This is a genomic window from Thioalkalivibrio sp. ALE11 (assembly GCF_000381205.1).
In the GTDB taxonomy this organism is placed as follows: domain Bacteria; phylum Pseudomonadota; class Gammaproteobacteria; order Ectothiorhodospirales; family Ectothiorhodospiraceae; genus Thioalkalivibrio.
The window spans coordinates 1-370,000 of sequence record NZ_KB906164.1 but is presented as its reverse complement, the minus strand read 5'-3'; the positions used below and the strand labels follow the sequence as shown (position 1 = coordinate 370,000).

Here is a 370,000-nt window from a genome sequence, read left to right as displayed (position 1 = left end):
CATAGGGAAACCGAGTCTTAATAGGGCGTTCAGTCGCTGGAAGTAGACCCGAAACCGGGCGATCTATCCATGGCCAGGGTGAAGGTGGGGTAACACCCACTGGAGGCCCGAACCCACTAATGTTGAAAAATTAGGGGATGAGCTGTGGATCGGAGTGAAAGGCTAATCAAGCTCGGAGATAGCTGGTTCTCCTCGAAAGCTATTTAGGTAGCGCCTCATGTATCACTTCCGGGGGTAGAGCACTGTTATGGCTAGGGGGCCATCCCGGCTTACCAAACCATTGCAAACTCCGAATACCGGAAAGTGCGAGCATGGGAGACACACGGCGGGTGCTAACGTCCGTCGTGGAAAGGGAAACAACCCAGACCGCCAGCTAAGGTCCCCAAATCATGGCTCAGTGGGAAACGATGTGGGAAGGCAGAGACAGCCAGGAGGTTGGCTTAGAAGCAGCCATCCTTTAAAGAAAGCGTAATAGCTCACTGGTCGAGTCGGCCTGCGCGGAAGATTTAACGGGGCTAAAGCCATGTACCGAAGCTGCGGACCTGCTTTGCAGGTGGTAGAGGAGCGTTCTGTAAGCCTGCGAAGGTGTGTCGAGAGGCATGCTGGAGGTATCAGAAGTGCGAATGCTGACATGAGTAACGATAAGATGGGTGAAAAACCCATCCGCCGAAAGCCCAAGGTTTCCTGCGCAACGTTAATCGGCGCAGGGTTAGTCGGCCCCTAAGGCGAGGCAGAAATGCGTAGTCGATGGGAAACAGGTTAATATTCCTGTACCTCGCGTTAATGCGATGGGGGGACGGAGAAGGCTAAGTGATCCGGCTGTTGGTGCCCGGTTCAAGCATGTAGGGAGTACTCCTAGGCAAATCCGGGGGTACATATCCTGAGATGTGATGACGAGCTCCCAAGGGAGCGAAGTCACTGATGCCCTGCTTCCAGGAAAAGCCTCTAAGCTTCAGTTAACGTGAGACCGTACTCCAAACCGACACAGGTGGGCAGGGTGAGAATCCCAAGGCGCTTGAGGAAACTCGGGTGAAGGAACTAGGCAAAATGGTACCGTAACTTCGGGAGAAGGTACGCCTCGGATGGTGACGGGACTCGCTCCCCGAGCTGTTCGAGGTCGCAGAGACCAGGCCGCTGCGACTGTTTACTAAAAACACAGCACTCTGCTAACTCGAAAGAGGACGTATAGGGTGTGACGCCTGCCCGGTGCCGGAAGGTTAATTGATGGGGTTAGCTTCGGCGAAGCCCTTGATCGAAGCCCCGGTAAACGGCGGCCGTAACTATAACGGTCCTAAGGTAGCGAAATTCCTTGTCGGGTAAGTTCCGACCTGCACGAATGGCGTAACGATGGCGGCGCTGTCTCCACCCGAGACTCAGTGAAATTGAAATCGCAGTGAAGATGCTGTGTACCCGCGGCCAGACGGAAAGACCCCGTGAACCTTTACTACAGCTTCACACTGAACTTTGAGCTTGTTTGTGTAGGATAGGTGGGAGGCTTTGAAACCGGGACGCCAGTCTCGGTGGAGCCATCCTTGAAATACCACCCTTGCAAGTTTGGGGTTCTAACTCAGGCCCGTTATCCGGGTCGAGGACCGTGTGTGGTGGGTAGTTTGACTGGGGCGGTCTCCTCCCAAAGAGTAACGGAGGAGTGCGAAGGTACCCTCAGCGCGGTCGGAAATCGCGCGACGAGTGCAAAGGCATAAGGGTGCTTGACTGCGAGACAGACACGTCGAGCAGGTGCGAAAGCAGGTCTTAGTGATCCGGTGGTTCTGTATGGAAGGGCCATCGCTCAACGGATAAAAGGTACTCCGGGGATAACAGGCTGATACTGCCCAAGAGTCCATATCGACGGCAGTGTTTGGCACCTCGATGTCGGCTCATCACATCCTGGGGCTGAAGCAGGTCCCAAGGGTATGGCTGTTCGCCATTTAAAGTGGTACGCGAGCTGGGTTTAGAACGTCGTGAGACAGTTCGGTCCCTATCTGCCGTGGGCGTCGGAGATTTGACAGGATCTGTCCCTAGTACGAGAGGACCGGGATGGACGCACCTCTGGTGTTCCGGTTGTCACGCCAGTGGCATTGCCGGGTAGCTAAGTGCGGAAGGGATAACCGCTGAAAGCATCTAAGCGGGAAACCCACCTGGAGATGAGATCTCCCTGGAGCTTCGAGCTCCCTGAAGGGCCGTTGAAGACGACAACGTTGATAGGCTGGGTGTGGAAGCGCGGTAACGCGTGAAGCTAACCAGTACTAATTGCCCGTGCGGCTTGACCATATAACACCCAAATGGTTGTTGGTCTCTTCTGACACATCACCTAGTTGCATTCCGAATTTGGACAGTGAGCGCTGTCCAGCCAGTTTGCCTGGCGGCTATAGCGAGCAGGAACCACCCGATCCCATCCCGAACTCGGAAGTGAAACTGCTCTGCGCCGATGGTAGTTAGGGGCCTCCCCTCGTGAGAGTAGGTCACCGCCAGGCATTTACACCGAAAGCCCGATTCCTCTTGCGAGGTGTCGGGCTTTTTTTATGCCTGATTTTGTGCCCGTGTGACGCCGGACGATCGGCGGGAGGTGGCTGTGGCGAACAAGCGGACGGATGGTGGCCTGGTGGTCGTGGGCCTGGTGCTTATTGCCGTGGGGGCGTATGCGCTGCTGGGGCAGCAGGTCCATTTCTCGCCGATCGCCCCCCGTGAGGATGGCGGGTTTGGCGGGTGGTTCGCGACCGTGGTGGGCGTTGTGATGATCCTTGGCGGGCTGTATTTCCTGCGCGAATCGCGGAAGTAGCCATCGGCAGCCAGGGGGCGGCTCCCTAGAGCTCGCGCCAGCTGAACCCTTCTTCCTGGGTGGCGAGTTCCATCTCGGTCGGGGCCGCGCCGACGCCCTCTGCAAGCGCTTTCCGGGCGTGGTCGGGATGGTTGTTGTCGCTGGACAGGTGCATCCCGATCAGGGAGCGCAGCTTTCGGTTGTCGGCCCGCCGGAGCAGGTCACGCGCCGCGTGATTGGGGAGGTGGCCCCATCCTCCGCGAATGCGCTCCTTGAGACGCTCGGGGTACGGGCCGGCCTGGAGCATATCCGGCTCGTGGTTGCATTCGAGCAGGAGGCCGTCGGCCCGGGCGGCGATCTCGACCATGTGGGGCGTGACATGGCCGGCATCGGTCATTAGTGCCAGCTCGCGGTCGCCATCGGACAACGTGAACTGCGTGGGTTCCCGCGAGTCATGCGGGACGGTGAACGGAATCACCCGCAGGTCGCGGATCTCGATCGGCGAGTCGCTGGTGATTTCCAGGGTGCTGGGGAAGCGATTGTCACGGGCGGCACGGATGGTGCCGTGGGAAGCGTATACGGGGATTCCGTGGCGTCGGGAGAACGCCCCGGCGGCACCGATATGGTCACCGTGCTCGTGCGTGATCAGGAGCGCGTCCAGCTTGTCCGGCTGCAGGCCGGCGCGCGCGAGTCGACGTTCGGCCTCCTGCGCGGAGAAGCCGCAGTCGATCATGATGCAGGTGTGGCGGGCCCGAACGACCAGTGCGTTCCCGCCGCTTCCGCTTCCAAGAGAACAGTATTGCAGCATGCCGACAGCGCCGGTGCTCGGTGATCAGCGGCGAAAGCCTTCCTCGATCCGTTCGAGGAGGAATCGGGTGTCGTCCTCGTCCAGCGGTTCGCCGTCGATGTCCCGTGCACGCAGGAGGGACTGGCCGTTGTCCGCGGAGAGTTCGAGCCGGTAGCGCGTGTCTGCGCGGCGGTCACCGCGACCGAACAGGCGGCTGAAGAAGCCACCTTCGTCTTCGTCGGCGCTGTCGGGGCGATAGGTGACTTCGTGCACGCCGCTGCGGCGGTCGCGTTCGTCGACGAGGAGGCCGGAACGGTCGAGGCGCGTGCCGAGGTGCCGCCATACCTGGTCCGTTTCGCTGTCAAAGCGAAGAACCAGTTCGTCGCCGACATTCTCGATGCGAGCGCCCGGCACCCGCTGGACCTCGGATTCGTCGGCGCGCTGACCGCCTTCGCCGGGGTCGCCGGTGAGCAGGAACAGGCGCAGACGATTGAGCATTTCCGCCTCCAGTTCCGGATCGGAGGGGCGGGAAACCCAGAGGAAGCGTTCTTCGCCCACGGGCTGTTCTTCGGCCCCGCGATGGGTGATGTAGACTGCGGTGCGACCGTCGTCCTCGCGTTCGACGCGCAGGCGGTACCGGTCACGGGTGTTCGAATCGTAGAGACCGCCAATGGTCCGGGCGATGAAACCGCGGGTGCCGCTGAACGGGATACCGGCGCGGTCTTCGGCCCACTGGGTTTCCATGATGCCGACTTCCGGCTCGTTGCGTTCCAGCGGCAGGTTCTGGCTGTCCCAGAACGCGGCCAGGCGATTCCACAGGTCGTCCGGGTCGGTATCGACCGTCAGCCAGCGCGTATCGCCGTCACGCCAGATCTGTACATCGCTGTCTTCGGGCAGGACCCGGACCTCGCCGGCTCGCGGCGCCAGGGTGCCCGTTCCGCCGGGTGTGCCGGTCTGTCGGGTATCGGGCTGCTGCATCTCGCGGGCGCTGACGCGTTCTCCCGGCGCGTCGGGGACGCGGTAGCCGTCGCGGCTGTCGGGGGCACTGAGCTCGGGCGGAACCTCGAGGTCAGGGGCCTGACGGGATTCCTGATATACCGGGCCACGGTCATCGGTACCGGCGCAGCCGGCGGTACCCAGTGCGAGGGCGACGGCCAGCGGCAGCGCCGCGGGCAGGTAAGCGCGTACGGTCGTACGAGCGGAAAAGGACGAAAAACGGGTCATGAACGGTTCATACCTCGATGCCGGCCTGGCGCATGGCGTCCAGAACCGGGGCGTGAAACGGAGCTGAAAGCGGTGTCAGCGGGAGGCGGATGCCTTCTTCCATCATGCCCATCTGCTGAAGTGCCCATTTGACCGGGATCGGGTTGGCCTCCAGGAACAGGGCCGAGTGCAGCCCGTCCAGCTGGCGGTTGATCTCGCGGGCTCGTTCGGCATCGCCTTCGCGCACTGCCCTGCACATCTCCGACATCAGACGCGGCGCGACGTTCGCCGTGACCGAGATGACGCCGTGGCCACCGGCCAGCATGAAGGCAAGTCCGTTGGCATCCTCGCCGCTGAACAGGTCCAGGCGGCTGCCGACGCGTTCGACCAGCTCGGCGGTGCGCTCGTTGCTTCCGGTGGCTTCCTTGATGCCCACGATGTTGGGCACCCCGGCCAGGCGTTCGACCGTTTCGGGCAGGATGTCGACCGCCGTCCGGCCGGGCACGTTGTACAGGATCTGCGGGATGTCCACCGCCTCGGCGATGGCCTTGTGATGCAGATACAGGCCTTCCTGGGTGGGCTTGTTGTAGTAGGGGGCGACCAGCAGGCAGGCATCGGCACCGGCTTCCTTCGCGCACCGGGTCAGGGCGATGGCCTCGCGGGTGGAGTTGGCTCCGGTTCCGGCAATGACCGGGAGCCGGCCATCGATGGTGCGCACGACGTGCGCGATGGCCTCGCAGTGTTCGTCGAAATCGAGGGTGGCCGATTCGCCGGTGGTGCCCACGGCGACGATGGCGTCGGTACCCGACTCGACATGGAATTCCAGCAGCCGATCCAGCGCTGGCCAGTCCAGGCTGCCATCGGCGTGCATCGGGGTCGCGAGCGCGACCATGCTGCCTTGAAACATCGCCCCCTCCAGGACAAGTAATGGTGCAGTCTAACGGGGGACTGACAGGGCATTCAAGAAAGCGCCGCGTTGGCCTGTACCCGGGGAGGTGATATGTTCCGGCATCATGATCCACGCGATGCGCCATTGCCGTTCGCCATCCTGCTCGCCGGTTGCAGGAGGCCGGGCCCGTGGCTGAGGTCGTCGGGGCCGGTACGCACACCGAGCTGGTGCTGAGTCTGCTGGGGCCGGACCGGCCGGGCCTGGTGACTCAGGTGACCCAGCACGTTGCCGAATCCGGTTGCAATCTGGAAGCCAGTCGCATGGTGGTGCTTTCCGGCTACGCCTGCATGGCGGTGACCGCCAGCGGAAACTGGAAGACCCTGGCGACCCTAGAAGGGCGGCTGGAACGTCTGGAACGCGAGAGCGGGCTGGTGGTGACCGCGCGTCGCGGGCCGCTGGCAGAGTCGGGCGAGGCCGCCATGGCCTATGCCGTGGACGTCATCGCCCTGGATGCCCCGGGGCTGCTGCACGGCCTGGCGAACTTCTTCGCCACGCGGGGCGTCAACCTGCGGGATGTACAAAGTCGCGTCTACACGGCGCAGCAGACAGGCGCCCGCATGTTCGCGGCGAACATCGTGATCGACATCCCGGCCGCGCAGCATCTGGCGACGCTGCGGGGCGAATTCATGGACTTCTGCGACGAACTCAATCTCGACGGGGTGCTGGAGCCGATCAAGGCCTGAATGCCGCCCCGTCCCCGACCGGAGACACGAAAATGACGGTTGCGATCGATCAGCCCGTACCTGCCGATATCCGCCTGCCGGCCACCGGCGACCAGGAGCTGGCGCTGGAGGATTTCCGCGGGCGCATGGTGGTCCTGTATTTCTACCCCAAGGACAACACGCCGGGGTGTACCAACGAGAGCCGTGACTTTGCCGAGCGTCTGGCCGATTACGAGGCAGCGGGGGCGGTGATCCTCGGGTGCTCGCGCGACAGCGTGAAGAGCCACGAGAATTTCCGCAGCAAGCAGGAGCTGCCGTTCGACCTGCTCAGCGATGCGGACGAGCGCCTGTGCGAGGCCTTCGACGTCATTGGCATGAAGAACATGTACGGCAAGCAGGTGCGCGGCATCGAGCGCTCCACGTTCCTGATCGACGCGGACGGCGTGCTGCGCCGGGAATGGCGCAAGGTGAAAGTCCCCGGCCACGTGGACGAGGTGCTCGCCGCGGTGCGTGAACTCTCGGGCTGACATCGAGCGCGTTTCTGCCCCTGCCCCTGCGCCCCGGAGGCCCGATGATCGAAGACCGCGAACCCGGCCGTCATCTGTTCGTGCTGGACACCAACGTCCTGATGCACGACCCCACCGCGCTGTTCCGTTTCAAGGAACACGACATCTTCCTGCCGATGGTGGTGCTGGAAGAGCTGGACCGGGGCAAGAAGGGGGTCTCCGAGGTGGCGCGCAACGTGCGTCAGGTGAGCCGGTTCATCGACGAGCTGATGACCGGGGCTACCCACGAGGCGATTGTCGCCGGGCTGTCGCTGACGGCGACGTCGCTGGAGGACTCGGATCTCGGCGGCCATGGCCGGCTGTTTTTCCAGACCCGCAGCCTGAATTCGCACTTGCCCGAGTCGCTGCCGGGCTCTTCGGCCGACAACGATATCCTCAGCACCGCACGGGCGCTGGAAGAGGAGCTCCCGGATGTCCGGGTGACCCTGGTGTCCAAGGACATCAACCTGCGCATCAAGGCTGCGGTGATCGGCCTGCATGCGGAGGATTATCACAACGACCAGGTGCTGGATGACGTTTCGCTGCTGTACTCGGGGATGCAGGAGCTGCCCGGGGACTTCTGGGACACCCACGGCGCGGCGATGGATTCCTGGCAGGAGGCCGGCCGGACCTATTACCGGGTGAAGGGGCCGCTGGTTGCGGAATGGCATCCCAACCAGTTCGTCTATCGCGAGGGCGAGCAGCCCCTGAGTGCCATCGTGCTGGAGGTGGATCGGCCGGCCGAGACCGCCGTGATCGAGCTGGTGGACGACTACATGAATCCCCGGCACACCGTCTGGGGCATCAATGCCCGCAACCGCGAGCAGAACCTGGCGCTCAATCTGCTGATGGATCCGGAGGTCGATTTCGTCTCGCTGGTGGGAGCGGCGGGGACGGGCAAGACCCTGCTGACCCTCGCGGCCGGCCTGGCGCAGACGCTCGAGGACGGGACCTACAAGGAAATCATCATGACCCGGGTGACGGTGCCGGTGGGCGAGGACATTGGCTTCCTGCCGGGTACCGAAGAGGAGAAGATGACTCCGTGGATGGGGGCCCTGATGGACAACCTCGAGGTCCTCGGCGGCAACACCGAAGGGGCCGGGGAATGGGGCCGGGCGGCCAGCGGGGACATCCTGACCAGCCGTATCAAGATTCGCTCGCTCAACTTCATGCGCGGGCGTACCTTCCTCAGCCGCTACATCATCCTGGACGAGGCGCAGAACCTCACCAGCAAGCAGATGAAGACGCTGATCACCCGTGCCGGGCCGGGGACCAAGATCGTCGCGCTGGGCAACATCGCGCAGATCGACACCCCGTATCTCACCGAGACCACCTCGGGGCTGACCTACGTGGTGGACCGCTTCCGTGAATGGACGCACAGCGGGCACATCACGCTCACCCGCGGCGAGCGTTCGCGGCTGGCGGATTACGCTTCCAACCACCTGTAGGTGGCGCAGGTCGCGCTGCAACAACCGCGAAGGAAAATCCGGCCCCGTCATTGCGAGGAGCCGCAGGCAACGCGGCAACCTTCCGAAGCTGGCGCCGAGTCAGATACGGGCTCAGATGGTCCCGGACGGAGATCGCCACGTCGCTTCGCTCCTCGCGATGACGATGCAGGCGATAACCCGTCGCGATGACGATGCGGGCGATAACCCGTCGCGATGACGATGCGCGCGACAACCTGAGCCCGGCCCCCTGCGGCCCTCCGCAATGACGGTGCTTGAGGCGGGGCGCGGGTGGAGCGGGTGGGGGTCTAGCCGTCCTCGCTGTAGCGCACGCAGGCGCGGTCGGTCTCCCACAGGGTCAGGGCGCTGACGCGCAGCCCGGGGCGGTTCAGGCGTTCCGCCATCTCGCGGAAGAACCAGCGGGCGATGTTCTCCGCGGTGGGATTGACCGTGTCGAACGGCGGCACGTCGTTGAGGTAACGATGGTCCAGCTGCCCGGCGATCTCGCGTGCGGCATTCTTGACCACCTTGAAATCCACCGCCATCCCGGTGTCGTCCAGGGTTTCGGCCTCCACCTCGGCTTCCACCTTCCAGTTGTGGCCGTGCATGTTCGCGCACTGCCCCGGATAATCGCGCAGGGTGTGCGCGGAGGCGAAGTCGGTCAGGACGCGCAGGGTATAGCGGGCACTCATGTTCGGATTCCGGAAGCGGTCGGCCGGCGGGCCGGGAGATGGCTGTCAGCCTGCAAAGCCTAGCCGGCCGCCCGGTGCGGCGCAATTCTCCTGCCCGGCCGCGTGGCGAATCGCTGCCAGCACGCCGGCGGTATCGAGACCGCATTCGGCGAGGATGGTCTCGCGCGGGCCGTGTTCGGTGAAGCGGTCGGGGATGCCGAGGGTCTGGCAGGGGATGTCCAGCCCCTCGGCCGAAAGCCACTCCAGGACCGCGCTGCCGGCGCCGCCGGCGCGGGCATGATCCTCCAGCGTCACCAGGCGGTCGTGTTCCGCCGCCAGGCGGGCCAGGCAGGCGGTATCCAGCGGCTTGACGAAGCGCATGTTGACGACCGTCGCATCCAGGGCTTCGCCGGCCTCCAGCGCCGTATCCAGCAGGGCGCCGAAGGACAGGATGGCGATGCGTTCCCCCGCACCGTCCGGGCCCGCCTCGCGACGGATCTCGGCCTCGCCCACCGGCAGCGGATCCAGACGGTCGCCCGGCTCCGTGCCCGGGCCGCTGCCGCGCGGATAGCGCACCGCGGCCGGGCCGTTCCAGGCAAAGCCGGTCGCCAGCATGCGGCGGCATTCGGCCTCGTCGGCCGGGGCCATCAGCAGCAGGTTGGGTACGCTGCGCAACAGGGCGATGTCGAAGGTACCGGCATGGGTGGGGCCGTCGGCGCCGACGATGCCGGCCCGGTCGATGGCGAACAGCACCGGCAGATCCTGCAGGGCGACATCATGGATGACCTGGTCCATGGCCCGCTGCAGGAAGGTCGAGTAGATCGCGACCACCGGGTGCTGACCCTCGCAGGCCATGCCGGCCGCGAGGGTCACTGCGTGCTGCTCGGCGATGCCGACGTCGAAGTAGCGCTGCGGGTACTGTTCGGAGAAGGCGACCAGGCCCGAGCCCTCGCGCATCGCCGGGGTGATGCCCAGCAGGCGCTCGTCGGCCGCCGCCTGGTCGCACAGCCACTGGCTGAAGACGTCGGTGTAGGTCGGTGCCTTCGGACCGGAGGGGGCGAGACCGTTCTCCGGTTCGAACTTGGACACGCCGTGATAGCGGCAGGGGTCCTCTTCGGCCGGGGCATAGCCCTGGCCCTTGCGGGTGACCACGTGCAGCAGCTGCGGTCCGTGCCCGCCGCGCAGGTTCTTGAGGATGCCGGCCAGACCGCTGACATCGTGACCGTCGACCGGCCCGAAATAGCGAAAGCCCAGTTCCTCGAACAGCGTACCGGGCACCAGCATGCCCTTCATGTGCTCCTCGGCGCGCTGGGCGAACGCCTTCATCGGCGGCACGAACTCCAGCATGCGCTTGGAGCCCTCGCGCATCGAGCTGTACAGGCGCCCCGACAGCAGCCGGGTGAAGTACTGGTTCATCGCGCCCACGTTGGGCGAGATGGACATGTCGTTGTCGTTGAGGATGACCAGCAGGTTGCAGTCCAGCTCGCCGATGTGGTTGAGCGCCTCGAAGGCCATCCCGGCGGTCATCGCGCCGTCGCCGATCACCGCCACGTGGCGCCGGTCGAGGCCTGCGTGGCGGGCGGCCAGGGCCATGCCCGCGGCGGCGCTGATGGAGGTGCTGGAATGCCCGGCGCCGAAGGCGTCGTATTCGCTCTCCGCGCGCTTGGGGAAGCCCGCCAGTCCGCCGTGCTGGCGCAGGGTCGCCATGGCCTCGCGCCGTCCGGTCAGGATCTTGTGCGCATAGGCCTGGTGCCCCACGTCCCAGACGATCCGGTCGTCCGGGGTATCAAAGGCGTAGTGCAGGGCGATCGCCAGTTCCACCGTCCCGAGGTTGGCGGCCAGATGTCCGCCGGTGCGCGAGACACTGTCGATCAGAAAGGTGCGCAGCTCCCGGGCAATCTCCGGCAGTTCGGCGCCCGGTCGGGCGCGCAGATCGGATGGCCACTCGATGGCATCGAGGAGGGGGGTGGCTTGCATCGCGGAGGGCACCGGCTCAGTGGATGCGGTCGACAATGTAACGCGCGAGATGGCGAAGCAAATCGGCCTCCGCATCCAGGGGTTGCAGCGCCTCGAGTGCCTGGTCGACCAGCGCCACCGCGCGTTCGCGCGAGGCTTCCAGGCCCATCAGCGCGGGGAAGGTCGACTTGTCCAGGCGCGCATCCGCTCCGCAGGCCTTGCCCAGGGTCTCCGGGTCGCCCTCGACGTCCAGGATGTCGTCGCGGATCTGGAAGGCCAGGCCGATACATTCGGCGTAGTCGGTCAGGCGCGTCAGCAGGGCGTCGTCGGCGCCGCCGGCCAGCCCGCCCAGGCGAACCGAGGCGCGGATCAGGGCGCCGGTTTTCAGCCGGTGCATGCCCTCCAGACCCGGCAGGTCCAGGCGCCCGCCGCAGGCTCCCAGATCGATGGCCTGGCCCCCGGCCATGCCCTGCAGGCCGGCGGCGCGGGCCAGTTCCTGCAGCATGACCGGGGCGCGCCCGGCCGGCAGTGCCGCCGTCCCGCTCGACAGCGTGACAAAGGCCTGCGCCTGCAGGGCGTCGCCGGCGAGGATCGCGGTGGCTTCATCGTAGGCCCGATGACAGGTCGGGCGTCCGCGCCGCAGATCGTCGTCATCCATCGCCGGAAGGTCGTCGTGGATGAGCGAGTAGACGTGGATCATCTCCACCGCCGCGGCTGCGGCATCCAGCGCGTCCTGCGGGGCCCCCAGGGCCTCGCCGGTGGCATATACCAGCAGCGGGCGCAGGCGCTTGCCGCCGGAGAGGGTGGCATAGCGCATTGCCTCGATCAGCCGGGCGTCGGGCGCGCCGGCCGGATCGAGGGCTCGGTCCAGGACCCCCTCGATGCGTTCCTGATACGCGGGGATGGCCTGTTCGGGCGAGGTGGTGGCTGTCACGTCGGGCGTCCGCGGGTCCGGATCAGAAGGGCACCGGGTCATCGTCATCCGTCGCGGGCGGGGTCCCGCTGGCGGCTTCCGGGTTGCCGGAGGTTTCGGTGGTCAGGGCTTCCATGCGCCGCTGGGCCTCGTCGAGGGCCCGCTGGCAGCGATCGACCAGCTGCATGCCCTGCTGGAACTCCTCCAGCGACTGTTCCAGACCCAGCTCGCCCGACTCCATGCGGGCCACCAGGCTCTCCAGGGCCTCCAGGCTGGCTTCGAAGTCGGCCGGGGTTCCGGGTGCGGGATCGGGAGTCTCGTCGGACATGGCGATTGTCGGCTGCAAAAACGGCCAAAGTACCGGATCCGCGCGTGCGTGAAAAGCACGAGGGGGCAGGTTGACAGGGCCGGGGGCAGGGCATACATTTGCCGTACGGTTTAGACAGAGTCTAAATCACTGTCTGCACTCGATGCGACACTCGCTCGTTGTGTCTGTGTAGAACCCATACGAAGAAGGAGAGACATCATGGATCTGAAAGGCAGCAAGACCGAAGAAGCCCTGAAGGAAGCGTTTGCCGGCGAATCGATGGCGAACCGTCGCTATCTGTACTTCGCTTCGAAGGCGGACGTGGAAGGCTACAATGACGTGGCTACCGTGTTCCGCTCCACCGCGGAAGGTGAAACCGGCCACGCCCATGGGCATCTCGAGTACCTCGAGGACTGTGGTGACCCGGCCACCGGCCTGGAATTCGGTGGCACCGAAGCCAACCTGAAGACCGCGGTCGCCGGCGAGACCCACGAGTACACCGACATGTACCCGGGCATGGCCAAGACCGCGCGCGACGAAGGCTTCGACGAAGTCGCCGACTGGTTCGAAACCCTGGCCAAGGCGGAGCGTTCCCACGCCAACCGCTTCCAGAAGGCGCTGGACCAGCTGGACGACTGATCGTCGCGGCTCGTGTCCCGCAGCGGGGCCGGCTCAGCCGGCCCCGTCTTGTCTGCAAGAACAGAACAATCAGAACATCCGGAGGGATGAATGTCTGCGCCGACCCATCAACGTGAAGGCAGTCTCGAAGCCCCGACCCGCCATCCACTGGACTGGAAGAACCCCGAGTTCTACAACGAGGAATCGTTGTTCAACGAACTCGAGCGCGTCTTCGATATCTGCCACGGCTGCCGGCGCTGCGTCAGTCTGTGTCATTCATTCCCCACGCTGTTCGATCTGGTCGACGAATCCGAGACCATGGAAGTCGACGGGGTCGACAAGAAAGATTTCTGGCAGGTGGTGGATCACTGCTACCTGTGCGACCTGTGCTACCTGACCAAGTGCCCCTACGTCCCGCCGCACGAGTGGAACGTGGATTTCCCGCACCTGATGCTGCGGGCCAAGGCATTCCGGTTCCAGAACGAGGGTGCGAAGACCTCGCACAAACTGCTCTCCAGTACCGACACGGTGGGCAAGCTGGCGGGCATTCCGGTGGTGGCCGGCGCGGTCAACGCGGCCAACAAGAACGGAACCGTGCGCAAGCTGCTGGACAAGACCGTCGGCGTGCACCCGGACGCCCCGGTGCCCGAGTATCACTCGAACAAGGGCCGTTCGCGCGTGTCGAAGGTGTCCGGCGGGGTGAGCAACCCGGAACCGGCCGGTGCCACTCAGGGCCGGGTCGCGCTGTATGCCACCTGCTACGGCAACTACAACGAGCCGCACCTGGTCGAGGACCTGGTCAAGGTCTTCGAGCACAACGGCATCGAGGTCACGCTGGTCGAGAAGGAGCAGTGCTGCGGCATGCCCAAGCTCGAGCTGGGCGATCTGGAGTCCGTGGAGGCCTCCAAGGACGCGAACATCCCCGCGATGAAGAAGATGATCGACCAGGGCTACGACATCGTCGCCCCGGTGCCGTCCTGCGTGCTGATGTACAAGCAGGAACTGCCGCTGATGTTCCCCGACGAACAGGACGTGGCCACCGTGCGCGACCGCATCTTCGACCCGTTCGAGTACCTGATGGAGCGCCACAAGGACGGCAAGCTGAACACCGACTTCCCGGAAAAGCTGGGCAAGATCGCGTATCACGCCGCCTGCCATCTGCGCGTGCAGAACATGGGCCTGAAGACCCGCGATCTGCTCAAGCTGGTGCCGGACACCGAGATCGAGACCGTCGAGCGCTGTTCCGGGCATGACGGTACCTATGGCGTGAAAAGCGAGTTCTACGAGACGGCCAGCAAGATCTGCCGTCCGGTCGTGAACCGCGTGACCAAGGCCGAGGCCGACCACTTCTCCAGTGACTGCCCGATGGCCGGCCACATGATCGAGAACGGCATGAAGGACGACGACAAGCAGCCCGAGCACCCGCTGACGCTGCTGCGTCAGGCCTACGGGCTGTAACACCCATCAGGAGGGAAGCGAATGGCCAGTGACAGCTACCACGAACCGGTCGAGGAGCTCAGCGACGAATCGCGCGAGATGCATCGCGCCATCGTTTCGCTGATGGAAGAGCTCGAGGCGGTCGACTGGTACCAGCAGCGCATGGACGCCTGCAAGGATCCCGAACTGAAGGCGATCCTCGCGCACAACCGCGACGAGGAGATCGAACATGCGGCGATGGTGCTGGAGTGGATCCGGCGCCGGAACCCGGTGTTCGATCGCGAACTCAAAGACAATCTCTGGTCCGACAAGGACTACACCGACAAAAGCCAGCATCACGACCACTGATGCCCCCCCGCGCGGGTGATGTGGCTCCCGGTGCTCGAGGAGGTGAGAACATGGTAACGGAGGAAAACGTGGACAAGCTCAGCCGTGACGACCTGTATTCCCTGGAACAGTATTCCGAGGTACGGCCCAAATTCCGCCGCGACGTGATGGAGCACAAGCGCCACCGCGTGCTGCAGATCGGTCCTGCGGTCACCCTGCACTTCGAGGATCGCATGACCATGCAGTACCAGATCCAGGAGATGCTGCGGGTCGAGAAGATCTTCGACCGCGAAGGCATCGAGGACGAGCTGGGTGCCTACAACCCGCTGATCCCGGACGGCTCCAACTGGAAGGCGACCATGATGGTCGAATTCCCCGACGCGGACGAGCGCAAGGTGCAGCTGTCGAAGCTGATCGGCATCGAGCGCGTGACCTGGGTGCAGGTGGAAGGCCACGACAAGGTCTACCCCATCGCCAACGAAGACCTCGACCGCGAGACCGAGGACAAGACCTCGTCGGTGCACTTCCTGCGCTTCGAGCTGACGCCCGCAATGGTGTCGGCGGCCAAATCCGGCGCGGCCATCGCCGCCGGCGTGGACCACGAGAACTACAACCACCGCGTGGATGCCGTGCCCGAGGGCATGCGCGAATCCCTGGCGGCGGATCTCGACGCCGTCAATTGACGGTGAGGCCAGGCCGGCCGATTAAGAAAGGGCGCCCCGGCGGGCGCCCTTTCTTATGGATTCGGAGTGGTCGTTGCCGGCTCTGCGCGGCCCGTTATGCCGACTTCCGGCTTACAGCGCGTCGAGCACCTCCCCCAGGCGCGAGACGGCGACTACTTCCATGCCCTTGATCGGCTTGCGCGGGGCGTTGGCGGCGGGGGCGATGGCTCGGGTGTAGCCGTGCTTGGCGGCCTCGCGCAGGCGTTCCTCGCCGTTGGGGACCGGACGGATCTCGCCGGCCAGGCCCACCTCGCCGAAGGCCAGCAGTTCCTGCGGCAGGGGGCGGTCCCGCAGGCTGGACAGGGCGGCGGCCAGCATCGGCAGGTCGGCGGCGGTCTCGGTCACGCGTACGCCGCCGACCACGTTGATGAACACGTCCTGGTCGAACAGGGCCACGCCGCCATGGCGGTGCAGCACCGCCAGCAGCATGGTCAGGCGGTTCTGCTCCAGGCCCACGGTGATGCGCCGTGGCTGCGAGGCGTGGCTCTCGGCGACCAGGGCCTGGACCTCCACCAGCAGCGGGCGCGTACCTTCGCGGGTGACCATCACTACGCTGCCGGGCACCGGGTTCTGGTGGCGTGACAGGAAGATCGCCGAGGGGTTGGAGACCGGTTTGAGGCCGGTCTCCAGCATCGCGAACACGCCCAGTTCGTTGACCGCGCCGAAGCGGTTCTTGACCGCCCGCAGCATGCGGTAGCGCCCGTCCGGGTCGCCCTCGAAGTACAGCACTGTGTCGACCATGTGTTCGAGGATGCGCGGGCCGGCCAGCTGCCCGTCCTTGGTCACGTGGCCGACCAGGATCACGGTAATGCCATGCTGCTTGGCGAGCCGGACCAGGGCCGCGGCGGCATCGCGCACCTGGCTGACCGAGCCCGGCGCGGACTGCGATGCGGCGGTGAACAGCGTCTGGATCGAGTCGATCACCAGCACCCCGGGGCGTTCGCTCTCGCAGGTGGCGATGATGTTTTCCACCTGCGTCTCGGTGAGCAGGCGCAGGCCGTCCACCTCCAGCCCCAGGCGCTGCCCGCGCATGCTCACCTGCTGGGCGGATTCTTCGCCGGTCACGTACAGGGTCTGCTCCGGTGGCAGGGCGGCCAGGGTCTGCAGGAGCAGGGTGGACTTGCCGATGCCGGGATCGCCGCCGATCAGGATCACCGAGCCGGTCACCAGGCCGCCGCCCAGGGCCCGGTCGAGTTCGGAGATGCCGGTGGAGGTGCGCGGCAGCTCGCCGGTCTCGACCTCGCCCAGCCGGGTGATGCGTGCGCTCTCGCCGGCATAGCCGCCGCCGCGCGGCCCGGCGGAGGCGACCGGCGCGGCCTCCTCGAGGGTGTTCCAGGCGCCGCATTCCCCGCACTGGCCGGCCCATTTGGGCGAGGTCGCGCCGCAGGCGCGGCAGATGTACTGGGTCTTGCTGCGGGCCATGTCAGTCTTCCGGGGTGGTCGGGCTGTGGTGTTCCGGCGGGATGCGCACGGTGCGGATGGTGTTGTTCTTGATCTGCACGATGTCCATTACCACGCCGTTGATGCGCACGCTGACCGGGGCTTCGGGGATGCTCTCGAGGTGCTCCACGATCAGGCCGCTGAGGGTGCGCGGGCCGTCCAGCGGCAGGTCCAGCGCCAGGGCGCGGTTGATCTCGCGCAGGTGGATGCCGCCGTCGACCATCGCCGCGCCGTCGTCCTGGAACAGCACGTCGTCGCTCATGGTCGGCGAGTCGGTGGTGAACTCGCCGACGATGTCCTCCAGCAGATCCTCCAGGGTGATCAGTCCCTGGATGTCACCGTACTCATCCACCACCAGGCCGATTCGGCGGCGCTGCTGCTGGAAGTTGATCAGCTGGCGGTTCAGCGGCGTCCCTTCGGGAATGAAACAGGGTGCCGTCACCACCTGGCGCAGCGCCTCGGGGCCGAATTCGTCACGCTCGATCAGCGGCAGGACGTCGCGCAGGTGAAGAAAGCCCAGCACCCGGTCCAGCTCGCCCTCCACCACCGGCAGCCGTGTGAAACTGCCGTGCAGCAGCTGATCCAGGACCTCGTTCCACGGCTCGGTCAGGTCCAGCACCACGATCTCGTTACGCGGGATCATGATGTCCTCGACCGTGGCCCGCTCCAGATCCAGCAGGTTGAGCAGCATGCGGCGGTGGTTCGGAGGGATCAGCGAGCCCGCCTCGGAGACCACGCTGCGCAGCTCGTCCGCATTGAGGGCCGAGCGCTGGCGGGCATCCACCGGCACCCCGAACAGCCGCAGGAAATTGTTGGCCAGCAGGTTGATGAGCCATACCACCGGCCACAGCACCCGCATCAGGATGCGGTAGATTCGTGCCGCGGGGTAGGCGACCCGCTCGCTGTGCAGGGCCGCCAGGGTCTTGGGGGCGGTCTCGGCGAAGATCAGCAGGGTCAGGGTCAGCACGCCGGTGGCGATGGCCACCCCGGTGTCGCCGAACAGCCGCCAGCCGATGATGGTTGCGATCTGGGCGATCAGGATGTTGACGAAGTTGTTGCCCAGCAGGATCAGCCCGATCAGGCGGTCGGGCTGATCCAGCAGGCGCGCGGCGATGGCCGCCCCGCGATGCCCGGTCTGGGCGCGATGGCGCATGCGGTAGCGGTTCAGCGCCATCAGCGCCGTCTCCGACCCGGAGAAGAAGGCCGACAGCAGGAACAGCACGAGCAGCGCGCCGAACAGGACGGACAGCGGGATCTCTTGCAACGGGGGGACCTGCGGTCAGGTGTGGGCGGGCTCCATTTCAGGCAAGCCCCGCGAGGCTGTCAAGCGCCGGTGCAGGGGCTCACACTCGCCCGAGGATGACCTCCAGCACCAGCTTGGTGCCGAAGTAGGCCAGCACCAGCGCGACGAAGCCGCCGGTGGTCCAGGCCAGCGCGCGCGATCCGCGCCAGCCCAGGCGCCAGCGCCCCAGCAGGAGCACGGAGAAGATGACCCAGGCCAGGATCGACAGCACCGACTTGTGCACCAGGTCCTGAGCGAACAGGTCGTCGACGAAGATGAAGCCCGAGATCAGGCTGAGCCCGAGGAACAGCCAGCCGATGAAAATCATGCGGAACAGCCACAGTTCCATGGAGAACAGCGGCGGAAGGTAGCGCACGATCCCGCGCGTGTGGTGGTCGTGCAGGGCGCGGTGCTGGGCGGTCATCACCGCGGCCTGGGCGGTGGACAGGGCGAGGAAGGCCCAGCCCAGCGCGGAGAACAGCACGTGTACCGCGATCCCGGCCGAGGTCGCGTAGCGGGCGTCGCCGTCGCACAGCAGCGCGGTCAGCGCGGCCAGCAGGGTCAGTGGCAGGACCACCATCCCGAGACTGGCCAGCGGGTGACGCAGGGCGGTGACCCACAGCAGGGCCGCCACCAGCCACATCGACGCCGACAGCGCATTGCCCAGGCACAGGTTCCAGCCGGTGCCGGTCGCGATCGCCGGGACCAGGGCAACCAGATGTGCGATCAGCGCCAGCAGCCACACTGCCAGCGGTCCGCGTGGCTGCCCGGCGGCCAGCGGTCGGTCGCGTATCCCCAGGGCCAGGTAGCCCAGCGCGATCAGGTACAGAAAAACGGCGATGGTTCCGGCGATCGTGGTCATGCGCGGATTATCCCTTGTCACGCCCGCGAATGCACTTCGTCATCGCGCGCTGCAGGAGACCCCCGTCACGGGTATAATGCTCGATTCGATGCGGGCCGCGCCCCGCCGATTTCATCCGCAGGAGACACGTCCCATGTTCGACGGCCTTTCCAGTCGCCTCCAGGACACGATGAAGCGTCTGAAGGGTCAGGCGCGCCTGACCGAGGACAACATCCAGGAGGCCCTGCGCGAAGTGCGCATGGCCCTGCTCGAGGCCGACGTCGCGCTGCCGGTGGTGCGCGAGTTCGTGAAGGACGTCAAGGAAAAGGCGCTGGGCAAGGAGGTCATCGGCAGCCTGACGCCGGGGCAGGCCCTGATCAAGGTCGTGCACGACGAGCTGGTCGCGACCATGGGTGGCGAGAACGCCTCCCTCAATCTGGCCGCGCAGCCGCCGGCGGTGGTGCTGGTGGCCGGCCTGCAGGGCGCGGGCAAGACCACCAGTATCGGCAAGCTGGCGAAGCTCCTGCGCGAGCGCGACAAGAAACGCGTGGCGGTGGTCAGCTGCGACGTCTACCGCCCCGCCGCGATCCAGCAGCTGGAGACCCTGGCCGGCCAGGTCGAGGTGACCTTCTACCCCAGCGATACTTCGCAGAAGCCCGACGACATCGCCACCGACGCGGTGCAGCGGGCCCGCCGCGAAGGGATCGACGTGCTGCTGGTGGACACCGCCGGGCGCCTGCACGTCGACGAGGACATGATGGCCGAGGTGCAGACCCTGCACTCGGCGGTCGAACCGGTGGAGACCCTGTTCGTGGTCGACTCCATGACCGGGCAGGACGCAGCCAACACCGCGCGCGCGTTTGGTGACGCCCTGCCGCTGACCGGTGTGGTGCTGACCAAGGCCGACGGCGATGCCCGCGGGGGCGCCGCGCTGTCGGTGCGCCAGATCACCGGGGTGCCGATCAAGTTCATCGGCACCGGCGAACGCCCCGACGGGCTCGAGCCCTTCCATCCGGAACGTATCGCGTCCCGTATCCTCGGCAAGGGCGACGTGGTCTCCCTGGTGGAAGAAGCCTCGCGGCAGGTCGACGAGGAAAAGGCCGAGAAGCTCACGCGCAAGCTGAAGAAGGGGCGCGGCTTCGACCTCAACGACCTGCGCGAACAGCTGGCCCAGATGGAGAAGATGGGCGGCATGGGCAGCATGCTGGAAAAGCTGCCCGGCGGCGGCAAGATGCAGGAGGCGATCAAGAATCAGGCCGGCGACAAGGAGATCCGGCGCATGCAGGCCGTGATCTCCTCGATGACCGACGAGGAACGCCGCCACCCGGACATCATCAAGGGGTCGCGCAAGCGCCGCATCGCCGCGGGCTCCGGCTGCCAGATCCAGGACGTCAACCGCCTGCTCAAGCAGCACACCCAGATGAGCAAGGCGATGAAGAAATTTTCCAAGGGCGGCGCATCGAAAATGATGCGGGCCCTTGGAGGACAAATGGGCGGCATGGGCGGCCCTGGGGGCCCCGGAGGGGGCCTGCCGAAACGCTGACGATGGGGCTTCGGCCTTGTCTTGGCGCTGCAATTCGTTATAATCGCGCGTTTTCTCGCGAAACCGAACTTCACGGGGTTCAAGACTTCATGCTTACAATTCGTCTGTCACGCCGCGGCGCCAAGAAGCGCCCCTTCTACTCGATCGTGGTGACCGACTCCCGCGCCCGCCGCGACAGCGGCTACATCGAGCGCGTCGGTTTTCACAATCCGGTTGCCCGCGGTCAGGAAATCCCGCTGAAGATCGACCTCGAGCGGGTCGATTACTGGCTGAGCCACGGTGCCGGCATGTCCGAGCGCGTGGAGCACCTGGTCAAGGGGTACCGCAAGCAGCAGGCTGCGGCGGCCTGACCTCCGGGAGACGCAGGTGAGCGAGGCGGGTGAGCGCATCCGCGTCGGACGCGTCTCCGGGGTCTACGGCGTCAGGGGCTGGGTCCGGATCTTTTCCGAGACCGAGCCGCGTGACGCCATCACCGGTTTCCCCCGCCTGTGGATGAAGCAGGCCGAGGGATGGCGGCTGGTGGAGATTGAAAGCGGCCGCGCGCACGGCCCCGGCGTGGTCATCAAGTTCGCCGGGGTGGCCGATCGCGATGCCGCCTACGGACTGATGGGGGCCGAGCTGGCGATCGAACGCGAGTGGCTGCCCCCGGCGGAAGAAGGCGAGTACTACTGGGCCGACCTGCAGGGCCTGTCCGTTGAACATGTCGACGGCACGCCGCTGGGGACGGTCACCGGTTTCATGGAGACCGGCGCCAATGACGTGATGGTCGTGAGCGGTGAACGCGAGCGGCTGATCCCCTGGGTGCAGGGTCCGTACATCCTCGAGGTCGATCTCGAGGGCGGACGGATCCGGGTGGACTGGGATCCGGAATACTGACGCGGCGATGCGCTTCGACGTCATCACCCTGTTCCCGGAGCTGGTCGCATCCGTGACGCAATGGGGCATCCCGCGCCGGGCCGTGGAGGCCGGGCAGATGGACCTGCGGACCTGGAATCCCAGGGACTGGGCCAGCGGGGTGCACCAGGCGGTGGACGACCGGCCCTATGGCGGCGGCCCCGGCATGGTCATGCAGGTGCCGCCGCTGAAGGGGGCGCTGGACGCCGCCCGGGCCGATGGCCGCGAGGCGCTGCACGTGGTCGCGCTGACCCCGCAGGGACGGCCGCTGGATCAGCAGCGGGTCCGGGCCCTCGCGGCAAGACCGCGGGTGGCGCTGGTCTGCGGCCGCTACGAAGGGATCGACGAACGCTTTATCGAAGCCGAAGTCGATGAAGAAATCTCGCTGGGAGACTACGTGCTCTCCGGCGGGGAACTGGGCGCCATGGCGATCATCGATGCCTGCGCCCGCCTCCGGCCCGGGGTGCTGGGGCATGCGGATTCCGCCGAGCAGGATTCCTTCAGCGAGGGCCTGCTGGACTGTCCGCACTACACCCGGCCGGAGGAACTGAACGGACACCGCGTCCCCGGCGTCCTCCTTGGAGGCGACCACGGCGCGATCCGCCGCTGGCGCCGCCGTGAGGCGCTGGGGCGTACATGGAGCCGCAGGCCGGATCTGCTGGCCCGGCTCGAACTGGGGGGCACGGATCAGGCCCTGCTGGACGAATACCGCGAGCGTCACCCGCGAGGTGGCGTCCGCTCCGAGAGCGATGATTGAGGTCGAGCAATGAATAACGTCATTCAGCAACTGGAAGCCGAGCAGATGAAATCCGATGTCCCGGATTTCGGCCCGGGCGATACCGTGGTGGTGCAGGTCAAGGTGCGCGAAGGAGAGCGCGAGCGCCTGCAGGCCTTCGAGGGCGTAGTGATCGGCAAGCGCAACCGCGGCCTGAACTCCGCGTTCACCCTGCGCAAGACCTCCTACGGCAACGGAGTGGAGCGCACCTTCCAGACCCACAGCCCGCAGATCGCCGAGATTCAGGTCAAGCGTCGCGGCAAGGTCCGTCGGGCCAAGCTGTACTACCTGCGCGATCGTACCGGCAAGGCCGCGCGCATCAAGGAAGACGTGCGCGCCCGGGCCAAGGGTCGCGGCTGACCCTCCGGGCCGCGGTTGGTCCCGCGGACCCCCGCGCGAGCGCATGCAAGGCCGGCGCTGCATCCTCCCGGGTGCATCGCTGGCCTTTGTGTATGCCTGCGACCCTGAAAACTCCCTTCTCCTGCTCGGCTGGGAAGGCCATGAGACGCGGGTTCCCGTCCCGCTGCGCCTGCCCTTCGCTCCCGAGGTCTACGCCCGGGACCCGCGTGCCTGGGTTCCGCCCGATTGCCTGCCGCCCGGCAGCCCGCATCAGCAACGGGTCTGGCACGCGCTGACCCGCATCCCCGTCGGCGAAACCCGCACCTACGGCCAGATCGCCCGCGCCATCGGCTCCTCGCCGCAGGCCGTGGGCCAGGCCTGTCGTGCCAATCCCTGGCCCCTGTTCATCCCCTGTCATCGTGTCCTGCCGGCCGGCGCCGCCCCCGATCGCGGATCCGCGGGGGGATACGCCGGCCAGGTTGCGGGCCCCCTGGCCGCCGCCAAACAGGCCCTCCTGCGCCACGAAGCCAACCGGCAAACCGAAATCAACGGGAACTTTTTGCAAAAAGGGGAATAGATCCGTTCCCCGGGGCGTCTGCCTATCGGTGCCGGACTGCAAGAACCCTTGAAAAACAGACTTTTAGGAAACGCTAATATAGCGTTTGTTTGTTGACACGGTGTTCACGCATTCCGCACTCTGCAGCGTAGGTTCGGGCGACGGAGACCCGGGCCCATCGAATAAAACCGTGTGATGGAGGTTTCCATGTTCAAGAAAGCATTGCTCGCCTTGCCCGTAGCAATGGCGGTCGGGGGCGCTGCCCAGGCCGGCGAATGGCAGGACCCGACCGATGTCCTGCAGAAGCTGCTCGACGCCAACCCCGATTCGGCGTATCTGCATCAGAGTGAGCAGAACATCATGATGATGCCGGACAACCCCGCCCTGTGGGTGGCGGAAGACGGCGAGCAGCTGTTCTACGAGGAGCGCGGGCCGAACAACGCATCGCTGGAATCCTGCGACTTCGGCAAGGGCGAGGGCGTGCTGGAAGGCGCCTACGTGGAGCTGCCGCGCTACTTCGAGGACGTCGGCAAGGTCATGGATTTCGAGCAGCGCCTGGTGCACTGCATGAAGGAAATCCAGGGCTTCGACGCCGATGACGCGGCCGTCGCGCAGCGCCACGGCAGCGGTTCGGACATCATGCAGCTGACCACCTATATCGCCATGCAGTCTTCCGGCATGGAGTGGCAGCCGCAGAACGATCATCCCGAGGAACAGGCGATGATCGCGGCCGGCGAGAAGCTGTTCTTCCGTCGCGGCGGAGCTCAGGACTTCAACTGCGCCTCCTGTCACGGTCAGTCCGGCAAGCGCATTCGTGCGTCGGTCCTGCCCAAGATGCGCGATTCCCAGGAATGGACCAAGGCGGTCTCCTGGCCGGCCCAGCGTGCCGGGCACGACAACGTCCGCAGTCAGAACCACCGCATCCGTGGTTGCGTGTGGCAGATGCGCCACGCCGGCATCCGGCCGGACTCGATGGCCAACACCGCGCTCATCGCTTTCTGGAATGACGCGGCCCGTGGCGAGCCGGCGATCCTGCCCGACCTGAAGCGGTAACCCCGGACGCAATAGGAGACAGCAAGCATGTTCAAGAAAAATACTGTTGCGGCCGGTGTGGCCGCCTTTGCAACCGTCGCGCTGGCAACGGGCTGCGCCGTGGCCGAGGGCAACAAGTCGGACGACGTCGACATCACTGCGATGAGCGCGGACGAGCTGGCCGAATACATGATCTTCGAGTCGGACAGCTTCCGCTATGACCAGGTCCCGCAGGAAGGCGGTACCATGGAAAAGCGCATGACCCAGGACGAGATCCAGGCGGCCTGCTCGATCGAGGGTGACCCGGACGGCGAGACCGCCGGCCGTGTGGTGGCTCTGGCCCGCGAGCAGTACGAGGCCCCGGAAGGCGACATCGAGCTGGGCGACTGGGAACGCGGTGAAGAGCTGGCGTTCTCCGGCTACGGCTACCGGATCGGTCACCGTACCGATGACCATTCCACCCGCGAACCCGGCGGCAACTGCGTCAACTGCCACGTGTTCGATCCGGAAGGTCCCACGCAGGGCACCATCGGGCCGAGCCTGGTGAACTATGGCGCAACCCGCGGCGACAGCCAGGCCATCCGGGAATACGTCCATCAGGTCATCCACAACCCGCACCAGTACTTCCCGTGTGCGGAAATGCCCCGGTTCCAGGGCCTGCTGAGCGAGGAGCAGATCAGCCACATCATGGCCTATCTGCTGGATCCGGAGTCCCCGGTCAACAACTGACCCGGGGCAGCCGCAAGGCTGCATGACGATCCGTTCGGCGGATCGTGACCCGGGCCGCCGCGTTCCTCGCGGCGGCCCCCTCCCGGGGCATTCGCCACGGGACCAGACATTATTCACCATCGCACCCGCGAGCCGGGGTCAACCAGGCGCCATCGCGCACCCTGCCGGTGCCGTCGGCGTGGCCGCGGTCGCGAGTTCGGCGGCGAAACGGAATCGGGGAGACATCAGGGATGCCAGGCCACAGGGTACGTTGGGGGTTGCCGCTTGCCGTGTCGGCGGCGTTGTTCACCACGGGGTGTCAGTTCTTCGGCGACGCCGACGAGGGCGAGATCGACATCGCCTCGATGGAGACGGACGAACTGGTCGAATACATCGTGTTCGAATCGGACAGTTATCGACTGAACCAGCCCGTTCAGGAAGGCGGCTCGGCCCGCGGGCGCATGGAGCAGGATGACCTGCAGCGTGCATGTTCCGTGGTCGGAGGGGAGCTTCCGGACGATCAGGTGCAGGAGGTGATCACCCTCGCTCGGGAGAGCTACGAGGCACCCCCCGGGGGGCCACGTCTGGGTGACTGGGAGCGGGGCGCGGAGCTCGCCCGTTCCGGCTACGGGTTCCGCGTGGGGCATCGCAACGATGACCACTCGACGCGCACTCCCGGCGGTAACTGCTACGCCTGTCACCAGATGGACCCGAACGAGCCGGTTTATGGCACGATCGGGCCGAGCCTGGCCGGGTACGGGGACGGCCGGGGTACCGACGAGGCGTCCCTGCGGTATGCGCATGAGGTGATCTCGAATCCGCACCAGTATTTCCCCTGTACGGAGATGCCCCGGTTCGGTTCCAACGAACTGCTGAGCGAGCGGGAGATCAGCCACATCATGGCCTATCTGCTGGACCCGGAGTCCCCGGTAAACCAGTAAACTGCCCCCGCAGCGGGCGCCGCGCTCCGTGACCCGGAGCCGGCCGCAAGGAAGTCCAGCCACCGTGGTCCGCCGCGGTGGTTTTTTTATGGCCGGGGCGAAAGGGAGCGAGCCATGCTCAGCTATCAGCACGACTACCACGCCGGCAATTTCGCCGATATCCACAAGCATCTGGTGCTGCGCGCGGTGCTGGCGGCATTGCAGCGGCGGAACAAGCCGTTCGTGGCGCTGGATCTGCATGCCGGGGCCGGGGTTTATGACCTGGGCGGCGAGCGGGCGCGCAAGACCGGCGAGGCGGCGCTCGGCATCGAGCGCCTGCGCGCCTGTGCTTGCGAAACCGCGCTGCCGGAGGCGGTGACCGGGTTTCTGGAGACCGTGCAGCAGGTGGCCGGGACCGACGGGTATCCGGGATCACCGGCGTTGATCCGCGCGTCCCTGCGCGAGAATGACCGGCTGGTGGCCTGCGAGATGCACCCCGAGGCCCACGAACGCCTGCAGCGCGCGTTCGCCGGGGATGCGCGCTGCCATGTGCACCGGCGCGATGCGCGCGAGGCCGCCCGCGGGCTGTTCCCGCCGCAGCCGCGGCGCGGGTTCGCCTTGCTGGACCCTTCGTATGAACGCCCGGCGGAATACCGCGAGGTGGCGGAGATCGCGGAGACCATCCTGGAGCGCTGGAACACCGGGATGGTGGTGATCTGGTATCCGGTGCTGGCGGGGCGTCCCGATCACCCCCTGATGGAACGGCTGTGCACCCGGAGCATCCCCTGGGTGCGCAGCGAACTGCGCCTGCGTGATGATCCCGGCGCGGAGCGCGGGGCGCATCCCGGGCTCGCAGGCTCCGGCATGCTGGTGCTCCGGCCGCCGTGGCAGCTGGAAGAAGAACTGGCCGCAACGCTGCCTGCGGTGCTCGGCTGCCTCGATCCGGAGGGCGAGGGGGCGCTTTATCGTGCCGAGGGGCTTGAAGAAGGTCGCGGCGACCCCAGACTCCGGCGTGTCACCAATGTCTGAACCCATCCGAACCCATCACGGAGTCGTAATCCCATGACCGAAACCCGGACCGAGCAAGCCGCCGCCGGCGCGGAAACCCGCCAGTTCGAGACCGAGGTCAGCCAGCTGCTGCAGCTGATGATCCACTCGCTGTATTCCAACCGCGAGATCTTCCTGCGCGAGCTGATTTCCAACGGCGCGGATGCCTGCGACAAGCTGCGCTTCGAGGCGACCGCGAACCCCGATGCGATCCCGCAGCCGGCCGAGCTGCACATCGACGTGGACGTGGACAAGGACGCCCGCACCGTGACCGTGCGCGACAACGGCATCGGCATGTCGCGCGACGAGGTGATCCAGCAGATCGGGACCATCGCCCATTCGGGTACCCGGGCCTTCCTCGAGAAGCTGACCGGCGACCAGCAGAAGGATGCCCAGCTGATCGGGCAGTTCGGGGTCGGGTTCTATTCCTCGTTCATCGTGGCCGACCACGTGCGCGTGGAGACCCGGCGCGCCGGTACCGGGGTCGAGGCCGGCACGCGCTGGGAGTCGAAGGGCGATGGCGAATACACCCTCGCCGAATGCGAGCGCGCGGAACCGGGCACCGAGATCACCCTGACCCTGAAGGAAGACGCCGACGAGTTCCTCGAGCCGATGCGCCTGCGCCACGTGATCGGGCGCTACTCGGACCACGTGGCCTTCCCGATCCGCATGCGCAAGCAGGACGACGAAGGCAATCCCACGGACGAGTGGGAGACCGTCAACCGTGCCAGTGCACTGTGGACGCGGCCGAAGAGCGAGATCTCCGACGAGGAATACCGCGAGTTCTACAAGCACATCGCGCACGATTTCGAGGACCCGGTGGCCTGGACCCACAACCACGTGGAAGGCCGCCAGGAGTACACCACGCTGTTCTACATCCCCGGCCGGGCGCCGTTCGACCTGTGGGATCGCGACGCACGCCACGGGGTGAAGCTGTACGTGAAGCGCGTGTTCATCATGGACGACGCGGAGAAGCTGCTGCCGAACTACCTGCGCTTCGTGCGCGGGGTGGTGGACTCGGCCGACCTGCCGCTGAACGTCTCGCGCGAGATCCTGCAGGACAACCGCCTGGTGGATTCCATCCGGTCCGGCTCGGTGAAGAAGATCCTCGGCCTGCTGGAGAACATCGCGAAGAACGAGCCGGAGAAATACGCCGGGATCTGGGACAACTTCGGCCGCGTGCTCAAGGAAGGCCCCGGCGAGGACTTCGCCAACCAGCAGCAGATCGCGGGTCTGCTGCGCTTTGCCAGCACGCACAACGACGATGACACGCAGAACGTCTCCTTCGCGGACTACAAGGCCCGCATGAAGGAGGGGCAGGACGCGATCTACGTGATCAGCGCCGACAACGCCGCCGCCGCGCGCAACAGCCCGCATCTGGAGGTGTTCCGCAAGCACGGCATCGAGGTGCTGCTGCTGTCCGACCGGGTGGACGAGTGGCTGCTGTCCAACCTGCGCGAGTTCGACGGTACGCCGATCAAGAACGTCGCCAAGGGCGATCTCGATCTGGACAACATCATCGGCGAGCAGGATTCCGATGATACGGACGACGCCGAGAACCGGAAGGACGACGAACTGGGCGACCTGCCCGAGCGCATCCAGAGCGCGCTGGGTGACCGGGTCGACTCCGTGCGCCCGTCGAAGCGGCTGGTGGACTCGCCGGCCTGCATCGTACTCGGCGAGCACGAGATGGCGCTGTATCTGCAGGAGCTGCTGAAGCAGGCCGGACAGGAGACCTTCTCCTCGAAGCCGGTACTGGAGGTCAATGCGCAGCACCCGCTGGTGGAGCGGCTGAAGACGGCGGAAGGCGACGACTTCAACGACCTCGCCTCGCTGCTGTTCGAACAGTCCCTGCTGGCCGAGGGCGGGCAGCTGGAGGATCCGTCCGGGTTCGTGCAGCGCCTGAACCGGTTCCTGCTGCAGGCGGCCTGAGCGGCCGCCCGTCGCGGACTCTGTACGCAACGCATGCGCCGGGCTCCTGCCCGGCGTTTTTGTTTGCGGCAGGTCCCGGCGGCCTGCGTGTCCTGCCAGTACCGGGAGGCGGCCGGCACCGTGACACCGTGGCCGTCATCGCGACCCGCCAGGTTCTCCCTCCCCCGTCATCGCAAGTCGCCAAGCCTCTCCTGCCCCGTCATCGCGAGTCGCCAAGCCTCTCCTGCCCCGTCATCGCGAGTCGCGAAGCGACGTGGCGATCTCCGGCCGAAGCCAACCGGATCCTGTGTGCAGCCAGCTTCGGCCGATTGCCACGTCGCCTTCGGCTCCTCGCAATGACGAGGACCAGTGGCTCCTCGCAATGACGAGGACCAGCGGCTCCATGCAACGACGAGGACCAGCGGCTCCATGCACGGACGAAGACCAGTGGCTCCATGCAATGAGGGGGAAGTTTCCCTGTGACAGGGAACGGCGTTGCCTGAACACCGTGGCCGGGGCCTGTGACGCGAGGGGGGCGGTCACGTTACCCTGTCGGGCCATATCTCAAGAGAGCAAAGCCCAATGCAAGTCGCGCAGAACTCCGTGGTGTCCATCCACTACAAGCTCACCAACGACTCCGGTGAGACCATCGACAGCTCCGAAGGCCGCGAGCCGCTGGCCTACATGCACGGCAACGGCCAGATCGTGCCGGGCCTCGAGCGCCAGCTGGAAGGCAAGGCCGCCGGCGACAAGGTCCAGGCCACGGTGCCGCCGGAAGAAGGCTACGGCGAGAAGATCGACGCCATGGTCCAGGAAGTCCCGATGGAGGCCTTCCAGGGCGTCGACTCGATCGAGCCGGGCATGCAGTTCCAGGCCCAGACCGAAAACGGTCCGCTGACCGTGACGGTCACCAAGGTCGAGGGCGATACCGCCACGGTGGATGGCAACCATCCGCTGGCCGGCCAGACCCTCAATTTCGATGTCGAGGTGGTGGACGTGCGCGAGGCCTCCGCGGAAGAACTGGAACACGGTCACGCCCACGGGCCGGGCGGTCACGAGCACTGATCCTGCCTGCCGGGCCGGCCCCCGCCCGGTCCGGGACCCCCGGCGGTCGCAGCCCCGCGGTCGCCGGGTCTTTCTTCCCTCGCCTGTTCTCCCGAAAACGTCCCTATAGCGCCAGCCGTGGCCAGTGCGCCGGCATGCGCCGGGGTGCGTGGGTCACGATGACCGTCTGCCGCGCCTCCAGCCAGGGCCCGATGCGCTCCAGGATCGCCGCCTCGGTGGCTTCGTCCAGTCCTGCAAAGGGTTCGTCCAGCAGGGCAACCGGCCGGTCCTGCAGCAGCAGCCAGGCCAGCGCCACCCGGCGTGCCTGCCCGCCGGAGAGGTTGCCGGCATCTTCGCCCAGCGGATACTCCAGGCTGTAGCCCATGCGCTGCAGAAGCGGCGCGATGCGCACCTGATCCAGCACGGCCCACAGGCGGTCGGCGGGCAGATCGGGGCGGCCGAGGCGCAGGTTGGCGGCCAGGCTGTCGTCCAGCAGGCGCACGCGCTGGGGCAGGTAGCCGATCACCCGGTGGCGGGTGTCGGGATCCAGCGTGGTCAGATCCTGCTCGCCCCACCGCAGTTCGCCGCCGGTGGGTGCCAGCTCGCCGGCCAGGGTCTCCAGCAGGGCGGTCTTGCCGCGCCCGCTGATGCCGTGGATCACCAGCGGATAACCGGGTTCCGGCCGGATGTCCAGCGGGCCGGCCAGCGGGCGGTCGGCGCGGAAGCCGACGGTCAGGCCGCGCGCTTCCAGCGGGCCGGGGGGCAGTTCGACGGGTTCTGCCCCGGCGGGCTCCGGACCCTCGGCTTCGGCCTCGGTCTCGCGCAGGCGCCGCGCCGCTTCCAGGCTCTCGCCGAGGCGCCACCAGGCGCCGGGCAGGCTGCCCAGCGCCTCGTTGAGGCCCAGGGTCATCAGGGTGAGCAGCACGGCGACCGGCCCGGAGATCAGCCCTTCGGCGTAGGCATGCAGCGCGTAGCCCAGCATGGCGAGGGTGGTCAGCATCACCACCAGCTGCACGCCCTGTTCGCCCAGCACCCCCGCGCGTTCCTGGGTCAGGCGCCGCGCGGCTCCCTCACGGGCTCGCCGGGCCAGGGCCGCTCGACGTTCCTCCAGGCGGCCAAACGCAGTCAGTTCCGGCAGCCCGCCGAAATAGTCCAGCAGGGCCACGCGCTCATTCGATTCTTCCTGCACCAGCCGCCGGCCATGGCGCCGACCGGCCGCCGCCGCGAGCCCGGCGGTGATCAGGGTGATCGCGGCGGCCACCAGCAGAATGACTGCGGCGAGCGGCGGGGCCAGCCACAGCGCGATCGCCACGGCGCTGACCAGTGCCAGCAGGGCCCCGACCATCGGTCCCACCACCCGCAGCGGGATGGCGTCCAGGGTGTCGATGTCGCTGGTCAGGCGGGCCTGCAGGTCGCCGCTGCGCAGACTTGCCAGACGCCGCGCCGGCCAGCGCGCCAGCTGGCGGAAGGTGGTCGCGCGCAGGTCGGCGAGGATGCGCAGGACCGCTTCGTGTCCGGTCACGCGCTCGAAATACCGGGCGATCGTGCGCAGCACCGCCGCCGCACGTATCCCGCCGGACGGTGAATAGATGTCCAGGGTGGCCATCATGCCAGCCCCGGCCAGGGCCGTGGCGGTGATGAACCAGCCCGACAGGGCGAGCAGCACGATGCCGCTGACCCAGGTCACCGCCAGCAGCAGCCAGGCCAGCAGGCTCCAGCCGAGGCGCGAGGTGAACAGGCGTTGCAGGTATTCACGGTCCGTCATGCGAGGCTCTCCACGCGGCCATCGGCCAGCCGGACCACCCGGCTGGCACGTTCCCTGACGGCCTCGCGGTGGGCCGCGATGACCAGGGTGATGTCGTGCTCGGCGGCCAGGGCGAACAGGGTGTCCAGCAGGGCGGCCTCGGTCGCCTCGTCGAGCGCGCTGGTGGGTTCGTCCAGCAGCCACAGCGGATGCCCGGCGAGGATCCCGCGGGCCATCGCGATGCGCTGGGCCTGCCCCCCGGAGATTCCGGTGTTGCCTTCCCCGATGGCGGTATCCAGCCCGTCCGGCAGCTGCGGGTCATCGACCGGCAGCCCGGCGCGGGCGAGGGCGTCGTGCATCGCCGCGCCGCTTACCGGTTCGGCGCTGGCCAGTTGCAGGTTGTCGCGCAGGCTGCCGTGGAACAGGTGGGCGTCCTGGCCGATCCACACGAACCGCTGCAGGTCGTCGGCCATGCGGATCTCGCCGCTGGCCGGGCGCAGGAAGCCGGCCAGCAGCGCCAGCAGGGTGGACTTGCCGGAGCCGCTGGGGCCCGTCACCGCCAGGTGTTCCCCGCGGCCGATCTGCAGGTCGATGTCGTGCAGGGCCGGTTGGGCGGTATCCGGATACTGCACCTGCACTCCGGCCAGGTGTACCGCCGTGCGCGGGCTGTCCGGCGCCCCGGGCGGGGCGGTGGCGGGGCCACCGGCCGGCTGCAACAGGGGCGCCAGGGACTCGGCCGCGGCCAGCGCGGCAGCCCGGTCGTGATAGCTCTGCGCGAACTGGCGCAGGGGCAGGAAGTATTCGGGCGCCAGCACCAGGATGAACAGCCCGGTGAACAGGGTCAGGCTGCCGGCCGGACCGTAGTCGATCGCCCCGAACAGGCCGAAACCGATATAGATGGCCAGCAGGCCGATGGCGACCGCGCTGAAGAATTCCATGATCGCCGACGACAGGAACGCGACCCGCAGCACGCGCATGGTCAGGCGGCGGTGTTCGTCGCTGGCAGCCACCACCGCCTCGCGGGCCGCCTGCGTGGCGCGCGCGCGGCGCAGAAAGTCGAGGCTGCGCAGGCGGTCGAGGAAGTGCCCGGCGAGGCGGTTCTCCTCGTCCTGCTGGCGGCGGTGGATCTGTTCGGCGCCCATGCCGACCAGGGCCATGAAGGCGGGAATCAGCGGTGCCGAGAGCAGCAGCAGCCCGGCGGCGAGCCAGTCCAGCCAGGCCACCGTCAGCAGCAGCACCAGCGGGGTCAGGATCACCATGCGGGTGCCGGGCAGGTAGCGCGCGTAGTGGCCGGTCAGGTCTTCCACTCGCCGCAGGTAGTGATCGACCCAGGCCCCTGACGGCGCGCGGTGCGCCAGATGCACGGGGCCGTCGCGCCGGGCCGCGTCCAGTAGTTCCTCGCGCAGTTCACGCTTGACCGCATCCGCCAGACGATGGCCGGCGCCATCGCGCAGGGCCTGCAGGGCATAGCGCAGCACCGCCGCCACCGCCGCGCCCGCCAGCACCATGCCCAGTGGCAGGCGTTCCGGTGCGAACAGCGCCATGTGGACCGCCCAGGCGATCAGGCCGGCCAGGGCCACGGTGGCCAGGGTGGCGCCCAGCCCGGCGGCGGTGGCGCCCAGCAGCCAGTGGCGGTGCGGACGCATGCGCGCCTGCAGCCAGGGGCCGGGGCGCGGAAGGCCGGAGTCGGGGGCGTCGGCGGGCATCGAAATCCTTCCGTGACGGGGCGGGGTCCGCGGGTCCGGGGCGGCCCCGGGACGGAAATTCGAAACTAATCTATAAGAAGATGCTGATCAATGGACCCGGCAACGGGTGGGGCCGACACACCTGAAAAGAATAGTGTTGAAAAGCATTCTCATTAGCGGTAATGTCGCCTCATCCACCCATTGCCAGGGGCCGGAGCCGTCAAAGATGATTGTATGTGTCTGCAATGCCGTGCGCGAACGCCAGATTCGGGAGCTGGTGGCGCAAAGCGATACCCGCGTCCGTATGCGCGATCTGCGCGAACAGCTGGGTGTGTGCGGTGATTGCGGCAAGTGCGCACGGCGGGCCCGGGGGATCCTGCGCGACTGCGCGGATTGCGCGGGCGACCCGGTGGCCGGTCACGCGCCGGCCGGTGGCTTCGCGGGTATTCCGGTGACGGCCGGGACCACGGCAGCGGGGGCCTGCGCGGCCACCTAGGATCGGTCCGGTGCGCCGCGCGCGCCCCTTCAGGCAACGAATTCGGGATCCAGCATGAATGCATTGATCGAGTCCCTGGCGGGCGAGCGCTTCGCCGGGTTTCTGGACGCGGGCGGGCCCGTGGTGGCCATCCTTCTGGTGGCGTCGGTGGTGGCACTGGCGTTCGTACTGGTAAAGCTCTGGCAGCTCTGGCAGCTGCGGGTGACCGACGTGCGTCCGGCCGAGCAGGCCCTGGAGCTGTTCCACGGCGGGGATCCGGAAGCCGCCATTCGGCATGCGGAAGCCACGCCCAACCCCGCAGCGCGCGCAGTGGCGCGTGGTATTCGCGGACTGCGCTCCGGCGTGCCCGAAGCCACCGTACGGGAAGAGGTCGTGCGGTATGGCAACGCGACCATCCAGTCCCTGCGCCAGGGTCTGCGGCCGCTGGAGGTGATCGGTGCGCTGGCGCCGCTGCTGGGCCTGCTGGGGACGGTCATGGGCATGATCCGGGCCTTTCAGGCGCTGGAAGAAGCCGGCAGCCAGGTGGATCCGGCGATCCTGTCCGGCGGCATCTGGGAAGCCCTGCTGACCACCGCCGTGGGCCTGGCCGTGGCGATCCCCGTGGTGGCCGCGCTGAACTGGCTGGAGACCCGCGTGGAGCGGGTGGCGCATCGCATGGATGACGCGGTCACGCGGCTGTTCACCGGCCAGCTGATGACCCCGGCCCCGCGCGAGAAGGCCGCGGATGCGGAGCCCGCCAGCCAATGACCGGTGACCCGGCGGAACAGCCGACGCTGGACACCGGTCGCCCGCGCCGGCGTAACCTGATCAGCCTGACGCCGCTGATCGACGTCGTTTTCATCCTGCTGGTGTTCTTCATGCTCGCCTCCAGTTTCCTCGACTGGCGCGCCGTGGAGCTGGAGGCCCCGGCCGAGGCCGGGGGAGCCGGCTCCATGGAAGGCGCAATGCTGGTGGAGGTGCGGCCCGATGACCTGCGTCTGGGCGGCATTGCGGTACCCGCCGCTGAACTGCGCGAACGTGTGTCCGCGCGGCTGGCGGAGGACGCCGACACCCGCGTGCTGGTGATGCCGGTGGCCGGGGTGAACATGCAGCGCACCGTCGAGATCCTCGAGGCGCTGGCCGATGCCGGGGTCCGCGACCTGTCCGTGATCCGGGAGGGCGGCTCATGATCGGGCAGCGTCGCCATTTCCACGTCGCGCACCGGCCGCGCAACGACGACGAGAGCATACTTCCGCTGATCAACATCGTGTTCCTGCTGCTGATCTTCTTCATGGTGGCGGGGCAGCTGAGCGCGGTGGATCCGTTCGAGGTCGAGCCGGTGGAGTCCGCGGTGGATGGCCGGCCCGGCCCCGACGAATTCATGGTGATCGTGGGCACCGAGGGGCGTCTGGCGGTCAACCAGGACGAGATCGATCTCGAGGGCATGGCGCGTCTGGTGGGTGAGCACCTGCAGCGGCACGGCGATGCGGCGCGGGTGCGGGTGAAGGCCGATGGCCGCGCCGAGGCCGTCGACGTGGTCGGCATTCTCGAACGCCTGCGCGAGGCGGGCGTGGAGCGTATCGATCTGCTGACCGTGCCGGAGACCTGAAGCATGCAGCCCGGCATTCGACACTGGGTGGTCGCACTGATCCTGGCCGTGGTGCTGCACGGACTGGTCGCGATGGCCCTGTTGCTGCGCGAGCCGCCCACCGGGGCCGAGGACGCCGGGGTCGGCGGCCTGGAGATCTCCATGGCGGCCGGGGGCTCCGCACCCCCGGCCGCCGCGGCGGAGCCGCCCGCGGAGACGGCCGAGGCCGAACCGGTCGAGCCCGAAATGCCCGAGCCCGCCCCGGCCGAGCCGGTCCGGCCGGAGGAGGCCGAGGCTCGGGAGCCGGAACGCCAGCCGGTCCGCCAGGCGGAGGAGGTCGAGCCCGAACCCGAGCCCGAACCTGAACCCGAGCCGGAACCCGAGCCCGAACCGGAGCCCGAGCCCGAGCCCGAGCCCGAGCCCGAGCCCGAGCCCGAGCCCGAGCCCGAACCGGAACCCGAACCGGAACCCGAACCGGAACCCGAACCGGAGCCCGAACCGGAGCCCGAACCGGAGCCCGAACCGGAGCCCGCTGGCACGGCCGAGACGGTCGCCGAAACCGATGCCGTGGCCGATGAGCCGGGCGAAACGGACCCGACGGCCGACGAGTCCGGCCCCGCCGGGGACGCGGAGGGGGCCGCCGAGACGGATGCCACGGGCGGCGGCGACCCCGGGGCGGAGAGGGACTACCTTGCCGAACTGCAGGCCTGGGTCGAGCAGCACAAGCGTTATCCCAGAGCGGCCCAGCGTCGCCGGCAGGAAGGTACCGTGGAGGTCCGGCTGCAGCTCGCCCGTGATGGTTCGGTGATCGACTACGAGATCCAGGAGAGTTCCGGCTCCGGGATCCTGGATCGCGCGGTGGAAGACATGGTGCAGCGGGCCGACCCGTTTCCGGCGCCGGACAGTATCGGTCTGGACGGCTACGAGATCGTGGTGCCGGTGAATTTTTCGGTGCGCTGACGAACGACGGATCGACGCGTTGTGGAGGCAGGCGAGATGACACGAAACTGGCAGATTCACGGCGGACTTGCGGCAGGCGTGCTGGGGCTGGTCCTGGCGCTGCCGGCACTGGCGGAGGACGGCGGCGGGATCGGCGTCCAGCTGAACAAGCTGGAGCCCGACGGCGACGACTGTCGCGCCCATCTGGTACTGGAGAACGGCCTGGATCAGGCGCTGGAGTCGCTGCAGCTGGATCTGGTGGTGTTCGGCGATGACGGCATCATCCAGAGCCGGACGCTGCTCGAGATGGCACCGCTGCGGGCGGGGAGCACCTCGGTGCGGGCCTTCCGCATGACGGATACGTCCTGTGATCGCGTCGGGCGCATCCTCGTCAACGACGTCGCCGCCTGCGAGGGCCCCGACGGCGCGGTCGCGGACTGTGCCGACCGCATCCGGCCTGAAAGCCTGGCGGAACCGCCGCTGATTCGCTGAAGCACCGTACCGGGAACAGGCGCCGCCAGCCCCTGCCGTTTCTGGTTTTATATGGAGCTATTGAAAACAGTTCTCATTCGCTATAGCATTCCCATGCCTTGAGACCATCTTGCATCGCGGAGCCCCCGCGCAGGATCCTGACAGGGGGGGCGCAGGCCGCTTCATGGCGCGGCTGCCGGACGCGCGGTGCTCGCCGCAATCAGCAACACAACGAGAACGAGAAGGAGAGTCACGATGCAGGGTGATAAGGAAGTAATCCGTTACCTCAACCAGGCACTCAAGGGCGAACTGACGGCCATCAACCAGTATTTCCTCCATTCCCGCATGTTCCGGGACTGGGGCCTGGAGAAGCTGGCCGCGGCCGAATACGAAGAATCGATCGACGAGATGAAGCATGCGGACGAGCTGATCAACCGCATCCTGTTCCTCGACGGTCTGCCCAATCTGCAGGATCTGGGCACGCTGAGAATCGGGGAGACCACGCGCGAGATCCTCGAGGCGGACCTGGCACTGGAGCACGAGGGGGAAGCGGTCTACCGCGACGCGATCGCCCACTGTGAACAGGTCCGGGACTACGGGAGCCGCGATCTGCTCCAGAAGATCCTGGACAGCGAGGAAAGCCATATCGACTGGCTGGAGACCCAATTGCAGTTGATCGACCGGATCGGCCTGCAGAACTACGAACAGAGCCAGGCGGGCTCCGCCGAGTAAGGCTCCGGGGCATTGAATACGGCCGTCCCGCAAGGGGCGGGGCGGCCGGGGAGGCAGAATGAGTTCCAGCGAAAACCGCCACCAGCCGGGATCCGTTCCGGAGCACACCGGGCAGCCCCGTGCCGGGGCCGGGCCGGAAGGCCGGCCCGCCGGCGTTCCACGGGAAATCGCCTCGAGCGAGCTGCTGTGTGATGCCGATCGACTGTATATCCGCCATGAAGGCCAGTGCTACACCCTCCGGGTGACGTCCAGCAGGAAGCTGATCCTGACCAAATAAAAGCATTCCACGCCGTGGCGGCCGCCACGGCACCCGCCAGCCAGGGGACCCGCTCCCTCAGCCAGCCATTTTTCGTTACTTGAACCGCGACATGTCACCGGTCGAGGCGGTGCGCTGTCGTGCAAACCGAAGGGAGAAAGAAATGGCTCGCAGAGAACGAATGAGAGGCGTTCATTCCTTTAGTTACGGGTGTGAGGCCGGCGTTGATCGGGAGCGCGGAATGGGGCCGGCAAGCTGGCGCCATCGCGCGGTAGCACTGGCGGTCCTGGGCGTCGCCGGGATGCCGATAGCCAACGCTCAGGATGCCGATACCGATCGTCTGGCACCGGTGGAGATCATCGGCGATTCGGCTCAGGCGCGGGAGCTGCCGGGTTCGGGGGCCGTGGTGGAACCCGAACAGCTGGAGCTCGACGGGACGACCGACATCCACCAGGCGCTGAAAACCGTCCCGGGCATGTACGTTCGCGAGGAAGAGGGCTTCGGCCTGCGGCCGAACATCGGGGTGCGTGCCGCACCTCCGGGGCGCAGCAGCAAGGTGACGATCATGGAAGACGGTGTGCTGATGGCGCCGGCGCCGTATTCCAATCCGGCGGCCTATTATTTCCCCACCACCAAGCGCCTTCATTCCATCGAGGTTCTCAAGGGGGCGCCGCTTCTGCGGCACGGGCCGCAGACCACCGGTGGCGTGATCAACCTGCGTTCCACGCCGATTCCGGCGGAACGCGCCGGCAGCATCGAGACCGTAGCCGGGGAGCACGGCGGTCTCGACGTGCACGCGACCTGGGGAGATCGTATCGGTGACTGGAGTTACATGATCGAGACGGTCCAGCGTCGCAGCGATGGTTTCAAGGACATCGACCGCAGCAGCCGCGACACGGGCTTCCGCATCGAGGACTACGTGGCCAAGTTGCGCTGGGACGGGGCGCGCCAGAGCGTTGAACTGAAGGCCCAGCATTCCGAGGAGACGTCCAATGAGACCTATCTGGGCCTGACTGACGATGATTTTTCGCGTGATCCCAATCGCCGTTACGGGCTGTCCGAGATCGACCAGATGAACAACGATCATCAGGGTGTCAGCCTCATTCACGAGTTCGACTGGACCCCGGAAGTGCGGCAGACATCGACCGTCTATCGCAACGAGTTCGCGCGCAACTGGTTCAAGCTCGATGGCAACCTGGTGGCGGACGCCAATGAAGGCGATGCGGACGCGCTTGGTACGTTGCGGGGCACCCGGGACACTACGGGGCTCGAGTACAAGAACAACAATCGGGAGTACGTCTCGCAGGGCGTGCAGACCGAGTTCGATCTGGCGCTCGGCGACCACTGGATCCGGACCGGCGTGCGGTACCACGAAGATGAGATGGATCGTTTCCAGCCCGTGGAGATCTACGATCAGGTCAACGGTTCGCTGGTGCGTCAGGGCCGGGTCGAGCCCTCCGGGGGCAATAATCGTTTCGAGGATGGCGAGGCCTGGAGTCTGTGGGTTACCGACGAGTGGCAGGTGAACGACCGGCTGCGTCTGAATCTGGCCATGCGGTACGAAGACGTGAAGACCTCGCGGGTTCAGTACGCGGACGCCAGCCGCAATACCGTGGACTATCGGCGGTCGAACTCTTACAGCGAATGGCTGCCCGGGGCTTCCATGACCTTTGACGTGGACGATCGCTGGCAGCTGCTGGCCGGTGTGCACCGCGGCTTTTCGCCGGCCGGAGGTGGAGCCGAGTCCGGTACAGCCCCCGAGACCAGTATCAACTGGGAGCTGGGCGGGCGCTATCGCTCCGGCAATCTGTTCGCCGAGGCGATCGGGTTCCACAGTGACTTTACCGACCAGAAGGAAGACTGCTCCGTGGGTTCGCCCTGCTCGGACGGTTCCACCTCGGGTACGTTCACTACCGGCGAGGCGGAGATCTCCGGGGTCGAGGTGCAGGCCGGGACGGAGTTCGCGGCAGGTTCCTTCCAGGTGCCGGTGTCGGCAGCCTACACCTATACCCGGGCGCGCATAAGCAGCGACAACCCGGCCTCGGGCCTGGAAAAGGGCGATCGTCTGCAGGATATCCCGCGCCATCAGCTGAATCTGCGGGCAGGCCTGGAGCATCCGAACGGGTGGGATAACCACGCGGTGCTGAACTATACCGGTGCTTCCTGCAGCTCCGTCGGCTGTAACAACAGTGATTCGGATTTTGATGAGACCGAGTCCCTGATGACCGTCGATCTGGTGAGTCGCTATGCGCTGACCGGGGATACCGACGTGTTCCTGCGGGCCCGCAATGTCTTCGACGAGCAGCGTATCGTGGCACGTACGCCCTACGGGGCCCGTCCGAACCAGCCCCGGACGATTTCCGTCGGACTGACGCACCGGTTCTGAGCCGCGGGCGACCTCGCTCGCCGGTTGATCCCGGCAGCAATAAAAAGGCCCGACCGGAGAAGGTTTCCGGTCGGGCCCCGGTGGCCGGGAAATGTGGTCGCATCGTCCCGGCGGAGCATTCGGGCGGGACGATCAGAACTGGGGTTCGTCGTCGCCCTCCATGTTGCCACCCATGCCGTCGTCCATGCCATCGCCTTCGGGTTCCATTCCCTGGCCTCCCATGTCACCTTCCGGCGGGGCGCCTTCCTGCATGCCGCCACCCATTCCGTCCTCGGCCGGCGGCGCGCCTTCTTCCATCTGCTGTTCTTCGAACTCGTCCATGCCCATGTCGTCACCGCCGCAGCCGGCGATCAGCAGGGCAAAGGGCGCGATGGCGGTGGCTGCCAGCAGTTTCGTGGAACGTTTCATCAAGGTCCTCCTCATTGGGACAAGGGTAAGAATCAGGGACAGGGTCCCTGTCGCCCCTGCGTCTCCTGCCCCCCGGGGGTGAGTTCCCGAGTCGCGCCGGGCGGACCCGCGCTCAAGCGGGATGCGGGTGAAAAAATAAGAATGGCGTCACGCTCTGTGGTTCGCGTGCCCGGCTGGCGTGGGGGACATCGACGCTGCGTTGTCCGGTCGGTACATTGCCGGCCGACATGTCCCGAACCGAGTTCGCACCATGAATGCATCAAATGATCCGCGCGGGCTGCTCGAGCAGGCGCGCGCGGCCTGGAGGGACGGAGACACCGCGCGGGCGGTGGACCGCTGGCAGCAGGCCGCCACCGCGGGTGATCCGCTCGCGGCCTACAACCTGGGGGTGCTGCTGGATGAAGGCACGCACATGCCGCGCGACCCGGCGCGTGCCGCGATCTGGTATCTGCAGGCGGCCGAGGCGGGCTGGCCGGATGCCGCGTTCAATCTGGCGGTGCTGTTCGAACAGGGCGACGGCGTGGAGGCCAGCCCGAACGAGGCGGCGCGCTGGTTCCATGCCGCCGCCGAGGGCGGCAATCCGCAGGCGATGTTCAACCTGGGCCTGAAGTTCGACGAGGGGCGCGGGTTGCCGCAGGACTCCGAGCAGGCGGCGCAGTGGTATCTGCTGGCCGCCGAGGCCGGCGAGGGCCGCGGGGCCGCCAACCTGGCGCGGCTGTTCGCGATGGGCGAGGGCGTGGAGCGCTCGGATGTCTCCGCCTTCAAGTGGTATGCGATCGCGGCGGAGATGGGCGTGGCCAGTGCGGCGCGCTATCGCGAGCGGGTGGCACGCGAACTCAACGCGGACGAGCGGCTGCATGCGGGGGAGCGGGCGCAGGAGTGGCTGGCGGAGTTCCCGCGGCGGGGAGACGCCTGAGTCCGCAGGGCGGCACCGCCGCGGTCAGACGACGATGTTCAGCTCGCGGCGGGGTTCCTCGGCCGGGCCGGCAAAGCTGAAGGCCAGTTCCACACGCCGGCGCAGGGCTTCGACCCCGGAATCCTCCAGTGCGCCGCCGTCGGCGATGCGCTCCTCGCCCGGACGGGCATCGTCGGCCGTGCCGGACTGAAACGCCTCGATCTCGGCCGCCAGGCGCGCCTGGCCGGCCATTTCGCGCTCGTTGCGGGGCAGAACCAGGTCGGCACGCGGGTCGCCCTCGTCCCCGTTGCGGTTGCGCTGCTGCTCGGCGCGGTCCTCGATGGGACGGCGCGCGGCCCCGGCTTCGGGGTCGTTCAGCGGGCGATCGAACTCCGATGGCGCGGACAGCTGGCCGAGACCCAGGCGGTCCGAACCGCTCGGCCGGGTGGCCGGGACGGTCGGCGGTGCCGGATTGGTCAGCGGTGCTTCCATGGTGTCCCTCGCTTCCGCGTCAGGCGCGGACGTCGAGCAGGCTCCCGATCATGCGGTCTTCGGCTTGCAGGGTCTTCACGTTCGCTTCCACGTGACGCTGGCTCGCGCTCATCTCGACCATCGCCGTGTTGCTCTGGCGGCTGCCGGCGTTCTCGGTGGCCACGGTGTGGGCCTGCTGACGCATCTGCGTCATGCCCTTCTGGATGCCCTGCAGGCCGCTGCTGCCGTCGATCATTTTCCGGTCCGGATTCGCACTTGTTTCAAATTATAGACCAGACCCCGGGAGATATGCTAAGGGCGCTCAGGAAGGCGCGGGGGCAGCCGCGAGATGTTCGGCCAGGCGGGCCGTGACCCGTTCGCGGGCCGTGGCCTGTCGTTCCAGCCATCGGGTCAGCCGCGTCTGGCGCTGCCCGGCATCCGGCAGGGTCGAAAGGGTCTCGAGAATCGCCCCGGCCACGGCATCGGGATCTTCTCCGCGGCGGATCAGACCGGTGGTCTCCGCGGCGCGACGCAGACGGACCTCGTCTTCCGGGGCGTCGCCGCTGGCGGCCGGGCCGGTCACCACGGCACTGCCGCAGGCAAGGGGGCGTGCCAGATCCGGCGGGGTCCGCGTGGCCGCCAGGGTGCCGCCGGGCAGGGTGAGGTCGGCGCAGGCGTAGGCGGCCTGCAGGGTCTGCGGATCCTCGATGTAGTAGACCCGGTTCTTGCGCGGGACGTACGAGGTCATGAACCGGTTGTGGCGCACGATCGGCAGCGAGTACTTGATTGCATCGCGGTAGACCGGCTCGTGGCGTTCGGGGTCCGCCGGCGCCAGCAGGAGCAGGGCGGCGGTCTTCTGCAGGACCGCGAACAGTACTGCGAAGGCGAACGCCTCCTCGTCCGGGCCGGTGTTCGGGGCCAGCAGGATCGGGTGGCCGCGCTCGCGGTATTCGGCGAAGCGTTCGCAGAACGCCCGCTCGGGATCCGGGTCTTCCGGTGCGGGGGGCAGGGATATGGCCCCGGCGAGCGGGTCGCCGGTGGTCTCGGCGCCCAGTGCCGGGTCCACGGCGCCATCCCGGGCGGCCAGCACGGTGGCAAAGGGGAGGCCTTCCGGGGCGGGGCCCTCGGCGTTGACCCAAGCCACGCGGGCCCCGGCGGCCACGACGGCCCGCAGCGCCTCGCCGGGGAGATCGACCGGGCCCAGCAGTACCACGGCCCGGGGGCGCAGGCGGGCCAGGCGCACCGGGGCGAGTTCGGGGGGCAGGGCCACCGCCGGCAGATCATCGGGGGCTCCGGGCACGGCGGCCTCCCTGTCACGGGGGGCATCGCTGACGCCCAGCAGCAGCGGGCCCAGGGCCTCGCCGAGACCGGCGAGCCAGTCGGGCGCCCGCGCGAGTTCGTGGTGCGAGGCGATGATCAGGGTGCGGCCGGTGTATGTGGACGGGACCGAGCGGGCCGTGATCCAGGCAGACAAACGTGAGATCATGCGTGATCGGACGCGGGGCGCCGGGTGGTTTGCGAGCCGCCCAGTATAGCGACCCCGCGAGGATTCGCGCAGGGGTGGCTCGGGAGCAGAAGTCGGCATGAATCTACGCTGGACCATCGGGGCGGTCGCCCTCGCGGGCATTCTGGCCCTGGCGATGTTCGTCTACATGCAGCCCGGCGGGCAGCAGACCCGGCAGTTCGACAGTCTGCCCTGGCAGGTGGAGGTGCTGGACCGGCAGCACACGCGGGTGCTGGGGATTACCCTGGGCGAGACCACCATGGCGGATCTCATGGGGCGGTTGCCGGTGCCCGAGATCCGGATGTTCGAGGATCCCGACGGGACGCGCTCGGTGGAGGCGTATTACGTGAATGCCCGCATCGAGCCGTTCGAGACCAACCTGATCCTGCGCCCCGATCTGGACGAGGCCGACCTGGACCGTATCGAGGCGGGGACGACCTCCGAACGGCCGATGCCGTCGGGTGCCCGGCGCTACGGCCTGGACGACGACACCCTTGCATCGCTGGGTAACGTGCCGGTGGTGGAGATGAGCTATATTCCCCGGGCACGCTGGGACGCGGATCTGCTGCGCCGGCATTTCGGCGAGCCGGCCGGGCGCATGCAGATCGACAGCGACCACGCCTACTGGCTGTATCCCGATCAGGGTGTGGCCGTGCTGCTGCCCGACCGCGGACGGCCGACCATGCACTACACCACGCAGGAGCGCTGGAGCCGGGTCGAGCAGCGCCTGCAGGAAGAGGGGCGCCGGCGGCTGGGCGAAGAGGACCACCGGGCGGAGACGCCGTGAGCGACGAACGGCCCTTTTACCAGCGCCCGCTGGAGGAACTCGACGCGGCCGAATGGGAGGCCCTTTGCGACGGCTGCGGGCGCTGCTGCCTGCACAAGTTCGAGGACGAGGATACCGGCGAACTGGCCCACACCTGGCTGGCCTGTGACCTGCTCGACTGCGAGACCGGCCATTGCTCCGACTATGCCCGGCGTCGGGAGTCCGTGCCGGACTGTCTGCAGCTGACCCTGGAGAAGGTGGCGCAATACGACTGGCTGCCGCCCACCTGCGCCTATCGCCTGCGCTTTGCCGGGCAGCCCCTGCCGAGCTGGCACCCGCTGCTGACCGGCGATCCGGACAGCGTGCGCCGCGCCGGGGTGTCGGTGGCCGGGCGGGTCCTGCGCGAATGCGATGCCCCGGATCTGCCGATCATCGATTACGTGGTGGACTGGCCGGGCGAGGTTCCGCTGGCCGCCCGCCTGTTGCAGCCGGCGTCGGAGCCGGAGGGTGACTCAACCGCAAAATAGAGCGGAGGTGGGGATCGGATCATGTCTTCCCCGTTCATCGACCTGTTCGTCTACGGCACGCTGAAGCGCGGGTATGCCAACTTTGCCGCGCATTGCGGCCATGCCCTGGAGGTGGTTCCGGCGAGCGTGCCCGGCTGGTTGTATCACCTGCCCCATGGCTACCCCGGGGCGGTCATTCCGCAGGAACGTATCCTGGCCGAGGGGTCGGACGACCCGGAGGCCGATGCGGCCCTGCAGTGGCGGCATGACCCCCCGGCCAGCCCGGCGCCGGTCTCCGGTTACGACCGCATTCAGGGCGAGATCATGCGTCTGCCCGAGCCACGCCGCAGTCTGCCGCCGGTGGATCGTCTGGAGGACTTCCGGGCGGACGGGCGGGGCATGTATCGCCGCGCTCTGGTACTCGCCGATCCCGACCCCTCTTCCGGTTCCGGGCCTGCGTCGGGGCCGCGTCCGGTGTGGATGTACTGGATGCCCGAAATCCCCGCCGGCCGGTATCTGCGGCGCGGGGTCTGGCCCGAGGGGTGATCAGCCGTCGCACAGTGCGGCCGCCAGTTGCCGGGGCGCGGTGCCGGTCTGGCCATCCAGGTAGGTGGCCAGGCGCTGCGAGAAATCCGCCGGTACCGAGTCGCGTACCGCGTCCATCGCCTCCAGCCACTGCCAGCGCGCCGCCAGGCGCGGGAAGGATTCGGGGTCCCAGGGGCTGTCTTCGTGGGTGAGCAGGGCGTAGCGCATCAGCAGCGGCGCCAGGGTCGCGTCCACCAGCGAGAACTCCGCCCCGGCCAGCGTGCGGTCGCCGGCCATCTGGCGTTCCAGTCGCTCCAGACCTCGTGCCGCCTCGTGTGCGGCCCGTTCAAAGGCGTCCTCGTCGGCCGCGGTCATCCAGCGGTACTGCGCGAAGGTCTGTTCCGACAGGTACTCGATCCAGGCGCGGGCCCGGGCGCGTTCCAGCGGTTCCGGAGGCAGGCGTTCGGGCGGGGTAACGGCGTCGATGTATTCGTTGATGACCGCCGATTCGAACAGGACCGTGTCCCCGTTCACGATCAGGATCGGGACCTTGCCCAGCGGCGAGCGTTCCCGGAACCAGTCGGGCGGGTCGGCGAGGTCGATGCGGGTGAGTTCGTACGGCGCTGCCTTGTAATTCAGCGTGATGAGGCTACGCTGGACGAAAGGACAAATATCGAAGCTGACCAGGTGCAGATGCGGAAAGTCCATGGCATGGCCCGGTGGCCCGCGGGCGACCGGTTCCCCCTCCGGAAATATCGGTGCATGAAGGCGGCATTCTGGTCGCTCCGGTCCGCGGATAAAAGCCCGGGCCGACTACCAGTCCCGGATGTGCGCGGGGCGCCCGCAGTGCTCGCGCGGGGGTGCTCATGAGCCGGACGGGTGCAGCGGCGGCGCCTGCGTCCAGCCTGCGTCTGGACAAGTGGCTGTGGGCGGCGCGCTTCTTCAAGACCCGCGCCCTGGCGACGGAGGCGGTGTCCGGCGGCAAGGTCCATGTCAACGGCGAGCGCTGCAAGCCCGCGCGCAAGCTGCATCCGGGGGATCGCGTACGGGTGCACAAGGGGAGCTGGTCCATGGAGGTCGACGTGGTGGCGCTGGATGATCGGCGGCGCCCGGCGACCGAGGCGGAGCAGCTCTACACCGAAACCCCGGAGAGCCGCGAGTCGCGCGAGCAGGAGGCATCCCGCCGGCGGCTGGAACGCGAGGCACGGGCCCCGGCGCCCTCGGGGCGTCCGGACAAACGCGAGCGCCGCAAGATCCGGCGTTTCGTGCGGCAGGATCAGGGAGGAACCGATGAGTGACCGACGCCCGCGTACGCCGGCCCTGGCGGTGGATCTGGTGATCCGGCATGCCGCCGAGCCCGGCCGGATCCTGGTCATCGAGCGTCACAACCCGCCGCACGGGTGGGCGCTTCCCGGGGGCTTTGTCGACGTGGGCGAGAGCGCCGAACATGCCGCCGTGCGCGAGGCCCGCGAGGAAACCGGTCTGCAGGTCGAACTGCAGGCCCTGCTGGGGGTGTATTCGGCGCCCGATCGCGACCCCCGCGGGCACACCGTGAGCGTGGTGTATCTGGCTCAGGGGAACGGTCAGGCGCGGGCCGCCGACGATGCGCGCGACTGTGCCTGGCTGGACCCGGACGACCCCGGTCTGCCACTGGCCTTCGATCACCGCCGCATCGTGGACGACTACCTGCGCTATCGCCTTACCGGTGAAGTGGCTCCCCTGAGAACAAGGACGGATTAGCTGTTAAGATACGCCACCGAAGCCATTTTGACGGCCCTGCGTGACCCGCCCTGATACCGACATCCCGGCCCCGGCCGAAACTGACCCCCGCGACAATGCCCCGCGCGCCGGCGACGCATTGGTCGTGCCTCGCGTCTACAGCCGCGAGGAGCACGGCATCTCGCGCGCGGCCATCGACAACAACGCGCTCAAGGTGCTCTACCGCCTGCGTGACGCGGGCTACCGCGCCTGTCTGGTCGGCGGCGGGGTGCGCGACCTGCTGCTGGGGCGCGAGCCCAAGGACTTCGACGTGGCCACCGACGCCACCCCCGAAGAGGTTCGCGGGGAGTTCCGCAACTGCCGGCTGATCGGCCGCCGCTTCCGCCTGGCGCACGTGCTGTTCGGCCGCGAGGTGATCGAGGTCGCGACCTTCCGTGCCCCGCACGATGCCGGTGGTGACGACGATGACGACGACGGCGACGTGGTCCTCAGCGACGACGGCCGCATCCTGCGCGACAACCGCTACGGCACCATCGAACAGGACGCCCTGCGGCGCGATTTCAGCATCAACGCGCTGTATTACGACATCAACGACTTCTCGGTGCTGGACTACACCGGCGGCGTCGAGGACCTGCGCGAGGGCGTTCTGCGCCTGATCGGCGACGATCCCGAGACGCGCCTGCGCGAGGATCCGGTGCGCATGCTGCGGGCGGTGCGTTTCTCCGCCAAGCTGGGGCTTCGCATCGACCCGGCGGTGGACGAGGCGATGCACCGGCTGGCGCCGCTGATGCAGGAAGTCGCGCCGGCACGCCTGTTCGACGAGGTGATCAAGCTGTTCCACAGCGGCGAGGCCGTCACCTGCCTCGACGAGCTCGAACGCTTCGGTCTGTTCGAGGCGATGTTCCCGTCCACCGCCGAGGCCTTCGACGACCCCGACGATCCCGAGGCCGGTCTCAGCCAGCGGGCCTTCCTGGTCGAGGCGCTGCGCAACACCGACAAGCGGCTGGCCGAGGACCAGGGCGTGCACCCGGCGTTTTTGTATGCCGCGCTGATGTGGGCGCCGCTGCAGTGGGAGGCCAGTGCGCGCATCGAGGAAGGCGAGAACCCGGCGCCGGCCTGGGACCAGGCGATGTCGCAGATCCTCGATGAGCAGGGCGAGACCATCACCATCCCGCGCCGCTTTGCGCTGGTGATTCGCGAGATCTGGGACATGCAGAGCCGGCTGGAGACCCACTCCGGGGCGCGGGCCCTGAAGCTGCTGACGCATCCGCGTTTCCGTGCCGGTTACGACTTCTACTGCCTGCGGGCGCAGGTGGGGGATGCCAGCGAGGCGACCTGCCGCTGGTGGACCGAACTGCAGGAAAAGGACGAGGCCGGACGCAAGGCAATGACCGGGGCCTCGGGCGGGGATGGCAAGCGCAAGCGCCGCAAGCGCAAGCCGCGGGGTCGTGCCGGCGGCTCGGGCGGGAAGAAGGCGGGGGAAGACTCGGCATGACCCGGATCCAGCCCGGCGGGCGCACTGCGGCCGTGTCGGCCTACATCGGCATCGGCGCCAACCTGGGGGATCCGGTGGCACAGGTTCGCGGCTCTTTCGCCCGCCTTGCCCGCGAGGTGCCCGGGACGCATCTGGCGGGGCGCTCGCGGCTGTACCGCAATCCGCCGATGGGACCGCCGGATCAGCCGGACTACGTCAATGCCGTGGCCCGGCTGCACACCCGACTGACGCCGCGCGAACTGCTGCATGCGCTGCAGGCCATCGAACAGCGCTGCGGGCGCGTGCGCGACGGCCAGCGCTGGGGGCCGCGGCTGCTGGATCTGGACCTGCTGCTGTACGGCGACCGGGTGCTGAACGAGCCGGGGCTGGCGGTGCCGCATCCGGGGGTGGCCGAGCGCAATTTCGTGGTCCTGCCGCTGCAGGAGCTGGCACCGGGGCTGGAGATCCCCGGGCGCGGCCCGCTGGCGGCGCTGGCCCGTGCCTTTGATCCGGCCGCCCTGATCCCGGTGGAGGAGTCGGGCGACAGCGCAGCGGAGGCCAACGCGGGGGAGCCACCACCGGGCCGTCGCGCGGGGGCGGGCGCATGAGCCTCGCGGATTTCGACTTTATCGCGGTCGAGGGCCCGATCGGTGTGGGCAAGTCCTCGCTGGCGCAGCGGCTGGCGGAACACCTGCGGGCGGAGCTCCTGCAGGAGGCCCCCGACGAGAACCCGTTCCTGGAACGTTTCTATCAGGATCCGGCCAAGCATGCCCTGGCCACCCAGCTGTATTTCCTCGTGCAGCGCGTGCGCCAGCTGACCCCGGTGGCGCAGAAGGGGCTGTTCCAGCAGGCGCATGTGGCCGACTACCTGATGGACAAGGACCCGCTGTTCGCCGAACTCAATCTGGCCCCGGACGAGCTGGAGATCTACCACGAGATGTTCCGCCGGCTGCGCCAGGGGCTGCCGCAGCCGGATCTGGTGATCTATCTGCAGGCGCCGGTGGACGTGCTGCAGGAACGCATCCGCCAGCGCGGACGGGCCTATGAACGCCGGATCGAAACTGCCTATCTGGAACGGCTGAACGCCGCCTACGCGGATTTCTTCTATCATTTCGAGGGACCGGCGCTGGTGATCGTCAACGCGACCGAGATTGACTGGGTGAACAACCCGGCCGATTTTGACCAGCTGCTGCAGTTTCTCGAACCGATCCAGGGCGGGCGGCACTACTTCAACCCGCTGCCGATCACGCTGTAGGGGACACGCATGGGCGCGATCACCGTCAACACCCTGGCCGAGCGTCGGCGGGCCGGCGAGCGCTTTGCCTGTCTGACCGCCTACGACGCCGCGTTCGCGCGCCTGCTGGACGAGCAGGGCGTGGAGGTGATCCTGGTCGGGGATTCGCTGGGCATGGTGGTACAGGGACATGCGACCACGCTGCCGGTAACCCTGGAGGACATGGTCTATCACACCGCCGCGGTCGCCCGCGGTACCCAGCAGGCGCTGATCATGGCGGATCTCCCGTTTCTGGGGGATGCCGACCCGGCCACCGCGCTGGCCCAGTCCGGGGCCCTGATGCGGGCCGGGGCGCAGATGATCAAGATCGAATGCGGCACGTCGCAGATCCCGGTGGTCGAACGGCTGGTGGAGGCCGGCATCCCGGTGTGCGCCCACCTCGGGCTGACCCCGCAGGCGGTGCACCGCATGGGCGGGTACCGCGTGCAGGGCCGCGACGCCGCCGCGGCGGCCGAGCTGGAATCGCTGGCCGGGCGCCTGGAACAGGCCGGGGCCCAGGTCCTGCTGCTGGAGGGCGTGACCGAGGCACTGGCCACCGCGGTGGCGCGGGCGGCCGACGTGCCGGTGATCGGGATCGGGGCCAGCCCGGCCTGCGACGGCCAGGTGCTGGTGATTGCCGACGTGATCGGCCTGACCCCGAATCCGCCGCGCTTCGCCCGCGATTTCCTCGCCGAGGGCGGCTCGCTGGCCGGAGCGGTGCGGGCCTATGTCGGCGCGGTGCGCGAGGGGCGCTTCCCCGAATCCGGCGTGCATACCTTTTTGTAGAGAACCCCGGTTCAGACGAGGCTCGGGACGGCCATGAGAATCCTTCGAGATCGACCCCAGATCCAGGCGATGCGCCGCGAATGGTCGCGCCGTGGCGGGCAGGAGACCATTGCCCTGGTGCCCACCATGGGGCACCTCCACGAAGGGCACATGGCACTGGTGCGCGAGGCGCGGGCGCGGGCGTCGCGCGTGGTGGTGTCGATCTTCGTCAATCCGCTGCAGTTCGACCGCGAGGAAGACCTCGCGAACTACCCGCGCAGCCTCGAAGAAGACTCCCGCCGGCTGGCGGATGCCGGCGTCGACGCCCTGTTCTGCCCGGACGAATCGGTGATGTACCCGGACGACGGGCTGCCGCCGGTGAAGGTGGTCGTGCCGGTGCTGTCGGAGATCCTCGAGGGGGCGTTCCGTCCGGGCCATTTCGACGGTGTGGCGACGGTGGTCGCCAAGCTGTTCAACCTGGTGCGCCCCGACATCGCCCTGTTCGGCGAGAAGGATTACCAGCAGTTCCGCCTGATCGAGCGCATGGTCGGCTCGCTGGACATGCCGGTGCGGGTGGATGCGGTGCCGACCGTGCGCGAGTCCGACGGGCTGGCCTGTTCCTCGCGCAACAGCCGGCTGACCGCGGAGTCGCGCGCGCGGGCGCCGGCGCTCAAGCGCGTGCTCGACGAGGTCGCCATCGTCTGCCGACGCGACCGCAGCGGCGCGGCCGACCGGGTCACCGAGATCGAGGCGGAGGCCTGCGACCGCCTGCGCGAGGCAGGGCTGGATGCCGAATACGTGGCCATCCGCCGGGCGATGGATCTCGCCGAGCCGGTAGCCGGCGAGGCCCTGTGCGATCAGGACCTCGTGATCCTCGGGGCCGCCTGGCTGGACAGCGTGCGCCTGATCGATAATCGCCGGCCCTGAGTCGGACGCGGGACATTGCCGCTCCCGCGTGCATCGCGCATAATTCCCGGCCCCGTGAAAAGACCGTTCGCCGACGGAAGACGCTTATGCTGGTCACCATGCTCAAGGGCAAGCTGCACAAGGCCCGAGTCACGCACTGTGAGCTCGAGTACGAGGGGTCCTGCGCGATCGATACGCGTCTGCTGGAGGCCTCCGGGATCCTGCCGTTCGAGCAGATCCAGATCTACAACGTGGACAACGGCGAACGCTTCACCACATACGCGATCGAGGCGGAAGCCGGGTCCGGGGTGATCTCGGTCAATGGCGCCGCTGCGCACAAGGCATCGGTGGGCGATCGCGTGATCATCTGTGCCTACGGCCAGCTGGATGCCGCCGAGGCGCGCGAGTTCACCCCCGATCTGGTGTATCTCGACGCCGACAACGCCATCGCCCGCACCGGGCACGATATCCCCGTCCAGGCCGCCTGAGTACGGCATTATTGGCCCGGGGCCCTGCATGAGCCCCGGGCCCCGGCCAGTGCGTGTCCCGCTCCGGTCTCAGCCGGTGTTGCGCATACCCGCGGCGATCGCGTTGATCGAGCGCAGCAGCGGCGAGATCCAGGGGTTCTCCCGGGCGTCCCCGTTCCCTTCGTTCTCGGCCTCGAAACCCCGTGACTGGCGCAGCAGGTGGATCTGGATGCTGTTGAGCGGATCCAGATAGGGGTTGCGCCGCTGCAGCGAGCGCGCCAGCAGAGGCGTTTCTTCCATCAGCCCGTCCAGCTGAGCCACCCGCAGCACCTCGTTGACGGTGCGGCTGTGTTCCTCGCGTACCCGCGAATAGATGCGCTCGGACAGGTCGGTGTCGTGCGACAGCCGGGCGTACTCGGCGGCGGTGCGCATGTCGGCCTTGGTCAGGGCCATCTGGCAGTTGGACAGCAGCGAACGGAAGAACGGCCACTCCTGATACATGCGCTGCAGCTGTTCCAGGCGTGCCGGATCGTCGCCGCGCCAGGTTTCCAGCGCGGTGCCGATGCCGTACCAGGCCGGCAGGGTGTGGCGCGACTGGGCCCAGCCGAAGACCCACGGGATCGCGCGGATCGAACTCTTGGAACGGTCGGTCTTGCGCCGGTGCGAGGGTCGCGAGCCGATGTTGAGATAGCCGATCTCCTGCACCGGAGTGATCTCGTAGAAGTAGTCGAGGGTGCCCGGGGTGCGGTCGATCAGATCGCGGTAGGCATCCTCGCCCAGGCGCGCCAGTTCCTCCATGGTCTCGCGGTAGTCGTCGCGGTCGCAGCGCGGCGGGCGGATCAGGCTGCGCGAGGCGAGCATCAGGCCGGTCGCGCCCATGCCCAGTTCGTATACCGCGGTCTCCACGTTGGAGTACTTGTACGACAGCACCTCGCCCTGCTCGGTGAACTTGATCCGCCCCTGCACGGTGGCCGGGGGCTGGGCGAGGATGGACTCGTGGGTCGGGCCGCCGCCGCGCCCGACGGTGCCGCCGCGGCCGTGGAACAGCTGGCAGCGCACGCCGTAGCGGTCGGTGATGCCGACGATCTTCTTCTGCGCCTCGTAGAGGTTCCAGCTGGAGGCGAGGATGCCGCCGTCCTTGCAGGAGTCGGAGTAGCCCAGCATCACGTCCTGGACGTTGCCGGAGGCGGCCAGCAGGCGCGCGTAGACCGGATTCGACAGCAGGCCCTCCAGGACGTCCTCGACGTGCAGGAGGTCCTCGATGGTCTCGAACAGCGGCGAGATGCGCAGGTGGCAGTACGCCCCGGTTTCCGGGTCCTCGCCGGCCAGTCCGGCCAGGCGGCCCAGCAGCAGGACCTCCAGTACGTGCGAGGCCGCATGGGTCATGGAGATGACGTAGGTGCCGATGCCGTCCGGACCGACCTCGCCGCGCATGCGCCGGATGACCTCGAACACCTCCAGGGTCTCGCGGGTACGTTCGTCGAGGGCGGCGCGATCGGGCTGCGGCAGCTCGTCGCCGCGGCCAATCAGCTCCGCCAGACACTGCTGACGGGCGGGCTCGTCCATGGCTGCGTAGTCCAGGGACGGATCGATGTGGCGCAGGATCTCGGCGACCGCCTCGGTGTGCACGGTGGATTCCTGGCGCACGTCCAGGTGATGCAGATGGAAACCGAAGGTCTCCACCAGGCGGATGAGGTCGGTCAGCGCGCCGCTGGCGATATTGCGGTCACCGTGGCTGATCAGGGAGTCACGGATCAGCTTCAGGTCCTGCAGGAAGGTTTCTGGCGTGGCGTAGGCGCTGTTGGTCGGCAGCACGGCGGCCTCGCCCCGGATCCGCCGGGTGACCGTGGCCAGGGTTTCCTGCAGGCGGTAGCGCATGATGTAGAGCTTGCGCCGGTAGGGCTCGGTCTCGAAGCGGTCGGAGGCGCCCTGGAACACGGCATTGGAGATGGTCGAGTCCGCCTGAAGGCTGGCGAGGAATTCGGCCGATGGCTCGCACATGTAGGAGGAGTGCGTGAGGACGTTGCGCAGTTCGTTGACCCGCTTGATGTACTCGCGCAGCACCTGTTCCATGGCCAGGCGCGACGCCAGTGCCGTGACCTCCGGGGTGACGTTGGGGTTGCCGTCGCGGTCGCCGCCGATCCAGGAGCCGAAATGCAGGAACGCGGGGATGCGCACCGGCAGGGAGCCGGCCGGGTTGACCCCGTAGATGCGGCGGATCGCCTTCTCGAGGAAGCGGTAGCTCTGCGGCACCGCCTCGAACAGGCTCTCCTCGAAATAGAACAGGCCGTACTTGATCTCGTCCTGGACCTCCGGCTTCCTCACCCGGACCTCGTTGGTGCGCCACAGGATCTGGATCTGGCCCTCCAGCTCTTCGGTGATCAGGCGACGTTCCTCGTCGCCCAGTCCCGGCTGGTTGAGGCGGTCGGCGGTCTCGAACACCCGGCGCTGATTCTCCATGGTGGTCCGCCGCCGGGCCTCGGTGGGATGCGCGGTGAACACCGGCTGGTAGTGCAGCTGCCCCAGCAGTTCCTCCAGTTCCTGCGCGGTGACGCCGTCGTCGTGCAGTTCGCGCAGGGCCTGGTCGAAGGAGCCCAGCCACAGCGGCTCGCCACTGGAGACCTGGGCGCGGCGCCAGCGGTAGAACAGGTCTTCCTCGGCGATGTTGACCAGCGAGAAGTAGATGCTGAAGGCGCGGATCACGCGCTCGGTCAGGGTCGTGTCGAACTGCGTGATGTCATCCATCAGCCGCTGGCGCAGCTCCGGGTCTTCCTCCTTGCGCAGGCTGACAAATCCACGGCGCAGGGTTTCCACCGCGTCGAAGACGGTCTTGCCCTCGAGTTTCCAGATGACGTTGCCCAGCAGTTCTCCGAACAGACGCACGCGCGCGCGCAGTTCCTTGTCCTGGGGCAGGAAACGGTCGTTGTGATCGGCTTGGTTCATGAGGCGGCCCGAGCAGCAGGGGGCCGGCCGCAGCCGGCCCCGCCGTGGTGGTTGCTTGCCTGCCGGCCCGTGCCGGTCGGCGGCGAAAGCCGGCGATTATAGCGCAGATGCGCCTGCGCGCGCCCGGGGGCGGTGTTCGCGATAGAGTTCGAGATAGGCCCCGGCGGCGACCTGCCAGTCGAAGTTCTGCTGCATCCCGGTGCGCATCAGCTGTTCCCAGCGGCCGTCGGCGCGGGCGTGGTAAAGCGCCAGGGCCCGCTCCAGGGCGTCGCCGAGCGCCGGGATGCTGTCCGGAGTGAAGCTGAAACCGGTGGCACGGCCGTCCTCCAGGGCTTCGGGAGTGGCGTCGACGACGGTATCGGCCAGGCCGCCGGTGGCATGCACCACCGGCGGGGTGCCATAGCGCAGGCTGTAGAGCTGGTTGAGCCCGCAGGGCTCGAAGCGCGACGGCATCGCGAACAGGTCGGCGCCCGCCTCGATCTGATGGGCCAGCGGTTCGTCGTAGCCGATGTGGACACCAACCCGCCCGGGGTGGGCCCGCGAGAGGGCGCCCGCGGCGTGCTCCAGGTCCGTCTGTCCGGAGCCGACCAGCGCCAGCTGGATGTGCCCGGCCTCGGCCAGCGGGGCGGCCACCGCCAGCAGCAGGTCCATGCCCTTCTGCTCGACCATGCGCCCGACGTGTCCCAGCAGCGGGATGTCCGGGTCTTCGGTCAGCCCCAGGCGGCGCTGCAGCGTGGCCTTGCAGGCGGCCTTGCCGGAGAGGTCGTCGGGGTCGTAGGCGGCGGCGATGTGCGGATCGCGGGCCGGGTCCCAGGCGCGGTAGTCGACGCCGTTGAGGATGCCGTGGAACACGTTGGCCCGGGCGCGCAGCACCCCGTCCAGGCCCATGCCGTGTTCCGGTTGCCGGATCTCGCGGGCATAGGTGGGCGAGACCGTGGTGATGGCGTCGCTGAACATGAGGCCGGCCTTCATGAAGGACAGCTGCTGGTGGAACTCGACGCCGTCCGGGTGCCAGAGCTTGGCGGGCAGACCCAGTGCGGTCGCGGTTTCGGCCGGAAACAGGCCCTGATAGGCGAGGTTGTGGATGGTGAATACCGACGCCGGTGCATCCCGCGTGCCGCAGGCCTCGCGCAGGTAGATCGGCAGCAGGCCGCATTGCCAGTCGTTGCCGTGGACGATCTCCGGGGTCCAGTTCAGCCCGGCGTCATCCGCGGCCACTCGGGCCACCGCACGGGCGAAGCCGGCGAAGCGCTGCGCGTTGTCCGGCCAGTCCTGGTCGTTGGAGGCGGTGTACGGGTTGCCGGCGCGCTGGAAATATTCCGGCCAGTCGACCAGGTAGACCGGCATGCGCGTGCCCGGTAGATGGCCCTCGATCAGCTGCCACGGAGCGTCTTCCGGTCCCGGGTGGGTGACCGGCCGGCGCAGGCGCTGCACCGCCTCGGGGTAGGCCGGCAGGATCAGGCGCGCGTCCTGTCGCCGGCGCCGCAGGGCGACAGGCAGGCTGGCGCTGACATCGGCGAGACCGCCGGTCTTGACCAGCCCGAAGACCTCGCTGGTGGCGAAAAGGATGCGCATGACGGCTTCTCCGTAACGAGATGTTGAGTGTAACGCAGCCGGCCCCGGTGAATGGCAATGCAGGCTGACGGCTGCCGGGTGGCGGATTATGCTGTATCGACACCCCCCGACGTCGAGGTAGCCGCATGAACCGTTCCCACCGAATCGCCGCGCGCGAGGTCCTGCAGAACGAAGCCCGGCGCCTGGAGCCGGAGCATCTGCGCGAGCTGCTGGAGCGCGAGCCGGAACGGGTGGAGCGTGATGTCCGCGAGGTGGCCGGCCTGCGCCTGGACTGGACGCGCCAGCGGCTCGATGCCAATGCCTGGGAGGCGCTGTTCGCGGCGGCGCGGGCCGCCGATATCCCTTCGGCGCTGGAGCGGCTGTTCGGCGGCGAGCGGGTGAACGTGACCGAGGGGCGGGCCGCACTGCACACCGCGTTGCGCCTGCCCCGCGAGGCCCGCTGCGAGCTGGACGGCGAAGACGTGGTGCCGGCGGTGCATGCGGTCCTGGACCGGGTGGGGGCCTTCGTGCAGGAGGTGCAGGACGGGACCCACCGGGGGTTCACCGGGCGGGCGATCGACACGGTGGTGAACATCGGGATCGGCGGCTCCGATCTGGGGCCGCGCATGGTCTGTCGTGCGCTTGCCGACCATGCATGCCCGGCTGCCGGGGGAAACCCGCTGGACATGCATTTCGTTTCCAATGTCGACGGCGAGGCCCTGTCCCGGGTGCTGCGCGAAGTGGATCCGGAGACTACGCTGTTCGTGGTCGCCTCCAAGACCTTCACGACTCAGGAGACCCTGACCAACGCCCGTGCGGCCCGCGAGTGGCTGGTGGAGCATGCGGCCGGCGATGCGTCCGCGGTCGCGGCTCATTTTGTGGCGGTTTCCACCGCGCGCGAGCGCGTCGAGGCCTTCGGTATCTCGCCCGAACGCATGTTCGGTTTCTGGGACTGGGTGGGTGGTCGCTATTCGGTGTGGTCGGCGATTGGCCTGCCGGTGGCGCTGATGCTGGGCATGGACGGCTTCCGCCGGTTCCTGGCCGGGGCCCATGCGATGGACGAACATGTGCGCACCGCGACGCTGGAGGACAACGCGGCGGTGCGCATGGCGCTGGTGGACCTGTGGAATCAGGACACCCAGGGTGCGGAGTCGCGCGCGGTGCTGCCCTACGACGAGCGGCTGTACTTTCTGCCGCCGTATCTGCAGCAGGCGGAGATGGAAAGCCTGGGCAAGCGGGTGCGGCTGGACGGCACGCCGGTGGAGGGGGATACCGGGGCGCTGGTCTGGGGTGCGGTGGGCACCGACGGGCAGCATGCGTTCTATCAGCTGCTGCATCAGGGTACGCGGCGGGTGCCGGCGGAATTCATCGGCGTTGCGCGCGCCGAACACGACCTGCCGCAACAGCACCCGATGCTGCTGGCCAATCTGGTGGCCCAGGCCGAGGCGCTCGCCCTGGGGCGCAGCGAGGACGAGGCCCGGGCGGAGATGGCCACCGCCGGTCGCGATGCGGCCGAGATCGAGGCGCTGGCGGCGCATCGCAGCTTCCCCGGCGACCGGCCGAGCACGCTGATCCTGCTGGAGGACCTGGATCCGGAGCGCCTGGGGGCGCTGATCGCCCTGTTCGAGCACAAGATCTACGTGCTTGCGAGCCTGTGGGAGATCAACGCCTTCGATCAGTGGGGCGTGGAACTGGGCAAGCAGCTGGCCGGCCGTGTGCTGGCGGACCTGGACCCGGCCGGCGAGCCGGGTCCGCACGACCCGGCGACCGCCGCCAGCATCGACTGGCTGCGCCGGCACATGGGCTGAAGCGCCCGCGGAGGGACCCGGCGGCGCGCGTTCAGGCCTGAATCGCGTCTTCGTCGTCCGGCAGCACCGGGACGTCGGTGGGCAGCGTGATGGTGCGGGTCTCGCCGTCCAGCCAGAAGCGCAGTTCGGCTTCTTCGTCGTCCGGGGTGGTTCCCACGGCCTCGAGGAAGTCGATCGGGGTTTCCGGGCTGCGTCCGTTGACCTCCAGGATCAGCGCGCCCTGCTCCAGGCCGGCCTCGGCGGCGGCTCCCTCGGCTCGGCTGACGAGGACGCCGGGCTCGTCCGGCAGGCCCAGGGCCTCGCGCAGATCGTCGCGTGCTTCGATTACGGTGATCCCCAGCGCGGTGACGATCCCCTCGTCACCCGGGGCCTGGTAATCGAACGGGACATCCGCCTCGAGGATTTCCGGCGCCACCGCGATGGGCGCGCCGGTGCGCACCGCCAGCGCGAGGGCGTCGCTGGGCCGGGCATCGATCCGCCGCGGTGCCTCCTCGCCGGGGATACGCAGTTCCAGCATGCCGAGATAGGTGCCGTCTTCCAGCCCGTCCACGATGACCCGTTCCAGCTCCGCGTCGAGTTCGCGCAGCAGGTCGACCATCAGGTCGTGGGTCATGGGCCGCGGCACGTCGACATCCTGCATGGCCAGGAGGATGGCGCGGGCCTGGTCGGTGCCGATGACGATGGGCACGACCTCGGCGGATTCGGGGTCGCGCAGCAGGGCAATGGGCAGGCCGCTGTGCGAGTCCACCCCCACGGTGGCCAGCTCCACCGGCAGGAGGGTATCCGGGTCGCTGGCCGGCGCGCGTGCGTCGGCGTGGGTGGTGGCGGCCACGGCGCCGAGGAGCAGCCCCAGGGCGGTGGCCCATGCAGCGATCCGGGAGCGGGCGGGACGATGCGGGTAGCGGGACATGGGGGCTCTCCGTAAAAGGGACCTGAATACGGATCATGGCAGTCCCGCACCCGCGGGGTCCATCGCGGACCTGAGGAACGTGCGGTCTTGCACGTGGGCGCTTCGGGCGTCGTTTATGCTGGGCCGGAACCCGCACACCGCAGACCGGAGAACCCCATGGAAGTGATGCAGCGCCCGTATGCCCCGGCGGCCGAACAGAACCGCGAGCCGATCCTGGGGGTCCTGGAACAGTGGTTCATCCGTCCGGGTGCCCTGCTGGAGCTGGGGGCCGGGACCGGCCAGCATGCGGCTTTCATGGCGCCGCGCCTGGGACATCTGCAGTGGCTGCCCACCGATGTCGCCGAACACCTGCCGGGGATCGAGGCGTGGCGGCGCGAGGCGGCGGCGCCCAACCTGCAGCCGCCGCGCGCCCTCGATGTCGCCGCTGATCCCTGGCCGGACGGTCCGTTTCGTTACGTCTACAGTGCGAACACCGTCCACATCCTGCACTGGCCGGGGGTGGAGGCGCTGTTCTCCGGGGTCGCCGGGGTTCTGGAGCCGGACGGGCTGTTCGCGCTGTACGGGCCGTTCGCGCACGACGGGGAGCACACGGCCGAATCCAACGCGCGCTTCGACCGTTCTTTGCGCCAGCAGGACCCGGGGATGGGGGTGCGCGATCGCGCCGACCTGGACGCGCTGGCGAGCGCCTGCGGCCTGACCCGGGAGGCGGTGGTGGACATGCCGGCGAACAACCAGATCCTGATCTGGCGGCGGGATACGGTCTGAGCCGTATGGTTTGTGGACCGGGTCACTGTCCGGCGGGAACTTCGTGCGAGGTGGCGACACCAATGGTTGACCATGAAGCAGCCATGGAAATGGACCCAGGGCGACTCATAGGATTAGGCGATCGGTGTGATTGATATAATAGAATTCACATCATAAGAATTCGCCGATATAGTGATGCACATGATCGATAACGATCATCTGCCATCAACCGAATGAACGGAAACAAGCAAAGGAGATAGCGATATGACGCTTCGTCTGGGCGATACCGCACCGAACTTCCAGGTCGACACCACCGCCGGCAAGATCGACTTCCACGAGTGGATCGGCGATTCCTGGTGCTTCTTCTTCAGCCACCCGGCCGACTTCACCCCGGTGTGCACCACCGAGATGGGTCGCACCGCGCAGCTCGCGAAGCAGTTCGCGGACCGCAACGTGAAGCCGCTGGGCCTGTCCACCGACACGGTGGAAGAGCACAACAAGTGGATCGAGGACGTGAACGACACGCAGAACACGACCCTCGAATTCCCGATCGTCGCCGACGCCGACAAGAAGATCTCGGAACTCTACGAGATGATCCACCCCGGCGAGAGCGACACCGCAGCGGTGCGTTCGGTCTACATCATTGATCCGAACAAGAAGATCCGTCTGATGATGACCTACCCGATGTCGCTGGGCCGCAACTTCGACGAGATCCTGCGCGCCATCGACGGCCTGCAGACCGCCGACAAGCACGGCATCGCGACGCCGGCCGACTGGACCCCCGGTGACCAGGTGATCATCCCGCCGACGGTCAGCAACGAAGAAGCGCAGAAGAAGTTCCCGCAGGGCTTCGACGAGATCCGCTCGTACCTGCGCTACACCAAGGTCTGAACCTCCGGGTTCTGATCACCGGTCCCGGGGTTCTGCCTCCCCGGGCCGGGTCTCTCCGGGCCCCTCCGGTTCTGCCGGGCGGGGCCTTTTTCGTGTGTGCGGCGGGCGTACGCTTCAGGGCAGCAGCGGGGCGAAGCCGGCCCGGTAGTCGGGATAGCGGAAGCGGTAGCCGGAGTCCTGCAGGCGCCGGCTGTCGCAGCGCCGGCCGCGGGCCCCGTCGCGGGCATCCACGCGGTGGACCGCCGCATCTGCCGGCAGGGTACCCAGGCGCGCGGCGAGCCAGTGCAGCACTTCGCTTTTCAGGGCCGGTTCGGTATCCACGCCGAGATAGACCGGATCGGGATCGGCCAGCGTGAACAGGTGGTGCAGGATGCCGACCGCATCATCGCGGTGGATGCGGTTGGTCCAGGTCGGCGGTTCGTCATCGCCCAGTTGGCCGGCGCGCGCCAGATCCAGCATGCGTTCGCGCCCCGGTCCGTAGATCCCGCCCAGGCGCAGGCGGATGCCACGGTACGGCGAGGCCTCCAGCAGGCGTTCGGCCTCCAGCAGGCGGCGGCCGGAGAAGCGTTGTGGCAGGGCGGGGGTGTCTTCGTCGACCCGGCTGCCGTCATCGACGCCGTAGACGCCGGTGGACGACACGAAGATCACGCGTTCCGGCTGCAGGCCCTGGCGCTCCAGGGCGCCCAGCGCATGGTGCAGCGCATCGACATAGGCGCGACGGTAACCCGTGTCGTCCATCCGGTCGGGCGTGGTGATGAAATACACCGCCCGTGCCGTTCGCGGCAGCTCCGGCAGGCCGTCGGGGTCCGTCAGGTCGCCCTGAAGGGGCCGGATCCATTCGGGCAGGTGTTCGGGATGGCGCCGCAGGCCCCAGACCCGGTGCCCGGCGTCGTGCAGCCGACGGCCCAGCCCGGTGCCCAGGTCTCCGCAGCCGAGGATCAGGATATCGTCCATGCGGTTCACTCCGGTGTGGCTGGGGGTTACGCTACTCCCTGCACTGGCGTGGGGGGATTTCCCGCGTCCCGATCATTTTTTCTCGGGGGGTCGAGATGGGTCGCCGCAAGCCGAAACCGGACAGCGTGAACTGCCCCTGCGGGTCCGGTCACCCGCGGGAACGCTGCTGCGGGCCGCGTATCGACGGCACCGCCCCGGCGGAGACCGCCGAGGCACTGATGCGCTCGCGTTACACCGCCTACACCGAGCACAACGAGGCCTACATCCTGGGGACCTGGGATCCGCAGACCCGCCCGGCCTCGCTGGAGCTGGACCCCGAGCGGCGCTGGCTGGGCCTGAATGTGCGCGACACCGAGGCCGGCGGCCGCGAGGACACCACCGGGGTAGTCGAATTCGTCGCCCGCGCGCGGCTGCACGGCCAGGGCATGCGGCTGCACGAACGCAGCCGGTTCCGGCGCATCGACGGTCACTGGTACTACATCGACGGCGACACGCCGGACGCCTCGTGAACCCCGTCGTCGATGCCGCCGCGGGTGCGCACACCGAGGTCGATCCGGGGCTGCTGGCGGCGGTGGAGCGGGGCGTGCGCGCGCAGGCCGAGGGACAGACCGAGCACGCGCTGATCGCCCGCCTGCGCGATGCGGGGGTGGTACCCTTCGCCGGGGCCGACCTGCGCGAGCCGCTGGGGCTGTTCCGCACCCATTTCCTGCTGTTTCACTGCCTCCATCGCCTGCGCGACCGGCTGGCCGGCGAGGGCGAATGGCTGCGCATCCACTGCCTGGATATCGGCATTCAGGCGCGGGCCATGGGCGGCGCGGGGGCCGCGGCAACCGCCGGCAGGGTCTCCGCGGCCCTGGTGCGCGAGGACCCTTTGCGAGCCTATTACCTCGACCTGAGCACTCTGGATCAGATGGATGCGGCCGCGGTGCAGGCCCTGCTGGACGGCTTCTGGCGGCGGATGGACGGTGGCGATCGCCGGGCAACGGCGCTGGCGGTGCTGGAGCTGGCGGATCCGGTGGAGGACGCGGAGATCCAGTCCCGCTACCGCCGCCTGGCCCAGCGCCACCACCCCGACCGGGGCGGCGACACGGCCACCCTGCAACGCCTCAACGAGGCGCGCTGGATCCTGCTGGGCGACTGACGCGTCTCTCTCCGCCGCCGGAGGGCTCAGTCGTCGGCGTCGTCCATGGTGGTCACGAAGGCCTGCTCCACGGTGTAGGTGCCGGTCCCCTTGTAGCTGGTCTGCACCCAGCCGTGTTCCTCCAGCCACTGGCTCATCTCGCGGTTCATCGCCGGGTTGCCGCACAGCATCACGCGATCCTGTTCCGGGTCCGCCGGCGGCAGATCCAGCGCCCGGAACAGCTCGCCCGAGCGGAACAGTTCGGCGCCGCGCTGGTTGTTGTCGAACGGCTGCTGCGCCACCGGGCAGGCGAAGTCGTGATCCTCGCGGGTTACGGTGGGCATGTACCGGAAACGATCGCTGATCTTCGCTTCCAGCTCCTCGCGATAGGCCAGTTCCTCCACGGTGCGCACGCTGTGCACCAGGATGACCCGTTCGAAATGTTCGAACACTTCGTCGCTGCGGACCAGGGAGACGAACGGCGCGATGCCGGTGCCCGTGGCGAGCATGTACAGATGCCGCCCGGGCTGCACGTAATCCACCGTCAGCGAACCGGTGACCTTGTCGTTGATCCAGATCGAATCGCCCGGTTCGACATGGGCGAGGCGGCTGGTCAGGTCGCCGTCGGGCACGTGGATGCTGAGAAACTCGAGCTCCTCGCTGGACGGGTCGGACACGATCGAATAGGCGCGCGGAATCAGCTTGCCCTCGGGGCGCAGGCCGAGGGTGACGAACTGGCCGTTGCGGAATTCGAAGCCTTCCGGCCGCGTGGTGGTGAAGCTGAAGGTCTTGTCCGACCAGCGATGCAGGGACGTGATCTGCTGTTCCGAATAGGGCATGACGAGCGCTTATCTCCTAGTGTTGTACTCAACAATTTAACAGCCGCGGGGCCGGCCTGCCGAAAGCGCCGGTAAGGGCGGGGGCTTCCCGCGCGCCGCAGGTGGACCCGAGAACGCGCACGGAAACGGGAATTTGTGGCCGCGGACTTGAACCCGGGTATGCGTGGCCCCATGGTTCAGGTCAGTTGCCAATTTCGAAGCGAGGATCAATCCAATGCGAATGGATCGCCTGACGACCAAATTCCAGAGCGCGATCTCCGACGCCCAGTCGCTGGCGGTGGGCCGGGATCATCAGTTCATCGAACCCGCCCACCTGCTGCTGGCCATGCTGGATCAGGAGGGCGGCACCACCCGCCACGTGCTCGACCGTGCCGGGGTCAACGTGCGCCAGCTGCGCTCCGCGCTGGGCGAGGCGCTGGACCGCATGCCGAAGGTGGAGGGTGCCGCCGGCGACGTGCACGTGTCCAGCGACCTGGGGCGCATGCTCAACGTGTGTGACAAGCTCGCCCAGGAGCGCAAGGATCAGTACATCCCGAGCGAGCTGTTCCTGCTGGCCGCGATCGACGAGAAGGCCGGCGTGGGCGAGATGCTGCGCAATGCCGGGGCCAACAAGGATTCCATCGAGGACGCGGTGGACCAGATCCGCGGCGGCGCCCAGGTGGACGACCCCAATGCCGAGGAGAACCGGCAGGCGCTGGAGAAATACACCACCGACCTGACCGAACGTGCGGAGCAGGGCAAGCTGGATCCGGTGATCGGGCGTGACGAGGAGATCCGTCGCTCGGTGCAGGTGCTGCAGCGGCGAACCAAGAACAACCCGGTGCTGATCGGCGAGCCCGGGGTCGGCAAGACCGCGATCGTCGAGGGCCTGGCCCAGCGCATCGTCAACGGCGAGGTGCCCGAGGGGCTCAAGGACAAGCGCGTGCTGGCGCTGGACATGGGCTCGCTGCTGGCCGGGGCCAAGTATCGCGGCGATTTCGAGGAGCGCCTGAAGTCGGTGCTCAACGAGATCTCGCAGGAAGAGGGTCGCGTGATCCTGTTCATTGACGAGATCCACACCCTGGTGGGCGCCGGCAAGGCCGAGGGCGCGATGGATGCCGGCAACATGCTCAAGCCGGCGCTGGCGCGCGGCGAGCTGCACTGCATCGGTGCGACCACGCTCAACGAATACCGCGAGAACATCGAGAAGGACGCCGCGCTGGAGCGCCGCTTCCAGAAGGTGCTGGTGGACGAGCCGACCCAGGAGGACACCATTGCGATCCTGCGCGGGCTGAAGGAGCGCTACGAGGTGCATCACGGGATCGAGATCACCGACCCGGCGATCGTCGCCGCCGCGCAGCTGTCGCAGCGCTACATCACCGACAGGCAGTTGCCGGACAAGGCGATCGACCTGATCGACGAGGCGGCCAGCCGGATCAAGATGGAGATCGACTCCAAGCCCGAGTCCATGGACCGGCTGGAGCGGCGCCTGATTCAGCTGAAGATCGAGCGCGAGGCGCTGAACAAGGAATCCGACGAGGCCTCGAAGAAGCGCCTGAGCACGCTGGAGGAGGAGATCGAGCGCCTGGAGCGCGAGTACTCCGACCTGGAAGAGGTGTGGAAGTCCGAGAAGGCCTCGGTTTCCGGCGCCGCGCAGCTCAAGGAAGAACTGGAACGCGCGCGCCAGGAGCTGGAGACCGCGCGCCGTGCCGGTGACCTGTCGCGCATGTCCGAGCTGCAGTACGGGAAGATCCCGGACCTGGAGAAGTCCCTGGCCATGGCCCACGAGATGGAGAGCCAGGAGACCCAGCTGCTGCGCAACAAGGTGACCGACGAGGAGGTCGCCGAGGTCGTCTCGCGCTGGACCGGGATCCCGGTGGCCAAGATGCTGGAGGGCGAGAAGGACAAGCTGTTGCGCATGGAAGAGGCCATCGGCGAGCGCGTGGTCGGCCAGAACGAGGCGGTGACCGCGGTGGCCAACGCCATCCGCCGTTCACGCGCCGGGCTGGCGGATCCCAATCGTCCGAACGGCTCGTTCCTGTTCCTGGGCCCCACCGGCGTTGGCAAGACCGAGCTGACCAAATCGCTGGCCGGCTTCCTGTTCGACACCGAGGAGGCCATGGTGCGCATCGACATGTCGGAGTTCATGGAGAAGCACTCCGTGGCGCGGCTGATCGGGGCGCCCCCGGGCTATGTCGGTTACGAGGAGGGTGGCTATCTGACCGAGGCCGTGCGCCGCAAGCCGTACTCCGTGATCCTGCTGGACGAGGTCGAGAAGGCGCATCCGGACGTGTTCAACGTGCTGCTGCAGGTGCTGGATGACGGCCGCCTGACCGACGGTCACGGGCGTACCGTGGACTTCCGCAACACGGTGATCGTGATGACCTCCAACCTGGGTTCGCAGCAGATCCAGGAGATGGCCGGCGAGGACAACTACGACCGCATGAAGGGCGCGGTGATGGAGATCGTCGGGCAGCACTTCCGGCCCGAGTTCATCAACCGCGTGGACGACGTGGTGGTCTTCCACCCGCTGGAGCGCGAACAGATCCGCGCGATCACCGAGATCCAGCTGCGCTATCTGCGCGAACGCCTGGAGGAGCGCGAACTGGGGCTGGAGGTCTCGGACGCGGCGCTGGATCACCTCGGCGAGGCGGGCTTCGACCCGGTGTACGGGGCGCGGCCGCTGAAGCGGGCGATCCAGACCCAGCTGGAGAACCCGCTGGCGCAGCAGCTGCTGTCCGGCGAGTTCGTCTCCGGCGACACCATCCGCGTGGACATGGAGGGCGAGGCCCTGCGCTTTGTGAAGCACGCCGAGGCGGCCTGAGCCGCCCCGGTCCGTCCCGGCTGTCACTGAGGATGACCCGAAGGCCCGCCATGTGCGGGCCTTCCTGCGTTCGGGCCCGGGACCTCAGATGTGGCCCATGGCCTCCATGGCGCGGGCGACCTTGACGAAGCCGGCGATGTTGGCACCGGCCGAGTAGTTGCCCGGTGAGCCGTATTCTTCGGCCGTCTCGAAGCAGGTCTGGTGGATGTTCGCCATGATCTCCTGCAGGCGTGCTTCGGTGTGTTCGAAGGTCCAGGAGTCGCGGCTGGCGTTCTGCTGCATTTCCAGCGCGCTGGTGGCCACGCCGCCGGCGTTGGCGGCCTTGCCCGGACCGAACGCGATGCCCGCCTCGCGGAAGGTCTGAATGCCCTCCGGGGTCACCGGCATGTTGGCGCCTTCGGCGACCGCGATGCAGCCGTTTTCGACCAGCGCCTTCGCGTCCTTGCCGGTCAGTTCGTTCTGCGTGGCGCAGGGCAGGGCGACCTCGCAGGGGATCTCCCAGATGCAGCCGTTTTCGCGGTATTTCGCGCTCGGCTTGCGTTCGGCGTAGTCCGAGACCGGGCCGCGTTCACGCTCCTTGATCTGGCGCAGCAGGTCCAGATCCAGGCCGTCCTCGTCGAGGATCACGCCACGCGAGTCCGAACAGGCGATGACCTTCGCACCCAGCTGCTGCGCCTTCTGCGTGGCGAAGACCGCCACGTTGCCGGCACCCGAGATCACCACCCGCTTGCCTTCGAGGGAATCGTTGCGGGCCTTCAGCATCTCCTGGGTGAAGAACACCGCGCCGTAGCCGGTGGCCTCGGTGCGCGCACGGCTGCCGCCCCAGTCCAGACCCTTGCCGGTGAACACGCCCGATTCGAAGCGGTTGGTCAGGCGCTTGTACTGCCCGAACATGTAGCCGACCTCGCGCTGGCTGACACCGATGTCGCCGGCGGGGACGTCGGTGTATTCGCCGAGGTAGCGATACATCTCGGTGATCAGGCTCTGGCAGAAGCGCATGATCTCGCCGTCGGAGCGGCCCTTCGGATCGAAGTCGCTGCCGCCCTTGCCGCCGCCGATCGGCAGCCCGGTAAGCGCATTCTTGAAGACCTGGGAGAAGCCGAGAAACTTGACGATCCCCAGATACACCGACGGATGGAAGCGGATGCCGCCCTTGTACGGCCCCAGCGCGCTGTTGAACTGCACGCGGAAGGCACGGTTGATCTGGAGTTCGCCGCGATCGTCCTGCCAGGGCACGCGGAAGATGATCTGGCGTTCCGGTTCGCAGACGCGCTGGATGATCTTCAGGTCGGCGAATTCCGGGTACTTGACCAGAACCGGGCCCAGGGTCTGCAGCACCCCGTGCACGGACTGGTGAAACTCCGTCTCGCCCGGGTTGCGGTGCAGGACTTCCTGATAGATCGGCTCGAGTTTCTCGTCGAGACTTCCGTTCATGAGTGTCTTCCTGTGTGAATCATGGGCGCGCATTAAGGCATAACCTGGTACCCGGGACAATCCTGTCTGCTCTTTTGTGGTGCAGAATGCACATGGATGGTGCGGGCTGGACGGGCGGCGCGCGGCGCGGGAACATGCCCGGAATGGAAGCGTCGGGGGCCGCCGGAGGCCGGGCCGGAGGATGAAACCATGGATGAGCGGGCAGGGGTGCGTGACGTGTTCCGCCGGCTGATGTGGCGGCTTGCGTGGATGCCGGTGCTGCTGGCCGTGGCGGTGGCCGGGACCGGCTGCACCCTGCTGGAGGCGCGCGGCCAGTTTGCCGCGATGCAGGGGGCTTGCGTACTGGAGGGCCACATCGCCGGGGCCGGAGAGGCTGGCAAGGATTCGGACGACGGGGCCTACGTGGTGCTGGCGGTGCGCGAGCGCGGTGAGGGATTGCCGCCGGAGGTAGTGGATCACGTGCTCACCGGGTCCGGCGGGCAGTGGTTCTTTGCCCTCGAACCGGGCGTGTGGTCGGTGCTGGGTTACTGGCAGGATGGCCGCGATGCGGGCGCCGTGCCGGGGGCCGCCCATGCCTGGGAGCGCGGTGCAACGCTCGATTGCGGCGTGGGCGAGCGCTACCTGGACCAGCGCATCCGGGTCGACGACCCCGCGAGGCGAATCGACGGGGCGTTCGACGAGGGCGGACTGACGTTCCCGGGCGCGGCGGCGGAACGGGCGGCACACGAGGATGATTCGCTGCCCAGCCTCGGGCGGGTTACGGCCTTCGGTCTTGTCACCACGCTGGCGGACCCGCGATTCGATCCGGCGATTGCCGCCGCCAGTCAGTGGCGGCCGCTGGATTTCGTCCGCGATGGCTACGCCGGGGTGTATTTCCTCGATGGTCCCTACGACCCCGCGCGCGAGCCGGTGCTGTTCATCCACGGCATGAACGGTTCGCCCGTCTCCTTCGAGGCGCTGGTGGAGGATCTGGATACCCGCCGTTTCCAGCCCTGGGCGTATTACTACCCGTCGGGTGTCCCGCTGGACGCGGCCGCAGTGCACCTGGCGCAGGTGATGGAAGAGCTGGAGCTGCGCCACGACCTGGAGCGGTATCAGGTCGTGGCGCACAGCATGGGTGGTCTGGTGGCGCGCGGTTTCCTGCTGGAGCGTGAGCGCCGCGGCGCGCCTGCCCGGGTTCCGCGCCTGGTGACCCTGGCCACGCCCTGGGGTGGCCACCGGATGGCCGCGACCGGGGTCGCGCATGCGCCGGTCGTGGTGCCGGTCTGGCGTGACATGGCGCCGGGCAGCGAATTTCTGGAAGGGCTGTTCGCCGGCTCGGCCGGGATCCCGGCCGAGACCCATCTGCTGTTTGCGCATCGCCGCGACAGCGGGCGCAGCCGCGAGCTCACCGACGGTGTGGTGAGCCTCGAGAGCATGTTGCGGCCGGAGGCCCAGGCGGCGGCCGCGAGTCTCTACGGGGTGGATGCCACGCATGCGGGCATCCTTGAACATCCGCGTACCCTGGAGCGGGTGCGGACACTGCTCGAGGGGCCCTGACGCGGGGCGCCGGAGGGCGTACTCTGGAGCGGTACCGGCAGACCGGGAACGGCGGGGAAGATCCATGCAGTTGTTCGAGTGCGAGGCCTGTGGCCTTGCGGTTCATTTCGACAATACCCGTTGCACCCGCTGCGGCCACCGCCTGGGTTTTCTGCCCGACCGCATGCGGGTGGCGGCCCTGGCCCCGGTCGGGACGGGCACCGACCGGCAGGGCCGCGAGGTCGCGGGGGGATGGTGGCAGGTGGCCGGGGAGCCGGACGGCCCGCGCTATCGGCAGTGCCGGCATTATGCGGTGGACGGCATCTGTAACTGGATGGTGCCGGAGTCGGATCCGGATCCGTTCTGCCGCGCGTGCCGTCTGAACCGGACCATCCCCGACCTGAGTGTTCCCGGGAACCGGACGCTGTGGGCGCGTCTGGAGGCGGAGAAGCGGCGTCTGGTCTATGGCCTGCTGCGGCTCGGCCTGCCGGTGACGCCCAGGCGCGATGACCCCGCGGGCCTGGCATTCGATTTCCTGGCGTCCACCGCGCCGGCGTTTCAGGAGGGGGGTGGCGTGGTGACCGGGCATGCCGCCGGTCTCATCACCCTGGATATCGCCGAGGCCGATCCGGCGGTGCGCGAGCGCATGCGCGAGGCGATGGCCGAGCCCTATCGCACCATCCTCGGACATTTCCGCCACGAGAGCGGTCACCATTACTGGGAGCGCCTGGTGCGCGGTGGCCCGGCGCACGAGGATTTCCGCCGGGTGTTCGGCGACGAGCGCGCCGATTATGATGCCGCGCTGCGCCGGCATTATCGCGAGGGGCCGCCGGCCGACTGGCAGGAGCGCTTCGTCAGTGCCTATGCCAGTGCCCATCCGTGGGAGGACTGGGCGGAGACCTGGGCGCACTATCTGCACATCGTGGATACCCTGGACACCGCGCGGGCCTATGGTCTCGGGGTTGGCGCCGAGGGACTGGCCGGCTCGGCGATGAGCCACGCACCGGATTACGATCCCTATCATGCCCCGGACATCGATACCCTGATGGATCACTGGCTGCCGCTGACCAATGCCCTCAACAGCCTTAACCGCAGCATGGGGCACGGCCACATCTACCCGTTCACGCTGACCCCGGCCGCGATTGCGAAGCTGCGGTGGGTCCATGCGATCATTCGGGCCGCGCGCGACCGTGCGGGGCCGGGATGCGGGACCAGCCCGGCCGGCGAGTCGTTCACGCCCCGGCGGTCGTCCGCCTGACCCGCCCGCATCGGATCCGGAAACCAGGGGAACCATGTACAACGTTGCCACCCGCGGTCCGTTCAAGGGCCTGAACCCCCGTGTCGCCTTCGTCTCCATCGTTGCCGTGCTGATCATCGTGGCGCTGGCGATCTACCGCACCGATCAGGTGGATGCCGCGGTCAGCGGGGCACGCGATTTCCTCAGCCCCCTGCTGGAGTGGTATTACGTCGCCGCCATGGCCTTCTTCCTGGTCCTGGTGATCTGGCTGGGCATCGGCCGTTACAAGGACGTGCGCCTGGGACGGGACGACGAGGTCCCCGAGTTCACCACCCTGTCCTGGCTGGCGATGCTGTTCGCCGCGGGCATGGGCGTGGGCCTGCTGTTCTGGGCGGTGGCCGAACCCCTCAGCCACTATGGCGGCAATCCGTTCGTGGCCGGCGACGGCGACCCGGCGGCGGCGGACATGTCCATGGTGCTGACCTATTTCCACTGGGGGCTGAACGCCTGGGCGGTGTTCGCGCTGCTGGCGCTGATGCTGGCGTATTTCGGTTTTCGCCGGGGCCAGCCGCTGGCCCTGCGTTCGGCCCTGCATCCGATGCTGGGCAAGTACGTGCACGGCTGGCCGGGCGACATCGTCGACCTGCTGGCGATCCTCGCGACGGTGTTCGGCATCGCTACTACCCTGGGCCTGGGCATCCAGCAGCTGGGGTCGGGGCTGGATCACCTGACGGGCATGGGTACCTCGGCGACCACCGAGGTGGTGATCACCGCGGTGCTCACGGTGATCGCGGTGCTGTCGGTGGTGACCGGGCTGCAGTCCGGCGTGCAGCGGATCTCGCAGGCCAACATGTGGCTCAGCGCAGGGCTGCTCGCGCTGCTGTTGATCTGGGGGCCGACCCAGTACCTGCTGGCGCTGGTGGTGCAGTCCACCGGCTCCTATCTGCAGAACCTGATGGGGCTGTCGCTGTACACCCATGCCCACCATACCGACGGCTGGCATGCCGACTGGACGGTCTTCTACTGGGGCTGGTGGCTGGCCTGGGCGCCGTTCGTCGGGCTGTTCATCGCGCGCATCTCGCGCGGGCGCACCCTGCGCGAGTTCGTAATGGGCGTGCTGCTGGTGCCCACCATGATCACCTTCGTGTGGCTGGGCCTGCTGGGCGGGACCGCACTGTACGCCGAGTCCGAGGGGATGGCCGGCATCGCCGCCGCGGTCAGCGAGGACATGACCCGCGCGACCTTCCTGACCATGGAGACCCTGGAGCCGGGGATAATCGCGATCGGCGGCAGCCTGCTGGTCACGGTGCTGATCGCGACCTACCTGCTGACCTCCGCGAACGCCGGCATCGTGGTGATCAACACCCTGCTGGCGCACGGCTCCACCGAACATCGCACGGTGCACCTGGCGACCTGGGGTGGCGCCATGGGCCTGCTGACCGCGGTGCTGCTGCTGGCCGGCGGACTGGAGGTGCTGCAGAGCGCGGTCATCCTCGCGGCCCTGCCGTTCTCGCTGGTGATGCTGGTGATGATCGTCGGCCTGATCCGCGGGCTGGAGGAGGAGCGCTGGGCGCCGCGGCCGGGCGAGCACAACATCGTGCCCTCCGAGCCGTGGCAGGTGCCGCCCGACCGGGCCTACGAGGATTTCGACGTGGAGGACGACGCCCCGCTGGCGGAGGACTCGCCCGAACGCGATGACGAGGGCTGGCGGTCGCGCCAGGGCTGACCAAAGGCCCGCCGCTGCAAGGGCGGACTTTCCGTGCGCCCGGGCATGGCTTAGGGTGCCCGCCGCGAATCTTACGAAAACTTCAGAGCGCGAACGGAGACCGCTACATGAGCGACGAAACCCTGCAGCTGTCCGGTGAACTGATCCAGAAGGTCCAGGGCGTGCTGGCCGAGGCCGACCCGCGTGCCCAGCAGCCGCTGGTGGCCGTGCAGTATCTGAGTGCGATCACCGGCTTTCTGCTGGCGCAGATGCCCGAGTCGGTGGATGAACGCAAGGATTACCTCAAGCAGCTCGCCGCCTTCACCGAATCGGTGTTCGACGACGTGGAAGGCCAGAAGCAGCAGCAGCCCGCTGCGCCGCAGGAAGCCAGCGGCGTGTGGCGCCCCGGCGACGACTGAGCCGGGCGCTTGCGACGGGGACGCCGGGGCGGCCGGTCAGTCCTCGTCGTCCTGACGGCGCTGCCGCATCTGCCGCAGCATCGCCTCCTGTTCGTTGAAGCTGGGCATGCGGCGTTTCCCCCCGGCATCGCGATCCCGGTCGTTGGCACCGGCGGGGCCCGGCTGGCCCGGGCGTTCGCCTTCCTTGAGCTCCTGGTATTCCTGCAGCTCGCGCCGGGCGTCCTCGTCGGAGGTGTAGCGTCCGCGATAGTCCTGCGGCGGACGGTTGCCCTTGCGCAGGAAGGCCCGCATCCGCAGTTCCTTGTTGTAGCGCGTTACGCGGCGGTCGATCCATATCAGATCGAAGGCCGCCAGCGCGGCGACCGGTGCCGCCGGGAGCAGCCACCAGAGTCCGGGTGCGAATACGGCGAGGGCGGCGGTGGCCGCGCTGCCGGCGATGAACGCCACCGCACCGACGGGTTCGTGGAGATAGAAACGGTGCCCGCCGACAGGGAACAGCAGCCATGCGGCGTAGGCCGCCGGACGCGAGCGCATGGTACTGGCCAGCCGGGCGTTGACCGCCTGCAGCCCGCCGCCTTCCAGATCGAGTTTCTTCCAGGCCTTGCTCATGCGGCGCAGTCTAGGGAACTCCGGGGCTGGAAGCGATTGTGGGCGCCTCGCGCGGGGACTTTGCCTGTCGCCCTTGCGGACGCCCCCGAGGAACCGGATGTGGATCCGGGGCTGGCCTCATGTTGCGGGCTGCACCGCGCAGTCCGTACGGGCCCAGCGGATCAGCTCCTCCAGCGGCATTGGCCGGGCGATGCCATAGCCCTGAACCGCATCGCAGCCCAGCTGGTGCAGCTCGCTCAGGGTCCCTTCGTCCTCCACGCCCTCGGCCACCACCTGCAGCCCGAGGTCGTGTCCCAGACCGATGGCCGCGCGGGTGATCTGGCCATCCACCCGCTGGCGCGCCATCTCCCGCACGAAGGCCTGGTCGATCTTCAGTGAATGCACCGGCAGGCGGCGCAGGTAGGCCAGCGAGGCCTGCCCGGTGCCGAAATCATCGATCGCCAGGGCGACCCCCGCAGCCTCGAGGTGGTCCAGCGCGGTTACGACCTCTTCCGGGTTGGCCATCACGGCACTTTCGGTGAACTCCAGCTCCAGGTCGCCGGGTTGCAGGCCGGCGCGCTCGATGATCGCGAGGACGTGCTCCGCAAACTCGGGATCGATGAAGTTGCGTGCCGACACGTTCACGCTGACCGCGATGTCGATGCCGGCCTCGCGCAGTCGCCGGGTGTCGGCCGCCGCGCATTCCAGCAGCTCTCGGGTCAGTGGATGGATCAGGCCGGTCTGTTCGGCCTGGGGGATGAACTCGTCGGGCGGGATGAGCCCGTGCCGCGGGTGTTCCCAGCGCAGCAGGCCTTCCACTCCCAGCAGCCGGCCGTCGGCGGGATCGGTCTTGGGCTGGTACCACAGGTGCAGCTGGTCGCGCCCGAGGGCCTCCTGCAGCTCGCCCAGGCGCGCCACGGTGCGCCGTGAACGCTCGTCCTGGCGCGGGCTCCACTGGCGGCAGGCCTGCCCGCTGGTGCGCGCCTCGTGCATCGCCATCCATGCCCGGGTCAGCAGGCGCGCGGGGTCGTCGTCCTGGCCGTCGGGGAAGGTGGAGACCCCGGCGTGGGCACCCAGGTAGACCGGGATGCCGTGCAGTTCGAACGGGGCCTGCAGGCGTTCCACTGCCTGTCTGGTGATGGCCTGGCAGGGCGGCTCGCCGTTGCCCTCCAGCACCAGTACGAAGTGGTCGTCGTGGATGTGGTAGAGCCGGCCGCGGCCCGCCCGGGCCGAGATCTGCAGGCGTTCCGCCATCGCCCGCAGCAGGGGGCGTTCGGCCTCCAGGCCCAGCGCGCTGATGGTGTCCTCGTAGTTGTCCATGCGCAGGCTGGCGACCCGGGTGACGGATCCCGACTCCGGCTCGGTTTCGTCAGCCGCGAGCCGTTCGCGCAGGTCGTTCTCCAGTGCCTGACGGTTGGGCAGTCCGGTGACCGGGTTGGTGAGGGCCTGGTTCACCAGCTGGCGGGCATGGCCGTGCAGCTGGGCGAACATCCAGCCGGTGGCGCCGCCCAGGAACACGTACAGCCCCGTACGCGTGGCCCAGTTGAGCAGGGGCTGCATCTGCCCGGTGGTGGTGTCCATGGGCATGAACGGCCCCAGGGCCAGACCCGCCAGCAGGCCCAGGATCGCGCCTCCGCGCGGGCCGAAGACCGCCGCACCGGCGAGGATCGGGATCAGGATGAAATTGAGATAGGCCGTGGCGGTGCCGCCGGTGCGCAGTACCAGCGCGACCACCGCCCCCATCTGGATCAGGATCAGCAGCAGCGCCGCCACGCGCCGGAACCCGGCGATCTCCTGCCAGGGTTCGGGGCGCCAGCGGGATTCGAGCAGGCGATGGATGTCCATGGAACTCCCCGGCCGGTGATTGCGGGGCGCGCGGACGCTCCCCCCGGTGCACGGCCACGTCCGTGCGGGGTTCGAGCATAGCCCATCGGCCCTGCCCCATTCTGGCGCGCCTGCGGTCGAGGCCGTTACTGCGGGAGGCGACCCAGCAGTTCTCGCATGGCCTCGTCCAGCGGCTGCCCCCCTTTGGGCAGCCAGACGGTCTCCTGCACCTGTCGGTCCTGATAGGGAGCCAGCGCCGTGGCGAGTTCCTGGCGGGCAATGGGTTTGGTCAGGAAGTCGGCCGCTCCCAGTACGTTGCCCAGTTCCGGTTCATCCACCATGGTCAGCATCACCACGGGGATATCCGCGGTTTCCGGCGCGGCCTTGAGCTGGCGCAGTACCTCCCAGCCATCCATGCCCGGCATCATCACATCCAGGGTGATTGCCCGGGGACGCAGGCGGACGGCCAGCCTGAGGGCTTCCTCCCCGTCGCGGGCGACCACGGGACGAAAACCCTCGCGTTCCAGGAAACGGCGAATCAGATCCCGGGCCATGGGGTCGTCGTCCACCACCAGCACCCGGCGATCGGTTTCGCTGGTGGTTTCCGGCTCGCCCATGTCGACCAGGGTCTGCTCCGCTCGCTGAGTGGACACATCCCGGGGCAGGGTCACGGTGAAACAGGAACCCGCGCCAGGGGTGCTCTCGAGGGTGATCTGGCCCCCCATCATGTCGACGAAGTGGCGGCAGATGGTCAGGCCCAGGCCCGTGCCCCCGTATTTGCGGGTGGTGGAGGCATCGGCCTGGGAAAAGGGCTGAAACAGCTTGCCTTTTTCTTCCTCGGTCATGCCGATGCCGGTATCGCGGACGCGAAACCGGATCCAGAGCCCGTCATCGTTGTCCACGTCCTCCACCTGCAGGGTGATCCGGCCCTGCTCGGTGAATTTGGCGGCGTTGGAGAGCAGGTTGAACAGCACCTGGCGGGTCTTGGTCTGGTCGGCGTGCAGCAGCCCGATGTCTTCCGGGCAGTCCAGCACCAGCTCGCTGCCGTTTCGTGTGACCAGCGGCCTGACCACGTCCCCGACCGCGCGGATCTGGTCGCGCACGTCGAAGGACTCCAGATAAAGCTCCATCTTGCCCGCTTCGATCTTGGACAGGTCCAGGATGCTGCCAATCAGTTCCAGCAGGTGGGTGCCGGAGTTATGAATCCGCTGCAGATCCTCCTTAGGAGCTTCAGCGCGATCGTCTTCCAGCAGGTCCTCCAGATCTTCCATGAGCATCTCGCTGTAGCCGATGATGGCGTTCAGGGGGGTGCGCAGTTCGTGGCTCATGTTGGCCAGAAAGGCGCTCTTGGCATGGTTGGCCTCTTCGGCGGCCTCCTTGGCTTCGCGCAGTGCCGCCTCGGCCCGTTTGCGTGCACTGATGTCGTGGAAGCTGAGGGTGTAGAAGGCCTCGTCTCTCCCGCCCGAGCGCGTCACGCTGGCTTCCAGGGTCAGGGGAGTGCCGTCCGAGGCCAGACCGCGCACCTCCTGCCAGCCCCGGTCCCTGAGCCCGTCCACCACCGCCTGCGCGCCACCTCCCGCGCCCAGCAGCGCATTGACGGGCATCCCCTGGAAACGCCGTTCGCCGTACCCGAACAGCCGGGCGGCGGCCGGGTTGGCGCTCAGTACCTCCAGCGTGTCGCTGCGTACCGTCAGAATGGCGTCGCGGGCGGTTTGCACGATGGTCTCGGTGCGGCGTACGGCCTTTTCCAGACTGTCCATGACCCGGTTGTACAGCCGCGCGATCTGCCCGATCTCGGTGAAGGGTTCCACCGGAACCCGGCGGGAGAGGTCCCGGGAGCGGGCCTGGTCGGCCATGGCGTCCAGCAGGGTGACCAGCTCGTTGCGCTCGTCATGTTCCGAGACGTTCAATCCCTGATCCTCGTCGTCGGGGGAGACTCGCAGCGGGGTATGGCGATTGATCAGGCGGAGCAGGAGATAACCCAGGCCGAAGGCCCAGAGACCGGCGGCCGCGACCCCCAGGGCCTGGACCCCCAGTTGCGACCAGAAGCCGAGTCCGGTCGCCAGTTGCACCGGATCACCGAACAGGGCCACCGCCAGGGTCCCCCAGATACCTGCGGCCAGGTGAACCGGGACGGCGCCGATGGCGTCGTCAATGTGCCATTTCAGCAGCAGATGGCGGGCACCCACCATGACCGCTCCGGCGATCGCGCCGATGACCACCGCCTCGGCCGCGTTCACCGCATGGGCGCCGGCGGTGATGCCTACCAGCCCGGCCAGCGCCCCGTTGATCAGGGTGGTGATGTCGTGGCTGCGGAATCGCCACCAGGTCAGCAGCAGCGCCCCCGCGCCACCGGCGGCGCCCGCCACCAGGGTGTTGGCAATGATGCCGGGGACGTCCTCGTTGAGGGCGAAGGTGCTGCCGCCATTGAACCCGAACCAGCCGATCCAGAGGAACAGCGTGCCGAGTACCGACAGGGACAGATTGCTGCCGGGGATGTGAACCGGGCGGCCCTGGTCGTCGAAGCGCCCCCGCCGGGGACCGATGATCAGCAGGGCCGCCAGGGCCACCCAGCCGCCGATGCTGTGCACCACGGTGGAACCGGCAAAGTCCACGAACCCCAGACTGGTCAGCCAGCCCGCGTCGTGCCAGCTCCAGTGGCCGAACAGGGGATAGATGAGCCCGGCCACGACCAGGGTGATGGCGATGTAGCCCATGAAGCGGGTGCGTTCTGCCGTGGCCCCGGAGATGATGGTGGCCGCCGTGACGCAGAACATGGTCTGGAAGATGAAAAAGGCGACAAAGTCGGGGGAGTGGCCATCCCACTGCATGAAGAAGTGTTCGCTGCCGACCCAGCCGCCCATGCTGCCGCCGAACATCAGGGCGAAGCCGAAGCCCCAGAACATGAGTGCCGCCACGGTAAAATCGGCCAGGTTCTTGGTGGCCACGTTGATGCTGTTCTTGGTGCGGGTCATGCCCGCTTCCAGCGCGGTAAAGCCTCCCTGCATGAGGAATACCAGGGCGGCGCAGATGAGGATCCAGAGCAGGTCGACGGCTTCTTGCGGTTGCACGGGGCGGTACTCCGATGGCGGACAGGGCCCATGGAGCAAATCGCAGGCCAATGGTGCGGGTTATCATGATCGGGACCGTGGCGGCGGGTAATGTGCCGCCCGAAGGCGCATTGCATGGCCTGACGGGTGTGCACCGGAGGGGGGCGGGTGCCGGTTTCCGTGCGTAACCCCGGTGCATCCCTGCCTTGTCCTGGTGCGCGGTGGTTGCGTGTTCCCTGAAACGGTGCTCCCGACGGAGCGTGGAGGAGCGGAGTCGATGGCCGATCGACGCTTGCAGGTATTTCTGACCGTGGCGCGGCAGCTGTCCTTTACCCGGGCGGCGGAGAGCCTGCACATGACCCAGCCGGCGGTGACCTTCCAGATCCGTCAGCTGGAGGAGCAGCTGGACGCCCGGCTGTTCGACCGCAACCACAATCGGGTGGCGCTGACCGAGGCGGGCGAACTGGTGCGCCGCTATGCCGAGCGCATCTTCGATACTTACAGCGAGATGGAGGCCGCCCTGCGCGAGCTGAAGGGGGCGGCCGGGGCGCTGGTGATCGGCGCCAGCACCACGGTGGCGGAATACATGCTGCCCTCCCTGCTGGGCGCGTTCCGCCGTGCGCATCCGGAGATCGGCATCCGCCTGCGGGTGGGCAATACCGTCACCGTGGTCGGCATGGTCGAGGAGGGCAGCGTGGACCTCGGGATCGTCGAGGCCTCGGTCGGACAACGCAATCTGGAGGTGCAGGCCTGCTTTGGCGACCGCCTGCGGCTGGTGGTGCCGCCGGATCATCCGCTGGCGGGGCGTGCGCAGGTCGGGGTCGAGGACTTCGTCGACGCGCCATTCATATGCCGTGAGGAGGGTTCCGGGACCCGCGAGGTCATCATGGAGTACCTTGGGCAGGCCGGGTACGACCGCAACGCCCTGCGCGGCTGCATGGAACTGGGCAGCCCCGAGGCCATCAAGGGGGCCGTGGCCGCCGGCATGGGGGTCTCGGTGCTGTCCGAGGCCGTGGTGGCCAAGGAACTGGCCCTGGGCGAACTGGCGGCGATCCCGCTCGACCCCGCGCTGGAACGGCCGATCTCGCTGGTCCACGCGCGACAGAAATTCCGGGTGCCGACGCTGGAGGTGCTCAAGCAGTTCCTGCAGGACTACTGCCGGCCCGGTCCCGACATGCCCAAACAAGGATAAAGTGCGATGAAGAACTACTGCGTAGTACAGCACACCTATTCCGAGTTCCTGGCCCTGATCGAGGCCCAGCTCGAAAAACGCGACATCGGATTCTCCTACTACCGCCCCTTCGTCGGGCAGGACCTGCCCGGCTCGGCGGCCCAGTTCGACGGCCTGTGGCTGCTGGGCGGGGCCTGGCCCACGGCGGACCGCGAGAACAACCCGCAGGTCCCGGACGAACTGTCCCTGATCGACATCTTCCGCCGCTCGCAGCGCCCGGTGGTCGGTCTTGGCATGGGCGGACTGCTGGTGGCCGAGCAGGCCGGAGGTACGGCCAGCGAGGAGCCGCCCTACGTGGCGCGCTTCACCACCGCCCACAAGACCGCGGCCGGCGAGGGTGACCCGGTGGCCGAGGCGGTGGACGGCCACCGCGTGCTGCAGCTGCACCACGGCTCGGTGGAGCTGCCCGAAGGGCTGGAACCGATCATGGTGGATGACGATGGCCAGTGGCTGATGGTGCGGCCCGACGAGCTGACCTATGGCATGCTGTTCCGTCCGGAGGCCAAACCCGGGATGCTCGAGGATATCCTGATGGAGGGCGACCACAATCCGCCGCCGAACATGGGCGAACTGCTCGGCGAGGCGCGCATGGAATGGAACCAGATGCAGCAGGTCACCGACGAACTGCTCGTTGCTCTGGTCAAGCAGCTGTCGCTGATGCAGGAGCGGCGCAAGATGCCCGTGTTCAGTCTGCAGATCGAGGGTGATGGATGATCCCGCCGAAGGGCTCGACGGGCGCCGGCCTGCCCGGGGACCTCGGGCAGGTCCTGGCCGGAGGCCAGGGCGGGCGGCGGCGTGACGCGACCACCGAGGCAATCGCCGAGGTGGCCGCGCGCCTGTCCGAGGCGGATCGGGTGAGCCTGCTGAAGTTCGCGCGTTTTCTCGAGGCCCAGGGTGACGGTGCCGGTGATGGTGCCGGGGCGGGCGAGGAGGGCGTTGACCCTGCCGCTGCCTCCGAACCCGCCGGCGTGCCGGAACCCGAGCCCATCCCGCGGCCGGAGGGCGAGTCGGTGATCAAGGCGATGCGTCGACTGACCGCCACCTATTACATGCTGGACCGCGGCAAGCTGCTCAACGAGGCCTCTTCGCTGATGGCCCAGCACGTGATGCAGGGGCGCGAGGCCAGCGAGGTCATCGACGAACTGGAAACGGTATTCTGGTCGCACTATCAGGCCAGGGTGCAGGCCGAGGACCCGCATCGCGGCGGCAACGACAAGGACAGCCCGACGTCATGATCGACATGCTCCGCCAGTGGTACCGGCGGCACTTCACGGATCCGCAGGTGGTGATCCTGGCCATGCTGTTGCTGGCCGGGTTCCTGGTGATCGTGTTCGCCGGGCGCATCCTGGCGCCGCTGCTGGCCAGCGTGATCATTGCCTACCTGCTGGAGGGAGCGGTATCCAAGCTGCAGCGTCTGCATGTGCCGCGCATCATCGCGGTGGTGCTGGTGCTGCTGGGCGCGTTGCTGGCGACCGTGGCCGCGCTGTTCAGCGTGGTGCCGCTGATGTCGCAGCAGGTGACCCAGCTGGTGCGCGAACTGCCGGGCATGATCTCCGAGGGGCAGAAACTGCTGCTGCAGCTGCCGGAGCGCTACCCCCAGCTGATCACCGACGAGCAGGTGTTCGAGCTGATGGGCGCGATCCGCGCCGAGGCCACCCAGCTGGGACAGCAGGTGGTGACGTTCTCGCTGGCCTCCGCGCGCCATCTGGTGGATGTGGTGATCTACCTGATCGTGGTCCCGCTGATGGTGTTCTTCATGCTCAAGGACCGCGACCAGATCCTCGGCTGGATCCGGGGGTTCATGCCGCGCGATACGCATCTGGCCAGCGAGGTCTGGGGCGAGGTGAACGTGAAGATCGCCAGCTACGTGCGCGGCAAGTTCATCGAGATCCTGATCGTCTGGGTGGTCAGTTTCGCCACCTTCAACTGGTTCCAGCTGGAATACGCGGTGCTGCTGTCGTTCATGGTCGGCATCTCCGTGATCATCCCCTACATCGGTGCCGCGGTCGTGACCATCCCCGTGGCGGCGGTGGCATATTTCCAGTTCGGCCTCAGTTCCGAGTTCGCCTGGGTGCTGGTGGCCTATGGCGTGATCCAGTTCCTCGACGGCAACGTGCTGGTGCCGCTGCTGTTCTCCGAGGTGGTCAACCTGCATCCGGTGGCGATCATCGCCTCGGTGTTCATCTTCGGCGGGATCTGGGGCCTGTGGGGCGTGTTCTTCGCCATCCCGCTGGCCACCCTGGTGCATGCGGTGATCAAGTCCTGGCCGCGGTCCCTGCCACCCGGATCGCCGCCGGGCGATCCGCCGCCGTCCGACGGGGACGCGGATCCTGCCGCAGCGACCCCCGCGCGCGACTCCGCCTGAGGCGGAGTCGCGTTCCTTTTTCGTACACGCCGACCAAAGATCCCGCATGACCGGAACCGAACTGCTGATGAACGTCACGCCCCAGGAGAGCCGTGTAGCCCTGGTCGAGAACGGCGTGCTGACCGAACTGCACATCGAGCGCGCGCGTCAGCGGGGCATCGTCGGCAACATCTACAAGGGGCGCGTGGTGCGCGTGCTGCCGGGGATGGATGCCGCGTTCGTCGAGATCGGTCGCGACCGCACCGCCTTTCTGCATGCCTCGGACGTCATCTCGCGCAACGAGGACGAGGGGCGGGGAAGCGAAGGGATCCGCGATCTGCTGCACGAAGGGCAGGAGCTGCTGGTGCAGGTGACCAAGGACCCGATGGGTTCCAAGGGCGCGCGCCTGACGACCTACATCACCGTGCCGGCCCGTCACCTGGTGTTGATGCCCAACCAGAACAACGTCGGGGTCAGCACGCGGATCGAGGACGATGCCATGCGTGCCCGCCTGCGCGAACAGGTGGAGGCCCTGCGAGACGAGCTGGCCCCGCAGCACGGCTTCATTGTGCGCACCGCAGCGGAGCTGGCGGACCACGAGGCCCTCCGCACCGATACCGCGTTCCTGAAGAAGATCTGGGACAGCCTGCAGGAAGCCGCGCGCAGCGCGCCGGCCGGGACCGAGGTGTACGCCGACCTGCCGCTGGTGCAGCGCATCCTGCGTGACATGGTCGGGGTGGATCTGGAACGGGTCCGAATCGACTCGCGCGAGACCTACCAGAAGATCGTCGATTTCTCCCGGCGCTATCTGCCGGAGCTGACCGAACGCATCGAGCACTACCCCGGCGAGCGGCCGATCTTCGATCTGTTCAACATCGACGAGGAGATCCAGCGCGCGCTGGAGCGCAAGGTCGAGCTGAAATCCGGCGGCTACCTGATCTTCGACCAGACCGAGGCGATGACCACGGTGGACATCAACACCGGCGGCTTCGTCGGCCACCGCAAGCTTGAGGAGACCATCTTCAAGACCAACCTGGAGGCGGCCCAGGCCATCGGTCGCCAGCTGCGCCTGCGCAATCTCGGCGGGATCATCATCATCGATTTCATCGACATGCAGGATGACGAGCACAAGCGCCAGGTGATCCGCGCGCTGGAGAAGGCGCTGGAGCGCGACCACGTGAAGACCCAGATCTGCGACGTGTCGCCGCTGGGGCTGGTGGAGATGACCCGCAAGCGCACCCGCGACAGCCTTGAACACCAGTTGTGTGAGCCCTGTCCCACCTGTGGTGGCCGGGGCTATCTCAAGACGGCCGAAACCGTGTGTTACGAACTGTTTCGCGAGATCCTGCGGGAGGTGCGCCAGTACGATGCCCGCGAGCTGCGGGTGCTGGCCTCGCAGAGCGTGATCGACCTGCTGCTGGACGAGGAGTCGGCGAGCCTGGCGGAGCTGCAGAGCTTCGTCGGCATCCCCATCCGTTTCCAGGTCGAAACCCTCTATACCCAGGAGCAGTTCGACGTGGTGTTTGTCTGAGGGAGGTCGTCCAGCGTGAATGCAGCGGAGCGAACCGGGTACGCCCGGAACAGGCTGCGCACGATCGCTCGGGTGCTGGTGCCTGCGCTGCTGGTCGTGATCCTGCTGCTGATGCTCGTGCTGCTGGGCCTGCGGCTGTTCCTGCCGCACTGGGACGGGTTGCACGAACGCCTGGAAACGGCCGCTTCCGAAACCTCCGGCATGCAGGTGCGGGCCGAGTCGGTGGAGCTGGGCTGGCGCGGCTGGACCCCCGAGCTGGTAGTGCGCGGGGTGCAGATGGTCGACGGCGATGCCGAGCCCCTGGAGGTCGAACGGGTCGGGGCCACCCTGGATCCGGTGGCGTCGTTGCGCGCGTGGGCGCCCCGCCTGCGGCTGCAGGTCATCGGCATGGAGGCCCGTCTGGTCCGCCAGGCGGACGGGCGGGTCACCTTCCACGGTCACACCATGGGCACCGGCGAGGGCGCGGTACTGGAACATGCGCTGGAGGCCTGGCCGGAGTTCGATGGCGAGGCGATCTCGCTGGTGTGGGACGATCGTGTTTCCGGTATTACGTCGGCCGCCCGGCTGGAACGTCTGAGTTTTCGCAGCGCCGCGGATGGCGACGGTCTGCTGCGGCTGGCGGGCGCCCTGGACCCGGAGGCCGCCGGAAGCTTCGAACTGGGCGTGCGGATCCCGGCGTCCGCCGCCCGCGATGCCCGGTTCTTCCTCGAGGGCCAGAGCCTGGAGATCGCTCACTGGGCACCCTGGCTGGCGTATCTCGGCCTGCCGGCGATCGACGGCACCAGCGGGGCGCGGATCTGGGGTGACCTGGAAGACGGTCGCCTCACCCGCCTGCGCGGGTTCCATACCACCCGGCTGAACGGCGACGAGGACGCGCGCGAGCGCGAACTCGGACATCGCTTCGACTGGCACGTGGACGATGCCTGGCACCGCTCCGCCTGGACCGGCACGCGGCCCGGCTCCGGCGACCTGCGCATGCGCTATCGCCTGGAGACGGGGGCGCACGGCGCCGTGGTGGACCGGCTGGAACTGGCCGCGCGCGGGCTGGATGCCGACGTCTATGCCCCGTTCAAGCCTTTGCTGGATCATGCGGCGCCCGCCCTGGCGGACCCTGTGGCGCGCCTGCGTCCGCGCGGCCGCCTGGCGGAGGGCACGCTGGTGGCGCGGCGCGACGACGACCGTCTGCGGATCCGCGAAGCGGAGCTCGATCTGCGCTCGTTCAGTCTGCGCACCGATGGCGACTGGCCGGGGGTGCGCGGCCTGGATCTGCGTGCATGGTGGGACGCGGAGACCGACGAGGCCGGCGCCACGTTCGATGGCGAACACCTGCGTGCGGAGTTCCCGCGGTTGCTGGGGGACGAGATCCTGTGGCTGGATCGTCTGCGCGGCGAGCTGCATGCACGACGGCATGCGCCGGACGACTGGACCGTGGCCGGGGAGGGGCTGGAGGTCCGGGCCGAGCAGGGGGCTGCCTCACTGCGCGGCGAACTGCGCCTGGATGGTCACGAACAGGGGCCGCTGCTGGCCATGGCGATGGACATTCATCATGCCGACGGGGCCTACGCCGCTCGCTATCTGCCCGAGCGCTATCTCCCGGCGACCACCTATCAATGGCTGGCGCGCAGCATCGTCGACGGTCGGGGGACCGGCGGGGGCATGGCCTACCGGGGGCGCCCGCTCGAATTCCCGTTTGCGGACCACCAGGGGGTGTTCGATCTGTGGGCCGACATTGAGGACGGAGTGCTGGACTATCAGGAGGACTGGCCGCCGGCGGAGGAACTGGCGGGGCGTCTGTGGTTTCGCAACGAGGCCTTCCGCACCGAGGGTGCGCGGGGCCGTATCCTCGACACCCGCATCACGCGCGGCGATGTCACCGTGACTGACATGACCGGCGAGCCCGATCTCGAACTGGATGCGTCGGCCGACAGCAATGCGGCCGATCTGCTCGCATACCTGCGCCGGGCCGGGCTGGGCGACGAGCTGGCGGAGCTGCGCGACGGGGCCGAGGCCGCCGGCCCGGGCGGTCTGGACCTGCAGCTCCTGCTGCCGCTGGACAGCGATCGCATGGATGACCTGCGGGTGGCCGGTCGGCTGCGGCCGCAGGGGCTGGACCTGAACGTGCCGCAATGGCCGGTCGCACTGGACGGATTGCGCGGCGAGATCCGTTTCGATACCGCGGACCGGGTGCATGCCGAGGGGCTGGAGGCAGGGGTGCACGGCGAACGGGTGGCCCTGGACATCGACTGGCCGCTGGACGGCGAACGCGTCCGGCTGGGGCTGCGTGGTCCGCAGCCGCTCGAGCCCTGGCTGGAGGGGATCCCGGAACTGGCGGCCCATGCCAGTGGCCGCGCCCACTGGGACGCGGAACTGAGCCTGGGGGGCGGGATGGACGGGATGCGCCTGGATCTGCGTTCGGATCTGGAGGGCGTGGCCATCGACTGGCCCGACCCGCTGGGCAAGGCGGAGGATCAGCGACGCGATCTGACCGTCTCGCTGCCGCTGGACAACCGGCGGCCGGCGGTGGGGGAGCTGAGTCTGGGCGATGTCCTGCACGCGCGGCTGCGCCTGCTGCCGCAGGACGAACAGCGGCCGGCGCTGCAGGCGCTGGCGCTGGGCCTGGGGCGAGCCGCCGGCGATCCGCCCGGCCTGCCCTCGCAGGGCGCCGTGGTCGAAGGGCATTTTGCCGAGCTCGACGCGGAGGCCTGGGCGCGGGCCCTGCAGGCGGCGCCCTGGACGGGCAACGTGCAGGTGGCCGGCCCCGGCACCGACGCCCCGGAGGAAGCGGTCACCGGCGTGCCGCTGAATCGCGTGGTCCTGCGTGTGGACGAGGCCCTGCACTGGGATGACCTGAGTGTGCCCGCGACCCGACTGCGCGCGGTACGCGACCCCGGTGGCTGGCAGGTGGAAAGCCGCTCCGAATGGCTCGCGGGGACCCTGGGCTGGCGCTATGGTCTGAGCGACCGGCGGGATCACCTGCAGCTGGAGCTGGAACAGGTGCACCTGCCCGAGCTGGAACCGGGCGGACCGGACGCCGATTCGCCCCCCGAAGAGACTCCGGCAGCGGAGGGGGTGAGCGATCCGCGCAACTGGCCGTCGGTGCGGCTTGCCCTCGACAGTCTGCGTCTGGGCGATTACCGTTTTGCCGACATCCGTGGTGACCTGATCCCCGATGCCGACGGTCTGGCCCTGCGGGACCTGGTGCTGCGCAGTCCCGAGCCGGGGATCCGTGCGGCCGGCCGCGGCGGCTGGCATGTGGATGCCGGGGGGCGAGGCCGGAGTCGCCTGGAACTCGATCTGGAGGGCGATGACTGGGGGCAGGGGCTGGATTCCAGCGGGCTGACCCGCGCCCTGCGTGGCGGCGAGGGGACCGCCGAGGTGCAGCTGGAATGGCCCGGCGCTCTGTTCCGGCCGAGCCTGGCGCGCCTGCAGGGAACCATGGAACTGACCCTGAGCGATGGCGAGCTCGCCGATGTCGAGCCCGGCGCCGGGCGGCTGCTGGGTCTGGTGAGCCTCGACCTGCTGCCGCAGCGGCTGCGTCTGGACTTCCGCGACCTGTTCGTCGAGGGCCTGGCCTTCAGCGAACTGCAGGGCAATGCCCGGCTGGCGGACGGCGTGCTGCATGTGCCGGAGCTCGGTCTGGAGACCGCCTCCGCGGCGATCCGGGTGCGGGGCGACACCAACCTCGTGGCACGCGAATACGACCAGGAAATCGTGGTCGTACCGCGACTGCGTACGGCACTGCCGATCGCGGGGGCCCTGCTGGGCGGCCCGGTAACCGGAGCCGCAGTGCTGCTGCTCGAACGCGTGCTGGGTATCGGCGATCAAATGGAAGAGGCGGCCCGGGTGGAGTATCGCGTGACCGGGCCGTGGGAGCGGCCGCGGGTGGAAACCCGGGTGGAACCGGCAGAGGACTGAACACTGATGAATCGAAATCCCGACAAGGAGCGCGCATGACACCGGTGGCCGCCATTCAGATGGCATCCGGGACCCAGCCGCAGGCCAATCTGGCGGATGCCCGCCGGCGCATGGCCGAGGCGGCGGAGCAGGGCGCCCGCGTACTGGTGCTGCCGGAGAACTTTGCCTTCATGGGGATGCAGGAGACCGATGTCCTCGACATCGCCGAGGCCCCCGATGGTCAGGGCCCGCTGCAGCGTTTCCTGGCCGAACAGGCGCGCGCCCTGGGGGTCTGGATCGTCGGGGGCACGCTACCGCTGCGGGCGCCGGACGGCAGGCGCGTGCGCTCGGCGTGCCTGGTGTACGACGAACAGGGTGAGGTGGTGGCGCGCTACGACAAGATCCACCTGTTCGACGTGCACCTGCCTGACAACAACGAGGCCTATACCGAGTCGCGGGTGTACCAGCCCGGTGATGAGGTGGTGACGGTGGACACCCCCGCCGGTCGCCTGGGACTGGCGATCTGCTACGACCTGCGTTTCCCCGAGCTGTTCCGCGCGCTGCTGGACCAGGGCGCGGAATGGCTCGCTCTGCCATCGGCGTTTACGGCGCAGACCGGCCAGGCCCACTGGGAGGTGCTGCTGCGGGCCCGCGCGGTGGAAAACCAGATGTACGTGGTGGCCGCGGCCCAGGGCGGTTTCCACGTGAACGGTCGCGAGACCTGGGGGCACAGCGCGGTGATTGACCCCTGGGGCCGCGTACTGGGGGAGCTGGGGCGCAACCCCGGGGTCCTGCTGGGGGAGATCGACGGCCGCGAGGTGGAACGCATGCGGACCGTGTTCCCGACCGTCTCGCATCGGCGTCTGGGCTGTGCCATTCCGGAGTGAGCCTGCCGGAGCGCGTGCGGGGTGCGAGAGCCCCCGCGGCTCGCGGGCTTGAAAGCGTTGCCCGGGCCCCAAGCATCATACTGACGAAAACGACCCAATCGAGGGATGCATGATCGACAACCTGGCCCGACAGACCCTGCTGGATCCCGCCGGTCTCGGCGAGTCCGAACTCTCCCGCCTGGTCGGAACGACCTTCGGCCAGGGCATCGACGGCGGTGACTGCTATTTCCAGTTCGCCTGCCAGGAGGGCTGGTCGCTGGAGGACGGGATCGTCAAGTCGGCGAGCTTCAACATCGAGCGCGGCGCCGGCATTCGCGTAGTGCGCGGCGAACAGACCGGCTTCGCGTATTCCGACGATCTCGCGATGCCCGCTCTGCTGGAGGCGGCGGGCACCGCGCGCAGCATCGCCCGAGCGGGCCAGAGCGGCGGCATGGCGGTGCAGGGGCGCACGCCCTCGCGCGAGCTTTACGTGCCCGACAACCCCATCGACTCCCTGGGCGAGCAGGAGAAGATCGACCTGCTCAAGGAGGTCGACGCCGAGGCCCGCGCCGCCGATCCGCGCGTGACCCAGGTGATGTGCTCGCTGGCCGGCTCGCGCGAGGTGGTGATGGTGCTCAACGCGCGCGGCGAGCTGACCACCGACGTGCGCCCGCTGGTGCGCCTGAACGTCCAGGTGATTGTCGAGCAGGGCGGACGCCGCGAATCGGGCAGCTCCGGCGGCGGCGGCCGCTTCGGTTATCGCCAGTTGATCGAGAACGGTCAGGCCGCTGCGCATGCGCGCGAGGCGGTGCGTCAGGCGCTGGTGAACCTCGAGGCGGTGGATGCCCCGGCCGGCAGCATGAAAGTGGTCCTCGGTCCGGGCTGGCCCGGCGTGCTGCTGCACGAGGCGATCGGCCACGGCCTGGAAGGCGACTTCAACCGCAAGGGCACCTCCGCCTTCGCCGGACGCATTGGCGAACGGGTCGCGGCCGAGGGCATCACCATCGTCGACGACGGCACGCTGGCCGGGCGCCGCGGCTCGCTCAATGTGGATGACGAGGGCAACCCCACCGAGGAAACCGTGCTGATCGAGGACGGCATCCTGCGCGGCTACATGCAGGACGAGCTCAACGCGCGTCTGAGCGGCACGCAGACCACCGGCAACGGTCGGCGCGAGTCCTACGCCCATCTGCCCATGCCGCGCATGACCAACACCTACATGCTGGGCGGTTCCGCCGATCCCGAAGAGATCATCGGTTCGGTGGAAGACGGCCTGTATGCGGTCAATTTCGGCGGCGGTCAGGTGGACATCACCTCCGGGAAGTTTGTGTTTTCGGCCTCGGAGGCCTATCTCATAGAGAACGGAAAGGTGACGCGGCCGGTGAAGGGTGCGACCCTGATCGGTAACGGTCCGGATGTCCTGACCCGCGTGTCGATGGTCGGCAACGACATGCAGCTCGACCCCGGCGTGGGTACCTGCGGCAAGGAGGGGCAGGGCGTGCCGGTTGGCGTGGGCCAGCCCACGCTGCGCATCGACGGCATGACGGTGGGCGGTACCCAGGCGGCATGACCCGGCAGCGTCCGGGGCGTCACCGGACCGGATCTGGCGAGCAAGAAAAGGAGAGCCGCATGAATACCGATTTTCTGGAACAGGAACGCTCCCTCCCGGAAGGCCACGGCCACGACAAGGTGGTGCAGTGGCACGTGTTCCGGGCCCGCGACAAGGCCGAGGAATTCGCCCGCCACGTCAATCTGGGCGAGGGCCAGGAGCTGATCGGCGGCTGGACCCGTGACAGCGTGGGCATGCTGTACTGGGTCGGCGTGCACGTGGATGACCTCGAACGCTGGGGCAACGTGGGCGCGGTCCACAAGCACGGCGCGCGCGTCTAGTCCGTCCTCGACACGGGGTCCGTGCCCGCCCTTGGTGGGGCGGGTGCGGACCCGTGGTTTTTTGTCTCCCCCATCGAACAACCGACCGGAATCCGCATGAGTCAACGTCCCGCAGTCGAGACCCCCGAAGCCGCCGCCCAGGCGCTGTCGCACAGCCCCGAATCCCTGCGCGCCCGCGTGCAGCAGGCGCTGGAGGAGGCAAAGAAGCAGGGGGCCACCGATGCCCAGGTGGTCGTCAGCCACAGCGTGGGTCTGGACCTGGGGGTGCGCAAGGGCGAGATCGAGACCCTGGAGCACGAACGCGACCAGAACCTGTCGCTGATCGCGCATTTCGGCCAGTCCAAGGGCGCGGCATCGACCACCGATTTCAGCGAGCAGGCCCTGCTCGACACCGTCGAGGCGGCCTGCCGCATCGCCCGCTATACCGAGCCGGATCCGTATGCCGGCATGCCGTCGATCGCCTTCAAGGCAGTGGACTGGGAAGATCTGGACCTGGATCACCCCTGGGAGCTGTCCATCGCGCAGGCCAGCGAGCTGGCGCAGCGCACCGAACAGGCCGGGTTCGACGCCGAGTCGCGCATCGAGAACTCCGAAGGCGCCTCGGTGAATACCCGCCGCGCGATGGCGTTCCTCGGCGACACCCAGGGCTTCATGGGCGGCTATCGCAGCACCCGCCATTCGCTGTCCTGCGCCCTGGTGGCGCGCGGCGATGACGGCATGCAGCGCGATTACGCCTACAGCGTCAGCCGCCGCGCCGCCGATCTGGGCATCCCCGAGGACATCGGACGCGAGGCGGCGGAGCGCACCGTGAGCCGGCTGGGCGGGGAAAAGCTCTCCACCCGCAGCTGCCCGGTGCTGTTCGCCCCGGAGATGGCGCGCACCCTGATCGGCAGCTTCACCCGCGCGATCTCCGGCCCGGCCCAGTTCCGCGAGAGCTCGTTCCTGCTGAACGCCCTGGACGAACGCATCTTCCCCGAATGGATGCGCATCGAGGAGCGCCCGCTGACCCCGCGCGGGCTGGGCAGCGCGCCGTTCGACGGCGAGGGCGTGCAGACCCGCAACCGGCCGCTGGTGGACCGCGGCGTGCTGCGCAGCTACACCCTCGACAGCTACGCCGCCCGGCGCCTCGGCCGCGAGACCACCGGCAACGCCGGCGGCGCGCGCAACGTGACGGTGCGCCCGGGGACGCTGGACGCCCCGGGCATGCTGCGCGAGATGGGCACCGGGCTGCTGGTGACCGAGCTGATCGGTCAGGGCGTGAATCCGGTGACCGGCGACTACTCGCGCGGTGCGGCCGGGTTCTGGGTGGAAAACGGCGAGATCGTCCATCCGGTGGAGGAGATCACCATCGCCGGCAACCTCAGGGACATGTTCCGCGCCATCGTCGCTACCGGTTCCGACGTCGACTACCGCGGGAACATCCGCACCGGCTCGATCCTGATCGAGTCGATGACCGTCGCCGGGGAATAATCAGCCCCCGCAGCAGCGGTTGCGTCCGGCTTTCTTCGCCCGGTACAGGGCCGCGTCGGCCCTTGCGAGCAACGACTCCATGTCGGCTCCGGGGTCCCCGGCGGGGTCGAACGTCGCCGCACCCAGACTTACGGTGACCACCGGGCCCGCGCTGGAATGTTCATGCGGAAGGGCCAGCTCCTCAACCGCGTTCCTCAGTTTCTCGGCGACCTCCAGCGCACCGGATGTCGGCGTCCCGGGGAGCAGGGCCACGAATTCCTCGCCGCCATAACGGCACAGGGTGTCCCCGGGCCGGTTCAGCGTCCGCGCAAGTGTTTCAGCGACTTTCTGCAGGCAGCGATCCCCGGCCCCGTGCCCGTAATGGTCGTTGAAGCCCTTGAAGTGGTCGATGTCGAGCATGATCAGTGACAGGGGTTCCCCGTCGCGCTGACTGCGGCGGGTCTCCCGGTCCAGGTGCTCGTCGAAATAGCGACGATTGGGAATGCCGGTGAGGCCGTCGAGCATTGCGTACTGTTCCAGCAGGTCGGTCCTGCGCTTGAGCTTCACGTGCGTGTTGACTCGGGCGCGGACGATTGCCGGGCTGAACGGCCGGGCGATGTAGTCCACGGCGCCCAGGTTCAATCCGTGCTCTTCGTCGCGCGCGTCGTCGAGTGCCGAGACGAAGATGACGGCGATGTTGCTGGTGTGCGGGTCTTCCTTCAGGCGACGACAGACCTCGTAGCCGTCGATGCCGGGCATCTGGATGTCCAGCAGGATCAGGTCGGGGCGTTCCGGGGCACCCTCTGCGGCCAGCGCCAGGGCCTTCTCGCCGTTGTTCGCAACCCGAATGCGGTAATCGTCCTTCAGAAGGTGTCCCAGCGCCTGGATGTTGGTCGGTTCGTCGTCGACCAGCAGCAGGGTCGGCTTCGGTTCATCGTGGTTCATGTAATGTTTCCTTGATCAGGCCCCTGCCCGGATGTCAGCTCGTCCAGGGTTTGCAGGGCCTCATCGAATGCCATGCCTTGTACCTGCGCTTCCAGTCTCTCGCAGTCCAGACCGCGACCCCGCAGCCATGCCAGGGCCGCGCGCAGGGTTTCCTCTTCGATCAGTTCGCTGGCTTCCAGTTGCTGGCGCAGGGTGGCGACCGCGTGCATCGAACCAGCCGCATTGTCTTGTGCAATGTCGGGAAGGTCTGCGAGCGATTGCGCGGCTTCCCGGAATGCGGTTTCCAGCCGATGTATGAGCCCGGCGGACACCGGGTCGCCGTCCTTGATCAGGCGGTCGATCTGTTCGGCCAGGGACTGCAGGGTCGTGGCGGCGAGGGTACCGGCGACCCCCTTCAGGTTGTGCGCGAGCCGGTGCGCCTCGTCGTCCCGCGAGGCGCGCAGGTGGTCGATCAGCGGCTCGTAATCAGAGACCAGTCGGTCCCGGAAGTTGTGCAGCTGCCGGGAGTAAAGGACTGCATCGCCGCCGAAATGCCGCAGGCCCCTTGCCGGGTCGAAGCCCGGCAGCGTGGCGGGAAGAGCAGGGGAGGAAGAGTCTTCCTCTTCTGCGCCGGGCGTGGGCTCCGTTGTGGATGCGTCGAGATGGGTCGCGAGTGCGGCGTAGAGTTCGGTGCTGTCGACGGGTTTGCCGAGGTGTCCGTTGACCCCGGCATCCCGCGCGCGTTGGCGGTCTTCTTCCATGACCGCCGCCGAGAGGGCCAGAACGGGGCCCGTGTAGCCATCGGCCCGCAGGCTCCGGGTTGCATCGAAACCGTCCGTTACGGGCATCTGCAGATCCATCAGTACCAGATCGGGCTTCTCCGCGCGCACGGCCTCGACCGCCTCGGCGCCGTTGTCGGCTGTGGTTACGCGGGCGCCAGTTTTTTCAAGAAGCTCTCTGGCCACTTCCTGGTTGATCTCGTTATCTTCCACCAGCAGCACTCGATGGCCGCCCAGCTTCGGCACCCGGGCTGCCTGCGGAGCACGATCAGGGGGGCCGCCACCTTCTGCCCGCACCAGGGCATCGTAGAGTGATGAGGCGGTGATCGGCTTGGCCAGGTAGTCGGTGGTCAGCCCTTCAGGCAGGGTGATTTCATCCCGGGCGTAGGCACTGACCATCAGGATCGGGGGCCGCGTCTGCTTCAGTTCGCCGCGCTGGCGCAGGCGCTCGAGGGCTTCGCAGGTCTCGCTGCCATTCATGCCGCCCGGCATCATCCAGTCCATCAGGATGAAGTCGAACGGCTCGCCGCGGCGTTCCGCCGCCACCACCTGCTCCACGGCGGTCTCGCCACTGTCGGCCTCCTCGGTGAGGTAATGGCAGTGGTGCAGGAGTTCGCGCATCATCTGACGGGCGCTGGCCTGATCGTCGACGACCAGCACCCGGCGGCCCGTGGTCTCGGGGCACTCGACAATCGCCTGTCGGTCCTGGCCCAGCGGCAGGGTCAGGGTAAAGGCGAAGGTGCTGCCCTCGTCGGGGACCGACTCCACCTCCAGCTCGCCGCCCATGGCCTCCACCAGGCGTCGGGTGATCACCAGTCCCAGGCCGGTGCCGCCATACTTGCGGGTGGTGGAGGTGTCGGCCTGGCTGAAGGGGCGGAACAGCCGGGCGAGCTGCTCCTCGCTCATGCCAATACCGGTGTCGCGTACAAAAAAGCGCAGGCTGGCCTGAGCATCCGTCACCGGCCCGGCCGCACGGATCCCGAGCTCCACCGTCCCGCCGCGCTCGGTGAACTTGGTCGCATTGGCGAGCAGGTTGCCGAGCACCTGGGACAGGCGCAGGTCGTCGCCAACCAGGGCGCGCGGCAGGTCGGGCTGGATGTCGTAGAGCAGCTCCAGTTCCCCGGAGTGGGCCTTCTCGCCGAACAGCGTCGCCATCTGCTCGACCACCTCGCCGAGTCTGAAGTCGCGCGCTTCCAGCTCCAGCTGGCCGGCCTCGATCTTGGAGAAGTCGAGGATGTCGTTGATGAGGCCGAGCAGCATCCGCGAGGATTGCTGGATCTTGTGCACCTGATCGCGCTGCTTCGCGTCCAGCTCGGTCTGTTCCAGCAGCTGGCTCAGGCCGATGACCGCGTTCATCGGCGTGCGGATCTCGTGGCTCATGTTGGCCAGGAACTGGCTCTTGGCCTGGCTTGCCTGCTCGGCGTGTTCACGCGCCCGCTCGGATTCCTGTTGTGCCCGTTTGACATCGGTGAGGTCGTCGTAAACCGCGACCACTTCGCCGGAGGAGAGGCGAAAGATGCGGTTCTCGCGCCAGCCGGCAATGCGATCGTCGCTGTACTCGGAAACCGGCAGCTGTTCCGGCTCACCGGTCCGGGCCACTCGCTGAAAGGCCTGCAGCAGCCCCATCTCGCGGGCGCCGGGAAAACACGCGGTGAGGCGACGGCCGAGGACCGCGTCGCGTGTGGTCCGGTCTATCTGCGCCGCCGCCGGGTTGTAGTCGATGAACACGAAGTCCTCGCCGTCGTCCACCGGGCGGTAGACCGCCACCCCGCTGCCGGTCTGCTCGAATATGCCGGCGAAGCGCTCCCTGGATTCGCGCAGGGCCTGTTCCGCATTCCGGCGGTCGGTGACGTCGCGGATCAGACAGGCGAAACGTCCGGGCTCCGGCTGGAAGGCCGTGGTGGAAAAGTACCGCCCAAGCTCGGCGGCATAATCCTCGATGCTGCAGTTCTCCCCGGTCAGTGCGACGCGTCCGAAGTTTTCGATCCAGTGTGATTCGACCCCGGGAAGGATTTCGCGCACACGCCGGCCGACCGTCGTTTCGGCTTTCAGTCCGGTGAGTTGCTCGAATGCGGGGTTGACCGCGAGATAACGGTAATCCACCGGGTTCCCGTCGTCGTCGCAGATGATCTCGTGCAGAGCGAAGCCGTCCTGCAGCTCGCGGAACAGGACCTCGTACTGTTCTTGCGCATGCTGCTGTTCTTCCAGCAGGCGGATCTTGTTCCGGGCCAGTTCGACCAGACCGGCAACCGAGGCGAGAAAACCGAGTTGCTGCTCGTCCGGTTCCGGCTGACGGTCCAGCCAGTTGAGGACCAGCAGATGGAAACCGCTCTGGCGAAAACCGAACGGATACCACAGCAGGGTTCCGATACCCATTTCGTCGTGCAGGATGCCGGTCGCGCCGTCCGCAACCAGGCTCGGGTGGGGCGCGTCTGCATGACTGTTCATCCAGCCCTGGCGGTTACGCATCTCGCGCAAGCCGTTGCCGAATACTGCCAGCGGGTAGGTGCCGATCGACGGCGTGATGGCAGGCCGTTCGGGATTGAGCCATTCCTCCCGGCCGGTGACCAGCTCGCGTTCGAAATCGATGTCGTAGACCAGCGCCCGGTCGGCACCCAGGGCCTCGCCCAGACTGCGGCAGGTGGTCTCCAGGATCGCCCCGACATCGTCCTCCGCGGCAATGGTATGGGCGATGGCGTCCACGGCTGTCCGGTGCCGACGCGTTGTCGACTCGATCTCGGCGGCGCGGGCCTCGGCCTGCTTCTGTTCGGTGATGTCGAGGATGAAACCGTCCAGCCAGGCGACCCCGCCCTGTTCGTCACGCACGGCGATGCCCCGTTCCTGGGCCCAGCGAATGGAGCCGTCGCGATGCCGGATCCGGTACAGGGTCTCCCACGGCCGGTCGTCGGCGATCGCCTCCGCGATGGTCTGCGCGACCCGTTCGGCATCGTCGGGGTGGATCAGCTGTGCGTACGAGACGACGGTGTTATTGATCAGCTCCGCTGCGTCATAACCCGTCAGCGGGTCGGCCGCCCGGCTCATGAAGAGCATGGTCCAGGCGTCATCGTACAGGCAGCGGAAGGTGATCCCGGGGATGTTCTCCACCAGCGAGGCAAACTGGTTGCGTGCATCTTCCAGTTCCTGGCGGGTCCGTTCGATATCGGAGATGTCCTGGATGATCGACCAGATCACCTCGCGCCCGTCCGGCGTCGTGGTCCTGAAGCCGTGGAGCAGGACCGGATAGCGTGAACCGTCCTTGCGGATGTACTCCTTCTGGAACGGCCCGTAGCGGCCGGTGCGCTGCATCGATTCGAGCATGGCCTGTTCGTCGGCCATGTATTCTTCGGGAGTAACCTCGAAGTAACTCAGCTGCAGGAATTCTTCGCGCGTATAGCCGGCGGGCTCATTAATGGCGGCATTGAAATCGAGGAATTCACCGGTGGCGAAGTCGTTCATGGCGATGCCGACCGGCGAGAGCTCGAACAGGCCACGGAATTTCGTTTCCTCGGCGGCGAGCCGCTGGCGGTTGGCCTCCTCCTCGCTGATGTCGCGGTTGACGCCCACGACCCGCATGGCCCGGCCGGCACTGTCCCGGATGACCTGGGCCTGACCGTGCAGGGTGCGTATGGTCCCGTCATCGGCGCGGCGAATGGTGATCCGGAGGTCGAATGGTGCGTCGGATTCAACGGCGGCCCGGAAGGCGGCCACGGCCGTATCCCGGGAATCCGGGGTCAGTGTCCCGGCCCAGTCCTCGAAGGCATTCCCGAACTCGGCGGGGTCGATGCCGTAGAGGCGGAACATGCCGTCGTCCCATTCCAGGTGGCCGCTGGCCATGTCGTAGTCCCAGATCCCCAGGCCGGCTGATTCCGTGGCCAGGGCCAGGCGCTCGCGGCTGCGCTCCAGCGCGGTGTTGACCAGCTTTTCAGCGGTGATGTTGCGGAACACGGCCAGGAAGAGGGTCCGCTCCTCGAACGGCAGCAGGACCACCGAGACGCGAACATCGATGACTGTGCCGTCCTTGCAACGGTGCCGCGTCTCGAAATCGTCCTGCCCCTGCTCAAGGATGGTCCGGATGTGCGCCTCGGTTTCCTCCGGTGTCTCCTGCGCCTCGTAATCGCCGATACGCAGGCCGGCGAACTCCTCGGCAGTGTAGCCGAGTTGCTCGTGGGCCAGCCGGTTGAACTGTACCGGCAGGCCGCTCTCCGGATCGATCAGCAGCGTGGCATCGGGATAGAGCTCGAACAGTGTGCGGAACCGCTCCTCGCCCACGGTCGAGACCTGCGCAGAACTGCCGTCACTAAGGGGAGGGGTCGCCATTCCGGGGTACACGCACTGCCTGTATGTAATGAAAGTCTCGCGCATTCCGGGGGCGGTTGCGAGAGCCCGCTCGTGGTGGTTGGTTCCTCTCCGATCATGGGGGGCGTCGGCGATACGGTTCCGGCAGTATGAACCGGCATCACCTGAAGGGAGGGGAGAAACATGCAGGATTCAACCCGGAGACAGCGCGGACCCGTACGGCGCGCGGGGATCGTGGCCGCGTTCGTCGGACTGGCGGCGGGGGGCGCGGTGGCCGCACCGCCGCAGGACATGGGCGAGGCTGCACGTGATTTCGTCGCAGCGGAAGGGTATTGCCGGGTCGAGAGCGGAGAGATACCGGACCTGTTGCGAGAGCGGCTGCCGCCGGAGCAGCGCGAATCGGTGCGGCCGTTCGAACGGGCCGGGCCGTGGACCGTGCCCGTCCTGCTGCTGGAGGGCCACGAGGGCCCGGCGGAACCGGCGCGTTACCGGATGCAGGCGGGCTTCGAGTGGATGGAGGGTAGTCCGCCCGGGCGGATGCGGGATCTGCATTTCGTGCAGATCGACCGTTTTGAACCTTCGGACGAGGAGGCCGGCGACGGTAACGACGGCGGGGCGTGGGACGGGGTCTCCTGGCGCATGGTGATGAGCCCGATCCAGGGGTTTCCGGGTCACGTGGTCGCGGCCTCGCGCCGGAGCCTGGACGCATCGGCCATCGAACAGGCCCGCTGCCTCGAGCAGGCCTGTACCGATCCCGAACCGCTGGGTGACCGGGTCACGCAGTGGCGTGACAACGGCGAGGAGCTGTGGGATTTCGTCCCGCCATCGCTGCCCTCAACGCCGGAAGTCGGTCCGGACCCGGCATTCCTGCTGGGGTCCCTGCTGGATACCCGGCCGGGACAGCTGGAGGCCCGCGAGAGCGTCGGCTTCGCCGAGCCCTTCGCCGAGGCGGTGGTGGAGGTCGGGCTGGAGGAGCCGGGCGGCGTGGATATCCTGCTGCGCGACGGTGACCTGATGGACCACGAGCTGGAGGCGATCTGGCAGCGCCTGAGCGTCGGGCCGGACGCACAGGTCCGCACCGCCTGGGCGGTGGATCGGCGTCCGCCCCCGCCGTGGCTGGAGGAAGCTGACGCCCCGGATGCCGCCCCGGACGACCCGGACGACGCCGGGAAGGACGGGCGGGATGCCGACGCCGGCAAGGGCGGCCAGCCCGCCGGTGCACTGCAGGGTTCGTGGCGTGCGGCGCTGGTCGAGGGTGACGTGCCGCTGGCGTATTTCAGCGTGTTCCATGGCCGCGGCGAGACCCGTGCGCAGGGCGATTTCCTGATGGGCAATGCCCGCGGGCCCGGGCTGGACGGGGCCAGCGGTGATCTGGATTCGGTGGAGCTTGCCGCAGACGGGGACCGCGTGGAACTGGTGTGGAACCCAACCCCGGACCGGCAGGAGAGTTACCACCTGGAACTCGAACGCCTGGATGCGGACACCTGGGAGGGCCGCTTCCATGCGGCGCGCTATCCGCACGAACATGAGGTGCGGATGACGCGTCGCGGGGATTGAGACGGCCGGCCGGCGACGGGCGCCGGCCGGCGGGTCACAGGTCGAAGATCTCGGCCTTCAGGCCCCACTTGGAGGCCAGGGTCTCGGTGGCGTTGAGGAACTCCTCGGCGCGGGCCGGGTGGTTCCACTGGCCCTTCGCGATCCAGTTGAGCGCGGTGTCGCGATCGGGGGCCAGCGACAGGATGTGGATCAGCTCGCCGGCGTCACCGCCGATGACCTCCCCGCCCAGCAGGCCGCCGGTGTCCATGTCGCCGATCAGGCGAACAAAGCCCTCGGGCTCGTCCTGCCCCAGGGCGCGTGGCGAGGTCTCGAACGCGGCGAAGCCGACCGCGGGTTCCAGCTCTTCGTCCTCGGCATCGTCCTCGTCCATGCCCAGGCGCGCCATCTCCACCGCCGAATAGATGGCGATCGGCACGTAGCGTTCGTCCTGCTCGCGGGTGTTGCCGGTCTGGATGTTCTCCACCGCGATGGTGGCATCGGCCAGCGCGTGGTTGGCGGTCTGCCATTCGCTGGCGACGTCGCCGATGGCATAGATGTGGTCGACGTCGGTCTGCAGCGTGGCGCGCCGCTGCACGAAACCCCGCGCGTCCGTCTGCACGCCGACGCCTTCCAGGTTCAGGTCCGCGGTATGCGGCGTGCGGCCGGTACCCAGCAGGACCCAGTCGACCTCGTGGCGCCCGCCGTCCTGATCGGTGATGACGACGCCGTTATCGGTGGTCTCCACGCTCTCGTAGCCCTTCACCCGGATCGGCTCGACGCCGTTCTCACCCAGCTTGTCCTTCAGCGTCGACAGGGCCTGGGGGCTGAACTTCTGGCCGTTCAGGGGTTTCGAGCGGGTCAGCCAGGTCACTTCCTTGCCCAGCTGGGAGAAGATGAAGGCGAATTCGGTGGCCACCACGCCGGAGCCGATGATGGCGACCCGGTGCCCTTGCGGCGGGCGCTCGTCGAACAGCATGTCGGTGGTGATCACCCGCCCGGGGACGGCCTCGAACGGTGCGGGCACGGTGGCGGTGGCGCCGGTGGCGATGATGGTGTGCTTCGCCTCCAGGGTCTCGCTGCCGTCGGCGCCGGTGACCTCCAGGGTGCTGGCGTCGCGAAAGCGCGCGGTGCCCTCGCGGTACTGGATCTTCAGGTGCTTCATGTATTCCAGGTAGGAATCGCGCACCGAGGTCACGACCTCCTTCTGATGGTCCCAGGCCGGGTCCATCTCCGCGCTCAGCGATCCCCGGATGCCGCGGCCCTCGAAGTGGCGCTGGGCAGCCACGGTGCGCGCGGTGTGGTACCAGTCCTTCTTGGGCACGCAGCCGCGGTTGAGGCAGCAGCCGCCCCAGGTGTCCTTCTCGATGATGACGACGGAGAGTCCGCGCAGGGCGCCGAGGACGGCGGCGCGATAACCGCCGGGGCCGCTGCCGATGATGGCCAGGTCGAAGGTTTCGCTCATGGATGTGCTCACGGATTGGGGTCTTCGGTCAGGTCGATGATGGGTTCGTGCCATTCCAGCGCGGTGAGTTCGAGTTCGAACACGCGCCCCCCGGCCTCGTAGTCGAAGCGCACGGGGATGTGGTTCAGGTCCGGGGCGAACCAGGCGGCGAGTTCGACATCGCCGTTGTCGCTGCGGCGGACCACGCGCACGGTGTCCAGCGAGCCGATGCCGGAGTCCACGGTCTCCTCGCCGTCCCGGCGGAATTCGTATTCGCGCAGGCGGTCGCGCTCCAGGGTGCGGATACGGACGGTGTCGCCGGTGTTGCCCAGTTCACCGGTTTCCAGCTGCTGCATCATCATGTAGAGCGAGCCAAGGAAGTCGAGGGTGCCCTCGGGCACGTCGAGCGTGAACCGCTCGCTGTCGATGTGGCCGATGGCCTGCTGTTCCTCGTGGTCCAGGCGGGTTTCGACTTTACGCTCGTCGCGCGGGGTGACCTGGTGGGAGCGCGACGAGATCAGGTGCAGGCCGGAACCATTGGTGTTCAGCAGCGATTCGCGGCTGAGTTCGAAGCGCCCGAGTACGCGCAGGAATCCGGTCACGTGGGCATCCATCGCCATGCGCGTGCGGAGGTCTTCGTGGTTGAGGCTCATGGAGGCATTCAGCGTGCTGGCCATGGCCGTGGCCTCGAAGCTGGCGGTGAACGGCGGAATCCGCGACGCGTCCGCCGGGTCCGCGTTGCTGTCGGCGGCAGGGGCGGCGGTCGGGAACGCCGTTGCGAGGATCGCGGCCAGCGCCAGGACGAGACCGGTCAGCAACCGCGCCGTGAAACGCCGTCGGGCGGCGTCAGGACGATTCACCTGGGGCATGGGAAGTCACCTCGTGATCGAGCTGCAGGGGCGCCTCCAGCGGGGCGCCATCGTACCGGATCGTGGGTTCCGACCACTGAATCCGCCCTGAACACACCAGCCCGGCTGCTGCGGGGTAGAGGCGGTGCTCGGCCTGCTGCACGCGCGCACTCAGGGAGGCTTCGGTGTCGTCGGCCAGAACCGGGACCCGTGCCTGCATGATAACCGGTCCCCCGTCCAGTTCCGGCGTGACGAAGTGCACGCTGGCGCCGTGTTCGGTCTCGCCGTCAGCCAGGGCGCGGGCATGGGTGTCCAGTCCGCGGTACTTCGGCAACAGCGACGGGTGAATGTTCAGCAACCGTCCGGTAAAGCGTTCCACGAATCCCGGGGTCAGGATGCGCATGAACCCGGCCAGCAGCACCAGGTCCGGTTCGAACGCCTCGATGGTTTCGGCCAGGGCCGCGTCGAACGGTTCGCGCCCGGCGTAGTCGCGGTGGTTGAGGACCTGCTCCGGGATGCCGCGGGCGCGCGCAAACTCGAGTCCGCCGGCGTCGGGGCGGTTGCTGATCACGCCGACCACCCGGCCGTTGATCTCGCCGCGTTCACAGGCGTCGATCAGGGCCTTGAGGTTGCTGCCGCGCCCGGAGATCAGCACGACCAGGCGTTGCGGGGCCATGCCTGTCATCCCGCGGTGTACACCACGCCGGGTTCGTGTTCCGCGCACTCGGCGACCACGCCGATCGGCCAGGCCGGGACGCCGGCGGCGGTCAGTTCCGAAGACACCGCCTCCACGCTGGCCTCCGGCAGGATCAGCGTCATGCCGATGCCACAGTTGAAGGTCAGCAGCATTTCCTCGTCGGCGATGCCGCCCTGCTGCTGCAGCCAGCGGAACACCGCCGGCCACTGCCAGGCGTTCGTGTCGATGCGCGCATGCAGGGTCTCCGAGAGCAGCACGCGCGGCAGGTTCTCGGTCAGGCCGCCGCCGGTGATGTGGGCCGCTGCGTGCACCGGGTGGCGTGCCATGACCTCCAGCAGCGGCCGGGCATAGATGCGGGTGGGCGCCATCAGGGCCGCGCCCAGGGTCTCGCCGTCGCCGCCGGGCAGCGGCGCGTCGAGGTCCGCCTGCACGTGTTCCAGGACCCGCCGGATCAGCGAGTAGCCGTTGGAATGCGGACCGCTGGACGCCAGCCCGAGGATCACGTCGCCCGCGGCCACCTGGCTGCCGTCCAGCAGCTGATCCTTCTCCGCGATGCCGACCGCGAAGCCGGCGACGTCGTAGTCCTCGCCCTGGTACATGCCGGGCATCTCGGCGGTTTCGCCGCCGATCAGCGCGCAGCCGGCCTGCTCGCAGCCCTCGGCGATGCCGGTGATGACATCGCCGGCGATGTCGATGTCGAGGTGGCCGGTGGCGTAATAGTCGAGAAAGAACAGCGGCTCGGCACGCTGCACGATGATGTCGTTCACGCACATCGCCACCAGATCGATGCCGATCGAGTCGTGACGATCGGTCTGCTGGGCGAGCCGCAGCTTGGTGCCCACCCCGTCGGTGCCGGACACCAGTACCGGGCGGCGGTAGCGATCCACGGGCAGTTCGAACAGCGCGCCGAAGCCGCCCAGGCCGGCCAGGACCTCGGGGCGCAGGGTGCGCTGCGCGTGCGGCTTGATGCGTTCGACGAGTTCCGACCCGGCGGCGATGTCGACGCCGGCCTCGCGATAGGTCAGACCGGAAGAGGATTCGGACATGGGCAACGTTCCCGGAAAAGGGCCTTCTGGCGGGCCGCGACGCTGCCCGCGGGCAGGCGCGCATTGAACCCGGGCATGTTAGCCGCCCGTGCCGGGGCTTGCAAAGCACGGGCGGCGCGCCGGCGGCGGGCGCTGTGCTATGTTGAGCGGCGTGTTGCCTGCCTGCTGCCCGTGAGTCCCATGCCTGCCGTGTCGCGTTCCATTTCCGCTGTCGCTCTGTTCCTGTCCCTGTGGCTGATCGCTTTGCTGCCACAGGCCGCGGGGGCGGGGACGCTGGTCGTTCAGAGCGATGCGGAAGAGCGCGAAGCGGCGCTGGCGGAAGGGCTCCACGCGGCGCTGGTGCGGGTGGCGGGGCTGGATTCCGACGCGGTGCGGGCGCTCGCCGACGAGCTGCGCGAGACCCCGGACGATGACGAACTGCCGGCGGCGCTGGAGCGCCAGCAGGCGCGCGACGCGGGCGGCTATCGCCTGGAGTTCGACCGGACTGCCCTGCGCCGGTCGCTGCGCGACGCCGCCGTTCCGATGATCGTCGGCTCGCGTCCGTCCCTGCTGGTGTGGGCGGTGGAGGAGGCCGACGGCCGGCGTGACCTGCTGGGCACCGCGTCCGTCGGGGAGGACTCCGGCGTGCTGGCCGCGCTGGAGAGCCTGGCCGGCGAGCGGGACATGCCGCTGCTGTTGCCGCTGGGGGATCTGCAGGACCGGCGCGAGGCGCGCATCAGCGACATCGTCGGACGCGTGACCGAACCGCTGTTCGAGGCCGCTCGGCGCTACGGTCCGGACGGCCTGATCCTGCTGCACCTGCGACCGGCGGAAGGGGAGACCCGCGCGCGGGCCCTGCTGGTGCATCGGGACCGCGAATACCGTGCCGAGGCCACCGGCGCGGATGCCCCGGCGGCCGCGCGTCGGGCGACCGCCACGGCGCTGGACCGGATGAGCGCTGACCTGGCGCGGGTGCCGGACGAACCCGAGTGGATCACGGTGGGCTTTACCGGGGTGGCGGGTTTCGACGGTTTTCGCCAGTTGCGTGCCCGGCTGGACGGCATGGAGGCCATCGAACGCGTGCAGCTGGACTCGCTGGGCGGGGCCGCCCTGACCCTGCGGTTGCGCACCGGTCTGGATGCCGAGGCCCTGGACGAAGTGCTGCAGGACGCGGGTTTCCCCGCGGCCGGGGAGGAGGAACGGGAAGAGGCCGGACGCCCCGACGCCGCACTGTGGCTGGGTGTGCGTTGATCCGGAGGAGGATCCGATGAGCGCCGCAGGAACCCCGCCCCCCGGTGACCCGACCCCGGGAAACGTATCCGCCGCCACCGTGGCCGCGCTGCTGGGGCTGCTGGTCGTGGCCGGCGCGCTGTATCTGCTGGCACCCATTCTCATGCCGTTTCTGGTCGCGCTGCTGGTGGGCTACCTGTTCAACCCGCTGGTGACCCGCCTGGGGGTGCGCCTGAACACGTCGCGCACGGTGGCCACGCTGGTCATCTTCCTGCTGCTGATGCTGTTGCTGGCGGCGGTGGTGCTGGTCCTGATCCCGCTGGTCGCCGCCCAGCTGGAGCGCCTGTTCCTGTTCCTGCCGGAGATCATGGCGTGGTTCGACCAGCAGGCACGGCCATGGCTGGAGCGGCATGTCGGCGACGGCATCCCGGCGCTGGATCCGCAGGCGGTGCAGGACATGGTGGCGCGCCACTGGCAGGAGGCGGGCGGCCTGGCCGGCGGCGCGCTGCACTGGATCGGTAGTTCCACCACCGCGCTGGTGATGGGCGTGCTCAACCTGGTGCTGATCCCGGTGGTGAGCTTCTATCTCCTGCGCGACTGGCCGCGCCTGATCGACGGCCTGCATGACCTGCTGCCGCTGGGCTGGCGGCCCCCGGTGGAGACCTTCGCGCGCGAATCCGACGAAGTGCTGGGTGCGTTCCTGCGCGGGCAGCTGCTGGTGATGGTTTCGCTGGGCCTGTTCTATGCGGTGGCCCTGTCGCTGGTGGGCGTGGAGCTGGGGCTGGCCATCGGCGTGATCGCGGGTGTGGTGAGTTTCATCCCGTACGTGGGCGTGATCGTGGGCATCAGCCTGGCCAGTGCCGCGGTGCTGTTTGCCGGGGATGGCTGGCTCCTGCTGCTGGTGGTCTGGGCGATCTTCGCGGTGGCGCAGGTCCTCGAATCGGTCTGGCTGACGCCGTGGCTGGTGGGGGACCGCACCGGGCTGCACCCGGTGGCGGTGATCTTCGCCGTGCTGGCCGGGGGGCAGCTGTTCGGGTTCGTGGGGGTGCTGCTGGCCCTGCCGGTGGCGGCGGTGCTGGCCGTTGCGGTGCGCCACGCGCTGGCGCATTATCGCGCGCTCAATCAGCCCGCCCCCGGAGGGGATGCCGACCCGTGACCCGAGATCCCGCCAGCGCCGACACCGACGTGGCCCAGCTGCCGCTGGACCTGCGGCTGCGTGATGCCTCGCGCTTTGCGGAATACCACGCCGAGGCCAACCGGATCGCGCGTGACACCGTGGAGAGCCTGGGGCGCAACGCCGGACTGAGTCAGCCGCAGGTCTATCTGCACGGGCCGGGCGCGATCGGCAAGACCCACCTGCTGCAGGCGGCCTGCCACGTGGCGCATGAACGCGGCGACCGGGCCGCCTACCTGCCGTTGGCGGAACTGGCCACGGCGCCCCCCGCGGCGGTGCTGGACGGGCTGGAGCGTGCAGGGCTGGTGGCGCTGGATGACCTCGCGGCGGTGGTCGGCTCGCCGGCCTGGGACGAGGCGCTGTTCGGCCTGCTCAACCGTCTGCGCGATGCCGGTTGCCGGGTGCTGCTGGCGGCGCCGGAGCCGCCGGACGGCATGGGCGCGACCCTGCCGGATCTGAGCTCCCGCCTGGGCTGGGGGCCGGTATTCCGCCTGGAGCCCCCGGAGGAGGAGGACCTGCGGCGCATCCTGGTGGACCGCGCCCGGCGGCGCGGCCTGGAGATGCCGGATGCGGTGGCCGCCTACGTGCTGCGCCACCAGCGGCGGGACGTGGCCGCGCTGCTGGCCCTGCTGGAACGCCTCGATCTGGCGGCACTGGCCGAACAGCGCCGCCTGACCATCCCCTTCGTGCGCGATCAGCTGGCGCGTTCGGCCGCCGACTGAGCCGCGCGGGCGCGGCGCGCGTCCAGCTTCACGAACAGCAGGCAGCCGGCAAACCAGGCCAGGCTGAAGCCCGTGACCAGCGCACCGTAGAGACGGTCGCTGGCGACCGATGCCAGTGTGATCCCGAGGGTGATGTAGGCCAGCGCCAGCAGGCTGGCCCAGGCATGGGTGTAGCGGCGCGCATGCAGGACCCCGCGCAGCGGGAACAGCAGCGGCACCAGCAGGATCGCCAGCGCGAGGGCGCGCGGCAGGGCCTCCGGCGGCTGCAGCCAGCCGGTGAATGCCAGCAGGGTGGCGAACAGGCCGAACCAGCCGATCAGGGCCATCCAGCGGAACAGGGCCACGAGGTTCATGCCTTGCCGCCTCCCCGGCCCTCTGCGGCCTGAAGCCGCTGCGCCAGCCGCCCCACGCGCTCGCCCAGCGCGCTGGCGATGCGCTGCTCCTCGCGCGAGACCGGCGCCTCGCCGCGTTCCCCGGCCACGTGGCTGGCGCCGTAGGGCGTGCCGCCGGTGGTGGTCGTGGAGAGTTCCGGCACGGTGTACGGCACGCCGGCCCACAGCATGCCCTGATGGATCAGCGGCAGGGCCATGGTCAGCAGGGTGGTCTCCTGGCCGCCGTGCTGGCTGGCGGTGCTGGTGAACACCCCGAACGGGCGATCCACCAGGCCGCCGCTGGCCCACAGCCCGCTGGTGCCATCGAGGAAGTGCTTGAGCGGCGCGGCCATGTTGCCGAAGCGGGTCGGCGAGCCCAGCACCAGCCCGGCGCATTCTTCCAGATCGCGGGTCTCGGCCCAGGGCGGGCCGCTGTCGGGCACCGCCGGGGTGTCGCCGGGGGTGCCGGTGGTCACCGGCGGGACCGTGCGTACCCGGGCGGTGGCCCCGGACTGCTCCACGCCGGTGGCCACGTGGCGCGCCAGTTCGGCAGTGGCGCCGTAGCGGCTGTAGTACAGCACCAGGACTTCCACGGCGGCGCTCACGGCAGGATCTCCAGGATCTGTTCGGGCGGCCGGCCGATGCGTGCGGCGTCACCGTGGACCAGGATCGGGCGCTCGATCAGTTTCGGGTGTTCGACCATGGTCCGGATCAGCGCCTCGTCGTCCAGCTCGGCGTCCTTCAGGCCCAGTTCGCGGTATTCGGCCTCGCCGGTGCGCAGCAGCTCGCGCGGGCGCACTTCCAGACGCTCGAGGATCGTGCGCAGGGTGTCCGCGTCCGGCGGGGTCTTCAGGTATTCGACGATCTCCGGCTCGATGTCGCGTTCACGCAGCAGGGCCAGCGCGGCGCGGGACTTGCTGCAGCGCGGGTTGTGGTACAGCGTAGGGCGTGGCGATTCGGACATGCACGGACTCCGGAGGTGAAGGATTCATGACTGAGGCCAATGATAACCGGGCCCGCCGCTGGCGTGTCAGCGGCCGGGTGCAGGGCGTGTTCTTCCGCGCCTCCACGCAGAAACAGGCGCGCCCGCTGGGCCTGACCGGCCATGCCCGCAATCTCCCCGACGGCAGCGTGGAGGTGCTGGCGGTGGGCTCGCCCGAGGCCCTCGACCGGCTCGGGACGTGGCTGCAGGAGGGCCCGCGCCAGGCCCGGGTGGACGATCTGCAGGTCGAGGACGTTCCGATCCCGCAGCCGCCGCCGGAGCGGTTCACCACCGGCTGAGCCGGGTCGGGTCTTTCCCCCGACGCATTGCGGGTGTAGATTAGAACGAACGTTCGTTTTAGTGAGGCGTCGATGACTGCCAGTCCCGGAAAGGTCGTACGCGGGGAGACCCTGCGCAAGCTGGTGCTGGACACCGCGCTCGAGCGCTTCAGCGCCGACGGCTATTTCAATACCTCCATCCACGACATCCGCCGCCAGGCCGGGGTGTCGATTGGTTCGATCTATCACCACTTCGGCAACAAGGAGGCCCTGGCCAAGGCGCTGTACGACGACCTGCTGCAGCGCATGGATGCCGGGCTGCAGCAGGTGATGGAGGAGAGTCAGGACTGCCGCACGCGCTGCGACGGGATCATCGCCTTTCTGTTCGAGACCACCGCACAGGCCCCGCAGACCATGCGCTTCGTGCTGGAGTCCCGCCACCGGGAGTTCCTGCCGGATGAACCGCCGGTGTGTTCGTCGCAGCCGTTCCAGCGCATGCGCGAATGCATCGAGCAGGGCATGGCGGCCGGCGAGCTGCGGCCGATGGAGGTGCCGGTGGCGGCCACTGTGGCCTTCGGCGGAGCCATCCGCCTGCTGCACCTGTACCTCGATGGCGTGCTGGACCGGCCCCTGTCCGACTTTTCGCCCGACATGCAGGAGGCGGCATGGCGGGCGATTGCGATGGATCCGCCTCGCAACACCACCCGGGAGAACGCATGATGATGAAAAGAATGGCCGTACTGCCGTTGCTGCTGGCGCTGGCCGCATGGCCAATGCTGGCGGTGTCCGCCGCCGAAGCCGGCGCCGAACCCACCGACGCGAAGGCGCTGGAAGGCGTCGAGACCGGGCGCGTGGTGTTCGATCTCAACAACAGCGACCCCGAGGGGCTGGCGCTGTACCTGACGGTGATCCGCGAGACCCACGAGGACTTCACCGACCAGGGCGTGGAGCCGGACATGATCCTGACCTTCCGCGGGCTGGCGGTGACCATGGTCAGCGAGGACCGCGAGCGGTTCGAACTGACGCAGTTCGAGCATCTGGACGCGATCGAGGAGCACATCGCCGCGCTGCGCGAGAAGGGCGTGCGGATGGAGGCCTGTTCGGTGGCCACGCGCCTGTTTGGCGTGGAGAACCACGACCTTCTGCCGGGTATTGATCCCGTACGCAATACCTTCGTGTCGCTGACCGGGTATCAGGCGCAGGGCTATGCGGTGATCCCGATCTACTGACCCCGGGAAGAGAACCGGAAAACCACCAGGAGGAGGAAACTACATGAGAAAAACGATACTGAGCATCTTTTTCGCCTGCGTCCTGCCGCTCGGTCTGGCCGTGCCGGCGGTCGCCGACGACGAGGGCCTGGACAACCGCGAGGCGACCCAGGGCATCGAGACCATGCGGGCGGTCTACGACATGCGCAAGTCCGATCCGGACGTAATGCTGGCGTACCTGCGCGGTATTGCCACCAACCACGAGAACCTGCTCAAGGAGGGCGTGGAGCCCGACCTGCGCATGGTGTTCATCGCCGAGGCGGTCAAGTTCATCACCACCGATCCGGAGCCGGAGGTCGACATCGACCACGCGGAGACCCTGGAGGAGATCGCGAAGGCAGTGGACCGGCTGGATGAACTGGGCGTGCAGATGGAAGTCTGCTCGGCCGCCACCCGCGCCTACGGCGTGGACAACGACACCATCCTGGAGCCGATCAAGCCGGTTCGCAGCGGATTCATCGCGGTGATGGGCTACCAGAACCAGGGCTACGCGCTGGTGCCGGTCTACTGAACCCGCACACCCCATCACACGGGGCCTTTGGGCCGTTGCATCCGTGCAGCGGCCTTTTTTCTGTCCGGCCACCCGCGGGCGTAGCGCCCGCCAGGGCTCAGCCGCGCGCCAGCCGGCGGTTGAGCACCCATACGGATAACGGCGCGAACACCGCCGCGATCCCCGCCGCCCAGGCCAGCGATGCCAGCGCCGGGGCCGCGACCGCTCCGTCGTCGTTCATCAGCCCGCGCGCGGCGTCGGTCAGGAGCGACACCGGGTTGGCCTGCACGAAGCCCTGCAGCCACTCGGGCATGGTCTCCACCGGGACGAACGCCGAGCTGACGAACGTGACCGGGAACAGCGCGGTGAAGCCGAACAGCTGCACGTGTTCCGGGTCGCGCGCGAGCACGCCGACCAGCACCATCACCCAGGAAAAGGCCACCGCGAAGGTCAGCACCAGCAGCACCATGACCAGCAGATGGCCGAAGGAGGTGGCCAGGCGGAAGCCCAGCAGGTAGCCCACGATCAGCAGCAGGGCGATGCACAGGAGCTGCTTCACTACGTCCGCGAGGATGCGCCCGGCCAGCGGCGCCCAGCGCGGGATGGGCAGGGCGCGGAAGCGGTCGAACACCCCGCGCGTCAGGTCGATGTTGAGGCCGTGGCCGACATACACCGTGACGAACAGCATGTTCATCACGATCACGCCCGGCAGCACGAAGGCGAGGTAGTCATCCGGCGAGCCGGCGATGGCCCCGCCGAACACGAACAGGAACAGCACCAGGAACAGAATCGGCTGGATGGAGTAGTCCCCCAGCTCCCAGGGATTGCGGCGCACCTGCACCAGGCTGCGCCAGGCCAGCGCGAGGGTCTGGTCGAGGGCGTTCATGCGGCATCCTCCCCGCTGTCCCCGGCGGCATCGGCCGGGGCGCCGGCGCTGCCGGTCTGTCCGGTGAGTGACAGGAACACGTCGTCCAGGCTGGCGCTGCGCAGGCCCAGCTCCGCGACCTCGATCCCGGCGGCATCCAGCTCGCGCAGCACCGCCGGCAGCAGCGAGGCCTCGGCCACCGGTGCGCTGAGGGTCTCGCCTTCCACGTGCGGTTCGCTGCCGGTGAGCGTGGCTACCTGGCGGGCGGCTGCATCCGCCTGGTCCGCCCGCGCCAGGCGCAGGAACAGCGTGCGCGTGCCGACCCGGGCCTTCAGCTCCGCGGCCGTGCCCTCGGCGATCACGCGGCCCTGATCCAGCACCACGATGGAATCGGCCAGCGCATCGGCCTCCTCGAGGTATTGGGTGGTCAGCAGCACCGTGGTGCCCGCGTCCTGCAGCCGGCGCACCCGCGCCCACAGGTCGCGGCGGGCGCGCGGGTCCAGACCGGTGGAGGGTTCGTCGAGGAACAGGATGCGCGGGCGGCCGACCAGGCTGGCGGCCAGATCCAGCCGCCGGCGCATGCCGCCGGAATAGGTCTGCACCGGGCGGTGCCCGGCCTCCTGCAGGGAGAAGTCGAACAGCAGCTCGTCGGCACGGGCCCGGGCCGCGGCGCGCTTCATGCCCAGCAGGCGGGCGATCAGGATCAGGTTCTCGCGCCCGGTCAGCTTCTCGTCCACCGAGGCGTACTGGCCGGTCAGGCCGATGATCTCGCGCACCCGCGCCGCCTCGTCGACGACATCGAGGCCGCCGACCCGCGCGCGACCGGCGGTGGGGGACAGCAGGGTCGCCAGCATGCGTACCGTGGTGGTCTTGCCGGCGCCGTTCGGGCCCAGCAGCCCGAGTACATGGCCGGCCGGGACCTGCAGGCTGACCTCGTCTACCGCGCGGGCGCCGGCGAAATCCCGGACCAGGCCTTCCACCTCGATGGTGTTGTCCACGCTTGCCTCCGTTGGCGGACGGTCAGGCGTGCTGCAGCTCGCGCGTCAGCTCGCGTCGGATCATCCAGTCCACGTACAGGAACCCGAAGGGCACCACGCCCATTGCCAGGACCAGCAGCCACTTGAGTACCGACCAGCCGCGCAGGTGGCTGGCCACCACGGTGGCGGCCGCATAGATCAGGAACAGGATGCCATGGATCCAGCCGACCCAGGTGACCGCCATGTGCATGTCCGCATAGGTGCGCAGCGGCATGGCGACAAACAGTAGCGTGATCAGGGAGATGCCCTCGATCACGCTGATCGCGCGAAAGTATTTCATGGCCTTCCGGTATCGCTGGTGAAACGGCCGCGAAGGGTAGCACGCGGGCGCGCCGTCGGCGGCATTCCCGGTGCCTGACGCAGCCCCTACGGCGTGATGGTGACCGGGGCCTCGAGGGCGCCGAGCAGGGCGTCGCCCTGCGGGCCGGCCAGCAGCGGGCTGCGGCGGCCGAGCACCACTTCGGCCGCCGGCTGACGCTCCAGTGCGCGGAGCAGCTCGCGGGGAGCGCTCGAGCGCAGCGAGTGAACCCGCACCGGAGGGTCGTCGGTCGCCACCCATTCGCTCAGGGCCCGGTCCCGCTCCCGCGCGGCGTCGGGGTCGTCCAGCGGGACGAGCAGCACGGTCAGGGGGCGCCGTTGATGGCGGGCCCGGGCGCGGGCGAAGACGAGCGCATCGTGCGCGGTCTCCGGGGCATCGACCACCACCAGGACCGGGCTGTCGGGGCGTGTCGGCCGGGTTCCGGTGAGGTGGACCCGTCCCGGGGCTTCATGGACCAGGCTGCGGGCGGTGGAGCCCAGGCGGCTGCCGGTCGCGGCCGACCATCCGATCTTGCCCAGCACGAGGAAATCACCGGGGGTGGTCAGCGCAAGCACCTCGCGGCGCACCGATCCGCGGCGGACCTCGAGCGAGCAGTGGATCCTTGCACGCGCGGCGGCCTGTTCGGCCGCACGGCGGAGGTGGGCGGCGCGGCGCCGCAGGCGGGTTTCCAGCGGCCCGGTTTCCAGTGGCCGCGGCTGCCCGGAGAGCGAACCGATCTCGCGGGTGAAGGGGTAGGCGGCGCTGCGCAGCAGATCGGCCTCCTCGACAAAGATCGCCTGCAGCTCGCCCTGCAGCGTCGAGGCCAGCGCCGCCGCGGCCTCGAGCGCGGCCTGGCTGGCGCGCGAGGCGTCGAGCAGGACCAGGATGCGCCCGGCCTCCGCCGACGGGGGCGGTTGTGTGCCCGCGGGATCAGTCATCGTCCTCGTCCCGAGGAACGGGTCCGGCGTCCTCCGCGCCCGCGTCCTCGTGCCGGCGATGCCGCGCAAGGCGGGCGAAGGTCGCCAGCCGGTCGGCGACCGCGCGGTTGAAGCTCTCCGCCGGGAACTCGCCATCGGCGTCCGCTTCCCCGGGGGGCATGTCGGCGAGCAGGGCGACGGCGTCGTCCACCGTGCGCAGCGGGTACACGCGGAAGCGGCCGGCGGCCACGGCTTCGCGCACGTCGCGCCGCAGCATCAGGTGCTCCACGTTGCTGGCCGGGATGAGCACGCCGTGGCCGTTCATCTCGCCCGCCTCCCGACAGACATCGAAGAACCCCTCGATCTTTTCGTTGACCCCGCCGACGGCCTGGACCTCGCCGTGCTGGTTGACCGAGCCGGTTACCGCCAGCGCCTGCTTCAGCGGGACCCGCGCGATGGCTGACAGCAGGGCACAGATCTCGGCGACCGAGGCGGAATCGCCCTCGATCCCGCCGTAGGACTGTTCGAAGGCGAGACTGGCCGACAGCGACAGCTCCGCATCCCCGGTGTAACGGCTGGCGAGAAAGCGCGAGAGGATCATCACGCTCTTGCTGTGGATCGGTCCCGCCAGTCTGGCCTCGCGCTCGATGTCGATGACCTGGCCCTTGCCCGGCCGCGCGGTCGCGGTGATGCGCATGGGGCGTCCGAACAGGTGGCTGCCCAGCTGCATCACGGACAGGCCATTGACCTGGGCCGTCTGCCTGCCTTCCGCGGCGATCATCACCGTGCCGCGGCGGATCTGCTCCAGGCTGCGCCGCTGCACGCGTGCCGAGCGCTCGATGCGTTCCTCGATCGCGCGTTCGATGTGGGCGGTGCCGATGATTTCGGCCTCCGCCTGACGCGCCCAGTGGTCGGCCTCCATCAGCAGGTCGCGCAGGGTGCGGTCATGGGCGGTGAGCTTGGTCTGGTCCCCGGCCAGACGGCTGGCGTGTTCGATGGTGCGGGCCACGGCGCCGCGGTCCAGCGGGCGCAGCTCGTCGCGCCGCGCCATGCTGGCGAGCATGCGCGCGTACAGGGCGTAACCGGCCTCGTCGCGCTCGAGGTCGTCCTCGAAGTCGGCCTCGACCTTGAACAGCTCGGCGAAGTCCGGGTCGTAATGCGACAGCAGGTAATACAGCAGGCGGTCGCCCACCAGCACCACCTTGGGCGACACCGGGACCGGTTCGGGTTCCAGGCTGACCGTGCTGACCAGGCCGTAGAGCCGCTCCAGTGATTCGATGCGGATCTCGCCGGAGAACAGCACGCGCTTCAGGCTGTCCCAGGCCATTGGCTGCATCAGTACTCGCCGGGCGTCGAGGATCAGATAGCCGCCGCTGGCGTGGTGCAGCGCACCGGCGCGGATCAGCGAGAAGTCGGTGTACAGCGCGCCGTTGTGCACGTGGTGTTCAATCTGGCCGGTCAGATGCTGGTGATTGGGCAGGTCCTCGTAGATCACCGGCGCCCCTTCGGTTTCCGCATGGTCCACCAGCAGGTTGGCGCGAAAGCGGGCCAGCAGCGCTTCCGGGGGCGCGTGATCCTGCCCGCTCTGCCCGTCCTGCCCGCCCTGTTCGTCGTGGCCGCCGCGGAAGGCCTCGGCGTGTTCCACCACGTGCCCGTGGATGGCGTCCAGCTGTTCCACCACCCGCGGCAGGTGCGCCCATTTCTCCTTCAGTTCGCGGATCGGGCCGCCGAGGGTCAGCTGCACCATCTCCTCGTTCAGCGAGTGGACCTTCTCCCGCAGCTCCTTGCGCAGGCGGGGCACCTGCTGGATGGCCTGCTGCAGCTGTTTCTGCAGTTCCTCCGCCTTCTGCTCGATGCGCTCGCGTTCTTCCTCCGGCAGCTTTTCGTATTCCTCCGGGTCCAGGACCTCGCCGTCACGCACGGGCGCGAAGGTGAAGCCGCTGGGGGTGCTCACCAGCTCGATGTCGTGCTTGTTGGCCTCTTCCTGGACCTCGCGGACGCCTTCGTTCTGGCGTTCGGACATCTCCTCCTGCAGTTCCCGCAGCCGCCCCTGGTATTCGTCGCTCTCGAAGGCGGCGGGGATGCTGGTGCGCATCTCCTCGACCAGGTTCTCGAGATCATCGCGCAGCTGACGTCCCTCGCCGGCCGGCAGGCGAATCGCATGGGGGCGTTCCGGCCGGTCGAAGTTGAAGACATGGCACCAGTCCGGCGGAACCTCTTCGCTGGCCGCGCGGCGGGCGAGAAAACGCCGCACCAGGTCGTGCCGGTCGCTGCCCTCGGGGCCGAGCACGAACAGGTTGAAACCCGCGCTGCGCATGCCCGCACCGAATTCCAGCGCGCGCAGCAGCCGGTCCTGGCCGCAGGGGAGTTCCAGTTCTTCCAGCTCTTCGGTGGTGTCGAACGCGAGCTGCTCCGGCGGGCAGCGATGGTAGGTCCGTTCCGCGTCCAGGGGTGTCGGTCGGGTCATGCCAGCTCTCCTTGATCCGTACCCCGGACCATAGCCGGATACCTGCCCCGGCGACAAAGGCCTGCACCCCGGGGTTGCCGGGCCGCGCTCCCGCAGCCGGGATCAGCCTCGTGTGTGGACAGGACCCAGTTCCAGCAGCTCCAGGCGGTGGTTGCCCGAGGGGTGCGGCTCGGATGGCCCCTGGACGAGCAGGGCCAGGCCTTCGTTGATGCCGTTCTCCGCGAGCCACTGGTGCGCAAAGTCGTTCCAGTCGCTGCGGTCCTCGGCCACGGCCTCCGGCCGGACACCGTAGGAAAACTGCAGGCCCCGAGCGGTTTCGGGGTGCGGCGTAAAGGCCGTGATCCAGCAGGGCAGGCCCAGGCCGGCGATGCGTCGGGCGGTGGCGCCGCTGAGCGTGGGCACCAGCGTGACCTGCGGTCGGCTCCGGTGCGCGGTGTGGAACACGCTGCGCGCGATCAGGTCGGCGGCGCGCTCCTGCTCGGGCAAGTCGGGTTCGTCGGGGTGGTCGGTGCCCGCGGCCGCGTCGCGTTCCGGTTCGATCGAGCGGGCGATGGCCGCCAGCATCGCCACGGATTCCACCGGATAGCGCCCCATCGCGGACTCGCCGGAGAGCATCACGCAGTCGGTGCCGCCGAGGATGGCATTCGCCACGTCGGTGGCCTCGGCGCGCGTGGGCCGGCGCGAGTTCACCATCGACTCCAGCATCTGCGTGGCGGTGATCACCGGGCGGTTGTGCCGGTTGGCACGGCGGGTGATGCGGCGCTGGGCCAGCGCGATGCTCGCGATCGGGATCTCCACCCCCAGATCCCCGCGCGCCACCATGATACCGTCGGCCGTCTCGAGGATGCTGTCGAGCTGCTCCAGCGCATCGGCGCGCTCGATCTTGGCAATGATGAAGGGGTTGTAGCCCAGATCCTCCGCGGCCTTGCGCACCGCCAGGATGTCCTCGCCGTCGACCACGAAGCTCTGGCTGACCGCGTCCACCCCGTGCTGCGCCGCAAACCTCAGCCATTCGTGATCCTCCAGCGTGAAGGCGCGGATCCCGAGATCGATGCCTGGCAGGTTCAGCCCCTTGCGCGAGCGCAGTTCCCCGCCGGTCTGCACGCGACAGCTGACGTCGGGCCCTGCGACCGACTCCACCTCCAGCTCGATGTAGCCGTCGTTCAAAAACAGCGCATCGCCCGGCTGCACCGCCTCCGGCAGCCCGGAGAACGACACGCTGACCCGCGAGGCGTCCCCGATGCACTCCTGCGTGGTCAGCGTGATGCCCTGACTCGGCTCCAGCTCGATCGGCTCCTCGGCCAGTTCGCCGATGCGCATCTTCGGCCCCGGCAGATCCCCGAGGATGGCCACACGGGTACCGGTTTCCTGCGCCGCCTCGCGGATCCGTGCGATCAGCCCGGCGTGACAGGCGGGATCGCCATGCGAGAAGTTCAGCCGGACCACGTTCAGCCCCGCCTGCATCATCCGCCGCAGCGTCTCCGGAGAATCGGACGCCGGCCCGACGGTGGCCACGATCTTGGTCTTCTGTGCGGGAAACGGCATGGCAGGCTCTTGCTCGGTCACTGCTACCGAGAGTAAACCGTCCGCGAAAGTCTGTCGCCACCGAGACCGGCAGGCGTCCTCCATCCGGAACCCGGATCCCTCGCAATGGTCCATGGGTATGTGTTCCGGGGCAGGGGATCCGCCAGGCCGACAAACACCGGCTGTCGACATATCAAGCCGGAGGGATGGTGCACGTGATACGGACGAACGGGATCTGCACATGGCCCATGGCCCATGGCCCATGGTCCTGGTGGCCGTGGCGCTACTGGTGTTCGGCCTGAGCGGCAACGCGGCCGCCGGGGAACGGCAGGCCGAGATCGTGCAACTGGTGGGGGGCCTGGACGAGGACGAGCTCATCGTCTTTGAGCCGGAGGACCCCCGGTACACCGTGACGGTCTTTACCGACGTCAACTGCCCCTATTGCCGCGAGTTCCACCAGCAAATCGATGACTACCTCCTGTGGGACATCCGCATTCGCTATGCGGCGTTCCCCGTCATCGGCAATGCCTTCGAGCAGATGGAGGCGGTGTGGTGCAGCGACGACCGGCAGGATGCCATCACGCGGGCCAAGCTGGGCGGGACCGAAGTAAAGGCGGAAGGCTGCCCGAATCCCGTGGCCGATCATCTGGCCATCGCCCGGGAGCACCGCTTCCTGGGTACCCCCACCATCATCACCCCCAAGGGCCAGATCAGGTACGGCCTGGTCCCCGCCGCCGAACTCGCAGACATGCTGGAAGCCGAGGTGGCCCGGTAAGCAGCGTAACGAGCCGGAAGCGGCCCCTTCTCCATGCGCTGGGGCCCTCTCTGGTCCTTAACGATATCGGTGGATGCCTGGACGCTGACCCGGCCGGAGGCAGCCACCTAGCCCGTCGCCCACCTGGTTGCCGCACTACGCGCCTGGTTGTTCGTTGTCGCCGAGCCCGTCGAACTGGATCCGCTGCACGCCGTCCAGCTTCACGTTCCTGCGTGCGCACCAGAGGTCATGCTGGTCCTGCATGGCAAGCCAGCTTTCCGGAGATCGCCCGAGCGTTTTCGAAAGACGCAGCGCCATCTCGGGGCTGACCCCGCTGCGCCCCAGCAGGATACGCCCCAGGGTGGAAGGCGAGACATCGAGCTTGCTGGCCAGGTGGCGGGCACTCAGCCCGAATGGTTCCAGATAGACCTCGCGAATGAACTCGCCCGGATGCGGAGGGTTGTGCATCGTCATCAGTGGTAATCCTCGTAATCCAGAACATGGACATTGCCGTCGCGGAATTCGAAGGTTAGACGCCAGTTGCCGCTGACCCGGATGCTCCAGCGTCCCTTTGCAGTGCCCTTCAGTCGGTGCAGGTGGAACCCGGGGATATCCATGTCTTCGATCGTGGCCGCCGTATCCAGTGCTGCCAGCAGTATTCTCAGACGTCCTGCATGTCGAGGTTGTATGCCAGTCACGCTGCCCGACTCGAAGAAGCGGCGCAGTCCCTTGTGCCGAAACGACTTGATCATGTTACGAGTGTAGCGCATTGCGCGACATGCGACGCCTCATTGATGTGATCAGTCGAGAAAGGCGACGGCTTTGACGAGGGCGTGGGCGCGGGTGCCGGGTTGGAGGCGCAGGCGTTCGGCGGAGAGGCGGGTGAGTTCGGCCATCAGTGTCTGGCCGTCGTGCTGGCGGCAGACGGCGAGGATGCGCGCGGGACCGTGGTGGCCGGGGGCCTCGTCGAGGGACTCGATGGTGACCGGGACGATGTTGAAGACGGAGACGTCGTCGGGCGCGGAGAGGGCGAGGGCGACGTCGCGGGCATCGATGCGCAGGCGGGCCTGGCTCCCGGCGCCGTTGGTGGTGCCGGGGGTGGTCGGTACGTGGTAGCGGGCCTCGGGCGGGCCGAAGGGGTGCAGGCCGTGTTTGTCGGCCGGGCCGAGTTCGCCCTGGAGGACGGAGACGGCGCCCTGTTCGCGGAACAGGGGGGAGTCGGCTCGGGCCAGCGCCTCGCGCAGGGGTTCCAGGCGTTCGAGCTGGCCGTCGTGCATGAAGGCGACGCGGTGGGCGAGGCGTTCGACCTCGTCCGGGGCGTGGGTGACGAGCAGGGTGGGGATGCCGGTCTCCTCGGACAGCCGCGCGAGGAAGGGCATGATCTCGCGCCGGGTCTGGGTGTCCAGGGCGTTCAGGGGTTCGTCGAGCAGCAGCAGGTCCGGGCTGGTGAGCAGGGCGCGGCCGAGGGCGACGCGCTGGCGCTGGCCGCCGGAGAGCGCCTCGGCGCGGCGCCTCAGCAGGTCATCGATGCCGAGCAGGCGGGCGACCTCGTCCAGGTGCAGGCGGCGCAGGGGCTCCGGTGTGCGCTTGTAGCCGTAGAGCAGGTTGCCGCGTACCGACAGGTGCGGGAGCAGGGTGGATTCCTGGAACACCAGGCCGACGCGGCGGCGGTGCAGCGGGACGAAGGTCTTGCCGGATTGCCAGGGGGTGGCGCCGAAGTGCACCTCGGCGCCGGGCGGGTGTTCCAGCCCCGCGATGATGCGCAGCAGTGTGGTCTTGCCGCAGCCGGAGCGGCCGAACAGGGCGGTGACGCCCTGCAGCGGGAAGGCGGTGTCCACGTCCAGGGTGAAGCCTGCGCGCTCCAGCCGCGCCTTGATCCGCAGGGTCTCGTCGATGGGGCCAGTCACAGGCGCACCGTGTCGAAGCGGCGGTTGATCGCGTAGACGATGAACAGCACGGCGAAGGCGAAGACCAGCAAGCCGAGGGACAGGCGGTGGGCGGCCTCGAAGTCCATGGCCTCGGCGTGGTCGTAGATCAGGATGGACAGCACCTGGGTCTCGCCAGGGATGGCGCCGCCCAGCATCAGGATCACGCCGAACTCGCCGAGGGTGTGGGCGAAGGCGAGGGTGGCGGCGACGATGAAGCCGCCGCGCGACATCGGCAGGATCACGGTGAAGAAGCGGTCCACCCGGCCGGCACCCAGCGAGCCGGCGATCTCGCTCGGCCGGCGGCCGAGGTTGGCGAAGGCCTGCTGCAGCGGCTGCACCGCGAACGGCAGGGAGTAGATCACCGAGGCGATCAGGATGCCCTGGAAGGTGAAGGCCAGGTGGTTGAGGCCCCAGCTCTCCAGTGTGCTGCCGACCGGGCCGGCCGGGCCCAGCAGGACCAATAGATAGAAGCCGAGCACGGTGGGCGGCAGCACCAGCGGCAGGGCCACCAGCGCCTGCACCGCGGTGCGCAGGCCGCCGGGGGCGCGGCCGTTGGCCAGCCACCAGGCGATGGGCGTGGCGATCACCAGCAGGATCAGCGTGGTGTAGATCGCCAGCTTGAGGGTGACCTCGATCGCCATCCAGTCCGTGGGGCTCAGCTCGAACATGTCCGGTTACCGGGCGGCGTCGTCGGGCAGCTCTTCGCCGGGCATCACGAAGCCGTAGCGGCGCATGATGTCGCGGGCGGTGTCGCCGTTCATGTAGTCGGCGAAGCGGTGCGCGGTCGCGTTGTGTTCGCCCCGGCGGGTGATGATGAAGCCCTGGGTCAGGGGTTCGTGCAGCGCGTCGTCGATCAGGTGGTGCGGGTGCTCGGCGAGGTCCGGGAACTCGGCCAGCGACAGGGCGATGATGCCGATCTCGGCACCGCCGGCCTGGATCATGCGCGCGGTCTGGGCGATGTTGTCGCCGTTGACGATCTTCGGCTGCAGCTCGTCCCAGACACCCGCGGACTTGAGCGCTTCCATCGCGCGCACGCCGTAGGGCGCGTGGGTGGGCGAGGCGATGGCGACGCGGCGGATGTCGTCGCGCGTCAGGTCTTCCAGTGTCATCGTGGAGGCATCCATGCGGTTGCTCCACAGCACGATGCGGCCGATGGCGTAGACCTCTGGCTCGGTCACCGCATGGCCCTCCGCGCGCAGCTTCTGCGGGTAGGCGATGTCGGCGGAGAAGAAGACGTCGTACGGCGCGCCGTTCATGATCTGCGTGGTCATGCGCCCGGAAGAGCCGTAGGTCACGCGCACCGCGTCGTCCGGGTGTTCGCGCTCGTATTCCTCGATGATCTCGTCCAGCGCGAAGCGCAGGTCGGAGGCGGCGGCGATGGTCAGCGGGTCGTTGGCGGCCACCAGGCCGGGCAGCAACAGGAACAGGGTCAGGAGCAGGGTGCGCAGGTGCATCATCGGGCGTCCTTTTCGGTTTGTTCTTTCACGCACGGGGGTGCTCGTGCTTTTTGCACGGGATCGGGCCATGGGTGGAGGATCCGGGTGTCGGGTCGGCGGGGATTTTTGCATTCGCGTTATGTTTAGTGAAACATAACGGGCTCGATGAACCCGGTCAAGCATCGGGCGGTCGGGCCCGGTGGCCGCAGGGGCCGGGGGACCGCCGGCCGGCCGTGCATCCCGGATCCGGGATGCCTCGATTCAGCGCCTTTTTGAAGGAGTGCGCATGAGTAACGAAACGAACGAACCGATGGACGAGCCGCAGCTGGAGATCAGCGTGGATGCGTCGCGCGAGCTGGTGGATATCGGGCTGGCGGTACTGCTGGACATCCGCCAGCCGTTCGAGCTGGAGCTGGAAGGCGCGGTGGATGGTGCGGTATCGGTGCCGCTGTTCCGGCTGAAGCAGCTGCTGGGCAAGCATCTGTCGGAAGAAGAACAGGAGCTGCTGGATGCGGACGAGCCGGACGAGCGGGACTTCCAGCACTTCCTGTCGCTGATCAACCAGCACCATGTGCGCCAGGATCAGATCCTGCTGTGCCTGTGCAACAGCGGGCGGCGCAGCCTGCGGGCGGCGCAGCTGCTGCGCGATCTGGGGTATGTACGCAGCCTGTCGGTGCGCGAGGGGTTTCGCGGGTGGCAGGCTTCGGGGAAGGCGGATTGAGGGTCGCGGGCCGCGGCGGTTTCGTCACGGCCGGGGCCCTTGAGGGCGTCGGGGTGTTCGCGTGCGAGCACGCTCCCACATACCCACATACCCGCATAGTCCCATAGCCCATAGTCAATATGGCCAGATATGCGGGCTATTCGTTGTCGTCGCGCAGCAGCGGGCGCATGGCGTCGAGCTCGTCGCGGATGGCCTCGGCGGCGCGCTCCTCCATGCGGCGGTAGCGGGCGAGGACGTCCTCGCCCAGCGGTGTGACCCGGGCGCCGCCGCCCCGGGAGCCTCCACGTGCGGTATCCACCAGAGGTTCGCGGAAGCTGCGGTTCATGGTCTCCACCAGGTTCCAGGCCCGGCGATAGGACATGCCCATGTCACGCGCCGCACCGGAGATCGAACCCGCGCTCCGGATGGCCTCCAGCAGGCGTGCCTTGCCCGGTCCGAGGGCCGTCACCTCGCCCAGCAGGATCCGCAGGCGGGGTGTCGGGTCATGCCGGTTCTGGCTGTTGGGGGCGCTGTCGGGGTTGTCGGGGTCGCTGCTCATGGCTGGCCATGGTCGAAATCTGCGGGGATGGTGCCGTGAAAGGCCGCGGATTGCGAGGCGTGTGGCGGGTACGGGCCCGGGGTGGGCCCGGGATGCACCGGGCGGGCGGCGCGGTGCGGCGGGATCTGCGAGACTGAGGACATGGTGAGCAAGCTTTCCAGATCGGCCCGGTTCCGCGTCGGCCGCGGTGTCCGCTGGCGGGTGGCCCGTTCGCGATGATGGCCTGCGAAGAAGCGGCGGCGCTGGAGGATCTGCTGGGGCCGCTGGATGCGGCGCTGGCTTCGCACGGGGCGGCGGTACTGGTGGCCGAGCCCGGGGCGGGCAAGACGACGCGCGTGCCGCTGCATCTGGCCTCCGGGGAGTCGCCCGGGCGTGTCGTGGTGCTGCAGCCGCGGCGCCTGGCCGCGCGCATGGCGGCGACGTTCATGGCCGGGCAGTGCGGCGATGCCGTGGGGCAGACGGTGGGTTATCGCGTGCGCGACGCGCAGCAGGTGTCGGCGCAGACCCGGGTGGAGCTGGTCACCGACGGGATCTTCCTGCGCCGGATTCAGGCCGACCCGTTGCTCGAGGGCGTCGATACCCTGGTCTTCGATGAATTCCACCTGCGCCGGCCGGAGGCGGAGCTGGCGCTGGCCTTCGCGCTGCAGGTGCGCCGGCTGCTGCGCCCGGAGCTGCGCATCGTGGTGATGTCGGCCACGCTGGATGATGACGCGGTGGCGCGCCTGCTGGCCGGGGGCGGGCCAGACGGCGGCTCAGAGGGCGGGGCCGAACCCGTGCCGGTGCTGCGGGCGCGCGGCCGGCAGTTTCCGGTGGACGTGCGGCATGCGCCGCCGGCGCCGGACGCGTCGCTGGCGGACGCGGTGGCCGGGGCGGTGCGCGAGGCGCTGGCGGCCGAGAGCGGTTCCCTGCTGGTCTTCCTGCCGGGGGAGCGCGAGATCCGCGAGGTGGCTGGGCGGCTGCAGGCGGGCGGGGAAGCCGGCCTGGATACGCCGTCCGGTCATGCGCGGGTCGTGCCGCTGTTCGGCCGTCTGGCCGCGGAGGAGCAGGCGCGCGCGGTACAGCCGGCCCCGGCGGGTGAACGCAAGGTGGTGCTGGCCACCGACATCGCCGAGACCAGCCTGACGATCGAGGGTGTACGGGTGGTGGTGGATGCGGGACTGGCCCGCGAGCCGCGTTTCGATGCGGCTACCGGGCTTTCGCGCCTGGTGACGGTGGCGGCCTCGAAGGCCGCGGCCGAACAGCGTGCCGGGCGTGCCGGACGCACCGAACCCGGCGTCGCGATCCGGCTGTGGGCACGGGCGGACGAGGTCGCCCGGCCGGATTATGCAACCCCGGGACTGCGCCAGGTGGACCTCCTGCCGCTGGCGCTGGAACTGGCGGGCTGGGGCGAGCCGGTGGCCGGGCTGGACTGGCTGGAACCGCCCCCGGCGCAGGGACTGGCCTCGGCGCAGGCGCTGCTCGCGGAACTGGGCGCGGTGGACGCAGCGGGGCGCATCACCGATCACGGGCGTGCGCTGCTGCGCCTGCCGACCCATCCGCGGCTGGCGCACATGCTGCTGCGTGCGCAGGAACGCGGGTGGTCGCGGCTGGCCTGTGAGCTGGCGGTACTGGTGGAGGAACCCGGGCTGGCCGGACCGGAGATGCCCCTGGATCTGGAACTGCGACTGGAGCGGGCGCGGCGCGCGGGCGGACGGACCTGGCAGCGATCCCTGCGGCGTCTGGAACAGGGACTGGAACGGGTCGCGGGTGCGGCCGAAGCCGGCGAAGCGGGGGCGGACGGGGCGATGGACGAGCCCGCCGCCCTCGGCGTGCTGGCCGCGCTGGCCTGGCCGGAGCGCATCGCCCGGCGCCGTGGTGGCGCGGCCGGGCGTTTCGTGATGGGCAACGGCCGCGGCGCGGTGCTGCCGGAGCGCAAACGCCTGGCGCATGCGGAATTCCTGGTGGCGGTGGACTGCAGCGATGCCGAACGCGAGGCCCGCATCCGCTGTGCGGTGGCGCTGGATCCGGCGGTGCTGGAACGCGAGGCGCCGGAGCTGTTCCACCGCGAGACCCGCTGCGACTGGGTGGAGGACGGTGCGCGCCTGGAGAATGCGCGTATCCGCCGGGTCGGAACGCTGGTGATCGAACGGCAGATGATCGCGCTGGAGGATCCCGCCGACACCGTCGCCCCGTGGTGTGCACGGCTGCGCCGCGAGGGGCTGGAGCGGCTGCCTTGGGATGCGGCGGCCAGTCAGCTCCGCGCGCGCATCCGCCTGCTGCACGAGGCGGGTTTTCCGGATATGGGCGATACCGCGCTGCTGGCGGATCTCGAGCACTGGCTGGGCCCGTATCTCGCCGGGATCACGCGGCGGCGCGATCTGGAACGCCTTGATCTGGCGGCGATCCTGCGGGCACGCCTGGACTGGGCCCAGCAGCAGCAACTGGAGCGCGAGGCGCCGGCGCGCATCGAGGTGCCGTCCGGCTCCGCGCACCGGGTCGACTACACCTGCGAGCCGCCGGTGCTGGCGGTCAAGCTGCAGGAGCTGTTCGGCCTGACCGACACCCCGACGGTCGCCGGTGGCCGCGTGGCGGTGATGCTGCATCTGCTGTCACCGGCCGGGCGCCCGGTACAGGTCACTCAGGATCTGAAGAGCTTCTGGGCGAACGGCTACCCGGAGGTGCGCCGCGAGCTGAAGGGGCGTTATCCGAAGCATCCATGGCCCGAGGACCCCTGGGATGCGCCCGCGACCCGGCATGCAAAGCGGCGGTGATCGACCGCCCCCCGGAGTCCGGCTCCGGATCGGGTCCACGATGCGGCGCGCGGCGTTCTCGGGTAGTGTCGCGTTCAGCACCACTGCGAGAAGATTCCCCCGATGCTGAAGTTCCTGACCGCGATCCTGATCCTGCTGTTCATCTGGTGGCGGGTGTCGCGCTGGCTGGAGGTCCGCCGCCGCCGGGCACGCGGCGAGGACATCTCCTACGAGGTGCGGATCAAGGGTTATCGGCCGATCACCATCCTCAGCGTGATCTTCCTGATCCTGTACGGGGGGTATGTCGTCTGGTACCTGCTGACGGAACATCTGGGACTGCTGTAGTCCGTTCGTCCCGCGGGTCGAGCCACGGCTCAGCAGTCCCCGATGCGCTCGCCCTCGATCTCCATGATGATCGTCATCGGGCCCATGGGGCTGTCGACGTCGGTGGTCATGGTGCCTTCGGAACGCGTTCCCATGAAGCGCATCTCGCCTTCCATGGTGGCGCGGCCGCCCTGCGGATCGGTGCAGGTCATGGCGAAGTCGGCGCCGTCGGAGCGGACGTCCACGTGATCCAGGGTGCATTCTTCCGGAACCTCGATGACGTCCTCGCCCTTTTCGATGTCTTCCTGCGTCACGCATTCGCGGGTGACTTCGACCTGGTCCTGCATCTGGGGCATGCCTTCGATGGTGGTCGTATGGGTGTACTCCCATTCGCCGGGTTCGATGTTGGGGGTCTCGGCCTGAGCGGCCACGGGCAGGGCCAGCAGGGCCAGCGGGATCAGGAATCGCAGCATGACGGTTCTCCGGATGCGGAAAAGGGCTTTCCCGATCCATCTTGCATGGGGGCCGGAGGTGTGGCAACTCTGCATTTGGAGGGGACGAGGAGTACGCAATGACGGGACGCTGGTGGTTGCCGCTGATCGTTGTGCTGGTCGCGGCCGGAGCCTGGCGCGAGCTGGTGCAGGACGACGCGCGGGAGGCGGACGCGCCGGCCCCGGCCGCGTTCGCGGAGCACCCGGTTGCGCCGGGGTGCCGGCTCCCGGTGACCTTTAATCTCGATCGGGTCGACACGGCGTTCGGTCTGGAGGAACACGAAGTGCGCGCGGCCCTGCGCGATGCCCGCCGGATGTGGGAGGCGGTGACCGATGCCCGGCTGTTTCGCGAGCGGGCGGGCGAGGGCGTGGCCGTGCGGCTGGTGTTCGACGAGCGGCAGGCCGAGGCCCTGCGGCGCGAGCAGGACCGCGCGGGGCTGGAAGAACGGTACGCGGAGATCGAGCGACGGCGCGAGCGTCTGGATCACGCGCGCTCCGCGCTGGAGGCGGATCTCCGCCGCCACGGGGAAGACCGCGAAGACCTGGCAGAGCGCCAGGCGGCTCACCGGCGCGACGTTTCCGCCTGGAATGCCGGCGAGGGGAGCCGCAGCGAGGCGCGTCGCGCGCGGCTGGAGCGCGAAGCGGAGGCCATCGAGGGCCAGCGGCGCCAGCTGAACCGGCGGGCCGAGCGACTGGACGAACGCCGCGAAGAACTGGAACAACGCCGGGCGGAGCTGGACGCGGCGATCGCGGACTACAACGCCCGTGCGGACGGTTACAACGAGCGCTCGCGCGGAGCGACCGGATTCAACGTGGGACTGTACGAACAGTCCGCCGACGGACGCGCCATCACGGTCTATCAGGCCGCCGACCGCGAACGGCTGACGCTGGTGCTGGCGCACGAGCTGGGCCATGCGCTGGGCATCGGCCATGTTGCGGATCCGGCGGCGGTGATGCACGCCAGTCTGGGTGCCGAGAATGCGGGGCGCGAGCGACTCGCGGAGGCCGACCGGCGTGCGCTGGAACAGGCCTGCGACGTGACCACCGAGCCCGCCGGGTCTTCCGGGCCTGCAGGGGGTCAGTAGCGGTAGCGCAGCCCTGCCGACAGGATGTTCACCCGCCCGCGGGTGCTGCCGCTGTATTCCACCGTGCCGGTGTCGAATTCGCGGGTCAGTTCTATGTCCTCGCTCGACACGTGGACGTAGGAGTAACCGAGGTCGACGCTCAGTCGTTCCGACGGATGCCAGGAGGCCCCCAGCGACAGCCAGGTGCGGTCGCCGTCCGGGGTTCGGGTCGAGCGGTGGCTGTCGCGGGTGGGGGTGCGGTCGTACTGGATGCCGCCGCGCAGGGTCCAGGCCGGGTTGGGCTCGTATTCGGCCCCGATCGCCAGGGCGTAGCTGTTGCGATAGTCCTGCTCCAGCTCCTGTTCGGCGAGCGGGTTGGCGGACTCCACCGCGATCTCGTCGAAGTTCGACCAGTTGAACCAGGTGTACTGCAGCAGCCCGGTCCAGCGTTCGTTGAAGCGATGGCTGAGCCCGGCGCTGGCGATGTCCGGGAGTTTGAGGTCGGCCTCGCCGGTTGCGATCACCGGTCGGCTGATCGGGCCGTTTTCGGGCATGGACACCCGGGCAGTGCCCTTGAGCGTGTGGGTCACCCCGCTGCGATAGTGCAACCCGAGGCGAGTGGTGTCCGCGAGGTCGATCAGCACGCCGAGGTTGTACCCCACGTCCCAGCTGTCCCCTTCCAGGCGGTATTCGCCGTCGAGTGCCGGATCCGGACCAATCGGGTCCGGGATGGCCGCACGCAGCGTGGCATCGGCGTACTGCAGGTCGATGCCGCCGCCGACGGAGACCCGGTCGCTGACCTGCACGGCGATGCTGGGCTGCAGATTGAGCACCCGCAGGTCGGTCTCCAGCGAGTCGTAGCGGGCGAAGAAATCGTCGTCGTACTCGCCCTTCAGTCCGAAATGGGTGCCCAGGCCGAAGCCCAGCCATACGCGATCCGACTGTGGCTCGGCCCAGTAGAAACTGGGCAGCGGGGTGGGGTCGTAGGGGTTGTCGCCCTCGCTGCCTTCCACGGGGAGCGTCTGGCCGTTCGCATTCGTGAAGCTCGAGCCGTCGTTGCGGGTGCTGGAGCGCGGGAACAGCAGATGCGCACTGGCCTGCACCTCGGCGCTTTCCAGGCGGGTCATGCCGGCGGGGTTGAAATAGATGGTGCTGGCGTCGGAGGCGATGGCGGCCTCGCCGGCATAGGCCCGGCCCAGGCCGGTGACCCCCTGTTCCTGCAGGTAGAAGCCGGCGGCCAGCACGGTGGCCGGGGCCAGACCGAGCGGCGCGGCGATGGCCGCGGCCGCGAGATGGCGCGGTCGAACAGGCATGGTTCCCCCCCTTCACACCCGTGACACGGATTCTCGTGATCCGACTGGCAGCCGAAGGTAGCGACCCCGCCGGCCGGATACAAGGGCCGGCTTAAATCAGCAGCAGGGCGAGCCCGATGGCGGCGGCCGCCGCGCCGCCACCGGCCAGCCCCAGGGTGCGGGTGGTGAAGCGGCCGATCACCGGGCGTGCCCGTTCGCGCCGGGTGAAGGCATCCTGCACGGCGACCAGCGCGGTAATGGCGCCGGCGACCAGCAGGATGATGCCGAAGATGTCCAGCAGTGGGGCGTATTCCATGTCGGTGTCCCTGGCGGCGGTCGAGGCTGCTTGGGTGGATCATCCGGGGCGGCTGCGGGTTCCGCACCCCAACCCTGATCATGTCGGGGTTGGTTGTGAACGGGGTCTCAGTGCCCGAAGGTAGCAATGACCATTCAGGATAGTGGGTTGTCAGGAGACAGCCAATCGGGAGGGATCTCATGTCATCGATCTTGCTCCATCGTTCGCAGCATGCGCGTCACTGGTTTCGGTCGGGCCTGATGGCCACCGGCGCGGCCATACTGATGGCCTGCGGCCCCGGCGAAGGGCAGTCCGAGGTGCCCGGGGTGGAGGCGTCCGCGCTGGCACATCCGGAGGAAGCGGGCGAACTGGTGGTGGTCACCCGCAACGCACCCACCGCCTGGTTCTACGACCGCCATACCGAGACCGCGGGCCCCGAACACGATCTGGTGGAGGCGTTCGCCGACGCCCGCGGCTGGGACGTCGAGTGGCAGGTGGTGGATTCGGTCGATGCCGTGCTGCGGGCCCTCGCCTCGGGAGAGGTCCACATGGCCGCGGCCGGGCTCACGCACCTCGAGTCGCGCGATGCCGATTTCCTCCGCGGGCCGCAGCACACCGAGGTGACCGAGCAGGTCGTCTGTCATCGTGACCAGCGTCCGCAGCCGCAGACGGCCGCCGATCTGGACGGGCTGGAGCTGGCGGTGAGTGCCAGCAGTGCCTACGTGGAAACGCTGCAGGCGCTGGAGGAGCCCGTGCCCTACCGTGCCGAGCCCGAGGGTACCGAGCGGCTGCTGGCGGCCGTGGAAGAGGGCCGGCTGGACTGCACCGTGGCGGATTCGTATATCGCCGAACTCAACCGGCGGATGTTCCCGCATCTGGAAGTGGCCTTCGACCTGAGTGACGTCCGCGCGATCGGCTGGTACCTGCACCCCGATTTCGAGGGGCTGGCCGCACAGGCGCGCGCCTGGATGGACACCGACGAGGGCACGCAGGCCCGCGCCCGGGTGGACGAGCTGTACTACGCCTATGTACCCGAATTCGATTTCGTCGACCTGCGCGCGCTGACCCGGCGCATCGACCAGCGGCTGCCGGACTTCCGGCCGGTGTTCGAGGAGGCCGCGGACGAGTACGAACTGCCCGCCGACCTGCTGGCCGCGCTGGCCTACCAGGAGTCGCACTGGGATCCGGAGGCCCGCAGTCCCACCGGGGTGCGCGGCCTGATGATGCTGACGCAGCGCACCGCGCAGGAGCTGGGGATCGAGGATCGCCTGGATCCGGAGCAGAGCATTCGCGGCGGCGCGCGTTACCTGCGTCAGATGCACGAGCGCCTGGATGAAGACATTCCGGAACCGGACCGCACCTATCTCGCGCTGGCCAGCTACAACATCGGCCGCGGGCATCTGCTGGACGCGCGGCGCCTGGCGCGCGAGCTGGGCCGTGATCCCGACCGCTGGGCGGACATGCGCGAGGTGCTGCCACTGCTGACCGAGGAGCGTTACTACAGCGACCTGCGTTACGGCTATGCGCGTGGCTACCAGCCGGTGTACTACGTCCAGCGCATCCGCAATTACCGCGACGTGATCCGGCCGGTGTTCGTCGAGGACGAATCGGCGCCGCTCACCGGGTCGCGAGTGGCGCTGGACTGAGCACGCTCCCGGTCAGGTCCTCCAGGGCCCGCGCCCAGGCGGGCAGCAGCGCGTCGGTTTCCAGCGCCGAGACGTCCACCGGTGGCGGCAGGCCGTCGGTCAGCCAGCTGTCCAGTCGCGCGGCCAGGGCCTCGGGGTCGCCGGCCGGATAGCGGTATTCGGGCGGATACTGCTCCGGGTAGCAAAGGGCGTCCGGGACCAGCGGACGCGCGCCGGCGCCGCTGGCCTCCAGCATCGACAGTCCCTGGAATTCGTGTGCGGTGGTGCTGACCACGATGCCCGCCCGCCGCAGCAGGGCGTCGTATTCCTCCCGCGGCTGGCGCCCGTCGGCCTCGATCCGTTCACCGAAACGCTGCCGGATGCGCTGCAGGGCGTCGGGGGGCGGTTCCGGACGCGGACCCAGCAGGGCCAGGCGGAAGTCCCGCCCGCGCGCGGCCAGTCTTTCCAGCGCCTCGGCGAAGAGTTCGGGGCGCTTGTCGTATTCCCAGCGATGGTTCCACAGGATCAGCCTCGGGTCGCGTTCCGGCGTGCCCCCGTCGGGTCGCCGCGGCGGCGCGACCGGGACCGGAAGTACGTGCGTCCGCTCGGCCAGGCGCTCGGGGACGCCGGGCGGGACTGCGTCGGGCATGCGCCGCAACAGGGCCCGCAGGCCGTCGAGGAAGGAGTCGCGATTGAATGCGGAGTTGAATGCGATGCGCCCGGCGGACAGCGCGCCGTAGACCTGCACTATCTGCGGCTCGATGGAGCGCACCTGATGCTCGCCCACCGGGTAGGCGAACTGGTTTTCGTGGAAGTAGTACAGCGCGGGCAGGGCCGCCAGCGGCGGGTGCAGGCCCCGCAGCGTGGCCAGATCCACCATCGAGGTGGCGACGATCGCATCGGGGCGCACGCCTTCCAGCGCATCCAGCCACGAGATCGGGTTGCCGCGGATGCGCCAGCGGAAATGGCGCCCGGGCAGTTCGAAGCGCTGCCAGTCGATGCCGGGAAAGGCGGTCACCAGGGCGTCCGCCCACGCGGCATGGCTGTCGGCACGATAGGCCGACAGCAGCAGCACACGCGGACGGACGGCTTCGTTCATCCGGATTGCATCGCGTTCCTGTTGCTTACCAGGTCAGAACCTTGCCCGCCGTACCCAGTGATGGAAGGGCCTGGGAGGGCGTCAGCAGTGGCAGCTCGGGATCACTGAGGTCGTCTTCGCTCATCCCGTTGAGATCCAGTGACTGACGACAGCCCATGATCCGGACACCGTTGTCCACGGCGTTCTGCATGAAATCGGCGATGCTCTTCCCGCCTTCCATCGGGTACAGCGCCTCGGCAGTCCCGCTGCCCAGCAGTTCGGTCGCCGGGCCGGTGAAATACATGATGACGTTCTGCTCGTGCGCGGCGGCCGTCGCGGCCAGGAAAAAGGCCGAGGGCAGGCGCCGTTTGTTTTCGGGGCCGGTGATCATGATGATCACCAGATCGGCGGTCTCTTCTTCACTCATCGTGTGCTCCTCCAGTTTCGCTTTCTCCGGTGTGTCCCGGAGTGTGGTTCGCCTCAGCCGCCGGTCGGGGCGGTCCAGCGTTCGCCCTGCATCGGCTCGTCCACCGGTGTGGCGGCGAGGTGGTTGGTGTAGTTGGACAGTGTCTTGAGGCCGATGGCGAGGATGACCTCCAGCATCTTCTGCGGGGTGTGGCCGGCCTCCAGAAAGGCCTGCTTGTCCTTCTCGTCCACCCAGCCGCGGTGTTCCAGCATGGCCCGGGCAAACCCGCGCAGGGCCTCCAGCGCGGGGTCCTCCAGCGGCCGGTCCTCGCGCAGGGCGTCCACCACCGAATCGGCGACGCCGGCCATGCGGCCGGTCATGCTGTGGGCGGCCATGCAGTAATCACAGGCGTGGAAACGGCTGACGGTGAGCAGGAGCACGGCCTGTTCCTCGCCGCTCAGCGAGGTCTGCTGCAGGAGTTCGTTGAGATCGAGATAGGCCGCGGCCAGGGCCGGGACGGTGGCCATCTTGCGGATCAGGTTGGGGACCATGCCGAAGGTGGCCTCGGCGCGGTCGAAACTGGCGGCGGCCGCGGGGGCCGATGCGCGGTCGTGCAGTGGGAAATCGGATTCGGTCGTCATGGCGCGTCTCCGTCGGGATGGGTGGTGAGCAGCAGATCCTGCAGCGCCGGGGCCAGGCGCAGGATGGTGTCCGCGTCCTGTTCCGCCCGCGCCATCAGCAGGATGCCCTCCATCAGCGCGAGCCAGTGATCGGCGAGGCGGGCGGTGTCGGTGCGTGCGTCCAGTTCGCCGTGCGCCACGGCCGTGTCGAGGGCCGCGCGGAATTGCGCGCGGATCGCGTCCAGATGGCCCTGCATGGCTGCGCGCAGGCGCGGGCTCTGCGTGCCGGTTTCCACCGCCAGGCTGCCGAACGGGCAGCCGGGAAGGCGGCCCTCCGCGGCCTGCATGCGGGCCTGGAATGCGTGGATCGCGCCGACGAAGGCGGTGATCCGCTCGCGCAGTCCGCCGGGGCCGCGCAGGGCGGGCTGCAGGACTTCCGCCTCGAACTCGCCGTACAGCGCCTCCAGCGTGGCGATGACCAGATCCTCCTTGCCCGGGAAGAAGTGATACAGGCTGCCGCGCCGCACGCCGGCGCGCTCGCAGATGCCGGCGATGCCCACCGAACCGTAGCTGCGGGTGAGCACGAGACCGCGGGTGGCATTCATCAGGGCCTGTCGGCTTTGGTCTCCGGTCGTCATGATCTACAGTCTAGTTGACCGATCGGTAAACGCAAGAGGAGGAGATCCGATGGCAGATCCCATGAACGAAGCGAATGGCTCTGCACGGGGTGTTTCGGATGACGGGGCCCCGGGTACCTCCGGTGGATCGGCCACGTCGCCGGTGCATGTGCCGGTGCGGTATCGCAGGACATGGGAGGATGGCTTCGGCGCGCGCGGCTGGAAGCTGGCCCTTCCCGGACTGGGCGAGGATGTGATTGCCGCGACCCCGTTCACCGGCGAACGCATCCCCACCTCGGTCTTCGTGCATGACATCGTGGATCACCATCTGTGCGGCTTCGCGCTGTCCGGTTACCTCGACGAGGCGGGGGCGCTGATGCAGCTGGCGCTGCGCACGGGCTCGGATCCGGTGGAGGACTATCGTCAGATGATCGACGAGGACCTGTTGCCCGGGCGCCCGGTCGCGGACGACTGGCCGGCCCTGTTGCCGCAAGCCCTGCGGCCCGTGACGGATACGCGCCCCGATCCGGAACATCTGCGCGGGCTGGCGCAGTGGGCGGGGCAGGGGGCCCTGCGGGCACTGCTGGTTGCGGGTTTCGTGCAGGCCGGGTACGCGCGTCTGGCGAGCGCGCGCGCGAACTGGGAAGGATACGGTCTGGACGTGCGAGCCCGGGAGGCCATTGCGCTGGCGCTGCAGCGCCTGTTCGAACGTCTGGACGAACGCATGCTGGCGGGCGACGTGTGGCACGCCGAGGGGGAATTCGAGATCACTGACCGGCGGGTGGTTTATCGCGATGCCGGCGGAGCGTCGGAGGACGCGGAGACCGTGAGGGAAGACCCCGCCGATGCGTGACCGGCGGGGTCGGGACGTGCCCGTGAATCAGCTCATCACGTGCGCGTCGCACCAGCCGCCTTCGTTCACCAGGACGTTCTGGAAGTCTTGGTGGAAGCAGCCGCCCCAGCCTTCCGGGGCATCCGCGTTGGCGTTCCAGAAGGCGCAGTTGTCGCAGCGCGCGCCTTCCTGGAACTGCGGGTGATCCGCGGCATCGGCCGCGTCGTTGACATAGTCGTGGGCGTGACCGTCTTCGGCCTTCTCGTCCGCGGCGTGGACGGACTGCGTGCCCATCAGGCTCACCACCGGAATGGCGGCTACCGCGGCGGATGCACGGCGCAGGAAGGCACGGCGATCGGCGTTGTGCTTGTCGGACATGGGGAACCTCCGTACTTGCGTAGGCTTGTGAATGTTCTTCGCTGACAACGTCCGGTGTTTTTTACTGTGTATTCCGGACGCTGTTTTCGAGTGTTACAGACGATGAGGGTTCCCGGCCAGATCCGGGATCCGTGTCGCGGGACTCCGGTCTGCGCATCGGCCTCAGCCTGAGTAGATGACACGGGCTCGCGGGAAATTCCTTCCGCTCCCGCCGGTGCGGTCGATCGGTACCGCCTCCGGCAGGCTTGCGGGGCACCAGCACCTGCCCCGGGCAGTTTTACGGATCGGGTGTCAGCGTTAAACTACCGTGAAACACAAGCTTTTCCGGGAGTTCGACATGCAGGTACGCAGGATGATGTTCGCTATGGCCGCCGCTCCGCTCCTGGCGGTCGGCACCGCCAGCGCCGACGGGATGGGGCTCAACCCGAGCTTTGCGGTGATGGGGGGTGGCCTCTGGACCACCGACTCCGATCTGCGAGATGACCCGGCCTATGGTCTGGAAATCGGCGCCGACTGCCTGCTGTTCCAGCCGGACAACGGCGTGCTGCGCCATCGTCTGAGCGTGACCGAGTTCGACGACGGCCCGCTGCGGATGACCAGCACCGAACTGAACACCCACTGGGAGTTTGAAGTTGCCGACAGCGTGACCGTGGGCTTCGGGCCCGGGCTGGGCTATGTAAACACCAAGCTGGACGGTGACCGCAACGGTCTGTGGGCCGGGCAGTTCGGCGGCTCGGTGCAGTACGACGTGGACGACACCCTGTTCGTCGGCATGGAAGCGCGCTACCAGATAACCGAGAGCGATCGCTTCGCCGGCTCGCGCGAGGACATGGACAACATGCGCGTGATGGCCAAGGTCGGTTTCAATTTCTGAACCGGCAGGGCCTTCACTGAGAAAAAGGGCCGTCCCGGGCGACCGGGGCGGCCTTTTTTGTGCGTTCTGTCACGGAATCGGCGGGCTTGTGGCCGGCGCCGAACTCCGACAGGATTGAACCGTGACGCACCAACCACCCGGATGAAGCCCGCCCATGGATGAATCCCGTCCCGATGCCCCTGACACTCCTGACACGCCCGGCGGCTCGGGGGACGATACCGGTGCCACCACTGCGTGGCATGCACTGGAAGCCGACGAGGCCCTGCGGCGCCACGACGCCGCACGCGAGGGGCTGAGCGGCGACGCGGCCCGTGAACGGCTGGAGCGTTTCGGCCCCAACGCCCTCAAGCCGCCGGAAAAGGCCGGGGTGCTGCGGCGTTTCCTGCGTCATTTCCACAACATCCTGATCTACATCCTGGTGCTGGCGGCCATCGGGACCGCCCTGCTGGGCCACTGGGTGGACACCGGGGTGATCCTGGCGGTGGTGCTGATCAACACGCTGATCGGCTTCGTCCAGGAGGGCAAGGCGGAAAAGGCGCTGGACGCGATCCGCAGGATGCTCTCGCCGCAGGCGGTGGTGCGGCGCGACGGCGAACGCCGCGAGGTTCCCGCCGACAGCCTGGTGCCGGGGGATGTCGTGTATCTCCAGGCCGGGGATCGCGTGCCGGCCGACGTGCGGCTGTTCGAAACCCGCAACCTGCAGGTCGAAGAGGCGGTGCTGACCGGGGAGTCGGTGGCGGTCGAGAAGGATACGGCCGCGGTCGATGAAGGCGCCGACCTGGGCGATCGGCGCGGCATGGCGTTCTCCGGCACGCTGGTGTCCTTCGGCCGGGGTACCGGGGTGGTGGTGGCCACCGGCGGCGATACCGAGATCGGGCGCATCTCCACCATGCTGGGCGAGGTGGAGAGCCTCGAGACGCCGCTGGTGCGCCAGGTGGCGCAGTTCGGCCGCTGGCTGGCCGGCGTCATCATCGTCATCTCGGCGGCGACCTTTGCCTTCGGCTTCTGGGTGCGCGATTACCCGCTGGACGAGATGTTCCTGGCGGCCGCCAGTCTGGCGGTGTCCACCATCCCCGAGGGCCTGCCGGCGATCCTGACCATCGCCCTGGCCATCGGGGTGCAGAAGATGGCCCGGCGCAACGCGATCATCCGCAAGCTGCCGGCGGTGGAGACGCTGGGTTCGGTGTCGGCGATCTGTTCCGACAAGACCGGGACCCTGACCCGCAACGAGATGACCGTGCAGGCGCTGATGACCGGTGCTGGGGAATACGGGGTCAGCGGGGTCGGTTATGCGCCGCACGGCGATTTCACGCGTGACGGGGTAGAGGTGGAGCCGGCCGATGCCCCGTGTCTGGAAGAGGTCCTGCGTGCGGGATTGCTGTGCAACGACGCAGAGGTTTTCGAAAAGGACGGCCAGTGGGTGATGCAGGGCGACCCCACCGAGGGGGCGCTGGTGACGGCGGCGTTCAAGGCCGGCCTGAGCACGCGTCACGAGCACGAATGCCTGCCGCGCACCGACGTGATCCCGTTCGAGTCGGATCACCGTTACATGGCGACCCTGCATCACGACCACGACGGCCACGGGCGCATCTACCTGAAGGGGGCCCCGGAACGGGTGCTGGAGCTGTGCGAGCACCAGGCCACCGCCGACGGTCGCGAGCCGCTGCGGGCGGATGAATGGCATGCGTCGATGGACGCGATCGCGGCGCGCGGTCAGCGCCTGCTGGCCATCGCCCGGCGCGCCACCACCGCCGAGCAGCGCGAGCTGACCTATGGTGACGTGGAACAGGGCGGATTCATCCTGCTGGCGCTGGTGGGGATCATCGATCCGCCCCGCGACGAGGCGATCGCCGCGGTCGCCGACTGCCAGCGGGCCGGGATCCGGGTCAAGATGATCACCGGCGACCATGCGGCCACCGCGCGGGCGATCGGCGAGCAGCTGGGCCTGCGCGGCGAGGGCGGCACGCTGACCGGGCAGCAGCTGGAGGCCATGGACGACGACGAACTGGCGCGCGCGGTGGAAGACACCGACGTGTTCGCGCGTACCACGCCGGAGCACAAGCTGCGGCTCGTCAGGGCGCTGCAGGGCAATGGCCGTATCGTGTCCATGACCGGGGACGGGGTGAACGACGCGCCGGCCCTCAAGCGCGCGGATGTTGGCGTGGCCATGGGGCACAAGGGGACCGAGGCGGCCAAGGAGGCCTCGGAGATGGTGCTGGCGGACGACAACTTCGCCTCCATCGCGCATGCGGTGGAAGAAGGCCGCACGGTCTACGACAACATCCGCAAGGCCATTCTGCACATGCTGCCCACCAATGCCGGGCAGTCGCTGACCATCATGATGGCGATCCTGATGGGCCTGGCCCTGCCGCTGACCCCGGTGCAGGTGCTTTGGGTCAACATGGTGACCTCGGTGACCCTGGCGATGGCGCTGGCCTTTGAACGGACCGAGCCGGGGGTGATGGGCCGTCCGCCGCGTGCGCCCGATACCCCGCTGCTGTCGGGCTTTTTGCTGTGGCGCATCCCGTTCGTGGCGATCCTGCTGTGGCTGGGGACCTTCGGCCACTTCGTGTACATGGAGGAGGTGCTGGGGGTGGCCGATGACCTCGCCCGCACCGTGGCCATCAACACCCTGGTGGCCGGTCAGGCCTTCTACCTGCTGAACCTGCGCCTGATCCATCAGCCGGTGCTGGCGGGCGGCGAGCTGTTCCGCTCGCGAGCGATGTGGATCGCCATCGGGGTGCTGGTCGTGCTGCAGCTGGCGTTCACCTACGTGCCGGTGATGCACACCCTGTTCGGCACCACCGCCATCGATACCGGGGACTGGGCGCGCATCCTGCTGTTCGGGCTAGCCGTGTTCCTGATCGTGGAAGGCGAGAAGCTGGTGTTCCGGCGCATGGGGTGGGCCGGGGCCGGGACCTGACCGGGCTGGTCAGGTCCCGGCCCGGCCGGTATCAGTCGGTGTGGGTGACCCACTCGCGGCCGGTGGCCTCTTCCCAGTCTGCGGGTGTGGGGGTGTTGCGGTCGTAGTCCAGCCAGGCCTCGTACACCTCGTCGGGCCAGTGCGACTGCAGCCAGTAGATGATGGCCTCGGCGTCTTCTTCGTCGATCTGTTCCTCGAACGAGGGCATGGTGCCGCCACGGGCCTGGCCGCCGTAACGGATCATGTCCTTGAGCTGCCACCAGGGGTGGTGCCAGGTGTGGGCCGAGCCGTCGAGCGGCGGCGGGGGCCAGTTGCCGTCTTCGTCCGGCTGGTGCCAGTTCTCCGCCCCCTCGCGGTCCTCGCCATGGCAGGCCGCGCAGTACTGCTGGTAGAGGTGCTCGCCGCGCGCGAGGATCTCCGGGTTGTCGGTGCGTTCGCGGTGTTCCGGCTCGCCGGACCAGAAGCCGCCGTCACAGCCGGTCACCAGCAGGGCCAGGGCCAGGGCGAGAAGCGGGGAGGCCCGCAGGGTCGCGGTCATTCGGCTTCTCCTTCGTCCGGCGCGTCGTCCCCGCCGAAGGCATCACGGACCCCGTCCCAGGCGTCGCGCGAGCCGTCGCGCACGCCATCCCAGACCTCGCGGGAACCTTCGCGGACGCCGCCCCAGGCCTCGCGCGAGCCGTCCCGCACGCCTTCCCAGGCCTTGCGCGAGCCTTCGCGGATCGACCCGCCGGCGCGCCCGCTGCGCAGTTCCATGTCGTCGTACCAGGCGGCCAGGGCATCGCGTTCGTCGTCCAGGGCCTGCAAGGCCCGGTCGCGGTTTTCGCGCGTGGTGTCGGCGAGATCGTCCCAGGTCTCGCTGGCCTCCCGGTGCAGGCGCTGCAGGGTGTCATCCATCGCGTCCAGGGTATCCCGGGTGCGCTCGCGTGCGGTCTCGTCGCCTTCTTCGGCATCGCGCTGCAGCTGCTCGCGGCGCTGCTGCCAGTCCTCGCGCAGGCTCTTCATCGACTCGCTGGTGGTTTCGGCAGCGGTGGTCCCGTCGCCGGATTCCGCCCAGGTGGCCGGTGGCAGCGCCAGCAGGAGCCCGAGCACGGCCAGGAGTAACAGTCGGGTGGCTGGATTGCGGGTCATGAGGAGTCTCCGGATGCCTCGATTTGTCCACCATGGTAGACGAGTGCGGCCCGGTGTAGTTTCCCCAGTTCCGTGCGCGACGGCCGACGAGGAGGTGAATCCGTGAAATTCGACGCTTTTGTCCGCGGTGCTCCGGGCCTGTCCGTGATCATCCCCGCGTGGAACGAGGCGGAATGGCTGCCGCGGACCCTGGCCGCGGTCCAGGGGGCGCTGGCCGGTGTCGAACGGGCCAGCGAGATCATCGTGGTCGACAATGCCTCCACGGATGCCACCCCGGAGATCGCGCAGCGCGCGGGCTGCCGGGTGGTGTACGAGCCGGAGCGCAGGATCAGCCGGGCGCGCAATGCGGGTGCCGGGGCGGCTCGCGGGCAGTACCTGCTGTTCGTCGATGCCGACACCTGGCCCGATGCCGAACTGCTGCAGGCCACGCTGGACGCGCTCGACAGCGGAACGGTGTGCGGCGGTGGCGCCCGGGTCGCCTTCGATCACCTCGACCATCGCATCTATCGCTGGGGCGCGGTCGCATGGAACGCCCTCTCCGCGCGCCTGGGTCTGGCGGCGGGCTGCTACGTGTTCTGCACCCGCGAGGCGTTCGCGGCCGCGGGCGGTTTCAGCGAGGCGGTCTATGCGGGCGAGGAGGTGTTCCTGTCACGGGCGCTGAAGCGCCGGGGCAGGGCGCGCGGGCAGCGTTTCGAGATCCTGCAGACGCCGGTGCTGACCTCGGGGCGCAAGGAGGACTGGTTCCACCCCGCGCGCCACGTCCTGGTGGTGCTGCAGGTGCTGCTGTTGCCCTGGAGCCTGCGTTCGCGGCGTCTGAGCTGGTTCTGGTACACGCGTCCCCCGCGCAAACCCTGACTCAGAGCACGTCGAAGCGGTTGCGTCCGGATTCCTTGGCCGAATACAGGGCGTGGTCGGCGCGTTCGAGGATCTCGTCGACGGGTTCGCCGGGCTGCGCGAGATGGCCCCCGGCGCTGAAGGTCACCGGCGTGTCCTCCGGCGTCTCGACCCGGGCGGCGGCCTCCACGACGGTCTGCCCCGTCGCCGCCAGGCGGCCTTCGTCGCAGGGGTGCAGCAGGATCAGGAATTCGTCGCCGCCCCAGCGCGCGACCCGGTCGTCGGGGCCGAGGATTTCGCGCAGCCGTTCGGCGACCCGGGTCAGGGTGGTATCGCCTTCGGCATGCCCGTGGGTGTCGTTGAGCGGCTTGAAGTGGTCCAGGTCCAGATAGATGACCCCGAACGGCTCGCCGGAATGCCGCGCGCGCTGGGCATGGTCATCCAGCAGCTCGTCCATGCCCCGCCGGCTCACCAGTCCGGTCAGCGGATCCTTGCGGGCCATTTCGTGCAGTGCCTCGGTGCGCTCGCGGACCTTGGTCTCGAGGTTGCGGGTCTGGTTGCGGATGGCCTCCGCCATGCTCTGGTAGTGCCGCATCAGGCGGCCGATCTCGCCGCGCGCCTCGGGCAGTTCCACCGGGCGCAGGTCGCCGGACTGGATGCGTGCCATCGCCTGTTCCAGCGCGGCCACCGGGCGGAAAATCAGGCGCTGCAGGGCCATGTGCAGCAGCACCAGGACCAGGGCCAGGGTAAAGCCGAAGACCACCAGCACCGGCGTGAAATGTCGTACCGGCATCACCTCGTCGAGGTCCAGCAGGGTGATTTCATACCAGTCGAGAGCCGGCAACCGGGCAATGCCCGCCAGCTGGCGCTGCCCGTCGACCTGGACGAAGTCGGTGCGCACCTCGCCTTCCGGATCGGACACATTCCGCAGTTCGTCCATCATGGAGCGGATGCGCTGGTGGTCGCGGGGACGGTCGACCAGGCGTTCCACCGTGCTTTTCTGACCCTCCGGCTGCACCAGGCTGGCGAATTCGATGAACTCCGGATCGCGGTAGAGCTGGATGGCACCGCTGAAGTCGGCGAACACCGTGGTGATCCCCGGCTGCTCGATGTCGACGATGTCGTGCAGGATGCCGTCCAGTTCCAGGCCGGTCCCGGTCATGCCCAGGATGGAGCCGTCGCGGTCGCGGATCAGCACGTCGATCCACAGCTTGGTGACCCCCAGCTCGGTGTCCGGATTGACGTTGAGATGGAAGTCGCGTTCCTCCTCGATCAGGCGGAAGAACCAGGCATCATCGGGGTCGTCGGGGTCCAGGTGATAGCGCAGCGGGTCGTCGGCGAATTCGTCGTCGGCGTTGTTGTGGTAGTAGGCGCCGTTTTCGCGCAGGGCCACGAAGTAGTTTTCGTCGCGGAAATTGCCGCGAAAGCTCTCCATCTCCTCGATGGCGGCCGCCTCCCTGTCGGGGTTGTCGGATTCGCGGGCGAACCGGAGGATGGCGGTGGAGTCGGCCAGCTGGTGCGACAGGGCGATCTCGCGTTCCAGCGGCTGCTGCAGGCGGGCGCTGTCGTAGCGCACCTGGATCTCCGCGACGTGCTGCCCCCATTGCTCGATGATGCCTTCGGCAATGCGCTCGAAGGCAAACCAGACGCCGACCAGTCCGACCAGGAGCAGGGCGCCGGCGAGCATCAGGAAGCGGCTGCGCAGGCTCATGCCGGGGGCGGGAAGGGAGATAAAAGACCGTGCATGGTTCAAGTTTACCAGAGGGTCACGCGGCCCGTTTGCGCGCCAGTGTGAGGCCGTCGCCGATCGGCACCAGCGACAGATCCACCCGCTCGTCCCGGTGCACGAACCGGTTGAATTCGCGGATCGCTACCGTGTCCTCGCGCTGATCGCTGCGGTCGGCCACCGTGCCGTGCCACAGGGTGTTGTCGATCATCACCAGGCCCCCGGGCGCCAGCAGGGCGAGGCAGTGTTCGTAGTATTCGCGGTAGCCGGTCTTGTCGGCGTCGATGAAGGCCAGGTCGAAGGGCTCGACCGCGGGGTCTTCTTCGCGCAGGGCCTGGAGGGCATCCGCGGCCGGTCCGAGGCGCAGGTCGATGCGGTCCTCGACGCCGGCGCGGCGCCAGTAGCGGCCGGCGATGTCGGTCCATTCGCGGCTGAGATCACAGGTCACGATCCGGCCGTCGGCCGGCAGGGCCTCGGCGATGACCAGGCTGCTGTAGCCGGTGAAGGTGCCGATCTCCAGGTAGCGCCGGGCACCCGTCAGCCGGGCGAGCAGGGCCATGAACTGCCCCTGTTCCGGGGCGATCTGCATGCGCGCCTCGGGCAGGGCCGCGGTCTCCGCACGCAGTTCTGCCAGCAGCGGCGATTCGCGCAGCGAGGCATCGAGCAGATACGGGTGGAGTTCGTCATCGAGACCGATGGACCGTGTGGACATGGCAACCTCCGGGTTAAGGAAACACTGCGCGCAGGCGTTGCAGGCCGCGCAGCGGGTGGATGGCGGCCAGGGTCAGGGCGATCAGCGCCGCCCATTCCAGCCAGTGGGGCAGCCATTCGGTGGCGGCCTCGACCCCGGTCAGCGGATCGAAGCCGGTCTGCGCCAGGGCCAGATCCAGCAGCAGCCCCAGGGCGACGGTCGATACCACGATCCCGACGAGGTAGCGAACCAGCGCGGCATTGCCCATCTCCCGACGATAGACGCCCAGGGTCGCCATGCTGGTGATCGGCGCGGCCAGCAGGAACACCAGCACGGTCCCGGGCGAAACGCCGGCCACCAGCAGGCCGGCGGCGATGGGCGTGGCCGCCGTTGCACACAGATACATGGGGATGCCCACCAGCGCCATCAGGAGCATGACGGCCGGCCCGCTGCCGTACGCGGCCAGCGCATCCGGCGGTACGGTGGCCAGCAGCACGCCCGCCACCAGCAGTCCGAGCACCAGCCACAGGCGGATGTCGTCGAGGATGTCGCCAAAGGCGTAGGCGAGGCCGCCGCGCAGTTCGGCCAGGCGCCCGGGACTGGCGGGTGCCGGCGCGGCCTCCGTGCCGCAGGTGCTGCCGCAGGTGCTGCCGCAGGCGTCGCCGCCGACATCGTCCGGGCCGGGGTCGGGCGGCGTCTGGCGGGCGAGGCTTCCCGCTCCGACCAGCAGCCCGGTGGCCAGCGCGGTAACCACCGCGCCGAGCCCCCGGACCACGGCCATCAGCGGTCCCAGCAGGACGTAGCTGATCGCCAGCGAATCGATCCCGATGCCGGGGCTGCCGATCAGGAAGGCCGTGGCGGGGCCGCATCCGGCGCCGCCTCGGTGCAGGGCCAGGGCGGCCGGGATGGCGCCGCAGGAACACAGGGGCAAGGGCGCCCCGGCCACCGCCCCGCGCGCCGTGGCCCCCACCGAGGATCCCCCCAGCCAGGCCTGCAGGCGTTCCTGAGGCAACAGGGCGCGCACCAGGCCGGCGACCGCCAGCCCCGCCAGCAGCCAGGGCGCGGCGGCGAGCGCGAGTTGCAGGGTGGCCTGAAGGATGTCGCTTGCCATGAGTCCATCCTTCGCTGTGTGCCGCGCGGGTGCAAGAGCGACCAGTGCGGGTGGCGGTTCGGCACCGCCCGGCGGGAGCGGCTACACTGCCGCCCATTCACGCAATGCAACGAAAGGAGATGATAATGACGGGATACGCACTGGCGAACGTGCTCCACGTCCTGGCCGTGGTGATCTGGGTGGGCGGCATGTTCTTCGCCTGGGCCATCCTGCGCCCGGCGGCCAACGCGGAGCTGGATGACGCCACGCGCCTGCGCCTGTGGCCGGCGGTGCTGGGGCGGTTCTTCCCCTGGGTGTGGGCCTCCATCGCGGTGGTGCTGGTGACGGGCTTCTACCTGATCTTCGGCGTGCTCGGCGGCATGGGCGGGGTGCATCCCAGCGTGCACACCATGCTGCTGCTGGGCATCATCATGATGCTGATCTTCGCGCACATCTTCTTTGCGCCGTACCGCCGGCTGAAGCAGGCCGCCGAGGCCGGAGACATCGCCGAGGGTCTGCGTCGGGTCGGCCAGATCCGCCTGTTCGTGGCGATCAATACCGTGCTGGGTCTGGTCACCGTGGCCGTGGGCTCCGGCGGCCGGCTGCCGATGTAAGCCCGCTCAGGGGTCCGGCCCGGAGCGCAGGCGCGGGTGCCAGACGAGCTCCGGTGCCCGCGGCGGTTCGCACTCCACCACTGCGTTCTGCTCGAATTTTTCCAGCCAGTGGTCACGGATCGCCGGCGGGAGGTCGGGGATGCCGAAACCGGGTTCTTCGGGCCATTCTCCGTCCGGGTCGCCGCTGGTGGCCGGCCAGGCGGGTCGTCCCGCGCTGGTGATCGTGGCCCGCAGCTGTTCCTGGCGCCGGGCGTTCTCCGTCGCACCGGATGGCCGGCTGAAGGGGTTGTGTGCGGTGATCAGCGTGATCCGTGCATGGCCCCGTGCGCTCAGCTGGCGCGCCAGTTCCGCGTGGGGCTCGCCAATGCGCAGCTCCAGGGTCGCGCCGCCACCCTGTGCGGCCCCGGCCGGCCCCGGCGGCAGCTGTACGCGGTAGTGCGCCGCGGCGTACACCTGCTCCAGACGCCGGATTTCTGCGCGGCTTCCGGGGGCAGACGATCCCCCGCTGCTTGTCTGTTCGGTCATGTCGCGGCACTCTCGAGGTTGCACCTGCACGGCAGGCGATTCGACAGGGGGAGCGGGATGTCGGTCAAGCCATGGATCCAGCGGGGCGGGACGTGAGCCGCGGGTCGGCCTCCGGTCGGGTCCCCGGGCGGACTTCGCATCTGACCGGGGCCTTTCTGCTGGTCCTGCTGCTGGTGGCGGCGGTGGCGGTGGTCAGCTGGTTGCGCGTGCAGCAGCTGCAGCAGGAGGTCCAGTCTCTGACCGCGGAATACGTGCAGCGGGTGGACAGTGTCCACCGCATGCGCGCGCTGGTGCGCGAGCGGACGCTGCGCGCGACGCTGGTCCTGAGCACCGATGACCCCGCCATGCAGGACCAGTACCGCCAGGAATTCCGCGACCTCGCCCGACGCTTCATCGAGGCGCGCGACGAGGTGGATCGGGCGATCGACGATCCCCGCCATGCGCGTCTGCTGGCGGAACTGCGCGAGATGACCGCGGTGGGGGCGCCGCTGATGAGCGAGATGATCGACCTGGCCCTTGCCGGCGGCCGTCAGGAGGCGTTGCCGACCCTGTATTCCCGCATCATGCCGGCGCAGGAGCGCACCCTGGAGCAGATCGAGCGCCTTCTCGCGGCTCTCGAACAGCAGAACGCGGCGGACATTCGCGCGATGGTGCGCCAGCACGAGGATACCCAGCAGGTCATGGTGATGGCCTCGGGCGTGGCCATGCTGCTGATCGCCGGCATCGGTTTTCAGGTGCGCCGGCGCATCCGCCGGGATCATTCGGCGCTGCAGGAGGAACTGGTGCAGCGCCGCCGGGCCGAGGCGCGCCTGCGCGAGACCCAGGCCGGGCTGGAGGCCGCGGTGGCGCGGCGGACCGCCGAGCTGGAGGATGCCTCCGCGCGCCTCGAGGAGGCCCAGCGCATCGCCGGCGTGGGGTACTGGGACTGGGGCATCCGCGGCGAGCAGCTCAACTGGTCGACCAATGTCTATGAGCTGTTCGGTCTGGATCCCGAACGGGACACGGCCGGTTTCGAGGCCTACATGCACGCCATCCACCCGGACGACCGTGCCCGGGTGCGCCAGGGCATCAACGCCGCGCTGGCCGAGGGCAGCCATTATCACCTGGAGCACCGGGTCGTGCTGCCCGACGGCGGGCTGCGGCACGTGCGGGTGGAGGGCGAGATATCGCGTGATGCTGACGGGCGCCCGCAGCGGGTGCTGGGCATGGTGCGCGACATCACTCGCGACAAGCAATCCGAACAACGCCTGTGGCATCAGGCCCATCATGATTCGCTGACCGGACTGCCGAACCGCAGCCTGCTGCAGGAGCACCTGCGTCAGGCGCTGAGCCGGGCGCGGCGCAACGGCACGCGTCTGGCGCTGCTGGTCTGCGACCTGGACGGCTTCAAGCCGGTCAACGACCGTCTGGGTCACGATGCCGGTGATGTGGTGCTGGTGACCGTGGCCGCGCGCCTGCGCAGTGGCGTGCGCGAGAGTGACGTGGTCGCCCGCGTGGGGGGCGACGAGTTCGTCCTGCTGCTGGAGGCCGTGGGCGGACCCGAGGACGTGCGCGCCGTGGGACACAAGCTGCACCAGCGTTTCGCCGAGCCGGTGGAGATCAATCAGGAGGCGGTACGCGTGGGTCTGAGTCTGGGGGCGGCGATCTATCCCGACGACGGCGAACGGGCCGAGGAGCTGCTGCAGCAGGCGGACCACGCCATGTACGTCGCCAAGAACGGTTCCGGCCAGGAACTGGTGCTGTCGGATCAGAGGTAGGGGGTCAGCAGCCGGGCAGCGCCGTCGCGCAGGCGGATCGGCAGCGGGCGGCGGTAGACCTCGGTAAGCGTGAGTTCGCGCGAGTCTTCCAGCAGCTCGTCGGCCCACTGCGTCAGGCGTCCGCCCAGCCCCGGGTCGTAGCATTCCAGGTTGAACTCGAAGTTCAGCCGCAGGCTGCGCGGGTCCCAGTTGGCCGAGCCCGCCAGCACCCACTCGCCGTCGACCAGCATGATCTTGGAATGGTTGAACGGCGGCGGGGTCAGCCACAGGCGGCAGCCGCGTTCCAGCAGTTCCGCCTGGCCCGGCTGGCTGGCCCATTGCACCAGCCGCAGATTGTTGTGTTCCGGCAGCAGGATATCCACGCGGATCCCGCGCAGTGCGGCGGCCTTGAGCGCCCCCACCAGGGCATGGTCGGGCAGGAAATAGGGCGTGGCGATCACGATGCGCTCGCGGGCCTCGGCGATCGCCGCCTGCAGGGTGAAGTTGAGGACCTCGAAGTCCTCGTCCGGGCCGTCGGGCAGCCCGCGGCACAGCAGGGCACCGCCGTCGGCGTCCAGTGGCGGGAACCAGGTTTCGCCCTTCAGCTGTTCGCCGGTGGTGAATTCCCAGTCCTCGGCAAACACCCGTTGCAGCTGGCGGCAGACCGGCCCGCGCACGGCGAAATGCAGATCCTGGATCGGGTGACGTCCGGGGTCGCTGGGGCTGTGCCCGCGGCGGATGTTCATGCCGCCGGTGAAGCCACGATACCCGTCGACCACCAGCAGCTTGCGATGGTTGCGCAGATTGAACGCGGCGAGGCTGCGCGGGATGTGGTGCACGGGCAGGAAGGGGGCGGCGACGAGCCCGGCGCGGCGCAGATGGCGCAGGGTGTTGCGGCGGCTGTAGCGCACCCCGATGCCGTCGACCAGTACCCGCACGGCCACACCGCGTTCGCGCGCCGCCTGCAGGTGCCGGATGAAACGCTGGCCCTGAGTGTCGTAGTCGAAGATGTAGGTGGCCAGGGTGATGGAATGTTCCGCGCGATCGATCGCCTCCAGCATCGCGCCGAAGGCCTGGTCGCCGTCGAACAGCGGTTCCATCGCGTTGCCGCCGGTCAGGCGGAACGGGCTCAGGCGGTCGCCGCTGTGTACCAGGCGTTCCCAGCGCGCCGGCGGCGCGGGGCGTGCCCCTTCGTGCGGCTGCAGCCCGGACAGCAGGTGCCCCTCGCGCAGGGCATGCGCACGGCGCCGGATGCGGTTGACGCCGAACAGCCAGTAGAGGATGGAGCCGGCCAGCGGCAGCAGGAAGATCAGCCCGACCCACGCGATCAGCATGCCGGTGTCGCGCCGCTGCAGCAGGGCGTGCGCGGCGGTGGCGACGGCGATCGCGAGCGAGACGACGGCGAAAACACTGGCGGCCCAGCCGGTGTCGAGCACAGCAGGTCTCCCGGTGACGGTGTGGCGTGGCGGCGTTGTGGATGAACCGCCGCAGGCCCGCTACAGTACGCGGGCCGGGCGGCAGCTTAAAGATTTTCCCCGGTGCCCGCCACGGTGGCCCGCGGGAATCCAGCCCTGTCGCCCTCCGTTTCGTTCCCCGGCCGAGAATCGCGCATGAGCCATTCCCTGACTCCCGAATCGTTCGCCAATGGCGAGCAGCTGCCGCTGAAGGATTTCACCGAGAAGGCGTACCTGGATTACTCCATGTACGTGATCCTGGACCGCGCCCTGCCGCATATCGGCGACGGGCTGAAGCCGGTGCAGCGGCGCATCATCTATGCGATGAGCGAACTGGGGCTGTCCGCCACCGCCAAGTACAAGAAGTCGGCGCGTACCGTGGGCGACGTGCTCGGCAAGTTCCATCCGCACGGCGATGCCGCCTGCTACGAGGCGATGGTGCTGATGGCGCAGCCGTTCTCCTACCGCTACCCGTTCGTGGACGGGCAGGGCAACTGGGGCTCGCCGGACGATCCCAAGTCCTTCGCCGCGATGCGCTACACCGAGTCACGCCTGTCGCGCTATGCGCAGCTGCTGCTGTCCGAGCTGGGGCAGGGCACGGTGGACTGGGTGCCGAACTTCGACGGCGCGCTGGAGGAGCCGAAGATGCTGCCGGCGCGGCTGCCGAACGTGCTGCTCAACGGCGGCTCCGGGATCGCCGTGGGCATGGCCACCGACATCCCCCCGCACAACCTGCGCGAGGTGGCCGCGGCCTGCGTGCACCTGCTGGAACACCCGAAGGCCACCGTGGACGAGCTGTGCGAGCACCTGCCGGGGCCGGACTTCCCCACCGAGGCGGAGATCGTCACCCCGCGCGCCGATCTGCAAAAGCTCTACGCCACCGGCCAGGGGTCGGTGCGCGCGCGGGCGCGCTACGAGCGCGAGGGCGACGATATCGTGGTCACCGCGCTGCCGCACCAGGTCTCCGGGGCGAAGCTGCTGGAACAGATCGCCAGCCAGATACGGGCGAAGAAGCTGCCGATGATCGAGGATCTGCGCGACGAATCCGATCACGAGCACCCGACCCGCCTGGTGATCACCCCGCGCTCGAGCCGCGTGGACATCGATGCGCTGATGGCGCATCTGTTCGCCACCACCGACCTCGAGAAGAACTACCGCGTGAACATGAACGTGATCGGGCTGGACGGCCGCCCGCAGGTGCGCGACCTGCCCGGGCTGCTGCGCGAATGGCTGGAGTTTCGCATCGAGACCGTGCGCCGGCGCCTGCAGTGGCGCCTGGAGAAGGTGCAGGCGCGGCTGCATGTGCTGGAAGGCCTGCTGATCGCCTATCTCAACATCGACGAGGTGATCGCGATCATCCGCGAATACGACGAGCCGAAGCCCGAACTGGTCAGCCGCTTCGGCCTCAGCGAGACCCAGGCCGAGGCGATCCTGGAACTCAAGCTGCGGCATCTGGCGAAGCTGGAGGAGATGAAGATCCGCGGCGAGCAGGACGAGCTCTCGCAGGAACGCGACCAGCTGGAGAAGACCCTGGGGTCCGAGCGTCGCCTGCGGACCCGCGTGCGCCAGGAGATCGAGAAGGACGCCGCCGACTATGGTGACGAGCGGCGATCCCCGCTGGTGGAACGCGAAGCCGCGCGGCCGCTGGACGAATCCGCGCTGGTGCCGGCGGAGCCGTTGACCATCGTGCTCTCGGAGAAGGGCTGGGTGCGCGCCGCCAAGGGCCACGACGTGGACGCCCGCGGTCTGAACTACAAGGCGGGTGATGCCTTCCGCGCCGCGGTCGCCGGGCGCAGCAATCAGCCGGTGGCGTTTGTCGACTCCACCGGGCGTGCCTATACCCTGCAGGCGCACAGCCTGCCGTCGGCACGCGGCCAGGGCGAGCCGCTGTCGGGCCGGGTGAACCCGGCGGAGGGGGCCCATTTCGTCGGCATGGCCACCGGCGCCGGCGAGGATCGCTGGCTGCTGGCCACCGATCATGGCTACGGCTTCATCACCCGTCTGGAGGAGCTGCTGGGACGCCAGAAGGCGGGCAAGAACGTGCTGACCGTGCCGGCCGGGGCGGCGGTGCTGCCGCCGGTCGCCGTGCCGGATCCGGAGAACGACCATCTGGCCGTGGTGACCACGCGCGGCTATCTGCTGGTGTTCCCGGCGGCTGCGCTGCCGGAGCTGGCGCGCGGCAAGGGCAACAAGCTGGCCGGGATCCCGGCGTCGTCGATCAAGGACGGCTCGGAGCGGGTGCAGGAGGTGGTGGCCCTGGCTCCGGGCGATACCCTGGTAGTGCATGCCGGCAAGCGCTTCAAGGCGCTGGCGCCGGCGGAGTGGGGCGAATACGTCAGCGAGCGCACGCGCCGCGGGCGTCAGCTGCCGCGCGGTTACCAGAAGGTCGATTCGCTGGAGGTACGCCGCTGACCCGAGCCGCGAGGTCTATGTACGGCGTTGCCCGGCGCCGGTGGCGCCCTGTGCCGGGACGATCAGCGCGCGGGCATCGGCCTCGGGCAGCGGACGGTGATAGAGAAAGCCCTGGCCGACGGGGCAGCCCAGTTCCCGCAGAAGCGCGGCATCGTCTTCGGTCTCGATGCCTTCGGCGACCGTCTTCAGGCCGAAACCGCGACTGACTGCGAGGATGGCCTCGAACAGGCGGCGCATGTCGGGGTCGCCCGCGATGCCGTCCACCAGGGCACGGTCCACCTTGACGGTGGAGACCGGCAGCCGTCGCAGATAGGCCAGCGACGAATACCCCGTGCCGAAGTCGTCGATGGCGATGGAGACCCCCAGTTCGCGGAGTGCATGCAGCTCTTCCAGGGCCTGATCGAGGTTGTGCATGATCGCGGTCTCGGTGATCTCGACCTCGAGGCACTGCGGCGGCGTGCCGGTCTGTTCCAGGGCCAGCCGTACGGCTTCGGTCAGCGTGTTGCCGCGCGCGGTCAGGGCCTCGAACTGGCGTGCCGAGATGTTGACCGCCACCGGGTAGCAGTCACCGGTCGATGCCCGCCAGCGGGAGGTCGCGGCCAGCGCCTCGCGCAGGGCCCACTCGCCGAGGTTGACGACCGCGCCGGTGGTCTCCGCCACCGGGATGAACTCCCCCGGCGAGACCCGGCCGAATTCGGGGTGATCCCAGCGCATCAGCGCCTCGAAACCGGTGACCATGCCATCGGGCAGGTGGATCTTGGGCTGGTACAGCAGCGACAGGCCCTGACCGTCATGGGCATGCGCGAGGTCGTGTTCCAGGCGGTGACGCCGGCGGGCGGCCTGCTCCAGTTCCGGGGCGTAGCTGAGCCAGGGGAGCTGCCGGCGGTCGGCCTTGGACAGCGTGAGCATGACCCGGCGGATCAGCTCGCCGGTGTCGTGGCCGGCCTCGGTGGTGCGCGCATGTCCGGCCACGATCTCCGGGCGTACCTCGTACTGGCCGATCTGCAGGCGCTGCAGGGCGGTGTCGAGCATGTCGCGCAGGGCGTCGTCCGTCAGCCCGTGTTCGCTGCGGGCCAGCAGCAGGAAGGTGGCGCCGCCCCAGAGCCCGCAGATCCCGCCATGGTGGCCTACCGCGGCGTCGAGGCGGCCCTGCAGGCGCTGGCCGGTTTCGCGCAGCATCAGATCGGCGGCGGCGTGGCCCTCCATGCGTTCCAGGGTCTCGTGGCCACTGACGCGCAGCATCACCAGATCGATCACCGGGATCGCCGGGTCCTGCAGCCATTGCTCCAGGGTTTCCAGCAGCGCCGCGCGGTTGGGCAGGTCGGTGGCCAGATCGTGGTGGGCCAGGTACTCAAGGTCGCGGTCCTTGCGCTTCAGGGTCAGGGACTGGGTCTCGAGGCTTTGCGACAGGTCCTGCACCTCGTTGTGCGTGGCGTTGTGCAGGGCCCGTACCCGCAGCAGGTTGCTGATGCGCTGGACCACCTCGGAGGCATCGAACGGCTTGGTGATGAAATCCAGGGCCCCGCCCGCCAGCGCCCGCTGCCGGGTATCGGAGTCGATCTGCGCGGTCAGCACGATCACCGGCAGCCAGTCGCCTTCGCCCAGTTCCGCGTTCAGGTTCTCCATCACCTGATGGCCGTCCATGCCCGGCATGCGGATGTCCAGCAGGAGCAGATCGAAGGCCTCCTCGCGCCAGGTCTCCAGCGCCCGTTGCGGGCTGGTCTCGCCGTGCACGTTGGTGAACCCCGCGTCTTCCAGGATGGTGCTCAGGAGCTCCACGTTCATCGGGTTGTCGTCCACGATGAGGATGCGGGCGGCGGTCTGGCGGTGGTCGGGTGTCAGCATGTCGGGGACGGACTCGGACGTCAGTCGGCCGGCTGCAGGAGCCGGTCGAGGGTTTGCAGGAAAGCGGGGATATCCAGCGGTTTGGTCAGATAGTCCTCGAAATCGGGGTTCTGGTTCCCTTCGTCGACCCGCTCGCGGGAGGCATCGGCGGTCAGGGCGATCAGCGGGATATGGCGGGTATCCGGCCGGGATTTCAGCACCCGTGCCGCCGCGGTACCGCTCATCCCGGGCAGATGGATGTCCAGGATGACCAGATCCGGTTGCCACTCGCGCGCGGTGATCAGGCCCTGTTCCGCGCTGCCGGCCACGCTCAGTTCGGTATTCCCGCGATGGCCAATCAGCTCGCGCATCAGTTCCACGTTGACCGGGTTGTCCTCGATGTACAGCACCCGCCAGCAGTGGGTCGGTCGCCCGTCATCCGCGCCACCGGAGGGTCCGTCCGGGGCATCCGGGGAAGCCGGGCCCGCGACGTCCGCAGGCGTTCCGGTCTGTTCGCTGCGCGGCAGCACGATGCGGAAGCAGGACCCCTCGCCCACCGTGCTGGTGAAGTCGAGGTCGCCGCCCATGCGCGTGGCCAGTTCGCGCGCGATGACCAGGCCGATACCGGTGCCCTCGATGCCTCCGCCTTCCTGACCCAGGCGTTCGAACGGCTGGAACAGGCGGTGGCGCTGTTCCTCCGGGATCCCGGGGCCGGTGTCCCGGACCTCGACCGCGAGGTATCCGGGGGCGGTGCCGTCGGCGTGTTCCGGGACGGAGGCCTCGGGATCCACCACGACCTCCACGCGGCCGTGGTCGCGGTTGTACTTGATGGCATTGGTCAGCAGGTTGATCAGGATCTGGCGTACGCGGGTGGCGTCGGCGTGCACCGGTGGCCAGTCGTGGTCCGGGGTCGCGTGATGCAGGCTGATCTCGCGTTCGCGGGCCAGCGGGCGCACCATTTCCAGAGCCTCGTGCAGGATCGCGTCGATGTCGACGGGCTCCAGCGACAGGGTCAGGCGCCCGGTCTCGATGCGCGAGAGGTCGAGGACATCGGTGATCAGGTTGAGCAGGTGGGTGCCGCTCTGACGGATGTGGGCCACCTGGCGGGCCTGGCGCTGGCTCAGGGGTTCGCGCGGGCTCTCCGCCAGCAGCTGGGCGAAACCGAGGATCGAGTTCAGCGGCGTACGCAGTTCATGCGACATGTTGGACAGAAACTGCGACTTGGCCTGGCTCGCGCGTTCGGCCTCGTGCATGGCCCGTTCGAGCTCCTTGCGGTCGCGGTGGCGCGCCTCGCGGTCATGCAACGCGTTGATGAGGATCGCGCAGGTCGAGGTAAACGGGGCGAGGAAATCCGCGAGAGCCTCGTCGTAGCCGCCCGCGCGGCCGGCGATACCGAACATGCCCACCAGTTCATCGCCATGGTAGATTGGCATGCCGAGATACGGTCCCAGGTCCGGGTGTCCCTCGGGCAGACCCCCGGCCCGCGGGTCCTTCGTGATGTCGTCGGCGATCAGCATGTGGCCATCCCGGAGCACCCGGCTGATCAGGTTGTCGGTTCCGCACAATCGCTGGTCACCCGTGAGCAGCTCCTCGTAGAGCTGAGCCGAGTCCTCGTCCCACGCGATATTCGTGACGGCGTGAATCCTGAGGCGTGGCTGATCATGATGCCATTCGGTTTCGCCGATGAAACCGTAGTGACTGTCGGTCACCTGCAGCAGGGCGTACAGCAGAAACGGCCAGACATCCGCTCCGGATTCCGTTTCCATAAAGTGGATCGTGGCTAGGCGCATGGCGTCCAGCAGATGCTGCTGGCGCTGCTGCTGCGCGGTCGCGTTGCGGTAGGCGTCGATGTCCTCGACGATCCCCAGCAGGTGTCGCGGGCGGCCACGGTCGTCGCGCTCCAGATCGCCCTGGGCGCGCAGCCAGCGCGGCGGCGAGGTGCGGATACGGAATTCCACGTCCAGCGGAGTCCCCGAAGCCAGGCTTTCGTTCAGCGCTCCCTGGACGCGGGGACGGTCCTCCGGCAGCACGATGTCGGTGAGGAAACGCGGATCCTGCAGCGCGGGATGCTCGGCGCCTTCGGTCAGGGCGGCGGCCTCCGGGGTCCAGTCCAGCTCGCCGGTGACCGCGTCCACGCTCCAGTTACCGATGCGCGCGAAGCGCTGTGACAGGCTGCGACGGCGTTCCGCCTCGCGCAGGGCATTCTGCGCACGGGTGATCTCGCTGAGGTCGTGGGCGACGGTGATGACGCCTTCGGAACGGCCGTCCTGGCCGACCAGCGGGGTCTTGATCAGTTCCAGTTCCCAGCTCCGGCCGTTGTGCTCGAAATGCAGCGGCTGGGTGCGGGTCTGGCCGGTGGTCATGACTTCGTGGTCGAGGGCGCGGGCATAGTCGGCCACGTCGGCACTGAAAAAATCGTGGGCCGTGCTTCCGAGGGCCTTTTCCGGCGCGAAGCCCAGCAGGGGTTCGCAGGCCGGGTTGGCCACCACGTAGCGGCCGTCGGCATCGCTGGCGTAGATCGGATTGGGGGCGCCGCGCAGCACCGCGTTGAACAGGCGGCTTTCGCGCAGTTCGCGTTCCTGCGCCTCGTGCAGTTCGGTCAGATCGTTGACGATGCCGATGTAGTGCTCTCCGCCGTCGATCCGGATGGAGGAGACCGCGAGCTGCATCGGAAAGGTGTGCCCGTCGCGATGCAGGCCGCGGACCTCGCGGCCGACCCCGATGATGCGCGCCTCCCCGGTAGTCTGGTAGTGGCGCAGGTAGTCGTCGTGCTGGCTCGCCCAGGGGTCCGGCATGAGCATGGACACGTTGCGGCCCAGGACTTCGTCGGCAGAGTAACCGAACAGGCGCTCGGCCGCGGGGTTGAAGCTCTCGATGAGGCCACCGGCGTCGATCTGGATGATGCCGGCGGCCGCGGTCTCGAGCACGGCGTGCAGCTTGCGGCTTTGGTGCTCGTGTGCAGAGCGGGTGGCGTCATAATCTCCACGCAGGAACTCGGTACGGAGGATGTGCCCGGCGAGCCCGGCGAAGTCCTCCAGCGCGCGGATCCGGTCCGCATCGAACCGGCGCGGCCGGGTATCCATCACGCTCAGGGTGCCCACCGCGAGGCCGTCTTCCAGGGTCAGGGGGATCCCCGCGTAGAAACGTACGCCGGGCTCGCCGGTGACCAGCGGGTTGTCGGCAAAGCGCGGATCGTCGGTCGCGTCCTCGACGATGGTGGTGTGCTGCGGGGTGGCGATGGCATGGGCGCAAAACGAGACCTCGCGCGGTATGCGGCGGTGACAGGCGCCGTGGGTGCCCAGCAGGCGCTGGTGGTCATGGTCGATCACCGAGACCACCGCGATCGGGACCTCCAGTCGCGCCGCTGTCTGGCGCAGCAGCGGCGCGAACAGGCGCTCGCCGTCGGTCTCCTCGAGCAGCAGGCGGCGCACGCCGGCCAGGCGCCGGTCTTCGTCTTCGGGGGTGGGGGGTGCCCGCATGCATGAACCTGGGCGGAAGTTGTTCACGAAGGGATGATACGTCATGCAGGCGATGGTGTGTGTGGCCGGGACTTGAACCCGCGTGTATCGCCCCTATCTAATACACCGTCCGAAATGCCTGATTCCACCCGCAACGGAGAACGAGTTCATCCGATGAAACGCATACTGCTGTTCCTGGCCACCAACTTCGCCATCCTGATCGTGCTCAGCATCACGCTGCGCATCCTCGGGGTGGAGAGCATCCTCGACGAGCAGGGGGTCAATCTTGACCTGACGGCCCTGCTGATCTTCGCCGCGGTGTTCGGTTTTGGCGGCTCGTTCATCTCCCTGGCCATCTCCAAGTGGATGGCGAAGAAGACCATGAAGGTCCAGGTGATCGAGAAGCCTTCGAATGCCACCGAGCAGTGGCTGCTGGAGACCGTCCAGCGCCAGGCGAAGCAGGCGGGCATCGGCATGCCGGAGGTCGGGATCTACGATTCGCCGGACCCCAACGCGTTCGCCACCGGCATGAGCCGGAACAACGCGCTGGTCGCGGTCAGCACCGGGCTGATGCAGAACATGGGGCAGGGCGAGGTCGAGGCCGTGCTGGGCCACGAGGTCGGCCACGTGGCCAATGGCGACATGGTGACCCTGGCCCTGATCCAGGGCGTGGTGAACACCTTCGTGATCTTCCTGTCGCGCGTGATCGGGCACTTTGTCGATCGCGTGGTGTTCAAGAACGAGTCCGGTCACGGCCCGGCGTTCTGGATCACCGCCATCGTGGCCGAGATCATCCTCGCGATCCTGGCCTCCATCATCGTGTTCTGGTTCTCGCGGCAGCGCGAGTTCCGTGCCGACCAGGCCGGGGCCGAACTGGCCGGGCGCGAGAAGATGATCGGGGCGCTGGAGTCGCTGGCGCGGGCCTCCGGCCGGCCGGTGGACATGCCGGATCAGATGGCCGCCTTCGGCATCCGTGGCGGCATGGCGCAGGGCCTGAAGAAGCTGTTCATGAGCCATCCGCCGATCGAACAGCGCATCGCCGCGCTGCGCGCCGGGGCCTGAGGCAGGCCCCGCGCCGGGGTTCACCCGGCGAGCACGTGATCGGCGACGAACGGATTGCGCCGGCGCTGCTCGCCGAAGGTGGATTCCGGTCCGTGACCGGGGATGAAACGGACGTCATCTCCGAGTGGCCACAGTTTCTGCGTGATCGACTCGATCAGTACGCGCCCGTTACCGCCGGGAAAATCGCTGCGTCCGATCGCGCCGTTGAACAGCACGTCCCCCACCAGCGCCAGCCGCGCGGACGGGCTGAAGAACACCACATGCCCCGGGGTGTGTCCCGGGCAGTGCAGCACCTGCAGCCGTTCATTCCCCAGCTTCAGGGTCTCTCCGTCGTCCAGCCAGCGGTCCGGGGTCAGCGGCGCGATCTCCGGGAATCCGAACATCGCCGCCTGCTGCGGCAGCTGTTCCAGCCAGAAGGCATCCTCGCGCTGCGGGCCGAGGACGGGCGCGCCGGACAGCCGCGCCAGTTCGGCCGCGCCGCCGGCGTGATCCAGGTGGCCGTGGGTCAGCAGGATGGAATCCAGTTCCAGGCCCTGATCGCGCACGCGGGCGAACAGGGTCGGGGCCTCGCCGCCGGGGTCGACCCAGGCCGCGCGGCCGGTTTCGTTGCACCAGATCAGGGTGGCGTTCTGCTCCAGCGGGGTTACCGGAAGGGTGCAGTGTTCAAGCATCGGGGTATCGCTCCGCGGCGAACGCGTCGGGAGGGAATAGTTGTGTGGCGTATGCGTCTTACGGTTGTGCAGATCGAAAGCTTAGGAGAAAAACCGGTCCGGCGCGACCGCTTTCTGTTCGTCGCTCGCGGGAAGTGCTTGACAGGAATATCCTAATATTAGAAGATCTGCATACGCTGAATGTTGTCCCCCCTGACAGCATCGGCGGACTCCTCCATCCTCCTTTGGTGGTTTTCTTGGCGCGGGCTCTGTCCCGCGCTTTTTTTTGCCCGTTCGCATCGTCCGGCCGCCGTGCCTACCATGGCGGCATGCCCGCCCCCGGTTCCCATCGATCATGACGCGACGCCTGAACAGCCTGCGCAATGTGGTGGTGATGTTCATCCTGCTGCCGCTGCTCCTGTTGGTGGGTGCGGTGGTCGCGCTGGGCCTGCAGGAATTCCAGGCGCAGATGGAAGACCGCATGCAGGACGACATCGAGCTGGTTGCGCGGGCGATCCGTCTGCCGGTGTCCACGGCGATTGTTGAACAGGACGTGGCCGCCGTTCAGGAGTCGCTGGACTCGCTGTTCCAGATCGACGAAGTCTTCGGGGTGTACGTCTACGACGCGCGCGGCGAGCTGGTGGCGACCTCCGGGCCGCCCAGCCCGTCGCTGCGGCATCGGGGAGAGGCGCAGGCCATCAGCGAGACCGGAACCCTGGGTGCGTTCGACGAACATCGCGGGCGGGAGGTTTTTTCGTTCTTTCTGCCGCTGGCGGACCATGCCGGACGAATCGTGGGCCTGCTCCAGGTGACCCGTGACGTGTCTCCGTTTCGTGCCTACGTCTCCCAGCTGCGCTGGCAGGGCGCGGTGCTGACCGGGGCGGTTACGGTGCTGTTTCTGGCCCTGGTGCTGGTGGGGTACCACCGGGCCGTGGGGCGCCACGTCGAGCGCCTGACCGGGGTGATGCACGACATCGGCGAAGGGGTGCGCGGCGTGCGGGCACCCGAGGCCGGGCCGGCGGAGCTGCGCCATGTCGCGGCTACCATGAACGGGATGCTGGAGCGGCGCGAGGCGTCCGAAGCGGCGCTGGAGGCGCAGCGGGCCGAGCAGCGAGCGCTGGAGGAAAAACTGCGGCATTCGGAAAAACTGGCGGCGATCGGCCAGCTGGCGGCCGGGGTGGCGCACGAGCTGGGAACCCCGCTGGGGATCATCGCCGGACGCGCCCAGCGGGCCGCCCGCCGCCTGGCCGAGGACGATCCGGCGCGCAAGGAAATGCAGGAGCTGCGGGCAGAAACCGAACGGGTGGAGACCATCGTGCGGCAGCTGCTGGATTTCGCCCGGCGCAATCCGCTGCAGCGCCGCAGCGTGAATCTGGATGAACTGGTCCGGGAACTGGTGGATCGCGTGCGCGGTCGGGGACATTGTCCGGACGTGCAGTTCAGGCTGGAAGGCGCACCCCTGCAGGTGGAAGCGGACCGGCTGCGACTGGGTCAGGCGCTGGAAAACCTGATCGAGAATGGCGGGCAGGCAGCCCGGTCGCGCGTGCGGATCACGTGGGGCGTGGAGCACGGGCAGGTGGAAGTCACGGTGGCCGACGACGGTCCGGCCGCCGGAGGCGGTATCGATCCGGAGACGGCGGAGCGCCTGTTCGAGCCTTTTTTCACCACCAAGCCGGCCGGAAAGGGGACCGGTCTTGGACTGGCGGTGGCCCAGGTCGCGATGGAGGATCATGGCGGGTCGATCGCGCTGGATCGTTCGGACCCGGGCGAGACCCGTTTCGTGATCCGGTTTCCGCGGGCAGCGGATGCCACGGGGAGTGCCGCACGGGATGGAGAGGATGGAACGTTGCCGGAGGCGGGTGCATGACCAATCCGGAGTCGGTGCTGGTGGTGGAGGACGATCGCGGTCACCGGGACCTGCTGGTGGAGGAGCTGCGCGAGGCGGGGCATGGCTTGGTGGCCGTGGGCAGCGCCGAAGAGGCCATGCAGGCCTTGGGCCAGCAACCCTTCGGCCTGGTGGTCAGCGATCTGAGACTGCCGGGCGAGGATGGCTTCCGCGTGCTGGAAGCCACGCGCGAGGCGGTGCCGGAGCCCGGTTTCATCATGCTTACCGGCTTCGGAACCATCGACCAGGCCGTGGCCGCGCTCAAGGCGGGGGCGGATGATTTCCTGACCAAGCCGGTGGACCTCGATCATCTGCGGCTGGCGGCCGATCGGGTGATCGAGGCCCGGCGGCTGAAGGCCGAGGTGCGCCAGTATCGCGAGCTGCTGGCGGCCGGCGAGGGCTTTCACGGCATGCGGGGGAACAGCCCGGCGATGCTGCGGCTGTTCGACCTGATCCGGCGGATTGCGGCTTCCGACGGATCGGTGCTCATCACCGGCGAGTCCGGTACCGGCAAGGAGCTGGTGGCGCGTGCGCTGCACGCCGAGAGTGCTCGCCGCGACGGTCCCTTCGTCGCCCTGAACTGCGCCGGCATTCCCGAGAGCCTGCTGGAATCGGAACTGCTGGGGCATGTCGCCGGGGCTTTCTCCGGCGCCCGGGGCGCGCGCCGCGGCCTGTTCCGCGAGGCCGACGGAGGCACCCTGTTCCTCGACGAGATTGCCGAGATGCCGGTGGCGATGCAGAGCAAGCTCCTGCGGTTGCTGCAGGACGGGCGCGTGCGTCCGGTGGGCGGCAACGAGGAGGTGGACACCGACGTTCGCATCGTGGCGGCGACCCACCAGGACATCCCGGGGCGCATCGCGCAGGGCGAGTTCCGCGAGGACCTCTACTATCGGCTGGAGACCTTTCGTATCGAGATCCCGCCGTTGCGCGACCGGGGCGAGGACATCGAACGCCTGGCCCTGCAGTTCCTGCGCCAGCACGCCCTGGCTCACGGGCTGCCGGAGCGTCGCCCGAGTCCCGAGGCGATGCGGGCCCTCCTCCACTATGCCTTCCCCGGCAACGTGCGCGAACTCTCCAGCCTGATGGAGCGCGCCGCGACCCTGTCTTCCGGTGACCAGATCGAGTTGCGCGACCTGCCGGAGCGGGTGCACGCATCGGCATCCGGCGGAACATCAGCCGGCATGCCCCCGGGTGACGGCGTTCCCGGCGCCCGGGACGCCCACTGGCCTTCGCTGGCCGAACTCGAGACCGATTACATCCAGCGCGTGCTGGAACACTGCGAGGGCAACAAGCAACGGGCGGCGCGCATGCTGGGGATCGGCCGCAAGACGCTTTATCGGCGGCTCGGCGAGTCCGATACGAACTGAGCCCTTTCCCTTGCACGATGTGTCATGCGGACGCGGTGACACGTTTCATTGCGACCCATGTGTCGAAAAGAAACAGTTTTGATCTTGTTTCTGTTCCTCTTCCGGCCGCTCGGGCGACCTTCAGGTCTCTGATTTTAAGAGTTTTATTTTTTGGTCGAAATGTTGGCCCGTGGTTTGCTTCGTATGGGTTGTCCGTAGCGAAATCCGCAAACCACAGGAGGTCGCATGACGACTTTCCGCAAAACCGCAACGGCCATGGCGCTCGGTTCGGTGCTGACCCTCGGTTTTTCCGGGGTGGCTGCGGCCCAGGCGGGCCAGGGCGGTGCCCCCGCCGGCGACATGCCGCCCGAGGCCGGAACCCCCGGACAGGGCCAGCCACCCGAGCCGCGCCAGGACGCACCAGCACCGCGGGATGCCCCGGCACCCGGCGGGAGCGGCCAGGGCGGGGGGCTTCCGCCCGGCGGAACCGGACAGGAACGCGGGCTTCCGCCCGGTGGCCAGCCCCCCGAACCGCAAACCGGGCCGGGGCAGCCGGATCGGCCGCAGGGTGCGCCCCCCGAGCCGCGTGACGCGCCGCCGGGGAGCATGGAGCCCGAGCGCACGGATCCGCGTGGCGGTGCCACCGGCCAGCAGATGCCGGCCCCGGGCGAGCGGCCCGAGGGCGAGGCGATGCCCGAGCCCGGCGAAGACCCGCGGCAGGGCACGGAGCGGGACTGGTAGTCCGGACCGCAGATCATGATTTTCGTGAATACAGACCGTCGTAAAGACCAAGGAGCAAACGCAATGATGAACTTTCGCAAGACCGCAATGGCTTTCGCCCTGACTTCCATGTTCGCCTTCGGTGGTGTGGCCTCCGCGCAGATGGGTGGCGGCGCCGAGGGTGGCGCTCCGCCGGAAGGCGGCGCTCAGGGCGGTGCCCCGCCGCAGGGTGGCGCGCAGGGCGGCGCGGGCGCCCAGGGTGGTGCTCCGCCGGAAGGTGGCGGTGCCCCGATGCAGCAGCAGGCCCCCGAGGTCGACCTGTCCGACGAGGATATCGACACCTTCGTCGAGGCCTTCGTCGGCGTGCAGGAAGTCCGCGAGGACTTCTCCCAGCGCCTGCAGGAAGCCGAGGACGAGACCCAGGCGCAGCAGATGCAGCAGGAGGCCCAGGACGAGATGGTCGCGGCCGTGGAGGATGCCGGCATGACCGTTGAAGAGTACAATGAGGTCGCCATGGCCCTGCAGAACGACCCCGAGCTGATGCAGGAGGTCCAGCAGCAGGCCGAAAGCGCCATGTAAGCCCGCAAGGGACAGGCATGCGCTGACGGGGCCGTCCTTCGGGGCGGCCCCGTCTTTTTGTGCAATCGCTCGTGGGACCCTTGAATGACGGGGTACAACACGGTATTCTTCCGCGCTTTCTGAATCGCCCCGACATCGGAGCATCGATACATGAGCACCATCAGCGCCAAGCCGGCAGAAGTCGAACGCGACTGGTTCCTTGTGGATGCCAGTGACAAGACCCTCGGTCGACTCGCCACGGAAATCGCGCGTCGGCTGCGCGGAAAGCACAAGCCCGTCTACACGCCGCACGTGGATACCGGCGACTACATCGTCGTGATCAATGCGGACAAGATCCGGGTCTCGGGCAACAAGGCCTCCGACAAGATGTATTATCGCCATACCGGTTATCCGGGGGGCATCAAGGAGGCGAACTTCTCCCAGATGATCGAACGTCATCCGGAGAAGGTGCTCGAGCTGGCCGTCAAGGGCATGCTGCCGCGCAATCCGCTCGGCCGGTCGATGCTCAAGAAACTCAAGGTGTATGCCGGAACCGAGCACCGGCATGCGGCCCAGCAGCCGCAGCCGCTGGACATCTGATCCGCGGCGCCGCCAACCAGAAACAGGGAAATCGATTCCAATGGCTATGAATCAGTACTACGGTACGGGTCGCCGCAAGACGGCTTCCGCGCGTGTCTTTCTGCGTCCCGGCTCGGGCAACGTGACCGTCAACGGCCGTCCGCTGGACGAGTTCTTTGGTCGTCCGACTTCGCGCATGGTTGTCCGGCAGCCGCTGGAAGCGGCCGAAGCCCTCGACGGCTTCGACGTGGTGGCTACGGTCTCCGGCGGGGGTGGTAACGGTCAGGCGGGTGCCATTCGTCTGGGTATCGCCCGCGCCCTAGTTGAGTATAATGAGGACCTGCGCAGCACGCTGCGTCGTGGCGGTCACCTGACGCGGGATGCCCGCGAGGTGGAGCGCAAGAAGATCGGCCTGCGCAAGGCCCGTCGCGCGACGCAGTACTCCAAGCGCTGATCCGGTTTTCGCCGGTGCACCCGGAGGTTTCGGGCACCGGCCAGAATTGGGGGATCGTCTAGCGGTAGGACTACGGACTCTGACTCCGTCAACCCAGGTTCGAATCCTGGTCCCCCAGCCATCCATGGAAAAGGGCCCCCTCGCGGGGCCCTTTTTCATGGATATGACCGGCCAGGATGAGAACCTGGAAGCTTCGGCGGAGCGCAGCGGAGCAACGCACACGCGGGGGCTCTTCTGCGGAATGTCGGGTCTTCTCCGTGCGTCTGTGGTCTATAGTCAGTCCCAGGTTTCGAGCGAGGAGAAGCCATGTCCGTACCCGAGAATCCGTATTCCGAGGTCACTGTCGATACCCGTGCCCGCCAGGTGGAAGGGACCAATGCCTGGTACATGATCGGTCTGTCGGGCATCCCGGGCCCCGACAACGAGGGCCACACCTCCAACGCCGGTTTCGTGGTGACCGACGAGGGCGTGGTGGTCTACGACGCTCTGGGTACCCCGGCCCTGGGGTTCGAGATGATCCGGCGGATCCGGGAGGTCACGGATCAACCGATCCGCTACGTGATTGCGGGTCATTACCATGCGGACCATATCTACGGTCTGCAGGCGTTCGCCGATCATACGGAAGCGCGCATCATCGGTCAGCGGCGGGCGGAAGATTATCTGCGCGGGCCGGGCGCCGAATCCCGTCTGCAGCAGCGTCGGGGCGTGCTTTATCCGTGGGTGGACGAAGACACTCAGGTGATCCCGCCGGACGAGCTGTTCGACGAGGAGTACACCATCGAGCTGGGCGGCAAGACGTTCCGCCTGCTGCATGCCGGTCCGGCGCATTCACCGGATGACGTCATCATGGTGGTCGAGGAAGACGGCGTGGTGTTTGCCGGCGATATCGTGTTTGACGGCCGCATCCCGTTCCTCGGCGATGATGCCCTGGATTCCGGCAACTGGGTGAACCGCCTGGAGCAGGTGGAGGCGATGGAGCCGAACTTTCTGATCCCGGGGCATGGCGACGCGACCGCCAATGCCCGCCGGGCGGTGCGCTTCACCCGGGATTACCTGGTGAAGCTGCGGGAGCACATGGCGGAATCGGTCGAGGAAATGATGTCCTTCGAGGAGGCCTACGCTGCCATGGACTGGTCGGAATACGAAAACCTGCCGGCGTTCGACCAGACCAACCGTTCCAACGCCAATGCGGTGTTTCTGGAGATGGAATCCAAACTGTTCTGACGCCGCATTATCTCCGCAGCCGACCGGGCCCGGGCTGTTCCGGGCCCGGTCGGGCGTGCACGTCGATCAGGGTTTCCTTATTATTGCGCAATTACTTTGGTGCCAAAAGAATGGACCGCGAGTGCGAGATCGTGCTTTCGGTCCGGCTGGCCGTTAACCTTGCGCTTCACTCTGATCGGGAGGCCCCGCCTCAATGACCGCCGAACGCGTGCGCGAAATACCGTACAACTACACCTCCTTCTCCGACCGCGAAATCGTCATCCGCTTCCTCGGGTCCGATACCTGGGAGCTGCTCAACGAGCTGCGTGGCGAACGCCGTACCGGCGTGTCCGCGCGCATGCTGTTCGAGGTCCTGGGGGATATGTGGGTGGTCACGCGCAACCCGTACATCCAGGACGATCTGCTGGGGGACCGCAAGCGTCGCCGTTCGTTGATGGATGCGATGCAGCACCGCCTCGACCAGATCGAGGCGCGTGCCGAGGGCAACGAGAAGGCCCTGACCCTGGCCCGGCGTGCCCAGGCGGCGCTGACCGCGTTCGCGGAGGAGTTCGACAAGACGCTGGCGCTGCGCGACAAGGTTCGCAAGCGCATGAACGGGCTCACGCACAAGGACAATATCCAGTTCGGCGGGCTGGCGCGTGTCTCGCACGTGACCGATGCGACCGACTGGCGCGTGGAACTGCCGTTTGTGGTGCTCACCCCCGACTCCGAGGAAGAGATGGGGCCGCTGGTGGCGGCCTGCATCGAGCTGGGACTGACGGTGATCCCGCGCGGCGGTGGTACCGGCTATACCGGCAGTGCCGTGCCGCTGTCCAAGCGCTCGGCGGTCATCAACACCGAAAAACTCGAAGGCCTGGGCGACGTGCAGCGGCGCAGCCTGCCGGGTGTGGACCGCGAAGTCCCGGTGGTGCACGTCGAGGCGGGCGTGGTGACCAAGCGCGTCTCCGAGCTGGCCGACAACAACGGCCTGGTGTTCGCGGTGGACCCGACCTCGCAGGACGCCTCCACGATCGGCGGCAACGTGGCCATGAATGCCGGCGGCAAGAAGGCCGTGCTGTGGGGTACCGCGCTGGACAACCTGGCCGCCTGGACCATGGTGACCCCCGAGGCGGACTGGATGTATATCGAGCGCCTCGATCACAACCTCGGCAAGATCCACGACGCGGAGACCGTGCGCTTCCGCGTGACCCGTTTTGAGGCGGACGGCCGGACGCAGAAGGGCGAGCCGGAGATCCTGGAGATGCCGGGGGCACAGTTCCGCAAGACGGGGCTGGGCAAGGACGTGACCGACAAGACCCTGATGGGCGTACCGGGTATCCAGAAGGAGGGCTGTGACGGTCTGATCACCTCGGCCGAGTTCATCCTCCATCGCATGCCGGACAACGCCCGCACCGTGTGCCTGGAGTTCTACGGCACCGATCTGCACGAGGCGGTCCCGGCGATCGTCGAGATCAAGGATGCGGTGGATGCCGAGGAAAACGTGCTGCTGGCGGGCCTCGAGCACCTCGACGAACGCTACGTGCGGGCGGTGAAGTACACCCCCAAGGGTGCGCGCGGCGACCTGCCGAAGATGGTCCTGGTGGCGGACATCGTGTCCGATGACGAGGACGCGCTGGGCCGCCTGGCCGCGCAGATGGTGCGCGCGGCCAACGCCCGCAATGGCGAGGGCTTCATCGCGGTCAGCCCGGAGGCGCGCAAGCGGTTCTGGGCCGATCGCGCCCGCACCGCGGCCATCGCCCACCACACCAACGCGTTCAAGATCAACGAGGACGTGGTGATCCCGCTGGAGCGCCTGGCGGAGTACACCGAAGGGGTGGAGACCCTCAACGTCCGCGAGTCGCTGACGAACAAGCTGGCGATGGTCGACGAGATGCTGGAATGCATGCGCGGCGACCATCCCGAGCTGCGCGAGTTGCTGGAGGATGCCGAGGGCGAGGGCCAGCAGTGGTTCGAGACCAAGCGCCAGCGCGCGGTGGAGGTACTGGAATCGGTGCGCGATCGCTGGTCGCGCATCGCCGACAACTTCCACACCCTGGCCTCCGAGTGCGACGAGCTGCTGGACGATGCGGCCCGCGCGGATATGCGCCCGCACGACAAGCTGATCCACCTGCTGCTGCGGCGCAGCCTGCGCATCTCCTATCGCGCGGAGGTCGAACGGCCGCTGTTCGACATCTTCAACGGTCACCAAATGGAGTCGGTGCGCAAGCGCCTGACCGCGATCCACGACCGCGTGCTCACCAGCCGGCTGTTCATCGCCCTGCACATGCATGCGGGCGACGGCAACGTGCACACCAACATCCCGGTCAATTCCAACGATTACCCGATGATGCACCAGGCCGAGCGTCTGGTGGACGAGGTGATGCGCCTGGCGCGCGAACTGGACGGGGTGATCTCCGGCGAGCACGGGATCGGCCTGACCAAGATGCAGTACCTGGATCGCGACCGCATCGACTCGTTCGCGAAGTACAAGAAGCAGATCGACCCGAACGGGGTGTTCAATGCCGGGAAGCTGCTGGAGGGCTCCGGCCTGAACAACGCCTATACGCCGTCGCTGCGTCTGGTGAAGCAGGAGGCGCTGATCCTCGAGCAGAGCGAGCTGGGCGATCTCAACGACGAGATCAAGGACTGCCTGCGCTGCGGCAAGTGCAAGCCCGAGTGCAACACGCACGTGCCGCGCGCCAACCTGCTGTACTCGCCGCGCAACAAGATCCTGGCGACCGGCCTGATCGTGGAGGCCTTCCTGTACGAGGAACAGACCCGACGCGGGCTGTCGCTGAACCACTTCGAGGAGATGAACGACGTGGCCGATCACTGCACGATCTGCCACAAGTGCCTGAACCCGTGCCCGGTCGACATCGACTTCGGCGACGTGACCATGCACATGCGCTCCATCCTCAACAAGAAGGGCAAGCGCAAGGCGTCGCCGGCCACCATGATGTCCATGGCGTTCCTCAACACCAAGGATCCGGCTGCGGTGAAGGGCATCCGCAAGGGCGCGATCCAGATGGGCTATGCGGCCCAGCGTCTGGGTCACTGGTCGTTCAAGAAGCTCGGCCTGACCGGCGAGGGCAAGCGGCCCCGCTCGACCACCGGCAAGGCGCCGGTGCACGAGCAGGTCGTGCATTTCGTGAAGAAACCCATGCCGGCGGGGCTGCCGAGTCAGACCACGCGGCAGATGCTGGGGCTGGAGGACTCGCGCTACGTGCCGATCCTGCGCGATCCGGTGAAGACGGACATGGACTCCGACGCGGTGTTCTACTTCCCGGGCTGCGGCTCCGAACGCCTGTTCAGCCAGGTCGGCCTGGCCACCCTGGCGATGCTCTACGATGCGGGTGCGCAGACCGTGTTGCCGCCGGGCTACCTGTGCTGCGGTTACCCGCAGAACGCCGGCGGCGACTTCGAGAAGGGTTCACAGATCAGCACCGAGAACCGGGTGCTGTTCCATCGCATCGCGACGACGCTGAACTACCTCGACATCAAGACGGTGGTGGTCTCCTGCGGGACCTGCATGGATCAGCTGCTGAAATACGAGTTCGAGAAGATCTTCCCGGGCTGCCGGCTGCTGGACATCCACGAGTACCTGATGGAGAAGGGCATCAAGCTGGAAGGGCTGCAGGGCGTGCAGTACATGTACCACGATCCCTGTCATTCGCCGATGAAGTCGCACAAGCCGACCGAGGTGGCCGGCAACCTGCTGGGCCAGGAGGTCCTGCAGTCCGATCGCTGCTGCGGCGAGGCGGGCACCTTCGCGGTGAGCCGCCCCGACATTGCGACCCAGGTGCGCTTCCGCAAGCAGGAGGAGCTGCACAAGGGCATCAAGCAGCTGACCGGCGAGGAGAAGGCGGAAAACGGCAACGTGAAGATGCTGACCTCCTGCCCGGCCTGCCAGCAGGGGCTGTCGCGCTATCGCGAGGATACCGGCCTGGACACCGATTACATCGTGGTGGAGATGGCCAACCGGCTGCTGGGCGAGGACTGGCAGAAGGGCTTCATCGACCGGGCGCGTGAAGGAGGCATCGAGAAGGTCCTGCTGTGAGCGGCGGTTTCCCGTACACTGCGCAGTGGAATAAACGGAGTTCACGGGGCGTCGCAGGGAAGGCCGTATCCCGCGGCCCCCTGCTGACGTCAACGGAGATCGCATGAGCTTTCGTCATTTCGCTGTTCGTTCGGGTGTGTTCGCCCTTGCCGCCGGCCTGCTGGCCACCCCTGTCACCCTCTCGGCCCAGCTGGCGGAGTTTCCGGGGCGTCATCTTTACGAACGCTTCGGGGTGGAGGCCATCGAGCTGTTCGACCTGCGCGGTCAGTTCAGCGGCTCGACCCTGGTGGACGTGCGCCCGCGCGCGGAATACGACGTGATGCGGATGCGCGACGCCCATCACGTGAATCTGCACGCCCCCGATTTCGACGAGCGTGTCCGCGACCTGGAAGCCCGGGAGGGCAGCCCGCTGGTGTTCTACTGCAACGGGCGCGACAGCCATCGGGCGTACCGTGCGGCGGCGCGGGCCAGCGATGCCGGGCTCGATGCCGTGCTGGCGTATGACGCCGGCATGCATGACTGGGCGCAGAGCTATCCGCGCTTCTCCCGCCTGTTCGGCGAAGCGGTCGAGGACGGCGATCTGATCCCCGACGCGTCGTTCGAGGCGCGGCTGCTGGATGGCGAGACGTTCGCACGCCGGGCCCAGGAGGACGACAGCCTGCTGCTCGACATCAGTGGTGCCGGGGACGAGGATGACATCGCCCTGTTCGGCGGACGCGAACGGGTCATGCCGGTGAACGAGCCGGCGGCCCTGGACGACGCCCTGCGTGCGGCCGCCGCGGACGGCGACACCCTGCTGATCTTCGACCAGCACGGACAGCAGGTGCGCTGGCTGCAGTATCGCCTGCGCGAGCTGGGCATCGAGGACGAGCGTTATTACTTCCTCGAGGGCGGCATGCAGGCGTTCTACGATGAGGTGATGGGCTGAGAGAGCGGGGTCAGCGGCGGAAGAAGCCCAGGATCAGTGACAGCACGATGCTGACGATGATCATGGTCGTCAGCGGGAAGTAGAAGCGGCTGTCACCGCGTTCGATCACGATGTCCCCGGGGAGTCTTCCCCAGGGGATCTTTCCCAGCCAGGGCCACAGCAGCCCGATCAGGACGATCGCGCCGCCGATGATGATCAGCCACTTGCCGGTCTCGTTCATCGTGCCTCAGTGGCGGTGCAGTTCGCGCACGCCCTTCTCGCTGCCGATCAGCATCACGTCGGCCGGGCGCCGCGCGAACAGCCCGTTGGTCACCACCCCGGCGATGTGATCGATCTCCGATTCCAGCTCCACCGGGTTCATGATGCGCAGGTTGTGGACGTCGAGGATGACGTTCCCGTTGTCGGTGACAAAACCTTCGCGCAGTTCCGGATTGCCGCCCAGGTTCGACAGCGCGCGGGCCACGTGGCTGCGGGCCATCGGGATGACCTCCACCGGCAGCGGGAAGTTGCCCAGATAGTTCGCGATCTTGGTGTCGTCGACCACGCAGACAAAGGTCTCGGAGGCGGCGGCCACGATCTTCTCGCGGGTCAACGCGCCGCCACCGCCCTTGGTCAGGTGCAGGTGGGTAGTGGCCTCGTCGGCGCCGTCGACGTAGATCGGCAGCGGGCCGGCCGAATTCAGGTCCAGGACCTCGATGCCATGTTTGCGCAGGCGCTCCGCGCTCGCCTCGCTGGAGGCGACAGCCCCGTCGATGCGGTTCTTCATGCCCGCGAGGGCATCGATGAAATAGTTGGCGGTCGACCCGGTGCCGACACCGACCACCCAGCCGTCCTCGATCTTCGACAGGGCCGCTTCGGCCACCGCCTTTTTCATTTCGTCCTGAGTCATCGCTTCGTCTCGCATGTTCTTGATATAACCTGCCGAGCATAACCATCCCGACGTTGACGGGACAAGCGCCGCGCAGCTCTCGCGCCGTCATTGCGAGTCATGCCATGCCCAGTCATCGCGAGTCGCGCAGCTCTCCCCCCTCGTCATCGCGAGTCGCGGAGCGACGTGGCGATCTCCATCCGAAGCCACCTGTTCCTGCGTGCAGGCCATTGCGGCCGATTGCCGCGTCGCCTTCGGCTCCTCGCAATGACGGGGGCACGAACGGCCTCGCGCGAGGGAGTCACAAGGTATGCGGCGCGCGTGCTATCGTGCGAAGTCATGAAAGACTATCGCTATCTGGAGAAGATCCTCACCTCCAGCGTGTACGATGTTGCGCGCGAGACACCGCTGGATGCCATGCCCACGCTGTCGAACCGGCTGGGCTGTGATATCCGCCTCAAACGCGAGGACCTGCAGCCGGTGTTCTCGTTCAAGCTGCGCGGCGCCTACAACAAGATCGCGCAGCTTTCGGAGGAGCAGCGCTCGAAGGGCGTGATCGCGGCCTCGGCGGGCAACCACGCCCAGGGCGTGGCGCTGGGAGCGACCCATCGCGGTATCCGTGCGGTCATCGTGATGCCGGTCACCACGCCGCAGATCAAGGTGGACGCGGTACGCCGCTTCGGCGGCGAGGCGGTGCTGTTCGGCGATTCCTTCGACGAGGCCGCAGCGCATGCCCGCGAGCTGGAGGCCGAGCACGGCTATACCTTCATCCACCCGTTCGACGATCCGGACGTCATCGCCGGGCAGGGTACGGTGGCCATGGAACTGCTGCGTCAGCACCCGGGACCGCTGGACGCGGTGTTCGTGTGTATCGGCGGTGGCGGACTGGTCTCGGGCATGGCGGCCTATATCAAGCGCCTGCGCCCGGAGATCCGGGTGATCGGGGTGGAGCCGGACGACGCCCCGTCGATGTACAAGGCGCTGCAGCAGAACCGGCGGGTCAGCCTGAAGCAGGTGGGGATCTTTGCCGACGGCGCCGCGGTGCGTCAGGTGGGCAAGGAGACCTTCCGCCTGACCCGCGAGCTGGTGGACGAGGTCCTGCTGGTGGATACCGATTCCATCTGCGCAGCGATCAAGGACATCTTCGACGACACCCGCGTGGTGGCCGAGCCGGCCGGGGCCCTGGCGGTGGCCGGCATGAAGCAGTACGCCCAGCGCGAGGGGCTGCGCGGCGCGCATCTGGCGGCGGTGCTCAGCGGCGCCAACATCAATTTCGACCGCCTGCGCCACGTGGCCGAGCGCGCCGAGATCGGCGAACACCGCGAGGCGCTGTTCGCGGTGACCATCCCCGAACGGCCCGGCAGCTTTCGCGAGTTCTGCGAAGCGGTCGGCAAGCGCGGCATTACCGAGTTCAACTACCGCTACGCCGACGACAGCACCGCGCATGTCTTCGCCGGGATCAAGCTGGAAGGCGGCGATCCCGAGCGCGCGGAGATCCTCGCGAACCTGCGCGAGCGCGGCTACGAGGTCCTCGACATGACCGAGAACGAGGTCGCCAAGCTGCATCTGCGGCACATGGTGGGCGGCCACGGTGGCGAGGTGCGCAACGAGCGGCTCTACCGCTTCGAGTTCCCGGAGCGTCCGGGGGCGTTGCTGAACTTCCTCAACCACATGGGGGAGACCTGGAACATCTCCCTGTTCCATTACCGCAACCATGGCTCCGCGCATGGTCGGGTGCTGGTCGGCATGCAGATCCCGAAGGAGGATCGCAAGCGCTTCCGGGAATTCCTCGAAGAGGTCGGCTATCCCTGGCACGAGGAGACCGGCAACCCGGCCTATTCGCTGTTCCTGCGCTGAAGGTCGCGTGCGGGGTCAGTCTTCCGGGGCGTCCAGTGCATCCGCCGGCGGGGTGCCCTCGGTTTCGATCCCCTCGCGCATGGCTTCCTCGGCCTCCTGGTTGAGGACGATCAGGGTGATGCGCCGGTTCACCGCAGCTTCGGGGTTGTTCCGGTCGAAGGGGACGGTGTCGGACAGCCCCACCACGCGCGCGATCTGTTCCGGCTCGGTGCCGCCGGCGATCAGCTCGCGCCGCGCGGCGTTGGCGCGGTCGGTGGACAGCTCCCAGTTGGTGTAGTCCTCGCGCTGCAGCGGGCGGGCATCGGTGTGGCCGGTGATCGAGATCCGGTTGGGGACCTCGTTGATCAGCCCCGCGAGCTCGCGCAGGATGCCGCTGGCATGGTCCAGCGGCCGCGCGCTGGCGGTGGCGAACATCGGACGATTCTCGGCGTCGATGATCTGGATACGCAGGCCTTCCGGTGTGATGTCCATCAGCAGCTGGTCCTTGAACGGCTCCAGGGCCTGACTGCGGTCGATGGCTTCTTCCAGCGCTTCCTGCAGCGATTCCAGGCGCTCGCGGTCGCGTTCCAGCAGGGTCTCGTCATCGGCATCGTCCGGTACGGGCTCCGGGGGCGCATCGAGACGGTCGGGCAGGCCCTCGAAGTCGATGATCGAGGGATCGGCGCCGGTGCCGTCACCGATGGCCTGCGACGGTGCCATGGCCTGGCCCTCGAAGGCTGACGGGTTCTGGAAGTACTCCGACAGCGCGGCGCGTTCGTCCGCCTCCAGCGCGGCCAGCAGCCACAGCAGCAGGAAGAAGGCCATCATCGCCAGGGCGAAGTCGGCGAAGGCGACCTTCCACGAACCGCCGTGGTGGCCGCCCTGGACCACCTTCTTCTTGACGATGATCGGCTGGGTCTTGTCCTCGACGCCCATGAGCGGTGTCCGGCCGGCCTCAGGCCGCCTTCACGTGTTCCTCGAGTTCGGTGAAGCCCGGGCGCACGTCGCTTTCCATGGTCTTGCGGCCGAATTCCACCGAGACCTGCGGGCTGTAGCCCTGCACGTTGGCGAGGATGCAGGCCTTGATGCACTGCATGTACTTGGTGTCCTCGTGCGAGCGGGCCTCCAGCGCGGAGGCCGTCGGGCCGACGAAACCGTAGGCCAGCAGGATCCCGAGGAAACTGCCGACCAGCGCGGCGGCGACGTTCATGCCGATGGTCTCGATGTCGCCGCCGATGGCACCCATGGTGTTGATGATGCCGAGGATCGCCGCGACGATGCCGAAGCCGGGCAGGGCGTCCGCCACCTTGTTCACCGCATGGCTGGGACGCTCCACCTCTTCGTGGTGGGTCTCCAGATCCACGTCCATCAGGGCGTCCAGCTCATGCGGGTTCATCGAGCCGGAGATGATCAGCCGGAGGTAGTCGGTGATGAATTCGACGGCATGGTGATTCTTCAGCACCCGCGGGTGGGCCTGGAAGATCTCGCTGTTTTCCGGATCATCGATGTCGACTTCGACCGCCATCAGGCCCTCCTTGCGGGCCTTGACGAACAGCTTGTACATCAGCGCCAGCAGGTCGAGGTAGTCGGCCTGCGCATATTTGCGTCCCTGCATCAGCTTGGGGATCGACTTGAAGACCGTAACCACCACGTGTGGCGGATTGGCGATCAGGAACGCGCCCAGCGCGGCGCCGCCGATGATGATGTATTCGTAGGGCTGCCAGATGATGAAGATGTCGCCACCGTGGGCCACGTAGCCCCCGAAGACGGCGCCCAGTACGACGAGAAAACCGAGGATGAACTTCACGCGAGCAGGTCCTGCGTTGCTATAGTCGGCCCGCCAACCTTAATCGAGAACCGCAGGCGAGGTACAGCAATGGCCCTGGATGAAACGGCGCCCTATGCCGGGCGGGCACGCAGCCTGGCAGAGACGGACTGGCCGGTACTGGGGTCCAGCGAGGCGGTTTTCGCCGACACCGACGCCCTGGTCAACCGCTCGCTGCGCGAGGTGGGGCTGTATGCCGAGCGCGATCCGGGGCTGGCACTGCGGCTGATCCTGCGGGCCAACGCCCCGCGTCCGGGCCTCAAGCAGGAGGTGCATTCGGTACCGGATGCGATCGCCATGCTGGGCCTGCGGGCGGTGCACGAGGAGATCGAACGCGCACCAAGGGTGGAAGACATCCTCCCGGACCCGCAGCCGTACCGGCGGCGAGCGGCCCAGGCGCGCCTGGCGGCACTGATCGTGGAGAAACTGGGACGGGTGCGCCACGACAGTGAACCGGGCGAGCTGGGGCTGGCCGCCCTGTTGAACGACCTCGGCATGCTGGCGCTGGAAATGACCGACGCGCCGGAACTGGCGGGGCTGCGCTCGATGCTGCAGCTGCGGGCGCTGCCCGACGAGGCCAGTTACGTGGCTCTGGGCTATGCCACCGACGATCTGTCGCGCGGAATGGCCGAGCACATGCACCTGCCGGAGCTGGTACGCGGTACCCTGCGCGCGGAGAACGCCGCTCACCCGCGGGCCATGGAGGTGATGGTGGCTTCGACGGTGGCCGGCCAGATCTTCCACGGCATGGACACCCTGCGCGAGGATCGCGATCTGCGCCTGCTGGCCGATTTGCTGGGCGAGCCCGACAAGGCGGCGGCGGATCGGCTCGGCCGTCTGATGGAGGGCTTCAACCGGGACGCCTGGCTGTATGCCATGGACGCCCTGGATCCCGCGGCGATCGCGCGTGTCTGGCGGGAGGACTGTTCGCCGGTGCCGCTGGGCCTGGCGCCGCGCGGCGACATCGCGGTCAGCGGCGAGCTCGCGCTGCAGCGCGAGCCACACCGGGGCGTGCGCCTGCGGCGCCTGTTGCGCGCCTGCCAGTTCGGCCTGGGGCTGAACAGGGTCGTGTTCGCGGAGCTGGCGCATGATGGTGACTGGCTGCATGCGGCCGATCTCGTCGGTACGCTGCACGAGCCGGAGTTCAGCCATTTCGGCATCGGCCGCCATGACCTGGGCGCCATGGGCGCGGTACTGGAGCAGACCGATCCGGTCTGGTGGTCGCGCGATCATCCTGACACCCCGTTGCCCGGGCCAGTGGCCGGGCTGACCGGCGGGGTAGACTGCCTGCTGGCGCCGGTGCGGGAGCACGGGCGCTGCATCGGGATGATCTACGCCGACCGGCGCTCGCCGGCGCTGGCGCTGGATTCCCGGACCTTCGACGGCTTCGCCCGGCTGCTGGCGGCGGCACGGCGCTGAAGCTCAAGCCGCCCGGGCGGCGGCCGTTACCCCGTAAAACGACACTCACGCGACGAGCAAAGGGCGCGCCGGCCGGCGCGCCCGCGGAGACCGAGCAGTATGCGCGAAAACCTTCCCGTCACGGGGACCGAATACACCCTCAACGAGGGCGAGGACCTGATCTCGTCCACCGACCTGAAGGGCCGGATCCGCAACGCCAATGACGCCTTCGTGAGCGTCAGTGGTTTCGACTGGGAAGAACTCCACGGCTCGGCGCACAATATCGTGCGCCACCCCGACATGCCCGAGGCGGCCTATGCCGACATGTGGGCCACGCTGCAGTCCGATCGCGCCTGGATGGGCATCGTGAAGAATCGCCGGAAGAACGGCGATCATTACTGGGTGGACGCCTTCGTCACCCCGGCCTACGAAAACGGGCAGAAGGTGGGCTACGAGTCGGTTCGTCGGGTGCCGTCGCGCGAGCACGTCGAGCGCGCGGAGAAGGTCTATGCCGCGATGAAGCGCGGGCGCCAGTTTCGCCGGCACCTCTGGGACAGCCTGCTGTTCCGGCTGCTGGGTGTCTGGGGCCTCGGCTTTGTGCTGGCGCTGGGAGTGCTGCTGGCGCCCTGGGGAGCACTGGCCCAGGGGCTGGGTCTGGCCCTGGTGTTCGCCCTGGGGGGCGCGTCCACGCTCGGGCTGATGCAGCCGTTGCAGCGTACCATGCGGGGGCTGCGGCGGATCTTCGACAACCCGGTGATGGAGACCATCTACTGCGGCCGGCGCGACGGTTCGGCGACGCTGGAGCTGTTCCAGCGCTTCCACGAGGCGCGGCTGTTCACCGTGCTCGACCGCATCGAGGAGCAGTCGGGGGCGGTAAGCGACGGCGCCCGGACCATGGCGGGTGCGGTGGAGCAGACCGCCAGCGGGGTCACCCGCCAGCAGGGCGAGATCGATCAGGTCGCCACGGCGATGAACCAGATGACCTCGACCATCCAGGAGATGGCGCAGAACTCGGCGCAGGCCGCGGACAGCGCCCATCACGCCGAGCAGGAGACCCGTTCCGGGGAGGAGGTGGTGAACGCCACCGTGGAAGCCATCAACCGCATGGCGGGCGAGGTCGAGACCACCGCGGAGAAGCTCAACCGGCTGGAGACCGATGCCGCGGAGATCGACAACATCCTCGGCGTGATCCGCGAGATCGCCGAGCAGACCAACCTGCTGGCCCTGAACGCGGCCATCGAGGCGGCGCGGGCCGGCGAACACGGGCGCGGCTTTGCGGTCGTGGCCGACGAGGTCCGCCGGCTGTCGCAGCGCACGGATGAGTCCACGGTGACCATTCGCCAGATGATCGAGACCCTGCAGAACGGCTCGCGGGAGGCGGTGAGTGCGATGCGCTCGAGCCAGGAACAGGCTGCCCACGGTGTGGAACAGGCGCAGTCGGCCGGTGAGTCGCTGGGGCGCATCCGCGAGGCGGTGGGGCGCATCACCGAGATGAACACCCAGATCGCCACGGCGGTGGAAGAGCAGAGCTCGGTCGCCGAGGAGATCAACCGCAACGTCACCTCCATCCACGATGTGGCCGGCGAGACCGGGACCGTGGCGGAACACGCGCGCGAGGCCAGCGCCGACATGGAACGCCTGGCCGGCGAGCTGAAATCCCTGATCCACCGTTTCGACACCCGCGTGTAGGTGGCCGGCCCACCGGCCGATTCGGCCCCGGTGGCTCGTCAGGCCCCGATCGGCCAGGGGGCTGGCCTCCTGCACGCGGGGTTCCCGCCCGGTGGCGGGCGGACGTATGCTGTGGGCTGCGACGCCGCCGAGCAGAGGAGCCCCGCCGGATGTCCATTGACTGGAAACACTACGATCCCGCCCCGTTTTTCGACGAGCTGATGGAAGGGCCGGGACAGCCGCGTGCAGCGGCCCGCGCGGTGGCCGATTACCTCGCCACGCTGGACGACGCCGAACTGCAGGGGCGCAAGCAGGCGGCGGACAACGCGATCCTCGAGATGGGGATCAGCTTCACGGTCTACAGCGAGGGCGAAAACATCGATCGCGCCTGGCCGTTCGACATCATCCCGCGGGTGATTCCGCGGCGCGAATGGGAGCAGGTCGCGGCCGGGCTGGAGCAGCGGATGACCGCGCTCAACCTGCTGATTGACGATATCTACAACGAGCAGCGCATCTTTCGCGACGGCGTGATCCCGCGTTACGTGCTGGAGCAGTCACGCAATTTCCGCGAGCAGTGCGTCGGGATCCACCCCCCGCACGGGGTGTGGGCGCATGTCTGCGGCAGCGATCTGGTGCGCGCCGGGGACGGGCAGTTCCATGTACTTGAGGACAACCTGCGGGTGCCCTCGGGGGTCTCCTACATGCTGGAGAACCGGCAGGTCACCAAACGGGTGTTCCCGGAACTGTTCCAGGACAGCTCCATCCTGCCGGTGGACGAATACCCCGCGCAGCTGTTCGACATGCTGGCCTCGATCTCGCCGCGGCCGCAGGACTATCCCGAGATCGCGGTGCTGACACCCGGCATCTACAACTCGGCCTATTTCGAGCACTCCTTCCTCGCGCAGCGCATGGGCGCCGAACTGGTGGAGGGGGCCGACCTGATGGTGGGCGACGACGACTGCGTGTACATGCGCACCATCGACGGCCCCGAGCGGGTCGACGTGATCTACCGCCGCATCGACGATGCCTTCCTCGACCCCGAAGTATTCAATCCCGATTCCATGCTGGGGGTGCCGGGGCTGATGCGCGCATGGCGCAAGGGCAATGTGGGGCTGGCCAATGCCCCCGGGGCCGGCGTCGCCGACGACAAGGTGATGTATGCCTTCATCCCCGAGGTGATCCGCTATTACCTCGATCAGGATCCCATCATCCCGAACGTGCCGACCTGGCTGTGTTCCGACGACGAGCACCGCCAGTACGTGCTGGACCATCTGGACGAGCTGGTGGTGAAGCCGGCCAACGAATCGGGCGGCTACGGCATGCTGGTGGGGCCGCATGCGAGCAAGAAACAGCGCAGCGAGTTCGCGAAGCTGATCCGCCGGGATCCGCGCAACTACATCGCGCAGCCGACGCTGGATCTGTCGGTCGCACCCACGCTGTGCGGGGCGGAAATCGAGCCGCGCCACCTGGACCTGCGGCCGTTCATCCTGCAGGGCGTGCGCACCGACGTGACCGCCGGGGGGCTGACCCGCGTGGCGATGCGCAAGGGCTCGCTGGTGGTCAACTCCTCGCAGGGCGGGGGCAGCAAGGATACCTGGATCGTGGACGAGGAGGACTGAGATGCTCTCGCGGGTGGCAGAACGGGTGTACTGGATGGCGCGCTATGTGGAACGGGCCGAGAACACCGCGCGCATGGTCATGGCCTTCAACCTGCTGGCGCTGGACATGCCGAAGGCGGTGCAGCTGTCGTGGAAGGGCCTGGTGTCGGTCACTGGTCACGACGCCGAGTTCGAGGCGCATTACCAGCGCGAGGACGAGCGCAATTGCGTGAAATTCCTGCTGGCGGATGCCGACAACCCCGGCTCGGTGCTGTCGTCGCTGCGCTCGGCCCGCGAGAACGTGCGGACCACGCGTGATCTGGTGCCCTCCGAGGCCTGGGAGGTGATGAACGAGCTGTACCTGTTCGCCCGCGATCACATCGATCAGGGGATCACCAAGCGCGGGCGCTTCGAATTCCTGTCGCAGGTGATCCAGCGCTGCCAGATGCTGACCGGTCTGCTGGCCGGCAGCATGAGCCACGATGCGGCCTACGATTTCATCCGCCTGGGGCGCAATCTGGAGCGCGCCGACATGACCACCCGCCAGGTGGACGTCGGGGCACTGCGGCTGCTCAAACGCCACGACGAGCCGGCCGAGCCCTACGAAGGGCTGCTGTGGACCTCGATCCTGCGTTCGGAGGGCGGCTTCCAGATGTATCGTCTGCACGTGAAGCGCCGTATCAACGGCCCGGACGTGGTGCGCTTTCTGCTGCAGGACACGGCCTTCCCGCGGGCGGTGGCGCACGCCCTGACCGAGGTGCAGTCGGCGCTGGAGCGCCTGCCGCGCAACGAGATGCCGCTGCGGCTGGTGAGTCAGGCCCGGCGGCATGCCCTGAACGCCGATATCGACGCGCTGATCGCCGAAGGCGAGCTGCATGGCTTCCTGGAGGTCCTGCAGCGCGACGTGGCCGAGCTGCACCGCGCCAACGAGCGGACCTGGTTCCTGTTCCCGGAACACGCGCCCGCGCCGGACGCGGCCTGAGCCGGCCCGGGCTGTGTCGCGGCCCGGGCGTCAGGACTTCTTCTTCGCCCGGCGACTCACGCGAGTGCCGCGGTCCTTGCGCCCGTGGCGGTGTTCCCAGTCGAAGCGGGGCAGATCGGTGAAGGCCTTCTTCACGTTTTCGTCCCAGGCATGCGTCAGCGAGCGCAGGTATTCGTCCTCCGCCTCCAGGCAGAGGTAGTGATCCATCTCCTGGGTGTCGCGCTCGTACACCAGCACCTCGATCGGGGGCCCCACGGTCAGATTGGAGCGCACCGTGGAGTCGATGGAGACCAGGGCGCAGCGCGCCGCGTCGCCCAGCGAGGTGTCCGCCTCGATGATGCGGTCGAGGATCGGCTTGCCGTACTTGCTTTCGCCGATCTGCAGGAAGCGGGTGTGCTGCGAGGTGGTGATGTAGTTGCCCTGCGGATAGACCAGAAAGATCGCCGGGGGCTCGCCGGCGATCTGGCCGCCGATGATCAGGGTGGCATCGGCCTTCATCCCCGACTTCGACAGCGCCTCGGAATGCTTCTCCTGTTCCTCGCGGTTGATGCGTCCGAGGTATTCCGCCGCCTCCGACATGTGGGCGACGGTCGCGAGGTTCGGTTCGGCGGCGCCTTCCTGGCCGGCTTCCTCCATTTCGCGCTGCAGGCGACTGACCACCGCCTGGGTGGTGGCGAGGTTGCCGGCGGCGAGGACCACGAACAGGCGCTGTCCCTGGACCTCGAAGGTATGCATCTTGGAGTAGGTGCTGACCTGATCGACGCCGGCATTGGTGCGCGAGTCGGAGGCGAACACCAGACCGTCGTCCAGATCGATGGCGACACAGTAGGTCATCGGGCGGGCAATCCGGGCAGGGCGGAGTCCCGGGATACTAGGCGCCGCCAGCGGGTGCGTCAACGCGGGCCGGTCCGCCACCCGGGTGCGCGGACCGGCGGCCGGCCTCTCAGTTCTGCAGGATGCCGTTGGGTGCGTGGGAGCGCATCCAGTCGCGGACCATGTGGCCGTATTCGTGGTCATCCTTGCGGATATGGTTCATCAGCCAGTCGCGCAGGGTCTCGCCCAGTTCGCTGGCCACGTCCTGACCGTCGGCGAAATCCTGCTGATACTGGCGGATCCGCTGGCTGAATGCCTCGTGCGAGCGACGGTGCCGGTCCAGGTCGGGGTATTCCACGATCTCCAGCATCTCTTCCTCGAAGGCGAAGTGGGTCAGGGTGTAATCCACCACCTGGTCGAGCACCTCGTGGACCTCCTCGCGCGACGCGCGGCCCTCGACGGCTTCGCACAGGCGGTTGATGTATTCGACGATGCGCTTGTGCTGGTTGTCGATGACCGGGATCCCGGTATCCAGATCGTCCGACCAGTGAACGTACGGCATGGCTCCATCTCCTGGTGATGTTATCGGTATGCGGTGCCCGCCGCGCGGCGGCCCTCCTCCGCCACACGGGAGCGGCGGGGCGTTCAGCGGCCGAAGAGCTTGCTGAACAGTCCCCGGTTGTGGGCCGTGTCGGCCCCGGTGTGCTGGCGCACGAGCTCGGCGTAATCGGCGTCGTCGTGCTTGATGTGATTGACCAGCCAGGTCTTGAGTACGGTATGCAGTTCGCGGGCGATGTCCTCGCCGTTCTCGAACTGTTCCTTGAAGGTTTCCACCCGCCGGATGAACAGGCCGTGCACCCGCTGGTGGGCGCGCAGGAACGGGTAGCCGGCTTCCTCCATCATTTCTTCCTCGAAGGTGAAGTGCGACTGGGTGTAGTCGATCAACTGGTTGATGACATCGCCCACCTCGTCGCGATCGCTGTTCTCGATCGCGTGATGGAGCTCGTTGATGTAGTCAACGATGCGCTTGTGCTGGTTGTCGATGACCTCGATCCCGGTGTCGAGATCGCTGGTCCATTCCATGTGTGCCATTCGCTGCTCCGGGCCACGGATGTGGGACTGAGAATGTCGTCACGCGAGGATACGGTATGTCGACGCCTTTGACAGTGATTCGGCTCATAATCATCGGCGGTCGGGTTGTGCGCGGCCATGCCGGATCCGTGTACCCTCGGGCCTTTATGCAGGCCGCCCGCGGGAGAGGACATGACGCTGTTCTGGGTAACGCTGGTTCCGTTCGCACTGCTGTTCGTGCTCCTGGTGTTCCTGCGCCGGCCGGCGTACGAGGCGGCGCCGCTGGCGTGGCTGGCCACGCTGCTGATCGGGCTGTTCGTCTGGCAGCTGCCGGGCACGGTGGTGGCGACCAGTCTGGCCAATGCCGGGGTCGTGTTCCTGGAGGTGATGCTGATCATCACCGTGGCCCTGCTGATGCTGAACGTGCTGATCCGGACGGGGCACCTCGACACCATCCAGTGCGCGATCGCGCGGGTCTCGGACGACCGCCGGGTCCTGGCGATGCTGCTGGGCTGGGGCCTGGTCGGCTTTGTCGAGGGGATCGCCGGTTTCGGGACCCCGGCGGTGCTGGCCGCGCCGCTGCTGGTGTATTTCGGCCTGCCTCCGCTGAAGGCGGTGGCCATCGCGCTGATCGGCAATTCCACCGCGGTGCCGTTCGGGGCCGCGGGGACCCCGGTGGTGATCGGCTTTTCCGGGCTGGGGCTGAGCGAGGACACCATCGGCCAGGCGGTGTTCCAGACCGCGGCGATCCACGGGACCCTGGGGGTGTTCATCACGGTGTTCATTGCCTGGGTCGCGACCCTCGGCGAGGAGAAGGGCCGTTTTCGCGAGTTCATCCCGTTCGCGGTGTTCTCGGGTCTGGCCTTCGGGCTGCCGTATTTCCTGGTGGCCTGGCTGGTGGGGCCGGAACTGCCGGCGATCATCGGCGGGGTGAGTGCGATGGCCCTGATCGCCTGGGCGGCGCACCGCGGCTGGCTGCTGCCGGTGCGCGGGGGTCGCGAGGCGGCCGAGCCGGTGGATAAGCGCGGGGTGCTGCGTGGCCTGGTTCCGTTTTTCGTGATGGCCGTGGCCCTGATCCTGTCGCGTACGGTGGGGCCCCTGCGCGAATGGCTGGCGGGAGTGGAGATCGGGTTTGCCGGGCTCCCGGGCGTCAGCCCGGATCAGACCCTGCAGCCACTGTTCACCCCGTATTTCTATTTCCTGCTGGCCCTGATCACCGCAATGTTCCTGTTCCGCGTGGATCGCGCGACCCTGGGCGGGGCGGCCGTGGCGACCTGGCAGCGGGTACGCATCGCCGCAATCGTTCTGGTATTCATCATCAGCCTGACCCAGCTGCTGCTGATCTCCGCGGACAACGGTGCCGGGCTGCCGTCCATGCCGCAGGTTCTGGGGCAGGGGCTGGCGGAACTGCTGGGCGGGGGTTTCGTGCTGTTCAGTGCCTTCGTCGGTGCCCTGGGCTCGTTCATGACCGGCAGTGCCACGGTCTCCAACCTCCTGTTCACCGGGCTGCAGGTGGATACCGCGGAGGCCCTCGCGCTGGCGCTCCCGTCGATCCTGGCCCTGCAGCTGATCGGCGCCGGCGTGGGCAACATGATTTCCCTGCAGAACATCGCCATGGCCGCCGGGGCGGCGGGGCTGGAGGCGCGCGAGGGTCAGGTGATCCGCGAGACGATCATCCCCGTGCTGGTGGTGTGTACCAGCGCCGGGCTGCTGATGCTGGTCTGGTGAGCCGCCCCCGGGACGGGGGCGGCGGGACACGCGGACCGGCTCAGTACAGGAAGTCCGGGAGGTGTTTGCGCAGGTCGGCGGGCTTTTCCACCTTGGTGACGTTCTTGGCCACCTCCGCGGTCACGGTCTGCGCCACCTGCCGGTCCAAGAGTTCGCGCAGGGCGCCCAGGAAGGAGGGCGCGGCCACGATCACCAGATGCTGAAAACTGCCCGCGTGGTGAGCCTCGCGCAGGCGCTCGGCGAGCTGACGGGCGAAACGGTCGCGCTCCTGGGCTCCGGGATCGGTAGTGTCCTGCATCGCATGGCGGCCATCTCCGCTCGCGCTGCTCCAGCTGCGGCCGGGCCGGTCGGAGACCAGGTCCTGGTTGTGGGCCCGGGATTCGCTGTGACTGAGGGCCTCGACATCCTGCATGTTGCTGCAGGCGCGGCCTTCACAACCGAGGATGCGCGCGCGCGCGGCATCGGCAACCACGATCCAGACGTTGTTCATGCATTTCCTCCCGTAGATTGACGTGGCGGGTACCCGTGACGGCCGGGGACGTATCCCGGGCCGCGGGTCGGCCCAATTCGGGAGTGTAGATGCCGGGGCGGCCCTTCGGGTGACGAATCCGCCGCGTGCGTGATCCGGATCACTCGACCGGGGCCGGGGCGGAGGTCTGCGACGGCGTACAGGCGGCCAGCGGGGCGGGCATGGCCAGGCCGTAGCCCTGGCCGTAGGGGATGCCCAGGGCCCGCAGGTGGTTGCCGATATGTTCGTTCTCGACGTGTTCGGCGATGGTGGTCAGGCCGACGATGCCGCTGATGTCATGGATGGCGCGTACCATGGCGAGGTCGATGGGGTCGTGCTCGATGTCCTTGACGAAGCTGCCGTCCACCTTGAGAAAGTCCACCGGCAGGTTCTTCAGATAGGCGAAGGAGGACAGGCCGCTGCCGAAATCGTCCAGCGCGAACAGGCAGCCTTCGCCACGCAGCTCGCGCATGAAGCGCGCGGTGCGGGTCAGGTTGCCGACCGCGGCGGTTTCGGTGATCTCGAAGCACAGGCGGTGGCCGGGGATGCCGGCCGAGCGCACCCGTTCCAGCAGGAATTCGGGGAAGGCCTCGCTGTTGAGGGCGGTGCCGGAGATGTTGATCCCGATGACCGGCAGTTCGGCACCGCGGGCCTGGCAGTCCTGCATCCATTCCAGTGCGGTTTCCACCACCCAGCGATCCAGCTGGCACATCAGATCGTATCGCTCCGCCGCCGGGATGAAGGTCCCCGGGGGAACCGGGTTGCCGTGCTCGTCGCGCAGCCGGAGCAGGAGCTCCCGGTAGGCGGGCGGTCCGTCGTCCAGTGCGAGCACCGGCTGAGCCCAGAGTTCGAATTCTCCGCGTTCGATTGCCTGGGGGATGCGGCTGACCCAGTGCATCTCGCCCGCGCGATCGGCCAGATCGACATCCTGCGGGGTGTAGACGCGGACCTGATTGCGTCCCGAATCCTTGGCTGCGTAGCAGGCGGTGTCGGCGTGGCGCAGCAGCTGCTGGGTGGACTCCGATTCGGCGTCCACCGGCACGACGCCCAGGCTGGCCGACAGGGCAAAGACGTTGTCTTCCCAGAACAGACGCATGCCGGCGATCTCGCTGGCGATGTCCACGGCCATCTGGCTGCCCTGCTCGATGTCGCAGTCCTGCATCAGGATGCCGAATTCGTCGCCGCCCAGACGCGCGAGGTGGTCCTGCGGCCGCATGATGCTGCGCAGCATGCCCGCGATCTGGCGCAGCATCTCGTCGCCGGCCTGGTGGCCGCGGGTATCGTTGATCAGCTTGAACTGGTCGAGATCGAGATAGCACAGCACATGCGGGCGTCCGTCGCTGCGGGCGCCGTGCAGGGCTTCCTCGACCAGCTGCTCGAAACGTCGCCGGTTGATCAGGCCGGTCAGGTCGTCATGCGAACTGTAGTAGGCCATGTGCTGCAGGGCCTCGCGGACTTCGGACACGTCGCGCAGAACGATGACGTGTCCGCGTGCGGTGCCGTCGGTGTCCTGCACCGGGGTGACGGTCAGCTGGACCGGCAGGCGGGACCCGTCAGAGCGCCGGAGGACCTGTTCGTCGGCGCCGTCGCCGCGTCCGCTGGCCGGGGGAGCGGCATCACCGCCGGGCAGCGGGTCCAGGGGGCGGCCAGTGCTTTCGTCTTCCAGCTGCAGCACCCGTTCGAGCGGCTGTTCGGTCAGTTCTTCGACCGGCTGGTGCAGCAGTCGGGCGGCCATCGGATTGGCGTAGTCGATCCGGCCGGCGGTGTCCACGGTCAGCACGCCGTCGCCAATCGAGGCCAGGGTGGTCTGCGCGCGGCGCTGTTCACGCGCATGGCGGGCACGCTGCTCGTCGATGATCGCCTGCTGATGCCGGCGTTCCAGGCGCATGCCCAGCCATTCGGCACACAGCCCGAGGAAGCCGCGGACCACCGGGTCGGGCGGGCGGCGGGTGCGGTGACTGCGGCGACACGCGGCCAGGACCACGGGCTCCGGCAGATCGGCCGGCACCCGCACGAGATCCACCCGTCCGGCCGCCGGCAGCTCCACTTCCTGTCCGGGGACGCTCCGGGGAACCGGCTCTTCGGCGCCGCGCGTGCACAGCGCGGCGGCCCGTTCCTCGATCAGACAGGTCGGGCGCTGCGGATCGCGCGCCCAGTGGGCCAGACGCTCGATGCCCGTGTCGCCCTGCCGGAACAGCGCGATCTCGTCACTGTCCAGCTCGCCGGCCGCGGCCTCCAGCAGACGGCGGAAGGCCCGGGCGTCACCCTCCGCTTCCGGCTCGCGGGTCCCGGCCGTGACCGCGGCAAAGGCCTGCAGCACGTGGGTGTGTGACGCGAGCACGCGGATGCGCGCGAGCATGATGCCGAACAGCAGCCCGACCGCCGACGGGATGACGAACAGCTGTGGCGGGAAGCCTTCGACGGCGTAGACGAAGCGCACCTGGACCACCGCCAGCACGGCGACGATCGCCACGGCCAGCGCCGTATAGCGCAGATAGATCGGCCAGGTGTCCCGCCAATCCGGATGCTTTTGCATGTTTTCCCCCTTCAGGAAACGCACACATGGATCAGCGTTTCCTTAACGGACCGCGCGGCTTTTTTGTGCTCTGGCGGCCCCTCCTTTGGTCGCCGCATACGCTACACCGCGAGGCGCAGCGGGTACAGTCCGGCGGAACCGATCGCAGTGCCATCCGGGTGTGGGATACTGGCGGCATCAAGCGACCGCCGGGGGCGAGGATGACGACTGCGCTGACCTGGATCGGCGTGCTGCTGTGCCTGTCGCAGTCGGCGATCCTTTCGGGACTCAACCTGGGGCTGTTCGCCCGCAGCAAGCTGGAACTCAAGGTGGAGGCCAGCAAGGGGGACGCGCGGGCGCAGCGGGTCCTGCACCTGCGCGAGGATTCCAACTTTGCGCTGGTGACCATCCTGTGGGGCAACGTGGGCGTCAACGTCCTGCTGGCGCTGCTCTCCGGCTCGGTGCTCGGCGGGGTCGCGGCGTTTCTGTTCTCCACCGTGGTCATCACCATCTTTGCCGAGATCATCCCGCAGTCGTATTTTTCCCGCCACGCCCTGCGCGTGGCCTCCGTGCTTTATCCGGTGCTGCGTTTCTATCAGTTTCTGATGTATCCGGTCGCGCGGCCCACTGCGTGGGTGCTGGACCGCTGGCTGGGCGGGGAGGAGATCCGCTATTTCCCGGAACGCGACCTGCACCAGGTGCTGGATCTGCACATGCGTGCGGGCGAGAGCGAGATCGCGCGGGTGGAGGGGCGCGGGGCGCGCAATTTCCTCGAGCTGGACGACATCGCGGTGCGCCACGAGGGCGAGCCGGTGGATCCGGCCAGCATTCTGACCCTGGAGTTCGACGGGGACCGGCCGCGGTTTCCGCACATCGAGCCGCGGGTGGACGACCCGTTCCTGCGCAGCATCAACCGGGCGGCCTGCTCCTGGGTCATCCTCACCGACGCGAGCGGCGAGCCCCGCCGGGTACTGCGCGCGGCCGACTTTACCCGCGAGGCCCTGTTCGCGCCGGAGCGTTTCGACCCGCTGCATCACTGCCTGCACCCGGTGGTGGTGCGCGACGGATCGCGCCGCCTCGGCGAGCTGATTCCGCATTTCCGCGTGCGCCCGGCACACGAGGGGGACACGGTGCTGGGCGAGGACGTGATCCTGCTGTGGGACGAGCAGCGGCGGATCCTCAGCGGCACCGACATCCTCGGGCGGCTGCTGCGCGGGGTGGCCCGGCCGGCGCCGGAGTGACCGCGCGGGAGGCGCGAGGAGCGGTCCGGTTCAGTCCTTGCCCGGGTCCTTCAGGCGTTCGGCGAGGTCGGCGAAGGGGTTCCACGTCGCGCCCCCGGACGTCGCCGCGGTGCCGGACCCGCCGCCGGATGCCCCCGCCGCACGCGCCTCGCCATGGCGCTGGTGTTCGTTGTCATGGCAGTACAGGCACAGCAGCTCCCAGTTGCTGCCATCCGGGGGATTGTTGTCGTGGTTGTGGTCGCGGTGGTGCACGGTCAGTTCGTGCAGGTTGGCGCGGGTGAACTCGCGGCCGCAGCGCCCGCAGACCCACGGGTACATGCCCAGGGCCTGCTCGCGATAGCCGCGTTCGCGTTCGTCCCGCTCGCGCCGGGCGCGTGCGACCAGATCGTCCAGACGTTTCGAATCGCTCATGCCCGGAGCATAGCCGTGCGCGCTCAGTCGCGCGAGCGCGGGGGCGGCAGCAGGAATTCCGCCGGGTGGCGCCGCAGGTGGCGGCCGTAGGCGCGCAGCAGCCGCGCCGGGGAGCCGATGCGCACGCCGCGGGCGCGCAGCGCCACGTACAGTGCCAGGCCGAAGCTGACCCACAGGTTGATCGCACCGATCAGCAGCACGAACGCCAGGAACAGTCCGAAGGTGGCCAGGGCGAGTCCCTCGTTCACCGTGACGTAGCCCAGGTTGGCCGACGCGAACGCCACGTGCTGGATATCCAGCGGCAGCCCGGTGAGATAACCGACATAGCCGGTCGCCCCCAGCAGGGCGCCGAACACCATGTTGCCGAGCACGGCGCCATAGTGGTAGCCGACCCAGTTCGCCAGGCCGTGGCGCGCCCGCTGCGGCAGCAGGCGCCGCAGCAGCGGGTGTTCGCGCAGGCGCCCGGGCAGGTCGAGATAGGCGCAGCGGTTGTCCAGCCAGCCGGCCACCAGCCCGGATACGAACAGCCAGACCCCGGCGATGGCCGCGAACAGCAGGGCGAGCCCGGCGAGCGGGCGCAGGCCGTCCAGCAGATAGTCGGCCTTCGTGCTGTCCAGTACCGGCTGTTCGAAGACCGACAGCGCGAACAGGCCGATGAACAGGGCCATGGGCAGGGCCACACCTACGTTGCCGAGGATGGCGGCGAACTGCGAACGTCCGACCCGGACCAGCAGATCGGCGAGTTTCGACGGGTCGGCGGTGCCGCGTTCGGTCTGTTCGATGGCCGCCGCCATGCGCGCCGCGGTCATCGCGGGCTGCTTGGTGGCCACCGTCAGATGCAGCATGTGGATCAGCACGAAGCCCAGGCCGTAGTTGAGGCTGGACCAGAATGCGTACCAGCCCTCCGACAGTCCGAGGTGGCCGATCTGGATCTTGATCAGGGCCATCAGCGCGATGATCACGCCGGCCCCGGCGCCGGACCCGAGCATGCCGAAGTATTCCTGGCGTCCCCGGGTGATGTACTTCTCGCCGGTGTCGGAGACGTGCTGGGTCACGCTGCGCGAGACCTGGCGGACGTTGTCCTGCCACAGGGCGCGCACGCCGTGGCGCCGGGCGCTGGTGGTCACCAGCTCGCGGAACAGGCCCACGGCGGTGGCGCGGGTGGTCGCGGATTCTTCGGGCTCGAGCAGATCCAGCAGCTTGTGGATGCGCGCCAGCGTCTGGTTCAGCCGCTCCAGCAGGTGCGTCAGCGACAGGCTGTTGCCGCGGCTGTGCGACAGAGTCCGCAGCTTCTCGATCTGCTCGGCGCACTGCTCCAGCAGGACCCGCGCATGGCGGTCGTCACGGCGCTCGCGGGTCGGGTCCTGCAGCCAGGCGCGGTACTCGCGCACGTAGGCCGCGATCTCGCGTTCCTGCGCCACGAAGGCCGAATTGCGCTCGGCGATCGACGGATCCAGACGCAGGAGTTCGGGTTCCAGCTCCTCCGCCGCGATCCAGATCGAGAGCATCTCCAGGGCGTAAAGGGTCTCCTCGCGGGCCCTTTGCAGGACCCCGGGGTGCTCGCCGGAAAGACAGCCGAGCGCGCTCAGCAGGCGCAGCCAGGCATCGTCCGGCAGGCGTGCCACCCAGACCGCGTCGTCCGGATCGTGGAATACGTGATAGAGCACGTCGCGCAGGTCGGTGCGATCCATCGGCGACGGGTTGATGCGCTCGTACAGCAGTTCCGCGGCCTCGCGGAAGAAGCCGCGGCGCGAAAACAGTCCGATCCCGGTGTACAGCGTCAGGTGGCGGGCGTCTTCCAGCCCGGCTTCCAGGCGTTCACGCAGGCGTTCGCGCAGCGCAGGCTGATCCTGCAGGGCCAGTACCAGGGATTCCAGGCGCGCGATCACCGGAGCCACATTGCGCGGGTCGTCCGGGCGCAGCCAGTCGACCAGGCGCCGGAGGATCTCCGCCAGGTCGATGTCGGGGTCGTCTTCGAGGGCGGTCAGCAGGTCCGCGGGGTCATCGGCTTGCGACATGGGATTCGGGCTGGATTCCGGATGATGGCGCGAAGCTTATCATCCGTTCCCGGTGACCGCGCGCCCGCGGATTTGATCGGCGCCGCCCCGCAGTCCAGAATACGCCCCCTGCGGCCGGCCCCGGCGACCTTCCCGACGAGATCGATGATCAAGCTCCGTACCTACGTCTACATGGACTCCCTGCAGCCGCAGCTGGCGGCCTACATGGCGACCGTCTCGCAGGGATTCCCGCCGGTGCCGGGTGACTCCTGCCTGTGGGTGGAGGTCTCGCCGGGCATGGCCGTGCACCGCCTGACCGACATCGCGCTGAAGTCCACCCGCGTGCACCTTTCGCAGCAGGTGGTGGAACGCGAATACGGTTCCATGGTGGTGCACCAGCGCGACGACTCCGACGTGCAGGAGGCCGGGCGCGTGCTGCTGTCGCGCATGGGGGCCGAGGTCTCCGACCGCCAGCAGTGCAACATCCCGTGGCAGGAGATCATCCGCGGGATGTCGCCCGACCACACGGTGCTGATCAACCGCCAGAACCGTCGCGGCTCGATGATCCTGCCGGAACAGAGCATGTTCATCCTCGAGGCCGAGCCGGCGGGCTACATCATCTATGCCGCCAACCAGGCGCTGAAGGCCGCGCACGTGACCCTGATCGACGTCAGTGCGGTGGGGGCCTTCGGCCGGCTGATCCTGGCCGGGAGCGAGGCCGACATCGACGAAGCCGCGCGCGCCGCCAGCGCCGCCCTGGAACGCCCTGCGGGAACCTGAGCGCCATGCATCGCGAACAGCTGCTGCATCTGCTGCAACGTCACCAGACCCCGTTCATCGAGGAGGCGGGCTTTCGCCGCCGCGCGCTGGATTTCGTGCGCCGGCACCCCGACTGCTTCAACTGCGATCTGCTGCCGGCGCATGTTACCGGGTCCGCCTGGGTGCTCAGCCCCGACCGCGAGCGGGCGCTGATGCTGCTGCACGGCAAGCATAACCGCTGGTTCCAGCCCGGCGGCCATGCGGACGGTCAGGCCGACATCCTCCAGGTGGCCCTGCGCGAGGTGCACGAAGAGACCGGGCTGGCGCGCGAGCACATCCGGCTGGTCGCCGAAGACGTCTTCGACCTGGATATCCACACCATCCCCGCCAGCCCCGAGTTCCCGCAGCACGACCACATCGACGTGCGCTTCCTGGTGGAGATCGACGACCGCCTGGAGATCCCCGGCAGCCACGAGTCGCACGCGGTGCTGTGGGTGCCGCTGCAGCACGTCTCGCGCTACAACAACAACCGCTCCTGCTGGCGCATGGTGGAAAAGAGCCGCCGACTGCGCACTGCCGAGCATGTCGACGACCCGGTGCCGGCCCACCGGGTGCCGGGTCCGGGGTACTGATTCGCTGATTCGCGGCCAGGGCTGCCCCGATGCCTGTGGGAGCCTGCTTGCAGGCGAACAGGGCGGGGCCGGCCCGCTTGTTCAGAACCGGCGGGAACCATGCCCGGGCAGGGGCACCGCCTCCACGTGGACGCGCACGTCGCGCAGCTCCAGTGGCCCGTCGGAATCCACCCGGCGGGTCTCGCCGCGGCGCCAGCCGGAGCGCCACGGCAGGCGGGCCGCGCCGTACTCGTTGCGGCCACGGGACGGCAGATCCAGCAGCAGCAAACCTTCGCGGTAGGCGACCTTCATCTCCCCCGAACGTCGTTCGCTGTGGACCTCCACCGTGCGTGTCTCGCCATCCGCCAGGGTGAAGGCCAGCGGGGCATAGCGCCGTTCGCGGCCGCCGATGCGCATCCGCCCGCGTTCCAGGCTCACGCGGATCAGGTCACCGAAGTGCCCCTCCTCGCCGCGGTGGATGCGATCGATGCGCGCCTGACGTTCCGCGCGCTCGCGCGCCTCGATCTTCTGCTGCTCGCGCCGGGTCTGTTCGCGCTCCTTCTGCACCGACTCCCAGGCGCGCATCGCCTCCTGGCGCTCGGATTCGCTCATCTGCTCCCAGTGCTCCTCCGGCACGCCGTAGATACGCGGGGCACAGGCGGCCAGCATCAGCGCCAGGCTCAGCACGGCGGACACCAGGATGAGGCGGGCAACGGATCGGGGCATGGTCATGGCGGCAATCCCTGTCGGATGGAACACGATGGCCGCCGGGGCGGCTCGGTCAGTCTATCCTGCCGGGGCCGCCTGAGTGGCGGCTGAACGGCCATGCCCGAGCTTGACCGCTGCCGCGGGGCTTTGAGCTGGCGCTGCGGAGTCCGGGGCTTTGGCTTCCGCCGGGGGGTGCGCTCTCTCGCGAGCGCGCCGCGAGGTCCTTTCTTGCTTGCCCAAGAAAGGACCCAAAGAAGTCACCCCGACTGCCGCATCCCGGTCCGCTGACGCGGCCCGGGATGCCCTCGCTCCGAGGCCGGTCGCGGGCGGCGCTGAACTCGCGAAGCTGCGCTTCGCTCAGACAAGCAGCGCCTTTTCTCCCGCGCCCGACCTCTGCGCTCGGTGCGGCAAACGGGGCTGCAGGACCACCGCCCGTTCCTTTTTCGCCAGGCGGGCAGACCGGGGCTGTGAACGCCCCGGCCGAGACCAGGACCGTTGGCAACCGATTGTGCCGGATCGGCGAGAGGGCTCGCCTCCTACCGTGTTGAAGCCTGCCCCCGCAGGAGGCCGGCCCTCCGGCCGATCGGGGCCCGGATGCCGTGTCGCATGGGAAGATGTCGCCCCCAAAGGACACCACGAGCCTACGGTTCGCTTGCAAGCAAGCTTGTATGTTTACTCGTGGCAGGCCTAGAAAGGGTCTGTCGGGGCGGAGGGACGAAGCAAGCATCTCCCACAGTCACCGTTGCATACCCGGTACCGGGAGGGTGCCCGGGTAGGGCCATGGGCATGCCCTGCCGAGCCGCATGACCTTTTTCCATCAGGGCTTGGGGGTGGGCCGGCCCCTGCCCGCACGCGATTCCTTTGCAAGGATGGTTGGGAATGAGCTCTGCGAAGGGCCCGTACAAAGCTTGAACCCGTTGGTGCACCGGGCCGCCTTTGCATCAGAAGCCAGGAAACGCACGATTCGGGCGCCCCGCAACGAAGCGGGTCGGGACCGGGGCACCAATGGCCTGAACGCCTCCGGTTTACCCCCCCCCCTCCCGTTGCGAGCCCCTTGCGGAGGGTGCCTCGCGCCGGAAACAAGGCGCCGGATGTCTGAGCGAAGCGCAGCTTCGCGAGTTCGGCGCCGCCGGCGCGAGGCGCCCGGAGCAAGGTTCCCGGGCGAGCTCCGGGTGCCCTTCTTTGGGTCCTTTCCTGGGCAAGCAAGAAAGGACCTCGCGGCGCGCTCGCGAGAGAGCGCAACCCCCCCGGCGGCAGCCAAAGCCCCGGACCCCGCAGCGCCAGCTCGAAACCCCGCGGCAGCGGTCAGACTCGGGCAGCAGCCCCTGCTCGCTTGCAAGCAAGCTCCTGCAGCCGCATCCGGGCGCCGGCGCGGATGGCGCCTACGCACCGTGCCCGGTGCGTTCGCGCAGGGCCGCCACCAGTCCGTCCATCGGCAGGTGTTCGGCCTCGCTGGCGGTGCGGGCCTGGTATTCGAGTTCGCCGGCGTCCAGGCCGCGTTCGCCGATCACGATGCGGTGCGGGATGCCGATCAGCTCCATGTCGGCGAACATCACGCCGGGGCGCTGTTCGCGGTCGTCCAGCAGGACCTGGAAGCCGGCGGCCTCGAGCTCGTCGTGCAGCTGTTCGGCGGCCTCGCGCACGCGCTGCGACTTCTTCGCGCCGATCGGGCACAGGGCGATGTCGAACGGGGCGATGGCGGTGGGCCAGCAGATGCCGCGCTCGTCGGAGTTCTGTTCGATCGCGGCGGCGACCACGCGCGAGACGCCGATGCCGTAGCAGCCCATGGTGACGATCTGTTCGCGCCCGTCCTCGTCCAGCACCCGGGCGCCCAGGGCCTCGGAGTACTTGTCGCCGAGCTGGAAGATATGGCCGACCTCGATGCCGCGGCGGATCTCGATGGGGCCGGAGCCGTCGGGCGCGGGTTCGCCCTCGGTGATGTTGCGCAGGTCGGCACCCTCCGGGCGCGGCAGATCCCGTTCCCAGTTGACGCCGGTCAGGTGGTGGCCGTCCTCGTTGGCGCCGACCACCATGTCGGCCATGCCGAGCACGGCGTCGTCGGCCAGCACCGGGATCGGGCTGTCCACCGGGCCCAGCGAGCCGGGGTCGGTGCCGAACACGGTACGGATCTCGCTCGCTTCTGCCATGCGCAGCGGCTCGGCGATCCAGGGGTGCTTCTCGGCCTTCACGTCGTTGAGTTCGTGGTCGCCGCGCAGCACCAGGGCGACCAGATCGGCGTCGACTGCGTCGCTGGCGGCCACCACCAGGGTCTTGACCGTGCGTTCGGTCGGCACGTCGAGGAAGGCCGCGAGATCGGCGATGGTGTGGACGTCCGGGGTGGCGACCTTCTGCAGCGTTTCGTCGGGGGCGGCCGGCGCGGCGGGGCCGGGGCAGGGCGCGAGTTCGACGTTGGCGGCGAAGCCGCCCGGGGAGAAGGCGATCGCGTCCTCGCCGGAGGCGGCCAGCACGTGGAACTCGTGCGAGGCGTTGCCGCCGATCGCGCCGGTGTCGGCCTCCACCGCACGGAAATCCAGGCCGCAGCGCTGGAAGATGCGGCAGTAGGCGTCGTGCATCTGCTGGTAGGTCTGCCCCAGCGAGTCGGCATCCAGATGGAAGGAGTAGGCGTCCTTCATCAGGAATTCGCGCGCACGCATCACGCCGAAGCGCGGGCGGCGCTCGTCGCGGAACTTGGTCTGGATCTGGTAATAGTTCACCGGCAGCTGACGGTAGCTGCGGATCTCGCGGCGCACCAGATCGGTGATGACCTCTTCGTGGGTCGGGCCATAGCAGAAATCGCGTTCGTGGCGGTCCTTGATGCGCAGCAGCTCGGCCCCGTAGAAGTCCCAGCGTCCGGATTCCTGCCACAGCTCGGCCGGCTGGATGGCCGGCATCAGCACCTCCAGGGCCCCGGCGCGGTCCATCTCCTCGCGCACGATGTTCTCCACCCGGCGCAGCACGCGCAGCCCCAGCGGCAGCCAGGTGTACAGCCCGGAGGCGAGCCGGCGGATGTAGCCGGCGCGCAGCATCAGCTGGTGGGAGACGATCTCGGCGTCGGCCGGGGTTTCCTTCAGGGTGTTCAGCGGGAATTGCGAGACGCGCATGGGGCTCGGGCCTTGTGGTCGGTGGTCGTGGAGCGGACGGAGTCGGGAATCAGAACGTGGTGCCGTTGGTGCCCCAGAAATGGCGCGGGGCATCGGCGAACTCGATGTAGATGCGTGCCGGCTCCACGCCCAGTTCGGCCTGCAGGGTGTCGCACAGCTTGCGTGACAGCTCGCGGGTCAGGCCCTCGGGCAGGCCGATGCTCTTGAGTTCGCAGTAGGCGAGTGCCTCGGTGCTGCCGCCGAAACGCATGTGCGCGTTGTGGCCAAGGGCGACCATCACGTAGCCCTCGGGCTTGTTCAGCCATTCGGCAACCGCGGTCGACAGGCGGGCGGTGACGGCATCCGGATCGGCGGGCAGGGCAACGTTGGTCTCGATATGCAGCAGTGGCATGGCGGTCTCCCGGGAATGAAACGGCGGTCGGGGAACGTCCCCGTGCGGGTGCCGACATGATACGGACAGACGCGGCGCGGTGCAGGGGGTTGCAGGGCTTTGCTGCAAAACCGACGGGGAAAGCTATACTCCGGGCAGTTACCGGGGTTGCGGTCGGGGATTTGCCCGCCCGTGGCCGGCTCCGTTAAATTAGGGAAAACTAATATATTAAAGAACGGCCCCGTGACGGCTGATCGCCCCGCAAGAAGGGTGGCAGGAGAGGGCCGAATATCCGGAAGGGACCACACCATGACACGACTCCCGATCATCGGGGCCGCGCTGCTTGCGCTGGCTCTGCCGCTGGCGACTCAGGCCGATGACCTGCCCTTCGAGACGGTCGAGGCCGAGCGTCTGACCCTGCCGCAGGAGCGTCTGCTGGATGGCCGCGTCGAAGCGGTCCAGCGCTCCACCATCTCGGCCCAGACCTCGGGCCGCATCCGCGAGATCTACGTGGACGTGGATGACTTCGTCGAAGAGGACGAACTCCTGCTGCGCATCAGCGACGTCCAGCAACAGGCGCGCCTGAGTCAGGCCGAGGGTGACCTCGCCGATGCGCGGGCACGTTTCCGCGAGGCGCGCTCCGAGTTCGAACGCATCCGCGAGGTGTTCGAACAGGACGTGGTGTCGCGCTCCGAGTTCGAGCGCGCCGAGGCGCAGCTGGAATCCGCCCGTGCGCGCCTGCGCTCGGCCGAGGGGCGGGTGGACGAGGCCCGCGAACAGCTCGGCTACACCGAGGTCTACGCGCCGTACTCCGGGATCGTGACCGAGCGCATGGTCGAGGTCGGGGAATCGGTCTCGCCGGGTTCGCCGCTGCTGGCCGGGCTGAGCCTGGATCGCCTGCGGGTCGAGGTCGACGTGCCCCAGCGTCTGATGCCCGGGGTGCGGGATCGGCGCGAGGCCGAGGTCCTGCTGGATTCCGGCGAACGGATCGCTGCCGAGAGCCTGACCCTGTTCCCCTATGCACATCCGCAGACCGCCACCTTTCGTGTGCGCGTGAACCTGCCCGAGGACGAGAACAACCGCGGTCTGTTTCCCGGCATGTTCGTGAAAACGAGCTTCGTGCTGGACGAGGTCGAGCGCCTGATGGTGCCGCAGGAGGCCGTGGCCTATCGCTCCGAGGTGATCGCGGTGTACGTGATCGACGACGAGGGCCGGGTGCGCTTCCGTCAGGTCCGCACCGGGCGCGAGCACGACGGCATGATCGAGATCCTTGGTGGCCTGCGCGAGGGTGAACGCGTGGCGCTGGATCCGGTGCATGCCGCGATCTATCTCAAGGAACACCAGCAGGTGACGCGATGAGCGGCGGCGGCACGGACGCGGCCCCGGAGCGCATGGGGATCTCCGGGCGCATTGCGAAGGCCTTCCTGACCACCCAGATCACCCCTTTGCTGGCCCTGGTGGGGCTGCTGCTGGGGCTGTTCGCCATCCTGGTGACTCCGCGCGAGGAAGAGCCGCAGATCAACGTCACCATGGCGGACGTGTTCATCCCGTTCCCCGGGGCCAGCGCCGAGGAGGTCGCCCATCTGGTGTCGACCCCCGCGGAGCAGGTGCTGTCCGAGATCGAGGGGGTGGACGACATCTATTCCACCTCGCGCCCGGACATGGCGCATATAACCATCCAGTTCGAGGTAGGCGAGGACCGCACCGCGGCGCTGGTGCGGCTGTACAACCAGGTCTTCTCCAACGATGACTGGATGCCGCGGAATCTGGGGGTCGGCGAGCCGATGGTGCGGCCGATGGGCATCGATGACGTGCCCATCGTCAACGTGACCCTGTGGACCGAGGACGAAGAACGTGGCGGACACGACCTGCTGCGCGTGGCCCACGGGCTGGAATCGGAACTCAAGCGGGTGCCCGGCACGCGCGACATCTACACCGTCGGCGGGCCCGACCACGTGGTCCACGTGCGCTTCCAGCCGGAGATGCTGGCGGCGCACAACCTCGCGGTGGACGACCTGCGCGAGGCCCTGGCGGTGTCGAATTTCTCGCGCGATGCCGGGCATCTGTATCAGGACGACGAGGAGATCCTGATCCAGGCCGGCGACTTCATCACCGAGCCCGAGGCGTTCGCGCGGCTGGTGGTGGGGATGCATGACGGACGTCCGGTGCATCTGGAAGACGTGGCCGAGGTCGAACAGGGCCCCGGCTATCCGAGCGAGCACGTACGCTTCGCCCATGGGGCCGCGGCCGAGGGCGGCGGGCACATTGGCCAGAGTCACCCGGCGGTGACCGTCGCGGTGGCCAAGCAGCCGGGCACCAACGCCCCCGATATCGCCGACCAGGTCATCGAGCGCCTGGACCAGCTGCAGGGCACCTACATCCCCGAGGGGGTCGAGGTCTCGATCACCCGCAACTACGGCGAGACGGCCGAGGACAAGGCCTCCACGCTGATCCAGAAGCTGATGCTGGCGACCGCGTCGGTGATCATCCTGGTGTGGATCGCGCTGGGCTGGCGCGAGGCGTTCATCGTCGGCGTGGCGGTCATCATTACCCTCGCGCTGACGCTGTTCGCGTCCTGGGCCTGGGGTTTCACCCTCAACCGGGTGTCGCTGTTCGCGCTGATCTTCGCCATCGGCATCCTGGTGGACGACGCGATCGTGGTGGTGGAGAACATCCACCGACACATGGTCCAGGGCGGGCGCAAGTTCCTCGAATCCATCCCGCTGGCGGTGGACGAGGTGGGCGGCCCGACCATCCTCGCGACCTTTACCGTCATCGCGGCGCTGCTGCCCATGGCCTTCGTGACCGGGCTCATGGGGCCGTACATGAGCCCCATCCCGATCAACGCCTCCATGGGGATGGTCCTGTCGCTGGCGGTGGCCTACGTGGTGACTCCGTGGCTGACCTACAAGGTGCTGCGGCGTCAGGCCGAACAGCACGAGGCCGGGGTCGGACACGGCGGACACGAGGCCGGCGAGGCGGCCTCCGATGGCCTGATGCGCCTGTTCAACTTCCTGCTGCGCCCCTTCCTCGGGACCGGCGGGCGCAAGAAGATCAACCGCATGGCGCTGTGGATCGGCACGCTGGTGCTGATCCTCGGCTCGGTGTCGCTGGCCTATTACCAGCTGGTGGTGCTGAAGATGCTGCCGTTCGACGACAAGTCGGAGTTCCAGGTGGTGCTGGACATGCCCGAGGGCACCAGTCTGGAACGCACCGGCCAGGTGCTGGGCGAGATGGCCGACTACCTCAAGACGGTGCCCGAGGTGCACGACGTGCAGACCTACGCGGGCACGGCCACGCCCATCAACTTCAACGGCCTGGTGCGGCAGTACTATCTGCGCGAGGGGAGCCATGTCGGCGACATCCAGGTGAACCTGACGCATGCCTCCGAGCGCGACCGACGCAGCCACGACATCGCGCTGTCGGTGCGCGACGAGATCAATGCCATCGCCGGGCGCCATGACGGCGCGGCGGTGAAGGTGGTCGAGGTGCCGCCGGGACCGCCGGTGATGTCGCCGATCGTCGCCGAGATCTACGGGCCGGACTACGACGGCCAGATCGAGGTCGCGAAACAGGTGCGCGAGGTGTTCGAGAACACCGAGGGCCTCACCGACATCGATGACTCGGTGGAACACCCGGGGCCGAAGAAGATCCTGCAGGTGGACCGCGAGCGCGCCGCGCATCTGGGCGTGCCCCAGCGGGCGGTGGTCGAGGCGATCGAGACCGCCCTGTCCGGCGAGGACGTAACCTATCTGTACGGCTCCAACATCAAGTATGCGGTGCCGGTGCGTCTGGAGTTCGATCGCGCGGAGAAGGGCAGCCTGGATCCGGTGCTCGGGCTGCGGGTCCGCTCGCAGAGCGGCGAACTGGTCCCGCTGGCCGAGGTCGTGAACGTGGTGGATTCGAGCCGCGAACACTCCATCCATCACAAGAACCTGTTGCCGGTGGTCTACGTGCAGGGCGATCTGGCGGGCGGTGTGGACAGCCCGCTGTACGGCATGTTCGACATGTTCTTCGGCCTGCGCGACCAGCCCATGGTCCATGGCGAGCCGCTGGAGCAGCGGTTCATCAGCCAGCCGGACAACCCGTACAACTTCAGCCTGAAGTGGGACGGCGAGTGGCAGGTGACCTACGAGACCTTCCGCGACATGGGCATCGCCTACTCGGTGGGGCTGATCCTGATCTACCTGCTGGTGGTCGCGCAGTTCCGCTCGTACATGGTGCCGCTGATCATCATGGCGCCGATCCCGTTGACGGTGATCGGCGTGATGCCCGGACATGCGTTCGTGGATGCGTTCTTCATGGACGCCAAGTTCACGGCGACCTCCATGATCGGGATGATCGCGCTGGCGGGGATCATCGTGCGCAACTCGATCCTGCTGGTGGATTTCATCAACGAGGAGCTGCGCCGCGGGGTGGACACCATCGAGGCGGTGGTGCATGCCGGTGCGGTGCGGGCCAAGCCGATCGTGCTGACGGGGCTGGCGGCGATGGTCGGCGCCGGGTTCATCCTCGATGACCCGATCTTCTCCGGGCTGGCGATCTCGCTGATCTTCGGGGTGTTCGTCTCCACGGTGCTGACCCTGGTCATCATCCCGGTGCTGTACTACCTGTACGTGCGCAACCGGGTGGATCAGATCCGCGAGCAGGCGGCGTAAGCCAGGGGGCATTGCATGGCAATGGCACGACCGGAGTCCGGCGTTTTCGCCGGGCGACGGTACCGGCATACAATCGGGGGACCGAACGAACCGGAGTGGCTCGATGAATGTGGACATGGGAGACGAGGGCCTGGATGTCACCGGGATCAGTCGTGAACAGTGCGCGACCCTGGTGGAGGCCCTGAAGGCCAGCAGCGATCAGAGTTTCATGGAGGATCCGGAGCTGCGCAAGCTGTTCAAGCTGCTCGCCGTGCTGCAAAGCGATCTGTGGGACGAGATGACCGCGGGTCAGTTCGATTTCAGTCAGTACAAGAAGCAGTAAGCCACTGCAGGAGACTGTCATGTCCGATCCGTCCGGCGGCCGCCCCTCGAATTTCGTCATCGGCAATATCCTGCTGGGGCTGGCGGCCCTGATGCTGTTCTTCTTCGTTCCGCTGTGGGAGCGGATCGGCGTGGTGGCCCTGTTCCTGTGGATGGTCCTCGCTGCGGCGGGGGTCTACTTCATCGTGAAGGACAAGGACATAACGCCCGGTGGACCGCCGAACTGATGCCCCCCGGACGGGGGAGCAGGCTGCCGGTATCGGGGGTTCGGACACCGTATCCGACGGGACTTCGCGGTCCGCTTTTCCGGCCTTTCTGAGCGCGCGCCTCGCACGCCTGCGCGACGCCGCGGGCGAGCTCGATCAGGGTGAATGCTCCGGGGACTGCGTGGATCGGCTGTATCGCGAGGTCAGCGCCCTGGCCCGCGTGGCCCGGACTCACGGGGTGCAGGAGATCCTGCGCCTGGCCGAGTCACTACAGGCCACCCTGGCCGGGCTGCGGGCCCGTCCGAATACCGCCGATCGCGAACTGCTGCGTCTGGGCCTTGCGCGCCTGGAGGCCGCCGCGGAGGCCTGGGCGCGTCAGGAACAGGGGGTGCCGGAGACCCGGCTCCAGCCGCAGGTGTCGGCGGATGCGGGTGGCGGCCGGGTGCAGGTGGTCGCGGAGGACCCGGAAGTCGGCGAGGCGGTGGCGGGCATGCTGCGTGATCACGGCTTCGCGGTCGTGCTGAGCGGCGCCGAACCGGACGCGGCGGGCGCCGGCGGGGTCACCGCGCGGGTGGTCTGCGTCGGCGAGGTGGCCCCGGAGTCCGCGGTGCTCGCGCGACTGCAGGATCCGGGGCGCGGGTTTCTGCCGACCCTGGTGGTGGCGCGCTCCTGGAGCCCCGGGGCGCGCCTGCAGGCCGTGCGCGAGGGCGCGGCCCGCTGCCTCGATTACCCGCTGGCGGACGATACCCTGCTGGAACAGCTGGTGCAGATCGGCGGGGTCGTCGCGGAGACGGGGTATCGGGTGCTCCTGGCAAGTGCCCGCCCCGAGGCCGCCGACGACACCCTGGCGGCGGGCCTGCGGGAGGCCGGACTGACGGTGGAGGTCCAGCCGGACCCCGATGCCGCGCTGGTCCGCCTCCACGGCGGCGAGGTCGAGGTCCTGGTGCTGGATCTGGACGAAGGGGGGTGCAGTGCCGAGGAGTTCGCGGCCCTGCTGCGCACCCGCGACAACGGTTCCTCCATCCCCATGCTGGTCCTGACCGCCGACCCCGGGCGGGTGAACGAGCTGATGGCCCTGCACCCCGGGGCGAGCGGGGTGTTCCTCAAACCGGTGGAACCGCGCCGCCTGGCGGATACGGTGGTGGCGCGTGCCCGCCAGCAGCGGCAGATGGACGGGGTGACGCGTGCTTATCGCCAGGCGCTGTACGAGCGTGAGCGGGAACACCTGGCGGTCGACGAGCACGCGCTGGTGAGCATCACCGACGTGGCTGGCGACATCATCTATGCCAACGAGCGGTTCGCGCGGGTCAGCGGCTATAACGTATCCGATCTGCTGGGGCGCAACCATCGCCTGCTGAAATCCGGAATGCACGCCCCGGCTTTCTACGAGGAGCTCTGGGAGACCATTGCCGCGGGTCGCGTCTGGCAGGGCGAACTCTGCAACCGCGCGCGGGACGGCTCGCTGTACTGGGTCGAGACCACCATCGTTCCCTATCTGGACGGCGACGGCCTGCCGTATCAGTACGTGTCGATCCGCACCGACATCACCACGGTGAAGCGCCAGGAGCATCGCCTGCGCAGCAGCCAGCGCTTCGCCAACATGGGGACCTGGGAATGGACCCCGGGGCGCGAGGAACTGCAGTGGTCCGAGCGTATCGCGCCCCTGCTGGGCCACTCTCACGGAGACCTCGAGCCCACGGTGGAAAACTTTCTCGGTGCGGTGCACCCGGAGGATCGCGAGCGGGTGGAAAACGCCATCCGCAGTTCCCTGCGTCGCGGGTCCTATCTCGAACTGGAGCACCGGGTGGTCTGGCCGGATGGCACGGTCCGCTGGCTGCTGCAGCGCGGTGACGTCGAGCGCGACGCCAGTGGCGGCGTGCTGCACATGCTGGGTGTGTCGCAGGACATCACCAAGCGCAAGCAGTCCGAGCTGGCCCTGACCCGACAGACCACGCGACTGCGTGAAGCCCAGCGCCTGGCGCGCGTGGGGCACTGGGAACACGATCCGGTGACCGGAGCGCTGTGGTGGTCCGACGTGGTCTACGAGATCTTCGCCCTGTCCCCGGGCGACGCCCCGGTAAGCATGGAGGGCTTTCGTGCGTTCGTGCACCCCGAAGATCGCGAGCGGCTCGACCGCGAATATGCCGGGGTGCTCACCGAGGGGCGGGGCGAGGTGTTTCTGCGCATCCGGCGCGATGACGGCGAACTGCGGCACCTGCATCTGATTGCTCATGGCGAAAGCACCGGCGGCCGGGAACAGAACGGCCGGCTGACCGGGACCGTTCAGGATGTCACCGAGCTGCAGCAGGCCCAGGAAGAACTGTCGCTGTTCCGGCGCATCTTCGAGGCCTCCGAACAGGCGATCTCGGTCGCCGACCGGGAAGGCCGCATGGTGTACAACAACCCTGCGGTGCTGGAGATGACCGGCTTCGAGGAGGCCGAGCTGGCGGGCCGGTCCTATCGCGACCTGATCCCGGAGGAGGCGGAACAGTCGGCGCGCGAGATCGACGAAATCCGCGAGGCCGGCGGGGCCTGGACCGGTCAGCTGCCGATCCGCTGCCGCAACGGTGCGGTATTCATGTCCAGCAGTACGATCGGCGTGGTGCGTGACCGCCGCGGCGAGCCGCAGTACATCTTCAACATCTTCGGGGATTTCACCGCGGAGCTGCAGCGGCGCACCGAGCTGCAGCGGGCCCGCGAGGAGGCCGAGCAGGCGAGCCGGGCGAAGTCCGACTTCCTGTCCAACATGAGCCACGAGCTGCGCACGCCGATGAACGCCATCCTGGGCTTTGCCCAGCTGTTGCAGCGCGACACGTCGCTGGGCGAGCGCCAGCAGAGTCAGCTGGACGAGATCGCCCGCGCCGGCCGGCACCTGCTGGAGCTGATCAACGAGATCCTGGACCTCGCGCGCATCGAATCGGGGCGGCTGCAGGTGACGCCGGAACCGGTGGACGTGGCGGACGTGGTGGACGAGTGCCTGTCGCTGCTGCGGCCGCTGGCACAGGAGCGCGAGGTTCGCCTGGAAGGCGCGCGGGCGGCCACCGCGGATGCCCCCCGCGTGCAGGCCGACCGTACCCGGCTGAAACAGGTCCTGCTGAATCTCTTGTCCAACGCCATCAAGTACAACCGCGAAGGCGGGCGGGTGACGCTGCTGGGCGCTGCGGGGCAACAGGGGCTGCAGCTGGAGGTGCACGACACCGGCCCCGGACTGACTGCCGAGCAGCAGGAACGGCTGTTCCAGCCCTTCGACCGACTGGAGGCGGACGCCAGCGGGGTGGAGGGCAGCGGGGTGGGACTCACCATCACCCGGCACCTGGTGGAGATGATGGACGGTCGGCTGGGCGTGACGAGTACGCCGGGCGAGGGTTCCTGCTTCTGGTTCGAACTGCCGCTGGCCGCGGACAGCGATCCCGGGGCAGCACCCGCGGGCGGGCCCGGTCACCCGGCCGCGACCGGCGCATCGGAACTGCCGGCGTCCGGCACGCCGCGCACGGTGCTGTGCATCGATGATCAGCCGGCCAACCTGCGCCTGATGGAAGAGGTCCTGGGGCCGGAGCCGGACCTGGAAACGGTGGTGGCCGAGACCCCCCTGAAGGGCCTGGAGGAGGCGGCACGGCTGGCGCCGGACCTGATTCTGCTGGATCTGGCGATGCCCGGCATGGACGGTTATCAGGTGCTGCGCGCGTTGCGGGCCGACGATCTGCTGGCCGCCGTCCCGGTGCTGGCGGTGACCGCGGATGCCACCGACCCGACGCGCGAGCGGGCGCTGGCGGCCGGTTTCGCCGAGGTCATCACCAAGCCGGTGGATCCGGCAGGGCTGCGGGAGCGGGTGCGCGCGTTCGCCCGCGACGCGGGTCAGAGGTAGAGCCAGGCGACGATCGCGACCGCGGCGACCACCGCCACCGCGTCGGCGCTCAGCGCGGCCGCCAGGGTGTGGCGGACCCGTTTGACCCCGATCGCGCCGAAATAGACCGCGAGCACGTAGAAGGTGGTCTCGGTGGAACCCTGCAGGGTGGACACCAGCATGCCGACGTGGGTATCCGGCCCGGTGGCGGGGTCCTGCATGATCCCGGCCATGATCCCGTAGGCCCCGGATCCGGACAGTGGCCGCAGCAGCGCCATCGGCAGGGCCTCGGCGGGCAGCCCGAAGGGCGTGGTCCACGGCCCGATCAGCCCGACGAACATCCCCAGCGCCCCGCTCTCGCGCAGCATGCCCACCGCGACCAGGATCGCCACCAGATACGGGATGATCCGCAGGGCCACGTTGAAGCCCTCCTTTGCCCCCTCGACGAAGACCTCGTAGACCGGGACCCCGCGGATGACGCCATAGGTGAGAAAGCCCACCACCAGCCCCGGGATGATCCACGGGGCGATGGCCTGGCCGTAGATGATGGTCAGCGGGATGATCGCCAGCACCCCCAGCAGGACCAGGAGCGAGACCCAGGCGGGATAGCCCTCGGCCGGGACCTCGATGTTCATCGGCTGGGGCTGCTCGCCCGGCTCCGTGTCCCGGTCCGCATCGGAACGCCGGTCCCCGGGGTCGGCTTCGGCGTCGGGGTCGTCAAGGCCGCCGGGCGGGATCTCGCGGGTGGCCGCCGGGGGGCGGAACCAGCGTTGCAGGACCAGCGCGCTGGTGATCCCGGCGACCGTGGCGAACAGCGTCGCGAACAGCGTGGTCGGCAGGATGGCGGCCGGATCCTCCGAGCCCAGCGAGGCACGCAGCGCGATCACCCCGGTGGGCAGCAGGGTGATGCTGGAGGTGTTGATCGCCAGGAACAGCGCCATCGCGTTGGTGGCGGTGCCCGGGTGGGGGTTGAGCTTCTCCAGTTCCTGCATCGCGCGGATGCCGAACGGCGTGGCGGCATTGCCCAGCCCGAGGATGTTGGCGGAGAAGTTCAGGATCATCGCGCCCATCGCCGGGTGTTCCGGCGGGACGTCCGGGAACAGGCGCACCATCAGCGGCCGCAGCAGGCGGGCGAGGACGGTCAGCAGGCCGCCGGCCTCGGCGATCTTCATCAGGCCGAGGAACAGGGCCATCACCCCGACCAGTCCCAGTGCCAGCTCGACCGCGGCCCCGGCCGCTTCCACCGCGCCCTCGGAGAGCTCGGCCATCGGACGTTCGTCGGGATCGGTGGAGCGCAGCTCGCGCAGCGCCGCGGTGGCGAAGGCGATGACGACCAGCGCAAGAAAGATCGCGTTCATGCGCCGGGGGCCGCGACCGTCAGCGGTTCTCGCCGCGCGAGACCAGGCGCAGGAAGGCGTCCATCCAGCGCGCCGGCAGGATCGCCTTGAGGAAGGCGAACAGATGCGTGGGGAAGGTCACGCGGTAGCGCAGCTTCGGCCGCCGCGCCTCCAGGGCATGGATCACGCAGCGCGTGACCGCCTCGGGCCCGAGGGTGAACGGGGCGTCGGCCTCCGCGTTGGCCATGCGCGCCTCGGCCGCCTCGTAGGTGCGGGCCCAGGGGCTGTGGGCGCGGTGGATGTGGTGGCGGAAGGCCTTCAGCGCGTTGGCGCGGAATTCCGAGCGGATCGGCCCGGGCTGGATCAGGACCACGCGGATGCCGCTGCCGTGGAGTTCCTGGCGCAGGGTGTCGGACATCCCTTCCAGCGCGAACTTGGAGGTGACGTAGGCCCCGCGCAGGCGCAGCGGGGCGAACCCCAGCACCGAGGAGTTCTGGATGATGCGCCCCTCGCCGGCGCGGCGCATCGCCGGGATGACCAGATTGGTGAGCTCCAGCCAGCCCAGCACGTTGGTCTCCAGCTGGGCGCGCAGGGCGGCGCGCGAGAGGTCTTCCACCGCCCCCGGCTGGCCGTAGGCGCCATTGTTGAACAGGCCGTAGAGCTTCCCGCCGGTGCGGTGCAGCACCTCGTGCGCCGCACTGCGGATGCTGGCGGAGTCGTTGAGGTCCAGCTGCAGGGCCTCGAAGCCCTCCTTCTTCAGGCGCGAGACGTCTTTGGCGGCGCGCGCCGTGGCGAATACCCGGTAGCCGCGGTCGCGCAGGGCGCGGGCGGCGTGGGCCCCGATCCCGGAGGAGCAGCCGGTGATCAGGACGGCACGGGCATCGTCTTCGGCGGAACTCACGCGGACCTCCGGGTGCCGGTCAGTAGGTCAGGGTCGCGACGCCGTCCTCGACGACCTCGCCGATGAAGGCCCCGCCGCCGCGCATGCCGTCGAGTTCGGGCACCGCGTTGTCCAGCGTCAGGCCGTTTTCGTCCATCGCGCCGGCGCAGGCGTAGAAACGCGCACCGGCCTCGTGGGCATCCTGCATGAAACTGTAGACCGATTTCTCCTGCCCGTCGCCGGGGTACATGGCTTCGGCGACCCCCTGGCGCAACAGGCGGGTGGTCTGCGCAGCGAAATAGATCTCGACCTCGAGATCCATGGCACCGGCCACCGTGGCCTGAAAGAACGGGGCCCCCAGAGTGCCGGGGCGGTCGAGGTCCAGATTCAGCAGCATGATCACGATCTTGTCGGCCATCTCGTCTCTCGCTTTTGGGCGTGGGCTCGGCATTTTTTCGGGATCGCCGCATGATCGGATCTCCGGGCGCGCGAAGCAATCGGCGCGAGTCCTTTTATTCCGGGCCGGTGCCCGCATAATACAGGCAATCCATACTGATCGATCCACGGACTCCGGGAGAATATCCTCATGCCGATCTACGAATACGCCTGCCAGCAATGCCACCAGGTCTCCGAGATTCTGCAGAAGATTTCGGATCCGCCCGCCACCACCTGCCCGCAGTGCGGTGCCGAGGCGCTGACCAAGCAGGTCTCGGCCGCCGGGTTCCGCCTGGCCGGGGGTGGCTGGTACGAGACCGATTTCAAACAGGGCGGCCAGCGCAACCTGAAGGAGGGCGGCGGTTCCGCCGGTGACAGTGGCGGCTCCGGGGGTTCCGGCGGCGGTGATGGCGGGGGCAGCGCCGCCACGACCGGAGGCTGAGTCCGATGCTGGCCGCGCTCCGGCGTTACGTGATCGCGGGGCTGCTGGTCTGGCTGCCACTGGTGGTGACCGGTTACATCATCAAGCTGCTGGTGGACCTGCTGGACTACAGCCTGTTGATCCTGCCGGAGGAATGGCGCCCGGAGGCCTGGCTGGGCTTCGACCTTCCGGGTGCCGGGGTGGTGATCGCGGTGGCGATCGTGCTGCTGACCGGCATGATCGTGGCCAATATCCTCGGCCGGCGGCTGGTTCAGCTGGGCGAGGCGGTGGTGCGCCGGATCCCGCTGGTCAGTACCATCTACGGGGCGGTGAAACAGGTCACCGAGACGGTGTTCTCGGACGGCGGGGACTCCTTCCGCAAGGTGGTGCTGGTCGAATATCCGCGCAGCGGCGCCTGGTCGGTGGCCTTCCTCACCGGTACCGGCACCCGCGAGACCCGTGAACGCACCGGCGAGGACATGCTGACGGTGTTCGTGCCCACCGCGCCCAATCCCACCTCCGGGTTCGTGCTGCTGGTCCCGCGCGAAGACGTGATCGAGCTGGAGATGTCGGTGGAGGACGGGCTCAAGTTCGTGATGTCGCTGGGGGTGGTCACGCCCGCCGCAGACAGCCCCGGCAACGCGCCGCTTCCGGTTGCGCGGGACGGGGGCAGGCCGTAACATTTCCGGCCCTTTGACGGGCGTGACGCGCCCGTTTTCCCCGATCAACCCGCGCGGCCGCCATCACCGGCATGCCGCGCCCGGCAGCTGGAACGGCGCAATGCGAACGCATCTCTGTGGGCAGGTCACCGAACGCGACCTCGATTCCGAAGTGACCCTGTGTGGCTGGGTCAACCGCCGCCGCGACCATGGCGGCGTGATCTTCGTCGATCTGCGTGATCACGCGGGACTGGTGCAGGTGGTGTTCGATCCCGACCGGGCCGAGGTCTTTGCGCGCGCCGAGCAGCTGCGCAGTGAATACGTGATCCGCATGACCGGACGCGTGCGCCGGCGCCCGGAAGGCACCGAAAACCCCGAGCTGACCACCGGCGCGGTGGAGATCCTCGGGCTGGAGCTGGAGGTGCTGAACGCGGCGAAGACGCCGCCGTTCCCGCTGGACGACGAGGACGTGGGCGAGGATACCCGCCTGCGCTATCGCCACATGGATCTGCGCCGGCCGGTGATGCAGGAGCGCCTGCGCCTGCGCGGGCAGGTCACCGCGGCGATGCGCCGGTTCCTCGAGGAGCGCGAGTTTCTCGACATCGAGACCCCGATGCTGACCCGCGCGACCCCCGAGGGCGCGCGCGACTATCTGGTGCCGTCGCGCACCCACGCGGGCAGCTTCTTCGCCCTGCCGCAGTCGCCGCAGCTGTTCAAGCAGCTGCTGATGATGTCCGGCATGGACCGCTACTACCAGATCACCCGCTGCTTCCGCGACGAGGACCTGCGTGCCGACCGCCAGCCGGAGTTCACCCAGCTGGACATGGAGATGGCGTTCGTCGACGAGGCCGACGTGATGGGCGTGACCGAGGAGCTGATGCGCCATCTGTTCCGCGAGGTCATGGGCATCGAGCTGGACGATCCGTTCCCGCGCATGAGTCATGCCGAGGCGATGACCCGCTTCGGCTCCGACAAGCCGGACCTGCGCATCCCGCTGGAGTTCACCGAGCTGACCGAGGTGATGCAGGCGGTGGAATTCAAGGTCTTCAACGCGCCGGCGAACGACCCCGAAGGGCGGGTGGCCGCCCTGCGCGTGCCGGGCGGCGCGGAGCTGACCCGCAAGGAGATCGACGGTTACACCGAGTTCGTCGGGCGCTACGGGGCGAAGGGTCTTGCGTACATCAAGGTCAACGACCCCGCCAATCCTGCGAACGGGCTGCAGTCGCCGATCCTCAAGTTCCTGCCCGAGGACGTGATCCGCGAGATCCTCGCGCGCACCGACGCGGCCGCCGGCGACCTGATCTTCTTCGGCGCGGACCGCGCCGACGTGGTGAACGAGGCGCTGGGTGCGCTGCGCGTGCAGGTCGGCCATGATCGCGGCCTGGTCGAGCCCGGCTGGCGCCCGCTGTGGGTGGTGGATTTCCCGATGTTCGAGTGGGACCCGGACGACAAGCGCCTGTACGCCCTGCATCACCCGTTCACCGCCCCGGCCACCGACAGCCCCGACGCCCTGCGCGAGAACCCGCGCGAGGCCATGTCGCGGGCCTACGACATGGTGCTCAACGGCACCGAGGTCGGCGGCGGGTCCATCCGTATCCACAACCCGGAGATGCAGCAGGCCGCGTTCGAGGCGCTGGGCATCGGCGAGGAAGAGGCACGCGAGAAGTTCGGCTTCCTGCTGGATGCGCTGAACTTCGGCGCCCCGCCGCATGGCGGCCTGGCCTTCGGTCTGGATCGCCTGGTGATGCTGATGAGCGGCGCCCACTCCATCCGCGACGTGATGGCGTTCCCCAAGACCCAGACCGCGGCCTGTCTGCTGACCGACGCCCCGGCGCCGGTGGGCGAGAAGCCGCTACGCGAGCTGGGCATCCGCCTGCGGGCCGGGGTTGCCGGCGACGGCGCGCAATAGAGCCGGGGCAGCGCGGCGATGACGGCCATGCGGACCACGGTGGTGACCCTGCATGGCTGGCACATGACCGGGGCGGAGATGGTGCTGCTGCGGCGGCGTCTGCATGCGGCGGGTTACCGGGTGCGGGCGTTTCGCTATCCGTCGCGCAGGGCCAGCCCCGAGGAAGTCGCGCGCGCCCTGGCGGCCTGGCTGGAGACCCTGCCGGACGACATGGTGCACCTGGTCGGCCACAGTCTTGGCGGGGTGATCCTGCGGCATCTGTTCGCGGTGGCGCCGGTGCAACGGCCGGGGCGCGTGGTGATGCTGGGCTCCCCGCTCGCCGGCAGTCGGGTGGCCGCGCGCCTGGCCGCCAACCGGGCCGGGCGCTGGTGGCTGGGGCGCGCGCTGGATCGCGGTCTGCTGGGCGGCAGCCCGGTGCTGCGCGGGCGCCAGGTGGGGATGATCGCCGGGACCCGCGGGCGTTTTCCGGGACCGCTGCTGACCGAGCTGCCCGAACCGCATGATGGCCTGGTCGCGGTGGAGGAGACCCGGGGCCCGGAAGTGTCCCGGCATCTCCAGGCACCGGTCACCCACATGGGCCTGATCTTCAGCGATCCGGTCGCGCGGGCCGTCGCGCATTTCCTGGAGCACGGGGAATTCGACCTCTGAACCCCGTTACACTGAGCAGCGTTTCCCTGAGCACAGGCAACGAGGAGGCGGAACACCATGGCCGGTCACAGCAAGTGGGCGAACATCAAGCACCGCAAGAGCGCGCAGGACGCCAAGCGCGGCAAGCTGTTCACCAAGCTGATCCGCGAGATCACCGTGGCCGCGCGTCACGGGGGGCCGGACCCGGAGACCAATCCGCGTCTGCGTCTGGCGTTCGACAATGCCCTGAAGAACAACATGACCCGCGACACCATCGAGCGCGCGGCAAAGCGGGGCGCCGGGGAGACCGAGGGCGAGGCCTACGAGGAGCTGCGCTACGAGGGCTACGGCCCGGGCGGTGCGGCGATCATGGTCGACTGCATGACCGACAACCGCAATCGGACGGTGTCGGAGGTGCGCCACGCCTTCAACAAGATGGGCGGCAATCTCGGCACCGACGGTTCGGTGGCCTATCTGTTCGAGAAGAAGGGCGTGATCAGCTTTGCTCCGGGTCTGGACGAGGAGACGGTGATGGAGCCGGCGCTGGAGGGCGGTGCCGAGGACGTGCTGGTGGACGATGACGGTTCCATCGAGGTCATCACCGACCCGGATGCCTATCAGGACGTGCGTCAGGCCCTGCTGGATCACGGTCTGGAGCCGGAAAATTCAGAGGTCACCATGCGTCCGGAGACCCTTTCCCCGCTGGACGAGGAAACCGCCGAGACGGTGCTGAAGCTCCTGAACATGCTGGACGATCTGGACGATGTGCAGAACGTCTACACCAACGCCAACTTCCCCGAAGGGGTGGGCGGCGATGGTTGAGCTCCGGATTCGGGGGCGGGGCTGAAGCGGTGCGCATCCTCGGCATTGATCCCGGTTCGCGCCTGACCGGTTTCGCCGTGATCGAAACCGGGTCGCGGCAGTCGCGCTCGCTGGGGCACGGCGTGGTGCGCCCGCGGGCGAAGGCGTTCCCCGAGCGCCTCGGCGAGATCTTTGCGGGGATCGAGGAGGTGATCGCCGAGCTGGCCCCCGAGGTGCTCGCGATCGAGAGCGTATTCGTCGCACGCAATGCGCAGTCCGCGATCAAGCTCGGGCAGGCGCGCGGGGCGGCCATCTGCGCCGCCACCCGGGCGGGGCTGCCCGTTCACGAATACACCCCGCGCGCGATCAAGCTGGCCGTGGTCGGGGTCGGCGGTGCCGGCAAGGAGCAGGTCCAGCACATGACGCAGCAGATCCTTTCTCTCGGCGAACCGGCGTCCAGCGATGCCGCCGATGCCCTGGCCGTGGCGCTGTGCCATGCGCATACCGATGCCAGCCAGGCGCGGCTGCAGCCGGCCGCCGCCATCGGCGGGGGGCGCCCGTGATCGCGCGCCTGGAGGGAACCCTGATCAGCCGCGAGCCCGGCGGCGTGCTGCTGGACGTCGGCGGCGTCGGCTACGAGGTGGACGTGCCGGTGTCCACGCTGGCCCTGTTGCCCGACCCGGGCGAGACCGTGGTGCTGGCCACCCATCTGGTGGTGCGCGAGGACGCGCATCAGCTGTACGGCTTTCATCATCGCCGCGACCGTGACCTGTTCCGGCGCCTGATCCGGGTCAACGGCATCGGGGCGCGTCTGGCGCTGGCGATGCTGTCGACCTACGCCGGCGACGAGCTCGCCGGACTGATCCGGTCCGGCGACACCGCCGGTCTGGCAAAGGTGCCCGGGATCGGCAAGCGTACCGCCGAACGCGTGGCCCTGGAGCTGGGCGAGCGTCTGGGCGAACTCGGCTTTGGCGGCGCGGCGCCGGAGAAGGGGGGCGATGCGGCGCCGGCCCCGGCCGGCCCGTCGATGGAGGACGAGGCCCTGGCGGCGCTGGAGGCCCTGGGCTATGCGCGTGCCAGTGCCGAGAAGATGGTGGCCGCGGTGCGCGAACAGGCGGATTCGGTGGAGACCCTGGTGCGCCTCGCCCTGCGTGCGACCGTGCGTTCCTGAGGCTGCAGGCCGGGCCGGCGTGATCCGGCCCGGATTCCGCGAAAACCACAGTCCCGGGCCCCTGTAAATGGTTCCCGGCAGGATGCATACTGCAGCGCATGGAATCCCGCCTGGTTGACATGCAGCATCAGTCCGAGGACGCCGGCGCCGAGGTGAGTCTGCGGCCGAAACGGCTGACGGACTACAGCGGCCAGCCGCAGGTCGTGGAACAGCTGGGTCTGTTCATCGATGCCGCCCGTGGCCGGGGCGAGGCCCTCGATCACACCCTGGTGGCCGGGCCGCCGGGACTGGGCAAGACCACCCTGGCGCATATCGTCGCCCATGAGCTGGGTGTGGGCCTGCGCCAGACCTCCGGGCCGGTGCTGGAACGCGCCGGGGATCTGGCCGCGATCCTCACCGCGCTGGAACCGCGCGATGTGCTGTTCGTCGACGAGATCCACCGCCTGCCCACGGTCGTGGAAGAGGTGCTGTACCCCGCGCTGGAGGACTCGCAGCTGGACATCGTGATCGGCGAAGGGCCGGCCGCGCGCTCCATCAAGGTTGATCTGCCGCCATTCACCCTGGTCGGGGCCACCACCCGCGCGGGGCTGCTGTCGGCGCCGCTGCGCGACCGTTTCGGCATCGTGCAACGCCTCAATCATTATTCCGTCACCGACCTGGCGCATATTGTCGAGCGGGCCGCCGGGCTGCTGGGCGTGGGCATCGATGCCGCCGGGGCCGAGGCCATCGCGCGGCGCGGGCGTGGCACCCCGCGGCTGGCCAATCGCCTGCTGCGGCGGGTGCGCGACTACGCCGAGGTGCGCGCCAGCGGGGTGATCACCGCCGAGGTCGCGGAGCACGGTCTGGATCTGCTGGCGATCGACGCCGGTGGCCTGGACGCCCAGGACCGGCGACTGCTGGAGGTGCTGGTGGACAAGTTCGATGGCGGGCCGGTGGGCGTGGAGAGCCTGGCCACCGCGCTCAACGAGGATCGCGGCACCCTCGAGGACGTGGTCGAGCCGTTCCTGATCCAGCAGGGCTACCTGCAGCGCACCCCGCGCGGCCGCCAGGCGACCCGGCGCACGCTGGCGATGTTCGACCTGCCCGGCGGGGACGGGGACCTGCTGGCCGGCGGAGGGCGTGCATGACCGCAGCCACGGATTTTCACTGGCCGGTGCGCGTCTATTACGAGGATACCGATGCCGGGGGCGTGGTCTATCACGCCAATTATCTGAAATTCATGGAACGTGCGCGCACCGAGTGGCTGCGGGAACTCGGCTTCGAACAGGACCGTCTGAGGGCCGACTGCGGCGTGGTGTTCGCGGTTCGCCGCGCCAGTCTGGACATGCGCCGGCCGGCGCGTTTCAACGAGGCACTGGAAGTGACCTGCGAACCGCGTCGCCTGCGCCGCGCCAGTGTCGAGTTCGACCAGGTCGTGCGCCGCGACGGCGAGCCGCTGGTTACCGGCGAGATCATGATTGCCTGCGTCGATTCCGAGCGGGCCGTGCCGGCCGCCGTGCCGGAATCCGTTTACCGCGCGATGCACGCGGCGATCGCAACCGATACCGAAGCAACAGGCTGAGGGAGAAGATCCGTGGAAGTCGATTTTTCGATGTACCAGCTCATCATGGACGCCAGTCTGGTGGTCCAGCTGGTGATGATCATCCTCGTGCTGGCCTCGGTGTTTTCGTGGCTGGCCATCATCGTGAAGGCGCGCACGCTGCGCGGCGTGGACCGTGCGGCCGACGATTTCGAGGAACGTTTCTGGTCGGGCGCGGATCTGTCCCATCTCTACGAGGGATTGCGGCGCAAGACCGTACTGAACCCGATGGAGCACGTGTTCTCCTCCGGGTTCAAGGAGTTCCTGCGTGCGCGCCAGCACGGAATGCCGCCCGCCGAGCCGGCCCAGGGCGCGATGCGGGTGGCGATCTCGCGCGAGCTGGACGGCATGGAACGCTATCTGCAGTTCCTGGCCACGGTCGGGTCGACCAGCCCGTACATCGGCCTGTTCGGCACCGTCTGGGGCATCATGCACGCGTTTCTCGGGCTCTCCGGGGTGCAGCAGGCGACCCTGGCGATGGTTGCTCCGGGCATTGCCGAGGCCCTGATCGCTACCGCGCTGGGGCTGTTCGCGGCGATCCCGGCGGTGATTGCCTATAACCGCTTCTCCGGGGACGTGGATCGTATTGCCGGGCGGCTGGAGAACTTCAGCGAGGAGTTCGCGGGCCTGCTCAACCGCCAGTCCCATCCGCGCGCAAGCGAGGCGTCGGTCGCCACGACCGGCGAATAAACCATGGCGAAGACCTCGCTCCGCAGTCAGCGTCGCAGCCGGCGGCCGATGTCGCAGATCAACGTCGTGCCGTTCATCGACGTGATGCTGGTGCTGCTGATCATCTTCATGATCACCGCGCCCATGCTGCAGCAGGGGGTGGAAGTGGAGCTGCCCGAGGCTCAGGCCGAGGCGCTGGATGACGGGACCGAGGCGGCCGAACCGCTGGTCGTCACGGTGGACGCCGCGGGCGCGCTGAGCCTCAACCAGGGGCCGCGGGTGAATGAACCGCTGGCGCCCGAGGAGATGACCGAGATCGTTATCCAGTTCCTCGAGGACCACCCGGGCACGCAGACCTACGTGCGCGGCGACCGCAATGTGGACTACGGACGGGTGATCGACGCGATGATCGCGCTGCAGCGGGCAGGGGGCGGCCGCGTGGGCCTGATCACCGAACCGCCGCGCGACGACTGAACCGGCCGCCGTGTTCGAACTGCTGCGACAACATCCGTTTGCCCTGCTGCTGGTGCTGGCGCTGCATGGCGTGCTGTTCGCGGCGCTGTTGCTGAACGTCAACCTTGCGCCGGACAGCCGTTCCGGGGAGCCCCTGGAGATCACGACCGGCGACGAGGTGGAAGTGGTTCAGGCCGAGGCGGTGGACGCCGAGACCTTCGACCGCATCCAGCATGAACGCGAAGTCGCGGAGCAGGAGGCGATCGCCGAGGCCCTGCGCGAGGAAGAGGAACGCCGCCGCGCCGAGGAACAGCAGCGGCTGGAAGAACAACGCCGGCGCGAGGCCGAGGAGCAGGCCCGGCGCGAGGCACTGGAAGAGGCGGAGCGGGCACGCCGGCAGGCACAGGAAGAAGCCGAACGTCTGGAGCGTGAGCGCGAGGCCGCCGAACAGGCCCGGCGCGAGGCAGAAGCGGAACGCGAGCGCGCGGAACAGGAACGGCGCGAACGCGAGGAGGCCGAACGTCAGGCCCGCGAGGAACAGGAGCGCCGCGAGCAGGAGGAGGCCGAACGCAGGGCACGCGAGGAAGCCGAGCGGCGCGCCGAAGCCGAGCGGGAACTCGAGGAGCAGCGCCGGCGCGAACGCATGGAAGAGGAGATGCAGCGCATGGCCGAGGCCGCGGAACGGCGCGAGGCGGCGCAGGCGGCCGCTGAACGCCGCGAGGCGATCGAGGAGTGGCAGGCACAGGCCAGCGCGGTGGTCCAGCGCCGCTGGCGTGAACCCGCGGACGTCAGCGCGTCGGACCGGGCGACGGTGCACGTGCGGGTCAACGAGACCGGGCGTATCATCAGTTTCGAGGTGGAGCGCTGCGCCGGGGGGCCGGCCTTCTGCGCGTCCGTGGAGGAGGCGATCGAGCGCCTGCGTGCCCTGCCGGAGCCGCCGGATGCCGACGCCGCGGCGCGCGGAGTCCGGATCCAGTTCGAACCGCAGTGACGGTGAGGTTTCAATGGCATTGCAGGCACCAATGATGAAAAAGATGTTGCGGCCCCTGACAGGCCTGCTCGGGATTGCCCTGATGCTGGGGGCCTCCCAGGCGCACGCGGTGCTCGAGGTCACGGTGACCGAGGGCGTGTCGGGGGCGATCCCGGTAGCCGTGGCGCCGTTCGAGTGGCGCGGCGAAGGTGAGCCGGAGACCCGCATGAGCGGGATCCTCGGGGACAATCTGCACCGCAGCGGGTTGTTCGAGGTACTGCGCGAAGACCTGCCTACGGGGGCCACCGGGCCTGCGGACTTCATTCCGGAGCCCTGGGGTGCGGCCGGGGCCGAGTACGTGGTGGTCGGCAGCAAGCGCCCGGACGGCGACCGTGTGGTGGTGGATTTCCATGTGTTCGACGTGCTTGCCGAGGAACGCCTCGGCGGCTGGCGCATCCCGGTGCCGGCCGACATGCTGCGGCGCGGCGGGCACCGGGTGTCGGATCTCGTGTTCGAGGCCATCACCGGTGATCCGGGGGCGTTCAGTGCGCGCATCGCCTTCGTCCAGGTGCAGCGCGACGGCGACGGCCGCGAGTTCCGGCTGCAGGTCGCCGACTCCGACGGCGCGAACCCGCGCACCCTGTACCGCTCGTCGGATCCGGTGATGTCGCCGGCCTGGTCGCCGGATGGCAACGAACTGGTGTATGTGTCGTTCGAAAACCGCCAGTCCGAGGTCTTCCGCCACGACGTGCGCAGCGGCGAGCGGGTGAGCCTGGCCCGGTTCCGGGGTATCAACAGTGCGCCGGCGTGGTCGCCGGACGGACGCTACCTGGCGCTGAGCCTGTCGCGCGACGGCAGTCCCAATATCTATCGGCTGGATCTGCAGAGCGGGGACCTGGAACAGCTGACGCGTTCCTCCGCGATCGAGACCGAGCCGGCGTGGTCGCCGGACGGCGGGACCATTTATTTCACTTCCGACCGTGCCGGGGCGCCGCAGATCTACCGCATGGACGCCGACGGCGGGGATGTCCGGCGCCTGACCTTCGAGAGCGGATATGCGGCGGGTGTCACGGTGTCCCCGGACGGTGATTCGGTAGTGTATGTGGAGGGCGGCGATGGCGGCTTCCGTCTGGCCCGCCTGGATCTCGGCGACCGTCGTGTCACGCGACTGACCGATTCCGGTAACGCCGAATCCCCAAGCTTTGCTCCCAACGGCAGCATGATTCTGTACGCCATCAGCGAAGGCACTCGTGGCGTCCTGGGTTCGGTGAGCCGGGATGGCCGGGTACACCAGCGGCTGGAGGGCCGGGATGGCGAGGTGCGTGAACCGGCCTGGTCGCCACTCGGCGAATGAGGGTCTGCGCGGATTCTTTGATGATTGACAACACCCTGAGGAAACAAACGATGAACCACCTGATTCGCTGGGGCGTTCTCGCCCTTGTCGTGGGCTCGCTGGCGGCCTGCGCCCAGCCGGTGCGTGATGCCGAGGATCCGGCCGAGCGTGAGGCACGTGAGGCGGCACAAGCCGAGGCCGAGGCCGAGCGTGAGGCCCGCGAGCGGCGCGAGCGCGAGGCACGGGGGCTGGGCGAGGACCGGCGGCTGGACGCCGCGGCACTGGATGATCCGGACAGCCTCCTGGCCGAGCGCCTGGTGTATTTCGATTTCGACCGTGACGAAGTGAAGCCCGAATACGAAGAGATGCTGGAGGCGCATGCCGAATATCTCGCGGCCAACCCCGGTGCCCGGCTGCGTCTGGAAGGACATACGGATGAACGGGGTACCCGTGAGTACAACCTGGGGCTGGGCGAGCGCCGTGCGCAGTCCGTGCGTCGGGTGCTGAACCTCAACGGGGCCGCGGACGAGCAGATCGAGGTCGTCAGCTACGGCGAGGAGATGCCGGTGGCCTTCGAACAGACCGAAGAGGCCTGGGCGCAGAACCGGCGCGTGGAACTGGTATACGACCGTCGGCAGTGATGATGGTGATGGCTACGCGTCCCATGCAGACGATCCGGCGGCGGGCCGGGCAGCGTTCCCCGCAGGGTGCCCTGCGGGGCGCTCTGCTGGCCGGGATGCTGCCGGCCCTGCTGCTGGCCGGGCCCCCGGCGCTGGGGCAGGAAGACGGCATCGTGGCGACACAGTCGCAGGTGCGCGAGCTGGACCGCCGGCTGGATCGCATCGAGCGCAGGCTGGATTCCAGTGCGCTGGCGGACATGCTGCGCGGCGTCGAGGAAATCCAGCGGGATCTGCGCAATCTGCGCGGAGAAGTGGATACCCTGAATCACCGCCTTGATCGCCTGGAAGAGCGCCAGCGCGACCAGTTTGCTCATCTGGACGAGCGGCTGGCGACGCTGGAGGCCGGCGGTGTCGCCCGCGAAGGCGAGGCGCCGCAAGAGGAAGTGGTGGATTTCGATCTGCCGGACGCAGGCGAGCAGGAGGCCTACCAGGAGGCCTTCTCGGTCCTGATGGACGGGGATTATGCCGGGGCGATCCGGCAGCTGGAGGCGTTCATCGAGCGGTTCCCGGACGGAGATTTTGCCGCCAACGCCTGGTACTGGCTGGCCGAAGCCAAATACGCCAGTGGCGATTTCGAGGCCGCGCTGGAAGATTTCGAGCGGTTACGTGAGCAGTTCCCGGAGAGTGACAAGCAGGGCGATGCGCTGCTGAAGATCGGTTACTCGCATTACGAGCTCGAGGATTTCGAGGCCGCGCGCGAGGCGCTGGAACAGGTGCGCGAGGAATACGGCGGCACCACGCTGGATCGCCTTGCGCGCGAACGCCTGCAGCGGATGGACGGCTCGTGAGCGTGGAAGCACCGCTGCGCCGCACCACGGCACCGGCTTCTGCGTCCGGGGGCGCACCCCGGCTGCGCCTGAGCGAGATGTTCGTTTCGCTGCAGGGCGAGGCGGCGCAGGTGGGCTGGCCCACGGTGTTCGTGCGCCTGACCGGCTGCCCGCTGCGCTGTCGCTGGTGCGACACCGAATACGCCTTCGAGGGCGGCGAGACCACCGACGTCGACACGGTGCTGCAGCGGGTGGCGGGCGAGGGGGTGCGCCACGTGTGCGTCACCGGGGGCGAGCCGCTGGCCCAGCCGGGCAGCCGTGCCCTGATCACGGGCCTGTGTGATGCCGGCCTGGCGGTCACCATCGAGACCTCCGGTGCCATGGACGTGAGCGACGTGGATCCGCGCGCCGGACTGGTCATGGACTGGAAGGCACCCGCGTCCTGCGAGTCCGGGCGTAACCGGACGGAAAACCTCGCGTATCTGGGGGAGGGCGACCAGCTGAAGTTCGTGCTCGCCAACCGGGCGGATTTCGAATGGGCCCTTGAAGCCCTCCCCGGGATGGGACTGGATCCGGCGGTGGAAGTCCTGTTTTCCCCGGTGCATGGCGAGCTGGAGCCGCGGCTGCTGGCCGACTGGATCGTCGCCGAACGCCTGCCGGTACGTTTTCAGGTGCAGCTGCACAAGTGGCTGTGGGGCGACGAGCCGGGGCGTTGATGGCCACGGGGGTGAATGAACGCGCCGTGGTCCTGCTGTCGGGCGGACTGGACTCGGCCACCTGCCTGGCGCTGGCGCAGGAGCAGGGGCTGGAATGCCACGCCCTGTCGGTGGACTACGGGCAGCGCCACGCCACCGAGCTGCAGGCGGCGCGGCGTGTGGCCGCGGCCGCCGGGGTGGCCGACCATCGCGTGGTGCATGTCGACCTGACTGCCATTGGTGGCTCCGCGCTGACCGACTCGGCCATCGAGGTGCCCGAGGCCGGCGGTGAGGGTATCCCGGTGACCTACGTGCCGGCGCGCAACACCGTGTTTCTGTCGCTGGCACTGGGGTTTGCCGAGACCCTGGGCGCCCACCGTCTGGTGGTGGGCGCCAACGCGGTCGACTACTCCGGCTATCCCGACTGCCGCCCCGCGTTCATCGAGGCCTTTCAGTCGCTGGCGCGCGTCGCGACGGCCACCGGTGTGGAGGGCGCGCCATGGTCGGTGGAGGCCCCGCTGATGCATCTGAGCAAGGCGCAGATCATCCGCGAAGGGGCGCGTCTGGGGGTGGACTATTCGCTGACGGTGTCGTGTTACCGGGCCGATGCGGACGGGCGGGCCTGTGGCACCTGTGATTCCTGTCGCCTGCGCGCCGACGGTTTCGCGGCGGCCGGGATCCCCGATCCCACCCGTTATGCCGGATGAGCCCCGGCCCCGGGCCCGGAAGGTTCGCCGGGGGAAGCACGGAATGAAACCTCTCTCGATCTCGTCTGGTGGTCGATGTATGCTGCGCGGCCCTGAACGGCGAAACCGGATCCCCTGCTCCGGTCGGTCGTGCAGCCCGAGTGACAACTGATCAAGAGGGTTTGACGCATGGAATTCTCCAGCTTTTCCGCAGCCGCCACGGCGGTGCTGGTCGGGACGTTCATCCTCGCCTTCATCATGGGGGCGGTCGCCAACAAGACCAACTTCTGCACCATGGGGGCGGTGTCCGACTGGGTGAACATGGGTGACACCGGGCGCATGCGCTCCTGGCTGCTGGCCATCGCCGTGGCCATGCTGGGCGTGAGCACCCTGGAATTCTTTGGCGTGCTGAGCGCCGAGGGTTCGTTTCCTCCTTACCGCATGGATAACCTGAACTGGCTCGGGCACGTGCTGGGCGGTTTCCTGTTCGGGATCGGCATGACCTACGGCTCGGGCTGCGGTAACAAGACCCTGGTGCGCGTGGGCGGCGGCAATATCAAGTCGGTGATGGTGATGGTCCTGATCGGCATCGTCGCCTACTTCCTGCTGAGCACGCAGTCGGTATTCGGCACCGGCGAGACCCTCAACCAGCTGCTGTTCGGCTGGATGGACGCCACCGCGATCACGCTGTCCGGCGGCCAGGATCTCGGCTCGATCGTCGCGGGCGATGCCGACGGCACCGCGCGTCTGGTGCTGGGCCTGGTCATCGGCGTGCTGCTGCTGGCGCTGATCTTCAAGGCGGCGGACTTCCGCAAGAGCTTCGACAACATCCTGGGCGGGCTGGTGATCGGCCTGGTGGTGATCGGTGCCTGGTGGCTGACCAGCAACGTGCAGGTGGCCGACGAGATGGGCGACACCTACACCCCGACGGCCTATCTGGCCGACTGGGACTTCCTGGGCGAGCCCGGTGAAGAGCGCCCGGCCGACCAGCTGCGTTTCTGGAACAACCAGTCCTTCACCTTCATCGCCCCGATGGGCCAGAGCGCGGCCTACGTGAAGGAAGGCTTCGACAGCCGCTTCCTGTATTTCGGCGTGATGGCGCTGGCGGGCGTGATCCTGGGCTCGTTCTTCTGGTCGTTGGTGTCGCGCAGCTTCCGCATTGAGTGGTTCTCGTCGCTGCGCGATTTCTGGAACCACTTCGCCGGGGGCATCCTGATGGGCGTGGGCGGCATCCTCGCGATGGGCTGTACCGTGGGGCAGGCCATCACCGGGGTCTCCACGCTGGCGATCGGCGGGTTCCTGACCTTTATCTTCATCGTGTTCGGCGCGGCCCTGACCATGAAGATCCAGTACTACAAGATGGTCTATGAAGACGAAGCCAGCTTCGGCAAGGCGCTGATCACCTCGCTGGTGGACATGAAGCTCCTGCCGTCGAAGATGCGCAGCCTCGAGGCGATCTGATCGCCGGCGGGGCGGGAACCTTCCTGCCCGGGCGGGCCGCGATCGCGGCCCGCCTTGCGTTTTGGCGACGGGGCCGTACACTACGCCCCCGTTGCAGATCACACGGGTCGTTAGCTCAGTTGGTAGAGCAGTGGACTTTTAATCCATTGGTCGTAGGTTCGAATCCTACACGACCCACCATCTCCCCGGTCCCGGACCGGCACAAGGCCCGTTCAGCGGGCCTTTTGTGTTTCCGGCATGCATACACGCTACAATGTCGGGTTACGAAACCAACGGCGAAAGTGGCGGAACTGGTAGACGCGCTGGGTTTAGGTCCCAGTGGGGTAACACCCGTGAGAGTTCGAGTCTCTCCTTTCGCACCAGGAACCCCGTCCGGCCGCGAGACGACGGCCCCGCGCCCGGACACGACGATTTCCGAACCATTTGACGAGGCCCTCCATGCAAGTTTCCGTTGAAGCCACTGGCAACCTGGACCGCAAGATGACCGTCCAGGTCCCCTCCGAACGCGTCGACACCGAGGTCGACAACCGCCTGAAGAACCTCGCCAAGCGGGTCCGGCTCGACGGCTTCCGCCCGGGCAAGGTGCCGCTCAAGGTGGTGCGTCAGCGCTACGGGGCCGGGGTATACCAGGAGGTCCTCAGCGAAGTCCTGCAGGAGAGTTACCGCGAGGCGGTGCAGCAGGAGGGGCTGGAACCGGCCGGCAGCCCGAGCATCGAGCCGAAATCGGTGGAAAACGGTCAGCCGATCGAGTTCGAGGCGTCCTTTCAGGTCTTCCCGGAGATCGAGGTCGCCGACCTGTCCGGGGTCGAGATCGAACGCCCGGTGGCCGAAATCGGTGACGAGGACATCGATCGCGTGATCGATACCCTGCGCGAACAGCACAAGGAATGGCAGGCGGTCGAGCGTGCAGCGGCCTCGGGCGACCGCATCACCCTGGACTTCGTCGGCAAGCTCGACGGCGAGGCCTTCGAGGGCGGACAGGCCGAGGACTTTCAGGTGGAGATCGGCAGCGGGCGGCTGCTGGCGGAATTCGAGAACCAGCTCGAAGGCGTGAAAACGGGCGAGGAAAAGACCATCGAGGTCACCTTCCCCGAGGATTACCCGGCGGAGGTCCTCAAGGGCCGGACCGCGACCTTCGATATCACGGTCAAGGCAGTGGAAGAGGCCCGGCTGCCCGCGGTCGACGCGGCCTTCGCGGAGAAATTCGGCATCGAGGACGGCTCGGTGGAGAAACTTCGCGAGGATGTGCGGTCCAACATGGAGCGGGAGCTGAATCAGGCGCTGAAGAGCAAGATCAAGCAGCAGGTCATGGATGCGCTGGTGGAACGCCACGACTTCGACCTGCCGGATGCCCTGGTGAAGTCCGAAATCAACCGCCTGCGCGAAGACGCCGAGAAGCGGTTCGGCGGGGCGGAGCAGACGCAGCCGCTGCCGGACAGTCTGTTCGAGGAAGAGGCGAAACGGCGGGTGCGGCTGGGCCTGGTGCTGCGGCATCTGATCGACGACAAGGGTTTCGAGGTGGATCGCGAGCGGGTCGAGCAGGAGCTCGACAACATGGCCGCGACCTACGAAGACCCCGAAGAGGTCAAGCAGTACTACCGCACGCAGCCCCAGGCCATGCAGAACCTGGAGTCCATCGTCCTGGAAGACCAGGTGGTGGACTGGGTGGTGGAACAGGGCAACGTCACCGACAAGCCCACCACCTTCCAGGACGTAATGAATCCGAACAAGGAGTCGAGCGAATGACGCACGACATGGGCGATCAGGGCGCGCAGCATACCCAGGGCCTGAACCTGGTGCCGATGGTGGTCGAGCAGACCGCCCGCGGCGAACGCGCCTATGACATCTACTCCCGGCTGCTGAAGGACCGGGTGATCTTCTGCGTGGGGCCGGTCGAGGACTACATGGCCAACGTGATCGTCGCGCAGATGCTGTTCCTGGAATCCGAGAATCCGGACAAGGAAATCAGCCTGTACATCAATTCGCCGGGTGGCGCGGTCACCGCCGGCATGGCGATCTACGACACCATGCAGTTCATCAAGCCGCAGGTGTCCACGCTTTGCGTGGGCCAGGCGGCGAGCATGGGGGCGGTGCTGCTGGCCGGCGGTGCCGAGGGCAAGCGCTACGCCCTGCCGCATTCGCGCGTGATGATCCACCAGCCCCTGGGCGGCTTCCAGGGTCAGGCGACGGACATCGACATCCATGCCCGCGAGATCCTCAAGATCAAGGAAGAACTCAACCGCGTGCTGGCGAAGCACACCGGTCAGACGGTGGAACAGATCGAGCAGGACACCGACCGTGACCGGTTCATGACGGCCTCCGAGGCGCAGGAATACGGCCTGGTCGACAACGTGCTGGCCGACCGCGCGGAAGCCGGCGAGAAATCCGGATCCTGATGCCTAGACCGCATGAACACTTGGCTCGTTTGCACCGGCCGGTGAAACGGGGCATGTTCGAAAGGAATTGCAATCCAATCGAGGGCAACGGATGAGCGACGACAAGAACCCTCCCGCGGACGGCAAGTTGCTGTACTGCTCCTTCTGCGGGAAAAGCCAGCACGAGGTGCGCAAGCTGATCGCGGGGCCTTCCGTGTTCATCTGCGACGAGTGCGTTGAGCTGTGCAACGACATCATCCGCGAGGAGATGCAGGAGGCCGGCCAGACCGAGCATGCCTCGCTGCCGCGGCCCCGTGAAATCCGGGACACCCTGGATGATTACGTGATCGGCCAGAACGACGCGAAGAAGATCCTCTCCGTCGCCGTCTACAACCATTACAAGCGCATGGAGGCGCGGGCCGGCAAGGATGAAGTGGAGCTGTCAAAGTCCAACATCCTGCTGATCGGTCCGACCGGATCCGGCAAGACCCTGCTGGCGGAGACCCTGGCCCGGGTGCTCAACGTCCCGTTCACCATCGCCGACGCGACCACCCTGACGGAGGCGGGCTACGTTGGCGAGGACGTCGAGAACATCATCCAGAAGCTGCTGCAGAAGTGTGATTACGACGTCGAGAAGGCGGAGAGCGGGATCGTCTACATCGACGAGATCGACAAGGTATCGCGCAAGGCCGACAACCCCTCGATCACCCGTGACGTCTCGGGCGAGGGCGTGCAGCAGGCCCTGCTCAAGCTGATCGAGGGCACGACCGCCTCGATCCCCCCGCAGGGCGGGCGCAAGCATCCGCAGCAGGAGTTCCTGAACGTCGACACCAGCAACATCCTGTTCATCTGCGGTGGTGCCTTCTCCGGCCTGGACAAGGTGATCCAGCAGCGGGCGGAGAAAGGGACCGGCATCGGCTTTTCCGCGGCGCTGGCGAGCAAGGACGAGGACGCCTCCTCGGATCACTGGCTGAAACAGCTGGAGGCCGACGATCTGGTGCGTTACGGCCTGATCCCGGAATTCGTCGGGCGTCTGCCGGTGCAGGCGACCCTGGACGAGCTGGACGAGGATGCCCTGATCACGATCCTCACGCAGCCGAAGAACGCGCTGGTCAAGCAGTATGCGCGGCTGTTCGAGATGGAGGGTGTCGAGCTGGAGTTCCGCGACGATGCGCTGCACGCGATCGCCGCGAAGGCGCTGGAGCGCAAGACCGGTGCCCGCGGCTTGCGGACCATCCTGGAGAACATCCTGCTGGACACGATGTACGAACTGCCGTCCATGGAGGGGGTCACCAAGGTCGTGATCGACGAGGCGGTGATCCGCGGGGACGCCGAGCCCTACCTGATCTACGACAACACCTCGTACACCCGGCAGGCCGCCGCGGACTCCTGAGCGGGAAACATCGGCGGGGCGACCCTTGAAAGCCGCGCGGGTCGCCCCCATTTCCCCCCTACATTCGCCCAGCCCTGAGGGGGCCACATGACCGACGACCGTCCTTCCCAGAACGAGGTGGAATCGCCCGTCAAGCGCGTTGCGGTGCTGCCGCTGCGCGACGTCGTGGTGTATCCGCACATGGTCATTCCGCTGTTCGTCGGGCGCGAGAAATCGATTCGCGCGCTGGATTCGGCGATGGCAGAGAACAAGCAGGTCCTCCTGGTCGCGCAGAAGAGCGCCGAGGTGGACGAACCCGACGCCGGGGATCTCCACGAGATCGGGACCCTCGGCAACATCCTCCAGCTCCTGCGCCTGCCCGACGGCACCATCAAGGTGCTGGTGGAAGGCGCGCAGCGTGCCCGCGTGATGGATGTCTCCACCACCGGGGATCCCGAGCAGGAAGAAGACTACTTCGTCTCCGACATCAAACTGATCGATGAGGAATTCGATACCGAGGACAAGGAACTCGAGGTCCTCGGGCGCTCCGCGCTGAACCAGTTCGAGCAGTACATCAAGCTGAACAAGAAGGTCCCGCCGGAGATCCTGACCTCGCTGGCCGGGATCGACGACACCTCGCGCCTGGCCGACACCATCGCCGCGCACATGTCGCTGAAACTCGAGGAGAAGCAGCAGGTCCTCGAGATCGCCAACGTGCGCGAGCGTCTGGAGCATCTGGTCGCCAAGATCGAGGGCGAGATGGACGTGCTGCAGATCGAGAAGAAGATCCGCGGCCGCGTGAAGCAGCAGATGGAGAAGTCCCAGCGGGAGTACTACCTGAATGAGCAGATGAAGGCCATTCAGAAGGAGCTGGGCGACCTCGAGGACGCACCCAACGAGCAGGAGGACCTGGCGGAGAAGATCGAGAACGCCGGGATGTCCGAAGAGGCGAAGAAGAAGGCGACCGCCGAGCTCAACAAGCTCAAGATGATGTCGCCGATGTCCGCCGAGGCCACGGTGGTGCGCAGCTACATCGACTGGCTGGTGTCGCTGCCGTGGAAAAAGAAGACCCGCGTCTCCAAGGATCTCAAGCGTGCCGAGAAGATCCTCAACGAGGATCACTACGGGCTGGAAGAGGTCAAGGAGCGCATCCTGGAATATCTCGCGGTGCAGTCGCGCGTGCGCAAGCTGAAGGGGCCGATCCTGTGTCTGGTGGGGCCGCCCGGCGTCGGCAAGACCTCGCTGGGGCAGTCCATCGCGCGGGCCACCAACCGCAAGTTCATGCGCATGGCGCTGGGCGGAGTGCGTGACGAGGCCGAGATTCGCGGTCACCGGCGCACCTATATCGGGTCGCTCCCGGGCAAGATCATCCAGAACCTGTCCAAGGTCGGGGTGCGCAACCCGCTGTTCCTGCTGGACGAGATCGACAAGATGGCCATGGATTTCCGTGGGGATCCGGCCTCCGCGATGCTCGAGGTGCTGGATCCGGAACAGAACCACACCTTCAGCGACCACTACCTGGAGGTCGACTTCGATCTCTCGGACGTGATGTTCGTGGCCACGGCCAACAGCATGCACATCCCCGGGCCGCTGCTGGATCGCATGGAAGTGATCCGCCTGTCCGGCTACACCGAGGACGAGAAGGTCAACATCGCGCACACCTACCTGATCCCCAAGCAGATCAAGACCAACGGTCTGAAGAAGGGCGAGATCAACATCTCCGATGCGGCGGTGCGCGACGTGGTCCGCTACTACACTCGCGAGGCCGGGGTGCGTGCGCTGGAGCGCGAGATCGCCAAGATCTGCCGCAAGGTGGTCAAGCAGCGCACCCTGTCGAAGGGCAAGGACGCCGACCGCATGACTTCGGTTACGCCCAAGACCCTGGACAAGTACCTGGGCGTGCGGCGCTACCGCTTCGGCCAGGCCGACGAGGCCGACCGGGTCGGCCAGGTCACCGGCCTGGCGTGGACCGAGGTCGGCGGGGAACTGCTGACCATCGAGTCCTCGGTGGTGCCCGGCAAGGGCAAGACCCAGCAGACCGGAAAGCTCGGTGACGTGATGCAGGAGTCGGTCCACGCCGCGCTCACGGTGGTCCGGTCCCGCGCCGCTGCCCTTGGCCTGGAAGAGAACTTCCACGAGAACAAGGACCTCCACATCCACGTCCCCGAGGGCGCCACACCCAAGGACGGTCCTTCGGCCGGGATCGGCATGTGCACGGCCATTGTTTCGGCGCTGACGAACATCCCGGTCCGTGCCGATGTGGCCATGACCGGGGAAATCACGCTCCGCGGGCAGGTCCTGCCGATTGGCGGGCTCAAGGAGAAACTGCTGGCGGCGCATCGCGGGGGTATCCGTACGGTCCTGATCCCGGAGGAAAACGAGAAGGATCTGGTGGATATCCCGAAGAACATCAAGCAGAAGCTGGATATTCGCCCGGTCCGCTGGATCGACGAGGTTCTGGAAGTCGCCCTGGCCGAGATGCCGGAAGCCCGTACCGGCGAGTCGGCGGAGGGCGAGGCGCCCGCCGAGGAAGTCGTTTCCGACAAGAAGAAACCCTCGCGGGGTCGTGGCCGGGTCCGGCATCACTGATCCGTCCACACACCCGGGGGAGAGGGCCCGGGGCGAGGACTTTTGTCGAGCCGGTCGCAGGGAGCGGCGACCGGCGTTTGACACCTTTTTCGCAGCCTTGCTATAAACCTGATCGCATTGTCCGGATCCGGTTGTCGACCCCATTCCCGTTCCCTGCACAGGCCGTGGCGGCATCGGCCCGGATTGTTGTAAGCTTGGCCCTGCCGGCTGCACGCCCGAGTCACCAAAACGATAAGGAACCGTTTCATGAATAAATCCGAATTGATCGACGCGATCGCCGCGGAAGCCGATGTTCCCAAGGCTCAGGCCGGCAAGGTGGTCGATGCCATGGTCAGCGTAATCGGGGATTCCCTTGCCAAGGGTGATCAGGTATCATTGGTTGGCTTCGGGACGTTCCTCGTCCGCGAACGTGAGGCGCGCACCGGGCGCAACCCGCGCACCGGCGAGACGATCCAGATCGCCGCGTCGAAAACGCCCGGTTTCAAGGCTGGCAAAGCGTTGAAGGATCGGGTAAACTAAAGAGCTTTACCGGGTGCTTAGCTCAGTTGGTAGAGCGTCGCCCTTACAAGGCGAATGTCGGCGGTTCGAATCCGTCAGCACCCACCAGGCGCAGACCTGCTCGATGCGGCTGCGCTGAAAAGAATACGGAGCGGTAGTTCAGTTGGTTAGAATACCGGCCTGTCACGCCGGGGGTCGCGGGTTCGAGTCCCGTCCGCTCCGCCATATTTCGAAAGGCGCCCTCCGGGGCGCCTTTTTTGTTGGTGTGTCCGACAGACGGCGGAGGGCGCGCCTGCTACCATTGATCTGTTTTCCCTGCTGAACCCGAACGGACAAAACCAGCATGCTGCAAGCAATTCGAGATCGGGCGACCGGCTGGCTCGCCTACGTAATCATCGGCCTGATCGCGGTCCCCTTCGCCCTGTGGGGCGTGGGCGAATACTTCGGCGGAGCCGGCGACATCGTGGCTGCCGAGGTCAACGGCGTGGACATCGATACCCGGTCCGTGCATCAGGAGGCGCGTGCCCAGCGGGATGAACTCCGCCGCATGTTCGGCGGCGAGATCCCGGACGAATTCGATGACGAGGGGATCCGGCTGCAGGCGCTGGAGAGCCTGATTCGCGAGACCCTGTTGCGTCAGGCGGCCGGTGATCTCGGGTTTACCGCCGCCAGCGAATCGGTGCGCCGCGAGATCCGCGCGATGCCGGTGTTTCAGGAGGGCGGGCAGTTCAGTCCCGAGCGCTATTCCCAGCTGTTGTCGGCCCAGCGCATCAGTCCCGCGGATTTCGAGGATGACATCGGTCGCTCGCTGGTGATGTCGCAGATCCAGACGGGCATCCGCGAGTCGGGTCGCTTCGACGAAGGCCTGGTGGACGAGTACGCCGCGCTGCGCAATCAGGTGCGGACGGTGAGCTGGCGGGTGTTCGCGGCGGAGGATTTCGATCGCCCCGGCGTGGTGGACGAGGACGCCGTTCAGGCCTACTACGAAGCGAATCCGGACGAGTTCACGACCGCAGAGCGTCTGCGGGTGGAGTATCTTCAGCTCGATCCGGCATCGCTGGAAGAGGCCGTCGAGCTGAGCGAGGAAGACATCGTGGAGCACTACCGCGCCAACCGGTCGCGTTACGAGGAACCGGAACTGCGCGATGTCCGGGTCATTCGCCTGGCGGACGAGGACGACGCCGAGGCACGGATTGGCGAGCTGCATCAGCGGATCGAGGACGGCGAGGATTTTGCGGAGCTTGCCGAGGAATACTCCGAGGATTCCCTGAGCGCGCCGCGGGGCGGCCGCATGGGGGAGCTGGCCCGCGGGGATCTGGGATCGTCGACCCTGGAGACGGTGATCTTCAGTCTGCCCGAGGGGATGGTGAGCCAGCCGGTGCGGACCGATCAGGGCTGGTACATCATCCAGGTGACTGCGGTCGAGGATGCCCGCGCACAGCCGCTGGAGCAGGTGCGTGACGACGTGGAATCCGACCTGCGCGACCGGCGTGCCGAGCAGATGCAGATCGATGCGCTGGACGACCTGATGTCGCTGAGCGTCGAGTTTCCGGAAAGTCTGGAGCCCGCGGCCGAGGCGACCGGGCTGGAGATCCGCACGACCGACTGGTTCACCCGCGACTCGGGCAGCGGCATCGCGGACTCGCGTTCCGTGCGCGATGCGGCCTTCGGCGAGCGGGTGCGCGAGCGCGGAGAGAACAGCGATGCCCTGGATCTTGATGATGGCTCGACGATCGTGCTGCGCGTGGCCGAACGGGAAGAGGCGGAGCTGCGCCCGCTGGCCGAGGTCGAGGACGAGATTCGGGCCCGGCTGCAGGCCGAAGCGGCCGCCGAAGCGGCGCGCGAAGCCGGCGAGGCCCTGCTGGAAGACCTGCGAGAGGCTGACGACTGGGCGGCTGCCATCGAAGACGAGGGCAGCTGGACGCGCTCGCGCGAGCTGCGCCGGGATACCCGCGACGGTGACGTGCCGGACGGCCTGGTGGCACCGGTGTTCCGTCTGGCCGCACCCGGAGAGGACGGGCCGCGACTGGCGGGCCTGACGCTGTCCGGCGGTGACTTTGCCGTGGTGGCCCTGGAGGCGGTGCAGGCCGGGGGCATGCAGGAGGATCCGGCTCTGCGCCAGCAGGCCCGCGACCAGCTGCGCAACGCCTACGGCGGTGCCGAGATGCGTGCTTATCTGGCGTGGCTGGAGTCCGAGGCCGATATTCAGCGTTTTCCGGAGAACCTGGAGTAGAGGGAAGAGGGAGTAGAGAAAGAGCCGGGCGGTATCAGGCCGCCCGGCCGCGCACAAAAAAAGGCCCGGCCAGATGACTGGCCGGGCCTTTCTCGGTTCAGAGACCCGGCGGCCGGCAGGCCGCCGCTTGTGGCCTAGCTGTCGAGGCCGATCTCGTGCTGGCCGAGGCCGACGGTGTTGTAACCGGAGTCGACGTACATCACCTCACCGGTGATGCCGGAAGCCAGGTCGGAGCACAGGAACGCCCCGGCATTGCCAACCTGATCAATGGTGACGTTACGCCGCAGCGGGGCGTTGCTCTCGACATGGTCGAGGATGCGCTTGAAATCCCCGATCCCGGATGCCGCGAGGGTGCGGATGGGGCCGGCGGACACGGCGTTCACGCGAGTGCCCTCCGGACCGAGGGTGTAGGCCAGATAACGGACATTCGCTTCAAGGCTCGCCTTCGCCAGTCCCATCACGTTGTAGTTGGGCATGGACCGCTGGGCACCCAGGTAGCTGAGCGTCAGGATGGAGGCATCGCGATCCTTCATCATCGCGCGTCCGGCCTTGGCGAAGGCCGCCAGCGAGTAGGAGCTGACATCATGCGCGGTGCGAAAGCCGTCGCGGGTCATGTTGTCGAGGAAATCGCCGTCCAGTTCCTCCTTGGGCGCATAGGCCACGGAGTGAACCAGAATGTCGACGCCGTCCCAGTAGTCGTCCAGGTGTTCGAAGACCTGTTCGATCTCTTCGTCGCTCTCGACGTTGCAGGGAATCAGGATGTCCGAGTCGAAATCGGCGACCAGTTTTTCCACGCGGTCGCGCATCCGTTCGTTCTGATAGGTGAAGGCCAGCTCCGCGCCCTCCCGGTGCAGCGCCGCGGCGATGCCATAGGCGATGGAACGGTTGCTGGCGACCCCGACGACCAGGGCGCGCTTGCCGGTGAGAAAGCCCATGAAACTCTCCTTGCTGGTTTGATGCGATTGGCGTCGCGGACGCGTGTTTCGGGGATCATACCGATGTGCCCCGGGTCGGGCCAGCGCGTCAGGTGTCCGCGCGGGCCACGGTCGCGTCGTCGTGCTCGATGTGCAGGACCAGGGTTTCACCGGCGCGGATGCGGTCGCCGTTAAGGCCGTTCCAGCGCCGGACATCGTCCACCGAGACCTCGAAGCGCCGGGCGATGCCGGACAGCGAATCTCCCGGGCGGACCTCGTACTGCACCGTGCCTTCATCGCCGTGTGCCGCCGCGACCTGCAGTACATCCCCGGGCTGCAGGGTGGTGTCGCGCCCGAGGTCGTTGACCCGGCGCAGCTCGCTCAGGCTCATGCCGGTGGACTGGCTGATGGTCCAGAGGCTGTCGCCGCGGCGGACTTCGTATTCCGTCAGTGAATCCGCATCGCCGGCCTCGGCGACGGCCGTGGCGGCCCCGGCGTCGTCCCCGCCCACCGGCAGGCGCAGGGTCTGGCCCGCGCGAATCAGGTCGCCATTGAGATCGTTCATCTGCCGCACGACCGCGACCTCGGTGCCGGCGTCGCGCGCGATACGGCCGAGGTTGTCGCCCGCGCGCACGGTGTATTCGCGGAAACGCAGTAGCGGATCGTCGCCGTGTTCCGCCAGCGCGGTTTCCAGACGGTCCGCGGCTTCGGCCGGCACGAACAGGTGCCGCGCATGTTCGGGATGCGTGGCGTGCCGGTGGTAGCCGGGGTTCAGGCGTTCCAGCTCGGCGGTATCCAGCTCGGCCATGTCCGCGACCAGGGCCAGATCCGCCTGGCGTTCCGGGCGGACGATCTCTAGCGCCGGTTCGTTGGCCACGGGGGTCAGGGTCACGCCGTGTTCATCCGGCGCGCGGAACAGCTCGCGCAGGGCCAGCAGGCGGGGAACGTAGGCATGCGGTTCGGCCGGCAGGTCAAGGCTCCAGTAGTCGGTGTCGCGGCCCTGCGCGGCATTGGCCTCCATCGCCCGGCGGACGTTCCCCTGGCCCCAGTTGTAGGCGGCCAGGGCGAGGTACCAGTCGTCGAAGCGGGAATGCAGGTATTCGAGATAGTCGAGTGCCGCCAGGGTCGACTGGTAGACATCGCGCCGGCCGTCGTACCAGTCGTCGCGGTGCAGGTCGAAATGATCCCCGGTGGACGGTATGAACTGCCAGATCCCGGCGGCACGTCCGCTGGAGGTGGCTTCCGGGGCATAGCCGCTCTCCACGATGGGAAGCAGCAGGAGTTCCGCCGGCATGTCACGAGCCTCGAGCTCCGACAGGATAAAATAGGCGAAGGGTTCGGCCCGCCGCGTGGAGAGTTCGATGATGCGCGGCTGATCGCGATAATGGTCGAGATAACGCTGGACGCGATCGTGGTCGAGATAACGCTGGACGCGATCGTGGTCGAGTTCGTCGCTGAAACCGTAGTTCAGCCGGGCACGTTCCCACAGGTCGTCGGTTTCGGCGGCACGCTTTTCCGCCTTCTCGGCCTGGCGCTGCATGGCGGCTTCGACGTCTTCGGTGTCGTAGGTGCGCGCCTGTGGGGTGCGCGCCTCGGCCGGACTCCCGGTACCGGTGTCGGCGGTATCCAGTGACCGCTCGCGGTCGTGTAGGCTACAACCGGAGAACAGGGCCACGGTAACGGCGAGAGCCAGCGGGCGAACGGGAACAGCGGGGCATCGAAGTTTCATGGGGACGAAGGATAAACCAGCCAACCCGGAGCACCAAGCACGGGCACGCGATTGCCTCGCCCGGTGGTATGCCCAGCCTCAGGGCCAGCGGGTGCGCGAGCGCCTGCTGGATCGCATGCGCCGCCACGCGACCGGGAGCCCGTTGAACGTTGCGGTGGAACTGGCGCCGGCGCCGTTGATGGATCCCGACGCCCCGGATCAGGCACGGGTGCTGCGCGTGGCGGATCCGGGGGCGCAGGTCCGGATCGATCCGGAGGCCTGGGCGCTGGAATCCGCCGGGGCGCGGATCATCGTGCTGGGCCATCCCTGCAGCTGGAGTCCGGAGCCGCAGGTGGTGGTCAACGAGGCGGCCCGAGTGCTGGAGCCCGAGGGGCATCTGTTCATGCTGGAGGCCAACCGGCTTCACGGTGATCCGGAAGCCGGGCTGCGCCCGTCCCCGCTGCCCGAGGGACTGCGCAGCGTACGCTATCGGGGGATGCTGGCGGCCGCCGGCCTGGAAGTGCTGGAGCAATGGAACCTCAGCGTGCTGCCGCCCGGCCTGCCGGTGGCCTGGCAGCGCCGGCTGGCACGCCTGGACCGCTGGGCTCTGCGTGGACTTCCCCCGCTGGCCGGGGTCATTCTGACCATCGCGCACAAGCGGGTGGAGGAGCCCCTGCGGCCGGCACGTGCGCTGCGCTTCGCGCCGCCGACGGGTGCTCCCGGCGCGGCCGTTTCGCGCGTATCATGCGCCGGCGAACGCGGCCGAACGAGGGACGGCAATGAATGATAACGACGAGCGGGTGTACATCTATACCGACGGCGCCTGCCGCGGCAACCCCGGTCCCGGCGGCTGGGGGGCGGTGCTGCGCTACCGCGGGCACGAGCGCGAGCTGTACGGCAGCGAGGCCGAGACCACCAACAACCGCATGGAGTTGACCGCGGCCATCCGCGCGCTGGAGACCCTGCAGCGGCCCTGTCGGGTGGAGCTGGTCACCGATTCCAGGTACGTGAAGCAGGGCGTGACCGAATGGCTGCCCGGCTGGAAACGGCGCAACTGGCGCTCGGCCAGCGGCCAGCCGGTGAAAAACCGGGACCTGTGGGAAGCGCTGGATGCCCAGGCGGCGCGCCATTCCATCGAGTGGTACTGGGTCCGCGGCCACAGCGGGCACCCGGAGAACGAGCGCGCCGACGAGCTGGCGAATGCCGGCATCGACGAACTCCTGAGCGGGGCGGCCAGCTGAGCCATCCGCGGGACGACCGAATCGAAGAGGACGCAACATGCGCCAGATCGTGCTGGACACCGAGACCACCGGCCTGGAACCGGCGGACGGGCACCGCATCATCGAGATCGGCTGTCTGGAGGTGGACAATCGCCGGCCGACCGGCCGGGTGTGGCATCACTACATCCAGCCGGACCGGGAGATCGATGCCGGTGCGGTGGCGGTGCACGGGATCGACAACGAGTTTCTCGCGGACAAGCCGCGTTTCGCCGACCTGGCAGGGGAATTCGTGGAATTCGTGCGCGGGGCGGAACTGGTGATTCACAACGCCCCGTTCGACATCGGCTTTCTCGATCACGAGCTGGCGCTGCTGGGCGACCAGGCGCCGGCGGGCTCCATCGGCGAGATCTGCGGGGTGCTGGATTCGCTGGTGCTGGCGCGGCGCATGCATCCGGGCAGCCGCAATTCGCTGGACGCGCTGTGCAAGCGCTACGGGGTGGATGCCTCGGACCGGACGCTGCACGGCGCGCTGCTGGACGCGGAGCTGCTGGCCGATGTCTATCTGGCGATGACCGGCGGGCAGGTGAGCCTGACCCTGGACAGCGACAGCGAGCAGGATACGGGGGATCAGGCGCCGGCGCGGGCACGGCGTTCGGGGCAGCCCCTGCCGGTCGTGGAGCCGTCGGCGGAAGAGGCGGCCGCCCATGCCGAGCTGCTGGCGGTGCTGGACGAGGCGGCCGGGGGTGCCTGTCGCTGGCGCGCGGCCCGCGAGTGAGCCCGCATCAGCGGTTCTTCATGATGCGCGCGCGTTCGCGCTGCCAGTCCTTTTCCTTCTTGTCGGCGCGCTTGTCGTAGGCCTTCTTGCCCTTGGCCAGGCCGATCTCCACTTTGGCCCGGCCGCGTTTCCAGTACAGGGCCAGCGGGACCAGGGTGAAGCCGCGGCGTTCCACCGCACCAATCAGTCGGTTGATCTCGGAGCGGTGCAGCAGGAGCTTGCGCGTGCGGCTCGGATCCGGATTGATGTGCGTGGAGGCGGTGGGCAACGGAGTGAAATGGGCGCCGAACAGGTATGCCTCGCCGTTGCGCAGCAGGACATAGGCTTCGCTGATCTGTGCGCGGCCGGCCCGCAGCGACTTGACCTCCCAGCCCTCGAGGGCCAGCCCGGCTTCCAGCCGGTCCTCGATGTGGTAGTCGTGACGCGCGCGGCGGTTGAGCGCGATGGTACTGGAGCCGTCCCCGGCGGTTTTCTTCTTCTTGCCCATGGGGGCGGAGTGTACTCCAGGCGTCAACGTCGGGCATCCATGGACCGGCACTCAGTTGAGTGCCGGCCGGCCTTGGCTCACAATCCACGGGCAAAAACACGGAGATCCGCATGCCACCCACCGCATCGATCCATGGTCAATGGACCACCCGTCTGGCCTTCATCCTCGCGGCGACGGGCTCGGCCGTCGGGCTCGGGAACATCTGGCGTTTCCCCTACATCGCCGGCGAGAACGGCGGTGGCGCCTTCGTGCTGGTGTATCTGGGCTGCATATTGCTCATCGGCCTGCCGGTGATGATCGCCGAGATCATGCTGGGCCGGCGCGGGCGCCAGTCGCCGATCAACACCATGACCAGCCTGTCGCGCGAGGAGGGGGTGTCGACCGGCTGGGCCTCCATCGGCTGGATCGGCGTGGTGACCGGTTTCCTGATCCTGTCGTTCTACTCGGTGGTCGCGGGCTGGGCCCTGTCGTACATCTTCAAGAGCGGGGCGGGCGGCTTTGTCGGCCTGGACGCCAGTGGCTCCGAGGCGATGTTCGACGGCATGCTGGCCTCCCCCGAGGCGCTGCTGGCCTGGCACACCATCTTCATGGTGATGGTCGGCATCGTGGTCGCGCGCGGGGTGCAGTCGGGGCTGGAGAAGGCGGTGACCATCCTGATGCCGTTGCTGTTCGTGATGCTGCTGGTGATGGTCGGCTACGCGGTGGTGCAGGGGAACTTCGGCGAAGGCCTCGCATTCATGCTGGCGCCGGACTTCTCCGAGCTGTCCGCCAACGCGGTGCTGCTGGCCATGGGGCAGGCCTTCTTTACCCTGAGTCTGGGCATGGGCGCGATCATGATCTACGGCAGCTATCTGCAGAGTGATGCCTCCATCCCGCGCACCGCCGGGGTCGTGGTGGGGGCGGATACCCTGGTCGCGATCGTGGCCGGCCTGGCGATCTTCCCGATCGTGCTGGGCGCCGGGCTGTCGCCGGGCGAGGGGCCGGGGCTGATCTTCGTGACCTTGCCGCTGGCCTTCGGCGAGATGCCCGGCGGGCTGATCTTCGGGACGGTGTTCTTCATCCTGTTGAGCTTCGCGGCCTGGACCTCGGCGATCTCGATCGCCGAGCCGGCGGTGGCCTGGCTGGTGGAAACCGTGGGCATGACGCGGGTGGCTGCGACCACGGTGCTGGCGATCGCGGCCTGGACCCTGGGGATCGCGGCGCTGCTGTCGCTCAACGTCTGGTCGGACTACACCCTGTTCGACATGGGCGTGCTCGATTTCCTCGACTACCTGACCGCGAACATCCTGCTGCCGCTGGGCGGATTCCTGATCGCGCTGTTCGCCGGCTGGCGCATGACCCGCGGGTCGGTGAGTGCGGAGCTGGCGATGCGCTCGCCGGTCCTGTTCGGGCTGTGGTACTTCCTGGTGCGCTTCGTCGCGCCGGTCGCGATCCTGCTGGTGTTCCTGCGTGCGGTGGAGCTGATCTGATGGGCTCGAAGATCCAGCGTTCGGCCGACGTGCCGTATTCGCGCGAGCAGATGTTCGACCTGGTGGACGACATCGACTCTTACCCGGAATTCCTGCCGGGCTGTCGCAGCGCGTCCGCACGCAACCGCAGCGAGAACCAGGTGGAGGGCACCATCGAGCTCGCCAAGGGGGCGCTGCACAAGTCGTTCACCACCCGCAACACGCTGCGGCGGCCGGAGTCCATCGACATCCGTCTGGTGAAGGGGCCGTTCCAGCGCCTGCACGGCACCTGGCGCTTCACCGAGCTGGAGGGCGGCGGCACGCGCATCTCGCTGGAGCTGGAATTCGAGTTCGCCAGCCGGCTGATGTCGTTCGCGATCGGTCCGGTGTTCCACCAGATCGCCAATTCCCTGGTGGACGCCTTCGTCCGCCGCGCGCAGGAGGTGCACGGGAATGGCTGAGGCAGACGATGGTGGCGAGGGGCCGATGACGGTCGAGGTCGCCTATGCGCGGCCCGACCGCCAGGTGATCCTGTCGCTGGAGGTCCCGCCCGGCACGACCGTGGAGCAGGCGCTGCGCCAGTCCGAGATCGACCGGCAGTTTCCGGAGATCGATCTGGACAACGCGAAGGTCGGTATCTTCGGCAAGATTACCCGCCGCGATACCGTGCTGCGGCCGCGCGACCGGGTGGAGATTTACCGCCCGCTGATCGCCGACCCGAAAGAGGTGCGGCGCCAGCGTGCCGGCAAGGGCAAGACGAAAGAAAAGGGCGGGGAGGCGTGACCCCGGTGACGCGGCCCGCCCGTCTCCCTCAGTCGTCCATGTCCACCGGGTGGTCCTCCAGGGCGACCGGCTGCGGCACGTCGGAGTCGATGTAGGCGACCACGCCGTCCTGGAAATACACGCTCACGCGCTGGCGTTCGGTGGGGCCGATCCCCGGACGCCGGTAATAGACATAGTCCCAGCGGTCCTCGCTCTTGAAGGCCGCGTCCAGTTGCGGCGTCCCCAGCAGGAAACGCACCTGGCCGGGCGTCATGCCGGGCTGGACTCGCGCCACGTCGGTGGCGTCGATCACGTTGCCCTGCTGCACGTCGAGACGGAACTGGTTAAAGCCACTGCACGCGGTAAGCGTGCTTGCGGCGACCGCGATAGTAATGAGAATCTTGTACATCGAGCGCGCGGGACCTTGAACGAGTCTGGAAACGCGCATGGTACACCAAAGCATCCGGTGGCTCTCAATGCCCGGAGCCCGACGCGATGCAGGGATCGTGCATGGAAACGAGCAATCTCAAGAAGGCCGGTCTGAAAGTCACGCTGCCGCGGATGAAGATCCTGGAGATCCTGGATCAGTCGGAGACGCGGCATCTCACGGCCGAGGCGATCTACCGCGAGCTGCTGGATTCCGGCGAGGAGATCGGCCTGGCCACGGTGTATCGCGTGCTTACGCAGTTCGAGGCCGCCGGCCTGGTCTGCCGGCTCCATCTGGAGGGCAACCAGGCGGTGTTCGAGCTGGAGCGCGGCGGCCACCACGACCACATCGTCTGCAACCAGTGCGGGCGGGTCGAGGAGTTCTACGACGAGACCATCGAACAGCGTCAGCAGCAGATCGCCTCGGACTACGGGTTTTCGATCCGGGATCATGCCCTGGTGCTGTACGGCGACTGCAGCGACGAGGCCTGCCCCCGCCGCCCCGCCTGAACCCTCTCCCCACCGGGCTTCGCCGGGGGAGTCGTCTCAGTCCCCGGGCGTTTGCAGCAGCTCCCGTGCGTGGGCGCGGCTGCTCTCGGTGAGGGCACTGCCGCCGATCAGGCGGGCCAGGGCGTCTACCCGGTCTTCGTGATCGAGACGCCGGATGCCGGTGCGGGTGTGATCCTCGGCCGTGGTCTTGGCCACTTCCAGCTGATGATGGGCCTGTGCGGCGACCTGCGCGAGATGGGTGACGCACAGCACCTGGTGGCGTTCCCCCAGCCGCCGCAGCTTGCGCCCGACGACCTCGGCCACCGCGCCGCTGATGCCCGAATCGACCTCGTCGAAGATCAGGGTGGGCACGGTCTGTTGCTGGCTCGCGAGCACCTGCAGGGCCAGGCCGATACGCGACAGTTCGCCGCCCGATGCCACCCGGGCCAGCGGCTGCGGGGTCTGGCCGGGGTTGGCGGCGACGCGGAATTCCACCCGGTCGGCGCCATGGGCGCGCGGTTCGTCGTCGGGTTCCACGGCGATCTCGAAACGTCCGCCGGCCATGCCCAGTTCCTGCATGGTCTCGGTGACAGCGGTCTCGATGCGCCGCGCGGCCTGCTCGCGTGCGCGGGTGAGTTTCGCCGCGGCGTCTTCCAGCGCGCTGCGCGCCTGCGTGGCCCGGGCCTCCAGTTCTTCGACCGTCCGGTCGCCGGATTCCAGGTGCTCGAGTTCGTCCTGCAGCCGTTGATGCAGCCCGGGGAGTTCCTCCGGTTCGACCCGGTGCTTGCGCGCCAGACGCAGGTACTCCCCCAGTCGCGCATCCAGTTCCGCCAGGCGCTGCGGGTCGGGGTCGATGTCCTCGGCCAGCCGGCGCAGGGTGTCCCCGGCCTCGTCGATCTGGATGCGGGCCGACTCCAGCAGCTCGATCCCGGGCTGCAGGCGGTCGTCATGGCGGGCCGCCTCCTGCAGCCGGTGCAGCATCTGGCCGAGCAGGGCATCCAGCCCGTTGTCCTCGCCGATGGTGGCGTCGGCCGCCTGGAGGGCCTGCAGGACCTCGGTGCCATGCGCCAGCCGGCTCTGTTCGGTGGATAGCTCGGGGTATTCGTCGGGCTCCGGCGCCAGTTCGGCCAGTTCGCCGGTCTGAAAGCGCAGCAGGTCCAGCCGGTCTCCGGCCTCGGCCAGTTCCGCACGGGCCTTTTCCAGGGCGCTGCGGACCTCGCGCCATTGCTGGAAGGCGGTAGACACCGCATGGCACAGGGGCGCCTCGACAAAGCCGTCCAGCCAGGCCCGCTGGGTATCGCGCCCGAGCAGCTGCTGATGGGCATGCTGCCCGTGGATGTCGACCAGCCACTGGCCCAGTTCCCGCAGCTGGGTAACGGTTGCGGGGCGCCCGTTGATCCAGGCGCGGCTCTTGCCCTGGCGCGTCAGCACGCGGCGCAGCAGGAGCGGGTCGCCGTCCTCGCCGGCCAGACCGGCCTCGGCGAGCCAGGTATGCGCCGGGCTGTTGTCCGGCAGTTCGCATTCGGCGCCCAGCTCGGCCTGTTCGGCGCCCTCGCGCACCATGGAGGCGTCGGCGCGGTCGCCCAGCAGCAGGCCGACCACGTCAACCAGGATGGACTTGCCCGCCCCGGTCTCGCCGGTCAGGGCGTTGAGGCCGTCGTCGAGCTCGAGTTCGAGTTCGTCGACGATGGCGAAATCGCGGATGTGGATCAGGCGCAGCATGTCAGGGCTGTTCTCCCCAGCGCAGCTTGGAACGCAGCATGCGCAGGAACTGGTGATTGTGCGGGTGGATCAGGGTCATGCCGTATTCGCGGCGGCGGATGCGCAGGCGGTCGCCGGGCCCGAAGTCGACGTTCTCCTGACCGTCCAGCGCGACCTGTGCCGGCGAGCGGCTGTCGGGGGACAGCTGGATCTCGATGACCGAATCACCGCCCACCACCAGCGGGCGGTGGTTCAGGCTGTGCGGCGCGACCGGGACGATCACCATGCCGTCCATCTGCGGGGTGAGGATGGGGCCGCCGGCCGACAGGGCGTAGGCGGTGGAGCCGGTGGGCGTGGCCACCACCAGCCCGTCGGCCCGCAGGCGCCCGACGTCCACGCCATCGATGGTGGTGTCGAACTCGATGATGCGCACCACGCTGAGTACGTGCAGCACGGCGTCGTTGACCGCGACCCCGGTGTGCACGGTCACGCCGTCGCGCACCACTTCGGCCTCCAGCATGGAGCGCGGTTCCAGCACGTAGGCGCCATCCAGGACCTCCCCCAGTTCCTCCGGCGCGGTATCGGGGGATACGTCGACCAGAAAGCCGAGGCGACCGAGATTGATCCCCAGCAGCGGCGTGCCGATCCCGGCGGTGACCCGTGCGGTCGCCAGCAGCGTGCCGTCGCCGCCGATCACGACCAGCAGGTCGGCTTCGCGCGCCAGCTCGCCGACCGGCCGGATCGGTACGTCGGCCGGGCGCTGGAAGCCCTCGATGTCGGCTTCCATCAGTATGTGTCGCTCGCGCTCGCACAGCAGCTGTACCAGCCGCTCCACCAGTGGAGCGGTGCGCGGGTCGTTGGCCTTGCCGATCAGGCCGACGGTCTTGAACTCTGGCATCATGCCGGCATTATCCGGAAAACCGGGCGGTCCTGCACGCGGCGGCTTGACGGCGGGGCGCGGTCCCCGAACACTTGGACGGTTGTGGCACTCGTCCGGAAGGAGCGCTGACAGAAACATGAACGACTCGTCGATTCAGCTGGATGCCCGCGAGCGGACCCTGCTGCGGACGCTGATCGAGAGCTATATCAGCGACGGTCAGCCGGTGGGGTCCCGCAACCTCGCGCGCGCCTCGGGCCTCAAGGTGAGCGCCGCGACGGTGCGCAACGTGATGGCCGATCTCGAGGATCGTGGCCTGATACAGGCGCCGCACACCTCGGCCGGGCGGGTTCCGACCACCGCCGGCTACCGGCTGTTCGTCGACAGCCTGCTGGAGGTGCGCAAGCCCAGTCGCGAGCAGATCGATGCGATCGAATCGCGCTTCGATCCCGGTGCCTCCACCCAGGACCTGCTGGACAGCGCGAGCAGCGTGCTGTCCCAGGTGACGCGCATGGCCGGGATGGTGCGGCTGCCGCGGCATCGCAACGTCGCGTTGTCGCAGATCGAGTTCCTGCGGCTGGGCGAGGGCCGGGTGCTGGCGATCCTGGTGATCGACGGCCGCGAGGTGCAGAATCGCGTCCTCGAACTGGAGCGGGACTTCAGTCAGGACGACCTGCAGCGCATGGCCAATTATCTCAACGCGCATCTCGCGGGGAAGAGCCTGCATACGGTGCGCGCCGAACTCCTGCGGGAAATGCGCGAGGTGCGCGACGACCTGGACGCGCAGATGCTCGCCGCCATCGACCTGGGCGAACAGGCGCTGGGCGACGAGGACCCCGACGATGTCGTCGTGGCCGGCCAGACCCAGCTGCTGGGCTACGAGGAGCTTTCCGACATGGAGCGCCTGCGGCAGCTGCTGGAAGCGTTCAACGAGAAGCGCGAGATCCTCGGCATCCTCGACCAGTGCATCCGCGGCGACCGGGTGCAGATCTTCATCGGCCGCGAGTCGGGTCTCGACTGGTTCGAGAACTGCTCGGTGGTGACCGCGCCCTACAGCGTGGAAGGCGAGGTGGTGGGTGTGCTGGGTGTGATCGGCCCGACGCGCATGTCCTACGACCGGGTCGTGCCCATCGTGGACGTCACCGCACGATTGCTGGGCTCGGCCTTGAATGTGCGCGGGGAATCCCCAGACTCCCAGTAAACACCGCGAAGGCGGGGCCGCGAGCCCCGCCTTCCTGCTTGTGCGCCGGCGACAGGCGGCGCCCGTCCGAACAACACTCGATACGAACGCGAGGGAAGCATGTCCGAACAGCCGGAATCCCGGGAAACCCCCGAAAACGAAGCGCAGGAGTCGCCCTCCCCCGAGGAACAGGAAGCGGCCGCGGCGGCCGGCGAGGCCGATCGCATCCAGGAGCTGGAGGCGCTGGCCGAGGAGCGGCGCGACCAGGCCCTGCGCGCGCAGGCCGAGCTGGAGAACCAGCGCCGGCGCTTCGAACGCGAGCTGGAGAACGCGCACAAGTATGCGATGGAGAAATTCGCCTCCGAGATGCTGGAGGTCTGTGATTCCCTGGAGATGGGGCTGCAGGCCGCGCGCGAGTCGCAGGACGTGGACCGCGTCATCGAGGGCGTGGACCTGACCCTCAAGAACCTGCACAAGGTCTTCGACAAGTTCGGCATCCAGGCCGAGGAGCCCACCGGCGAGCGTTTCGATCCGGAGCGCCATCAGGCGATGTCGATGCAGGAGGATCCCGAGCAGCCGCCGAACACCGTGGTCGCGACCATGCAGAAGGGTTACATGCTGCAGGACCGGGTCCTGCGTCCGGCGATGGTCATGGTCTCGAAGGCGCCCAGTTCCCCGGGCATCGACGAGAACGCCTGACCACTCGCCGGTCACGAATTCCGGCCGGGGCGGTTGAAAAGGCCGCCACGGCCCCCAGATCACCGTACAAACGGGCAGGGGCGTCCCCTGTGCCGCGAACTTTCAATTTCAGGAGAATTCAGCCATGGGCAAGATGATCGGAATCGACCTCGGGACCACCAACTCCTGCGTCGCCGTGATGGAAGGCGACCAGGCCAAGGTCATCGAGAACGCCGAGGGCGCGCGCACCACGCCGTCCATCGTCGCGTTCAGTGAAGATGGCGAGGTGCTGGTCGGCCAGGCCGCCAAACGCCAGGCGGTGACCAACCCGCACAACACCATCTTTGCGGCCAAGCGACTGATCGGCCGCAAGTTTGACGAGGGCGAAGTGCAGAAGGACATCGACCTCGTCTCCTACAGCATCGTCAAGGCCGACAACGGCGACGCCTGGGTCGAGGTGCAGGGCAAGAAGATGGCCCCGCCGGAGATCTCCGCGCGCGTGCTGCAGAAGATGAAGAAGACCGCCGAGGATTACCTCGGGGAAGAAGTGACCGAAGCGGTCATCACCGTGCCGGCCTACTTCAACGACTCGCAGCGCCAGGCGACCAAGGACGCCGGCAAGATCGCCGGGCTGGAGGTCAAGCGCATCATCAACGAGCCGACGGCCGCCTCGCTGGCCTACGGCATGGACAAACAGCGCGGTGACCGCAAGATCGCGGTGTACGACCTGGGCGGCGGTACCTTCGACATCTCGATCATCGAGATCGCCGAGGTGGACGGCGAGCACCAGTTCGAGGTGCTGGCGACCAACGGTGACACCTTCCTCGGTGGCGAGGACTTCGACAATCGCCTGATCGACTACCTGGCCGACGAGTTCAAGAAGGACCAGGGCATCGACATCAAGGGCGATCCGCTGGCCATGCAGCGCGTGAAGGAAGCCGCCGAGAAGGCGAAGATCGAGCTGTCCTCCGCGCAGCAGACCGAAGTGAACCTGCCGTACATCACGGCCGACAATACCGGGCCCAAGCACCTGGCGATCAAGGTCACCCGGGCCAAGCTGGAAAGCCTGGTCGAGGACCTGATCCAGCGCTCCATCGAGCCCTGCAAGGTGGCCCTGAAGGACGCCGGCCTGTCCGCCTCCGAGGTGGACGACGTGATCCTGGTCGGCGGCCAGACCCGCATGCCCAAGGTGCAGGAAGCGGTCTCCGGCTTCTTCGGCAAGGATGCGCGCAAGGACGTGAACCCGGACGAGGCCGTCGCGGTCGGTGCCGCGGTGCAGGCCGGCGTGCTGGGTGGCGACGTCAAGGACGTGCTGCTGCTGGACGTGACCCCGCTGTCGCTGGGCATCGAGACCATGGGCGGCGTGATGACCAAGTTGATCGAGAAGAACACCACCATCCCGACCCGGGCACAGCAGGTGTTCTCCACCGCCGAGGACAACCAGACCGCGGTGACCGTGCACGTGCTGCAGGGCGAGCGCGAGATGGCCAGCGCCAACAAGTCGCTGGGCCGCTTCGACCTGCAGGATATCCCGCCGGCCCCGCGCGGCGTGCCGCAGATCGAGGTCACTTTCGACATCGACTCCAACGGCATCCTGAACGTCTCGGCGAAGGACAAGGCGACCGGCAAGGAGAACAAGATTGTCATCAAGGCCTCCTCCGGCCTGTCCGAGGAGGAAGTCGAGCAGATGGTCAAGGACGCCGAGGCCCATGCCGAAGAGGACAAGAAGTTCCAGCAGCTGGTGCAGGCGCGCAACCAGGCCGATGCGATGGTGCACTCCGCCGAGAAGTCGCTCAGTGATCTGGGCGATCAGGTCTCCGATGAGGAGCGCTCCGCGATCGAGTCGGCGGTGAGCGAGGTCAAGACCGCGATGGAAGGCGACGACGCCGAGGCCATCGAGCAGGCCACGCAGAAGCTGGCCGAAGCTTCCGGCAAGATCGCCGAGAAGGCCTATGCGCAGCAGGGCGGTGATGCCGGGGCGGCCGATGCTTCCGGAGAGGCCGGCGGCCAGCAGCAGGGCGACGATGTGGTCGACGCCGAGTTCGAGGAAGTCGACGACAACGACAAGAAGAACGGCTGATCCGCCGTGGCCGGCCGGCCACGCGCCGGCCGGTTTCCCTTGCCAGCCACCACGCCCGGGCCCGCGCATGCGCGAACCCGGGCGCTTTCGTTCCCGGCAACGGCTGAACGCCCCGGACCATCCGCAGGAAAACGATCATGGCAAAACGCGATTACTACGAGGTGCTGGGGGTGTCGAAGGACGCCTCCGCCGCCGACATCAAGAAGGCCTTTCGCCGTCTGGCGATGAAGTATCACCCCGACCGCAACCCCGGGGATGAAGATGCCGAGGCCCGTTTCAAGGAGGCTCGGGAGGCGCACGACGTCCTCAGCGACGATCAGAAACGGGCGGCCTACGACCGTTACGGCCACGCCGGTGTGGACGGCTCGGCCGCCGGCGGCTTCGGCGGCGGTGCCGGAGGATCCAACTTCAGCGATATCTTCGAGGACATCTTCGGCGACATCTTCGGTGGCGGCGGCGGTCGCGGCGGGCAGCGTGCCTACCGCGGCTCCGATCTGCAGTACAACCTCGAGCTGACGCTGGAGGAAGCGGTGTTCGGGACCGAAGTGCAGATCCGGATCCCGACCACCAGTTCCTGCGAGGCCTGCGACGGGTCGGGGGCCGAGCCGGGGACCTCCACCGAAACCTGCCCGACCTGTAATGGCATGGGCCAGGTCCGTATTCAGCAGGGGTTCTTCTCGGTGCAGCAGACCTGCCCGCGCTGCCACGGCAGCGGACGCATCATTCCCACGCCCTGCAAGGCCTGCGGCGGTCAGGGCCGGGTGCAGGAACAGAGCACCCTGGACGTCAAGGTCCCTGCCGGAGTGGACACCGGCGATCGCATCCGCCTGTCCGGTCAGGGCGAGGCCGGCCTCAACGGCGGCCCGCCGGGGGATCTCTACGTGCAGGTTCGGGTCAAGCCGCACCAGCTGTTCCGCCGCGACGGCAACGACCTGCACTGCGAGGTCCCGATTTCCTTCGCCACCGCCGCACTGGGCGGCGAGCTGGAGGTGCCGGCGCTGGACGGCCGGGTGAACCTCAAGATTCCGCCGGAGACCCAGAGCGGGAAGCAGTTCCGCGTCAGCGGCAAGGGCGTGAAATCGGTGCACGGCGGTGGCGTGGGCGACCTGATCTGTCGCGTGGTGGTCGAGACCCCGGTCAATCTGACCAAACGGCAGAAGGAACTGCTGCAGGAGTTCGAGGAGGAGACCCGGGCCGGTGGAACCAAGCACAGCCCCAAGGAACACTCCTTCTTCGACGGGGTCCGCTCGTTCTTCGAGGACCTGAAGTTCTGGTCGAAATAGGGCCGGGAGCCGGCCCCGAGCGCGTCAGACGGACTCGAAGTCGAAGTCCGGCTGGGGCATCGGGGCCTGCAGGAAGAAGCCCTGCACCAGGTTGACGTTCAGGCCGTACAGCACGGCCAGCGCCGAAGCGTCCTCGATGTGGGGGACGATGACCTGCTTGCCCTTGGCGTGGGCGGCCTCGGTGTATTCGCGGATGGTCTCCTGGTTCTCCTCGCTTTCGGCGAGGTTCTTGACGAACGAAGCGTCCAGCTTGATGTGGTCGGCATCCAGGTGCTGCAGCAGCTGAAACGGCTTGAGGCCGTTGCCGAAATCGTCCACGCACAGGTGACCGTGCATTTCCTTCAGCCCGCGGCCCACATTCATCGCCGGCTTGAGATGGGTGACGATGGTCGGTTCCTTGAGTTCCACCACCACGTTGTCCGCGGGGATGCGCAGGGCGTGCAGATCGTCGTTCAGCCAGCTCAGGACGGACGGGTCGCCCAGCGAACCGTTGGTCAGCTTGAGGAAGAACTGCGTGCGCGAGTCCTTCTTCAGCTGCTGGGCCAGCACCGCCAGGGCGTGGCGCAGGATCCAGCGGTCGATTTGGGTTGCCACTTCGGTGCGTTCGGCACTGGGCAGGAATTCCACCGGCTCGTGTACCGTGCCGTCGGGATCCAGCAGGCGCACGAACACGCTGTAGCGCGGCCGGTCGGCGCCGTGCAGGTTGACCACCGGCTGATAGCGCAGCTCAAGACGGTTGTCCTCCAGCGCCTCGAGGATGCGGTTCTTCCATTGCTGATCCAGCTGCGCCTGGGTCAGCTCGCCCTCGGCGGGACGGTAGAATCGATGGGTGCCGCCACCGGCCTTCACCGCGTCTTCCAGTGCACGGTCGGTCTGCGCCAGCAGTTCCTCGGTATCCGGCGCGGTCTCGTCGGCGATGACCCCGCCGGCCGAAACGCTGCCATGGGTGGACAGCGTGCCCACCTCGAACACCCGCGAGGCGATGGCCTCCTGCAGTGCATCCAGGCGTTCTTCCGCGCCGGCCTGCTGGGCTTCGGGCATCAGCACACCGAAGCGTTCGGCCTCCAGCCGTGCGACCACCGCGGTTTCCGGGAAATGGCTCTCGATGATCTGGCCGACGTCGGCCAGCATCAGGTCGGCCCCGGACATCCCGGCGTTGGCGCGGATTTCGGGGAAATGGTCCACCGCCACGGTCAGCAGGGCAAAGGGCTTTTCGGTTTCCGCGGCCCGCGTGCGCGTGGTTTCGATGGCGTCCTGGAAGTACTGCCGGTTGTACAGGCCGGTGACCAGGTCGCGCTGTGACAGATAGTCGATCTTCTGCGCCAGCTCCTTGTCTTCGCCGGAGCTGAGCTGGACCTGGGTCGCGGCCTCGCCTTCCACGGTCGTGGAGGACAGGTGCAGCTCCGCCTCGAAGGCCTCGCCGTCCATCGTGCGCAACTGGAAACGTTGCGCCATGGCCTCCTCGCTGCCCTCCTGGTAGCTGCGCAGGAAGCGCTTGAGGTCGTCGCGGCTGTCCGGCGCGACCAGATCCATCAGCGGAAGGCCCTCGATGTCGTCGGGATCGTCAACGCCGAAGCGTTCGCGCCAGGAGGCGTTGGCGTACACATGCATGCCGTCATGGATGTAGGCGATGGCGTCGCGCGAGTTGTCCAGCAGCAGCTGGCTGCGCCGTTCGGATTCCTGCAGCGAGTTTTCCAGGCGCTTGATCTTCTGGCGCAGATGCAGCGAGTCGGCCGCACGCAGGGTCAGGATCGCGGTGAGCTCCACCAGCTGATGGTCCACCACGGCGAATACACCGGCCTCGTAGTCGGGCAGGCGTTCCTCCTCCGGGCGTTCCGTCATCAGGACCAGGGGAGTGCGCCGGCCGCTGGACTGCAGGGCCGCATCCACGTCGCTGCGCGTCAGATTCAGCCCGGGTTCGGTCAGGATGACGACGTCGAAGCGGGTTTCCCGCAGCGCCGCGGTCAGGCCCTCGCCGTCATCGACCTGCTCCGGGCGAACCGCGCAGCCACGCGACCGGATGCTGCTGATGACCTGCTCCGCCAGGTTGGGATTGGCGGTCACGAAGAGGACGCGAATGGATTCGATCATGGAAGTGGGGGTACTCGGTTAATGCGGGTCCAGGGAGAGCGCATCTCCCGCATCCGGGGTTCCCGGTTCGTCCGTCGGGGCTTCATCCAGCTCGATATCGGTCATGCGGCAGCCGACTTCGGTGAACAGTGTAGTGCCCGTGCGCTCTGCGTCCAGCGCCAGTACGCGTGCGCGGCCGTTGAGCCAGACGACCAGACGATTTTCGTGATCGAATTCCTGTGCCGGCAGGAACAGCGCCGCTCCGTCCTGGCCCACGCGCACCGGCGTGAACAGGCCCGGCCGGGCCTCACGGATCGCGCGACCGGCGCGGAAGAGCTGGACCAGTACCGGCATGCAGCGCTGTGCCAGGTATTCCACGCCAATGCTGATCTCGTCGTCGGTTTCGAAGCGGATCCAGCGCAGCACGCCGACCGTCCAGCCGATCTGCTCCGGGTCCTGTTCGCGCAGCCCGACCAGATCGCCGATCAACAGGGTCTGTTGCGGGTTCTGCAGGCGCAGACGAATCCCGCCCGCGCCGATGTCCTCGACCTGCCAGTGCTCGGGCTGCTGACGCTTGACGATGGGGGCCTGCGGCTCTTCGTGGTCGGCGATCTCGAGGCCGCGACCGACATCTTCCCACGCGTGCCCGGCGCGGTCGGTGTCGCGGTCGGCCAGCGGTCGGGGGTCATCGTCGGGCTCGGTCGCATGCGGTTCGTCGGCCAGGCTGAGGCCGCTGTCGGCGCGCGCGGCCTCCGACATCCGGACGACGTTCACGGTGGCCGGCCGTCCGTCCGGGTGAACATCGTCGTCACCGGTGTCGGGGACCGCGGCGTCGGTCGGGGCAGGGCGTGCGGGGCCCTTGCGGCTCTCCAGCGCGGCCTGCATGTAGGCCTGGATGCGGGTCAGGCCGAACAGGCAGTAGCGCTGTTCGTCGGCGGTCTCGCGCGAGTGGCGACGGGTCGGCAGCCGCGACCACAGGCGCAGCATGCGCTCGGCCAGCGTGCGACCGTCGGCCCGGCGTGCGGGGTCCAGCGATTCGGGCTGGTTGCGCAGGGCCTCCAGCAGGGTCCCGAGTTCGACATGGGTGCTGCTTTCGCCGGGCGGCAGGTTGCGCAGGACCAGACCGGGCGGGTGGTCGGTGTCCAGATCCGCGCGCAGGACCGGGAGGTCCGGGTGTTCTTCGGGGCTCGGGGCTTCGCTGCAGGCGACCGGGAGGCCGGCGATCCAGCGGGCCAGGAGGTCGATGTCGCCGATTTCCAGGGCATTCACGCCGGTGCTGCCAAGCACGAACAGGCGTGCCGTGGTGGCATCGATCGAATCCGGGCCGAGCGGGCTGATCGCGGTCTGGCGCAGGACCTTTTGCCGATCCACTCCCAGCTCGCGGGCGAACCACAGCAGACCGTAGATCTGTCGCCACAGGCCCCGAGGAAGTGGCTGATACAGCCGCCAGTGATGGATGGCCAGCGCGGCCAGGGCATCCACGGCGGCTTGCAGGTGCGGGGTGGCCTTCTCGCGCGAGGCCTTGTTGCCGGGCACGCTGACCGGGGTCAGCAGCAGATGCATGTTCGCCAGTTCGCGCAGCGCGTCACCGAAGATCCGGGCGCGGTGCAGGCTGCGTTCGGCCAGCGGCAGTGGCCGCCGGCGCAGCCCGCGTTCCACCTCCGGGATCAGGGGCAGCAGGTGTTCTTCGATGATGTCCGCGAGTTCGTCGCGCACGCCGGGTTTGAGAGCGACCCGGTTGAGCGAGCCCATCAGGGCACAGAGTTTTTCGAACGCCGTCTCGCGGTCGGCGCGGGGCAGCTCCTCGCACCAGGCCCGCAGGGCCCTGGCCGTGTGCGGCGGGAACCCCTCGGGGCTGGGTTCCGCCTCGGGAAGGGGAGGGAAAACGGCATCCGAATCGATCATGGTCTGTTCCGGAAAGTGGGAAGATCCCCTGAAGGTACCCGATCAAAAGTCAGGGTAAAAGTCGGGGAATGACGTTTCGCCGTCAGCCGGTATTCCGGCGATCGGGGTTTTGCCCGGTTCACCGGCGATTTCGCGCACCCGGCGGGGGAGCAGGTAGCCCGGGAGTCGGCGGTGCATTTCCCGGTAAATGGCGGCGGCGCGGTCCGGAGGCACCTCGAAGTGCGCGGTGCCGCGGGTGCGGTCCAGGCAGTGCAGGTAATACGGCAGCACGCCGTGGCGAAAACCGCTCTCCTGCAGTTCGACCAGGGTGTCGGCGTCGTCGTTGACCCCGGCCAGCAGCACGGCCTGATTGAGCAGGGTGATGCCGCTCGCCCGCAGGCGTTCCAGCGCGCGATCGGCCGGGGCCGCGAATTCGCGCGGGTGGTTGGCATGCAGCACCACCACGTGCTGCAGGCGCCCCTGCCCCAGCCAGCCCAGCAGGGCGTCGTCCACCCGCTCCGGCAGCACCACCGGCAGGCGGGTGTGGATGCGCAGGCGTTCGAGGTGGGGAATGGCTTCCAGACGCGCCACCAGCCGCGCCAGCCGGGTGTCGGACTGGCTCAGGGGGTCGCCGCCGCTGAGGATGACCTCGTGGATGTCGGGGTGCGCCGCGAGATAGTCCAGTGCCGGGCCCCAGTCGTCGCGTGCGGGGTTGTGGTCGGCGTAGTCGAACTCGCGGCGGAAGCAGTAACGGCAGTGGATGGCGCAGGCCCCGGTGGTCAGCAGCAGGGCGCGTCCGGCGTATTTGTGCACCACGCCCGGCGCGGCCAGCGCGTCATGGTCGCCGACCGGGTCGGCGACGAAGCCGGGCACCTCGTCGGTCTCTTCCGCCAGCGGAAGCACCTGGCGCAGCAGTGGATCCTTCGGTTCGCCGGGCACGATGCGGACGAGCCAGCTCTCCGGTACCCGGATCGGGAAGCTGGCGTGTCCGGCCTGCATCCCGGGCAGGTGCTCCGGGGCGAGGGACAGGCGCCGGGCAAGGGTTGCCGGGTCGCGGATCGCGGTAGCCAGCGACTGTTGCCAGCGGGGCGTATGGGTTGCCGGCGGCGTACGCGTTATCATGATCGGATTTTTGGGCATGGTCGGTTCCCGGCGGGACGGCCGGCCCGCGTCGTTTGAACGGCTGGAAGAACTGGCTGGAAACCTTCGAGGACTACGCGCAATGGCAACCTACAGTACCAACGAATTCAAGGGCGGTCTCAAACTCCTGCTGGACGGCGACCCGATGTCCATCGTCGAGAACGAGTTCGTCAAGCCGGGCAAGGGGCAGGCCTTCAACCGCGTGAAGCTGCGCAACCTGCGCACCGGGCGAGTGGTGGAGAAGACCTTCAAGTCGGGCGAGTCGGTCGAAGCCGCCGACGTGCTCGAGACCGAGATGCAGTATCTCTACAACGACGGCGAGTTCTGGCACTTCATGACCCCGGAGAGCTTCGAGCAGTATGCGGTGAGCAAGGCCGCGCTCAATGGCTCCGACCAGTGGCTGAAGGAACAGGACATGTGCACCGTGACCCTGTGGAACGGCGAGCCGCTGTCGGTAGAGGCCCCGGCCTTCGTCGAGCTGCAGATCACCCAGTGCGACCCGGGCATCCGCGGCGACACCGCCCAGGGCGGCACCAAGCCGGCCACGCTGGAGACCGGCGCGGTGGTCAAGGTGCCGCTGTTCGTCGAGGAGGGCGAAACCATCAAGGTGGACACCCGCAAGGGTGAATACGTCTCGCGCGTCTGATCCGGCGTCCGTGTCGGACTGGCGGCCGCGGGCCGCCGGGGCCCGCGTGGCCCGGGCCCGCCTGCTGGCCGAACTGCGGGGCTTTTTCGCGCGCCGCGGCGTGCTGGAGGTGGAGACGCCGGTCCTCGGCCGGGGCACGGTCCTCGACCCCGCCATGGAGAGCTGGCACGCACAGGCCGGCGATGGCGCCGGCGGGTGCATGGAGGGCTGGTTGCAGACTTCGCCGGAATACCCGATGAAGCGCCTGCTGGCGGACGGGGCGGGCGACATCTACCAGATCGCCCGGGTGTTTCGCGGCGGCGAAAGCGGCGTTCGCCACAACCCCGAGTTCAGCCTGCTGGAATGGTATCGCCTCGGGCTCGACGACCGGACGCTGGCCGACGAGGTGGTGACCCTGCTGCAGGAGGTCTCGGCGGCGGACCCGGCCTGGCACGCGCCCGACCCGGAGCCGCGGGTGGTGGCCTATCCGGATCTGCTGCAGGAGGCGCTGGGCGTTGACGCGCTGAACGACGACGCGGCGCGCCTGCAGGCCGTCGCCGCGCAGCGCGGCCTGACCGTCCACGGCGAACTGGACCGCGACGCCTGGCTGGATGCTTTGGTGTCTCTGTGCGTGGTGCCCGGGTTTCCGCCGGGACGCATCACCATCCTGCACGACTACCCCGAGAGCCAGGCGATCCTCGCCCGGCGCAGCCGCGAGCGTCCCGGCTGCGCCGCGCGCTTCGAGGTCTACTGGGGCGACCTGGAACTGGCCAACGGCTATTTCGAGCTGACCGATCCGGCGGAATTCCGCCGGCGCCGCGAGCAGGACCGGGCGCGACGGCGTGCGCGCGGGCAGCCGGAACCCGCGGCCGATCCGTTCCTGGACGCTGCGCTGGAAGCGGGACTGCCCGACTGCGCCGGGGTGGCGCTGGGAGTGGACCGCCTGCTGATGCGCCTGCTGGGCGAGGACGATATCCGGCGGGTGATCGATTTCCCCTGGGGATGCGCCTGAAGCGCCCGCGGCGGCGGCTCAGTCCCGGTCGGTGTAACGCCCCAGGGCGCTGCGCACCCGCACCTCGGTTTCGGGCGTCAGCGCCGGGTCCAGTTCCAGCGGCCCCGGGGGCAGCAGCAGGACCACCGACGATCCCAGGTTGAAGCGGCCCATCTCCGCGCCGCGCTCCAGTGCGATGTCGCGCTCCGGCCAGGTCACGCAGCTGGCCTCGCGCGCCGAGGGCGGCGTGATCTCCCCGGCCCACACGGTCTCGATCGAGCCCACGTTCTGGGCGCCGATCAGTGCCATCGCCATGGGGCCGAAGCGGGTGTCGAACAGCGCCACCACGCGTTCGTTGCGGGCGTAGATGCGCGGCACGTGGCGCACGATGCACGGCGCCACCGAGAACAGCCGCCCGGGGACATGGATCGCGTGGGTCAGGGTGCCGTCCAGCGGCATGTGCAGGCGGTGGTAGTGGCGCGGGGACAGATACAGGGTGACGAAATGCCCGTCGCGAAACGGCACCGCGAGGTCGTTCTCGCCGCCCAGCAGTTCTTCCACCGAATAGTCGTGCCCCTTGGCCTGGAAGATGCGCCCGGCCTCGATGCGCCCGCTGGCGCTGACCCGGGCATCCGCCGGGCTGACCACGGTCGCGGCGTCGCCCTCCAGCGGGCGTACCCCGTCGCGCAGGGCGCGGGTGAACAAGGCGTTGAAGCTGGGGTAGGCGGCGATGTCCGGCTCCGCGGCCTCGCTCATGTCGAGCTCGAAGCGGCGGACGAAGGCACGCAGCAGCGGCTGGACGCGCGGGGATTCGATGCGGGCCAGCCGGTGCACCAGCCGCGACAGGGCGTGATGGGGCAGGGCGCGGGACAGGCGGGCAAGCCAGGGATCGACGGCGCTCATGGGGTTCTCGTGGCGTGGGATCGGGTGCATGATGCCGCTCCCGGTTTATCATGACGACCCTTCAACCCTTCCCGGAGTGTGAAAATGGAACCCGGTACCGGTCTGCTCACCCTGCGCGACTTCATTCGCTACGGCGCGTCGCAGTTCCGCGCGGCGGGACTGGCCTTCGGGCACGGCACCGACAATGCCTTCGACGAGGCGGCCTGGCTGACCCTGCACGCGCTGCATCTGCCGCTGGACCTGGAGGCCCACTGGTGGGACAGCCGGCTGACCGAGGCGGAGCGCGAACGGGTCGAGGGCCTGCTGCGCGAGCGCATCCAGTCGCGCAAGCCGGCGGCCTATCTCACGCGCGAGGCGTGGTTCGCCGGGCTGCCCTTCCATGTCGACGAGCGGGTGCTGGTGCCGCGCTCGCCGTTCGCCGAGCTGATCGAGTCGGGGTTCGAGCCGTGGGTGGACCCGGACGGGGTGGAGCGCGTTCTGGATCTGGGCACCGGGGCGGGCTGCATCGGCATCGCCACCGCGCTGGTCTTCCCGCAGGCGCAGGTGGATCTGGCCGACATCTCGCCGGATGCCCTGGCGGTAGCGCGCGACAACGTGGCGCGCTTCGAGCTGGAGGGCCGCGTCCGGCTGGTGCAGAGCGACGTGTTCGAGGGGCTGGGTCCGGAGGATCGCTATGATCTGATCGTGACCAACCCGCCCTACGTGGACGCCCGCGACATGGCCGATCTGCCGGACGAATACCGCCACGAGCCGGAACTGGGCCTGGCGGCCGGGGACGACGGCCTCGACATCGTGCGCCGCATCCTCGCCGGGGCGCGTCGCCACCTGACCGACGACGGCGTGCTGATGGTGGAGGTGGGCAACAGTCAGGAGGCCGTGGAGGATGCCTTCCATGACATCCCGATGGTCTGGCTGGATTTCGAGGCCGGTGGCCACGGGGTGTTCGTGGTTCGGGCGCAGGACCTGCCCCCCGCCTGAGGTCCGCCTTCAGCACTGCTCCCAGGGCAGGCCGTGATAGCGCCAGCCGCCTACGGTGGAGCGGTGGTGCTGCTCGTCCAGCGGGCCTTCGAAGCCCTCCTCGACCGAATACACGTTGTGCATCCCGGCCTGCAGCAGGGCCTCGGCGGCCGCCAGGGTACGCTTGCCGCTGCGGCAGATCAGGTACACCGACGGGGCGTCCTCGGCGGTATCCATGGCCCCGCCCAGCAGCAGCTTGCGCACCTGCGGCACGAAGTCCGGGTTCACCGTCCAGTCCGGTTCGTCGATCCACGGGATGTGCACGGCCCCCACCGGGTGGCCGACGAACAGGAATTCCATGGTCGAGCGAACATCGACCAGCAGATCCCGGGGCCGTTCGCGCAGGCGCTCCCGGACCTCCACCGGGTGGATGCGCGGGACGCCGGCGCCGGTGTCCGGCGAGTGTCCGTGCGGGTCGGAATGTTCGCTCATGCGATGGTCTCCGGTTGCAGGGTTACATGGCGAAGTCGAGTTCTTCCCGGATCGCCTCCATGCCTTCTTCCGCGCAGGCCCGGTCCAGATCGCCACCCGGGGCGCCGGAGACCCCCACCGCACCGAGGACGCGGCCCGCGGCCTCGATGAGGATGGCCCCGTCCAGCATCAGGATCCCGTCCACGTTGTTCATTTCGTGGCGGATGTCTTCCCGGTTGGCGACGAAATCGCCGGAGTCCAGACCCGACATCACCGAGGCGCGGGCCTTGTCACCGGCGATCGAGATGGTCTGCGGCGCGGCGCGGTCATCGCGCATGACCACGCGGTCGTTGCCGCTGCGGTCGACCACCACGGCGCTGACCTGGTGCCCGTCGTCGCGGCAGGACTGCACCGTGGCCATCGCCAGCTCCTGAGCCAGATCGAGGTTCAGGCTGGGCAGCTCGGTGTAGACGTCGGCCGCGGCCGAGCCGCCGAAGCCCAGCATCCCGCTGAGCAGCGTGGCCAGGGCGGTGCGGCGAAGCGATTGCAGACGGGTCATGGGACTCTCCTCGGATTGAATGACACGAGCATAGACGACACGGCGGCGGCGCGGATTCCTCGGCCGGCTTTCGGGTCGACACATGAGTCGAGCCAGGGGCCGGTTCCCGGGCCGTGGGCGGGGACGGGCGACATCCCCGGCCGCGGGCGGTAGACTGGCGCCATGTCAGGAAACAGCTTCGGACGACTGTTCGTCGTCACTACATTCGGTGAAAGTCATGGACCGGCCCTGGGCGGGGTGGTCGACGGCTGCCCGCCCGGGATCCCGCTGACCGAGGCCGATCTGCAGAAGGATCTGGACCGGCGCCGGCCCGGCCAGTCGCGGCATACCACCCAGCGGCGCGAGCCGGACCGGGTGCGCATCCTGTCCGGAGTGTTCGAGGGCGTGACCACCGGTGCCCCGATCGGGTTGTTGATCGAGAACACCGACCAGCGCTCCAAGGATTACAGCGAGATCAAGGACCAGTTCCGGCCGGGACACGCGGACTACACCTATCACCGCAAGTACGGCATCCGCGACTATCGCGGGGGCGGGCGCAGTTCCGCGCGCGAGACCGCGCTGCGGGTGGCGGCGGGCTCGGTGGCACGGCGCTTCCTCGAGGAGCGCTACGGCATCGCGATCCAGGGCTGGCTGTCGCAGCTGGGGCCGCTGGAGCTGGCGGAGAAGGACCTTGCCCGCACCGAAGAGAACCCGTTCTTCTGTCCGGATCCCGAGCGGGTCCCGGAGCTGGAAGAGTTCATGGACCAGCTGCGCAAGTCGGGGGATTCCATCGGGGCGCAGGTGACGGTGGAGGCCCGCGGAGTCCCGGCCGGGTGGGGCGAACCGGTGTTCGACCGCCTGGATGCCGAGCTGGCCCACGCGTTGATGAGCATCAATGCGGTGAAGGGTGTGGAGATCGGCGCCGGTTTTGACAGCGTCGCCCAGCGCGGCACCGAACACCGCGACGAGATCACCCCGGAGGACGGTTTCCTGTCCAACCATGCCGGGGGCGTGCTGGGCGGGATCTCCACCGGCCAGGCGCTGCGCGCGAACCTGGCGCTCAAGCCGACCTCGTCGATCCGCCTGCCGGGTCGCAGCATCGACACCGCCGGCGAGCCGGTGGAGGTGGTGACCAAGGGGCGCCACGACCCCTGCGTGGGCATCCGTGCCGCGCCCATCGCCGAGGCGATGACGGCGCTGGTGCTGGCCGATCATGCCCTGCGTCATCGCGGGCAGAACGCCGACGTGCCCGATCGCGGCCCGTATCCCGGGGGTTCTTCCGGCACCTGAGCTCGCTGGCCCCGTCGGGGCGCCCGGGGTCGCTGGATGGCCCCTTTCGTCCGTTTTCCCGGCCGCCCCGGGTCCGTCAAGCGCGGGTCCGGGGCGGCCCGTAACCCGTGGTTCCGGTCGTGACGCCCAACCTGCGCCTGTCCAGCTTCTATTTCTTCTACTTCGCCACCATCGGGGCGTTCATGCCCTACTGGGGGCCGTATCTGTCCGAGCTGGGGTTCTCCGGTTCGCAGATCGGCGAGCTGATGGCGATCGTGCTGGCGACCAAGATCATCGCGCCCAACGTCTGGGGCTGGCTGGCCGATCGTACCGGGACCCACATGCCGCTGGTGCGCTCGGGGGCGCTGGCGGGGCTGATCGCCTTCACCGGGGTGCTGCTGTATTCCGGCTACTGGTGGCTGGCGGCGGTGATGGCGGTGTTCAGTTTCTTCTGGAACGCGATCCTGCCGCAGTTCGAGGCCACCACCCTGCGCACCCTGGGACGCGACAGCCACCGCTATGCGCTGGTGCGGCTGTGGGGGTCGGTGGGCTTCATCGTGGCGGTGGCCTCGCTGGGCTGGCTGTTCGACTACATCGACGTGGCCTGGCTGCCGTGGCTGGTGCTGCTGCTGTTCGTCGGCCTGTATGTCAGCACGCTGCAGGTCCCGGAGCCGCCGCGTGACGAGGTGGCCGAGAACAACGTGCCGTCGATCGGGAGCGTGCTGCGGCGGCCCGAGGTCATCGGGCTGTTCCTGGCGTGTTTCTTCATGCAGGCGAGTCACGGGCCGTACTATGCGTTCTTCACCCTGTACGTGGAGGAGGCCGGATTCTCCCGCTCCATGGCGGGCCAGCTGTGGGCCCTGGGCGTGCTGGCCGAGGTGTTCCTGTTCCTGATCACGCCGCGGCTGATCCTGCGCTTCGGCGCGTGGTTCCTGGTGACCCTGGCGCTGGTGCTGACTACCCTGCGCTGGTCATTGCTGGCGGCGGTGCCGGAGTCGTTGCCGATGCTGCTGTTCATCCAGACCCTGCATGCCTTCAGCTACGGGGTGTATCACGCGGCGGCGATCTCGCTGATCCATTATTTCTTCCCCGGCCGGCTGCAGGGGCGCGGGCAGGCGCTTTATTCGTCGCTGGCCTTCGGTATCGGGGGTGCGCTGGGCAGTCTGGCCGCCGGCTATCTGTGGGACGGCGTGGGCTCGGCCTCGGTCTACGTGCTGGCCGCGGGGCTGGCGGCAGCCGGGGTAGTGGCCTCGCTGTTCGGTCACTGGCGCCACCGGCGGGCGGCCGCCACCCCGGGCTGACACGGATGGGCTGACGCATCGCCGGGGCTCGCGTAGGCTTTGCGCAACTGACAGGAGGACGCAACGATCATGATCCGAGTAGCAGTCGCGGGCGCCGCCGGGCGCATGGGGCAGAACCTGGTGCGTGCGGTGGAGGAACACCCGCAGGCGGAGCTGGGTGCGGCCAGCGAACGTCCGGGCAGCGAGGCCATCGGCCAGCCGGTGGATGCGGCCGGCCGCGTACATCTGGTGGAGGATCTGGGCACGGTGACCGGGGATTTCGACGTGCTGATCGATTTCACCCGCCCCGAGGCCACCATGGAGCACCTCGAGATCTGCCGCCGGGCGGGCCGCACCCTGGTGGTCGGCACCACCGGCCTGGATGCCGATCAGGAGGCGGCGCTGCGCGCGGCGGCCGCGGAGCATACGGTCGTGTATGCCCCCAACATGAGCGTGGGCGTCAACCTGACCTTCAAGCTGGTGGAACTGGCGGCACGCGCGCTGGGCGACAGCACCGACGTGGAGATCCTGGAGGCGCATCACCGGCACAAGGTGGATGCCCCGTCGGGCACCGCACTGCGTCTGGGGCGCATCGTGGCCGACACCCTGGGGCGCGACCTGGAGCAGGACGCGGTGTACGGCCGCGAGGGACACACCGGTGCGCGCGAGCGCAGCACCATCGGCTTTGCCACGGTGCGCGGCGGCGACATCGTCGGCGAGCATACCGCGCTGTTCGCCGGCGAGGGCGAACGGGTGGAGATTACCCACAAGGCCTCGGATCGCGGGATCTTCGCCGCCGGCGCGGTGCGTGCGGCGGTGTGGGCCAGCGAACGCGGGCCCGGGCTGTTCGACATGCAGGACGTGCTTGGGCTGCGTGAGCTGTAGCCCCGTCCGCGCGGTCCGTGTTGGACGGGGGTTCGGGCCCTCGCGTACACTGATTCCATCCCTTTCGTAGATGCCCTGCCGGAGGTTCGCCCGTGCCCGCGCCCGCCCTGCTCGTCCTTGAAGATGGCACCGTGTTCCATGGCCAGGCGATCGGCGCCCTTGGCCAGACCGTCGGCGAGGTGGTGTTCAACACGGCCATGACCGGCTATCAGGAGATCCTGACGGACCCCTCCTATGCCCGGCAGATGGTGACCCTGACCTATCCGCATATCGGCAACACCGGCACCACCCCGGAAGACGACGAGTCGTCCCGCGCGCAGGCCGCCGGGCTGATCGTGCGCGACGTGCCGCCGCTGGTGTCGAACTTCCGCTCGCGCGAGTCGCTGCCGGACTACCTGCTGCGCCACGGGATCGTCGCCATTGCCGGCATCGACACCCGGCGGCTGACCCGTCTGCTGCGCGAGAAGGGCGCGCAGAACGGCTGCATCCAGGCCGGCGAGGTGGACGAGTCGGCGGCCCTGGCCGCCGCCCGCGAGTTTCCCGGCATCAAGGGCATGGATCTGGCCCGCGAGGTCACCACGCGCAAGCGCTACGAGTGGCTGGAGGGCACCTGGCAGCTGGGCGGGGAGCCGCGGCAGCTGAGCCCGGAGGCGGCCGAGTATCACGTGGTGGCCTACGACTTCGGCATGAAGCAGAACATCCTGCGGATGATGGTGGATCGCGGCTGCCGGGTGACCGTGGTGCCGGCGGAGACCCCGGCCGCCGAAGTGCTGGAGCTGGCGCCCGACGGGGTATTCCTGTCCAACGGGCCGGGCGATCCGGAACCCTGTGGCTACGCGATCGAGGCGATCCGTGAATTCTGCGAGCGGCGCCTGCCGCTGTTCGGTATCTGCCTCGGCCATCAGCTGCTGGGCCTGGCCAGCGGCGCGCAGAGCGTGAAGATGAAATTCGGCCACCACGGCGCCAACCACCCGATTCGTCACGAAGCCAGCGGGCGCGTGATGATCTCGTCGCAGAACCACGGGTTCGCGATCGACGAGGACCGGCTCCCGGAGACCCTGACGCCGACCCACCGCTCGCTGTTCGACGGCACCCTGCAGGGCGTTGCGCGGACGGACTGCCCGGCGTTCAGCCTGCAGGGACACCCGGAGGCGAGCCCGGGGCCGCATGACGTGTCCGCGGCGTTCGACGATTTCGTCGAGATGATGCGCGCCGCCCGCGCCTGAGAACCCCGGCGGCGCGCCCGCGTGCCGTCCGCCGAACCCGAATCCTGACCCGACACCCAGCGAGAGCGGCCTCATGCCCAAGCGTACCGATATCCAGAGCGTCCTGATCCTCGGGGCCGGCCCGATCGTGATCGGCCAGGCCTGCGAGTTCGACTACTCCGGCGCCCAGGCCTGCAAGGCCCTGCGCGAGGAGGGCTACCGGGTGATCCTGGTGAACTCCAACCCGGCGACCATCATGACCGATCCGGAGATGGCCGATGCGGTCTACATCGAGCCGGTGGAATGGAAGACGGTGGAGAAGATCATCGCCGCCGAGCAGCCGGATGCGCTGCTGCCCACGATGGGCGGGCAGACCGCGCTGAACTGCGCGCTGGATCTCTCGCGCGAAGGGGTGCTGGACAAGCACGGGGTGGAGATGATCGGCGCCAACGAGGCGGCGATCGACATGGCCGAGGACCGCGACCATTTCAAGGCGGCGATGGCCGATATCGGCCTGGACACCCCCACCGCCGAGCTGGCGCACTCCTGGGAAGAGGCGCAGCAGATCCAGCCGCGCATCGGCTTTCCGGTGATCGTCCGGCCCTCGTTCACCCTCGGCGGCTCGGGCGGCGGCATCGCCTACAACCGCGAGGAGTTCGAGTACATCGTCAAGAACGGGCTCGACCTCTCGCCGGTCAACCAGGTGCTGCTGGAGGAGTCCGCGCTGGGCTGGAAGGAGTTCGAGATGGAGGTGGTCCGCGACCAGGCGGACAATGCCATCATCATCTGCTCCATCGAGAACGTCGATCCGATGGGGATCCACACCGGGGACTCGATCACCGTGGCCCCGGCGCAGACCCTCACCGACAAGGAATACCAGATCATGCGCGACGCCTCGCTGGCGGTTCTGCGCAAGATCGGGGTGGAGACCGGCGGCTCCAACGTGCAGTTCGCGATCAACCCTGACAACGGGCGCATGATCGTGATCGAGATGAACCCGCGGGTGTCGCGTTCCTCCGCGCTGGCCTCCAAGGCAACCGGCTTCCCGATCGCCAAGGTCGCTGCCAAGCTGGCGGTGGGCTATACCCTGGACGAGCTGAAGAACGAGATCACCGGCGGCCTGACCCCGGCCTCGTTCGAGCCGTCCATCGACTACGTGGTGACCAAGATCCCGCGTTTCACCTTCGAGAAGTTCCCGCAGGCCGAGGCCAGCCTGACCACGCAGATGAAAGCGGTCGGCGAGGCGATGGCCATCGGCCGGACCTTCCAGGAATCCCTGCAGAAGGCGCTGCGCTCGATGGAGACCGGGATGGACGGCCTGGACGAGCGCATCGATCTCGACGCGCCGGATGTGGTGGAGCGCCTGCGCACCGCACTGGCCAACCCGACGCCCGACCAGCTGCTGTACGTGGCGGATGCCTTCCGTCACGGCTTCAGCGTGCAGGACATCTTCGAGCTGACCGCCATCGATCCCTGGTTCCTGGCGCAGATCCAGGAGCTGGTGGATCTGGAAAAGGCGGTGCGCGACCGCATCCTCGGCGAGATCGATGCCGAGGAGATGTACCGGCTGAAGCAGCGCGGTTTTTCCGACCTGCGCCTGGCCCGGCTGCTGAACGAGACCGAGAAGGCCGTGCGCAAGCACCGTCATCGTCTTGGCGTGCGCCCGGTGTACAAGCGGGTGGACACCTGTGCGGCCGAGTTCGCCACCACCACCGCGTACATGTATTCCTCCTACGAGGAAGAGAACGAGTCGGAGCCGGGCGACCGGCAGAAGATCATGGTGCTGGGTGGCGGGCCCAACCGCATCGGCCAGGGGATCGAGTTCGACTACTGCTGCGTGCATGCGGCACTCGCCATGCGCGAGGACCAGTACGAGACCATCATGGTCAACTGCAACCCGGAGACGGTCTCCACCGACTATGACACCTCCGACCGGCTGTACTTCGAGCCGCTCACGCTGGAGGACGTGCTGGAGGTCGTGGAGACCGAGCGGCCCACCGGCGTGATCGTGCAGTACGGCGGTCAGACCCCGCTGAAGCTGGCGCGGGACCTGGAGGATGCCGGGGTGCCGATCATTGGTACCAGCCCCGACTCGATCGACCTGGCCGAGGACCGCGAGCGCTTCCAGGCCCTGCTGAACAAGCTGGGGCTCAAGCAGCCGCCGAACCGCACCGCGCGCAGCGATGAAGAGGCCGAGAAGCTGGCCGACGAGATCGGTTACCCGCTGGTGGTGCGCCCGTCCTACGTGCTCGGAGGCCGCGCGATGGAGATCGTGCGCGACCGCGAGGATCTGCGCGGCTACATGCACAGCGCGGTCTCGGTCTCCAACGAGGCGCCGGTGCTGCTGGACCGTTTCCTTGACGATGCGATCGAGGTCGACATCGACGCCGTCTGCGACGGCCAGGAGGTGTTCATCGGCGGGGTGATGGAACACATCGAGCAGGCCGGTGTCCATTCCGGGGACTCCGCCTGCTCGCTGCCGCCGTTCTCTCTGTCGCTGGAGCTGCAGGAGCGCATGGTGGACCAGGTGCGCAAGATGGCCGTGGGCCTGCGCGTGGTCGGCCTGATGAACACCCAGTTCGCGATCAAGGGCGACGACATCTACGTGCTGGAGGTCAATCCACGTGCCTCGCGCACCGTGCCCTACGTGTCCAAGAGCGTCGGCCTGCCGCTGGCCAAGATCGCGGCGCGCTGCATGGCCGGGACCTCGCTGGCCGACCAGGGCGTGGGTGGTGCGGTGTTCCCCGACTACTACTCGGTCAAGGAAGCGGTTTTCCCGTTCGCCAAGTTCCCCGGCGTGGATCCGATCCTTGGACCGGAGATGAAGTCCACGGGCGAGGTGATGGGGGTGGGCCGCAGCTTCGCCGAGGCCTTCGCCAAGAGTCAGCTGGGCGCGGGCGTGCGGCTCCCCTCCACCGGCAAGGCCTTCGTGTCGGTGCGCGACATCGACAAGCCGGAGGTCATCGGGATCGCCCGCCGGCTGGTGGAGCTGGGTTTCGAGGTGCTGGCGACCCGCGGCACGGCCGGATTGCTGGAAGAGCAGGGCATCGCCGTGACCCGCGTGAACAAGGTCACCGAAGGGCGCCCGCACATCGTCGACATGATCAAGAACGACGAGGTCAGCTTTATCATCAATACCGTGGAGGGCAAGCAGTCGACCGCCGACTCCTACACGATCCGGCGCGAGGCCCTGATGCACAAGGTGGGTTACACCACCACCATCGCCGGGGCCCGGGCGACGGTCCAGGCCCTGGACCATCTGGAGGGCAGCGACGTGTTCCGGCTGCAGTCGCTCCACGAGGAGAACCGAGCAGGAGGGTTGGGTTCATGAAGAAGACACCGCTTACCCTGAATGGCGCCGAGAAGATGAAGGAAGAGCTGCGGCGCCTGAAGGCCGAAGACCGGCCGAAGGTGGTCAACGCGATCGCCGAGGCGCGCGAGCACGGCGACCTCAAGGAAAACGCCGAGTATCATGCGGCGCGCGAGCAGCAGAGCTTCATCGAGGGGCGCATCCGCGAGCTGGAGGCGACCCTGTCGAATGCGGAGATCATCGACGTGACCGCGCTGCCGCAGACCGGCAAGGTGGTGTTCGGCACCACGGTGGTGCTGGAGGCGACCGAGGACGGGCGCGAGGTCACCTACAAGATCGTCGGCGACGACGAGGCCGACATCAAGCAGAACATGATCTCGGTATCTTCGCCGATCGCCCGGGCGCTGATCGGCAAGGAAGAGGGCGACATCGTGACCGTTCAGGCGCCCGGAGGAGAGACGGAATACGAGATCCTCGAGGTGCGCTACGTCAACTGACGGGGTCGAGACTGACCTTCGGCGCTTCGGGGTTGCGCCGGAACAGGGTGGCCACGTGGCCGATGCGCTGAACCAGCTCCGCGCCGGTGCGCTCGCACATGTCGTGGATGACCTCGGCGCGGGTGTCGCGGTCGCCGATCCCGACCTTCACCTTGACCAGTTCGTGGTGGGCCAGCGCCTGTTCCAGCTCGGCCAGTACGGCCTCGGACAGGCCGTGGCGGCCAAGGGTCACGACGGGCTTGCGCGGGTGGGCCAGGCTGCGCAGATGGCGGCGTTGCGCGTCAGTCAGATTCACGGGAGGCTTGCTTCATTTTGAAACGGTACGAGTGTAGCACGCCGCCGCCGGCACGAAACCGGGGGACGGGTGATGCCTAAGCGCAGTCGCTCCAGTCAGCGCTGGCTGAAGGAGCATTTCGATGACCCGTACGTGCAGCGCGCGCAGCAGGAGGGGTATCGCGGGCGCGCGGTCTTCAAGCTGGAAGAGCTGGACCAGCGCGACCGTCTCCTGCGGCCCGGGATGCGCGTGGTGGATCTGGGGGCGGCTCCCGGGGGCTGGACCCAGTACGCGGCCGGTCGCATCGGGCGCAAGGGCGTGCTGGTCGCCTCCGACATCCTGCCGATGGACCCGGTCCCCGGTGCGGAGGTCGTGACCGGGGATTTCCGCGAGGACGAAGTGCTGGACCGCATCCTCGAGACCCTGGGCGGCGAGGGTGCGGATCTTGTGCTTTCCGACATGGCCCCCAATCTTACCGGTACGGACGCCGTGGACCAGCCGCGTTCGATCCATCTGTGCGAGCTGGCGCTGGATCTGGCGCTGCGCGTGCTGAAACCGAATGGCGCGTTTCTGGTCAAGCTGTTCCAGGGGGAAGGCTCGGATGCCTACCTTGCGGAGCTGCGCCGGTGTTTCGCACAGGTGAAGGTGCGCAAGCCCAAGGCGTCGCGGCCCCGCTCACGCGAAGTGTACGTATTGGCGCGGAACCCACGGGATGTGTAACGATCCATTAGTATTCACGGATACGCGTTCGGCCCAGCACAGCTTTTGAGGTGTCGTTTTGAATGGCCTGGTAAAGAATCTGATCATCTGGGCGGTGATTGCCGTCGTCCTGATGTCCATCTTCAACAATTTCGCGCCCGATCCCGAGCAGCAGGCGACGCGCAGCATCACCTACTCGGAGTTCATCCAGCAGGTGCAGAGCGGTCGCGTGGACAGCGTCACCATCGAAGGTGACAAGATCACCGGGCAGATGGCCGACGGGGAGCGCTTCTCCACCGTCAACCCGAACGATTCGGGGCTGATCGGCGATCTCCTCAACCATAACGTGGAGATCAACGCCGAGGAGGAGGCCGAGCGCGGCCTGTTGATGAGCATCCTCATCAGCTGGTTCCCGATCCTGCTGCTGATCGCCGTGTGGATCTACTTCATGCGGCAGATGCAGGGCGGCGGTGCCGGCGGCAAGGGCGCGATGTCGTTCGGCAAGTCCAAGGCCAAGCTGATGTCCGAGGACCAGGTGAAGGTGACCTTCTCCGACGTGGCCGGCTGTGACGAGGCCAAGGACGAGGTCGTGGAGCTGGTCGATTTCCTCAAGGACCCGGGCAAGTTCCAGAAGCTCGGCGGGCAGATCCCGCGCGGCGTGCTGATGGTGGGCTCTCCGGGTACCGGGAAGACCCTGCTGGCGAAGGCCATCGCCGGCGAGGCCAAGGTGCCGTTCTACAGCATCTCCGGCTCCGACTTCGTCGAGATGTTCGTGGGTGTGGGCGCCTCGCGCGTGCGCGACATGTTCGCCGAGGCCAAGAAGAACGCCCCGTGCATCATCTTTATCGACGAGCTGGACGCCGTGGGCCGTCAGCGCGGCGGCGGCATGGGCGGCGGCGGCCACGACGAGCGCGAGCAGACTCTCAACCAGCTGCTGGTCGAGATGGACGGCTTCGAGGGCACCGAGGGCGTGATCGTGATCGCCGCGACCAACCGTCCGGACGTGCTGGACCAGGCGCTGCTGCGTCCGGGGCGCTTCGACCGTCAGGTGGTGGTGCCGCCGCCGGACGTGCGCGGTCGCGAGCAGATCCTCAACGTGCACATGAAGAAGACGCCGATCGCGGAAGACGTGAACCCGCACAAGATCGCGCGCGGCACGCCGGGCTTCTCCGGTGCGGACCTGGCCAACCTGGTCAACGAGGCGGCGCTGTTCGCTGCCCGCGCCGGCAAGCGCCTGGTGGACATGAGCGACTTCGAGCGCGCCAAGGACAAGATCATGATGGGCGCCGAACGCCGCTCCATGGTGATGTCCGAGGACGAGAAGAAGCTGACCGCCTATCACGAGGCCGGGCACGCGATCGTGGGCCTGACCGTCCCCGAGCACGACCCGGTGTACAAGGTCAGCATCATCCCGCGCGGCCGCGCGCTGGGCGTGACCATGTTCCTGCCGGAGGAGGACCGCTACAGCCATTCGCGGACCAAGCTGGAGAGCCAGATCGCCAGCCTGTTCGGCGGACGCCTGGCCGAGGTGATCATCTTCGGCGAGAAATCGGTCACCACGGGGGCATCCAACGACATCGAGAAGGCCTCGCAGATCGCCCGCAACATGGTGACCAAGTGGGGGCTGTCGGAGAAGCTGGGGCCGCTGGACTACGGCGAGGACGAGCAGCAGTCGTTCCTCGGCCCGCAGATGGGCAAGCCCAAGCAGATGTCCGACGAAACCGCCAATGCGATCGACGAGGAGGTGCGCAAGATCATCGATACCCATTACGATCATGCGCGCCAGATCCTGCTCGACAATCTCGACAAGCTGCATGCGATGGCCGGCGCACTGATGAAGTACGAGACCATCGACGACAAGCAGATCGAGGACATCATGGCCGGTCGCGAGCCGCGTGAACCCGCCGACTGGAACGACGGCTCCTCCGGCGGGGGCGATGCCGGCAGCCCGGCGGGTGACGGCGAGGGTGAGGAAGGCGCCGACGACTCGCGGGACAGCGACCGCGGCGTGGTCGGAGGGCCGGCACCTCAGTCCTGACCCGCCCGAGGGCCCGTCGTCGCGTGGCGGCGGGCATGACCGTTGAGCACCCTGGCCGCCGTGACCCCGTCGCGGCGGCCTTTCTGTTGGTGTCTTCCGCCATTCCAGGGACGACTGATGACCGCTACAAATGCAAGCCCCGTGCTGCTGCAGGGACCGGCCGGTCCGCTGCCTCTCGATCGCCCGCGGGTGATGGGCATCCTCAACGTGACGCCGGATTCCTTCTCGGACGGTGGCGCCCATGACCGCGTGGATCGGGCGGTCGCCCGTGCTCGGCAGATGCAGGACGAGGGCGCGGATCTGATCGACGTTGGCGGGGAATCCACCCGCCCGGGGGCCGAACCGGTTTCGCTGGCGGAAGAACGGCGCCGCGTGCTGCCAGTGCTGGAGGCGCTGGGGGCGGAGGTTTCCCTGCCGGTCTCGGTCGATACCATGAAGCCGGAGATCATGCGCGACGCGGTGGCCGCGGGTGCGGCCATGCTCAACGACGTGAATGCCTTCCGCCGTCCGGGCGCCGAGCAGGAGGCGGTGGTGGCCGCCCGGGAGCGCGGCGTGGCCCTGTGCGTGATGCACATGCAGGGTGAGCCGCAGTCGATGCAGCATGCACCGCACTACGAGGACGTCACCGCCGAGGTGCGGGCGTTCCTCGACGCACGCTGCAGTGCACTGCAGGACGCGGGGGTACCGCCGGACCGCCTGGTGGTGGATCCGGGCTTCGGTTTCGGCAAGACGCTGGAACACAATCTCGAGCTGTTCCGCCATCTCCCGGACCTGGTCGGTGATGGTCGGCCGGTGCTGGTCGGGGTCTCGCGCAAGTCGATGATCGGGGCCCTGCTGGGACAGCGGCCGGTGACGGAGCGTGGCAGCGGGAGCGTGGCCGCGGCGCTGCTCGCCGCGCAGCAGGGGGCGCGCATCCTGCGTGTGCACGACGTCGCGGCCACGGCGGACGCCCTCGCGATATACTCCGCGCTGGATCCCCGCGGTACTGGCGGGGTCATGTCTTAGGGAGGAACCGCATGGGACGTTATTTCGGGACCGACGGCATCCGCGGGCGAACCGGCGAATGGCCGATGACGCCGGAGTTTGCCCTGCGCCTGGGCTACGCCGTGGGGGAGATCCTGGGCGAGAACGGACATGCCCAGGGGCCGGTGCTGGTCGGCAAGGATACCCGGGTCTCCGGCTACATGTTCGAATCGGCGCTGGAGGCGGGTCTGTCGGCGGCCGGGCTCGACGTGGCCCTGCTGGGCCCGATGCCCACGCCGGCCATCGCCTATCTGACCCGGACCTTCCGTGCGACTGCGGGGGTGGTGATCAGCGCCTCGCACAACCCGTTCAATGACAACGGGTTCAAGTTTTTCACCCCGGAGGGCGACAAGCTGCCCGACGCGGTGGAGGCTGCGATCGAGGCGCGCCTCGACGAACCCGCGCAGGCCATCGACGGGCGGCGTCTGGGCAAGGCCGTACGCATCTCCGACGCGGCCGGGCGCTACGTCGAATTCTGCAAGAGCGCGATCCCCGCGCGGTCCGAACTGCGCGGCATGCGCATCGTGCTCGACTGCGCCCACGGGGCGACCTACAACGTCGCGCCGCATGTGTTCGAGGAGCTCGGGGCGGAGGTCGAACTCACCGGCGCCGCGCCCGATGGCTACAACATCAATGAGGGCGTAGGGGCGCTGCACCCCGAGCGTCTGGCCGAACGCGTGCGGGCTGCGGGCGCCGACCTGGGCATTGCCCTGGATGGTGACGGCGACCGCGTGATCCTGGTCGACGCTGCGGGGCAGATCGTGGACGGGGACCGCATCCTCGGGATCCTCGCCCTGGAACGCCTGCGCCAGGGCACGCTGGGCGGGGGTGTCGTCGGCACCCAGATGACCAACCTCGGTCTGGAAAACGCGCTGGCCGAAGCCGGCATCCCGTTCGTGCGCGCGCGGGTCGGGGACCGTTATGTCCTCGAGGAGCTGCGTCGCCACCATTGGCTGCTGGGCGGGGAGGGATCCGGACACATCGTCTGTCTGGACCACACGACCACCGGCGACGGTACCGTAGCCGGTCTGCAGATCGCCCATTTGATGCATCGGACCGGGCGCTCCCTGGCGGACCTGGCCGCGGCGATCCCGCAGTTCCCGCAAGCACTCGTCAACGTGCGTCTGGATGCGGGGGCAGGCGAGCGTCTGGAAGCGCCGCCGGTACGCGCTGCCGTGGCCGAAGTGGAATCGGAGCTGGGCCGCCGCGGGCGTGTGCTGCTGCGACCGTCGGGCACGGAACCCCTGATCCGCGTGATGGTCGAGGCGGAAGACGCGGGCGCCACGCAGGCCGCCGCGGAACGGATTGCGGACGCCATCCGCGCGGTCGCCTGACGCACGCCACCCGGTGCGCATCACGCGGCGCCCGGGTGGTCGGTTGATTTGCCGGGAACGCGCCGGTAACATCCCGCCGCTCAATCATGGAACCCGGGTCACCGCAGGAGGAACCACCGCATGCGCAAGCCGCTGGTCGCCGGAAACTGGAAAATGAACGGCTCCCGCGACGCCAATCGCGAGCTGCTGTCCGCGCTCCGTTCGGAGCTGGACGGACTGACCGGCGTCGAGCTGGCCGTGTGCCCGCCTGCGGTCTACCTGCCCGAAGTGGTCGAGGCCCTGGCCGACAGCCTCATTGAGGTCGGGGGGCAGGACTGCTCCGATCAGGCCTCCGGCGCTTACACCGGCGAGGTCGCCGCGGCCATGCTCAAGGATGTGGGCTGCCGTTACGTGATCGTCGGGCACTCCGAGCGCCGCGAGCGCCAGGCCGAGGACAGCGCCTGGGTCGCGGCCAAGTATCAGGCGGCCCTGGCCGCCGGCGTGACCCCGATCCTGTGCGTGGGCGAGCAGAAGGAAGAGCGCGAAGCCGGCCGCACCGAAGCGGTGGTGGGCGAGCAGCTCGATGCCGTGCTGGACGCCGCCGGGGTCGAATCGCTGGACCGCGCCGTGATCGCCTACGAGCCGGTCTGGGCGATCGGCACCGGCCTGACGGCCACCCCGGAGCAGGCAGCCGAGATGCATGCGTTCATCCGTAACCGGGTCGCCGGCCGCGATCCGCGCGTGGCTGCCGACCTGCGCATCCTGTATGGCGGGTCGATGAAGGCCGACAACGCCGCCGGGCTGCTGGCGCACGATGACATCGATGGCGGCCTGGTGGGCGGGGCCTCGCTGGATGCCGCGAATTTCGCCGGGATTGCACGGGCCGCGACCGGGGTGGGCGAATGATCTACGGGATCCTCCTGGTCGTTCAGGTGGTGGTGTCGATCTCCATCATCGCGCTGGTGCTGATGCAGCACGGCAAGGGCGCCGATGCCGGGGCTGCATTTGGCAGCGGGGCCTCGGCCACCGTGTTCGGTGCCCAGGGGTCGGCCAACTTCCTGAGCCGCGCCACGGCCTTTCTGGCCGCGGTGTTTTTCATCAACGGGCTGACGCTGGCCTATATCGCCGCGTCGGAACCCGAGGCGCGCAGCCTGATGGATGAACCGACGCCCGAAGAGGCGGTCGAGGACGATATCCCGATCGGGGATGTCCCGGGCATGGCGCCGGATGATCCCCCTGCCGACGAGCCGGCCGATCCGCCCTCGCGGCCACAGGACGTGCCACAATAGGGCTTCAGTCAGGAATACGCAGATGTGGTGGAATTGGTAGACACGCTATCTTGAGGGGGTAGTGGCGCAAGCCGTGTGGGTTCGAGTCCCACCATCTGCACCATTTTTCAGGAAAGGTTCCGTCCGGGGGTCCGGGCGGAACCTTTTTATTGTAAAGCCTTTATAAACAGCAACTTGGCTTTCTATGTGAGCTTGACACCGTTTTCCGGCTTCACCTAGACTGCCTCACCGGTGAGCGCACCGGCCCGATCGCCCGAGGGCCGCGGCCCCGGCGCATTCACCCAGCAACGCTGAACCGCCCATGGTCCGGCCCTCCTGTTCGGCCGACCCGTGGACCTGCCCGCCCGAGGCGGCGTACGGGAGAGAGACATGCTGGAAGGATATCTGCCCATCCTGCTGTTCATTGCAGTAGGCATCGTGATCGGCATCGTGCCGCTGGTGATCGGCATGGCCGTGGGGCCCCGCAAGGCGGATGCCGCCAAGGATTCGCCGTATGAATGCGGCTTCGAGGCGTTCGAGGATTCGCGCCTCAAGTTCGACGTTCGGTTCTATCTGGTCGCCATCCTTTTCATCATCTTCGATCTCGAGATCGCCTTTCTGTTTCCCTGGGCCGTCTCCCTCGATGCCGTAGGCCTGTTCGGGCTTCTTGCGATGGCGCTGTTTCTGCTGATTCTGGTAGTCGGCTTTGTCTACGAATGGAAGAAGGGGGCGCTGGAATGGGAATAGAAGGCGTTCTGGAAAAGGGCTACGTCACCACCTCGGCTGACAAGCTCATCAACTGGGCCCGCACCGGCTCCCTGTGGCCGATGACCTTCGGTCTGGCCTGCTGTGCGGTGGAGATGATGCACACGGGTGCCGCGCGCTACGACATGGACCGGTTCGGGGTGGTGTTCCGCCCGAGTCCGCGCCAGTCCGACGTGATGATCGTGGCGGGGACGCTGGTCAACAAGATGGCACCGGCGCTGCGCAAGGTGTACGACCAGATGTCCGAACCGCGCTGGGTGATCTCCATGGGCTCCTGTGCCAACGGCGGTGGCTACTACCACTATTCGTATGCCGTGGTTCGGGGTTGCGACCGCATCGTGCCGGTGGATATCTACGTGCCCGGCTGTCCGCCGACGGCCGAGGCACTGCTTTACGGCATCATTCAGCTTCAGAACAAGATCCGGCGCACGAACACGATCGCGCGCTGAGCGACCCGGGGTGGCAGATGGCTGAACAACAGACCTGGATTGACGTACTGCGCGCGAAGCTGGGCGAACGCCTGGACGGAGTGCGGGTGGTCAACGGCGAGGCAACCATTGAAGTACCGGTGGACGCCTGGCGCGAGATCGCCGAGACCCTGCGCGACGACGAGGATTTCGGATTCGACATCCTGATCGACCTGTGCGGCGTGGACTATCTCGAGTACGGCCAGACCGAATGGGCTACCGATGATGCCTCCAGTGAGGGCTTCAGTCGTGGCGTCCAGCCCGCCACCTCCGGCCGGTTCACGTTCGATGATGCGCCCGGTGAGTCGCGCTGGGACGGGCCGCGTTTCGCCGTGGTGGTCCATCTGCTGTCGGTGCAGAACAATCGTCGCCTGCGCATGCGTGCCTGGCTGCCGGATGACGAATTCCCGGAGCTGGAGTCGCTGGTGGATGTCTGGGCGTCGGCCAACTGGTTCGAGCGCGAGGCCTTCGATCTGTTCGGGATCCTGTTCTCGGGGCATCCGGACCTGCGTCGTATCCTGACCGACTACGGTTTTGTCGGCCATCCGTTCCGCAAGGACTTCCCTCTGATCGGGCACGTAGAGATGCGCTACGACACCGAGCAGGCTCGCGTGGTGTACCAGCCGGTGACTATCGAGCCGCGCGTGCTGGTGCCGAAGGTGATCCGCGACGACCATCGCTACACCGATGGCGACGCGCCGGCGGAAGGAGCCGATCATGCCTGAGATTCGCAATTTCACCCTGAACTTCGGCCCCCAGCATCCGTCCGCGCACGGGGTGCTGCGGCTGGTGCTGGAGATGGACGGCGAGGTGGTGCAGCGCGCCGATCCGCATATCGGTCTGCTGCATCGGGGGACCGAGAAGCTCGCCGAGAGCAAGCCGTACAACCAGTCGATCGGCTACATGGATCGTCTGGACTACGTGTCCATGATGTGCAACGAGCACGGTTACGTGCTCGCCATGGAGCGTCTGCTCGGGATCGAGGCGCCGCTGCGGGCGCAGTACATCCGGGTGATGTTCGACGAGATCACCCGAATCCTGAATCACCTGATGTGGCTGGGCGCGCACGCCCTGGACATTGGCGCGATGACGGTGTTCCTGTACGCGTTCCGCGAGCGCGAGGACCTGATGGACTGCTACGAGGCGGTCTCCGGCGCGCGCATGCACGCCACTTACTATCGGCCCGGCGGGGTTGCCCGCGACCTGCCCGGCACCATGCCGAAATACCAGCCCTCGGCCTGGAAGTCGCAGGAAACGGTCGACGAGCTGAATGCCAATCGGCAGGGCTCGCTGCTGGACTTCATCGAGTCGTTCACCGAACGGTTCCCCGGGTGCGTGGACGAATACGAGACCCTGCTGACCGACAACCGTATCTGGAAACAGCGTACGGTCGGTATCGGCGTGGTGGATGCCGACCGGGCGAAGCAGCTCGGATTCACCGGGCCGATGCTGCGCGGATCCGGGGTGGAATGGGATCTGCGCAAGAAGCAGCCCTACGAGGTCTATGACCAGCTGGATTTCGACATCCCGATCGGCGTCAACGGCGACTGCTATGACCGTTACCTGGTACGCATGGAAGAAATGCGCCAGTCCAACCGCATCATTCGGCAGTGCATCGACTGGTTGCGCAGGAGTCCCGGTCCGGTGCTGCTGGAGGATCACAAGATCACGCCGCCCAAGCGCGAAGAGATGAAGGCGGACATGGAATCGCTGATCCATCACTTCAAGCTGTTTACCGAAGGGATGTGCCTGCCGGAGGGCGAAGCCTACGCCGGCATCGAGCATCCCAAGGGCGAATTCGGCTGCTATCTGGTGTCGGATGGCGCCAACAAACCGTATCGCCTCAAGGTGCGCCCGCCGGGCTTTGTCCACCTTTCCGCCCTGGACGAGATGGCGCGCGGCCACATGCTGGCCGACGTCGTGGCCATTATCGGAACCCAGGATATTGTCTTCGGGGAGATTGATCGCTGATGGCTGCCGAACCCAAACCCGTTGCCTTTCACAAGCCGGCCGCGCACAAGGTCGACCTGAGCGACCACGAGCGCGAAGAGATCGATCACTGGCTGGCCCGCTATCCCGAGGACCAGAAGCGCTCGGCGGTACTCGCCGCACTGCGGGTGGTCCAGCACGAGGACGGCTATGTCTCCACCGCCAAGATGGACGCGGTTGCCGACTACCTCGGGCTGCCGGCCATCGCCGTCTACGAGGTGGGTTCGTTCTATTCGATGTTCGAACTCGAGCCGGTGGGCAAGCACACCATTGCGGTGTGCAACAACATCTCCTGCAGTCTGCGCGGCTCGGCCGGGATTATCGAACATCTGGAGAACCGGCTCGGTATCACCCTGGGCGAAACCACGCCCGACGGGAAGTTCTACCTGAAGAAGGAAGAAGAATGCCTCGCCGCGTGTTGCGGGGCGCCGATGATGCAGGTGAACCACGTCTATTACGAGAATCTGACGCCGGAGCGCGTGGACGAGATTCTCGACGGCCTGGAGTCCTGAAGCGATGGCCAACCAGATCTGTTTTGCGACCCGCTACCTGGACAACCCGTCGTCGCTCGAGACCTATCGCAGCGTCGGCGGTTACCAGGCGCTGGAAAAGGTGTTCGGCGGCAAGATGGCCGCGGAAGACGTGATCGAGGAGGTCAAGACCTCCAACCTCCGCGGGCGCGGTGGCGCGGGGTTCCCGACCGGGATGAAATGGTCGTTCATGCCGCGCAATTCCCCGGGCCAAAAATACATCGTCTGCAACTCGGACGAATCGGAGCCCGGTACCTGCAAGGATCGCGAGATCCTGATGTACAACCCCCATGCGCTGATCGAGGGCATGGCGATCGCGGGTTACGCGATCGGCGCAACCGTGGGATACAACTACATGCGCGGCGAGTTCATGGACGAGGTCAACACGCGCTTCGAGGCCGCCCTGAAGGAGGCTTACGAGGCCGGCTACCTCGGGAAGGATATCCTTGGCTCTGGCGTGGACTTCGATCTGTATCCGACGCTGGGCGCGGGCGCCTATATCTGCGGCGAGGAAACCGCGCTGCTGGAGTCGCTCGAGGGCAAGAAGGGGCAGCCGCGCTTCAAACCGCCATTCCCGGCGAACTTCGGCGTCTACGGGAAGCCGACGACAGTCAACAACACCGAGTCGCTGGCTTCCATTCCGTCGATCATCCGCAACGGCGGCCAGTGGTTCGCCGACCTGGGCGTGCCCAAGTCGGGGGGCGAGAAACTGTTTTCGGTTTCCGGACACGTCAACAAACCCGGCAACTTCGAAGTGCCCCTGGGCATGCCGTTTCGCGAGTTGCTGCAGATGGCCGGTGGCGTGCTCGATGGACGCGAGCTCAAGGCGGTGATCCCGGGCGGATCGTCCGTGCCGGTGGTGCCTGGCGACACGATGCTGCAGACCAACATGGACTACGATTCCATCACGCAGGCCGGATCCATGCTCGGCTCCGGCGCGGTGATCGTGATGGACGAGACCACCGACATGGTGAAGGCGCTGCAGACGATCTCGCGCTTCTATTATTCCGAATCCTGCGGTCAGTGCACGCCGTGCCGTGAGGGTACCGGCTGGCTGTACCGCATGCTGACCCGCATCGTCGAAGGGAAGGGTCGTCCCGAGGACCTGGAACGCCTGGACGACGTCGCGAGCAAGATCGAAGGGCACACCATCTGCGCCCTCGGGGATGCCGCCGCGATGCCGGTGCGCAGTTTCGTGAAGCATTTCCGTCACGAATTCGAACACTACATCCAGCACGGCCGGAGCCCGGTGGCCAGCGCCGCCTGATCGCCCCGTCGCGCACACGCAGCAGGAATCGAACATGAGTCAGGATCAGCCACAGGATCTGGTCACCGTCGAGATCGACGGGCAGACCTTGCAGGCGCCCAAGGGCACCATGCTCATCGAGGTTGCGGACGAGGCCGATATCAGGATTCCGCGCTTCTGCTATCACAAGAAACTGTCCGTGGCCGCCAATTGCCGGATGTGCCTGGTGGAGGTCGAGCGAGCGCCCAAGCCGCTGCCGGCCTGTGCCACGCCGGTGATGGACGGCATGAAGGTGTACACGCAGTCGCCCCTCGCGATTTCCGCGCAGAAGGGAACGATGGAATTCCTGCTGATCAATCACCCGCTGGATTGCCCGATCTGTGACCAGGGCGGCGAGTGTGAACTGCAGGACGTGGCCATGGGGTATGGCGAGTCCGTTTCGCAATACACCGAAGCCAAGCGGGTCGTGCACGACAAGGATATCGGTCCGCTGATCGAGACCGAGATGACCCGCTGCATTCACTGCACCCGCTGCGTGCGCTTTGGCGAGGAGATCGCGGGCGTACGCGAACTGGGGGCGACGGGGCGCGGCGAAGACATGCGGATCGGTACCTATGTCGAGAAGACCGTCGCGCACGAGCTCTCCGGGAACGTGATCGATCTGTGTCCGGTGGGCGCGCTCACCGCCAAGCCGTCGCGCTACGGCGCACGCGCCTGGGAATACGCCCAGGCCCCCAGTATCGCCCCGCACGACGCGGTGGGTTCCAACATTGCCGCCCATACCTATGACGGGCGCGTGATGCGGGTGGTCCCGCGCGACAACGAAGCGGTCAACGAGACCTGGATCTCGGACCGGGATCGTTTCTCCTACGCGGGGCTGTATGCCGAGGACCGCGTGACCACTCCGCGCATCAAGCGCGACGGGCAGTGGCAGGACGTGGACTGGGAGACCGCCCTGCAGCATGCGGTTGAAGGCCTGCGCAAGGTGGCCCCGGAGCGGATCGGCGGGCTGTTTTCCCCGTCGCTGTCGCTGGAGGAACACTACCTCGGCCAGAAACTGCTGCGCGGGCTGGGCGTGCGTGACATCGACCACCGCATGAGCCAGCAGGATTTCCGCGACGATGACGCCGCGCCCCTGTTCCCCTGGCTGGGCAGCCCGATCGCCGATCTGGACCGTGCTGATGCGATCCTGCTGGTCGGCACCAATCCGCGGCGCGAGCAGCCGCTGCTGGCGCATCGCCTGCGCAAGGCGGCGCTCAACAACGATGCCCGGGTCACGCTGGTGCATAACCAGCTGCTGGACCTGACCTACCGGGTGGCGGCCCAGCTGGTCGGCAACGAACACGACCAGGTCATGGCCCTGGCCGGGATCGCCGGCCGCATCGCGGCCGCCGGCGAGGGCCTGCCCCCGCGCCTCGAGAAGATTGTGAAGGCCGCCGAGAGCGACGATCCGGACACCCGCGAAGCGTTCGAGCGGGCGGCGCGCTCGCTGCTGGACGGCGAACAGGGCCACGTGCTGCTGGGTGCCGACGCGATGGCCAGCCCGGCGTTTGCGACCCTGCGGGCCCTGGCCGGCTGGATCGCCCGCCATACCGGCGCCCGTCTCGGGTACATGTCCGAGGGCGCGAATGCTGCCGGTGCCTGGCTGGCCGGGGTGCTGCCGCATCGCGGCGTGGCCGGTCAGGAGCCGGAGGTCGGCGGATGCCCGGCGCCGCAGATGCTGACCGAAGGCCGCGACGCGTTCGTCGTTGCCGGGCTCGAACCCGGCCGTGACGGGCATGATCCGGTCGCTTTCCAGCAGGCACTGCGCGACGCGGGTTTCGTGGTCGCACTGACCGCGTTTGCCGACCCCGAATTGCAGGCATCGGCCGATGTTCTGCTGCCGGTCGCGACCAGCTTCGAATCTTCCGGGACCTTCGTGAATGCGGAAGGACGCTGGCAGAGCTTCCGCGCGGCGAGCCGCGCCCCGGGCGAGGCCCGTCCCGGCTGGAAGGTCTGGCGCGTCCTGGGCAACCTGTTCGGGCAGAAGGGCTTCGATTACCTCGATTCGCCCGCGGTGCGCGACGAGCTGAAGGGCCTGCTCGCGGATGTCAGCTTCGACAACACGGTCAACCTGAACCGGGTGCACGTCGAGGAGCCGGAAATCGCTGACCCGGGCAAACGGGGCTTGCGGCGCATGGCCTCGCGTTCGCTGTACGCCGGCGATGCGCTCGTGCGTCGCGCCGAACCGCTGCAGCGCAGCCCCGAAGGTCAGCTCGCGAACGCGGTGCAGGTTCACCCCGACTCGGCCGGCGGGATCCCCGACGGCAGTCGCGTCCGCGTGCAGCAGGGCCGGGCCGAGGCCGAACTGACGCTTGTGCTTGACGATTCCGTACCGCCGGGCCTGGCCATCACCCTCACCGGTGGTGCCGCCGCCCCGCTTGGTGCCCCGGGCGAGCCGGTGATGCTCGCACGCGCCTGACAAGGGACTGAACCATGTTCGACTGGATTCTCAACCTGTTCCATTCGCTGCCGACGGTGATGCAGATCCTGATCGCCATCCAGCTGATCATCATCCCGTTGATGCTGGGGGTCGCCTATCTGACCTTTGCCGAGCGCAAGATCATCGGCTATATCCAGGTGCGCGTCGGGCCGAATCGCGTGGGGCCGCGCGGCTGGCTGCAGCCGATCGCGGACGGGCTCAAGCTCCTGCTGAAGGAGGTGATCGTCCCGTCGAATGCCAATCGCTTCCTGTTTCTCAGCGCCCCGGTGCTGACCATCGCCCCGGCGCTGGCGGCCTGGGCCGTGATTCCGTTCTTCGAGGGCGGGGCGCTGGCCGACGTGAACGCGGGCCTGCTCTACCTGCTGGCGCTGACCTCGCTGGGCGCCTACGGGATCATCATCGCCGGCTGGGCCTCCAACTCGAAGTATGCGCTGATGGGCTCGCTGCGGTCGGCCGCCCAGCTGGTGTCCTACGAGATCGCGATGGGCTTCGCGCTGGTGGGCGTGTTGATGGCGGCGGGCTCGATGAACGTCGGCGAGATCGTCCAGGCCCAGTCGGGCAGCATCTACCACTGGTTCCTGCTGCCGTTGTTGCCGTTGTTCTTCGTGTTCTTCATTTCCGGGGTCGCCGAGACCAACCGTGCGCCTTTCGACGTGGCCGAAGGGGAATCCGAGATTGTGGCCGGCTTCCACGTGGAATACTCCGGCATGGCCTTCGCGGTGTTCTTCCTTGCCGAATACGCGAACATGATCCTGGTATCCGCACTGACGGCCGTCCTGTTCCTGGGGGGCTGGCTGTCGCCGTTCCAGGGCATCCTGCCGGCAGCAATGTTTGACTGGCCGGTGATCGGCACCCTGCTGGGTGACGGTCTGCACTGGTTCCTGATCAAGACTGCACTGTTCCTGTTCATCTTCCTGTGGCTACGTGCCACCTTCCCGCGCTATCGCTATGACCAGATCATGCGCCTGGGCTGGAAGGTGCTGATCCCGGTCACCATCGTATGGCTGTTCGTGCTGGGCGCGTTCGTCGCGTTCGACGTCGGCCCGTGGTTCGCGTAAGGAGTTCGCCATGAAATCCGTGCGTCATTTCTTCAAGAGCTTCCTGTTCTTCGAGCTGCTGCTCGGCATGCGGCTGACCGGTCGGTACCTGTTCCGGCGCAAGTTCACCGTGCAGTATCCGGACGAGAAGACCCCGATGTCGCCCCGTTTCCGCGGATTGCACGCGCTGCGCCGCTACCCCAACGGGGAAGAACGCTGCATCGCCTGCAAGCTGTGCGAGGCGGTGTGCCCGGCGCTGGCGATCACCATCCATTCGGAGGAGCGCGAGGACGGGACGCGGCGCACTTCGCGCTACGACATCGACCTGTTCAAGTGCATCTTCTGCGGATTCTGTGAAGAGGCCTGCCCGGTCGATTCCATCGTCGAGACGCACATCTTCGAATACCACTTCGAGAATCGGGGCGAGCAGATCATGACCAAGGACAAGCTCCTGGCGATCGGCGATCGCTTCGAGAAGGAGATCGCCGAAGCGCGCGCGATCGACGCCCCGTACCGGTAATCAGGGACGCAACGATGACCTTCGAGCTCTTATTGTTCTATGTTTTTGGCGCGATCCTGCTGGGCGCGGCGCTGGCGATGATCAGCGTGCGCAACCCGGTGCATGCCGCGCTGTTTCTGGTGGTCTGTTTCGTGTCCGCAGCGGCACTCTGGCTGATGGCGGAGGCCGAGTTCCTCGGTCTGGTGCTGGTGCTGGTTTACGTGGGAGCGGTGATGGTGCTGTTCCTGTTCGTGGTGATGATGCTCGACATCAACATGGCGAAACTGCGCGAGGGTTTCAGTGAATACCTGCCGGTGGGCCTGGTGGTCGCCGCGGCCATGGCCACCGTGCTGGTCCTGGTGATCACGCGTTACATCACCATGGAAGCCCCCGAGCGGGCCGGGCCCGAATATGCGAACACCGAGGCATTGGGCGCGATCCTGTACACCGAATACGTGTACTCGTTCGAGATTGCCGCCGTGATCCTGCTGGTGGCGATCATCGCGGCGATCTCCCTGACCATGCGGCGGCGGCCGGACAACAAGCGGATCGATCCGGCGCGCCAGATCGAGGTCTCGCGCGAGGGACGCGTGCGCATGGTGTCAATGAAGTCCGAAGACAAGGCGCGTGACAGCCGCGGGGCGGAACGCGACGACGACCCGAACCAGGAATGACGCCGGCGCGCGCCGGTGCCTAACCACCGTGGGGCGGGCTTGTCCGTCCCCCAAAGGAATTCAGGGCCAGACAATGATTACGCTAGAGCACTACCTGGTGCTGGCCGCGCTGCTGTTTTCGATCAGCGTGGCCGGGATCTTCCTGAACCGAAAGAACGTGATCGTGCTGCTGATGTGCATCGAGCTGATGCTGCTGGCGGTGAACATCAACTTCATTGCCTTCTCGTTCTTCCTGCAGGATCTGGCCGGGCAGGTCTTCGTGTTCTTCATCCTCACCGTCGCCGCGGCCGAGGCCGCGATCGGGCTGGCCATCCTGGTGTTGCTGTTCCGTAACCGCGGGACGATCAACGTCCAGGATCTGGACGAAATGAAAGGATAACGGGCCATGGATACGATCTATCTCCTTATTGTCCTGGCGCCACTGGCGGGCGCGATCGTCGCCGGCCTGTTCGGGCGTCAGATCGGCCGGGTGGGCGCGCACAGCGTGACCATCGCCGGGGTGGCCATCTCGTTCCTCCTGTCCGTGGTGGTGTTCTATCAGCACGTATTTGGCGGAGCGGGGGTGTACAACGAGTCGGTGTACACCTGGCTGGTTTCGGACGGCATCCGTTTCGAGGTCGGATTCCTGGTCGATAACCTGACCGCGATGATGATGCTGGTCGTGACCTTCGTGTCGCTGATGGTGCACATCTACACCATCGGCTACATGCAGGACGACCCGGGCTACCAGCGCTTCTTCGCGTATATCTCGCTCTTCACCTTTTCCATGCTGATGCTGGTGATGGCGAACAACTTCATGCAGCTGTTTTTCGGCTGGGAGGCCGTGGGGCTGGTCTCCTACCTCCTGATCGGCTTCTGGTACAAGCGCCCGACCGCGATCTACGCGAACATGAAGGCGTTCATCGTGAACCGGGTGGGCGACTTCGGTTTCCTGATCGGGATTGCGGCGCTGGTGTTCTACACCGGCAGCCTGAACTACAGCGAGGTCTTCGCCGAAGGCCAGGCGATGAGCGAGGCGACCATTACCATCTGGCCGGGCTGGACCTTCGGCCTGCTGGATCTGGCGCTGATCTTCCTGTTCATCGGTGCGATGGGTAAATCCGCCCAGGTGCCGCTGCACGTGTGGCTGCCGGATTCGATGGAAGGCCCGACGCCGATCTCGGCGCTGATCCACGCGGCGACCATGGTGACCGCAGGCATCTTCATGGTGGCGCGCATGTCGCCGCTGTACGAGTTCTCGGTGCCGGCCCTGTCGTTCATCCTGATCATCGGCGCGATCACCGCGTTCTTCATGGGTCTGATCGGTCTGGTGCAGAACGACATCAAGCGCGTGGTCGCGTATTCCACGCTGTCGCAGCTCGGATACATGACCGTGGCCCTGGGGGCCTCGGCCTACGCCGCCGGCGTGTTCCATCTGATGACCCACGCGTTCTTCAAGGCGCTGCTGTTCCTGGCCGCCGGCTCGGTGATCATCGCGATGCACCACCTGCAGGATATGCGCGCGATGGGCGGGTTGCGCCGGCATATGCCGATCACCTACGTGACCGCGCTCATCGGTTCCCTGGCGCTGATCGGGTTCCCGTTCTTCTCCGGGTTCTTCTCCAAGGACGCGATCATCGAGGCGGTCGGGTATTCGGAGATCCCGGGGGCGACCTTTGCCTACTGGATGGTGCTGCTGGGTGTGTTCGTGACCGCGCTGTACACCTTCCGCATGTTCTTCATGGTGTTCCACGGGGAGGAACGCTACGACCAGGCGCATCACTACATGCCGGATCACGGGGATGGCGAGGACCACCATCACCATGGCACGCCGCATCCGCACGAGACCCCGTGGGTGGTCACCCTGCCGCTGATCCTGCTGGCGATCCCGTCGGTCGTGGCCGGCTACTTCATCGGCCCGATGCTGTTTGGCGATTTCTTCGCCAATTCGATCTTCGTCAGCGAGGCGAAGGACGTGCTGGCGCAGAAGGGCGAGAGCTATACCGGGGTGTTCGGGTTCGTGCTGCACGGGCTCGTGGCGCCGGCGTTCTGGTTCGCGATGGCCGGACTGGCGACCGCCTGGTACCTCTACATCAAACGGCCGGATCTGCCGGCCGTGATCGCAGACCGTCTGCGGCCGGGCGTGCGCATCCTCGAGGACAAGTACGGGTTTGACCGCTTCAACGACTGGTTCTTCGCCGGTGGTACGCGGCGCCTCGGGCGCTGGCTGTGGCGCTATGGCGACGCGATGATCATTGACGGCTGGCTGGTCAACGGCGCCGCGCGTTCGGTGGGCTGGGTGTCGGCCCGGGTGCGCCATGTGCAGTCCGGCTTCCTCTATCACTATGCATTCGTGATGATCATCGGGCTGCTGGTCCTGATGTTCGCCTACGTGATCTGAGGGGTTTCGACGATGACCGCTGCGAAGCCCACCGCTGTTTCAAGGAACGACCATGTTTGCTGACTGGCCCATTCTGAGTCTGTTGATCTGGCTGCCGATCCTCGGTGGCTTCCTGACGCTTGCCGCCGGGCGTGACGCGCCGGTGGTGGCCCGGCGCCTGGGCCTCAGCGTGGCCGTGGCCACTTTCGTGGCAAGCCTGCCGCTGTGGTTCATGTTCGAGCGCGGCACCGCGGAGATGCAGTTCCAGGAGGTGGCCTCCTGGATCCCGGCGTTCAACGTGAACTATCACCTCGGGGTCGACGGCATCTCCATGCCCCTGATCCTCCTGACCACGCTGATCACGGTGGTCGTGGTCATCGCCGCATGGGAGTCGGTGAAGGATCGTATCGCCTACTACCTCGCCGCGATGCTGGTCATGGAAGGACTGATGATCGGCATGTTCGCGGCGATGGACGCGGTGCTGTTCTACGTGTTCTTCGAGGCGATGCTGATCCCCATGTTCCTTGTCATCGGGATCTGGGGCGGGCCGCGCCGCGTGTACGCGACGATCAAGTTCTTCCTCTACACCTTCCTCGGGTCGGTGTTCATGCTGGTCGCACTGATCTGGATGTACATCCAGTCCGGCAGCTTCCTGATCCAGGACTTCCATGCGCTGCAGATCGGGATGACCGCGCAGATACTGATCTTCCTCGCGTTCTTCCTGGCGTTTGCGGTCAAGATCCCGATGTTCCCGGTGCATACCTGGCTGCCGGATGCGCACGTCGAGGCGCCGACGGGGGGTTCGGTGATCCTGGCGGCCATCATGCTGAAGATCGGCGGCTACGGCTTCCTGCGTTTCTCGCTGCCGATCACGCCGGATGCGTCCGCGGTGCTGGACACGCTGATGATCGTGCTGTCGCTGATCGCGGTGGTGTACATCGGGGTGGTGGCACTGATCCAGAGCGACATGAAGAAGCTGATCGCGTACTCGTCGATCGCCCACATGGGCTTCGTGACTCTGGGCTTCTTCCTGGCGTTCTACATCTACTCGAATACCGGCGACTGGCAGGGCGCGTCGCTGGGTATCGCCGGCGGCATGGTGCAGATGATCTCGCACGGCTTCATCTCTGCGGCGATGTTCCTCGCGGTGGGCGTGCTTTACGACCGGCTGCACAGTCGGCAGATCGCGGATTATGGCGGCGTCGTCAACACCATGCCGTGGTTCGCCGCGTTCTTTGTGCTGTTCGCGATGGCCAATACCGGTCTGCCGGGCACCTCGGGCTTCGTGGGTGAATTCATGGTGATCCTGGCTGCCTTCAAGGCTGATTTCTGGATTGCCTTCCTCGCCGCGACCACGCTGATCCTGGCGGCGGGGTACACCCTGTGGCTGGTCAAGCGCGTGATCTTTGGCACCGTGGCCAACGAGAACGTGGCCGGCCTGTCCGATATGAACCGGCGCGAATTCTTCCTGATGGGGCTGCTGGCGTTTTTCACGCTGCTGCTGGGCGTGTGGCCGGCACCGCTGCTGGAAGTGATGAACGCGACCATCGACAACCTCGTGGCGCATATCGCGCACTCGAAGCTCTGAACGGACGCCTGACATGAATTTCGAGATTCCTGCCTTTCTGCCCGCCGTTCCCGAGATGTTCGTCCTCGGGATGGCGTGCTTCATCCTGATACTGGATGCGTTCCTGCCGGATTCGCGCCGCGACATCACCTACGGCCTGGTGCAGGCGACGCTCGCGGGAGCCGCGGTGCTGACGCTGTGGCTGGCCGGTCCGGAAGTGGTGCTGACCTTCAGCGACAGCTTCATCAAGGACCCGATGAGCGACGTGCTGAAACTGGCGGTGTACGTTACGAGCTTCTTCGTCTTCCTCTACTCGCGGCCGTATCTGATGGCGCGCGACATCCACAAGGGGGAGTTCTACATCCTCGGGCTGTTCGCGGTCCTGGGGATGATGATCATGATCTCGGGGCATAATCTGCTGACCCTGTACCTGGGCCTGGAACTGCTGTCGCTGTCCTCGTATGCGCTGGTGGCGTTCTGGCGCGACAACACCCGGGCCAGCGAAGCCGCGATGAAGTACTTCGTGCTGGGGGCGCTGGCGTCCGGGCTGCTGTTGTACGGCATGTCCATGATCTACGGCATGACCGGCTCGCTGGATATCGCGGTGATCGCCTCCGAACTGACGACGGCCGACGAGGCCCTGAACGTCCCGCTGGTGTTCGGTCTGGTGTTCCTGGTGGTGGCGATCGCGTTCAAGCTGGGGGCGGTGCCGTTCCACATGTGGGTGCCCGACGTCTATGACGGGGCGCCGACGGCGGTGACGCTGTTCATCGCGACTGCGCCGAAGATCGCGGCCTTCGCATTCCTGATGCGGCTGCTGGTCGAGGGCATGGGACCGATGCACGCGGACTGGCAGGGCATGCTCATCATCCTGACCGTGCTGTCGCTGGCGGTGGGCAACGTGATTGCGATCGCGCAGACCAGCATCAAGCGCATGTTCGCGTATTCGACCATCGCGCATGTCGGGTTCCTGTTCATGGGGATCCTCGCGGGGACCGATTCGGGCTACGCCTCGGCGATGTTCTACGTGATCGTGTATGCACTCACGGCGGCCGGCGGGTTCGGCATGATCGTGTTCCTGTCGCGCCGGGGTTACGAGGCCGATCGCCTGGACGACTTCGCCGGGCTGGCGAAACGCAACCCGTGGTTCGCGTTCATCATGCTCCTGCTGCTGTTCTCCATGGCCGGGGTTCCGCCGACCGTCGGTTTCTATGCCAAGCTGGCCGTGATTCAGGCGGCCGTGGGTGCGGGCCTGGTCTGGCTGGGTGTGCTGGCGGTGATCTTCAGCATCATCGGGGCGTTCTATTACCTGCGGGTGGTGAAGATCATGTTCTTCGACGAACCGAAGGAGGAAGCCAGCGAACCGGTGCAGCCGTCGGGCGCGCTGGCCACGGCGCTGAGCATCAACGGACTGGCGGTGCTGTTGCTGGGAATTTTTCCGGGCCTTCTGCTGTCCGTTACCCACTACGCCATCGCTGGCTGATCCGACCCGGAGGATGTCTTGAATCAACTGGTCCCGTTTGAAGTCCTGGTCTGGGGGTTTGTGGCGTTTGCCTTCGTGGCTGCCAACCTGCCGTGGCTGACCGATCGCATCGCACTGATGTTCCTCCCGGCGAGCGGGAGCAAGGGAGGCTGGACCCGGGTGTTCGAATGGCTGGTGCTGTTCCTGCTGGTGGGGCTGATCGGCAAGGGTCTCGAGCATCAGGCGACGGGCAGTGTTCATGCCCAGGGCTGGGAGTTCTACGTGATCGGGCTGTCGATGTTTGCGGTGTTCGCGATCCCCGGGTTCATCTGGCGGCATGATCTTCGCCCGCATCTGCGTCAGCGGGCGCGCCGTTCGCGCTGATTGCGATCGGGGCTTGCAAGCCGGCCCGCGGCTTGGTAGAGTACGTTTTCTCGGATGCGGGGTGGAGCAGTCTGGCAGCTCGTCGGGCTCATAACCCGAAGGTCGCAGGTTCAAATCCTGCCCCCGCTACCAGTTTTCGAAAGGGCCCCTTCGCGGGGCCTTTTTCTTGGGGCCGCGCTCCCGCGCGCCGACAGGCTTCGAGCTGCAGCCTGTTTCCATGACGGAAGGTGTAAAGGGGCGTTCAACGCCCTTTTTTTGTTTCCGGGCTCCGTGCACCGGTGCAGTGGAATCGAGGTCGACAGACATTTGTCCGAGCAGGTTGAACAACTGAAGGCGCTACTGGGACCCGTGGTCGAAGGCCAGGGTTGTGAACTCTGGGGTATCGAACACCATGCGGGTTCGAAGCCGCAGATGCTGCGCATCTATATTGATCGTTCGACCGGCGTGTCCGTGGATGACTGTGCGCGCGTCAGCGAGCAGGTCAGCGCGGTCCTCGATGTGGAAGAGCCGATCCGCGCGGACTACACGCTCGAGGTGTCCAGTCCGGGCATCGAACGTCCCCTGTTTACTCCCGATCAGTTCCGCGATTACGTCGGTCGTGCGGTCAAGGTACGTCTGACCTGGCCGGAACACGGGCGGCGGAACTACCGCGGGCAGCTGCTGTCCGCGGACGACACCATGATCGAGGTGGCGGTCGATGGCACGGCCTATGAGCTGCCGCTGGCCGCGATTCACAATGCGCGCGTGCTGGAAGAAGACCCGGGGACGCAATCATGAACAACCTGATGTCGACAGGCGACTGTCGAGGCTGCGAAGAGGCATGACATGAACAAGGAGATCCTGCTGGTCGTCGACGCCGTTTCCAACGAGAAGGGCGTCGAGAAGGGCGTTATCTTCGAGGCCCTGGAATCGGCCCTGGCGATGGCCACGCGCAAGTATCACGGTGGGCGCATGGATGTGCGCGTGAGCATCGACCGCGAAAGCGGCGATTACGAGGCCTATCGCCGCTGGACGGTGGTGGACGACGAGGATCCCGAGTTCGAGTCTCCCGACTATCAGATGCTGCTGTCCTACGCGCAGCAGAAATACCCGGAGATTCAGGTCGGCGAGGTGATCGAGGAACCGGTCGAGGCCGTGGATTTCGGTCGCATCGCCGCGCAGACCGCCAAGCAGGTGATCGTGCAGAAGGTGCGCGATGCCGAGCGGCAGAAGGTGGTCGAGGAGTACGAGGACCGGGTCGGTTCGCTGGTGATGGGGATCGTCAAGCGTACCGACCGCAACGGGACCTACGTGGATCTGGGCAACAACGCCGAGGCCCTGGTCCCGCGCGAGCACATGATCCCGCGCGAGACGGTACGCACCAATGACCGCCTGCGCGGTTATCTCAAGGAGATTCGGCCGGATGCCCGCGGACCGCAGCTGATCCTCAGCCGGACCGCGCCGGAATTCCTGATCGAGCTGTTCAAGCTCGAGGTCCCGGAGGTGGGGCAGGAGATCATCGACATCCTCGGGGCGGCCCGCGATCCGGGCATGCGGGCGAAGATCGCGGTGCGCTCGAATGACCCGCGGCTGGATCCGGTGGGGGCCTGCGTGGGCATGCGCGGTTCGCGCGTGCAGTCGGTCTCCAACGAGCTCGCGGGCGAACGCATCGACATCATCGTGTGGGACGAGAATCCGGCGCAGTTCGTGATCAACGCGATGTCACCGGCGGAGGTCCTCTCGATCGTGGTCGACGAAGAGAAACAGTCGATGGACATCGCGGTGGCCGAGGACAAGCTTTCCCTGGCGATCGGGCGCGGGGGGCAGAACATTCGCCTGGCCTCGCAGCTGACCGGCTGGGAGCTCAACGTGATGACCGAGGAGCAGGCCGAGGAGAAGAGCGAGGCCGAGGCCCGGCAGCTGGTGACCTACTTCATGGAGGCGCTGGACGTCGACGAGGAAGTGGCCGGGATCCTGGTGCAGGAAGGCTTCAGTACCCTGGACGAGGTCGCCTACGTCGAAGAAGCGGAGCTTCTGTCGATCGAGGAATTCGACGAAGACGTGGTCGCGGAACTGCGCAACCGGGCGAGCGATGCACTGCTGACGCGGGCGATCGCGGCGCAGGACGGCGGCGGTGGCGAGCCGGCCGAGGATCTGCTGAACATGGACGGCATGACCGTGGCTCTGGCCAATCGGCTGGCGGCGAGCGGCGTGTGCACCATGGAGGATCTCGCCGAGCAGGCGGCCGATGATGTGGTGGAAATGCTGGGCATCTCCGAGCAGGAGGCGTCCGGGTTGATCATGACCGCGCGCGCTCCCTGGTTCGAAACCGGGGAATGACCGCGACGCAGCGGCGGTGGTCGGGCAGCGGCACGCCGGAACAGAATCTGGAATGGAGGTAGCGCCATGGCGCAAATGACAGTGCAGCAATTCGCGGAATCGGTGGGCAAGCCCGTCGATCGTCTCCTGGAGCAGCTCAAGGAGGCGGGCGTCGAGGTGGCCGGGCCCGAGGCGCCCATCACCGATGCCGAGAAGCGCCAGCTGCTGGACCATCTGCGCCAGAGTTCCGCGGGCGGGTCGAGCGACCGTGTGACGCTGCGGCGGCGTTCCCAGGCGCAGACGCTGAAGGTCAGCTCGGGCCAGGGCAAGACCAAGACGGTTAACGTGGAGGTGCGCAAGAAGCGCACCCTCAAGCGCAAGCCGGCGGATGCAACACCGGCGCCGGAGGATCGCCCCGAGGCGGCCGAGGGTGTGGAATCCGAAGCCGCTGCGGCACCGGAAGAGACCCGTCCCGATGCAGAATCGCCGGTGACCCCGGAAGTCGAGGAGGCCGCAGCCGGCGAGGCGCCGGAGGCGGAAGCACCGGCGGATGAGCCGGTGGTGGCCGAGACGCCGGAACCGGAACCTGAACCGGCGGCCGACGAGGCCGCGGCGGAGGAACCGGCGGACGTCGAAGAAGAGCCCGAAGCGGCGGAGTCGGCCGCAGCCGAGGCACCGGAGTCATCCGAGGCGGAAGAGGCGGACGAGGAACCGGCCGCCGCCGCGGAAGAATCGCCGGCCGCTCCGAAGAAGCCGCTGAGCCGTACGCAGCAACTGGCCATGCAGCTGGAAGCCGAGCGGGAAGCTCAGCGCAAGGCCGTCGAGGCGCGCAAGCAGGAAGAGGTCGAACGCGAGGAGCGCCAGAAGCGCAAGCAGGAAGAGCAGGAGAAGCAGGAGGCGAAGCGCGAGAAGGAAGAACAGGCGCGCCTGGAACGCGAGGCCGCGCAGCAGCGCCAGGCACCGGCGCCCGCCGCGGCGCCGGCGGAACCCGCCAAGTCCGGCAAGGGCCGCAAGGGTGGCCGCAAGGACGACCGCAAGGAACTGCATGTCGCCGGCGACCGTCGCGGTCGGCGCAAGAAGGGTGACAAGGGCAAGGGTGCCGGTCAGTCGCAGGCGGCCCAGGCCGTGGCCGGCAAGCACGGCTTCGCCAAGCCGACCGCACCGGTGGTGCGCGAGGTGGAAGTGCCGGAGACCATCACCGTGGCCGATCTGGCGCAGGCGATGGCGATCAAGGCACCGCAACTGATCAAGACCCTGATGGGCATGGGCGTGATGGCCACCATCAACCAGTCCATCGATCAGGAAACGGCGATGCTGGTGGTCGAGGAGATGGGCCATACCGCGGTGCCGGCCAAGGAAGAGACGATCGAGGACCAGATCGAGGTGGCCCAGGAGCAGACCGGCGAACCCAAGGCGCGTCCGCCGGTGGTGACCGTGATGGGCCACGTCGACCACGGCAAGACCTCGCTGCTGGACCATATTCGCAAGACGCGCGTGGCCTCCGGCGAAGCCGGCGGGATCACCCAGCACATCGGTGCCTACCACGTCGAGAACGGGCATGACGGGGTGACCTTCCTGGATACCCCGGGGCATGCGGCGTTTACGGCGATGCGGGCGCGCGGTGCGCAGTCCACGGACATCGTGATCCTGGTGGTGGCGGCGGATGACGGCGTGATGCCGCAGACCCTTGAAGCCATCAACCACGCCAAGGCGGCCGGTGTGCCGATGGTCGTGGCGGTCAACAAGATCGACAAGCCCGAGGCGGATGCCGACCGGGTGATCAACGATCTCGCGCAGCACGAGGTGATCCCCGAGGAATGGGGTGGCGACACCCAGTTCATCCGGGTCTCGGCGCATTCCGGGGAGGGCATCGACGAGCTGCTGGAAGGCCTGGGTCTGCAGGCGGAGCTGATGGAGCTGATGGCCCCGGACGAGGGGCCGGCGCGCGGTGTGGTAATCGAATCGCGGCTGGACAAGGGCCGCGGCCCGGTGGCCACGGTGCTGGTGCAGTCCGGCAGCCTGAACCACGGCGACATCGTGCTGACCGGCAAGGAATACGGCCGCGTGCGGGCGATGTTCGACGATACCGGCACGGCGGTGAAGGAAGTCGGGCCGTCGATGCCGGTCGAGATCCTCGGTCTGTCAGGCGTGCCCGAGGCCGGCGACGAGATGCTGGTGGTCGCGGACGAGAAGACCGCCCGCGAAGCGGCCGAATATCGGGATGCGAAGCAGCGCGAGCGCAAGCTGGCGGCGCAGCAGGCGGCCAAGCTGGAAAACATCTTCAACCAGATGCAGGAAGGCGACGTCGGCACGGTCAACATCCTGATCAAGGCCGACGTGCAGGGATCCGCCGAGGCGTTGCGCGAATCGCTGGTCAAGCTGTCCAACGAAGAGGTCCGGGTCAAGGTGATCTCCACCGGGGTCGGCGGGATTTCCGAGTCGGACATCAACCTGGCGACGGCCTCGGACGCCATCGTGATCGCGTTCAACGTGCGCGCCGATGCCGGCGCCAAGCGGGTGGCGCAGGAAAACGGGATCGACGTCCGCTACTACTCGGTCATCTACGAGGCCATCGAGGACGTGAAGCAGGCCCTGTCCGGGCTGCTGGCGCCCGAGACCCGCGAGGAAATCGTGGGCCTGGCCGAGGTGCGCGAGGTGTTCAAGGCCTCGGGCTTCGGCCAGGTGGCCGGCTGCCTGGTGGTCGAGGGTTCGGTCAAGCGGGGCAACCCGATCCGCGTGCTGCGTGACAACGTGGTGGTGTACGAGGGCGAGCTGGAAAGCCTGCGCCGCTTCAAGGACGACGTGAACGAGGTCCGGGCCGGTACCGAATGCGGTATCGCGGTGAAGAACTACAACGACGTGAAGGCCGGAGACCAGATCGAGGTCTTCCAGCGCGTCGAGGTCCAGCGGTCGCTGTAATGCCCGGACCCCGCGACTTTCAGCGTAGTGATCGGGTCGGCGAGCAGATCCAGCGCGAGCTCGCCGAGCTGGTGCGTGTCGAGGTGAAGGACCCGCGGGTCGGCATGGTGACCATCTCGGGGGTGGAGGTCTCGAAGGACCTGGCCCACGCCCGGGTGTATTTTACCCGGCTGGGCGGCGAGGAGGGTGGCCGCGAGGCGCAGCAGGGCCTCAACAGCGCGGCCGGCTTCCTGCGTCGGGCGCTGGGCAGCCGGATTCGCATGCGCAGCATCCCGCAACTGCGGTTCATCTACGATGACACGCCCGAACGCGGCGCGCGCATGTCTTCGCTGATCAGTCAGGCGCTGGCGGAGGATCGCGAGCGGCACGGCGACAGTGATGCGGAGGCCGGAGCGGAAGGCGGCGGGGACCCGGATGCCTCCGGTGATCCCGACGTCCCGCAGGACCGGTAAACCGACTCCCCGTGGCGCGCAGGAAGGGGCGCAACGTCGACGGCATCCTGCTGCTCGACAAGCCGCAGGGGCTCAGTTCGAACCAGGCGCTGGGTCGGGTGAAATACCTCCTCGGGGCGCGCAAGGCGGGCCATACCGGCGCCCTGGATCCACGGGCGACCGGGCTTCTTCCACTGTGTTTCGGGCAGGCGACCAAGGTGTCCGGCTGGCTGCTGGACGCGGACAAGCGTTATGTGGCTGTCGCGCGGCTGGGTGTGGAGACCGACTCGGCGGACATGGACGGAGAAATCCTTGCCGAGTCCCCGGTTCCCGCGATCACGGACGAGGATCTGGCGCGGCTGGAACGCGGTTTCACCGGCGATCTGGAGCAGGTTCCCCCGATGGTCTCGGCCCTGAAGAAGGACGGCCGGCGGCTGTACGAGCTGGCGCGCGAAGGGGTGGAAGTGGACCGTCCGCCGCGGCCGGTGCGGATCCATTCGCTGAATATCGAACGGCTGGCGGATGATCGCCTGCGGCTGGAGGTGCATTGCAGCAAGGGCACCTATATCCGGTCGCTGGTGACCGATATCGGGGAAGCCCTCGGCTGCGGTGCGGCGGTTGAAGAGCTGCGGCGCACCGGCCACGGGGCCTTCGCGGCCGACGCCATGTGGACCCTGGAAGCCCTGGAGCAGCGTTTCGAGGAGGGCGGTGCAGCGGCGATCGAGGCCTGTCTGCTGCCGCCGGAGGCCGCCCTGTCCGGCTGGCCGCAGCTCCATCTGGGTGCCGCCGGAGCGGCGGCACTGCGCCACGGGAATCCGGCGGGAGCGGAAGCGGTGAGCGAGCGCATCGCGGGTGTCTCGCCGGCTGCGGACGAACCGGAAGCGGGCGGGGTCCTGGTACGCCTGCACGGGCCCGCAGGCGAATTTCTCGGCGTGGGGCTGGAGGCCGGGGACGGCACGATTCGCCCGCGGCGTCTGTTCGTCACCGGCTGAGGCCCGCTGCAACCGACCTCATTCGCGGCGATACGCGGGCACCGGGTCCGCGATCAGCGCGGCCAGCTTCTCCGCCGACATCGGCCGCGCGAGGAGATACCCCTGGGCCTCGTTGCAGCCCTCCCGAATGATCAGGTCGCGCTGGGTGGCGGTCTCGACGCCCTCGGCGATGACCGTCAGCCCCAGCTTGTGACCCATGGCGATGATGGACGCGGTGAGGGCGGCATCGGCGGGGTCGCAGTCCGCCCCCTGCACGAACGAGGCATCCACCTTCAGCCGTTGCACCGGCAGGCGCTTGAGATAGCTGAGCGACGAATAGCCGGTACCGAAGTCGTCGATCGCCAGCTGTACGCCCATTGACCGCAGTTCCTCCAGGGTGGCGATGCCGCGCTCGGCGTGGTCCATGACGAAGCCCTCGGTGATCTCCAGCTCGAGCCTGTGGGGGGCCAGCCCGGTCTCGGCGAGCACCGACCGCACGTCCGTGACGATGTCGCCGAACAGCACCTGGTGGCCGGAAACATTGACCCCGATCCGGCCCAGACGCGCCGGTCCCCATTCGCGCGCCCGGCGTACCGCTTCGCGCAGCACCCAGCGGCCAAGCAGACCGATGGTGCCGTTTTCTTCCGCCACCGGGATGAATTCCGCCGGGCTGATCATGCCGAACTCCGGATGGCGCCAGCGGACCAGGGCTTCGGCACCGGCCAGGCTCTCGCCGGGCAGGTCCCACTGCGGCTGGAACACGACCTCCAGCTCGTCGCCCTCGATGGCTCGTCGCAGCCCGGCCTCGATCGCCAGCCGGCGCTGGCTGGCGTCGGTGAGGTCGGCGGTGTAGAGCTGCACGTTGTTGCGCCCGCGTGCCTTGGCGCGGTACATCGCCGAGTCCGCGTTGCGGATCAGCATGTCCGGGGTTGCGGCGTCGTCGGGGAACAGGCTGATGCCGATGCTGGCGCCGATGAACAGCTCCTGACCGGCGACGTGGAACGGCGACTCCAGTGCACGCAGCAGCTCGTGTGCGACGCTGGCGGCGTCCTCCGCGGTGGCGATGTGTTCGGTCAGCACCACGAATTCGTCGCCGCCATGGCGCGCAATGGTGGAGTGCCGGTCGATGGCGCCCAGCAGGCGCCGGGCGACCGCTTCCAGGAGCTCGTCTCCGCGATGATGGCCCAGACTGTCGTTCACGTACTTGAAGCCGTCCAGGTCGACGAACAGTACCGCCAGGCGCTCGTCGTGGAGTCGGCAGCGTTCAATCGCGCGCGCCAGGCGCTGGTCGAGCTGGGTGCGGTTGGGCAGGTCGGTGAGCGGATCGTAGTTGGCCAGATGACTGACCCGGCGCCGGGCTTCTTCGCGGCTGGTCACGTCGCGGGCGACGCCGAAGATGTCCACCACCCGGTCGCCGTCATAGCGGACCCGCGCGTTGAGCTCCAGGACCACCCGTTCGCCGGAAACGTCGGTGACCTCGGCGCGTGCCGGAGGCAGGTCGGCGTCGCTGCCGCCGTCGATCGGCACCGCGGTGCCCTCGAGATAGGGCAGGAAGGGTTCGACCAGCGCGCGCAGGGTGGTCTCCGGCAGGCGGTCCATGCTGCGGCCGAGGACCCGCTCCACGCCGGGCGAGATGTAGCGCGCCCGACCCGAGCGGTCGAAGCGATAGACGAAGCCGCTGGCGTACTCCAGCAGATCCTCCTGCTCCTCGGACGCGCGCTCCAGGGCCTCGGACTGCGCCACCACCTGGCGTGACAGCGGCCGGATCACGCCGATCAGCCCCAGTCCCGACAGCAATGCCATGCCCAGGACCAGTCCGACCGGCAGCGCCAGGTGGGCCATCATGCCGGCGTAGAGTTCCTCCTCCGGTACGGCCATCGACAGCCCCCAGCCCGGGCGTACCGGCACCGCAAAGACCACCTCGCCGTCCGTGCGCTGCAGGGCCTGCGATCCTCCGCGGGCCTGCTGCAGTGCCGGGGCCACCGGGTTCCCGGCGCCGGTCGGCATCAGGCTCCAGGTGATGTCGTCCACCCGCAGCACCACTCCCTGCGGGCCCTCCAGCCAGGCGGCCTTGCCGCCCTCGGCGGCGGACTCCAGCACGCCGACCATGGCCTCGGCGGGGAACACCAGGATGTCGGCGCCCAGCCATTCGTCCTCGCGCGAGAGGATCGGCACCGCGATCATGATCCAGGCCCGGCCCTCCCAGTGGTCCCGCATGCGGGTTTCGCGCATTGCCGGGTCGATGTCCGGCCAGTAGATCGGGTCCGGGTTGGCGTCGCCCACCGCCAGTACCTGGCGGCCTTCCGCATCCAGGCGGATGATGCCGGCCGCGCCGGAGGGGCGCAGGGCATCTTCCAGTTTGTCGTGACCGAAGTCCTGCAGGTCTTCGAGATCGGTCGCGCCGCGATTGTAGGCGGCCAGTTCGTCGCGGATGCGGCTGCGGCTGGCGACCTGCCACGCGATGTCCTCCAGGCGGTCGAAATACTGCGCCACCGCCTGGCCGTGATGCTGCAGCGCGGCCTGCTGCGCCAGATCCGCGCGGTCGCGCGCCTGCTGATAATAGGCATGGGCGGTAAGGCTGGCCGCGATCAGGCCCAGCAGCAGCACCGCCAGTGCCAGCAGCAGGATGCGGGCCTGGAGCCGGCGGGTTTCCTGCGTGGTCATGACCGTCCCTGTCGGGGAGTGATGAAGTTCACAATATACCAGAATCCCCCGCGCGGCGGCCGTCGGCCCGTTCGCTGTTCACGCTGCTTGAGCGCGTGCTAACATACGCGCCTGTTCGCCAGCGCCACTGGCCACTCAGACAGACGGTTCAGGAATCAGGAGTCAGCCTTACATGTCGCTCACTACCGAAGAGAAGTCGGCCATCGTCGAGAAGCACAAGCGCGATGCCAACGATACCGGATCGCCCGAGGTGCAGATTGCACTCCTGACGGCGCGCATCCAGCATCTGATGGGCCATTTCGACAAGCACAAGCAGGATCACCACTCCCGGCGTGGCCTGCTGAAGATGGTCAGCCAGCGTCGCAAGCTGCTGTCCTATCTCAAGCGCAAGGACGTCGAACGCTATCAGTCGATCGTGAAGGAACTGGGCCTGCGCCGCTAGGCCCCGCCCCTCGGGCCCGCGCCACCGGTGCGGGCCCGTTTGTTTGGGCCCCTGTTCGGGGCATCGATTGCGGCCAGAACTTTACGGGGCCCGCCGTCCGCTGCAGCAAGGCGTCCGGTCGGCGGGCCCATCGGGAATCAAAGGGAAAACGGGAAATAACGTGTCATACAAGAAGTCGTTCCAGTACGGAAATCACACCGTAACGCTCGAAACCGGAGACATTGCCCGCCAGGCCAGCGGCGCGGTGCTGGTCAACATGGCCGAGACCGTGGTCCTGGTCACTGTGGTCGCCCGCAAGGAGGCCGACCCGGGGCGCGACTTCTTCCCCCTGACCGTCAACTACCAGGAACGGACCTACGCCGCGGGCAAGATCCCGGGCGGGTTCTTCAAGCGCGAAGGGCGCCCGAGCGAGAAGGAAACCCTGACCTCGCGCCTGATCGACCGTCCGATTCGTCCGCTGTTTCCCGAAGGCTTCAAGAACGAAACCCAGGTCATCGCAACGGTGGTCTCGATCAATCCCGAAGTGGATCCCGACATCCCCGCGATGATCGGTGCTTCCGCGGCGCTGGCACTCTCGGGTGTCCCCTTTGGCGGCCCCATCGGCGCCGCCCGCGTCGGCTACCGCGCCGGCGAATATCAGTTGAATCCGAGCTTCAGCGCGCTGGAGGAATCCGAGCTGAACCTGGTCGTGGCGGGGACCGAGAACGCGGTCCTGATGGTGGAGTCGGAGGCCAGCGAGCTGTCCGAGGAAACCATGCTGGGCGCGGTGATGTACGGCCACGAACAGATGCAGGCCGCGATCCGCGCGATCAACGAACTGGCGGCCGAGGCGGGGGAACCCGCCTGGGACTGGCAGGCGCCGGAGAGCGAGGCCTCGGTGGAAGAGCGCGTGGCCGCGGCCGCGCGCGACGAGCTGACCGAGATCTACCAGATCGCCGACAAGCAGACCCGCAGCCAGCGCCTGAGCGAACTGCGCAGCCGCCTGGTCGAATCCCTGGTGAGCGACGACGGTTCCGGCCCCGATGCCGACGCCGTGAAGAGCGCGCTGCATGATCTGGAATACCGCCTCGTGCGTGACCGCATCCTCGACGGCCACCCGCGCATCGACGGCCGCGACACGAAGACCGTGCGCTCGATCGACGTGAAGACCGGCATCCTGCCGCGGGCCCATGGCTCCGCGCTGTTCACCCGGGGCGAGACCCAGGCGATGGTGGTGGCCACCCTGGGCACGGACCGCGACGCCCAGGTGATCGACGCGATCGAGGGCGAGCGTCGCGACCGCTTCATGCTGCATTACAACTTCCCGCCGTACTGCACCGGGGAGACCGGTTTCGTCGGCTCGCCCAAGCGCCGCGAGATCGGCCACGGCCGGCTGGCCAAGCGCGGCGTGGCCGCGGTGATGCCGAACGACGAGGACTTCCCCTACGTGGTGCGTGTGGTCTCCGAAATCACCGAGTCGAACGGTTCCAGTTCCATGGCCTCGGTGTGCGGCACCTCGCTGGCGCTGATGGACGCCGGCGTGCCGCTGAAGGCCCCGGTCGCGGGCATCGCGATGGGCCTGATCAAGGAAGACGACCGCTTCGCCGTGCTCTCCGATATCCTCGGCGACGAGGATCATCTGGGCGACATGGACTTCAAGGTCGCCGGGACCTCGGGCGGCGTAACCGCGCTGCAGATGGACATCAAGATCGACGGGATCACCCGTGAGATCATGGAACAGGCGCTGGAGCAGGCGCGCGAAGGCCGGTTGCACATCCTGGGCTGCATGAACCGGGAGCTGGACACCCATCGCCAGGAGATGTCGGAGCACGCGCCGCGCTTCATCACCCTGAAGATCAACCCGGACAAGATCCGCGACGTGATCGGCAAGGGCGGCGCGACCATCCGTACCCTGACCGAGGAGACCGGCACCACCATCGACATCGGTGACGACGGCACGGTCAAGATCGCTTCCACCGATGCCGCCGCCGGCAACGAGGCGAAGCGCCGCATCGAGGAGTTGACCGCCGACATCGAGGTGGGGCGTCAGTACACCGGCAAGGTCGCCAAGATCATGGACTTCGGCGCTTTTGTCTCGATTCTGCCCGGCCGCGACGGTCTGGTGCATATCTCGCAGATCTCCGACGAGCGCGTGGAGAACGTCAGCGACTTCCTGTCCGAGGGCGACTCGGTCACCGTGCGGGTGCTGGAGGTCGACAAGCAGGGCCGCATCCGTCTGAGCATGAAGGCGGTCGAAGAAGACGCCTGAGGACGGGGCGGCGGGTTCGGCCCCCGGCCGGGCCCCGGTTTCCTTCGGGGACGACAGGCATGGATCTGGTCAGCATACGCAAGAGCTACCGGCGTTACGCACGGCACTACGACGCGACCTTCGGGCGGGTGTTCGCCACCGGGCGGCACAGCGCGCAGAAGACCCTGGCGCCGCTGGAAGGCAAACGGGTCCTCGAGGTCGGGGTCGGAACCGGTATTTCGTTTCCGGAGTACCCCGACGGCGTGGATCTGGTCGGCATCGACGTGTCGCGCGAGATGCTGCAGGTCGCGCAGGAACGCATCAACGGTGGTCTGCCGGGGGTGCGCGGGGTGGCCGAGATGGACGCCGAAGCTCTCGGTTTCCGCGATGACAGCTTCGACGCGGTGGTCGGGATGTACGTGGCGTCCGTGGTCCCCAATCCCGACCGCATGTTCGCCGAGATGTGGCGGGTGTGCCGCCCGGGCGGACAGATCCTGCTGGTCAACCATTTCGCGTCGCGGCAATGGCTGCTGCGCGGGGTGGAACGCAGCCTGCGGCCTCTTTCGCGGGCGGTGGGCTTTCGTCCGGACATGGAGCTGGACCACTTCGTGCAGCTGACCGGCTGCGAGCCCGAGGCGGTGGAACCCGCCAGCCTGTTCGGTTACTGGAAGCAGGTGGCGTTCCGCAAACCGGCCGGATAACCCGACCCCTCCGGCGCGCTTGCGCCCACAGGCCTGAACCCCTTAGGATCTTGCGGGAATCATCCCGTGCCCGCATGCGTGGCATGCCTACTCCGGGAAACCGCCGATGACTCAGCGTGACCAGGCCTCCTTCCAGTCCTTCCACTACCGGCTTTTGCTGCTCGTGCTGGCCGCCATCGTGCTGCTGGGCGCAGTGCTGGCGACCGTGGCGTATCAGATGCTGGAGGGCGAGACGCGCGAAGCGGTGCGCTCGGAAGTGACCTCTACTTCCGAGTCCACCGCACTCTACGTATCCCAGTGGTTTTCCTCCAATGCGCGCCTGATCGAGGGGCTGGCCGAAGAGGTGCCGGTCGGGCGCGATCCGCGTCCGGTGCTGCAGCAGTTCGAGCGCATGGGCGAGGTCGATCTGACCTATGTCGGTGACGCGCAGGGCGGCATGATCATGTCGGATCCCGAGGCTTCACTGCCGGGTGATTTCGACCCGCGTACGCGACCCTGGTACGAGGGCGCGCTGCTGAACGATGGTCTGTATATCACCGTGCCGTTCGAAGATGCCGCGCAGGACCGGCTGATCATCTCCATGGGCGCGCCGGTCTACCGCGACACCGGCGAGCTGCACGGGGTGGCGGCCGGGGACATCGGCCTGCAGGAGGTGGCTGCCAGCGTGGCCGGTCTGGATCTGCGCTGGGACGGCCATATGGTGCTGGTCGACGAGGACGGCATGGTGGTTGCCCACCCGGATTCCTCGCGGGTGCTGCAGCCGCTGGTGGGTGCCATCGAGGAAGGGGGCGGTTTCGACCCGCTGGACCCGTCGTACGAGGGTGAGCTGCGCGAGGTGGTGATGGATGGCGAGGAACGCCTGCTTCACGCCACAGCCATTCCCGGTACGGACTGGTACCAGGTCCTGAGCCTGGATCGCTCGGCCGTGACCGAACCGCTGCGCGATCTGCTCTGGCAGTTCGCCCTGTGGACCGTGGTGGCCGTGGTCCTGGTGGGAAGCGGCACGGCGCTGATCCTCAACCGGCTGGTGCGGGTGCGCCGGGAGCTGGAGAGCGAGATGAAGCTCGCACGCGAGCAGGCGGAGAGCGCCACCCGCGCGAAGAGCGAGTTCCTGGCCAACATGAGCCACGAGATCCGCACGCCGATGAACGCGATCATCGGCATGAGCCATCTCGCGCGGCGGACCGAACTGACCCCCCGTCAGCGGGGGTACATGGACAAGATCGACAACGCGGCCCAGCGCCTGCTCGGCCTGATCAACGACATCCTCGATTTCTCCAAGATCGAGGCCGGCAAGCTCGAACTGGAAGATGCCCCGTTCCACCTCGATTCCGTGCTCAACGGGGTCACCGACGTGGTCGGGCACCGGGCCGAGGAGAAGGGCCTGGAACTGGTGCATCACGTCGCCCCGGGGACCCCGCGGGACCTGCGCGGGGATGCCCTGCGTCTGGGGCAGGTGCTGACCAACCTGGTGGGCAACGCGGTCAAGTTCACCGAGCAGGGCGAGGTGGTGGTGAAGGTCTCCGCGGAGGCGGTGGACGACGGCTATGTCACGCTGCGGTTCTCCGTGCGCGATACCGGTCCGGGCATGAACGAAGAAGAGGCGCGCCGGCTGTTCCGTTCCTTTACCCAGCTGGATGCCTCGATCACCCGGCGCCAGGAGGGGACCGGACTGGGGCTGGCGATCAGCCGCCAGCTGGTCGAGATGATGGGCGGTGAGATCGGTGTGGAAAGCACGCCCGGTCTGGGATCGACCTTCAGCTTCACCGTGCGTCTGGCGGTCGAGACCGAGCCGGCTCAACCGGAACGTGCGTCCTTCTCACGCTCGCTGCGCGGCCACCGCGTGCTGGTGGTGGACGATTCCGCCGCGGCGCGCGAAACCCTGGCCGCCATGCTGCGGGACCTCGGTATCGACGCGGATACCGCCGCCGCCGGCCCCGAGGCGCTGCAGGTACTGGAGCGGGCGCCGGAGCAGGGCCTGGCATACGACATGGTCCTGACCGACTGGCGGATGCCGGGCATGGACGGACTCGAAGTCGCCCGCCATATCAATGCCGGCCGCAAGCGGCAGGTGCCATCGGTGCTGATGGTGACCGGCTTCAGTCGCGACGAGGTTCTGCAGCAGGCGGAGGAGACCGTGGACGGGATCCTGCTGAAACCGGTGACCGAATCCACGCTGCACGACACCATGGTCGAGCTGCTGCGGGTGGATGACGCCGAGCAGGCCCCGCGCGAGGCGGCCCCCGAGCCGGACGACGAAATGCCACGGCTGGACGGGGTCCGCGTCCTGCTGGCGGAAGACAACGCCATCAACCGGGATCTCGCCGTGGAACTCCTGGAGGACATGGGCTGCGAGGTCACCACGGTGGAGAACGGCCGCGAGGCGCTGAACGTCGTGCGGGCCGATGTGTTCGACGCCGTGCTCATGGATATCCAGATGCCGGAGATGGATGGCCTGACCGCGACCCGCCGGCTGCGGGAGGACCCCGCGCTCGCCCGGCTCCCGGTGATTGCGATGACCGCGCACGCGATGGCGGGGGATCGCGAGAAGAGCCTGGATGCGGGCATGAACGATCACGTGACCAAGCCGGTCGACCCGGAGGCACTGGCTCGGACCCTGGCGACCTGGGTGGCGCGTCATGCGGCCTCCGGCGGGACGGCCCCCGGGATGGACCGCGCACCCACGGAGGGCCGCGAGCCGGCGGCATTCGAGGCGGCGCCGGTCACGGATGGCGCCGCCGGGGAAACCGCGGCCCCCGCGCCGAGTGCCGGTGGCGGCGTGGACGGATTGCCCGACGAGCTGCCGCCGTTCGACCTGCCGGCGGCCCTGGCGCGCTGCAACGGCAAGGCGTCGCTGCTGCGGCGCATGATCCTCGGCCTCGAGGAGCGCTACCGTGATGTGGGAACGGAACTGCGCGGCCTGCTGGATCGGGGTGAGCTCGAGGACGCCCATCGCCTGGCGCACTCCCTGAAAGGCGTGGCCGGGTCGCTGGAGCTGCATGCCTTGCGGGATGCGGCCGAGGCGATCGAAGTCGAGCTGGCCGGCGGCGACATGCAGTCCGCCCGCGCGCGGCTGCCCGATCTGGAGTCGCATCTGGCCCCCGCCATCGAGGCCGCCCGCAGCCTGGACGCTGCCGACGGGGCTACGGGTGGTGCGCCGGAGGACGCTTCCGCCGGGCCGGTGGCCCCGACGGGCGGAGCCCTGCCCGTCCCGGCCCTGCAGGAGTTGCGGGCCCTGATCGAGAGCAACAATCTCCGCGCCCGGTCCGAGTTCCGTGCCCTGCAGGAGGGGCTGCTCGGTCGGGGGCATGACGCCACGGTGCGGGAACTGGAGGCCCGGATCGAGGAACTCGATTTCGAGCAGGCCCTGGCCGCCCTGGATCGGCTGCTGGAGCAGGCCGGGGAGGAATCATGAACAGCGCGCATCGGGCACGCATCCTGGTGGTGGATGACGAACCGGCGAACATCGAGCTGCTGGCCGGCATCTTCGAGGACGAGCACGAGGTGCTGTTCGCCACCAACGGACACAAGGCCCTGGACCTGGCGGCCTCGGCTCGGCCTGACGTGATCCTGCTGGACGTGATGATGCCCGGCACCGACGGGTTTCAGGTCTGCGAGTGGCTGAAATCGGAGCGTGCTACGGCGAGCATTCCCGTTATCTTCATCACCGGCGTGGGGGACACCGAGGGCGAGGCGCGCGGGCTGGAACTGGGCGCGGTTGACTATGTGAACAAGCCGATCAATCCCCCCGTGGTGAAGCTGCGGGTGCAGCATCAGATCGAACTGAAACGGGCCCGCGACCAGCTGACGCGCATGGCGGTCACCGATGGCCTGACGGGACTCGCCAACCGGCGCCAGTTCGAGGAGACCCTGGAGGGGGAGAACGCCCGGCTGGCCCGTTCCGGGGGGGAACTCTCGATCATCCTGCTGGACATCGACTATTTCAAGCCGTTCAACGACACCCTCGGTCATGTGCGCGGCGATGACTGCCTGCGCGAGGTGGCGCGGGTACTGGACGCGAGCGTCTCGCGCTCGGCCGATCTGGCGGCGCGGTACGGCGGCGAGGAATTCGCCTGCATCCTGCCGGATACGGCGCTGTCGGAGGCAGTCACCGTGGCGGAACGGGTGCGCGTCGCCATCACCGAGCTTGCCATCCCGCACCCGGCGTCCGAAGTGGCGGATCACGTGACCGCCAGCCTCGGGGTGGCGAGTCTGCAGTGCCAGCCGCGCCGCTCCGCGCTGCGGGTGGTGGCGCGCGCCGACGAGCAGCTCTACCGGGCCAAGGCCGAAGGCCGCAACCGGGTCTGCGCTGCGGACGGACCGGAGGAGTAAGCGGGGCTCAGGCGCGGGTGAACAGCGGCAGTTCGTGGCGCCGGGCGTTGGCGGCCAGGAAGCGGCCGCGCCCGGGCCAATCGGCCTCGAGGGCGTCGAGACACTGCGAGGCCTCGCCCGCCACCGTCGCCAGGAACACCTCCAGTTCGCGCGGGTCCACCCGCGGCGGACCGAAGGCACCGCCGCTTTCCGTCGGGTGCCAGAACAGCCGCGGCTGCCATTTGCAGCCCTGAATGCGCGGATCCTCGAACAGGGCCTGCACGCGTCGCAGTAGTTGCGGGTCGTGGTCGGCGCTCACGCTCATCCGGCCTGCCCGTAGCGGCGTTCGATGTAGGCCTCCACGCGGGCCTGGAAATCCTCGGCGATATGCTCGCCCTTGAGGGTCACGGTCTTCTCGCCGTCCTCGTAGACCGGCGCGACCGGCTGCTCCCCGGTGCCGGGCAGGGAGATGCCGATGTCGGCATGCTTGCTCTCGCCGGGACCGTTGACCACGCAACCCATCACCGCGACGGTCATCTCCTCGACCCCGGGGTAGTGCTGGCGCCAGGTCGGCATCTGCTGGCGGATGTAGCTCTGGATGTCCTGTGCCAGGTGCTGGAAATATTCGCTGGAGGTGCGGCCGCAGCCGGGGCAGGCCACCACCGAGGGCAGGAAGCTGCGCAGGCCCATGCTCTGCAGGATCTCCTGCGCGATGCTGACCTCCTGCGTGCGGTCCCCGCCGGGCTCCGGGGTCAGCGAGATACGGATGGTGTCGCCGATGCCCTGCTGCAGCAGGACGGACAGCGCGGCGGTGGAGGCGACGATCCCCTTGGCCCCCATGCCGGCTTCGGTCAGGCCCAGGTGCAGGGGGTAGTCGCAGCGCGCGGCCAGATCCTGGTAAACCCGGATCAGTGGCTGCACGCCACTGACCTTGGCCGACAGGATGATGCGGTCATGCGGCAGGCCGATGCGTTCGGCCTCGGCGGCGCTCTCCAGCGCCGAGGTGATCAGGGCCTGCTCCATCACCGCCTGGGGTTCCAGCGGCTCCGGGCGCTGCGCGTTCTCGTCCATCATGCGCGCCAGCAGTTCCTGATCGAGGCTGCCCCAGTTCACGCCGATGCGGACCGGACGGTCGAAGCGGATGGCGGTCTCGATCATCGCCTGGTATTGCGTGTCGCGCTTCGAGCCGCGACCGACGTTGCCCGGATTGATGCGCAGCTTGGCCAGGGCCTCGGCGCATTCGGGGTATTCGGTCAGCAGCTTGTGGCCGTTGAAGTGGAAGTCCCCCACCAGCGGCACGTCCAGCCCCATCGCGTCGAGCCGCTCGCGGATCTCCGGCACCGCCTTCGCGGCATCGGCCGAGTTGACCGTGATGCGCACGATCTCCGAGCCGGCGCGAGCCAGTTCGGCCACCTGGACCGCGGTGCGCAGGGCGTCGGCGGTGTCGGTGTTGGTCATCGACTGGACCACCACGGGATGCTCGCCGCCCACGGTCACGGGACCAACGCGGACGGGGACGGTGCGGTGCCGGACGGGAGGCGTGCTCATGGTCGTGTACTCGCGTGCTGGGTCGGGCCGGATCGGGTGCCGAGTCTAACGCAGTCGCGCGGGCCTGCCGAGCCGCCGCAGGCCGCGCGGGTGCTTGTGCGGCGGTGATGCCCGTTACAGGCCCAGCACGGCCACGGCCACGCCGAAATAGATCAGGATGCCCCCGATGTCGACCACCGAGGTGATCAGCGGCGCGCTGGCCACCGCCGGGTCCAGCCGCAGGGCGGTCAGGGCAAACGGCAGGAGCATGCCGAACATCGCGCCGAACACCACCACCAGGAACATGCCCAGGGCGATGGCGTTGGCGACCTCCAGCGAGCCCAGCCAGTTGCCGGAGAGCCAGATGGCGGCCGCCAGGGTCACGCCCAGTGCGGTCGAGACCAGCAGTTCCTTGCCCCCCAGGCGCCAGGCGTCGCGCAATCGGACATCGTTGACCGCCAGCGAGCGCACCACCAGGGTCGCGGCCTGCGAGCCGGTGTTGCCGCCGGTAGCGATCACCATCGGCAGGAAGAAGACCAGGGCGACCACTGCCTCGATGGCCGCCTCGTAGCGGGCGATCGCCAGCCCGGCGAAGATGTTGACCACCACCAGGATCAGCAGCCAGCCGATGCGCTTGCGGTACAGCAGGCCCATGCTGGCGTCGCGCAGCGACAGCACCACGTCGCCCACCGCGGCCATGCGGTGGAAGTCCTCGGTGGTTTCCGCGCGCAGCACGTCCATGACGTCGTCGACGGTGATGATGCCCAGCATGTGGCCCTGGTCGTCGACCACCGGCAGCACGTTGAGGTCGTAGTGGCTGATGCGGTGGGCCGCCTCCTCGCGGTCCTCCTCGGCGGTGATGCTGGCCACGTCGGTGTGCATCAGGTCGGCAACCCGCGCGGAGGCGCGTGCCAGCAGCAGCTCCTTCAGCCGCACCCAGGCCAGCAGCTCGCCGGCCGCGGTGGTCACGAACACCGTGTTCACGGTCTCCGCCACCTCGTGGTGGGCACGCAGATGCTCCATGGCCTCGCTCACCGTCCATTCGGGCTGCACGGTGACGTACTCCGGGGTCATTACGCGCCCGGCGCTTTCTTCCGGATAGGCCAGCAGCGAGCCCACGGCCTCCTGGCTCTCCGCCGGGAGGGTCTCCATCAGGGAGTCGGCATGCTCGTCGCCCAGGCCGTCGATCACCGCCACCGCATCGTCCAGCGAAAGGGCGGCGACCAGGTCCGCGGCCTGCTGCTCGTCCAGCGCGGCCAGCACCCGGGACTGATGATCGGGCTCCAGGTGCGCGTACACCGGCGCGGCGCAGGCTGGCTCCAGACGCTGGAAGAAGGCGACCGCCTGATCCTCGGGCAGGGTCTCCAGCGCATCCGACAGGTCGGGCGCCGCATGCGCGTTGCAGATCGCGTTCAGCGGGCCGTCGGAGCCCTGCTCCAGGGCGGTGCGCAGGGTGTCGGGGAGGTTGTCGATGTCGTGATCGGTCGGACTCATGCGGATTCCCCTCAGGCCGGCGTGGCAAGGCCGAGCATGGCCACGGCCAGCGAGAAATAGATGGCGATGCCGCCAAGGTCGGCGATGGCGGTGACCAGTGGCACGCTGGCGGTCGCGGGGTCGAGCTTGAGGCTGCGCAGGATGACCGGCAGCAGCATGCCGACCATGCTGGCGAAGGCCACGATCAGGGTCATCGCGACCGCCACCAGCACCGCGATCTCCATGCCGCCGCGCCACAGACCCAGCAGCGATACCGCGATCCCCATGCTGACGCCGATCCCGGTGGCCACGCCCAGTTCCTTGGCCCACAGGCGCAGCCAGTCGCGCGTGGTGACCTCGCCGGTGGCCATCGCGCGCACCATCAGGGTCGAGCTCTGCGCCCCGGCGTTGCCGCCGGAGTCGATGATCAGCGGCAGGAAGAACACCAGCACCGCCACCGCCTCGATGGCCTCCTCGTACTGCGAGATCATCAGGGCGCCCAGGGTGTTGAACGCCACCAGCCCCAGCAGCCAGCCGACCCGCTTGCGATACAGCAGGAACGGGCTCGCCTGGCGCGGACTCAGCGGGAGGTTGCCCACCGAACCCAGCTTGTGGAAATCCTCGGTGGACTCGGCCTCGATCACGTCCATGACGTCGTCCACCGTGACCACGCCCAGCAGCTCGCCGTTGTCGCCCACCACCGGCAGGCTCTCGATGTCGTAGTGCTGGATGCGCCGCGCGGCCTCGACGCGGTCGGCGTCCACCTGCACGGTGTAGGGCGATTCGTCGTCGATCAGGCTGCGTACCGGGCTGTCGGGCTCGGCGCGCAGGAAGCGCCGGATGGGGATGGCGGCCAGCAGGGTGCGGTCATCGTCGACCACGAAGATCACGTTGTTGGAGTGTTCGTCACCGGTGCGCCGCACATGGGCCAGTGCGCGCTTGAGCGTCCAGTCCGGGGCCACCGCGACCACCGACGGCGACATCACCCGGCCGACCGAATCCTCGGGGTAGTTGAGCTGCTTCAGGGCACGGCGGATGGCGCGGAACGGCAGCAGGCGCAGGTATTCGCGCAGGCGTTCGGCGTCCAGGGTCTGCAGCAGCGCGGTGAGGTCGTCGGTCTCCATCTCGGAGAGCAGAAAGCGCGCATCCTCGCGTGACGACGCACCCAGCAGTCGCAGCTGGAAGGGGATGTCGAGATAGGCGAAGACGTCGGCCTTGCGCCCGGGATGCAGCCGGTTGAAGATCGGGGTAACGGCGTCCGCGGGCAGCTCCATCAGCGCATGTGCAATGTCCTGGATGCGCATGTAATCCAGCAGCTCATCCAGGCCGGCGCGGTCGTCCAGCCGGACCAGTTCGCGCAGTTCGATGATGGACTGTTCGAGGTTGTGTTCCATGCCCTGCTCCCGGCGGTCGCTGGCGGATCACCGGCACGCGCGGCGCGGTGACGACGAAGGACCGTCGTAATCGGATTTCCAGGACGGGGCAGATCGCAGGATCCGGCCGCCTCCCGGCGCTCTTGTGTCATGAGGCCCGGCGGCAGCGGCGGAGAAGGGTGCGCAGTGCTTACGGCCGGGCGACGATAGATCGACAGCGTGTTCGGCGTTTCATCATGCGTTCCCTTGTGGCAGGTCCCGTTATTCTAACGGATCCTCTGTTCCACTCAAGTGCTTGCGTGCGATGCTTGCACCGGTTTGAGCACTCGCGCGAACCTTCGGGGCTGCGCCCGGTCGCTTGTTTGACCCCGTCTGGAGCCGAGCATGTCTTCGTCGCCGTCCCCATCCGCTGCCCCGTCGCAGGATCCTGTTCTGAACGTGGCCGCGCTGACGTTCGTCTATCCCGGCGCGCCGGAGACGCCGGTGCTGCGCGGGGTGGATCTGACGCTGGCGCCGGGGGAACGGGTGGCGATCGTCGGCGAGAGCGGTTCCGGCAAGTCCACCCTGCTGCACCTGGCCGCGGGGCTGGAGCACCCGGGCGAGGGCGAGGTGCGGCTGGCGGGCACTTCCCTCGGCGCCCTGGACGAGGCCGGCCGCACGCGACTGCGCCGGCGTGTCGCCGGCATCGTGTTCCAGTCGTTCCACCTGATCCCGACTCTGGATGCGCGCGAGAACGTGATGCTGGCACTGGAGCTGGCCGGGCTCCCCGATGACGTTTCCGGCCGCCGGGGGCGGGTCGCGGAGCGTCGCCGGCGTGCGGACGCCGCGCTGGCGGCGGTCGGCCTGGAAGGGCTGGGCGGACGCCTGCCCGAAGCCCTCAGCGGCGGGGAACAGCAACGCGTGGCCATTGCCCGCGCGCTGGTGCACCAGCCGGCCCTGATCCTGGCCGACGAACCGACCGGTAACCTCGATTCGGTCACCGGCGAGTCGGTCTTCTCGCTGCTGCTGGAGCAGGTGGCCACGCATGACAGCGCCCTGCTGCTGGTGACCCACAGCGCGGAACTGGCCGGACGCCTCGACCGCATTTACACCATGCGCGACGGCCGCCTGGAGGGTGCCGCAAGGCCATGAATCTGGTGTGGCGGGCCTGGATGCGGGACTGGCGGCGCCGTCCCCTGCAGCGGGTACTGACCCTGCTGGGGGTGGTGATCGCGGTCGCCGTGGTGCTGGCCGTGGATCTGGCCAACCAATCCGCGCAGCGGGCCTTCGACCGTTCCATGGAGACCGTGGCCGGTACCGCCACCCATCAGGTGCTGGGGCCGCCACAGGGATTCGCCGAGGCCGTGTATGCGGAGTTGCGCACCGCCGGCCAGCGGGAGACGGCGCCGGTGGTGGAGGGGGCCGCGCGGCTGGAAGATGGCCGCAGTATCTACCTGCTGGGCGTGGATCCGTTCGCCGAGGGGCCGTTCCGCGGCGGCGCCTCGGACATCGGCGCGGCACCCGTGCAGCGGCTGCTGAGCGAGCCCGGAACGGTGCTGCCGCCACGCCAGTGGTTCGCCGAGCAGGATGCGGCGGATGGCGACCGGGTCGAACTGCGGGCAGGTGGCGGGCGCCACGCGGTGCGGGTGCTCGCGGCCGACGGCGCCGGCGAGGACGACGGGCGGGTGTGGGTGACCGACATCGCCACCGCCCAGATCCTGCTGGGGCGCGACGGGCGCCTCGACCGCATCGACCTGCGGCTGGAGGATGCCGAGGCGCAGCGGGCGATGGAACGCGCGCTGGAGCAGGCCGCCGGGGCCGCGGGGGTGAACCCCGAGGAGCTGGAGATCGTCGCGTCCGGGGCACGCGATCAGGCCTCGCGCGAGCTGGCTCGGGCGTTTCGCATCAACCTGACGGCGATGAGTCTGCTGGCGCTGCTGATCGCGGCGTTTCTGGTCTACAACACCCAGACATTTTCGGTGCTGCGCCGGCGCGAGGTCCTGTCCAGCCTGCGCCTGCTGGGGGTGGGACGCGGTCGGGTCGTCGCCGTGGTCCTGCTGGAGGCCGCGCTGGTCGGACTGATCGGGACGCTGCTGGGGGCGCTGGCCGGGGTCGCGCTGGCGCAGGCGTTGGTTGCACAAGTGGCGCAGACCGTCACCGATCATTTCTTTGTCGCGGCCGTTACCCAGGTCACGCCCCGCCCACTGGCGCTGCTGGCCGTGCTGGTGCTGGGCGTGGGCGTGGCGCTGCTGGCCGCGCTGGCCCCGGCACTGGAAGCGGCCCGCCACGCGGGCCCCTCAGCGCAGGGGGCGGGGGGTGGCGAGTTGCGGGCACGGCGGCGGGTGCAACGCGTGGCGGCGGCCTCCCTGATCCTGCTGGCGGCCGGGACGCTGATACTGATCAGCGCACTCGGCGGGCTGCCGGGGGCGTTCTTCGGGCTTTTCCTGCTGATCGCCGGGTTCGTGTTGCTGCTGCCGTGGATCCTCGCGTGGGCGCTGCGCGGTCTCGCCGTCGCCAGCGCCGGTCGGACCCTGACGCGGATCGGGTTGCGCAGCCTGGAGCGCAGTCTCTCGCGCAGTGGTCCGGCCGTCTCGGCCCTGACCCTGGCTCTGGCCGCGACCATCGCGGTGTCGGTGATGGTGGGCAGTTTTCGCGGCAGCGTGGAGCAGTGGCTGGGGCAGGCCCTCACCTCCGATCTCTATGTCACTCCGGTCGCGCCGGCCGCGGCACGGGAGTCGGCGCGGCTGCCGCAGGACTGGGCCGGGCCGCTGTTGAGCGAGTCCGGGGCCGAATCGCTGAGTACCGGTACCACGGTGGAGACCGGCAGCGACGCGGGTCGGGTTGAACTGTTCGTGGTGCGGCCGCACCACGACTGGCTGGAACACCTGCCGCTGCTGGAGATGGATGGTCCCCGGGACGGGCTGGCAGACCGTCTGGCCGCCGGCGACGCCGTGCTGGTGACCGAACCCTTCGCCGCCCACCACGACCTGCAGGCCGGCGACGGCCTGGAGCTGGCGGTGCCGGGCGGACGCCGTGCGTTCACGGTCGCCGGGGTCTACCGCGACTACGCGACCCCGCAGGGGCGGGTGATGATCCCCCATGCGGCCTATGCCCGGGACGGGCCGGCACCGGAGGGCGTGGGTTCGTTCGGGCTGGTGCTGCCGCCGGACGCGGATCCGGAGGCCGCGGTCGAGCGTCTGGAGGCGTGGCTGGCACAACGCGAGCCGGCGGCGATCGTGACCCGGCCGGAAGCGCTGGAACGGGAATCCATGGCGATCTTCGACCGCACCTTCGCGGTGACCCATCTGCTGCGGGTCATCACCCTGGTGGTCGCCTTCATCGCCATCCTCGGCGCCCTGATGGCCCTGCAGATGGAGCGCGCCCGCGAGTTCGCGACGCTGCGCAGCCTGGGGCTGGAGCCGCGGGGCGTGCGCGGGCTGGTGCTGCTGCAGGGCGGGGTGCTCGGGCTGTTCGCGGTGCTGGCGGCGATCCCCGCGGGACTGGGCATGGGCTGGATCCTGATCGAGGTGATCAACCGTCAGGCCTTCGGCTGGGGCATGGACCTGCGCTGGCCCGGGCGTGAGGTCGCGGGCACCGTGGCCGTGGGGATGGTGGCCGCGCTGCTGGCGTCGTTGTGGCCGGCCTGGCGCATGGCCCGGATGCGTCTGCTGCCGGCGTTGCGGGAGGTGACCTGATGCGGGGCATGCTGCGAGCGGGGCTGCTTGTGCTGTTGCTGCCGGGTGTGTGGCTGGCGGGCTGTGGCGGGGAGCCGCCGGACCCCGCGTCCGACGAAGAGGGGACCGCGCTGCGCGTCGCCGATGCCCTGGGCGAGGAGGACGTCGAGGGCTTTCGCCGGGCCGAGGAGCCGCGCGCGTTCGAGTTCCCGCGGGATCATGGGCCACATCCGGGGTTTCGCAACGAGTGGTGGTATCTGACCGGCAATCTGGAGGGCCCCGACGGCGGCCGCCACGGGTTCCACATCACCTTCTTCCGGGTGGCGCTGGCGCCGGAGCTGGAGGGCGACCCGGCGTTTCACGGGTCGAGCTGGGCCACGCCGCGTCTGTGGATGGCGCATGCCGCGATCCTCGACGTGGAGGGCGACTGGCATGCCTCGGAGGAGCGCTTCGCCCGGGATGCCGCCGGGCTGGCGGGTGCCAGCGAGCCGGTGGGCCGGGTGTGGCTGGAGGACTGGGCGCTGACCGGCCTGGCGGGCGACACCTGGGATCTGCAGTTCACGGTGGACGGGCGCGAACTGGAACTGGAGCTGAAACCGGAGCGCGCCCCGGTGCTGCAGGGCGAGGCAGGGCTGAGCCAGAAGGGGCCGGAGCCGGGCAATGCGTCCTACTACTATTCCGTCCCTCGGATCGCCGCGCGCGGCACCCTGCGCGATGCGGACGGGGCGGAACGGGCGCTTTCGGGGCAGGCCTGGCTGGACCGCGAATGGAGCAGCGGCGCCCTGGCCGAGGGCCAGATCGGCTGGAACTGGTTTGCCCTGCAGTTCGACGACGGGACCGACCTGATGTACTACCAGCTGCGGCGCGATGACGGCACGCCCCATGAGCTTTCGAAGGGCCGCTGGATGCCGGCCGATGCCCGGGATCACGAGCTGCGCCCGGAACACGTGGAGCTCGAACCGCTGCGGCATGCGCGCATGCCTTCGGGAAACCGCTATCCGGTGGTGTGGGCGATGACGGTCACGCCGCCGGATGGCAGCGCGCCCCGGCGTTTCCGTGTGGAAGCGGTGCGGGAATTTCAGGAAATGGATACGGTCATTCCCTACTGGGAAGGCGCGGTGGACATCCGTGACCGGGAGGGCGAGCTCCTGGGCCGTGGCTTCGTGGAACTGACCGGCTATGAACGCGAGGACGAGGAATGAACGGAATGACCGGTGGCAACGCGGATGCCCTGCGGGTGAAGGTCTGGGACTGGCCGACGCGGGTGTTTCACTGGGGACTGCTGCTGTGTCTGGTGGGCCTGTGGTACACCAGCACCGAATTCATGCTGTTCCGGTGGCACAAGTGGCTGGGCTACACCGTGCTGGGGCTGCTGCTGTTCCGCATCGTGTGGGGCTTTGTCGGCAGCGAGACGGCGCGTTTTCGCCACTGGCTGGCGGGGCCGGTGACGGTCGCGCGTTACGCGTGGGGCCGGCTGCGCGGCACGGCTCCCGAATACCTCGGCCACAACCCGCTGGGTGGCTGGGCGATCCTGCTGATGCTGGTGCTGCTGCTGGTGCAGGCGGTGACCGGACTGTTCGCCAATGACGACATCTTCAACCAGGGGCCGCTGGCCGATTCCGTCAGCCGCGACGTCGAACGTACGATGACGCGGCTGCACAACTGGAACTTCGATCTGTTGCTGATCGTGATCGGCATCCACGTGCTGGCCGTGTTCACCTATCAGTTCATCCTGCGGATCCGCCTGATCGGCGCGATGATTACCGGCTACAAGCGCGGGGCCTGGTCGGACCACCCGCACATCGCGAACCCCTGGTTCGGGCTGGTGCTGGCGCTGATGGTGGCCGCACTGGTGTTCGGGGTCGGGTCCGTCTGGGGGTAACCGGTTGCGGGAGCTTGCTTGCAAGCGAACGGGCTGCTGGTGCCCGTGCTTGATCGCTGCCGCGGGCCTTGAGCTGGCGCTGCGGAGTCGGCGGTTTTCGGCTGCCGCCGGGGGTGTTGCGCTCTCTCGCGAGCGCGCCGCGAGGTCCTTTCTTGCTTGCCCAGGAAAGGACCCAAAGAAGGGCACCCGGAGCTCGCCCGGGAACCTTGCTCCGGGCGCCTCGCGCCGGAAACAAGGCGCCGAACTCGCGAAGCTGCGCTTCGCTCGGACATCCGGCGCCTTGTTTCCGGCGCGAGGCACCCTCCGCAAGGGGCTCGCAACGGGAGGGGGTAAACCGGAGGCGTTCCGGCCATCGGTGCCCCGGTCCCGACCCGCTTCATCGCGGGGCGCCCGAATCGTGCGTTTCCTGGTTCCTGATGCAAAGGCGGCCCGGTGCACCAACGGGTTCAAGCTTTGGTACGGGCCTTCGTAGAGCTCATTTCCGTCCATCCTCGCAAAGGAATCGCGTGCGGGCAGGGGCCGGCCCCCAAGCCCTGATGGAAGAAGGTCATGCGGCTCAGCAGGGCATGCCCATGGCCCTACCCGGGCACCCTCCCGGTGCCGGGTGTGCAAAGGTGGCTGTGGGAGGCGAGCCCTCTCGCCGATCCGGCACGATCCTGTTCTCGGCCGGGCCGTTCACGGCCCCGGTCTGCCCGCCTGGCGGAAAAGGAACGGACGGTGGTCCTGCGGCCCCGTTTGCCGCACCGAGCGCAGAGGTCGGGCGCGGGATAATAAGGCGCTGCTTGTCTGAGCGAAGCGCAGCTTCGCGAGTTCAGCGCCGCCCGCGACCGGCCTCGGAGCGAGGGAATCCCGGGCCGCGTCAGCGGACCGGGATGCGGCAGTCGGGGTGACTTCTTTGGGTCCTTTCTTGTTCACACAAGAAAGGACCTCGCGGCGCGCTCGCGAGAGAGCGCAACACCCCCGGCGGCAGCCAAAACCGCCGACTCTGCAGCGCCAGCTCAAGGCCCGCGGCAGCGATCAAGCACAGGCAGTAGCCCGAAGCGCCGCGGCAGCGGTCGGGTAGCAGCTCCTGTTCGCTTGCAAGCAAGCTCCTGCAGCCGTTGCCCGGTGCCGGGGCCGGGTGCCGGCACCGGGCGGCGAGCGCCGCGCCGGCGTTACATCGCCCGGATGCGTTCGCGCTGCGCGGCGAGTTGCTCGCGGGTGGCCTGCATCTCGGCGACGCGGTCGCGCTCCTTCTGCACCACCTCGGCCGGGGCGCGGTCGACGAAGCTCTCGTTGGACAGGCGCTTCTCGCTCTGCTCGAGGTTCTTGTCGAGCTTGGCGATCTCCTTGTCCAGCCGCGCCAGTTCGGCGTCCTTGTCGATCAGGCCGGCCAGCGGGATCAGCAGCTGCATCTCGTCGACCAGGGCCATGGCGGATTCCGGTGCCTCGTCGGTGGCGTCCAGCCAGGTGACCTCCTCGGGTTTGCCGAGGAACTCCAGCAGCGCGTGGTGGCGCTGGTAACGCTCCCGGTCGGTCTCGCTCCAGTTCTTCACCAGCACCGGCAGCGGCTTGCCCGGGGCGATGTCCATCTCCGCACGGATGCGGCGCAGCCCGGTCACGAAGTCCTTGACCCAGTCGAGTTCGGCGGTGGCGGTGGCATCGCGCGGGAAGCCGTCCTGCGCGGGCCAGGGGCGCTGCACCAGGAACTCGATGTCGTCGCCGATGCCGGCGTGCGGCTTCACACTGGTCCAGATCGCCTCGGTGATGAACGGGATCACCGGGTGCAGCAGGCGCAGCAGGGCCTCGAGCACGCTGACGAGCGTATTGCGCGTGGCACGCTTGACCGCCTCCGGCGTGGCCTCGTCGTTCAGCACCGGCTTGGTCAGCTCCAGATACCAGTCGCAGTAGTCGTGCCAGGTGAACTCGTAGAGCGTCTGCGCGGCGAGGTCGAAGCGGTAGGCGTCGAGCTGCTGCGTGGCGGTCGCGGCGGTGGCTGCCAGGCGGTCGAGGATCCAGCGATCGGCCAGGGTGCGGTGTTCCGCGGTGTCGTCCGCGGCCGAGCAGTCGTGGCCCTCGACGTTCATCAGCACGAAGCGCGAGGCGTTCCACAGCTTGTTGCAGAAGTTGCGGTAGCCCTCGATGCGGCCAAGGTCGAACTTGATGTCGCGCCCGGTGGTGGCCAGTGCCGCCAGGGTAAAGCGCAGGGCATCGGTTCCGAACGCGGGGAAGCCGTCGGGGAAGGCCTTGCGCGTGGTCTTCTCGATCTTTTTCGCCATCTGCGGCTGCATCAGCCCCTGGGTGCGCTTGGCCACCAGGTCGTCGGCGCTGATGCCGTCAATGAGATCAATCGGGTCGATCACGTTGCCCTTGGACTTGGACATCTTCTGGCCTTCCGAGTCGCGGATCAGGCCGGTGACGTAGACCTCGCGGAAGGGCACGTCGCCCATGAAGTGCTCGCCCATCATGATCATGCGGGCGACCCAGAAGAAGATGATGTCGAAGCCGGTGACCAGCACGCTGGTCGGGTAGAAGTCCTTGAGCTCCTGCGTCTGCTCCGGCCAGCCGAGGGTGGAGAATGGCCACAGCGCCGAACTGAACCAGGTGTCCAGCACGTCCTCGTCCTGTTCCAGCGCCACCTCGGTGCCCAGGCCGTGCTTCTCGCGCACCTCGGCCTCGGAACGCCCGACGTACACGTTGCCATCGCCGTCGTACCAGGCGGGGATGCGGTGGCCCCACCAGATCTGGCGCGAGATGCACCAGTCCTCGATGTTGCGCATCCACTCGAAGTAGGTCTTCGACCAGTTCTCCGGCACGAAGCGGATGCGGCCGTCCTCCACCGCCTTGATGGCCGGCTCGGCCAGCGGGCCGGCCTTCACGTACCACTGGTCGGTCAGGTAGGGCTCGACCACGGTGCCGGAGCGGTCGCCGCGCGGGACCATCAGGCGGTGGTCCTCGGTCTTTTCCAGCAGGCCGAGGTGATCCAGATCGGCCACCACGCGCTTGCGGGCCTCATAGCGGTCCAGTCCGCGGTAGGCCTCGGGCACGTTGTCGTTCATGCACGCGTCGATGGTCAGGATGTTGATCACCGGCAGGTCGTGACGCTGGCCCATCGCGTAGTCGTTGAAGTCGTGCCCCGGGGTGATCTTCACGCAGCCGGAGCCGAACTCGGACTCGACGTAGTCGTCGGCGATGATCGGGATCTCGCGCCCGACCAGCGGCAGGCGGATGGTCTTGCCGATCAGGTGGCGGTAGCGCTCGTCCTCCGGGTGCACCGCGACGGCGGTGTCGCCCAGCATGGTCTCCGGGCGCGTGGTGGCCACGGTCAGGTGCCCGGAGCCGTCGGCCAGCGGATAGCGGAAGTGCCACAGGTGGCCGTTTTCCTCTTCCGACAGCACCTCCAGGTCGGACAGCGCGGTGTGCAGCACCGGGTCCCAGTTGACCAGGCGCTTGCCGCGGTAGATCAGGCCCTCGTCAAACAGGCGCACGAAGACCTCGAGCACCGCCTCGGACGGCCCTTCGTCCATGGTGAAGCGCTCGCGCGACCAGTCCACCGAATCGCCCAGCCGGCGCATCTGGCGGGTGATGGTGCCGCCGGATTCGTTCTTCCAGTCCCAGACCGCACGGACGAATTCTTCGCGCCCGAGATCGTGGCGGGTCTTTTCCTGCGCCGCCAGCTGGCGCTCGACCACCATCTGCGTGGCGATCCCGGCATGGTCGGTACCGCCCTGCCACAGGGTGCGGTCGCCGTGCATGCGCCGGTAGCGGATCAGGGTGTCCATCAGCGTGTGCTGGAACGCATGCCCCATGTGCAGCGTGCCGGTCACGTTCGGCGGCGGCAGCAGGATGCAGTAGTTGGCCTCGCCCGTCTCCGGCGGCGCGAAGATGTTCGCGGCCTCCCAGCGTTCGTACTGGGCCTGTTCGATGCTCTTGGGGTCGAAGCTCTTGTCCATGGTCGGGCCGGGCTCGGGGTGTGGATGGCAAAGCCGCGCATTATAACGAGGGATGCAGATTCTGGCCCGTCCCGCAATCAAAAGGGCCCCGCGCGCCAGGGTGGCGTGCGGGGCCCCGTTGTATCGGGGCATTCCGGTGCCCCGTGAGCGGGTTGCGGGATCAGCCGCTGACCCAGGCGTCGCACCAGCCGCCGGCGGCGACGTTGACGCCCTGGAAATCGGCGTGATGGCATCCGCCGTTGCCGTCCCAGAAGGCGCAGTTGTCGCAGCGCTCGCCCTCGGAGTAGTCCGGGTGATCGGCGTTGGCGGCATCCGCCACGTAGTTGTGGGCGTGTCCGTCCTCGGCCATGGGATTGGCCGTGGCCACGGACATGCCGGCCATGCTCACGACCGGGATGGCGGCGACGGCCGCGGAGGCGCGGCGGAGAAAGGTACGGCGGCTGATATCGGTCTTGTCGGACATGGTTCCGACCTCCTTGCTGGTAGTTTTCTTGTGACGGGCATCTCTGCGGATGCCGTCGCTACCTTGCATCCATTGTCCGCGTGAGTTCTACGTGAATGGATCACATTTCCACTCGAATCGAAGGGATTCATGATCCAGCTCAAGGGGTGGGTGCAGAAAAGGACGCCGCCCGCCGGCGGCGCTCACAGGGCGTGGTGTTCCAGCGGATAGCCGCGGTCGCGGAAGTAGCGCCAGCGGGCGCGACCGGCGGCGCGGCCGGCGTCGTCGCCGCCGACGATGTCGGCCACGCGCTCGAAACGGCCGCAGTATTCGGGGACCTCGGCGGCCAGGTTGACCAGCACGTCGCAGTGGGTGGTCGGGGCACGGGAGTCGTGCAGGGTCACCGGCACGTCGGCGGCGTCCACCTCGGTGGCGTGGGGCAGGAAGGCGGTGTCACGGAAGGTCCAGAGCCATTCGTCCAGGCTCTGTGTCAGGGCCGGGTCCCCGGTGTGGACGTGGACCCGGTGGCCCTGGCGCGAGGCCTTTTCGGCCAGCTTGCAGGCCAGCCGCAGGCGCGCGTCAGGCTGCGGATCCTGCAGCAGGTAGAAGGTGACCCGGGTCATGTGCCGGCGAGCCTCAGGCCTGGTCCAGCAGATACTGCATCAGCATCGGGACCGGGCGGCCGGTCGCGCCCTTTTCCTTGCCGCTCTTCCAGGCCACCCCGGCGATGTCGACGTGCGCCCAGGTGTAGTCCTCGGTGTAGCGCGAGAGGAAGCAGCCGGCGGTGATGGTGCCCGCCGGGCGGCCGCCGATGTTGGCCATGTCGGCGAAGTTGCTCTTGAGCTGTTCCTGGTACTCCGGCCACAGCGGGAGTTGCCAGCCGCGGTCGCCGGTTTCCTCGCCGGCCTGCTGCAGCTGCCGGACCAGACGGTCGTCGTTGCCCAGCAGCGCGGCTCCCTGGTGGCCCAGGGCGATGATGCAGGCGCCGGTGAGGGTGGCGATGTCGATCACCGCCTTTGGCTTGTAGCGCTCCACCCAGGTCAGGGCGTCGGCCAGCACCAGACGGCCCTCGGCGTCGGTATTCAGGATCTCGACGGTCTGCCCGGACAGGGTGTGGATGATGTCGCCGGGGCGGGTGGCGCGGCCGTCCGGCATGTTCTCCGCGCTGGTGACCACGCCGACCACGTTGATCGGCAGGCCCAGTTCGCATACCGCCTCGATCACCCCGAACACGCTGGCGGCGCCGCACATGTCGTATTTCATCTCGTCCATCTCGGCGCCCGGCTTCAGCGAGATGCCGCCGGTGTCAAAGGTGATGCCCTTGCCGACGAACACCACCGGGGCATCGTCCTTGTTGCCGCCGCGGTATTCCATCGCAATCAGGCGCGGCGGGCGCTCGGACCCTTGACCGACGGCGAGGATGGCGCCGGCACCCAGGGCCTCCAGTTCGTGTTCGTCGAGCACGGTGGTCTCGAGACGGTCATACTGTTCGGCGAGCCGGCAGGCGGTGTCGGCGAGGGATTCGGGATAGCAGACGTTGGGCGGGGTGTTGCCGAGGTCCTTCGCCCGGTTCATGCCGGTGACGATGGCCGCGGCCTCGCTGCAGGCCTTCTTCGCCGCATCGGCGCGGCTGCGGTCCACGGCAAACTGGACCTTCTCGAGCTTGACGGGGCGGGTCTCTTCCTTGCCCTTGAACTCGAAGAAGCGATAGGCGGCGTCGCCGATGGCGGTGATCAGGGTGCGCACGGTCCAGGCGATGTCCTTGCCGCGCGGGACGAAGTCCTCCACCGCGATCACCGCGCTGTCGGCCGGGCGCTCCACCAGCGCGGCAGCGAGGGTCTGGCAGGCCTTGCGCGCAGCGCGGGCGTCGTAGTCCTTCTTCGCGCCCAGGCCGATCAGCAGCGCGGAACCCTTGCGTCCGGCGCCGGGCACCAGCAGGCGCGAGCCGGCGTCGCCGTCCATCTCGCCGGCCTTGAACAGGGCCGCGAGGTCGCCGTCGCGGGCCTCATCCAGGACCCGCGCGCCCGGGGCCGGCTTGCGCCGGTGGCTGACGGCGGCGGCGCGGATCCCGGCGCGGGGTTTGTCGACGGCGGAGGTGGTGACGGAGAATTGCATGGGCGCCTCGCGGGATGAAATGAATGTTTTCCAGTGATACTACCAGCGCGCCGCCGGGGCGCACTACGCACACCGGCGACGTGGATACGGGCCGCGCATGATCCTGCGCCGGGCCGAGCGCTTCGTTGCGCGCGAACTCCTGGTGACCCAGGCGGCGGTCACCGTGGTGCTGCTGCTGGTGATCGTCGGCGGGGTGCTCGCGCGGGTGCTGCAGGACGTGGCCGAGGGCAGCGTGCCGGCGGATTTCCTGCCGGCACTGGTGGGCTTCGGCGCGTTCAAGGGCATCGTCTACCTGTGGCCGGTGGCGCTGTTTCTGGGGTTCATGCTGGTGCTGGGCCGCATGCAGCGCGACAGCGAACTGATCGCGCTGCAGTCGGGCGGGATGTCGTTCGCCGCGCTTTATCGTGCCCTGTTCCTGGTCGCCGGACCGGCGGCGATCCTGCTGGCGGCGCTGATGAACACCGTGGTGCCCTGGACCGAGGGCGAGGTGGACCGCATGCGCGATCTCGCCGACCAGCGCTCGGATCTGGTGGGGATCGCGCCGGGGCAGTTCCTGGAGTCGCGCGTGGGGGATCAGGTGTTCTTCGCCGAACGCCTGAGCGATGACCGCGAGGCGCTGGAGGAGGTCTTCATCTACCGCGAGGTGGACGGCGAGGCGCAGGTCACGGTGGCCGCGCGTGCGATCCCCGATCCCGGTGCCGAGGGCAGCGGCTTCCTGGTGCTGGAGGACGGCTACCGCTACGTCGGCACCCCGGGCAGCGGGGCCTTCCGCATGCTGGAATTCGAACGCCTGCGCACGCAGATCACCGAGCCCGACCCGGGCGCCGAGCGGCGCAGCCTGGAGGCGCACTCCACGCCGGAGCTGTGGGCCGAGCGGGACGACCACGAGGTGCGTGCGGAGCTGGAGTGGCGCTTCGCCATGCCGCTGTCGATCGTGGTCCTGACGCTGATCGCCCTGCCGCTGTCGCTGGTGCCGCCGCGCAGCGGGCGCTACGCGCGCATCCCCGCGGCGATCGGGGTGTACGTGCTGTATGCCAACTTCCTGATCCTGGGGCAGGGGCAGCTGGCGGACGGCCAGGTGCCCGTGGCCGTGGGGCTGTGGTGGGCGCACGGCGCGATGCTCGTGCTGTGGCTGCTGCTGGCCTGGCGCAAGGGCCTGCTGCGTCGGCCGCGCCGGGGTGCGGGCCCGCCGGCGGGGGAGCCGGCATGACCACGATCCTGGGGCGCTACATCATCCGCCAGGTGCTGCTGGGGACCGCGCTGGCGGCGCTGCTGCTGGTTGCGCTGGATGCGGTGTTCGCGCTGATCGACGAGCTGCGGGACATCGGCCGCGGCGATTACGGCGTGGCGCAGGCGCTGATGTACGTGGCCCTGACGCTGCCGCGGCGGATGTACGAGATGATGCCGCCGGCAGCGCTGCTCGGTGGTCTCCTGCTGCTGGGCAACCTCGCGGCGGGCAGCGAGCTGACGGCCATGCGCGCCGCCGGGATGACCGTCGGGCGGTTCGTCGGCTGGGTCATGCAGGGCGGGCTGATCGTGGTGCTGGCGATGGTCGCGATCGGCGAGTTCGTCGCGCCGGTGGCGGAGAACCGCGCGCAGAACCTCAAGGCGACCGCCTTCGACCGCGAACTGAGCGTTGGCTCGATGGGGCTGTGGGCGCGCGACGGGCGGCGCATCGTGCATGCCGAGGCCGTGCTGCCGGATGACCGGCTGGCGGGCGTGCGCGTGATCGAACTGGGCGAGGACCGGCGCCCGCGGGTGATCACCCGGGCCGCGGGTGCGCGTTACACGGACGGCGAGTGGTGGCTGGAGGACGTGGAACGCTCGCGCCCGGATTTCGACGGGGTAGTGACGGAACATGTCGAGGAGGAACGCGTGGAGCGTCTGATCGCCCCGGAGTACTTCTCGGTGCTGGTGGTGGAACCCGCGCAGATGGGAGCGCGCGACCTGCATCGTTACATCCAGTACCTGCAGGAAAACCGTCTGGATTCGGCGCCCTACGAGGTGGCCTTCTGGCAGCGCCTGACCCTGCCGGCCTCGACCTGGGTGATGCTGCTGCTGGCGATCCCGTTCCTGTTCGGGTCGCAGCGCGAAGGCGGGGCCGGGCGTCGGCTGTTCGTGGGGATCGCGATCGGGGTGTCGTTCGCGATCGTGATGCGGGCGATGACCCATGTCGGACTGGTGTTCGCGCTGCCGCCGGTGCTGGCGGCCAGTGTGCCGGTGCTGCTGTTCCTGGTGGCGGGGCTGCTGGGGCTGCGGCGCGTGGCATGATGTGACGCGGATTATCGACGACGGGAGAACGACGCAATGAGAGCAGGCGGAAGACCGTCCCGGACCGGGCGCGCGGGGCAACTCCTGTGGCTGCTGCTGGTAGCCGGCATGCTGGCCGCCTGTGGCAGCCCGGGGCCCACCGATCTCGATCCGCTGCCGCGCTCGGCCACGGTGCTGGTGTTCGGGGACAGTGTGACCCACGGAACCGGCGCCGGTGATGGCGAGGACTTTCCGACGCGTCTGGAGGCGATCACCGGCTGGGCCGTCATCAACGACGGTGTGCCCGGCGATCGGGCGGATACCGCACGCGGGCGCATCGAGGACAGCCTGGTCGAACATGAACCGGATCTGGTCATCCTCGAGCTCGGCGGCAACGACTTCCTGCGCGGGCGCCAGCCGGCGGACGTGAAGGAGGATCTGCGGGTACTGATCGGATACGTGCGCGACCACGGGGCGCAGCCGCTGCTGATCGGCGTGCCCGAGGCCTCGGCCCTGGGGGCCGCTACCGGGCGGCTCAGTGACGACGCGATCTATCGCGAGCTGGCGCGCGAGGAGGACGTGCCACTGATCGAGGGGGTGCTGGCCGGGGTGCTGAACGACGCGGATCTGCGTGCGGACCGCATCCACCCGAACGCGGACGGCTATGCACGCATGGCCGAGGAGATCGCCGACGGGCTGATGGAGGTCGGGCTGTGGCTGGGACGCCGAGCCCCGTGAGCGGATGACGGGGCGCGGGTGACCGCGCGCGATCAGCCGCCCCCGGAGTCCCGTTCTTCCTGGTTTTCCTTCCAGCGCGGACGCTTGAGCGGCCGCGTGCGCATCAGCACGGTGGAGGACAGCCAGTCGTGCAGCATCCAGCGCTGCGGGTGCAGGGCGCTGGCGCCCAGGGCGAGAACGCCCAGGGCGGTCATCAGCGCGGTCATCCAGTCGCCGTGCTCGCGCGCCAGATGGATCGCCATCAGGATGATCATCCACTGCGAGATCCCCACCAGAAAACGCAGCGTGGCCTGCCAGGAGGTGATCCGGCTGCCATCCTCGCTGCGCACCACCAGGTTCCAGGTCTGCATCCCGAGGGTCTGTCCGGTCCGGCGCCAGAAGCCGTAGAAAAAGGCCCAGGCGGCGAAGATGTTGAGGGTGAGCTGGACCTGCCAGAAGAACACGTCCAGCAGGTTCCACAACGGCAGGGTCACCAGCCCCAGCACCAGCCAGATGGCCAGCACCAGCAGGCTGTCGTAGAGCAGTGCGCCGAAGCGCAGCAGCAGGCCGACGGGGCGGGAGTCGCGTTCGGGAGCGGGGATGTCGTTCATGGGGTCTCGCTGGTCACTGCGCGGAAGATTGCGTAGTCTTGCGGTATGTCGCGACGGTTTCAACGTATCCCGCTCGAATTTCCGGCCCGGCTCGAGCTGGATGGCCGGACATGCCCGGTGCGCGTGCTCGACATCTCGTTGCGTGGAGTGCTGGTGGAATGCGAGGGGCTCGAACCGCTCGCCCCGGGCACGCCCGGTCAGGTGGACATCCCGCTCAGTGACGAGGCCCGCATCGCGTTCGAGGGCAAGGTGCGCTGGCAGCAGGGCGAGCGGCTGGGGCTGGAGATCGCCGCCATGCCGCTGGAATCCGCCGGGCACCTGCGGCGCCTGGTGGAGCTGAACCTGGGCGACGAGGCACTGCTGGAGCGTGAGTTCGCCGCCATGGTCGCCGAGCCGCCGGGCGAGGATGACCCGGGCAGTTGATCCCGGGCCCTGATCCCGGGCCCTGAACCCGGGGGGCTCAGTAGAGCTCGCTGAACGGCAGTACCTCCACCCACTCCCCGGCGCGTGCGCCGTCCGCCTCCCGCGGCAGTACCACGAAGGCATTCGCCCGGCTCATCGCGCTCAGCTGATGCGATCCCTGTCCCCCGGCGCTGCGCACCACGTCCACGCCGTCCTCGGTCTCCACGATCGCCCGCTGATAATCCGTGCGCCCCGGCCGCTTGCGCAGATCCTCGCACAGCCGTGCGCGCAGGGTGCGCGGTTCGCCCACCGGCAGGCCAGCCAGACTGCGCAGCGCCGGGCCGACGAACAGGCCGAACGTCGCCATCGCCGAGACCGGGTTGCCCGGCAGCCCGATGAACCGCGCCTGGCCGAAGCGGCCGAAGGCCAGCGGACGCCCGGGCTTCATCGCGATCTTCCAGAAGCCGACCTCGCCGCGCTCCTGCAGGATGCGGGTGATGTAGTCGGCATCACCCACCGAGACCCCGCCCGTGGTCAGGATCAGATCGGCCTCGCGGCCCGCGGATTCCAGGGCCTCGCGCACGGCGTCCTCGTCGTCGGGAATGACGCCGTAGTCGCGGGCCTTGACCGCGTAGCGCGACAGCAGGGAACGCAGCATGTGCCGGTTGCTGTCGTGGATCTGCCCGGGTTCCAGCGGTTCGTCCACCGGCACCAGCTCGTCGCCCGTGGAGAAGAACACCACGCGCGGCTTGCGCAGGACCTCGACCTCACTGATGCCCTGGCTGGCGAGCACCCCGATCTCGGCCGGGCCCAGGACCTGTCCGGCAGGGTAGAGCCGCTCGCCGCTGCGGGTATCCTCGCCGGGACCGCGGATGTTCGCGTCCTCGGGGGCCGGGCGGTCGAACTGCACCATGTCGCCATCCACCGTCACGTGCTCCTGCATGACGACGGTGTCGGCTTCGTCCGGGACCACGGCCCCGGTCATGATGCGCACGCACCCGCCGGGTGGCAGCGGTTCGTCCCACGGGTGCCCGGCGGCCGCCTGGCCGACCCGGCGCAGGCGCGAGCCGGCCTCGCGGGCATCGGCGGCGCGCAGGGCGTAGCCGTCCATCGCCGAGACCCGGGCCGGAGGGACGTCCAGCCGGGCATGCACGTCCGCGGCGAGAACCCGTCCGGTGGCCGTCTCCAGACTGCGCGTGCGCGTCTCGGCAACCGCCCGGCAGGCCTCCAGCACGGCGGCGCGCGCCTGTTCCACGGTGAGGGCGGTGGGGTCGAATTCGTCACAGGCGGCCGCGTTCATCCGGTTCCTCCGTTGTCATCTGTCAGCCGTTCAATAACGGGTAAAGGGAAAGGTGTTCGATGATGAAGTCCGCCACCGGCGAGGGGTCGTCCAGCGGCAGCACCGGGCCATGGAAGGGCAGCCCGCCGGCGTCGGTGGCCACTGCGACCACCCCCGGTGTGTCGGGGTACAGCGGTGGCTTGTCGTTGGCCTTGCGGTAGACCTCGATGCGCGGCAGGTCGGCGTTCTTGAAGCCCTCCACCAGGATCAGGTCCGAGCGCGCCGGATCCAGTTTCGCGCACAGGGCGTCGAGGTCGGGGGTCGCCCCTTCCTCGATCTCGGGCGTCTCCACCATCAGGGCGAAGCGCCGGGACGAGGCCACCAGGGTCTGGTCGGCCCCCGAGTGACGCAGCTCGTAGCTGTCCTTGCCCGGCTTGTCCACGTCGAACTCGTGGTGGGCATGCTTGATCACGGCGGGGCGCAGGCCGCGGTTGCGCAGCTCCGGAATCAGCTGCTTCAGCAGTGTGGTCTTGCCCGAGCCGCTCCAGGCGGCAAAGCCGATGCGCGGCAGCGTGTTGTCCGGGTGGCTCATGACGGTTCCTCTCCCTGGTGGCGACGGCCCGGTGTGGTACCGGTCGTCGGGGAGTGTAAGGAATCGGCCGCCAATCTACACGCCGGTTGCGGGGCGCAGTAAGTTCCCGGGGTCACCGCGGGGCGAGATCTTCGGGGGTGTTGAGGTTGGCGAAGGCCTCGGGGCAATCGGAGAAGTCGGCGGTCACGGCGCCGTGTTCGCGCAGCCAGGCGCCGGCGGGCAGGGGGCCCGCCGCGATCGCGGCGCGCAGGGCGGGCACCAGTCCGGCACCCAGCAGCAGGAACAGCGGCTGCAGGCGCCGGCCGTCGTGGGCCATCGCCGCGGGGGCGGCGTGTTCGGCCCGCGCCGCCTGCAGGCGGGGGCCGAGGTCGTGCGGGGCGCTCGGGGCATCCACGGGGACGCACAGCAGGTCGCGGCCGGGTCGGGCGGCACCGACCGCGGCAATGCCGGCCAGCGGGCCGCGGTAATCGGGATGTTCGTCGGCGACACAGGGAAACCCCAGCCGCGCGCAACGGTCCATTTCGGTATTAGTGCTGACGACGATGCCATCGACCTGTCCCTGCAGACGCTCGACGGCATGTTCGATCAGCGGCCGGCCCCGGTATTCGAGCCACGCCTTGTTGCAGCCGCCCATGCGCCGGCCCTGACCGCCGGCGAGGATGACCCCCAGCGGCGGGCGCTCCGGGGCGGCGGGTGGAGTCTGGCGGGAGTCCTGCGGCATGGGCGTTCGTTTGCGCAATGGCCTATGTTGTAGGGTGCAGGATGCGTGGCCGACACGATACGAGGACGACAGCGATCCATGATCCGATTCCGTAACCAACGCGGTGCCGCGGCCCGCTGGCTCCTGTGGCTGGCGCTGCTGGTGGTCGGCACGGCCGGCGCGCTGCTGGCCAGCGCCGATAACGGTGGCGACCGCGAAGCCGTGCTCCTGACCGTGGACGGGGCCATCGGTCCGGCGACCGTAGATTACATCACGCGCGGGATCGATGCCGCCGAGGAGCGCGGTGCCGAGATGGTCGTGCTGCAGCTGGATACCCCGGGCGGGCTGGACTCCAGCATGCGCAGCATCATCAAGCACATGCTGCAGTCCGAAGTGCCGGTGGTGACCTATGTGCACCCCGCCGGCGCGCGGGCCGCCAGTGCCGGAACCTACATGCTCTACGGCTCGCATGTCGCGGCGATGACGCCGGCGACCAATCTGGGCTCGGCAACCCCCGTGCAGATGGGCGGGGGCGGCCTGCCCGGCATGGACGAGGAAGACCTGGACGAGCTGCGCGAGGAAGCGGAAGACGAGGCCGAAGCCGAGAACGGGAGCGGGAACGGGAACGGCGGCGAGGAGCGGGACAACGGCGAGGACGCCGTCGAGCCGGCCACCGAGGAAGAGCTGCTGGACGACGACCCCGAGCCCCGCCGCGGGGACGATGCGATGGAGCGCAAGGTGCTGGAGGACGCGGTGTCCTACATCCGCGGTCTGGCCGAGCGCTACGACCGCAATGCCGACTGGGCCGAGGAGACGGTGCGCGAGGGCTCCAACCTGACCGCCACCGCGGCGCTGGAAAAGAACGTCATCGATTTCGTCGCCGACAACCTGGACGATCTGCTGGCGCAGCTCGACGGGCATACCGTGAAGCTGATGTCGGGTGAACGCGAACTGGTGACCGAGGGCATCGAGATCGTGCGCATGGATCCCGACTGGCGCACCGAGCTGCTGTCGCTGATCACCAACCCCAACATCGCCTACATCCTGATGCTGATCGGGATCTACGGCATCATCTTCGAACTGGCGAATCCGGGCGCGGTCTACCCCGGTGTGATCGGCTCCATCGCGCTGATCCTGGCGTTCTTCGCCCTGCAGGTGATGCCGATCAACTACGCCGGACTGGCGCTGATGCTGCTGGGGATGATCTTCATGATCGCCGAGGCCTTCGTGCCCAGCTTCGGCGCGCTGGGCATAGGAGGGCTCGTGGCATTCATAACCGGTTCCGTGATCCTGTGGGACGACCCCAATCTGAACGTGGCCCTGCCGCTGGTGGTCGGCACGGCCATTGCCATCGGGCTGGTGTCGGTCTGGGTGCTGGGGCGGCTGTTCAAGCTGCGCGGCAAGAAGCCGGCCACCGGCCATGAAGAAATGATCGGCATGCTCGGCCACGCCCGCGAAGACTTCGAGGTGCGCGGCCCGGTGTGGGTGCACAGCGAGTTGTGGACCGCCGAGACCACCGCGCCGGTACGCGAGGGGCAGGCCGTGCGGGTGACCGCGATCGACGGCCTGCGCCTGACCGTGGAGCCGGTGGAACAGGACGAGCGGGCCGCGGGCAGCGGCCCGGCGTAGCGCGGGCCGCCCCCGCGCGGCCGGCACATGAAGCAAGCCGCCGATTCGGCGGGAAGGAGCGCAACATGCTGAACGATTTCGGTTTTATCGTCGTACCGCTGGTGATCATCATCGCCCTGATCGCGATGTCGATCCGTGTCCTGCGCGAGTACGAACGTGGCGTCGTGTTCTTTCTCGGGCGCTTCCAGTCGGTCAAGGGGCCGGGCCTGATCATCGTGATCCCCGGGATCCAGCAGATGGTGCGCATCGACCTGCGCGTGATCACGCTGGACGTCCCGAGCCAGGACGTGATCTCGCAGGACAACGTGACCGTGCGGGTCAACGCAGTGCTGTATTTCCGCGTGGTGGATTCGGCCAAGTCGGTGATCCAGGTCGAGGACTACTACGCCGCTACCAGCCAGCTGGCCCAGACCACTCTGCGTTCGGTGCTCGGCAAGCACGAGCTGGACGAGATGCTGTCCGAGCGCGACAAGCTGAATTCCGATATCCAGTCGATCCTCGACGCGCAGACCGACGCCTGGGGCATCAAGGTTACCAACGTCGAGATCAAGCATGTGGATCTGGATGACTCGATGATCCGCGCGATCGCCCGCCAGGCCGAGGCCGAGCGCGAACGCCGCGCCAAGGTGATCCACGCCGAGGGCGAGCTGCAGGCGGCCGAGAAGCTGGTGCAGGCCTCGCAGATCATGGAGGCCAGCCCGGCTGCGCTGCAGCTGCGCTACATGCAGACCATGTCGGACATGTCCACCAACGGGCATGCGAACACCATCTTCTTCCCGCTGCCGCTGGAGCTGACCAAGGTGTTCGAGAACCTGGCGGGCAAGTTCCGCGCGGAGAATCCCGAGAACCCGCTGAGCGCCGCCGCGGCTGCAGCGGGGATGGGGACGAAGGATTCCTCCTCCGGTTCCGGCGTGACCGGCGACACCTCCGGCGCGGAGGAGGATGCGGGCGGGGCATCCGATACCGGCCGCGGTCCGACGTCCGGGGGCCCGGCCAGCTCCTGATCGGTCCGCGGGCGTTCGTCCGGCATGGCGACGGAGACGCCGGAGACGGCCGCGGAGCTCCCCGCGGTCCTCGACCGGTTCCTGGACGAGCTGTGGGCGGTGGAAGGCCTGGCCGACCGCACCCTGGCGGCCTACCGGCGCGATCTGAGCGCGCTGGCGGGTTTCCTGGCGGCGCGGGACGGGGCACTGGAGGCCGCGACCCATGCCGACCTGCTGGCCTTTGTCGCCGCCCGCATGCAGGGCGGGGCGCGGCCGCGCTCGGTGGCCCGGGCGCTGTCCTCGATCCGCCGCTTCTATCGTTTTCTGGTACAGGCGGGCGAGCGCGAGGACGACCCCTCGGCCGGCATCGATCCACCGCGGCCCGGACGGCCCCTGCCGGCCGGGCTGTCGGAGGCGCAGGTGGAGGCGCTGCTGGCGGCGCCGGACACCGCCACGGCCGTGGGACTGCGTGACCGGGCGATGCTGGAGATGATGTACGCGGCCGGTTTGCGGGTCTCCGAACTCGTCGGGCTGGAAGGCACGGCGGTGAATACCCGGCAGGGCGTGGTGCGCATCATCGGCAAGGGCGGACGCGAGCGCCTGGTGCCGCTGGGCGAGGTGGCGACCGACTGGCTGGCGGCGTATCTCGACCGCGCGCGCCCCGAGCTGATGGCGGGGCACCCGCCGGTGGAGGCGCTGTTCGTGACCCGGCGCGGCCGCGGGCTCACGCGCCAGGCCTTCTGGTACCGCATCAAGGCGCATGCGGCGCGGGCCGGTATCGACACGGCGCTGTCGCCGCATACCCTGCGGCATGCGTTCGCCACCCACCTGCTGGACCACGGCGCCGACCTGCGGGTGGTGCAGATGCTGCTGGGCCACAGCAGCCTGTCCACGACCCAGATCTATACCCATGTGGCGCGCGCGCGGCTGCAGGCGCTGCATGCGGAACACCACCCCCGGGGTTAGCCGTCTGTCCCCCGGAAGGCAACCGGCCTACAATCCACGTTTTGATTCATCAGCGAGACCCCCATGTTCCTCAAGCGCGTTCTTCCCTTAGCGGTCGCCCTGGCGGCCGTCGGCACCACGGCCCAGGCCAGCGAGGCGATCGAGCAGGCGATGTCGCAGGCCATCCCCGATGCCGAGATCGATTCCATTCATTCCACTCCCCTCGACGGGATCAAGGAGGTCCGCTACGGCACCGAGATCTTCTACGTCAGCGAGGACGGCCGTTACGTGATGCAGGGCAGCCTGATCGACCTGCAGACCCGCGAGAACCTCACGGAGCAGGCGAAGGGCGGTGCGCGCGCCGAGCTGTTCGCAGCCATCGACGACAGCGAACTGGTGGTCTACGAACCGAACGGCGAGACCCGCGCGGTGCTGAACATCTTCACCGATCCCAACTGCCCGTACTGCCGCGACATTCACGCGGATCTGCCGGAATACCTGGAAGCCGGCGTCAAGGTGCGCTACCTGATGTTCCCGGTGCTTGGCCGCGATTCGCCGGAGATCATGAACCGTACCTGGTGCGCCGATGACCGCCAGGCGGCCATGGACCGTTCCAAGGAGGGGGACAAGCTGAGGGACCTGGACGGCGGCTGCGCCACCCCGCAGGACGAGCACATGCAGCTGGGGCAGAGCCTGGGCGTGCGCGGCACCCCGGCCCTGTTCACCGAAAACGGCGAGATGCTCGCCGGCTACGTCGAGCCGGAAGAGGTGCTGTCCCGGGTGCTGGGCGACTGACCCCATGAGCGTGGCCGCCGACGACGCCTTCTTTCTGCGCGAGGCCATCCGTCTGGCGCGGGAGTCCGTGGATGTCGGCGGCGGTCCGTTTGGCGCCCTGGTGGTGCGCGACGGCGAGATCGTCGGCCGCGGGGCGAACCGCGTGATCCCGTGGCAGGATCCCACCGCGCATGCCGAGGTGGCGGCGATCCGTGATGCCTGCCGTCATCTCGGGGATCACCGTCTCTACGGGGCGACCCTATACGTGTCCTGCGAACCCTGTCCGATGTGTCGTGCGGCGGCCTGCTGGGCCCGGCTGGACCGGGTGGTGCATGCCGCCTCGGCCGCGGATGCGGCCGCGGCCGGGTTTGACGACGAGCGGATCCGCGACGAACTGGTGGCACCCCCCGAGGCGCGCCGTCTGCCGCTGATCCGAACCCTGGCCGAGGAGGGGCGGGCGGTCTTCGACTACTGGGAACGCCACGCCAACCGCCGCTTGTACTGAATGTGCGGCGGGTCCCGGCCGGGCCCGGCCGTCGGTGCATGACGTGACGCCCGGACTGGGGCACAATCCGGGCACGGAACAGGGAGTGGGGCGGCATGGAGAAGCGTCTGCTGGAACTGTCGGTTTGTGTGGAGCCCGATCGGCGCCGGCTTGCGCGTTTCGCCCTGGACGCCGTGGTGGCCCTGGGCGGCAGCCCGTTCCGCGCCACCGCCCGTCTCGATGTCCTTCTGCACGCGCTGCGCGAGGCTGCCGCCAATGTGGAGGGCGGGCTGCAGGTGGCGCTGGTGGCCCACGGGCGAGAACTCGCCCTGTATTGGGAAGAGGCGGGGGGACGCGCGCGCCGCGAACACCTCGATCGTGTCCCCGAAGACCCCTCCGAAGCTTCGCTCGAGGCCCTGTCACAGCGCCTGCGCCGGGGTTCCGAATCCACTGATCCCGAGCTCCTGCGCCGACGCAATGCCCGCTTCGCCGCCGAACTGGAACGCGCCCGCGAGCGGGCGGCGGCCGAGATGGCCGAACTCGAGGCCGATCTGGAACGCAAGAAGGCCGAGCTCCAGCGCTCGATCCGCGAAGCCGAGACGGACAGCCTGACCGGTCTGTTCAACCGTGGCGCCTTCGATGCCCGCCTGGAAGAGTCCCTGCTGCACTGCGCCCGCCAGGATGAACCGCTGAGCCTGGTGCTGCTTGATCTCGACTTCTTCAAGCAGATGAACGATACCCACGGCCATCAGTTCGGGGATGATTACCTGCGTGGCATGGCCGATGCCATGCGTGCGGCCATTCGCGAACACGTGGACCTCCCCTGCCGCACCGGGGGCGACGAGTTCGCCATTATCGTATTCGGTGACCGCGACGCGGCAGCCGGCGTGGCGCAGCGCGTGCTCGCGGCGATGGAGGGCCGGGTCAGCATCGGCGTGGGGCAGCGGGCGGACGGTGACGCGCCGGAGGATCTGGTGGCGCGCACCGATGCGGCACTGTATCTGGCCAAGCATCGGGGGCGCGGGCAGGTCGCGACCGAACTCGAGCTCGAGGCCCCCGACGCACCGGCGGCCGCGGGCCTCGGAGCCCGCGCGTGAGCGCCGCACCGCCCGCGCGTCAGCCGTATGCCCTGCTGAGCGAGCAGGCGGCGGCGCGCGCCGGCGGGCAGGTCCTGCTGCAGTCGCGGCTGAAGACCGTGGCGCGGCGCCTGGGCTTCGGCGAGATCAAGCGCGAGCGCATGCTGCTGGTCTGCCAGGAGCTCGTGACCAACCAGGTGAAATACGCGCGCGGGACCGGACTGGTGCAGATCTGGGAGCAGCGCTCGCCGGAACCCGCGCTCGACCTGTTCGCGATGGATTTCGGTCCGGGGATCGCGGACCTGAACCAGGCCCTCGCCGACGGCCACACCACCTCGGGGACCCTGGGCAAGGGCCTGGGCACCGTGCGGCGTCTGGCCGACGCGTCCGATTTCTACAGCATCCCTGCCGCGCAGGCCGCCGGCACTCCGTGGCAGGGGACCGCCGCATGGGCGCGTTTCCGTCCCGGAGAAACCGGCGAGGACGAGGCCGGACCGAGTTTCGGGCGCTATCTGCGCGCGTTGCACGATGCCCCGCACAACGGGGATTGTGCCGGGCTGGATGTCGATCGGAGCGGGCTGCGCTGGGTCCACATGGACGGCCTGGGACACGGGATCGAGGCCGAAACCGCGGTGGCCGGACGTTGCCGGCCCGGCGCCGCGGGCGAATCGCCCGCCGACGTGCTGCGCGAGCTGAGCCGCAACCTGCGCGGCTCGCGCGGGGCGGTGGGGATTGTCGGCGAGGTCGCGGCTGCACAGCGCAGCGTTCGGGTATGCGGCGTGGGCGACATGAACGCGTGGGTCGTGAGCGAAGGTGAGCGGCGCGGCCTGGAGATGGCGCCGGGCATTCTCGGGCATGATCATCGTAGCTGCGAGGAGCTCCGGCTGGACCTCCCCCCGCATGCGCTGGTGATCACGGCCTCGGACGGTATCCGGCGCAACTGGAGCCTGGCGAGCTTTCCCGGCCTGTGGCGCCGGCATCCGCAGCTGCTGGCGCTGGTGCTGGGCCAGGTGCTGGGGCGCAGCAACGATGACAAGTCGCTGCTGGTCATCCGCCTTTGACGGCAGGTCATGGGCGGACACAACAAGAAACGAGGAGGAGTCATGACGGGGGACAACATGAATCGGGAGGACGGCGAGACCCGCAGTGCCAACGAGATCCTGGTCGAGCAGCTGATGGTCAACGTCGGCCGGATTTCCGGGGTGATCGAGGAGCGCGGGCACAACATCTTCGTGCAGGGGAACATCCTGTCGCGCGAGGAGATCAGCGACTACTCGGTGGAGTTCATGGAGCTGTTCGTGATGCTGCTGCAGCACGAGGGACGGCCGGATCGCTCCAGCGAAGAGTTCCGTGCCCTGCAGCAGTTCTTCACCACCATGTCGCAACAGATCCTGATGCGGGGCGGCGACATGGAGGAGTTCGTGCGTTATCTGCAGTTCATGCAGAACGTGATGATCGAGGATCTGGGGCGCGATGCGGAGATCACGCCCGAACAGACCCGCGAGACCCTGCTCCTGCTGGCCGGGGTGTTCAACGACATCATCCTGGACGTCTATCGGGTGTATCTGGAGCAGAAGGAAAGCACCATCGAGGCGCAGCAGGCCGAACTGCGCGAGATCTCCACGCCCATCACCGAGATCTGGGACGGCGTCCTGACGCTGCCGATCATCGGGACCCTGGATTCGTCGCGCACCATGGTGGTGATGGAAAAGCTGCTCGGGCGCATCGAGCAGGACCGGGCCCGCGTGGTGCTGATGGATGTCACCGGGGTCATGGCGATCGACTCCCAGGTCTCGCACCACCTGGTGCAGATGATCCGTGCGATCGGCCTGACGGGTGCGCGTCCGGTGCTGACCGGGATCCGGCCGGAGATTGCCCGGGCGCTCACCAGCCTCAACATCGATCTGGGCGACGTGACGACCCGCGCGACCCTGGCCGAAGGCCTGAAGGAGGCCTTCCACTGGCTGGGCGTGCGGATGGCCGACGCCCGGACCCCGGCCTGACGGGCGCGCCGATGGTCCAGGGCATGCATCTCACCCGGATCGGTGCGGACGCGGTGCTGCTGGAGCCGGGTGAGGGCCTGGATCCCGGCGAGCCGGACCGCTATCTGGTCGCGCTGGGGGATTACCTTCAGGCGGCGCGGGCTCGACGACTGATCTACGACCTCGACAGCGTGCCGGTGGTCGATGCCCTCTACTACGACTGGCTGAAGGCGGTGCACGGGCTTTGCCGGGTCATCGGGGTGGAGATGGTGGTCGCGAACATGGCACATTCGGTGGCTTATGCGCTGGCGGCGCGCCTGGATGAGGTGCCGCCCTTTGCCTGTGCGCGCGACGTGGAGCGCGCGCGCTGACATCCGCCACCCCCGCGACCGGGAGAACGCCGCATGCTGGAACTGGGCATCGTTGCCCTGACCACCTTCTTCGTGACCGTCGGACCGGTGGACGTGGCGGTGGTGTTCGCGGTGCTGACTCGCGGCATGGATCCGGCTCAGCGCCGCGCGATGGCCTGGCGCGGCGCGTTGCTGGCGACTGCCATCCTGCTGCCGTTCGCGCTGTTCGGCGAGGCCGCGCTGGGGGTGCTGGGGATCTCGCTGCCGGCGCTGTACACCGCCGGTGGTATCCTCCTGCTGCTGATCGGCATCGACATGGTGTTCGCGCGCAGCTCCGGCGGGGTCTCGGCCACCCCGGACGAGACCCGCGAGGCCCGCTCGCGTACCGACCTCTCGGTGTTCCCGCTGGCCACGCCGCTGCTGGCCGGGCCCGGGGCGATGGGCGCGGCCATCCTGATGATGAGCCGTGCCAGCGGCGATCTGGCCGCGCAGGCGGTGGTGATCGGGGCGCTGATCGCGATCATGGCCCTGGCGCTGGTGTGCCTGCTGGTCGCGGTGCGCATCCAGCACTGGCTGGGCGTCACCGGCGCGCACGTGCTCACGCGCATCATGGGGGTGCTGTTGTCCGCGCTGGCGGTTCAGTTCATCTTTGACGGGCTGGCCGACAGCGGTGTAATGACCTGACATCGAAGGAGCGATGCATGACCCGAACCTGCCCGCACTGCGCAACCGAGAACCCCGACGACGCGGCCTTCTGCAAGGCCTGTGGCCGTTCGCTGGATTTCGACCCCGAGCCGTCGGAGCCGAACGGCTCCGGCAGGGATCCGGAGTCGGGTTCAGGCCGGGGCGAGGCGCCACCGCCCGTTTCCGGCGGGTCCGGACAGGTGCCTGCCGAGGGGCCACCGCAGGATCGTGCGGCCTTCGGCGGCTTCTGGCGGCGCGTGCTGGCGGTGCTGATCGACGGGGTGATCCTGGGCATCCCGCTGACCGTGGTGCAGGCGATGGTCAGCCCGGAAACCATGCACACCGAGGAATGGACCGACGCGGACACCGCCTGGACCTTCGTGAACATCCTGGTCGGCTGGTTCTATTTCGCCGGCATGCACAGCTCGCAGTACCGCGCGACCATCGGGAAGATGGCGGTAGGCCTGCGGGTGGTCGACTGGCATGGCGAGCGCATCAGCTTCGCCCGCGCGACCGGGCGCCATTTCGCCGAATTCCTGTCCGGTCTGCTGTTCATGATCGGCTACCTGATGGTGGCCTTTACCCGGCAGCGCCGCGCCCTGCACGACTTCATCGCCGAGACCTGGGTGGTGCGTCGCGAGTGGCTGGATGAATAGCCCGTTCGGCCGGGCGTTCGGCGGGCGGCCCTGAAAATCCCGGCCGAATCCAGTATGGTATTGGACCTTTCCGGCGCCGTACCCCGCCCGGTCCCGACCTTCCGGCCGCCGTCCGCGGCCGGTCGAGTGCCTCTGGCGGGCCGCTGCGCGCCCGAATTGCCTAGAACCCAACGGGAGTCACCGAATGTTTTCGATCGACATGAGCATCAACGGCTACGATGACGAACTCTGGAGCGCGATCCGCAAGGAGGCGCAGCGCCAGGAAGAGCACATCGAGCTGATCGCCTCGGAGAACTACACCAGCCCGCGCGTGATGGAAGCGCAGGGCTCGGTGCTGACCAACAAGTACGCCGAGGGCTATCCGGGCAAGCGCTACTATGGCGGCTGCGAGCACGTCGATGTGGTCGAGCAGCTGGCCATCGACCGCCTCAAGGAGCTCTACGGCGCCGATTACGCCAACGTGCAGCCGCATTCCGGCTCGCAGGCCAACGCCGCGGTGTACATGGCCCTGCTGCAGCCGCATGACACCGTGCTTGGCATGAGCCTGGACGCCGGCGGCCACCTGACCCACGGCGCCAAGCCGAACTTCTCCGGCAAGATCTACAACGCGGTGCAGTACGGCATCACCGACGAGGGCCTGATCGACTACGACGAGGTCCAGCGTCTGGCTACCGAGCACCAGCCGAAGATGATCGTCGCCGGCTTCTCCGCCTACTCGCGCGTGGTCGACTGGAAGCGCTTCCGCGAGATCGCCGATTCCGTGGGTGCGTACCTGATGGTGGACATGGCCCACGTCTCCGGCCTGATCGCCGCCGGCGAATACCCGAACCCGATCGACCACGCCCACGTGGTCACCTCCACCACGCACAAGTCCCTGCGCGGGCCGCGTGGCGGTTTCATCATCTCCAAGGGTCAGCCGGAACTGAACAAGAAGTTCCAGTCGCTGATCTTCCCCGGTACCCAGGGCGGCCCGCTGATGCACGTGATCGCCGGCAAGGCGGTGGCGTTCAAGGAGGCCCTGGAGCCGGACTTCAAGACCTACCAGAAGCAGGTGATCGCCAACGCCCGTGCGATGGCCGAGGTCCTGGTCGAACGCGGTTTCGACATCGTCTCCGGCGGCACGGACAACCACCTGTTCCTGCTGAGCCTGGTGTCCAGGGGCATGACCGGCAAGGATGCGGACGCCGCCCTGGGCCGCGCCAACATCACGGTCAACAAGAACGCGGTGCCGAACGACCCGCAGTCGCCGTTCGTGACTTCCGGCATCCGCATCGGCACTGCCGCCCTGACCACCCGCGGCTTCACCGAGTCCGAATCCCGCGAGCTGGCCGGCTGGATCGCCGACGTGCTGGAGAACATGGACAACGAGCAGGTGATCGACGACGTCCGCGGCAAGGTGCTGGACATCTGCCGTCGGTTCCCGGTTTACGGCGCCGGCGAATAAACCGGGGCGATGCGCTGTCCGGCCTGCGGTGCCAGTGACACCCGCGTGGTCGACTCCCGGGTCGCCGGACCCGAGCAGGAACAGATCCGGCGACGGCGGGAGTGCCGCGTGTGTCACGAGCGTTTCACCACCTTCGAGCGGGCGGAGTTCAGCCTGCCGCGGGTGGTCAAGCGCAGCGGCGAGCGGGTGGCCTTCGATGACGAGAAGCTGCGCAGCGGTCTGCGCCGGGCGCTGCACAAGCGTCCGGTGCGCACCGAGGACGTGGAGAACGTCATCGACGACATCAAGCGCCGTCTGGCCGGTACCAGTGCCCCCGAAATCAAATCCGACCGTATAGGCGAGATGGTCCTCGAAGCCCTGCACGGGCTGGACCATGTCGCCTATATCCGGTTTGCCTCCATCTATCTCAGCTTTGCCAGCGTGCAGTCCTTCCGCGAGGCCATCGAGCGCCTGGAAGACGACCTGAGCCCCGAGATGCGGCGTCACCAGCTGCGTCTGATCGACGAGGAGGCCGCGCGCGCCGCGGCTGACGAGATCCCGGAAGAATCCCCTCCCGACGACCCCGACCCCGCCGGCGAATCGCGATGAACGCAGCCGACCGTGAATGGATACACCGCGCGCTGATGCTGGCGGACTGCGGCCGTTTCACCGCCGATCCCAACCCGCGCGTGGGCTGCGTGATCGTGCGCGACGGTCGCGAAGTGGGCGCCGGCGTGCACTGGCGGGCCGGCGAGGCGCATGCCGAGGTCAACGCCCTGCAGGCGGCCGGGGAGGCCGCGCGCGGGGCGACGGTGTACGTGAGCCTGGAGCCGTGCAACCACCACGGGCGTACGCCGCCCTGCACCGAGGCGCTGATCGCCGCCGGGGTGGGGCGCGTGGTGATTGCCATGGAGGATCCCGATCCGCGCGTGTGCGGGGGCGGGGCGCAGCGCCTGCGCGCGGCCGGCATTGCGGTGGAGACCGGGCTGCTGGAGGCCGAGGCGCGGGCGCTCAATCCCGGATTCGTGCAGCGCATGGAACGCGGGCGGCCGTGGGTGCGCATCAAGTCCGCGATCTCGCTGGACGGGCGTACGGCGATGGCCTCGGGCGAGTCGCAGTGGATCACCGGCGAGGCCGCGCGCAACGACGTGCAGCTGTGGCGTGCGCGGGCCGGGGCCATCCTCACCGGCAGCGGCACCGTGCTGGCCGATGACCCGCAGCTCAACGTGCGCCGCAGCCCGGCGGAACTGGCCGCCGCGGCCGGGTTGCCGACGTCGGGCCGTGTGGCCGATCTGCCGGTGCGCCAGCCATTGCGGCTGATCGTGGATTCCGGCCTGCGGACCCCGCCCACCGCGCGCATCCTGCAGGGTTCACCCACCTGGGTCCTCACTACCGAGTCCGCGGCGGCCGGCCCGGCGGCGGACGCCCTGCGCGGACGCGGCGCCGACCTGATCGCCCTCCCGGGGGCGGCGGAGGACGCCGCCGGGCATCTGGACCTGCATGCCCTGCTGGCGGAGCTGCACACCCGCGAAATCAACGAGCTGCACGTGGAGGCCGGCCCGGGTCTGGCCGGTGCGCTGGCTCGTGCGGGTCTGGTGGACGAGTGGCTGGTGTACCAGGCTCCGCTGCTGCTGGGTTCCGGCGGCCGGCCGATGGTGGACTGGGACATCGGACGCATGGCCGAGCGCGCGGAGCTGGAGGTCGTCGAGTCCCGCTGGCTGGGCGAGACCCTGCGGCTGCGGGCTCTCCCCCGAGGGGCCCCGAATTCGCTATGATCCCCGCATTGTCACCGCAAGGACAGGCTGCGCCATGTTCACCGGCATCATCGAAAGCCTCGGCACCCTCGACACCCTGACGCCCAGCGGCGGCGACCGCCGGCTGCATGTCAGTGCGCCGGGGCTGGACTTCTCCGGCACCCACCTCGGGGACTCGATCGCGGTCAACGGCGTCTGCCTGACGGTGACCGATCTCTCCGTGGACGGCTTCACCGCCGATGTCAGCCGCGAGACCCTGGAGGTGACCACGCTGGGCGATCTCGGCCGCGGCGACCGGGTCAATCTGGAGCGCGCGCTGGCACTGGGCGACCGGCTCGGCGGTCATCTGGTTTCCGGCCACGTGGACGGCGTGGGCGAGCTGGTCTCGATGGAGCCGGATGCCCGTTCCACCCGGGTACGGTTCCGCGTACCGGCGGCGCTGGCGCGCTACATCGCCGCCAAGGGGTCGATCACCATCGACGGAACCAGCCTTACGGTGAACCGCGTCGAGGGGGCCGAGTTCGAGGTCAACATCATCCCGCATACCCGGGACCTGACGCGCTTCTCGGTCTACGCCCCGGGGACGCGCGTGAACCTGGAGGTCGACCTGATCGCCCGCTATCTGGAGCGCCTGATGCTGGGCGATCGCGCCGCGGATCCGGGCGCCGGAGCCGGAGCCGGGGACGGCGGCGGCACGCTGTCCGAGGACTGGCTGGCCGAGCAGGGCTTTCCCAATCATTCCGGCCCGCGCGACTGAGCGCGGGCCCCGACGGCAGGTGTTCATGGAATTTTCCGATACCGAAACCATCCTCGCGGAACTCGAGGCCGGGCGCATGGTGGTCATCGTCGACGACGAGGACCGCGAGAACGAGGGCGACATCCTGATGCTCGCCTCGCACGTGCGCCCCGAGGACATCAACTTCATGGCCAAGTACGGCCGCGGGCTGATCTGCCTGACGCTCACCCGCGAGCGCTGCCGGCAGCTGGCTCTGCCGCTGATGGTGACCGACACCAACGACGTCCACGGCACCAACTTCACGCTGTCGATCGAGGCCGCCGAGGGCGTGACCACCGGGATCTCGGCCTACGACCGGGCGCACACCATCCGCACCGCGGTGGCGCCCAACGCCCAGCCGGAGGACATCGTGCAGCCGGGGCACGTGTTCCCGTTGATGGCGCAGCCGGGCGGGGTGGTGGTGCGCGCGGGCCACACCGAGGCGGGTTGCGATCTGGCGCGCCTGGCCGGGGCGGAGCCGGCCGCGGTGATCGTGGAGATCCTCAACGAGGACGGCACCATGGCGCGGCGGCCGGACCTCGAGCGCTTCTGCGCCGAGCACGGCCTGAAGATGGGCACCATCGAGGACCTGATCCGCTACCGCATCGAGAACGAGAAGACCGTGCGCCGGGTCTCCGAGCGCGAGTTCCCCACCGAGCACGGGACGTTCCGCCTGCTGGCGTTTCAGGACGAGGTGGATCACGAGATGCACTTCGCGCTGGTGCGCGGCGAACCCCGTCCGGACCGCGACACCCTGGTGCGCGTGCATCTGGAAAACACCCTGCACGACACCCTCGGTTACGCCGGCCCGGATCGCGGCTGGCCGCTGGACGACGCGCTGCGGCGCATCGACGAGGCGGGCGAGGGCGTGGTGGTGATCCTGCGCAAGCACGAGGGCCCCGAGGCGCTGACCCAGCGGCTGGAGCAGCTGGGCCAGACGGCCCAGACGGCCCAGACGGGGGGCGAGGAACGCGGCGGCGGGCGCGAGAATTCGGCCGAGTGGCGCATGTACGGCATCGGCGCGCAGATCCTCGCCGACTGCGGCGTCGGGCGGATGCGCCTGATGTCGGCGCCGAAACGTTTCCACGGCCTGGGCGGCTTCGGCCTCGAGGTGGTGGACTACGTCCACGACGAGGGCTGACCCGCGTCACCAGCGCGCGCGGTCCCACATCTCCGGGTTGGCCCAGAAGCGGGCGTTCAGCCAGTCGGGCGTGAGCTTGTAGTCGTACAGGCTGGTGCGGTAGACCGCATGCTCCGGCGTGGCCGCCTCCGCCGCCGGCTCGCGCCGGAACCCCAGGGCGAGGAAGGCGTTCAGGTCCCAGCGGTCGTCGCGGTGGCGGTGCAGGATCAGGGTCTCCTCCGCCCAGCGGTCGCGCAGCCCGCCCAGCAGCTGCTGTCCCGCCGCAAGTTCCATCTCCGCGAGCACGTCCAGCACCAGCACTAGTGGTTCGCGCCCGGCGGGCGGGTCGGCCATCAGGGCCTGCGGGGTGGTCACGCGCCGTTCGCCATGCGCCCCGGGAACGGCGTCCGGGTTGCAGGTCAGGATCAGCGGGGTGTCGCGGCTCAGGCGTGCGGGGAGCTGACGGCGCAGGGTGTCGATGTCGATCATGCGGGGTCTCGCAGAAGGGACGTTCGTTATACTCTATGTATTCAACCCAGAGAAAGCCGTAAAGGAAGCCGTGCCATGACCCGGGATCTGCTGACCGAGTTTCTGTCCAAGCATCCGATGTCCGCCTCCCTGACTCCCGCGGAGGTCGACACCCTGATGCAGTATCTGGAGGTTGTCGAGACCCATCACAAGGAGATCATCGCCGACATCGGCGAGGTGGGCGAGGCGCTGTTCTTCGTGGTCAGCGGCACCGCCGCGCTGTACGACGACGACGGCAGCCAGGAGATCGAGGTCGGGCGCATGGAGACCGGGGAACTGGCCGGCGAGATGTCGTTCTTCGACCGCGTGCCGCGCGGGGTGCGCATGCGCGCGCTGACCGACAACACCCGCCTGCTGCGCCTGACGCGCTCGAAGTACGACCGCCTGCGGGTGGAACACCCGTACATCGCGGTGAACGTGCTGGAGTTCGCCATCATCAGTCTCGATCACCTCATCCGCCGGGTGTCGGAGGACGTGGCGACCTACGCCCGCTACCTCTACGCCCCGGGCAAGAAATAACCGGCGGCGCGGTCGCCGATGGCCGCCGGCATCGCCACCGTGGCCGAGCACCTGCTGCTGCCGCCGGGTCTGGCGGTGCTGCTGCTGGTGCCGGGGCTGCTGCTCTTACGGGGGCAGCGCCGCGGGGGTGGCTGGCTGGTGACCCTCGGGCTGGCCGCACTGGTCCTGCCCGCGCTGAACGTCGTCGCCGCCCCGCTGGCGCAGACCCTGGAGCGGGATCTGCGCGAACGGCCACTGGCCACCGGCCGGGCGGACGCGATCGTGGTGCTGGGGGGCGGCCGGGCCAGCGGCCGTCACCACGTCACCGGCGGTGACGATGTCTCGGCGCTGACCTTCGAACGCCTGCGTTTCGCCGCCCATCTGCACCGCCGGACCGGTCTCCCGTTGCTGCTGTCCGGCGGCAGTCCCGGGGCCGAGGGTCGGCCGGCCGAGGCGGAACTGATGGCGGATGCGCTGCGCCGCGAGTTCCGCGTGGATCCGCGCTGGCTGGAAGGTGCCAGCCGCAATACCCACGAAAACGCCTTTTTCACCGCGCAGCATCTGCAGGGCAGCGGGGTCGAGCGGGTGCTGGTGGTTACTCATGCGATGCACATGCCGCGGGCGCTGGGGCGCTTCGAGGCGGCCGGGCTGGCGGGGGACCCGGCACCCACCGGCTTTCGAGGCCCTGACGGCGAATGGCGCCTGCGCGACTTCGTGCCCACGGTGGATGCGCTGGAGACCTCGCGGTTCGCGCTGCGCGAGTGGCTGGCACGGGCGGCGCGGCCGTTGCGGGATCGTCTGCCGGGCGACCGGCCCGGGGCATGATGGGCGCCATCCGGGCGGTGACTGCCTGGATGGCGCGCGCGGGGTGGCCGGCAGTCCGGCGCATGGGCGGGGCTGTGGCGCTCGTGCTGATGGTACCGGCGGCGACTGGTGCCGACCCGGAGGATGCCGGGGGGCTGACGGTCGACCTGCGGATCGAACGGGGGCTGCACGAGGCACTGGACGCCGAAGGCCTGACGGCGCGCGCACGCCTGCGCGACGGCCGGCTGGCGGTGACCGTCGGGGCCGAACGCCTGCATCTGCCCGAGCCGGTGGGCACGCTCGCCGGAGTACGCCTGGATTGCCCGTCCCTGGTGCCGACCACCGCCGGCTGGCGCTGCCGCGAGGCGCGCCTGTCCGCCGACGGCGGGGATCTGGTCCTGCAGGAACACCCGCTGCGTCTGGACTGGCACACCGGCCATAACCGCCTGCGCGTTGCCGGAGACTGGCCCGGCTGGTTCGGGGCGAGTGGCGAATTCGTGCTGCGCGTGGCCGGTGCCGACGACTGGCGGGCCGAACTGGCCCTGTCCGGGGTGGATCTGGTCGCGCTGGCGGAGTCGCCGCGACTGGCGCCCTGGCTGCCCGAAGATCCGCCGGTGACCCTGCAGTCGGGGCGTGCGGACCTGGCGCTGCAGGGGGCGGCGGAAGGCGGGCATCGGGTTGATCTGCAGCTGCGGGACGTGGGCTTCTCCGATGCGGTGGGACTGCGCGCGGGCGAGGGCATCGGCGGCCGGCTCGAGGTGCGCGAGATGGCGGGGGACTGGAGCCTGGGCGCGACCCTGGAGGAGGGCGCGGTGTTCGTGGATCCGTGGTTCGTGGACGCGGAGGAGACCGGGCGCCTGAATCTGCGCGTGGATGGCCTGCGTCCGGCGGATGGCGGGTTCGCGGCCGGGGTGGAGGTGGCGGAACTGTCCGGCTCGCTCGGCGAGATACTGGCCTTCAGCGGTCAGGAGATCCGCAGCGGGCCGCCGGAGGCGATCGCTCCTTCGGGGGATTTCCATCTCGAGGCGCGGGACCCGGGAGCGGCGCATGCGGTGCTGCTGGACCCCGCGCTGGCCGGGACCCTGGGGCGTGATCTGACGGTGAGCGGGGATTCGGTGGTGGCGCGGCTGGAGCTGGAGCGCGGCGCCCCGCGTTCGGCGACCCTGCGCTGGAAGGCCCTGAGCGCCGAGGACGGGAGCGGGCGTTTCGGCGTGACGGACAGCGACGGCACGCTGAACTGGCTGGCGGATGCGCCCGGAGTGCCGGGGCAGCTGGGCTGGCAGCGGGCGCATCTGTTCCGCCTGCCGCTGGGCGAGTTCGACGCGCGCGTGCGCGCGCAGCCGGACGGCATCGACCTGCTGGAAGTGACCCGCATCCCGATCCTCGACGGCGCCCTGCGTGCGGATGACTTCGGTCTGCGCCTGACCGCCGACGGACCGGATGTGCGTTTCACCGGCGGGGTGCAGGCGATCTCGCTGGAGCCGTTGACCGAGATCCTGGGCTGGCCGCGCTTCTCCGGTCGCCTGGCCGGCATGATCCCGGAGGTGCGCCTGGATCGCGGCGATCTGGCGGTCGACGGGCGGCTGCTGGTGCAGGTGTTCGACGGCGACGTGGTGCTGCGCGACGTGCGCATCCGCGACCTGTTCGGGCGAACCCCGGAGCTGGGCCTGTCGGCGCGCATGGACCGCCTGGACCTGGCCCTGGCCACGCGCGCCTTCGACGTGGGCCGGGTGGAGGGCCGGCTGTCGGGCCACCTGGAGGACCTGCACATGATCGACTGGCGTCCGGTGCGCATGGATCTGGCCCTGCAGACGCCCGAAGACGACCCCGGGCGGCGGCGCATTTCGCAGCGCGCGGTGCAGAACATCACCGAGCTGGGCGGGCCGGTCCAGGCGGCGGCTTCGTCGGTGTTTCTGCGTTTCTTCGAGAACTTCTCCTACCGCCGACTGGGCTTTCGCTGCCAGCTGCGCGGCGGGGTCTGCGAACTGGACGGGGTGGGCGAGCGCGCGGACGGTGGCTTTACCCTGGTGCAGGGGGGCGGGCTCCCGCGGATCGATGTCATCGGCTACAACCGTCGGGTCGACTGGGACGAGCTGCTGCGCGGGCTGTCGCGGGTGACCGCCGGGGAGTCTCCGGAGGTTCGCTGAGCACGCGCACACGGGCGTTCATGTCCTCGTCAGCCACCGGGTGATGTAATGTACGATGATGACTGTCCAGCCGTGCCTGCCAAGGAGCTGCCCATGAAAGCCTGGTTCGGGGTTCCCGCACTTGCCCTGCTGTCCGCGCTGGTCGCGGGCTGCGTGACCATCAACATCTACTTCCCTGCGGCCGCGGCGGAGGATGCCGCGCGCGCGATCGTTCGCGATGCCCTGCAGCTGCACGACATCGAGGAGCTGCGCGAGCCCGAGTCCGCGCCGGAAATGGACGGCGGTTCTTCGGATGCCGGTTCGCCGGATGCCCGCGATGCGGCCGGCGAGCGCTCGACCCCGCTGCTCGCGCGCCTGCTGGAAACGCTGGTGGCGCCGGCCGCGGCCAGCAACCCGGATCTGCAGATCGAGACGCCGGCGATCAATCGCATCCGCGCGTCCATGCGTGACCGTGCGCCGCAGCTGGCGCCGCATTTCCGCAGCGGGGCCATCGGCTTCGGCGCTGATGGCGACGTGGCCATCCGGGATCTCTCCGAGGTGCCGCTGCGCGAGCGCAGCGAGGTGCAGCGCCTGGTCAGCGAGGAGAATGCCGACCGGGCCTCGCTGTATCGCGAGATTGCCCGCGCCAACGATCGACCCGACTGGGAGGACCGCATCCGCGAGACCTTCGCCCGGGTGTGGGTGGACGAGGCGCCGGCGGGGTACTGGTACCGCTCCGACGGTCAGTGGCGGCAGAAATGACCGGTCCGGACCGCACACGGAGGGTCGGGCTTGGGGGGTGACGCCAGTCTGGGCGCGCGCCTGGAGGCCGGACGGCACCGGGTCGAACGCCTGGTGCTGGAGAGCGACCTGTCCGCGATGCCGCGCTGGAAAGCGCTGGGGCTGGGCATCCTGCGCGGGCTGTACGGGCTGGTCCGCGAGGCGGCCGAGGGCCAGCTGACCCTGCGCGCGATGAGCCTGGTGTATACCTCGCTGCTGTCGGTCGTGCCGCTGCTGGCGCTGTCGTTCTCCGTGCTCAAGGGCTTCGGCGCGCACAACGCAATGGAGCCGCTGCTGCTGGAGCTCCTCGAGCCGCTGGGCGAGCAGGGCGCGGAGATCGCCGAGAACGTGGTCGGTTTCGTCGACAACATCCGGGTGGGCGCGCTGGGAGCGGTGGGCCTGATCTTCCTCGTGTACACCGTGGTGGCGCTGGTGCAGAAGATCGAGGCCGCGTTCAACGGCATCTGGCGGGTGGAGACCCAGCGCAGCCTGGCGCAGCGCTTCACCAGCTATCTGTCGGTGATCATGATCGGACCGCTGCTGGTGTTCGCGGCTCTCGGGATCACCGCCACGGTGATGGCTTCCGAGGCGATGCAGACGGTCGCGGGCTTCGAGCCGCTCGGTCTTCTGATCACCGAGATCTCGCGTCTGGTCCCGTACCTGCTGATCATCGCGGCGTTCACCTTCATCTACATGTTCGTGCCGAACACGCGCGTGCGCCCGGGGCCGGCGCTGGTCGGGGCGGTGGTCGCGGGCGTGCTGTGGCAGAGCATGGGCTGGGTGTTCGCCAACATGGTGGCGGAGTCCACCCGTTACGACGCGATCTATTCCGGCTTCGCGATCATGATCCTGCTGCTGATCTGGGTCTACCTGGCCTGGCTGGTCCTGCTGATCGGCTCCAACGTGGCGTTCTACGTGCAGCACCCGGAATACATGAACGTGCGGGGCCGCCGCCCGCGGCTGTCGGCCGCGGCGCACGAGCGTCTGGGGCTCAACCTGATGCAGGTGGTGGCGCGCCATTTCATGGAAGGGCGCACGCCGCCCACGGTGGACCAGGTGGCCGCGGAGCTCTACGTGCCCGGCAATGCGCTGGGCGGTGCAGCCCGGGCCCTGGAGGCCGCGGGACTGCTGAGACGCACCGAAGACCTCGGTCTGGTGCCCGGGCGCGATCTCGGCCATCTGCCGGTCGCGGAGGTCCTGCAGGCCCTGCGCGAGGATCAGGAAGATCCGGCGCTGCGGACCCTGCACGGCGATGCGGCGGTGGAGTCGGCGCTGGAAGAGCTGGACGTGGCGCGTCGCGATCATCTGGGGGCGCGCACCATGCGCGATCTGCTGGAGCGGGCGGGCGTGCAGCCGGCGAGGCCGGCGCAGGAAGACGCTGATGCCGGCCCGGGCCCGAGTTCGCGTGCCGGGGAGTGGCGTCCCGGCTCGGGCGCGTCCCCGTCACCGGGGCCCTGATGCGGTGTCCTCCGGGGGGATCCTCGGGGGCGCGACGGGGTGCGGGCGGCGAGTCCGGAGAGCCGGCGGGGTCAGGCGTTCGAGCCGGCTTCCGCGTCCAGGCGCTGCTGGGCCCGGTGCATCAGCTGGCCGGAAACGCGCTCCACCAGCGAACTCGCCGCCCTGCGCACCGCCGCTTCAACCAGCGGATTACCGAGACGGTATTCCAGCTCGAACTCGACCCGGGTCAGCCCTTCGCCGGCCGGCTGCAGGCGGTAACTGCCGCGATTGTGGATGCCGCGGATCGAGCGCCAGGCGAAATGCTCCGGCTCCACGGCGCTGCAGACCTCGACATCGAAATCCATGGTGATCCCTGCCGCCACGATGGTCCAGCGGTACTGCTCGCCGCCCAGGGGCTCGATGGTGCGCACGTGGTCGCACAGGTCGACGAAGTTGGGGACATGGCTGAGCAGGGCAAAGACCCGCTCGGGTTCGGCCTGCAGGGAGGTTTCGTGCGTGATACGGCGCATGCTCGCGACTCGCTGGCTGGAGCGGAAGAACTGATGGTAAGAGCCCCCGGAACGCTTCCGGGTTCCCCGCAACCCGTTCACGGCCCGGTTCCGGGCTGCTTGTGGGCCCGAAAGGCTCGTTCTAACATGACGCGCGATTACGCTGAAACCACCGTTGCGAGCCCCGAATGAGCTTTGCCCGAGATCACCGTCCGGCCCCCGATGCCGGTTTCATGGAACGCTACGAGGCCGGGGCGCTGGGCATCCTGCACTGGGAACAGCTGGACGCCCTGTGGGCCACGCTGCGTGCCGGTGCCCGCGACGGCGAGTGGTACGTCTACGCGGTGGGGGAGGCGGTGCCGCAGGAACCGGTCAGTGCGGCCGAGCTGGACCGTTTCCTTACCGAGGTCGATGCCCTGCTGCGCGCCGATCACGACGAAAGCTACTGCGGCATCGTCTACGTGGACGACCGCGAGAATCCTCGCTTCGTGAAGATCTTCGACCCCAACAACCTCGGATCCTCCTGCGGATCGTCGGGCCTGCGGGTACTGCCGGGCTGGATCCTCTCGACCGTGCCGCCGGAAGACCTGCAGGCGGCGATGCCCCCGCCCAACAGCCGCCGCCGCTGGTGGCAGCGGCTGTTTCCCTGAGGTTCTTTCCTCAAGACGCTGCTCTCAGGAGGAAGCGCTGAACACGTCGTCGATGTGGCGGGCGGTCAGAAGGCGTTCCGACCAGATCAGCAGGGTATCGGCATCGGCGGATTCGATCCGCTCCCGGTGTTTTTCCGCGGCGTCTGCACCGAACTTGCGGCCGATCAGACGCAGGAGAACCGCGGCCTCACCCTGCGTGACGCCTTCCTGAAGTCCCTGCTGTCGCCCCTGTTCCAGCCCCTGTTCCAGCCCCTGTTCCAGGCCCTGCTCAAGGCCCTTCTGCAGTCCTTTCTGCAGCCCCTGCTGCTCGTAGCGTCGCTGCCATTCCTTTACACGTTCGGCCAGCATGGTTTCCATCTCCCGCAGGTCGTTGTTCGGAGGCGCCAATGTTTCGCCGAAGCGGCCGGGGATGACCACTCGGCCCAGCCAGACGCTGAAGGCCCGTCGCAGGGATCGTTGCTCCGGGTGTTTCAGCCATTGCACCAGACGCCCGACGACCGCCTGCAGATCCTCGGGCTCGCGGCTGTGCTCCAGCCGGAAGACGGCCGCGGCCAGGTTGCGTGCCGGCAGATCGGCGTCCGCGAAGGCCCCCTCGTCGAGCAGAAGATACCGGAAATCCGGACGATAGGCCTCCAGTCCTCCGGGGATCGGTGCGATCAGCTCGCGCACTTCGATCGGGGCACTCCAGCGTCGTTCACCATTATAGAGCACCAGTGGCAGTACCGGCGGCAACCGTCCGTCGGGGGTCAGTTCGCCGGTGCGCACCAGATCCTGGTAGAGCAGGCCGAGATAGGTCAGCAGGCGTACCGCCATGAAGCGGTCCACCGATGACTGGAATTCCAGAAGCAGGTAGACGTAACACCAGCCATCGCCCCATCGCAGGCGCCAGACGATGTCGTCCTCGCGCTCGCGCAGATCGTCGGAGACGTAGTGACCGTTGACCCGCTCCAGCGAATCCAGGTCGACCTGTTCGATCCAGGGTTCGTTGACGAACCCGCGCAGCAGGTCAGCGACCAGCTCGGGGTGACTGAACAGGTGCTTGTAGCCGTGATCATGTTCCATGGTCCCTCCCTGGACCCGTAATTCATGCCCCGATAATGCCCTCCAGACGCTTCAGGCATTCGAGGTACTGCGCCTCGTCCGGTGGCTGGCCGCTGCGCTGGCTCTCCCACAGGGCCTGACCCAGACACTCCATCATCCGGTGTTCGGCGTCCAGTTCGCCGTAGCGGGCACACAGGCGGCGGTGCAGGTCGCGGATGCCGGCCGGACGGTCCGTGGCGGCCTGTTCGCGCAGGCCCATGTGCATGGACATGTGCAGGAACGGGTTGGTGGTCCCCGACTCCGGCGGGAACTCGGCGGTCAGGGCCTTCTCGCGGTCGTTCAGCAGGGCATGGTATTCGGGGTGGTCGCGGATGATGCCGACCAGCACCTGTTCCATGTCGCTCAGGGGTTCCTCGTTGCGGGCCTTCTGCCAGGCATCCAGGAACTGGGTTCGCATGCGGTCGCGGTCGCCGTACATCGCATCAGGCCTCGGTCTTGTCCTTGTATTCGCACAGATCGCGGATCACACATTGCCCGCAATCCGGCCGGCGTGCGCGGCACACGTACCTTCCGTGCAGGATCAGCCAGTGGTGGGCGTCGCGCAGGAACTCCTTCGGGGTGAACTTCAGGAGCTTCTTCTCGACCTCCAGCACGGTCTTGCCGGGGGCCAGTCCGGTGCGGTTGGCCACGCGGTAGATGTGCGTGTCCACCGCGATGGTGGGTTCGCCGAAGGCCGTGTTCAGCACCACGTTGGCGGTCTTGCGACCGACCCCGGGCAGCGCCTCCAGCGCCTTGCGGTCGCGCGGCACCTGGCCGCCGTGGAGTTCCACCAGCATGCGGCAGGCCTTCATGATGTTCTCGGCCTTGGCGTTGTACAGGCCGATGGTGCGGATGCATTCCTTCAGGCCGTCCAGTCCCAGTTCGAGGATGGCCTGCGGGGTGTTCGCCACCGGGAACAGCCGCCGGGTCGCCTTGTTCACGCCCACGTCGGTCGCCTGCGCGGACAGGATCACCGCCACCAGCAGCTCGAACGGGGTGTTGTACTCCAGCTCGGTGGTGGGTTCGGGGTTCGCCGCCCGCAGGCGTTCGAAGATCTCGCGGCGCTTGGCGGCATTCATGGGGCGGGGCTTCCGACGGTTTCAGGGGTTGCAAACGAAACCGGCCCCGCGAACGGGGCCGGACGATGCGCGGGATTGCGGCGCGATCGTGCTCAGACGTGGCGGTATACGCCCACTTCCGGCGCCGGCTCGCGCGGCTTTTCTTCCGCTTCCTTCTCGAGGTCGGCCAGCAGCTTCGAGTGCTTTTCCTCGAGATCGTGCATCGCCTTCTCGTCCATCTTGGGGAAGATGATGTCACGGATGAACGAGCCCAGCTCGGCCAGGCACTCCGCCCAGTACTTGTCGTTCAGATGGAACGAATGCTCGGCGTGGGTACCCATCGGGTAGCTGTTGAACCGGGTGATCATCGTGACGGACAGGTCGCTGTCCTTCTCGACGAAATCCTTGGCGAAGTCGTACCACCACTTGTAGTACTTCTCCTGCAGCTCCTCACCAAAGCCGTGATTCTCGAAGAATGCGGCGATGGTGCCGCGCGGGGCCTGGCCGTAGCGCGTACCGCGCTTGCCGGCGAACGGGAAATGTCCAGCCATGCCTGCTCTCCTGGGACGATTGGAATTTTTGTAGCGGGGGCAGTGTACCCGCTGGGCGCCGGGAATCAAGGCCGGGGCCGCGTTACACTGCGCCCCAGGGAAACACTGATCAATGTACACGCTCGCGTTGGCACCCCGGGTTCCGCGAGACAAGGCGCGGTGCGCAGCCGGTAGTGGTTCTACCGGCAAGTGCCGCAACGCAGGATCGGGGAACCCGGGGTGCCAACCCCCACAATTTATTGAATGCAGGGGCTCGGCCGCCCGTTGTTGATCAAAAACGGGCGCGCGCACGGCGTTGCGGCTCCCTTGTGCAGAATGACTGCACGGCGGTCGCCGCTCCTTGTTCGCACGCAAAAGCGACTCGAGCGCGAGCGTGTACATTGATCAGTGTTTCCCTGGGAGCCTGCAAGGAGTCCGCACAATGGCCGAACCCGACCCGGTCCGTCCACAGGACGGCGAGACGGAGCCCGAACCCGCCGAATATACCCCGCTGCCGCGCAGCTTCCTGATCGGATCGCTGATCGCGCTGGCCCTGTTCATCTGGGGCGTGAGCCTGCTGTGGCCGCACATGGAGGACTGGCTGGGCGAGCTTTCGATCCTGCAGATCGGGCTGCTGGCCAGCTTCGTGGCCGGGCTGTTCACCGCGGTCGGGGCCATCCCCATCTTCTTCCTGCGCCGCCTCAAGCAGTCGGTGGAGGACGCGATGATGGGCTTCGGCGCCGGGGTCATGCTCTCGGCGACCGCCTTCGAGCTCGCGCTGCCGGCGGTGGAGCAGGCTGAGGCCCAGCATGGCAGCGTGGCCATGGCCATCGTGGTCCTGGCCGGCGGCATCGGCCTGGGCGGCGCGTTCCTGCTGCTGCTGCACAAGCTCGTGCCCCACGAGCACTTCGTGATCGGCCCGCAGAGCGGCGCCGACCCGTCCAAGATCCGCCGGGTGTGGCTGTTCATCTTCGCCATCGCCCTGCACAACCTGCCCGAAGGCCTCGCCGTGGGCGTGGGATTCGGCGGCGACGATGTCAGCGACGGCATCGCGCTGGCCGTGGCCATCGGCCTGCAGAACATGCCCGAGGGGCTGGTGGTGGCCATCGCCCTGCTGTCGCTTGGCTACAGCCGCGCCATGGCCTTTGGTGTGACCCTGCTCACCGGTCTGGTACAGCCGGTCGGCGGCCTGATCGGCGCCGGTGCCATCACCCTGATGGAGTTCCTGCTGCCCTGGGGCCTGGCCTTCGCCGCCGGTGCCATGCTGTTCGTCATCAGCCACGAGATCATCCCCGAGTCCCACCGCAAGGGCCACGAGGCCCAGGCCACCACCGGGGTGCTGGTCGGGTTCGTCACCCTGCTGGCCATCGACCTGGCGTTGTAGGATCGTTCAGAGGAGGGTTCGCCATGCGTCTGAGTCCCGAACAGCAACACGCCATCCACCGGGCCGTGGGCGAGACCTTCGGTCCGGAGACCACGGTGTGGCTGTTCGGCTCCCGGACCGATGACTCGGCCCGGGGCGGCGACATCGACCTGCTGATCGATACCCCGATGCGCGATGTCGATTCCATCGTACAGGCGGAAATCGCCCTGCGCGCACGCCTGGAGGCGGAACTGGGCGAGCAGAAGATCGACCTGCTGGTCGACTATCCGGGCCGGCGTTGGCATCCCTCCATCTTTCAGGTCGCCCGCGAGGAGGGCATCCCGTTATGAATTCGCACAGCACAGCTCATAACCCGATCGGCCAGAGGGCTGGCCTCCTACCGGGGGGCAGCCCGCCCGGTAGGAGGCCAGCCCTCTGGCCGATCCGGCGCACGGGTAGCCCGGACGTGAAATCGGCCGGAGGGCCGGCCTCCCACCGGGCAGGGTCTGGCCGCAGGAGGCCAGCCCTCTGGCCGATCGGGCCGACCGGGCCAATGTGTTGTATCACGGCCACACCCGCCCGGGCGAGGGCGGTGTCGGGTCCCTCTGTTGCAGGTTTGCAACGGCCGCGCACCGGTTTCTGCGCACCGGAAACCCGTGTTTCCGGGCCCGCGGCGCTCGAACCCAGGGCCGTGACGCGGTTTCGTGCAATCGCGTATTCGGAATTTCTAACAAGCCAGTTTTTCAATGGCTTGCGATCGCTCCGGCGTTTTCGGTGGGGCTGGCTCGGGAGATTGCGTGAAGACCGAAGCGTATAAGCGTGATCGAATACGGGTTTTTTTCCGCCACAAGGGTTGAAATACGACACCGTGGCGTATATAAAACACAGGACATCGCGGGGCCGACGGGCTCCGGATGCATTGACAGTAAGAATTCACTCCTGGGAGAAAGCATCATGCAGAAGAAGATTCTCGCCATGGCCGTTGCCGGCGCCTTCGCCGCCGCTCCGGCCCTCGCCTCCGCCGACGATTCCGTCAGCCTGTTCGGTCAGTTCAAGTACGAAGTCGGCTTCATCGATGACGGCAGCGACCGCAATTTCGTGCATTCCTCGCGGGGTACTCGGCTGGGCGTGGACGTGCAGAACGATCTCGGGGGCGGGCTGACGGCCACCGCTCGTTTCCAGGGTAATTTCAACCAGGTTAACGGCGTCCAGGGTAACCAAGACTGGGGTACCAGCGAGAACGCCTGGGTCGGCCTGACCGGCGATTTCGGTCGTCTGCGCGTCGGTCGCGCCGATTCCGCGGTAAAGGAGGCGAGCAAGGGCTTCCGCAACTTTACCGATACCCTGGCGGACGGCGGGATCTCCCGGCCTTACGGCTGGAACCGTGCCGAGGGCATCCACTACAACAGCCCCTCCTTTGGTGGGACCACCATCGGGGTGACCGTGGAGCCGAACGGTGCTGAAACCGACGCCTACTACGCCCTGAATGTGCAGTATGATCAAGGTCCGATTCGGGTGACTGCCGCGATCGAAGATTCTGCGGACACCGGTGTTTACGCGGCTGCTAATGGTGGCCCGGGGGTTATTGGCGCGGATGAAACCAACTACCAGGTGGGTGGTCTGTTTGACTTCGGCCCGGGGAACGTCGGTCTGCTGTACCAGGCTCGTAACGACGGGGACGACGATGTGTTCACCGTTCCGTTCAACTTCGGCGTCACCTCCAACGTCAATATCCGCGCTGCCGTTCAGCACGTGGATCCGGACGTGGGTGACGACTGGACGAACATCGCCGTGGGTGCGCAGTACAATTTCAATAACCGTACGGAAGCCTGGGTCAACCTGTGGGAAGACGACAGCTTTGATGCGAGCGGTGTCCAGGGCGCCGTGGGCCTGCGTCACAGCTTCTAAGCGCGATCGCGCATGAAGTGATAACAACGGGTGTAAGCCCGTTTTGCGGGGCCCTCCGGGGCCCCGTTTTTTATGGGGCCGCGCATTCGCTGTGCGGCCCTTTTTCGTGGGTGCATGCGGTTGGGTGGCGCGTCCGGCGCGGCTACGATGGCCGCCGTCGCGGTGCAGCATTCATCCCGACCGGTCAGAACGAACGAAACAATCCGAGGAGGCAACATGAAGATCGAAGTGGAACATCGGCCGGAGCGCGACCGGCTGGACGCACTGGGCGTGTTCGACTGGCCGGTGTGGGAGAAGGAGGCGTCCCGCTTCCCGTGGCATTACGACGAGACGGAGACCTGTTACATCCTCGAGGGGCAGGTGACGGTGACGCCGGAGGATGGCGAGCCGGTGACGGTCGGCGAGGGCGATCTGGTGACCTTCCCGGCAGGCATGGGCTGCACCTGGGAGATCCACCGGGACATCCGCAAGCACTACCGCTTCGGGTAGTCGGCTATCGCTTCGGGTAGTCGGCACGTAGGAGGCCAGCCCCCTGGCCGATCCGGCACGCTGTCGGGGTGTGAAAAAGAGAAAAGACCGAACAACATCCCTGTTGATCGGCCCTTTCGGTTGGAACTTCCCTGTTCCTGATTGGGGATATTATCGGCGCCCCCGGCTGAAACAATATCGATTATGTGTTTTTGTGATGAAAACCACAAAAAATGGATTGGAATCAGTCTAAATCTTCGGCAGAATCAGAGAGATTGAGTCGGAAAGTGCCGAATAAACAGGTCTTTATGAAGGTTCGTCGGGCCTCTGGTGGGAGTTGTGGGAGTTGTGGGAGTACGGGGTGGGCGGGGAAGAACCCCGGGTGAGGGAAGCCGATTGTTCGCGTGCGAGCACGCTCCCACCAGGCCCCGGGCCCACCAGGCCCCGGGGTCTCCGGGTCGAGTGAAGTGCGGGTGGGGGCGTCAGTCGGCCCAGAGTCCGCCGAGGGGGATGGTGACGGCATCGAAGGGGGCGACGGACACGGGGTCGTCGTTTTCGAACGCATTGAGCAGGAGCCAGTGGCCTTCGTGGTTGGCATAGGCCTCCAGGGTGCGGAGCACGGGGTCGACGAGCCAGACGTGGCCGACACCGTGGGCGGCGTACACGGGCAGTTTTTCCACCCGGTCAACCCGGGCGGTGGATTCGGAGAGGACTTCGCAGACCCAGTCGGGGGCCAGCTCGAACCAGGCGGTCTCGGGCAGGCCGGGCATCCGTTCGCGGCGCCAGCCGGCCAGGTCGGGGACCAGCACATGGCGGCCCAGGTGCACTTCGGGTTCGTCGAAGATCCACCAGCCGCCAGGGCCGCCATGCCCCTTGTCGTATGGTCCTCCGAGCTCTACGCCCAGCAGGGAGCTGGCGCGGGCATGACGCGGCGCTGGTCGGGGGGTGGTGACAAGCTGCCCATGAATGAGCTCCGCCACCAGGTGGTCCTCGACCTGGAGGAGGTCTTCGTAGGTTGCGTCTCGGGTAGCCGGGTCCGGCATGGGTGTCTGCCTCCTGTTTCCGGGTGACGCCGCGCTTGTTGTTCCATCGTACGGGTTGCGATGCGGGGCGGGAAGACGGGGGCTTCGCGTGCGAGCACGCTCCCACAAGGGGTGGGCTGTCAAGGAGTGGGCGGGCACCGGTGCTGTGGGAGCGGCCCTGGCCGCGAAGAGGGCGGGGCGGGGTGGTTCAACGGGCGAGCCACTGGGCGTCGAGCCGGGTGGCTTAGTCGCTCCGCCAGGAGCGCGCCCCGGTCCCACCGGCGACGCAGTGCGCCTCGCTGTCCCCGAGGACGGACCAGTCAGCGACCAGCGCCCCTGCCCTGTTCGCCTTCGCTTTCGCCGACGCGGTCAAGCACCGTACGTATGACGTCGGCCGCGATGCGAAACTCCGATTGGTGAAGCCGTTCGAAAACCGCGCGCGCGGACGGGATCAGACCCTGGCGGCGCGCCATCCCGATCACGGCGGCGGTCCCCGCCACACGAATACCGGCCTCAAGGGCAAGGGCGCGGCCCATCCGTTCATCCATGAGCACCAGGGCGGGTTCATCGTGGCCGAGGGCCATCCGGATACAGGCTGCTTCGCCTTCATCCAGTTCGGGTAACGGTGTCGACGAGCGCGGCCCTTCCCGGAGGCACAGCCAGCCGGCGTCCAGCGCGGCGGCGATGGCGGATTCTCCGGGCCTTCCCTGGCCGGGCAGCACCTCGCGGGCGACTTCCTCCGGAATCCCGACCGTCCCGAACAGACGGGGCAACCATTCCAGCCCATCGACGAACGAAAGCCCGATCAAAGGGCTGGCGTCGCTCAGGACGAGGCGAGCCATTCGTCGAGGGTATCCATGTCGTGGTCCGCTTCCGTGCCATTCAGGTCCACGACGGGAATCCCGAGCCGGGAAAGATGGCGCGCGAAGTCGGCCGTGGCGAACTCGGCGAGACGTGCCGCACGCGCCAGGGAGAGGTGCCCGTCACGGAACAGGGCGGTGGCCAGGGCCACCTTGACACCCGGCGCGTCGAGTTCCCCCGCATCGTTCAATCCCAGGATGAGGGCATCGGGACGGTCCCGGTTCATGACCACCACCGGCGTTTCGTGGGACTTGCGCAGGGCGCCGGTGGGATTGTTCTTGAGGCCGCTAACGTTCACGACTTCCATGGGAATCCTCCATGGGAATGGTAGTCAGGATCAATACTAGTCCTGTCCATGCTTCCCGGCAATCCGCTCAGCTTCTCGCTGTGGTAGCCCTCGATGGCGAGGTTGCGCACCCGGGAGCTGGCGCGGAAATGACGCGGCGCTGGTCGGGGTGGTTCAGCGGGCGAGCCACTGGGCGTCGAGCCGGGTGGCGAAAGTCTCCTCGACCCGGCGCAGGTAGTACATCATGTCCACCGGCAGGTTGATGCCGTCGTGCATCTGCAGCGGGTAGAGGTCGGCGGCGATCACGCAGTCGGCGATGGACGGGTGGCCGAGATAGAAACCATTGGCGGCCAGGTGGCGGGCCAGTTCCGGCAGGCGGCTCAGCCGGGCCAGCTGCTGGTAGCCGTCGTAGCGGTCGTTGGCGAGTTCCTCCACGCTCATGCCGAAGCGGTGTTCCACGTTCGCCTTGAAGTCGGCGAGGGCATCGGCGTCCTCGCCGATGCCGTGGTAGCCGGGGGCGAGCGGGGCGTACAGGCGTTCGAGCACGACGTCCACGCGGGCACGCCAGTCGAGCAGGGCCTGCCAGGCATCTTCGGCGATGATCCCCGCGGACAGCGGTTCGCCGCTCGGGAACAGCTCGTCGATCGCGCGCAGGGCCGCCGTGGTGTCGGTATGCAGGGCGCTGTCGTCGGTGGCGAGCACCGGGGACTGCCGCGCGATGCCCAGCTCGAAGAAGGTCTCGTCGTCGAACCAGTCCACCGCGCGGGTCTCGAGCGCCGCGCCCTTGTACCCGCAGGCCAGGCGGATGCGGTCGGCCTTGGGGTCGTGGGCGAAGTGGTAGAGCGTCGCCATCAGGCGGAGCCCCGGTTTGTTCCGCCCCGGGTCTGTCCGCGTTTCGCGTTGGCGAGGATGAAGTCCCACTGGTCCTCGGTCAGCGGCATCACCGACAGCCGGTTGCCGCGGCGCACCAGCGGGCAGTCGGCCAGTTCGGGCTGCTGCTTGAGCCAGTCGAGGGTGAGGATGTCGTCGAATTTCTCCTCGAAGGCGACGTCCACCCGCAGCCAGCGCGGGTTGTCGGGATCGCTCTTCGGGTCGTAGTGCTTGTCCTCGGGATCGAACGCGCAGGAGTCCGGGTAGGCCTCGTTCTCGATGCGCATGATGCCGACGATGCCCGGCGGTTTGGCATTGGAGTGGTAGAAGAAGGCGAGATCGCCCTTCTTCATCTCGTCGCGCATCATGTTGCGCACCTGGTAGTTGCGGATCCCGTCCCAGGGCTCCACGCCCACGCGTTCGAGATCGTCGATGCCGAACTCGTCGGGTTCGGATTTCATCAGCCAGTAGCCCATGTCGTCGCGTTCCTTGAATCAGTCGTTGTCAGGTGTCTGCAGGGTAGCAGTGGCCTGTCCGTGCCGGGGGAATACATGCCAGCCGGTCTCGGTGACCACGGCATCCAGTGGCACGTCCCAGGGCTGCACCGGCAGGGCCTCGACCTGCTGCAGGCCATGGGCCACGCCGATCAGGCGCGGGCGGTGGATGCCGAAGCGCCGCCGGGCGAAGTAGCGGTCGTAGTAGCCGGCGCCCATGCCCATGCGGTTGCCGTGGCGGTCGAAGGCGACCAGCGGCATCAGCACCACCTGCATCTCGCGGCGCCAGACGCGCGGCGCGCCGGGACAGGGCTCGGCGATGCCGAAGCCGTTGTGGCACAGGCGGTCTTCGGGATGCCATTCGTGGAAATGCATGCGGCCGTCGCGGCGGGTGTCCATCACCGGCAGGGCGATGCGGGTGCCGCGGCTGGCCAGGGCGCAGGTCAGCGCGGTCAGGTCGACTTCGCCGCGCAGGCCGCGATAGGCCCCGACGCAGCGCGGCTGCCAGCGTTCCAGCCATTTCAGCAGGTGACCGCTGATCGCGCGGTTGTGCTCGGCCAGCCGGGCATCGGACAGGGCCGCACGGCGACGGCGCAGCTCGCGCCGGAGCCGGCGGGCGTCCTCGCGGGCGAGGGCGTCGATATCGGGGGCGTGCGCGGTGGTGGGCATGGCCGTGGGGGTCATGGGGATCGGCAGGGAAAAAAGAGAGGACGCGCCCCGCAGGCGCCGTCGTGGCCTTCGACCTTGAACCAGCGGTTCAGGTGGGAGAAGTCTCCGGATCTTTAGGCTTTCCGCTCGGGGGCGGACCTGCACAGCGAAACGGAAGAACTCGGTCCCTGGGTGTTGCATTAAGGCTCAAGGGTACCACCCGGCCACGTTCGAACGCCGCAGCGACGCGTCCGGGATCATTATGGACCAGATGCGGGGGGAATGCTCAAGCGCCGTGCAAAAGTTTCGGGCAGGCGGGCAAACTCCGGTCGGGTCGCCGCTCAGGACTGCGGCGGCCTGCCGGTCTCCGGATTGGGCCGGGTGTCGCTCTCGCGTCCGAGGTTCTGCTCGATGCGTTCGGCCAGCGCATGCAGGCGTTCGGGGGCGTCGGCCCCGCCCTTTTTCATCCGTTCCAGCTCTTCCTGGCACTCGAGCTTTTCGTGGGCGAGGTTGAGCGCGACCATCACCGCGATGCGCTCGGCCCCGACCACGCGCCCGCCGTCGCGCAGTTCGCGCATGCGCTCGTCGATCAGGGACGCGGAGGCGAACAGGTCGGCGCGCTCCTCGGGCGGGCAGGCGACGTGGTACTCCTTGCCCATGATGGTGATGCGGACCGGTTCGGAAGACTGGCTCATTCGGACTGCTCCATCGCCCGCAGGCGGGCGATCATGGTCTCGACCCGGTGGCGGGCCTGCTCGTTGCGTTCGCGGTAGGTCGCACGTTCGGTACGCAGCTGGCGCACCTGTTCGTGCAGCGCCCGGTTTTCCTCACGCAGTTCGGCGTTGTCGTCCAGCAGTCGCAGGATCGCGGCCTCGAGACGGTCGAGGGCGTCGGGCGCGTGGCTGCCGGAAGAAGCGCTGTCGGACATGGCGGGGCGGGCCTCGGGCTTGAAAAACGGGAGCGAAGTCCCTGAATCCCGGAGTCTAGGAGGGGGTCGACGGAACCGTCAACCGAAACACCGGCGGGTTGTGTTGCGACCCGCGCAGGGGGTGGCCAGAATATGACCCATGACACAGCCTCCCGAACCCGCACCCGACGCCACGATCATCGAAGGCACGGCCCACAACGGCAAGCCGTGTCGGGTGGTGGACAACACCGGCACGATCCCGCGCGGCGAACTGGAACAGCTGCTGGAGGACCTGGTCCGCGACAAGCGCTTCGGCCTGACGGCGCTGTCCGCGACCGGTTCCAGCGAGATCCGCCTGGGCGAGCCGCAGTTCACCCATCTGCAGATGGGCGATGATCTTTACCGCTTTCTGCTGTTTCCCTACGAAGCCCGCCTGGAGGCCTTCTGATGGCGCAGTCCTGGGAAGAACGCCTGGCCCACGGCCTGCGCACCATGGGGTTCGCGCAGACGCCGGCCTCGGCCCATGGCCTGATCACCGGCTGCCTGGTGGCGGACCCCGAGGCCGGCAATGACCTGCTGATCAAGTCGCTGGGCGAGGCGCTGCCGCTGACCGAGAACCCCGCCGAGGCATTCGACCGGCTGGTGGACGAGCTGCGCCGGCACCTGCTGGCGCAGCTGTACGACATCGAGCTCGGTTTTGCCCCGCTGGTGCCGGAGGATGCGGAGATCGAGACCCGCGCCCAGGCGCTGTCGGAATGGGCCGACGGCTTCATCAGCGGGCTGGGACAGACACCGCGGCTGGGCGGGCTCAAGCCGTCGGCCGAGTCGGCGGAGATCCTGCGGGATCTGGCCGAGATCGCGCGCATGGACCCCGAACCGGAGGACAGCGAGGCCTCGGAGACGGACTTCGAGGAGCTGTCCGAATACGTGCGCGTGGGCGTGCTGCTGATCGCCGACGAGCTGGCCCCCGAGAACCCGACCCGGATCCCGATGCAATGAGCCGCGCGCCGCAGATCCCCGCCGGTGAGCTGGCCCGTCGCCGCCAGCGCCTGATGCGCGCGGCCGGGCGCGATGCCCTGATCGTGATCCCGGGCGCGGTGGAGACCACCCGCAACCGCGACGTCGAGTACCCGTTCCGGCAGAACTCCGATTTCCTCTATCTGACCGATTTCGAGGAACCGGACGCCATCGCGGTGCTGGCCCCGGGGCGCGAGGCCGGCGAATACATCCTGTTCTGCCGCGATCGGGACCCGAAGATGGAGACCTGGACCGGGCGCCGCGCGGGGCCCGACGGGGCGATGGAGCACTTCGGGGCCGACTGCGCCTTCCCGGTGGACGACATCGACGAGATCCTGCCCGGACTGATGGAGAACCGCCGCGAGCTGTGCGCGCCGTTCGGCCGCGACGAAGGCTTCGACCGGCGGCTGTTCGGCTGGCTGCAGCAGGTGCGCCGGCGCGCGGCGCGCAGCGGGGTGCGGGTGCCGCACGAGTTCGCCGCGCTGGAACACCACCTGCACGAGCAGCGCCTGTTCAAGAAGGCCCCGGAACTGAAGATGATGCGCCATGCCGCGGCGATCTCGGTGGGGGCGCACCGGCGCGCGATGCAGGCCTGCCGCCCGGGCATGACCGAATACCAGGTGGCCGCCGAGATCACCCACGAGTTCCATCGCCACGGCACCGAGGCGGCGTATCCGTCCATCGTCGGCGGCGGCGAGAACGGCTGCATCCTGCACTACATCGAGAACCGCGACGTGCTGCGCGACGGCGACCTGCTGCTGATCGACGCCGGTTGCGAGCACCGCGGCTATGCCTCGGACATCACCCGCACCTTCCCGGTGGGCGGGCGCTTCGGCGGGCGTCAGCGCGAGGTCTACGAGATCGTGCTGGATGCGCAGCGCGCCGCCATCGACGCGGTGCGGCCCGGACACCACTGGAACGATCCGCACGACGTCGCAGTGCGCGAGCTGACCCGCGGGCTGCGGGATCTGGGCGTGCTCGAGGGCGAGCTGGATGCGCTGATCGAGGACGAGGCGTATCGCCCGTTCTTCATGCACCGTACCGGTCACTGGCTCGGGCTGGATGTGCACGATGTGGGCGAGTACCGCGTGGGCGAGGCCTGGCGGCAGCTGGAGCCGGGGATGGTGATGACCGTCGAGCCCGGGCTGTATTTCGGCCCGTACTGCGAGGCCCCGGAGGACCTGCGCGGGATCGGCGTGCGTATCGAGGACGACGTGGCCGTGACCCGCGACGGGCACGAGGTGCTGACCGAGGCCTGCCCGAAGACCGTGGAGGCCATCGAGGCCTGCATGGCCGACGGCGCGGCCGGGCGTCGCTGAAACCGGGGCAGAGGGAGGCGCATGGAGGCCACCGTGAATCGCGGAACACAAACGCAAACCGAGACCGATATCGCCGTGGTCGGCGGCGGGCCGGTGGGCGGGCTGATGGCCTGTACCCTGGCGCGCGCCGGCTACACGGTAAGGCTGTTCGAACGCGGCCCGGCGCCGGATCCGGCCGTCCCGCGCGAGGACACCCGTGGCTATGCCCTGGCGGCCGGCTCGGTGACCCTGCTGGACGATCTCGGCTACTGGGCGGAGCTGGCGACCACGGCCGCGCCCATCCGGCGCATCGTGGTCAGCCGCCGCGGCGGGCTGGGCCGGGTGCGCATGGATGCCGCGCAGATGGGCCGCGAGGCCCTGGGTCAGGTGGTGCCGGCCGCGGCGCTGGATCCCCTGCTGGCGCGGGCCCGGGATGCGGCGGGGGTGGCCAGTCATCACGCCACCACGCTGGCGGGTGTGGAGGCCGCTGCGGACGGCGCGCGCCGCCTGCACCTGGAGGGTCCCGACGGGGCGTGGTCCTGCCGCGCGCGCCTGCTGATCGCCGCCGACGGCGTCGGCTCGCCGACCCGCGAGGCGCTGGGCATCCCGGTGCAGCGCCATCGCTACGATGCCGATGCCCTGGTGTTCGACGTGCGGCCCTCGCGTGCGCATGACGGCGAGGCTTTCGAACGCTTTACCGACGAGGGGCCGCTGGCGCTGCTGCCGCAGGCCGACGGGCGCATGAACGTGGTCTGGGTCGCCCCGCCGGAGGTCTGTGACGCCCGCCTGGAACTGGATGAATCGGCGCGCATGGCGGCGTTGCAGGAACGCTTCGGCTGGGCGCTGGGGCGGCTGCACCCCGCCGGGGGCGTGCTGCGTTTCCCGCTGCAGCGGATGCATGCGCCGCAGCCGTTCGCCGAGCGCGCGCTGCTGCTGGGCAACGCCGCCCACTCGGTGCATCCGGTGGCGGGGCAGGGGCTGAACCTGGCGCTGCGCGACGTGGCCGATCTGCTGGGCGTACTGCGCGAGGGCGCGCAGCCCGACGGGCGCCCCGCGTTCGTGGCCGATCCCGGCGGGCGGCACGTGCTGGAGGCCTGGGCGCGCCGGCGCGAGGGCGACATCCGCCGCATCGTCGGGGTGACCGATTTCCTCGCCCGCGGGATGCGCCATGTTGACGGGCTGCTGGGCCATGCCCTGGGACTGGGCATGATGACGGTCGACCGGGTGCCGCCGCTGCGCGATGCCTTCGCGCGCGGGGCGATGGGGCTGCGGCCGGTGCCGCGGCATACCCTGTCGCGACTGCCGGAGGCGCGGGCATGACGCGCGCCGGCGAGCCGCTGGACGTGCTGGTGGTCGGCGGTGGCGCCACCGGCCTGGCCACCGCCCTGTGCTGCGCCCGCGCGGGCATGCGGGTGGCGGTGCTGGAGCGCGGACCGGCACCGGCGTTCGATCCGGCGACCGCGCCGGTGACCCGGGTGGTCACGCTCAACGCCGCGGCCATGGGCCTGCTGGATCGTCTGGGCGTGCAGGAGGCCCTGGCGGCCAACCGCGCCCATGCCTTCTCCGGCATGCAGGTGTGGGATGCGCACGGCCCCGCGCATATCCGCTTCGACGCGGATGACCTGGGCGTGCCCGAACTCGGCTGGACGGTGGAGAACGCGGCGCTGGAGGCGGTGCTGTGGCAGGCCCTGCGCGAGCGCGGCGTGGCGCTGTGGCCGGAGACGGCGTGGCGCAGCGTGGACCTGCGGCCCGACCGCGTGGATGTCTACGCCGAGGGGCATGCGCCGCTGGCCTCGGCGCGCCTGGTGGTGGCGGCCGACGGGGCACGTTCGGCCCTGCGCGAACGTGCGGGGATCGCAGTGGACGAGCGCCCGTATCACGCGCGCGGCGTGGTGGCCACGGTGGAGACCGCGCAGGGGCACGGCGACACCGCCTGGCAGCGTTTCGACGACGAGCGCATCCTGGCCTTCCTGCCGTTGGGTGACGGGCGCTGCTCGATCGTCTGGTCGCTGCCGGAGATCGAGGCCGATGACGTGATGGCGATGGACGATGGCGCATTCATCGACGCGCTGTCGGCGGCGATCGATGGCGGTCCCGGCCCGGTGACCGGCACCTCGCCGCGCGCCAGCTTCCCGCTGGTGGCGCGGCATGCGCGGGACTACTTCTCCGGCCGCGTGGTGCTGGCCGGGGATGCGGCGCACACCATCCACCCGCTGGCAGGGCAGGGGCTCAATCTCGGTCTGGCCGACGTGGATGCCCTGCTGCGCCAGCTGGCCGGCCCCAACCGGCGCGATCCCGGTGATCCGCGCGGCCTGCGCGCCTACACCCGCGCGCGGCGCCCGGAGAACGCGATGATGCAGCGCGCGATGGACGGCTTCCGCCTGCTGTTCGGCACCCGCCGTGCCGGTCTGCCGGAGCTGCGCGGCGCCGGGGTGCGGCTGGTGAACGGGCTGGTCCCGGTCAAGCGCCAGCTCGCGCTGCGCGCGTTCGGGCTGGACGGCATCCGCCGCTGATCCATGGACCGGATTTCATATACCCGGCATGAACCGGGGCATTGGGTTCCGGCGCCGGATCGCCTATAATTGATTCCACGCCAGCGGGGCACGAAAGCTCCGCACATCGTCCTGGAAGAGTTCTGCCGCGCCGCGCCTCGGGTGCGCGCCGCAGACGCCGAAGGCGCAACATCCGCCCGGAATCGCTCAGGCTTCAGGACCGGGATGATGAAACGGCGAACTCTGGAGAGCGGCCGGCAGACGGCCCACCGAAGGGGGCGATCGCCCGGGTCCACAAGGACCGCGGGGCGCGCAAACTCTCAGGTTTCAGGACAGAGGGGCGGCCGGCAGTTAATCCTGCCGGCCGCCCTTTTTTTATGCGCGGATGACCGCGACGCCATCGACGCCGGAACAACTGCAGGACGAAAAGCATGACGCTGAAGAAAACCCCGCTCCATGCCGCCCACGAACGCGCCGGCGCCAAGCTGGTCGATTTCGCCGGCTGGGAGATGCCGCTGCATTACGGCTCGCAGATGGAAGAGCACAAGAAGGTGCGCGCCGGCGCCGGCATGTTCGATGTTTCGCACATGCGCGTGGTCGACATCCACGGCCCGCAGGCGCAGGCCTTCCTGCGCTATCTGCTGGCCAACGACGTGGCCAAACTGAAGACCGAAGGCCGCGCGCTGTACAGCTGCATGCTGAACGAGCGCGGCGGCGTGATCGACGACCTGATCATCTACTGGCTGGGCGGGGACACCTATCGCGCGGTGGTCAACGCGGGCACCGCCGAGGGCGACATCGCCCACATGCAGTCCGTGGCGCAGGACTTTGACGTCCGCGTGGAGCCGCGCCCGGAATTCGCCCTGATCGCGGTGCAGGGCCCCGAGGCGGTGGCGAAGACGCTGCCGCTGCTGCCGGAAGACCTGCGCGGCGCGGGCGAGCTCAAGCCGTTCTCCGCGCTGTGGAACGACCAGTGGTTCGTCGCGCGCACCGGCTACACCGGCGAAGACGGCTTCGAGGTGATGCTGCCGGCCGCGGAGGCCGAGGGCTTCTGGCAGGCGCTGCTGGATGCCGGGGTCGACCCCATCGGTCTGGGTGCGCGTGACACACTGCGCCTGGAGGCCGGGATGAATCTCTACGGCACCGACATGGATGCCGACACCAGTCCGCTGACCGCCAACCTCGGCTGGACCGTGGCGCTGAAGGATGCCGAGCGTGATTTCATCGGTCGTGCGGCCATCGAACGCGAGAAGGCCGCGGGCGTGCAGCAGCGCCTGGTGGGCGTGGTGCTGGAAGGCCGCGGCGTGCTGCGCGGCGGGACGCGTATCGTGACCGACGCCGGCGACGGCGAGGTGACCTCGGGCAGCTTCGCGCCCAGCCTGGGCGTGTCCGTCGGCTTCGCGCGGGTGCCGGCCGCCGCGGCCGATGCCGAGCGCCTGGAGGCGGAGATCCGCGGGAAGCACCTGCCGGTGCGGGTCGTGCGCCCGGTGTTCGTGCGCAACGGCGAGCCGCAGATCGAACTGCCTTCCGCCTGATACGGGACGTACAATGGCAACGCGCAGTGGCACACTGCGTACCCGGGTTTCAACGCTATAACGCTATAAGGATGACGTCATGAGCGAAGCACCGAAGGACCTGAAATACACCAGGAGCCATGAATGGGTTCGTACCGAAGACGACGGCACCGTGACCATCGGCATCACCGATCACGCGCAGGAGCTGCTGGGTGATCTGGTGTTCGTCGAGGCCCCCGAGGCCGGCAGCAGCCTGGAGGCCGGCGCGGCCTGTGCCACGGTCGAGTCGGTCAAGGCCGCCTCCGACATCTACGCCCCGATCACGGGCGAGGTGACCGAGACCAACGCGGAGCTGGAAGACAGCCCCGAGAAGGTCAACGAGTCGCCCTTCGAGGATGGCTGGCTGTTCCGCATGAAGCCGGCGGATGCCGGCGAGCTGGACGGCCTGATGGACGCGGACGCCTACGCCGCGCACGTCGAAGCCGAATCCTGAAGCCACCGGTGGCGGCCGTACCCCGGTGTCCGACTGGCACCGGGGCGCCGCCGAAGAACTTCGCGTCAGCGAAAGCGAGAAAGTCATGCCGTTTATCCCGCATACCGAAGAAGACATCCGTTCGATGCTCGAGTCCATCGGCGCCGATTCCGTGGAGGATCTGTTCGACGAGATCCCGGCCGGGCTGCGCGCGCCACCGCTGGAGGGCATCCCCGAGGGTCTCAACGAAATGGGGATCTCCCGCCTGATGCAGGAGCGGGCCGCCCGCGACGGCATGCCCTCGAATTTCATTGGCGCCGGGGCGTACGAGCACCACATCCCGGCGGCCGTGTGGCAGATCGCCACCCGCGGCGAGTACTACAGCGCCTACACGCCCTACCAGGCCGAGGCGTCGCAGGGCACGCTGCAGCTGATCTACGAGTACCAGACCATGATGGCCCGTCTGACCGGCATGGAGGCCTCCAACGCCTCGCTGTATGACGGTGCCTCCGCGCTGGCCGAGGCCGTGCTGATGGCAGTGCGCGTCAACCGCCGGTCGAAGAGCAAGCGGGTGCTGGTCCCGGGTGCGCTGAATCCGGTGTACCGCCGCGTGATCGACACCCTGATCGGCAATCAGGGCATCGAGCTGATCGAGGTCCCGTTCGACGAGACCACCGGGCAGACCCCGGTGGAGGCGCTGGCCGCGCACGCCGACGACGACATCACCGCGATGATCATCAGCCAGCCGAACTTCTTCGGCATCCTCGAGGATGTGGACGGCCTGACCGGCTGGGCCGAAGAGCGCGAGATCCCGGTCATCGGCGTGGTCAATCCGGTCTCGCTGGCGCTGCTGAAGCCGCCGGGCGAGTGGGGCAGCCAGGGCGCGGACATCGCCGTGGGCGAGGGCCAGCCGCTGGGCGCGCCGCTGTCCTCCGGAGGGCCGTATTTCGGGTTCATGACCACGCGCAAGAAGCACATCCGGCAGATGCCGGGGCGCATCGTCGGGCGCGCCGAGGACGCCGACGGCAAGCCGGGCTTCGTCCTGACGCTGCAGGCCCGCGAGCAGCACATCCGCCGCTCCAAGGCCACCTCCAACATCTGCACCAACCAGGGCCTGGTGGTGACGGCCGCGACCATCCACATGTCCATGCTGGGCGACGAAGGGCTGACCCGGGTGGCCGAGGCCTGCTACGCCAACACCCATGCCCTGGTGGAAAAGCTCGCCGCGAAGGGCATCAAGCCGCGCTTCACCGGCGAATACTTCCACGAGGTGGCGCTGGACTTCGGCGGCAATGCCGCCGGGCAGCTGCAGGCGATGGCCGACGCCGGCGTGCTCGCCGGGCACGACCTGGGGCGCGACTACCCGGCGCTGGATGGCTGCGTGCTGGCCTGCGTCACCGAGACCAAGAACGAGAACGATCTGGAGCAGTACGTGGCTGCCTGCGAGCAGGCCCGCGCGGCCTGAGCGGGGAGTCACTCCACGCGACGTGCCATACCCCAACCGCCGAGGAGGCTGACATGGCCGAGACCAAGCTAGAGGGCAACACGATCCACACCAACGGCGACCTGCCCCATGTGGGTTCGCCGGCTCCGGACTTCAACCTGACGGGCAAGGACCTCAATGATGTCTCGCTCGCCGATTTCGGCGACAAGCGCAAGATGATCTACATCGTGCCCAGTCTCGACACGCCGGTGTGTGCCGAGTCGACCAAGAAGATCAACCAGTTCGTCGAACAGCGCCCCGACGTGCATGCACTCATCGTCTCCGCCGATCTGCCCTTCGCGATGGACCGTTTCTGCTCCGTGGAGGGGCTGGAGCGCGTCACGGTGCTGTCGATGATGCGCGATCGCAATTTCGCCAAGGACTACGGCGTGCTGATCCAGGACGGACCGCTGGCCGGGATCACCGCCCGCGCGATGCTGGTGCTGGATGCCGACAATCTGGTGATGCATGCCCAGCTGGTCCCCGAGATCGGCGACGAACCCGACTACGACGCGGTCTTCGCCGCGCTGGACGACCGGGCGACGCTGAGCCCCACCCAGTAACGCGACAGGCCTCCGGCGCGCCCCGCGCGGTGCAGATCCGCCGGGGCGCGCCGTCTACCCGAATACCGAAGCGAGAAACCGCCATGAACACCACGGAAACCAAGCTGATCTTCGAACATTCCCACGCCGGTCGCTCCGCCGTGGCCCAGGCGCCGCAGGAACACGCGGCCACGGCCATCCCCGCGCACCTGCGGCGGAAGTCGGCGCCCGGCCTGCCGGCCGCCTCGGAGCTGGACGTGGTGCGTCACTACACGCGGCTGTCGCAGAAGAATTTCTCCATCGACACCGAGTTCTATCCGCTGGGCTCGTGCACGATGAAATACAACCCGCGCGCCTGTAACAGCCTGGCGATGCTGCCCGGGTTCCTGAACCGCCATCCGCTGGCCCCGGCCAGCCACAGCCAGGGCTTCCTGCAGACCATGTACGAGCTGCAGGAGATGCTGCGCGAGGTCACCGGCATGCAGGGCGTGTCGCTGGCGCCGATGGCGGGCGCGCAGGGCGAGTTCACCGGCGTGGCCATGATCCGCGCCTACCATGATGCCCGCGGCGACACCGAGCGTCGCGAGATCATCGTCCCCGACGCCGCGCACGGTACCAACCCGGCCACCGCGATCATGTGCGGCTACGAGGTGCGCGAGATCCCCACCGACGAGACCGGGGACGTGAACCTCGAGGCACTCAAGGAGGCCGTCGGTCCGCAGACCGCCGGTATCATGCTCACCAATCCGTCCACCGTGGGCGTGTTCGAGCGCCGCATCGAGGAGATCGCGAAGATCGTGCACGACGCCGGCGGCCTGCTGTATTACGACGGCGCCAACCTCAACGCCATCCTCGGCAAGGTGCGCCCGGGCGACATGGGCTTCGACGTGATCCACATGAACCTGCACAAGACCTTCTCCACGCCGCACGGCGGGGGCGGTCCGGGCTCCGGCGCGGTGGGCGTGGGCGAGCGGTTGCTGCCGTACATGCCGGTGCCGCATGTGGAAGAAGACGGGCAGGGCGGCTACCGCCTGGCCGACGAGGCCGACCGGCCCGAGACCATCGGCCGGCTGTCCGCGTTCATGGGCAACCCCGGCGTGCTGCTGCGTGCCTATGTGTACATGCGCATGCTGGGTCGCGAGGGCATGGTTCGGGTCGCCGAGTTCGCGACCCTCAACGCCAACTACCTCGCGAGCGAGCTCAGGGCCGCCGGATTTGATCTGGCCTATCCGGAACGCCGTGCAACCCACGAGTTCATCGTCACGCTGAAGAAGCAGGCGAAGGAGACCGGCCTGACCGCCGGAGACGTGGCCAAGCGGCTGCTGGATCACGGGTTCCATGCGCCCACCACCTACTTCCCGCTGCTGGTGCCGGAATGCCTGCTGGTGGAGCCGACCGAGACCGAGTCGAAGGAGACCCTGGACGCCTTCGTCGAGGCCATGGCCTGCATCCTCGCCGAGTCGGCGGACGACATCGACACCATCAAGTCGTCGCCGCACAACCTGCCGAACCGCCGTTTCAACGAAGTGGCGGCGGCCAAGGCGCTCGACCTGGTGTACCAGGAACCGACCGGCGACGCCGCCGGCGCGCAACCGCGCAGCGGCACCCACGGCTGACGCGCCATCCGGGCGGGCCTTCTTCCGAGCCCGCCCACCTGCCCCTTTCGCCTGCAAGCAGGCTCCTGATATGGATTGACCTGTCAACGGCTGGCTGTAGTGTTCGATCGAGACCTCCTGTTTTCCATGCCTTCGAGGCAGGGCACGAGAAGCGGATTGCGACGGTGGATCACTCTGATATACGCGGGTTGGTTACCGACCGGACTTCACTTCGTCGCGGAGCTGCCCTTCTCTACGGGCGAGGGTCAGCCCTTCCGGGGAAGGG

Annotated in this window: 347 protein-coding genes, 7 tRNA genes, 2 rRNA genes, 1 other RNA gene and 2 riboswitches (1 of these 359 cut by a window edge); of the genes, 234 read left to right on the top strand and 123 right to left on the bottom strand. The window is 68.1% G+C overall.

Annotated elements, in window-relative coordinates; translation table 11 throughout:
* The 3 genes from F620_RS0101780 to F620_RS0101770 form a co-directional block, all read left to right on the top strand.
* A 23S ribosomal RNA gene (locus tag F620_RS0101780) occupies positions 1-2,271 on the top strand; it begins 608 nt to the left of the window's first position.
* An 87-nt stretch (positions 2,272-2,358) separates the two neighbouring features.
* Positions 2,359-2,474 (top strand): 5S ribosomal RNA (gene rrf, locus F620_RS0101775).
* 98 nt (positions 2,475-2,572) lie between these two features.
* Positions 2,573-2,779, top strand: coding sequence for a hypothetical protein (locus F620_RS0101770; RefSeq protein ID WP_018870626.1), 207 nt, complete (start codon positions 2,573-2,575; stop codon positions 2,777-2,779).
* 25 nt (positions 2,780-2,804) lie between these two features.
* On the opposite strand, the gene F620_RS0101765 is transcribed toward F620_RS0101770, so the two are convergent.
* From F620_RS0101765 to dapA, 3 genes are read right to left on the bottom strand one after another with little or no spacing between them, the layout of a single operon-like run.
* Positions 2,805-3,566 carry an MBL fold metallo-hydrolase gene (locus F620_RS0101765; protein ID WP_026331280.1) on the bottom strand — a complete coding sequence of 254 codons (762 nt, stop codon included), beginning with the start codon at positions 3,564-3,566 and terminating at the stop codon, positions 2,805-2,807.
* Between the two features lie 24 nt (positions 3,567-3,590).
* Positions 3,591-4,769, bottom strand: a complete 1,179-nt coding sequence (gene bamC, locus F620_RS0101760) for an outer membrane protein assembly factor BamC (RefSeq protein ID WP_019569248.1) — start codon at positions 4,767-4,769, stop codon at positions 3,591-3,593.
* Positions 4,770-4,776: 7 nt separating this feature from the next.
* The gene (dapA, locus tag F620_RS0101755) at positions 4,777-5,655 is read right to left on the bottom strand and encodes a 4-hydroxy-tetrahydrodipicolinate synthase (RefSeq protein ID WP_018870623.1); all 879 of its coding nucleotides are present in this window, start codon (positions 5,653-5,655) and stop codon (positions 4,777-4,779) included.
* A 170-nt stretch (positions 5,656-5,825) separates the two neighbouring features.
* Between dapA and F620_RS0101750 the strand changes: the two genes are divergently transcribed.
* The 3 genes from F620_RS0101750 to F620_RS0101740 are packed head-to-tail and all read left to right on the top strand — an operon-like array spanning position 5,826 to position 8,352.
* Positions 5,826-6,380, top strand: coding sequence for a glycine cleavage system protein R (locus F620_RS0101750; RefSeq protein WP_019021385.1), 555 nt, complete (start codon positions 5,826-5,828; stop codon positions 6,378-6,380).
* Between the two features lie 32 nt (positions 6,381-6,412).
* Positions 6,413-6,886, top strand: coding sequence for a peroxiredoxin (locus F620_RS0101745; RefSeq protein WP_019021384.1), 474 nt, complete (start codon positions 6,413-6,415; stop codon positions 6,884-6,886).
* A gap of 44 nt (positions 6,887-6,930) precedes the next feature.
* Positions 6,931-8,352, top strand: coding sequence for a PhoH family protein (locus F620_RS0101740; RefSeq protein ID WP_018946586.1), 1,422 nt, complete (start codon positions 6,931-6,933; stop codon positions 8,350-8,352).
* Positions 8,353-8,657: 305 nt separating this feature from the next.
* On the opposite strand, the gene queD is transcribed toward F620_RS0101740, so the two are convergent.
* From queD to xseB, 4 genes are read right to left on the bottom strand one after another with little or no spacing between them, the layout of a single operon-like run.
* Positions 8,658-9,041, bottom strand: a complete 384-nt coding sequence (gene queD / locus F620_RS0101735) for a 6-carboxytetrahydropterin synthase QueD (protein WP_018870619.1) — start codon at positions 9,039-9,041, stop codon at positions 8,658-8,660.
* A 45-nt stretch (positions 9,042-9,086) separates the two neighbouring features.
* Positions 9,087-10,997: a 1-deoxy-D-xylulose-5-phosphate synthase gene (dxs, locus tag F620_RS0101730; RefSeq protein WP_019569247.1), complete on the bottom strand. Its 1,911-nt coding sequence runs from the start codon at positions 10,995-10,997 to the stop codon at positions 9,087-9,089.
* A 16-nt stretch (positions 10,998-11,013) separates the two neighbouring features.
* Positions 11,014-11,952 carry a (2E,6E)-farnesyl diphosphate synthase gene (gene ispA, locus F620_RS0101725; protein ID WP_051081222.1) on the bottom strand — a complete coding sequence of 313 codons (939 nt, stop codon included), beginning with the start codon at positions 11,950-11,952 and terminating at the stop codon, positions 11,014-11,016.
* Positions 11,933-12,217 (bottom strand): exodeoxyribonuclease VII small subunit, encoded by a 285-nt coding sequence (gene xseB, locus F620_RS0101720; RefSeq protein WP_019569246.1) that lies wholly within the window; start codon positions 12,215-12,217, stop codon positions 11,933-11,935. Before xseB ends, ispA begins: the two co-directional genes overlap by 20 nt.
* Positions 12,218-12,415: 198 nt before the next feature.
* On the opposite strand from xseB, the gene F620_RS0101715 reads away from it, so the two are divergent.
* The 4 genes from F620_RS0101715 to F620_RS0101700 all read left to right on the top strand — a co-directional run bounded on the left by F620_RS0101715 (position 12,416) and on the right by F620_RS0101700 (position 15,261).
* On the top strand, positions 12,416-12,835 hold the full coding sequence (locus tag F620_RS0101715) for a rubrerythrin family protein (RefSeq protein ID WP_018870615.1): 420 nt from the start codon (positions 12,416-12,418) through the stop codon (positions 12,833-12,835).
* A 90-nt stretch (positions 12,836-12,925) separates the two neighbouring features.
* Positions 12,926-14,272, top strand: coding sequence for a heterodisulfide reductase-related iron-sulfur binding cluster (locus tag F620_RS0101710; protein ID WP_019021379.1), 1,347 nt, complete (start codon positions 12,926-12,928; stop codon positions 14,270-14,272).
* Between the two features lie 21 nt (positions 14,273-14,293).
* Entirely contained in the window at positions 14,294-14,599 is a 306-nt protein-coding gene (locus F620_RS0101705) for an encapsulin-associated ferritin-like protein (protein ID WP_019021378.1), read from the top strand.
* Between the two features lie 50 nt (positions 14,600-14,649).
* Positions 14,650-15,261 carry a DUF3501 family protein gene (locus F620_RS0101700; protein ID WP_019569245.1) on the top strand — a complete coding sequence of 204 codons (612 nt, stop codon included), beginning with the start codon at positions 14,650-14,652 and terminating at the stop codon, positions 15,259-15,261.
* Between the two features lie 111 nt (positions 15,262-15,372).
* Here F620_RS0101700 and radA read toward each other — a convergent pair whose 3' ends face one another.
* The 3 genes from radA to F620_RS0101685 form a co-directional block, all read right to left on the bottom strand.
* Entirely contained in the window at positions 15,373-16,722 is a 1,350-nt protein-coding gene (gene radA, locus F620_RS0101695) for a DNA repair protein RadA (protein ID WP_019569244.1), read from the bottom strand.
* Between the two features lies 1 nt (position 16,723).
* Positions 16,724-18,004, bottom strand: coding sequence for an HlyC/CorC family transporter (locus F620_RS0101690; RefSeq protein ID WP_019569243.1), 1,281 nt, complete (start codon positions 18,002-18,004; stop codon positions 16,724-16,726).
* Positions 18,005-18,083: 79 nt separating this feature from the next.
* Complete coding sequence (locus F620_RS0101685) at positions 18,084-18,884, bottom strand: inner membrane protein YpjD (RefSeq protein ID WP_019569242.1); 801 nt, start codon at positions 18,882-18,884, stop codon at positions 18,084-18,086.
* A gap of 133 nt (positions 18,885-19,017) precedes the next feature.
* On the opposite strand from F620_RS0101685, the gene ffh reads away from it, so the two are divergent.
* The 12 genes from ffh to F620_RS0101625 all read left to right on the top strand — a co-directional run bounded on the left by ffh (position 19,018) and on the right by F620_RS0101625 (position 29,653).
* Positions 19,018-20,406 carry a signal recognition particle protein gene (gene ffh / locus F620_RS0101680; protein ID WP_019021373.1) on the top strand — a complete coding sequence of 463 codons (1,389 nt, stop codon included), beginning with the start codon at positions 19,018-19,020 and terminating at the stop codon, positions 20,404-20,406.
* 89 nt (positions 20,407-20,495) lie between these two features.
* Positions 20,496-20,756 (top strand): 30S ribosomal protein S16, encoded by a 261-nt coding sequence (rpsP, locus tag F620_RS0101675; RefSeq protein WP_018870607.1) that lies wholly within the window; start codon positions 20,496-20,498, stop codon positions 20,754-20,756.
* Positions 20,757-20,772: 16 nt separating this feature from the next.
* A complete protein-coding gene (rimM, locus tag F620_RS0101670; RefSeq protein ID WP_018870606.1) occupies positions 20,773-21,282 on the top strand; it encodes a ribosome maturation factor RimM in 510 nt (169 codons plus the stop codon).
* Positions 21,283-21,289: 7 nt separating this feature from the next.
* Positions 21,290-22,057 (top strand): tRNA (guanosine(37)-N1)-methyltransferase TrmD, encoded by a 768-nt coding sequence (gene trmD / locus F620_RS0101665; RefSeq protein WP_018870605.1) that lies wholly within the window; start codon positions 21,290-21,292, stop codon positions 22,055-22,057.
* Positions 22,058-22,066: 9 nt separating this feature from the next.
* A complete protein-coding gene (gene rplS / locus F620_RS0101660) occupies positions 22,067-22,435 on the top strand; it encodes a 50S ribosomal protein L19 (RefSeq protein ID WP_018870604.1) in 369 nt (122 codons plus the stop codon).
* A gap of 43 nt (positions 22,436-22,478) precedes the next feature.
* Positions 22,479-22,991: a methylated-DNA--[protein]-cysteine S-methyltransferase gene (locus F620_RS0101655; RefSeq protein ID WP_018870603.1), complete on the top strand. Its 513-nt coding sequence runs from the start codon at positions 22,479-22,481 to the stop codon at positions 22,989-22,991.
* 222 nt (positions 22,992-23,213) lie between these two features.
* On the top strand, positions 23,214-24,023 hold the full coding sequence (soxA, locus tag F620_RS0101650) for a sulfur oxidation c-type cytochrome SoxA (protein ID WP_019569241.1): 810 nt from the start codon (positions 23,214-23,216) through the stop codon (positions 24,021-24,023).
* Positions 24,024-24,050: 27 nt separating this feature from the next.
* Positions 24,051-24,731: a sulfur oxidation c-type cytochrome SoxX gene (soxX, locus tag F620_RS0101645; protein WP_019569240.1), complete on the top strand. Its 681-nt coding sequence runs from the start codon at positions 24,051-24,053 to the stop codon at positions 24,729-24,731.
* A gap of 230 nt (positions 24,732-24,961) precedes the next feature.
* On the top strand, positions 24,962-25,651 hold the full coding sequence (soxX, locus tag F620_RS0101640; RefSeq protein ID WP_051081221.1) for a sulfur oxidation c-type cytochrome SoxX: 690 nt from the start codon (positions 24,962-24,964) through the stop codon (positions 25,649-25,651).
* Positions 25,652-25,765: 114 nt separating this feature from the next.
* On the top strand, positions 25,766-26,659 hold the full coding sequence (locus tag F620_RS0101635; protein ID WP_019569238.1) for a 23S rRNA (adenine(2030)-N(6))-methyltransferase RlmJ: 894 nt from the start codon (positions 25,766-25,768) through the stop codon (positions 26,657-26,659).
* A 33-nt stretch (positions 26,660-26,692) separates the two neighbouring features.
* Positions 26,693-28,609, top strand: a complete 1,917-nt coding sequence (gene htpG / locus F620_RS0101630) for a molecular chaperone HtpG (RefSeq protein ID WP_019569237.1) — start codon at positions 26,693-26,695, stop codon at positions 28,607-28,609.
* 561 nt (positions 28,610-29,170) lie between these two features.
* Entirely contained in the window at positions 29,171-29,653 is a 483-nt protein-coding gene (locus tag F620_RS0101625; protein ID WP_018870597.1) for a peptidylprolyl isomerase, read from the top strand.
* Positions 29,654-29,756: 103 nt separating this feature from the next.
* Here the strand turns inward: F620_RS0101625 and cydC are convergent, their stop codons facing one another.
* Together cydC and cydD are read right to left on the bottom strand one after the other, a co-directional pair.
* On the bottom strand, positions 29,757-31,397 hold the full coding sequence (cydC, locus tag F620_RS0101620) for a thiol reductant ABC exporter subunit CydC (protein WP_019569236.1): 1,641 nt from the start codon (positions 31,395-31,397) through the stop codon (positions 29,757-29,759).
* Entirely contained in the window at positions 31,394-33,082 is a 1,689-nt protein-coding gene (gene cydD, locus F620_RS0101615; RefSeq protein ID WP_019569235.1) for a thiol reductant ABC exporter subunit CydD, read from the bottom strand. Before cydD ends, cydC begins: the two co-directional genes overlap by 4 nt.
* Before the next feature lie 205 nt (positions 33,083-33,287).
* On the opposite strand from cydD, the gene F620_RS0101610 reads away from it, so the two are divergent.
* The 9 genes from F620_RS0101610 to F620_RS0101570 all read left to right on the top strand — a co-directional run bounded on the left by F620_RS0101610 (position 33,288) and on the right by F620_RS0101570 (position 39,908).
* Complete coding sequence (locus F620_RS0101610) at positions 33,288-33,557, top strand: (2Fe-2S)-binding protein (RefSeq protein ID WP_019569234.1); 270 nt, start codon at positions 33,288-33,290, stop codon at positions 33,555-33,557.
* 54 nt (positions 33,558-33,611) lie between these two features.
* On the top strand, positions 33,612-34,304 hold the full coding sequence (locus tag F620_RS0101605; protein WP_019569233.1) for a MotA/TolQ/ExbB proton channel family protein: 693 nt from the start codon (positions 33,612-33,614) through the stop codon (positions 34,302-34,304).
* Positions 34,301-34,726 (top strand): biopolymer transporter ExbD, encoded by a 426-nt coding sequence (locus tag F620_RS0101600; protein ID WP_018870592.1) that lies wholly within the window; start codon positions 34,301-34,303, stop codon positions 34,724-34,726. The genes F620_RS0101605 and F620_RS0101600 overlap by 4 nt, the downstream gene beginning before the upstream one ends.
* Entirely contained in the window at positions 34,723-35,145 is a 423-nt protein-coding gene (locus tag F620_RS0101595; RefSeq protein WP_019569232.1) for a biopolymer transporter ExbD, read from the top strand. Before F620_RS0101600 ends, F620_RS0101595 begins: the two co-directional genes overlap by 4 nt.
* 3 nt (positions 35,146-35,148) lie before the next feature.
* Positions 35,149-36,084 (top strand): energy transducer TonB, encoded by a 936-nt coding sequence (locus F620_RS0101590; RefSeq protein ID WP_019569231.1) that lies wholly within the window; start codon positions 35,149-35,151, stop codon positions 36,082-36,084.
* Positions 36,085-36,120: 36 nt separating this feature from the next.
* Positions 36,121-36,555, top strand: a complete 435-nt coding sequence (locus F620_RS0101585; RefSeq protein ID WP_019569230.1) for a hypothetical protein — start codon at positions 36,121-36,123, stop codon at positions 36,553-36,555.
* Positions 36,556-36,789: 234 nt separating this feature from the next.
* Positions 36,790-37,266: a bacterioferritin gene (bfr, locus tag F620_RS0101580; RefSeq protein WP_019569229.1), complete on the top strand. Its 477-nt coding sequence runs from the start codon at positions 36,790-36,792 to the stop codon at positions 37,264-37,266.
* A 58-nt stretch (positions 37,267-37,324) separates the two neighbouring features.
* A complete protein-coding gene (locus F620_RS0101575) occupies positions 37,325-37,543 on the top strand; it encodes a hemin uptake protein HemP (RefSeq protein ID WP_019569228.1) in 219 nt (72 codons plus the stop codon).
* A 220-nt stretch (positions 37,544-37,763) separates the two neighbouring features.
* Entirely contained in the window at positions 37,764-39,908 is a 2,145-nt protein-coding gene (locus F620_RS0101570; protein WP_019569227.1) for a TonB-dependent receptor domain-containing protein, read from the top strand.
* 132 nt (positions 39,909-40,040) lie between these two features.
* Here F620_RS0101570 and F620_RS0101565 read toward each other — a convergent pair whose 3' ends face one another.
* The gene (locus F620_RS0101565; RefSeq protein WP_019569226.1) at positions 40,041-40,316 is read right to left on the bottom strand and encodes a hypothetical protein; all 276 of its coding nucleotides are present in this window, start codon (positions 40,314-40,316) and stop codon (positions 40,041-40,043) included.
* Positions 40,317-40,566: 250 nt separating this feature from the next.
* On the opposite strand from F620_RS0101565, the gene F620_RS0101560 reads away from it, so the two are divergent.
* On the top strand, positions 40,567-41,232 hold the full coding sequence (locus tag F620_RS0101560) for a tetratricopeptide repeat protein (protein WP_018871164.1): 666 nt from the start codon (positions 40,567-40,569) through the stop codon (positions 41,230-41,232).
* Positions 41,233-41,256: 24 nt separating this feature from the next.
* On the opposite strand, the gene F620_RS0101555 is transcribed toward F620_RS0101560, so the two are convergent.
* The 3 genes from F620_RS0101555 to F620_RS0101545 all read right to left on the bottom strand — a co-directional run bounded on the left by F620_RS0101555 (position 41,257) and on the right by F620_RS0101545 (position 43,168).
* The gene (locus F620_RS0101555; protein ID WP_018871163.1) at positions 41,257-41,703 is read right to left on the bottom strand and encodes a hypothetical protein; all 447 of its coding nucleotides are present in this window, start codon (positions 41,701-41,703) and stop codon (positions 41,257-41,259) included.
* Between the two features lie 19 nt (positions 41,704-41,722).
* Positions 41,723-41,938, bottom strand: coding sequence for a hypothetical protein (locus F620_RS0101550; protein ID WP_018946554.1), 216 nt, complete (start codon positions 41,936-41,938; stop codon positions 41,723-41,725).
* A gap of 66 nt (positions 41,939-42,004) precedes the next feature.
* The gene (locus F620_RS0101545) at positions 42,005-43,168 is read right to left on the bottom strand and encodes a hypothetical protein (RefSeq protein WP_019569225.1); all 1,164 of its coding nucleotides are present in this window, start codon (positions 43,166-43,168) and stop codon (positions 42,005-42,007) included.
* 97 nt (positions 43,169-43,265) lie between these two features.
* Between F620_RS0101545 and F620_RS0101540 the strand changes: the two genes are divergently transcribed.
* From F620_RS0101540 to F620_RS0101530, 3 genes are read left to right on the top strand one after another with little or no spacing between them, the layout of a single operon-like run.
* The gene (locus F620_RS0101540) at positions 43,266-43,973 is read left to right on the top strand and encodes a hypothetical protein (RefSeq protein ID WP_019569224.1); all 708 of its coding nucleotides are present in this window, start codon (positions 43,266-43,268) and stop codon (positions 43,971-43,973) included.
* Entirely contained in the window at positions 43,970-44,479 is a 510-nt protein-coding gene (locus F620_RS0101535) for a YcgN family cysteine cluster protein (protein ID WP_019021355.1), read from the top strand. The genes F620_RS0101540 and F620_RS0101535 overlap by 4 nt, the downstream gene beginning before the upstream one ends.
* A 21-nt stretch (positions 44,480-44,500) precedes the next feature.
* Positions 44,501-45,004: a gamma-glutamylcyclotransferase gene (locus F620_RS0101530; protein WP_018871158.1), complete on the top strand. Its 504-nt coding sequence runs from the start codon at positions 44,501-44,503 to the stop codon at positions 45,002-45,004.
* Here the strand turns inward: F620_RS0101530 and F620_RS0101525 are convergent, their stop codons facing one another.
* Complete coding sequence (locus F620_RS0101525; protein ID WP_019569223.1) at positions 45,005-45,691, bottom strand: glutathione S-transferase family protein; 687 nt, start codon at positions 45,689-45,691, stop codon at positions 45,005-45,007.
* 158 nt (positions 45,692-45,849) lie between these two features.
* Here F620_RS0101525 and F620_RS0101520 point away from each other — a divergent pair, with 158 nt between their 5' ends.
* The 8 genes from F620_RS0101520 (at position 45,850) to panD (ending at position 51,608) form a co-directional block, all read left to right on the top strand.
* A complete protein-coding gene (locus F620_RS0101520) occupies positions 45,850-46,281 on the top strand; it encodes an RNA-binding S4 domain-containing protein (protein ID WP_026331278.1) in 432 nt (143 codons plus the stop codon).
* The gene (locus F620_RS0101515; RefSeq protein WP_018871155.1) at positions 46,274-46,723 is read left to right on the top strand and encodes an NUDIX hydrolase; all 450 of its coding nucleotides are present in this window, start codon (positions 46,274-46,276) and stop codon (positions 46,721-46,723) included. Before F620_RS0101520 ends, F620_RS0101515 begins: the two co-directional genes overlap by 8 nt.
* 61 nt (positions 46,724-46,784) lie before the next feature.
* Complete coding sequence (gene pcnB, locus F620_RS0101510; RefSeq protein ID WP_369773210.1) at positions 46,785-48,197, top strand: polynucleotide adenylyltransferase PcnB; 1,413 nt, start codon at positions 46,785-46,787, stop codon at positions 48,195-48,197.
* Positions 48,194-48,784, top strand: coding sequence for a 2-amino-4-hydroxy-6-hydroxymethyldihydropteridine diphosphokinase (gene folK / locus F620_RS0101505; protein ID WP_019021352.1), 591 nt, complete (start codon positions 48,194-48,196; stop codon positions 48,782-48,784). The genes pcnB and folK overlap by 4 nt, the downstream gene beginning before the upstream one ends.
* On the top strand, positions 48,781-49,431 hold the full coding sequence (locus tag F620_RS0101500; protein ID WP_018871152.1) for a deoxynucleoside kinase: 651 nt from the start codon (positions 48,781-48,783) through the stop codon (positions 49,429-49,431). The genes folK and F620_RS0101500 overlap by 4 nt, the downstream gene beginning before the upstream one ends.
* Positions 49,432-49,440: 9 nt before the next feature.
* Positions 49,441-50,235 carry a 3-methyl-2-oxobutanoate hydroxymethyltransferase gene (gene panB, locus F620_RS0101495; RefSeq protein ID WP_019569221.1) on the top strand — a complete coding sequence of 265 codons (795 nt, stop codon included), beginning with the start codon at positions 49,441-49,443 and terminating at the stop codon, positions 50,233-50,235.
* A 33-nt stretch (positions 50,236-50,268) separates the two neighbouring features.
* Positions 50,269-51,141, top strand: a complete 873-nt coding sequence (gene panC / locus F620_RS0101490; protein WP_026279612.1) for a pantoate--beta-alanine ligase — start codon at positions 50,269-50,271, stop codon at positions 51,139-51,141.
* 86 nt (positions 51,142-51,227) lie between these two features.
* Entirely contained in the window at positions 51,228-51,608 is a 381-nt protein-coding gene (panD, locus tag F620_RS0101485) for an aspartate 1-decarboxylase (RefSeq protein WP_018871149.1), read from the top strand.
* 69 nt (positions 51,609-51,677) lie between these two features.
* Here the strand turns inward: panD and ppc are convergent, their stop codons facing one another.
* Positions 51,678-54,530 (bottom strand): phosphoenolpyruvate carboxylase, encoded by a 2,853-nt coding sequence (gene ppc / locus F620_RS0101480; RefSeq protein ID WP_019569220.1) that lies wholly within the window; start codon positions 54,528-54,530, stop codon positions 51,678-51,680.
* Between the two features lie 96 nt (positions 54,531-54,626).
* Positions 54,627-56,105: a glycogen synthase GlgA gene (gene glgA, locus F620_RS0101475; protein ID WP_019569219.1), complete on the bottom strand. Its 1,479-nt coding sequence runs from the start codon at positions 56,103-56,105 to the stop codon at positions 54,627-54,629.
* 125 nt (positions 56,106-56,230) lie between these two features.
* Between glgA and pgi the strand changes: the two genes are divergently transcribed.
* The gene (gene pgi / locus F620_RS0101470; protein WP_019569218.1) at positions 56,231-57,892 is read left to right on the top strand and encodes a glucose-6-phosphate isomerase; all 1,662 of its coding nucleotides are present in this window, start codon (positions 56,231-56,233) and stop codon (positions 57,890-57,892) included.
* A gap of 31 nt (positions 57,893-57,923) precedes the next feature.
* Here the strand turns inward: pgi and F620_RS0101465 are convergent, their stop codons facing one another.
* The gene (locus tag F620_RS0101465) at positions 57,924-58,802 is read right to left on the bottom strand and encodes a bifunctional nuclease domain-containing protein (RefSeq protein WP_019569217.1); all 879 of its coding nucleotides are present in this window, start codon (positions 58,800-58,802) and stop codon (positions 57,924-57,926) included.
* 156 nt (positions 58,803-58,958) lie between these two features.
* On the opposite strand from F620_RS0101465, the gene F620_RS0101460 reads away from it, so the two are divergent.
* Both F620_RS0101460 and F620_RS0101455 read left to right on the top strand, forming a co-directional pair.
* Positions 58,959-59,567 carry a DUF938 domain-containing protein gene (locus F620_RS0101460; RefSeq protein ID WP_019569216.1) on the top strand — a complete coding sequence of 203 codons (609 nt, stop codon included), beginning with the start codon at positions 58,959-58,961 and terminating at the stop codon, positions 59,565-59,567.
* A gap of 243 nt (positions 59,568-59,810) precedes the next feature.
* Positions 59,811-60,437, top strand: coding sequence for a peroxiredoxin (locus F620_RS0101455; RefSeq protein ID WP_019569215.1), 627 nt, complete (start codon positions 59,811-59,813; stop codon positions 60,435-60,437).
* A 114-nt stretch (positions 60,438-60,551) separates the two neighbouring features.
* Here F620_RS0101455 and F620_RS0101450 read toward each other — a convergent pair whose 3' ends face one another.
* Positions 60,552-61,391: an SDR family oxidoreductase gene (locus F620_RS0101450; RefSeq protein WP_018871142.1), complete on the bottom strand. Its 840-nt coding sequence runs from the start codon at positions 61,389-61,391 to the stop codon at positions 60,552-60,554.
* Between the two features lie 95 nt (positions 61,392-61,486).
* Here F620_RS0101450 and F620_RS0101445 point away from each other — a divergent pair, with 95 nt between their 5' ends.
* Positions 61,487-61,900, top strand: a complete 414-nt coding sequence (locus tag F620_RS0101445) for a YchJ family protein (protein ID WP_019569214.1) — start codon at positions 61,487-61,489, stop codon at positions 61,898-61,900.
* Positions 61,897-62,532, top strand: coding sequence for a DNA-J related domain-containing protein (locus tag F620_RS0101440; protein ID WP_019569213.1), 636 nt, complete (start codon positions 61,897-61,899; stop codon positions 62,530-62,532). Before F620_RS0101445 ends, F620_RS0101440 begins: the two co-directional genes overlap by 4 nt.
* Positions 62,533-62,558: 26 nt before the next feature.
* On the opposite strand, the gene F620_RS0101435 is transcribed toward F620_RS0101440, so the two are convergent.
* Positions 62,559-63,350 carry a ferredoxin--NADP reductase gene (locus F620_RS0101435; protein WP_019569212.1) on the bottom strand — a complete coding sequence of 264 codons (792 nt, stop codon included), beginning with the start codon at positions 63,348-63,350 and terminating at the stop codon, positions 62,559-62,561.
* A gap of 220 nt (positions 63,351-63,570) precedes the next feature.
* Between F620_RS0101435 and clpB the strand changes: the two genes are divergently transcribed.
* Positions 63,571-66,153: an ATP-dependent chaperone ClpB gene (clpB, locus tag F620_RS0101430; RefSeq protein ID WP_019569211.1), complete on the top strand. Its 2,583-nt coding sequence runs from the start codon at positions 63,571-63,573 to the stop codon at positions 66,151-66,153.
* 84 nt (positions 66,154-66,237) lie between these two features.
* Here clpB and gdhA read toward each other — a convergent pair whose 3' ends face one another.
* Positions 66,238-67,587: an NADP-specific glutamate dehydrogenase gene (gene gdhA, locus F620_RS0101425; RefSeq protein ID WP_019569210.1), complete on the bottom strand. Its 1,350-nt coding sequence runs from the start codon at positions 67,585-67,587 to the stop codon at positions 66,238-66,240.
* 189 nt (positions 67,588-67,776) lie between these two features.
* Between gdhA and F620_RS0101420 the strand changes: the two genes are divergently transcribed.
* From F620_RS0101420 to F620_RS0101405, 4 genes are all read left to right on the top strand, one after another.
* Entirely contained in the window at positions 67,777-69,126 is a 1,350-nt protein-coding gene (locus F620_RS0101420; protein ID WP_019569209.1) for an alpha/beta fold hydrolase, read from the top strand.
* A gap of 64 nt (positions 69,127-69,190) precedes the next feature.
* Complete coding sequence (locus F620_RS0101415; protein WP_019569208.1) at positions 69,191-70,363, top strand: putative zinc-binding metallopeptidase; 1,173 nt, start codon at positions 69,191-69,193, stop codon at positions 70,361-70,363.
* 34 nt (positions 70,364-70,397) lie between these two features.
* Entirely contained in the window at positions 70,398-72,068 is a 1,671-nt protein-coding gene (locus F620_RS0101410; RefSeq protein ID WP_018871132.1) for a BCCT family transporter, read from the top strand.
* 107 nt (positions 72,069-72,175) lie between these two features.
* Entirely contained in the window at positions 72,176-72,466 is a 291-nt protein-coding gene (locus F620_RS0101405; RefSeq protein WP_018871131.1) for a hypothetical protein, read from the top strand.
* 36 nt (positions 72,467-72,502) lie between these two features.
* Here the strand turns inward: F620_RS0101405 and F620_RS0101400 are convergent, their stop codons facing one another.
* From F620_RS0101400 to amt, 3 genes are all read right to left on the bottom strand, one after another.
* Positions 72,503-73,075: a hypothetical protein gene (locus F620_RS0101400; protein WP_019569207.1), complete on the bottom strand. Its 573-nt coding sequence runs from the start codon at positions 73,073-73,075 to the stop codon at positions 72,503-72,505.
* Positions 73,076-73,192: 117 nt separating this feature from the next.
* Complete coding sequence (locus F620_RS0101395; RefSeq protein WP_019569206.1) at positions 73,193-74,899, bottom strand: bifunctional diguanylate cyclase/phosphodiesterase; 1,707 nt, start codon at positions 74,897-74,899, stop codon at positions 73,193-73,195.
* Between the two features lie 125 nt (positions 74,900-75,024).
* Positions 75,025-77,949 carry an ammonium transporter gene (gene amt, locus F620_RS14645; RefSeq protein WP_019569205.1) on the bottom strand — a complete coding sequence of 975 codons (2,925 nt, stop codon included), beginning with the start codon at positions 77,947-77,949 and terminating at the stop codon, positions 75,025-75,027.
* Positions 77,950-78,205: 256 nt separating this feature from the next.
* Here amt and F620_RS0101385 point away from each other — a divergent pair, with 256 nt between their 5' ends.
* From F620_RS0101385 to pmbA, 10 genes are all read left to right on the top strand, one after another.
* Complete coding sequence (locus F620_RS0101385; protein ID WP_019569204.1) at positions 78,206-79,120, top strand: LysR family transcriptional regulator; 915 nt, start codon at positions 78,206-78,208, stop codon at positions 79,118-79,120.
* A 6-nt stretch (positions 79,121-79,126) separates the two neighbouring features.
* On the top strand, positions 79,127-79,873 hold the full coding sequence (locus tag F620_RS0101380; protein WP_018870130.1) for a type 1 glutamine amidotransferase: 747 nt from the start codon (positions 79,127-79,129) through the stop codon (positions 79,871-79,873).
* Positions 79,870-80,394 carry a hypothetical protein gene (locus F620_RS0101375; protein WP_019569203.1) on the top strand — a complete coding sequence of 175 codons (525 nt, stop codon included), beginning with the start codon at positions 79,870-79,872 and terminating at the stop codon, positions 80,392-80,394. The genes F620_RS0101380 and F620_RS0101375 overlap by 4 nt, the downstream gene beginning before the upstream one ends.
* Positions 80,391-81,524 carry an AI-2E family transporter gene (locus F620_RS0101370; RefSeq protein WP_019569202.1) on the top strand — a complete coding sequence of 378 codons (1,134 nt, stop codon included), beginning with the start codon at positions 80,391-80,393 and terminating at the stop codon, positions 81,522-81,524. Before F620_RS0101375 ends, F620_RS0101370 begins: the two co-directional genes overlap by 4 nt.
* A 46-nt stretch (positions 81,525-81,570) precedes the next feature.
* A complete protein-coding gene (gene rng / locus F620_RS0101365; RefSeq protein WP_018870127.1) occupies positions 81,571-83,034 on the top strand; it encodes a ribonuclease G in 1,464 nt (487 codons plus the stop codon).
* 72 nt (positions 83,035-83,106) lie between these two features.
* Positions 83,107-86,949, top strand: coding sequence for a YhdP family protein (locus F620_RS0101360; protein ID WP_019569201.1), 3,843 nt, complete (start codon positions 83,107-83,109; stop codon positions 86,947-86,949).
* Between the two features lie 35 nt (positions 86,950-86,984).
* A complete protein-coding gene (locus tag F620_RS0101355; protein WP_019569200.1) occupies positions 86,985-87,815 on the top strand; it encodes a carbon-nitrogen hydrolase family protein in 831 nt (276 codons plus the stop codon).
* A gap of 109 nt (positions 87,816-87,924) precedes the next feature.
* Positions 87,925-89,364 carry a metalloprotease TldD gene (tldD, locus tag F620_RS0101350; RefSeq protein WP_019021325.1) on the top strand — a complete coding sequence of 480 codons (1,440 nt, stop codon included), beginning with the start codon at positions 87,925-87,927 and terminating at the stop codon, positions 89,362-89,364.
* A 59-nt stretch (positions 89,365-89,423) separates the two neighbouring features.
* Complete coding sequence (locus F620_RS0101345; protein WP_018870123.1) at positions 89,424-89,684, top strand: hypothetical protein; 261 nt, start codon at positions 89,424-89,426, stop codon at positions 89,682-89,684.
* Between the two features lie 96 nt (positions 89,685-89,780).
* Positions 89,781-91,154: a metalloprotease PmbA gene (gene pmbA / locus F620_RS0101340; protein WP_019569199.1), complete on the top strand. Its 1,374-nt coding sequence runs from the start codon at positions 89,781-89,783 to the stop codon at positions 91,152-91,154.
* On the opposite strand, the gene F620_RS0101335 is transcribed toward pmbA, so the two are convergent.
* Entirely contained in the window at positions 91,155-92,078 is a 924-nt protein-coding gene (locus F620_RS0101335) for a diguanylate cyclase (protein WP_019569198.1), read from the bottom strand.
* Complete coding sequence (locus F620_RS0101330; protein WP_196802033.1) at positions 92,075-97,153, bottom strand: PAS domain S-box protein; 5,079 nt, start codon at positions 97,151-97,153, stop codon at positions 92,075-92,077. Before F620_RS0101330 ends, F620_RS0101335 begins: the two co-directional genes overlap by 4 nt.
* 213 nt (positions 97,154-97,366) lie before the next feature.
* Here F620_RS0101330 and F620_RS0101325 point away from each other — a divergent pair, with 213 nt between their 5' ends.
* The gene (locus F620_RS0101325) at positions 97,367-98,689 is read left to right on the top strand and encodes a hypothetical protein (RefSeq protein ID WP_019569196.1); all 1,323 of its coding nucleotides are present in this window, start codon (positions 97,367-97,369) and stop codon (positions 98,687-98,689) included.
* A 34-nt stretch (positions 98,690-98,723) separates the two neighbouring features.
* On the opposite strand, the gene F620_RS0101320 is transcribed toward F620_RS0101325, so the two are convergent.
* Genes F620_RS0101320 through purM form a run of 4 tightly spaced genes read right to left on the bottom strand, consistent with a single transcriptional unit; the run spans position 98,724 to position 102,700 of the window.
* Positions 98,724-100,130: an NAD(P)/FAD-dependent oxidoreductase gene (locus F620_RS0101320; protein WP_019569195.1), complete on the bottom strand. Its 1,407-nt coding sequence runs from the start codon at positions 100,128-100,130 to the stop codon at positions 98,724-98,726.
* 8 nt (positions 100,131-100,138) lie between these two features.
* Positions 100,139-100,978 (bottom strand): DUF3108 domain-containing protein, encoded by an 840-nt coding sequence (locus F620_RS0101315; protein ID WP_026331277.1) that lies wholly within the window; start codon positions 100,976-100,978, stop codon positions 100,139-100,141.
* Positions 100,956-101,633, bottom strand: coding sequence for a phosphoribosylglycinamide formyltransferase (purN, locus tag F620_RS0101310; RefSeq protein WP_019021318.1), 678 nt, complete (start codon positions 101,631-101,633; stop codon positions 100,956-100,958). The genes F620_RS0101315 and purN overlap by 23 nt, the downstream gene beginning before the upstream one ends.
* A gap of 5 nt (positions 101,634-101,638) precedes the next feature.
* Positions 101,639-102,700 carry a phosphoribosylformylglycinamidine cyclo-ligase gene (gene purM, locus F620_RS0101305; RefSeq protein ID WP_019569193.1) on the bottom strand — a complete coding sequence of 354 codons (1,062 nt, stop codon included), beginning with the start codon at positions 102,698-102,700 and terminating at the stop codon, positions 101,639-101,641.
* A 180-nt stretch (positions 102,701-102,880) separates the two neighbouring features.
* Here purM and F620_RS0101300 point away from each other — a divergent pair, with 180 nt between their 5' ends.
* Genes F620_RS0101300 through hda form a run of 3 tightly spaced genes read left to right on the top strand, consistent with a single transcriptional unit; the run spans position 102,881 to position 105,805 of the window.
* Positions 102,881-103,930 carry a DUF2066 domain-containing protein gene (locus F620_RS0101300; RefSeq protein WP_019569192.1) on the top strand — a complete coding sequence of 350 codons (1,050 nt, stop codon included), beginning with the start codon at positions 102,881-102,883 and terminating at the stop codon, positions 103,928-103,930.
* Positions 103,931-103,946: 16 nt separating this feature from the next.
* The gene (locus tag F620_RS0101295) at positions 103,947-105,065 is read left to right on the top strand and encodes an AI-2E family transporter (RefSeq protein WP_019569191.1); all 1,119 of its coding nucleotides are present in this window, start codon (positions 103,947-103,949) and stop codon (positions 105,063-105,065) included.
* Entirely contained in the window at positions 105,062-105,805 is a 744-nt protein-coding gene (hda, locus tag F620_RS0101290; protein WP_019569190.1) for a DnaA regulatory inactivator Hda, read from the top strand. Before F620_RS0101295 ends, hda begins: the two co-directional genes overlap by 4 nt.
* Here hda and F620_RS0101285 read toward each other — a convergent pair.
* Genes F620_RS0101285 through arsC form a run of 3 tightly spaced genes read right to left on the bottom strand, consistent with a single transcriptional unit; the run spans position 105,778 to position 107,140 of the window.
* On the bottom strand, positions 105,778-106,158 hold the full coding sequence (locus tag F620_RS0101285; protein ID WP_019569189.1) for a DUF2069 domain-containing protein: 381 nt from the start codon (positions 106,156-106,158) through the stop codon (positions 105,778-105,780). The genes hda and F620_RS0101285 overlap by 28 nt on opposite strands.
* Positions 106,155-106,781: an NAD(P)H:quinone oxidoreductase gene (gene wrbA / locus F620_RS0101280; RefSeq protein WP_019569188.1), complete on the bottom strand. Its 627-nt coding sequence runs from the start codon at positions 106,779-106,781 to the stop codon at positions 106,155-106,157. The genes F620_RS0101285 and wrbA overlap by 4 nt, the downstream gene beginning before the upstream one ends.
* Positions 106,778-107,140: an arsenate reductase (glutaredoxin) gene (arsC, locus tag F620_RS0101275; RefSeq protein WP_018946505.1), complete on the bottom strand. Its 363-nt coding sequence runs from the start codon at positions 107,138-107,140 to the stop codon at positions 106,778-106,780. The genes wrbA and arsC overlap by 4 nt, the downstream gene beginning before the upstream one ends.
* Before the next feature lie 26 nt (positions 107,141-107,166).
* Here arsC and F620_RS0101270 point away from each other — a divergent pair, with 26 nt between their 5' ends.
* The 4 genes from F620_RS0101270 to F620_RS0101255 all read left to right on the top strand — a co-directional run bounded on the left by F620_RS0101270 (position 107,167) and on the right by F620_RS0101255 (position 109,215).
* Complete coding sequence (locus F620_RS0101270) at positions 107,167-107,457, top strand: acylphosphatase (protein ID WP_018946504.1); 291 nt, start codon at positions 107,167-107,169, stop codon at positions 107,455-107,457.
* A gap of 72 nt (positions 107,458-107,529) precedes the next feature.
* Positions 107,530-108,156: a TetR/AcrR family transcriptional regulator gene (locus F620_RS0101265; protein WP_019569187.1), complete on the top strand. Its 627-nt coding sequence runs from the start codon at positions 107,530-107,532 to the stop codon at positions 108,154-108,156.
* A gap of 2 nt (positions 108,157-108,158) precedes the next feature.
* The gene (locus F620_RS0101260; RefSeq protein WP_026331275.1) at positions 108,159-108,665 is read left to right on the top strand and encodes a DsrE family protein; all 507 of its coding nucleotides are present in this window, start codon (positions 108,159-108,161) and stop codon (positions 108,663-108,665) included.
* 43 nt (positions 108,666-108,708) lie between these two features.
* Entirely contained in the window at positions 108,709-109,215 is a 507-nt protein-coding gene (locus F620_RS0101255) for a DsrE family protein (RefSeq protein ID WP_018870105.1), read from the top strand.
* Between the two features lie 97 nt (positions 109,216-109,312).
* On the opposite strand, the gene F620_RS0101250 is transcribed toward F620_RS0101255, so the two are convergent.
* The 6 genes from F620_RS0101250 to pyk all read right to left on the bottom strand — a co-directional run bounded on the left by F620_RS0101250 (position 109,313) and on the right by pyk (position 116,323).
* Positions 109,313-110,080 (bottom strand): ABC transporter permease, encoded by a 768-nt coding sequence (locus tag F620_RS0101250; RefSeq protein WP_019569185.1) that lies wholly within the window; start codon positions 110,078-110,080, stop codon positions 109,313-109,315.
* The gene (locus F620_RS0101245) at positions 110,077-111,057 is read right to left on the bottom strand and encodes a daunorubicin resistance protein DrrA family ABC transporter ATP-binding protein (RefSeq protein ID WP_019569184.1); all 981 of its coding nucleotides are present in this window, start codon (positions 111,055-111,057) and stop codon (positions 110,077-110,079) included. The genes F620_RS0101250 and F620_RS0101245 overlap by 4 nt, the downstream gene beginning before the upstream one ends.
* 22 nt (positions 111,058-111,079) lie before the next feature.
* On the bottom strand, positions 111,080-111,376 hold the full coding sequence (locus F620_RS0101240) for a DUF3817 domain-containing protein (protein WP_019569183.1): 297 nt from the start codon (positions 111,374-111,376) through the stop codon (positions 111,080-111,082).
* Positions 111,377-111,462: 86 nt separating this feature from the next.
* Positions 111,463-112,332 carry a universal stress protein gene (locus tag F620_RS0101235; RefSeq protein ID WP_019569182.1) on the bottom strand — a complete coding sequence of 290 codons (870 nt, stop codon included), beginning with the start codon at positions 112,330-112,332 and terminating at the stop codon, positions 111,463-111,465.
* A complete protein-coding gene (locus F620_RS0101230; protein ID WP_019569181.1) occupies positions 112,325-114,778 on the bottom strand; it encodes a Lon protease family protein in 2,454 nt (817 codons plus the stop codon). The genes F620_RS0101235 and F620_RS0101230 overlap by 8 nt, the downstream gene beginning before the upstream one ends.
* Positions 114,779-114,880: 102 nt before the next feature.
* Positions 114,881-116,323, bottom strand: coding sequence for a pyruvate kinase (gene pyk, locus F620_RS0101225; protein WP_019569180.1), 1,443 nt, complete (start codon positions 116,321-116,323; stop codon positions 114,881-114,883).
* Positions 116,324-116,564: 241 nt separating this feature from the next.
* On the opposite strand from pyk, the gene F620_RS0101220 reads away from it, so the two are divergent.
* Positions 116,565-117,077: a DsbC family protein gene (locus tag F620_RS0101220; RefSeq protein ID WP_019569179.1), complete on the top strand. Its 513-nt coding sequence runs from the start codon at positions 116,565-116,567 to the stop codon at positions 117,075-117,077.
* Positions 117,078-117,212: 135 nt separating this feature from the next.
* Here F620_RS0101220 and F620_RS0101215 read toward each other — a convergent pair whose 3' ends face one another.
* The 5 genes from F620_RS0101215 to modA are packed head-to-tail and all read right to left on the bottom strand — an operon-like array spanning position 117,213 to position 120,438.
* Complete coding sequence (locus tag F620_RS0101215) at positions 117,213-117,578, bottom strand: HigA family addiction module antitoxin (RefSeq protein WP_231373857.1); 366 nt, start codon at positions 117,576-117,578, stop codon at positions 117,213-117,215.
* Positions 117,530-117,808, bottom strand: coding sequence for a type II toxin-antitoxin system RelE/ParE family toxin (locus tag F620_RS0101210; protein WP_026331274.1), 279 nt, complete (start codon positions 117,806-117,808; stop codon positions 117,530-117,532). The genes F620_RS0101215 and F620_RS0101210 overlap by 49 nt, the downstream gene beginning before the upstream one ends.
* Before the next feature lie 48 nt (positions 117,809-117,856).
* Positions 117,857-118,963, bottom strand: a complete 1,107-nt coding sequence (gene modC / locus F620_RS0101205; RefSeq protein WP_019569176.1) for a molybdenum ABC transporter ATP-binding protein — start codon at positions 118,961-118,963, stop codon at positions 117,857-117,859.
* The gene (modB, locus tag F620_RS0101200) at positions 118,960-119,652 is read right to left on the bottom strand and encodes a molybdate ABC transporter permease subunit (protein ID WP_019021299.1); all 693 of its coding nucleotides are present in this window, start codon (positions 119,650-119,652) and stop codon (positions 118,960-118,962) included. Before modB ends, modC begins: the two co-directional genes overlap by 4 nt.
* 6 nt (positions 119,653-119,658) lie before the next feature.
* On the bottom strand, positions 119,659-120,438 hold the full coding sequence (gene modA, locus F620_RS0101195; protein WP_026331273.1) for a molybdate ABC transporter substrate-binding protein: 780 nt from the start codon (positions 120,436-120,438) through the stop codon (positions 119,659-119,661).
* Positions 120,439-120,706: 268 nt separating this feature from the next.
* On the opposite strand from modA, the gene F620_RS0101190 reads away from it, so the two are divergent.
* Positions 120,707-121,141: a rhodanese-like domain-containing protein gene (locus tag F620_RS0101190; RefSeq protein WP_019021297.1), complete on the top strand. Its 435-nt coding sequence runs from the start codon at positions 120,707-120,709 to the stop codon at positions 121,139-121,141.
* Positions 121,142-121,277: 136 nt separating this feature from the next.
* On the opposite strand, the gene F620_RS0101185 is transcribed toward F620_RS0101190, so the two are convergent.
* The gene (locus tag F620_RS0101185) at positions 121,278-121,679 is read right to left on the bottom strand and encodes a winged helix-turn-helix domain-containing protein (protein WP_019569174.1); all 402 of its coding nucleotides are present in this window, start codon (positions 121,677-121,679) and stop codon (positions 121,278-121,280) included.
* 218 nt (positions 121,680-121,897) lie between these two features.
* On the opposite strand from F620_RS0101185, the gene hrpB reads away from it, so the two are divergent.
* Together hrpB and F620_RS0101175 are read left to right on the top strand one after the other, a co-directional pair.
* Positions 121,898-124,429, top strand: a complete 2,532-nt coding sequence (gene hrpB, locus F620_RS0101180) for an ATP-dependent helicase HrpB (RefSeq protein WP_026331272.1) — start codon at positions 121,898-121,900, stop codon at positions 124,427-124,429.
* Positions 124,430-124,531: 102 nt separating this feature from the next.
* Positions 124,532-124,753 carry a hypothetical protein gene (locus F620_RS0101175; RefSeq protein ID WP_018870091.1) on the top strand — a complete coding sequence of 74 codons (222 nt, stop codon included), beginning with the start codon at positions 124,532-124,534 and terminating at the stop codon, positions 124,751-124,753.
* 29 nt (positions 124,754-124,782) lie between these two features.
* Here the strand turns inward: F620_RS0101175 and F620_RS0101170 are convergent, their stop codons facing one another.
* Positions 124,783-125,205 carry a DUF3617 family protein gene (locus F620_RS0101170; protein ID WP_018946474.1) on the bottom strand — a complete coding sequence of 141 codons (423 nt, stop codon included), beginning with the start codon at positions 125,203-125,205 and terminating at the stop codon, positions 124,783-124,785.
* A gap of 98 nt (positions 125,206-125,303) precedes the next feature.
* On the opposite strand from F620_RS0101170, the gene F620_RS0101165 reads away from it, so the two are divergent.
* Positions 125,304-126,308 carry a matrixin family metalloprotease gene (locus F620_RS0101165; RefSeq protein ID WP_019569172.1) on the top strand — a complete coding sequence of 335 codons (1,005 nt, stop codon included), beginning with the start codon at positions 125,304-125,306 and terminating at the stop codon, positions 126,306-126,308.
* Here F620_RS0101165 and F620_RS0101160 read toward each other — a convergent pair.
* Together F620_RS0101160 and F620_RS0101155 are read right to left on the bottom strand one after the other, a co-directional pair.
* Complete coding sequence (locus tag F620_RS0101160; RefSeq protein ID WP_019569171.1) at positions 126,302-127,600, bottom strand: OmpP1/FadL family transporter; 1,299 nt, start codon at positions 127,598-127,600, stop codon at positions 126,302-126,304. The two genes, F620_RS0101165 and F620_RS0101160, sit on opposite strands and share 7 nt — an antisense overlap.
* Positions 127,601-127,691: 91 nt before the next feature.
* On the bottom strand, positions 127,692-127,895 hold the full coding sequence (locus F620_RS0101155) for a DUF3185 family protein (RefSeq protein WP_019021292.1): 204 nt from the start codon (positions 127,893-127,895) through the stop codon (positions 127,692-127,694).
* Positions 127,896-128,074: 179 nt separating this feature from the next.
* Between F620_RS0101155 and mltF the strand changes: the two genes are divergently transcribed.
* Positions 128,075-129,520 (top strand): membrane-bound lytic murein transglycosylase MltF, encoded by a 1,446-nt coding sequence (mltF, locus tag F620_RS0101150; protein WP_019569170.1) that lies wholly within the window; start codon positions 128,075-128,077, stop codon positions 129,518-129,520.
* On the opposite strand, the gene F620_RS0101145 is transcribed toward mltF, so the two are convergent.
* Genes F620_RS0101145 through F620_RS0101130 form a run of 4 tightly spaced genes read right to left on the bottom strand, consistent with a single transcriptional unit; the run spans position 129,492 to position 132,208 of the window.
* A complete protein-coding gene (locus F620_RS0101145; RefSeq protein WP_019569169.1) occupies positions 129,492-130,598 on the bottom strand; it encodes a DUF3524 domain-containing protein in 1,107 nt (368 codons plus the stop codon). The genes mltF and F620_RS0101145 overlap by 29 nt on opposite strands.
* A 25-nt stretch (positions 130,599-130,623) precedes the next feature.
* A complete protein-coding gene (locus tag F620_RS0101140) occupies positions 130,624-131,004 on the bottom strand; it encodes a DsrE family protein (RefSeq protein ID WP_019569168.1) in 381 nt (126 codons plus the stop codon).
* Positions 131,005-131,057: 53 nt separating this feature from the next.
* Positions 131,058-131,624, bottom strand: coding sequence for a carboxymuconolactone decarboxylase family protein (locus F620_RS0101135; protein ID WP_019569167.1), 567 nt, complete (start codon positions 131,622-131,624; stop codon positions 131,058-131,060).
* Positions 131,621-132,208 (bottom strand): TetR/AcrR family transcriptional regulator, encoded by a 588-nt coding sequence (locus F620_RS0101130; protein ID WP_019569166.1) that lies wholly within the window; start codon positions 132,206-132,208, stop codon positions 131,621-131,623. The genes F620_RS0101135 and F620_RS0101130 overlap by 4 nt, the downstream gene beginning before the upstream one ends.
* 82 nt (positions 132,209-132,290) lie before the next feature.
* Here F620_RS0101130 and F620_RS0101125 point away from each other — a divergent pair, with 82 nt between their 5' ends.
* Positions 132,291-133,073: a hypothetical protein gene (locus F620_RS0101125; RefSeq protein ID WP_019569165.1), complete on the top strand. Its 783-nt coding sequence runs from the start codon at positions 132,291-132,293 to the stop codon at positions 133,071-133,073.
* Between the two features lie 27 nt (positions 133,074-133,100).
* On the opposite strand, the gene F620_RS0101120 is transcribed toward F620_RS0101125, so the two are convergent.
* On the bottom strand, positions 133,101-133,430 hold the full coding sequence (locus tag F620_RS0101120; protein ID WP_019569164.1) for a high-potential iron-sulfur protein: 330 nt from the start codon (positions 133,428-133,430) through the stop codon (positions 133,101-133,103).
* Positions 133,431-133,767: 337 nt separating this feature from the next.
* Here F620_RS0101120 and F620_RS0101115 point away from each other — a divergent pair, with 337 nt between their 5' ends.
* Both F620_RS0101115 and F620_RS0101110 read left to right on the top strand, forming a co-directional pair.
* Positions 133,768-134,304, top strand: coding sequence for an outer membrane beta-barrel protein (locus F620_RS0101115; RefSeq protein WP_026331269.1), 537 nt, complete (start codon positions 133,768-133,770; stop codon positions 134,302-134,304).
* A 154-nt stretch (positions 134,305-134,458) separates the two neighbouring features.
* Complete coding sequence (locus F620_RS0101110) at positions 134,459-137,227, top strand: cation-transporting P-type ATPase (RefSeq protein WP_019569162.1); 2,769 nt, start codon at positions 134,459-134,461, stop codon at positions 137,225-137,227.
* 31 nt (positions 137,228-137,258) lie between these two features.
* Here F620_RS0101110 and F620_RS0101105 read toward each other — a convergent pair whose 3' ends face one another.
* Together F620_RS0101105 and F620_RS0101100 are read right to left on the bottom strand one after the other, a co-directional pair.
* Positions 137,259-137,765 (bottom strand): cytochrome c, encoded by a 507-nt coding sequence (locus tag F620_RS0101105; RefSeq protein ID WP_019569161.1) that lies wholly within the window; start codon positions 137,763-137,765, stop codon positions 137,259-137,261.
* On the bottom strand, positions 137,762-138,355 hold the full coding sequence (locus F620_RS0101100) for a hypothetical protein (RefSeq protein WP_019569160.1): 594 nt from the start codon (positions 138,353-138,355) through the stop codon (positions 137,762-137,764). Before F620_RS0101100 ends, F620_RS0101105 begins: the two co-directional genes overlap by 4 nt.
* A 102-nt stretch (positions 138,356-138,457) precedes the next feature.
* Between F620_RS0101100 and F620_RS0101095 the strand changes: the two genes are divergently transcribed.
* Positions 138,458-139,210 carry a glycosyltransferase gene (locus tag F620_RS0101095; RefSeq protein WP_019569159.1) on the top strand — a complete coding sequence of 251 codons (753 nt, stop codon included), beginning with the start codon at positions 138,458-138,460 and terminating at the stop codon, positions 139,208-139,210.
* Between the two features lies 1 nt (position 139,211).
* Here F620_RS0101095 and F620_RS0101090 read toward each other — a convergent pair whose 3' ends face one another.
* From F620_RS0101090 to F620_RS0101080, 3 genes are read right to left on the bottom strand one after another with little or no spacing between them, the layout of a single operon-like run.
* Positions 139,212-140,900, bottom strand: a complete 1,689-nt coding sequence (locus F620_RS0101090) for a sensor domain-containing diguanylate cyclase (protein ID WP_019569158.1) — start codon at positions 140,898-140,900, stop codon at positions 139,212-139,214.
* 55 nt (positions 140,901-140,955) lie between these two features.
* Complete coding sequence (locus F620_RS0101085; RefSeq protein ID WP_019569157.1) at positions 140,956-141,627, bottom strand: O-methyltransferase; 672 nt, start codon at positions 141,625-141,627, stop codon at positions 140,956-140,958.
* Positions 141,628-141,640: 13 nt separating this feature from the next.
* A complete protein-coding gene (locus F620_RS0101080; protein ID WP_019569156.1) occupies positions 141,641-142,717 on the bottom strand; it encodes an SO_0444 family Cu/Zn efflux transporter in 1,077 nt (358 codons plus the stop codon).
* A gap of 125 nt (positions 142,718-142,842) precedes the next feature.
* On the opposite strand from F620_RS0101080, the gene F620_RS0101075 reads away from it, so the two are divergent.
* Entirely contained in the window at positions 142,843-143,310 is a 468-nt protein-coding gene (locus F620_RS0101075; RefSeq protein WP_019569155.1) for a CopD family protein, read from the top strand.
* 6 nt (positions 143,311-143,316) lie between these two features.
* On the opposite strand, the gene F620_RS0101070 is transcribed toward F620_RS0101075, so the two are convergent.
* Positions 143,317-143,763 carry a DUF3293 domain-containing protein gene (locus tag F620_RS0101070; RefSeq protein ID WP_019569154.1) on the bottom strand — a complete coding sequence of 149 codons (447 nt, stop codon included), beginning with the start codon at positions 143,761-143,763 and terminating at the stop codon, positions 143,317-143,319.
* Between the two features lie 143 nt (positions 143,764-143,906).
* On the opposite strand from F620_RS0101070, the gene F620_RS0101065 reads away from it, so the two are divergent.
* The gene (locus F620_RS0101065; protein ID WP_019569153.1) at positions 143,907-145,592 is read left to right on the top strand and encodes a diguanylate cyclase domain-containing protein; all 1,686 of its coding nucleotides are present in this window, start codon (positions 143,907-143,909) and stop codon (positions 145,590-145,592) included.
* On the opposite strand, the gene cls is transcribed toward F620_RS0101065, so the two are convergent.
* Positions 145,583-147,007, bottom strand: coding sequence for a cardiolipin synthase (gene cls / locus F620_RS0101060; protein ID WP_019569152.1), 1,425 nt, complete (start codon positions 147,005-147,007; stop codon positions 145,583-145,585). The two genes, F620_RS0101065 and cls, sit on opposite strands and share 10 nt — an antisense overlap.
* A gap of 174 nt (positions 147,008-147,181) precedes the next feature.
* Between cls and parC the strand changes: the two genes are divergently transcribed.
* On the top strand, positions 147,182-149,437 hold the full coding sequence (gene parC, locus F620_RS0101055; protein ID WP_019569151.1) for a DNA topoisomerase IV subunit A: 2,256 nt from the start codon (positions 147,182-147,184) through the stop codon (positions 149,435-149,437).
* 15 nt (positions 149,438-149,452) lie between these two features.
* Here the strand turns inward: parC and F620_RS0101050 are convergent, their stop codons facing one another.
* Positions 149,453-151,282, bottom strand: coding sequence for an EAL domain-containing protein (locus tag F620_RS0101050; RefSeq protein WP_019569150.1), 1,830 nt, complete (start codon positions 151,280-151,282; stop codon positions 149,453-149,455).
* 20 nt (positions 151,283-151,302) lie between these two features.
* Positions 151,303-154,740: a PAS domain S-box protein gene (locus F620_RS0101045; RefSeq protein WP_019569149.1), complete on the bottom strand. Its 3,438-nt coding sequence runs from the start codon at positions 154,738-154,740 to the stop codon at positions 151,303-151,305.
* Positions 154,741-154,893: 153 nt separating this feature from the next.
* Here F620_RS0101045 and htpX point away from each other — a divergent pair, with 153 nt between their 5' ends.
* On the top strand, positions 154,894-155,781 hold the full coding sequence (gene htpX, locus F620_RS0101040; RefSeq protein WP_019021272.1) for a protease HtpX: 888 nt from the start codon (positions 154,894-154,896) through the stop codon (positions 155,779-155,781).
* 20 nt (positions 155,782-155,801) lie between these two features.
* Here the strand turns inward: htpX and F620_RS0101035 are convergent, their stop codons facing one another.
* On the bottom strand, positions 155,802-156,452 hold the full coding sequence (locus tag F620_RS0101035) for an MBL fold metallo-hydrolase (RefSeq protein WP_019569148.1): 651 nt from the start codon (positions 156,450-156,452) through the stop codon (positions 155,802-155,804).
* 334 nt (positions 156,453-156,786) lie between these two features.
* Between F620_RS0101035 and F620_RS0101030 the strand changes: the two genes are divergently transcribed.
* The 10 genes from F620_RS0101030 (at position 156,787) to F620_RS0100985 (ending at position 168,161) form a co-directional block, all read left to right on the top strand.
* On the top strand, positions 156,787-158,298 hold the full coding sequence (locus F620_RS0101030; RefSeq protein WP_019569147.1) for an ATP-binding protein: 1,512 nt from the start codon (positions 156,787-156,789) through the stop codon (positions 158,296-158,298).
* Positions 158,295-159,683, top strand: a complete 1,389-nt coding sequence (locus F620_RS0101025) for a sigma-54 dependent transcriptional regulator (protein ID WP_019569146.1) — start codon at positions 158,295-158,297, stop codon at positions 159,681-159,683. The genes F620_RS0101030 and F620_RS0101025 overlap by 4 nt, the downstream gene beginning before the upstream one ends.
* A gap of 225 nt (positions 159,684-159,908) precedes the next feature.
* Positions 159,909-160,403: a hypothetical protein gene (locus tag F620_RS0101020; RefSeq protein ID WP_019569145.1), complete on the top strand. Its 495-nt coding sequence runs from the start codon at positions 159,909-159,911 to the stop codon at positions 160,401-160,403.
* A gap of 66 nt (positions 160,404-160,469) precedes the next feature.
* Positions 160,470-160,961, top strand: a complete 492-nt coding sequence (locus F620_RS0101015) for a DUF4168 domain-containing protein (protein ID WP_026279505.1) — start codon at positions 160,470-160,472, stop codon at positions 160,959-160,961.
* Between the two features lie 150 nt (positions 160,962-161,111).
* Positions 161,112-161,540 carry a 50S ribosomal protein L13 gene (gene rplM, locus F620_RS0101010; protein ID WP_018946445.1) on the top strand — a complete coding sequence of 143 codons (429 nt, stop codon included), beginning with the start codon at positions 161,112-161,114 and terminating at the stop codon, positions 161,538-161,540.
* 40 nt (positions 161,541-161,580) lie between these two features.
* Positions 161,581-161,973, top strand: coding sequence for a 30S ribosomal protein S9 (rpsI, locus tag F620_RS0101005; RefSeq protein WP_024328551.1), 393 nt, complete (start codon positions 161,581-161,583; stop codon positions 161,971-161,973).
* A gap of 47 nt (positions 161,974-162,020) precedes the next feature.
* A tRNA-Gln gene (locus F620_RS0101000) sits at positions 162,021-162,094 on the top strand.
* Positions 162,095-162,279: 185 nt separating this feature from the next.
* On the top strand, positions 162,280-163,197 hold the full coding sequence (locus F620_RS0100995) for an MBL fold metallo-hydrolase (protein WP_019569144.1): 918 nt from the start codon (positions 162,280-162,282) through the stop codon (positions 163,195-163,197).
* A 193-nt stretch (positions 163,198-163,390) separates the two neighbouring features.
* Positions 163,391-167,233 carry a DUF3683 domain-containing protein gene (locus F620_RS0100990; protein ID WP_019569143.1) on the top strand — a complete coding sequence of 1,281 codons (3,843 nt, stop codon included), beginning with the start codon at positions 163,391-163,393 and terminating at the stop codon, positions 167,231-167,233.
* A gap of 103 nt (positions 167,234-167,336) precedes the next feature.
* Positions 167,337-168,161: a rhodanese-like domain-containing protein gene (locus F620_RS0100985; RefSeq protein ID WP_019021265.1), complete on the top strand. Its 825-nt coding sequence runs from the start codon at positions 167,337-167,339 to the stop codon at positions 168,159-168,161.
* Positions 168,162-168,171: 10 nt separating this feature from the next.
* On the opposite strand, the gene F620_RS0100980 is transcribed toward F620_RS0100985, so the two are convergent.
* A complete protein-coding gene (locus tag F620_RS0100980) occupies positions 168,172-168,381 on the bottom strand; it encodes a DUF2905 domain-containing protein (protein ID WP_019021264.1) in 210 nt (69 codons plus the stop codon).
* 6 nt (positions 168,382-168,387) lie between these two features.
* The gene (rpiA, locus tag F620_RS0100975) at positions 168,388-169,050 is read right to left on the bottom strand and encodes a ribose-5-phosphate isomerase RpiA (RefSeq protein WP_019569142.1); all 663 of its coding nucleotides are present in this window, start codon (positions 169,048-169,050) and stop codon (positions 168,388-168,390) included.
* 318 nt (positions 169,051-169,368) lie between these two features.
* On the opposite strand from rpiA, the gene ilvA reads away from it, so the two are divergent.
* Positions 169,369-170,886, top strand: a complete 1,518-nt coding sequence (ilvA, locus tag F620_RS0100970) for a threonine ammonia-lyase, biosynthetic (RefSeq protein ID WP_019569141.1) — start codon at positions 169,369-169,371, stop codon at positions 170,884-170,886.
* Positions 170,887-170,901: 15 nt separating this feature from the next.
* Here ilvA and motB read toward each other — a convergent pair whose 3' ends face one another.
* Complete coding sequence (gene motB, locus F620_RS0100965; protein ID WP_019569140.1) at positions 170,902-171,801, bottom strand: flagellar motor protein MotB; 900 nt, start codon at positions 171,799-171,801, stop codon at positions 170,902-170,904.
* A gap of 19 nt (positions 171,802-171,820) precedes the next feature.
* The gene (motA, locus tag F620_RS0100960; RefSeq protein ID WP_019021261.1) at positions 171,821-172,672 is read right to left on the bottom strand and encodes a flagellar motor stator protein MotA; all 852 of its coding nucleotides are present in this window, start codon (positions 172,670-172,672) and stop codon (positions 171,821-171,823) included.
* A gap of 69 nt (positions 172,673-172,741) precedes the next feature.
* Here motA and F620_RS0100955 point away from each other — a divergent pair, with 69 nt between their 5' ends.
* The 4 genes from F620_RS0100955 to F620_RS0100940 all read left to right on the top strand — a co-directional run bounded on the left by F620_RS0100955 (position 172,742) and on the right by F620_RS0100940 (position 178,336).
* Positions 172,742-174,109 (top strand): HDOD domain-containing protein, encoded by a 1,368-nt coding sequence (locus F620_RS0100955; protein WP_019569139.1) that lies wholly within the window; start codon positions 172,742-172,744, stop codon positions 174,107-174,109.
* A gap of 99 nt (positions 174,110-174,208) precedes the next feature.
* Entirely contained in the window at positions 174,209-175,777 is a 1,569-nt protein-coding gene (locus F620_RS0100950) for a PAS domain-containing methyl-accepting chemotaxis protein (protein WP_019569138.1), read from the top strand.
* Positions 175,778-175,926: 149 nt separating this feature from the next.
* Positions 175,927-177,375 (top strand): circularly permuted type 2 ATP-grasp protein, encoded by a 1,449-nt coding sequence (locus F620_RS0100945; protein WP_019569137.1) that lies wholly within the window; start codon positions 175,927-175,929, stop codon positions 177,373-177,375.
* Between the two features lies 1 nt (position 177,376).
* Complete coding sequence (locus F620_RS0100940) at positions 177,377-178,336, top strand: alpha-E domain-containing protein (protein ID WP_019569136.1); 960 nt, start codon at positions 177,377-177,379, stop codon at positions 178,334-178,336.
* A gap of 30 nt (positions 178,337-178,366) precedes the next feature.
* On the opposite strand, the gene F620_RS0100935 is transcribed toward F620_RS0100940, so the two are convergent.
* The 3 genes from F620_RS0100935 to F620_RS0100925 form a co-directional block, all read right to left on the bottom strand.
* Positions 178,367-179,170 carry a proteasome-type protease gene (locus F620_RS0100935; RefSeq protein ID WP_018870047.1) on the bottom strand — a complete coding sequence of 268 codons (804 nt, stop codon included), beginning with the start codon at positions 179,168-179,170 and terminating at the stop codon, positions 178,367-178,369.
* A 109-nt stretch (positions 179,171-179,279) separates the two neighbouring features.
* Positions 179,280-179,711: a bacteriohemerythrin gene (locus F620_RS0100930; RefSeq protein WP_019569135.1), complete on the bottom strand. Its 432-nt coding sequence runs from the start codon at positions 179,709-179,711 to the stop codon at positions 179,280-179,282.
* An 83-nt stretch (positions 179,712-179,794) separates the two neighbouring features.
* Positions 179,795-180,241 (bottom strand): bacteriohemerythrin, encoded by a 447-nt coding sequence (locus F620_RS0100925; RefSeq protein WP_018870045.1) that lies wholly within the window; start codon positions 180,239-180,241, stop codon positions 179,795-179,797.
* A gap of 171 nt (positions 180,242-180,412) precedes the next feature.
* Between F620_RS0100925 and F620_RS0100920 the strand changes: the two genes are divergently transcribed.
* A complete protein-coding gene (locus F620_RS0100920; RefSeq protein WP_019569134.1) occupies positions 180,413-181,948 on the top strand; it encodes an L-lactate permease in 1,536 nt (511 codons plus the stop codon).
* A 40-nt stretch (positions 181,949-181,988) separates the two neighbouring features.
* Here the strand turns inward: F620_RS0100920 and F620_RS0100915 are convergent, their stop codons facing one another.
* Positions 181,989-182,438: a host attachment protein gene (locus tag F620_RS0100915; protein WP_019569133.1), complete on the bottom strand. Its 450-nt coding sequence runs from the start codon at positions 182,436-182,438 to the stop codon at positions 181,989-181,991.
* Positions 182,439-182,577: 139 nt separating this feature from the next.
* Complete coding sequence (locus tag F620_RS0100910; RefSeq protein WP_038030355.1) at positions 182,578-184,992, bottom strand: EAL domain-containing protein; 2,415 nt, start codon at positions 184,990-184,992, stop codon at positions 182,578-182,580.
* A 200-nt stretch (positions 184,993-185,192) separates the two neighbouring features.
* Here F620_RS0100910 and F620_RS0100905 point away from each other — a divergent pair, with 200 nt between their 5' ends.
* Entirely contained in the window at positions 185,193-186,212 is a 1,020-nt protein-coding gene (locus F620_RS0100905) for a DUF21 domain-containing protein (RefSeq protein ID WP_019569131.1), read from the top strand.
* 30 nt (positions 186,213-186,242) lie between these two features.
* On the opposite strand, the gene F620_RS0100900 is transcribed toward F620_RS0100905, so the two are convergent.
* Positions 186,243-186,623, bottom strand: a complete 381-nt coding sequence (locus F620_RS0100900) for a YajD family HNH nuclease (protein ID WP_019021252.1) — start codon at positions 186,621-186,623, stop codon at positions 186,243-186,245.
* Between the two features lie 23 nt (positions 186,624-186,646).
* Positions 186,647-188,641, bottom strand: coding sequence for a site-specific recombinase (locus F620_RS0100895; RefSeq protein WP_019569130.1), 1,995 nt, complete (start codon positions 188,639-188,641; stop codon positions 186,647-186,649).
* 144 nt (positions 188,642-188,785) lie between these two features.
* On the opposite strand from F620_RS0100895, the gene F620_RS0100890 reads away from it, so the two are divergent.
* Both F620_RS0100890 and F620_RS0100885 read left to right on the top strand, forming a co-directional pair.
* Positions 188,786-189,400 (top strand): BMC domain-containing protein, encoded by a 615-nt coding sequence (locus F620_RS0100890; RefSeq protein WP_018870039.1) that lies wholly within the window; start codon positions 188,786-188,788, stop codon positions 189,398-189,400.
* 5 nt (positions 189,401-189,405) lie between these two features.
* The gene (locus F620_RS0100885) at positions 189,406-190,011 is read left to right on the top strand and encodes an NUDIX hydrolase (protein ID WP_018870038.1); all 606 of its coding nucleotides are present in this window, start codon (positions 189,406-189,408) and stop codon (positions 190,009-190,011) included.
* 81 nt (positions 190,012-190,092) lie between these two features.
* Here the strand turns inward: F620_RS0100885 and F620_RS0100880 are convergent, their stop codons facing one another.
* The 3 genes from F620_RS0100880 to F620_RS0100870 form a co-directional block, all read right to left on the bottom strand.
* Positions 190,093-190,722: a hypothetical protein gene (locus tag F620_RS0100880; protein ID WP_019569129.1), complete on the bottom strand. Its 630-nt coding sequence runs from the start codon at positions 190,720-190,722 to the stop codon at positions 190,093-190,095.
* Between the two features lie 1,358 nt (positions 190,723-192,080).
* Positions 192,081-193,799 carry a proline--tRNA ligase gene (locus F620_RS0100875; RefSeq protein ID WP_019569128.1) on the bottom strand — a complete coding sequence of 573 codons (1,719 nt, stop codon included), beginning with the start codon at positions 193,797-193,799 and terminating at the stop codon, positions 192,081-192,083.
* A 49-nt stretch (positions 193,800-193,848) separates the two neighbouring features.
* Positions 193,849-194,190: a phenylpyruvate tautomerase MIF-related protein gene (locus F620_RS0100870; protein ID WP_019569127.1), complete on the bottom strand. Its 342-nt coding sequence runs from the start codon at positions 194,188-194,190 to the stop codon at positions 193,849-193,851.
* A 288-nt stretch (positions 194,191-194,478) separates the two neighbouring features.
* Here F620_RS0100870 and F620_RS0100865 point away from each other — a divergent pair, with 288 nt between their 5' ends.
* The 5 genes from F620_RS0100865 to F620_RS0100845 all read left to right on the top strand — a co-directional run bounded on the left by F620_RS0100865 (position 194,479) and on the right by F620_RS0100845 (position 203,219).
* A complete protein-coding gene (locus tag F620_RS0100865; RefSeq protein WP_019569126.1) occupies positions 194,479-195,528 on the top strand; it encodes an efflux RND transporter periplasmic adaptor subunit in 1,050 nt (349 codons plus the stop codon).
* Positions 195,525-198,827: an efflux RND transporter permease subunit gene (locus tag F620_RS0100860; RefSeq protein ID WP_019569125.1), complete on the top strand. Its 3,303-nt coding sequence runs from the start codon at positions 195,525-195,527 to the stop codon at positions 198,825-198,827. The genes F620_RS0100865 and F620_RS0100860 overlap by 4 nt, the downstream gene beginning before the upstream one ends.
* Positions 198,828-198,930: 103 nt before the next feature.
* On the top strand, positions 198,931-199,149 hold the full coding sequence (locus F620_RS0100855) for a hypothetical protein (RefSeq protein ID WP_018870032.1): 219 nt from the start codon (positions 198,931-198,933) through the stop codon (positions 199,147-199,149).
* A gap of 19 nt (positions 199,150-199,168) precedes the next feature.
* Positions 199,169-199,375, top strand: a complete 207-nt coding sequence (locus F620_RS0100850; protein ID WP_018870031.1) for a hypothetical protein — start codon at positions 199,169-199,171, stop codon at positions 199,373-199,375.
* Positions 199,359-203,219, top strand: a complete 3,861-nt coding sequence (locus tag F620_RS0100845) for a PAS domain-containing protein (RefSeq protein WP_019569124.1) — start codon at positions 199,359-199,361, stop codon at positions 203,217-203,219. Before F620_RS0100850 ends, F620_RS0100845 begins: the two co-directional genes overlap by 17 nt.
* Here the strand turns inward: F620_RS0100845 and F620_RS0100840 are convergent.
* The 3 genes from F620_RS0100840 to F620_RS0100830 are packed head-to-tail and all read right to left on the bottom strand — an operon-like array spanning position 203,210 to position 205,833.
* Positions 203,210-204,556 (bottom strand): nucleoside recognition domain-containing protein, encoded by a 1,347-nt coding sequence (locus tag F620_RS0100840; RefSeq protein WP_019569123.1) that lies wholly within the window; start codon positions 204,554-204,556, stop codon positions 203,210-203,212. The two genes, F620_RS0100845 and F620_RS0100840, sit on opposite strands and share 10 nt — an antisense overlap.
* 19 nt (positions 204,557-204,575) lie before the next feature.
* Positions 204,576-205,436: an SDR family oxidoreductase gene (locus F620_RS0100835; RefSeq protein ID WP_019569122.1), complete on the bottom strand. Its 861-nt coding sequence runs from the start codon at positions 205,434-205,436 to the stop codon at positions 204,576-204,578.
* A gap of 19 nt (positions 205,437-205,455) precedes the next feature.
* Positions 205,456-205,833, bottom strand: coding sequence for a DsrE family protein (locus F620_RS0100830; protein WP_019021243.1), 378 nt, complete (start codon positions 205,831-205,833; stop codon positions 205,456-205,458).
* Between the two features lie 168 nt (positions 205,834-206,001).
* Between F620_RS0100830 and F620_RS0100825 the strand changes: the two genes are divergently transcribed.
* From F620_RS0100825 to F620_RS0100690, 28 genes are all read left to right on the top strand, one after another.
* Positions 206,002-206,292, top strand: a complete 291-nt coding sequence (locus tag F620_RS0100825) for an FmdB family zinc ribbon protein (protein ID WP_018870026.1) — start codon at positions 206,002-206,004, stop codon at positions 206,290-206,292.
* Positions 206,293-206,297: 5 nt separating this feature from the next.
* Entirely contained in the window at positions 206,298-206,951 is a 654-nt protein-coding gene (locus F620_RS0100820; RefSeq protein WP_019021241.1) for a DUF502 domain-containing protein, read from the top strand.
* Positions 206,952-207,051: 100 nt separating this feature from the next.
* On the top strand, positions 207,052-208,839 hold the full coding sequence (aspS, locus tag F620_RS0100815; RefSeq protein ID WP_019569121.1) for an aspartate--tRNA ligase: 1,788 nt from the start codon (positions 207,052-207,054) through the stop codon (positions 208,837-208,839).
* A gap of 18 nt (positions 208,840-208,857) precedes the next feature.
* Positions 208,858-209,487, top strand: coding sequence for a triacylglycerol lipase (locus F620_RS0100810; RefSeq protein ID WP_018870023.1), 630 nt, complete (start codon positions 208,858-208,860; stop codon positions 209,485-209,487).
* Positions 209,488-209,544: 57 nt separating this feature from the next.
* Entirely contained in the window at positions 209,545-210,288 is a 744-nt protein-coding gene (locus F620_RS0100805; RefSeq protein WP_019569119.1) for a YebC/PmpR family DNA-binding transcriptional regulator, read from the top strand.
* 29 nt (positions 210,289-210,317) lie between these two features.
* Entirely contained in the window at positions 210,318-210,830 is a 513-nt protein-coding gene (gene ruvC, locus F620_RS0100800; protein WP_019021239.1) for a crossover junction endodeoxyribonuclease RuvC, read from the top strand.
* Complete coding sequence (ruvA, locus tag F620_RS0100795; protein WP_019569118.1) at positions 210,827-211,438, top strand: Holliday junction branch migration protein RuvA; 612 nt, start codon at positions 210,827-210,829, stop codon at positions 211,436-211,438. The genes ruvC and ruvA overlap by 4 nt, the downstream gene beginning before the upstream one ends.
* Before the next feature lie 98 nt (positions 211,439-211,536).
* Positions 211,537-212,565, top strand: coding sequence for a Holliday junction branch migration DNA helicase RuvB (ruvB, locus tag F620_RS0100790; RefSeq protein ID WP_018870019.1), 1,029 nt, complete (start codon positions 211,537-211,539; stop codon positions 212,563-212,565).
* Positions 212,562-212,999, top strand: a complete 438-nt coding sequence (gene ybgC / locus F620_RS0100785) for a tol-pal system-associated acyl-CoA thioesterase (RefSeq protein WP_019569117.1) — start codon at positions 212,562-212,564, stop codon at positions 212,997-212,999. The genes ruvB and ybgC overlap by 4 nt, the downstream gene beginning before the upstream one ends.
* A 30-nt stretch (positions 213,000-213,029) precedes the next feature.
* A complete protein-coding gene (gene tolQ / locus F620_RS0100780) occupies positions 213,030-213,707 on the top strand; it encodes a protein TolQ (protein WP_026279503.1) in 678 nt (225 codons plus the stop codon).
* 3 nt (positions 213,708-213,710) lie between these two features.
* On the top strand, positions 213,711-214,160 hold the full coding sequence (gene tolR / locus F620_RS0100775) for a protein TolR (RefSeq protein WP_019569116.1): 450 nt from the start codon (positions 213,711-213,713) through the stop codon (positions 214,158-214,160).
* A 10-nt stretch (positions 214,161-214,170) separates the two neighbouring features.
* Positions 214,171-215,130 (top strand): cell envelope integrity protein TolA, encoded by a 960-nt coding sequence (gene tolA / locus F620_RS0100770; protein ID WP_019569115.1) that lies wholly within the window; start codon positions 214,171-214,173, stop codon positions 215,128-215,130.
* A 43-nt stretch (positions 215,131-215,173) separates the two neighbouring features.
* Positions 215,174-216,463 (top strand): Tol-Pal system beta propeller repeat protein TolB, encoded by a 1,290-nt coding sequence (tolB, locus tag F620_RS0100765; RefSeq protein WP_026331268.1) that lies wholly within the window; start codon positions 215,174-215,176, stop codon positions 216,461-216,463.
* Between the two features lie 50 nt (positions 216,464-216,513).
* Positions 216,514-217,083, top strand: a complete 570-nt coding sequence (gene pal, locus F620_RS0100760; RefSeq protein WP_019569113.1) for a peptidoglycan-associated lipoprotein Pal — start codon at positions 216,514-216,516, stop codon at positions 217,081-217,083.
* A complete protein-coding gene (gene ybgF, locus F620_RS0100755) occupies positions 217,083-217,910 on the top strand; it encodes a tol-pal system protein YbgF (RefSeq protein WP_019569112.1) in 828 nt (275 codons plus the stop codon). Before pal ends, ybgF begins: the two co-directional genes overlap by 1 nt.
* Positions 217,907-218,605 (top strand): 7-carboxy-7-deazaguanine synthase QueE, encoded by a 699-nt coding sequence (gene queE, locus F620_RS0100750; protein WP_019569111.1) that lies wholly within the window; start codon positions 217,907-217,909, stop codon positions 218,603-218,605. Before ybgF ends, queE begins: the two co-directional genes overlap by 4 nt.
* Positions 218,605-219,291, top strand: a complete 687-nt coding sequence (gene queC, locus F620_RS0100745) for a 7-cyano-7-deazaguanine synthase QueC (RefSeq protein WP_019569110.1) — start codon at positions 218,605-218,607, stop codon at positions 219,289-219,291. Before queE ends, queC begins: the two co-directional genes overlap by 1 nt.
* A gap of 168 nt (positions 219,292-219,459) precedes the next feature.
* On the top strand, positions 219,460-220,731 hold the full coding sequence (locus tag F620_RS0100740; RefSeq protein ID WP_019021230.1) for a YeeE/YedE family protein: 1,272 nt from the start codon (positions 219,460-219,462) through the stop codon (positions 220,729-220,731).
* A 104-nt stretch (positions 220,732-220,835) separates the two neighbouring features.
* A tRNA-Lys gene (locus F620_RS0100735) sits at positions 220,836-220,911 on the top strand.
* Positions 220,912-221,006: 95 nt separating this feature from the next.
* A tRNA-Leu gene (locus F620_RS0100730) sits at positions 221,007-221,093 on the top strand.
* 76 nt (positions 221,094-221,169) lie between these two features.
* Positions 221,170-222,477 carry a trigger factor gene (tig, locus tag F620_RS0100725; RefSeq protein ID WP_019021229.1) on the top strand — a complete coding sequence of 436 codons (1,308 nt, stop codon included), beginning with the start codon at positions 221,170-221,172 and terminating at the stop codon, positions 222,475-222,477.
* Positions 222,474-223,127 carry an ATP-dependent Clp endopeptidase proteolytic subunit ClpP gene (clpP, locus tag F620_RS0100720; protein WP_018870007.1) on the top strand — a complete coding sequence of 218 codons (654 nt, stop codon included), beginning with the start codon at positions 222,474-222,476 and terminating at the stop codon, positions 223,125-223,127. Before tig ends, clpP begins: the two co-directional genes overlap by 4 nt.
* Before the next feature lie 91 nt (positions 223,128-223,218).
* Positions 223,219-224,499, top strand: a complete 1,281-nt coding sequence (gene clpX / locus F620_RS0100715) for an ATP-dependent Clp protease ATP-binding subunit ClpX (protein WP_019569109.1) — start codon at positions 223,219-223,221, stop codon at positions 224,497-224,499.
* A gap of 87 nt (positions 224,500-224,586) precedes the next feature.
* Positions 224,587-227,067, top strand: coding sequence for an endopeptidase La (gene lon / locus F620_RS0100710; protein WP_019569108.1), 2,481 nt, complete (start codon positions 224,587-224,589; stop codon positions 227,065-227,067).
* A 231-nt stretch (positions 227,068-227,298) separates the two neighbouring features.
* On the top strand, positions 227,299-227,586 hold the full coding sequence (locus F620_RS0100705; protein WP_255349426.1) for an HU family DNA-binding protein: 288 nt from the start codon (positions 227,299-227,301) through the stop codon (positions 227,584-227,586).
* Between the two features lie 11 nt (positions 227,587-227,597).
* Positions 227,598-227,673, top strand: a tRNA-Val gene (locus F620_RS0100700).
* Between the two features lie 40 nt (positions 227,674-227,713).
* Positions 227,714-227,790 (top strand) — tRNA-Asp (locus F620_RS0100695).
* 118 nt (positions 227,791-227,908) lie between these two features.
* A complete protein-coding gene (locus F620_RS0100690) occupies positions 227,909-229,798 on the top strand; it encodes a SurA N-terminal domain-containing protein (protein WP_019569107.1) in 1,890 nt (629 codons plus the stop codon).
* 134 nt (positions 229,799-229,932) lie between these two features.
* Here F620_RS0100690 and F620_RS0100685 read toward each other — a convergent pair whose 3' ends face one another.
* Positions 229,933-230,733, bottom strand: coding sequence for an enoyl-ACP reductase (locus F620_RS0100685; RefSeq protein ID WP_018870002.1), 801 nt, complete (start codon positions 230,731-230,733; stop codon positions 229,933-229,935).
* A gap of 88 nt (positions 230,734-230,821) precedes the next feature.
* Complete coding sequence (locus F620_RS0100680; RefSeq protein ID WP_051081220.1) at positions 230,822-232,441, bottom strand: LysM peptidoglycan-binding domain-containing protein; 1,620 nt, start codon at positions 232,439-232,441, stop codon at positions 230,822-230,824.
* 91 nt (positions 232,442-232,532) lie between these two features.
* Between F620_RS0100680 and F620_RS0100675 the strand changes: the two genes are divergently transcribed.
* The 3 genes from F620_RS0100675 to dnaQ are packed head-to-tail and all read left to right on the top strand — an operon-like array spanning position 232,533 to position 234,415.
* Complete coding sequence (locus tag F620_RS0100675) at positions 232,533-233,207, top strand: hypothetical protein (protein WP_019569105.1); 675 nt, start codon at positions 232,533-232,535, stop codon at positions 233,205-233,207.
* Positions 233,200-233,661, top strand: a complete 462-nt coding sequence (gene rnhA / locus F620_RS0100670; protein ID WP_019569104.1) for a ribonuclease HI — start codon at positions 233,200-233,202, stop codon at positions 233,659-233,661. The genes F620_RS0100675 and rnhA overlap by 8 nt, the downstream gene beginning before the upstream one ends.
* A 37-nt stretch (positions 233,662-233,698) precedes the next feature.
* Positions 233,699-234,415 (top strand): DNA polymerase III subunit epsilon, encoded by a 717-nt coding sequence (gene dnaQ, locus F620_RS0100665; protein ID WP_018869998.1) that lies wholly within the window; start codon positions 233,699-233,701, stop codon positions 234,413-234,415.
* A 7-nt stretch (positions 234,416-234,422) separates the two neighbouring features.
* Here dnaQ and smpB read toward each other — a convergent pair whose 3' ends face one another.
* A complete protein-coding gene (smpB, locus tag F620_RS0100660; RefSeq protein ID WP_019569103.1) occupies positions 234,423-234,902 on the bottom strand; it encodes an SsrA-binding protein SmpB in 480 nt (159 codons plus the stop codon).
* A gap of 110 nt (positions 234,903-235,012) precedes the next feature.
* On the opposite strand from smpB, the gene F620_RS0100655 reads away from it, so the two are divergent.
* Genes F620_RS0100655 through F620_RS0100645 form a run of 3 tightly spaced genes read left to right on the top strand, consistent with a single transcriptional unit; the run spans position 235,013 to position 237,133 of the window.
* Positions 235,013-236,371: a sodium-dependent transporter gene (locus tag F620_RS0100655; protein WP_019569102.1), complete on the top strand. Its 1,359-nt coding sequence runs from the start codon at positions 235,013-235,015 to the stop codon at positions 236,369-236,371.
* The gene (locus F620_RS0100650; RefSeq protein WP_018869995.1) at positions 236,371-236,811 is read left to right on the top strand and encodes a type II toxin-antitoxin system RatA family toxin; all 441 of its coding nucleotides are present in this window, start codon (positions 236,371-236,373) and stop codon (positions 236,809-236,811) included. Before F620_RS0100655 ends, F620_RS0100650 begins: the two co-directional genes overlap by 1 nt.
* Entirely contained in the window at positions 236,804-237,133 is a 330-nt protein-coding gene (locus F620_RS0100645) for an RnfH family protein (protein WP_018869994.1), read from the top strand. The genes F620_RS0100650 and F620_RS0100645 overlap by 8 nt, the downstream gene beginning before the upstream one ends.
* 28 nt (positions 237,134-237,161) lie before the next feature.
* Here F620_RS0100645 and F620_RS0100640 read toward each other — a convergent pair whose 3' ends face one another.
* Positions 237,162-237,521 (bottom strand): outer membrane protein assembly factor BamE, encoded by a 360-nt coding sequence (locus F620_RS0100640; protein ID WP_018869993.1) that lies wholly within the window; start codon positions 237,519-237,521, stop codon positions 237,162-237,164.
* Between the two features lie 101 nt (positions 237,522-237,622).
* Between F620_RS0100640 and fur the strand changes: the two genes are divergently transcribed.
* Complete coding sequence (gene fur, locus F620_RS0100635; protein ID WP_019021218.1) at positions 237,623-238,048, top strand: ferric iron uptake transcriptional regulator; 426 nt, start codon at positions 237,623-237,625, stop codon at positions 238,046-238,048.
* 36 nt (positions 238,049-238,084) lie between these two features.
* On the opposite strand, the gene recN is transcribed toward fur, so the two are convergent.
* Positions 238,085-239,749: a DNA repair protein RecN gene (gene recN / locus F620_RS0100630; protein ID WP_019569100.1), complete on the bottom strand. Its 1,665-nt coding sequence runs from the start codon at positions 239,747-239,749 to the stop codon at positions 238,085-238,087.
* Position 239,750: 1 nt separating this feature from the next.
* The gene (locus F620_RS0100625) at positions 239,751-240,629 is read right to left on the bottom strand and encodes an NAD(+) kinase (RefSeq protein ID WP_019569099.1); all 879 of its coding nucleotides are present in this window, start codon (positions 240,627-240,629) and stop codon (positions 239,751-239,753) included.
* Positions 240,630-240,744: 115 nt separating this feature from the next.
* On the opposite strand from F620_RS0100625, the gene hrcA reads away from it, so the two are divergent.
* The 4 genes from hrcA to dnaJ all read left to right on the top strand — a co-directional run bounded on the left by hrcA (position 240,745) and on the right by dnaJ (position 245,826).
* Positions 240,745-241,806, top strand: coding sequence for a heat-inducible transcriptional repressor HrcA (gene hrcA, locus F620_RS0100620; RefSeq protein WP_018869989.1), 1,062 nt, complete (start codon positions 240,745-240,747; stop codon positions 241,804-241,806).
* Between the two features lie 99 nt (positions 241,807-241,905).
* Positions 241,906-242,484: a nucleotide exchange factor GrpE gene (gene grpE, locus F620_RS0100615; protein ID WP_018869988.1), complete on the top strand. Its 579-nt coding sequence runs from the start codon at positions 241,906-241,908 to the stop codon at positions 242,482-242,484.
* Positions 242,485-242,608: 124 nt separating this feature from the next.
* Positions 242,609-244,543 carry a molecular chaperone DnaK gene (gene dnaK / locus F620_RS0100610; RefSeq protein WP_019569098.1) on the top strand — a complete coding sequence of 645 codons (1,935 nt, stop codon included), beginning with the start codon at positions 242,609-242,611 and terminating at the stop codon, positions 244,541-244,543.
* A gap of 137 nt (positions 244,544-244,680) precedes the next feature.
* The gene (gene dnaJ / locus F620_RS0100605; protein ID WP_019569097.1) at positions 244,681-245,826 is read left to right on the top strand and encodes a molecular chaperone DnaJ; all 1,146 of its coding nucleotides are present in this window, start codon (positions 244,681-244,683) and stop codon (positions 245,824-245,826) included.
* A 24-nt stretch (positions 245,827-245,850) separates the two neighbouring features.
* Here dnaJ and F620_RS0100600 read toward each other — a convergent pair whose 3' ends face one another.
* From F620_RS0100600 to epmB, 3 genes are read right to left on the bottom strand one after another with little or no spacing between them, the layout of a single operon-like run.
* The gene (locus F620_RS0100600; RefSeq protein ID WP_019569096.1) at positions 245,851-247,917 is read right to left on the bottom strand and encodes a GGDEF domain-containing phosphodiesterase; all 2,067 of its coding nucleotides are present in this window, start codon (positions 247,915-247,917) and stop codon (positions 245,851-245,853) included.
* 18 nt (positions 247,918-247,935) lie between these two features.
* Positions 247,936-249,801, bottom strand: a complete 1,866-nt coding sequence (locus F620_RS0100595; RefSeq protein ID WP_019569095.1) for a hypothetical protein — start codon at positions 249,799-249,801, stop codon at positions 247,936-247,938.
* Positions 249,802-249,843: 42 nt separating this feature from the next.
* Positions 249,844-250,902, bottom strand: a complete 1,059-nt coding sequence (gene epmB, locus F620_RS0100590; RefSeq protein ID WP_051081223.1) for an EF-P beta-lysylation protein EpmB — start codon at positions 250,900-250,902, stop codon at positions 249,844-249,846.
* Between the two features lie 100 nt (positions 250,903-251,002).
* On the opposite strand from epmB, the gene efp reads away from it, so the two are divergent.
* Complete coding sequence (gene efp / locus F620_RS0100585; RefSeq protein ID WP_018869982.1) at positions 251,003-251,566, top strand: elongation factor P; 564 nt, start codon at positions 251,003-251,005, stop codon at positions 251,564-251,566.
* Positions 251,567-251,576: 10 nt separating this feature from the next.
* Complete coding sequence (gene epmA / locus F620_RS0100580; RefSeq protein WP_019569093.1) at positions 251,577-252,557, top strand: EF-P lysine aminoacylase EpmA; 981 nt, start codon at positions 251,577-251,579, stop codon at positions 252,555-252,557.
* Between the two features lie 18 nt (positions 252,558-252,575).
* Here epmA and asd read toward each other — a convergent pair whose 3' ends face one another.
* On the bottom strand, positions 252,576-253,439 hold the full coding sequence (gene asd / locus F620_RS0100575) for an archaetidylserine decarboxylase (RefSeq protein WP_019569092.1): 864 nt from the start codon (positions 253,437-253,439) through the stop codon (positions 252,576-252,578).
* An 84-nt stretch (positions 253,440-253,523) separates the two neighbouring features.
* On the opposite strand from asd, the gene prmB reads away from it, so the two are divergent.
* Positions 253,524-254,417, top strand: a complete 894-nt coding sequence (gene prmB, locus F620_RS0100570) for a 50S ribosomal protein L3 N(5)-glutamine methyltransferase (RefSeq protein ID WP_018869979.1) — start codon at positions 253,524-253,526, stop codon at positions 254,415-254,417.
* Positions 254,418-254,426: 9 nt separating this feature from the next.
* Here prmB and F620_RS0100565 read toward each other — a convergent pair whose 3' ends face one another.
* Both F620_RS0100565 and F620_RS0100560 read right to left on the bottom strand, forming a co-directional pair.
* Positions 254,427-254,888, bottom strand: coding sequence for a rhodanese-like domain-containing protein (locus F620_RS0100565; protein WP_019021205.1), 462 nt, complete (start codon positions 254,886-254,888; stop codon positions 254,427-254,429).
* A gap of 22 nt (positions 254,889-254,910) precedes the next feature.
* Complete coding sequence (locus F620_RS0100560; protein WP_019569091.1) at positions 254,911-255,426, bottom strand: heme-binding protein; 516 nt, start codon at positions 255,424-255,426, stop codon at positions 254,911-254,913.
* 162 nt (positions 255,427-255,588) lie between these two features.
* On the opposite strand from F620_RS0100560, the gene aroC reads away from it, so the two are divergent.
* The 6 genes from aroC (at position 255,589) to greA (ending at position 263,851) form a co-directional block, all read left to right on the top strand.
* Positions 255,589-256,695, top strand: a complete 1,107-nt coding sequence (aroC, locus tag F620_RS0100555) for a chorismate synthase (RefSeq protein ID WP_019021203.1) — start codon at positions 255,589-255,591, stop codon at positions 256,693-256,695.
* A gap of 119 nt (positions 256,696-256,814) precedes the next feature.
* Complete coding sequence (locus tag F620_RS0100550; RefSeq protein ID WP_019569089.1) at positions 256,815-257,975, top strand: MFS transporter; 1,161 nt, start codon at positions 256,815-256,817, stop codon at positions 257,973-257,975.
* Between the two features lie 69 nt (positions 257,976-258,044).
* The gene (dapB, locus tag F620_RS0100545) at positions 258,045-258,839 is read left to right on the top strand and encodes a 4-hydroxy-tetrahydrodipicolinate reductase (RefSeq protein WP_026300755.1); all 795 of its coding nucleotides are present in this window, start codon (positions 258,045-258,047) and stop codon (positions 258,837-258,839) included.
* Positions 258,840-258,931: 92 nt separating this feature from the next.
* The gene (gene carA, locus F620_RS0100540) at positions 258,932-260,065 is read left to right on the top strand and encodes a glutamine-hydrolyzing carbamoyl-phosphate synthase small subunit (protein ID WP_018869973.1); all 1,134 of its coding nucleotides are present in this window, start codon (positions 258,932-258,934) and stop codon (positions 260,063-260,065) included.
* A 73-nt stretch (positions 260,066-260,138) separates the two neighbouring features.
* On the top strand, positions 260,139-263,375 hold the full coding sequence (gene carB, locus F620_RS0100535) for a carbamoyl-phosphate synthase large subunit (RefSeq protein ID WP_019569088.1): 3,237 nt from the start codon (positions 260,139-260,141) through the stop codon (positions 263,373-263,375).
* Positions 263,372-263,851, top strand: a complete 480-nt coding sequence (gene greA / locus F620_RS0100530) for a transcription elongation factor GreA (RefSeq protein WP_018869971.1) — start codon at positions 263,372-263,374, stop codon at positions 263,849-263,851. Before carB ends, greA begins: the two co-directional genes overlap by 4 nt.
* Here greA and yhbY read toward each other — a convergent pair.
* A complete protein-coding gene (yhbY, locus tag F620_RS0100525) occupies positions 263,844-264,146 on the bottom strand; it encodes a ribosome assembly RNA-binding protein YhbY (RefSeq protein ID WP_018869970.1) in 303 nt (100 codons plus the stop codon). The genes greA and yhbY overlap by 8 nt on opposite strands.
* Positions 264,147-264,218: 72 nt before the next feature.
* Here yhbY and rlmE point away from each other — a divergent pair, with 72 nt between their 5' ends.
* The 28 genes from rlmE (at position 264,219) to truB (ending at position 292,567) form a co-directional block, all read left to right on the top strand.
* Positions 264,219-264,845 (top strand): 23S rRNA (uridine(2552)-2'-O)-methyltransferase RlmE, encoded by a 627-nt coding sequence (rlmE, locus tag F620_RS0100520; RefSeq protein ID WP_018869969.1) that lies wholly within the window; start codon positions 264,219-264,221, stop codon positions 264,843-264,845.
* Between the two features lie 58 nt (positions 264,846-264,903).
* Positions 264,904-266,862, top strand: a complete 1,959-nt coding sequence (ftsH, locus tag F620_RS0100515; RefSeq protein ID WP_018869968.1) for an ATP-dependent zinc metalloprotease FtsH — start codon at positions 264,904-264,906, stop codon at positions 266,860-266,862.
* Between the two features lie 117 nt (positions 266,863-266,979).
* Positions 266,980-267,867: a dihydropteroate synthase gene (folP, locus tag F620_RS0100510; RefSeq protein ID WP_051081218.1), complete on the top strand. Its 888-nt coding sequence runs from the start codon at positions 266,980-266,982 to the stop codon at positions 267,865-267,867.
* A gap of 11 nt (positions 267,868-267,878) precedes the next feature.
* The gene (gene glmM, locus F620_RS0100505; protein ID WP_019569086.1) at positions 267,879-269,219 is read left to right on the top strand and encodes a phosphoglucosamine mutase; all 1,341 of its coding nucleotides are present in this window, start codon (positions 267,879-267,881) and stop codon (positions 269,217-269,219) included.
* 120 nt (positions 269,220-269,339) lie between these two features.
* The gene (gene tpiA / locus F620_RS0100500; RefSeq protein WP_019569085.1) at positions 269,340-270,104 is read left to right on the top strand and encodes a triose-phosphate isomerase; all 765 of its coding nucleotides are present in this window, start codon (positions 269,340-269,342) and stop codon (positions 270,102-270,104) included.
* Positions 270,101-270,487 carry a preprotein translocase subunit SecG gene (gene secG, locus F620_RS0100495; protein ID WP_019569084.1) on the top strand — a complete coding sequence of 129 codons (387 nt, stop codon included), beginning with the start codon at positions 270,101-270,103 and terminating at the stop codon, positions 270,485-270,487. The genes tpiA and secG overlap by 4 nt, the downstream gene beginning before the upstream one ends.
* Positions 270,488-270,505: 18 nt before the next feature.
* Positions 270,506-270,590 (top strand) — tRNA-Leu (locus F620_RS0100490).
* A gap of 266 nt (positions 270,591-270,856) precedes the next feature.
* Positions 270,857-271,213: an NADH-quinone oxidoreductase subunit A gene (locus F620_RS0100485; RefSeq protein ID WP_018869963.1), complete on the top strand. Its 357-nt coding sequence runs from the start codon at positions 270,857-270,859 to the stop codon at positions 271,211-271,213.
* A complete protein-coding gene (locus F620_RS0100480) occupies positions 271,204-271,680 on the top strand; it encodes an NADH-quinone oxidoreductase subunit B family protein (protein WP_018869962.1) in 477 nt (158 codons plus the stop codon). The genes F620_RS0100485 and F620_RS0100480 overlap by 10 nt, the downstream gene beginning before the upstream one ends.
* A 17-nt stretch (positions 271,681-271,697) precedes the next feature.
* Positions 271,698-272,423, top strand: coding sequence for an NADH-quinone oxidoreductase subunit C (locus F620_RS0100475; protein WP_019021196.1), 726 nt, complete (start codon positions 271,698-271,700; stop codon positions 272,421-272,423).
* Positions 272,416-273,669 carry an NADH-quinone oxidoreductase subunit D gene (locus F620_RS0100470; RefSeq protein ID WP_019569083.1) on the top strand — a complete coding sequence of 418 codons (1,254 nt, stop codon included), beginning with the start codon at positions 272,416-272,418 and terminating at the stop codon, positions 273,667-273,669. The genes F620_RS0100475 and F620_RS0100470 overlap by 8 nt, the downstream gene beginning before the upstream one ends.
* The gene (gene nuoE / locus F620_RS0100465) at positions 273,669-274,199 is read left to right on the top strand and encodes an NAD(P)H-dependent oxidoreductase subunit E (RefSeq protein ID WP_019569082.1); all 531 of its coding nucleotides are present in this window, start codon (positions 273,669-273,671) and stop codon (positions 274,197-274,199) included. The genes F620_RS0100470 and nuoE overlap by 1 nt, the downstream gene beginning before the upstream one ends.
* A 4-nt stretch (positions 274,200-274,203) precedes the next feature.
* Positions 274,204-275,484: an NADH-quinone oxidoreductase subunit NuoF gene (nuoF, locus tag F620_RS0100460; RefSeq protein WP_019569081.1), complete on the top strand. Its 1,281-nt coding sequence runs from the start codon at positions 274,204-274,206 to the stop codon at positions 275,482-275,484.
* Between the two features lie 34 nt (positions 275,485-275,518).
* Entirely contained in the window at positions 275,519-277,924 is a 2,406-nt protein-coding gene (gene nuoG, locus F620_RS0100455; protein ID WP_019569080.1) for an NADH-quinone oxidoreductase subunit NuoG, read from the top strand.
* A gap of 14 nt (positions 277,925-277,938) precedes the next feature.
* The gene (nuoH, locus tag F620_RS0100450; protein ID WP_019569079.1) at positions 277,939-279,003 is read left to right on the top strand and encodes an NADH-quinone oxidoreductase subunit NuoH; all 1,065 of its coding nucleotides are present in this window, start codon (positions 277,939-277,941) and stop codon (positions 279,001-279,003) included.
* A 10-nt stretch (positions 279,004-279,013) separates the two neighbouring features.
* Positions 279,014-279,502, top strand: a complete 489-nt coding sequence (gene nuoI, locus F620_RS0100445) for an NADH-quinone oxidoreductase subunit NuoI (protein WP_018869955.1) — start codon at positions 279,014-279,016, stop codon at positions 279,500-279,502.
* A gap of 14 nt (positions 279,503-279,516) precedes the next feature.
* Positions 279,517-280,155: an NADH-quinone oxidoreductase subunit J gene (locus tag F620_RS0100440; protein WP_018869954.1), complete on the top strand. Its 639-nt coding sequence runs from the start codon at positions 279,517-279,519 to the stop codon at positions 280,153-280,155.
* 73 nt (positions 280,156-280,228) lie between these two features.
* Positions 280,229-280,534, top strand: a complete 306-nt coding sequence (nuoK, locus tag F620_RS0100435; RefSeq protein ID WP_018869953.1) for an NADH-quinone oxidoreductase subunit NuoK — start codon at positions 280,229-280,231, stop codon at positions 280,532-280,534.
* A gap of 6 nt (positions 280,535-280,540) precedes the next feature.
* Positions 280,541-282,535, top strand: coding sequence for an NADH-quinone oxidoreductase subunit L (gene nuoL / locus F620_RS0100430; protein ID WP_019569078.1), 1,995 nt, complete (start codon positions 280,541-280,543; stop codon positions 282,533-282,535).
* Positions 282,536-282,587: 52 nt separating this feature from the next.
* Positions 282,588-284,102 carry an NADH-quinone oxidoreductase subunit M gene (locus tag F620_RS0100425; RefSeq protein ID WP_018869951.1) on the top strand — a complete coding sequence of 505 codons (1,515 nt, stop codon included), beginning with the start codon at positions 282,588-282,590 and terminating at the stop codon, positions 284,100-284,102.
* Positions 284,103-284,115: 13 nt separating this feature from the next.
* The gene (gene nuoN, locus F620_RS0100420) at positions 284,116-285,564 is read left to right on the top strand and encodes an NADH-quinone oxidoreductase subunit NuoN (protein WP_019569077.1); all 1,449 of its coding nucleotides are present in this window, start codon (positions 284,116-284,118) and stop codon (positions 285,562-285,564) included.
* An 18-nt stretch (positions 285,565-285,582) separates the two neighbouring features.
* Positions 285,583-285,927 carry a DUF2818 family protein gene (locus F620_RS0100415; protein ID WP_018869949.1) on the top strand — a complete coding sequence of 115 codons (345 nt, stop codon included), beginning with the start codon at positions 285,583-285,585 and terminating at the stop codon, positions 285,925-285,927.
* A 55-nt stretch (positions 285,928-285,982) separates the two neighbouring features.
* Positions 285,983-286,059 (top strand) — tRNA-Met (locus F620_RS0100410).
* 174 nt (positions 286,060-286,233) lie between these two features.
* A complete protein-coding gene (gene rimP / locus F620_RS0100405) occupies positions 286,234-286,704 on the top strand; it encodes a ribosome maturation factor RimP (protein WP_018869948.1) in 471 nt (156 codons plus the stop codon).
* A 48-nt stretch (positions 286,705-286,752) separates the two neighbouring features.
* On the top strand, positions 286,753-288,246 hold the full coding sequence (gene nusA, locus F620_RS0100400) for a transcription termination factor NusA (protein ID WP_019569076.1): 1,494 nt from the start codon (positions 286,753-286,755) through the stop codon (positions 288,244-288,246).
* Between the two features lie 66 nt (positions 288,247-288,312).
* Positions 288,313-291,144, top strand: coding sequence for a translation initiation factor IF-2 (gene infB / locus F620_RS0100395; protein ID WP_026331264.1), 2,832 nt, complete (start codon positions 288,313-288,315; stop codon positions 291,142-291,144).
* A complete protein-coding gene (gene rbfA / locus F620_RS0100390; protein ID WP_019569074.1) occupies positions 291,144-291,596 on the top strand; it encodes a 30S ribosome-binding factor RbfA in 453 nt (150 codons plus the stop codon). The genes infB and rbfA overlap by 1 nt, the downstream gene beginning before the upstream one ends.
* Positions 291,597-291,607: 11 nt before the next feature.
* Positions 291,608-292,567: a tRNA pseudouridine(55) synthase TruB gene (gene truB / locus F620_RS0100385; protein ID WP_019021186.1), complete on the top strand. Its 960-nt coding sequence runs from the start codon at positions 291,608-291,610 to the stop codon at positions 292,565-292,567.
* Between the two features lie 18 nt (positions 292,568-292,585).
* Here the strand turns inward: truB and F620_RS0100380 are convergent, their stop codons facing one another.
* Positions 292,586-295,210 (bottom strand): EAL domain-containing protein, encoded by a 2,625-nt coding sequence (locus tag F620_RS0100380; RefSeq protein ID WP_019569073.1) that lies wholly within the window; start codon positions 295,208-295,210, stop codon positions 292,586-292,588.
* Between the two features lie 172 nt (positions 295,211-295,382).
* On the opposite strand from F620_RS0100380, the gene rpsO reads away from it, so the two are divergent.
* The 5 genes from rpsO (at position 295,383) to F620_RS0100355 (ending at position 302,912) form a co-directional block, all read left to right on the top strand.
* Entirely contained in the window at positions 295,383-295,652 is a 270-nt protein-coding gene (gene rpsO / locus F620_RS0100375; protein ID WP_018869942.1) for a 30S ribosomal protein S15, read from the top strand.
* Positions 295,653-295,812: 160 nt separating this feature from the next.
* Complete coding sequence (pnp, locus tag F620_RS0100370) at positions 295,813-297,900, top strand: polyribonucleotide nucleotidyltransferase (protein WP_019569072.1); 2,088 nt, start codon at positions 295,813-295,815, stop codon at positions 297,898-297,900.
* A gap of 59 nt (positions 297,901-297,959) precedes the next feature.
* Complete coding sequence (locus tag F620_RS0100365) at positions 297,960-298,580, top strand: class I SAM-dependent methyltransferase (RefSeq protein ID WP_018869940.1); 621 nt, start codon at positions 297,960-297,962, stop codon at positions 298,578-298,580.
* A 106-nt stretch (positions 298,581-298,686) separates the two neighbouring features.
* Positions 298,687-301,995 (top strand): response regulator, encoded by a 3,309-nt coding sequence (locus F620_RS0100360; RefSeq protein ID WP_019569071.1) that lies wholly within the window; start codon positions 298,687-298,689, stop codon positions 301,993-301,995.
* Positions 301,992-302,912, top strand: coding sequence for a diguanylate cyclase (locus tag F620_RS0100355; protein ID WP_019569070.1), 921 nt, complete (start codon positions 301,992-301,994; stop codon positions 302,910-302,912). The genes F620_RS0100360 and F620_RS0100355 overlap by 4 nt, the downstream gene beginning before the upstream one ends.
* Before the next feature lie 7 nt (positions 302,913-302,919).
* Here F620_RS0100355 and F620_RS0100350 read toward each other — a convergent pair whose 3' ends face one another.
* The 4 genes from F620_RS0100350 to mgtE (F620_RS0100335) all read right to left on the bottom strand — a co-directional run bounded on the left by F620_RS0100350 (position 302,920) and on the right by mgtE (F620_RS0100335) (position 307,285).
* Positions 302,920-303,216 carry a hypothetical protein gene (locus F620_RS0100350; protein ID WP_019569069.1) on the bottom strand — a complete coding sequence of 99 codons (297 nt, stop codon included), beginning with the start codon at positions 303,214-303,216 and terminating at the stop codon, positions 302,920-302,922.
* The gene (ispG, locus tag F620_RS0100345) at positions 303,213-304,439 is read right to left on the bottom strand and encodes a flavodoxin-dependent (E)-4-hydroxy-3-methylbut-2-enyl-diphosphate synthase (protein ID WP_026331263.1); all 1,227 of its coding nucleotides are present in this window, start codon (positions 304,437-304,439) and stop codon (positions 303,213-303,215) included. The genes F620_RS0100350 and ispG overlap by 4 nt, the downstream gene beginning before the upstream one ends.
* A gap of 114 nt (positions 304,440-304,553) precedes the next feature.
* Positions 304,554-305,912 (bottom strand): magnesium transporter, encoded by a 1,359-nt coding sequence (mgtE, locus tag F620_RS0100340; RefSeq protein ID WP_019569067.1) that lies wholly within the window; start codon positions 305,910-305,912, stop codon positions 304,554-304,556.
* Positions 305,913-305,923: 11 nt separating this feature from the next.
* On the bottom strand, positions 305,924-307,285 hold the full coding sequence (gene mgtE / locus F620_RS0100335; RefSeq protein ID WP_018869934.1) for a magnesium transporter: 1,362 nt from the start codon (positions 307,283-307,285) through the stop codon (positions 305,924-305,926).
* 417 nt (positions 307,286-307,702) lie between these two features.
* Here mgtE (F620_RS0100335) and F620_RS0100330 point away from each other — a divergent pair, with 417 nt between their 5' ends.
* From F620_RS0100330 to F620_RS0100315, 4 genes are read left to right on the top strand one after another with little or no spacing between them, the layout of a single operon-like run.
* Positions 307,703-308,395 (top strand): ABC transporter ATP-binding protein, encoded by a 693-nt coding sequence (locus F620_RS0100330; RefSeq protein WP_019569066.1) that lies wholly within the window; start codon positions 307,703-307,705, stop codon positions 308,393-308,395.
* Positions 308,392-310,938 carry an ABC transporter permease gene (locus F620_RS0100325; RefSeq protein WP_019569065.1) on the top strand — a complete coding sequence of 849 codons (2,547 nt, stop codon included), beginning with the start codon at positions 308,392-308,394 and terminating at the stop codon, positions 310,936-310,938. Before F620_RS0100330 ends, F620_RS0100325 begins: the two co-directional genes overlap by 4 nt.
* On the top strand, positions 310,938-312,119 hold the full coding sequence (locus tag F620_RS0100320) for a lipocalin-like domain-containing protein (RefSeq protein WP_019569064.1): 1,182 nt from the start codon (positions 310,938-310,940) through the stop codon (positions 312,117-312,119). The genes F620_RS0100325 and F620_RS0100320 overlap by 1 nt, the downstream gene beginning before the upstream one ends.
* A 5-nt stretch (positions 312,120-312,124) precedes the next feature.
* Positions 312,125-312,799, top strand: a complete 675-nt coding sequence (locus F620_RS0100315) for a cytochrome b/b6 domain-containing protein (RefSeq protein ID WP_018869930.1) — start codon at positions 312,125-312,127, stop codon at positions 312,797-312,799.
* A gap of 1,154 nt (positions 312,800-313,953) precedes the next feature.
* Here F620_RS0100315 and F620_RS0100310 read toward each other — a convergent pair.
* The 4 genes from F620_RS0100310 to F620_RS0100295 all read right to left on the bottom strand — a co-directional run bounded on the left by F620_RS0100310 (position 313,954) and on the right by F620_RS0100295 (position 319,288).
* Positions 313,954-316,731 carry a valine--tRNA ligase gene (locus F620_RS0100310; protein ID WP_019569063.1) on the bottom strand — a complete coding sequence of 926 codons (2,778 nt, stop codon included), beginning with the start codon at positions 316,729-316,731 and terminating at the stop codon, positions 313,954-313,956.
* Between the two features lie 160 nt (positions 316,732-316,891).
* On the bottom strand, positions 316,892-317,194 hold the full coding sequence (locus F620_RS0100305) for a high-potential iron-sulfur protein (RefSeq protein WP_018869927.1): 303 nt from the start codon (positions 317,192-317,194) through the stop codon (positions 316,892-316,894).
* A gap of 182 nt (positions 317,195-317,376) precedes the next feature.
* A complete protein-coding gene (locus F620_RS0100300) occupies positions 317,377-317,796 on the bottom strand; it encodes a DNA polymerase III subunit chi (RefSeq protein ID WP_019569062.1) in 420 nt (139 codons plus the stop codon).
* A gap of 13 nt (positions 317,797-317,809) precedes the next feature.
* Entirely contained in the window at positions 317,810-319,288 is a 1,479-nt protein-coding gene (locus F620_RS0100295; protein WP_018869925.1) for a leucyl aminopeptidase, read from the bottom strand.
* 97 nt (positions 319,289-319,385) lie between these two features.
* Here F620_RS0100295 and lptF point away from each other — a divergent pair, with 97 nt between their 5' ends.
* The 3 genes from lptF to F620_RS0100280 are packed head-to-tail and all read left to right on the top strand — an operon-like array spanning position 319,386 to position 322,276.
* A complete protein-coding gene (gene lptF, locus F620_RS0100290; protein ID WP_018869924.1) occupies positions 319,386-320,498 on the top strand; it encodes an LPS export ABC transporter permease LptF in 1,113 nt (370 codons plus the stop codon).
* Complete coding sequence (lptG, locus tag F620_RS0100285; protein ID WP_018869923.1) at positions 320,495-321,559, top strand: LPS export ABC transporter permease LptG; 1,065 nt, start codon at positions 320,495-320,497, stop codon at positions 321,557-321,559. Before lptF ends, lptG begins: the two co-directional genes overlap by 4 nt.
* A gap of 36 nt (positions 321,560-321,595) precedes the next feature.
* Positions 321,596-322,276 carry a GDSL-type esterase/lipase family protein gene (locus tag F620_RS0100280; protein ID WP_038030301.1) on the top strand — a complete coding sequence of 227 codons (681 nt, stop codon included), beginning with the start codon at positions 321,596-321,598 and terminating at the stop codon, positions 322,274-322,276.
* 32 nt (positions 322,277-322,308) lie between these two features.
* On the opposite strand, the gene F620_RS0100275 is transcribed toward F620_RS0100280, so the two are convergent.
* Positions 322,309-322,866 carry an RDD family protein gene (locus tag F620_RS0100275; protein ID WP_019569060.1) on the bottom strand — a complete coding sequence of 186 codons (558 nt, stop codon included), beginning with the start codon at positions 322,864-322,866 and terminating at the stop codon, positions 322,309-322,311.
* Between the two features lie 45 nt (positions 322,867-322,911).
* Here F620_RS0100275 and F620_RS0100270 point away from each other — a divergent pair, with 45 nt between their 5' ends.
* A complete protein-coding gene (locus tag F620_RS0100270) occupies positions 322,912-323,289 on the top strand; it encodes a PilZ domain-containing protein (protein WP_018869921.1) in 378 nt (125 codons plus the stop codon).
* 37 nt (positions 323,290-323,326) lie between these two features.
* Here the strand turns inward: F620_RS0100270 and glp are convergent, their stop codons facing one another.
* From glp to mobA, 3 genes are all read right to left on the bottom strand, one after another.
* A complete protein-coding gene (glp, locus tag F620_RS0100265; protein ID WP_019569059.1) occupies positions 323,327-324,568 on the bottom strand; it encodes a gephyrin-like molybdotransferase Glp in 1,242 nt (413 codons plus the stop codon).
* A gap of 22 nt (positions 324,569-324,590) precedes the next feature.
* Complete coding sequence (mobB, locus tag F620_RS0100260) at positions 324,591-325,139, bottom strand: molybdopterin-guanine dinucleotide biosynthesis protein B (protein ID WP_018869919.1); 549 nt, start codon at positions 325,137-325,139, stop codon at positions 324,591-324,593.
* A gap of 112 nt (positions 325,140-325,251) precedes the next feature.
* Positions 325,252-325,860 (bottom strand): molybdenum cofactor guanylyltransferase MobA, encoded by a 609-nt coding sequence (gene mobA / locus F620_RS0100255; RefSeq protein ID WP_019569058.1) that lies wholly within the window; start codon positions 325,858-325,860, stop codon positions 325,252-325,254.
* 78 nt (positions 325,861-325,938) lie between these two features.
* Between mobA and F620_RS0100250 the strand changes: the two genes are divergently transcribed.
* From F620_RS0100250 to ribBA, 16 genes are all read left to right on the top strand, one after another.
* Entirely contained in the window at positions 325,939-327,468 is a 1,530-nt protein-coding gene (locus tag F620_RS0100250) for a nodulation protein NfeD (protein ID WP_019569057.1), read from the top strand.
* A gap of 68 nt (positions 327,469-327,536) precedes the next feature.
* Positions 327,537-328,472 carry a slipin family protein gene (locus F620_RS0100245; protein WP_231364966.1) on the top strand — a complete coding sequence of 312 codons (936 nt, stop codon included), beginning with the start codon at positions 327,537-327,539 and terminating at the stop codon, positions 328,470-328,472.
* 24 nt (positions 328,473-328,496) lie between these two features.
* A complete protein-coding gene (xerD, locus tag F620_RS0100240) occupies positions 328,497-329,417 on the top strand; it encodes a site-specific tyrosine recombinase XerD (RefSeq protein WP_019569056.1) in 921 nt (306 codons plus the stop codon).
* A gap of 63 nt (positions 329,418-329,480) precedes the next feature.
* On the top strand, positions 329,481-330,191 hold the full coding sequence (locus F620_RS0100235; RefSeq protein ID WP_019569055.1) for a DsbC family protein: 711 nt from the start codon (positions 329,481-329,483) through the stop codon (positions 330,189-330,191).
* Between the two features lie 4 nt (positions 330,192-330,195).
* Positions 330,196-330,675, top strand: coding sequence for a nucleoside deaminase (locus F620_RS0100230; RefSeq protein WP_018869913.1), 480 nt, complete (start codon positions 330,196-330,198; stop codon positions 330,673-330,675).
* Between the two features lie 95 nt (positions 330,676-330,770).
* On the top strand, positions 330,771-331,751 hold the full coding sequence (locus F620_RS0100225; protein ID WP_019021161.1) for a diguanylate cyclase: 981 nt from the start codon (positions 330,771-330,773) through the stop codon (positions 331,749-331,751).
* Complete coding sequence (locus tag F620_RS0100220) at positions 331,748-332,791, top strand: SpoIIE family protein phosphatase (RefSeq protein WP_019569054.1); 1,044 nt, start codon at positions 331,748-331,750, stop codon at positions 332,789-332,791. Before F620_RS0100225 ends, F620_RS0100220 begins: the two co-directional genes overlap by 4 nt.
* Before the next feature lie 42 nt (positions 332,792-332,833).
* The gene (locus F620_RS0100215; protein WP_019569053.1) at positions 332,834-333,733 is read left to right on the top strand and encodes an STAS domain-containing protein; all 900 of its coding nucleotides are present in this window, start codon (positions 332,834-332,836) and stop codon (positions 333,731-333,733) included.
* Positions 333,734-333,744: 11 nt separating this feature from the next.
* Positions 333,745-334,083 (top strand): hypothetical protein, encoded by a 339-nt coding sequence (locus F620_RS0100210; protein WP_019569052.1) that lies wholly within the window; start codon positions 333,745-333,747, stop codon positions 334,081-334,083.
* A gap of 33 nt (positions 334,084-334,116) precedes the next feature.
* Positions 334,117-334,746, top strand: coding sequence for a MarC family protein (locus tag F620_RS0100205; protein WP_019569051.1), 630 nt, complete (start codon positions 334,117-334,119; stop codon positions 334,744-334,746).
* A gap of 17 nt (positions 334,747-334,763) precedes the next feature.
* Positions 334,764-335,402: an RDD family protein gene (locus F620_RS0100200; RefSeq protein WP_019569050.1), complete on the top strand. Its 639-nt coding sequence runs from the start codon at positions 334,764-334,766 to the stop codon at positions 335,400-335,402.
* Positions 335,403-335,586: 184 nt separating this feature from the next.
* The gene (gene glyA / locus F620_RS0100195; RefSeq protein ID WP_018869906.1) at positions 335,587-336,846 is read left to right on the top strand and encodes a serine hydroxymethyltransferase; all 1,260 of its coding nucleotides are present in this window, start codon (positions 335,587-335,589) and stop codon (positions 336,844-336,846) included.
* Positions 336,847-336,855: 9 nt separating this feature from the next.
* On the top strand, positions 336,856-337,434 hold the full coding sequence (gene nrdR, locus F620_RS0100190; RefSeq protein ID WP_018869905.1) for a transcriptional regulator NrdR: 579 nt from the start codon (positions 336,856-336,858) through the stop codon (positions 337,432-337,434).
* The gene (gene ribD / locus F620_RS0100185) at positions 337,431-338,600 is read left to right on the top strand and encodes a bifunctional diaminohydroxyphosphoribosylaminopyrimidine deaminase/5-amino-6-(5-phosphoribosylamino)uracil reductase RibD (RefSeq protein WP_019569049.1); all 1,170 of its coding nucleotides are present in this window, start codon (positions 337,431-337,433) and stop codon (positions 338,598-338,600) included. Before nrdR ends, ribD begins: the two co-directional genes overlap by 4 nt.
* 34 nt (positions 338,601-338,634) lie before the next feature.
* Positions 338,635-339,336: a riboflavin synthase gene (locus F620_RS0100180; protein WP_019569048.1), complete on the top strand. Its 702-nt coding sequence runs from the start codon at positions 338,635-338,637 to the stop codon at positions 339,334-339,336.
* 25 nt (positions 339,337-339,361) lie between these two features.
* Entirely contained in the window at positions 339,362-340,495 is a 1,134-nt protein-coding gene (ribBA, locus tag F620_RS0100175) for a bifunctional 3,4-dihydroxy-2-butanone-4-phosphate synthase/GTP cyclohydrolase II (RefSeq protein WP_019569047.1), read from the top strand.
* 6 nt (positions 340,496-340,501) lie between these two features.
* Here ribBA and F620_RS0100170 read toward each other — a convergent pair whose 3' ends face one another.
* Complete coding sequence (locus tag F620_RS0100170; protein ID WP_019569046.1) at positions 340,502-340,963, bottom strand: DUF6231 family protein; 462 nt, start codon at positions 340,961-340,963, stop codon at positions 340,502-340,504.
* A gap of 75 nt (positions 340,964-341,038) precedes the next feature.
* Between F620_RS0100170 and F620_RS0100165 the strand changes: the two genes are divergently transcribed.
* The 5 genes from F620_RS0100165 to F620_RS0100145 all read left to right on the top strand — a co-directional run bounded on the left by F620_RS0100165 (position 341,039) and on the right by F620_RS0100145 (position 346,668).
* The gene (locus F620_RS0100165; RefSeq protein WP_018869900.1) at positions 341,039-341,521 is read left to right on the top strand and encodes a Crp/Fnr family transcriptional regulator; all 483 of its coding nucleotides are present in this window, start codon (positions 341,039-341,041) and stop codon (positions 341,519-341,521) included.
* Positions 341,522-341,539: 18 nt separating this feature from the next.
* Positions 341,540-342,325 (top strand): YdcF family protein, encoded by a 786-nt coding sequence (locus F620_RS0100160; protein WP_019569045.1) that lies wholly within the window; start codon positions 341,540-341,542, stop codon positions 342,323-342,325.
* On the top strand, positions 342,325-344,451 hold the full coding sequence (locus F620_RS0100155; RefSeq protein WP_019569044.1) for a hypothetical protein: 2,127 nt from the start codon (positions 342,325-342,327) through the stop codon (positions 344,449-344,451). The genes F620_RS0100160 and F620_RS0100155 overlap by 1 nt, the downstream gene beginning before the upstream one ends.
* A 93-nt stretch (positions 344,452-344,544) precedes the next feature.
* Complete coding sequence (locus tag F620_RS0100150) at positions 344,545-345,192, top strand: YdbL family protein (RefSeq protein WP_018869897.1); 648 nt, start codon at positions 344,545-344,547, stop codon at positions 345,190-345,192.
* Between the two features lie 30 nt (positions 345,193-345,222).
* Entirely contained in the window at positions 345,223-346,668 is a 1,446-nt protein-coding gene (locus tag F620_RS0100145; RefSeq protein ID WP_019569043.1) for a YihY/virulence factor BrkB family protein, read from the top strand.
* A 71-nt stretch (positions 346,669-346,739) separates the two neighbouring features.
* Here F620_RS0100145 and F620_RS0100140 read toward each other — a convergent pair whose 3' ends face one another.
* Positions 346,740-347,177, bottom strand: coding sequence for an SRPBCC family protein (locus F620_RS0100140; protein ID WP_019569042.1), 438 nt, complete (start codon positions 347,175-347,177; stop codon positions 346,740-346,742).
* A 167-nt stretch (positions 347,178-347,344) separates the two neighbouring features.
* Between F620_RS0100140 and F620_RS0100135 the strand changes: the two genes are divergently transcribed.
* Positions 347,345-347,806 (top strand): hypothetical protein, encoded by a 462-nt coding sequence (locus F620_RS0100135; protein WP_019569041.1) that lies wholly within the window; start codon positions 347,345-347,347, stop codon positions 347,804-347,806.
* Between the two features lie 24 nt (positions 347,807-347,830).
* Here the strand turns inward: F620_RS0100135 and F620_RS0100130 are convergent, their stop codons facing one another.
* From F620_RS0100130 to F620_RS0100115, 4 genes are all read right to left on the bottom strand, one after another.
* Positions 347,831-348,868 (bottom strand): Rpn family recombination-promoting nuclease/putative transposase, encoded by a 1,038-nt coding sequence (locus F620_RS0100130; RefSeq protein ID WP_019569040.1) that lies wholly within the window; start codon positions 348,866-348,868, stop codon positions 347,831-347,833.
* A gap of 22 nt (positions 348,869-348,890) precedes the next feature.
* On the bottom strand, positions 348,891-349,325 hold the full coding sequence (locus F620_RS0100125) for a DUF1841 family protein (protein WP_018871454.1): 435 nt from the start codon (positions 349,323-349,325) through the stop codon (positions 348,891-348,893).
* Between the two features lie 4 nt (positions 349,326-349,329).
* Entirely contained in the window at positions 349,330-349,965 is a 636-nt protein-coding gene (gene nth, locus F620_RS0100120) for an endonuclease III (protein ID WP_019569039.1), read from the bottom strand.
* Between the two features lie 92 nt (positions 349,966-350,057).
* Entirely contained in the window at positions 350,058-350,495 is a 438-nt protein-coding gene (locus tag F620_RS0100115; protein ID WP_018871456.1) for a hypothetical protein, read from the bottom strand.
* 421 nt (positions 350,496-350,916) lie between these two features.
* Between F620_RS0100115 and F620_RS0100110 the strand changes: the two genes are divergently transcribed.
* The 4 genes from F620_RS0100110 (at position 350,917) to F620_RS0100095 (ending at position 354,234) form a co-directional block, all read left to right on the top strand.
* Positions 350,917-351,858 carry a ZIP family metal transporter gene (locus F620_RS0100110; RefSeq protein WP_019569038.1) on the top strand — a complete coding sequence of 314 codons (942 nt, stop codon included), beginning with the start codon at positions 350,917-350,919 and terminating at the stop codon, positions 351,856-351,858.
* A 23-nt stretch (positions 351,859-351,881) separates the two neighbouring features.
* Positions 351,882-352,187 (top strand): nucleotidyltransferase domain-containing protein, encoded by a 306-nt coding sequence (locus F620_RS0100105; RefSeq protein WP_019569037.1) that lies wholly within the window; start codon positions 351,882-351,884, stop codon positions 352,185-352,187.
* 604 nt (positions 352,188-352,791) lie between these two features.
* Positions 352,792-353,745: a porin gene (locus tag F620_RS0100100; protein WP_019569036.1), complete on the top strand. Its 954-nt coding sequence runs from the start codon at positions 352,792-352,794 to the stop codon at positions 353,743-353,745.
* A 216-nt stretch (positions 353,746-353,961) separates the two neighbouring features.
* On the top strand, positions 353,962-354,234 hold the full coding sequence (locus F620_RS0100095) for a cupin domain-containing protein (RefSeq protein ID WP_019569035.1): 273 nt from the start codon (positions 353,962-353,964) through the stop codon (positions 354,232-354,234).
* Between the two features lie 461 nt (positions 354,235-354,695).
* Here F620_RS0100095 and F620_RS0100090 read toward each other — a convergent pair whose 3' ends face one another.
* The 9 genes from F620_RS0100090 to zapB all read right to left on the bottom strand — a co-directional run bounded on the left by F620_RS0100090 (position 354,696) and on the right by zapB (position 359,322).
* On the bottom strand, positions 354,696-355,256 hold the full coding sequence (locus tag F620_RS0100090) for a Uma2 family endonuclease (RefSeq protein ID WP_019569034.1): 561 nt from the start codon (positions 355,254-355,256) through the stop codon (positions 354,696-354,698).
* A gap of 299 nt (positions 355,257-355,555) precedes the next feature.
* Positions 355,556-356,077 carry a DUF3368 domain-containing protein gene (locus F620_RS0100085; RefSeq protein WP_019569033.1) on the bottom strand — a complete coding sequence of 174 codons (522 nt, stop codon included), beginning with the start codon at positions 356,075-356,077 and terminating at the stop codon, positions 355,556-355,558.
* Positions 356,059-356,403 (bottom strand): UPF0175 family protein, encoded by a 345-nt coding sequence (locus tag F620_RS0100080; protein ID WP_018871279.1) that lies wholly within the window; start codon positions 356,401-356,403, stop codon positions 356,059-356,061. The genes F620_RS0100085 and F620_RS0100080 overlap by 19 nt, the downstream gene beginning before the upstream one ends.
* Positions 356,404-356,556: 153 nt before the next feature.
* Complete coding sequence (locus tag F620_RS0100075) at positions 356,557-357,234, bottom strand: glutathione S-transferase family protein (RefSeq protein WP_019569032.1); 678 nt, start codon at positions 357,232-357,234, stop codon at positions 356,557-356,559.
* Positions 357,234-357,728, bottom strand: coding sequence for an EVE domain-containing protein (locus F620_RS0100070; protein ID WP_019569031.1), 495 nt, complete (start codon positions 357,726-357,728; stop codon positions 357,234-357,236). Before F620_RS0100070 ends, F620_RS0100075 begins: the two co-directional genes overlap by 1 nt.
* Positions 357,729-357,746: 18 nt before the next feature.
* A complete protein-coding gene (locus tag F620_RS0100065) occupies positions 357,747-358,415 on the bottom strand; it encodes a 5-formyltetrahydrofolate cyclo-ligase (protein ID WP_026331261.1) in 669 nt (222 codons plus the stop codon).
* Positions 358,416-358,457: 42 nt separating this feature from the next.
* Positions 358,458-358,643: non-coding RNA, 6S RNA (gene ssrS / locus F620_RS14720), on the bottom strand.
* Between the two features lie 92 nt (positions 358,644-358,735).
* Complete coding sequence (locus tag F620_RS0100060; protein ID WP_018946278.1) at positions 358,736-359,089, bottom strand: cell division protein ZapA; 354 nt, start codon at positions 359,087-359,089, stop codon at positions 358,736-358,738.
* Positions 359,086-359,322, bottom strand: a complete 237-nt coding sequence (gene zapB, locus F620_RS0100055; RefSeq protein WP_018871274.1) for a cell division protein ZapB — start codon at positions 359,320-359,322, stop codon at positions 359,086-359,088. Before zapB ends, F620_RS0100060 begins: the two co-directional genes overlap by 4 nt.
* 139 nt (positions 359,323-359,461) lie before the next feature.
* Between zapB and F620_RS0100050 the strand changes: the two genes are divergently transcribed.
* The 10 genes from F620_RS0100050 to gcvPB all read left to right on the top strand — a co-directional run bounded on the left by F620_RS0100050 (position 359,462) and on the right by gcvPB (position 369,735).
* Positions 359,462-359,749, top strand: a complete 288-nt coding sequence (locus F620_RS0100050; protein ID WP_018946276.1) for a hypothetical protein — start codon at positions 359,462-359,464, stop codon at positions 359,747-359,749.
* A complete protein-coding gene (locus tag F620_RS0100045) occupies positions 359,749-360,300 on the top strand; it encodes a UPF0149 family protein (protein ID WP_019569029.1) in 552 nt (183 codons plus the stop codon). The genes F620_RS0100050 and F620_RS0100045 overlap by 1 nt, the downstream gene beginning before the upstream one ends.
* The gene (gene pepP / locus F620_RS0100040; RefSeq protein WP_019569028.1) at positions 360,297-361,637 is read left to right on the top strand and encodes a Xaa-Pro aminopeptidase; all 1,341 of its coding nucleotides are present in this window, start codon (positions 360,297-360,299) and stop codon (positions 361,635-361,637) included. The genes F620_RS0100045 and pepP overlap by 4 nt, the downstream gene beginning before the upstream one ends.
* A 21-nt stretch (positions 361,638-361,658) precedes the next feature.
* Complete coding sequence (locus tag F620_RS0100035) at positions 361,659-362,936, top strand: FAD-dependent monooxygenase (RefSeq protein ID WP_019569027.1); 1,278 nt, start codon at positions 361,659-361,661, stop codon at positions 362,934-362,936.
* A complete protein-coding gene (locus tag F620_RS0100030; RefSeq protein WP_019569026.1) occupies positions 362,933-364,129 on the top strand; it encodes an FAD-dependent oxidoreductase in 1,197 nt (398 codons plus the stop codon). The genes F620_RS0100035 and F620_RS0100030 overlap by 4 nt, the downstream gene beginning before the upstream one ends.
* Positions 364,130-364,231: 102 nt before the next feature.
* A riboswitch (glycine riboswitch) is annotated at positions 364,232-364,341 on the top strand.
* An 8-nt stretch (positions 364,342-364,349) separates the two neighbouring features.
* A riboswitch (glycine riboswitch) is annotated at positions 364,350-364,446 on the top strand.
* Between the two features lie 93 nt (positions 364,447-364,539).
* The gene (gene gcvT, locus F620_RS0100025) at positions 364,540-365,643 is read left to right on the top strand and encodes a glycine cleavage system aminomethyltransferase GcvT (RefSeq protein WP_018871268.1); all 1,104 of its coding nucleotides are present in this window, start codon (positions 364,540-364,542) and stop codon (positions 365,641-365,643) included.
* A gap of 79 nt (positions 365,644-365,722) precedes the next feature.
* Complete coding sequence (gcvH, locus tag F620_RS0100020) at positions 365,723-366,115, top strand: glycine cleavage system protein GcvH (RefSeq protein WP_019569025.1); 393 nt, start codon at positions 365,723-365,725, stop codon at positions 366,113-366,115.
* A gap of 85 nt (positions 366,116-366,200) precedes the next feature.
* Positions 366,201-367,559, top strand: a complete 1,359-nt coding sequence (gene gcvPA / locus F620_RS0100015) for an aminomethyl-transferring glycine dehydrogenase subunit GcvPA (RefSeq protein ID WP_019569024.1) — start codon at positions 366,201-366,203, stop codon at positions 367,557-367,559.
* Between the two features lie 53 nt (positions 367,560-367,612).
* Positions 367,613-368,140 (top strand): thiol peroxidase, encoded by a 528-nt coding sequence (tpx, locus tag F620_RS0100010; RefSeq protein ID WP_019569023.1) that lies wholly within the window; start codon positions 367,613-367,615, stop codon positions 368,138-368,140.
* Between the two features lie 83 nt (positions 368,141-368,223).
* Positions 368,224-369,735: an aminomethyl-transferring glycine dehydrogenase subunit GcvPB gene (gene gcvPB / locus F620_RS0100005; protein WP_019569022.1), complete on the top strand. Its 1,512-nt coding sequence runs from the start codon at positions 368,224-368,226 to the stop codon at positions 369,733-369,735.
* The last annotated feature ends 265 nt before the right edge of the window (positions 369,736-370,000 follow it).

Coding starts and splice junctions, on each gene's coding strand:
- F620_RS0101100 (WP_019569160.1), bottom strand. CDS start 138,355: ATGACCCGCAATCCAGCCACCCGACTGTTACTCCTGGCCGTGCTCGGG.
- nuoH (WP_019569079.1), top strand. CDS start 277,939: ATGTTCGACTGGATTCTCAACCTGTTCCATTCGCTGCCGACGGTGATG.
- F620_RS0100030 (WP_019569026.1), top strand. CDS start 362,933: ATGACGCGCGCCGGCGAGCCGCTGGACGTGCTGGTGGTCGGCGGTGGC.
- F620_RS0101705 (WP_019021378.1), top strand. CDS start 14,294: ATGGCCAGTGACAGCTACCACGAACCGGTCGAGGAGCTCAGCGACGAA.
- F620_RS0101115 (WP_026331269.1), top strand. CDS start 133,768: ATGCAGGTACGCAGGATGATGTTCGCTATGGCCGCCGCTCCGCTCCTG.
- F620_RS0101015 (WP_026279505.1), top strand. CDS start 160,470: ATGAACTTTCGCAAGACCGCAATGGCTTTCGCCCTGACTTCCATGTTC.
- nuoK (WP_018869953.1), top strand. CDS start 280,229: ATGATTACGCTAGAGCACTACCTGGTGCTGGCCGCGCTGCTGTTTTCG.
- F620_RS0100865 (WP_019569126.1), top strand. CDS start 194,479: ATGACACGACTCCCGATCATCGGGGCCGCGCTGCTTGCGCTGGCTCTG.
- F620_RS0100360 (WP_019569071.1), top strand. CDS start 298,687: ATGACTCAGCGTGACCAGGCCTCCTTCCAGTCCTTCCACTACCGGCTT.
- F620_RS0101315 (WP_026331277.1), bottom strand. CDS start 100,978: ATGCCCCAGGTGAATCGTCCTGACGCCGCCCGACGGCGTTTCACGGCG.
- F620_RS0100300 (WP_019569062.1), bottom strand. CDS start 317,796: ATGACCCGGGTCACCTTCTACCTGCTGCAGGATCCGCAGCCTGACGCG.
- F620_RS0101540 (WP_019569224.1), top strand. CDS start 43,266: ATGAATCTACGCTGGACCATCGGGGCGGTCGCCCTCGCGGGCATTCTG.
- zapB (WP_018871274.1), bottom strand. CDS start 359,322: ATGTCCGACAGCGCTTCTTCCGGCAGCCACGCGCCCGACGCCCTCGAC.
- F620_RS0101745 (WP_019021384.1), top strand. CDS start 6,413: ATGACGGTTGCGATCGATCAGCCCGTACCTGCCGATATCCGCCTGCCG.
- nrdR (WP_018869905.1), top strand. CDS start 336,856: ATGCGCTGTCCGGCCTGCGGTGCCAGTGACACCCGCGTGGTCGACTCC.
- F620_RS0100825 (WP_018870026.1), top strand. CDS start 206,002: ATGCCGATCTACGAATACGCCTGCCAGCAATGCCACCAGGTCTCCGAG.
- F620_RS0100235 (WP_019569055.1), top strand. CDS start 329,481: ATGTTCCTCAAGCGCGTTCTTCCCTTAGCGGTCGCCCTGGCGGCCGTC.
- F620_RS0100890 (WP_018870039.1), top strand. CDS start 188,786: ATGATCAAGCTCCGTACCTACGTCTACATGGACTCCCTGCAGCCGCAG.
- nuoN (WP_019569077.1), top strand. CDS start 284,116: ATGAATTTCGAGATTCCTGCCTTTCTGCCCGCCGTTCCCGAGATGTTC.
- F620_RS0100115 (WP_018871456.1), bottom strand. CDS start 350,495: ATGGCTGGACATTTCCCGTTCGCCGGCAAGCGCGGTACGCGCTACGGC.
- modA (WP_026331273.1), bottom strand. CDS start 120,438: ATGCACCTGCGCACCCTGCTCCTGACCCTGTTCCTGTTGCTGCCCGGC.
- F620_RS0100130 (WP_019569040.1), bottom strand. CDS start 348,868: ATGGAACATGATCACGGCTACAAGCACCTGTTCAGTCACCCCGAGCTG.
- F620_RS0100250 (WP_019569057.1), top strand. CDS start 325,939: ATGATCCGATTCCGTAACCAACGCGGTGCCGCGGCCCGCTGGCTCCTG.
- panD (WP_018871149.1), top strand. CDS start 51,228: ATGCTGGTCACCATGCTCAAGGGCAAGCTGCACAAGGCCCGAGTCACG.
- F620_RS0101230 (WP_019569181.1), bottom strand. CDS start 114,778: ATGACCCGACCGACACCCCTGGACGCGGAACGGACCTACCATCGCTGC.
- nuoI (WP_018869955.1), top strand. CDS start 279,014: ATGAAATCCGTGCGTCATTTCTTCAAGAGCTTCCTGTTCTTCGAGCTG.
- F620_RS0100595 (WP_019569095.1), bottom strand. CDS start 249,801: ATGATCGATTCGGATGCCGTTTTCCCTCCCCTTCCCGAGGCGGAACCC.
- clpP (WP_018870007.1), top strand. CDS start 222,474: ATGACGCACGACATGGGCGATCAGGGCGCGCAGCATACCCAGGGCCTG.
- lon (WP_019569108.1), top strand. CDS start 224,587: ATGACCGACGACCGTCCTTCCCAGAACGAGGTGGAATCGCCCGTCAAG.
- nth (WP_019569039.1), bottom strand. CDS start 349,965: ATGAATGCCGCCAAGCGCCGCGAGATCTTCGAACGCCTGCGGGCGGCG.
- F620_RS0100925 (WP_018870045.1), bottom strand. CDS start 180,241: ATGGCACACATGGAATGGACCAGCGATCTCGACACCGGGATCGAGGTC.
- F620_RS0101285 (WP_019569189.1), bottom strand. CDS start 106,158: ATGAACCTCGTGGCCCTGTTCCGCTGGATGGCCCTGATCGGCTGGTTC.
- F620_RS0101220 (WP_019569179.1), top strand. CDS start 116,565: ATGGTCCTGGTGGCCGTGGCGCTACTGGTGTTCGGCCTGAGCGGCAAC.
- F620_RS0101125 (WP_019569165.1), top strand. CDS start 132,291: ATGGCAGATCCCATGAACGAAGCGAATGGCTCTGCACGGGGTGTTTCG.
- F620_RS0101605 (WP_019569233.1), top strand. CDS start 33,612: ATGAATGCATTGATCGAGTCCCTGGCGGGCGAGCGCTTCGCCGGGTTT.
- arsC (WP_018946505.1), bottom strand. CDS start 107,140: ATGTCCGAATCGCCACGCCCTACGCTGTACCACAACCCGCGCTGCAGC.
- tolR (WP_019569116.1), top strand. CDS start 213,711: ATGGCGAAGACCTCGCTCCGCAGTCAGCGTCGCAGCCGGCGGCCGATG.
- F620_RS0100840 (WP_019569123.1), bottom strand. CDS start 204,556: ATGAACGCGATCTTTCTTGCGCTGGTCGTCATCGCCTTCGCCACCGCG.
- F620_RS0100270 (WP_018869921.1), top strand. CDS start 322,912: ATGTCGCGACGGTTTCAACGTATCCCGCTCGAATTTCCGGCCCGGCTC.
- F620_RS0101265 (WP_019569187.1), top strand. CDS start 107,530: ATGACTGCCAGTCCCGGAAAGGTCGTACGCGGGGAGACCCTGCGCAAG.
- nuoG (WP_019569080.1), top strand. CDS start 275,519: ATGAGTCAGGATCAGCCACAGGATCTGGTCACCGTCGAGATCGACGGG.
- dnaQ (WP_018869998.1), top strand. CDS start 233,699: ATGCGCCAGATCGTGCTGGACACCGAGACCACCGGCCTGGAACCGGCG.
- F620_RS0100985 (WP_019021265.1), top strand. CDS start 167,337: ATGAGCTTTCGTCATTTCGCTGTTCGTTCGGGTGTGTTCGCCCTTGCC.
- F620_RS0100910 (WP_038030355.1), bottom strand. CDS start 184,992: ATGCAAAAGCATCCGGATTGGCGGGACACCTGGCCGATCTATCTGCGC.
- F620_RS0101520 (WP_026331278.1), top strand. CDS start 45,850: ATGAGCCGGACGGGTGCAGCGGCGGCGCCTGCGTCCAGCCTGCGTCTG.
- dnaK (WP_019569098.1), top strand. CDS start 242,609: ATGGGCAAGATGATCGGAATCGACCTCGGGACCACCAACTCCTGCGTC.
- F620_RS0100105 (WP_019569037.1), top strand. CDS start 351,882: ATGCGTCTGAGTCCCGAACAGCAACACGCCATCCACCGGGCCGTGGGC.
- F620_RS0101560 (WP_018871164.1), top strand. CDS start 40,567: ATGAATGCATCAAATGATCCGCGCGGGCTGCTCGAGCAGGCGCGCGCG.
- tldD (WP_019021325.1), top strand. CDS start 87,925: ATGATCGACAACCTGGCCCGACAGACCCTGCTGGATCCCGCCGGTCTC.
- soxX (WP_019569240.1), top strand. CDS start 24,051: ATGTTCAAGAAAAATACTGTTGCGGCCGGTGTGGCCGCCTTTGCAACC.
- F620_RS0100740 (WP_019021230.1), top strand. CDS start 219,460: ATGGAATTCTCCAGCTTTTCCGCAGCCGCCACGGCGGTGCTGGTCGGG.
- F620_RS0101330 (WP_196802033.1), bottom strand. CDS start 97,153: ATGGCGACCCCTCCCCTTAGTGACGGCAGTTCTGCGCAGGTCTCGACC.
- ybgF (WP_019569112.1), top strand. CDS start 217,083: ATGATGGTGATGGCTACGCGTCCCATGCAGACGATCCGGCGGCGGGCC.
- F620_RS0100820 (WP_019021241.1), top strand. CDS start 206,298: ATGCTGGCCGCGCTCCGGCGTTACGTGATCGCGGGGCTGCTGGTCTGG.
- F620_RS0101190 (WP_019021297.1), top strand. CDS start 120,707: ATGAGTAACGAAACGAACGAACCGATGGACGAGCCGCAGCTGGAGATC.
- purM (WP_019569193.1), bottom strand. CDS start 102,700: ATGTCCGAATCCTCTTCCGGTCTGACCTATCGCGAGGCCGGCGTCGAC.
- ruvB (WP_018870019.1), top strand. CDS start 211,537: ATGGAATCCCGCCTGGTTGACATGCAGCATCAGTCCGAGGACGCCGGC.
- F620_RS0100225 (WP_019021161.1), top strand. CDS start 330,771: ATGGAGAAGCGTCTGCTGGAACTGTCGGTTTGTGTGGAGCCCGATCGG.
- F620_RS0101320 (WP_019569195.1), bottom strand. CDS start 100,130: ATGAGCGAAACCTTCGACCTGGCCATCATCGGCAGCGGCCCCGGCGGT.
- F620_RS0101035 (WP_019569148.1), bottom strand. CDS start 156,452: ATGCTTGAACACTGCACCCTTCCGGTAACCCCGCTGGAGCAGAACGCC.
- ppc (WP_019569220.1), bottom strand. CDS start 54,530: ATGAACCAAGCCGATCACAACGACCGTTTCCTGCCCCAGGACAAGGAA.
- gcvPB (WP_019569022.1), top strand. CDS start 368,224: ATGAACACCACGGAAACCAAGCTGATCTTCGAACATTCCCACGCCGGT.
- F620_RS0100900 (WP_019021252.1), bottom strand. CDS start 186,623: ATGAGCGATTCGAAACGTCTGGACGATCTGGTCGCACGCGCCCGGCGC.
- queC (WP_019569110.1), top strand. CDS start 218,605: ATGGCCACGGGGGTGAATGAACGCGCCGTGGTCCTGCTGTCGGGCGGA.
- lptG (WP_018869923.1), top strand. CDS start 320,495: ATGACCACGATCCTGGGGCGCTACATCATCCGCCAGGTGCTGCTGGGG.
- F620_RS0101550 (WP_018946554.1), bottom strand. CDS start 41,938: ATGATCGACGGCAGCAGCGGCCTGCAGGGCATCCAGAAGGGCATGACG.
- rbfA (WP_019569074.1), top strand. CDS start 291,144: ATGCCCGGACCCCGCGACTTTCAGCGTAGTGATCGGGTCGGCGAGCAG.
- mobB (WP_018869919.1), bottom strand. CDS start 325,139: ATGAGCCACCCGGACAACACGCTGCCGCGCATCGGCTTTGCCGCCTGG.
- F620_RS0101555 (WP_018871163.1), bottom strand. CDS start 41,703: ATGGAAGCACCGCTGACCAATCCGGCACCGCCGACCGTCCCGGCCACC.
- F620_RS0101625 (WP_018870597.1), top strand. CDS start 29,171: ATGCAAGTCGCGCAGAACTCCGTGGTGTCCATCCACTACAAGCTCACC.
- F620_RS0101255 (WP_018870105.1), top strand. CDS start 108,709: ATGAGAAAAACGATACTGAGCATCTTTTTCGCCTGCGTCCTGCCGCTC.
- F620_RS0100645 (WP_018869994.1), top strand. CDS start 236,804: ATGGCTGAGGCAGACGATGGTGGCGAGGGGCCGATGACGGTCGAGGTC.
- F620_RS0100485 (WP_018869963.1), top strand. CDS start 270,857: ATGCTGGAAGGATATCTGCCCATCCTGCTGTTCATTGCAGTAGGCATC.
- dnaJ (WP_019569097.1), top strand. CDS start 244,681: ATGGCAAAACGCGATTACTACGAGGTGCTGGGGGTGTCGAAGGACGCC.
- panC (WP_026279612.1), top strand. CDS start 50,269: ATGAGAATCCTTCGAGATCGACCCCAGATCCAGGCGATGCGCCGCGAA.
- nuoF (WP_019569081.1), top strand. CDS start 274,204: ATGGCCAACCAGATCTGTTTTGCGACCCGCTACCTGGACAACCCGTCG.
- F620_RS0100650 (WP_018869995.1), top strand. CDS start 236,371: ATGGGCTCGAAGATCCAGCGTTCGGCCGACGTGCCGTATTCGCGCGAG.
- F620_RS0101525 (WP_019569223.1), bottom strand. CDS start 45,691: ATGGACTTTCCGCATCTGCACCTGGTCAGCTTCGATATTTGTCCTTTC.
- F620_RS0100990 (WP_019569143.1), top strand. CDS start 163,391: ATGACCGCCGAACGCGTGCGCGAAATACCGTACAACTACACCTCCTTC.
- ribD (WP_019569049.1), top strand. CDS start 337,431: ATGAACGCAGCCGACCGTGAATGGATACACCGCGCGCTGATGCTGGCG.
- F620_RS0100905 (WP_019569131.1), top strand. CDS start 185,193: ATGACGACTGCGCTGACCTGGATCGGCGTGCTGCTGTGCCTGTCGCAG.
- F620_RS0100940 (WP_019569136.1), top strand. CDS start 177,377: ATGCTCTCGCGGGTGGCAGAACGGGTGTACTGGATGGCGCGCTATGTG.
- F620_RS0100870 (WP_019569127.1), bottom strand. CDS start 194,190: ATGCCACTGCTGCATATCGAGACCAACGTTGCCCTGCCCGCCGATCCG.
- F620_RS0100805 (WP_019569119.1), top strand. CDS start 209,545: ATGGCCGGTCACAGCAAGTGGGCGAACATCAAGCACCGCAAGAGCGCG.
- pgi (WP_019569218.1), top strand. CDS start 56,231: ATGAACCGTTCCCACCGAATCGCCGCGCGCGAGGTCCTGCAGAACGAA.
- F620_RS0100275 (WP_019569060.1), bottom strand. CDS start 322,866: ATGAACGACATCCCCGCTCCCGAACGCGACTCCCGCCCCGTCGGCCTG.
- fur (WP_019021218.1), top strand. CDS start 237,623: ATGGAAACGAGCAATCTCAAGAAGGCCGGTCTGAAAGTCACGCTGCCG.
- F620_RS0101155 (WP_019021292.1), bottom strand. CDS start 127,895: ATGGAATACGCCCCACTGCTGGACATCTTCGGCATCATCCTGCTGGTC.
- F620_RS0100320 (WP_019569064.1), top strand. CDS start 310,938: ATGCGGGGCATGCTGCGAGCGGGGCTGCTTGTGCTGTTGCTGCCGGGT.
- F620_RS0101530 (WP_018871158.1), top strand. CDS start 44,501: ATGTCTTCCCCGTTCATCGACCTGTTCGTCTACGGCACGCTGAAGCGC.
- F620_RS0101415 (WP_019569208.1), top strand. CDS start 69,191: ATGCAGTTGTTCGAGTGCGAGGCCTGTGGCCTTGCGGTTCATTTCGAC.
- F620_RS0101610 (WP_019569234.1), top strand. CDS start 33,288: ATGATTGTATGTGTCTGCAATGCCGTGCGCGAACGCCAGATTCGGGAG.
- F620_RS0101765 (WP_026331280.1), bottom strand. CDS start 3,566: ATGCTGCAATACTGTTCTCTTGGAAGCGGAAGCGGCGGGAACGCACTG.
- F620_RS0101090 (WP_019569158.1), bottom strand. CDS start 140,900: ATGAGCCTGCGCAGCCGCTTCCTGATGCTCGCCGGCGCCCTGCTCCTG.
- F620_RS0100180 (WP_019569048.1), top strand. CDS start 338,635: ATGTTCACCGGCATCATCGAAAGCCTCGGCACCCTCGACACCCTGACG.
- F620_RS0100995 (WP_019569144.1), top strand. CDS start 162,280: ATGTCCGTACCCGAGAATCCGTATTCCGAGGTCACTGTCGATACCCGT.
- F620_RS0100425 (WP_018869951.1), top strand. CDS start 282,588: ATGTTTGCTGACTGGCCCATTCTGAGTCTGTTGATCTGGCTGCCGATC.
- folP (WP_051081218.1), top strand. CDS start 266,980: ATGACCGCTACAAATGCAAGCCCCGTGCTGCTGCAGGGACCGGCCGGT.
- F620_RS0101410 (WP_018871132.1), top strand. CDS start 70,398: ATGTACAACGTTGCCACCCGCGGTCCGTTCAAGGGCCTGAACCCCCGT.
- F620_RS0100085 (WP_019569033.1), bottom strand. CDS start 356,077: ATGGCTCGCCTCGTCCTGAGCGACGCCAGCCCTTTGATCGGGCTTTCG.
- F620_RS0101295 (WP_019569191.1), top strand. CDS start 103,947: ATGAGCGCCGCAGGAACCCCGCCCCCCGGTGACCCGACCCCGGGAAAC.
- F620_RS0101210 (WP_026331274.1), bottom strand. CDS start 117,808: ATGATCAAGTCGTTTCGGCACAAGGGACTGCGCCGCTTCTTCGAGTCG.
- F620_RS0100885 (WP_018870038.1), top strand. CDS start 189,406: ATGCATCGCGAACAGCTGCTGCATCTGCTGCAACGTCACCAGACCCCG.
- F620_RS0100810 (WP_018870023.1), top strand. CDS start 208,858: ATGACGGCCATGCGGACCACGGTGGTGACCCTGCATGGCTGGCACATG.
- queD (WP_018870619.1), bottom strand. CDS start 9,041: ATGAGTGCCCGCTATACCCTGCGCGTCCTGACCGACTTCGCCTCCGCG.
- F620_RS0100950 (WP_019569138.1), top strand. CDS start 174,209: ATGCGCGAAAACCTTCCCGTCACGGGGACCGAATACACCCTCAACGAG.
- F620_RS0101685 (WP_019569242.1), bottom strand. CDS start 18,884: ATGACCACGATCGCCGGAACCATCGCCGTTTTTCTGTACCTGATCGCG.
- F620_RS0100205 (WP_019569051.1), top strand. CDS start 334,117: ATGCTGGAACTGGGCATCGTTGCCCTGACCACCTTCTTCGTGACCGTC.
- F620_RS0101395 (WP_019569206.1), bottom strand. CDS start 74,899: ATGGACATCCATCGCCTGCTCGAATCCCGCTGGCGCCCCGAACCCTGG.
- cydD (WP_019569235.1), bottom strand. CDS start 33,082: ATGCCCGCCGACGCCCCCGACTCCGGCCTTCCGCGCCCCGGCCCCTGG.
- F620_RS0101405 (WP_018871131.1), top strand. CDS start 72,176: ATGAGCGACGAAACCCTGCAGCTGTCCGGTGAACTGATCCAGAAGGTC.
- F620_RS0101250 (WP_019569185.1), bottom strand. CDS start 110,080: ATGAACGCCCTCGACCAGACCCTCGCGCTGGCCTGGCGCAGCCTGGTG.
- F620_RS0101465 (WP_019569217.1), bottom strand. CDS start 58,802: ATGTCCCGCTACCCGCATCGTCCCGCCCGCTCCCGGATCGCTGCATGG.
- F620_RS0101450 (WP_018871142.1), bottom strand. CDS start 61,391: ATGGACGATATCCTGATCCTCGGCTGCGGAGACCTGGGCACCGGGCTG.
- F620_RS0100125 (WP_018871454.1), bottom strand. CDS start 349,325: ATGTACGGCGACCGCGACCGCATGCGAACCCAGTTCCTGGATGCCTGG.
- F620_RS0101030 (WP_019569147.1), top strand. CDS start 156,787: ATGACGCGACGCCTGAACAGCCTGCGCAATGTGGTGGTGATGTTCATC.
- panB (WP_019569221.1), top strand. CDS start 49,441: ATGGGCGCGATCACCGTCAACACCCTGGCCGAGCGTCGGCGGGCCGGC.
- prmB (WP_018869979.1), top strand. CDS start 253,524: ATGGAACCCGGTACCGGTCTGCTCACCCTGCGCGACTTCATTCGCTAC.
- F620_RS0100060 (WP_018946278.1), bottom strand. CDS start 359,089: ATGAGCCAGTCTTCCGAACCGGTCCGCATCACCATCATGGGCAAGGAG.
- F620_RS0101710 (WP_019021379.1), top strand. CDS start 12,926: ATGTCTGCGCCGACCCATCAACGTGAAGGCAGTCTCGAAGCCCCGACC.
- F620_RS0100210 (WP_019569052.1), top strand. CDS start 333,745: ATGGTCCAGGGCATGCATCTCACCCGGATCGGTGCGGACGCGGTGCTG.
- bamC (WP_019569248.1), bottom strand. CDS start 4,769: ATGACCCGTTTTTCGTCCTTTTCCGCTCGTACGACCGTACGCGCTTAC.
- purN (WP_019021318.1), bottom strand. CDS start 101,633: ATGGCCCCGCAACGCCTGGTCGTGCTGATCTCCGGGCGCGGCAGCAAC.
- F620_RS0100380 (WP_019569073.1), bottom strand. CDS start 295,210: ATGACCACGCAGGAAACCCGCCGGCTCCAGGCCCGCATCCTGCTGCTG.
- xseB (WP_019569246.1), bottom strand. CDS start 12,217: ATGTCCGACGAGACTCCCGATCCCGCACCCGGAACCCCGGCCGACTTC.
- F620_RS0101575 (WP_019569228.1), top strand. CDS start 37,325: ATGAGTTCCAGCGAAAACCGCCACCAGCCGGGATCCGTTCCGGAGCAC.
- F620_RS0100480 (WP_018869962.1), top strand. CDS start 271,204: ATGGGAATAGAAGGCGTTCTGGAAAAGGGCTACGTCACCACCTCGGCT.
- radA (WP_019569244.1), bottom strand. CDS start 16,722: ATGGCCCGCAGCAAGACCCAGTACATCTGCCGCGCCTGCGGCGCGACC.
- F620_RS0101400 (WP_019569207.1), bottom strand. CDS start 73,075: ATGAGCAAGGCCTGGAAGAAACTCGATCTGGAAGGCGGCGGGCTGCAG.
- dapA (WP_018870623.1), bottom strand. CDS start 5,655: ATGTTTCAAGGCAGCATGGTCGCGCTCGCGACCCCGATGCACGCCGAT.
- F620_RS0100140 (WP_019569042.1), bottom strand. CDS start 347,177: ATGCGCCGTATCACGCACGAAACCTCCCTGCAGGCCGAACCCGAGCGG.
- F620_RS0101130 (WP_019569166.1), bottom strand. CDS start 132,208: ATGAATGCCACCCGCGGTCTCGTGCTCACCCGCAGCTACGGTTCGGTG.
- F620_RS0101140 (WP_019569168.1), bottom strand. CDS start 131,004: ATGAGTGAAGAAGAGACCGCCGATCTGGTGATCATCATGATCACCGGC.
- rlmE (WP_018869969.1), top strand. CDS start 264,219: ATGCCTAAGCGCAGTCGCTCCAGTCAGCGCTGGCTGAAGGAGCATTTC.
- pepP (WP_019569028.1), top strand. CDS start 360,297: ATGAGCCGCGCGCCGCAGATCCCCGCCGGTGAGCTGGCCCGTCGCCGC.
- htpG (WP_019569237.1), top strand. CDS start 26,693: ATGACCGAAACCCGGACCGAGCAAGCCGCCGCCGGCGCGGAAACCCGC.
- nusA (WP_019569076.1), top strand. CDS start 286,753: ATGAACAAGGAGATCCTGCTGGTCGTCGACGCCGTTTCCAACGAGAAG.
- dapB (WP_026300755.1), top strand. CDS start 258,045: ATGATCCGAGTAGCAGTCGCGGGCGCCGCCGGGCGCATGGGGCAGAAC.
- hrpB (WP_026331272.1), top strand. CDS start 121,898: ATGGCCTGCGAAGAAGCGGCGGCGCTGGAGGATCTGCTGGGGCCGCTG.
- F620_RS0101020 (WP_019569145.1), top strand. CDS start 159,909: ATGACGACTTTCCGCAAAACCGCAACGGCCATGGCGCTCGGTTCGGTG.
- pmbA (WP_019569199.1), top strand. CDS start 89,781: ATGAGTCAACGTCCCGCAGTCGAGACCCCCGAAGCCGCCGCCCAGGCG.
- F620_RS0101260 (WP_026331275.1), top strand. CDS start 108,159: ATGAAAAGAATGGCCGTACTGCCGTTGCTGCTGGCGCTGGCCGCATGG.
- F620_RS0100640 (WP_018869993.1), bottom strand. CDS start 237,521: ATGTACAAGATTCTCATTACTATCGCGGTCGCCGCAAGCACGCTTACC.
- F620_RS0100310 (WP_019569063.1), bottom strand. CDS start 316,731: ATGGACAAGAGCTTCGACCCCAAGAGCATCGAACAGGCCCAGTACGAA.
- F620_RS0100565 (WP_019021205.1), bottom strand. CDS start 254,888: ATGAGCGAACATTCCGACCCGCACGGACACTCGCCGGACACCGGCGCC.
- F620_RS0100685 (WP_018870002.1), bottom strand. CDS start 230,733: ATGGGCTTTCTCACCGGCAAGCGCGCCCTGGTCGTCGGGGTCGCCAGC.
- mobA (WP_019569058.1), bottom strand. CDS start 325,860: ATGCCGCAGGACTCCCGCCAGACTCCACCCGCCGCCCCGGAGCGCCCG.
- grpE (WP_018869988.1), top strand. CDS start 241,906: ATGTCCGAACAGCCGGAATCCCGGGAAACCCCCGAAAACGAAGCGCAG.
- F620_RS0101600 (WP_018870592.1), top strand. CDS start 34,301: ATGACCGGTGACCCGGCGGAACAGCCGACGCTGGACACCGGTCGCCCG.
- carB (WP_019569088.1), top strand. CDS start 260,139: ATGCCCAAGCGTACCGATATCCAGAGCGTCCTGATCCTCGGGGCCGGC.
- F620_RS0101585 (WP_019569230.1), top strand. CDS start 36,121: ATGACACGAAACTGGCAGATTCACGGCGGACTTGCGGCAGGCGTGCTG.
- F620_RS0100600 (WP_019569096.1), bottom strand. CDS start 247,917: ATGATCGAATCCATTCGCGTCCTCTTCGTGACCGCCAATCCCAACCTG.
- F620_RS0101700 (WP_019569245.1), top strand. CDS start 14,650: ATGGTAACGGAGGAAAACGTGGACAAGCTCAGCCGTGACGACCTGTAT.
- F620_RS0101235 (WP_019569182.1), bottom strand. CDS start 112,332: ATGACTGATCCCGCGGGCACACAACCGCCCCCGTCGGCGGAGGCCGGG.
- F620_RS0101345 (WP_018870123.1), top strand. CDS start 89,424: ATGAATACCGATTTTCTGGAACAGGAACGCTCCCTCCCGGAAGGCCAC.
- F620_RS0100935 (WP_018870047.1), bottom strand. CDS start 179,170: ATGACCTACTGTGTCGCCATCGATCTGGACGACGGTCTGGTGTTCGCC.
- F620_RS0101025 (WP_019569146.1), top strand. CDS start 158,295: ATGACCAATCCGGAGTCGGTGCTGGTGGTGGAGGACGATCGCGGTCAC.
- F620_RS0100045 (WP_019569029.1), top strand. CDS start 359,749: ATGGCGCAGTCCTGGGAAGAACGCCTGGCCCACGGCCTGCGCACCATG.
- F620_RS0101170 (WP_018946474.1), bottom strand. CDS start 125,205: ATGCTGCGATTCCTGATCCCGCTGGCCCTGCTGGCCCTGCCCGTGGCC.
- F620_RS0101595 (WP_019569232.1), top strand. CDS start 34,723: ATGATCGGGCAGCGTCGCCATTTCCACGTCGCGCACCGGCCGCGCAAC.
- clpX (WP_019569109.1), top strand. CDS start 223,219: ATGAGCGACGACAAGAACCCTCCCGCGGACGGCAAGTTGCTGTACTGC.
- glyA (WP_018869906.1), top strand. CDS start 335,587: ATGTTTTCGATCGACATGAGCATCAACGGCTACGATGACGAACTCTGG.
- F620_RS0101145 (WP_019569169.1), bottom strand. CDS start 130,598: ATGAACGAAGCCGTCCGTCCGCGTGTGCTGCTGCTGTCGGCCTATCGT.
- F620_RS0101165 (WP_019569172.1), top strand. CDS start 125,304: ATGACGGGACGCTGGTGGTTGCCGCTGATCGTTGTGCTGGTCGCGGCC.
- F620_RS0101370 (WP_019569202.1), top strand. CDS start 80,391: ATGATCGACATGCTCCGCCAGTGGTACCGGCGGCACTTCACGGATCCG.
- recN (WP_019569100.1), bottom strand. CDS start 239,749: ATGCTGCGCCTGATCCACATCCGCGATTTCGCCATCGTCGACGAACTC.
- F620_RS0100160 (WP_019569045.1), top strand. CDS start 341,540: ATGGCCGCCGGCATCGCCACCGTGGCCGAGCACCTGCTGCTGCCGCCG.
- F620_RS0100050 (WP_018946276.1), top strand. CDS start 359,462: ATGACACAGCCTCCCGAACCCGCACCCGACGCCACGATCATCGAAGGC.
- F620_RS0100355 (WP_019569070.1), top strand. CDS start 301,992: ATGAACAGCGCGCATCGGGCACGCATCCTGGTGGTGGATGACGAACCG.
- F620_RS0101050 (WP_019569150.1), bottom strand. CDS start 151,282: ATGCTGACACCCGACCACCGCCAGACCGCCGCCCGCATCCTCATCGTG.
- F620_RS0101500 (WP_018871152.1), top strand. CDS start 48,781: ATGAGCCTCGCGGATTTCGACTTTATCGCGGTCGAGGGCCCGATCGGT.
- F620_RS0100315 (WP_018869930.1), top strand. CDS start 312,125: ATGACCGGTGGCAACGCGGATGCCCTGCGGGTGAAGGTCTGGGACTGG.
- F620_RS0101135 (WP_019569167.1), bottom strand. CDS start 131,624: ATGACGACCGAATCCGATTTCCCACTGCACGACCGCGCATCGGCCCCC.
- F620_RS0101075 (WP_019569155.1), top strand. CDS start 142,843: ATGACGGGATACGCACTGGCGAACGTGCTCCACGTCCTGGCCGTGGTG.
- mgtE (WP_019569067.1), bottom strand. CDS start 305,912: ATGAGTCCGACCGATCACGACATCGACAACCTCCCCGACACCCTGCGC.
- tolQ (WP_026279503.1), top strand. CDS start 213,030: ATGTACCAGCTCATCATGGACGCCAGTCTGGTGGTCCAGCTGGTGATG.
- glmM (WP_019569086.1), top strand. CDS start 267,879: ATGGGACGTTATTTCGGGACCGACGGCATCCGCGGGCGAACCGGCGAA.
- F620_RS0100440 (WP_018869954.1), top strand. CDS start 279,517: ATGACCTTCGAGCTCTTATTGTTCTATGTTTTTGGCGCGATCCTGCTG.
- epmB (WP_051081223.1), bottom strand. CDS start 250,902: ATGATAACGCGTACGCCGCCGGCAACCCATACGCCCCGCTGGCAACAG.
- F620_RS0100915 (WP_019569133.1), bottom strand. CDS start 182,438: ATGAACAACGTCTGGATCGTGGTTGCCGATGCCGCGCGCGCGCGCATC.
- bfr (WP_019569229.1), top strand. CDS start 36,790: ATGCAGGGTGATAAGGAAGTAATCCGTTACCTCAACCAGGCACTCAAG.
- mgtE (WP_018869934.1), bottom strand. CDS start 307,285: ATGGAACACAACCTCGAACAGTCCATCATCGAACTGCGCGAACTGGTC.
- hrcA (WP_018869989.1), top strand. CDS start 240,745: ATGAACGACTCGTCGATTCAGCTGGATGCCCGCGAGCGGACCCTGCTG.
- secG (WP_019569084.1), top strand. CDS start 270,101: ATGATCTACGGGATCCTCCTGGTCGTTCAGGTGGTGGTGTCGATCTCC.
- aroC (WP_019021203.1), top strand. CDS start 255,589: ATGTCAGGAAACAGCTTCGGACGACTGTTCGTCGTCACTACATTCGGT.
- F620_RS0101375 (WP_019569203.1), top strand. CDS start 79,870: ATGATCCCGCCGAAGGGCTCGACGGGCGCCGGCCTGCCCGGGGACCTC.
- F620_RS0100350 (WP_019569069.1), bottom strand. CDS start 303,216: ATGAGCGTGAGCGCCGACCACGACCCGCAACTACTGCGACGCGTGCAG.
- F620_RS0100680 (WP_051081220.1), bottom strand. CDS start 232,441: ATGAAACTTCGATGCCCCGCTGTTCCCGTTCGCCCGCTGGCTCTCGCC.
- soxX (WP_051081221.1), top strand. CDS start 24,962: ATGCCAGGCCACAGGGTACGTTGGGGGTTGCCGCTTGCCGTGTCGGCG.
- F620_RS0101065 (WP_019569153.1), top strand. CDS start 143,907: ATGGATCCAGCGGGGCGGGACGTGAGCCGCGGGTCGGCCTCCGGTCGG.
- gcvT (WP_018871268.1), top strand. CDS start 364,540: ATGACGCTGAAGAAAACCCCGCTCCATGCCGCCCACGAACGCGCCGGC.
- F620_RS0100560 (WP_019569091.1), bottom strand. CDS start 255,426: ATGACCCGTCTGCAATCGCTTCGCCGCACCGCCCTGGCCACGCTGCTC.
- F620_RS0100880 (WP_019569129.1), bottom strand. CDS start 190,722: ATGACCATGCCCCGATCCGTTGCCCGCCTCATCCTGGTGTCCGCCGTG.
- F620_RS0100860 (WP_019569125.1), top strand. CDS start 195,525: ATGAGCGGCGGCGGCACGGACGCGGCCCCGGAGCGCATGGGGATCTCC.
- F620_RS0101455 (WP_019569215.1), top strand. CDS start 59,811: ATGACGCTTCGTCTGGGCGATACCGCACCGAACTTCCAGGTCGACACC.
- greA (WP_018869971.1), top strand. CDS start 263,372: ATGAAGAAGACACCGCTTACCCTGAATGGCGCCGAGAAGATGAAGGAA.
- glp (WP_019569059.1), bottom strand. CDS start 324,568: ATGAACGCGGCCGCCTGTGACGAATTCGACCCCACCGCCCTCACCGTG.
- F620_RS0100280 (WP_038030301.1), top strand. CDS start 321,596: ATGAGAGCAGGCGGAAGACCGTCCCGGACCGGGCGCGCGGGGCAACTC.
- smpB (WP_019569103.1), bottom strand. CDS start 234,902: ATGGGCAAGAAGAAGAAAACCGCCGGGGACGGCTCCAGTACCATCGCG.
- F620_RS0101240 (WP_019569183.1), bottom strand. CDS start 111,376: ATGAAATACTTTCGCGCGATCAGCGTGATCGAGGGCATCTCCCTGATC.
- F620_RS0101380 (WP_018870130.1), top strand. CDS start 79,127: ATGAAGAACTACTGCGTAGTACAGCACACCTATTCCGAGTTCCTGGCC.
- F620_RS0100325 (WP_019569065.1), top strand. CDS start 308,392: ATGAATCTGGTGTGGCGGGCCTGGATGCGGGACTGGCGGCGCCGTCCC.
- F620_RS0100215 (WP_019569053.1), top strand. CDS start 332,834: ATGACGGGGGACAACATGAATCGGGAGGACGGCGAGACCCGCAGTGCC.
- gcvH (WP_019569025.1), top strand. CDS start 365,723: ATGAGCGAAGCACCGAAGGACCTGAAATACACCAGGAGCCATGAATGG.
- xerD (WP_019569056.1), top strand. CDS start 328,497: ATGGCGACGGAGACGCCGGAGACGGCCGCGGAGCTCCCCGCGGTCCTC.
- F620_RS0101110 (WP_019569162.1), top strand. CDS start 134,459: ATGGATGAATCCCGTCCCGATGCCCCTGACACTCCTGACACGCCCGGC.
- nuoE (WP_019569082.1), top strand. CDS start 273,669: ATGGCTGCCGAACCCAAACCCGTTGCCTTTCACAAGCCGGCCGCGCAC.
- gdhA (WP_019569210.1), bottom strand. CDS start 67,587: ATGAACGGAAGTCTCGACGAGAAACTCGAGCCGATCTATCAGGAAGTC.
- F620_RS0100855 (WP_018870032.1), top strand. CDS start 198,931: ATGAATGTGGACATGGGAGACGAGGGCCTGGATGTCACCGGGATCAGT.
- pal (WP_019569113.1), top strand. CDS start 216,514: ATGAACCACCTGATTCGCTGGGGCGTTCTCGCCCTTGTCGTGGGCTCG.
- ybgC (WP_019569117.1), top strand. CDS start 212,562: ATGACCGCAGCCACGGATTTTCACTGGCCGGTGCGCGTCTATTACGAG.
- F620_RS0101590 (WP_019569231.1), top strand. CDS start 35,149: ATGCAGCCCGGCATTCGACACTGGGTGGTCGCACTGATCCTGGCCGTG.
- infB (WP_026331264.1), top strand. CDS start 288,313: ATGGCGCAAATGACAGTGCAGCAATTCGCGGAATCGGTGGGCAAGCCC.
- ispA (WP_051081222.1), bottom strand. CDS start 11,952: ATGACCCGGTGCCCTTCTGATCCGGACCCGCGGACGCCCGACGTGACA.
- F620_RS0100955 (WP_019569139.1), top strand. CDS start 172,742: ATGGCCCTGGATGAAACGGCGCCCTATGCCGGGCGGGCACGCAGCCTG.
- ffh (WP_019021373.1), top strand. CDS start 19,018: ATGTTCGACGGCCTTTCCAGTCGCCTCCAGGACACGATGAAGCGTCTG.
- F620_RS0100080 (WP_018871279.1), bottom strand. CDS start 356,403: ATGGAAGTCGTGAACGTTAGCGGCCTCAAGAACAATCCCACCGGCGCC.
- F620_RS0100295 (WP_018869925.1), bottom strand. CDS start 319,288: ATGCAATTCTCCGTCACCACCTCCGCCGTCGACAAACCCCGCGCCGGG.
- mltF (WP_019569170.1), top strand. CDS start 128,075: ATGTCATCGATCTTGCTCCATCGTTCGCAGCATGCGCGTCACTGGTTT.
- motB (WP_019569140.1), bottom strand. CDS start 171,801: ATGGGCGTCGAGGACAAGACCCAGCCGATCATCGTCAAGAAGAAGGTG.
- tpiA (WP_019569085.1), top strand. CDS start 269,340: ATGCGCAAGCCGCTGGTCGCCGGAAACTGGAAAATGAACGGCTCCCGC.
- F620_RS0100095 (WP_019569035.1), top strand. CDS start 353,962: ATGAAGATCGAAGTGGAACATCGGCCGGAGCGCGACCGGCTGGACGCA.
- tpx (WP_019569023.1), top strand. CDS start 367,613: ATGGCCGAGACCAAGCTAGAGGGCAACACGATCCACACCAACGGCGAC.
- F620_RS0100920 (WP_019569134.1), top strand. CDS start 180,413: ATGACGCTGTTCTGGGTAACGCTGGTTCCGTTCGCACTGCTGTTCGTG.
- pyk (WP_019569180.1), bottom strand. CDS start 116,323: ATGCCGTTTCCCGCACAGAAGACCAAGATCGTGGCCACCGTCGGGCCG.
- ispG (WP_026331263.1), bottom strand. CDS start 304,439: ATGAGCACGCCTCCCGTCCGGCACCGCACCGTCCCCGTCCGCGTTGGT.
- F620_RS0100875 (WP_019569128.1), bottom strand. CDS start 193,799: ATGCGCGTCTCGCAATTCCCGCTGAACACCCTGAAGGAAACCCCGGCC.
- F620_RS0101045 (WP_019569149.1), bottom strand. CDS start 154,740: ATGCGGGCACCCCCCACCCCCGAAGACGAAGACCGGCGCCTGGCCGGC.
- F620_RS0100200 (WP_019569050.1), top strand. CDS start 334,764: ATGACCCGAACCTGCCCGCACTGCGCAACCGAGAACCCCGACGACGCG.
- F620_RS0100690 (WP_019569107.1), top strand. CDS start 227,909: ATGCTGCAAGCAATTCGAGATCGGGCGACCGGCTGGCTCGCCTACGTA.
- rplM (WP_018946445.1), top strand. CDS start 161,112: ATGAGCACCATCAGCGCCAAGCCGGCAGAAGTCGAACGCGACTGGTTC.
- rng (WP_018870127.1), top strand. CDS start 81,571: ATGACCGGAACCGAACTGCTGATGAACGTCACGCCCCAGGAGAGCCGT.
- F620_RS0101565 (WP_019569226.1), bottom strand. CDS start 40,316: ATGAAACGTTCCACGAAACTGCTGGCAGCCACCGCCATCGCGCCCTTT.
- F620_RS0101175 (WP_018870091.1), top strand. CDS start 124,532: ATGCTGAAGTTCCTGACCGCGATCCTGATCCTGCTGTTCATCTGGTGG.
- F620_RS0100155 (WP_019569044.1), top strand. CDS start 342,325: ATGGGCGCCATCCGGGCGGTGACTGCCTGGATGGCGCGCGCGGGGTGG.
- F620_RS0100625 (WP_019569099.1), bottom strand. CDS start 240,629: ATGATGCCAGAGTTCAAGACCGTCGGCCTGATCGGCAAGGCCAACGAC.
- F620_RS0100655 (WP_019569102.1), top strand. CDS start 235,013: ATGCCACCCACCGCATCGATCCATGGTCAATGGACCACCCGTCTGGCC.
- efp (WP_018869982.1), top strand. CDS start 251,003: ATGGCAACCTACAGTACCAACGAATTCAAGGGCGGTCTCAAACTCCTG.
- asd (WP_019569092.1), bottom strand. CDS start 253,439: ATGAGCGCCGTCGATCCCTGGCTTGCCCGCCTGTCCCGCGCCCTGCCC.
- cydC (WP_019569236.1), bottom strand. CDS start 31,397: ATGACGGACCGTGAATACCTGCAACGCCTGTTCACCTCGCGCCTCGGC.
- F620_RS0101270 (WP_018946504.1), top strand. CDS start 107,167: ATGACTGAGGCCAATGATAACCGGGCCCGCCGCTGGCGTGTCAGCGGC.
- parC (WP_019569151.1), top strand. CDS start 147,182: ATGAGCCATTCCCTGACTCCCGAATCGTTCGCCAATGGCGAGCAGCTG.
- F620_RS0101655 (WP_018870603.1), top strand. CDS start 22,479: ATGCAAGGCCGGCGCTGCATCCTCCCGGGTGCATCGCTGGCCTTTGTG.
- modB (WP_019021299.1), bottom strand. CDS start 119,652: ATGTTCGAGCTGAGCCCCACGGACTGGATGGCGATCGAGGTCACCCTC.
- htpX (WP_019021272.1), top strand. CDS start 154,894: ATGAAACGCATACTGCTGTTCCTGGCCACCAACTTCGCCATCCTGATC.
- rpiA (WP_019569142.1), bottom strand. CDS start 169,050: ATGACTCAGGACGAAATGAAAAAGGCGGTGGCCGAAGCGGCCCTGTCG.
- F620_RS0101435 (WP_019569212.1), bottom strand. CDS start 63,350: ATGCCCTATTCGGAACAGCAGATCACGTCCCTGCATCGCTGGTCGGAC.
- soxA (WP_019569241.1), top strand. CDS start 23,214: ATGGCGGTCGGGGGCGCTGCCCAGGCCGGCGAATGGCAGGACCCGACC.
- F620_RS0100895 (WP_019569130.1), bottom strand. CDS start 188,641: ATGTCGCAAGCCGATGACCCCGCGGACCTGCTGACCGCCCTCGAAGAC.
- rplS (WP_018870604.1), top strand. CDS start 22,067: ATGAATAACGTCATTCAGCAACTGGAAGCCGAGCAGATGAAATCCGAT.
- F620_RS0101105 (WP_019569161.1), bottom strand. CDS start 137,765: ATGACCGCGACCCTGCGGGCCTCCCCGCTTCTCGCCCTGGCCCTGGCC.
- F620_RS0100100 (WP_019569036.1), top strand. CDS start 352,792: ATGCAGAAGAAGATTCTCGCCATGGCCGTTGCCGGCGCCTTCGCCGCC.
- F620_RS0101355 (WP_019569200.1), top strand. CDS start 86,985: ATGACACCGGTGGCCGCCATTCAGATGGCATCCGGGACCCAGCCGCAG.
- dxs (WP_019569247.1), bottom strand. CDS start 10,997: ATGCAAGCCACCCCCCTCCTCGATGCCATCGAGTGGCCATCCGATCTG.
- F620_RS0100830 (WP_019021243.1), bottom strand. CDS start 205,833: ATGGCCGACAAGATCGTGATCATGCTGCTGAATCTGGACCTCGACCGC.
- F620_RS0101460 (WP_019569216.1), top strand. CDS start 58,959: ATGGAAGTGATGCAGCGCCCGTATGCCCCGGCGGCCGAACAGAACCGC.
- F620_RS0100110 (WP_019569038.1), top strand. CDS start 350,917: ATGGCCGAACCCGACCCGGTCCGTCCACAGGACGGCGAGACGGAGCCC.
- F620_RS0100930 (WP_019569135.1), bottom strand. CDS start 179,711: ATGCCGTACGTTCACTGGTCGGACGATCTGGATACCGGGATCCCGGTC.
- F620_RS0101635 (WP_019569238.1), top strand. CDS start 25,766: ATGCTCAGCTATCAGCACGACTACCACGCCGGCAATTTCGCCGATATC.
- tolB (WP_026331268.1), top strand. CDS start 215,174: ATGTTGCGGCCCCTGACAGGCCTGCTCGGGATTGCCCTGATGCTGGGG.
- F620_RS0101740 (WP_018946586.1), top strand. CDS start 6,931: ATGATCGAAGACCGCGAACCCGGCCGTCATCTGTTCGTGCTGGACACC.
- F620_RS0101715 (WP_018870615.1), top strand. CDS start 12,416: ATGGATCTGAAAGGCAGCAAGACCGAAGAAGCCCTGAAGGAAGCGTTT.
- F620_RS0100075 (WP_019569032.1), bottom strand. CDS start 357,234: ATGGCGACGCTCTACCACTTCGCCCACGACCCCAAGGCCGACCGCATC.
- F620_RS0101420 (WP_019569209.1), top strand. CDS start 67,777: ATGGATGAGCGGGCAGGGGTGCGTGACGTGTTCCGCCGGCTGATGTGG.
- F620_RS0101570 (WP_019569227.1), top strand. CDS start 37,764: ATGGGGCCGGCAAGCTGGCGCCATCGCGCGGTAGCACTGGCGGTCCTG.
- F620_RS0101300 (WP_019569192.1), top strand. CDS start 102,881: ATGCCTGCCGTGTCGCGTTCCATTTCCGCTGTCGCTCTGTTCCTGTCC.
- folK (WP_019021352.1), top strand. CDS start 48,194: ATGACCCGGATCCAGCCCGGCGGGCGCACTGCGGCCGTGTCGGCCTAC.
- aspS (WP_019569121.1), top strand. CDS start 207,052: ATGCGAACGCATCTCTGTGGGCAGGTCACCGAACGCGACCTCGATTCC.
- F620_RS0100980 (WP_019021264.1), bottom strand. CDS start 168,381: ATGAACGAGACCGGCAAGTGGCTGATCATCATCGGCGGCGCGATCGTC.
- F620_RS0101335 (WP_019569198.1), bottom strand. CDS start 92,078: ATGAACCACGATGAACCGAAGCCGACCCTGCTGCTGGTCGACGACGAA.
- F620_RS0101080 (WP_019569156.1), bottom strand. CDS start 142,717: ATGGCAAGCGACATCCTTCAGGCCACCCTGCAACTCGCGCTCGCCGCC.
- nuoL (WP_019569078.1), top strand. CDS start 280,541: ATGGATACGATCTATCTCCTTATTGTCCTGGCGCCACTGGCGGGCGCG.
- F620_RS0101545 (WP_019569225.1), bottom strand. CDS start 43,168: ATGATCTCACGTTTGTCTGCCTGGATCACGGCCCGCTCGGTCCCGTCC.
- ilvA (WP_019569141.1), top strand. CDS start 169,369: ATGAAAGACTATCGCTATCTGGAGAAGATCCTCACCTCCAGCGTGTAC.
- F620_RS0101160 (WP_019569171.1), bottom strand. CDS start 127,600: ATGCCTGTTCGACCGCGCCATCTCGCGGCCGCGGCCATCGCCGCGCCG.
- F620_RS0100150 (WP_018869897.1), top strand. CDS start 344,545: ATGAAAGCCTGGTTCGGGGTTCCCGCACTTGCCCTGCTGTCCGCGCTG.
- tig (WP_019021229.1), top strand. CDS start 221,170: ATGCAAGTTTCCGTTGAAGCCACTGGCAACCTGGACCGCAAGATGACC.
- rpsO (WP_018869942.1), top strand. CDS start 295,383: ATGTCGCTCACTACCGAAGAGAAGTCGGCCATCGTCGAGAAGCACAAG.
- F620_RS0101385 (WP_019569204.1), top strand. CDS start 78,206: ATGGCCGATCGACGCTTGCAGGTATTTCTGACCGTGGCGCGGCAGCTG.
- F620_RS0100850 (WP_018870031.1), top strand. CDS start 199,169: ATGTCCGATCCGTCCGGCGGCCGCCCCTCGAATTTCGTCATCGGCAAT.
- F620_RS0100230 (WP_018869913.1), top strand. CDS start 330,196: ATGAGCGTGGCCGCCGACGACGCCTTCTTTCTGCGCGAGGCCATCCGT.
- F620_RS0101085 (WP_019569157.1), bottom strand. CDS start 141,627: ATGTCCACACGGTCCATCGGTCTCGATGACGAACTCCACCCGTATCTG.
- F620_RS0100135 (WP_019569041.1), top strand. CDS start 347,345: ATGAGCTTTGCCCGAGATCACCGTCCGGCCCCCGATGCCGGTTTCATG.
- F620_RS0100070 (WP_019569031.1), bottom strand. CDS start 357,728: ATGGGCTACTGGCTGATGAAATCCGAACCCGACGAGTTCGGCATCGAC.
- rnhA (WP_019569104.1), top strand. CDS start 233,200: ATGAATGATAACGACGAGCGGGTGTACATCTATACCGACGGCGCCTGC.
- F620_RS0100305 (WP_018869927.1), bottom strand. CDS start 317,194: ATGTCCGACAAGACCGATATCAGCCGCCGTACCTTTCTCCGCCGCGCC.
- F620_RS0101515 (WP_018871155.1), top strand. CDS start 46,274: ATGAGTGACCGACGCCCGCGTACGCCGGCCCTGGCGGTGGATCTGGTG.
- F620_RS0100170 (WP_019569046.1), bottom strand. CDS start 340,963: ATGATCGACATCGACACCCTGCGCCGTCAGCTCCCCGCACGCCTGAGC.
- F620_RS0100475 (WP_019021196.1), top strand. CDS start 271,698: ATGGCTGAACAACAGACCTGGATTGACGTACTGCGCGCGAAGCTGGGC.
- F620_RS0100470 (WP_019569083.1), top strand. CDS start 272,416: ATGCCTGAGATTCGCAATTTCACCCTGAACTTCGGCCCCCAGCATCCG.
- clpB (WP_019569211.1), top strand. CDS start 63,571: ATGGATCGCCTGACGACCAAATTCCAGAGCGCGATCTCCGACGCCCAG.
- F620_RS0100035 (WP_019569027.1), top strand. CDS start 361,659: ATGGAGGCCACCGTGAATCGCGGAACACAAACGCAAACCGAGACCGAT.
- glgA (WP_019569219.1), bottom strand. CDS start 56,105: ATGCGCATCCTTTTCGCCACCAGCGAGGTCTTCGGGCTGGTCAAGACC.
- ribBA (WP_019569047.1), top strand. CDS start 339,362: ATGGAATTTTCCGATACCGAAACCATCCTCGCGGAACTCGAGGCCGGG.
- F620_RS0100065 (WP_026331261.1), bottom strand. CDS start 358,415: ATGCCCACCACCGCGCACGCCCCCGATATCGACGCCCTCGCCCGCGAG.
- F620_RS0100945 (WP_019569137.1), top strand. CDS start 175,927: ATGTCCATTGACTGGAAACACTACGATCCCGCCCCGTTTTTCGACGAG.
- F620_RS0101445 (WP_019569214.1), top strand. CDS start 61,487: ATGGGTCGCCGCAAGCCGAAACCGGACAGCGTGAACTGCCCCTGCGGG.
- F620_RS0101120 (WP_019569164.1), bottom strand. CDS start 133,430: ATGTCCGACAAGCACAACGCCGATCGCCGTGCCTTCCTGCGCCGTGCA.
- lptF (WP_018869924.1), top strand. CDS start 319,386: ATGATCCTGCGCCGGGCCGAGCGCTTCGTTGCGCGCGAACTCCTGGTG.
- F620_RS0100090 (WP_019569034.1), bottom strand. CDS start 355,256: ATGCCGGACCCGGCTACCCGAGACGCAACCTACGAAGACCTCCTCCAG.
- trmD (WP_018870605.1), top strand. CDS start 21,290: ATGCGCTTCGACGTCATCACCCTGTTCCCGGAGCTGGTCGCATCCGTG.
- F620_RS0101185 (WP_019569174.1), bottom strand. CDS start 121,679: ATGAGCAGCGACCCCGACAACCCCGACAGCGCCCCCAACAGCCAGAAC.
- rpsP (WP_018870607.1), top strand. CDS start 20,496: ATGCTTACAATTCGTCTGTCACGCCGCGGCGCCAAGAAGCGCCCCTTC.
- rpsI (WP_024328551.1), top strand. CDS start 161,581: ATGGCTATGAATCAGTACTACGGTACGGGTCGCCGCAAGACGGCTTCC.
- gcvPA (WP_019569024.1), top strand. CDS start 366,201: ATGCCGTTTATCCCGCATACCGAAGAAGACATCCGTTCGATGCTCGAG.
- F620_RS0100165 (WP_018869900.1), top strand. CDS start 341,039: ATGACCCGGGATCTGCTGACCGAGTTTCTGTCCAAGCATCCGATGTCC.
- F620_RS0100365 (WP_018869940.1), top strand. CDS start 297,960: ATGGATCTGGTCAGCATACGCAAGAGCTACCGGCGTTACGCACGGCAC.